The organism is Acidilutibacter cellobiosedens, assembly GCF_004103715.1.
In the GTDB taxonomy this organism is placed as follows: Bacteria; Bacillota; Clostridia; order Tissierellales; family Acidilutibacteraceae; genus Acidilutibacter; species Acidilutibacter cellobiosedens.
On the sequence record NZ_CP035282.1, the window covers coordinates 1 to 461,373 of the forward strand.

Consider the following 461,373-nt stretch of genomic DNA (forward strand, 5'->3'; position numbering starts at 1 on the left):
ATGGACTCTAATTTAGAAACTATTTGGAACGAAGCAATGGACCTAATAAAAATAGAACTATCGGAGGTAAGTTATAATACATGGTTTAAAACAATAGAACCTATATCGATGGATGATAATAATATAATACTTGCCGCTCCAAACGAGTTTACAAAAGGAATACTTGACGGAAGATATCTTAATTTAATTAAAAACGCCATATCCCAAATAACAAAACAAAATTATCATATAATTATTACCATCCCTGAAGATGAAATTAAATTAAATGTAGGACAAACTAAGGCTGTGGAAAACGGTGAAAACATTTCCAGATCTCAGCTAAACCCCAAATACACCTTTGACAGCTTTGTTATAGGAAATAGTAACCGTTTTGCTCATGCAGCATCCTTAGCTGTAGCGGAAGCACCTGCTCAAGCTTACAATCCACTTTTTATATATGGAGGAGTAGGTCTTGGAAAAACTCATCTTATGCATGCAATTGGCCACTACATACTCAACCAAAATTCTAAAACAAAGGTAGTATATGTATCATCAGAAAAATTTACAAATGAACTCATAAACTCCATAAGAGATGATAAAAATGATGCATTTAGAAATAGATACAGAAACGTTGATGTATTACTCATTGACGATATACAATTTATAGCTGGAAAGGAAAGAACTCAAGAGGAATTTTTCCATACTTTTAATGCTCTTCATGACGCAAATAAACAGATAATAATATCCAGCGATAGACCTCCAAAGGAAATACCTACTCTTGAAGACAGATTAAGATCAAGATTCGAATGGGGCCTTATTGCAGATATCCAGCCACCTGACTTGGAAACAAGAATTGCTATACTTAAAAAGAAGGCAAAAGTCGAAAATTTAAGTATAGAAAATGATGTTCTTCTTTATATTGCTACAAAAATTCAATCTAATATAAGAGAATTAGAAGGAGCACTTATTAAAATAGTAGCTTATTCATCCTTAACAAAAAAAGAAATAACCGTAGATTTAGCAGAAGAAGCCTTAAAAGATATTATTTCATCTTCTAAGCCAAAAGAAATAACTGTAAATTTAATTAAAGAAGTTGTCGCCAAAAACTTTAATATCAAGTCAGAAGATTTTAATTCCAAAAAAAGAACCAGAGCAATTGCTTATCCAAGACAAGTCGCAATGTATTTATGCAGAGAATTAACGGATCTCTCCCTTCCGAAAATAGGAGATGAATTTGGCGGAAGAGATCATACTACCGTTATACATGCTTATGAAAAAATATCTTCAAATTTAAAATCAAATAGTACATTCAATAAAAAGATAGAAAATGTTATTAAAGAGATACAAGGGGATAATTAACAAAATCCTGTTGATAAACTGTTGATATAATATAATTAATTTCTTCAAAAATTTTTGTTGATAATTTTAGAATTCATTCATCTTTTATTCACATGTTATTAAATATTCAATTTATTTAAATATAACGATATATCCACTTATCAACATACTAACAGCCCCTACTACTATTACTACTAATAATATATCCTTCAATCTATCTTAAAAAATAAAAGGAGGTCATTTTCAATTGAAAATCAATATAGAACAATCAATTTTGAATAAATATGTAAATATTGTTCAAAGAGGTACTTCTCTTAGAACAAGTCTACCCATACTTGAAGGAATACTTTTAGAGGCAAAAAATGGAAAATTGAAACTTACAAGTACGGATTTAGAGATAGGAATTGAGACATTTATAAAATGTAGCGTTGAAGAAGAAGGATCAATAGTTATAAATTCAAGAATATTTGGAGATATAATAAGAAAACTTCCTAACGATAAAATATATATATCAACAATAGAAAATAAAATATGTATCAAATGTGGAAGTGCAGAATTTAATATTATAGGAAATTCATCTTTAGAATATCCGGAATTACCTACGATAACAGATAATTTTTCGATAAAAATTTCTGCGGATTTATTTAAATCTGCTATAAGACAAACCATATTTGCTACGGCTCAAGATGAAACAAGGCCTATACTTACAGGAATATTATTTGAAGTTACAAAAGATAAGGCTTCATTTGTAGCGTTAGACGGATATAGGCTTGCATTGAGAAATATTTTAGTAAAATCTCCTCAGGACGTAAAAATTGTAGTACCATCAAAAACTTTAAATGAGCTCAGTAAAATACTTGAAGATGAAGAATCCAGTTTAACGATAACATTAACTTCAAGTCATATAGTATTCAATCTAGGAGAAACATTAGTATATTCGAGGCTATTAGAGGGTCAATATTTAAATTATAAAGATATAATAAGAAAAGAACATAAAACTCAAGTAATTGTAAACAGAAAATTATTCCAAGACGGATTGGAGAGAGCTTCCCTTTTAGCAAAGGAGGAAAAAACAAATCTTATTAAAATAAACATATTGGATGGTAAAATGGTAATTAAATCAAATTCAGAAATAGGAAGTGTTTATGAAGAAGTTCCTATCGAAAATAAAGGGGAAGATTTAAATATCGCTTTTAATTCAAAATATATTATAGATGGAATTAAGGCAATAGATGCTGATAAAATTCAACTGAATTTTATGGGGAGTCTAAATCCCTGTATCATAAATCCAATAGATGATTCGGAATATACTTATTTAGTTCTTCCTGTAAGACTTGCAAAAGAAGATTATTAATTGGAGGAATATAGAAGATGAAAGAAGTAACAATAGATACTGAATATATAAAGTTGAGTCAAATTTTAAAACTTGCTGGAATAGTACAAACAGGAGGGCAAAGTAAAATATTGATTAGTTCCGGTAAAATTGAAGTAAATGGAGAGACTGTAAAAGAAAGAGGCAAGAAGATAAGAAAGGGAGATAAAATTAAAATAGAAGGTATAGATGAATTTGTTGTGGTATAATTATAAAGGTTTATCTAAGGAGTGGCTCTATTTGTATGTAGAAAGTATTAGAATTATAAATTTTAGAAATTATGAAAATTTAAATATCAAATTATCAAAGAATATAAATATATTTGTGGGTAAAAATGCCCAAGGAAAAACCAATCTTTTAGAATCCATATATTTCTGTGCTGTGGGAAAGTCATTCAGGACAAATAAAGATAAAGATATGATAAATTTTAACAGTGACAAATCTTATATAGGAATCAATATTAAGGAAAGAAATATAGATAAGCTGATAGAAATAAAGTTAGAAAGAAATGCTCCTAAAAAGATGAGAATTAATGGAATAGAATTGGGAAAAAATAAAGAATTGAACAGTGGATTAAATGTAGTGGTTTTTTCTCCGGATGATTTAAAAATAATAAAAGAAGGGCCTCAGGAAAGAAGAAATTTTTTGGATTTGGAAATTTCTCAGTTAAAGCCTTTATATAGATATAACTTGAATAGATATAATAAAATATTGTTTCAAAGAAATAACCTGCTCCGATTTATGAAATATAAGGAGAAGAACAGAGAAGTTCTTGAAACATTTAATATTCAATTAATAAAAACAGGATCTCAAATTATATTGGAAAGAAAAAAGTTTATTGATAGTCTATCTTCTATATCTAAAAGAATCCATGGTAATTTAACTTTTAATGAAGAAAAATTGGATTTCAATTATGTTACAAATGTAACCGAAAATGTAAATGATTTGAGAGACCTGGAAAGGGATTTTTTTGATAAATTAAATAAAAATATTGATAATGATATATTAAAAGGTTCTACAGAAATAGGTCCTCACCGAGATGATATAGAAATAATTATTAATGATTTTAATTCTAAGCAATTTGCATCTCAGGGACAGCAAAGGACAGCCATATTATCTATAAAACTTGCAGAGGTGGAATTAATTGAAAATGAAAAAAGATATAAACCAGTTCTTCTTTTGGATGACGTATTATCTGAATTAGACGAAGATAGAAGAAGATATTTGATAAAATCATTTTCAGGTTTGCAGACAATAATTACTTCCGCAGATGTAATAAGGCTTAAAGAAATTGATAATTTAGATAAAAAGACATTTTATATAGAAAAGGGAAAGGTTATGTAAAAGGAGTAGATATTATGTTTCTTCATATAGGAAAAAGCTATTCGATACCAATAGACGATATTGTAGCAATAATGGATGTTAATTCATTGTTAAATTCTAAGGATTCAAAATCTTATTTAAAAAAAATGAAGGAGAAAGGATTGCTCTTTATTACAAACTCTGATGAAAGAAATATAAAGACCATTATTTTGACATCGCGAATAGAAAAAAATAATAAAAAAGGGAAAGTGATCAAAAACCTAATTTATACATCAGAGATTTCTTCTTCTACTTTATTAAAAAGAAATAGTCTTATATCAAGAATTTAACATATTAGAATCAGGAGGGAAATGAAGAATATGGAAAATAACGAAAGAAAATATACTGCAAAGGATATACAAGTCCTTACTGGATTAGAGCCTGTTAGAAAAAGACCGGGAATGTATATTGGTTCCACAGGGCTTAGAGGACTCCATCAATTGATATATGAAGTAGTTGATAATAGTATAGATGAAGCTTTAGCAGGAGCTTGCGATACTATTTTGGTAACCATAAATGAGGATAATTCTGTAATCGTTGAAGATAATGGAGGCGGCATACCTGTAGAAACACATCCTCAAACAGGAAAATCTACTGTGGAGACGGTTCTTACAATTCTTCATGCAGGAGGTAAATTTAACAACAGTGCTTATAAGGTTTCTGGCGGACTTCATGGAGTTGGTGTTTCTGTTGTAAATGCACTTTCGGAATATCTTGAGGCAAGAATTAAAAGGAATAATAAAATTTACAGACAAAAATTCAGCAGAGGAATTCCTACTACGGAACTTGAAGTAATAGGCGAATGTGAAGGGACAGGAACTACCATTATATTCAAACCCGATAAAGAAATATTCGAAGATATTAATTTTGATTTTAATACTTTGGAATTTAGATTAAGAGAAGTATCTTTTCTGAATAAGGGAGTAAAAATAACATTAAATGATAAGAGAAATCAAAAGGAAGTAAAATTTCATTATGAAGGAGGACTTAAGTCCTTTGTAGAATATATAAATGAGAAAAAAACTCCCATACATGACAATATAATATATTTTGAAGATAAAAAAGAAAGTACGATAGTAGAATTAGCAATGCAGTATACTGAAGGATATTCAGAAAATATATTTACATTTGCAAATAACATAAATACACAAGAAGGAGGAAGCCATTTAGTAGGATTTAAGACCGCTATTACAAGAGTAGTAAATGATTATGCCAGAAAATACGGATATATAAAAGAAAAAGAGAATAATTTGACCGGAGAAGATGTAAGAGAAGGGTTAACAGCGGTCCTTTCGGTAAAACTAATGAATCCTCAGTTTGAAGGACAGACTAAGACAAAACTTGGTAATAGTGAGACCAGAAGCATAGTTGATAGTGTTGTGTCGGAACATTTAGAAAGATTCCTTGAAGAAAACCCCAAAGAAGGGAAGGTAATAATAGAAAAATCTTTAAGAGCATCTCGGGCAAGAGAAGCTGCAAGAAAGGCAAGGGAACTTACTCGTAAAAAAAGTATATTGGACAATACAACTCTCCCAGGAAAATTGGCGGATTGTCAAGAAAGTGATTTAAATGTTACGGAGATATTCATAGTTGAGGGAGACTCTGCAGGTGGAAGTGCTAAGCAGGGAAGAGACAGAAAATATCAGGCCATTCTTCCTTTAAGAGGAAAGATAATGAATGTAGAGAAGTCAAGACTTGATAAGATATTAGGGTATGAAGAAATTAAAGCAATGATTACTGCATTTGGCTGTGGAATAGGTAATGAGTTTAATATGGAAAAGCTAAGATATGGAAAAGTTATAATTATGACAGATGCCGATGTGGACGGAGCCCATATAAGAACGTTGCTTTTGACGTTTTTTTTCAGGTATATGAGACCTTTAATAGACTTTGGGCATGTATATATTGCACAGCCTCCTCTATATAAAGTTTCTAAAGGAAAAACGGATCATTATGCTTATAGTGATATTGAACTAAGCAATATAATGAATGAAATCGGAAGAGATAAAAATTATCCTATTCAGAGATACAAAGGTTTGGGAGAAATGAACCCCGAGCAGCTTTGGGATACAACAATGAATCCTGATACAAGAATAATACTTAAGGCTTCTATCGAAGATGCGGAAGAAGCAGATAAAATATTTACAACATTAATGGGAGATAAGGTTAAGCCAAGATATGATTTTATACAAAGAAATGCTAAGAACGTAAAGAATTTGGATATATAGTTTTAAGGAGGATAAAATGGATAAGGAAAACAGTAAAGTTATAACAGTAAAAATTGAAGAAGAAATGAAAAAATCATATTTAGATTACGCTATGAGTGTTATAGTTTCAAGAGCACTTCCTGATGTAAGAGATGGGCTGAAACCTGTTCATAGAAGAATATTATATGCTATGAATGAATTAGGATTGTCTCCTGAAAAGCAATATAGAAAATCAGCGAGAGTAGTGGGGGATGTTTTAGGTAAATATCATCCTCATTCAGATACGGCTGTATATGACGCTATGGTAAGACTTGCTCAAGATTTTAATACAAGGTACCCTTTAGTTGACGGTCATGGAAATTTTGGCTCTGTTGATGGTGACAGTCCTGCAGCTATGCGTTATACCGAAGTTAAGATGACAAAGCTTGCTATGGAAATGCTTAGAGATATAAATAAAGAAACCGTAGATTTTACTTTTAATTTTGATGAAACTCTTAAGGAACCGACAGTTCTTCCGAGCAGATTCCCAAACTTATTGGTAAATGGTTCTTCAGGAATAGCTGTAGGTATGGCTACAAGTATACCTCCTCATAATCTTGGAGAAGTGATAGATGCTATAGTTATGACTATTGAAAATCCTGATTTGGATATTGAGACTTTGATTAAGGTTATAAAAGGCCCTGATTTTCCGACAGGTGCTATGATAATGGGAAAGGAAGGAATAAGGTCCGCTTACAGAACGGGAAGAGGAAGAGTAACTGTTCGTGCTAAAACTGAAATAGAAGAATTCGGAAAGGGAAGGAACAAAATAGTAGTTACAGAACTTCCATATCAAGTAAATAAAGCAAATTTGATTGAAAAAATAGCTGAGTATGTAAGAGAGAAAAAAATCGAGGGAATATCTGATTTAAGGGATGAAAGCGACAGAGAAGGAATGAGAATGGTTATCGAGCTAAAGAGGGACGCAAATCCTAATATAGTGTTAAATAATCTTTTTAAACATACTCAATTACAAAATACATTTTCTATAATAATGCTTGCATTGGTAAATAATGAACCTAAAATTTTAAACTTGAAAGAGATACTCGGATATTATTTGAATTATCAGAAGGAGATAATAGTCAAAAGGACTCAATATGACTTGAAAAAGGCGGAGGAAAGAGCTCATATACTTGAAGGATTGAAAATAGCCCTTGACCACATAGATGAAGTTATATCTATTATCAGAAGTTCTAAGGATGATAATATTGCAAAAGAAAGACTTATGAAAAGTTTTGGACTTTCTCAAATTCAGTCTCAGTCTATTTTGGATATGAGATTAAAAAGGCTTACCGGTTTGGAGAGAGAAAAAATTGATGAAGAATATGAAGAACTGATAAAAGAAATAAATAAGTTTAAAGAAATTATTGCTAACGAAAGACTTGTATATGAAATCATCAAGAATGAACTTCTTGAAATTAAAGCTAAATATGGTGATCCGAGAAGAACAAAGATAATGCCGTCATCGGATGAAATAGATATTGAGGATATGATAGAAGATGAAGATGTAGTAATAACTCTTACCCATAATGGATATATAAAGAGAATTCCACAGGATACTTATAAGGCTCAAAAGAGAGGAGGAAGAGGGATTACCGGCATTACGACAAAAGAGGAGGACTTTGTTGAACATCTTTTTATTACTTCTACTCATGATACAATATTATTTTTTACTAATGAAGGAAGGGTATATTCTTTAAAGGCTTATGAAATTCCAGAAGGTAAAAGACAAGGCAAGGGTGCCGCAATTATTAACCTTTTGAATTTGAACGGAAAAGAAAAGGTTAATGCAATAATACCAATAAAGAAATATGAACCCTCAAGTTATTTAGTATTTATGACAAAGAAAGGAATAGTAAAAAGGACTAAATTTTATCAATTTGAAAATATAAGGAAAAACGGATTAATAGCTATAAACCTTAGAGACGGTGATGAGTTGATAAATGTAAGGAAGACTAAAGGAAATGATGAATTAATAGCCATTACTTCTGAAGGAATGTCGATTAGGTTTCCTGAATCTGATGTGAGGGAAATGGGAAGAAACTCCATGGGAGTGATAGGAGTCAGACTGTCAGAAAATGATCATGTTGTCTCTATGGATATGGTGGAAAATAACAAGTTTCTTTTAATTGTAAGTGAATTTGGATTTGGAAAGATAACACCTTTAAGTGAATATAGAACTCAATCAAGGGCAGGAAAGGGAATTAAGACATATAATATAAAGACTAAAACTGGAAAAGTTGTTTCAGCTAAAGTAGTAGATAAAAGTGATGAAATAATGATGATTTCTCTTTCGGGAATTATTATAAGATTGAATGTAAATGGAATATCGGAAATGGGAAGAAACACCCAGGGAGTAACATTAATGAAAATTGAGAATGAAGATAGAGTTGTAGCAGTAGCCAAATATGTAGAAGAATAATTATACTTTATATTATGATTTTTTTAAGATAAAATTAAACTACATTAATTCTAAAGAGGGAGGGATACTTTGTGGAATTAAACCTATATATCAAGTATGATGAAGGAAAAAAAATGTGGATTGTCAGTCCTGTAGGAGATGTGGATATTTATACATCTCCAAAATTAAAAGAGGTTTTAATTGATTCTTTTAATAAGCAGGAAGCAAATATACTGATAGATGGTGAAAAATTAGAGTATGTAGATAGTACTGGATTAGGAGTGTTAATAGGTATATTGAAAAGAGCGAGAGAAAAAGGATATGATGTTTATATCAAAAATATTAAGCCAAATATCAGAAAACTATTTGATATTACAGGATTGGACAAGGTATTTATAATTGAGGAGTGAAAAGTATGGATAAGGAAACGGTAGAACTTAGAGTTCCAAGTAAACCTGATTATGTCAGTGTTATAAGGTTAACAACCTCAGCAATAGCAAGTAATGCTGATTTAAATATAGATGATATAGATGATATAAAGGTGGCGATAGCAGAAGCATGTATAAATGCCTTAGATAAATCTGAAGAAATATATATTAAATATGAAATATTACAGGACAAATTAATTATATTTGTTAAAAATGTTTCAGAAAAAATTTCGGAGGATATTTCGGATAAGAAAGAAAGGGAACTTGGAATACTTATTATTAAATCTTTAATGGATGAAGTCGAGTTTACAGGAGATGGAGTAAAATTAATTAAAAATATAGAGGATGGTATTAAATGATTAATGATGGCTGCTGTGAACAAAAAAAACTTGAGAACTTGAAAGAAATAGATACAAAAACTTTATTTAATAAATTTAAACAAACTAAAGATTTGGAAATAAGAAATGAACTAATAGAAAGGCATCTTTATATTGCACAGATACTTTCAAAAAAATATGTTAACAGAGGAATAGAATATGATGATATTTATCAAGTAGCTTGTATTGGATTGATATATGCTATAGATAGGTATGACTTAGATAAAGGTTTTGAATTTTCAAGTTTTGCTACTCCGACAATTATTGGTGAAATAAAAAAATATTTCAGAGATAAGGGATGGGCTATTAGAGTTCCGAGAAGAATTCAAGAGCTTTCTAAAAAGATAAACAATTCCAAAGTTGTACTCAGCCAAAAACTCCAGAGATCCCCTACTGTAGAAGATATTGCAGATTATTTAAATATTAGTAAGGAAGAAGTATTGGAAGCCATGGAGGCAAGTAAGGTATATACCCCTCAATCTTTAGATATAACTTATGATTCCAATAGCGACGATAAAGATGTTAATTTATCCGAACTCATAGGAGAAGAAGATTTTTATTTTCGTAAGATTGAAAATAATGATTTTTTGATGAGAATTGTAGATAAGTTCAATAAAGTTGAAAAGAAGATATTTTTTGATAGGTATTTTAACAAAAAAACTCAAGTAGCAATAGCAGAAAGTCTTGGAATTTCCCAAATGACGGTATCAAGAGTAGAAAAAAAAATAATGGGAAAATTAAAGAAAGAGTTTCAAAAAACATTAGAATAAAAAACGAAAAAAAAGACTTGACACAGAAAAGAAAAGCTGTTATAGTATTAAGAGTTGACGGTAAGTCAACGCTGAACCAAGAAAATTAAACAGTGGGAATAAATTTGAGTAAAAAATAAGTTATAAAAAAGAAGTTAGTGTTTGATAAGAGCAAAGGCAAACTTTAAATTGAGAGTTTGATCCTGGCTCAGGACGAACGCTGGCGGCGTGCTTAACACATGCAAGTCGAGCGAGGGAATACTTAGGAAGCCTTCGGGAAGAATACGTATTCCTTAGCGGCGGACGGGTGAGTAACGCGTGAGGAATCTGCCTCGCACAAGGGGATAGCCTCGGGAAACCGGGATTAATACCCTATGATACTTACACTGCGCATGCAGAGTAAGTTAAAGAATATCGGTGTGAGATGACCTCGCGTCCCATTAGCTGGTTGGCAGGGTAAAAGCCTACCAAGGCGACGATGGGTAGCCGGCCTGAGAGGGTGAACGGCCACATTGGAACTGAGACACGGTCCAGACTCCTACGGGAGGCAGCAGTGGGGAATATTGCACAATGGAGGGAACTCTGATGCAGCAACGCCGCGTGAGCGAAGAAGGTTTTAGGATCGTAAAGCTCTGTCCTAGGGGAAGATAATGACGGTACCCGAGGAGGAAGCCCCGGCTAACTACGTGCCAGCAGCCGCGGTAATACGTAGGGGGCGAGCGTTGTCCGGAATTATTGGGCGTAAAGGGTGCGTAGGCGGCTGAACAAGTCAGATGTGAAAGGTTAAGGCTTAACTTTAATAAGCATATGAAACTGTTCAGCTTGAGTTAAGGAGAGGGGAGTGGAATTCCTAGTGTAGCGGTGAAATGCGTAGATATTAGGAGGAATACCAGTGGCGAAGGCGACTCTCTGGACTTAAACTGACGCTGAGGCACGAAAGCGTGGGGAGCAAACAGGATTAGATACCCTGGTAGTCCACGCCGTAAACGATGAGTGCTAGGTGTTGGGTGTCAAAGCTCAGTGCCGCAGCTAACGCAATAAGCACTCCGCCTGGGGAGTACGATGGCAACATTGAAACTCAAAGGAATTGACGGGGACCCGCACAAGCAGCGGAGCATGTGGTTTAATTCGATGCAACGCGAAGAACCTTACCAAGGCTTGACATCCCTCTGAAGTATATAGAGATATATACGGCTTTTAGGAGACAGAGGAGACAGGTGGTGCATGGTTGTCGTCAGCTCGTGTCGTGAGATGTTGGGTTAAGTCCCGCAACGAGCGCAACCCTTACTTTTAGTTACTAACAGGTAAAGCTGAGGACTCTAAAAGGACTGCCGGTGATAAATCGGAGGAAGGTGGGGATGACGTCAAATCATCATGCCCTTTATGTCTTGGGCTACACACGTGCTACAATGGTCGGTACAGAGGGAAGCGACGCCGCAAGGTGAAGCAAATCCCAAAAAGCCGATCCCAGTTCGGATTGCAGGCTGCAACCCGCCTGCATGAAGCTGGAGTTGCTAGTAATCGCAGATCAGCATGCTGCGGTGAATGCGTTCCCGGGTCTTGTACACACCGCCCGTCACACCATGGGAGTTGACAATACCCGAAGCCGGTAAGCGAACCCGAAAGGGGAGCAGCCGTCGAAGGTAGGGTTAATGACTGGGGTGAAGTCGTAACAAGGTAGCCGTATCGGAAGGTGCGGCTGGATCACCTCCTTTCTAAGGAGAATTTAATTCCCACTGTCTTAATTTATATATACACTTTAATTAGTGTAGAAGTTAGAACCTTGAGAACTGAAAAGTAAAGAAGAAGAAAAGAAGTAGGTCAAGCAAATAAGGGCATAGGGTGAATGCCTTGGCATCGGAAGCCGAAGAAGGACGGGGTAAGCGCCGAAATGCTTCGGGGAGTCGCAAACAGACTTAGATCCGGAGATATCCGAATGGGGGAACCCGCCTGAGCAAACCTCAGGCATCATGCACTGAATAAATAGGTGAATGAGGGGAGACTGGGGGAACTGAAACATCTAAGTACCCCAAGGAAGAGAAAGAAAAATCGATTTTCAGAGTAGCGGCGAGCGAAAAGGAAAGAGCCCAAACCGGAGGGTTAAACCTTCGGGGTTGAGGACACAACATAAGGAGAGAAGAAAAGCAGCCGAAGGGACTGGGAAGTTCCGCCAGAGAAGGTGAAAGCCCTGTAGGCGAAACAAAGAAACTCGACAGTTGTGAACCAGAGTACCACAGGACACGAGAAATCCGGTGGGAAGCAGGGAGGACCACCTCCCAAGGCTAAATACTAACCGATGACCGATAGAGGAATAGTACCGTGAGGGAAAGGCGAAAAGAACCCCGGGAGGGGAGTGAAAAAGAACCTGAAACCCTATGCCTACAAGCAGTAGGAGCACTATTAGAAAGTGTGACTGCGTACTTTTTGTAGAACGGGCCAGCGAGTTACGATATGCAGCAAGGTTAAGCAGTGAAGCTGCGGAGCCGTAGGGAAACCGAGTCTGAATAGGGCGAAAGTTGCATATAGTAGACCCGAAACCGGGTGAGCTACCCATGGTCAGAGTGAAAGGGAAGTAAAATTTCGTGGAGGCTCGAACCGATTAGTGTTTAAAAACTATCGGATGAACTGTGGGTAGGGGTGAAATGCCAAACGAACCCGGAGATAGCTGGTTCTCCTCGAAATAGCTTTAGGGCTAGCCTTATGGAAAGTGAGATGGAGGTAGAGCACTGAATGGTAAAGGGGCACAAAGTGTTACCAAAACCTATCAAACTGCGAATGCCATACTCATAGAAATAGGAGTCAGACTGCGGGAGATAAGTTTCGTAGTCAAAAGGGAAAGAGCCCAGATCACCAGCTAAGGTCCCAAAGTGCAGGTTAAGTGGCAAAGGATGTGAAGTTACGGAGACAACCAGGATGTTGGCTTAGAAGCAGCCATACATTTAAAGAGTGCGTAATAGCTCACTGGTCAAGTGACGTTGCGCCGAAGATTTCCGGGGCTAAACCTGACACCGAAGCTGTGGGATAGAAATATCGGTAGAGGAGCAATCTGTGAGGAAGAAGCTATACCGAAAGGAGTAGTGGACGAAACAGAAGAGAGAATGCTGGCATGAGTAGCGAAAAGGCAAGTGAGAAACTTGCCCGTCGAAAGCCTAAGGGTTCCTGAGGAAGGCTCGTCCGCTCAGGGTAAGTCGGGACCTAAGCCGAGGCCGAAAGGCGTAGGCGATGGACAACAGGTTGAGAATCCTGTACCAAGAATATGCGTTAGAGAGAGGTGCTGACGCAGGAGGATAAGATGAGCACACAGATGGAAAAGTGTGTCTAAGCCTGAAGTAAGCTTTCATAGGGAAAACCGTGAAAGAGTTATGAGAGGTGATGGGGAGCGAAAAAAGAAGTAGCGAAGCATCCGAATCCAAACTGCCAAGAAAAGGCACTATCGAGTATATGATTGCCCGTACCGGAAACCGACACAGGTAGGCGAGGAGAGAATCCTAAGACGCACGGAAGAACCCTTGTTAAGGAACTCGGCAAAATAGCCCCGTAACTTCGGGAGAAGGGGTGCCGGAAGAAGAGAAGGCCAAACGGCTGGGAAATAATCCGGCCGCAGTGAAAGGGCCCAAGCGACTGTTTACCAAAAACACAGGTCTCTGCGAAGTCGAAAGACGAAGTATAGGGGCTGACACCTGCCCGGTGCTGGAAGGTTAAGGGGAAGAGTCAGTAGAAATACGAAGCTTAGAACTTAAGCCCCAGTAAACGGCGGCCGTAACTATAACGGTCCTAAGGTAGCGAAATTCCTTGTCGGGTAAGTTCCGACCCGCACGAAAGGTGTAACGACTTGGGCACTGTCTCAACAAGGGATCCGGTGAAATTGTAGTACACGTGAAGATGCGTGTTACCTGCGACAGGACGGAAAGACCCCATGGAGCTTAACTGTAGGCTGACATTGGATTTTGATATCATATGTACAGAATAGGTGGGAGGCAGAGAAGTAAGTGCGCCAGCATTTATGGAGTCAAAAGTGGGATACCACTCTTATGATATTGAAATTCTAACCAAGTACTGTGAAGCCAGTACAGGGACACTGTCAGTTGGGCAGTTTGACTGGGGCGGTCACCTCCCAAAGAGTAACGGAGGTGCTCAAAGGTTCCCTCAGTACGGTTGGAAATCGTACGAAGAGTGTAAAGGCAGAAGGGAGCTTAACTGCGACACATACAGGTGGAGCAGGAAGGAAACTTGGACTTAGTGATCCGGTGGCACCGAGTGGAAAGGCCATCGCTCAACGGATAAAAGCTACCCTGGGGATAACAGGCTTATCTCCCCCAAGAGTTCACATCGACGGGGAGGTTTGGCACCTCGATGTCGGCTCGTCTCATCCTGGGGCTGAAATAGGTTCCAAGGGTTGGGCTGTTCGCCCATTAAAGAGGCACGCGAGCTGGGTTCAGAACGTCGTGAGACAGTTCGGTCCCTATCCGTCGCAGGCGCAGGAAATTTGAGAGGAGCTGTCCTTAGTACGAGAGGACCGGGATGGACAGACCGATGGTGAATCAGTTGTCTCGCCAGAGGCAGAGCTGAGAAGCTAAGTCTGGGAAAGATAAGAGCTGAAGGCATCTAAGCACGAAGCAGACCTCAAGAAGAGATTTCCCACTCCGCAAAGGAGGTAAGACACCAGAAAGACGAACTGGTAGATAGGTCTCAGGTGGAAGAGCAGTAATACTTTAAGCTGAGAGAAACTAATAAGTCGAGGGCTTGACCTAAAGATTCTTCTTCAAAGTTTTCAGGGAAAAGGGTAAGGAAGTAAAGGGAAAAAAGGAAAAAGTATTTGGTGACAAAGACGAGAGGGAAACACCTGTAACCATACCGAACACAGAAGTTAAGCCTTTCAGTGCTGATGGTACTTGAGTGGAAACGCTCTGGGAGAGTAGGACGTTGCCAGATAAAGAAGCTCTATTTCGTATAAAGGTTATCGAAGTAGGGCTTTTGTTTTATATATAAGTATTTATTTTATAAGGAAGTGTATATTTTATGACAGGGAGCTCAAATTCTTTTAAACGAAATTTTATAATTTTTATTTCTCTTGCCATTATATTTTTATTTAAGTTGATTCCTGCTCCGACGGGTTTACCCCAGGCAGGAATGGAAGTTTTGGGAATATTTATTGGTTGCCTTATCCTGTGGCTAACTATTTCTATTGATTGGCCAAGTTTTCTTTGTATAGGATTATTGGGGCTTATGCCAATGCTTGGATTCAACAATGTATTAGCAAGTTCTTTTGGAAATTCGACCTTTGCTTTTTTAATGTTTACGTTTATATGTACTTATGCTCTTTCAGAAACGCCATTTTTACGTCGATGCGCTTTATTTTTTATTACCAGTCCTATAGCTAAAAAAGGATCTTGGCATTTTGTAATTTTATTCTTTTTTTCTGTCATATTTGTAGGTTCATTTATTTCTCCAACAGTATTATTTGTTATTTTTTTACCAATTCTTGAAGAAATCTATAATGTTTTGAAACTTAAAAAGGGAGATAAGATAGCAGAGATGTTGATGATGGGATTGGCTTTTTGTACATCTATATCTTCGGGGATGACCCCAATTGCCCATGTGTTTTCTTTAATGGCTATGGGTTATTACAAAGCAGCAACAGGAAGGTCAATTGATTATGCCTCTTATATGGCATTTGCAGTGCCTGTAGGATTAATTAGCTTAATTTTTATGATTTTAATTTTTAAGCTTATTTATCGCCCTGACATGTCATACATTCAAAATATAGATATTTCTTCATTGAAAGCAGATAATAAACCTATGGATCATAAAGAAAAAAGTATACTAACAATCTTTGCAATTGTAGTAGGTCTATGGATAATACCAGGACTTATTAAACCTATTTTCCCAAGTATTGCAGCAAAAATTGATTTTTATGGTACAGCAATGCCTCCTTTATTTGGAGCGATTGCTTTATCTGTACTTACTTTTGAAGGCAAACCATTGCTTAATTTTAAAAATGCTATGTCAAAAGGAGTACCTTGGGGAAGTTTAATTATGGCAGCAGCGACATTAACTTTCGGTACAGCAATGACTAATGAAAAAATTGGATTAACAAAATATTTGTCGAACAGCTTAGGACCGGCGGTTTCAAATATGGCGCCTTGGCTACTTGTTTTATTGTTTACATTATGGGCAGCTGTTCAAACTAATTTATCTTCCAATATGGTTACGGTTACAACGGTTTGTACTATTGGAATTCCTATTGTTTTATCAACAAATGGAGCAGTAAATACTGCAGCCGTTGCATCAATTATTGGAATGATGTCTTCCTATGCTTTTGCTACTCCACCTGCTATGCCTCATATTGCAATTGCGGGAAGTTCAGGATGGGCCCATGCTTCTCAGTTACTTAAGTATGGAACTTTATTAATGATTATTACGGTAATTATCACCGTTATTATAGGGTATCCTATTGCATCGGCATTAATGTAGATTATATATAACTTTAAGTTCTGCTTTATAAAAATATTTTATGATTCATAGGGAAATTCTAATTTTCCTTAATTAAAAAAAGGCTCCAACTCTATAGAAGCCTTTTTTATTTTATGCATTTTAGTGAATTAATTATGTTGTTAAGCTTATTCGGCTTAACAGCATAATTAATTCGTAAATAAAGATTAAAGCCAGCTATTAAATTTTTTAATATAAATATTTTTTGCTATTTGAATCGACATGCAATAGGATAAAAGTATTATTCCAAGCCATAGAAAATATTTTAATGGTAATGGAACAAATTCTATATAATTTCCAAAAGTAGTAAAGGGAATTGATATTCCTATAATCATTATAATAATTGTAAGAGTAAGAACCGGCTTTGTAGCTCTGCTTTGTATAAAAGGTATTTTTTTTGTTCTTATCATATGAACTATCAATGTTTGTGATAAAAGGCCTTCTATAAACCATCCGGATTGAAATAATGATTGAGATTCAACAGAATTTGTTTTAAACACATACCACATGATAATAAATGTAACTATATCAAATATAGAGCTAATAGGACCTATTCGTATCATAAATTTTCCGATGTCATTTGCGTTCCATTCACGGGGTACTTTTAGATATTCTTCGTCCATAGAGTCCCAAGGAATTGATAATTGAGATATACTGTAAAGAAGATTTTGTACTAAAAGTTGTATCGGAAGCATTGGTAGAAACGGCAAGAAAGCACTTGCTATTAATACACTAAATACATTTCCAAAGTTAGAACTGGTAGCCATTTTTATATATTTAATAATATTTCCGAATACCCTTCTTCCTTCTAATACACCTTGTTCAAGAACCATCAGATCTTTCTGAAGCAGTATTATATCTGCCGATTCTTTTGCAATATCTACTCCCGTATCAACAGATATCCCTACATCCGATTCCTTTAATGCCGCTGCATCGTTGATTCCATCGCCCATATAACCGACAACATGACCGTTTTTTTGGAGAATGTTAATTATCTTTGATTTTTGAATAGGAGACAGTTTTGCAAATACGTCGGTAGATTCTGCTTCTTTAGATAATTCCTCATCACTCATTTTATCTATATCAATGCCTAATTTAATATTCTCAGCAGGAATACCTACATCTTTACATATTTTTCTGGTGACAATTTCATTATCGCCGGTTAATATTTTTATTCTTACCCCATTGTATTGAAGGGCCTTTATAGCAGCAGATGCAGAATCTTTTGGAGGATCTAAAAATCCTATATATCCCATTAAAACCATATCTTTTTCATCTTGAACGCTGAAATTATTCTCGTCGGGAATATCATTTTTCTGTGCTATAGCCAATACTCTCATTCCATCTTTATTAAGGTCGGAAACCATTTTTGATACTTTTGTTTTTATTTCATCAGTCAAGGGAACTACCTTTTCATCCAACTCAACGAGTGTACATACGGATAGCATTTCTTCAATAGCACCCTTAGTTACAAGCTGTCTTTTATTGTTTTCGCTGATTACTACAACAGACATTCTTCTTCTTACGAAATCAAAAGGTATTTCATCTATTTTTTTGTATTTATTAATTAAATTGTTAAATCCTAATTTATCTCCATATTCAATAACAGCCAGATCCATTAAATTTTTGAGTCCTGTCTGATAATAGCTGTTCAGATAAGCATGCCTTAGAACCCTGTCGTTTTCATTCCCGGACACATCCAAATGTTTTTCTAAAACTATTTTATCTAAAGTAAGAGTGCCTGTTTTATCTGTGCATAGTACATCCATTGCGCCGAAATTTTGAATGGAATTTAGCCTCTTAACTATAATTTTGTGTTTAGAAAGAGAAATAGCGCCTTTCGACAGATTAGTAGTGACAATTGTAGGAAGCATTTCAGGAGTCAGACCTACCGCTATGGATACTGAAAAAAGAAAAGCTTGTAGCCAATCTCCTTTCGTAATACCATTTATTAAAAAGACAATAGGAACCATAATAAGCATAAATTTTATAAGAAGGAGACTAACACTGTTTACTCCTCTTTCAAAACTTGTTTTTCCTCTTTGTCCCACAAGGGATTTTGACATTGAACCAAAATAAGTGTCGTTGCCTGTAGATAATACCACAGCTACAGCAGTACCACTTATTACATTTGTTCCCATTAAGCAAATATTATCAAGATCAGCAATTCCTTTATTTATATTTTTTATAGGTGATACATACTTTTCAACGGGTTCGGATTCACCGGTCAAGGCTGACTGACTGATGAACAAATCCTTACATGATATAATTCTCATATCTGCAGGAACCATATCTCCCGCAGCCAGATGGATTATATCTCCAGGAACTACTTCTGTTATATAGGTTTCTCTTTTACCCTTATCTTTTCTTACAATAGCTGTAGTTGTATTAACAGCCTGTTTCAATTTATCCGATTCGATTGCAGATTTGTATTCTTGAATAAAACGAAGGGTCGCACTGATTATAATCATTGTTAATATTATAAATAATGTTATCCAGTTTTTTTGCCCTGGTTTTGCGAATAATACATCTGTAATAAAGGAGACAAAAGCAATAATGGCCAATACCAGAATAAATGGGTCTACAAAGGATTTTGCAAGGTATACAAACCATGGAGTATCTTTTTCATATGTTATTACATTTTCTCCGTATTTTTCTAATCTTTCAGCAGCTTCTTCATCAGTGATTCCATCTAAGCTGGTACCAAATTCATTTAATATGTCCTTTATTTCTTTTTGGCTGTATTTATAGAGATTTTCAGTTATAGCCGATATCTTTTTGAAATTTATATTCTTCATTTTTTTCACCCCCAAAATGACAATAATAAAACTAAGGTTAACATAAGAGATTTTTTAACCCAAAAATTTTTTCATCTTTCATATATAGTATTGATTTTTAAGAAAAAAATATTTTGAATTGGAAATACAACTAAATTCGTGGAAGGATATTGTCATTGGGATATATTAAAAGACAAGATTAAACAGCCTTATTACTTCTTTCGTGGAAGAATGGATAAGTAATTAAGTTGTTTAGTCTTTTAACTTTATATATATCTTTTATGCCCTTCCGCAGACTACTTCCGTCACCATCCAATTCTTCTCACCTCCAAATAAATAAAAAATCTTCGCAAACTTGAATAGCGAAGGTTAAAATAATCTTCTCGTTCAAGTTTTGGCTCTAAAAGGCACTGAAGTTGCATTAAGTTAAGCCTTACGACAAAACTTGCTTACCAGCTCAGAGTGTTTCCATTCTTTTACGGTAGCAACCCATATCCTTTCGGTAACCTCACCTACCGAGGTTTATTTAATTATATTATTAGTATAATCTTATTTAAAAGGAAAGTCAACCATTAGAAATTTTTTTATTTTGAAGACATGTTGAAGACATGGGTGAACGGGTCTTTGACAGTTGAAGAATAAAAAAATCGTTAAAGTTCGGAGTTTGTCAAGTAAATTGTCATATTTATTTTTAAGTCTCAAAACACTTCAAATTCAACAGTAAATTAGATTCTTTTTTTATCATTTTAAATTCAATTTAAATCTTTTATTCCTGCTGATTTTTTATTCGTATTGATATAAATATTATATTTGAATTCCATTGATTTCAGCATAATCCGGAGGTAGAAACGACACAAAAGGACCGTCCCCTTGTGTTGCAGTATAAAAATAAAAAAATAAATGATATAATTATAATATAGTTATATTTATTTTGACCGGTGGGAGGATAACGTTGGATTATGGAAAATATGGCTGAAAAAATTGAAAAACTGACATTGGAATTGACTAGTATTTTAGGGGTTGCCGGTACGGCGGATGAAACAAAGGTGGCTCGATTTATTTATGAGAAGTTTAAGTCCATGAATTATTTTAAAGAGCATCCAAACTTGATTAGATTGATTGACATAAAAGGCGATAATTTGAATAGGAAAAATGTAATAGCTATAGTAAAGGGAGAGAAGAGAAGAAACAAGAATACTTTAATAATAATGGGCCATTTAGATACTGTGGGGATTTCTGATTATGGGGATTTAAGCCGATATGCAACAAACCCGAGGGAATTAAAAGAAAAACTTAAAAATGTCGTTTTGCCTGAAGATGTTTCAAAAGATTTATATTCGGGAGAATATTTATTTGGAAGAGGAATATTTGATATGAAATGTGGCATTGCCGGGGCAATGATGGTAATAGAGGATATTTCTCAAAATTTTGAGGACCTTGAAGGCAATATTGTATTTTTATCGGAAGCAGACGAGGAGGGAAATTCCACGGGGATGATTGCCGCAGTTCCCGAACTGATAAAGTTAAAAGAGGAGCAGGGTTTTGAGTATTTAGGACTTATAAATACGGACATTACCACATCTTTATATCCAAAGGATGAAAAAAAATACATATTTACAGGAACAGCAGGGAAATTGATGCCTACGTTTTATATAGTTGGAAAGGAAGCCCATGTGGGAGAGCCTTTTTCAGGCTTGGATCCCAATTTAATTGCCTCTCAGATAACCTGTGATATTGACTTGAATTGTGAATATTGCGATGAAATGGAAGGAGAGTTTACATTACCTCCTGTTACGTTAAAGCAGAAAGACCTTAAAAATGAATATTCTGTTCAAACAGCCAGAACGGCTTATCTGTATTTTAATTATTTAACAAATAACAGTACTCCTGACGGAGTAATGAAAAGAATGAAGAAAGCCGCTAAAGAATCTTTTAAAAAGGTTATAGAAAGAGTTGAAAGAAACGCAGAAAGATACTATGGGATGACGGGTTTTCCTTATAAAAGAATTTCATGGGAAGCAAGAGTAATGACTTATGAAGAGCTATATAAAACTGTTAAAGCCGAAAGAGGAGAAGAGGCAGATAATTTGATCAATAATTTAACGGAAAGATACCTTCAAAAGCCTGAAACTGATAAGCTGACTGTTACATTAGAAATAGTTAAAGAATTACATGAACTATGGTCGGATAAAAATCCGGTTATAATAATATATTTTTCTCCCATTTATTATCCTCATACCTATGTAAAGGGCAATAATATCAATGAGAAAAGATTTATAAATTCTATAGAAAAAGCTGCAATTCAAAATGGTGGGAAATATGATATTCAAATTAAAAAGTTTTTCCCTTGGATTTCGGATCTGAGCTATGTCTCTGCTCCAAAAGAAGAAAGGATAATTAGTGTCTTTAGGAACAATACTCCCGGATATGGTATATTATACAGTCTTCCGTTAAAGGAAATGCAGCAATTAAATTTACCTACAGCTAATATAGGACCTTTCGGAAAAGATGCCCACAAATTTACCGAAAGACTTCATAGGGATTATTCCTTTAATGTGTTTCCTCAAATTTTATATGATACGATTAAAAATTTACTTAATTAATAGAGGAGAATAGGTGTTAAACTAAAGGGATGTATTGGTTTTTTTCTTTTATTTGTTGGATTAAAAAATTTTCTATTGTTCTCATTCCCTTAATTATATATTCGTCGTCTACATCTCCGAAGCTTAACCTTATATAGTTCGTGTCTATATTCTTATCTATAAAGAATATATCACCCGGAACTATTATTACGTTATTTTTGGCACATTCGTTGTACATATCGATGGAATTTACTCCTGCAGGGAGTTTAAGCCAAAAACTTAATCCGCCTTTAGGATCAAAGAAGGATACTCCGTATTTTTTGAGATTGGTGATTTCTTTTAACATAAGCTTGTACTTTTTCTTATAGATCTTCATTATATTTTCCATGTGATTTTTCCATAAGCCTTTTCGTAAATAAAGGTCAAAGGATTTTTGAATAAACCCTGAAGAAGATATATCCGTAATATGCTTTGCTCTTATTATGCCCTTGGATAGTCTTTTAGGAATGGTTAAAAATCCCATTCTTATTCCGGGCATAAAAATTTTCGAGAATGTTTTTATATAAATTATCTGATCATGCTTATCTATTGCTTTTAAAGGAATTCTCTTTTCACCTTGGTAGGTAAGGTCCGAGAGAAAATCATCTTCCAGTATATAAAAGTTATATTCATAAGCACATTTTACGAGTTCTTCCTTAATCTTTTCACTATAGGAATAGGTAGTGGGGCTTTGGTAATTTGGCATTACATATAAAAGCTTTGGTCTGTATTCTTTAGCACGTTTTTTGAGAGTATCAATATCGATTCCATTTTCGTTTATTGGAATATCGAGTATGTTTGCTCCTCGCCACTTAAAATTGTCAATGGCACTTTGATAAGTCGGATTTTCTACAAAGACATAATCTCCCGGATAAATCAAAGTTTTAGTTACAATATCTATTCCCTGTTGTCCTCCGGAAGTTATCTGAATTTGATTTTTTTCCACATCTATTTTATAATTTTCTTTAAGAAATGACGATATTGATTCCCTTAAAGGTTCATATCCGTTTATTTCGGGATAGACAAAGGCATTTCCCTTTTCCCTGTCAAGTACTTCTATTATAGCCTCTTTAAATTCCTTTACTGGAAAGAGCTCAGGATTAGGAGATATATTGGCAAAATTAATGCTGTTCTTTGAGAGAGTCAGTATTCCGGAAGACATAAGATCGATTTCTTTTTCCGAATAATATTTATATTCCAAGTTTTTTCCTATACTCCTCACATAAGTACCGCTTCCCCCTTTTGAATATACATACCCTTCTTTTTCCAACAATTTATATGCATTTATTACGGTTATATTGTTTATATTTAATTCCCTTGCCAGGCTTCTTATGGAAGGAAGCTTCTCTTCTTCTTTCAGATTTTCTTTGATTATGTTTTCTTTTATTTCTTCACAAAGTTGTACGTATAATGGAGTGTTTACGCTTTTATCCAAAGATATTTTCATTGTTTACCTCCTTAAACAATTAAAATGTATCGATACATTAATTATAACATACCTATAAGCTGAAATCCACTATAGAAATATATAAATTGACCAAATAACAAAAAAGTAATTATACCAGTTGTGTTGTTTATATTAAGATTTTTTGTTAAACTTTTATATAGGGAGAATTTTGACATGCTGTTTAATAAATAGCATATCACAGGGGAAAAAGGGGATGAAAGATATTGGAAAAAGATATTGCTAAAAGGCCCAAGGGATTTAAAATTTTTATTTTGATATTATTATTATTAATTGTTTTTTTCTCAAATGAAGACATCAGATTAAAATTTGAAGATCTTATACGCAAAATAGGGGGAAATTCTAAAACTTTAGTTTTAAAAGATAGTTTTCCAATTAAAATAAATACGGAAAATATGAAGCTGTACGAAAATATGCTAATAAGATGGGAAGAAGGAAGCATTATAGCAGTGAGGACTGATGGAAATAAAGGGTGGGAGAAGAAATCGGATTTTCAAGAGCCTCTTGTTAGTTTTGGCAAAAATAATATATATTTTTCAGAGGGCAGTACAGGAGATATATATTATTTAAGCAAAGAAGGAAAAAGCATAAAAAGGGTAGAAATGAAATCTCAGATATCAAGAATGTTTGAAAAAAATAATACTCTTATAATTGTCCAGAATAATGATGTGGGAGGGAAATTAAGTATTTTAGACGGAAATGGAAAGCTTATAGCGAGTTCCATTTTTGAGGGCGGATATTTTCTTGATTTAAATGTAGATGATAAAAAAACAAAATATGATGTTTCCACTCTTAATTTAGATGAAGATAATATGAGCAGTACTCTTGTTTTATATGAAATGAACGGAAAGGAAATAAATAGATACAAATTTAATGATGAGATTTTGATCTTTACTCAGTTTGTAAATAATGATAGTCTAATTTTACTTACTGATAGTAAGATATATTTTTTAAAGAGTAATAGTATTATTTGGGAAAAGGGCATGAACAAAATTAAAAATATATATGTTCAAGACAAAAATATTTATTTGTTATATGATGATACTTTAGAGATAATTAATTTTGAGGGAAAAACAGAGGAAAAAATATCTTTGAAGGAAGAATACAATAAAATTATTTTCTTTAATGATAAATACTTCCTTTTATTTGGGGATACATATATATCGGGTTTTAGCAAAGAAGGAAAAGAAGTGCTGAAATATAAAACTGACGGAGAAATAAAAAATGTTTTTGCTAATGGCAAGGAAGTAGTAGTGATATTTCCGGAGAAGATAGAAATAATGGAGATTTCAAATAAATAAAACGGTAAGGTGAATTTTATGAATTGGTTGGATTTACTTATTTTATTTATAATAATATATAATATATTTAAAGGATTAAGTTTAGGATTTATAAAATCAGTATTTTATTTAATACAATTTATATTGGCTATTCTACTAACAAAAAGGTATTACCCCGTTTTATATGGGTATATAATAAATAATCCACATGTATATGACATATTTAAAAATATATTGGGAATAATTATAAAAATACTATTTTTTAGTAAAATTGAAAAAGATCCGACGTTTTTAACCGATATTATTTCCAAAGGAGTAATTAATATAGTAATAAATGTAGTATCCATTTTAATTGTATATATGATAGTGAGATTTCTTTTGGGATTGGTACTTAATATAGTTTCAGGCATTTTTAAAGTTCCTGTACTTAGGCAACTTGATAAAATAGGTGGATTTTTATTTGGAATAATTAAAGGGATGGTAATAGTGTATATTATATTTGCCCTTCTTTCTCCTATCACTTATATTTTTCCCGATGGAAAAATAAGCAAAGGAATAGATGAATCTATATTGTCTGAGTATTTTATCCATCAAAATTTTATTCGTGATTTTTTTGATTCAAATGATTTTATATAATATAGTATTTAAGGAGGAATTTTTATGGGAAAAAAAGATTATTCTTTTGGGATTATACTAATAGCCATAGGAATTATGTTTTTGCTTTTAAATTTAAACGTACTTTCCTTTAGTTGGATAATTTTTATTACATCACTGTTTTTTATAATACTATATTTTTACAGAAAACAGATGGGATATATGACTATAGGGTTAATACTTCTTGCTGTTTCTTTAGTATCCTTAATTAATGAATATATTTTTGACACCGTAAATATAAAAGGGTTTGTATATTTATGGATACTTGGGATTATATCATTAATTATGTATAAAAAATATAGTACAAAGGGTTATTTGATATTCGGCTGTATACTTCCCGTAATAGGTACCTACAGTTTAATCGAAGAGCTTGTTTATGGGGATATAAGCTGGATATTTTTCCTCCTTTTAGCTGTATCTTTTTATGTAATATATATAGTCGGATATAAAAGAATTGGAGAAAGTTGGGCCAGAAATCTTTCAGCAATATTTGTAATTCTTTCTCTACTGTTCCTTTTATCTTCAAAGAATGTAATTAAATATGGATTTTGGAAGGTAATATCTTATTTATGGCCTATACTTCTTGTAATAATCGGAGTGAGAATAATATATAATATGAAAAAAATCAATAGGTATTAATAGAAATTCCTCCTCTTTTTTAAAAAGAGGAGGAATTTCTATTAAGGGGAAATTTACATTTTTGTAATCATTCAACTGTTATTTCTACCTTTTCACCATCTTCATTTTCCAAATCTACTATTTTTCCTTCGGCGCCATTTTTAATGGCATCGAATATATCTTTGAAGTCATTGTCGTCTAAACCTGTATCCTTTAACTCGGGAGAAAATTTCTTAGCAATTTTTAATCCCAAACCTACAAAGGAAATAGGAAGATTTACATTTACTTTGGTATCGTCGTCCGGATCGTAAACCCTTATTTTAATCCATTTAGGGCTGGGGTTTTGAACAAAGTTTTCCGATGTCTTTTCTTCGAGGGCTTCAAGAAGGTTAACCCCTTCTTCTATACTTATTTTCTCGCTTTGTACCATTTTAAGTATCTGCATTCTTTCTTCCTTTAAATTTTCAGCCATTTTTTACCTCCTATTTAATTATTATTGAACCGTTTGAGGTTCTGCATAATATATCTAGATGATCTTTGCTTTCGTCAAAGTCTATGCTGTGAGCAATTATTTTTTTGGGACCTAATTTACTATTCTTATTAATTCTGTAAACCATATTTTCTAACTCTAAAGCTATAGTTCCTAGTGAAGTTTCCAAATCAAGAGAAGTTGGTTTTGAAATATGATTTAAGCTTCCTTCTATGGAATCATTAGATGTACTCAGTTCTATACTTTTCATATCGCCCGTTTTAATTTTATCAAAAGTTATCTTTCCATTAGAAGTATTTACTTTTATCGTTTTTGATTTGATATCATTTAAATTTATGCTTCCATTAGAAGTAGTACCGATTATTTTATCAGACGAAATATTATCAAAAGTTATTTTTCCATTCTTTGTACTTGAAGATGTAAGGGAAGAACTTATATTAGTAAGAGTGACACTTCCGTTTGATGTAGCTGAATCTATGGAAAAAGAATTAATATCGGTCATTTGTATTTTACTGTTATCAGTTTTACATTTTATCTTATTTGCGTCTATTTTTTCAAATATTATTGATGAATTGCTGGTTCTGCATATAAATTTATCAGCGTGTATTTTTTCTCCTTCAATTTTTCCGTTGGAAGTTGTAAGTGTTATTTTATTAAATTTCCTATTGGGAATATATGCTTCAATTTTAACGCCTACAATTGGGACGTTCTGTTTAGAAGAGGGGCTAAATATTATAGAGTTGTCTTTTTCAGTAAAGGAGTATAACTCGTCATCTCTGTTCTTACCGGAGAAATATTTTTTTAATTTAAATGTAGTCTTTAAAAGAACAGATTCTTTATCCCAAGAAGAAATTTTTATTTCTCCGTTCATACCCCACAATTCCAAAGAAGGATTTTCTAAATGAGATATATTTTTTTCCAACGTTTTATTTACAGTTTCGAAAATGGAATTATTTATATTAAAATGAGTTTTATCTACTATGTTGTTTATTATATTAAATACTTTGTTTCCTATATCAGAATTTGAATTTTCTTCCTTTTTGGTGTCCTTATCAGAGGATAAATCTTTATCGACATTTATTTTCCCTTTATCATTGTCCTTTTCTATATCGATTTTAGTATTATCTGCATTTTCAGATTCACTATCTTCTTCCCATTCTTCCCATTTTTCCAATTCTTCGTTTTCCTCTAAAGCTTCAATAAGTTTAATAGCTTCTGTACTTGTTATTTTTCCTTCTTCTAACATGGACAAAATCATCATTTTTTCTTCCTTCATTTTTTAAGCCCCCTTATTCTTCTCCCTTTAATAATTTGACAGCTTCTTCAGGAGAGATTTCTCCATTTTTTAATTTTTCCAATATAGCTTTTTTATCTATATTTACGGTAGTAACTTTAGGACTATATCCTAATGCTTGTATTACGTCTTCCAATTTATTTCTCACCGTTGGATAGGAGATTCCCAATTCCTTTTCTATTTCTTTTATATTTCCGCGGTTTTTTATAAATATTTCCGCAAATTTTTTTTGCTCATCTCCGAGTCTGCAGAATTTACAAAGAGTAAAACTTCCCTCAATAGTTGTATTGCAATAGTTACACGATAATCTGGTTACTTCCATTTCCTTTCCGCATACAGGGCATTTTCCTATAACTTCTCTATTCATATTTTCACCTTCCTTATATCACAGAAATTTTTATTTCATCTTCTCTATCTTCTACATAAACTAAATCAAATTGTCCATAATTTTTTAACTCATTTAACATTTGATGTAAGTTAATTTCTTTGAATACTTCTATTAAATATTTTTCATCTCCTTTGAAACTTTTTTTATATTTAAAAGCAATTTCAACAAATTTTATTGCTGTATTTCCAAGGATATCTAAAAGCCAAAAAGGTATAGAAGGAATTTTTATAGTCTTATTTTCGGATTTATCTTTAATTATTATTTTTAATTTTGAACATTTTTTAATTTTTTCTTTCAAGTCTAATTCCTCCTTAAACAAAACAAACAAAACAAGAAAAAATTTCTCTTTAATGATATAATAATAGATAATAAATAGAAAGTCAATATAAATATTAAAAATATTAATGCTTATATTAATATTTTTAATTATAAACTTAAATATATAAAATTCTCTAAGATTATAACATATAAAAAAATCAGTTTTATATGTTTACATAATTGATTATATATGTAGAAAGAATGTATAATATAATTAGTTTATATAATTAAGGAGGCAGACTTATGAATAAGAAAGAAGTTAATGCAAGAGGGCTGGAATGTCCGAAACCTGTTATTATGACTAAAAAAGCATTGGATGATAAGAATAATGATGTTGTAGTTACAATTATTGATAATGAAGTAGCAAAAGAAAATGTTTCTAAATTGGCAAAGAGCTTGGGATATAAATATTCGGTGGACAAGGGAAAGGAAAATGAGTATTATATTACTATAACCAAAGGAGAAGGAGAGGAGAAAGGGAATACCTGTGCTTCTGGCAATTTCAAAGATTTAACCATTGCTTTTGGGACAAATACTATGGGAAGGGGTTCGGAAGAATTGGGGAAAATTCTTATTAAGAGTTTCATATACACTTTAACTCAATCAACTCCCTATCCATCTTGCCTTTTATTTTATAATGGAGGTATAAAACTTACATGTAAAGGTTCGGAAGTATTGGATGATTTGAAAAAATTGGAAGAAGAAGGTGTGGAAATATTATCCTGTGGAACATGCCTTGATTTTTATAAAATGAAGGATAACTTAGGTGTAGGAGAAGTTACTAATATGTATGTTATACTTGAAAAGCTGAAAAATTCTTCAAACAACATAACAATTAGTTAGGAGAGTTATAATGATTGACGAAAGTTTTGGAGTAATTGCTTTTAATTCTACCAGTCATGCTATAAAAGGTGAAAAAATATTTAAAAATCAAAATTTAAAAATAAAAACCATACCCACTCCTCAAGAAATAACCGCTAATTGTGGCCTTTCTATCCTTTTTGATTTAGGAGATAAGGAAACAATATATAGTATTATTAAGGATAATAACTTAGAGATAAAAGGCATGTACAAATTGATCAGAAAAGATAAGAAAAAATATATAGAAGAAATTTCCATGTAGGTGAGAATAAAATGCTGCATTCATTAAATAGAGTAAAAAAATTCTTGAATATATTTTTTACATCAGATGGCAGTGACTTGAATCTAATAGAAAAATTAGTAAAAATAGCAGTAATACTTGCAGTAATTAAATTAGTTATAAAAATACTCAACGGTGTAGTGGATAAAGCCTTTGAAAAAAGAGAAAAATTAAAATTCGGGATAGATGATAAAAAATCTAAAACTCTTGCGGGAGTTTTAAAAAACCTTTTTAAATATGTAATATATTTTATAGGAATAGTGTCTATATTGGATTTGTTTGGGATAGAAACCAATTCCATACTTGCTACTGCCGGTATTGGGGGACTTGCCGTAGGTTTCGGCGCTCAGAGCCTTGTTAAAGATGTAATATCCGGTTTTTTGATTCTCTTTGAAGACCAGTATTCTGTAGGTGATTATGTTAAAATAGGGGAATGGGAAGGCACAGTGGAAGAAATGGGACTTAGAATGACTAAGATTAGAGGTTCTTCTGGAGATTTATATATAATACCTAACGGAAGTATTCAATTTGTGACCAATAAAAGTAAAGGCCCAATGAGTGCTCTTGTTAAAATCAATATTGCTTATGAAGAAAATATTGAGAGGGTTACTGAAATACTCGAAAATGTATGTATAAAATTGAAATCGGAAGATAAGAGTATATTAGAAGGTCCTACAGTTCTCGGCATTACCGATATGGGAAAGGATAACATAGAAATAACCGTTACTGCCAAAACAAATCCTATGGAGCAGTGGAAGGTGGAAAGAGAATTAAGAAAAAATATAAAGGAAGCCTTTGAAAAAGAAAAAATTGCGGTCTCATACCCGAAGAAAATAATAGTGGAAGATAGCCATCAGGGGGGAGAAAATTGATTACAAAATTTAATGTAGGAGATATAGTATCTTTAAAAAAAGTTCATCCTTGCGGAGAAAATAAATGGGAAATTACAAGAACAGGAGTGGATTTTAAACTTAAATGTACTAAATGCGGCAGAGAATTATGGATTCCCAGGATTGATTTTGAAAAAAAAGTCAGAAAAATTTTGGTGGGAGAAAAATGGGAAAGTGTTAATAAAAATTAATAATTCGTATAAGTATGTAAAAATGCTAAGTTAAAGTAGAATTCCTGCTAAAAGTACTGAGAACCATTAGACAATATAAGAAAAAAGAGATAAGATTATATAGGAAAGTGTTTTCATAAAGGAAATTATTTTTAAGAATAGGGGGCGTTATTGTGAGTTTAAAATATGCAGAAAGAATGGATAATATTAAGGCTTCGGAAATCCGTGAGTTGTTAAAGCTTACACAAGACCCTAAAGTTATATCCTTTGCAGGAGGATTACCGGCAGCGGAATTGTTTCCAATTGAAGAAATGAAGAAAATATCTGTTGATGTTTTAGAGAAATACGGTAAGGTAGCTTTACAGTATGGGCCTACAGAAGGATATGAGCCTTTAAGAAAAGTTATAGCATCAAGAATGAAAAAATTGGGCGTGGAAGCATCCAAGGATAATATATTAGTAATCAGTGGTTCTCAGCAGGGTCTGGATTTTTCGGGGAAAATATTTATAAATCCGGGAGACGTAATACTTTGTGAAAGTCCCAGTTATCTGGGAGCAATAAATGCGTTCAAAGCTTATGAACCCAAATTTATAGAGGTTCCGACAGATGGAGACGGAATGATCCTTGAAGACTTAGAAGATATTTTAAAGAATAATGATAATGTAAAATTTATATATGTAATTCCGGATTTTCAAAATCCATCGGGAAGAACATGGACAGAAGAAAGAAGGAAAGGCCTAATTAAATTAGCAAATAAGTATGATATTGTAATAGTTGAGGATAATCCTTATGGCGAATTAAGATTTGAAGGGGAGTATCTTCCTGCGCTGGCTCATTATGATACTGAAGGAAGGGTAATATTCTTAGGGACATTTTCAAAGATATTCTGCCCCGGATTAAGATTAGGCTGGGTATATGCACGTTCGGATATTTTAAATAAATTTATTTTAACAAAACAAGGGGCTGATTTACAGTCAAGTACTATTTCTCAAATTCAGGTTGCCGAATTTTTTGAGGAATATGATATAGACGGACATATTGAAAAACTGCGAACTGTTTATAAAAAGAGAAGGGATGTAATGATTAAGGCTATGGAAGATGAGTTCCCTGATTGTGTTAGCTTTACCCGTCCTAATGGTGGACTTTTTACTTGGGCTGTTCTTCCGGAAAATATTAATGCGAGAGAACTGGCAGTAAAGGCGCTAAAAAAGAATGTAGCCTTTGTGCCGGGAGGGTCGTTCTTCCCCAATGGAGGGAATGAAAATACCATGAGACTTAATTATTCATGTATGAATGAAGAAAAAATAATTGAAGGAATCAAAAGACTGGCGGCTGCAATTAATGATATGCTGCTGGAGACCGAGAAAGCATAGAAATCACAATGAAAAGCAGAAATCTTTAAATTTATAAGGGTTTCTGCTTTTATTTTAATATTAATTTTACCAAAACTATTGTTAAATTTTCCTTGAAATATGTCAATAATAATGATATATTTATAAAGTGTATCCTTGCTCTATAAAAAATAGAGCCGTTAGTCCAGAAGGAGGTGAAATATATGAGAAAATATGAAGCAGTCCTTATCTTTGTTCCAGATATGGAAGAAGAAAAGAGAAATCAACTACTTGAAAGATTTAAAGGGATAATTGAAGGAGAAGGAAGCATCCTAAAAGTTGACGAATGGGGAATAAGAAAGCTTGCTTATGAAATAAATGATTATATTGAAGGATATTATATAATTATCAACTTTGAATCGACACCGGAAGTTGTGAAGGAAATGGACAGGATAGCTAAAATTTCTGATGATATAATGAGACATATGATTATTAAAGAAGATGAATAAAGCCAAGGGTGGTGTTTTATTTGAATAGTGTTATTTTGATTGGAAGATTGACCAGAGACCCAGAATTAAGGTTTCTCCCTGCAAGCGGAACTCCTGTATCTACATTTAGTTTGGCTGTAGACAAACAGCTATCGAAAGAAAAAAAACAAGAAATGGAATCGAAGGGAGCTGCCACGGCTGATTTTATAAATATAGTTGTATGGGGAAAACAAGCAGAAAATTGTGCTAACTACTTATCCAAGGGAAAACTTGTTGCTATTCAAGGAAGAATTCAGAGCAGAAGCTATGAGGGAAAAGATGGTCAAAGAAGATATGTGACAGAAGTAGTGGCAGATAGAGTTCAATTTTTAGAATGGGGCGATAATAAAGGTTCAAATTTCAGCAGTAACAGTTCAGATTTCCCAGACATTGAAGGCTTTCATCCTGTAGATGACGATAATATTCCATTCTAAAAGGAGGGGAGAGTTATGCAGAAAAGATATAAAACGAGAAAGAGAGTTTGCAGTTTTTGTGCGGACAAAGTTGATCATATTGACTATAAGGATATAAATAAACTTAAAAAATATATAACTGAAAGAGGAAAGATACTTCCGAGGAGAATTACCGGTAATTGTGCCAAACATCAAAGACAGTTGACAAAGGCTATAAAGATGGCAAGGCAAGTAGCTTTGTTACCATATAATGCAGATTAATGAGAGGAATATGTCCTCTCTTTTTTTGTTTGACATTGAACTCATTACTTTGTATTATTTTAGTAAGACTTATTTTATTAAAGGAATTTTTATTTACATATAGAATTTTAAATAAGGATGGCGGGGATATGATTAATGATAAGGATATAAATATCACTAAAAATTTAAAAACAATAGAATGGCTTAAAAGCGAGCTTTTAATGAGTATAGCATCTCTTTATGAATTGATGTCTAAAGGAGGAGAAAATGTTAAAGAAGATGCTTCAGATTTGATTTCAAATATTATATTAATTTCTTATTTATTAGGGAAAAGGCTTGGAATAAGTTATGAAAACATTGATTTAAAAGTTGAAAATAAACTAAAATTGGGTTTAGTGGAGAATCATAAGATTGAAAAATGGTATGGAGATTTCAGCGAGCTTATAGAAAACTTTAGGCTGAGAAAAGAATAGGAGTGAATAATTTGATATTTAAAAAGAACTTGGTACTTTTTATGGAAGTCATAGTTGTAGCCGCTTTAATGGCTTTGTATATGTTTTTAGGATTATATTATCTTCCGGTTATATCCATTTTTTATCCCATACCCTTTATAGTTTTAGGTGCTAAAAAAGGATTAAGATACAACATTATTGGCTTACTGTCCTCCTGTGTTTTAATAGGAGCGTTAATGGATATATATACGGGGATTTTAGTATTTGCTGTTTTTGCACCGGTAAGCATTTTTATAACATATTATATTAAACAAAGAAAATCCGCTAATGAGACAATCCTTATAGCAGCTTTGATTTCTTTAATTTCAAATTTATTTGCTATAGAACTTTTGGGGAAAGTGTCGGGAACAAGCTTAATGAATCAGTTGGAACAGATGTTTTCTCAGATCTTAAAAGCTCAAATAGAAATGCTTAAAGATACGGGAATGTCTTCTACAGAAATATACGGAGCCGAAGATCTTTTAAAAAATACATTTGAATATATGACCCTTATAATGCCTTCTATAGTAATAATTATATCTTCGATTCTTGCTTACGTTGATTATCTGATATCTGTGGTAATTTTAAGAAAATTTGGCCATGGAGTTTTTTCCGTTCCTCAATTTTCTTATTTTAGATTACCGAACAATGTGATTTTAGGAATATCGACAATATTTATAGGGGTATTTTTGTTAAAAATAATTAAAATTTTTTATTACGAAACTATATTTATAAATATCTTAGTATTATTATTCTTTTTATTCTTTATAGAAGGATTGGCTGTTGTGAGCTTTTTTATCGGAAAAATTAGAATGGGTAAACTTGGGAAAATCATATTTATATTTTTAATTATATTAAGTCTTCCTTTAAGTATAATAGTTTCTACAATAGGGTTATTGGACGTAATATTTGATTTTAGAAAAATAAAGGGGCGGGTTTAATTTTTTATAGGAGGATATATATGAAAAATAAAAAAATTTTAGATCTTATTGCTCCGGATACAAAGGTATATCTTTGGATAATAGGAGTGCTTTTAGTTATATTATCATTTTATGAACCCATAATTGCATTTTTAGGGGTAATTCTTCTGGGATATTTAATTTTCTATTATTGGAGAAATGTCCATATTAAAAAAGAAGAATGGACAAAATATATAGAAAGCTTAACTGAGGAACTTGACTCTGCTACTAAACATGCAATATTTAATATGCCGATTCCTCTGACTATTGTGGAAATAGATGGAACTATTAACTGGTATAATACTCAGTTCCTTGATATGGTTGAAGACAAGGATATCTTAAATAAGAATTTGGAGTTAATCATTCCTGGATTTAAAATAGATTATATACACGAGAAAAAGGATTTATCTCCTATTGAGATATCTTTCAGGGATAGATATTATAAGGTTTATTACAACATTGTAAATTTAAAGAAAACGACGACGGCTAAAGACGCTATAATAATGCTTTATTGGATTGACAATACAGCTTTTTCAATCCTTAGGCATAAATATATTGATGAAAAAATGTGTTTGGGAATTATTCAGGTAGATAACTATGATGAGGTAAGAAACAACACCGATGAGGGAAACAGGCCCTTGGTCTTTGCTGAGATAGATAAACGAATAAATGAATTCATGATCAGGATTAATGGCTGTGTAAGGAAATACGAAAATGATAAATATATAATAATACTTGAAAACAGATATTTGGAATCCTCGGAATTAAAAAAGTTCGATATATTAGATCAAATCAGAGAGATAAATATGGGAAATAAAATTCCGGTAACATTAAGTATAGGAGTGGGAGTGAATGGAGAGAATCCATTTCAAACCTATGAATATGCCAGGGCAGCCATAGATATTGCTCTCGGTAGAGGTGGAGACCAAGCCGTTGTTAAGAGACCAAGCAGGTTTAATTTCTATGGAGGTAAAACTCAAGCCGTAGAGAAGAGAAATAAGGTTAAAGCCAGGGTTATATCCCATGCTTTAAGACAATTAATCGATCAGTCGGAAAAGGTATTTGTTATGGGACATAAAATTGCTGATATGGATTCTTTCGGAGCAAGCATTGGCATATTGAGAGTTGCTAAAAACAGAAATAAAAAGGCTTACATGGTTCTCAGAGGAATTAATCCTTCTATTAAAAATTTATATGATAGAATGAGAGAAGAACAGCCTGAATATTTAGATCAGATAATCACACCGGAAGAGGCAAATAACATTGCAGATAAGTCTTCAATATTGATAGTAGTCGATAATCACAGACCCAGCTATACTGAAGACCCGGATTTGCTTAATATTATTGAAAAGGCAGTTCTCATAGATCATCATAGGAGAGGAGAAGAATTTATAAAAGATCCGGTATTAATGTATTTAGAACCTTACGCTTCCTCTACATGTGAACTTGTAACGGAAATACTTTATTATATGTCTGACAAATTGGAACTTACCAGATTTGAGGCTGATTCCCTCTTGGCGGGAATAAGTGTTGATACTAAAAATTTCACTTTCCAAACCGGTGTCAGAACTTTCGAAGCTGCTTCTTTTTTGAAGAGAGCAGGAGCCGACACTACAAGTGTAAGAAAATTATTTAAAGATGATTTTGACACTTATGTTTGTAAAGCCGAAGTGATAAGAGATGCAGTTATAATTCATGGAAAGATAGCAATATCAAGATTCCCGAAAGAAACGGAGGATTCTTTACTGATAGCAGCTCAAGCTGCAAATGACCTTTTAAATATAAATGGAATAGTAGCTTCCTTTGTTTTGACTTTAAGTAGTGGAAAAGTTCATATAAGCGGTAGATCTACAGGAGAGATAAGCGTACAGCTTATTTTGGAGAAATTAGGAGGAGGGGGACATTTGACTAGTGCAGGTGCTCAGCTGGAAAATACCACTATTGATGACGCAGAAATATTGCTTAAAAAGAATTTAGATGAATATTTAAGGGAGGGTGAAGATGAATGAAAGTAATATTGCTTGAAGATGTAAAAGGATTAGGTAAAAAAGGAGATTTGGTAAATGCTAAAGATGGATATGTGAGAAACTTTCTTTTTCCCAAGAATTTAGTTATAGAGGCAACAGAAGGTAATTTAAAAGTTTTAAAGGATAAGAAGAAATCGGAAGAAAATAAGAAAAAAGCTGAATACGAAAAAGCGTTAAAATTGAAGGAGACTATTGAAAAAGTAGATATTGAAATAAAGAGGAAAGCCGGAGAAGGCGGGAAGCTTTTTGGTTCAATTACTTCAAAAGATATAGCGGAAGTACTTAAAAGTAAATACAATATAGATTTAGATAAGAGAAAAATTGTTCTTCAAGATAATATTAAATCCATTGGAGCAACTACAGTGGAAGTGAAAATACATCAGGATGTTTCGGCAATTATAAAGATAAAAGTTGAGGAAGAGTAGAGGTGATACAAAATAGAAACTCAAATATTGGGGAAAATACCTCCTCATAGCTTGGAATCGGAGCAGTCTATACTGGGAGCCATGATTATAGACAAAGAAGCAATAAATACGGCTATTGAAAATATTAAGGCTGAAGACTTTTATAAAGAAGCGAATAAGGAAATATTTGAGACAATAATTGAATTATATAATCGGAACGAACCGGTAGATCTGATTACCCTTTCAGAAGAATTAAAAAGAAGAAATACCTTAGAAAATGTAGGAGGGCTGACGTATCTCTCCAATCTTTCAAATGGAATTTCAACTACTGCAAATACAAAATATTATTGCAAAATAGTTGAGGAGAAATCTGTATTAAGGCGTCTCATAAAATCTTGCGATGAAATAATGACTAAAAGTTTTGAAGACAGCGAAGAAGTAAATAGAATTATTGAAATGGCAGAAAAAAGTATATTCGATATTACCCAAGGGCGAAACAGGAAGGGGGTTTTGCCCATAAAAGAAGTTTTGCTTGAAAGCTTTTCAAGGATTGAAGAGATGGCTTCAAAAGAAGGGGGATTAACAGGTCTTACTACAGGATTTACGGATTTGGATAATAAGCTCTCAGGATTGCAGAAATCTGATTTAATACTTTTGGCTGCCAGACCGTCTATGGGGAAAACCGCTTTAGGTTTGAATATCGGTTTGAACAGTGCTTTAAAGGGAGATGCTAATGTAGCAATATTTAGCCTTGAAATGTCAAAGGAGCAGTTGGTTCAGAGAATGCTTAGCTCAGCTTCCCATGTGAATTTGCAGAATATTATCAGCGGTAATCTAAATGAAGAGGAATGGATGAAAATAATTGAATCCATGGGCCCCCTTTCCCAGACTAAGATATATATTGACGATACAGCAGGGATTTCTTTAATGGAAATGAAAGCAAAATGCAGAAAACTAAAAATTGAGAAAGGATTGGATTTAATAATAATAGATTATCTTCAACTTATGCAGGCAGATGGCTATCATGAAAGCAGACAGCAGGAAATATCAGCTATATCCAGAGGCCTTAAAGCTCTTGCAAAGGAAATGGAATGTCCGGTATTAGCTCTTTCTCAATTATCCCGTGCTCCTGAGTTAAGGGCAGATCATAAACCTATGCTCTCTGACCTGAGAGAATCCGGTGCTATTGAGCAGGATGCGGATATAGTACTGTTCTTATACAGAGATGAATATTATAATCCGGATACTGAAAAGAAGAATACAGGTGAAATAATAATTTCAAAACATAGAAATGGGCCTACAGGATCAGTGGAACTGGTTTGGATGGGCCAATACACTAAGTTTTTAAATATGGAGAAATTTAGAGAATAATTTATAATAATTACTTCGAGATTTTTTCGAAGTAATTTCTTTAAAGAGGATGGGGAAGAGTATGGAGATAGCATCGGGAGAAAGGATAAAGATATATCATCTTACATTAGAAGATGTAATGCTTATGTCGAAATGGGGAATTCATAAAAATCCTCTTTTCAACGATTATAATTTTTCTGCAATGAATAATGATGAATTAATAGAATGGTATAGATTTAAGACATCTTTTAAATCAAAAAAATATTTTTCTGTATATAATGAAGAGGATAATTTCATTGGATATTTAGGTATTAAAAATATAAGAAATATAATGAAAGAATCAACATTAGGGGTAGCCTTTGATCCGAATTATATGAATCAAGGATACGGAACAGAGGCTATAAAGGCATTTTTGAAATATTATTTTATAAATTTAAATATGAGGATACTTTTTCTGAAAGTAGCAAAATTTAACAAGAGAGCTAAAAGATGTTATGAAAAATGTGGGTTTGTAGTTTGCAATGAATATTTAAAAATATATGACAATCAGCTTTTAGATCTAAACAATCCTTATTATTTAGAAGAGAAAGATTCCTTTGTTATTAAGAACAAAAAAATATATAATTATATATATAAGATGAAGGTAGACAAAAAAATTATTAAATAGAAAAGTTTATTAAGTGAAAGTTATTATAGAACATGGCAAGAATATAAAAATAAGGTGGAATTAATATGGACTTTTTTCTTAAACCTGAAGAGATGGATCTGGGAGATACTCCAATTGAAAATATATTTATTAATAATTTCATGCCTATGGCCGATGGAACTTGTGTAAAAGTATATATTTTAGGATATAAGTGTGCTTATGATAAGGATGAAAATATCGAGGTTAATAATGAAACCATTGCTAAACATTTAGATATCCCGTTGGCAGATGTATTAAGAGCGTGGGATTTCTGGGAAGAAAAAGGTATTATTGAAAAGATAAAAGCTGATGAAGAGGATAAATACAATTATAAGGTAAAATTTTTAAATCTAAAGGAATTATATATAAAAAATAATTATACTCAAATTACCGTTTCGTCCGTTGAAAATAAGAGGGCAGATTATTATTCCTGCGGCGTTAAGGATATACTGGAAGCTAATACATCTCCTATTATTCAAAATATGTTTAAAGAAATAGAGTATGTATTTAGGAGACCATTGTTTCCTGAAGAAAAAAGAAAGATATTGGATTGGATGTATAACTATAATTTAAATCCGGATATTGTGGTAAAGGCATTTTTTTACTCCGTTGAGATAAAAGGAAATAAAAACATATACGGAGTAGAAAGGATTATTAAAAAATGGAGCAGTATGGGCGTAATAAATGTAGAATCCCTGATGAATTATTTAGAAAAAAAAGGAGAAAGAATGTATGCCTATGAGAAAGTTCTTAAATCTTTGGGAGTGGTCGGAAGAGTAATTACAGACGGAGAAAGAAAAGTTGTTGACAGGTGGTTTGATGAGTATCATTTTACCATGGAAATGATTTTAAAGGCATGTGAAAATTCCAGCAAAACCACTAATCCGTCAGTTAATTATATTCAGGGAATACTTTCTTCATGGCATTCAAAAGGGATAAAGACTGTCGAGGATATTGAAAAGAAGGATAAACCTGCTGAGAAGAAAGAATATAAAAGGGATTATCAAAAGCAAAAAGATTATAAGGTAACAAAAACCAGATTTCATAACTTTGAACAGAGAAGCGATAAGTACACAGCCAAACAATTGGAAGAAATGGCGAGGAAAAAGAGAGAAGGATATTATTTAAAATCCAAAGGGGATTAGCTTATGAATAATCAGTTAATAAGAGAAGTTTTGAAAGAATTTGAAATAAAAAGGGATAAGGCTACGTTGGAGCAAAAATTAAGGCAGAGGGAGGTATACAAAAAAATACCTGAAGTTAAGGAAATAGATAAAGAAATATCACAAACAGGTATTTTAATTTCAAAGTCAATACTTGAAAATCCTGAAAGCTATAAAAGTAATGCAAAGAAAATCAGAGAGAGATTAGAAAAACTGAAAATGAGAAAAGCAGTTCTTTTAACAGAAAATAATATTCCTGCGGATTATATTGAAGTTAAATATGAATGTGATAAATGTAAAGACACAGGATACCTTCCTGATGGAAAGAAATGCAGCTGTTTAAGGCAATCTTTGATTAACAAGGCATATAAAATGTCCAATATAGAAGCTGTACTTGAAAAAGAAAATTTTCAGACTTTTAAGATTGACATTTTTTCAAATGATCCCTTTGAAGAAGAAAAATTAACACCAAGAGATAATATGATGGATATTTTAAGCATATGCGAGAGTTTTGTAAGTAATTTTGATATAAAAAATGATGAGAATCTTCTCTTCTATGGGACTACAGGATTGGGCAAGACTTTTATGTGCAATTGTATTGCTAAATCCCTCTTGGATAAGAATAAAATTGTAATATATCAAACGGCTTTCAAGATAATGGAAATAATTGAAGACCATAAATTCAGGAGAAATGAAGGGGATGATTCGAATTATAATTCCTTATTTGATACGGATCTGCTGATTATTGATGATCTGGGAACGGAAGTTTCAAATACCTTTACTAATGCAGAAATATTTAATATTGTAAATACCAGGCTTATAGAAAGAAAGAAAACAATTATTTCTACAAATTTAACTCCAAGGGAAATTTCAGAGATTTATACCGACAGGATATTTTCAAGAATATTTGAGAAATTTGCCCCTCTCAAATTTTATGGACCTGATTTGAGATGGGAACAATAATAAGAAAGAGGAGTTTCTTATGGATTCTAATGAAAGAAGAGAAAAAATATTAAATATACTTAAGCAGAGCAAAAAGCCTATAAAAGGAATAGGGCTTGCAGCTGAATTTAAAGTGTCAAGGCAAGTAATAGTACAAGATATTGCAATTTTAAGAGCAAAAGGAGATAACATTATCGCTACACCACAAGGATATATAATTCCTGATTCAGTAAAGACTGATACGATTGTAAAAACTATAGTATGTAAACATTCGGGAGGAGAAGAAATGGAAGACGAATTGAATACTATAGTTGATATGGGAGGAAAGGTAATTGATGTAATAGTTGAACACCCTATATATGGAGAGATAAAAGGTCTCCTTTTAATTTCCTCCAGATTGGATGTAAAAAATTTTATGAAAAATGTGAAACAGAGTAATGCAGAACCTTTGTCTTTGCTTACGGAAGGAATACATATCCATTCCATTGAAGTAAAAAATGAAGATAGTTTTAAAAACATCGTAAATGCTCTTAAAGAAAAAAAATATTTGATAAATTTTTAAATAAATAATAGACAAATAATAATTTTTTTATATAATCTGGGAATACAATAATATTGGGGTGATAAATGTGAATAGAAAAAGATGGTTGCTTTTTGTAATCATAGTAATTATTGTATCCTTTGCCTTTTTAGGCGTTATAAAGACTGAAGAAAATGATTATCCTAATATTATTGTAAGTAATTATGATGGAATTGATAAAGAGAGTGTAAACAACTATAAAATAGAAGTAGAGATAAATACTCAAGAGAAGATGTATTATGGTAAGGAATGGGTCAGTTATACTAATAATACACAAAATGTTTTAAAGGAGCTGTTTTTTCATATATATCCCAATGCTTTTAAGGATAAAAAAACAGCTCCTTTATTAAATGGATATATGTTGGAAAGAGATTTTGATCCTGGATATATTAATTTAAAAAAAATTGAGGTTGATGGGAAAGAAGCTGAGTTTATTATAGAGGGGGACAAAGACACTGTTCTTAAAGTAAAACTTCAGCATTTTTTAAAAGAAAGTGAAAAAGCAAATATATATTTGGAATTTGAAGGCAAAATACCGAGAACAGAAGATAGGTTCGGCTATGGAAATAAAAGTATTAATTTTGGGAATTGGTATCCTATACTTGCTGTATATGATGAAAGTGGGTGGAATACTGAACCATATTATAGCATTGGAGACCCTTTTTACAGCTGTGTTTCTAACTATGTGGTAAATATCACTGTTCCTGAAGATATAATTGTTGCTACCAGTGGCAAGATTGTTAAAGAAAAGAAAAGGGGAAACAAAAAAGTTTTTGAAATAGAAGGAAATTTAATAAGAGATTTTGCTTTTTCCATAAGCAATGATTATATCGTAAGGAAGAGAAATGTAGACGGTATCTTAATGAGTTCTTATTCTTTTACCGATGATGATGAAATAAATGAATATATTCTTGACACAGGACAGAAAGCATTAACTTTATTTAGTAAGGTATTCGGTAAGTACCCCTACAGCAATTTTTCTATTGTTGCATCGGACTTTTCAGGAGGAATGGAATATCCTGAATTTATAATGATAGGAGAAGATTATTATGATAATGATTATCTTCCTGCCCTTGAAAATGTAATAGTCCATGAAACAGCTCATCAATGGTGGTATGGATTGGTTGGAAACAATGAGATAGATGAGGCGTGGTTAGATGAATCTCTTGCCACTTATTCGGAAAGTATATATATAGGAGAGACATACGGAGAAAAAGAAAGAGATAGATATATGGACATTTTGAAGATAAACTATGAACATATGAAAGACGCTCTTAAGTTTGATGAAACAGTAGTGAAACCATTAAGCAAATTTAAAGATTGGGATGACTACGGATCTTTGGTGTATACAAAAGGAGCTTTATTTATTGACAGTATAAGAAAAGACTATGGAGAAAAGGCCCTTTATCGCATTTTAAATAGATATTATGAGGAGTTCAAATATTTAAATGCAACTACCGAGAACTTTAAAAGAGTATGCGAAGATGTTACAGGAGATGATTTTACCCCGAGAATGAATTTATGGCTTTATGGAATAGATTAAAGTGGAGGTATTTTCCTCCACTTTTAAGTCTACTATCTTCCGCCACCCCAGTTGCCACATCCAACACCGCCAAAGAGGACAACTAAAAGAAGAAAGAAAAATAACAAACTGGAATCGTCGCCCCAGCCTCCCGTTGTATCTGCCATAATATATAACCCTCCTTATACAAATCGTATTTTGGATTTACCTAATACATTATATAAAGAAACATTATTTTTTGTTACAACAAATTTTAATTTATAAGTTGCAGAGACTTTATCCGACAGTGGCATACTTTATGGAAATGTGGTATAATGAAATCGCCATAAATGAACGGTTGAAACCATCACCGCTGCGTATTGCTGGTTGAGTTGCGATGATGATTTACAGTGTAAAAGTAACAGCATCACGAACAGGAAGAGGAATACCATATTTCCACGGACAGGAGGAAAGATTCTCTATGAAAAATATTGTAATTACAGGTGCAGCGGATGGTATTGGATATTATTTAGTGAGGCAACTTTTACTAGAAGGTTATAATGTAACGGTTTTGGATTTAAATATCGACAATCTTAGTGAATTGTGTAAAAAGTATAGTTCTCTTTCTGCAAAAGTTTGTGATGTTCGGGATTTAAGACAAATGAAAGAGTGTGTGAGTGAAAGTGTAAAAAAATATGGGAGCATTGATTGTGCGATACATAACGCTTGTCTGTGTACGTTTGCAGGTATGGAGCAAACCGAAGAAAAAACGTATCATGATGTAATAGACGTCAATTATTTTGGTGCGCTTCATTTATCACAGATGGTTTTACCATACATGAAGGACCAAAGAAGTGGAAGGGTTATATTTACCAGTTCTGGAGTCGGTGTGATGGGTTTTGTCAATATCAGTCCTTATGCTTCGAGCAAAGGGGCGATTGAATCACTTGCTAAGTGTCTTAACATTGAATATCAAGATTACGGCATCAGTTTTCATATCTTCCATCCACCTCTTACTAGAACTAAATCCGCAGGACCTTTGCCCGTTCCTAAAGAGTTTATGGCTGATCCTGAGAAAGTTGGAACTGGACTTGCAAGGCATATACAAAATAAGTCTTTTGTTATCTGTCATAGCTTTGGGCAAAAGGTACAGACATTAGTCTGCTATTTGTTCCCCATTAAGATGGGTAAACTTATGAGTAAAATGACGGCTAAGTATGCTGCAGAAAATAACAAAAAGTAAAGGAGAATAAGCAAACAAGCTGTCATGAATAAGATATATAACATAGATATACTAAAACTCTGTCAGGGAAAATAAGAAATTGACTTTTTTTATAAAATAGTATAAAATATATAATTGTTGAATTAACCTGCACCCGTAGCTCAGTAGGATAGAGCAACGCCCTCCTAAGGCGTGTGCCGGGGGTTCGATTCCTCTCGGGTGCACCAAGATGCTTATTACAGTTATCGCATCATTGATATATATGATGCGATGATTTTTGCTTAGGTGATTTAATATGGATGAGTTTTTTATGAGATTGGCATTAGAAGAGGCACGTAAGGCATATAGCATTGGAGAAGTTCCTGTGGGAGCTGTTATAGTTCATAACGAAAAAGTTATATCCAATGGATGTAATATGAAGGAGACATTAAAGGATCCTACTGATCATGCAGAAATTATAGCTATAAGAGGCGCAAGTAAATATTTAGGGGGATGGAGGCTTTCAGGATGTATTATGTATGTAACCTTAGAACCTTGTCCTATGTGTATAGGAGCAATTTTGAACTCAAGAATTGATAGACTGGTAATAGGAACAAGAGATCCTAAAATGGGAGCCTGCGGAACTTTAATTGATCTAACCAATAATGAAAAGTTTAACCATAATGTAAATGTAAGCTTTGGAGTATTAGAGAAAGAATGTTCAGATATAATAAAAAAATTTTTTCATGAATTAAGAAAATAGACTTATTTTTATTCTTGGTTTTGCAGATGGAAAATAGTAATATGTAGGATATAGTAAATAGGGAGAAGTATCGAAGCGGTTGTAACGAGCCGCACTCGAAATGCGGTTGTCCGCAAGGACACGTGGGTTCGAATCCCACCTTCTCCGCCAGAAGATTAGGTCAAAATAGATGCAGGGCTGAAAAAGCCAGTGTTTATGCGGCCTGACGAGGGTTTTGAATGAAAAATTCAAGACCCTCGTTTTTCATAGATGCACCCTGCTTTTTAACAAGAAAGCGGGGTGTTTCTCGTTTTTGGCGGGAATCAGTCCGGAAAACAAATAAAGCTCATATATCTGATAGGTAACTTTAAATAGATGTGTTCTTGGTTATAGAAAAACACAACCGTTCTTTGCGCTCAAAATTTAAGAAAAAGGATTACCCCACGAAGATGAATTGCAAACCATGTATTTTGCGTTGAGATTAGCACACATTCCTATAAAAAACATTCAAAACGGAAACACAAAACAATCGTTTCCTATATAATGGCCGATTCATTTAGGAAATGTTCACGCTTAATTTACGATTCAGCCGCCCGTCATTTATTGAGCCCCCAAAACCTTACATGCAATGTAAGTGTTTTTCATCGTCTTGCTCCGTTATAATAAAATCAAAAGCAAAGGAGGTTGTTTTTATGAAACAGGCAATTCTGGAGATCGAATCTCTGCGAAAATATTATGGCAGACAGGAAAATCAAACAAAAGCTCTGGACGGCATCTCATTTACGGTGATGCCCGGTGAATACCTTGGCATTATGGGTGCCAGCGGATCGGGAAAATCCACACTGCTCAACTGTATCGCCACAGTCATTCGCCCTACGGCGGGACATATTTTGATGGACGGTGTGGAAGTTAGTGCGCTCAAAGGCAGTAAGCTGGCAGATTACCGAGGAAAAGAAATCGGATATTTATTTCAGAACTTTGAGTTGCTGGACAATCTTACAGGTCAGGAGAATATCCTTTTGCCTCTCGGCATCCATGGTGTGACTGAAAAAGAGGGAAATAAGCGCCTGCGGGAGCTCGCGGAATATCTCGAAATCACCGGTGTAATGAATAAATTTCCCTCTCAGATGTCCGGAGGCCAAAAACAGCGAGTGGCTGCGGCCCGGGCGCTGATTCTGAATCCCCAAATCATTCTGGCAGACGAACCCACCGGCGCACTGGACACCAAAAATGCTCGTGTTTTGATGGAAAAGCTGGCCGGCCTCAACCGAATGCAGCAGACCACGATTCTAATGGTTACACACGACTCCAACGCGGCAAGCTACTGCAGCCGGATTCTGTTTATTCAGGACGGCGTCATTTTTCATGAACTGCGCAGAAAAGTACCGAATGAGACACGGGAGCAGTTTTACGAGCGCATCCTTGCAGTCATGGCACAACTGGGGGGAGGGAGCGCAAATGTTCTTTAACCTGGTACGCCGCAACAGCAAACGTAACCGGCGGGAAAACGGGCTTTTTTTCTTTTCGCTCTTAGCAGCTATCGTGGCCTTTTACATCATCCTCTCGCTGCCGAATCAGGACATTATGGGTTTTCTCCGGGAGATGGAGAGCGGTGCTGTGGATAGGCTTTTAAGCTTAATTCCCGCCTTTTATGCTGTAACGCTGTTCATTCTTTTCTTCCTCATTTATTTTGCAAGCAGGTACCAGCTGGAACGCCGAAGCCATGAGCTTGGCATGTACCTGATGATGGGGATGCGCCGTACCAAGCTGTTCACGATGCTGCTGGCTGAAGATCTGTGGAGCAGCCTTGTATCCATAGTCGTCGGTATCCCGGTGGCGATACTTCTTTCTGAGGTTATAAGCCTTGTTACTGCGCGGGCGGTGGGCATGGGGATTCTGGGACACCAGTCCGCCGTTTCTCTCTCAGCTATTTTTTGGACGATAGCGGGGTTTGTGCTCATTAAGTTGGCTGCATTTCTTCTGCTCAGCGGCAAATTTGCATCCAAAGAGATTGGCGCTCTGCTTTCTCCCACCCCGGAAGGCGCAAAAAGGCAGCGTCCGGCAGTCCTGTATCGAATTGCGCTGGCTTTGGGTGTGCTGCTTTTGGCGGCGGCCTACCTGCTGGCAATCAGCGGCGAAGCATGGTATTCGTTGGCTGTTATGGGAATAACTTTAGCGTTTGGAATCGCAGGAACGCTGTTGCTTTTCTATGGCCTGCGAACGGTACTGGGCATGTTGGCACAGCGCCAGAGTGGCAAATCCGGGCTGGGAGTGTTCACGTTCCGCCAACTTCAGGAGAATGTAATTGGTCAGCCGCTTTCCCTTGCGGTCAGCTCTCTTTTAATTCTTGCAGCACTTTGCTGCTTCGGGTACGGTGCTTCCATGACCTTGTATTACGGTAGCAACGATACCCATACGCTGGATTACACCTTTCAAAATTCAGAAAATCCATCGGAACTTCCGGAAAAGCTGAAAAGCGCTGGATTGGAGGAGTACTTTGCATCTGTTTTTGATATGAGAATTGGACAAATGCGCAGTGAGAGTAACGATCCGGCAGAAGCAATTCATATGGATGAGATGCTGGAACTGATCGAGCAGCAGGCAGATTCTTCTGCAAGGTCAGATCTTTTAAATGCGTACAGCAATATTGACAATCCGTATGTTATCTCTCTTTCGGGCTATAATCAGCTTTTGGCGGCGGCAGGCGAGCCTCCAATCACACTGAATAACAATCAGGCAGCTCTTTATGGCTACGATTCTTTTACCAACAGAGAAAAAGCGGAACTGATAAACCATGTCCTTTCGCAGGAGCCGGAAATAGTAGCAAATGGAGAGCGCCTCCAATTAACAGGTACCATACAGACCAGAAATCCTGTAACAGACCGCGCGATAACGCTTTACTTTGCCCTCATCGTTCCGGATGAGACCTTTGACCGATTGGCAGAGGAAAGGTACACCCACTACTGGGATGCGACCTTGTCTCCCGGGTTTGTGCAGGAGAACGGGAGGATGCAAGCCATTCAGCAGATTAACCACAAGCTGGATGCAACGGATATTCACTATGAAAGCTACCTGCAAAGCATGGGACGGCAGCTATTTTATCAGGTGGCATCCAGCTATCTTACACTGTACCTTGCGGTCATTTTCCTCATCATCGCGAATACCGTCATTGGCATGCAATTCCTAACGCAGCAGCGCAAGACGGGGCGGCGCTACCGCACGCTGGTACGACTGGGCAGTCATTATGAGGCGATTTGTCTCTCTGCAAATCGTCAAATCCGCTGGTTTTTTGCTTTGCCAATAGTCGTTGCAGCAGTGGGAAGTGTGTTCGGCGTTCGGGCACTATTCTCCGGATTCCTGCCGCCGGATCTGGCCGAAAACATCCCTGGGCTCTATCGCATCGCTTTTGTGATACTTTTCCTGCTTTGTGTGGTAGAATACGGATATATGCTTGTTGTGACACGAGCCAGCTCAAAGTATATCCTGACACGTATGGAAGCAGGTCGAGAAGAATAAAGAAAGGAGGGAGCCGCCATAAAGAAGATTGTTATTGTAGAAGATGAGCCTTTTATGCGGGAGGAACTGCGTGAGATTTTTGAGAAAGAGGGATACCCAGTCGTTTGTATTGCAGAATTTGGCCATGTAACGGATGATATTCTGCAGGCGGCTCCCGGCCTTGTATTACTGGATATCAATTTACCCGGAATCAGCGGTTTTGAGATTTGTCGGGAGCTGAAGCGGAAAGCAATGCTGCCGGTGTTGGTGCTAACCTCCCGTGATCAGATGAAGGACGAGCTTCATGCGCTGAATTTGGGTGCGGATGAATACCTGACAAAGCCCTGCCGAAAGGAACGACTGCTTGCCCGTGCTGCCAATCTGCTGCGCCGGTATGAGGGGCGCGGACATCTGCGTCCCGGTAAGGACTTTTTACTGGATAGCCAGACCTATACGCTGTATATCCACGATCAATCTGTGGTGCTTCCACAGAATCAGGGTAAATTGCTGGCGGCTTTTTTAGCGCACCCTGATGAGCTTGTAACGAAAGAAACACTCTGCATGGCGCTATGGGGAACAACCGAATATATTGATGAAAATGCTTTGCAGGTGAATTTGACCCGGCTGAAAAAGACAATGAAAGAACTGGAAATGGTACAGCAGATCGAGACGGTGCGCGGACTTGGCTATCGACTGACAGCGGAGGAGAAAATAGATGATGAATAATCTCCTGCATACATTAAAAAAATATGCTGTCTGGTTTCTGCTCCCTATGGGGCTTAATCTTCTGTACGCTCTGGCTTTGTGGCTTTCAGACAGCGATGCGTTTCACCGGCTTTGGCTTATGCTTGTATTCGGTTCGCTGCTGCTGTTTTCAATAGCACTTCTTTTTGCCTGCCGTTTGGAAAAACGGCGCGAAAAAACTTTTCTGGAGTTTCTCAATCACCCGGACGAAATTACCGAAGCGAACCTGTTGCGGTTGGTGGGCAGGCGGGACGGTGAGCTTGTCCATCACATCGGGGTTCTGCTGCGGGAAAATGAGCAAGCGAACCGGACTTTGATGACACAGGTGAATGACTATGAGGAATATGTGGAATCTTGGGCACACGAGATCAAAACGCCGCTTTCCCTTCTGACCTTTCTGCTGGACAACCGCAGAGATGAATTGCCGCTCGCTGTCTATCAACGGCTCGATTATGTACGTGCACAGATGCAGGGATTTGTAGAGCAGATGCTCTACTATGCAAGGCTCAAGAGCAGACAAAAGGATTATCTGTTTGAATCGCTATCCCTTATAGAATGCTGCGAGGAAGCATTGGAGAACTACCAACCGCTGCTGAATGAACGAGGCTTTCGAATCACCAAAGAATTGCCCCGGCTCTTTATCCTTTCAGACCGCCGGGGATTGCTGTTCATCATCAATCAGATTCTCAGTAATGCCGTCACGTATACGCAAAATACAGAAGTACCGGAACTGCATCTAACCGCAGAACAAACTGAACGGTCCGTCATTCTTCGCATCAGGGATAATGGAATCGGGGTGCAACCATGGGATTTACCATTTCTGTTTGAAAAAGGCTTTACCGGTGATACTGGTAAAGCCCGAAAAAAGGCAACCGGCATGGGATTGTATCTCGCGAATGAAATGGCAAAAGCTTTGAAAATTGAGCTGGAGGTCTGCTCACAGCCCCAGAAAGGCTTTGAGATGATTGTTCTCTTCCCAACGATTGATTCTTAGATTAAAGGGTAAGACTACCCTCTTCGACTTGCGGAAAAGCAACATATATGGAAACCAAAAGGCGTCTAAAGAGCAAATCACAGCTTTCCTGCATAAAGCATAGGCGACTTGAATGTTTATGAGGCCTGACGAGGGTTTTGAATGAAAAATCCAAGACCCTCGTTTTTCATAGATGCACCCTACTTTTTTAGAAGAAAGCGGGATGTTTCTTTTTTAGGCCGGAATCAGTCCGGCACACAATTTCATAAAGCAAATACCCTATGGGGCAATTTTAAGCGGCTGTGTTCTTCGTAACTGAAAAACACAGCCGCTTTTTTTGTTGCCTGAAATCATAAAGAAAGGATAGATGCACCGTGAAAAACGAACTGCAAACCCTGCGGTTATTCAGTCCCCTCTTTCCCCATATCTACAGAAAGAATGAGTGGGGCGATCTTGATAATTATCCGGAGGACTTAACCCTCGGTGAGGTTTTGGAATACGAGGATGAAATTCTCGCCCTCATTCAGAAAGAGGGACTCCCCGGCGAGGGTGACCGAGGCCTTGCTGTTTACCTCAATGATAATCTTAGCCAAAAGATATACAGCATCAATCCCTCAGTGGAGGAATGGAATGGCGAGCTGTGGGGCGTTACCGAGATACAAACCCACAGTACACTTTCTCCCTCCGAGCTTGCGGAGCTTACAGAATGGCTGTCCGGACAATTTTCAGACGGCTGGGGCGAGGGACTGGAGCAAAGGGAAATCGAAGTATATGACGGTGAGCTGTATGTCAGCTTTTGGGATAGCAGCAACCGCTTCTTTATCAAGTCGGAGGATAAGCTGAAAGGCAATCAGTTTTTCAGCTTTGGCATGACGATGGGAGGAATGTGCTAATGCCAAATCATGTTACCAATATTTTAAGAGTGTCCGGTGATCCGGAAAAGGTCAGGGCTATGTTCGAGGCCATCAAAAATGATGAAATCGGCCTCGGCAGCATCGATTTCAACAAGGTAATTCCTACGCCGGATAACATCTATCAGGGCAACCTCGGAAAAGAGGAATTCGCCAAGTACGGCAAGAACAACTGGCTGGACTGGAATACCGCTAATTGGGGAACCAAGTGGAACAGCTATGGCTATGATGTCGAGTATACCCCAAAGGAATTTGATGGCGAGCATATCGAATTCCAAACCGCATGGAGCTATCCTGACCCAATCATTGCAGCCTTGGCTAAACGGTACCCTGATCCCAGCTTTGAGGTGAAATGGGCAGATGAGGACTTCGGCTACAATGTCGGACGCAAAGAATTTGAAAACGGCGAGGAAATATTCAGCCATATCCCTCCCGGTGGTTCCAAGGAAGCACTGGAGCTGGCGGCTGAGGTTCACGGCTTGGATCTGGCCGATGAGGGCTACCTGTACAATGGGGAAACCGGCGAATATGAATATCATGATCCGGATGAGTCGATGTCACTAAAAATGTAAGTGATAATCGGCTCTTTTCTTTTCAGAGGGAGGTGATGGAATATCAATAGCTTTATCAGCTGGGTGGGCGGTAAAAAAGCCCTCCGCAATATTATTTATCGGCTCTTCCCCAAGGATTTCGGCAGATACATTGAAGTCTTTGGCGGCGGGGGCTGGGTGCTGTTCGGCAGGCCTCCTGACTGTAAGGGTATGGAGGTCTACAACGACTTTAACAGCAACCTGACCAACCTGTTCTACTGCGTAAAGAACAGGCCGTTGGCGTTCCTCAAGCAGCTGGGCTTCCTGCCCCTTAACTCACGATATGAATTCAATGTGCTACGCCGGTTCTTTGAAAAGGATGAATTCGATACCGAATATCTGCAGGAAGAACTGGAACTGGCGCAGCATAACCTCCCGCCGCCTGCATTTGAGGAACTTAAGGCTATCATGCTGGAGCAGGCAGAGCCAAGCGATGTGTGGCGAGCGGCTGCATTTTTCAAGCTCATCCGCTACAGCTACGGCAGCGGCTGCACCTCCTATGGCTGCCAGCCCTTTGATATCAGAAAGGTGTTCGCCGTTATCTGGGAGGCATCAAGGCGACTTGCAAACACGGTGGTGGAAAATAAAGACTTTGAGGCATTGATCCGGCAGTACGACCGTGATGATGCCTTTTTTTATTGTGATCCGCCCTATTACATGACCGAGGGTCACTATGCGGTGGAGTTCCTCAAAACCGACCATCAGCGGCTCCGGGATACGCTGGCAGGTTGCAAAGGGAAATGGATGGTTTCCTACAACGATTGTGAATTCATCCGGGAACTGTATCAGGATTACACCATCACCCCAGTCACCCGCCTGAACAATCTGGCGCAGCGGTATGACGGAGGCTGCGAGTACCCAGAAGTTATCATTACCAACTACGACCCCAAGGAACGGGAAAATGATATGTTCCAGATGAATCTGTTTGACCTTTGTTTTGGAGGTGAGGATGAAGATGACTGCGATTGAGAAAATGAGATGGGCAAAAGCCCTGCTGGAGGAAGAAAGCGGCGGCGCATATGAGCTTGTAGTCGGCAATGTTCACGATGACCTGTATCTTCGATGTGGAGATCAAGTCAATGCGGGGCTGTATCTTTCTATGCTGCCGAACAGAGATACCGGCAAGTATGACTGTATTTTCAAGGGATACACCCGCATGAGCGGAGGCTATCGCAACGCCAAGGGAATGCAGAAGCTGGCTGACGAGTACAAGCAGGCTGCATATTTTCTCAGGGAGATGGAAATTGCCAACATTTCTCTGTCTGAGGATGAGCTTTCTGCCTTTGTATCAGAGTTGAAATCGGCAGAGAAACAACAAATCAACGCCCTGCAGATGGGGATGTAAAGGAGGATTGCACCATGAGAATCATTGAAACCAAGGGCAGGATTGCAGATAACGGCAACATCGTCCTGCCGCCCGATGTGTTGGAAACCATGTGTGTCACTGCCGGTGATACCGTGCATCTGGCGTACCTGTCCCATCACCCGGTAAAGGAGATTAACAGCTACGGGGAGTTTTTTCTCACCAAGGATGGTATCGATCATGTAACTGAACCGGTGGAAGCGCCGGAATTGGCAGAGCTGTCGGTGCCTCATGTGCTTTTGGAGGCGGCAGGGATTCCGCTGGATGACGATCTGGACATCCGCTGTGAGGACGGCGCTATCATCATCGGCAGTGCCGATCCCGTAAAGCAGCTGCCACCTCAGCTCATGGAGCTGTTCGACAGCCTCGGCGTGAGCTATGACACCATCCGCTGTGTGCTGGAGGGAGGTGCGGAGGATGAATAAGAAGCCCATCTACAAGCTGATGGACGGCAAAGGACGTGTGCTGATTCCCAAGGAACTGCGCACCGCCAGCGGCATGGATTACGGCGATATCGTGCGCCTTAATATATCCAACGGCATGGTCAGTGTACAAAAGGTGGATATCATCGAAATCGGCGACCAGTCTCCGGAGGCGGTGGAGGCCTATGTCCGTGCGGCGTTCAAGACTATGCCTGACGATACAAGACTTTCCCTCATTTCCGATCTGACTGCCCTACTGCAGCAGAAAAAGGAGGGCTAACGGATGGAAAGAAAATCTCTATTTACTGATAAAGACTGTTCGGCAACAGGCTTAAACTGCAGTATTCAGGGGGAAGTTGTCGTATTAAGTCAGGACACACCTGAAAGGCAGCTGTACTTCTGCCTATGCGGAAATGGGGCCGGTACCAATCCAAGCGGCTGTGCTGTATTTTTAGTATCGCTCCGTACCGGGGAGTTTGCCCTGAAAAAACGCAGTGAGGTCATCGGCATCCTTAAGCCAGAGCTTCTGCCGGACAGTGCCAAGCTGCAGCTCTCCCAAATCAGACCGGTGGGAGCGCTGGATTTAAAGAATTATGAGCCGAAATACAGTGGCTACAGCTTTCTGCCCGATGGCCGCTATGCTTCTGGCGTGTGGCTCTGCACCGAACAAGAAGCGCTGGATTATATGGAGATGCAGAAGCCATACCAGCATCGCATCATGATCTGCGACCGGGATGATTTTTGTGTGCTGGAGCTACAGGAGGGCAGGCTTCTCCATCCAACAGAGGAAGCAATGGAGGCCTTCCGGCAGGCCTCGGAGAACGGAGGTCTTACTATGACATAAAGGAGGCACAAGATCATGAGAAATATCCGGATGGAAAAGGATATCATCCTATACTACGGCAACCCTGCCGGTTATGTCAGCGGCGGCAAGGCGATGGTTGATCCCTTGTTCGAGTCGGAGGAACTGAAAGCCTTTCTTAGCCGCCAAAAGGATATCGGCGAGGTGAAATGGACGGACGGTGTGTATGACCACCTTGTGAATGGTCAGCGGGATAACCAAGAACTCACCCTGCTGAAAAGCTGCCGTGTATGGCAGCTAAAACCCGAATCGGATCTCCAGATGCGCTTCATCAGTCACGCTGATTTCTGTAAAGAGTTTGGAGAGCCGCAGATGTCCGATTATCAAACCGTCTATGACGGCGAAGTGGAAACCAACGATCTGGAGGCACTCTACACCAAATTCAATACAGCTCACCCTCCCGGTTATGTAGGGCATTCCCTGTCTATGTCGGATGTGCTGGAGCTGTACGATGAAAATGGCAGCAGCTTCTACTACTGCGACCGCTTCGGCTTTCAGGAAATCCACTTCAAGTCTCCGCCACAAACCCAGACCATGCAGCTCTAAATATAGGTCTTACTTTAAAATATTACAAAACAAGGAGGAAAGTTAGAATATGAACTCTAAAACAAAGAGGTTCTGTTCCATCGGATTGGCAATTTGTCTGATATGTTCCATGTTCGCAGGGAGCGCATATGCGACAAAGCTGATATTTACGGACAGTGTCAATCATTGGGCTGAGAAAGCTATCAACGAACTTGCAGACAAAGGAATCCTTTATGGTTATCCTGATGGCTTGGTTCACCCAGATGAACTTATAACAAGAGGTGAGTTTGCTTCTCTTGTTGCAAGAACAATGAAACTTCCCAATCCCGACAACGAAAATGTGGCCATTGTATTCAAGGATATTGCAGGGCATTTTGCAGAAAAGGATATCGAAGCACTGGTCATTGCAGGGATTATTGGAAAAGATGACTTCGGTGAAAGGTTCTGTCCGGATGAACCCATCACACGAATTGAAATGATTAGAATGCTGATAAAAGCAATTGGAAAGGGAGAGCATTCCAAAGACTGCTCCTGCAATACCGGGTTTGCTGATGACGATCTGCTCACAGAAGAACAGCGTAAGTATGTCTGTGCAGGAAAGCACTACTGCATCATTTGTGGATTTCCTGATGGCACGGTCAGACCCAACGATGTGGCTACCCGTGGTGAAGCTTTTGAGATGCTCGTAAGCACGGAGAAAGCAAAAGAACAGATAAAAGAGCAGGAAAGCAAGCCTCCGGTAGATAAGCCAGCAACTGGCGATTCCTCATCAAGCGGAGGCGGCTCCTCCACTGTCCCGGCTCCGCAGTTTAGCTTTATACTCCCTGCCAATGCATATAAAGGTGATGAAATTAAATTAGAACCAACAAGCCGCTATGTAAAAAGCGTGGTGTGGACAGTCAGAAAAGATGGTGTATCACTTGAACTGGATAAGGTTTTGAATGGTGTTCTTAATGAGAACGGAGGCTCTATCTCCTTTTTGGATACAGGCAATTTTGTGCTTACGGCTACAGCTGTTAATAGTCGTGGCAAGGAGATCAAACATGAACAGAGCATCCATATCTACCCTGTTATCACTACAGGGTTTTCGCTGCCTAAAACAGCTCACACTGATACAGCTGTTTCGGTAGATTTAAAAACAACAGATCTTGGCAGTAATCAGGTGATATGGACATTAAAGAAGGAAGGGTTAGAAATTGACCTTGCAGATGCTCTGAACGGTGAACTTGAAGCAGATGGAGGCATAGTGGTGTTTAAAAATAAGGGCAGCTATGTTCTCACCGCTTCTATTGCGGATGAATTGGGTAAAACTGTGTCAGCTTCACAAACAATCACCATATATCCCGTTGCACAAGTCAAAGTAACCCTACCAACAGTAAGTCATACGGATAAGACGGTAAACTTTTATTCAGAAGTAACAGATGCAGAAGATATGACTGTGGACTTTTCTCTCACCAGAAATGGAGAAACCGTGCAGATCACAGACTATGTTGAGGGAGATCTAAACGCGGGCAGCATTCGCTTTAAAGAAAAAGGTGTATATGCCCTTACAGTAATAGCCACAGACAAGACCGACCGAATATTTACAGATACCGCAAACATTACGGTATACCCTGTAGGTTCTTCCGGTTTTTATCTGCCTGAAATTTTCCATACTGACAGCGAAGTCACTCTTCAGGCTAATTTTTCCGAAATCGGCAACCACACCGTAGAATGGACGCTAACGAAAAATGGTAAACCGATAAATCTGCAGGATACCATAAGCGGAGGCCTTACCAACGCAGGTGGTACTGTTCAATTTAAGGAACAAGGAAGCTATGTTCTTAAGGCGGCATTCACGGATAATGGTGGCAGAAACTACAGTTACGAGCAAGGATTTAAGGTATATCCCGTGCCGACTGTGCGATATAGCCTTCCCCAATACGCACATACAGATAGCGACATCGCCATAAAAGCTCAAGTGACTGCACTGGATGACCTCAACATTGAATGGCTTGTGGACAATACCTATGGCTTTCAGGACTTCGATACCTTTGTAGACGGTGAACTGAGCAATGAGGGCGGTACAATACGTTTTAAGAGGGCGGGTATCTACGAGCTTGTCGCAAGAGTTACTGATGAAACAGGCCGTGTATTTTTATTCGAGTTTGGCGGCAAATGCGAGGTACTCCCCGTGCTTTCTATTGGCTTTGAACTTCCTGCCCTCGCTTATACTGATAGCACAATCGACATCAGAACACATGGCAATAACAATGTGCTTCCCGTTGAATGGTCTTTGAGTAAGGGTGAAAAAACTGTTTCATTGGGAGATTTTATCAACGGTACTCTCAATGCACAGGGAGGAAAAATTGGATTCATAGCTGACGGAGAGTATACACTGACTGCAACCATGACCGACTTTTTGAAGCGAAGCTACAGCCATAGTCAAACCATTCGTGTTCTGCCGGTTATCAGCTATGATTTCATTCTTCCAAGTACCATTCATTATGGAACGCAGTTTACAGTATCGCCGAAGAACGTTTTAAGCCTTGGCTCCAACAGTGTAGTTTGGTCACTGAACAAGGATGGAGAGCACGCCGAATTTACAGGTGTGCTGACCAATGATGGGGGTAAAATATCTATCCATCATACCGGAACATTTACGCTTACTGCCGCTGTAACAGATAGCGCAGGCAGACCGTTTTCACAAAGTCATAACATCACAGTGACCAACACGGCACCCAATACCCCAGTGATTACTGCTACACCTACCAGAACCGTAAAAGATGGGAAATTCCTTGTCAATGTAAATGCTGCAGCGACCGATCCAGATGGTGACGATGTTATCTTGGAATGGGATGGAACAACTGCAGACAGCTATTATCCTGTGGGTTCCCATACCATCAGGGTAAGAGCTAAAGATGATGCGGGGGATTATTCCGATTGGATTTCAAAGACTTTTACAATTACGAACGCTGCACCGAGTGTTCCCATCATCAACAGAACCCCAAGCGGAAATAGCGTAATACCGGGAACACCAGTGACAATCACAGCACAAAGCAATGATTCGGACGGTGATGCTATCACCTACATTTGGGAAAACCGTAAAGCAGAGACACAAGTATATCCCTTGGGTAAAAATGTAGTCAGAGTAAAGGCTGTTGATTCGACCGGAGCTGAATCTCCGTGGTCAGCGATTGTGTTTTTTGTCATGGACTCCAACGGCAGCGGTGGAATGGTGCTGACAGGCCCGGATTCTGTTATTTTGGAAAATGGAATTGAAGATGCTACGATTCGTGATTACACCTTTACTGTACCTCCCGTATCAGGGCATAACGGAAGCGATTATGGCAGAGTTAGAGGCTATAACACTCTGACAAAGCAATGGGATCAGCTGGATTACGGCACAACAAACAATGGCATAACGTTCCAAAGAACGCTGGAAGTCGGTGTGTATAGCAAGCTGGAGTTTTACTACTACACAAACCATAACTGTATGTATAACAAGAGCAACATCACCTATTCTGTAACCTATCATTTTGAGTAAGAGAATGTATAAAGAACGGAGGATTAAAATATGCCAACAATCGATGTCAAAATCAACTCCATCTACCCGCCCGGTACCAGCGGCAACATCCGTGCCTTTGCTTCAGCAACGGTGGACAGCTGTCTCGGCATCCGGGGCATTAAGGTGGTGGAGGGTGGTCGTGACGGTCTCTTTGTTTCCATGCCAAGCCGCAAGACCGAAAACGGCTACAAGGAAATCTGCTTCCCGGTGACCAAAGAGTTCCGGGAACAGCTCCACAAGGCGGTACTGGACAGCTACCAGCAGGTTGTAGCCATGAACCAAGCCCCGGTGCAGCCGCAGGGAGCTGCACCGGAACAGTCCCAGCCACCCATGCAGATGGGCGGTATGTAAGCATCCCGTCAACCCAACAACAAAAACATTTTGGAGGTAAAACACAATGAAAAAAATAATGAACAAGATTACTCATAAGGCAAATATGCTGGCAGTCAGGGCAAGAACGCCGCTCACCAACAACCGTGGGGAGGGCTTCGTAGATACCGCAATTAAGATTTTAATGGCGGTTGTCATCGGTGCTCTGGTGCTGGCCGGATTGTATCTGCTCTTCGACCAGACCGTGCTGCCCACCCTCACCCAGCGTATCAAGGAAATGTTCAACTATGCCGGATAAGCTGGCCGCTGCGCAAGCGGTCTTTTTTATTGCCCTATTGTGTTCGGCATCGGCGATTGACTTTGCGAAACGCATTGTTCCCAACTGGATTAGTATTGCTATTGCCACTGTTTCCATATTGGATTTTACACCAGTTAAAATGCTGGGAATCCTTGTTGCCCTGCCGTTTTTAGCGGCAGCAATATTCTGCGGTGGCATGGGCGGCGGAGATATCAAGCTGATGGCGGCCTGTGGTCTTGTGCTGGGGCTTCCAAAAGGGTTGCTTGCGACAACTGCAGGGTTAAGCCTGCTGCTACTCTACGTGGCAGTGTATCGGATTATTTGCAAGGTGCAAGGACGGGAGGCGCAAAGCGCCTTCCCTCTTGCACCTTTTTTATCGGCGGGCTGTCTGCTCGCTTACTTCATTTAAGGGAGGAAATCAAACCATGAGTTTTTTTAAGAATAGAACGGTTATTGGCGTGATTTGCATTGTGCTGTCCCTGCTGATCTGCTTTGCCGTAACGCCGCTGTTTAACCAGAGCATCAGCAAAAAAACCGAAATTGTGCGGGTGGCAAAGCCCATCAAAATAGGGGAAGCCATCACCAAAGACATGGTGCAAACCGTAGAGGTGGGCGGCTACAATCTGCCGGAGGATGTTGTCAGACATACGGATACGATCATCGGCAAATTTGCCTCCGCTGATTTGGTGCCGGGAGATTACATCATCAGCTCCAAAATCGTCGATGCCCCTGCTGCGGAAAACGCCTATCTCTACAATCTGACCGGAGAAAAACAGGCGATTTCTGTATCGGTTAAGAGCTTTGCCGCAGGGCTGTCCGGCAAACTAATTTCCGGAGATATTGTGTCAATCGTTGCTCCAGATTACAAAAAGCAGGGCGTGACAGTCATTCCGCCGGAGCTGCAGTATGTGGAGGTCATCGCCGTCACAGCAGGCAGCGGCTATGATGCCAATACGGTCGAGCAGAAAGAAGCCGTGGATGCAGATGAAAAGGAGCTGCCTGCCACCGTCACTTTGCTGGTCACACCAGAGCAGAGCAAAAGCCTTGCCGAGCTGGAAGCAGACGGAACCCTTCATGTATCCCTCGTTTACCGTGGCAGCAAGGAAAATGCGGCAAAGTTTACCGAGGCGCAGGACTTGGTGCTTTCCAAGCTGTATCCCGATAAGCCGGAAACTCAGGAAAGCGAGGATAACAGCCAGCTGGAAGCCCCTGCGAATACACCGGTGGAAAGCGGGGCTGAGTAAATGCTGAACTTCAAAAAAGGCGGTCTGTTCAGCCGCAAGGACAACATAGAGCCTCCGGAGATAGAACCGGATAACGCCGCACAGGTACTGGCAATTTGGGGCAGCCCCGGCTGCGGCAAGACCACGGTGGCGGTCAAACTGGCCAAGTATCTGGCAGACAGAAAAAAGAATGTGGTGCTGCTTTTATGCGACTGCACCACGCCTATGATCCCCTGCATCTGCCCGCCCGGTGATTTAGAGGGCGGCCATTCCCTTGGAAGTATTCTTGCCGCCAATTCCGTTACCGAATCGCTGGTGAAAAACAACTGCAATACCCATAAGCGCATGAACCATCTGGCGGTCATCGGTCTGCAAAAAGGAGAAAACGAAAACTGCTATCCTCCCGTTACACCGGCTCTGATAAAACAGCTTATCGAAGTGCTGCGTGACATGGAAAGCCATGTCATTATCGACTGTGGCAGCTCCATCTATTTTGACGAGCTGTCCACCATCTCCATTCTGGAGGCCGATGCGGTGCTGCGGCTCATAAACTGCGATTTAAAATCAGTCAGTTACCTGTCCAGCCAGCAGGAGTATCTGCGGATGGCCGGGTTTGACTTTGACAAGATGTATAAGGCAGTCAGCAATGTAAAATCCAATGAAGCCAGTCAGAACATGGAACAGGTGCTGGGCAGTGCTGTATTTACTCTGCCGCACTCCCCGGAGTTGGAGGCTCAGGTGCTGGCCGGAAACCTATTCGCTGACTTGTCCCTGAAAGACAGCCGGGGCTTTCGCAGGGAAATCGAAAAAATAGCAAAGGAGGTGTTCGAGGTATGAGCAGGCATAACCTGTTTTTTTCACCGGAGCAGGAAACTGAGGATTTCCACAGTGTGCTGCAACAGGTGCAGGAGCATATATCCGGGCAGCACAGCGAACTGCTATCAGACGGCAACGCTGCCGAAGCCAAGGCGCATATCAAGCGGTATATCGCCAAGTTTGTGCAGGACAGCCGTGTGGCGGTAAAAGGCATGACACAGCAGCAGCTGGTGGATGCCCTGTATACCGAAATGGCTGAGTATTCCTTTCTTACCAAGTACATCTTTGCTGACGACATCGAAGAAATCGACATCAACAGCTGGCGGGATATTGAAATCCAGTACGCCGGTGGGCGCTGCGAAAAGCTGCGGGAACACTTCGACAGCCCCCAACACTGTATCAATGTGCTGCGCCGGATGCTTCATGTGTCCGGTACCATTCTGGATGACCAATCCCCTCTGGTGGTCGGTACTCTTGCAGAAAACATCCGTATTGCTGTTATGAAAAGCCCCATTGTGGATGCCAGCGTAGGCGCTGCCGCCTCCATCCGTATCGTCAACCCCAATAACATGGAGAAAGAGGATTTTATAAACGGTGGTACGGCAACCGCTGAAATGCTGGATTTTCTATCGGAGTGCATCCGCTACGGCATTTCGGTGTGCATTGCGGGAGCCACCAGCAGCGGTAAGACCACCGTGGCAGGCTGGCTGCTTACCACCATTCCCGATAACAAGCGCATTTTTACCATTGAAAACGGCAGCCGGGAGCTTTCCCTCATCCGGGAAAAGGACGGCAGGGTCACCAATTCCGTAGTGCATACCCTCACCCGCAACAGCGAGAACGAGCTGTACCGTATTGAGCAGATTGACCTTGTGGACATCTCCCTGCGCTTCAACCCCGACATTATCGTGGTAGGCGAAATGCGTGGTGCGGAGGCCAATGCTGCACAGGAAGTAGCCCGCACCGGTGTGGCGGTGGTTACCACCATCCATTCCAACTCCTGCGAATCCACCTACCGCCGTATGGTTTCCCTCTGCAAGCGAGCGGTGGATATGTCGGATGAAACCCTCATGGGCTATGTGACCGAGGCCTATCCCATTATCGTGTTCTGCAAGCAGCTGGAAAATAAGCAAAGGCGGCTCATGGAAATTATGGAGTGCGAAATCCTGCCGGACAACAGCCGCCATTACCGCACCCTGTTCCGGTACGAGATTACCGAAAATCGCTATGAAAACAATCAGTTTTATATTACCGGACACCATGTAACGGTTAATCCCATATCCGACAGCCTGTGTAAACGGCTGATAGAGAATGGTATGCCGCAGGAACGCATCAATCTTCTTAAGAAAGGGGGGCAAATATCCATATGACAACCATTCAACTGCTGGCCTGTATCGGTATGATTACAGGCTTTTTTCTACTCATCGGCCTAAAACCGATGGAATTCACCGATGGGTTGTTTTCCTTTCTCACCAGAGAAAAGAAATCTATCAAGGATGAGATCAAAGCGGCACAGCGCCGCCAAAAGCCGGGATTTCTGAAACAGCAAATTCATATGGCGCAGGAGGTGCTGGCCATGACCGGCAGGAGCAATCGCTTTTCTCTGATTTGCGCCTGCTCTTTGCTGCTTTTTGCCATCGGTGCCGCTATTGCCATTGTGATGGGCAACTTATTTCTGGCTCCGGTGATGGCGGCAGGCTTTATGATGCTGCCTTTTTGGTATGTGCAGCTCACCGCCAGCCATTTCAAAAAGGACATTGCTGCCGAGCTGGAAACAGCCTTGTCCATTGTCACCACAGCCTACCTGAGAAGTGAGAATATCCTTACAGCAGTAGAGGAAAATCTCCACTACCTGAACCCGCCGGTGCATCAGGTGTTCAAGGACTTTGTCCTGCGGGTCAAGTTGATTGATCCCGATGTGTTGGAGGCCATCAGGGTGCTGCGCACCAAAATCGACAACGAAGTATTCCGGGAATGGTGCGATGCCCTATGTGATTGCCAGCATGACCGCAGCTTGAAAAGCACCCTGACTCCCATCGTTTCAAAGCTCAGTGATATGCGGATTGTGAACGGCGAGCTGGAATATCTCGTATTTGAACCCCGCAAGGAATTTATCATCATGGTCATCTTTGTCATCGGCAATGTTCCCCTCATGTATCTCCTGAACAAAAGCTGGTACGACACGCTGATGCACACCCCATTGGGGCAGATCATTCTGGCAATCAGCGCCGCTCTTATTTTTATCTCCACGGCCTGCGTGATCCGGCTTACCAAGCCCATAGAATACAGGAGGTGATGGTGATGGGATTACTTTTTTTATTTGGAATTACGTTGGCGGCAGGGCTGTTTTTTATTTTCTTGGATGTGCTGCACCTACCGTACCTCAGCACTGCTAAGGCTATGCTGAATACTACAAGATCAGAGAAAAAAGCAGCAAGGAGCTTGGAAACCTATCTCATGACTTGGGCGGTAAAGCTCTCTAAATATATCCGCATGGACGAGTACCGCAAGCATCGGCTGAAAAATGTGCTGAAAGCCACCGGTATGAACATGGAGCCGGAGGCCTATCAGGCCTATGCGCTGGTGAAATCCGGTGTGATTCTGCTGCTGGCAATCCCGGCAGGATTAATCTTTCCCTTGCTGGTGCCGGTGGTGGTGTTCCTTGCGGTCATGGTGTACTTTAAGGAAACTAAAAAGGCAGACGAAAGGCTGTCCGCAAAGCGAGCCTCCGTGGAAAAGGAACTGCCCCGTTTTGTTGCCAACATCGAACAGGAGCTGAAAGCCTCCCGTGATGTGCTGGCCATCGTAGAGAACTACAAAAAAAACGCCGGAGAAGCCTTTGCCGGAGAGCTGACCGTGCTGGCAGCGGATATGCGTTCCTCCAGCTACGAGGCAGCCCTTACCCGGTTTGAGGCAAGACTCAATTCGCCCATGCTCTCGGACGTGGTGCGAGGCCTTATCGGTGTACTGCGTGGGGATGACAGCACGGTGTATTTTCAGATGCTGGCGCATGATTTCAAACAGCTGGAGCTGCAGCGCCTTAAAGGTGAAGCGCAGAAAATACCGCCCAAAATCCGTGTGTTTTCCTTTCTCATGCTGATGTGCTTTCTCTTTACCTATCTGGCCATCATCGCCTATGAGATCATCAAATCCCTCGGCGGGATGTTTTAGGGAGGGGTGAGCATGAAGAAGATCTTAAAATCCAAACGTGGCGAGGGATATATTGATGTGTGTGTTCTTGTCCTCTGCGCCATGCTGGTCATTGCACTGGCCGTGCAGGTGCTGCCGGTGTTCATCGTTAAAAATCAGCTGGATACCTACGCCACCGAGCTGTGCCGGGAAGCGGAAATCTCCGGCAGGGTGGGCAGTGAAACCAGCCGTCGTGTAGCGGTTCTCACCGAGCAGACCGGGCTGAGTCCCCGGATTTCATGGTCAAAGACCGGCAATATCCAGCTGAACGAGGAAATCACCGTGACCTTGACCTTAGAGAAGAACATCGGACTGTTCGGCGGGTTTGGTTCGTTCCCCATTACCCTGCGCTCGGAAGCCTCCGGGAAAAGCGAGGTGTATCACAAATGAACAAGCTAAAATACATTCTCAGGGATAAGGCCGGGAACGGCTTCCCTTTGGTGGTAGCCATTACGCTGGCTCTTGTGATTATCCTGTGTGGCGTGATAGAGTATTTTCGGCTGAATATTATCGCCAGCGGTGTAAAAGAAGCCTTGGAGGATGCCATCATCGTGACGGTCAACGACAACTATGCCGATGTGTATCACGGCGTGCGGGAGGGCTACAGCGGCGGCTACCAGCCGGACGGCTCCTCTTTTTCCTATAGCGTGAACACCGGCGACATTTACGGCTACATGGACGGTGTCCTCGGCATGGAAGCTGTGGGCGACAGCCATGTGAAATATGCTGGGGATGCTTTGGAATACAAGCTCTCCCGTTTGGATGTCACCATCCGCAATGCGCCGCTGGCTCCGTCTTACCCAAAAAACGCACAGCGATTTGAAGCGGATGCGGTGATCTGGCTGGAGGTTCCCGTTTACTTTGGTGGCAAGGAGCTGGCTCCCATGAAAATCAAGCTCAAGGTTCAGGCGGGATATACCGAGGTGTTTTAACTGTTCAGGAAAGTATCTGGACTTCTGAGAAAAATTATAGTATGGTGTGTCATACACAAAGATAATATTCACACTGCCAAAGGAGGTTTTCAATATGAATGATAAAATAAAAAGAAGGCTTACCATTGCAGGCGCTTCGCTTATCGGCCTTGCGCTTGTGATTGCCATCGGGATGCAGTTTACCAAGGAACCCGTGAGGCCGGATGCTTCTTCACAGGAGCCGGTCAGCTCTTCGGATGTAGCTCCTGATATACAGAATAACACAGAGAAAAAAGAGGTGGTCGTTTCTCCGCAGCCCACACCGGAGCCGGAAAGCTCGGAAATGCTGCCGCCCCAAACCGATCTACCGGAGCAGAAGCTCCAATCCGATCCGGTAAAGCCGGAAGCTCCCGCAAAACCTGAGCTGCCAAAGGATGCGGATACCACCAACCCGTCCAAGCCGCCAGAATACAAGCCGGAGGATACGGAAAAGAAACCGGCTTCATCCGAAAGCAAGCCGCAGGGTGGTGAAACAAAGGATGGTAAAATTTATGTGCCTGGATTCGGATGGATCGATGATGTTGGTGAGGGGCAAGGTTCGACTGCAGATGATATGTATGAAAACGGTAATAAGATCGGGGAAATGAATTAGATATAAAATAATTCAAAGGATTGCACAGCAGAAATGCTGTGCTTTTTCTTTTGCAAAGGAGGCGCTGTATGAAACGAATATTTAGTATTTTGCTTGTACTTGCCCTACTGTGTTCCTCCCTGTATGCTGTACCGGCTTATGCGGTCGGGGATGGAAATGTGGACGGAGGTGGCGGTGGCATGGGCGATGGTACCAGCACCAATTCATGGACTCCGGGAAATGAGGGTGTGCGGGTAACGGTGGTTAGGGCAAGTGATCATGCTTCTGTTACAACACCTATAGATCTAACAAATAAAAAACCTACTAATATTAGGCTACACTTTGGTAAAGTCAGTAAACTTTCATATTCAAGGGGTTCTTCATTAAGTCCAAGCGGCCAGAGTTACTCTTTTCTTAATCCTGCACAATCGTTGCCTCGCATCATTAGCACCAATGGCAGCAACAACATTGCCGCCATTAAAAGCTATTTTACTGATGAACAGGTCATTCGTTCTATTTCGGGTCTTGTAGGAATGGACTTTGATACCTTAATCAGCGGCGAGTACAAGCTACTTTTGGAACCCATCGCCTATTACAAATTTGAGGGTGTTATGATTGCCACCACGGCTACGGAAGCCGCCATGTATGACGAACAGGTAAACGGCCTTCTGAGAAAGAGAATGGTATCTCTTTCCCATAAAAATCTGCCCCTTGCCATGTTTTTGGAGGTGGCGGATCTTAGCTACCCGGCATGGTCAGGAAGCCGGAGCAAAGCTGCATCCAATGCGGATATTAAGGCGGCTCTCGGCCTTGGTATCGTGCGATTTAAGGATATGCCCGGCGAGTCGCCGGAGGTTTCCGTGTATGATTACGAATATCGGGTCAATACCGAGGTTATCACGGCAATCACAGTTAGCGGCGGTCAAAGCGATCCGGATCACCCGGTATCCGCTATCTTTTATGTGAATGGTAGAAGCTACCGGGTTAGCAATATCTATTATCCCGATGGTGACAGCCAGCTGGCGTGGATACGATGGACAACGCCAAGCACCCCGCAGCAGACGACGATCACAGTTTCTGTGTCTGGAGGCGGCAGCTCCAGCAAGGCGACAATTAATATAAATATCGTTGACCTTGATAAGAATCTGCCACCTAATCCCGTGGCAGATGATCGCAATGATAGCTTTAGAAAGTCCGCTGTTCCAAACAATCCGCAGCAGACTTCTGCCAGCTGGACGGTCTGGCGCCCTTGGTGGCAGGAGCATTGGGTATGGCACAGTGACTGGAACTGGTATAGCGATGGTGATGGCAGCGGTCATTGGGAGGATGACGGTGAATGGGTCGATGAGGGCTGGTGGGAGTTTGACCTTGACCGGTATCAGGCCAGCCTTTCGGCAAGCATGGCAATCCAGCCGGATGACAAAAGCCCCACCGCAAGCGGCAAAACCATGAAATCCGGCTACGGCATCAATCAGACGGTTTCTACCAGAGTCAGCACTAACCAGTCCTCGGCGGTAACCGGGGCGCAGAATGCGGTGACCTACTTCCCGGAATTCGGGTATCAAACCTACTGGAGGCTGCTGGAACGCATGAGTTCCGGCTACAATTCCCGGTTTGAGTTTCAGAAGAATCCCTACAGCACCTACAACCGCAGAACTCATTTTTCACCGATTTGGTTTCCGGATGGAAAATATGAGCCGTACACATGGCTGATTGATTGCTGGTCACCCGCTGGGATGCTTTCAATAAACCTCACGGACAGCGTAACCATCCGAGATAATTTGTGGAGCGACTGGCACATTGCGCCTCAGAAACCCAATTAAAAACAGAGAAAAAACAAGGCCGCAGCGAACCGAAAGCTGCGGCCTTGCCATTCTCAACCCTATGAAGAAAGGTGGAAAGTCAATGAAATCGAATCGAATTGCAATGCTTCTGTGCGTGGTTCTGCTTCTGTGTCTGATGTTTGGCACAACAGCATATGCAGCGGGAACCGGTGATGTAGCCGGGGCGATTGAGGGAACGTGGAATACCGCTTCCCAGCAGATTAAAACCGTGGTTAATAAGGTAGTATTCCCCGCCATCGACCTGATTCTGGCGGTGTTTTTCTTTGCCAAATTGGGCACCGCTTATTTTGATTATCGCAAGCACGGTCAATTTGAATGGGCGGCTCCGGCAATCCTGTTCGCCTGCCTGGTGTTTACACTGACGGCTCCATTATATATCTGGCAAGTGCTGGGGATGTAACTGTAAAAGTAAATATTTATTCCTCCGGTTTATCTGTCAGGCGCAGTGGTGTCTCGTCTGCATCCATATATATTCTCTCACACTCCTGCTGGGCAGTGCGCATTATACAAGCGGCCTGAGAGATAAGCTTCTCGGCATCGGTTACTGCATTAAACATTTTATAATAGAGTTTTTTGTAATCAGCCACACAAGTACCTCCTTTAACATTATTTCGGCGGCCTCCGTTGTGTGGTATTAAAGCTCTGAAAAAGCGGATTGTCAAGTCATAAATCAGAGAACAAAAACCAGCCAGTGCTTGGGAGGTAGCGGAGGTTATGAAAGAGGTGAAATTCAAATGTTCATATGGGATTTTGTCGCCGACACTGTCCTCGGTCAGATTGTGGATTGGATCTACGGTCAGATTGTGGGCTTCCTCGGCGACTTTTTTATGCAGATGGGAAACATGGGAGCCGACCTGTTCGAAATGAGCTGGGTACAGTCTATCGTATTGTTCTTTTCCTATCTGGCGTGGGCGTTATACGGTGTCGGTCTTGTGGTGGCGGTCTTTGAATGTGGAATCGAATATCAATCCGGCAGAGGCAGTATCAAGGATACCGCCCTCAACGCCATCAAGGGATTTATGGCTGTGGGGCTGTTCACTACGGTACCAGTGGAACTGTATAAGCTGTCGGTGTCTTTGCAAGGCAGCTTCACTGCCGGGATTACCGGCCTTGGAACCGACTTCGGCACGGTAGCCCAAGGCATCATCGCTTCCCTGCAGGATGCGGGAAATTTAGAGCAGGCCATGACCAGCAACGTGTTCGGCGGCCTGAAAGCGATCACCAGTCCCATCATGATGATCTTTATATTAATCCTCATGGGCTATGCGGTCATTAAGGTATTCTTTGCCAACCTGAAGCGAGGCGGTATCCTGCTCATTCAGATTGCCGTGGGGAGCCTGTATATGTTCGGTGTTCCCCGTGGATATATTGACGGCTTTGTGTCGTGGAGCAAGCAGGTCATCGGCCTGTGCCTTACGGCATTTCTACAGGCAACGGTGCTGATTGCCGGACTCATGGTGGTAAAAGACAATGCTCTGCTGGGTCTTGGACTGATGCTGGCTGCCGGTGAAATTCCCCGCATTGCCGGTCAGTTCGGATTGGATACCTCAACCAAAGCCAACCTCATGAGTACCATGTATGCGGCGCAGACCGCAGTGAATATGACTAAAACAGTAGTACAGGCGGTGGCAAAATGAACGAGAATAAACTGGTCTATATCTGTTCGCCATACGCTGGTGATGTGCAAAATAATGTCGAATTTGCTAAGGCAGCCTGCCGCTATGCGATGAAGCAGAATTATACACCAGTAGCTGTGCATCTTCTGTATCCACAGTTTTTGGACGATAACGATCCTGTGCAGAGAGCTACAGGACTCTCAATGGGGCATCGTGTGCTGGAGGCCTGTGATGAGCTGTGGCTCTGCGGCAGTCGGATTTCCACCGGTATGGCGATGGAGCTTAAGGAAGCACAAAAGCTGGGTATTTCCGTCCGGGAAATATCCGCAGAACAAATCCAAGGAGGTATTTCGATGAATAAAAAATATGGAGTATGGGCGATGCGCAGCGCCGGTTCGGTGTGCGGAGCCGCCCAAAGCTGGTGTAAGCACGGTGGCAAGCCTATCGAGTTTGATACGATGGAACAGGCCGAAAGCTACGCCAAGCAGCTGAACGAATCCTGTTATTCCCCCAATGTGAATTATGCCGCAAAAGAAATGGAACCGGAGCTGAATCAAGGCTCCGGTTTTTCCATACGGATGTAAAGGAGGAGGCCTATGTATATCTACCCCGACCACTTAAGGGCAAAGGCGACTTTATGGCTGTGGCAGCTGCGGGATATCGGCATCATCGGTGTGGCGCTGCTTCTCTCTGTGCTTGCGCTTTCTCAGCTGGGTTTTGTGCCTCCCATCGTGCTGACCGCTGTTTATGCCTTTTTAACTATCCGCTTTGAGGACACAAGCATTCTGGATTTTATCCGGTATGCCTGTGCTTTTTTTATTACTAAGCAGCAATTCTATGAATGGAGGTATACATCCAATGCGTAGGAATGATAAAGCAGAAGCCAAAAAACGAGCCTCCACTCGGCAGCTCATTGACACCAAGGAAATCACCGATTACAGCCTCAAGACCTACGGGCATGGAGAGCTGGTGTATTTTATCATCAAGCCCAGCAACATATCGGTGCTGTCGGAGGCCAGCATCAGCACCCGCATCTATGCTCTGATGACGGTGCTGAAAGGCATTGCTGAGATTGAGATGCTGTGCCTGAACAGCCGGGAGAACTTCGAGGACAACAAGCGGTTCCTCCGCAGCCGCATCGAGCAGGAGCAGAACCCTGTGGTGCGACAGCTCTTGGAAAAAGACCTGTCCTTCCTTGACCGGATACAGGTACAGATGGCCACCGCAAGGGAATTTTTGATCTTGATCCGTCTGTGGAATGAAAAGGAAAAAGAGGTGTTCCCGTATCTGTCCCGCATTGAAAAATCTCTGAAAGAGCAAGGTTTTTCCGTAAAACGAGCAGACAAAGAAGATATCAAGCGCATCCTTGCGGTTTATTTTGAGCAGAATGTCACGACCGAGAAATTCGAGGATTTCGATGGCGAGCGGTGGATTATCTTGAATGAGTGAGCAAAGAATGTAAATATAGTAAAAGAAGCTAAGAATGAAAACTCTTAACTTCTTTTACTATTTGCAATTTGTTATAGCTTTTAATGCATCTTGAATATCTTTATAAACCAAGGATTGCATACTGCTCTTATAAATTTGAGGATTTGCTTTCCGTAAAGAATCACAAATATCTCTTGTTAAATCGGGTTTATGCTTAGCTATGGCAGGTAAAGATTTGATACACTGTCTTGCTGTAATCGGTTTAACATCCATAATGTGCTTAAGATAATTATCTATAATTTCATCTATTTTGTAGTCAGTATCCCATTTGGCATTAGCAGCAATTAAAAAGATACCTCTTGTTCGAATATAGGAATTCGGATCATCCAGCATAGCTGCAAATAAATCAAAATAAGGGTATACAGCATTCGAGTTCATACTTTCCAGCTCAAGCTGTTTTAAGCATTGATATGCATATTTATCGTTTTTGTCCCTTAGCCCGGAAACAAGTTCTTGAATGTTACCCATCACATTCACCACCTAATTGAAAATATAATTTAGAAAAAAGTATATTGTTTAATTATTATACCTTAATCCTTTATCAAAATGAACCAATTTTCACAAGCCGTCACAAATGTGGCGGCTTTCGCTATACCTAAAATCAAAAACAGAAAGGAAGAAACGCCGATGGCAAGAAAAAGAAAGCCCCTATCCCCTCCGCAGGAGGATACCAGAATCCAAGAGTTTCTGGATATGATCGCCCCCTCAGTGATCAAATTCAACACCGATCACTTCATCTGCGGCAATACCTACCGCTGCGTTTGGGCGCTTCGGGAATACCCCACCGCTACCGAGGAACAGGCAATCCTCCGCCACTTGGGAGAAAAGGATGGCGTTACCCTGCGCATCTATACCCGCCATGTTACCCCGGTGGAGGAAAAGAAAATCATTAGCAACGCCGCCAATAAGAACCGCCTGAGCAAATCCAACACTAACGATTTGCAGCAGACGGTCATGGCTGAAAGCAATCTGCAGGATGTGGCAACCATTGTGGCGCAGGCACATCGGAACCGGGAACCTTTTATCCACTCGGCTGTGTATATTGAGCTGTCTGCATACGATCTGGATCAGCTGAAGCTCCTCCAAACGGAAGTGATGACCGAGCTGATACGCTCCAAGCTCAACGTGGACAGGCTGATCCTCCGCCAGCAGCAGGGCTTCCAGTGCGTGATGCCCAGCGGATTTAATGTGTTTCGTGACCAGTTCGAGCGTGTTCTCCCGGCCTCCAGTGTGGCGAACCTCTATCCCTTTAATTATAGCGGTAAGACGGATGCCAACGGCTTCTATGTAGGGCGGGATAAATTCGGCAGCAATGTGCTGGTGGATTTCAACAAGCGAGCCGATGACAAAACCAACGCCAACATCCTGATTCTCGGCAACAGCGGTCAGGGCAAGTCTTATCTTCTCAAGCTCATCCTGTGCAATCTGCGGGAATCCGGCATGAATGTGTGTGCCCTTGATCCCGAAATGGAGTACGAGGATCTGACCAATAATCTTGGGGGCTGCTTCATCGACCTCATGTCCGGTGAATTCATCATCAATGTGTTGGAACCGAAAACATGGGATGAAAACGGCAGCACGGAGGATAAGGATGCGCCACAGACCTTCCGCATCAGCAGCAAGCTCAGTCAGCATATTTCCTTTCTCAAGGACTTTTTCCGTACCTACAAGGACTTTTCCGACCGGGAGATCGACACCATCGAAATCATGCTGCAGAAGCTGTACGCCAAGTTCGGCATCAGCGACAGCACGAAATTCGACCAGCTGACTGCCAAGGACTATCCCATCCTGTCCGACCTGTATGGGCTGATTGAAGAAGAATATAAGGGCTTTGACGAGAACAGCCGCCAGCTCTACACTGCAGAGCTGCTGCAGAATATCCTGCTGGGGCTGCACTCCATCTGCAAGGGTGCAGAAAGTAAATTTTTTGATGGACATACCAATATCACCGATTCCAGTTTTGTCACCTTTGGTGTGAAAGGACTATTGCAGGCTTCAAAGAGCCTGAAAAACGCCCTGCTGTTCAACATTTTGTCCTACATGAGCAACGAGCTTCTGACCAACGGCAACACCGCCGCCAGCATTGATGAGTTCTACCTGTTCCTCACTAATCTCACCGCCGTGGAATACGTCCGCAACTTTTCCAAGCGTGTGCGCAAAAAGGATTCGGCGGTTATCATTGCCTCGCAGAATCTGGAGGACTTCAACATCGAGGGCATCCGGGAATACACCAAGCCCTTGTTCAGCATTCCTACCCATCAGTTCCTGTTCAATGCCGGAAATATTGATGCCAAGTTTTATATTGACACCCTCCAGTTGGAGCAGAGTGAATACAACCTGATCCGTTACCCCCAGCGTGGTGTGTGTCTCTACAAATGCGGCAATGAGCGTTACAACCTGATGGTCAATGCTCCGGAGCATAAGGCGAAGTTGTTTGGAAAGGCGGGTGGCCGTTAATGGGAGGTGAAAGAAAAAATGGACATGAAAGCCCAGCGCTTCGGTATTGAAATCGAGCTGACCGGCATTACCCGCAAGGCTGCCGCCGACATTGCCGCCGCATACTTCGGCACATCGGCTGTGTATGACGGTACCTATTACGACACCTATGCCGCCATCGACTCCCAAGGGCGCAAGTGGAAATTCATGAGCGATGCCAGTATTACGCCGGAGAGAAAATCCGGCAGGCAGACCGTATCCGCATCGGATGAATACAAAACCGAGATGGTCAGCCCTATCTGCCGCTGGGAGGATATCGAAAAAGTGCAGGAGCTGGTACGAAAGCTCCGGGAGGCCGGTGCCATTTCCAACAGCTCCTGCGGCATCCATGTTCATGTGGATGCTTCTCCCTTTGATGCCAATACCCTGCGGAACATTACCAACATTATGGCCGCCAAGGAAGATTTGATTTATAAGGCGCTTCAGGTGTCGGTGGCCAGACAGCACCGCTGGTGCAAACCGGTGGATAATCGGTTTCTGGAGGAATTGAACCGCAGAAAACCCCGGACACTGGATCAGGTCGGTCGCATTTGGTACAACGGTGAAAGTCGCAGCAACATCCACTACGATGACAGCCGGTATCACTGCCTGAACCTGCACAGCGTGTTTCAGAAAGGTACGGTGGAGTTTCGCTTATTCAACGGAACCACCCATGCCGGGAAAATCAAAGCCTACATTCAGCTGTGCATGGCCATTTCCGCACAGGCGCTCAATCAGCGCTGTGCCAGCCGAACCAAGACGCAGACCACCAATGAAAAATATACCTTTCGCACTTGGCTGCTGCGTTTGGGGCTGATTGGGGATGAATTCAAGACCGCCCGTGAGCATCTACTGAAGAATTTGGACGGTGCATTGCTTGGCGTGATCCGGCACAGGCAGAAAAACAAAAGGAACGGATGCGGCAGAAAAAAGAAAAAGAACTGGAACAGGCACTGCAGGCAGTCCAAGAAGAACAGCCGACTGCTCCCGAACCAACAGAAGCCGAGGCAGAAGATGCCCCGGCTTTTACTATGCGTATGTGAATATAAGGAGAAAAATATGACAAAGAACCGCTTATATATTGCCTATGGTAGCAACCTGAATCTGCCACAGATGGCATTCCGCTGCCCCACCGCTGAGGTGGTGGGAACAAGCGAGGTCAAAGGATATGAGCTGTTGTTCCGTGGCGGCAGGCGTGGTGCTGTAGCTACCATTGAACCACTGGAGGGCAGCTCTGTGCCTGTTCTTTTATGGAAGATTAGGCCGCAGGATGAACTTTTCCTCGACCGTTACGAGGGCTATCCGAATTTTTACCGCAAGGAAATGCTGGAGGTGGAGCTGAACGGCAAGCCGGTGAATGCGATGGTCTACATCATGAATGACGGCAGAGAGTTCGGCGCACCCTCGGATTTTTATCTCCACACCATCGCCGAGGGCTACGAAACCGCAGGCTTTGATACGGATTTTCTGGATCAGGCGGTGGAGAAATCCATCCGGCTGGCACAGGAGCAGCAGGCTGAGGAGGATGCACAGTTCAGCCTTTGGGAACAGAAATGGTGGTGATCCCTCATGGCAGACCCGGCAACCATTACCCTTGCATTGAAAGCGGCAATCGCCGCCGCAACCGACAAACGGACATGGAAAGCGGTCGGTGTGGTCATCGCCGCCATTCTTACCCCGTTTATTTTAATTATCGTCATGATTATGAGCCTGCTGTCTGCTACTGCAGAACACAACAATTCCGCTGTGGATCTCACCTTTCACGGAGGCAATATCACCTCGCAGATGCCAGCCGACTACAGAAATTACATCGAGGATATGCGGGGCAGCTTCTCCGATTTGGACAGTGCTGTGTCGGAGATTACGCCTATGGTGGTAAGCGGCAGCATCGACAGCGCCCGCATGAAAGCTATTTTTTACTCTCTGTTTTTCGGCGCTGAAAACCTGAGAATGAACGCCGCCGACTACCGAGCCTTTGCGGATTGCTTTGTTCGGTACGAGGAACGCACCCGCACTGTCACCGATGCGGATGGTAATGAAACAGAGGAAACCTACACCGTGGCAATCTCCATTTCAGATCTGAATGAGATATATGGAAATCTTGAAAGCTCGCTTGGCAGAACCATCACAGAGGAAAACAAGGTGAATGCAGCGCAAATTTACAGCCGTGTGCTTTATGGTCACGGCCTGCCGAGAGATGGAAGCATCGGCGAGGATGAATGGTCTGGCGGTGTGTTTGACGGTGAGATTTACACCGGGGGCGGCGACTTTGCCAGCCCCTTAGGAGCTAACTGGCGCAGCATGGTCACCTCGGAATTCGGCTGGAGGCCGAATCCTTTCGGCGGCGGCGGTGGCGAGGGTCACTCCGGACTGGATATGGGCGCACCCAAAGGCACACCCATACAGGCTGCCCGTACCGGCGTGGTCAGCTATGTGAAAAACTCCGGCAGTAGCAGCTACGGCTATCATCTGGCCATCGACCACGGCGACGGCATGGTCACTTTATACGCTCACTGCTCCAAGGTATATGTTCGCTCCGGGCAGACGGTGCAACAGGGCGATGTGATTGCTGCCGTAGGCAGTACCGGAAGAAGCACCGGAAACCACCTTCATCTGGAGGTGCGCATCGGCGGTAAGAAAGTAAACCCAAGACAGTTTTTGCCGTAAAGGAGGCGGCGTAATATGAAAGCAATCTTTGAACGCAAACCCTCAGATTTTGATCTGCGCAGCTTTGAAGTATCGAAAACCCTCCGGCTTCCCGCAGAAGTCTTTGAGGATGTCCTCAAAAATCCCATACGGGATTATACCTTTATTCAGGAAAATATAGAGCAGATGCACTGCGACAGCAGCGGCGTGTATCACTGCCTGCTGCTCACCGGCGAGGGCAGAAATGACGGACTGCTGGTGGAATCGGAGGGCTACGGCTACTGTCGATATGCCTCCTATGTTCCCAATATTTCCGCTCTGACCTCCTCGGCATTGCAGCGTCTCAACGAACTGATGACAATCACAGCGGATTACATCGTGACAACTGGGACTCAGAATACGACCGAGGGAAACTGGATTATAGGCTTTGATGAGCTGGCACAGCAAACCGGCTTCAAGCATGATTTTAATAATATGGACACCCTGCTGGATATGCTCCATGAGCGAGAGGAAGTAGCCAATGTTGAGTTAGGTGATAGTAGCATTGACGTGTGCTATTACCTCAATTTCTGTCCGCAGTACGGCGGTCATCCGGATGAATCGGAGCCGGAGCAGCTGCTGGAAGAACCCTCAACGATCAGCAAACTGAAAGATATTCTCCACATCCGTTGGGAGGATATTCATCTGCTGCACAAGGATGTGGAAGTGCAGCCCGCCACCATTGTGGAGCTTGATGAGCATACTCTGACCGATGCTGGAAAAGAGGCATGGGCTGATGTTTTGGATGCCGAGGTGATCAAGGTTTACAACGGCTACTACGGTTTGCAGATGGATCTGGACAAGGTGAAACCCCGCCGCTTGGAGGAATTCTCGTCCATGCTTGCCGGATACTGCCCGGTATCAGATTATGAAACATGGGTCACTCAAGAGGACGATGCACCCCCTCAGTCACCCGAAATGAAATTATGAAATGGAGGAAAGTACAATGAAAAAAGCAACCTTGACTGTCAGCTTTGACAGCGACAAACTGGATGCCCTGACCTATCACATGGGTAAAAAGGATACGGATTTGCAGACGGAGCTGGAGGATACCGTCCAGAAGCTCTATGAAAAGCACGTTCCGCAGGCCACCCGTGAATACATTGATGACAAGCTCTCCCGTGAGGCCGCTGCCAAACCCAAGCCCAAAAGACCGGTTCGCCCTGCTGTGGCAGGTGGTTCTGACAACAGGCTGGCGTAGGCAGGAACGCTGTCCGCGCGCGTGGGCGGCTGTGTTGCCCTGTGTGGCCTTTTGGCAGACAGGGTGGCATCCTGATACCTATCGACAGCTGTCACCCCACGTTGCGCCCGTGTGGAGAGAATGTAAGAAAGCCCCGGATGAAGCGATGAACCCTCAGAATGAGGGCGTTCCGGTAGGGTCGAAAGTTGTGCAGGTTAAAGGGTTTATGCTGCTTTGGCAGCATAAACCCGGAAAACACCGACCGGCAAAGCCGTTCGGGGATTGCAAAGTGACATAACTTTCCGCCCAGACCTCCGATTTGTTATGCTGTGTTCAGAAAAAAGCAAGGGAAACCGGGCATTTGCGGGGCTTACTCTGCATACCGGGGCAAAAACCACAGAGAAAAGGAGGCATTATGGCAAAGGAACCGAAAAAAGTCCGCACCGGCTTTTATATTGAAAAGGAAGTGCTGGATCGATGCGATGAGCTACTGGAGCAGGCCAATGTGAAATCCCGAAATGAATTCGTCACCGAGGCGCTGAAGTTTTATTGTGGGTATCTCACCTCGAAAAAAATTGAAAACTATCTGCTGCAAAGCCTATCCTCCGTCCTCACCGGCACAATCCGGGACACGGAAAACCGTCTGGCCAGAATGGATTTCAAAATAGCCACAGAGCTGTCCAAGCTCTCTCATGTGGTGGCATATACTCACGCCGTTGACGAGCATGCGCTCCAAAGCCTACACTTAAAATGTGTGGAAGAAGTAAAAAGGATCAACGGTGCGGTTGATTTCGAGGATGCATATAACTACCAAAAGCGGCGAACCTAAAATGATAGGAATTATTTGTTTCTTTTGGGTATGGACTATGGAAATACATTCGTTTATGGTGTGTTGCGAAAGGAGGTAAAAGTGCAATGGAGAAAAATGAAATCTTTGAAACAGCTATCCGTGAACTGACGGAAGCTACAATCAGCAAACGCAAGGAAACCCTCAATGACAGCGAACAGCAGCTCTATGCTGAGGTGATGGCTCTCAGCTCTCAAGCTCGTGAGATTGTCAAAACGCTACCGGCGGATCAGCAGAAAATTCTCACCGATTATTTTCAGAAAACCAATTTGATTGCCGACCATGAGTGCCAGCACCTCTATGTGCAGGGTGCAAAAGACTGCGTGGAGCTGTTGAAAAAGCTGGGTGTACTGTAAGGAACATAGGTGGGCGGCCTCTGCGTAAGCAGGGGCTGTTTTACATAGACAAAACTGTTTAATGATTTCTTTAGGATTAAATGATATAATATCTTATAAAAAAACATAAATTCAACAAAAAAGATAAACAGGAATTTGAACGGAGGGATTACATGGTAAGTAAAACTGATGCCATTGAGATAATAACATACGCTGAAGAAAATGGAATTAACATATGGATTGATGGCGGTTGGGGAGTAGATGCATTATTAGAAAAAGAAACAAGAGCACACAACGACATTGATATATTTGTGGAAGAAAGTAATAGTAAAAAGTTTGTTGAGATATTAAAAGAAAAAGCTTTTGTTGAAGTTACAGAAGCATATACCACCACATCTCACACGGTTTGGAAGGATACTAAAGATAGGATAATTGACCTTCATATATTTAAGTTCAACGAACAAGGATACATTGTTTTTGAAGGAGAAGCATATCCTCCAAAAGTATTTAGTGGTATTGGGAAAATAGGCGATAAAATGGTCAGATGTATTGATGCTGAAAATCAAGTGTTATTTCATCTGGGCTATGAGCATGATGAAAATGATATACATGATGTAAAACTATTGTGCGAGAGATTTAATATTCCTGTTCCGAGTGAATACAAGTAACTGACAAATCCCAATTTGTCGAATATCTAACATAATTGTTTTCAATCCTAAGAGCGATCATTTACCACGTGGTCGCTCTTTTCTTTTACCCAAAACGCAGAAAGGAGGCGTTGCTATGCCGAAAATCATCTTCACCTCGCAATATATGCGGAATGCCCCGCCAGCCCAGCTTGAAAATTATGTGAAGTACATCGGAACCCGTGAGGGTGTTGAAAAGATTGATGAAAGCAAGCGGCTGCTTCCTGCTACCGTAAAGCAACAGCAGCTTATCAACCAGCTACTCCATGACATTCCTTCTGCCAAAGATATGCTGGAGTACGCTGATTACTGTGAGAACCCCACCATCGGCAATGCTACCGAATTCATCTCCCTTGCCTTGGAACAGAATCTCAACCTCATCGGTAAGCGGGAAAATTATGTGGAGTACATTGCTGGCCGTCCCCGTGTGGAGCGAATCGGTGAACATGGCCTGTTTACCGATGCAGGCGTTCCGGTGGTGCTGGCTCAGGTGCATGAGGATGTATGCAATCACAAAGGCGCTGTCTGGACTCATGTCATCAGCCTGCGCCGGGAGGATGCCGCAAGGCTCGGATATGACAGCGGTAAGCAATGGCGGGATTTACTCCGCAGCAAAAAAGCGATGCTCTGCAAACATATGAAAATCGACAGTGAGAATCTGCGATGGTATGCTGCCTTTCACAATGAAAGCCACCATCCCCATGTGCATCTCATGGTTTACTCCGCCAAGGACAATGACGGTTTCCTTACCGAGCCTGCTATCGAAGCCATGCGCTCAGAGCTGGCGCATGATATTTTCCGTCAGGACTTCGCTCATATTTATGAGCATAAAAACGAAGCCAGAACCCAGCTCAAGAAAGGTGCCGCTGTAGTGATGGCCGAGCTACTTTCGCAGGTGCAGGATCGTGTCTGTGAAAACAAAGTCATCGAAGCGGATCTACTGCTGTTGGCTCGGCGGCTTCAAAATACAGGGGGCAAAAAGGTGTATGGCTACCTCAAGGCAGATGTGAAAGCTATTATTGATCGCATTGTAGATGAGCTTGCCAAGGAGGAACGGATCGATAAGCTATATCGAGCATGGAACGATTGGCAGAATGAAATCCTCAAGACTTACATGAATAAGCTGCCGCCCCTTCCTCCGCTTTCTCAGCAGAAACAATTTAAGAGCATTAAAAATATGGTGATTGCTGAAGCGTTAAAGCTGGGTAATCACCATTTCTCATTTGAGGATGAATCCGTACCGGAACCGGAGATGTCTGAGCCTGCGGATGTTTATCCGGATGATACTTTTATGGAGCCTTCCGATGTGGTCTTTCATGCCAAATGGAACGAGCAATATAAGCTGGCAAGAAAATATCTCTACGGCAGCGAGGATGTGCCGCAGGATTTTAATGAGGCGTATCGGCTGTTCATTCTTGAAGCAGAATTTAGAAATGCTCTGGCCATGCATGACCTCGGCAGGATGTTCGCCGATGGCTTAGGCCGTGAGATTGATTTACAGTCCGCACACGCATGGTATGAAAAAGCGCTGGCCGCCTTTTTATCCGAAGAGAAAGAAAAGCCCACCTATCTGGAATACCTCATCGGCAAAATGTACGCCACCGGTCTTGGAACTGAGCAGGACTATGGGCAGGCGGCCTCATGGTTTCAGGAGGCTGTAGAGAAAAATCATAAATACGCCCAATATTCTCTTGGCTGTTTGCATTACCGTGGTCAGGGTGTTGTGCAGGATTATACAGAAGCACTCCGCCTCTATACCCTCTCTGCCAATCAGGGAAATCCCTATGCGGATTACGAGCTTGCCAAGATGTATCGTGATGGTGTCGGTACGCCGGTGGATACCGCTATATCCGATCAGCGTTTCAAAGCTGCTTTTTCCGGATTTTATCGTTTGGAAAAAGATAGCCACGATGATAAACTGCAATACCGCCTCGGTCAGATGCTTTACACCGGAACCGGTACGGATAAGAATATGCGGGTGGCGGTTTCCTATCTGGAAAAATCGGCGCAGCTTGGAAATGTGAATGCCCAATATCTGCTGGGCAAGGTGTGTCTGGAAAACGGTATTGGCAATCCGGCACAGGCGGTGACATGGATGACCAAGGCAGCAGAGGCTGGGAATTCCGGAGCGCAATATGCGCTTGGTAAGCTGTACCGGGATGGTACTCATGTGGAGAAAGATATTCCAAAAGCGGTGGCGATGTTTACTGCTGCCGCAGAACAGAAAAATGAGTACGCCGCCTATCAGCTTGGCAAGCTCTATCTTCTTGGTGAAGATGTTCCCAAGGATATGGGAGCCGCCATCCGCTGGCTTATCGCTTCCGCTGAACAGGGAAACCAGTTTGCACAGTATGCCCTTGGCAAGCTGTATTTTTATGATGGGGATGTTCTCCGTGATAAGGAAAAGAGTCTTTACTGGCTGAGGCTGTCTGCGGCGCAGGGCAATGTTTATGCGCAGTATCTGATTGACAACATCAACAGCTATCGCAATCCATCGGTGCTACTGGCCGCCACCCGGCTGATGCATCGGCTGGAAAATCTGTTCTGGGAGGATTACCGTAGAACCGTAGGAATCACAGCCGGTCATATCGACCGCAAGCGCAGACGGAAGCTGCAGGAGAAAAAGCAGGCGCAGGGTCACAAGCGTGACGATCATGAGCCGCAGCAAATTCATTTATGATGGGAGGTTTTTTTGTGTCAGGCTATATCTATTTTACAGGTGAGCAAAAGGAACGAGCCAACTCCGTGGATCTGGTGGACTTTCTCCAGAGGCAGGGTGAAAAACTCCTGCCCTCCGGCAGAGATAAACGGCTGGCCAGAGATCGTAGTATTACTGTCCGTGGAAACCGCTGGTACGATCACTCCGCTCAGGAGGGTAGCTATGCTATCGATCTTGTCAAACGGCTATACAACCTATCTTTTCCGGAGGCGGTCAGCCTGCTGCTGGGTGGTGAGCAAGGTGTGGAATACCGGCAGCACAGCAAAAGCAGTGAGTCAGAACAGCGAAAGCCGTTCGTTTTGCCGCTAGCGCATACCGATATGCGCCGGGTATTTGCTTATCTCATCAAGCAGCGCTGCATCAGCCGGGAGGTGCTGTCTGAGTTTGCCAGAGAAAGGCTGCTGTTTGAGGATGCCGAATACCACAATGCCGTGTTTGTGGGCTTCGATGAAAAAGGCATTGCCCGTCATGCCCATAAGAAAAGTACGGCGACCGGCAGCAGCTTTCGCATCAATGTAGAGGGCAGCAATCCGGTCTACAGTTTTCATTATATTTCTAAAAATCCCTATCCCCATACGCTGTTTGTTTTTGAAGCGCCAATTGATTTGCTGTCATACATCAGCCTACATCCGCAGAACTGGAAGAATGCCAGCTATGTGGCGTTAAACGGTGTGTCGGAACAGCCTATCCTGAATCTGCTGAAGTTGTATCCGCAACTTGACCATGTGATTCTATGTCTCGATCATGATGCGGCAGGTATTGAGGCTACTGAGCGCATCTATGATATTTTAATGGAACATGGGCAGTTTGCAGTAGGTCAGGCGCAATCCAAATATAAAGACTGGAATGAGGATTTGAAAGCACAGCACGGTTTCACACCCATTCCTGCTGAGGAACATCCGCAACTGTTACTTCGTGATGAGCTATGTGAAGAAATTAGTAAATTCACATGGGAATATCAAGGTACCGACTGCTCCGTTGATGTGTTTCGGAAAACACTGCAAAACTGCCGAGGCAATCCACAGCAGAGGAAAAATGCACTGGTGGAACTGGCTGGTCTCTCTGTGCTGGCTGCTGCCAAGGAATACAAGCGCATCAGTTACTGCCGGGATTTGTCTACAGTGGAAAGCAGATTAAAATACAGCTTCAAAGCCTATCAAAACCGTGGCAGGCTGGAAAACAAACTAAGCGACATTGGAAACTTTCTGATGCCGCTTTTTTCATGCTCCCAAATAGAAACACAGAGCGAAAAGAAAAGCCGTGGGGAGAGTTTCGAGCAGCTGGCGTCCGAATGCTTAAAGGGCGCTGTCCTTGCGGAGCTTTCCATTCAGAAGGCGGCAGAAAAGAAACAAAAGCAAGGCGGCTTGTGCTTATCATAGCCGCCTATCGGAAAGGAATTCTCTATGCAGACAACACAAATTGTAACCTTAATTGTAATTGGGCTGGGGATGTTTGCTGTCATCGGCTTCATTTCCCTGCTGGCACATTACTATACCTTAAACGGTATCAAATCCAAGACCGTAGGTGACGGTCAGCATGGTACCGCCCGTTTTGCCACAGAAAGTGAAATCAAACGGACATACGCCCATGTACCCTATAAGCCGGAGAAATGGCGGCGTGGGCAAAATCTGCCCGCCCTGCAGGGGCTTGTGGTGGGCTGCAAGCAGAAAGCAGGCGCTACCACTGCCTTGATTGATGACGGCGACATTCATTGCCTGATGATCGGTGCTGCCGGTGTAGGTAAAACCGCTAATTTTCTCTACCCCAACATCGAATACGCCTGTGCATCCGGCATGAGCTTCCTCTGCACCGATACCAAGGGGGATCTGTTCCGCAATTACGCAGGCATTGCAAAGGATTACTACGGCTACAAAATATCGGTGCTGGATCTGCGTAACCCCACCCGCTCGGATGGCGATAACATCCTGCAGCTGGTCAACCGCTATATGGATGCCTATATGGAAAATCCGGAGAACCTCGCTTTAAAAGCCAAGGCTGAGAAGTATGCCAAGATTACCGCCAAGACCATTATCTCCAGCAGCGGCGAGGACTCGGCAAGCTATGGACAAAATGCGTTTTTCTATGATGCCGCCGAGGGTTTATTGACATCAGTAATCTTACTGATTGCGGAATACTGCCCTCCGGAGAAACGGCACATCATATCGGTGTTTAAGATGATACAGGACTTGCTGGCTCCCTCGCCAGTGAAGAATAAAAGCCAGTTCCAGCTTCTGATGGATAAGCTTCCGTCTGACCATAAGGCGAAATGGTTTGCGGGAGCCGCATTGAATACCGCTGACCAAGCGATGGCTTCTGTACTGTCCACAGCTATGTCAAGGCTCAATGCGTTTCTGGATTCGGAAATGGAGCAAATCCTGTGCTTTGACAGCTCTCTTGATACGGAAACCTTCTGTAAAGAAAAGTGTGCCATCTTTATCGTACTGCCAGAGGAAGATAATACGAAATATTTTATGGTGTCGCTCTTCCTGCTGCAGCTCTACCGGGAGATGCTGACAGTCGCTGATGAATACGGCGGCAAGCTCCCCAACCGAGTGATGATATTCGCAGACGAAATCGGAACCATCCCTAAAATCCAGTCGATGGAGATGATGTTCTCCGCCGGCCGTTCCCGCCGCATCAGCATGGTACCCATCATCCAATCCTTTGCCCAGCTTGAGAAAAACTACAGCAAGGAGGGTTCCGCTATCATCATCGACAACTGTCAGGATATTCTGTTCGGCGGTTTTGCCCCCAACTCGGAAAGCGCCGATATTCTCTCTAAAGCCCTTGGCAATAAGACCGTTATGTCCGGTTCCATCAGCAGAGGGAAAAACGATCCAAGTCAGAGCCTGCAGATGATCCAGCGACCGCTGATGACACCGGATGAGCTGAAAACCCTGCCCAAAGGCAATTTTATTCTGGCCAAGACTGGCTGCTATCCCATGCGCACCAAGCTACCGTTGTTTCTTAAATGGGGCATCCGGTTTGAAAAGCCCTTTGAGATGGATGAACGAGCCGCCCGAAAGGTTCACTACGCTGACCGCTTCGAGCTGGAGCAGGAAATCCTCCAGCGAGGCTGTGCCTATGATGAGGATGCCTTTGCCGAGTTCCCAGAGCCACCCGGTGGCGACCGCAGCGGTGGATCTTTGCATACTCCAGTGCAGGAACATGAGCCGGAGCCTCCTGCCATGCCTCTACGTACCGATTAGGGGGTGTTCGTGATTGAGCTATCTTTCCTCTCTCTACGCTGAAAATGTCCCTCACCGTGCTGTGGTGGTGTACCGCTACCTGAAAGATCGGGCAAACAAGGACGGAACCTGTTATCCTTCCATAGGTACCATCGCCAATGACCTAAAGCTCTCACGCCGCACGGTGCAAAGAGCCATCGCTGACCTTGAAAAGACCGGGTACCTGCAAAAAGAACAGCGCTGGCGGGAAAACGGCGGAAAGAGTAGTTTACTGTTTACAGTGAAATGAAAAAACACATACCTTGCCACCAAGGGAGTAGTGCGCCCTGTTGGCGGCATATGGTATGTGTCATCATGACCTATGCAGTGAACCTTTCACTCTAAGGATTTCTTTAAACACAGAGAAAGAACAATATTGGGATAGAGATAACAATGACCATCCTTCCGAAAAGAAGATGGTCACTTACTTTGACTCCAGCATTGCTTTCGCCGTTGCGGTTATGATTTTAAGATCACGTTCATCGCATTGGGAGAGTAGCCGCATCAGCTGTTCTTTTTCATTCTCTGTATGTGGGTTTTTCGGGTAGAAAATATTGTCTGCAGGGATGTTCAGCACAAGAATGAGTTTACATAGCACCTCAAAGCTGGGCTGTTTATGTTCATTTTCCAGTGCCATGATATACCGACCCGTCACCCCGATCCGTTCGGCAAGCTCATCCTGTGTAAGATTGGCTGCTATTCTGGCCTGTTTGATGGTTGCTCCCAAATTATTTAGAATAATATTCACTTAACGTTCACCTCCTACACCATTTTACAGTTCGGGTAAAGAAAGCGGAACGTTTTGATAGTTCTCGTTTTATACGAACAATAATAGAATATTAACATTTTTATCTTGATTTTCTTCGTTTAAACGAATACAATAAGATATATCATGAAAGGATTTAAGAATATGGAATACATAACTGTTCGGGAAGCTGCCGAAAAATGGGATATTACAGAGCGCTGGGTGCAGAAACTCTGTGAAGAAAATAGAGTTAAGGGTGCAGTGCGGTTCAGCCGAGTATGGATGATACCAAAAAACGCGGAAAAGCCCTCTGATGGGCGGACGAAAGCGAATAAATAATAGGAGAATTATATATGGAATTTAACGAAAAACTACAACAGCTGCGGAAACAGAACGATATGACACAAGAACAGCTTGCGGAATTATTATATGTATCAAGAACAGCAATCTCGAAATGGGAAAACGGTAAAGGCTACCCAAATATAGAATCGCTAAAAAGTATATCAAAACTATTTTCGGTATCTATCGATGAATTGTTGTCCGGAGAAGAATTGATTACTCTTGCAGTTAACGAAAACCGTTCAAATATACATAAAATATTTGGTTTGATTAACGCCGCACTCGACTTGGCAGTTATTGCTTTTATTTTTTTACCGCTTTACGGCAAATCTGACGGTACATACATTCATTCTGTAAACCTTTTTTCATTTACAGACACAACACCAATAAATCTTGCAATTTATTGGGCTGTTTTTACTATCATTATCGTATTTGGTATCGCTCAGTTCATATTTAGCTACATTGAAAAAGAAAAATGGCAAGGACTTTCTGCTAAATTTTCATTTATAATTGAAGCATTTTCTATCTGTTTCTTTGCTGCAGCAAAAGAGCCTTACGTAACTGCACTTTTGTTTATACAATTTCTAATAAAAGTGTTGCTTTTGAAAAAAAGCGCCCAGATGAAGTAAAAAAGTTATAAACCCTTGAAAATAAGCCTTTGACACGAAAAGTGTCAGGGCTTTTTTCTGTTGTGATGATAGGTTTCTTGGCTCTTTCCGCATTTGACCGGATAATAAAATTGCAGTCTGGCATAGACAGCAATAAATAAAAAGAAGGGAAGATGTGTATGGAACATATTATTGAAACGAAAAATCTAACAAAACAATACGGAACATCTACCGTTGTTAATAATTTCAATCTTCACGTGCCTAAGGGTAAAATCTATGGTCTCCTCGGCAGAAATGGAGCCGGAAAAACTACCACAATGAAAATGATATTACAACTTGTGAAGCCAACGGCAGGAACAATCCGATTGTTTGGAATGGATTTCAGAGAAAACGAACATAGCATTTATCGAAAAGTAGGCTCAATTATTGAAACTCCGGGGTTTTATCATAATTTGACCGCCTATGAAAACCTGCAGATTTTAGGACGCTTAAGAGGACAGGAAAATGAAACAGAGATATATAAAGCGTTAGAAATAGTTGGACTTCAAAAGGAGTATAAAAAACCCTTTGGCAACTATTCTTTGGGAATGAAGCAGCGCCTTGGGATTGCTGCTGCAATTATGCACCAACCGGAGCTTCTTATTCTTGATGAACCAATTAACGGTCTTGACCCAATTGGTATATCAGAAATACGATCATTATTTTCGGCACTAAGTTGCGATAAAGGAACGACTATTTTAATCTCCAGCCACGTTTTAAGTGAAATTGAGCAAATTGCAGATTTCATAGGTGTGATGCACGAAGGGCGCTTGATTGAGGAAGTGAATATGGCTGAACTACACAAACGAAAACGCAGATATATTGAATTTGAGTTATCTGATATAACTGTTGCTTTAAATTTATTAGAAAGTAAATATCAGATTACAGATTGTTCGGTACATGGCAGTACAATCAAAATCTTTGACTGCACTTATAACCTTGGAGAAATTAATCGTACATTTGTGGAAAACGGTTTGCTTGTAACAAAGATTGGTCAAAGCAAAGAAAACTTAGAGGATTATTTTTCGAAACTGATTGGAGGTAGTGGTATTGCTTAATCTGATTACTTGTGAATTATTAAAGCTGAAGCATTCAAAGATGGTGCTTTTAAGTGTTTTAGGTGTCTTGGCTACACCATGCATGATGCTGGCCGGAGCATTGCAGATGCATTTTGAAGATCCTAATAAAATTTTCACCTTGGCTGACATCTACGATAACAGTCTGGTTTATGCGATGCTGCTCATTAACTTTATAGTTTATGTGACAGTAACTGCCTATTTATTCAGTCGTGAGTATAGTGAAAACACGTTGAAAACGCTGTTGCCAATACCTGTTTCACGAACAGCTTTTATTGTAGGAAAATTTCTTGTCCTATTTCTCTGGATTATGCTATTGACGGTTGTTACATGGGCAGGTATTCTTGCTTTGTTCTCAGTCTATCATGTTATATTTGGTATGCACAGTTTCAGTCTTAACGTTGCAGGGCTCTGGCTTTTAAAGTTTCTCCTTGGAAATATACTCATGTTTTTCACCCTATCCCCTTTTGCTTTTATTGCCCAAAAAACAAAAGGTCTGGTGGTGCCGATGATTGCTTCGGCAGTGGTTGTTATGAGTAGCGCAGCACTTTCCAATCAAGATATGGGAGCATTGTTTCCATGGACAGCAACCTATTTTTTAATGGACGGAAGGTTGGAAAGTATTGGATATCCAATTCCTTTATCAATTGCAATCATCTTTGCAATAAGTGTAGTTGGACTGCTTGCAACATTTAGATATTTCAAAGGGGAGGATTTAAAATAATGGAACTAAATTTTATAGAAATTCTCAAGGTCATTTTCCTTGGTATCGTGGAAGGAATCACAGAATGGTTACCAATCAGCAGTACCGGACATATGTTGCTTGTCGACGAATTAATTACTCTAAATATGAGTGAAGCGTTTAAGGAAATGTTCTTTGTAGTGATACAGCTTGGAGCGATTTTAGCGGTTGTAGTAAGGTTTTGGAACGAGATGTTTCCATTCCAGTTCAAAGATAAAACTCAGCCGATTGTAAAAAAGGACACTTTTTCGCTCTGGTTTAAGGTGGTCGTCGCCTGTATTCCAGGGGCTATTGTAACCCTCCTCTTTGATGACTATATTGAAGCACATTTCCATACCCCGGTTGTGATTGCCTCAACCTTAATTTTATATGGTATTGCATTTATTGTAATTGAAGTATGGAATAAAAAACGCGTGCCAAGCATACGCCACTTATCCGATATTACCTATAAAACTGCCTTGATAATTGGATTGTTTCAGGTGCTATCCATTATCCCCGGCACATCACGATCCGGTGCAACCATTGTCGGTGCATTACTAATTGGTGTGTCAAGAGTTGCAGCAGCAGAATTTACTTTTTTCCTTGCTGTACCTGTGATGTTTGGGCTAAGTGCACTGAAAATATTAAAATTTGGGTTTGCTTTTACAGGTATAGAAACCCTAACGCTGGGGCTTGGCATGACGGTAGCATTTTTAGTGTCAGTACTTGTAATCAAATTTTTGATGAGTTATATCAAAAAACATGACTTTAAGGTATTTGGTTGGTATCGAATTTTGATCGGAATAATTGTATTTCTTTATTTTGGGTTTGGTACATTTATTAGATGAACATTAGGGGTTGGGCGATAGCTCCAAACATATATTTCTGTGTATCTTTGTGTATTATAGGAACTCACTATTAAATCCCTATGATTTAAAATCTATTAATTTTAAATCAGCATAAATAGCAAGTATCACCCGCCGAATAAAAAAAACGGCGCTTTGGCGGGTCTTTCTCTATGCCCGGATCTTCTAAAGCAACCCTCCAAACCCGTGAAGTTTGGGGGGGTTTTTCATGTGTTGGTCAATGCATACCGCACCGCTGCGCATCTGCTGCAGCGACATTAGGTTATCTACATAACCCATATTTACATAGGTGATTCGTTAAAAAAAGCCTATATTTCTCAACGGAGAAGTATGCCTATCAATACGAACCAACAGAACAGATAAAACATGAATTAATGTATAAGAGCGTACAAACGGACTTTTTTGTCTGTGGGTATGCTCTTTTTGTTTTCCACCGCATAACGCCTCGGTGCCGGTCACCGCCTCTTGTCCTTCGTTTTCAATCACATTTTGAAAATTTGGAGGACAAGCATATGTCAGAGAACAAAAAATATACAATCGTAGTAAAACGGCAGCGTGTAGAGGTTAGCGAGGCCGTCTACCGTGCCTATCATAAAGAGCGGGAAGCGGAGCGTTATCAGAGTAAGCTTAGCCGCCAGAACGAGTTGTCGCTGGAACGCTTCAGGGAGGACGGTGTCAATATTGATTACCTCATAGTCCGTGTTCAGCCGGACATCGTGGACAAGCTCATTCATCAGGAAAAGCTGGAGGCTCTGTGGAGCGCTCTTCAATCTTTGTCGGAGGATGAACGCTTGCTCATTGATGAAATATTTTTCAATGAGAAAAGCAAGTCACAAGTTGCCAGAAGTATTGGAGTAAACCAATCTACGGTCAGCCGCAGGCTCTCAAAAATTCTGTCTAAGCTAAAAAACTTGATGGAAATTTAATTTTTTAGCGCATAGCTCCCCTCACTTTTTCCTTTATAGAAGTGAGGGGGATTTTTTATCTCTCTTATGTTCCTTGAAAAACACCGAAGTCATTTGGTCATATCCAGTAGCTTAGATACATTAGCTGTTCAGCTCCGATGAGGGGAAAGCGGCTTTGGAGGACACGCCAAGACCATCTGCGGATAGATCAGAACTATCCGTAAACACGATAGCATCAAAGATGCCGAGCGAAAAATGTCCGTCCATAAAGCAATCTGTGGTAGATTGCCCCGCCATGACCTGAACAGCCTACAATGATACTTCCGCATAGCCACAGACATCGCAATGGGTGCGGTCGCCGGAGAACCCGGTGGGGGTGAGAGTCCCATGACAGCCAATAACCAAGGCTGGTTTAAGCTGACTGCCCAAAGGACGAAATCGTCCTTATGCCGCAGGCAATCTGCCTGTGGTGTTCTGCTTCGGGGAGTAGTGTCGAATAGAAGCAGCAGAAAACGAAGAACAAGAGTTTTGTTATACCAGAAACTATGGGGACAGCCGACCTGTGGGTATACCCGGTCAAATTCGGCGGCTGTCCTTATCCTTGTGGTATAACAACCAATTTCACGCAAAGGAGGAATGCGAAATGCGTATTTACAAAGGCGATATATTCTACGCCGATTTAACCCCTGTGGTTGGCTGTGAGCAGGGCGGCATCCGACCGGTACTGATTATCCAAAATGATATTGGAAACCGCTACAGTCCCACCGTTATCGTGGCCGCTATCACCAGCCGCACCGAAAAAAACCACCTGCCCACCCATATCCAACTGTGCAGCCAGCAGTATGGGCTGCGGCAGAATTCCCTTGTGCTTTTGGAGCAGGTGCGAACCATTGACCGTTCCCGCTTGCGTGAGTACATAGGCCATTTGAGCGAACCACAGATGCAGCAGGTCAATGAAGCCTTAGCCGTAAGCTTCGGTCTGGATGCCCTGCTGCCGGAACCGCAAATGAGCCTGAGCTTGTAAAAGGAGGTATTTTTTATGGACAAGAAATCCGCTTGGATTTACTGCCGCATCGATGCGCCGGAGGATGTACATGGCGCTTTGAAAGGACAATACGAAAGATTAGAAACCTATGCCGCACAGATGGGCTTTACCGTTGTCGGCTCTTCGCAGGATTTAGGCAGTGGTCTAAACTTTGACCGCTCCGGCCTGCAGGCTGTTCTGGAATCAGCAAAAGCCGGGAGCTTTCAGATTCTGTTGGTGGATTCGGTGAGCCGAATCGGGCGGGATATGAAAAAGACAATAGCATTTATTCAAACAATTAGCGGCTGCGGTATCAGCATTTACTCCCCGATGGAGGGAGAAATCAAGCTGTCTGATTTTATGAGGCCGCCGTTTCAATTGCGATAGGAGGAAATGCTATGACGAAAACAGAACCAGTAAACGAAGTCCGTTATTTAATGGCGCACAACTTCCTCACCTATCTTCTGGAGCAGGGCAAAATTACTCAGGAAGAATTTCAGATTGCAGACCAATTCGTGGTCGAAAAGTACAAGCCGAGGCTCCGGATTATTTAGTGGATTATGTGATAGCTTTCCCTGCATCTCTGTGGTAGTGTATGTGCTAATACCCAAGGGGTATTGAACTTACACGAAAGGAGCTGTCACACATGAAAATACGAAAACCAAAGGAGGTGCCGCCATGCCACAGGTACAGGTTATCGAACCGGTAAATTCCATTTACCGATATTCACCGCCCAAGCTGCGTGTCTGCGCCTACGCCAGAGTCAGCAGTGACTCCGCCGATCAGCTAAATTCCTTTTCCGTGCAGATGGAGCATTACACTTCCCTGATTGCCGAAAATGACGAATGGGAGCTGGTGGACATCTATGCCGATGAGGGCATTACCGGAACCCGGTCGGACAAGCGGGAGGAATTCCAGCGGATGCTTTCCGACTGCAGAAAGGGCAAAATCGACCGCATCCTTGTGAAATCCGTTTCCCGGTTTGCGAGGAACATTCATGACTGCCTCTCCACCGTCCGAGAGCTGAAAGCCCTCGGTGTAGAGGTGGAATTTGAGGAAGATGGTATCAAGACAGCGGATATGCACGATGAGATGATGATTGGAGCCTTCAGCTCCATCGCCCAAGAGGAATCCACCTCCATCTCTAACAATATGCGCTGGAGCTACGCTCGTAGGATGCAAAACGGAAATTTCACTTGTTGCTGCCCACCCTACGGATACGATCTTATAAACAACATACTGATTCCAAATCCCAAGGAAGCACCGATGGTGCGAAGAATATTCGGAAGCTACCTATCCGGCAAGAGCATGGAGCAGATAGCCAGTGAGCTGAACGCAGATGGCATCCCCTGCAAAAATGGAGAGGTAAAATGGCTGTATACCGCTGTCAGCTATATTCTCAAAAGCGAGCGTTACATCGGTGATGCCCTGCTGCAGAAATCCTACACCACCGACACCATGCCCTTTCAAACCAAGCGCAACAAGGGCGAGCGTGACCGCTATTACATCACCGGTTCCCATGAACCGATTATCAGCCGGTCGGAGTTTGAGCAGGCACAGCGGCTGATGAAAGCCCGTAACTCCCTTTATCCAAACAAGGGGCGTGGCAGGCAATACACTTTCTCACAGAAAATTCGATGTGGCAAATGCGGTACGAATTTCTCCCGCAGGGTGACCAATGGAAAAACCTATTGGGTATGCCACAGGCACTTCCGCAGCAAGGAGCTTTGCGAAATCCGTCAAATCCGGGAAGATGCCATCATGCAGGCGTTCATCCGAATGTACAACAAGTTAAAACAGAACAGCCGCTATATTCTCTCCTCCGCTTTAAACGAGCTGATGGATCTCAAATCCAAAATCACCATGAGCGATGTAAAAGTCGGAAGCATCAATAAGGAAATAGCGGAACTCACCAAGCAGAGTCTGGTACTGAATCGTCTCAGGACGAAAGGTTACATGGACTCTGCTGTTTTTATGCAGAAAAACAATGAAATCAACCAGCAGCTCGATTTGCTCAAGCGAAACCGCCGCAGACTGCTGGAAAGCGATGCGGACGATGAGATGATTTCCGACTGCAAGCTATTGATTGAGCTGATGGAACAGGGATCGCCGTACCTGACTGCTTTTGATGAAGCCCTATTTCACAGCATTGTCAATCAGATCGTTGTCACCGAGCAGGATAAACTCAAATTCTGCCTGATCGGTGGTCTTGCCTTTACCGAGCAGCTGCCCAAGGAGGTGTTCGGACGATGAATAAAAACCGATACCTTCCTTTCGGCTATCACATTCAAAACGGTACGCTGTGCATTCATGAAGCGGAAGCCACTGTGGTACGGCAAGTTTTTGAGGATTACCAAGCCGGGAAATCCTATCGCCGGATTGCCGAAAGCCTCACAGCCAAAGGCATCCCCTATATGGAGAATCGCACCGACTGGAATAAGCACAGGGTCAAGCGTATGCTGGAGAATTCACGTTACTGCGGCAGTGATGATTTCCCGCAGATTATCCCTGCCGACACGTTCGGGGCTGTAGCCGCCCTAATCGGGCAGAAAAGCCAAGGGGAGCCTTTATCCAAGGAACTGGACAGCATCCGCAGTAAGGCGATTTGTGGGGTTTGTGGAGCCAAGTACACAAGGGATGGCAGAAGCAAGAAGTATGAAGCGTGGTGCTGCTCCGCTGAGGGGCGCATCACACCCAAGCGCATCACTGACCAAGCCCTGCTGGAGAGCGTAACCGCAATCTTGAATATCATCATCAGTGAGCCGAGCCTGCTGGAGCTTCCTTTACCGCATAGGGAGAACTATTCCCTCGATGTTGCCCGGACAGAAAACCAAATCAACCGGGAGCTTGAAAAAAGCGAAGTGGACAGCGATTACATCAAGCTGCTGATATTTGGCTGTGCCACCGCAAAATATGAGGTCTGCCCTGACAGGGAGCCGGAATACTTAACCCGCCGGTTGCTGGAGATATTTGAGGGGCATCCGCCGCTGGCGGCTTTCTCAATCCGATTATTTGAGGATACCGTCAAGCAGGTGGTCATTGATGCGGACGGCAGCCTGCGGCTGCAGATGAACAATGGAAAGCTGATTGGAAAGGAGTAACCGCCATGCAAACACAAACCATAACGCCGGTACAAAAAAAGGTCGATGTGATCCCCGCCAATATTCTTTTAACCAAGCCAAACGCCAGAAAAAGAAAGCTCCGTGTGGCGGCCTACTGCCGGGTCAGCACCGAACAGGAAGAACAGCAATCCAGCTACGCTGCGCAGATTGCTTATTATACCGATAAAATCAGTAAAAATAAGGATTGGGAGATGGCTGGTATTTTTGCCGATGAGGGCATTACCGGAACCAGCGCCAAAAAGCGTACCGAATTTCTCAAGCTCATGGCACTGTGTGAAAAAGGCAAAATTGATATGGTGCTGACCAAATCCGTCTCCCGATTTTCCAGAAACACGCTGGATGCCATCGGATATATCCGAAAGCTCAAGGCAAAGGGCATTCCCATCATCTTTGAAAAAGAGGGCATCAACACGATGGAAATGGCCAGCGAAATGGCGCTGTGCTTCCTCAGCGGCTTTGCACAGGCAGAGAGTGAATCCATCAGCCGCAACGTGACATGGGGCAAACGCCAGAGCTTTAAAAGCGGAAAGGTGCCATTTCAATATTCCCGCATTTTAGGTTACGAAAAAGGCGAGGACGGTCAGCCAAAGATTGTGCCGGAGGAAGCGGAAATCGTCAAACGGATTTTCCGAAGCTATTACTCAGGTGCAAGCATCGGAAAGATAAAGAAATCTCTGGAGGCTGATAAAATCCTCACGCCCACCAGCAAGGAGGAATGGTCGCCGGGAGTGATCCAGTATATGCTTCGAAACGAGCGCTACATCGGGGATGCCCTACTGCAGAAAACCTATGTGGTGGACTGCCTAACCAAGGAAACCCGTAAAAACAATGGTGAAATCCCGCAGTATTATGTAACCGGAAATCATGAGCCGATTATTTCAAGGGATTTATTCAACCTTGTGCAGGAGGAAATCGCACGGAGAGCCGGTAAGCGAAAGGTGGCCAGAAAAGCTGTGAAAACCGAGAAAGGAAAATACAGCAGCAAATACGCCCTGACCGAGCTTCTCTGCTGCGTTGAATGCGGCACTCAGTACCGCAGGGTTACTTGGGCGAGAAATGGTAAGAAAAAGGTGGTCTGGCGTTGCATCAACCGCTTGGAATACGGCACGAAATACTGCAAGGAATCGCCTACCATAGAGGAAAGTCGCCTACACCAAGCCATTATCACCGCCCTGAACCGGCTGGATGAGGATAAAGCCGATGTTATCGAAACCCTCAAGGCAGGCCTGCAGCTGGCCATTGGTTCACAGGATGATGACAGCTTCAATGAAGCGGCTGTCCAAAACCGCATCGCCGAGCTGCAAAGCGTGATGATGGATTTAGTGGGACTCAGCTCCAAATCCAGTGCCGGTGCGGATTATTTCGATGCCAAGTTTGAAGAAATCGCTGCGGAGATAAAAGGGTTGCAGGGGCAGCTTGGAGAACACCAAGAACAAACCATGCTCGCTCAAAATACACAGGCACGAATCCACGAGCTGCTTTACATGATGGAAACCACCGATCTCAGCCTGAAAGAATATCGTGATGATGTAGTCAAAGGAATTATCACCAAGGTGGAGGTTTTATCCTCAGACCGCATCCGGATTATTTTTGATAACAATATGGAAATGGAACAGGAAATGCCGAGTGAATAGAAATAGCAGGATAAGCCGCCACAAAGCTGGCGGCATTTCTCTTTTGGACAGAATTTCTGCTATATTTCAATCCGTTTCACCATAATACTGTGAATATTTCCATAATTTATACGGATTTAATTGCTTTGTTCGCTGTGACGATATATAATATATACAATATTTAATTGGCAAAGGATAGTTTTAATGGACTATATGACAGCGAAAGAAGCAGCGGAAAAATGGGCAATCACTCCACGCCGGGTACAGGTGCTTTGCGCACAGAGAAAAATACCGGGCGCTATTCGGTTTGGGGTTACTTGGGCGATACCCAACGATGCGGTGAAGCCCAAAGATGGTCGATATAATAAAAACAAGACAGAATAGAACAGCTTGATGTTACTAATAAATTGAGCGGTTAGAATATTTTTGTGGAGGGAGTGACATCATGGGTAGCCATCAAGCATCAGAACAAATGATAGGTTATCTTTATCAGGCTAGGTATGCATTGTACCTTTTATTGAATAATGATGATGAGCAATCAGAAATTAGCATTGAAAAATTTGACGATGTAAGCTTTGGAAACGATGATACTCCTGAAATCATGATTCAACTCAAGCATCATGTAAAGGCTTATGGTGATTTAAATAACGCAAGTACAGATATATGGAGAACACTAAAAGTCTGGATAGATGCTATTAAAAAGCAACCAGATTTACTGTCTAAAACAAAATTCATGATAATAACTACTGCTTCAGCACCAGGGGACACAGCAGCATATTATTTAAAAACTGAATCTGAAAAAAGAAATTCTATTTTGGCTTATAATATATTAAAGAAAGTTGCGGAAGAATCTCAGAACAAAAGCCACCAAAGTTATTATAAAGCATTTACCAGCATTCCAGAAACGCAAATTCAGCAATTATTAGATTGTATTTATATACTTGATAAGAGTAGCAATATAGTCGATGTTGAATCTGATATAAAAAAAGCTATTAGATATTGTAGCCTTCCTCAATATATTGATAAAATATGTGAACGTTTGGAAGGCTGGTGGTATAAGAAAACAATAGAAGCTTTATGCTCAGAAACACCGATATTCATATCTCAGAGTCAAGTGCGTTCACACATTGTATCGGTTGGATTGGAATATGCACCCGATAATTTACCTATTGATGTGGACGAATATGAAAACCTCAAATTAGAAGAGTTGTCTCCAAATGATCAAATATTTTATGAACAATTAAAGCTAATTTGTTTAGGAAGTAATAGATTGAGAATGGCAATCAGAGATTATTATCGTGCTTTCCAACAGCGAGCAAACTGGGTCAGGGAGGAATTATTATACACAAATGAGCTGGACAAATATGAAAAAAGGCTCATTGATGAATGGGAACATTCATTTTATGCAATGCAAGATGACTTGTTAGATTATGGGAATCAAGTTACGGAAGACATTAAAGTATCAAATGCCAAAAAACTGTATAGAGAAATTGAGGAAAAAGATATACGTGTTAGAGATCGTTGCAGTGATGCATTTGTAATGAGAGGCAGTTATCATATCTTAGCGAATCAGCTTAGGGTAGGATGGCATATTGATTTTTATGAGCGTTTAGAGCAATTATTAAAGAACTGAGGTGATTTATTTGAGGAATTGGAATCTTAGAGCAAAGGAAGTAGCTTATTTACTTAATCCGGCGTTTTGTGGTAGGCTATTGCACAGTTGCATTAAAACATATAATGAGGTGACAAAAAGAGCTTTTCCATTTCCTCTTGTTTATCTGGTTCTTCCATTGATACTTCATAAAAAAACTAGAGAGTGCATATCAAGTCGTACACAATTGATCATATGGCAACAACGATATCCTGAATTATTAATAGGTTTTGCTGAGAGAACAAAAGATATGGTACAGATAACCAATGAGGCTATGGAGCTTTTGCTTCAAAGTGGTGTTGTACTGTTAACAAACGCTGCAGAGCTTGAAATATCTCAAACGATTCGACCGCTCAGTAAGACAAAATATGTTAATGACGAAATCAAAGATTGTCTTAATAAAAGCGAACATGTAGCTAAATGGTTTGCTGCAGCAGGAAAAGTTGAAACAGTATATGTTAGTTTGGGGGTAAGACCATGATGCAAATACGAGAATTAGTCCTATATGGATTAAATGGACAAGTAAGGCATTTGCCATTTCAATTAGGAAAGGTCAATATAATATCAGGAAAATCAAAATCCGGAAAATCCGCTGTGGGCGACATAATTGATTATTGCCTTGGCGGAAGTTCTTGTGATATTGCCGATGGCGTAATTAGAGAAAATGTGTCGTGGTATGGATTGCTATTGCAGTTTGATAGCGAAAGAGTATTTGTAGCTCGCCAAAATCCGCCCCCCGGTCAACAGTCTACCGGCTTCTGTTATATTGAGATTGGAGAAAAAATAGAAGTTCCCGAAAAATGTGATTTTGTTTCCAATACTAATGTTGCTGGATTGGAGGAGGCTTTAACTAAGAGATTAGACATTTCTGAGAACCTAAATATACCGCCAGACGGACAAAGCCGCGATCCCCTTGCTGCTAATATTAGACATGCATTATACTACTGCTTTCAAAATCAGGATGAGATAGCAGCAAAAACTTTTTTATTTCATAAGCAATCGGAAGATTTCATAACTCAGGCCATAAAAGACACTTTGCCATATTTTTTGGGTATAGTGAATGAGGAATCGCTAGCTTTAGAAAATGAAAGAAGTATTCTAAAAAGAAAATTAGCAATTGAAAAACGCAGACTGGAAGAAATTAGAATGCTTCAAGGAGGAGGTTTACAAAGGGCCATTTCATTAATATCCGAAGCAAAGTATGTAGGCCTTTTATACGATAATATTGAAGCAGATTATGACAGTTACGAATCTGTGTATAAAGTTTTAAAAAGCGTGAATGAATGGACTCCTGTAAATGCTGAAACTGTTGGTATGGATCGTTTAAGCTTTTTACAATCAGAGCTTAAAAAATCTGAGGATGAATTGGAACAACTTAATCAGGATATTAGTAATGCAAAAACATTTGCAGGAGAAACGAGCGGCTACGCGAATGAAGTTGAGCATCAGAAAATTAGGCTGAGTTCAATTGGCTTATTTGAAAAGCTTGATTTTAGACCGGATCATTGCCCCTTATGTGCCAACAAACTAGAAATGCCTTTGCCCAATATTGACATGATAAGAACCGCTATTAAAAACCTAGATGACAATATACAAAACGTTACTCGAGAAAAACCCAAATTAAGAAAATATATTGACTCACTTGAATCAGAGAGGGAAAAAATACGACAAGACATTATCCAAGTAAAGTCTGAAATTGATGGCATTTATACTCAAAATCAGGATGCTATCGCATTAAAAGATTTAAATTCTAGACGTGCAAAAGTAGTTGGTAGAGTAGAATTAGTCTATGGTTGGAAAGCGTAGAGCAACATGACGACTCTACAGGTAAAGAAAAAGCCATTAAAAAGATTGAGGACAGAATATGTGATATTGATGAAATATTAGATAAAGACTCACTAGAAGATCGTAAGCAATCTGTATTATCACGAATATCTGTAGATATGAGTGAATGGGCTAAAGAACTGAACTTGGAACATTCTGAAAACCCATATCGTCTAGATATGAACAAAGTTACAGTTATTGTGGATAAAGCTGATCGCCCTGTTCCTTTAAAACAGCTCGGCAGTGGGTCAAATTGGGTCGGGATACATTTAATAACCTACTTTGCGTTACATAAATATTTTATTACTCTGAACAGGCCGGTGCCTAATTTTATATTTTTGGATCAACCTTCACAGGTCTATTTTCCATCAGAATTGGATGAAAAAAATACAGATTGGAATATGGTTAGCACCTTGTATAACTTTATCACCAATAGGACATCAGAACTAAAGGGAAAGCTTCAAGTTATTATAGTAGATCATGCTAATTTAAAAGATGAGAATTTTCGTAATTCTGTTATTGAAGATTGGTGGAATGAAAATAACTTAGTACCGGAAGATTGGTATAAAAAATAAAACACACTTGGAAATGGGATATACAATGTCAACATTATCTAACTGTTTTTTGTTTTCATGATATAATTATTTAAAAGTAGAGCCGAGGTGAAATAATGAAATGGTTACATCTATCTGATTTGCATTTTAATCCTGATGATGATGGTACAGATAGTAATTATTTAAGAGATAAACTAAAGGATTTTTTATATCAAAACCAAGTTGTTGTAGACTATTTGATCCTTTCAGGTGACTTTAGGGATGCAAGTTGCCAAGATGATACTGACGAAAACGCCCAAAAAGTTGCACAGTTTATTTTGGGAATCACAAAATTAGTTGGAATAACTAATACATGTAATATTTTGTGCGTACCGGGAAATCATGATTTGAATCGAGACTATAATAATAGACAAGAACTACTTATTACTGAAAAAAGCAAATATCAAACCGAAAAAGGTAGATTCGTTAATTTGCCTGAATTAGTTGATGCTTTTTCATTTTACAAGAAAGTACTGAACTTTATCTACGGTACTGATTTTGTCAATACAATGTTTGATAATTGTTATAAGATCAGTCCTCATAAAGCTGTGGTGACAAAGGATTGTAATATTTTACTGATTAACACAGAACTTTTAGCGGGACAAAGTGTTGAAGATGCCAGTGGAAACAAATGCATAAATGATGCCGGAACGCTAATGGCAGGCAGTAGTTATGTTCTGAATGAGCTTTTAACCGTCAAGCCTACTGAAAAAATAACAATTGCTGTTGGTCATCGAGGGCTTGACTTGCTGGAACCTACTGAAAAAAGAAAGCTTGTAAATATTTTTAATGACTATGGAGTCTGCTTATATTTATGTGGACATAGTCATACGTTATGGGTAGATGACACCTTGGGTGTCCCGCAAGTCACTGTAGGATGTATAAAACAAGAAAATGGAGTAAGAGCAGGTTTTTCGTTGGGGGAGTTTTGTGTAGAGAGTAATAATATTAATATCTCTGCGTATTCTTGGGAAAACAATAGTTGGAACAAATATCAACATTTCTACAAAGGCAATTCAGATCTGCATATAGATTTAAATGGAGTTGCAGAAGCTTACGGTGGTGGTTTTGACAATAAAATTAAAATTGTTTTGGATGGCAGAGTAAGAGAGTTCTATTGCAGAGTTCCAACAGAGGGTATGAAATTTTGGATTGAACATTCTCCTATGATATCGGTGGGTTCAGGAAGCTTAACTTGCGTATTGAAAAACAATCAATACACACATCTTATTAACTACAATCATACATTTATATTGTCAAATGCTGTATGGAAAGTCATAGGAATAGACTCAACTATTTCCGGTGTCACAAAACTCACCTGTAATAGAGAATTAAAAGGTCCATCCGATGATTTTAAAACAGGAATTGCAAACAAGGACTCAATTTCAAACTACCGGATAGAATTACTGTCACCAATCGAAAATATAGGAGTAGATCAAAAAATAGAATTACTACCGCTACTAATTAAAGATTACAAACATATTAAGGATGCAAAGCTTCTCTTGTCTGTATCCAATCAAAATATAATAGCTTCAGATAAGATGTCTATAATAGGAAAAAGCATTGGAAAGACAGATATTTTGATTTGGTGGGAAGATGACGATGAGATATTTTTGCGATTCTCTGTAAATGTATGCGATGAAAAACAAGAAAACGTAGGCTATAGACTATATAGAGAGGATTTAGCATTTAACAGTAAATCATACTTTGATTATTCTGTCAGAATAAAAAACAAAGTTCGCATTGGAGTTGAAAAATATATAAACGGTGAACAGGTTTCCGTAGACAAGCCCCTTGAATTTTGCCTTATAAGTAAAGAAGATAATTGTTCCATGCCAATACAACAACTGGAAAATTCCGTAATTGAGGTCGATACATCAGCAATGAGTTACGGAAAACTATATTCTTTGACTATTAAGGGTGAAACACAAATGCAAGCAGAGATTTGTGGAAAAGGTCTTTTTTAACCCCTGAATCTTTCAAAGAAGATTCTGCATCTATTTTGTACTAATTACACATATTATGCTTAAAGGGCATAGCTAAATTTTAGGTTTTATGCGACATGTAAATAAACGAGACTATATCCAAAAAGGAAAAATTCTATGGACTCAAATAAAAAGGTCATTACCATTCAAATTGTATGCGCCTTATTCGTTGGACTGCTCACAGGGATTCTGACGGTGTTTGGGCAAAAGTACCTGCCAGGTTCGTTGAATTCCTTGGCAAACTCGGGGGCGGTTTGGCTAATACCAGCGTTCTTTATAGCATCAGCTGGAAAAGGGAAATATTTATCGATTCTACTCTGTATAGAAACGCTTGTAGTTTGCGTAATTTCATACTATTGGGTAGAATCAGTTGTAAACAGCCATTCCTTTTCATTTGGAGGCTACTACTTTTATATCTGGCTTGCCTGTGCTGTCGTGGCAGGCATCATTTTCGGAGCAAGTGCTTTTTTGCAAAAAAACTCGAAATATTATTGGGCTGCAAGTCTACTGCCCTCTGTTTTTTTTGCTGAAGGCTTAAACGAATTACTCCACTTACCCGATTACATGCATATGATTCCTGCTGCTATCGGTAGGATTATCATTGGTCTTTCTCTATACTTCTTTATTTATAAGGGTGATTGTTTCCGACGCAAGACGCTGATTTCCTTTTGTGCGTTATCTGCTTTAGGATTGGCTGGGTATGAGATTCTTTTCCTGCTGACATCTGGCACAACATATTGATATACTTTCCTCTGTAAACAGTTTTTTGATAAAGGCACTTAGCCAGATTAAAATTTAAGGTTAATCTATGTTTCTTGAGTACAATGGATATATAAATTTTAATTTTGGTACGCTATTTTCTACAGTGGGATAATGGAATTACTAAGAATGAAATGCCTGCATCTATTTTGACCTAATGACATAAGTTATAAGCTGCATTTTTGTTGGTAGTAAACCAATAAAGATGCAGCTTTTTTATATAATTTTAATTTTATTCTTATGTTTCGTTTATATTACGTATGAAATAAACATATTTTTAATGTTAGTTAAAGGTTTGTTTTAATTACCAAAAAGTTGAAAATAGTATATAATAAACTTAAGCAAGATTGAAAATTATAGTAAAAGGTATAAGAAGGTATAAGAAGGGTGAAACGCATGATTTCCAACACTATTTCAATTGAAAAGATAAAAGAGATAACAATACCCATATTAAGTAATTATCCGGTAAGTAAAGCGGTATTATTTGGTCTATATGCTAAAGGTAAATCTTCTAAGAACAGCGATATAGATTTAATTGATAAATCACACATAGAACCTGATTCTGTAATAAATAAAAAGATTGAAAAAGAAGGTATGGTAATATATTGAGAAATCGAAAGATTATCCAAAAAATAATTAATTATACTGACTCTGTATTAAAGTATACAAGCAATATTACCTATAGTTAATTTCAAAATAACAGTATGATGGTAGAAGCATGCGTATTTAATTTGAGCTAAATTGGTGAGCTAACTAATAAACTTGATATAGAATATATAAATGAACATTCCGATATTCCATGGTTTAAAATGAAGAGTTTAAGAAATCATATTATTCACGACTATGAGGGCGTAAATTTGAAATTAATATGGGAAATTATAGATGAGGATATAAAAAATATTAAAAGAACAGTTATTGAAACTAATTGAATAGTTTTGATTTATGATTGTATGAACACTATGTCTGTTACAATTTCAGATGTGCATCTGTTTTGTACTAATGATACAGAAGATTAGGTCGAAAGAAGGTCGATTCTAAAAGGGGCTGGCTTCTTTTTTGGGACGAAATCTATCCGTGTGAGTTTTTTAGCGGTGATATTGAAAATGGTCGTCTTTATTTATTGGTGGAGGAGCACGATAATATAGTTGCAGCGTTTGCATTATGTGAATTGAATACTGGAGAAAGCTGTATGAAATGGGAAAATACCCATGACAAAGCATTATACCTTGACTGCTTTGGAGTCAATGTTGATTATTCAAGACGAGGCATTGGCATTATGATGCTTAAGCATGCTATTGCACTCACTAAGCAGAAAGATGCTAAATATTTAAGGCTTTTCGTTGTGGATATAAATGTACCAGCTATAAACTTATATCTAAGAAATGGATTTAGGCAGGTAGATGGAATTTATGAAGAAAAAATTGATGATAACTTTACATTGCGTGAATATGGATTTGAAATAAAGGTATCAAGGTAACACTAATTCCAATTTATAAGTAAGATTGTGAGCATAATGCAAAGTTACCTGCGGCATTTATATTCATCTAACCTGCCAGTGATATTTATCTAAATAAGTCGATTACGTTAACATAATCGACTTAAATAACACAGGGGTGAATACTAATGTTTCGGTTAGGAGTTATTGAAGAGAGCTTGGAAAGCTTAGACACATTAAACATATTGAAGCCGTTTTTTTATAGCCAAAGAATCGAAAATGTCCTGGAGGATACTTCGCCTATTTGGCATACAAACGAATACCATGTTCCTGATGATAAAATTTTTGATTTATTACCGATTCTGGAACAGCGGGTAAAACCTACGTGAAATTTTAATACCAAATGAGTTTTTAGAAAAATACAAATAGATTGTTCTAAATCATATAGGATTTCCGATGAACTGGAAGAAATTTTGGATAATGATTTTTGGGAAATTTTACCTGAGCCTATTTTGTACTAATGATTCAAAATTATTTGTCGGAAGCAGAGAAAGAATCATTTTATGATTTTATTGCGATACGGCATTACCAACTGCAGGCAACCATCGTAGAAATATGTGGTCTTGACTGTATTGATAAACAATTTATAGACAAGCAGCTCAGCTGGCTCATTAACTGGCGCAAGCAATATGTCAAGGAGCGCGGTTGATATGAAAGATATCCTGGGCTATGCGTCTTTTGCGGATATTTCAAAATACAACTATAAAAAAACAGAATTCTTAATGATGAAACGTGTGGCAGAACTTGAAGTGCTAATGTCGAAACCAGTTGGTTTTGGTGTCTGCGATGAAGGGAAAGGCGTATATACCCTTTTGACGTGGTGCGAAGGAACAGATGTAGAAACTCTTTTGCCGATGTGTTCCAAAAGAGAATAATACGTTTTAGGAGTTGACTCCGGTAGAATTTTATGCAGGGTACATTCCATTTACCCAGAGGAAAAGCTTGATGATTGGCTGTTACGGTTTTACGAGACAAACAACAGCCGGCTGACATCATATCAAAAATGCGACGTCGATTTTGAAGGAGACAGATTGATTTTTGATTATCTCATTAAGAACAAACACTTGCTGAAGGATCATCCTCAATGTTTTATGCGTGGGGATTACCATATCGGCATATGGTGAATATGGAAACATTGAGATAAAATAAAAAAATGAAGTCCGGCATGGTTTTTGATATTTTGTTAAAACAAATTTCTATTTAATTTAGGGGATTCTAATTTACACTTATAATTCGTCCTACAGTAAATTAACTCTATCCTGAATAAAACTTGATTGACAATCAAAAATGAAAACTGTATACTGTAATCAGTGTTACATGTAATACTCATTACAATAATTTTATATTAAAAACTGAAAAGAGGTATCATAAATATGGAATCCAAAAAAAGGTTCACGCCAGCCGTGACTGTCATTCTTTTGTTCGGAATCATTAGTTTGCTGGGGGATGTGGTCTATGAAAGCGCCCGCAGCGTGAACAGTCAATACCTGAATTTGCTGGGAGTCAGTGCGGCCAAGGTCGGGCTGGTCTTTGGAATCGGGGAATTTTTGGGATACTTTCTCAGATTGATTGCTGGCGTGTGGTCGGACAAGAGTGGAAAATATTGGATGTTTATGTTTGTTGGTTATGGTATGTTGCTGGTTGTACCGTTCATGGGCTTTACTATGAACTGGAATATCCTCGTTGTCCTGATTCTTATGGAGCGGATCGGAAAAGCTCTGCGCAATCCGGCAAAAGATACGGTGTTATCCTGCGTTGCGGAGAATCAGGTCGGGGTCGGGTTTGCTTTTGGCCTTCAGGAGGCACTGGATCAGATAGGTGCTTTTGCTGGCCCGCTGATTTTTACAGCGGTATTTTATTTTACGGGGAAAAACGGGATCGTCCAGTACCAGATAGGGTATAAATGGCTGTTTATTGCGGTTATTTTTCTCATGCTCTTTTTAACCTATGCTTACCGCCGAGTAAAAAGAGATGAGCTAATTCCTGCTGTGGCCAAAAGGGAGTTCCAAACGGAAAAACTAAAACCGATCTTCTGGATTTATACGGCGTTCACATTTTTTTGTACGTTGGGCTTTGTCAATTTCAGCGTCATTGGCTATCATCTGAAGGACAAGGGCCTTATGTCAGACGGAAATATCACACTGCTCTACTCGGTTGCTATGATTGTGGATGCCGTGACGGCTTTGTTCATTGGGAAGGCATATGACCGCATTAAAGCAAAAACCGGTAAGAAAACCGGAGGGTTGCTTGTTCTGGCAGCGATTCCTTTTATTACGCTGCTGCTGCCGTTTTTGACTTTGAGTGGTTCAATTCCCTTGATCATCGCTGGAATGATGATTTTCGGCATCATCATGGGGACACACGAAACTGTCATGCGCTCAGCTATAGCTGACATTACGCCGTTTCATAAACGGGGAACCAGTTACGGCGTTTTCAACACGGCTTACGGGTTGGCCCTGTTCGGCGGATCTGCACTTATGGGCTGGGTGTACGATCTGAACCAGACGGGAATAATTATAGCATTTACAGGAGTGTCAGAAGTGATCGCCGTTTTGTTCTATTTCATGATGAATCGTATGGTCAAGACGAGTCAGTTATAAAATGAAAGGAGGAAGGCTATATGAAGCATCAGGAGTGGCTGACGATCAATTACATGCTTCCCAAAGAACCGTCTCGTGTTCGGGTCAGCATATGGAGAAAACTCAAAAAAAGTGGCGCTGTTATTTTGAGCCAATCGGTCTGGGTTTTACCTATGAGTAAAGACAACGAGGTTTTTATGGAGGATATTTCAAATGAAATCCTGAAAAACGGGGGCGAAGCTTATCTGATGAAGATGGCTCCACATGATGAAGGCACCTCAGAACGCATCATAGCCACATTTGACCGAGCAAGGGATGAGGAATACAGAGAATTTCTTGAGCAATGTGACGACCTGCTCCATGAATTGGAAAAGGAATCTGAGCGGAGAAAATTTACCTTTGCGGAGCTTGAGGAAAATGAGACTGAGCTTCAAAAGCTGGTTGATTGGTATCAGAAAATTACTCAGCGTGATTTTCACGGAGCCTCCCTGCGTTCCTCCGTTGATGGAAAGCTGGAAGAGTGTAGGGCACGGCTGGATGTATTCATCGCAGAGGTATATCGGCAAAATGATGAATCTCTGAATAGTGAGGGAAAGCCATGACCATGAAAGAAAGAGCCAACAAATTAAAAACGGATATTCCCGCCGTATATATCGCGTTGAAGAAGAAAGAGACTCCGACGATTGCAAAGGTGTGTGCAGCAATTACTGTCGCCTACGCCTTATCTCCAATTGACCTTATCCCAGATTTTATTCCGGTGCTTGGATATGTGGATGATGTTGTCATCCTGCCCGCTCTGGTGACGTTAACGATCAAGCTGATTCCACGTGACATTTTTGAGCAATGTCGGAATGAATCCAAAGGACTGTGGCAGGACGGAAAATTAAAAAAATGGTATTATGCACTGCCACTTATCGCTTTTTGGTGCTTTATCCTGTATTTGATTGTGAAAGTGATATGGTTTTAATTTGTTTATTAAATATGTAGCAAAATTTTTAATAAAAAGTTACTTGGGATTTTGTTTTTGACTATGTCTCAAGCATTATATTTCCATTAGTAATATATCAAACCTTAAATTGTAGGGACTGGCACTGGGAGCGGTATGGCAGTTATGTTTCTATATATTTTATTGACACTGATAATCTTATAGATATTCTACCTTACATATTGTGAATAGAATCTCCGTAAATATATGAGAATCTTTTTTATACTATTAAATCCGGAGCTGTTTTTGATAGTAGCCTCCTACCTTTTTAAACGGCAAAGATTTTTCAATAATCTTTGCTGTTTTTGTACTAAGAATACCCCGGGTTAGACCTGAGATTCAGTAGAACTTTAGCGGTGAATCTCCAAAAATAACCTTCGAGTGATAAAATAATTTGTGGTTTGCTTTTGGAGCGGTTAAAAAATAAATCAGGTGTTTAATAAATATATAGTCAAGTACTTGACAAAATAATCGTCAGGTACTATACTAATATTAAAGTCAGGTACTTGACTTAAATATTAGTATTTATGAATGAAAATAATGAGTAATATCAAAACACCAATTGTAGAATAATCCACAAACGACGACTTAGAACAACATCGCAAGATTATGGAAAAATCAAAGGATTCCATGGTGATTTAAGTGACAAAGAACTTGAAAAGTATATCCAGATAATGGAAGGCTAGTAATACGGTAATGATTTTGCAGAGGACCACGAGTGGCCTGAAGAGTATGATAAAAACTCGAAGAAGTCTTTTGCTAAATTCTTGGTATGTTCTGAAAGAATTTCATAGAATATTGAAGCCTGAAGGATTGTTGTCCATAATGGAGGAGAAAGTGTTCAATATGGTCTATCTTTCTCCAAAGGGATTAACGGAGATTGTGTCAGTGGGACTGTTTATAGAACAGGAATAATTTGAGAATGATAATGAGCACACAATAAATTTTAGGAGGAAATAACAATGAGCGAGATCAAAGTAGTAATCAATGAACAATTACAACAGCTTCAAATGTTGATGCATCGAGCGTCGTTTCACGATTTTATAAGAGGCGGTTGGGTACATAACCCATACCGGGGGCAAGGCCGGGTACTGGCGATTCTCAAAATGAAGCCGGAAATCAGCCAAAAAGAACTGACCTATTTACTGAATATGAGCAAACAGTCCCTTGCGGAACTGCTCGCAAAGCTGGAAAAGAGCGGATATATTACGCGTGAACCTTCGGAAGAAGATAAGCGCATTATGACAATCAAACTGACCGAAGAAGGTATGAAAGCCGCTGAGAACGTTGATGACAAAACATTGGAAACAGAAAAAATTCTCGACTGCCTAAATGATGAGGAACTCGCCGCTTTCAGTGATTATCTCGGCCGCATTATCAAGCGGTACGAGGAGCAATTCCCCGACGAGGATTTTGAACAGCGCCACAAGTCAATGGAAGAGTTTATGTCGCAGCACGGATACGGTCATGGATTTGGCGGTTTCGGTGGTCACAGCGTACACGACGAATTTCACGGAAATCACGATGATGATTTCTTCGGCAGACACAAGCACCACAACGATTGGAGAGGGCGCTGAACTATGGAAGCTAAACAATATGCCGTCTTAGGTGAACAAGCATGCCCTTTGAGTCTTGAATATGAGCTATTATTACCCTTAAGGAGGTATAAAAATGACAGATATTAATTTAATAGTGTCACCTGATGTAAAAAAGATATTGCCGGATGTCCTGATTGAGTATCTTTGGAAACTTGTATTGAGTAACGAAAGGTCAACAAATGAGAGTCAGTCATTTGCCCTTGAGGTCGGAGAATTGAGTGGAAGAAATGTTCAAGATATACTTCACGCATACAATTTTGGCCGCTCGATAGGAAAACATCGGGTATTTGGGCTGGAACCTGTTTGCTGTAAGCTGCGGGTATCCAGGTCTCAAAATGGTTATCAAATGTCATTAAATTAGGATTAGGACGTTGCCGTTTTGAATGAGCAAAGATCAAGAGGTGATTTTATTGTATGAATGAATCAGCAGAAAACTACTTAAAAACTCTTTTAATTTTACAGAAAAAACTTGGTGAAGTTCGTTCGATTGATGTTGCAAATGAGCTTGGTATTTCGAAGCCGAGTGTCAGTGTCGCAATGAAGAAGCTCCGTAAAGAGGGTTTCGTCAATATGGATGCGAACCACAACCTCATTCTGACCGAGGATGGAGTAAATTACGCAAATTCCATTCTTGAACGCCATGCGGTAATTGAAAGATATCTGATAGAGATACTCAATGTCGATGAAAAGATCGCACATAGAGATTCATGCCGTATGGAGCATTTAGTGAGCGAAGAAACTTTCACTAAAATCAAGGAAAGTTACGCGAGGATAACTCATAATTGTCTTGCAGGTGATTACACCTTAGTGCCTCCAACTATACTCATTTCTGATATTGAAACTTCAGATAATGACATGAAGTAGTAAGATTTTATTTCTAATAGGCAATATTTTGAAAATCAAAAGGGAATACAGGTGGGAAATGATGGTGTCCGCTCAAGCTGTCGTAGCACATTTAGCCAAATAAGCTATCTGGTACTATAACGGTTTCATATTTTTCACACAATCCACTCTTGTTTCAGTTGCCATAATCCCGCCTGCACACTTTCTACACCAGCGGTATCGCCTGCCTTTATCTTTTCATGATGGCGAAACAGCCTTTGCCAACTATCTTGCACTTGATGCTTTAATTCTGGGTAAAAATTCGTGAGGATTATGTCACTTTCTCGCCGAATTCCATAACCAACAAGCATTTGTCGAAACCGTTTCTCATCAGATTCAGTTTCTCCGATATATTGGAGGCGTAAAATCTTATTCCAGTCGTACATATCGAAGAATATCGCTTCATCTGTCGGAATACACAACCGCAAAATTCTGCTGTCGCTTGATTGTTCGATACTATATAAATCTCTAAAAGCCCAATAAGGATATTCAGCTCCCTTCGGCTTTGGTAGATATTTTTCCGCTGCTATGGCAAACCAACCGTATACCGCTACAAAAATCGGAGCACTTTCTTCATATTTTTTTATAACATATTCCTGTTTAGAAAAACAAATACCATCTCGCTCAAGAGAGTTAACTACAACTTCTGATTGGGAGGAATAGAGCATTACCGTATTATCTGTGTTACCCATTTTTTTCTAACCTCCCATATAATACCATATTTTTCGTTGCTGCCGAGAATGATAGAATCGTCAAACAATCGGCTCCAACTGTCAATTATTTTTCTTTTTATTTGAGGATAAAACTGTGACATATATGCTTTAGTATCGCTTACACCATATTGTTCCAGAAGTTGTCGGTGATGTTTGGCATCTTGTTCGTCTGCCGGAATATAGGAATAATTTAGGATTGTACCCCATTTGTCGATATTCACCATTGTGATTAAGGACGGGTCTAATGTAAGTTCCAGTATGATAGTTCCCTTACTTGGTAGCATGGTTGCCTCCTTTGTGAGAGATACCCATATAGGATATCCTGTATCATCTGGCTTTTGGGAAGCGCTGGGGATATTTCTTACCAGCCAATCATACGCCTCCAACACCAAATATGCATGTTCATCTAAATCTTTGAAAATATATTCCCTTTTAGCAATATATCTACCAGTTTCGTTAAGTTCTTTGGCGACATTTTCATTCTGTTTTGTCCAGACTATAATGTTGTCCATCAGCTTTAACCTCCTCTCCTGTAGCATAACGTTTTACAACGAATGACATTTGTTTAATTTATAATTATAACATCAATTTCTGTTGCTCCGCAATGAGTAATAAGTAATTTTTTATACTGTGATGCAATTAAATCGAATTCATGGTTGCCCGAAAAGGAATAAACCACGCTTGAAACTCGATGTATACCAGGAGTAATCATTGCCCTACGGCTGTCACTGGTCGGATTTCCAAAGGCTCCTTTTTCATCATATAGTGTGGGGAGATGCTCAATATTCAGAACATCTTTGCCAATTCCTCGATAGCTCTCACCGTCTGGCGCACGTCTCCATTCCACCGTGCCGGATAAACAATCTGTATCGTAAGAACCTACCGAATATCCTGTTGAGATAGAAATTAAATTATTTATATCCACCACATTGTTGATATGATATAAATCGTTTCCTTTTACAATACGTCGGAGCATTGCTTCCGCCGCATTGCGGTATGATGTGGGAGATTTACCAAGATTATGATAGGCAGCACGGGTATCTTTGATATGTGTAAGTTTAGGCAAATCCGTCATTGTATAACGGGTGTGCAGATTGTTTATTGTTTTATCCAATAAAGCAATAAGCTCCTTAGGGCTTTCTTTAACATCGGCTTCATAGCTAAATACCATCAAAGCTGCTCCCGGACATAACTCAGATAATTCTTTTGAGATTTTTATATTCATTTTTTATGCTCCTTTTCCATGATGTCTGATAGAACCCACGCTAAATGTTTCATGCTACGTAAATCTATTTTCCCTTGTTCACTTGTTAAAGTTGAAGTTCAACTTTAACAACAATTCTGTCTTTCATGTTTTTGTGACTACTTTCTTTTCTGTTGTACCCTTTATCAATTTTAGTATATAATGAAAGTTATATTAAGTAAAGCGACACTTTTTGAATTTTAAGTTGAGAATATCTCACATATTGGAGGTGTATTATTGAGGACTGACATAAGAGTAATACGATCGGTCACTCTTATATTGTGGAATACTTTGCACGAAAACCTAATTGCTGATACAATTGTTTTTTTGTTTTATATGATAAAATGAATATATTTATGTTATACTAAAAATAGATTATTTATATATTAAGCGAGTTAATGCTTCAATAAATAATGAGCACGGAACAGTAAATAGCATAGCTTAATTTAATTTATCAAAGCTACGGCAGTAGATAAATTGGCCGCAATAGTTATATTATATTTACCAATAAATAAATTTGTATTACAAAACTACTGTTAACAGTATGCAAAGATATGCTATATAATGATTCAGTGTTCATTTTTCATTGTTAAATAAAGGTTTTAATTTTTATTTCATAAAGAAGGAGGAAATTGCTTTGACTTTAGATAAGCTACAGGTAGGGCAGAGTAGAAGAATTTCCGCAGTAGGTGGACAAGGTGCTTTGAGAAGAAGACTGCTTGATATGGGATTGACACCGGGTACTTTGGTAACTGTGTGTAAAATGGCACCTATGGGTGATCCCATTGAATTGGAATTAAGGGGCTATTCCCTTTCGCTTCGCCTGGAAGACGCAGCTAATATTGAACTTGAGGAGGAGAGTGAAGGACATGCATGATGAATTGGTATTTGCATTGGCAGGCAACCAAAATAGTGGTAAGACTACTTTGTTTAATCAACTGACGGGTTCTAATCAGCATGTAGGTAATTTTCCCGGAGTCACAGTTGACCGTAAAGACGGAAAGATTAGGGATCATGAATTTGCAACGGTTGTCGATCTGCCGGGAATTTATTCTCTCTCTCCTTATACCAGTGAAGAGATTGTGACTCGTGATTTTCTGATAGAAAATAAACCTGATGGAATTATTAATATCGTTGATGCTACTAATATCGAACGTAATTTATATTTGTCTTTGCAATTAATTGAATTAGGTATTCCTATGGTGCTGGCGTTGAATATGATGGATGAGATGAGGGCAAGCGGACGGAGTGTTGATGTTGCAGCTTTGTCAAAGGGACTCGGTATTCCTGTAATTCCTATATCTGCCAGCAAGGGAGAAGGAATTCATGAACTTGTAGATACTGCTATTGCTACGGCTCAGGCAAAACTGGTACCTACTATTGAAGATTTTTGCTCCGGAACGGTTCACCGCTGTATCCACAGTATTGCTCATTTAATTGAAGATCATGCTCAAAGACTTAATGTTCCGATGCGTTTTGCGGCTACTAAGTTGATCGAAGGGGACCCTCCTATGACTAAAAAATTAGGTCTTTCACAAAATGAGCTGGATGCTATTGAGCATATGATTCAGGAGATGGAGAATGAATTAGGGACGGATCGGGAAGCTGCTTTAGCAGATATGCGTTATAATTTTATTGAAAATGTATGCCGAGATACTGTGAATAAAGGTGGAATCAATGTTGGGAGACAACGAAGCATTAAAATTGACTCAATTTTAACTCATAAGTTTTTTGCTTTACCCATTTTTGTTGGTATCATGCTTTTAGTATTTTTCTTAACCTTTGGAGTAATCGGACAACCCTTAAGTGATCTGTTAAGCAGCGGCATTGATTGGTTAAACGGAGAAATAGCGCAAAGCTTAAAAGCGCTGAATGTCAATCCGGTTATGCGTTCATTGATTGTTAAAGGTATTCTCACAGGTGTAGGAAGTGTGATTTCATTTTTGCCTATAATAGTCACATTGTTTTTATTTCTTTCAATATTAGAGGATTCTGGATATATGGCGAGGGTAGCTTTTGTTATGGATAAACCTTTGCGTAAACTGGGCCTTTCGGGACGCAGCATAGTTCCAATGCTGATCGGTTTTGGATGTACAGTGCCTGCAACGATGTCGACACGTACCCTTGCCAGTGAGAGAGACCGAAAGATGACAATAATGCTGACTCCTTATATGAGTTGTTCGGCTAAATTGCCAATCTATGCAGCCTTCACTGCTGCTTTTTTTCCAAGACATGCACCTTTGGTAATGATTACACTTTATATAATCGGAATTTTAATTGGTCTTCTGATGGTTATAATTGTTAAACAGATTCCATATTTTAAAGGTAAACCAGTACCTTTTGTGATGGAGTTGCCTAATTATCGTATGCCCAGCTTTAAAAGCGTAATTTTGCTCATGTGGGAAAAAGCAAAAGATTTTCTTACTCGTGCTTTTACAATTATTTTTATTGCTACAATTGTAGTCTGGTTTTTACAGACTTTTGATATGAGATTTAATATGGTGGACAATCAGCAGACAAGTTTGTTGGCAACTGCCGGGAAATTTATAGCTCCGATTTTTAAATTTACCGGTTTTGGGTTCTGGCAAGCTGCTGTAGCGCTTATTACCGGTTTCATGGCAAAAGAATCCGTTATTAGTACATTAGCTGTTTTATCAGGAACATCCGTTGATGCACTTCCTACTGTCCTAACCGGTATGTTCAACCCTGTTTCTGCTTTTAGTTTTCTGGTATTTACTTTATTATATACACCATGTGTTGCTGCTATTGCAACTATTAAAAGAGAATTTAATAATGGAATTCTTGCTTTTGTGATAGTAGTGGGACAATGTGTGGTTGCTTGGCTGTGGGCAGTTGCTTTTTATCAAGTAGGTTCGTGGATTTTTTAGAGGGATGGTCTAATAACAGCAATTGTTATTTAACTGTAGTTACGAAACTGAATGTATATCTATATTTTACTAAATGTACTATTCGGATATAACAAAAGTATGGTATTATTAAATAGAATAAAATTTTGGAGGGTATGGAGTATGGGAAAATCAAAAGTGTATTTTACAAACATGCATGCAACTATTAAGGAAAACTTACCGCAAAAGCTTAGGCGTCTTATCAAAACAGCAGGAATTGGACAGATAGATTTTGATAGAAAATTTACAGCAATAAAAATTCATTTTGGAGAACCGGGGAATTTGGCGTATTTACGTCCTAATTATGCAAAAACTGTAGCAGATGTTGTGAAAGAATTGGGTGGAAAGCCATTTTTAACTGACTGTAATACCTTGTATGTAGGCGGAAGGAAAAATGCTTTGGATCATTTGAGTTCTGCTTATGTTAATGGTTTTTCTTTACTTTCAACGGGCTGTCATATAATAATAGCTGATGGGTTGAAAGGTACTGATGAAGCCTTGGTGCCTGTGAAGAACGGAGAATATGTAAAAGAGGCAAAAATAGGCCAAGCTGTCATGGATGCAGATGTATTTATTTCCCTTAGCCATTTTAAAGGGCATGAATCGACAGGCTTTGGAGGTACATTAAAAAATATTGGGATGGGTTGCGGATCTCGCGCAGGGAAAATGGAGATGCACAGTAGTGGAAAGCCTCATGTTTCCCATAGTAAATGTGTAGGTTGCGGGACATGTATTAAAAACTGTGCCCATGATGCAATTACATTAAAAGACCATAAGGCTACAATAGACCATAATAAATGTGTAGGCTGCGGCAGATGCATAGGGGTCTGTCCTATGGATGCGGTTCAACCTGCATCAGATGAATCTAATGACATTTTAAATAAAAAAATTGCAGAATATTCAGCAGCGGTACTTTATGGACGTCCCAATTTCCATATCAGTTTAGTAATAGATGTTTCTCCTTATTGTGACTGCCATAGTGAAAATGATATTCCAATTGTTCCCGATGTAGGAATGTTTGCTTCCTTTGATCCCGTTGCTCTGGATGTGGCCTGTGCAGATGCTGTAAATCGTCAGTCTGTTATAAAGGGGAGTATTCTTGAAAAAAACGGTCATAAACATCAGGATTACTTTACAGATGTCAGTCCAGAAACCAATTGGAGGGTGGCAATAGATCACGCTGTTAAGCTGAATCTTGGAAATAAGGAATATGAATTGATAACGATATAGAACAGCACGAGGGGACGGTTCTTTTGTGTTGTTTTCACCTCTAATTTATGTTAGAATGAATATAAATTGGAGGTGATTTTTATGTCAAGAAAGGCAAGAGAAAAAAGCAGTACCGGAATATATCATGTGATTCTTAGAGGAATAAATGGACAGATAATATTTAAAGATAATGAAGATTATAAAAAATTAATTCAGACAATTAACGAATATAAGGAAATATCGGGATATGAAATATATGCTTTTTGTCTTATGAACAACCACATACATTTACTAATGAAAGAGGGAAAAGAAGATTTAGGAATAGTTTTTCGAAGGATAGGAGCTAGTTATGTATATTGGTATAATAGGAAATATAAAAGAAGAGGACATTTATTTCAAGACAGATATAAAAGTGAGCCGGTAGAAGACGATAAATATTTTTTGACGGTATTGAGATATATACATCAAAATCCGATCAAAGCAGGTATTGAGACCAATATATCAAAATATCCATGGAGCAGCTATAATGAGTATTTGGGAAAAGAAAATATTTGTGATATAAAGTTTGCATTAGATTTTTTTGCAGACGAAAAGAAAAGAGCAGTGGATTTGTTTAAAAAATTTAATAGTGAGGAAAATGATGATAAATGTTTTGAATATGAGAAAGACGGCAGGATTGATGATATAGAAGCTGCAAAGTTAATAGAGAAAACAGCAAAAGTAGAAAATCCAAATCAAGTTCAAAATTGTGAAAAAGAAAAAAGAGATAAAATAATTAAAGAGTTAAAGAATGGTGGATTATCAATAAGGCAAATAGAAAGATTAACAGGAATTAGTTTTGCTGTAATAAGGAGGATATAGCACAGAAGAACCGTCCCCTTGTGTTGTTGACAGGAAAAAAGAATTTTGATATAATATGAATGAATAATAATATTATTCATTCTGGAAAGGCGGGAAGATAAATTGTTGGATAAAAAGGCAGAGATTTTTAAAGCTGGTAGAGAACTATTTTTTTTGAAGGGCTTTAAGGATGTTAATGTTTCAGCTATAACGAAACGAGCAGGCGTTGGAGTCGGAACTTTTTATAATTATTACCCATCAAAAGAGGAGCTTTTTTTCGATATTTATTTCAAGGAAAACGAAGCGGTCAAAAAGTCTATTGTGAAATCCCTTAATTTAAATGATGACCCAATCGCATTGGTTACAAAATTCTTATCGCTAAGTACAGACACTATAAGTAAAAATCGAATTTTACAGGAATGGTATAACAAAGATATTTTTGGTGATTTAGAGCAACGATATCATGATAAATACGGTTGTTTTTTGTTTGATTCTTACATGGATTTGTTAAAGAAATGGAAACTGGAAAATAAAATAAGAAATGATATCGACGACGGACTCCTTTTTGCACTTATGAAATCCGTAGTCTACCTTGATACGCACAAAGAGGGAATAGGGATTCAATATTTCCCACAAGTTATTCAGGTGCTTGTAGAATTCATTATGAAGGGTTTAACGGATTGCTAAAAAGAAGAAACAATTTTTTTATCGCATGGTGAATGAATATTTTTTATATTCATTCACCATGCGATAAAATGTACTGATATTCGATATTATTATGGTTGAAAATTATTTAGGAATGGAGGTAGTACAAAGTGATTAAAAATATTTTAGTAAATATACTAACATTATTACGAATTCCGCTCTCGTTGATATTCTATAATGTGGTACAGCATGATGCCAACCCGTTTTTACCTTGCACTGTGCTATTCATATTAGTAGCGGCATCGGATTATTTTGATGGAAAACTGGCGCGTAAGTATGGTGTGCAGAGCGGCATTGGCGCAATACTGGATGTAATGGCGGATTTTTTCTTTATTATAATGGCCAGCTTATCGCTGTCTTTCCGAGGTATGTTTCCTCACTGGATGCTGGGGGTCATTATATTCAAATTTTTAGAATTCTGGGTTACTTCCGTTATCTTTAACAGAGGAAGCAAAAATACATCTGTGTTTCTATTTGATCCTTTGGGAAGAATCGTGGCAGTATTATTTTATCTGCTGCCTATATTAATGTTACTGTTTACTCTTTGTTTATCTGCTGATATACACCAAATTGCTCTTGCAATAATTTATGGGGGAATAACAAGCCTTGCCCTTTTATCTTCAACTTTGAGAATTTCATCGTTTATAAAGCTTATAAAAGGATAACTGCTTTCTTGTAAAGGATGGTTTTGATAAACGGTTCAGACTGTTTCATTTCATAGCGGTAGATGTTGGTTTGTAATAGATGAAACGGCAAAAGACAGGATCACAATCAGCCAGCGGATATCTCTGACTGATTGTGACAGGTGCTTTCCTCCCTCTTTGATGTTGATGTTTTATTCTTTACATTCGTCGGCATGCTTGTGTTCATGACAGGCAGAACCAGTGGATTTTAATTTACCTTGTAAATAATTATTCACGGCTGTTTCGGATTCTCCTGATGCTCCGGTGATAACCTTAATTCCTTTTTCATTGAAAATATCAATTGCACCGCCGCCCATACCGCCTGATATGATGACATTTATTCCTTTATCATATAGGAATACCGGCAAAAATCCGGGTTTATGTCCGGGGTTTTGGATAAACTCCTTATTTTTAATTTGATTATTTTCAACTTCAAAGATTGTAAAACCTTCACAATGACCGAAATGTTCCGTTACCATTTTACCTTCACTTGCAACTGCGATTTTCATAATAAATTTCTCCTTTCAAATTTTATTTGAGCTGATAATTTATTTTATTAATTAATGCTATATATTATTTTTCAGGTAATTTTGATAGAAATTGGCCCACATTGATGTTCGGATTTTCATACAAAACTGTGTATATCAGTATCTTTAACAAGCATGTTTTCAATTTTGTCAGCAGCTTTGTCTAAATAATCATTATTGAAACGTTCAAATTCTCCTTTATCAACAAGCTGTGCCATGAGGGGATCAACAGGTATTTCACCGAGAACGTTAAGATTTAAATTTTTTGCTGTTTCCCTTAGATTGCTTTTGCCAAATAGATATATTTTTTCTCCACAGTTTGGACATTTGATATAGCTCATATTTTCTATAATTCCTAAAACTGGTATATTCATATGTTTTGCCATATTGTAAGCTTTTTTTACAATCATGGAGACAAGTTCCTGCGGCGAAGTCACAATGATGATACCATCCAACGGAATAGACTGAAAGACGGTCAATGGCACATCTCCTGTTCCGGGAGGCATATCGATGAACAAAAAATCCAAATCTCCCCAAATGACATCAGTCCAAAATTGTTTAACGGTACCTGCAAGTAAAGGGCCTCTCCAAATGACAGGTGCATCTGCTTGATCAAGCAACAAATTAATTGACATAATGCTGATGTTATTATGGGTTTTTTCCGGCAAAATTCCCATTTCATTTACTTGGGCTTTTTTATTAATGCCGAACATTTTAGGAATAGAAGGCCCGGTAATATCGGCATCCAGTATACCTGTGTTATATCCTTTTCTGTTAATCAAAATAGACAGCATGGCTGCAACAAGTGATTTTCCTACACCTCCTTTACCGCTGACCACTCCGATTACTTTTTTGATAGAATTAAAATTATTTGTTTTTTCCAAAAAACTTTGAGGGTTTCCCTCGCATCCCTCACAAGATTCTTTTTTTTCTGACATTATTTCTCAACTCCTAAATAAGTTATTTTAATTTTTTATCTAAAACCTTTGAGATTATACTCAAAAGTTTTTAGCTGAGTTATGTATTTTATAAAGTGAGAAACTCTTAATTTTTAATTGATTTTATTTTAAACATTAAATTATATATTTGTTAGGTAAGTTTCTTAATAAACATTATGAGCATAAGTTCATAATGTTTATTTTAATATAGTTATGAGCATATGTCAATATTATTAAAGAAAAAATAAAAATAAGACTAAAAAATTTTAAAATTTTTAGTCTTATTTTTATTTTAATTTATTATATTATTCAATATTTCTACCATGTCGACAACAATTTCTTTGACAAAACTTACCTTTACAGTTTTTTCTGCAGATAATTTTTTCCGAACCGCAGTTGGGACATGTATAATTTCCACTTTTAATGGATTCAAGATTTTCATAACTTTCCATCCATTCCTTTCCGCAATCCATACATTTTACCGGACAAATATTGCAGGTAAAATTTCCTCCTTCTATATGAATAATTTTTCCGTTTACCAAACTATCGGCAATTTTTTCCCTTGCGGACAAAAGGATGCGTTGAAAAGTTGGACGGGATACCTCCATTTTTTTGGCACATTCGCTTTGCTCAAATCCTTCTAAGTCCTTTAAACGGATAGCCTCAAGTTCTTCAAGTTTCAATATATTTTCCGGAAGTTCTGCGACATCTTTTTCCGATGGAATGAAATAAGGAATAGCAGGAACGTTTTCGATTTTTCTCCACTTCGTTGGTCTCGCCATTTTATCAACTCCATTTTTAGGTTTGACTTTTTTAAATTTTAAACAGAAGCATTTATAATTAATTATATAAACAGTATTAAGCTATGTCAAATAATTGAAACCCATAGATTTACCATCTTTAAAACAATCATAAGCATATGCTTATGATTGTTTTAAAGCTATTTTGGCCATATCCCAATAACTTTTATTTAATCTCATGTTTTGCTTTTATATATTAATTGTCAGACATTATTTTATTAAATCAATTCCATTTTTCAAAGTCTTTGCATCAATAGCGCCTTCTGCCCCCGTTATAATATAACCGTCTTTGTCAATAAATATTGTTGTGGGTAGAGATACTATACCATATGTATCTGCGGCATCCTGCTTTATATCAAAATATACAGGAAAGGAAAAATCCTGTTTTTTTATATATTGTTCGCCTTTTTCTTTTGTTTCTTGTTGTCCGTCTACAAGATCTATCATCATGAATGTTACATCGTCTCCGGTCTCTTTATATACCTTATTAAATTCTGGCATTTCACTTTTACATGCAAGACACCAACTTGCCCAAAAGTTTAGCACAATGGGTTTACCAAACATATCTGATAACTTTACAGTATTTCCATCCGCATCTAAAACTGTAAAATCAGGCGCTTTTGTTTTTTCTTTTTCCACATCTTGGTCGGATTGAGATATCTCATCTTTGTTTTGAGTAATATCCATATCGTTTTGAGTAGATATTTTTTTGCTGAGTATGTTATACATAAAAATGGCTATAACAATAAACAAAGCAAATGCAAAAATTGATACTATTGTTTTTATTTTCTTATTCATATATACCTCCTAAAAAGTTAAAAGTGAGAAGAAATAACCTATGTATCCGGTGGCCATCAATATACCGACGATAATGAGCAATCCGCCTGATATGAAATTGATGATTTTGTAATTTTTTTCAATAAAATCAAATGCACCTTTTAGTTGGTCAATTAACAATGCGCTTATGATAAAGGGTATTCCTAATCCTAATGAAAAGGCAAACAACATAGAAATTCCTTTTAATAATGACCCTTCGAGGGATGCCATTAATAAAGCGGACCCTAAAAAAGTCCCTACACACGGTGTCCAATTAATTGAAAACACGATTCCAAAGACCATAGATGAAAAAAATTCAAGGTTCTTGATAACCATATTTTTCTTACCTATGCGGTTTAAAAATCCTATTTTTAATATTCCCAGAAAGTTCAGGCCAATTATAATCACAATAGAACCCGTTACAATATTGAGAATTGTTTTGTAATTACGTATTAGTTTTCCAACAGTCCCCATAAAAGCCCCCATTATAACAAAAACAATGGTAAACCCTAAAACAAAACCGATTGAGTTTGTGAGAGCTTTCTTTTTATTCGCTTCATTTGCTGCAAAATAAGATATATATATGGGCAGCATAGACAAAAGACAAGGTGATATAAATGTAATGATTCCTTCTAAAAACATCAGAATATATTGCATATCATCCTCCCATGTTTATTTAAAGCTAAACATTAAAAAACTTTTTATAGCTCAAACCAATTAATTTTTGTAAATCCGTTTTCTATTAATACCCCAAACAGAGTAATGTTCCTACCCCTTATCTTTCTCGCTGTTACAGTAATATTTTTTAAGTACGAAAATGACTTCTTCTACCCTGTGGTCGGAAATGTAATAGGTAACACTCTGTCCTGATTTTGAAAAATCCAGGATTCCATGGGATTTTAGAAGTGCAAGATGTTGAGATAGTGCTGATTGGGTGATATTCGGTATTTTTTCTCCGAGACTACTTACGTTTTTCGGACCTTTGATAAGTTCACACAAAATTAACAAGCGGTTCTCATTGGCGAGAACTTTTAATAGTTCAGCGATTTGTTTTGCTTTGTTTTCCATTTGAAGTTTCCTTTCTATATTTAGGTTGATAGGTTTTTGTGCCAGATATATTAGTAATTAATAATATACTAATATTCGTAAACTTTGTCAATTATTCATGAAATTAATACGCGACTTATGCATGAAAAAATATCGTCCACTTTTATTGCAGCTATACTTATAGGTAAAACAACAAATATTTATGAGACCAAGATTATTTCTTCAAGTGGTATTCAAGAGTCAATATAAAAGGAAATCTGTTAAACAATAAATGTTATATCAGATTTCCTTAAGTTTATAACCCATGGGAAAATTCTATTTTCATTGATTTAAATTTTCCGCAAAGTGGGTTTCAATAAAACTCTTTTTATAAATTAATTAATTTCTCTCTTTAAAGTATTATATATACAATTTGTATCTTTACACTTTTTTAATGAAGTTAATACGTCTTCTTTTTCAAACATATTAATTAATTTTTGTAAAACTTTAACTTGATGGGAAGGATTTTTTACAGCTAACATAAATACCATCTCTACATCTAAGACAGTGGTACCATTTCCCATTTCAATAAATTTTACCGGTTTTTCCAATGTTGAAACCAAAATAGCCGGTTTTATCACATGTTCCGTGTCCGTATGAGGCAGTGCAACTTTGGCGCCTAAAGTCGGAAGGCCTGTAGGATAGATCTTTTCCCTATCTATTATTGCTTGTTTGAAACTTTCCTTTACATAGCCTTTTTCATACAGAATATCTGAAAGTTTAGACAGTAACTCTTCTTTATTCTTTGCTTTTGTATCCAAGTATATTAGTTCCTTTTTTATCATATCTGTATCTTTCAAGTTAACAGACCTCCTGCTATTGATAATTAACAACTAAGCTATCATGCACTAATTAAAAGATAAAAATAATTCTATCTTAACTTATAATTATAGATAATCTTTAACGTAGGACCTTTGATAAGAAGCCAATAATTATATTCCCGATATTAAATCCAAAATGTCCGTCAGTGATCATCCCGGAAACTTTTACTCCCGTAACTTTCATCATTTCTGTTGCTTCAGGGGCAAAATAATTGGACAATAATACAACGAAAAACAAGTTGATTACTGAAGAAATAAAGGTTCTTAATACATTCCCGTCACTGGCCATTGCACACATAGGAATTACATAACAAACGGCTCCCAATAATCCTACAGGGAAATAAGTCATATTTGGAATAATAAATGCAAATAGTATTACAATGGGGATGCAAAGTACAGTAACAGTAATTACAGCCGGATCTCCTAAACTTAAAGCAATATCCATACCTATATTTAATTTAGTTTCATTCCCCATTTTCCTTTTCATATATTCCTGTACGGAATTTCCTACGGAAGATAATCCTTCCATCATTACACTTACCATTCTAGGGAGTAAATTTAATACTGCAGCTATTCCTATAGCCATAGTTAAACATACGGCCCATGGTTGTTTAGTTAAAATTCCTAAAAATATACCCACAAACAGACCTACTACCGCCGGGTCTCCGAAAAATCCAAGTTTGTTAGCTATTTTATCCATACTGATATCAACCTTATTTAGTCCTGGAATAAAATCAATTATTTTATTTATTAGCAATGATGCCGGATAAGTCAAAGTGATAAATGAAAATGTGGAACAGGTTGTCCCCTCCAGTCCAAAGTATTCTTGCCATCTGGGAGCCACTTTTTGTGCGGCATATAATGTCAAAACACCAAATACGACCGTAACCCCTAAGCCTAAAAGTATGTTACCGAATAAAGCATATGCCAGAGCTCCCGGAATTAGAAAATGTATAAAGTTCCATATATCGATATTCATCACATTAGTTACTTTTAATCTAAGCAAAATTATGTTAATTGCAACTATAATTAAGACTGCAATAGCAGCAAATGGGACTCCCCAGGAAGCCCCGCCGATAGCGGCAAATCCTATATCTACAGTAGTGAATCCTTTGCCCATGGCTTTGTAATACTCCGTTGCAGGGGAGATACTTGACATCAAGAGATTCACAACTAAATTTAATCCTTGAAACCCAATGCCAACGAGCAATCCCGCTTTTAAAGCCGCTCCTATTTTCATCCTGAAAAAAAGGCCTAAAAGAAATATCATTATAGGCAGCATCACAACAGGCCCTAAATCGAGTATTTTTTGAATAATTACCATAATATTCTCCCTCCTATTTTACTCAAAATTTTTATTTACCTAAAATTTTATTGCACTCATCGACTATCTGTTTTTTTATATTTTCTTGATTGATTCCCGAAATCAAACCGAATACACTAATAACCGGTTTGTTAAGGGGTTTGTTGTACTTTGATGTTGTCAGAATTAAATCGACATCATTTTGTTTACTTGGGATTTCGCTAAGGGTTGATTTTGTAATCTTTGCAGGTACATGTGCATCTTTTAAAATCACCTTTACTTTTTCTTGAGCAACTGTAGAAGTTGCAACACCGCTTCCGCATGCTACTAAAATATTTACTTCTTTTGACATTTTATATCCTCCCTAAAAAACATATTCTACGGTTTTAAAACTACTTTAATTGCTTGTCCCGATTGGGCTAATTTTATGGCATCATTGATTTTTTCTAAGGGCATTATATGTGTTATTATTTTTTCTGCTGGGAATCTATCGGATATGGATAATTCAAACGCTTTCTGTACTTGGATACTGTTGCTGGCATAATGTCCGTAAATCTTAATATTTTGATAATGTATTTGATTAGTATCTAACTCTGTTAATGCTCCTTTCTTAACTCCTCCGAAAAATACAACTATTCCTCCTTTTTTAACCATAAAAATCGACTGCTGTTGGGATATTGTTGAAGGGTTTGCTGATATTACTTTATCTGCACCTTTTCCATTTGTAATCCTTTTTACAGCTTCAATAGGATCTTCATTTTTACTGTTAATTGTATAATCTACATTGAAATTCTTGGCCATTTCGAGACGATTATCATTAATCTCGATCATAATCACCTTTTCGGCACCTCGAAGTTTGGCTAATAAAGAATGGAATATGCCTATTGGACCGGCTCCGATAATTACAACAGTATCTCCTAAGGTAATGTTTATATTTTCTTGACATGCATATACGGAAGATAATGGTTCAGCTAAAGTAGCCGCTTCAATATTTATTCCATCAGGTACACGATAAATTGCTCCTCTTTCTACCCTTTTAGCCGTATAGGAAATATATTCGGCAAATCCACCCGGCCTTTTGGTATAATCTTCCGCATCAATACAGTTTTCGCTGTGACCGCTTCTGCAATATTCGCATTTTAGACAATGGGCCATAGGATATATATATACTCTTTCTCCGACTTTATATTTTTCAACGATAGGATCAACTTCGTCAATTGTCCCTACAATTTCGTGGCCGTATATATAAGGGTAATTCCCATTTCTTGAATCCGTTGTTAAATTTCTGATGTCTGAGCCGCATAATCCTACTGCCTCAACTTTTAAAACAAATCCCCCTTTAGGACAATCCGGCTTATCTACCTCTTCAATTCGAATATCATTTGGTCCGTACATAACTGCTGCTTTCATTTTTTTACTCATAGTAATAATTCTCCTCTCGATAATATTGTTGGTTTTAATACATTTGAACCTTCGACGGTATTTATTTCTTCTCTCTATTCCCATGATATTTAACATTTAATGATTCTATTTCGGCTTCCGATATATTATATGGAGTACCGATCTTTGTAGCTATAAAATATGTTTTCATGACCTCTTCTGCAGTTTCAAGTAATGCAACACAGGATTCCATATCTTTTCCTACACATACGACACCATGATTGGCAAGCAAAGCAATATTGGATTCTTTCAAAGCATCATCTATTCCATGGTAAATATCCGGTGTTCCCGGTTGTCCGTAGGAGAGACATGGGATCTTTTTAATTGCTATTAAAAAAGTAGTTGAACACTTAATTTCCACTGGTTTATTGCAAAAAGCGTATGCGGTAAGAAAGGGCACATGAGAGTGGACTACCGCATTACAATCCGGCCTTGCCTTAAGGGCTGCTTCATGAAGCAGATATTCACTGGATCTCTTCAAATTTCCTCCTATTTGTACACCATTTTTGAGAACAGCTACTGTTTCTTCTTCAAGATATCCTTTTCGTTTGGTTGTCGGCGTAATGTATAATAAACCTTCTTCACGGTCATATATTGAAATGTTACCTTCCAACGTGCCTACAAATCCCTTTTTGTCTAATAATTTTGCATACTTTACTAATTCTTGTTTCAATTCAGGTTTCATTATAAATACCTCCTAATATTATTAAATAGCATTTTCATAATTTACGATGATATTGAAAAGTTCTTCTGCAGTTCTTGCTTTTTTAATTTCCATATGAAATTCTTTTAATTCAAGAAGATTGACTAATGTAAAAAACGCTTTCAAATGCGACTTATCATCAATAGGACTCATTGCACAAACAAAGTCGATAGGGTCAAGTTCTTTTACTCCAAATTTTACAGGCTTGTCCAATTTTATTAAGCTCATGGCCAGATTATTGACTCCTTTTTTGTAACTTCCGTGGGGCAATGCAAATCCCTTTGATATGACAATATAAGGTCCGTTTTTTTCTACATTTTCAATCATGGATTGAGTATAGCTGTGATTGATATCTCCCCTTTCTTCCAATATTTCAGCCGATTTTCTGATTGCATCCCTCCAATCCGCTGCTATGACATTCGTTTTTATTTTATCTATCTGTAACAAATCAGATAAGCTACTATAATGTGTATCATTTTTGTATCTTTTTTTCATATCTTCATTCTTATCATCCCTTTTTTTATCATTTACATTTAATTTGTTAAGCCTCCTTATCTTATTCATCTTTATATCATCTAATTTTTTATCGATGTTTATAATATCGGTAATTGACAATATCGGCGGAACATGAATATATTCGGTTCCGTAATCATCCAATAGGATGGTTGAAATAATTAAATCGGCATTATCTAAATCTGTACTTTCAAATTGTTGAGATGGCAGAACTTCTATAACAATAAAATCAAAATATTTAATAAGCTGCTCTTTTAATAATTGAGAAGTACTCGTTCCGCTGTTACATACGATTATTACGGATAAATTTCTCACCTCATTTTTTTTCTTCTCAATTGCTGCACATATATAAACAACTATAAAAGCTATATCTATATAACTTATTTTTCTTTCTGCGTAATCTTCCAATATTTTTAAATTTTCTTTTACTGCGTTTAAAACAAATTTGTTATTTCTGACTGTTTCATCGATTCCGAAATATTCGGGATATTTAATATTGGAATCACTAAACAAACTCTCTAAATGATTAGATAAATTTTTAAAGAAAATATAGTCATTATTTAAATTGATATCTAATGATTTAGAAACGGATTCAATAAATTTTCTTGTAAGCATTTGAATTTTTAAAATTTCAGAATTATCTACCTCTTTTTTTATATAATTCAATTTTGCCAATATATTTTGGAGAAACATAATCTCCGTTTCTCTGATATTCAATTTAAAATATTGTCCTATCATATCAATCAGTCTGTCCGCTATTTTTTCTATCATAGGAGAATTTGTTTCTTTATTTTCCATAAGGATTGTTTTTCCGTATAGTATCCTATGAATCATAAAGTATAAATAATAAGATAATCTTTTTAAAGAAGTATCTGTAAAATATGCTTTGTTTTCATTTTCAACTTCTCTGATAATTTTATTAATGATTTCTAATTCATCTCTAATATCTGTATTTTTATAATCAATAAATTCTTTTAGATCCTTTTGCCATAACAACATATTTACAAGATAGGTATTCTCTGTAATAATATTAAGGATAACTTTGCGGATATTTACTTCTTCACCTTTAATTTTCAGGCCTTTATTGGATAAAGAAAAAATTATTAAATTAAATTTTTTTAAAAAAAGGTTAACATCAGGGGAATCTTTTATTACCGTAAATTTGGATACATACATAAATTCTCCAATTTCTTGATAAGTCACATATCTATTTGTCAATATTAATATACAAATATTAATTAAAACTCTCTCTTCCTTTGACAAGGAATAATCATAAAAGTTCATTTTTTGTAGGGAATCTTTTACTTTATTTAAATTTCCATTTAAATATACTGTTCCGCTATTATCCAAACTTATCATGTTAATGCCCTGGTCATTAAAGAACTCGTTAATTTCTGCGATATCATTTCTGATTGTTCTTTCGGAAACTGAAAAATCGTTTGCTAATTGGCATAAAGAAATTTCTTTACAATTGTTATTGATTATTTGACGAACAATATTTACTTTTCTTTTATCCATCACAAATCATACCTTCTTCTTTATTTATTTTTAGCGTACCATGTTTAATAAGTAAAAAACAGTTATAAAGTTTACAACGATATTGAAAGGTTTTATATGATTATAGGGGAAATAAATATTTATTGCAAAATTTTTATCGGATAGATGTTATTATCGGATAAATATATTGCTGATATACGCACATAGGGATAAAGAAGTCTGGTTATACTATAAAAAATGAAAAATTCCATAAGAGGAAGTGAACTTATTGTTTTTTGAATTTTTTGTGAGAAAAATAAAATTTTTAAATCATTATAGGAATTATCAACAGAATAATACTGAGAATACCATAAAGGAACGCCCAATCAAAATAAAAAAACAGCTTCGGGAAAACCTGGATAGTCTGAAAACTATATTAGGAAACAGCAGTGATTTAAAAATACATCCGTTCCGATTTGGAGCGAACAGCAGCATAGCAGGAGTATTGGTGTTTATCGATGGACTGGTAGACAATGCTACTTTGACTAATGCAATACTGCGTCCTGTACAAAGTTGGCAGTTTAAGGACAATAGTTTTCCCTTGGAGGACGAACTAATAAGTGTGCTTGAGCAGGAGGCATTGTGTGCCGGAGATGTAGAGATTGTTAAGTCATTGTCGGATGTCATATCAAATTGTCTTTCAGGTAATACGGCATTACTTGTTGATGGCTGTGTGTCGGGACTTATTGTTAATACCAAAGGCTGGGATAAACGTAACGTTACGGAACCTAATTCAGAGACTGTAGTACGGGGACCACGGGAAGGATTCACCGAAAATTTGCGTACAAATACGGCACTAATTAGACGTAAGATTTCCAATAAACAACTACGTGTAGAGAACATGATTTTAGGCCAAAAAACCAGAACAAATGTGTGTTTAATGTATCTTAGTGGTGTGGTTAATATGAAAGTGGTAGAGGCTGTTAAATATCGCATAAAACATATGGATGTGGATTCAATCTTAGAGTCGGGCTACATAGAGGAATATATCGAAGATGCACCATTTTCTCCATTTGGGACGGTAGGTTATAGTGAAAAACCTGATGTAGTTGCAGCACGGATATTGGAGGGACGTACAGCCATCGTGGTGGATGGAACACCTTTTGTATTGACTGCACCTATGTTGTTTATTGAAAGTTTCCAAACTGCCGAGGACTACTACATGCGTCCGTTATATGCCAGTATAACACGGATACTGCGCTTCATTGCTTACTTTATTACAGTATTCGGACCTTCCATTTACATTGCATTGACAGCTTTCCATCAGGAATTGCTTCCTACCACGTTACTTTTTACTATTGCAAATGCACGGGAAGGGACGCCATTTCCGGTTTTTATTGAAGCGATGATCATGATATTTGCTTTCGAGATACTGAGAGAAGGCGGAATCCGATTGCCACGTCCGGTTGGTCAGGCTGTAAGTATTGTAGGTGCACTTATCATGGGGGATGCAGCCGTATCAGCTGGATTGGTCGGTGCACCCGTAGTTATTACTGTTGCAATTACGGCAGTAGCTGGATTTCTTGTACCTATGCAAAATGAATCAGGTTCTATCTTGCGAGTGGTTATGATGGTACTGGCCTCGTTTTTGGGATGGTACGGCATTTCCATGGGATTTTTAGCGCTGCTGATTCATCTGGGATCTTTGACGTCCTTCGGTGTACCATACTTTGACGGTTTCGCTTGGACCAGAAATTTGCAGGATTCGGTAGTCCGCATGCCGCTTTGGACTATGGTCAAACGTCCCAAAGATATTGCACAGGGAGATACTACACGTACTCATTTCTTTATCCCTCCCCTCAGGCCCTATGAGACTCAGGACGAAGACGACCCAGAAGGAGAAAGGCAATGATTCCACGACGATTTCGTTTATTAGCTGTTTTTTTATTATCCCTGTTGCTGATGATATTTTTATCAGGTTGCTGGGATGAACACGAACTTCATACTCTGTTCATTGTCACCGGTGTGGCATTGGATGAATCCGATGATCCCGAGAAAATGGATATCACGGTACAAATAGCTAAGTCTCAATCGAAATCCTCAAGATCCGGGGATACAGAACCTCAGGAGAATTACATAATACTACTAAAAAACAAAAGCGGTACTATGATGGAAGGATTGATGGAATTCAATAGGGACAGTAGTCGTACACTGATGCTGAACCACAATCAGGTTTTGCTGTTTGGTTCCTCTTTGGCTAAACAAGGAATCAAGGACCACATAGATTTATTTATGCGCGACCAGGATTCACGCATGGAGGTGCTGATGATAGTAGTTGATGGACGTGGAGAAGAGGCTCTTGCAGCCAAACTGAGTCAGGACAGGATCTCAGGTATGTTCATATCCCGTGTAATAAGAACTATGTCTTCCGTATCCTCATACTATCAGGTACGAATGCTGGATTTTGTATCTCGATTATTGGAAGAAACCACTTCACCTGTGGTACCTATAGTTACAGTGACTAAAAAAGGCAAGATGGAGGAAATCAAGATTACCGGTATGGCAGTGTTTAAGGGAGACAAAATGATTGACCGATTAAGTAATGACGAGACATTAGGATATATATGGGCAATGGGGGATGTAAAGCATTGTAACGTTGTAACCAGCACTGAGGTGGGTAAAGCGGTGTTTCAGATTATAAAGTTGGATTGTAAAAGGGATGTAAAAATACGACAGGACGGTGGAATAGGAGTAAAACTGTCAGTAAATACTACTCTTAGCGTTGGTGAGATCAGCGGTTTTAGTGAAACGACATCAGAAGAATTAATGCCTTATCTTGTCAAGATAGCTCAAGAAGAAATAAAACGGAAAATAATGAACAGTTTTGAAACAGCGCGCAGACTAAATGCGGACATTTATGGGTTTGGAACGTCTGTATATCGTAAATATCCTAAAGAGTGGAAAAGCATGAAGGATTCCTGGGATGAAATATTTCGCGATATCGAATTAAATGTTCAGGTCAAGGCGCATATTCCGGTGACTGGTCAAATCACACAGCCTCTGGGAATAAAGGAGGAATAAAATATGAGAATTGATAAGGCACAGATTCCGGGTGTTCAGTTCATGTTCACGGTGACTTGTTTCATTCAATCTTCATCACTGTTGACAGCTTTCCTTTCCGAAATTACGAAACAAGATTCGTGGTTGGCAGTGCTGTTTGGTGTTGTGGTTTGTCTTCCGCTTATATGGCTGTACAGGACTTTGATGGTTATGTTTCCCGATTATAATTTGATACAAATTTTGGAAGAAGTATATAGCCCGGTTGTGGGTAAAATCATTGGGATATCCTATGCATGGTTTTTTATCACACTGACCTCATTGAATTTAAGTGATATGGGAAGCTTTTCAAAACTTACTCTTATGAAAAGAACACCGGATGTGGTGTTGATAGTCACGTGCATGCTGGTAATGGCTTGGGCCGTAAAATATGGAATCAGATTAATTACACAGTATAGTGCTTTGTTTGTGTTTGTTGCTTTTTCTATATTGATTGCTTCTGTCCTGCTGGTACTTAATCAAATCAACCTTCAGAATTTTCTGCCCATGTTCGACCTTCCGGCTATCAAATATGTACAGGGTACCCATATCATTAGTACAATACCTTTTGGTGAGTTGGTAACACTTTTAATGATCACACCCAACGTGAAACTAACTCGTCGTGATACTACGAAATACCTTTTCGGAGGTTTTACATTAGGCTGGATTACTGTGTTGGTAGTAATATCACGCGATATTGCAGTACTGGGCAATACACTTCCTATATTTACACTGCCAACGCTGGTAACGCTGCGTTTGGTTAACTTGGGAGAGGCCCTCAGCCGCGTGGAGATCTTATTTGCGATTATGCTGATTATGTTACTGTTTTTTAAAATTACATTTTTGTATTATGTATCGGTGATTACCGTAGCACAAATCATGAAGACCAAATCATATCGGCATCTCATATTGGCAGCAGGTGCACTGATTACTGCTTACAGTTTCACGCTGTATCCATCTCCTTTACACCATGCCGCATCTGCTAAGGAAATTACACCTATTCTCTGGACATTTTTTGAAATTTTGATGCCGCTTTTAACTTTTGTTATAGCTAAGCTGAGGAAGCTACCTAAAGAGAAGGAGGTATAGTAATGGCGCTGGTATTGATCAGTTTTACACTGATTGCACTGATAGATTTAGTACCATTAATTCGGAAGCATTTAGGACATGACATAATCGCATTTCTTCTATTGTTTATTTTAGGATTGACCATAGCAATCTTGGAGGTAAGCGGTGTAGAAATACCCAGTATTATGCTTCTATTGGGAGATGTACTCAAATCCCTGGGAATGAGCTATTGATGTTAAATATTACCCGCAATATATCCCCTTCATTAATTGCATTTATTGACTAATTTTGTATAAAAAATGATGGTAATGGAATACTATTGTTGTAATTTTTATGAAAGAAGGGGTAACGTGAAAGAAGATATTGAAAAAATGAAACAAATGGAAAAACACCAAGTAGACAATAAAGATCAAAAAATGACTACAAATATGGGATTGAAAATTTCCAATACTGATGATTCACTTAAAGCTGGCTTGCGAGGACCTACATTACTTGAAGATTTTCACTTTCGTGAAAAGATTACACACTTTGATCATGAACGTATCCCCGAACGGGTGGTACATGCCAGAGGGTTTGGAGCCCATGGTTTTTTTCAGGTTTATGAATCAATGACAGAATATACAAAAGCAAAATTTTTGCAGGATCCAAATATTAAGACTCCGGTTTTCGTTAGGTTTTCTACAGTGGTCGGATCCCGTGGTTCTGCAGATACAGTGCGTGATGTACGGGGATTTGCGACTAAATTTTATACTGAGGAAGGTAATTTCGATATTGTAGGTAACAATATTCCTGTTTTTTTTATTCAGGATGCAATTAAATTTCCAGATGTTATTCATGCGGTTAAGCCTGAACCCAATAATGAAATACCGCAAGCGACTTCAGCTCATGATACGTTTTGGGATTTTGTGGTGAGTACGCCTGAAACAGCTCATATGGTGATGTGGCTGATGTCGGATCGGGCTATTCCTCGCAGCTTTCGTATGATGGAAGGGTTCGGAGTCAATACATTCCGCTTTGTCAATGCTCAGGGGAAAAGCCGATTTGTGAAATTTCATTGGAAACCGTTGCTTGGTGTCCATTCCCTGCTGCGGGACGAAGCACAAAAGCTTTGTGGCAAAGATCCTGATTTTCATCGTCGGGATCTTTGGAATGCAATTGAGCAGGGACAGTATCCGGAATATGAATTTGGAGTTCAAATGATCGAGGAGGATCAGGAATTCAATTTTGACTTTGACATTCTCGACCCGACTAAACTTTGGCCTGAAGAGATGGTACCGGTAAAAATCATTGGGAAGATGACTCTTAACAGAAATGTGGATAATTTTTTTGCGGAAACGGAACAGGTAGCATTTTGTCCTGCAAATATTGTACCAGGGATTGATTTCAGTAATGATCCGTTGTTGCAGGGAAGGTTATTTTCCTATGAAGATACTCAGTTGACACGCCTTGGCGGACCAAATTTTCACGAAATTCCGATAAACCGTCCTATAGTGCCTATTCATAACAACCAACGTGACGGAATGCACCGTATGACCATTAATCCAGGAGTTACAAGCTATTTCCCCAATACCCTTGCGCAGAATACGCCGATGCCGGCTACTGAGGAAGAAGGCGGATTTGTTCATTATACGGAAAAAATAGATGGCCGTAAAATTCGAGGACGAAGTGAGAGCTTCCGTGATTTTTACAGTCAAGCCACGATGTTTTGGAATAGCATGTCAATTCCCGAAAAAAAACATATTGTCGATGCATTTCATTATGAAGTGGGAAGCGTCAAGGATAAAAATATTAAACAACGGGTAGTAGATATGTTCGGGAATGTTGCACCTGACCTTGCGGAACAGGTTGCTCATAGAATCGGGGTAAATGCGCCGGCTAATACAGATGAAAATAAAGTAGGTGCTGTTTCACCGGCCCTTAGTCAGGAGAACACAATAAAAACTGCCATGACGAGAAAGGTAGCTATTTTTATTGAAAACGGGTTTTGCACTAAATCCGTTATGCAGATGATGGATGCACTAAATAGTGCAGGGGTGTCATCGGAGTTAATAAGTTCTCATCTTGGTATGGTAACTGGAAAGGACGGAAATCAACTGGAAGCAACAAAAGATTTTACTACTGCTGATGCTGTTTTTTATGATGCAGTTTACATACCTGGAGGAAGGGATAGCATCGCAGAATTGTCGAAACATTTTTGCACACGAAATTTTATTAATGAAGCATTCCATCATGCCAAAAGCATTGCAGCTTCCGATGAAGGCGCAGATTTTCTTGATTCGACAGATGTTTCCTCTTTATCTCCGTCTCAAAGCAAAATCGAAGGAGAATTGGAAACGCAACTCGGAGTTGTGAAAGTTAAAAATACACAGGATATGACTAAATTTTTTGAGGAGTTCATTAAACTGATCTCTATGGACCGTCACTGGGGAAGAAATTGCTAAAAATAGATTTATTGAAAGCTGCCATATGATTTTTAATATGGCAGCTTTGTCTTATGATATAATAAAAGAAATCTCAGATTATTTATATTAAGTTAAAGTTAAGTATAAAATGAAAATCAAAAAACGTGGAAATTTCTATTTTTTTATAATATATAAGAGAGTTAGCTATAAATGTATTTATAAATACCATTATTTAGGAGGGGGTATGGAAATGAATAATATATTATTGGTTGAGGATGACTTAAATTTAATTGACGGTTTAGAATATTCCATACAAAAAAACGGGTTTCATGTTCATGTGGCAAGAACTGTTGAAGAAGCCCTTACTCTATATGAAAATCGTAAATATGACCTGCTGATTTTAGATCTGACATTACCTGATGGGACCGGCTTTGATATTTGTAAAAGGGTGAGGCAGTCATCCGTAGTACCGATTATATTTCTTACCGCTTCCGATGAAGAAGTGAATGTGGTCATGGGACTTGATATGGGCGGGGACGATTATATTACCAAGCCTTTCAAACTTAACGAATTGATTTCCCGTATAAAAGCTCTGCTCCGCAGGACAAATGCTTTTCAAGAAGAGACTTATAAGTTGAATTCCAATGGTATCAGAATTGAACTATTAAACAACCGGGTTATAAAAAATGGGCGGATTCTGGAATTAACTGCGGTAGAATACAAGCTCCTTTGTCTGCTGATGAAAAATCCAAATATCGTTTTAACGCGGGAAAAGATACTCAGCAAACTGTGGGACGATAACGGGGATTTTGTAGATAATAATACCCTTTCCGTTTATATCCGCAGGCTGCGCAGCAAAATAGAGGAAGATCCAAATCATCCCCGCTTACTTCTTACCATACGTGGTATTGGCTATAAGTGGAATGTGATAGGGGGAAATAATATATGAAATTATTTGTAAATAAAGATATTCGTTATTTTTTTTGGAAAATTTCCATTGCCTTAATAATTGCTTTACTGTCTGGACTAATTTTTTCCCAGGTAATTATTCATGATTTTAAAGCTCAGCTCCTTACTAATAATTATGAGATCGCAGGGTATATGTTGAAACATGGAGTTAGCCCTTCTGATGTTTCAACTATTTTTGCAACCCAAAAGACGGAACAGGAGCTTTCATTAGGGCAAGAATTTTTAAAAAAATTGGGATATGAAGTAGGAATCAGTAATCGGCTTTTTCCCGATGTAAATATACTCCTACTAAGATATCGTTTAATTTTAGCAATGCTTGTAGTTATAGTCAGTATACTTATTTTAACTGCTTTTTTTCTGTATTTCAGACGTCAGCAAAATGATATTGAGAAAGCAAATGATTCTATTAACAGCTTTATGAACGGTAACACCGTTATACAAATCAATGGCTATGAAGAAGGTAGCCTGTCTAAACTCTTTGCTTCTGTCAATGAAATGGCAACCTCATTAAATGCTCATATTGAAAGAGAAAAATATACAAAGGAGTTCTTAAAGGAAACTATTTCAGACATTTCTCATCAACTGAAAACACCACTGACCGCCCTAAGAATGTACAATGAAATCATTCAGGAAGAAAGCGGAAATGAAGAAACAGTAGAGAAATTTACAGGCAATATAGAAAAGGCATTGACTCGTATGGAAATTTTAATTCAGAACCTCTTAAAGATTGCAAAATTTGATTCGGGAACGATCATAATGAATAAAAAAGAAAAAAATATTCGGGTACTCATGGAAAAGATTATATCTGATTTTGAAACACGCAGGGAACAGGAACATAAAAATATCACATTAAATGGATCAAATAATGTCGCCCTCTATTGTGATGAGGTTTGGATAACGGAAGCCATCGGAAACCTTGTTAAGAATTCCCTGGATCATATGGAAAGAGGAGGGGAAGTTAAAATCACATGGGAAGAAACGCCGGCCATTACAAGAATTATAATAAAAGATAATGGTGCGGGCATTCATCCCGAGGACATCCACCATATCTTTAAACGTTTTTACAGAAGCCGGTTTTCTCAGGATACACAAGGGATCGGGTTAGGACTGTCTTTGGCAAAATCCATCGTGGAAGCTCATAACGGTACTATTACTGTGGAAAGCACATTAGGGGAGGGCAGCATCTTTACACTGGATTTTTTGAAGCTTACAAATATGTAAGATAAAATTCACCTGAGAGTAAGGTTAATGTGATAGTCTAACCGTAAAGAAAGGTGGAATAAAAAATGGAACTGTTAGAAGTGAAAAATCTTTGTAAAACATATGGAAAGGGAGATACAAAAGTTGAAGCACTGAAAGACATGTCCTTTTCTGTTTCCAAGGGTGAATTTGTTGCTGTGGTCGGAGAATCGGGATCCGGAAAAAGTACCCTTTTAAATGCGATTGGTGCATTGGATACTCCTACATCCGGTAAAGTTTTTATTGATGGTAAGGATATTTTTTCCATGGGAGAGGAAAAACTGACGATTTTTCGCCGCCGAAACATTGGGTTCATATTTCAATCTTATAATTTAATCCCGGAACTTAATGTAGAACAGAATATTATTTTCCCTCTGCTTCTTGACTATCAAAAACCAAATCGGAAATATGTAGAAGAGATTTTAGAGGTATTGGGATTGCGGGATAGAAAAAATTATCTTCCGCGGCAGCTTTCGGGCGGTCAGCAGCAAAGGGTTGCTATCGGGAGAGCATTGATTACCCATCCAATGTTGATTCTTGCTGATGAACCGACGGGAAACCTTGACAGCAAAAACAGCAATGATGTTGTTACTCTTTTGAAAGCTGCCTCCAGACGATATCAGCAGACAATTCTTATGATTACCCACAATAAGAATATTGCTTCTATGGCTGACCGTGTATTGCAGATTTCCGACGGCATACTGACTGATTTGGGAGGTAGGGCTGAATGAAAAGTTATTTAGATTTGATTGGGCAATACGGAAGAGTTCATAAGAAGAAAAATAGAATTACGGTATGGTGTATTGCGATTGCCGTATGTCTGGTTACGGCTATTTTCGGCTTAGCGGATATGGCAGTCCGTGCCCAAACTATATATCAGATCAATTCCCAGGGAAATTGGCATCTTATTATTAAGAATATTGATGAGGAAAAAGCAAAGTTAATCGGCAATAGGGTAGACGTAGCAGTTTCCGGATGGGTTCTACAGGGCAGCAATGGCATTTTACGGGATAAACCCCTTGCCTTTGTTGGGATGAATGAAGCTCTTGCCCCGGAAATGACTCTTGTTTTGCAGGATGGTTTTTATCCCCAAAAATCGAATGAAGCCTTGCTGAATAATCTGGCAATGAAGCAAAAAAATATTTCTGTCGGTGATACGGCTACGGTTACACTTCCAAACGGTGAACAGAAGGAATATAAGATTGTTGGTTCCTTTAAAGACATGAGTATGTTACTTAAAGCTGATACTTATGGATTGGTTCTCTCTGAAAGTGGAATCAGGGCTATTGCGGACAAAAATTTCATAGCTCGTTACTATATCCAGTTTAAACATGGTGCCAATATGAGAAAGGCTATTGATGAAATTAAAGATAACTATCATCTTTCAGAGGATCAGGTTTCTGAAAATGCTGTACTTCTTGGATTGACCGGACAAAGCCGTAACAGCTATGTGATGTATCTTTATAGAACGGCTGCAGTATTTTTCGTGATGGTGCTGACTGCAGGAGTATTGATGATTGCAAGCAGCTTTAATATGAGTGTTCTTGAACGTATTCAGTTTTTTGGACTGTTGCGCTGCCTTGGAGCATCTAAAAAACAGGTTAAAAAATTTGTTCTTACGGAAGGAATTCATTTCAGCTTAAATGGTATTCCAATAGGTTTGTTGTTGGGAACTCTTATTCTTTGGGGATCTTGTGCTTTTTTAAAATATGTCAATCCTGCATTTTTCGGCGATATGCCCCTATTCGGTATCAGCTGGATTAGCTTGATTTCAGGAGTGGTGGTTGGGTTCTTAACAGTTATTTTAGCCTCTCTTTCTCCCTGTAAAAGGGCAGCAAAAGTATCTCCTCTCAGTGCGGTAACCGGTAATGTCGGACAAAGCAATGTACTTCAATCCAAAAGAGCGGTAAAAACTATGCATAAACGGGTGGAAATTGCCATGGGTATTCATCATGCTTTTGTCAGCAAAAAAAATATCTTGTTAATGACCGGTTCTTTTGCTATGAGTATCATCCTATTTTTAACCTTTCATGTAACGGTGGATTTTATGCATCAGGCAATACAGCCTTTGAAACCATATGCTCCTGATATTTCAGTTATCAGTGGAGATAATACCACTTCCTTAAGTGAAGATCTTTTTGAACAGATTAAAAATAACCCGGGAGTAAACCGTGCTTATGGCCGTATGTTTGCTTATGATATACCGGCTACAAGTACACAAGGGGATGGAAAAATCAATTTAATTTCATATGAGAAAAACCAGTTTGAATGGGCGAAAAAACAGCTTACAGAAGGAAGCGTTGATGAGGTAGTAAAAGAAGAGGATAAAGTCCTGATCGTATATTCCGATGACCTTAAATGGAAAAAAGGCGATAGAATTGATTTGGAGTTTCCATCAGGAGAAAAAAATGTTGAAATTGCCGGGATACTATCGTCAAGCCCATTTGACAGTGCTCCGGGAACTCAAACCGTAATTTGTTCCGAAAAGACATTTAAAAAATTGACCGGAAAACGGGGTTACACTATTATTGATATGCAAATGAAAAAGGATGCAAGTGACGAAACAGTTTCTCAGATAAGAAACATGACCACATCCCAAATGAGATTTTCCGACAGGCGACAAGGTAATAAGGAAGCCAAAACTGCTTTTTATACCTACGCAATCTTTATTTATGGATTTTTAGTGATTATCGGGTCCATCACGGTATTTAACATTATTAACAGCATGAATGTCAGTGTTTCCAGCAGGATGAATCAGTATGGAATGATGCGGGCAGTAGGGATGTCAGGCAAACAGCTTCATCGTATGGTAACAGCAGAAGCCGTTACTTATGCGGTCTGCGGATGTCTAACAGGTTGTATTTTGGGCCTGCCCTTGCACAGATTTATTTTTCATTCCATGATTACCTCCCACTGGGGACTTAAATGGCAGCCTCCCTTCGTTGTCCTTGTCTTCATTATTGGCATTACATTTTTGGCTACTTTCCTATCTGTCATTGGGCCGGTGAAGAAAATCAGTAAGATGGATATTGTAAATGTAGTAAATGCACAATAATTTTTTAGAAAGCTATCATACCGTTTCCGAGTGTGGTAGCTTTTACTTTATGATATAATAAAATATACATTAAATTAAGAACGGAAAATAAGATAATTAAAGGAGGGGCATGTCATGAATATTGAAATTAAAAAACTTACACCTGAATTAGTGGATGATTTCTTTCGGTTTTTTGAACACATTGCATTCCCAGATCACCCTGAATGGGGATGCGGATGTTATTGCTGTTTTTTTCATGCAAACAATATTGAAGAATGGGAAAATCAGACGGCGGAAGAAAACAGGGAAATTGCAAGGAAGATGATTTTGTCTGATAAGATGAAGGGCCTGTTGGCATATGCAGATGGCAAACCTGTGGGATGGTGTCATTTTGATGATAAATCCAAACTTCCCGGATTGAAAGTATTCTATCCTCAAGTGATAGGTAATGAAGAAAATATTGGTGCTATTGTGTGTTTTACAATAGCTCAGCAGTATCGAAATAAAGGCATAGCTAAGAAACTATTGTCCCAAGCATGTGGGGAATTAGAAAAGCAGGGTTTTTTAATTGCAGAAGCCTATCCTCAGCGGGAATGTGCTTCCGATGAGGAAAACTATCATGGCCCTCTCTCGATGTACCTTTCCCAAGGGTTTTCGGTTCATAAGGAATTGGAAAAAGAAGTGATTGTACGTAAATACTTAAGAAACTAAAAATATTTGGTGATATGAGTGACAATAAATTGTACTGAAATAAGAGGTGAGAATAGATGAAAATTGAAGCTTTAAAAGATGAAAAAACGGAAGATTTTATAATGTACTGTAAGAAGCACAGAATGGAGATCGATGATTCTTTTTTATACGATGAAGATTTAAAAGATTTTAAGATTGGAGAGGAAAATCCCACTTATATCGTTACCGATTATCAGGAAAAGCTGATAGCAGCTATCTCACTTATTGTTGATGATTATGCCAGAAGAGATAAAAAGGCACGTTTCAGAATATTTCATTCGGAAATTGAAGATATTTCAATTTATAATATGCTTATGAAAGCTATTTTAAATCATACAAAGGGATTAGACAAGGTTTCTTTGTTTGTCCCGGCAGTAAATAAAAAATTAATCGGATTTATTGAAAGATTAAATTTTGCCATAGAGAGATATTCCTTCATTCTGGTGAGAGATGATATGAAAATACCGGAACTCAATTTGCCTCAAGATTATGAAATCAGACCATTTCAACCTGGGAAAGATGAAAAAACTTGGTGTGATGTCAGAAATGCAGGATTTGCAAAACTTCAGGGAAGCGAGGCGCCCATTAATTCGGAAACGGTTACAAAGATGATTTCAAGTGATGACAATATAGAAGGTGGGATGATGATACTATATCATAAGGATAAACCCGTAGGTATAGTCAGGGGAAGTGCGGATGAATATGAAGATTTACCAATCATGAATATAGGCCCTCTTGCCGTTATACCGGAATATCAGGGAAAAGGCTTGGGAAGAATTCTCTTAAGAGCTTCGCTGAATTTTGCAAAGGAAAGGGCTTATAACAGGACAATACTTTGTGTAAATGCAGAAAATGAAAGAGCAAGGGCTTTATATCTCCAAGAGGGATTTAAACAAGTTGAAAAGGCCATATGTTATAAATATGATTTGAGAACAAAAATGAAGTAGATTTTATCTGTTCAGAGTATAATTTGATTAAATAATTATATTTTTTGCAGTATTTTTAATATTTATTTCGTTTTAATTAAAAGATGATAATAATCGGATTTCATTATTTAAACGAATTGCAGAAGTCAAAAGGAGGAACGAAATTTGAAAAACTATGGTGAACTTCAAAAATTATTGTTTTCAATAGATGGAAGAGGATATTCCGCTTATAAAGAAATAAAGGGAGAATATGACTTTGGGAAATACATACTTTCTATTGACCATGTCCAGGCAGATCCCTTTGCCCCTCCGTCTAAATGCCGTATCATTATATCTCGGAAAGAAGCTAATTTTCCTGATGAATTGTTAGATACCAAGGATAAAATAATAGCCTCCTCAGATTTTTTAACACGAGCTTTTTCAGACAGTATTTATCGTTTCAATAAAGGAGAAAGAGGAACAGGGAAAAGCGGTCTTTTAACTATTGACCGTTGCGGACAGGAGATGCTTGAAAGAACGTCGGTATTGATAAACAAGAATCACATTGAAGTGAGGTTTGAAATTGGATTGCCTGCCAACGGAAGAAGAGTCTTAGGTAAGGCGGCCAATCATATTTTTTCTGATATTCTTCCTCAGATTGTGGAAGATGGAGTTCTCTATAAGAATATTGATCAAAAGACTATGAAAAAACAGGTAGATTTAATTTTAGATCAGGAATATATTAGAAGGCAATTAGATAAAAAAGGGCTGATTGCATTTATTGCCAACGGTTCTGTCTTACCGAGAGAAAGCGGTATATCGGATAGACCTTTACTTAAAGGAGCAATTCCATTTAAAAGTCCTGATAGTTTTGAGATTGAATTTTTATTGCCAAATCATGGGTTGATAAAAGGAATGGGAATTCCCCGGGGAATAACTTTAATTGTAGGAGGAGGATATCATGGGAAATCCACATTGCTGAAAGCCCTTGAAATGGGAGTTTACAACCACATATCAGGTGACGGAAGGGAATTTGTTATTACCAGAAAAGATGCGGTGAAAATACGTGCTGAAGATGGCCGCAGTGTTGAAAAGGTCAATATCAGCCCCTTTATCAATAACCTTCCCAATAATAAGGATACAGTTAAATTTTCTACAGACAATGCCAGTGGAAGCACTTCTCAGGCAACTAATGTTATGGAAGCCTTGGAAGCAGGTACCAAACTTTTATTGATAGATGAGGACACTTCGGCGACTAATTTTATGATAAGAGATGGAAGAATGCAGAAATTGGTTTCAAAAGATAAGGAACCCATTACTCCTTTTATTGACAAAGTGAGACCTCTATATAAAGAATATGAAGTTTCTACCATATTGATTGTAGGAGGATCAGGTGATTATTTTGATGTAGCTGATCAGGTTATTATGATGGATGAATATGTTCCGAAGGATGTTACTGTAACAGCTAAGAATATTGCAAATACCGTTGGATATGAAAGAGAGAAGGCAGAAGAGAATAATTTCGGGAGCATTACATCTCGGGTTCCTCTTAAATCAGCATTTATCAAAAGTGGGAAGGAAGGAAGAATTAAACCTAAAGGACATTACACTATTTTATATGGAAGATCAGCTATTGATCTGTCAAGTTTGGAACAGCTTACAGATGAGAGCCAGACAAATTGTATTGCTGCAATGATTGATTTTTTGGGGAAACGAGTATTTGATGATAATATATCGATTTCCGAGGCGGCGGATAAACTGTTCAAACAAATAGAAAATTCGGGATTGGACAGTATTTCACCTTATACAGGGCATCCGGGGAATTTAGCATTACCCAGAAAACATGAACTATGCGGAGCAATAAACCGTTATAGAGAACTGAGAATAAAAGCCTGAGTTACGGATAAATATTGTCATCTGATGTTTTGTTATGAAAAAACACATAGAAGATGAAATAAACAGCTAAAATGTATCCGGCAAATAATAAGGAAAATTTAATAGAAAATGGGGTTATATTGTTTATGAGTTTTGATAATAGTGAAAGAGGCCTTAAAATATCCCAAGAATTTAATCGTAGAAATCTTCCTATATAAATAGCATATCCACTCAATAGGCAAATAATTACCATTATAATATTAGCAGCTGTTTTGCTTTTTCTTCTCAGAAGGGATTGATGTATTATATATAAAGAAAGCAGCCCTATTAAAGTTCCTAAAAATACTCCAAGCCCTATATGCACAAGCTTTATCCAGGCTATTATATCGGAAGAATAGAAAAAAGGTGCATAGGAATTTTCCTTTGAATAAAATTTTATTTTATTGATATGAATAAAATCCGTTATCAAGTATAAGGCATTGGGAAAGAAGAACAGCCACAATAACCTAAACGCTGTTACTTTTAGTTTTTTAAACTTTTTAAAATTTTTTTCAGAGAGTTTTGCGAAAAGCAGAGGAAGGAAAGCTAAAAATAAATTCCAAGCCATCATAATATGTATAAAATCAAAGGTAGCCGCAAAAACACATATACTCATAAAAAAATACGCTAAACAACATAAAAGAATTAACTTAAATGCCATAACATGTTCTCCTTTTTGGTCGATTTTAACTTAGTATATCATAAAATAATATTATAAAAAAATAATTTCACTCTAATATAATAGAAATTAATGGTCTGTTAATTAGGAAAAGTGTTTGTAGGATTATGATTATATATGATAAATTAAAGGTATGGATTTACAGAAAGTATATTTTTAATAAAAGGTTTAAACAATTAATATATTTTAAGGAGAGGTGATAAATAATGGATACAATATTTTTAATAATAAAATCTATAATATTGGGAATTGTGGAAGGAATAACAGAATTTTTGCCTATATCTTCAACAGGGCATATGATTATTTTCGAACATTTAATGAAGTTTAAAGGTATCAGTCCCAATTATGTTGAGATGTATACATATGTAATACAGCTTGGAGCAATATTATCTATTGTTGTACTCTATTGGAAAAAGATAAAAGATACACTTATAAATTTTTTCCCTCAAAAAGTCGGATATAAAAACTCGGGGTTTAGATTTTGGTTTATGATATTCATCGCTTGTATTCCCGGAGGCATTTGCCAACTGTTATTAGATGATTTATCCGATAAGTATTTATTTAATACGGTCACTGTAGCTATAGCTTTATTTTTAGGCGGCATATGGATGATATATGCTGAAAATAAATTCAGAAGCAGAAATTCAACAAAAAAGGGGTTAAATGTTACAACAAGGCAGGCATGGATTATCGGGATATTTCAGTGCTTAGCCATAATTCCGGGTATGTCACGGTCAGCTTCAACTATTATAGGAGGATGGGTATCAGGGCTTTCTACTGTTCAAGCCGCAGAATTTTCCTTCTTTTTAGCAATTCCTGTTATGCTTGGAATGAGTCTTTTAAAAATTATAAAAATTGGAGGAATATCTGCTCTTGCATTTTCCGAAATAATTTCCCTTGCTGTTGGATTTATAGTTTCCTTTATAGTAGCATTGATAGTGGTCGATAAGTTTATTTCATATTTAAAGAGAAAACCTATGAGAATATTTGCAATATATAGAATGATATTTGCGGTTATAGTGTTAGTTGCAGGATTTAGGGGAATATTTTAAAAGCTGCCACCCGTGCTGGGCAGACCAAAAATGGAGATGACTAACGAAACCATCTTCATTTTTGATTATCTATCTATTTTTCGACAGTCCCCAAACATAACGATACTTTATTCAACTTGTTTTTCTATTCATATTTTTTTCACCCATCAGAAACTTAGAAGATAACGAAAGATTATATTGTATATGAAGTTTAATAATGCTAAATTGGAGATAAGCATTTTAGAAGATGATGTCATAATAAAAGTACCTCTAAAAAATCAGTTTAAATATTCATAAATATATAGTTAATAGAATAATATTCCAATGTACAGATAGATATTTAATTATAGGGGGGAATATTGGTGGGATATTATGTTAATGTAGAATCAGATGTAAAAATTTTTGTAGAAGATCTTAATCCAGAGGGTAAGAAAACAATAGTTTTTTTACATGGATGGCCTGGAAGTCATGAGTTATTTGAATATCAATTTGATCAACTTCCCAAATGGGGATACAGATGTATAGGAATAGATCAAAGAGGATTTGGCAAGTCAGATAAACCGTGGAGAGGATATGATTATAATCGATTGGCCGATGATGTTAAGTGTATAGTTGAAACACTTAGATTACAAGATTTTATACTTGCAGGCCATTCAACAGGCGGGGCAATAGCTATTAGGTATATGTCTAGGCACAATGGATATGGAGTATCTAAACTTGCTTTATTTGCAGCGGCAGCTCCTAGTTTAATAAAGCTTCCTAACTTTCCTTATGGAATAGACGTTGAAGTAGTAAATCAAATAATTGAAGGAACATATACGGACCGACCTAAAATGCTTAGTAATTTTGGTGATATATTTTTCTTTCAATATATAACTCAACCATTTTCCTATTGGTTTCTACAATTAGGATTACAAGCAGCAGGATGGTCGACTGCTGCTATTGCAAATACCTGGATAAATGAGCAATTATTTAGTGATTTAGGGAAAATAAATGTTCCGACATTAATTATTCATGGTATCCATGATAAGGTTGTCCCATTTCAACTAGGCGAAGTACAGGAAAAATACATTAAAAATTCTAAACTTATACCGTTTAATTATAGCGGTCACGGATCATTTTATGATCAAAAAGACTTATTTAATAAAGAATTAATGAATTTTATTGAAGAATAATTTTTAAAAGATAGAGGTTCCGGAAGTCCAAAGGAAATAAAATCCTTAGACTTTTCTTTTTTTAAAAAAAGCAATGTAAAAAATGTTTGAAATGCACTTAAGAAGATGGGCTTAGGTATTTTTCATTTTGTTATAAAGCGTATCATAAATTGTATATTAATGATATCTGTATTTGACGAAACATTTTCATAGATTTATAATTTAATGGAGATCTGAAAATTGACGAAGGGAAGAGATATACAATGGAATTATTGAAGAATACATTGGCATCTATAAAACCTGCAGACGAAGATGCAAAGAAAAAAGCAAAGGAAAGGCTTGATAATCTCACTAAGCCTATAGGAAGCCTGGGGGTATTGGAAGAGATAGTAATTAAAATGGCAGGAATTACAGGAAATATACACAATAAAATTGATAAAAGAAATATAATAGTAATGTGCGCTGACAATGGAGTAGTGGAGGAAGGAGTAAGCGCATGTCCTCAATACTTTACCAAGATACTTACAGAAAATTTAATTAAAGGATATACAGGTGTTTCAGTATTGTCCAAGCTTACAGGGACAGATGTAACTACAGTTGATATCGGAGTCAACGGAGATATAACTTTAAAGGGAGTATTAAATAAAAAGATAAATTATGGTACAAAAAATATTACAAAAGGACCGGCTATGACTCGTGATGAGGCGATAAGAGCTATAGAAGCGGGAATTGAAGTAGCGGATTCTTCGTGCAAAAAAGGATATGATATTTTAGGAACAGGAGAAATGGGAATAGGAAATACGACTACCAGCGGAGCAGTATTAAGTATTTTTTCAGGACTTAATCCCGATGCTACTTGTGGAAAAGGGGCTGGGCTTACCGACGAACAGTTTGAGCATAAGAAAGAGGCTGTGGAAAAAGCAATAGAAATAAATAAGCCGGATAAAAACGATCCTATAGATGTTATATCAAAGGTAGGAGGTTTTGATATCGCGGGGATGTGCGGATGTTTTTTGTCGGCGGCCAAAAACAGAAAACCTATAGTTATAGACGGATTAATTTCTTCTGCGGCAGCTCTTTGTGCGGTACGGCTGAATTCTTTAGCCAAAGAGTATATTTTCCCGTCCCATCTGTCAAAAGAACCTGGAGCAATATATATGATGAAGGAAATAGGTCTTAAACCTATGCTTGATTTGGAAATGAGACTGGGAGAAGGTTCCGGATGTCCTCTGGCATTTCAGGTAATAGAAGCTGCATTATACGTTATGGACCATATGGCAACATTTGAAGAATCAACTTTGGATAAAGATGTATTAATAGATATAAGGTGATGACTATGATAATTTTGGTGACAGGAGGAGCAAGGAGTGGGAAAAGTTCCTTTTCAGAATCCCTATATGAAAATAAAGAAGATGTGGTATATATAGCCACGTCAAAAATTTATGACAAAGAAATGGAAGAAAGAGTTATTCTTCACCGACAGAGCAGGCCTCTTTCCTGGAGAACCTACGAGGGAAATTATGATTTAAAAAAAGCAGTGGGAGAAGAAAAAAATTACATATTGGATTGTGTTACCGTATTATTATCAAATAGGATGTTTGACATTACTAAAGATGAAGAATTTATTTCTTTTCAGCTTCAAAGTCAGGTAGAGAATACCGTTTTTAACGAACTAAAATGTCTTATAGATGAAATAAGAAGAAGAAATTACAATTTAATAATGGTCACTAATGAAGTGGGAGATTCTTTAGTTCCAGAAAGTCATATAGGAAGAGTTTTTAGAGATATTCAAGGTAGAATAAATCAAAGGATAGCTTCGGTTTCCGATGAAGTCTATTTGGTATGCTGTGGAATACCGGTGAAACTGAAATGATGAAGGGTTTTATATTGGCAATTCAGTTTTTATCTCGACTTCCCATAAACATTTCTGTTGATTTTAACGATAAAAATTTATCTCGGAGCACTCTTTTTTTCCCATTTGTAGGGATGATTATAGGTACGGGAGCAGGGCTTGTCTATTGTTTGGTTTCTCGGGTAAATATGGATATAGCATCTTTTTTGGCTGTATTGACCTTGGTTATACTTACCGGAGGCCTTCACTTAGACGGCTTAGGGGATACCTTTGACGGATTTTTTTCTGCGAGGACAAGAGAAAGAATACTTGAAATAATGAAGGACAGCAGAGCGGGAACTTACGGAGTGGTGGCTATAGTTTTGGACATACTTTTAAAGTATGTTATTATATCCAATATGAAAGAAAACGTATTGCCGGCATTGGTATTTTCCTGTGGGAACGGAAGGCTTATAGCGGTCATATTCATGTCCTTCGGCAAAATAGCGAGACCCGGGGGATTGGGAGATATGTTTAAAAAAAGTAATCCTAAAAAATATGCCTTTATAGGTGGGATTATATATGTTTTAATTACCTTTTTAGTAAATCCCTTGTATTTGATTCCTTTGGGGATTTCCATATTTGCAGCTTTTCTGTTGGCTTTAAAAACATATAGAGTTATTGGAGGCTTTACAGGAGATGTATATGGGGCAGGTATTGAAATTACAGAAATAGTATCGTTACTGTCCTTTATGTATATATAATGTCTCTGTTCTTTTTCTGATTTGGGAGTGTGATTATGGATATAATATTTGTTCGCCATGGAAGTACTGAAGAAAACAGAAAGAAAGTATACGGAAGTTCTGATATACATTTATCCGAAAAGGGAAAAACCGAGGTATTGAATATTAAAAATTCGGTAAATAATATGTCCTTCGGAAAAGTATATATAAGTCCATTGAAGAGAACAATGGAAACTTCGAAAATTTTGGGAGTAAAGGGAATACATGATGATAGAATCAAAGAAATAAATTTTTCCATATTCGGCGGAAAAACTTATGAGGAAATAAAAAAGATATATCCTGAAGAGGTTTCTCTGTGGACAAAGGATTATATAAACTATAGGATACCCGGTGGGGAAAGCCTTAAAGATATATACGAAAGAACTAAGGATTTTTTAGAAAATATTATATCGGAAAATAAAAATGTACTCGTTATTACCCATGAAGGAGTAATAAGATGTGCTTTATGCTGGGTATTCGATAATGTGGAATATTTTTATAGGTTTAGAGCAGATAACGGAAGTATCACGGTTATATCGGCAGATGATGGATATAAATATATAAAATGCATTAATAAAAGGTGATATACTATTATTTATGTTTAATATTTAAATTTTATATTTTTAAAGATTCCCTATGAGTGGTATAATAAAAGATAGTTTAATTGAAGGGAGTTTTTTTATGGAAAAAATAAGAGTTCGATTTGCTCCGAGTCCTACAGGATATTTACATATAGGGGGAGCAAGGACAGCATTATTTAATTATTTTTTTGCAAAAAGATATAACGGGAAATTCATTCTCAGAATAGAGGATACAGATAGAGAAAGATTAAAAGAGGATTCGGTGTCTCAAATAGTTTCAAGCATGAAGTGGCTCGGTATTAATTGGGATGAAGGTCCCGAGAAGGGAGGAGAATACGGGCCTTATTTTCAATCGGAAAGGCTGGATATTTACAGGAGAGAGGCAAAGAGGCTATTAGATGAAGGAAAAGCATATTACTGTTTTTGTACGGAAGAGGATATTGAAAAAGAGAGAGAAGAACAGAAAAGATTAAAGGTTTCCTACAGGTATTCGGGCAAATGTTCTTTATTATCTAAGGAAGAAGTTGAAGAAAATCTTAGGGCAGGAAAGCCCTATGTAATAAGAATAAAAATTCCGAGGGAAGGTACTACTGAAATAGAGGATTTGATAAGGGGCAGGGTTTCTTTTGACAATTCTCAGTTAGATGATTATATAATTCTTAAATCAAATAACATGCCCACATATAACTTTGCTTGTGTGGTAGATGATCATTTTATGGAAATAAGTCACGTAATAAGGGCTGAAGAACATCTTTCAAATACTCCGAAGCAGGTTTTAATATATAAGGCTTTAGGGTATGAAGTACCTAAATTTGCTCACTTATCCATGATATTGGCTCCGGACCGAAGTAAATTGAGCAAGAGGCATGGAGCTACTTCCGTGGAGGAATTTAGGGAAAAAGGTTATATAAAAGAGGCATTAGTTAATTATCTTACTCTTTTAGGCTGGTCTCCGGGAGAGGACAGGGAAATCTTCGGGATGGAAGATACCATAAAGAATTTTTCTTTGGAAAAGGTATCGAAAACAGCAGCAATATATGATATAAACAAACTGACATGGCTGAACGGAAATTATTTAAGAGAATTGGACTTGGATTATATAACAAAAGAAACAATCCCTTTTTTGATAGAAAAAGGATTTATAAAGGAATATGAAGCAGAAGAAAAATATGATTATATCAAAAGAGTTGTCGCTGCCGTGAGAGAAAAGGTAAAGCTTCTGACAGAACTGGCAGACGGAAGCGAATACTTTTTTAAAGATATATCCGAGTACGATCCTAAGGGAGTAGCAAAGAGATTTGAAAAAGACGGTACCGTAAGGCTGTTGGAGTCTGGAAGGAAAGCTTTAGAGGATGCCGAGGACTTTAAAGTGGAAACGGTAGAAAAAATTTATAGGGATTTAATTGATAAATTAGGAATTAAGGGAGGAGATATAATTCATCCTACCAGACTTGCGTTATCAGGAAAAACTGTGGGGCCGGGATTATTTGATATAATATCCATTCTCGGAAAAGAGGAATGCTTGAAAAGGATGGATAAAGCTATTGAGTTCATAAAAAAAATGTAAAAGGGTTCTATCTATGAATTTTAAAGAATTGATAAATTTTTGGTTGATATATATGCTAAATAGGTGTATAATAAAAAATGTCACTGAAATTCCGAGATGGTGTAACTGGTAGCACCTATGACTCTGGATCATATTGCCTAGGTTCGAATCCTAGTCTCGGAGCCATGGCCTCATGGTCAAGCGGTTAAGACGTCGCCCTCTCACGGCGAAAACAGGAGTTCGATTCTCCTTGAGGCTATTAAATTAATTATATTAAGAAAAAATATTGAAACCAATAAACTGTACTGATGACTATGCAGTTTCCGGAAGGGACTGATATAAAGTCACAAAGGGATATGAAGATTTTAGAGACAGAAAAAATGAAAAATATGCTGAATGAGTCGAAATAAATGTTTCGGCTCATTTTTTTAAGCATAATATTAAAAAATAAAAGGGGGACAAGAGATTGAATGTGGAAATGATTTTAGAATATAGTATACCATACATAACTACTTTTCTGGAATGTATAGGAGTATTTATAATAACTTTAGCTTCTTTAAAAACCTTTGTTAATTTTATTAAATCCAAGTTTAATTTTACTGATGATAGTCTGAAATTGGAATTTGGAAAAGCGTTATCATTAAGTTTGGAATTTAAATTGGCGGCAGAAATACTTAAAACGGTAATAGTGCGTACTCTTGATGAATTTATTATTCTTGCGGCAGTAGTTGTTCTTAGAGCAATAATTGTATTCGTAATTCACTGGGAAATGACTGTCTCATTGAAAAATGGCAGTAAAATGGTTCAAAAATCTAATAATTGATTCAAAAATTGTATTTAAAATAAAATATTATGAAAAATAGAGAAATAAAGATATAAAATTAGAAAAACATAAATAATTTACACTAATAGCCATTATATCCCACAAATAATTTATAACATATAAATATGGATATTGCGTATAATATGTGTGTGTGATATAAAATAAGTGTAGGTCAAAGAAAGTCAAAGTTAAAGTCAGCATAAGTCAAATAATATAATATTATACGGAGGTGTTTATTATGTTTGGACTTACACCATATGACAAATGGCAAAGAGGAATTGAAAGGAAAAGGAGTGACTGGGATATAGAAAGAATGTTTGATAATATGTTAGAATCATTTTATAATAATACGCCTTTCCCAAATTTGTTGAATTCAAAGGAAATGAATATGAAGGTAGATATAAAAGAAAATGATAAGGAATATACCTTGGAAGCAGAAATGCCCGGAGCTAAAAAAGGCGAAATAAATTTGGATTTAAAGGACGATATCTTGACTATTTCATGGGAAAGAAAAAATGAAGTTAATGAAGAAAAAGAAAACTACATTAGAAAAGAAAGAAGCTATGGTTCAACTTCAAGAAGTTTTTATGTAGATGACGTAGATATAGAAAAATCAACTGCTAAATTTGAAGACGGTGTTCTTGTTGTAAATTTGCCAAAGAAAGAACCAAGTTTACCAAAGAATAGTACAATAAAAATTCAATAACATGTTATAAAAAAATGAAGTGCAAGTTCCCTTCAGGTGTAAGAGAACTTGCACTTCATTTTTATAACAATATTGTTAAGTATTTTTCATATCTTTTCATAATATTCTTTCATCTGATATAATATATTATGAATTAGAGTATATTAGGGAGGATGAGGAAATGAAGGAAATATTAACAGGAAATGAAGCAATTGCACGGGGTGCATATGAAGCCGGTTGTCATATAGCCTGTGCTTATCCGGGGACTCCTAGCACGGAAATACTTGAAAACGTTTCTAAATATAAAGAAATATATTCGGAATGGTCTACAAATGAGAAAGTAGCATTGGAAGTTGCCAGTGGGGCTTCTATAGCCGGTTCAAGGTCTCTTGTGGCAATGAAACATGTAGGACTTAACGTAGCTTCAGATCCGATGTTTACCATGGCCTATGAAGGAGTCAACGGAGGATTAGTAATTGTTACAGCAGATGAACCGGGGATGCATAGTTCACAGAACGAACAGGATAACAGATTATATGCTCCTCATGCTAAAGTAGCTCTTATTGAACCGTCGGACAGCCAAGAATGTAAAGATTTTATTAAATATGCTTTTGAAATAAGTGAAACTTTTGATACTCCTGTATTGTTTAGGGTTACGACCAGGGTTTGTCACAGCAAAGGTTTGGTAGAGCTGGGGGAGAGAAAAGAAATAGGAATTAGAGAGTATACAAAGAACCCTAAAAAATATATTATGGTTCCCGCCAATTCAAAAATGAAGCATGTGGAAATTGAAGAAGAAAGACTGCCAAAACTTAAAAAATATTCAAATAGCACTCCTCTTAATAGAATCGAGTGGGGAAGTAAAAAAATAGGAATTATAACAAGCGGAATTTCCTACCTTCATGCAAAAGAGGTCTTTGGAGAAAATGCATCTTATTTAAAAATTGGGTTCAGTTATCCTCTTCCTGATGAATTAATAATTAAATTTTCAAAAGTTGTGGACAAAGTATATATTATAGAAGAAAATGAACCTTATATTGAAAACTTCGTGAAATCTCTTGGAATTCCATGTATAGGAAAGGAATTCGTACCTATATGCGGAGAACTGAATCCTCAAATTTTAAGGAATGCACTTATTGAAAACCAAAAAGTAGAAGAATATAAACTGAATGTGGAAGCACCTTCCAGACCGCCGGCTCTTTGTGCTGGATGTCCTCACAGAGGGATATTTTATGCCGTAGGGAAGCTTAAGAATGTAATAGCTACCAGTGATATAGGATGTTATACTCTTGGAATGTCGGCGCCTTTAAATGTAGGAGATTCGGTTATATGTATGGGGGCCGGAATATCAGCCGGAATGGGTTTTGAAAAAGCGTTAAGACTTGCGGGAAAGGATAATAAGGTATTTGGATTTGTCGGAGATTCTACTTTTTTTCATTCAGGAATGACAGGACTTGTAAATGCGGTTTATAATAAGAGCAAAATGGTCATAGTTATTTTAGACAACAGGATTACGGCGATGACGGGACATCAAGAAAATCCAGGTACCGGAAAAACTTTAATGGGAGAGGAAACTCAAATAGTTGACGTTGAAAAGATAATAAAAGCCGTGGGAGTAAAAGAAGAAAATATAAGAGTTGTAGATCCCTATAACCTGAAAGAAACGAGTGAGGCTGTAAAGGATGCTTATGAAGCGGATGAACTGTTTGTAATAATTACAAAGCAGCCTTGTGCTTTAATTAAAAAAGTTCAAAAAGAAAGAAAAGGAATGTACTGTGAGATAAATCAAGAGAAATGTAGAAAATGTAAAACTTGCTTGAAAATAGGATGCCCTGCCATATCGGTTAAAAACAATGTAGTTATGATTGATGATGTTCAATGTAATGGATGTACTATTTGTATGCAGGTTTGTCCGTTTACTGCAATAGAAAGGATGGGTGAGTAGTTATGACTAAAAACTTACTTTTGGTAGGAGTAGGAGGACAAGGAACTATTCTTGTATCAAAGATACTTTCTCAAGGGCTTGTGGAAGAGGGATATGATGTGAAAATGTCCGAAATTCATGGAATGGCCCAAAGAGGGGGAAGTGTAACTACTCAAATAAGATTTGGAGATAAAGTATATTCTCCTAATATATGCGAAGGAGAAGCAGACGTATTGGTTGCTTTTGAGAAAGTAGAAGCAGTTCGATATATCAGACAACTTAGAAAAGGCGGAATTTTAATAGTTAACGATGTGGAGATTTACCCTCTCCCTGTTTTGACCGGAAAAGAAAAATATCCTGAAGGAGTTATTGAAGAGCTTAAGAAAAATATAGAAAACATTAATGTGGTTAACGGCAGAAAAATAGCAGAAGATGTGGGAGAAGTAAAGACTCAGAATATAGTATTGCTGGGATGTATCATTAAGGCTTTAAAACTTGAAGATATTAACTGGTCGGATTTAATCAGAAGGAATGTTCCTGAAAGGTTTCAAGAAGTTAACATAAAGGCTTTTAATGAAGGATTAAAATTATTATAATATTAAGATAAAAAGCGCTATCAAAAGTTGTAATCTTTGATAGCGCTTTTTATCTTAATATTAATTTTCTGCTAAATGGGTTTCAAAAAGGGTTTTTCATTGTAAAAAAAGACGAAAATTAACGATTTAGCAAAAGAAATTTGAGATATATGGGAAATATATATTGACAAATTGAATTTAATTGGCTATAAGCAATAAACTATCCAATTTGCATTTTGTTTTTGAGTGATATATAATGAAAAATGATGAGGTGAGAATATATGGAAGAAGAGATTAAGAGAATAATAGAAATTGATAAAAACACTTTTGAATTAAAAAAGAAAACTGAAGATATAATCAATGAAAATGATAAAAATTTGGGGAAAATATTATTGAATTTAGAGAAGGACAGTATGGAGGAAGGAAAAGCAGAAGGAGATTGTGTATATAATAAACTGTTGGATGAAGGAAATAACAAGGCAAAGGAATTAGAAGCCAAAGGGAAGGAAATAGAAAATAATATTAAAAATATTTATAAAACATATAAAGAGGAAATTTTAAAAGGGATTTTTGATTCAATAGTTCAGAATTGTTAAGGGGCTGAGAACGTGGGAAATCCAAAACGATTTGCTGCAGTAAATACTAAAATAAGGTCCTTGGAAAGAAAATTTATGACAGAAGAGGATTTTATTAATATTATGAATAAAAAAAATACGGAAGAAATCTTTTTATATTTAAGAGATAATACTGAATACAGAGATGTTCTTGAAAATTTGGATGGCAGTAAAATCCATAGGCCGGATTTGGAAAGAGAAATTAAAGTTCATATATTTGTTCAATTCAGGAAGATAGTAAAATATTTTGATGAGAGTTACAAGAAATTGTTTCAGATTTTATTGATGAAGTATGAAATTGAAGATTTAAAATTCTATTTGAGGAAGCTTTTGCGAAACGAAAAATTAACCTTTCGGGTAAATGAATATGGGGATCTTGATTATGAAAAACTTTCCAATGCAAAAGATATAAATAAATTTGTGGAAGAACTAAGAGATACGGAATATTACAAGGCATTGAAACCATATTTAGGTGAAAAAAATAAAAAGCTTCTTTTTTATATGGTAATAAGTTTAGATAAATTATATTTTTCGAAGATAAAGGAACAAGGGCTGAAACTGAGCAAAGAAGACAGTAAAAATCTGTTTGAAACGATAGGCAGAAATATTGATCTTTTAAATATTGAGTGGATTTACAGAGGGCTGAAATATTATGATTTATTTCCTGAAGAGTTGATAAACTACACTTTGCCGGAAGGATATAGGTTAAAATACAATGATATAAAAAAACTTTGCTATGCAGATGACCTTAAAGAATTTCAGCAGATAATATTAAATACGGAGTATTCATTCTTATTTGATACAAAAAAAGATGTGGATTTATTTATGGAGAGAAGGATAGAAAGATATCTTTATTTTAAGTTTATTTCTTTGATTAAAGCATCAAGAATGGATATTACAGTTTCTTTGGCTTATTTTTATCTTCTTGAATATGAAGTTAAGGATATTTTTTCAATCGTTGAAGGAATAGAATATAATTTAAGTTTTGATGAAATGAAGGAGTACCTTATTAGAAGGATTAAAGGAAGTGGTAAATAATGGCAGTTGAAAAAATGGCTATGATGGATATGGTTATTCCTATAGGCATAACCCATGAAGTATTAAAGAAAATTATACTTCTGGGCAAGGTAAATTTAACCAATGCTATCGATCAAATAGAAGATAGTGAGTTTGTTCTTAATGTAGAAGGGAAAAATATGGATAAGATAGTAAACTTGAGTTTTATTTCTCCTTATCCTACCGATAATAGATTGGGAAAATATTCGGATAAAATAAATGCGATAAAGACTGCTTTTCATCTTGATTTTTCATTAGATAAAAATTGTCTTAAAACTTCATATAGCTTTGATGAAACTGCAGATATTATTGACATTGCATATGAAAAAATACTTAAACTAACCGAAAAAAAGGATGATTTGGAAAAAGAACTAAAAAAAATTGATAATCTTATTGGAAAGTTTTCTTATATTCATGATATGGATATTTCCATCGATGATTTAAGAAATTTGAATTATTTCCAATATCAGTTTGGGGTTTTATCTAAAGAAAACAGAATAAAACTGAAAAAAAATTATGAAAATATTTCAGCTTTGGCATTTCACTTGGGAAGCGGAGACAAAGAAGAAATTTATCTTATGATCTATCCCAAAAGTGTAGAAGATGAAATAAAAAGAATTTTTAGATCTTTGAACTTTAGCGGTATTGATGTGCCAAAGGAATTTTCGGGAACCCCAAGAAAAGTAATTCAGGAATTGAAAAATAAAAAGAAGGTTTTGCTTGACAATATTAAAGAGATAGATGAGAAATTGCAAGAAATAGAGGAGAAAAATATTGATAGCTTAAAATGTGCTTTTTCGAGATTTCAAATGGAGAAAAAAATCGAGGAAGCAGAAAAATACTTGGCATCTTCAAAAAAATTTGCATACCTTTCAGCTTGGGTTTCGGTTAAAGACAAACAGCAGATTAGAGATGAATTTAAGGAGTTTGAAAATTTATTGATTGAGTTTAAGGATGAAAAAGAAGTACAGACTGTTAAACCTCCTACAAAATTGAAGAACAACAGGCTTTTTTCTCCTTTTGAATCATTGGTAAAAATGTATGGGACACCTTCGTATAATGAACTGGATCCAACACCATTTTTGAGTGTTACTTATATGTTTTTGTTTGGAGCCATGTTTGGAGATTTAGGTCAAGGATTTATATTTTTACTGGCTGGCATTTTTCTTTCTAAAAAAAAGAAAAACAGTGTTTTTGGTCCTCTTATTATGAGAATAGGAGCAAGTTCTATGATATTTGGTACTTTATACGGAGGTTTCTTTGGATTTGAGAATGTCATACCTGCCCTTTTGCTGAGGCCCTTTGATAATATAAATTTGGTGCTGGAAGCTGCAGTATTTATAGGAATTTTTCTCATATTTATGAGCTATGGGTATAGCATTATAAATGCTGTTAAAGTTAATGATATAGAAAATGGAGTATTTGGGAAAAATGGAATAGCGGGTTTGATATTTTATATATCTCTGCTTCTTCTTATAGGAGGAAAATTTTTAAACAGAGTCCTTATTCCTACCGGTTTCGCTGTTGTTCTTTTACTGTTGACGATGGCTGCGATGGTGGTTAAGCAGCCTTTAGGGAACTTAATAAAAAAGAAGCCTTTATATAATGAAAGCGTATCAGATTATTATATTGAAAGTGGTTTTTCTATAATAGAAACTCTCTTAAGTATGTTAAGCGGTACTTTATCTTTTATAAGAGTTGGTGCCTTTGCCCTTACCCATGTAGGATTGTTTATAGCTTTTCAAACTATAGGAAGACTTATTGGCTCGGGAATAGGAGATGTTGTTGTCTTAATAATAGGAAATGTAGTAATTATATGCCTTGAAGGGCTTATAGTTTTTATTCAGGGATTAAGACTTGAGTATTATGAGTTATTCAGCAGATATTATAAAGGGGAAGGTGTTGAATTTTCCCCAATAAAGATTAATTAATGGAGGGAATTTAAATGACATTTATTCTTATAGCTACAACTATAATGGTTTTGATGACAATAGGAGCAGGAATTTTCTTAATGTATAAAAAAGCAGAAGTCAGTCAAAAGAAGCTTAAAAAGATTTTGCGATACAATCTTTTTGTATTTTTACCTATCCTTATCTTTTCAATCATACTGATAGTGCCTAACATAACTAACGCACAAAATACAGCCGCCTCTTCTCCCTCGGGATTGGGATTTATAGGTGCCGCATTATCAACGGGAATGGCTACTATTGGAGCAGGGTATGCAGTAGGAGTTGTAGGAGCATCTGCTTTGGGAGCTGTTTCCGAGGACCCGGGAATACTGGGAAAAACTTTGATATTTGTTGGGTTGGCCGAGGGTATCGCTATATATGGGCTGATAGTTTCCATATTGATATTGGGGAGCTTATAGTATGAAATCTTTTTTGATAAGTGACAACAGGGATAGCCTTATAGGAATTAGAATTGCTGGTATAGAAGGAGTGGTGCCTCAGAATAAAGAAGAGGCAGTTAAAATTCTTAATGAAAAATTAAAAGATAAGGATATAGGAATAATACTTTTATCTGAAAAGATTTTTAAATCGGTGGAAAGAACAGTTACGGAAATCAAGTTAAGGCAGTCTGTTCCTCTTATCGTTGTTATTCCTGACAGAAATGGACTTTCGAATAAGGATTTTATTACTAAGTATATAAAAGAGTCGGTAGGCGTGAAACTTTAAGGCGGTGATAAGGTGATTACAGTAGAGGAAAAATTAGATATTTTTTACAAATTGATTCTTGGCGAGGAAAGAGATAGAAGTGAAGAAATTCTTGAAAAAATTCAGATGAAAAACGAAGAGTTGATTCGTGAAAAAAAAGAAGAGGCTTTAAAGAAAAAAGAAGAAATTGTCAGCAAAAAAAGAAAAATGGGAGAATTGAAAAAGAATGAGATTATATCCAAAACTTTTTCTCAGGAGAAAAACAAAATATTAAAAGTTAAAAAGGAACTTTTGGAAGATCTGATGATTGAAATTGAAGATAAGGCCGAGAAATTTGCAGCAAGCCCAGAATATAAGAATTACCTTTTAGATGAATTAAAAAAAATTGCTGGTTCAGCGAAAGACCGGGAGATTTATATATATGTCAGCAAAAGAGATAAAGATATTTATGGTGACATCATTATGGATATTTTCCGTAAGAATAACAAAGAGGTTCTGATATCCCCATGGACTGAAAATAAAATAGGCGGATTTTTGCTGTTTAATAAAGAAAGAACCTATTTGTTGGATTTTACCTTAAAAACTAAGATAGAGGGAAAAAAATATGAAATAGGAGAATTACTCTATGAAAAGTTTAAAGAAGCTGGTGATCTAATTGAGTAACTTGATGGGAAATATCATAATGATTAACGGTCCTGTCATTAAGGGAGAGAATATGACAGGGTTTAAAATAATGGAAATGGTACTGGTTGGTGAAAAAAAACTTTTAGGAGAGGTAATCTCTATAGAAGGAGATATAGGAACTATACAAGTTTATGAAGAAACAGAGGGACTGAAAAAGGGAGAAAAAATTGTATCTACAGGAAGGCCTCTTTCTTTGAAGTTAGGTCCCGGAATGATTGGAAATATATTTGATGGTATTGAAAGACCTCTTAAGCAAATTAATGATAATTTTGGAAGTTTTATTCCTGAAGGAATTGGACTTATAAATTTGGATGAAAATAAAATCTGGGATGTAGAGATTCTTGTTAATGCAGGGGATGAAATAGAAGAAGGGCAGATATTCGGGACAGTGGAGGAAACTTCCTTAATAGTTAATAAATTAATGATTCCCGTAGGTATAAAAGGAAAAATAGTTGAAGCGAAAAATAGCGGAAAATATAAATTAGAAGATGTATTGCTTAAGGTAGAAGATAAAAATGGAAGAGTTCATGAAATAAAAATGTATCAAGAATGGCCTGTAAGAATTCCGAGACCTATTAAAGAGAGAATTCCTATAAATAAACTGCTTGTTACGGGACAAAGAGTATTGGATGTATTTTTTCCCATAGCAAAAGGCGGAACAGCAGCTTTGCCGGGAGGATTCGGTACGGGGAAAACTATGACTCAACATCAGTTGGCAAAATGGTCTGATGCAGATATTATTGTATACGTAGGCTGTGGAGAAAGAGGAAATGAGATGACGGAGGTTTTAGAGGATTTTCCGAAGCTTATTGATCCTAAGACGGAAAAGCCTATAATGATGAGAACAATCCTTATAGCCAATACTTCCAATATGCCTGTTGCGGCAAGAGAAGCAAGTATATATACGGGAATTACTATAGCCGAGTACTATAGGGATATGGGTTATCATGTAGCTGTGATGGCGGATTCTACTTCAAGATGGGCGGAAGCTTTGAGAGAAATATCTGGAAGGCTGGAAGAGATGCCTGCTGAAGAAGGATTTCCTGCTTATCTTCCGTCAAGGCTGGCTCAATTTTATGAAAGAGCGGGATACGTGAATACACTAAATGATAAAGAAGGTTCTGTAACTATAATAGGAGCGGTTTCTCCTGCCGGAGGAGATTTTTCCGAACCTGTTACTGAGAATACTAAGAGGTTTGTAAACGTGTTTTTAGCATTGGATAAAGAGCTTGCTTATTCAAGACATTATCCTGCAATTAATTGGCTCACAAGCTATAGCGGATATTTAGATATGTTAAGGGATTATTATGAAGAAAATTTAGGCGAGGACTTACTTGCCCTCAGAGCAAAGATGATGAAAATACTGTTTGAGGAGAATAAACTTCAAGAGATTGTTTTGCTTGTAGGAGAAGATGTTCTTCCTGATGATCAAAGGCTTTTATTGGAGATTGCAAAAGTTATTAGGATAGGTTTCTTGCAGCAAAATGCTTTTCATAAAGAAGATACATTTGTTCCGTTAAAAAAACAGTTAGAAATGTTAAAAACAATAGATTATCTATATGAAAAAAGTTTTAAAGCCGTAAAAATGGGAATTCCCATTTCTCAGGTAAAAAATGATGAAATATTTGAAGATGTAATAAAGATGAAATACACTATTCCGAATAATGATTTGAGCGGAATAGAAGACATTAAGAAAAAAATAGATAATTATTACTTAAAGCTTTGCAATAAATATACGGAGTAGGAAGGTAGATATTTATGAGAAAAGAGTATTTACTCCTTGATAGAATAGAAGGACCCCTTATAGAACTTTCCGATGTAGACGAGGTAGGATATGGAGAAGTTGTAGAGGTAAAGACTTCTGGAAATGAAAAAAAGTTGGGAAAAGTAGTAAAAATTGAGGGAAATAAAGTAATAGTACAGGTTTTTGGTGATACTTCCGGTATCTCTATTAAAAATTCAACAGTAAATTTTAAAGGAGAACCTTTAGAGCTTCCTCTTTCGAGGGATATATTGGGCAGAACTTTTAATGGGCTGGGAAGGCCTATTGATGGGGGCGGAAATATATATTCCAAGAAAAAATATAATGTAAACGGAAGGCCTATAAATCCTGTAGCAAGAAGATATCCGAGAAATTATATACAAACAGGGATATCTTCAATTGACGGACTTATGACTTTAATAAGAGGTCAAAAATTACCTGTTTTTTCAGGGAATGGTCTTCCTCATAATGAATTGGCTGCTCAAATAGTAAGGCAGGCCAAATTACAATCGGAAGATGGTAAAAAAGAGGAATTCGCCATAATATTTGCAGCAATAGGAGTTAAGCATGATGAAGCTAATTTTTTCAGAGAAAGTTTTAGCGAATCCCAGGTTCTTGAGAGAGTTGTTATGTATATAAATTATGCAGATGATCCTATCATGGAAAGGATTATTGTTCCCCGTTGTGCTTTAACTGCGGCGGAATATTTGGCTTTTGAAGAAGGAATAAATGTCCTTGTAATTATGACGGATATGACAAGTTATGGCGAGGCCCTGAGGGAGATTTCATCATTGAGGGAAGAGGTCCCCAGCAGAAGAGGGTACCCGGGTTATTTGTATTCTGATTTGGCAAGTTTATATGAAAGGGCAGGAATGCTTAAAGGCAGTAAAGGTTCTATAACATTGATTCCGATTCTTACTATGCCTAATGATGATATTACTCATCCTATTCCGGATTTGACGGGCTATATAACAGAGGGACAGATAGTTCTTTCAAGAGAATTGTATCAGAAAGACATATATCCTCCCATTAATGTGTTGCCGTCTTTGTCAAGGCTTATGAAGGATGGGATCGGGAAGGGTTATACAAGAGAAGATCATCCTGATTTAGCTAATCAGTTGTTTTCGTCTTATTCAAAAGTTCAAGAAGTGAGATCTTTGTCACAAATAATAGGAGAAGACGATCTGACCGAAAGAGATAGGAAATATCTTCAGTTTGGTAAGGAATTTGAAGAGAAATTTGTTAAGCAAGGATTTAACGAGAATAGAGATATTAGTGAGACCTTCGATATATCCTGGGACTTGTTATCGATTTTGCCTGTAGAAGAGCTGGATAGAATAGATCCCAGTCTTATAGATAAATATCTGAAAATAAGGTGAGAATATGGCTGTTTATAAAATGACCCCCACAAAAGCTAATTTAATAAAATCAAAGTCTGCTCTTCAGTTTTCAAAAAAAGGGTATGAACTTTTAGATAAAAAAAGGACTGTCCTTATTAAAGAGATGATGTCTTTAATAGAAAAGGGAGTAAAAGTTCAGGAAGAAATACAGAAGAATTTTGAGGAGGCATATAGAGCACTTCAGTATGCAAATATTACTATGGGAGTTAATGAGGTTGAAGAATTAAGTATGTCTCTAAAGAAGGAAGAGGGGTTTGATATACTTTTAAAAAGCGTTATGGGAGTAGAAATACCATATATAAAATATGAAAAAGAATCTATTTCTCCTGAATATGGTTTGCTGAAAACCAACCCTGCTTTTGATGAAGCTGTGTTAAAGTTTATAAGTATCAGATATTTGGTATATGATTTTGCACAAATAGAAAATTCTATTTATAAATTGGCTATGGAAATAAAGAAGACGCAGAAGAGAACAAATGCATTGGAAAAAATTCAGATGCCAAGATATGAAAGGGAGATAAAATATATACAGGAAGTACTGGAGGAGAAAGAAAGAGAAGACTTTTTTAGACTTAAAAAGGTGAAAAAAAAGAAGAAATAAATATACGCATCCGTATGGGATGCGTTATTGTTTTTTTTGAATTTGTCATTGAAATATTATATCATACTGCATGTACAATTTACCGAAATTTTGTTAACATAATAGTATAAGATAAAAAGTATGCAGGAGAAGGAGAAAATAAAATGGATGTAAAACCTTTTGTTACTTTTAGAGAGAATGTTTTAAAAAATGTTTCCCAAGCAATAGTGGGGAAAAGAGAAATTGTAGATCTTCTTATAATTTCTTTTATAGCAGGAGGTCACATATTATTGGAAGATGTTTCCGGTCTTGGAAAGACAACGATTGCTAAAACTTTTGCTAAAACAATAGGAGTCCCATTTAAAAAAATACAGTTTACTCCGGATTTGCTTCCGGCTGATCTTGTAGGTATAAATTATTATAATGAAAAAACCGGGAAATTTGATTTTAAAAAAGGTCCATTTTTTTCAAATATAATTCTTGCCGATGAGGTAAACAGAGCAACCCCCAGAACTCAATCAAGTCTTCTTGAAGCCATGGAAGAGAAGCAAATAACCGTAGACGGAGAGACTAAGACTCTTAACCCCACTTTTATGGTTTTAGCTACTCAGAATCCTGTAGAAAGTTATGGAACATTTCCTCTTACTGAATCTCAAACGGATAGATTTTTCATGAGGATAAATATAGGCTACCCTACGAAAGATGAAGAAAGAGAAATAATACTTAGAAATGAAACAAATATTATAGAGAATGTACATTGTATAATAAAGGAAGAGGAAATAAAATATTTGTCTGAGAATTATGGAAAAGTTTACGGAAGCGAAGATATCATGAATTATATAATAGATATAATAGAAAATACAAGAAAAAATGATAAGATAGAATTGGGTGTAAGTCCGAGGGGAAGTATTGCATTATTTAAGGCAAGCCAGGTTTATGCGGCAATCAACGGAAGAGACCATATAATACCTGAAGATATAAAAAAGGTTGCTGTTCATGTTCTCAACCACAGGATAGTATTAAAAAAGAAAGGCAAGATGGAAGAATCAGTAAAAGTAATAAAGGAGTTAATTGATAAAACAAAGGAGCCAACGGAGAAGAACTAAATAAGAAAAATAAGTAAAAAAAAACTTCGATATTGAAAACGAATTTATCCTTGATATCGAAGCTCCCTTATTTTATTCGTATTTTCTTAATAAGTCAGTTTTTATATTCCATAAAATATCTGACAAGTCCACAAAATATTCATGTGGGTTTTCAAAACGAAGAACTTCATCCCACAGAGTACTTATTTGTTCTTTGCAATATTTTTGTATATCTTTAATATTTGGGCTTTCATAAACACAATTACCTTTATCAAATATCTTTATTAATAATTTTCTGGCAGTGAAATTGGTTAAGGTCTTCTTCTTCCAGGTATATAGAGGATGGAATATTTGATAAGGCTTTGATTCATCTATTATTTCGTCATGAAGGGAAATAACATCGGCAGTCGCCTTTCCGCTTGTTTTATCATATAACCTATATACTTGTTTAAATCCTGGGATAGTAATTTTATCTACATTTTCACTTATTTTTATTTTAGGTATAATTTTTCCTTCCGATTCTATTGCCACTAATTTGTAAACTCCCCCGAATACGGGTTCTGATCTGGCAGTTATAAGTCTTTCACCAACGCCGAGAGAGTTAATTGCTGCTCCTTGGTTTATTAGATCCTCAATTACATACTCATCTAAACTGCTTGATACAACTATAGGACAATCTTCAAATCCGGCCTTGTCTAACATTTTTCTTGATTCTTTTGAAAGATATGCAATATCACCGCTGTCTATTCTTACTCCCTTAGGTCTGAAGCCTCTGGGAATTACTTCTTCCTGAAATGTTTTAATAGCATTGGGAATTCCCGATTTAAGTACATTATAAGTATCTACTAATAAAACGCAATCATCAGGATATAATCTTGCATATGCTCTGAAAGAATCCAATTCTGAAGGAAATATCTGAACCCAGCTATGAGCCATTGTGCCTAAAGCGGGAACTTCAAAATCTCTGTCGGTTATAGTGCAGGCGGTTCCAACGCAGCCTCCGATGTAAGCGGCTCTTGCCCCCAATATAGCTCCTTCATATCCTTGAGCTCTTCTGGAACCGAATTCCATAATAGGTCTTCCTTGAGCAGCTCTGACGATTCTATTTGATTTTGTGGCTATTAAACTTTGATGATTAATAGTAAGGAGTATCATAGTTTCTAATATTTGAGCTTGAATTACCGGACCTCTAACCGTAACTATAGGTTCTTTTGGAAAAATAGGAGTTCCCTCGGGTATGGCCCATACATCACATTCAAATTTGAAATTTTTTAAATAATTAAGGAATTTTTCGCTGAAAATATTTTTATTTCTGAAATATTCTATATCATCATCATAAAACTTTAAATTTTTCATGTATTGAATTAGCTGTTCTACTCCTGCCATAATGGCGAATCCGCCATTATCAGGTATTTCTCTGAAAAACATATCAAAATAAGCAATAGTATTTTCCATTCCATATTCCATATAACCATTTGCCATAGTGAATTCATAGAAATCAGTAAGCATGGTTAAATTATTTTTATCTTTCCAATCTATATTGGCCATTTTAAAGTCTCCTTTATTGCATATTATTGCCATCATTCTATTCCATTATAGACTTTATAATGTGAAAATTCAATACTTTAATATTATTATATATTTTAACGGGTCTATTAATTTGCATATATACTTTAAATCATTACTATTTTATAAACGTATTTTTTGACCTATAAATCTTGAAAAACCATTTAATTTTTGTTAACATAAAATCATAGTACCTATAATATTTATTGAAAAGAGGCTTTGATATGAAGATACAAGAGTCAGCCGAAAATTATTTAGAGACTATTCTGATATTACAGCAAAGAAACGGCCAAGTTCGCTCAATAGATATTGTCAATGAGATGAATTTTAAAAAATCCAGTATCAGCGTTGCTATGAAACATTTTAGGGAAAACGGTTATATTTGTATGGATGAAGATGGATATATTACCCTTACGGAAAGTGGATTGGCAATTGCCGAACATATCTATGAGCGTCATCGGACACTTACGAAGTACTTTATGGCTCTTGGTGTCAGTGAAAAAAATGCAAAAAAAGATGCCTGTAAGATCGAACATGATATCAGCGAAGAAAGCTTTAATAAAATTCGAGAACATTTGTCAAAATTACAACAATAATATCAGAGATGGAGTTATAATATGGGTTAGTTTATGATAAGAAAAGGGATGGATATAAAAATCCATCTCTCTTTTTTTTAAAACATTTATTTGCAATGACTTTTATCTGTAATGGGACAACTACTGCATCCGCAGTTACAGCCGCCGTTTTTAGTTGTTTTAAAAGATTTATAGCCAGCAAATATCATTGCTCCGATGACAATAGCTCCGATAATCCATGTTGCCATAAGATCACCTCCCTTTTTATGCTGCTACTTTCTTATTTAAAGTATCATGGCTTGCTTTATCAGGGTCGTACCTTCTGAACAGCATGTATAGGATGAAAATTATTATAAGCACAGATAAAATTGCCCCTATACCGAAAGGTCGACCAAGAATCCAAACACTTCCGAGTTGATTTACGATAAAAGCTAATACATATCCTACAAGGAATTGATAGCCTATTGCAATCCATGTCCATTTTCCTCCGCCCATTTCACGCTTTGTAGCGCCGATTGCTGCAAAGCAAGGTGGACAAAAGAGGTTAAATACCATAAATGAAAGTCCGCTGACAACAGTAAACATTGATGCAACATTGGCAATAAATGAAGGGTCACTTTCACTTATGTCACTGCCTAAACCAAACAATACACCAAAGGTACCAACTGCATTTTCTTTGGCTACAAGGGCACTTACTGAAGCAACTGCACCTTGCCAAGTTCCAAAACCGAGAGGAGCAAAGATTGGTGCTATAACATTTCCAATGGAAGCAAGTATACTCTTGTCTGCATCTTCAACCAATTGAAAACTCCAGCTGAAATTGGAGAAGAACCAGATAATGCCGCATGCTACGAAAATAACAGTACCGGCTTTTTTAATAAATAATTTGCCGCGTTCCCACATATGAATGAGGACCCCCTTAAAACTTGGAAGATGATATTGAGGAAGTTCCATTACAAATGGTGCAGGATCACCTGCAAATATTCTTGTCTTTTTTAAGATGATACCTGAAATAATAATTATTGCAATTCCAAGAAAATACATGGAAGGACCTACCCAAGTAGAATGTGGGAAAAATGTTGCGGTCATCATAGCAATGATTGCTAATTTTGCACCGCAAGGCATAAAAGTTGTAAGTATAATAGTCATTTTGCGGTCTTTTTCGTTTTCAATGGTTCTTGTTGCCATGATACCCGGTACACCACATCCAGAGCTTATAAGGATTGGTATGAAAGATTTACCCGAAAGACCAAACTTACGGAAAATTCTATCCATGATGAAAGCTATACGTGCCATATAACCTGAATCTTCCAAAATAGACAGGAAGAAAAACAGAATAAACATTTGAGGCACAAATCCAAGCACAGCACCGACACCACCGATAATACCATCAACAATAAGTCCGATAAGCCATTTTGCAGCGCCTACAGCTTCAAGTCCTGACGTAGCCCAATTTGTTATCCAAGTGCCGAACAATACGTCGTTTGTCCAGTCCGTTACGATAGAACCGAGAGAAGAAACGGATACATAGTAGATGAGCCATATAATTGCAGCAAAAATCGGAAGTGCCAGCCAACGGTTTGTTACTATTTTATCAATTTTATCAGAAGTAGTCAATTTAGTTTTATTTTTCTTAGATACACATTTGTCAATGACCTTAGCAATATAGGCATACCTTTCATTTGTAATAATACTTTCAGCATCATCATCTAATTCATCTTCACAAGAAGCAACAATGCTCTCGATTTGGTTCCTGATGTCGGCCGAAAGGCTTACTTGTTCCATGATTTTTTCATCTCGTTCAAAGAACTTAATGGAAAACCAGCGTTTGGATTCATCATCTACTTTTCCTGATATTACTTTTTCAATTTGAGATAATGCATTTTCTATCTTCTCAGAAAACGGATGTAGCGGAGAATTTTTTTTATTTGCCTTTACAATTTCAATGGCTTTATCGATTACTTCTTTGGAACCAATACCCTTTAAAGCAGAAGTTTCGACTACCTCACAGCCAAGGGTCTTGCTCAGCTTGCCGGTATCGATAACATCGCCATTTTTGTGAACTATATCTATCATATTAAGGGCCATAACAACAGGAACACCAATTTCGGTAAGCTGCGTAGTTAAATAAAGATTTCTTTCAATGTTGGAAGCATCGACAATATCAATAATAACATCAGGTTTTTCGTTAACAAGATAATTTCGAGAAACAACTTCCTCCAAAGAATAAGGCGAAAGAGAGTATATACCAGGTAAATCCTGAATAATAATATCATGATTGCCTTTGAGCTTTCCCTCTTTTTTTTCAACAGTTACACCAGGCCAGTTACCTACATATTGAGAGCTACCCGTCAGGTCGTTAAACATGGTTGTCTTACCACTGTTAGGATTACCTGCAAGAGCAATTTTAATAGACATTTTGATTCCTCCTTAATTCATAATAAGTTAGTTAGAGCTAACTCTCGTACTTAATATTACTAAATATAATATAATTACTATAAATATTTTGATTAGCTTACCTCGATTTTTTCGGCTTCTGCCTTACGTAGGCTAAGTTCATAGTTTCTTACCTTAATTTCAATCGGATCGCCTAAAGGAGCTACCTTACGAACAAAGATTTTACATCCATTGGTAATACCCATATCCATAATTCTACGCCTAACAGCGCCCTCACCATGCAACTTTACTACACTTACAGTTTCACCGCATTTCACATCTCTTAATGTTTTCATTATTTATTCCTCCTTAAATCATAATTCTATTCGCCATACTTTTATCTAAGGCTACACGAGTGTCCTTAACTATTAAAATCACATTTCCGGACATCTCAGATACAACAGTGACATTTTCACCAACTACAAAACCAAGACTTCCTAAAAAACGTCTCGTTTTATCTTTTCCGGTGATTCTTTTAATACAATTTGGTTCTCCTATTCTTGCCATTGTAAGGGGCATAATACAATCCCTCCTTTTTAAGATTATGACTGTCTAACCACAATTCAATATATCTGAATAATCAAAGTTAGTCATAACTAACTTTGATGCTGATAAAATTTATTGTAACTAATTATACTGTCCCACAGCTATATTAAAACTTTTGCTTAATGTTTCTTCTATATTTGCCCAACTTCTGCGAGAAAAGAAAATCTTTGCATTGCTGTTTTTTAACTGCTTCTTAATTATTTTTGTAGTTTGATGGTTTATATAATCGGTCAATACCAAAATGACATCAGTGTTCTTAGGTATTTTTAAAGATTTTTGCTTATTATTTCTTCCCGAAATATGGGTAACAGTAGAGAATCCTCTCTTTTTTAGATTGTCTTCAATACCGCCTAAATAATCGCCTCCTATCACTAAAAGACTCATATACCATTTCCTCCTATTATAGTTTTATATTTTTAACTCAATCTTAATTACTTTTATGTGGTGGATCAATATTGTATTTACATTAGTATATGTATGCATTCAATAATACTAATGATAATCATTTTCATATCTAATATTATAGTATTATAAATTATCAACAAAGTCAAATGTTTTTTAGATAATATAGCGTTTGCCCATAAAAATTTTATTAGATTTTAACTTTTTTGTAACTACTTCGTATATATATAATGGTAGAATAAAAAAAGTGAAAGAAGTTTTTAATATTCTGCAGAGGTTATAAATAAATGGGTAATATATTTATAACAAGAAAAATAATCGAAAGGGGATTGTAAGTGTGAAAAAAAAGGTTATGTTTTTATTCTTAGTTGTAATTATGGGCATATTTTCTTTTAGTTATTCTTATGCTGATGAAATTCAACAATCAGGAATAAATAAAATTGTTCTTTCAGAAGGTGAAAGAATAATTCAGTTGAAAAAAGAAGATGTAAACGGAGACGGGGTGAAAGATTCCGTTTATATGATAGGCAAGAATTTATTTGCAGATAGTATATATAGTTCTATACAGGTAAAGGTACTTGACGGGAAGACTAATGATATATTTGATATAGATTTTGGGGATTTTGCAGGATATGGAGGGAAGATGGAAGTAGTAGATTTCACAGGAGATAAAATTCCCGAAATAATGATTTCCGCAGATACAGGAGGAAGCGGAGGCATAGTAGATACAAGAATAGCTTCATTTAAAGATAACAAGACCAATATAATATATGGTGAAGAAGAAAATAAAGGATTTAATTTCACTGGAAAGTTTATTGACGGATTTAAAGTTGAGTTAAGAAGTGATTTTTTAAAAAATCCATTAACGTTAGATGTAAGCAGAAATTCTTCTTCATATATAGAAGGTGATATATATTCAAAAGACGGGAAATTTATCGGTAAAAATACAGAGCCCTGGTCTGATTCCTTTGGAAAGATTGATGCAATAGATTATGACGGAGACGGAACATATAATATTGAAGGAGTACAACGTATATCGGGAGCTTGGCATGCCGACGGGATATCTACGGTAACATCCGAATGGAATTATAAAGATGGAAAATGGAGCCCCATTTCAGCAGAATATACTGTACCTTTAAATTTAGAGTAAATAATGGATAAATAAAATTTTAGATACTTTGTATAAATAATTTATACAAAGTATCTTTTTTGTACTTAATTGTTGTATAATATCTTATGAATATAATTATCTGAAGGGAGAATATAATATGTACGAATTTATTCCAAGGGGGGTTTGCTCCAGAAGAATTTTTTTTAACATAGAAGACGGGAAGATTAAAGATTTAAATTTTGTCGGAGGCTGTAATGGAAACCTTCAAGGGATATCAAGATTAGTCGAAGGCATGACTCCTGAAGAAGTGATAAAAAAGCTTTCCGGAATTAAGTGCGGAGGGAAGAAAACGTCATGTCCGGATCAGCTATCGAGAGCATTAACCGAATATTTGAAAACAAGTGATGAAAAAGCGGCAAGTAATTAGTTGGATTATAAAAGGTTGGTATTTTAATAATACCAGCCTTTTATTTTAAAAAAATAAAAAATATCTTTACAAATGTTTTATTCGGGGTATAATAATATTGACAGGCCCCATATGGGGAGGGGTATCTAAAGGAGATGATATTTATGGATAAAATTAAAACTACCATTGGCGTTCATGGAATGACTTGTGCTGCATGTGCTTCAAGAATCGAGAAGGCACTTTTAAAACAGGAAGGCGTGGATAGCGCCTCTGTAAACTTATTGGCCGAAAAGGCTGTTATAGAATATGACAAGGGCAAAACCGACATGGAAAATTTGATTAAGACTATAGAGAGAACAGGGTATGAGGCAGTTTTTGATAGAGCAACTTTTTTGATAGGAGGCATGACCTGCGCTGCATGTGCTGCAAGGGTAGAGAAAAGTTTAAAGAAGGTAAACGGGGTAGTAAATGCTAATGTAAACCTTGCTACAAATAAAGCATCGGTGGAGTATTCAAAGGATGATACAGATATTAAAAGTTTAATAAAAGCAGTTGAAAAAGCAGGATACAAGGCTGAATTAGAGGAAAAATCAAATCCGGACAAAGAAAAGGAAGCGAGAGAAAAAGAAATTAAATCTTTAAAAACATCTTTTATAATATCTGCAATATTCAGTATACCTTTATTTTCAGCAATGTTTTTCCATATGGCCGGTATTCATACTATACTTTCTAACGGATATTTTCAGCTGATATTGGCTACTGTGGTACAGTTCGGAGTAGGCTACAGATTTTATAAAGGGGCCTTTGTTTCTTTGAGAGGCGGAGGAGCCAATATGGATGTACTTGTAGCAATGGGAACATCAGCCGCTTATTTCTTCAGTCTGTACAATTTGATTATGGGGATGGAAATGTATTATTTTGAAGCATCTGCTATGATTATTACTTTAATATTGCTGGGAAAAACTTTTGAAGCTGTGGCCAAAGGAAAGACATCGGAAGCCATTAAAAAATTGATGGGTCTTCAACCTAAAACTGCTAAAATAATAGTAGACGGTTCAGAAAAAGATATACCTATAGAAGAAGTTCAGGTAGGGGACATAATAGTGGTTCGTCCCGGAGAAAGAATACCTGTAGATGGAGAGATAATAAAGGGGAATTCCTCCGTAGATGAGTCCATGATTACGGGAGAAAGCATCCCTGTAGATAAAAAAGAAGGGGATGAGGTAATAGGGGCCACTATTAATAAGTATGGTACTTTTAATTTTAAGGCAACAAAGGTTGGAAAAGATACGGCTTTGTCTCAAATTATAAAATTAGTAGAAGATGCCCAAGGTTCCAAGGCTCCTGTTCAGAGGCTGGCAGATAAAATATCGTCAATATTCGTTCCCACGGTTATATTAGTGGCTGTAGCTACATTTCTTCTTTGGTATTTTGTAAAGGGTGACTTTACTTCGGGACTTATTAATGCCGTATCCGTATTGGTTATTGCCTGCCCCTGTGCTTTAGGGCTGGCTACTCCTACAGCTATAATGGTAGGAACCGGTAAAGGAGCAGAAAACGGCATCTTGATCAAAAGCGGTGAACATTTGGAAAAAACTCATGAATTGGATACTCTGATATTTGATAAGACAGGAACCATTACAAAAGGTGAACCCGAAATCACGGATATAGTTGTCTTTGACGGCAATGAAGAAGAAGTATTAAGACTTGCCGCCATAGCGGAAAAAACTTCTGAGCACCCCCTTGCCAAAGCTATTGTGCAAAAGGCTGAGGAAAGAAACATGGATATTGAAATTTCCGAAAAATTTGCTGCTATTCCCGGGAGAGGGATTCATGCAACTATTGAAGGGAAAGAAGTATATATAGGTAACAGAAGGCTTATGGAAGAAACGGGAGTTGAAATGGATGATGTGAAAGACGAACTGTTTCGACTTGAAGGAGAAGGGAAAACCTCTATGATATTGGCTGTGAATGGGAAAATTTCAGGAATAATAGCTGTTGCCGACAGTGTTAAGGATAATTCAGAAGAAGCTATCAGAGAATTAAAAAATGCCGGATTAAATATATATATGATCACGGGAGATAATGAAAGAACGGCTAAGGCGATTGCCAATGAAGTAGGGATAGATAATGTTCTGGCTGATGTCCTTCCCGAGAATAAAGCCAAAGTAGTAGAAAAATTAAGAGGAGAAGGTAAATTTGTAGGAATGATAGGAGACGGCATAAATGATGCTCCCGCATTGGCAGCATCTGATGTAGGCTTTGCCATAGGTACAGGTACGGATGTGGCTATGGAGGCCGCCGATATTACCCTTATGAGAGGGGATTTAAGGGGTATAGTTACGTCTATCAGGTTAAGCCGTAGAACCATGAGAACTATAAAGCAAAATCTGTTTTGGGCGTTTGCCTATAATACGGTTGGAATACCTATTGCGGCTTTGGGATTTTTAAATCCCATGATAGCCGGAGCGGCAATGGCTTTTAGTTCAGTTTCGGTTGTAACAAATTCATTAAGGCTAAAAAAATTTAAATAAATTAAGGAGGATATTTATGAAAAAAACAGTATTTATAGAAGGAATGTCTTGTTCTCATTGCGCAAATGCAGTGAAAGAATCATTGGAAGCGTTAGACGGAGTTGATAAAGTAAAGGTTGACTTAAAAGGCAAAAAGGCTGTAGTCAAAGGAGAAAATTTGGATGATGGAGAGATAAAAAAAGCGGTTAGTGATGCGGGATATGAAGTGGTAAATATTACAGAATAGTTGGTGATGTAAATGATGAACGAAGAAAAACAGGCTGCCATGAATCTTTTGAAAACTGCAAGAGGACAACTTGATGGAATTGTTAAAATGATTGAAGATGACAGATATTGTGTGGACATTTCCAAGCAGATCCTTTCTGCCATGGCGTTATTAAAGAAGGCAAATATAGATATATTGGATCAGCATATCAGGCACTGTGTCAGAACAGCGATTTTGGAAGGAGAGGAACAAGGGGATCAGAAAATAGACGAGATAATAAATATAATAGAGAAGTATATGAAATAAGAAAAATTTAATGGGGCAGTTCCTTGAGCTGCCCCATTAACATTATTCAACACGAAAAACTAAACTGTTTTTGTCCACGTCTATTATCACTTTATCCTTATCCTTTATATCGCCCTTAATAATCATTTTTCCAAGCTCGGTTTCCAAATTCTTTTCCAAAAACCTTTTTATAGGTCTTGCACCGTATTGTACCGAATACGCTTTATCTAAAACAAATTCCTTTGCGGCACCGGTTAAATTTAAAGTGATTTCTCTGTCTTCAAGCCTTTTTTCTATTTCATTCATTAACAAATCAATTATTTCATATATTTCATCTTTTTGAAGAGGCTTAAACGTTACTATTTCATCAATTCTGTTTAAAAATTCAGGTTTAAAAGTCCTTCTCATTTCTTCGTTAACCTTTTCTTTTGCAAATTCGGAAATACTGCCGTCATCCTTTAAACCTTCCAACAGATAAGAAGATCCTAAGTTTGATGTCATTATTATGACCGTATGTCTGAAATCTACCGTTCTTCCTTGATTATCTGTAAGTCTCCCGTCGTCGAGAACCTGAAGGAGTATATTAAAGACATCAGGATGAGCTTTTTCTATTTCATCAAAGAGTATCACCGAATATGGTTTTCTTCTTACCGCTTCCGTTAATTGCCCTCCTTCATCATATCCTACATATCCCGGGGGAGCACCGATAAGTCTTGATACAGAGAATTTTTCCATATATTCACTCATATCAATTCTTATCATATTTCTTTCATCATCAAAGAGTGCTTCGGTTAAAGCCTTAGCAAGTTCGGTCTTTCCTACTCCCGTAGGACCAAGAAATATAAAAGAACCTACAGGCCTGTTTAATGCCTTAAGTCCTGCCCTTGCTCTTAAGACTGCATTAGACACGTCTTCTACTGCTTCATCTTGACCTATTACTCTTTTATGAAGGATTTTATTTAAATTCAGCAATTTTTCCCTTTCACTTTGAACTAATTTGGTAATAGGTATTCCTGTCCATTTAGAAACAACTTCAGCGACTTCCTCTTCGGTAACCTCTTCTTTTAACATCCTTTCGCCGCCTTTATTGGCATTCTTGGCAACTTCCAATTCTTTTTCCAATGCAGGGAGCTTACCGTATTTAAGTTCTGAAAGCTTCCCCAAGTCGTATTTTCTTTGAGCTTCTTCAATCTCCCATTTTAACTTATCTATCTGTTCCTTTATTTCCTTTACTTTTCTTATATTCTTCTTTTCACTTTCCCATTGAGCTTTTTTTACATCATAATCGGATTTATATTCGGAAAGCTCTTTTTCTAACTTTTTCAGTCTTTTTAGAGAACTCTCGTCGGTTTCTTTTTTAAGAGCCTCTCTCTCAATTTCAAGCTGCATTATTTTCCTTCGAATTTCGTCTAATTCTACAGGCATACTGTCTATTTCCGTTCTGATCATGGCAGATGCTTCATCCATTAGGTCTATTGCTTTATCGGGAAGGAACCTGTCGCTTATATATTTGTCGGAAAGAGTAGCACAAGCAATAACTGCTCCATCGGAGATTCTGATACCGTGATGAATTTCATACTTTTCTTTAATTCCTCTCAAAATGGAGATGGTATCTTCTACTGACGGCTGATCCACTAACACCTTCTGGAATCTCCTTTCCAAAGCCGCATCCTTTTCGATATATTTTCTGTACTCATCCAAAGTAGTGGCACCTATACAATGAAGCTCTCCTCTGGCAAGCATTGGTTTCAAAAGATTAGATGCATCCATTGAGCCTTCCGTTCTTCCTGCACCGACGATATTGTGAATTTCATCGATGAACATTATTATTTTCCCTTCGGATTTTTCTACTTCTTTAAGAACCGTTTTTAATCTTTCTTCGAATTCTCCTCTATACTTAGCCCCTGCAATTAATGCTCCCATGTCCAAAGCAAATATGGTCTTTTCTTTAAGGCCCTCCGGGACATCTCCGTTTACAATTCTTAAGGCAAGTCCTTCCACTATTGCGGTTTTTCCTACTCCCGGTTCTCCTATTAATACAGGGTTATTTTTTGTTCTTCTGGAAAGTATTCTGATCACATTTCGGATTTCATCGTCTCTTCCTATAACAGGATCCAATTTTCCGCTTTTAGCTTCTTCTACCAAGTTTCTTCCGAATTTTTTTAACGGATTATAGGTATCTTCCGGATTATCGGAAGTAATGGTTTGATTTCCCCTTATTTTCTTTAATGCTTCTAAGAATCGTTCCAAATTTATATTATATTTTTTAAATATTTTTTCAGACGGAATATTTTTTTCTTTTAATAGTGCAATGTAAAGATGCTCTACTCCTACATATTCGTCTCCGAATTTTTTCAATTCATCTTCTGACTTTAACAGTATTTTTGAAAATGTTCTGGAAGGATATACGGCACTTGAACCGTCGCCGTACTGCTTAGGCAAATTTTTAACATCTTTCTCTACATCAGCAGTTATAAGAGATGGTTTTTCTCCCATAAAAGACAGTACTTTTGGAATCAGACCTTCCTCTTGAGTCATAAGGGCCAGATGAAGATGCAGCTCTTCAATTTGAGGATTTTCGTATTTTATTGTTAGTTCCTGTGCTCTCTGTATAGCTTCTTGGCTTTTTTGGGTAAATTTGTTTATATCCATATATATCACCTCTATGTTCTGGGATTATACCCGCAAATATTTTTTAACTCCTTATAAAGTTTTTCTTCCTCCTTAGAAAGAACATTAGGATTGACTATTAAAATTTCTATATATAAATCTCCTGTATTATTTTTCATATCCTTATATCCTTTGGAGGGGATTCTTATTTTCTGACCGGATTGAACTCCGGCAGGAATTTTGACTTTTATTTTTCCTGAAATCGTACTTACTACCAACTTAGTTCCAAAAGCTGCTTCCCACGGTAAGAGCTTAATTTTGGTGATTATGTCCAAACCTTTTATTTCATATTCTGAATTATTTAATATATTTATCTTTATATAGATGTCTCCCCTTACGCCTACTTTTTCCCCTCTGATTTTTATTTTTTTATTGGGAAGTATGCCCTTTGGAATCTTTACGGAAATAGTTTTGAGTTCATTTCCTATATACAAAGATATTCGTTTTTCGACACCATTATAGGCTTCCTCCAAACTGATACCTAACTCTGTTTCATAATTTTGTCTGGGTTCTTCGTAGAAAGAAGTTCTTCTTCTGCCGGTATTTCCTCTAAACAGATCTTCTATGTTGGAATCATTTCCACCAAAGAACATATTGAAGAAATCGCTAAAACCATCAAAATTGCCGCCATTACCAGTAGTATAAGTATATTTAAACCCCTTTCCGGAATTATCAAATCCAAATTGAGAGGGGTCAAAATCCTGACCGTTAGAAAAATTATAGCCACTGCCAAAGGCATCATATTTTTTTCGTTTTGCTTCATCTCCAAGAACTTCATTTGCTTCATTTATATCTTTAAATTTTTCTTGGGCCTTAGGGTCGCCTTGATTTAAATCAGGATGATATTTTTTGGCAAGTTTTCTGTAAGCCGTCTTAATCTCATCCTGAGTTGCATTCTTATCCACACCTAATATTTTATAATAATCCTTATATTGCATAAATACACACCTCCTAACTCCTTGGAGAAAAAGATTTAACTTTGACTTTCTTTGACCTTTCAATAATATTATAATAACTGACATTTAAAAAATCAATAGATTATTTAAATATATTTTATCCATTTTTAATATTTTTTTATAACCCATAGGAAAGCCATAATATACCTTAGTATGTGATCCAAAGTAAGTTTCAAAAAAGGCTTCTATTAATATGGTAATATTTCAATATAGAAGCCCTTTTCATAGTTTCCCTGATTTTAATATGGAAATAAGAAGCCAAAAACCTGCTATGGCCGCTCCTAAATATCCGACAAGGCCGATTATGGGTATATTGTATATTTTAATTCCTATATCTGCATTGATGACAAGAGAACTGCTGACTACCAGGCTTGCTACTATTATAGCAAAGATCAATCTATTCACCATTCTGTTTAATTCCGATATACTGTTTTCCATATTTTTAAATTCAAGATTAAGCTTCATTCTTCCGCCTAAGGCGTGATTTATAAGCAATAAAACTTTGGGAGATAGTTCTATATTGGATTTTAGGAAAGTATATAAATATTTCAACATATTGGTTGAATTGATTTCCTTTAAATTTTCCTGTATGATATGGCTTGCCACATAAGGTTCGGCTATATCTATTAAATTCATATCCTTATCCAACTTTGCTAAAAGTCCCTGTATTGTCATTAGGCTTTTAGCCAAAAGGGCTACATCCTTTGGCATAGCTATATTGTTTGATTTACATACTTTAAGGATTTCTTCCATTATTTGTGGGAGATCATATTCACCCATGGATTCGCCTATATATTTATCGTACATCATTTCTATATCGGAATGGAATTTGTTTATATCTACTGGTCCCCTTTTTATTCCAATCTTTAATACAGAATTGGCCATAGAATTAATATCTTCGCTAGCAGCACCTTTAAGGAATTCATTTAAGTGTTTCCTTAAATTTTTATTAAGTTCTCCCATAAGGCCAAAATCGATATACCCTATTTTTTTATTTGAAACTAAAATATTTCCCGGATGAGGATCGGCATGAAAATATCCATCTTCAAATATCTGTTTAAAATAATTATATGTGAGCTTTTCCGCAATATCTTTAAGGTCGTATCCCTCTTCTTCAAGCTTTTTTATATTGTCAATTTTGATACCTTCTATATAATCCATTACGAGGACTTTATCTGTGGAATATTCCTTGTAGGCTTTAAGGGATGCCATATACTTTACATCCTTGTTGTTTTCGTTAAACCTATTTATGTTGTTGAGTTCACTCAGAAAATTCAGCTCTTTTTTTGCTGCATCGGACAACTCGTCTATTACTTCTTTTGCGTTTATTACTTCCCCTTGGGAAATTAAATTAATAAAAGGGGTAAGTTTATTAAGTATATGGATATCGGCCATAAGCTTTTCTTTAACATTAGGGCGTTGCACTTTAACTGCTACGATATTTTCGGATTTGGTTCTTGCTAAATGGACTTGAGAAAGAGATGCACAAGCAAGAGGTTTTTTTTCAAAATAAGGGAACACTTGTGCTATAGGTTTTTGAAGTTCTTTTTCCACAATATCTTTTATAACATTAAAATCCTCGGATTTTACATTATCCTGAAGATTTTTTAATTCTTCTATATATTCTTTAGGCAGGATATCAGGTCTTGTAGATAATATTTGACCGATTTTTACAAATGTAGGACCTAAGTCTTCCAAAGCACGGCGAAATTCCTTAGGATTCCTGATGTTATTTTTAAATCCATGCTTTAAAAATACAGATATAATTTCTTTTAGCCTATCTCTTGTATAATATTTATCCATGTTCATAAAAAATACCCTGATTCTTCAAGGTATTTTTTAACCTCCCAATTAATTATTTTTTTCAATATTATCTATTCTCTGTTTTAATTCTTCAATATCCTGTTTTGTGGGAAGGTTCAATTCCGATAAAGCTGATTTTAATGTTTCTTTATCAATATTTTTGTTGAAATTATCTTTTTTGTATGTGTCTACTGTTTTTTTAAGTTCTTCGTTTAATTCTTTTCCCTGAGTAATTGTAAGCTCTCCCTTTTTTACAAGGTTTTCAATCATTTCCGTTCCCTTTTCATAACTTACAGCTATACTCCCTATTCCCGCAAGAAGCAAATTTTTTAAGCTTATTTCCACTTTCAATCCCTCCTAATTTAATATTTTATGTTAATATATCCAGAAGCAATCCTTTTATGTCGTTTAATCTTTTTAGTATTTTTAATCGGTTGTTTTCAACATCCAGGAAATCTTTAGTTAATTCGTCGAGTTCATTATCTACCATCTTCACTAAAGAATATACCCTATGCCTCCCTCTTCTATCCAAAGAATTTTCTTTAAAGAATACATGAGAGTTATTGACGGTAAGATGAAGAAATTTTTTAACAAGTTTTTTATATTCAACCAGATCTTCAATAAATAATTTATTTTGAAGTTTTGAGGATTCTTTTTCAATTTGAGTAAAAATTACCTTCAGCTCTTCCCTTATCTGTTCTTGCTGAATGTTATCCAATTTTTCTCTGAATTCTACGTTTATATCATCCTTTTTATTCACCTGTACTTTTTCGATCTGTTCCAAATGTTTTGTTCCCACTTTTTCGATCTGCACTAAGGAATCACTCCTCTCTCTTCTATCTTATATTATACATTATCGTCAAATAATATGGAATGAAATAGTTGGATATAAAGAATATTTTAATATTGTCGATAAAAATCTTAGAAAAGTGTAAAGGATGAAAAACATGGATCCCATAAAGGTAGAAACAAAAGAAAATGTGCTCAATGCTTATAGTGTGAGGCCTACTCTTCCTTACGATGTAGAAGGAGTGATATGCTCCAAAGAAGGCAAAAATGTGGAATTAAAGGCTAAGGTAGAGAATAAGAACGTATATTATTCTCTTAAATTAAAGGAAGAGATACCGGAGGATATAGGAGATTCGGCCTATATTAAAAAAGAAAATATTTTGTCTTGCAAGATGAAGGTAGTGGACCAAGAATATGAGGAAAAACAAGTAAATAAGATTGAGCAGATGATGGATGAACTGGGAATAGAAAAGGAAGAAGAGACAACGGAGGCTTTCAAGTCCCTTTATGACGAAGGTATTCCTCTGACAGAGGATAATATCAGTTCCATCCTTCATTCGAAAAAATGTTTGGAAGATGTAATAGAAAAAATAGATTATTCCACGGCCATTAAATTGATGAAAAAGGGAATAGATATAGAAAAAGATCCCTTATCAAAAATTGTCGAAGCATTAAAGGATATCCAAGGACAAGAAAAAATATCATTGAAGGATATAATTTTTAAAAAGAGAAGTATTGATTTAAAAGATGCGGAGGAAATAGCGGTAAAGATATATGGACGTACTATGGGTAAAGATATATATGACAGCATTATTGCTCTCTATAAAGAGGGAATGGATATAACGAAAGAAAATATTGAAAATGTCAGAGAAGTCGTATATAAATTGTATGATTTAAAGGATATAGAAAATAAGGTATTAATATCTACCATGTCCGATGATATTTCGGTAAATATAAATAATCTATATAAATTGAAACATTCCTATTCCCAAAATGAGATGAAATTTAATTTTGGTTCTGAACGATATGAAGAATTTACGATAACAAAAGAAGTAGATGCAGAAGAAATCTATAATATGATCAACAAGTTGAATATTGACAATACAGAAGAAAATGTCCTCATTATAAGAGATTTTATTCTTTCGGATGTAGATGTGAAAATAGAAAATATTGATAAGATGAAGGAAATGAAAGAAAACCTGTCCCAATTGATACAAAACTTTAATGAGGAAAGTGCTGCAAAGGTTATAAACCAAGGAATAGATCCCCTGACAGAAGATATTAAATCCCTTCTTGCCATAATCAGAAAAGAACCGGAAGGAAAAGCTGATAAATCAGAGGTACAAGAAGTAATAAGTAAGATAAACGAGTTAAAAGAAATAGATGATAAAGATTTGGTATTGCTTCTTAAAAAAGGAGAAGACTTTAATATTGATAAATTAAAGAGCATTTCTTCGGAGAAAAATAATAATATCAGTGGTGATAATAGAAAAGTAATAGATAAGGTTTCTAATCTGGTTAAAATATTTAATGAAGTGGGGGATTTGGATAAAGATGTAGTTTCCTTGGCAGTAAAAAGATTTTCTCAAATATCTCTTTATCATTTAATGGAAAGTAAGAAGGAATTGGAAATTGACGGGAATACAATATCCTCTGTGGGAGAGGTTTCAGATGATAGTATAAATATGATAAGAGCAGAATATTTCAAAGTTAAAAATTCTTTAACTTTGAATATGGTAAAAGAATCTGTAAAGGAAGGAATGGATATAGAATTGCTTCCTCTGTACGAAGTAAATGACTATATCGAAAAAAAATCTTTTAAAAATCAAAAAGCGGAAAGGTTTATAGACAGCATTAAAAATTTAAAAGGAAAAGAATTCGGACTTTTATCATCATCGATGAAAAACGGGTTGGATTTATCTTTAAAAGAATTGAATGATTTAAATGGATTTAATTCTAATAAAATAGGATTCGGAAGTTTAACAGAAAAGCTTTTAAAGGAGACAAGTTATGGGAATGAAGGAATAGAAAAAGCTGTGGGAGAATTTCAGAAAAAAAGTAAAGATCTTTCCGATAATATTAAAGAAGGTAATGAAGAAATTAAAGAAAAATATAAAGACCTGATGAAAGCCTTTCAGGAATTGGAAAGTTCTTTGGAAGAAAAAAAGGATGAGAACCAATTATATGATGAGATAAAGGAGTTAAAGAGGAATCAAAGATTCATTTCAAAGGAAGATTTGATGATTCAATTTCCCATAGCTTTGGGAGATGATTTTGAAAATCTTCAATTGATAATTTTAGACGGAGAAAAAGGAATAGATAAAGATAAAATGACTTTTCTTCTAAATATCAATACACCGAATATGGGAGATGTGAAATTTAAATTAAGAACTCAAGGTAAAAATATATTCGGCGAGATCGATGGAGAAGGGGCAGATTTAATAATAGAAAAGTCTCAAATCTTAAAAGAAAAATTAGAAAGTATCGGATACAATCTAAAAGGTTTGTCAAAGAAGGGGAAAGAGAAGAATGTAAATTATTCTTTTAAATTAATTGATAGGAAGATATAAAGGTGAAATTAAGAATAGTACAAAAAAAGCAAATAAAAAGGGCTTATGAGAAAAAGAAGATCGGCGGAGAAATAATTTCCCGAGAAGACAGAAAAAAGGACGTAATAGACAAAGTACCGGATGAGATGTTTTTAATATTGAAAGAGACTTTATCTTTTGTAGAAAAAATTAACGTTGAGGAGGAGAACAATGAGAATAAATAATAATATTCCGGCATTAAATACTCATAGAATACTAAACATCAATACTGAGGCTATGCAAAAAACTTTAGAGAAGCTTTCTTCAGGCAAGAGAATAAACAGAGCATCTGACGATGCAGCGGGGCTTGCCATCTCTCAGAAGATGAAAGCTCAGATAAATGGGCTTAAACAGGCTTCCAGAAATTCTTTAGACGGGATATCCCTTATTCAAACAGCAGAAGGAGCCTTAAATGAAGTTCATTCCATGCTTCAAAGGATGAGAGAGCTTTGTGTTCAGGGAGCAAACGGAGTGTATAAGGATGAAGATTTAGGAGCAGTAGCAGATGAAATTAAAGAATTAACGGAACAAATAAATAAGATTGCAACGGATACGGAATTTAACGGCATTCCCATTCTTAAGGGAGATCTTGGAGTAAGCAAAAGTGAAAGTCAGACCTTAAGGCTTCAGATAGGAGCGGATGAAGGGCAATTTATAGAACTTGAAATGAAGGATATGAATGTAACAGTTACTGACTCAAACGGAAGCGGATTAAATATTGTAGGTAACAATATGCTGATTTCAGGTATCAACAGCAGCGGAAAATGTACAGTAAGCGAAGCACTTACGTCTCCCATATTTGAAAAGTGCATAACATTTTATAATGATGCTGTTAATAAGGTTGCTCATATGCGTTCTAAGCTCGGAGCTTATCAAAATCGTCTTGAGCATACAATAAAAAATACGGATAATGCTGTGGAGAATTTGACATCATCTATGTCCAGAATAGAGGATGTGGATATGGCATCCGAGATGTCCGAATATACGAAACTGAATATACTGCAGCAGGCAGGAACGGCAATGCTTGCTCAGGCAAACGAGCTTCCCCAGACTGTATTGCAGCTCTTAAGACAGTAGGAGATGATATTAATTGCTTAACAGATCAGAGGTGGAGAGGAGAATAGGCAGTACAAATTCTGCAGGACTTATTGCCATTCTTTATGAAGCCCTTATAGATAATTTCAATGACAGTATTAAGGCAATAGAGAATAATGACAGGGAAACTTTGAACTTCATAAATAATAATTCAAGGGATATATTAGCAGAACTTATATCCGTTTTAAAAGGGGATTCCGAGATAGCTCGTAATCTAAGGGAAATATATATCTATTTAAACAAACTTATAACAAAGGCTGAAAATTTCAGAAATCCGGACTTATATGAATCCGCTGCAAAGATAGTCAGACCCCTTTATGATGGGTTTATGCAGCTTGAAGAATCCGAGGACCCGAAGGTTGTTGCGGGATTAACCTATGGAAAGAATTTTGTTTCGGAATATAACTATAAAGAAGGTAAAACTTTTAAGGGATAAAAGATTATTTTGCATAATAAAAACCTTTAACATTAAGAATAATGCTAAAGGTTTTTTTATGTAGCCGTACACCCGGCTTTGACTTATTACCTTAGGTGTTACTTAGGTAGTTAACTCACATTAGGTTTTCCTACGGCACATGAAAGTGTCTATTTACCGCTGCTTCCTTCCGGACCTGACGGGGTTCATAAATTTTCATTGCGCAGGGCCCAATAATCATTGCCACTTATCTAAGGCGAACCCTACTGCAAAAAAGCCGAGGCCGGGAATTCAATCCTGCTATAGCGGATTGCAGGTACAGGACACCGCTAATTTCCCATCTAGTACGGCAAAGGTTAAAATGGCGGAGAGGGCGGGATTCGAACCCGCGAGACGATATACTCGTCTACCCGCTTTCCAGGCGAGCGCCTTCAACCAACTCAACCACCTCTCCGTGCGTTGCTCTACATATTATTATATATTGATATATGACTTATCAACTACAGAAATATATTATACATGAGAAATTTTTATATGTCAACAGATATAAAAATTCATGATAGTGTCAATAGATTTGTTTTAACAAAATATCAAAAACTTAACGTCCTTCATTTTCTTATTATACCATTTCCATCTTAATTATTTAAGTAAATGCTGTTTAGATTATTTAGCTCTATATCCTTATTATTGACCTTAATTCTTTGTATAATCCTATCTTTTTACCCATCTCAACAGTCATCAACCTCTTGTTGTATGAATACTTATATTCGTTTATCGTATTTCTTAATTCTTTTATTAATTCATCTTGTTTGTTCTCTTTATCTTATTTTTTGGGCCATTATAATGTCATATACTTTGCCCCATTTCCCTTATATATTAACAATTTAGACAGATGGTAAACTTTTGCTTCGTTAGCCACGGCTATCCTGCAGGTCATCATTTCCCATTTTACAATAATTTTTTATCCGTATGTAAACTTGCTTATAAAAAACCTAATATTTTAAAGTTATCTTACTATAATTTTTACTATTTGAAATACAATTTTTCTAAATCTGAGTGTACTCATCTAGTGTAGTCTGTCTTTCCTTTTTGTGATGTTTCATTCTTGTTATTTTCCTAAAAGCATCATATTTATTATACACCTTTATTCATTTCTGAAGAGTATAATGACTATAAATATAATATTCGCCACAAATATCTTGGTGGCTTCCTTAAATTTGTTTAAAATATTAATGCTATTAGTTTTTAGCCGATATTTATGATGATATTGTTTCCAAAAGAAGATAGATGTTGAAAATGTTGGAAAATTACGAATTTATTTTGTTGAATATATTTTAAATAGATAATATAATCTAAATAGTATCTAGAAAAGTGACAAGAAAAACTAATTATTGATAAAGATGGATAACTAATTTAGAAAATAGAATAATTTGAATTTTGAAAAATATATATTATAGTGATTAGACAATGTAAAAAAGTATATCAAAGTAAGTTTCTAAATTTTAGCTGGGCTATAAAGGATTGATTAGGATAAATAGGTTATCAATTAAGAAGATAAAGTTTGAAAATGAATTTATTTAAATTAGTAAGCTGTTTCTTTAAGTTTTTTAATAGAAAAAATTTAAGATTTTGTTTTGTAATATTATATCAAGGAAAACGTTTTTAAATTTAATCCCTAAAACGAGGTAAGTAAAATTAATGTTCTAATGTATTTTGAGATATTGATATTAGAATTACCAATAAAAGGGCAGGCATAAAGCCTCAAGGCTTTTTTTAAAATTCTTAAACTTTTTGAGAGTATATACTTATTTAGAAAGGGGTGGAAAGAATGGAATGGATAAAAAAACCAACACAAGCGGACCCAATGGATAATTGTGTTCTCTATGTAGGATTTGGTTGTCCGGAACATGATGAAGCATGTGTAATATATCTGTGCGCATGTAAATATTGTATGATTAATTACTAATAGGTTGAATAATTAAAATCTCAAGGGTAGGTGATAAAATGAATTGGATAGAAGAGCCTATTAATGAAGCTGAAATAGACTCATTTTGCGTAGTGAGAGTTTGTTCATCAAAAAAGGTTTGTCATACTTATTTATGTGTAATATTATTATCATAATATCTAAGGATTAATAGGAAAGCTATTTGTTCAAAACAATTGATGTATCGCTTTAATACAAACCATTTAACATTAACAATAGCTCCAACTTTAAAATGCAATTTTAATTGTGTTTATTGCTATGAAGATGGATATCGTTATACTACTATGGATAAGGAAACGCAAGATGCAGTGATAAAATTTGTAAAACAGTATATTGCTAATATATCTACCTTAACAGTTATGTGGTATGGTGGTGAGCCACTTTTAGCAATAGATACCATTGATTATTTAACTCAGGAATTTTTGAAATTATGTGGAGATAAGGTAAAATATACAGCAGCTATGGTTACTAACGGATATAATTTAAATAAGGATAATGTTAATAGGCTCAAAAAATTAAAAGTTAAAAGGGTACAAATAACAATAGATGGGCCCAAAATTATACATGACGAAAGAAGAAAACTATCAAACGGTAAGGGATCTTTTGACAAGATTATTTCCAATATACAAGAATCATATAATGAATTATCCATAACTATTAGAATAAATATAGATAAAGACAATGTATCAAGTTTAAATAAATTATTGGGGGTATTTGAAGATGCTGGAATAAAAAACAAAGTTCCTTTTTATTTAGCACCAGTAGATAAAATTAATGATATTTGTTATGATATAAATTGCTTTAATTCATATGACTTTTCTATTGAAGAAATTAATTTTTATAAAATTGCACTTCAAAGGGGTTTCTATTCTGTTCCATTACCTCAACCTGTTTTAGGAATATGTGGAGCAGTTGCATTAAATAGCTATGTAATAGATCCTAAGGGAAATTTATATAAATGTTGGAATTCTATTGGACGGGTAGAGGAAAAGGTAGGGAATATATTTAATGGCATTAAATTTAATAACAATTTGCTTAAATGGCTTTTGTACAATCCTTTAGAGAATAACGAATGTAGGGAATGTAATGTTTTGCCTCTATGTATGGGAGGGTGCCCAGATCACATTATACAAAATGGTACCGCTAAATGTAATTCTATACGCTATAATGCCAAAGAAATTACTAAATTAATTTATGAAATTAAAAAAACAAATAAAGAAAAGTCTTGTGATGAGCATTATATGAAAGTATAATTTGCTTTCTTAGTCTTATTTTTTCCTAAAGTCTGTAGAACTTTGATGTATAAATTTACCTATAGAAAATAAAAAAAGGAAAATTTTGCTGATTAAAATGGGATTGTCTATTGCTGATTATGAATATCACTTTATAGTTTAAAAATTAAAAAGTTGCTAAAAAATAGCAATTCTAATAAAATTAATTATAATTATGTACACCAGGATTAAATCATAACTCCAAATAATTATAATTATTTAAAAACTTTTAGAGCTTCAAATAATAAATACTAATAAACTAAACGGGGGTATTTATATGGAATGGATAAGAGATCCATCAAGGAATATGGAATCTGTACAATGTTTAGGTTTATTATGTGGAGGGCTAGCTCCTCCTTGCGATACCTATGATCCTTGTTTTGTTGAATTTTGTGACAAGGTTTGTGATGATAAAACTTGTTTTATTCTTATTACTTAAATTTTTATTATTCTTTATAAGAAGTTAGACTTATCTAAACAAAATATTGGTTATTATCTTAATTTCTCATAACAAATAAGAATATGAGATATTGTCAATCTTAAAAAATAAACAAGTGATATTCAGAAATTAGCAAAGGTCATATTAATATGAGGATATCTACATGGTCGTCTATAAAAAGATAATAAATAATTTTGTTTTAAGGGCCAACCATGTAGATAGATACCCCATATTAATGATAAGTCATTTGTACTATCGATGTACTATCAACTAGTCACCTGACTGATATCTTGTTCTAGTAGTGCTTAAATATTTAATAAGGAATAGTATAATTTTTAAGGCAGTGGATATCGACACCTAGAAAGATAGTGAAAATATGTGAAAATAGCTGTATACAAGATTGAATGGTTTTATTTAAAACATTAAGCTGTTGTTGAATGGATTTAATACAAATTACCTAACGGTAAGTAAGTTGATTAATAGAATAATTTACAACTTTTAACAATATTTAAGAATTTATTGTAGCAGTCTTGAGAGTGATAGCTATTTTTTTGAGTAGTGAGTTTGTTTTTACTCTATTATAACAGTAAAATTAACAAGTTTTTCTAAAGTAGTGTTATTAATATTGTCAACTGAAAAAAATTTAGATATTATTGTTATAGATAGTACCAAAAGTATCAGGAAAACATCTTTTAGGAATCCAGATCTGAAAATTTGTAAAACAAAGTATCTAGAAATCTTATTTTTTCACGATTCAAATTTTATGCAGTCTGAAATTTTGTTTTCTATTATAAGATTCGAAGTGTAAGGTGTTTATTATCAAGGTTTACTTCTTGTATTTGTCAACCGAAAATTAGGTCAAAAGACCATTTAATTTTAGGTCACTTTCTTGTAAATAAATGTGCCTCTAAAATTTGTGTACAAAGGCACAAATACTTTAAGCTGTTAAAGATTTAATAGATGCACCATTTTCTCTTAATGTTTCTCTTAGCCGATAAGAATCACCCTCCATGTCGACAAGAATTGCCTTGTAAGTAAGTCTATCTATCATCGCACTTGTAACTGTCGGATCACCGAAAACCTCAATCCAACGCTCAAATGAAAGGTTAGAAGTAATTATTGTTGATTTCCTTGCTGCCCTTAAAGAAAGATTATTAAACAGCAGATCTGTCCCTTCCCGGTCAAACGAGGTGTACCCAAGTTCATCTGCCACTACAAGGTCATATTTTTCAAATCTATTCTCAAAATATCTCAAGGTCTTAGCGCTATTGCTTTCCTTCAATGTAGTAACCAGTAGTGGAATTGTCGTGAACAGAACCTTATAACCTGCCATGCAAGCCTTTAATGCTAAAGCAATACTAACCATAGTTTTTCCGGTTCCCGGGTTACCGGTCATTATGATATTTTTGCCTTTTTCGATAAAATCAAGTGTTGCTAACTCAGGAAGTCTTTTCTGCATATCTACTGGGAGACAGTCAATTTCAATATCTTCAATATATTGCCTGTAAGGCAAATGTGCATTTCGAATACGACATTCAATGGAACGCTTATCCTTTTCTTCCATCTCATAAGTTAAAAGCTTATGAAGAAAATCCTCATAATCAGCCGCTTCAGATATTACTTCTTCATAGTGAGTTTTAATTCCTTTAAGTTTCAATATATTACAGTATTCTTTAATCTCTTCATTTAATTTAACCTTCATACTATACAGCCTCCTTGTTAAGCTTTCTTGATTGGAGTGCTGCAAGTTTATCATAAATCGATAATGTGCTCCTTGATTTTTCAGTTAGATGATCATTTAATGGAACAGTAACGCAAATTTCTTTTTCCTTTCTACTTTCACAAATCACCTTAACCTTATCAGCACTCATATCCATTGGTGACAGTTTTTCAAGTTCCCTTAAAGCTTCTGTCACAGCATGGATTCCTTTTTCATAAATAATTTCTAAAACTTGTAGAAATGTCTTGGCATCTTTGGTATAATACTGTTCATAGATATATTTGATCTGGGTGTCCGTTTGGAGCAGTGCTGTGCTTCCTTTGAGGGCACCTGGTTTTTTATGTAGAGTTCTAAGATAATGATGAATCTCAATTTTCCAGTCATGCAGTTTAAAACTGCGGTCATGTTTAGCTACAATGCTGTTATCGTAGTAGATAATTATCTTATCTGTAAACATCTTCACTTTTACCATTTTACCAACTAATGTATCCGGCACAGAATAATGATTTTGACTTACCGTTACGGTCGAATATTTGTCAACACGGTTTTCTGAATAAATACTGCTTTCAAACTTAGGTAAGTTAGGAAACAAGTGTTTTTGCTCTTCTTTAAAGATTTCCATCGGCACCAATCCGTTAGATGTTTCTTTATTATTAAGCTTCATACATTCTTCAAAAAGAAACTTGTTTGCTTCTGCAAGAGTGTCGAATTTGTCATTACCCGGCTCACTGAATACTTTTCTTCTAACATATTCTACACTTCTCTCAACGTGGCCCTTTTCATTGCCTTTTGCAATATTCGTGAACCTAAAGTTGAATCCATAGTATATTGATAATTCTGTCAATGCTTTTGTTGGCTCTTTTTCGAACAATCCAACAAATTTCTTAACTGCAACCCTCATATTATCATAGACCATTGTTCTAAAATTACCTTTGCAAAATGAGAAAAATTCTGCATGTGATTGTTGAAATGCTGGAGTATCTTGAGATTTAAAAAGCATTGAATATCTGATTCCGCTTTTAGCAGGAGTAAAAACTGCCATTTGATAAGCTTTATATCCTTCTCCCCCTATATCTAATTTTGCCGTACCCCAGTCAAATTCACATACATCTCCAAGAACATATTCTTGTCTTATGAAAGCTTCACGATGCCTATCCTCGATTGTTTTAACTAATCTTTTAACTGATGAATAACTAATATTAAAATTTTTCTTTAACAAGTATTCATGAATATCAATTTTTCTCATTTGCTGCTTTGACATACCGTTAGCACGCTTCCATTCATTAACCTTTAAGCATTCTTCAATTACTTCAATCATCTCAGATGTTACCTTGTTTGGCCCTCTGTTTTCAGAATTGTATTTTGGTTTTTCAACAATTGCTTGAATTAATTCTTTTGTATCTGTTTCAGGATTTTTTGCTAAAAGTTCTTGCTTTTGATTTTCATACTCATTTACATATTTATTTACAGTATCCTTGCTCATGTGAAGCTCACTGGCAATGCTTCGATTGCTCATACCGTCAATATGTTTAAGTATGATTTTTTGTTTTTGATTCAATTTTATCACTTCCTTCTCTTCCTCCTCCCAGTTTATACTGAAAGGATACCATATTTTCTTAAGAAAGTGACCTAATTTTCAATGAGCCAGCTGACCTATTTTTAGATTAGCATAAACACTTCTTAAAATACAACCGAAAAATGATATCAATGCCATCGTTTTTAGGCAGTTCAGGATAGGCCTGTTTGAAAGATTTAATTTGTTTGATATTTATAAAAAATACAAACTTTATTATTAACAAAGAAATAAAATGAGACAATAGATTGCAAGGCTATTTTCTCTAATAAAATATATGTTGGTTCCTTGCATGTTTTTTGCAAGAGGAAATTCCTCACTTTTGCAAATTTTTTTCCTCACCCCATAGGTGGGGAATTTTTGATCATTGCAGCCATCTTTCAACTTTTTATTCTGCGGTTACTAAGCCGAAATACTTGATTCTCTCATCCTGTTGCTCTCCCCGGGGAAAAGCAGCAGGTGACAGTGGTGTAAAACTCTATCCAGTATTGCGGCTGTCATATCTTTATCATAAAAAACATTTATCCATCTTGAAAATTCAATATTAGTGTTTATAATCAGTGTTCTTTGTTCATAGCATTCGGATATAAGTTCAAACAACAGCCGGGCTCCTGTTACATCAAGGGGTACATATCCCCATTCATCACATATAATCAGTTCCGCTTTCATAATCTTTTTCATAAAACTGCTTAAGGTTCCTTCTTTCTTTGCTTCCGACAGTCTGTTAACTAATGCTGCCGTACGGTAAAAACGGGTTTCCATCCCTTTTTTACAAGCTTCTACTCCTAATGCTATGGATAAGTGAGTTTTCCCTGTACCTACATTTCCGTACATTATGATATTTGTTTTGCTTTCACAAAACTTTAACTCCTTTAAATACTCCGGTGTAACACCTGGAGGCAGGCTTATTTCATCAAACTTGAATCCGTTAAATGTTTTTATACTATAGAATCCTGCCTTGCTTATTAGTTTATCTATTCTTGCTGTTTTTCTGTGTTCTATTTCTTCCTGCAGTAGTTTAAGTAAAAATTCCTGATGATTTTCCCCTTCCGTTGTCTGTGCCTGTTCTGCCAGGTTTTGACTTAATCTGAGACGTTTACAGCATTCTCTGATTTCTTTATCTAACATGTCCTTTTACCCCATTTTTTCAATGCCTTATCATACTTTGATAAATCTGTTTTCGTAGGTTTCAGTCGGGGTATTCTGCTTTCTGTTTTCATCGGAGGTAATTCCCTTATCTCACTGCATAAATGCCTGTGCATGCTTATCAGGCTGTCTACATCCACTGCATCATAACATAGTACTTGGGTTACTGTTTGTGCTGCATTCTCAAAACCATTTTTCTCTGTTAATGAAGCTATTACGGATAGTATCTTCCCTCTCTCGCTTCTTTTACATTTATCCAGGTATTTCTTCATATCTTCCGGCATAATGTTATAGATACCACTATATTTTAGTGCCCCAGGACGTTTGGCAAGCTGCCTCAGATAGGGAAGCCACTTCATGCTTTGCTGTTTATGATCTCCGTATAATCTTTTGTGCCGAACAATTTCGTTTTGATTTTCATCCATAGGTATCACATATAAAGATGTAATTTTGATTACAACACGGGTATTTGCGTATTTTGGTGAAACGGAATATTCATGTAATCCATTGTTTAAATAAAATCGCCCATATCCGTTTGTATGTACTATATGATATCCTGCTGTATCAAACTCTGTTGCAGGCAGCGGTAAAAAATTCTTTTTATCTTCTTCAAACAATTTACTGATAAAATCTGCTTTCCTGTAATGCTCCCTGTTTCCGTCTTCATTACATTTGACAAGTAATTCCTCGTTATATTTCCTTAATTCCTGAAATCTCGGAATGGGGACTAACATATTTCTCCTGTGGTATCCTACTTTTGATTCAACATTCCCCTTTTCATGCCCTGCCTCAGGATTACAGAATACAGTATCAAAACCGTAATGTTCCCGAAATCTCATGAATTTTTCAGTCAGGTTACGGCTTCCTTCTTTCAGTATTTTGGTTACAATCGTCTTCGTATTGTCAAACCATAACCGGGTTGGAACACCTCCTATATATTCGAATATTGCTTTCAATCCTTCCAACAAACATTCAATATTTTCTCCATAGAATAACTGAAGATATCCCTGATTACTGTATGGGAAAGATACATTCAGATATTTTCCGTCATGAAGTACGCCATTTTCATAAAACTGTGCATCCCCGAAATCAACCTGTGCTTCACCCGCAGGGTGCTCCAACGGCAAATATCCTTCTTTTTCGGTATGAAAAATTTCCTTTTTCTTTAATGTTACAAAAGCCGCTACTGTCCGGTAAGAACAGTCAAAACCTTCGATTTCTTCTTTCAGTCTGTTATAGACCCTGGTGGCTGTATGACGTTGTTTCTTTTTTGCTTTCTTATCATTCTCCAGCCATTGGGTAATAATTGACTTGTAAGGATCAAGTTTAGAAAATTCCATATTTGTTTTAACTGCAGGAACAGGCTTGTTCCAATCATTTTTATTAATATACTCCCTTATTGTTTTTCTGTCATAACCGGTTTCACGGGATATTTGAGATATATTTTTCCCTTCCTCAAAGTAAAGTTTTCTGATATCATATATTTGTGCCATTGTTAGCATCTCCATTTCCTCCTTGCAATCTAATCAATTACAAGGATAATATATTGGTCAGATGTCTGCAATGGCATTTGCAATATTGGGGAAATTACCTCTGCAAAAGTGGGGAATTCTACTTTGCAATATTGGGTAATTTTATTTTACAGCAAACATTATATGGTAATGAAACCTTATGTAAAAAAAGAGATAATTGGGTTTATAGTAATATGTTGCATGACATTTTTAACACTCTTAAATCCTTATATAATGAAGAAAATATTTGATGAAGCAATTTCTATGCAAAATTTTAAACTACTATTCCGATTTATATTTATTTATGGTGTAGTATATTTATTGAGACAAGCTTTAGAAATTTATCAAATTTATATATTTACATATATTGGTGAAAAATTAGTGTATGATTTACGGATGAATTTATATAATGCATTAATGAATAAAAATACCATTGATTTAGAGGAAAAAGGAAAAGGTGAATTAATTTCACAAATTTTAAATGAAGTTCCTATTATTGTAAATTTTCTTGCTGGGACAAGTGTAAATATACTAATACAAGTCCTAAATATTACTGCAACTTTTATAATAGTATATTCTTTAAACAAATTAATAGCTATAACTTTGGTGATTGACGCTTTTTTTATATGGGTTATTACTAAACGTTTTAATCCAAAGTTAAAAAGTATTAATACTTTAATTATAAAAAATAAAGCTACTGTTAATAATACAATAAAAGAAAATTTAGATAATCTTAAGATTATTAAATATATGCATTTTTATAAATATGCAGCTAAAAAGTTTTCAAGAGCCTTACATAAAGACATATTAGGGAAATTTTCATCTATATCATTGACTAATAAATATAACTTATATTTATCGTTATTATATTTTTTACCTTCACTTATAATTCTATCATATGGAGGAAATCAAGCTATTAAACAAGAAATAACTGTTGGAACAATGATTGCATTATTTACATATATAAATAATTTCTTAAATCCAATACAAATATTAACGAATATAAATATAGATTTTCAAGCATCGATTGTTGCATTCAATAGATATTATGATACTGTTAGTAACACTAATGAAGATAAAAGAGAACTCAAAAAAATCAAATGTTTAAACGATGGAATAAAATTAAATAATGTTTCTTTTGGCTATGATAAAAACTATTTATTTAAAAATATAAATCTTAATGTACATTTGAATACTGTAGTAAAAATTACAGGAGAAAATGGAACAGGAAAATCAACTTTAGTTGATTTATTATGTGGTATATTGATCCCAGATAAAGGGGAAATAGAGTATGACGGTATAAACATAAATGATATCGATAAGCATTCATTAAAAAAACTTATTGCAATTGTCCCACAAAGAACTTATTTGTTTAACGATACTATAGTAAATAATATAAAAGTGGGAAGAAATATAGATGAAAAAATTATATTAGATTTATGCAAAAAATTTGAATTAATAAACTCTAATAATAATTTGAATCTAGAATCAATGGTTATTAACAATGGTTCTAATATTTCTGGGGGTGAGTGTCAAAAGATATCATTATTAAGAGCTATAGTTAATAATCCGCAAATAATAATATTTGATGAATTTTCTACATTTATTGATGAAAAAACTAAAAATATATTTTATAAATATATGAGACAAAACAAAGCAGGAAAGATAATAATTGTAATTTCTCATGAAACGCAGCTTGACTTAGAAGTAGATATTAATATTGACTTATCAAAACAAAAAATACATATAGACCAAAATTACAAAGAGGCTGTTTTATAATTTAAGCTCTCATTCCTAATTTTGTCATCAAATGTCATTGAAAAATTCGTAATCTTATTGAATAAATCAATATGTATTTATTGTAAAATAAAATTGGTTCTTCTTATAGTTAGTTGAAAACCGAATTTATTATAATAATTTTAATTAGAATTTAGAAGTATTAAATTTTTAAAATGCATATTTAAACCATTATTAGAAAAAACTATAAAATTCATAATATTACCAAGTAAAGTAATCTTTTTTAAATTGCATTTATTAAATATATTAAGGACAACGCCCGCAGGGCGAGTAATAACAAATCTTTGACATGTTTAATAAATGTAATTAGGCTGTTATAAATTGCTGGTATATTTTTCACTATCCTGTTTGCAAAAATGGGGAATCTTATTTTACAATAAACATCCATATCTTTATTTAATTGTATATTTTGCTCTACAGTTATAATAGAGTGACTATTAATATCAAATTTTGGCAATAGAAAAATTGCTTTCCTATCGACTCATATAATAGTATTTTCTCCTATTTACAGTCTACATCTTAGCTATAAGGAAACTATTTACCTTCTGATCGATACAATAACATTTTATTTTAACCTTGCCATTTATTCAGACTTTTTTTTAATGCATCATATTTTTATGTATTTAAATAATGTTGTAAAATAACTCTAAACGAAAAGTTTTACTGTCTTTAATCATGGCTTTCAATTTTGAGGTGTATTTATAATGAAGTTCTGATATAATATATATATTATGATAATGTAGGTGAATAACATGTATAAGGCTTTATATAGGAAATATCGTCCTCAAACTTTTGACCAAGTGTGGGGACAGGAACATATAACCACAGTTCTTAAAAATCAGATTTTACACGGAAGCATTGGGCATGCTTATCTTTTTTCCGGAACCCGAGGGACAGGGAAAACTTCTACGGCTAAGATATTTGCAAGAGCTGTTAACTGTTTAAATCTTGTTGACGGGAACCCCTGCAACGAATGTGAGATATGCAAAGGGATAATGGATGAGACTATAATGGATGTAATTGAAATGGATGCAGCAAGCAACAACAGCGTAGAAGATGTAAGAGAACTGAGAGAAAAAGTAAAGTATCCTCCTTCAAATTGTAAATATAAAGTATATATAATAGATGAAGTTCATATGCTCTCTAAGGGAGCTTTTAATGCGCTTTTGAAAACATTGGAGGAACCTCCGGAACATTTGATATTCATTTTAGCAACGACAGAAGTGGAAAAGTTACCTCAGACTATTTTGTCCAGATGCCAAAGATTTGATTTTAAAAGAATTACTGTAAATGATATAGTAAGTAATATGAAGAAAATATGTTCTGATATGAATGTGTCAGTAGATGAAAGCGTGCTACATCTTATAGCAAGGAATTGTGACGGCGCAATGAGGGACGCTTTAAGCCTTTTGGAGCAATGTATTTCTTTTGAAGAAGGGCATATTTCCATGGAAGATGCTTTAGAAATACTGGGGATAACGAATTATGATTTAATATTTCAATTAGTAGATAATATAAAATATAAAGAATTGGACAAAGCATTGAATTTGATAAATGAAATAATCCAGGACGGAAAGGACATAAATCAGTTTATAAAGGATTTAATATATCATTTTAGAAACCTCATGATTATCAAGACTTCCGTTCACCCTTCGACTATCATTGAAATGGAGCCGGAAATAATCGAAATGTATAAAAAACAAGCCCAGGATATATCCTTGTCTTTTATACTTGAAGCTTTAAATATTTTCAATGATAGTGAAAATAAAGCCAAATGGTCGACTCAACCGAGAATTATACTTGAGATGGCTGTTATAAGACTTATAAAGATGGAAGGAGAAAAAGATATTTATGAAAGAGTAAAGGACCTAGAGGATATAATAGCTAATGGAAGTATACCGGTTAACCATAAACCAAAGGAAGAAAAAAAAGAAAAGCCTTACAAAACAGAAAAAATAAAAATTAATGCTCAAGATAAACCAGCAGATAAAGTTGATAAGACAGAAAAGAGTCAAAGAGATGACGGAAATGAGCTCAATATAGATATTATAAAGGAACGATGGGACAATGTTCTCAAATTCATAAAAGAGAAAAAAATAGTTATTCATGCTTTACTAATAGAAGGTTCTCCCATATCATATGAAAATGGTATTTTATCCATAGAATATAAACAAGGCTATGGTATACACAGAGAAGCCATAAGCAAGGATGACAACAAGAATTTTGTTGAAAAGATTTTATCCGAGTATTTTAATAAAGAGATAAAAGTCCGATTTGTAATGGAAGGGGAAAATTTATTAGAAATAAATAAAGAAGAAAAGGAAGACATTCTTAAACCCATAATTGATTTTTTTGGAAAGGATTTAATTGAAGTTGAAAAAAAGAATAAGGAGGAAGAATAATGGCTAAAGGCGGATTCCCTGGAGGGGGAAATATGGGAAATATGATGAAGCAAGTTCAAAAGATGCAAAAGCAGATGACAGAACTTCAAAGCCAGCTTGAAGAAAAAGAAGTGGAGGCAAGTGCAGGAGGAGGAGCGGTAGTAGCTAAAGCTAACGGGAAAAAAGAATTAATTTCTATTACTATAGATAAAGATGTAGTCGATCCGGATGATTTGGAGATGCTTCAGGATTTAATATTGGCAGCAGTAAACGAAGCTCTGAGGAATGCAGAAAATTATGTACAGGAGGAAATGAAGAAGATAACAGGAGGAATGAATATTCCCGGGTTATTTTAGAAAAGGGTGATAAAATGGACTATTATGCTTTGCCTATAGCAAATTTAATAGAAGAGTTTTCCAAACTTCCCGGAATAGGGAGGAAAACTGCTCAAAGATTAGCCTTTTATGTATTGGAATCAGATACTAAAGATGCGGAAAAATTAGCAAATTCAATTATTAATGCAAAAGAGAAGGTAAAATATTGCAGCATATGCTGTAATTTGACTGATGATGATCCTTGTTATATTTGCACAGATAAAAAAAGGGATACCTCTACTATATGCGTAGTAGAAGGTCCAAAAGATGTAGTTGCAATGGAAAGGACAAGAGAATATCATGGACTGTATCATGTTCTTCACGGAGCCATATCACCTATTGAAAATATAGGCCCTGATGATATAAAGATCAGGGAACTTTTAGAAAGAGTTAAGGATGGGCAAATAAGGGAAGTGATCCTTGCCACAAATCCCACAGTAGAAGGGGAAGCAACAGCAATGTATATAGCAAAACTGTTAAAACCCTTTGAAATAAAAACAACAAGAATTGCCCACGGAATACCTGTGGGGGGAGACTTGGACTACCTTGATGAGATAACTTTATCTAAGGCTATGGAAGGAAGAAGAGAAATATAAAATAATCTTTTATATGTATAACCAAAATAAAGTCTTGTGACGGAAAATAAAGTTTTGTCATGTTTATTAGGGAGCAAGGCTCAAGAATCAAGGAATAAGGATATTTTTAAGAAGGATTTAGAGACAATCACAACAGGCTAAAAATATTGATAGTAAAGACTTAAGAGGGAAAAGAGATTATGATAAGAATAGTCCTTTTCCCTTTTTTCATATACCTTGATCCTGCCTTTACAACAGAACTTTATTTACTTTTTCAGAGAGCATTAAGGGGCATTTGAGGGCAAAAAATAATAGGAAGTAAAAAAGAGGTAAAAAGGAAGAAAAATACAAAGGTAGAGATACCAATGGTTAGCGGGTTGTGCGTGACAGAACTATATTTGCTTTTTGACAGAACTTTATTTTGATTGCACATAGTTAGGATTAAGTTTTTAAGGAAAAAAGGATCAAGAAAAAAATTATTTTTGAGCAAAAATGCGTAAAGTTTTGTCATAATGAAAATAAAGTCTTGTTATAAGGGTTGTAATAACGACTTATCTTATGCAATTTAGTAAAGTCGTCTTTATTAGCTATATTTATGAAACAAGATTTAAAAATGTCTCTACAAATTAACAGTTCAGGGAGGTAATCGGATTTTCTTATAATAAAAATGCAAAGTGGAATTATTCGTTTAATTAAAAAGGTTTTTAATTAAAAATGTAGAACATAATATTACTGGGTATAAATACCTTTATAACTTTATAAATTATAGGGAAAGGATGATATTTTTGTTAAAGCATTTGTTAATTGAAAAAGCATATGAATATCCATTACCTCATAAAGAACCTACTATGCAGGGGTGTAAATATGATAATGTAAAAGGATACTGGACTTATGAAAATAATAATAAACCTGTAATTTTAGACAAAAATTTTATTAAGCCGAGAACAAAAAAGGCTGATAGAGAGACTGGAGAGGATCAAAAAGGTGAATGATGTTGAGCATCTAATAATATCTAACTCATTGGATTTTACAACTGATTATGTATGTTATGAATTACAACGTAGGAGTCAAAGTTATCTTCGACTAAATAGGGACAAGTTTAGAGACTATCGTATAACCATTAATTTATCTAATGGTATTATGAATATATGGATAGAAAACCAAAAATTTAATATTAGAGAAGCTACTTTAAAATCAGTATACTTTAGGGCTCCTGTTTTCTTAAGAGATAGTTATAAAGGTTCAATAAGTTTAGAAGAACAGTTATATAGAAGTCAGTGGAGTTCATTTATCAGGAATTTAATTTATTTTGAAAATGTTTTATGGATGAATAATCCCGTTTCAACTTATAAGGCAGAAAATAAAATTCTACAGCTGAAATATGCCAGTGAAGTCGGTTTTGATATACCGAAGACAGTAATAACAAATGATGAACAGATAAAAATAGCAGACAGTGATAATCATATTGTAAAATCTTTAGATACAGCGTTATTTAGAAAAAGTGATAAAGAAATGTTTGTTTATTCAAATGTTATTAAAGGTATTGAGCTTAAAAAAGGAAGTTTAAAGGAAGCCCCGATTATCCTTCAAGAATATATTTATCCTAAAATAGATTTGAGAGTCACAATTATTGGCAACGAGGTTAAAGCAGTTAAAATTATTAAAGAAAATGAAGGTATTGATGGTGATTGGAGAAGATGTAAAGATGATGTTGAATTTATTCCTTATGAATTGCCCGAAGATGTTGTAAAAAAATCAATAGAACTTGTTAAAAAACTCAATTTATCATTTGGCGCAATTGATTTGGCATATCATAATTCAAAATATTATTTTATTGAGATAAATCCTACTGGCGAGTGGGCATGGTTAGTTGAAACTGCTAATCAAAGGATAGACGTAGACATTGTAAATATGCTTATTGAGGGTAAATAAATGAATGATTTAATAAAAAAAGCATTTCCTTTTGTTGAAAATATGCAAATTAATAAGAAAATAAAAGGCAAAATACATTGTATAGAAAATAAAGAAGTAGAACTCGAATACATGAAAAGATATAAAGATTTATCAATTGAACAGTTGAAAAATTTTTATAATGATACATTTAAAATTAAAAACAAACTTGAAGACAAAGCAAAAATGAATGTAGTTAGTCTTACCATATCAATATCATTAATATTAGGACTATCAGATTTAATTGCAAAGGTTAATAAAAATATTGGAATCGATTGGCTAAATATTATTATGGTTATTTTTCCAATTTTATCGATAGGTTATATGGTAACTGCAGGTATTTTGTCAATATCAGTACTTATTAAAGAAAATGCTATACATGTAATATTCCCAGAAGATTTAATTTTAGAGGAAGAAGAACTGAAGAAAGTATATGCAGAAAGTACTGAACTGAATGTAAAAAGAAACACAATAAGAAATAATTATATTTATACAAGTTATGAATGCATAAAAAATGCATTAGTTTGTTTAACTGTTATCTTTTTTTTATCAGTATTACCAATTAACGGTATAAATAATGGGGAAGATAAAAGTAGCGTATATATAGGATATAAAATAATCTATTCGGAAAATTTCATGGATTATTGTAATGAAATTGATGAGCATATCTTAAAAGAGAAAGTAGCTGATACTATTAATAGATCAGTTGATTATATAAAGAAATTTGAAGATGCTTATGAAATAAAAATTGCAGATGAAAAGCATAAATTATATATAAAATTTGTAAAGGTTAAGGATCGAATAATAATATTAAACGTGCAGGATCAAATATGCATTCAAAACAAAACTTAACATCGAAATGCTAGTGAAGAATTATTAAATATATAAAACTAATAATATAAGGAGTAAGGCACAGAATATTTCTAATTGCTAAAAACCTATTAGCTTTGGTGCAAAAAGCTATCTTAAGTTATGTAAAAGGAGACAGCTAATAGCTGTACTCTACTTTAAGGAAAAGCCATTCCTTTATTTTTATTTTCTCTTTGTATGCCATTTATTTGTATTTTTTACAACTAAAAACTCCTTTCTTTTTACCTTATGCAATATTAGTCTTCAACTCATAATCCAATTTTTTTATAAGACCAATGAGCATTTTTGTGATTTCTATTAAATGGCCATCATATAAATCATATTCTTCTTTTGAAATATATTTATTATCTAATGCGACAATCAACCAATGCCTTGTCTCGGATGCACTGCCAAGAGCATTGTTTAAAAATGATATTTGCTTTTTAGGATATAGCTGACCGTTGCCTTCGGCGATATTTGCGCCAATGGAGGTAGCTGACCTAATAATTTGAGATTTTGCTGCGTGGGTTTCGAAGTTTGGAAATTTAGCAGCAATTTTATAAATATCTTGGGCTAATTCTCTAGCTTTAGCCCAGACGATTAGTTTTTTAAAGTCTTTTATGTGATAATTGTATTTTGCCATATCTATCACACTCCTTTTTGGAAAATAATTCATCTATATTCATAATATAAAAAAGGAAAAAGCAAAGTCAATTTTTACTATCGGCTATAAGAAGATTTTTAAAAAACATTTAAAAACTTTAATAAGTGTATAAAAAGTCCCACTTTACCCTTTTATAATTAAAAGGGATAGGGGACTTTTTTAAGAAAGGTAAAGCTCCTGAACATATTCTCGTTGTATAATTCAGGAGCTTTTTATGTAAAAATCGTAATAATTAATTACGTTTTTAAAATCGGAAACGTTTTCGTTATTTGTAGAAATCGTTTTTTTCATTGCTGCATTTTTTGAAATTTCTTCGCTTGTTCCTGGTATAAAACCGATTAATTTCAATTGAGATGTATTAATAACAATTAGCTTAAATTAGTTTTTATTAATATTAATTAATTAATATTAAGCAATCTGGGAAGTTTGGATAATAGGTTACGTAAGATGATTTTCCTTTTTTAAAAACCAAATGTATTTTTAAAAACGTAATGGTCTTTAGAGAATTATTAGAAGATAATATAAGAAAACGGAGATAATAGAAGAAAAAGCAAGAGACATTGGCAGAAACGTATTAGAAAGCGAATTTATTCATTAAAAACGTGATCAATGAAAGGCTCTAGATTTATGTCTTCAGGGCCTTGGCCTTTAAAATTTATATGTAGGGGATACAAGTTTCTAAACAAAATTGAGTAATCCATCCTAGCAGGAAGGGGACTCTCTTTTTAATGGTTTTGATTCCGTTTATCATGTTGTATGATAATTCGATAGAATGCAGCAGGCCGTTTCTTTTCCGACAGACTTGATATAAAATACCGTCATGTGACATTATGATTTTGTTTGATAATATATTATCTTTATTAAACATTTTTGTCCTCCTATCTTACCCATAGTTTTTAATTTATATTAAATACAAGTCAAAATTTAATATACAAAACATCTGAAGCCTAGTGTTCGTGCGACTTTCTATAACTATATTATACTACAAAAATCAATATACATCATTAGTATTTATATAAAATTGTTATTTATTTTATATAAATATATTTGAATTTGTATATTACATAGGTATATATTTAATATAAAATACAAGAACTTAAAGAGGGTGATAGCATGAATGATAAAAATGTAATTAAACGGGTGTTAGATATATTATGGATGTGCTATAAATTTGATTATTATGACGTTAAAGTGAATCAATTAGATTATCTCGCAAGAGAAACATTATCTCTAGGAATAGATAAAGAACAGCTGGAAGAATATATACAGAAAAGATTTCTAGAACGCAAAAGTGATTTTAAAATAGGAAAAAGAAAATTTAAAATTGCTGTTATTGAGATATAGAGAGGGAGTATTTACTCCTTTTCTGTATCTCTTTTTGTATACATATTGCCTAATTTATAGAAATTACTTGTCTATTCAATGATAAGAGGATATACTTGAAATATAAGAAAATAATATAAAAATTATATAGAAATTGAAAGGGAAGAGGGTGTTTACTATTATAAAAACCTTCTATAAAAATCAAACGGAAGTTGCAGAAGCGATAAACTTTGTTCTAGATAGCTATTGGGTTGACGAAATTAAAGAAGAGGAAATGATTCAGACGATCAAAGATATAATTAGGAATAACGATTCATTATTGTATAAAAATGGGGATTACACTACCATTATAAAGCAACGCTCTGGGAAAAGAAGGTTGGAGATCGTATCTAGAATCAAGGAGGATTTATAGTTTTTTAATATAAGGAGTTTGTATAATATCACAGTAATTATTCAGGGGAAATAATCTAGAGGGGGAAAGATTAATGAGCAAAAGTTTTGAGAAATTAAGAAAGCTACTAGAAGAAATGTTTCAGCTGAATCAAGCTGATCTTGATTTTGGCATATATCGAATTATGAATTATAAAAGGAGAGAGATAGAAAAATTCCTTGATGAAGATTTATTACCACAGGTAAGAGGGGAATTAGAAAAATATATTTCAGTAAAGCAAGAAAGTCTTATTGAAGAAATGGATGATTTAAAAAAGACCCTTGATACCACAGGGGTTGTATATGAGCAAAGTGCGAAATATGTGGCTTTAAAATCCCAAATAGAAAATGGGTTAAGTGTTGAGCAGGCTGAATCAGAAGTCTATTCTCATTTAGCTAATTTCTTTGGCAGATATTATGATAACGGTGACTTTATATCTGCTAGAAGATATAAAAAAGGGGTATATGCCATCCCTTATGAAGGTGAGGAAGTAAAACTTCATTGGGCAAATGCAGATCAATACTACATTAAAACTACAGAGTATTTTAGAGATTATTCCTTCAAATTGCCCTGTGGAAAAATTGTTCATTTTAAATTAGTGGAAGCAAATACGGAAAAGGATAACAATAAAGCCCCAAAAGGTAAAGAAAGAAGATTTGTAATATATAAGGAAGAGCCTTTCAAAATAAAAGATGGTGAACTTTATATACATTTTGAATACAAAGTAGATAACAAAAAACAGGACAAGTTAATTGCCGAAGCTTTGGATTTAATCAAAACTCATATTAAAGTTAGTAGCGATTATGCTCCTTTTATTGAAATCTTTACTCAAAGTCCTACTGAAAAGAACCCCAATAGGACTTTGATTGAAAAACATTTAAATGATTATACGGCAAGAAATACTTTTGATTATTTTATTCACAAAGATTTAGGAGGATTTTTAAGAAGGGAGCTAGATTTTTATTTAAAAAACGAAGTCATGTTTCTCGATGATCTAAATACAGAAAATGAGCGCAGGGTAGAAGAATATATTACTAAAATAAAAGTTATTAAATCTATAGGGCACAAGATCATTGAGTTCCTTGCTCAAATAGAAGACTTCCAAAAAAAGTTATGGTTAAAGAAAAAGTTTATCGTACAATCGGATTACTGTATTACCCTAGATAAAGTGGATGAAAGCTTTTACCCAGAAATCATAGATAATGAAAGACAAATCGAAGAGTGGAAAAAGCTTTTTGCTATAGATGAAATAGAAGGTTATGTAGAGCCTTTAACGATAAAATTTTTAAAAGAAAATCCTTATTTGGTATTAGATACGGCTTTTTACGATGAAAATTTTAAAGAAAAGCTCATAGAGAGTATTGATAATATCGATGAAAATATAGATGGACTTTTAGTACATAGTGAGAACTTTCAAGCGTTGAATTTGATGCATGAGAGGTATAAGGGAAATATAGACTGTTGTTACATTGATCCACCCTACAATACTGATAATGATGATTTTGTTTATAAAGATAAGTTTAAGCATAGTAGTTGGCTGTCTATGATGTATGATAGAGTAACAAATGCTAAAAAACTATTAAATAAGGATTCTAAAATAGCAATATCTATTGATGATAATGAAAATGCAAATTTACTATTTTTAGGGAAAAGTATTTTTGGGGATGAGAATTTTGTTGGGAATATTACTTGGGAAAAAAGAACAAAAGCACAAAATACTCAAACAGCTAGAAAAATGCTTCAATCTAAAACAGAATATATATATATATTTAGAAATAGTGATAAGAAACAAGAATTTAATTTAGAACAAAAAGGGGAAAAAGAATATCCTTTAAAGGATGATAAAGGTGTATATAGGATTCAAGAAGTTGGTCAAATGTCTTCAAGCGGTATTAGAGGAAGGCAAACTATGATTTTTTCTATAAAAGGTATATTTCCTAATGAAAACATGCAATGGAAACTTGGAAAGGACGAAATAGAAAGATTAGAAAAGGAAAATAGAATTATAATTAAAGAAAATAGACCATTTGTAATATATAGACCTAAACATGAGGAAGGGGTTATATACACTCCGTTTTGGTCTCATTTCTTTGATAAGGATGTCTATGGCACAGCAGAAGTAGGTCTAAAAGAAGTTGGAAAAGAATTTGGTTTTGGCAGTAAAATTGAAACTGTAAAACCTTCAAAACTTATTAAAAAGCTTATGTTTCATATTAGCAATATTGATAAAGATAATTCACTTATTCTTGATTTTTTTGCAGGCTCTGGCACTACAGGTCATGCGGTTATAAATCTCAATAGAGAAGATGAAGGAAACCGTAAATATATCCTTGTCGAGATGGGTGAATATTTTGACACGGTGTTAAAGCCCAGAATCCAAAAAGTGATTTACTCAAAAGAGTGGAAAAATGGTAAACCTGTTGATAGGGAAGGTTCTAGCCATATATTTAAGTACATAAAACTTGAATCATATGATGACACCTTAAACAACTTGACAATGAAAATAGATTCACACGGGCAAAAAGTTATTGAACAGTATGATCATATAAGGGAACAATATATGCTTTCTTATATGCTGGATAAAGAAACCGAAGGAAGCATATCTTTATTAAACATAGATAGCTTTAAGAATCCATTTGATTATAAACTCAATATTGCTAATGGTTTAGAAACCAAAGAAACAGTAGTAGATCTTGTGGAAACATTTAATTATTTGATTGGTCTTACTGTTCACAGTATCGGTGCTAAAGAATATTTTGATGTAGAGCCTGTTCATGATGAAAAAAGGCCAGGAAAAGTAAAGCTAAATTTTGCAAAGTATGGTGAAGGGGAATATGTATTTAAAGAAGTAGAGGGAATTCTTCGGACTGGAGAAAAAGCACTCATTATCTGGAGAAATATGACCGATGATATTGCCAAGGACAACGCAGCCCTTGACGCTTACTTTGAAAAGAGAAGATATAACACAAGAGACTTTGAATATGATCGTATTTATGTAAATGGAGATAATAATCTTTTCAATTTTAAACTTGCGGATGAGACATGGAAAGTGGTTTTAATTGAGGAAGAGTTTAAGAAGAAGATGTTTGACGTACAGGAACTATAAGGAGGGGTAATTTTGGCCAGAAGAAAAACTACAAAAACTCCTCCCATGAAGTTTTATAAAAAATTAGTGCTAAATCAATTTTTTCTCAAACTTTTTGGTGTAAATAAATTTGAAGAGTTAGCGGAGGAGCTAAAAAAGGTTAAAAACGAAGGATATACTGGGGAAAACAACACCTATTACTATGAATATTTAACATTAAATTTTGCTGATAAATGTAGTATTGCTAGAGATGAATTGTTAAAGTATGATGAAAATATTGTAAGACACACCTTTAGGATATCTGAAAGAAGAGAGCAAACTATAAAATGGAAATACTTTCAATACCTTTCTCTGCTTTTTACGGAAATATATTTGGAAAAATATTTTAGAGATAAAAACAGATTACTTGAAGAATTAAATGAATATGTAGAGGAATTTAATTGTGATAAAGATAAACAGGATAAAATAGAAAAATATTCTCTAGAAGATTTAAACAAAATTGCTTTTTGGAATGCTACAGGGGAACGTGTCATAATAGTGATGGGTGCAATAAATGCTTTGAAATCAAGGATTTCAGGAACTTTTATAAAAATAATTCATGCATTGCTTAGAGCAATTAGACTCTAATTGTTGTGAGCAGTGCATGATGAGGAAAGATTTAAGTTTTTTAATAAATCATAATAATAGATGAAAGGTGAATACTATTATGCAAATAACAAAGAATCAACATTATGTTCCTCGTTTTTATATGAAACCATTTTCAATGATTAAAAATGAAGGAACAAAAAAAGAAAAAGTACTAATATCTTTTTATCAATTTAAGGGTAACTTGTTTAGAGATAATATACCAACTTCTTCTGTTTGTTCGGAAGATTTTTTCTATGATGAGGATGGGAAAGTAGAAAATAAACTTGCTGAAGAAGAAAACAAATGGGGAAGTACAATTTTAAAAATTAATCGTGGTGAGGTACTAACAGCAAATGATATTAAAAATATCAGAGAATTTACTGCATATCAGATAAGTAGGACTAAAGCGATGCTTGCTCATAATCAAGACATGGTTACAACAATACTAACTGATGTTTTGTATAATCGAAATAGTGATTTGAATAAGTCCGTTATAAATGAGATGGTTGAAAAGAAAGTTGAAAGTGAAATAACCTCTGAGTATAATTTAGATTTTGTGAACGATATTTTATCTACTATTGATGATTTAAAGATGATTATTTTAGAAAATAAAACGGATATTGCTTTTTTTACATCAGATGTTCCTGTAATTATTGTTAATCCTTTAGGGATCCATCGTGCTGGTCTGGGGGATATTGGTACAGTTGTCTTTTTTCCGATATCTCAAAAAAAGATGGTGATGTTTTATGATAGTAAACTTTATGGAAAAATCGCAGAAGAAATACAGGATTCAGAATGCATTTATACTTTTAACAAATACCAATATGTTAGTGCGGACGAGAGAATATTGGCGTTGAATTCGATAGAGTTTGAGAAATTCATACAAGACAAGGAATTGAATGCTTTTCGAGAAAAATTCCATGTTTCAGCAAAAACCACCACGAGTTATGACGGCATCGGTACATTTATGGCTGCTAAGTCGAGGAGTATTGAATACTATCTTGATATTCCTATACTTAAATTACCAAAATCATTAAAAAAGATACCAAGAGACTTTAGAGAAACATTTCCACGTAACTACAATTTTAAAACTAGAAGGGCAATATTATGTAGGGTTTATCGTGAACCGGATTTCATTAAAGAAGAAAAACTCAAAAATCATTGGAGACAAATGCAAGAATATGCAAAAGTATTACTAGAATATTTAGATTACTACTGGAATACGCCAAAGGAAGATTGTGTTATCTCAGGAGAGTTTATGAGACAGTTAAAGGAAGTCCCAGTGAACTTTTTTCCCACGAGAGAATTGTAAATAGTATAGTAAATATAAGTTTGTATCAGACTGTAAAACTTTAGTTTAATAAATTAATGAATATTAGCGGTTCAGATGTAAAAGTCTGGGCCGCTTTTTTTATTTCCCCTAGAAAGGAGGTTACCTAGATGGTAAATGATGATGTCAATAACAAAGCTATAAACATTGAGATTAAGGTTGCACAGTATTCTGCAAAAGCTATTTTAAAAGCAATGAAAAAAATCATGGAAGATGCTGCTGAGAAAAGTCAGCCACTTGCGGAATATCTTAGCGAAAAAAGAAAAACTAATTCAAGAAAGCTTAAGGATATGGTAAAGAAGGGTCAGATTGAAAATATTGATTTACAGAAAGGTGAGGTCAAGGAATTAAAAAAGCAGCTTAACCGATACGGAGTTAATTTTTCTGTTATGAAGAATAAGGAATCAGGGCTTTACTCTGTATTCTTCCAAGCCAAGGATACCAAGGTTATGGATTTAGCTTTTAAAAAGGCTATAGAAAGATCTGAAAAGAAAGAAAACAAAAGGGAGTCTACAAAAGAAATACTAAATAAATTTAAGGAAAGGGTGAAAAATATGGCAGTTAAAGACAAGGTTAAGGAAAAACGTCATGAACATGAGAGATAAAAGGACCAGGCATTTAAGAGAAATCTTAGGTGTCTTTTTTTATTGAGATGAGGTGAAGTGAATGGATTTTGACTATTTTTACGGAAGAGATGCTGAAAGTTTTAGGTTTATCCGTTTGCCTATAGTTCTTATTGAAGATGAAAAGTTTAAAGGTCTATCAATAGATGCTAAAGTGCTTTATTCCATGTATCTATCAAGGAGTGCCTTATCTTATAAGAATAACTGGATAGATGAAAATGGAAGAGTATATATCTATTTTACTGTTGAAGAAACAGCTGAACAACTAGGCTGTGGCATTAAAAAGGCAGTTAAACTTATAAAGGATCTTGAAGAAATTGGGCTTATAAAAAAGAAAAGAGCAGGACAGGGTAATCCTACTAAAATTTATGTTAAAGATTTTATGAGTATTTTTAGAAATGGAAATCCTAGACTTGTCATAAGGGAAAATCAAGACTTGTCAAAAGGACAAGTCAAGAATGGTGATTTTGATAATTCTGGAATGGTCAAAAGGGAAAGTCTAGACTTATCAAAAAGACAACCTAACTATATAGAGAATAATAAGATTGATAAGAGTTATATTGATTTTAGTGGAAAACAGAAAAAAGGAACTTTCCTTAATGTAATTATTTCTGATGAAGAAGAAAGCAAATTAGAGGATAAGATTCCTAATCTAAATGATTATATTGAAAGATTATCAGCCTATATGCAAAGTACAGGAAAAACCTATAAAGACCATGCTTCAACAATTATGACCTGGTATTTAAAAGATAAGAGAGAAGGAAAGCTTAAAAGTGAAAAAACCTATACAGGTGATCCTTTAGACTATGAAAGCGAATGGAACTTAAATAATTAGAGAGGTAGAGAAAATGGAAGATAAAATAAAAACAATTGAAATTGATGGAGTTGAATTTTCTTTTAATGCAAATAAAGCCTTTGAAAAAGATGGACATGTTTACTGTAGACAGTGTGGTGAGCAAATAGATTCAGAACCACTTAGCTATCTTGGAAGTAAAAAAATAATATTTGGTAGAGGATGTAAATGTGATAGAGAAGAAGAAGCTAAAAGAAAAGATGAAGAAATGGCAAATCATATTAGAAGACTTAAGGAAGAATGCTTTACTACCAGCAGAAACCTTATAAGTTGCGATTTTGATAAGGTTATAGAGCCTAAAAGACAGGAAGTTATTATAGGAAAAAACTTTGTTAAGAACTTCAAAGAATTATCAAAAGACAATAGTGGCCTTATATTTCATGGAAATGTAGGAACAGGAAAGACTTACCTAGCAGCTTGTATTGCAAATAAGGTTATAGAGGAGTATCAAATAAGAGTTAAGATGAGAAATATTCCTCAGATTATAAATGATATTGAAAAACGTGGCTTTGATATTGATAAGAATGAGTATTATAGGCGGTTATCTAGTGTATCCCTTCTTATTCTTGATGATTTTGGGATTGAAAGAAATACAGAATATGTAAATGAAATGGTCTATCAGATTATAAACACTAGGTATGAATCAAAGAAACCAACTATTATTTCAACGAATATTCCTCTTGGTGTGATTATGAATGGAAGTAATGATATTGATAAGGAGAGGATTTATTCAAGGATTAGAGAGATGTGTATTCCTGTTAAGATTGCAGGAAAAGACATTAGAACAGAACTGGGAAGAAAAAAATTAAGAGAAACTAGAGACCTACTTTTAGGAGATAGATGAGGTGAGAGAAATGTATAAAATAAAGGTATTTGAAAATAGAGAGTTTGGACAAATAAGGACAATATTAATTGACGATGAACCTTGGTTTGTTGGAAAAGATATAGCAGAAGCTCTAGGGTATAAAAGACCAAGTGATGCTATAGCAAGCCATGTTTATGAAGGAGATAAGCTGAAACGGTGTTTTACAGTATCAGGTCAAGGAAGAAATATGCTAGTAATAAATGAGTCTGGAATGTATGCCCTTATCTTTGGAAGTAAACTTGAAAGTGCCATAAGGTTTAAGAATTGGGTAACAAGTGAGGTTCTTCCTTCAATTAGGAAATATGGGGGCTATTTTACTGGTCAAGAAGAAATGAATGATCAAGAACTTTTAGCAAGAGGCTATCTAGTAGCCTTAAGGCAAATAGAAGCAAGGACAGAAGAATTAGAAGGTCTTATTCCTAAAGGAGAGTTCTTTGACAGATTTATTTCCCTAGGAGATTGCACTTGCCTTAGGGATACTGCAAAGGAATTAGGAATAGCTCAGAATAGGTTTATAAATATACTTATAGATAGAGGATACCTTTATAGAAATCAAAAGGGGAAGCTTAGATTTTACTCAACTTCAGCTGATTACTTTAAACTTAAAGATTATATCAATAAATACAATGGAGAATCTGGAGTTTATACAGTAGTAAGACCAGAGGGAAGAGCATATTTTTTCTCTTTACTTAAAGAAATGGGAGAAATTTGAGGGAATAGGAGATGATTTTGATGTTAATGTTAAATGAAAAAAGTTGTATTGACTGTGATGAGTTTGAATTTGATAAACACAGTGAAGAAATAGAAGAACTAATGGAAAAGCTAATACAACTAGAAGACTATGATTGTGTAGTGCTTCATAAATATATAGATTTAGCTCATAAGGACAGAGAAATGAAAGTTATAAATTCAAGCTTATGGGACATATACGAGTTAGTTGAATATGCAGATTTTAAAAATGGTGTAGATATTCTTATTGATGATGAAGGATTCTTAAACCTATTAGTTTACGGACAGACCTATAGGATGGATGGAAATGATTATTTTATCAATTCTATTTTCAAAATTATCCCACGAGATAAAGACTGGAACTTTCTTGATATATCCGATTTTTTACTTGATGGAAAGGAAGTAAAATTTTCAGAAAAGCAGTTAGATAGAAAAAAGAAATCAACTATAGAACTTCTTAATGAATATAAAGGGAAGGTAGATAAGATTTATCCTGTAAATAAGGAAGAAAAGAAAAAGGAAATAGGTGAGGAAAGATAAGGATCTCCAGGTTAAGGAGGTGGGGATTTGAGTGTAATAGAAGAAATTAAAAAAGACATAAAGGATTTATTTCGTGTGCAAGATAGAAAGGCTTTTATTAAAAAGAATATACCTTATCTTGCTTTTTTCTATTTAGGAGATATTTTTTCTCGCCATGTAAATTCATATGTAGGAGGTGATGTAATTGACCGTATATTACAAGCGGTCATGGAAATAGAAACAATGAGTTATCTTCCAAGTTTTTATCCAAGGGATTTACTTGTAGGTCTTATTCTAGCTGGAATAGTGAAGCTTATTCTTTATAGCAAGAGTAAAAATGCAAAGAAATTTAGACAAGGAGAGGAATATGGTTCTGCAAGATGGGGTAATGCAAAAGATATTGCTCCATATATGGATGATGATTTTAGGAATAATATTCTACTAACTCAAACTGAGAGAATTACTATGAATAGTAGACCAAAGACTCCTAAGTATGCAAGAAATAAAAATGTACTTGTAATTGGGGGTTCAGGTTCTGGGAAAACAAGGTTCTTTGTAAAACCTAATTTAATGCAATTACATTCAAGCTATGTAGTAACTGATCCTAAAGGAAGTTTACTTCATGAGTGTGGCAAAATGCTAGAAATGAATGGATATGAGATAAAAACTCTAAATACCATTAATTTTAAAAAGAGTATGAAATACAACCCCTTTGCCTATCTTAGAAGTGAAAAAGATATTCTTAAACTGGTTCAGACAATTATAGCAAATACAAAGGGGGATGGTGAAAAAGCAGGGGAAGATTTTTGGGTAAAGGCTGAAAGGCTCTATTATACAGCCCTTATAGGATACATCTTTTATGAAACTCCTAAAGAGGAACAAAACTTTACAACCTTACTGGCCATGATAGATGCAAGTGAAGTTAGAGAAGAAGATGAAAACTTTAAAAATGCAGTAGATTATATGTTTGAAGCCTTGGAAGAAAAGGATCCTGACCATTTTGCAGTTAAGCAATATCGTAAATATAAGTTGGCAGCAGGAAAAACTGCTAAATCTATCTTAATTTCATGTGGTGCAAGATTAGCTCCTTTTGATATTAAGGAACTTAGAGAGCTAATGAGTGAAGATGAAATGGAACTAGATACCCTAGGGGATAGGAAGACAGCCTTATTCGTTATAATTTCAGACACAGATGATACTTTTAATTTTGTTGTATCACTAATGTATTCTCAGATGTTTAATTTACTCTGTGATAAGGCTGATGATGTATATGGAGGAAGACTTCCTATTCATGTAAGATGTCTTCTTGATGAGTTTGCAAATATTGGATTGATTCCTAAATTTGAAAAACTTATAGCAACAATCCGTTCAAGGGAAATAAGTGCTTGTATCGTTTTACAGGCACAATCACAATTAAAGGCAATTTACAAGGATAATGCAGATACTATTATAGGTAACTGTGATACAACTTTATTCTTGGGAGGAAAAGAAAATGGAACTTTAAAAGAGATTTCTGAAACACTTGGTAAAGAAACTATTGACTTATTCAATACATCAGAAACAAGAAGTAATCAGAAGTCCTTTGGTCTTAACTATCAGAAAACTGGAAAAGAGCTTATGAGTAAAGATGAACTCTTTGTAATGGATGGAAGCAAGTGTATTATGCAGCTTAGAGGTGTAAGACCTTTTCTTTCAGAGAAGTTTGATATTACAAAACATAAGAATTACAAGCTTTTAGAAGACTATGATGATAAGAATTACTTTGATGTTGAAGAGTATATGAAAAGGCAAGGTAAGGCAAGACTTAACAAGGAATCTATAATAACAAGGGTGTAGGTGAGAATATGAAGGTGAAGGTGAGAAGTCCCTCTTGAAAAAGTGGACAGCTAAGTTAATAGATTTGATTTATAGCGATTGGATTAGAAAAAAAGTCCAGTCGCTTTTTTTATTGTGTGCCCAGCTTGGACAACAACTTAGTGGTGAAAGTCCACCACGGGCTTGGTAGTAGGAACCGTTAGCTAAAAGCAAGGGTGTCCGCAGTGATGTGGAATCCGAAGGAAGCTAGAGGCAAAGTCCCGAACTGACGAACAGAAACCATATAAGGCTGACTTAGAGCGGACGAGTTTGCAATACAAAACAAAGTCCAATACTACCCGAACTCTATACAGTAAATATGGCAGTTACATGGGATGAAGGTTGTTGTTCTTACCTGGGGAGGTCTCATGGACAAGGGGAAACAGAGTAAGAACCTTGGTTGAAACAAGATTTATCATGAGAAGTCAGCAGATACCATAGTACCATGGAAATCTAGAGTTCATGGGAAGGGTTGAACTATAGGAGATGAAGTCAATGAAAATTACTGAGAACACGATTGAACGCAGAAAACAGAATAATGACACCATCACCAACCGTGGAGATAGTGTGGAACATAAAGGCCACGGAAATGGGCAAAGTGTTTCAAGGATAATTGAAAAGGATGACATCAACACCAACAAACCAACAGAAAAGACTTTAGAACAAATTCTCTTAAGAGACAATATGAATAATGCCTATTTAAAGGTTAAAAGAAACAAAGGGGCAGGTGGAGTTGATAAAATGGAAATAGATGAACTTCTAGAACATTTAAAAACTCACCGAGAAGAAATTTTAAAATCTTTACTGGAAGGTAGCTACAAACCATATCCTGTAAAACGGGTAGAAATACCCAAAGAAAACGGCAAAATTAGAAAATTAGGAATACCAACATTAACAGATAGGGTAATTCAACAGGCAATACTACAGGTTTTAAGTCCCATATACGAGGAACAATTCGCAGACACAAGTTACGGATTTAGACCCAATAGAGGTTGTCATGACGCACTAAAGAAATGTCAAGAATATGCAAATCAAGGATACTGGTATGTTATCGATATGGATTTAAAAAAATTCTTTGATACTGTAAATCAATCTATGCTTATAGAAATTCTATCAAGAACAATAAAAGATAATAGGGTAATATCCCTAATTCATAAATTTCTAAACGCAGGAATTATGGACAGAGGAATGTTCATAAAAAGTGATGAAGGAGTACCCCAAGGGGGCCCCCTTAGTCCACTACTAGCAAATATTATGCTAAATGAACTAGACCAGAAATTAGATGAATGGGGCTATTTATATGTAAGATATGCAGATGACCTTTTAATATTTACAAAAAGTAAAAGGGCTGCTGAAAGGCAATATGAAAGAGCTAGTAAATATATAGAAGGAAAATTAAAACTTCAAATAAATAGAGAAAAGACTCAAATATCTAAATTAAGTCAAATAAGATATCTAGGATACGCCTTTTATAAATATGGTGGAAAGTGCAGATTTAGAGTACATCCTAAAAGTATTAAAAGATTAAAGGATAAACTAAGAACTGCAACAGGTAGAAGTAATGGAATGAGCATAGAAGGAAGAAAAATAAAACTCAATCAAATAATAAAAGGTTGGGTACAGTATTTTAAATTAGCAGACATGAAAAGTATTATGCAAGATATTGATGAATGGTTAAGAAGAAGAATTCGTATGATAACATGGAAAAGGTGGAAGAAGGTTAAGACAAAAGGCGAAAACCTTCAGAAACTTGGAGTAGCTAAAAGGAAAGCATGGAAATGGGCAAATACAAGAAAAGGCTATTGGCACATAGCCAACAGCCATATACTTGCAACAACCCTAACTAATGCTAGGTTTGAAAAACAAGGATATTTAAGTTTTTATAAATATTACCTTGAAGTCAGAGTGTAAACTATGGAACCGCCGTATACGAGACCCGTACGTACGGTGGTGTGGGAGGTCAGTAAATAAAATAATTATTTACTTCCTACCCGATTCATAAAAGAAAATGGGAGGCAAAGATTTAAAAATGGCAACTTATAAAGAAAGAGAAATGAAAAATGTAACAGCCAACCTGGTAGGGGAAGTGAAAACATCTTACTTTGAATGGGATGGAGAAACAATTAATGTAACAAATTTTTCCCTTGTGGAAAAAAAGAACGGTAAAAGGCAATATACAAACTGTTCAGCCTATGGCCAGTGGTCAGAAGTAGCAAAAGACCTTAAAGTAGGTGATCTTGTTCATGTTTATGGTTTCATTAAAACTAGAAAGAATAATGACAAGGTTTATAGGAACTTCATTGTAAAGCATATGAATAAAATTGAAAAAGAAAATAAGGAGGAAAAATAATATGGCATTTTTTACAGAAGGAATAGCAGTTTTAAAAACATTAGTCTCAGCAATTGGTGCAGGTTTAGGGGCTTGGGGAGTAATTAATCTTATGGAGGGATATGGAAATGATAACCCAGGAGCAAAATCACAAGGAATTAAACAATTAATGGCAGGTGGGGGAATTGTGCTTATTGGAATGAAACTAATACCTTTACTTGCAAATACACTTAACTAAGAAAGAGGTAGATAAAATATGTTTGGGCTTTTCGATAAAATAACTGAGTTCTTTCAGGAGATTTTCATCGGAATTATCCAGGCAAATCTTGAAGCGATGTTCTTAGATATAAATAACAATGTAAGTCTTGTAGCTACGGAAGTCGGGAAAACACCAAGTGGCTGGAATGCAGAAGTATTCAGCTTTGTGAAGAATATTAATGACACTGTAGTTATTCCCATAGCAGGAATTATCATAACCGCCGTCTTGTGCATAGAACTCATAAATATGGTGATGGAAAAAAACAATATGCACTCTGATACTGATACATTCGATTTTTTCAAATATATTATCAAGATGTGGATTGCAGTATGGCTTGTAAGCAATGCTTTTACCTTCTCGATGGCAGTATTTGATGTATCACAGACACTAGTAACTAAGGCGGCGGGAGTAATAAATACAAATGCAGTCCTGGATTCAATGGATGTGGCAGCAATGGTAGAGCATCTTAAAGATGAAAGCTTATGGAATCTGATACTGATAGCCTTAGATACTTCACTTGTGAAGCTTTCAATACAGGTTGTATCAATCATAATCATAGTAATAACCTATGGAAGAATGATTGAAATTTGCTTGTATAGCTCAGTATCAGCAATTCCATTTGCAACCATGGGAAATAAAGAATGGGGACAGATTGGAACAAATTATATCAAGGGATTATTTGCACTTGGGCTTCAGGGATTGTTTCTTATGATATGCCTTGGAATTTATGCGGTACTTGTAAAGACAATTCATGTAACCACAGATATTCATACCAGCATATTCGGAGTTCTTGGATATACGGTGCTTCTTGGAATTATGATGTTAAAGAGTGGAACAATTGCAAAGAGCATAATGAATGCTCATTAAAATATATTTAGGAGGAATGTAATTTGGAACTTAAAAATAAGAAAGTAATAGCAGGTCTAGCACTTGCAGGAGTAGGTCTTATAGCTTCTGAAATTAAAAAGAAAAGGAAGGTAGATGAACTTACAAAAAGGGTTTACTATACAGAGGATTTTTTAGAAGATCTTAATGAAAAAGCATGGAGCTTAAATAGGTCTATGAAGGAGATTGCCAAAGCTCATAATAGCCTTATAAAAATGGCAACTGATGATTATGAAGACTTTGATGATAGAATCTATGAAATTGAAAATGAAATTGCTACTATCTATAGTCATCTTGCAGAACTTGATAGGATTAAGAAAAACAGAAAAGGAGTGGATGATACTAGAATAATATTAAAAAGTAAATCTGATGAGTTAGAAGAAAGTATAGATGATAATGAAGAAAATGAAATAGGGCTTGGAGGAATAATAGAAAAGCTAATGGAATAGAGAGGTGATAGAAAGTGGCTTATGTTCAGATACCTAAAGATTTGAGTAATGTTAAGACCAAAGTGGCACTCAATCTTACTAAAAGACAGCTTATTGGATTTGCGGTAGCAGGTCTTATTGGTATTCCAACATATCTAAAAACAAGGGGTGTAGTTGGAAATGACCTGGCTGTCTTTTTAATGATTATACTTACTATCCCTGTTTTCTTTGTGGTCTTTTATGAAAAAGATGGTCTTCCATGTGAGAAGTACCTTAGGTATGTATATCTTCATGAAAAATACCAGCCTAAAGTTAGGGTTAGTAAGGAAAAATTTATACAAATGAGGGAGGAGGAGCAAGATATAAATGGTAAAAAATCAGGTCCAGCAAAGAAATCTAGAAAAAAGAAAAAGACAGGAAGAAAAACTTCAAAAAAAGGAAAAAGAGTTAAAAAAGGCAGCAAGAGAAACAAAAAAATTAAAATCTAATCATAAGAAAAGCTCTTCATTCCTTGATTTTTTTAAGAAGGAAAAGAAAAGATACACCATAGCAGATACCATTCCTTATAAAAAGATGTATAGAAATGGAATCTGCTATGTAGGTGAAGGGAAGTACAATAAACTTATAAAATATGAGGATATAAATTATCAGCTTGCACTTGAAGAAGATAGAGACCTTATCTTCAATCAATTTGCAGGCTTTTTAAATTCCTTTGATTCTACAACAGAGCTTCAGTTGAGTTTTGTTAATCAGGTAGGAAGGATCAAGGAAATGGAAAATGCAATTACTATACCAGATAAGGGGGATGATTTTGATGAGATAAGAAAAGAATTTAGGGAAATGCTTAAGGACCAGCTTTCTAAAGGGAATAATGGTCTTAAAAAGTCAAAATATGTTGTTGTAAGTACAAGGGCAGACACTTATGATCAAGCAAAACCTGTTCTTGAAAGAATAGAGATAGATGTTCTATCTAATCTTAAAAGTATGGGGGTAAGGGCTGAAACACTTCTAGGTATTGAAAGGCTAAAGCTACTTCACGATATGCTAAATCCTGATAAAATGTTTGATTATGATGGACAAGGACTTGAAGCTAGGGACACAAGAAAACTTATAATGCCTAGTACATTCAAGTTCATAAGTCCTAAATATATGCAGATGGGAAATTATATCTGTGCATTGAGCCATTTTCAGATTCTAGCTAGTGAACTTTCAGATAGGTTCTTATCAGAAATTCTTTCTATTGAAGATAATATGTATGTAAGTCTTCATATTCATGCTATAGACCAGGTAGATGCAATCAAGATGGTAAAAAGAAAGAATACTGATCTTCAGAAAATGATGATTGAAGAGCAGAAAAAAGCCGTAAGAGCTGGTTATGATATGGATATTATTCCATCAGACCTTAATGTTTATGGTAATGATATAAAGAATCTTTTGACTGATCTACAGTCTAGAGATGAAAGAATGTTTTATGTAACCTTTACAATTATGAATTTAAGTAAAAACAAGGAAGAACTTGATAATACAATAGCTCAGATTTCTTCAATATGTAATCGTAATAACTGTGCATTAAAAAGACTAGACCACCAACAAGAGCAAGGCTTTATATCTATCCTGCCATTAGGAGTAAATAAGATTGAAATTAAAAGGCAACTTACATCTTCATCAACTGCTGTATTCATGCCTTTTACAACTGAGGAACTATTTATGAGTTCAAATACAAGTTTATACTATGGGCTTAATGCTCTTTCCCACAACCTTATAATGGCAGATAGAAAGAAATTAAAAAACCCTAATGGACTTATTCTTGGAACACCAGGAGCTGGTAAGTCCTTTGCTGCTAAAAGAGAAATGGCCAATGCTATTTTAGTTACTGATGATGATGTAATTATTACAGATCCAGAAGGAGAATATGGAAGTCTTGTAAAGGAATTTAATGGTGAAGTAATTAAGATTTCAGCAAAGTCAAAGGATTATCTAAATCCACTTGATATCAATATGAACTATGGAGATGGAGATGCACCTTTAAAGGATAAGGCAAACTTTATAATGAGTATGCTTGAACTTGTAGTAGGTGGAAGTGGTCTAACTGCAGCTGAAAAATCTGTAATAGATAGGTGTCTTCCTAAAATATACAAGGACTACTTTGAAAATCCTATACCTGAGAATATGCCTATACTTAGCGATCTGTATAATCTTCTTCAAAAGCAGGAGGAAAGTGTGGGAAGAAAACTAGCTACAGAAATGGAAATCTATGTTACTGGTTCTCTAAATGTATTCAATAATAGAAGTAATGTAGACCTTAACAAAAAACTTATATGTTTTGATATAAAGGAACTTGGAAATCAACTTAAGAAAATAGGAATGCTAGTTATTCAGGACCAGGTATGGAATAAGGTTTCCTCAAATAGGGGAGCTAATAGGGCTACAAGATATTATATTGATGAGTTCCACTTGCTTCTAAAGGACCAGCAGACTGCCCAATATTCAGTTGAAATATGGAAGAGATTCAGAAAGTGGGGTGGAGTTCCAACAGGAATAACGCAAAATGTGAAAGATCTTTTAGGAAGTGCTGAAATTGAAAATATTTTTGATAATACAGACTTTGTGCTAATGCTTAATCAAGCATCTGGAGATAGGGAAATCCTAGCAAAAAAACTTAAGATTTCTCCTTTTCAATTAAACTATGTTACTAATTCTAATGCAGGAGAGGGATTACTATTCTTTGGGAATACCATAGTTCCCTTTGTAGATAAATTCCCTAAAGATACGATTCTTTATCAGAAGATGACAACAAAACCTGAGGAAGCGGAGTAAAGAAATGAATGAGAAAAAGAAGGGGAAAAGGAGAACTAATCTCGACATAGGTAAACGTAAAAAAGTAAAGGACTATAAAGAAAAAAGAACCCAAGATGGGGAAAGGTTCCAAGACTCCATTGTAGAAACAAAGTCTAAATTAAATAATTTTAAGAAGAATAATGAGCCTACTGATAAGAATAGTGGGCTTTCCTCATCTCAAAAACAAATAAAGAAACAAATGGATAAAGAGAAAAAAGTGGATAGTAAAATTCCTGAAACAATTGATTATAGTAGAAAAGAAGAAAGGATAGGTGATTCAAGCAATTTAGAAAAAAGAACTTCAGAAAGTAGCCAGGTAAAATGGACTATAAAAGAGCATAAAAGTCTTGATATAGGTGGAAGAAAAAAGACTAACAATTACCTTGGCAAAAGAGTCCATGAAAAAGATAGATTTGATGATTCTATTGTAAAGAAGAAAACAAAATTAAATCATAGCCAAGTAAAAGCTAGTGATGGGAAAAATGAAATAGCTGAAGACAAGGAAGATATTACAGGAGGTGATAGGAATCTTTCAGATAGTTTAAATGAGAAAGCTAGTTTAAATGAGAAAGCAATAAATAAAGATAAAAGAAAAAAGCAGAAACAGATAAATAATCTGAAAGATAAAGAAAAAACCAATAAGTATGAAACTCTAGACAAAGAAACTAAGATTTATGCTTTACTTGCAAAAGATACTGATGATCCTACTGTTTCTGATAAACATGATAATGAGATAAAAGCAGATGATTATGAGGAAACAAGCTATGGTGTAGAGAGTTTTAAAAAGAATGGCAAAGTTTCAAAGAAAGATTATTACAAAAGAAAAGCTATTTATGATAATCAGAAAAAGACGAATAAAAGGAAAGATGGCAAATTAACCACAGATGGTGTTAAAGACCTTAAAGATGGCATGGCTAATAGGGCAGGTGAAAAATCTTCATTTGAAAGTAAAGGTTTTAATGAGAGGGCAGAGAAAAAATATCAGAAAAATGAAAGTAAATTAATTCAGAAAAGGAAAAAAGCAAGTAAGCTCTACAATAAGCGTAAATATGATAAGACAAGTAAGCTTGTAGGAGGAATATCTGGAGCAAGTTACATGGCTTCTGAATACATGAGAGCTGGAAGTGATGAAAATGTAGCTATTGACGCAGCAGATAAAGGTTTATATCTTAATGCAAGTATGACAAGACAAGCCCAGAATAGACTTCAGAGAAAAAGAAAAAGTCCCTTAAAGGTTGAAAGAGAATTGGCTTTAAAACATCAGAATAATATGGCAAAGGCTGAATATCAGACAGAAATTGAAGCTTTGAGAAAAGAAAAAGATTTTCAGAAGAAGAGTGCCTACAAAAAACTGATTAAGAGAAAGCAAATGAAAAAGAAAATTTATGAAGAGCAAAATATTGCAGTTACCTTCAAAGATAGACTTAAAAAGGGAATTGAAAATATTTCAAAAGGAAGTTCTCAGGTTATAAGAAGAAATATTAGGAGACTCCTTATTCTTCTTGCAGTCGTTATTATAGGTTTTATGACCTTAAGCCAGATTGCAACTTTTTTTCTTGGTGGAATATCATCAGTAACAAGTCAAGTTATGAGTACCACATACTTGTCAGGCGAAGATACTCTTGCAGATATAAATAGTGAATTTACCAACCTTGAGTATGAATTGGCAGATGAACTTGCCAATATTGAAAGCTATTATCCTGGATATGATGAGTACCATGTAGGGGGAGATACTGATATAGGGCATGACATTCACGAGCTTTTAAGTTTTATAACTGCTAGATATGGAGAAGTAACCAATGCTTCAAGCCTTAGTGGAGAATTAAAAGATCTATTTAATAAGATGTATAAGGTTGATTATGAAACTGTGGTGGAAACCAGATATAGGCAGGTATGCTATGGAAGTGGTGAAGATAAATACTGTGTAATGGAGCCTTATGACTGGTATATTTTGAAGGTTACAGTTGAGAAAAAAGAACTTGATACTGTAGCAAGGGAGGAATTTGCTGGATATGAGGACAATCTTGCTCATTATGAAGCACTTCTTGAAACAGGTGGCAATATGGAATATTACTTTGGAGGAAGTGGTGTAACTCCTGTTATTGCAGATAGCACCATAGTAGGGGATCTTATAAACAATCCTAATCTTTCAGATAAAGAAAAGGCTCTTGTATCAGCAGCATATAGGACACCCACTGCAGGTAACGGCTACTGTGCTGCATGGGTAAGTAATGTTTATGTAAATGCAGGTTTCCCAAGACCAGGTGGGAATGCTTGTGATCAGTATTATTGGTACTGTGATAGCAATGATCTTTCAAAGCTTAGACCTGGAATGATGGTAGCAGTACCCTCTCATAATCATACTAAGGCTGGGAAAATTTATGGTCATGTTGGTATTTATGTTGGAAATGGTATTATAAGAGAGAATATCGGTATTGTAAAAGATACTAAGCTTTCAGATTGGATTGCCTATTATGGTAATAGTGCAAAATGGGGATTCCCCTATTAAAAGAAGGAGGGCTTAAAGGAATGGATAAAAAAACAGAAAATAGATATAAGAAAATAAAAAGAGACCAGAAAAAGCTAAAAGACCAAATTAAAAAAAGTGAAGAAGAATTAGAACTTTTAAGATTGGAAGAAGAGGAAATAGCTGGTCAAGAGATTATGGCTATATGTTATGAGCAGAAGATTAATCTTTTAGAAGCAGTAAAGGTTTTTACTGAGGCAGAAAAAACAAGAGGAAAGGAAAATAAAATATTTAAAGAATTTGAAAAGGAGAATTTAACCTATGGAAAAGAATAATAAGAAGAGAAAAGCTATAAAAATATTACTGGCACTTGCAATTACAAGTGTGGTTGGAATAAGTTTCGTGACTACAGTCTTTGCATTAGACACTAGCGGAGAACTTGAAAGAGAGTTTGTAATTGATGTTAATAGTCCTGAATCTACAAGGGATAAGGAAGATAATATCATAGTTGATGTAAATAAACCTTCATTAAATCCAGCAGAAACAGGGAATGGTTTTGTTGTTGATGTAAATAAGCCTAAGGAGGAATCAACTATACCAAAGGAAAATCCTTATGAACCGACAGATCCTAGTCAAGCAAGAGGGACTATTACAGAATCTGTTGGAGCAGATAATAAGGAATATCCAAGAAGGAGTGAGATAGTAGATGATATAGATGAACCTAGTGGTAGTCAAATGAAGGAAAGACCAAAGGCAGATGCAAGAGAATTTCTTACCTTCCAAACAAAAAGTGGTAAGGTATTCCATCTTATTATCAACCATGATGAGCCTGATTCCAATGTTCAACTCTTAACTGAGGTATCTGAACAAGATTTACTCAATATGATTGAGCAAGATGAGGAAAGAAATGGTATAGCTAAAGTCGAGGAAGAACCTAAAAAGGAAGTAGTAAAAAAAGAAGAACCTGAAAAAGAGGAACCTGGGAAGGAAGATTCTAAGGGTTCTTTTTTAATTGTCCTACTTATCGTAGCGGTAGTAGGTGGAGCAGGATATTACTTTAAGGTTGTAAAGGCTAATGAAGATGGATTTGATGATTTTGAAGATGATGAAATCCCAAATGATGATGATTTTTTTAGCAGTAGTGATGAAGAAGAAAGTAATGAAGAAGTAGAAGATGAAGATACTGAATATACAAAGGAGGATTTGATTTAATGGGTAAAAAAACTGGATTATTTAAAAAAATTTTAGCAGGAGTGCTTAGCTTTACTATAATGTGTGGGGTAGTGACTCCTGTATTGGCAAGTGAGAAAAAAGATAAGATAAGTTATGATGTAGATATGGTTATTGTAGTTGATATTTCAGGTTCAATGAGTGGAACTAAAATGACAAAGGCTAAAAAGTCAGCCAAAGATATGGCAGAGGCTATATGGAAGGAACAAGAAGCCTATAATATCAATACAAATACTGCACTTATTAGCTTTGAGTCTAATGTAATACATCATAAAAATGATGGGGTAGACTTCTTCCAGAAAAAAGATAAGAACAAGCTATTTAGTGTTATTGATGGGCTAGCTGCAAAAAATATGACCTTTACACAAGGAGGTCTTCATGAAGCAAGAATGATATTTAAAAACTCAACTGGAGATAAAAAAATTATAGTCCTTCTTTCAGATGGAGAAGCAAATCGTATCTATGAGCCAAAGATTGACATTGATGATTATATGAGTAACAACAAAAAGGTTCCTGAGGGAAGTTTCTATTATGATAAGGCAGGACAAGATACTAATACCAGTAAGGGTAAGTTTTGTGCCTTAGCAGAAGCTAACCTTGCAAAAAGTGATAATATTGATGTACTTGATATTTACACAGTAGCCGTTGATTGTAATGAGCAAGCAAAAGAGTTTTTAAAAGAAGTAGCAAGTGGAGATGATAAATTTAAGGATTCAGATACAGATGACCTAGAAGATACCTTCAAGGATCTAACTGATGAAATAAAGGATAAGATAGAAAAAGAAAAATTAGAAAAAGAACTTGAAGACCTTAATAATAAGATTGATGAATTGGATAAGGAGAAAGTAGAACTTGAAAAAGAGTTTGCTGAGGAAAGAGAGCAGGCAGCTAAGGATAAGGAAGAGCTTAATAAAGAAATTAATGACTTGAAAGACAAAACTGATGAACTTGAAAAAGCTAAGGAAAAATTAGAACAAGAACTGGCTGATGAGAAAGAAAAAACAGAAGAAGATAAGAAGGCTCTTGAAAAAGAGATAGAAGATCTTAATCAAAAAACTGACGAGTTAAATGAAGCCAAAGAAAGTCTAGAAAAAGAATTGGAAGATACAATTAATAAGATGGAGGAAGATAAAAAAGAACTTGAGAAGGAAATCTCAGAATTAAATAAAAATATTGAGGATTTAAGGAAGGAAAAGGATTCAGTAGAAGAAGAACTTAATAAGAAAATTGAAGAACTTGAAGACAAACTTAATCAGGAAAAGGCTGAGCATGAGAAGGACAAGGAAGAACTTGATAACAAGATTTCTGACCTTAATGATAAGCTAGACCAACTAGATAGGGAAAAAACAGAAATTGAAAATCAACTTGAAAAAGAAAAAGAGGAATCTAAGGCAGAAAGAGATCAATTAAAAGAAAATATTGATGACTTGGATAAGAAAATTGATGAAATAAATAAAGAAAAGGTAGAACTTGAAAAAGAACTAGCTGATGAAAAGAATAAGACAAAGGAGGAAAGGGAAAAACTTAAGGAAGAAATTGAGGAACTAAATAAGGAGCTTGATTCAATAAATAAGGAAAGAGAAGAGCTTGAAGACAAGCTAAATCAACTAATAGAAGATTTTGATAAGAAGGTAGAGAAACTAGAAGATGAAATTGATAAACTTTCTAAAGATAAGGATACACTTGAAGCAGATTTAAGAAAAGAAATAGAGAAGATGAATGAAGAGATAGAAGCTTTGAAAAAGGCGAAAGAAGAGATGAAAAAGGGGCTAGAAAATCAAAAAAATCAATCAAGTAAAGATAAAGAAAAATTAAATGATGAAATAAATAAACTTGATGATAAGATTTCTGACCTTAACAAAGAAAAGGGTAGACTTGAAAAAGACAACGAGAAATATAAAGAGAAATTTGAAAATCTTGAAGATGATGTAAGGGATTTAAGAGAAAGTCTTGAAAGAGAGAAGGACAAAAATAATCTTAAAGACATGAATTTGCCGGAAGGTGTTAAGGTCAATCAATGGTATCCTGAAAAATTTGTAACTTTGCCTGATAAGAAAACTTATGATGATGGTGAAGATATTGATATGAATGGTATGAATATGAGATTTACTCGTGTAATAAAGAGTAATGGAAAGTATATAAGAGAAACAGAAGATGTTTATTATAGAGATTTCAAGAATAATTATAGGGGTTGGGAGTTCAATTTAAAAACAAAGACTGCAAAATATGATGGGTCAACAAATGGAAAGATGAAAATAGTATTTACATTTTCACTTAAAAAACCTGACCAGTCCTGGTAAAAAGAAAAAGTAAATAGATGAATAATGGCGGCTTGGATAAGTATAAAATCTGAGCCGCTATTTTTTTGTCCAAAAAAGAAATGGAGGAAGTAAATTGAAATTAGTAATAGCAGAAAAACCAAGTGTAGCAATGAGTATTGCCAAGGTCATAGGTGCAAATTCAAGAAAAGATGGATACCTTGAAGGAAATAATTATATTGTAAGTTGGTGCGTAGGACATCTTATTAGGATGAGTAGTCCAGAGAGTTATGATGGAAGATATAAAAGATGGAGTATAGCAGATCTTCCTATATTTCCTGATAACTACAAATATGAAGTTTCAAAATATACCAAGAAGCAGTATAGCATCCTAAAAAAATTATTTGCAGATAAGAGAGTTGTAGAAGTTGTTAATGCCTGTGATGCTGGAAGAGAGGGAGAGCTTATCTTTCGTCTTGTTTATAATCAGGCGAGGTGTAAAAAGCCTATAAAAAGACTTTGGATTTCATCAATGGAAGATAAGGCTATAAAGGAAGGTTTTAATAATCTTAAAGATGGAATAGAATATGAAAATTTATATAGGTCTGCACTAGCAAGAGGACAGGCTGATTGGCTTGTAGGAATGAATCTTTCAAGATATTATTCTTGCCTTCATAATAATAACTATTCAGTAGGTAGGGTACAAACACCGACACTTTCAATGGTTGTAGATAGGGATAAGTCTATAAGAAATTTTGAAAAAGAAAAGTATTTTACAGTCCAGATAGATGCTAACAATATGAAACTAGAAACATCAAGGATTGATGAAAAAGAGAAAGCTGATAAGTTACTTTCATCTATTCCTGGGATTATTGAGATAAAGGAAATAGAGAAGAAGAGAAAAATTACTAGACCTGATAGGCTTTTTGATTTAACAACACTTCAAAGAGAATGTAACAAGTATTTTGGATATAGTGCAAAACAGACTTTAGATTATGCACAGAGCCTTTATGAAAAGAAACTTATAACCTATCCAAGGACAGATAGTAGGTTTCTTACTGATGATATGGTTGATAATGTTAAAAGGTATGTAGATTCCTTTGGTAATGACTTTGATGGGAAGAATTTTAAGAGTATTTTTGACTCTAAGAAGGTTACAGATCACACTGCGATAATTCCAACAAGTGCTTCCCTTGATTTTGATACTACAAGTTTACAAGGCTCAGAAGAAAAAGTATTTGAACTTATAAAAGTAAAGCTTTTAGCAGCAAGATCAGAAAATCTTATTACTGAAAATACTAAGATTATATGTAATGTTGAAGGCTATGAATTTACAACCACAGGAACAGTAGTAATAGATGAAGGATATACCAAATACCTTACTTCTTATACAAAGAAAAAAGAAGATAAGGTTCTTCCTAAGCTAGATAAAGGCGACAAGCTTAAGGTAGAGAGTAAGAAAATAAATGAGAAATATACTAATCCACCTAAGCATTATACAGAAGACACCTTGCTTAAGGCTATGGAACTTGCTGGAAGTGAAGCAAGGCAAGATATGGAGCTAGAACGTAAAGGACTTGGAACTCCAGCAACAAGGGCTGGAATACTTGAAAACCTAATTAATAAGGAACTTATAAAAAGAGATGAAAGGAAACTTATTTCAACAGAGAAGGGGGAGCAGTTAGTATCCTTAGTAGCAGACTTCCTTAGAAATCCAAATACAACAGTAGATTGGGAAGTGAAACTTTATGAAATCTCAGAGGGAAAAGCTGATTTAAAGGATTTTATAGGAGATGTAGAAAAAAGAATAAGGGAAGTTATTTCACAAAAATGAAAGTGGTAGAGCTTTTCGGTGGTATAGGTGCTATAAGGAAGGCTTATATCAATAGTAAAATTCCCTTTGAGATAGTAGATTATGTTGAAATAGATAGAAACTGTGTTAAAAGTTATAATGCACTTTTCAATAAAAATTATGAGCCACTAAGTGTATGCAATTATAGTCTTCCAGATAAAAAAATTGATTTACTAATGCATGGTAGTCCCTGCCAGGATTTTTCTAGGGTAGGAGAAAAACTTGGTGGGAAAAAAGGAAGTGGAACAAGGAGCAGTCTATTATTTGAAACAATAAGGATAATAGAGGAAAGACAAGACAAGCCTAGATGGGTAATATGGGAAAATGTTAAGGGAGTTCTTGATAGAAAAATGAGAGCTTCCTTTTTTTATTATCTTGAAGAAATGGGAAGGCTAGGTTATGAAACAAAATATGAGATTCTTAATTCAATAAATTTTGGGATACCACAAAAAAGAGAAAGGATTTTTGCTATTAGCTATCTAGGCAAAAATCCTTTTAAATTTGAAAACCTAAAACACAAGGAAACCAAACATTTATCAGATTTCCTTGAAAAAGATGTAATGAAGACTTATGGAGATATATTTTTAGTCAAGCAGCCTTCAATGTTAAAAATACTCTATGATCCAGAATATAAGCCAAAATTTCAAGGAAGACTTCAAGTAATAGAAGACTTTTGCTACACCATATCTACTAAGCAAGTAAGAGTCCCTAACTCTGGAATACTTGCTATAGGTGATAACAGGTATAGGTATCTTACTGAAAGAGAATGTTTTAGGTTGATGGGATTTGATGATAGTGATTTTGATAAGCTTATTAAGATTTTTCCAAGAAGAAAAAACTGTATGTCAAGTATTCTGTATAAACAGGCAGGCAACAGTATAGTGGTTAATGTCCTTGAAGAGATAGTAAAGGAAATCCAAAATTGTAGCTTATAAGCTTATAAAGATGGGTGATGGAGTAAAATCTATTACCCTTTTACTATATGAGGAGGATGAAACATATGAGAATAAATGATTTTGAACATTTAATTCAAGAGATAAAGGCAAAGGCTCTATCTGATAGTGACGAATATATTTCTCTTATGAGAACCGTTGGAAACAACTATAAATATGATTTTACTAGTCAGCTTAGTATCTACAACAGAAATACTAATGCAAGAGCCTGTGGAGAATTTGACTTTTGGAGAAAGAAATTTAATAGAACTGTAAAGCGTGGCGAAAGAGGAATTCCCATATATAAGAATTATGGAGGATATGGCAAAGTAACCTATATTTTTGATCTAAGTCAGACTGTATCAATGACAAGAGCCACAAATCAGGTGGAATTATGGGAGTTAACCAATGGGGAAGATAGCTTAAGGGGAGTTTTAGGGTTTGATGGAGCTTTTAGTGAAGATGAAATGAAGGATATGACAATAGATGAAATCCTTGAAAATATTGCATATACAGAAGTAATCAACAAGGGTAACTATCTTTTAAATGAACTTAAGATAGCTCCTAATTATAGAAAAATCTTTAATGATTTTCTTACAGAATCCTTAAAAATAGGATATGCTGCAAGGCTTGATATAAATTATGAAGCTGATAGAAATAAGATTAATGATATCCTTGGAAGTCTTGATGAAATTTCACTAACAATAGTAGGTAATGAGCTAAATTTAATGGTGACAGACATCCTTGAAAGAACAGTAGCTATAGATAAAGAGATTGATAAAAATAAGGTGCTGACAAAAGGAGCAATTGAGCGGTACAATGAAAATAGAGAAATAACAGATAAGGAAGAAAAAATAGGAGGGATAGATGATGAGTTTCGAGGAAATGTTGGAAGAATATCTGATGGAAGAGAAGGTAGAGAACGAGTATCAGATGATATTTGGGGAATGCGAGACATCGGAAGAGATAATCTTGAAGATGAAGGAAGTAACAGAGAAAGTTCTAATGAAGGATCAGACACACCTGACTCACAGATTCGCCCAGGCGAGACTGAACTTCATGGTAGAGGAGAAAGAGAGATTATTCCAAGAGATGTTCCTGGAGAAAAGCCTTATGAAGCATCTTCTAGAAGTGGAAGAGACAGCCAAGAGGTTCATAGAGATGGAGAAACCGAGGATGATGGAAAGCTTTGGGCTGACAGAGGAACTGAAGGCAGAAGATTGGATGAAGTGGACAGGTCTTATGGAGAACCTGAATCACGAGTTGAGGGAGATGGCAATGAAGGAGTACGTTTACAATTAGATGAAGAAATAAGCATAGATGAGGACCAGGGAGTAGATGATGAATCTGCTTCCTTTTTTGTTCCAGAATACTATTCAAAAGCTAATCCTCAAGAACTTATGAATGAAGAAATCTTAGAAAATGTTCCTAAACTAGGAGAAACTGAAGAAATATCTGCAGCAGATAAAACAGTTCATGCAGCATATATTATTCCATTTAGAAGTAATTGGACCTGGTATTTGACAGAGTATGATCCTGAAACAGAAGATGCTTATGGTCTTGTAGCAGGTCTTGAACCAGAATGGGGCTACTTTAATCTTAAGGAACTTAGGAAAATTGGAGCAGAAAGACTTGTTCTTGAAGATTTTCCTAAAACATTTAAGGAATTAAGGGATAGTGAACTTAAAAAACAATTAAGCGAAGAAGAAATTCATAGAGTATTCTTTGGAGAACTTGATGATTTTACAAGAAATGAAGTTTCACAAGAGGTAGACCCAGAAATTCTTTTTATGCAAGGGGAAGAACAAATAGATGAAGAACTTATTGCAGCTAAAGTAGGTACAGAATTTATTATAATTCCAAAAAGCAATCTTAATCATATAGAACTTGATAAAGATGAAAGACAGGTTTTAGTTGATGGTGTAGAATATCAACTTTATAAGGGTAAAAACTTTGAAGACTCAAGAGAAATAGAGATTTTTATGGATGAAGAAGGTTATAAAACCTATAAAATAAATGATTATCTTATAGATTTAAAAGACCAAGAGTTAAATAGAGTGCCTATTGCTAGGGATGATGTTATAAAAATGTGGGACAATCCTTTTATTATTACAAGTGTAAGAGAAGATATGCTTCTTATAGAAATGCTTCCTTATGAATTGAAAGAAGAATATATTATTGATGCAAGACAGGTAAGAAGGCTTCAATTTGAAAGCATAGATGAATTTAATGAGTTTATTTATACTACTGAACTTTATGACTTTGATGAAGAAAAAGCTAAAGAAGATGAACAAATGACTTTTTCTTTTGGAGGTTTTGAAGATATAGAAGATAGACAAGAAGACGAAAGAGAAACCCCTAAGATTGAAAATTTTGTTATTACTGATGAAATTATTCCTGAAAGCCTTCCACCACAAGAAAGGCTGGAGAATAATATTAATGCTATAAAAGTCCTTAAAACTTTGGAAAAAGAAAATAGGGAAGCAAATAGAGAAGAACAAGAAATTCTTGCTAAGTATGTAGGCTGGGGTGGTCTATCAGAGGTATTTGATGAAAGTAAAACAGGACAATGGGAAAGGGCAAGGAACTTTCTTAAAGAAAACCTTAGTCTAAGTGAATATGAGGACTGTGAAGAATCTACACTTACGGCTTTTTATACTCCTAAAACAGTTATTGATGGAATCTATCAAGCACTTGAAAACATGGGATTTGAAAATGGGAATATACTTGAGCCTTCATGTGGAGTTGGTAGCTTTATGGGAAGCCTTCCTGAAAGCATGAAGAAATCAAAGGTTTATGGTGTAGAGCTTGATAGTATATCAGGCAATATAGCAAGAAAATTATATCCCGAAAACAATGTACAGGTTAAGGGATTTGAGGAAACCTCATTTTCCAATAACTTTTTTGATGTGGCAATTGGCAATGTTCCATTTGGAGAATTTAAAGTAAATGATAGATTATATGACAAGAACAACTTTTTAATTCATGACTATTTCTTTGCTAAGTCAATAGACAAGGTAAGAAGTGGTGGAGTAATTGCATTTATTACTTCCAGTGGGACAATGGATAAAAAGGATGATTCAATTCGTAGATATCTAGGTGCAAAATGTGAGCTTCTTGGAGCTATAAGACTTCCAAATAATACTTTCAAGGGTATGGCTGGAACTGAAGTAACTAGTGATATTATTTTCCTTAAAAAGAAGGAATCAGTAATAGAAAGAGAAGAGCCATGGTATGAACTTGGAATAGATGATAAGGGTTTAAGTTACAACAAATATTTTGTCGAAAATCCACAAATGGTACTTGGTCAAATGACAGAGGTATCTGGTCGATTTGGGAAGACCACTACCTGTCAAGCCAAGGATAATCATGATTTAAAATCTGAACTTTCACAAGCTATAAACAAGATTCAAGGAAAGATTGAGCCTATAAAAGTTGAAAGAGAGGAAGGAGAAAAAGAAGCTGAGATTATTCCAGCTGATGAAAATGTAAAGAACTTCTCATTCACCGAAAAAGATGGAAAGGTCTATATGAGAGAAGACTCTATAATGAGAGAAGTGGATAGGAATGATAAAGACCTAGATAAAATCAGAGATTATATAGCTCTTGGAAATGCTCTTAGAGAAGTGATTGATTTACAGTTAGAAGATAGAAGTGAAGTTGAGATTAAACTAGCTCAGAAAAAACTTAATGATATATATGATGAATTTAGCAAGAAAAATGGCTTTATAAATGGAAGAATGAATACAAGGCTTTTATCTGAGGATAGTAATTTTGCTCTTATTTCAAGTATTGAAAAACTTGAGGAAGGAAAGTTCAAGGAAAAGGGCGATATATTTACAAAACGAACAATAAAAAAGGCTGTGCCAGTAACTCATGTGGACACACCAGACGAATCCCTTATTCTTTCTATTGCAGAAAAAGGAAGAGTAGACCTTGGATATATGGAGGAACTTACAGACCTTGATGAAAAAGTCTTAGTAGAGAGTTTAAAAGGCAAGATCTTTCTTGATATTAAGGAATTTGACAGAGAAAACAATGCACTTCCCTTTACAGAGAAAGAAAAGCACAATCCTATGGCATTTAACTATGTAAGTGCTGATGAATATTTAAGTGGAAACATCAGAGATAAGATAAATGTTTTAAATGAATATATAAATTATATTGAGGGTTCTATAGGCTTTATGGATAAGGATAATTCTAATTTCAAACAAATAGAAGACAATCTTGCAAACCTCAAAATACAAAAACTGAGCCTTAAGGAAGTAATGCCAAAGGAACTCACTGCTTCAGAAATCACAGTAAGACTTGGAGCTACATGGATACCAGAAAAAGATGTAGAAAACTTTATCTTTGAAACTCTTAAAACACCAGGATTTGCAAGATGGGATATTCATGTTAGATACTCACCTTTTACAGCTGAATGGAGAATTGAGGGTAAGAGCAAGGATGGAGGAAATGACCTTGCAAATATGACCTATGGTACTAGTAGAGTTAATGCTTATAAGATTATAGAAGATGCCCTTAATCTTAAAGAAACAAAGGTATGGGATAGGGTTACAAATCCTGATGGTAGTAGGTCTTCCATACTCAATAAAAAAGAAACAATGCTTGCAAGTCAGAAACAGGAACTTTTAAAAGAAGAGTTTAAAAATTGGATATTTAAAGATCCAGACAGGAGACACCGTTTAGAAAAGCTTTATAATGAAAAATTTAATTCTGTGCGTAACAGGGAATATGATGGAAGTAATATTCGCTTTGAAGGCATGAATTCAGGTATTATCCTTAAAGACCATCAAAAAAATGCAGTTGCAAGAACACTTTATGGTGGAAATTCCCTTCTTGCCCATACAGTAGGTGCAGGTAAGACCTTTGAAATGATTGCTTCTGCAATGGAGTCAAAAAGGCTTGGAATGAGTAACAAGGCATTATTTGTAGTGCCTAACCATCTAACTGAACAAATAGGAAGGGACTTTATGGAACTTTATCCTGGAGCAAATATTATGGTTGCTACCAAGAAAGATTTCCAACCTAAGAATAGAAAGAGATTCATAGGTAAGATTGCAACAGGAGAATATGATGCAGTTATTATAGGCCATTCACAATTTGAAAAGATACCTATGAGTAAAGAATATCAAGAAAATCATATAAATAGGGAAATTGAAGGGATTCTAGAATACATTGAAGAGTATAAGTATGACAGAAGTCAAAATTTCACAGTAAAGCAGCTACAAAATACTAAAAAGAAACTTGAAAGTAGATTAAAAAAACTTAACGATGATTTTAAAAAAGATGACGTGGTTACTTTCGAGGAACTAGGAATTGATAAGCTTTTTGTGGATGAAGCCCATAATTATAAAAATCTATTTCTTTATACAAAAATGAGAAATGTGGCAGGAATAGGTCAGAGTGAAGCACTCAAATCTTCTGATATGTTTATGAAATGTCGATATTTAGATGAAATGACAGGAGGAAAGGCAGTAGTATTTGCTACAGGTACTCCAGTGTCAAACAGTATGACCGAGCTTTATACCATGCAACGCTATCTTCAATATGATGAACTTGAAAAGAATAACCTACAACATTTTGATTCATGGGCCAGTACATTTGGTGAGACTGTAACGGCAGTAGAGCTTTCACCTGAAGGAGATAAATATAGAGCTAAAACAAGGTTTAGCAAATTCTATAACCTTCCTGAGCTTATGGGCATGTTTAAAGAAGTGGCAGATATAAAAACAGCTGATATGCTTGATTTAAAAGTTCCTGAAGCGGAATATGAAACTATAGTGACAAAGCCTACAGACGAACAGAAAGAGGTCTTAAAAGGCATCTCAGAGCGAGCAGACAGGGTAAGAGATAGAAGGGTTGAACCAGAAGAAGATAATATGTTAAAAATCACGAATGATGGTAAAAAACTAGCCCTTGACCAAAGGCTTATCAATCCTCTTTTACCTGATGATCCTGATAGCAAGGTCAATGTATGTGTAAAAAATATTTTTTCTATCTGGGATAAAACAAGGGATAATCGTTCAACCCAACTAGTATTTTCTGATATGTCTACCCCAAAGAATGATGGAAGTTTTAATGTTTATGATGATATAAGGGACAAGCTTTTGAATATGGGTATTCCAGAAAAAGAAATAGCATTTATCCATGATGCTAATACAGAAAAACAGAAGGATGAACTATTTTCTAAAGTCCGTAAAGGCCATGTAAGGATTCTTTTAGGGTCTACCCAAAAGATGGGAACAGGTACTAATGTACAAAATAGACTTATTGCTACCCATGACCTTGATGTGCCATGGAGACCTGCAGATTTGGAACAGAGGGCGGGTCGTATTGTAAGACGTGGTAATAAAAATGACAAGGTTAAGATATTTAGATATGTTACTGAGAATACTTTTGATAGTTATTTGTGGCAGACAATAGAAAATAAGCAGAAATTCATCTCACAGATTATGACTTCAAAAACACCTGCTAGAGTGGCGGAAGATGTTGATGAGAATACTCTTTCTTATGCTGAAATTAAAGCCCTTGCAACAGGTAACCCTTTAATAAAAGAAAAGATGGACCTGGATATTGAAGTAACCAAATTAAAAATGCTTGAAGGAAACTACAAGAGCAATCTTTATAGCTTGGAAGATAAGATTATAAAGACCTATCCAAGAGAAATTGAAAAATATAAGAAGCTTATTGAAGGTGCTAAAAGTGATATTGATAGAACTAGGCCACAGGGAACAGGTGATAATAAGTTTACTTCCATAAAAATCGGCGATGAAATAATTACAGATAGAAAACTTGCAGGAGATAAAATCCTTGAAGCAGTTAAGGGAGTGAAACTAAGAGATAAAAAGCTTATTGGAGAATACAGAGGATTTCCTATAGAAGTAACCTATAACTTCCTTACAAATGAGCATAATTTTAATTTAAAAGGCTCAAACAATCATTATGGAGATTTAGGACAAAATAGGGATGGAAATATTACAAGAATGGATAATGTCTTGGAGAGGATTCCTGATAGTTTAAAAAGATTTGAAGAAAAGCTTGAAGCTACCAAAGAACAAATTGAAATTGCTAAGGAAGAAGTAAATAAACCTTTTGATAAGGCTGAGGAATTAAAAAACAAGACAATAAGACTCACAGAAATTAATAGACTTCTTGATATGGGAGAAGTGGAAGACCTAGAAAATCTAAATCCCCTTATAGAGGATATTAAAAGGCTTATTATTGATTATTGCAATAGAGAATTTGGAGAAGACCATGCTTATGATGACTTCAATAAACTTTTCCCTGATGAAGGCCATATTGGACTTGCCTATACAACTACAGAAGATGGGAAACACGAAATACAATATGAAATAAGTCTTAAAGATTATTCATGGACACAGTATGTAGATAATAAAGAAGTATCTCATGGAAGTTATCTTGAAAGTGAGGATGATGAGTCTGTAAGCAAAGAAGAAGCTCTTAAAAAGCTTAAACTCGAACTTGAACATGGAGATTTTGATGAATATGTAAGGGTTGATGAGAAAGACTTAAGAGGGAAACTTGGACTTGAAATTGACGATGATGGAAATTTCTATGATCCACTTGCAAAAGACCTAGATAATGATGGGATTCCAGATAGGTATGATAATGACTTTAGAAGTAGTAATTATTTTGAATCAACTTATGATGTTGATGGCCTTAAGAAGGATGATAAGGAATCTACACTTGGGCAACTTGAAAAATTTAAAGCCAAAATTAAAGAAGAAACAAGCTCATTACTGGATGAGAAAGATAAAGAAAAGAATAAGGGTGCAAGATAATATACTACTTTGATTTTTGGTGAATTCTATGAATTCATAAAAAACGAAGTCCACAGGGGTTATCAGGGGGTGTAGCCTCCTGATGTCCTAATAAAAAGCTCTGAGGAAACTCGGAGCTTAACTTTTTGGGAAAATAGTAAACTAAGGGTTTAAAACAAATAAGAATAAAAACTATAAGGAGGAGTTTTATGCTTAACAAAAAAAACAAAAATAGATTGCTCCAATACTTTGGTCTTAATAGCCATAGTGAAATGATGGCATATATTAGAGAAAATCAAGATGATGAAAAAGTTAAGGAAATAAAAGAATTATTCAAACCTCACCTTACAAATCTTGATGAGGAGGTGGATGGGAATGAAAAATAATTTGTATAAAGAATTTAATTGTAATAGCAAGGAAGAACTTTATGAAAAAATAAAAAATCAAGATGATGAAATAAGACCTCTTATAGAATTCCTAGATTATGCTAGAGTTAATATTAAAAATAGTAGACAAGCAATAAATAGTCCTGATACCTTTGTAGATTATGTAAAGTCAACAACTTTACCTACTAAAGATACTGGGACTATTATTTTTGCAAATACAAAAAACCATCCTGTTCATCTTAAGAGAACTAGACTAAGTTGGAAAAACAGCATAAAAGAGGCCTTAAGAGAGGGCTTAATGGCAGGAGCTAATAGTGTATTTCTAGCCTTTTCTAATGATACTCCTAATAAAAGAATAGAGGAAACTAAAGAATATTTTGAAAAAATAGGAATGAAGATTATAGATACTATTGGCTACAATAAACAAAATAATAGTTTCATATCAAAGGTAGCAGGAAGAAGCTACTATTCGACTAAGACCTATGAAATAGCCAGTGATTCAGAAAATGCTTATGGAGAAAAGGATTATAGCCTTAAGGATAAGTATGAAGATTTTACAAGCTATTTTGCTAGTAATGAACTTATAAATTTAAATGTGGTAGAAAATGTAGAAGAAATAAAGGAAGTTTTAAAAATAGGATTTCAACACCATCAACAAGAGATTTTTGGTGTTCTAATTTATGATAGTAATGAAAAGATTATTGGAGCAGAAGAGCTTTTTAAAGGAGCTACTGATGCTGCAATAGTAGATTTAAAAATTATAGCTAGGACTCTATTTAATTATCAGGATGTAAAGGGAATGGCAGTATTTCATAATCATCCTAGTGGCAATCCTACTCCTAGCAGAGAAGATATAGAAATGACTAAAAAGATAAAAAATGTAACTGAAATTTTTGAAATAGAACTTCTGGATCATTTTATAGTTGGCAAAGAAAAAACCCTATCTTTTTCACAAGAAGTTAGTGGTTTTCAAAGTGAAAATCTGAGCTATCAAGATAAGCTAGGGCAAATGTCAATTGTTAAAGAAGATAAGAATATTTATGATATGGAAAAAGTTACTCTTGAGGTTGGAGATAAAATAAAAACTGCTCTATCAGATGAAACTATTGTTTTGGATATAGATAAAGACAATGCTATTTTATTTGATGGAAGACAATTTGTTGAGGTTTATGGCTTACAGAGTGATAATGGAAAGTTTTTTTGGAATCATGGCAACTATTCTGATAGCTATCCTCAAAAGAAAGATAGTCAGATAATAGATACTATAAATAAGATGATAGATGAGGACTACGAGGGTTTCGTTAAAGCTTTGATTACAATAGAAACGGGAATAGATAATCCAGACCTATTAGATGAGCTTTACGATAGATTTATGCATAATGATGGGGTAAATCTAATAAATGATTATTTTGACGAGGTTATATATGATTTAGAAGATGAAATTACAATTGGTAAAGAAAAAGTTATGGAGACAGAAGGGAAGCTAAATAAGGATAATGAGCTTTTTGAAAAGATGGATGACTTTATAAATTCCTATACAGAACTATCTAATGCTATGTATGATGCGGACTATGATTTTGCAGATTCCTATCCATTAGAGAAGTCCTTTCATGATATAGACTTTATAGATTGGGTTGAGGCAACTAAGACAAAATTATCTGAAGAGAAAAAAGGAATGAATGTTGAAAGAATAAATGCTATTACAGATAAAGAAGATAGTAAAAAAGAATCAACTATTGCAAAACTTAATAAATTCAAAGACAAGGTGTCAAAAGATGCTATGGAGAAATCACAGGAGAAAATGGGAGTCACGAAGAATAATAGGGAGATGTAATGACAGTAGCATAAGCAACTACTGGATATGGGGCAGGCTTTGGTCTGTCCCTTCTTTTTTTATGTAACCATTTAATTTTATGTATACTCAAACAACTATAATTATGATATAATCAAATATGGATATAATTTACGCAAACATATAGAAGTATTATATATAGAAAATAAATAAGGAGGATATATATGGGATTCAGCTACAATAAACTTTGGAAGATTCTAATTGATGAAGATATGAATAAAACAGATTTTCAGAAAGCCGTTGAATTGAGTCCTACCACAGTAGCAAAACTAGGTAAGAATGAAACAGTAAATATGGAAATTTTAGCCCGCATTTGCGATTATTTTAATTGTGGAATAGAAGATATAGTTACTTATAGTCCTAGAAAAAAAACTAATGAAGATGAGAATAAATAAGGAGGTACTTTATGGATAGTAAGACACCATATATAGCTTCCCTCACAAGAGAACCTTTTATGTATTATGAAATGAAAATAACTGCAAAGTTACTTGAGGAAGGATTAAGCGAAAAAGAAGCTATAGAAAAAATATTTAAAGAAAATCTATATCAATATCCTACAGAAAGAAGTCTTAAAATGAGAGCAAGAGCTTGCTTAAAAAGATTAAATGCTCTAGAAGATGAAGAGCTTGTATCATGGATTATAAATAGACCTTTAGATATTTCAAGACAAGTATGCCTATATGCAATGATGAAAGATTCAAGACTTATATGGGAGTTTATGATTACTGTTATTGGAGAGAAATACAGAACCCGTAATTTTTCCTATAGTAGAATGGATCTAAATGTATTTTTCACAAGACTTCAGGAACAGAATAATACCGTAGCAAGTTGGAGTGACTCAACAATTAACAAGCTTAAGTCTGTATTAGGAGGTCTTTTAAAAGAAAACGGATATATAGATAAAACGAATTCTAAGAGTCTTAATGAAGTGCTTTTAGACTATAAATTAAAAGATAAAATAATTGAAAATGGAGATGCAACTTGTCTTCCAGCTTTCAATTATTTTGAGTAAAGGGGGCAGCAGAGTGAGCAATATAAATGAAAAACTTGATAGATTAAGAAGCTTGTTTCAAGATCCAGATTTTCTTACGGGAAAAGGACTTAGTAACGAAGTAAATATAAGAATGTTCTGCTATGAGCCTGAAGATGAAATGGCTGTAAGACATTTTACAAAGCAACTTGAAAAGGATAATTCGCTGGATTGCAATCTTATTTGCTATAATCTATATCATGTGTTTTTGGAAATATGTGAGGAAAAAAATATTATAGATAAGATTCCAGCTATGGAAGAAAAAAAAGGAAGTGATTTCCTTAAGGATAGAATATTAAAATTCTCAACAACAAAAGCTTTTGCAGAAAAAATGCAGTATGAGCCACATGAAAAAGGAGATGTTCTTCTACTTACAGGAGTAGGAGAGGTATATCCCTTTATGAGAGTTCATTCTCTTTTAGAAGAATTACAGACAGGATTTGATGACATTCCTATAGTTGTTCTTTATCCAGGAAGTTTTAATGGCAGATCGGTAATATTATTTAATGAATTTACACCAAATGAGTACTATAGGGCATTTAATATAATTTAGGAAGTGGGAGGGAATATAATTGAGAATACAAAATATGTTTTATGATGACATCAATAGAGAGATAAATGGTGTTATCAAAGTTGATCAAGATACGGAAGGTATAATAGAACAGGAACTTTCAGAATATGTTATTACAAGGGAACTTAAGAAACACTTTATAAGTTTTTTTAATTACTATTCAGATTCTTTTGATAGACCGACTGCTGATACAGGTGTATGGATTTCTGGATTCTTTGGAAGCGGTAAATCTCACTTCTTGAAAATCATTTCATACATTTTAGAAAATAAAGAAGTAAATGGAATTAAGACTGTAGAGAGATTCAGAGAAAAATTTACGGATGATTTAGCAACATTTATGCTGATTGATAAATCAACACAGGCCCCTACAGAAACAATTCTATTTAATATTGATATAGAAGGGCCTATGGAAAAAAACAAGACAGCAGTTTTAAGGGTATTTGCCAAGATGTTTTATAAACACCTTGGATTTTATGGTGAAAATCTTAAAGTTGCAAAACTTGAGCAGTATGTAGATAGAAAAGGAAAAACAGAAGAATTTAGACGTGTTTTTGAAGAAAAAAACGGTGATTCATGGATAGATTCAAGAGATGTATTTGACTTCTGTGAAGATGAAGTAGTTGAAACACTTATGCAAGTTCTTGGTATGAGTGAAACAGCAGCGAGAAACTGGTTTGACTCCTCTGAAGAAATTGATATTTCAATAGCACAGCTTGTGTCTGAAATAAAAGAGTATGTTGATAGTAAGCCAAATAATTATAGGCTTCTTTTCATGATTGATGAGGTGGGACAGTATGTAGGTGCTGATACTGATATGCTCCTTAATCTTCAATCTTTAGTTGAAAAGATAGGCTCTGAATGTATGGGAAAAGTCTGGGTAATGTGTACTGGGCAAGAAGCTCTAGATGAAATAATTAGAACAAGGGCAGACGAATTTTCAAGAATCCAGGCAAGATTCAAGACAAGGCTTTCACTTTCTTCATCATCAGCAGATGAGGTTATTCAAAAGAGAATTCTAAAGAAAAATAATGAGTCCAAAGCCTATCTTGAAGATGTTTATGACAAACAGAAAAGTGTTATGGACAATCTCTTTAAATTTAGAGAAGCAGTTGGAGATATAAGAGGTTTTGAAGGACCAGGAGAATTCTCTGTAAACTTTCCCTTTGTGCCATATCAGTTTATTCTCATGCAGAAGGTATTTTCTGAAATTAGGAAACATGGTAATGCAGGAAAGCATTTATCAGGTGGAGAAAGATCTATGCTTTCTGGCTTCCAGGAAGCTGCACAAAGGGTTCAGGATAGGGATGAGTATGCAATAATTCCTTTTTGGATGTTTTATGACACAGTTCATACTTTTCTTGATGGTTCAATTAGAAGAGTAATAGAAAGAGCAGAAAGAGCAGCAAGAGATGATAAGGGTCTTGAACCTATAGATGTTAATGTCTTGAAGCTGCTTTATATGATTAGGTATGTGGAAGATATACCTGCAAATCTTGATAATATTATAATTATGATGGCTGAAGATATAAGAGTGGATAAGATTGATGAAAGAAACAAGATTCAAAAATCACTGGATAGGCTTATTCGCCAGAACTATATTGCAAGAACAGGAGATACATATAATTTTCTTACTGATGCAGAGCAGGATGTAGAAAGAGAAATCAGAGATGAATATGTAGATCCAAGCGAGATTACAAGAAAAATTTCTGAAATGATTTTTGGGAATATATATACAACAAAAAAATTCCGTTATGAAAAGAAATATGACTTTGAATTTGATAAAAAAGTAGATGGTGTAAATTATGGTAATCCAGTTGGAGGAATGGAACTAGAGATCCTTACTATTGCAACAAGCGTAATAGATAAACAGGAACTTAGACTGATGACTGAATCTCAGAACAAGGTTCTTGTGGTACTTGAAGATACGGAATATTACAACTTCATAGAAAATGCTATGAAAATAGATAAGTTTGCAAGAAAGAAGAATATCCCACAACTTCCAAAATCAATGCAAGATATTATAAGAAGTAAACAAGACGATGCTGAGCATTTTAAAGAGGATGCCTTAGTGGAACTTAAAGAGGCTTTTATGAAAGCAAAGTTTTATATAAATGGAGATAGGACTACAGTAAAAGCTGGAACACCACAAGCTAAAATTGATGAAGCGTTAGAGTATCTAGTTTCTAATGTATATAATAAACTTGACTTGATTACAAAAAATGCAGATTCAGATGAAGATATTTATAAGATTCTTGATGGAAGAGAAGATGATGGTATAATGCCAGGACTAGAGTCCAACAGAAAGGCAGCAACTGAGATTGAAACCTACCTAATAGCTCAAAACCAGCAACACCTTCCTACCAATATGGCAGATGTTCAGAAAAGATTCACATCTATTCCTTATGGATGGCGAGAAAGAGATGTTGCAGCTGTAGTTGCAAGATTAATCTATGAACAAAAAGTAATTATTAAATACGGTGGAGAAACCATAAGAACAGATGATGAGAGGCTTCCAGAACTTTTATATAAGAGAAGTGAAATAGGGAAAACAAAGATTCAAAAACGTGAAATGATAAGTATTCAAAAGATAAAAGAGGCAAGAGACTTTTTAAGAGATTTCTTTGACCTTATGGATGTGCCAGAAGATGATGATGGACTTGTAGATTTTATTATTTCTAAATTTGAAAACCTAGAAGACCATTATGATGAATTACTTAATAAATATGAGGGCAATAACTATCCTGATAAAAAGAAAATAATTGAAGCAAAGGCTACTGTATCAGATCTTCTTTATGCAAAGACAGATAATATTGCCCTTGTAAACAAGCTTATTGATATGGAAGATGAGCTTGAAGATATGCAGGAAGATATGGAAGCTATTGAAGACTTCTTTAAGTCACAGGTAGATACATTTGATGAAGCAACAAGACTGGAAAGCTTGCTTCGTTCAGACCTTGATTACCTTCAAAATGAAAGTGAAGTAAACGATGCACTTAATAAAATTAGACTTATAGTCAATATCAATCCTAAAAAAGACGATTTTGATTATAGGGATGTTCCAAAACTTAATGATTATATGAAGGTAGTGAGAGAAGGACATAATAGGCTTCTTTATGGCAAACGTGAAGAAATCCTTGAAATTGTAAGACAATGTATGGAAGAAATCCATAGGGGAGATAAAAATGATAGGCTTATCGGCAATATAATTAAGAAAACTGATGATTTTTATACACAAAAGAAAAAGGAAATTGCTGAAACAGAAAGTCTTAGAATTCTTGATGGATTTATTCCTAGTCTTTGGTCTGAAAAGGATCAGGCAGTCAAAGATATAATTTCTATTGAAAAAAGTAATGCCGAAGCTGAAAGAAGACGTAATGATGAAGAAGGAAAGCAAAGTGGAGAAAATGATACTGTAAAAGAAACTGAAGTATCACCTGAGCCTGAAAAGAAAAAGCATATTAAGAAATTCTATAGGCAATCAATATTCCCTGCAAGAACTCTGGAAAGTGAAAGTGAGATAAGAGAGTATCTAGAGACTATTGAAAAAAATCTTATGACACTCTTAGGAGATTGTGATGGTATAGAAATAAACTAAGAAAGGAAAGGTAGGATATGAATAAAACAGCGATAAAAAACTTTGCAATCTGGGCAAGAAGAGAACTTATCGAAAAAGTTACTAAGAAAGCAAAGATATATGGAATAGAAAAAGATAAAGAAATGAAGGAGATGGATACTGCTCATAATGGGCAGGTCCTGACTTCTGATGATAAAAAAGCAAGAAGAATATTAATTGAAAAAATAGATAAAGATGGCTTTGATGAAACTATAGAAGAGGTTGCTTATACATGGTTTAACCGTTTTATTGCCATAAGATTTATGGAAGTAAATGGATATATACCTAGCCATATAAGAGTTTTCACTTCAGAAAATAATGAGTTTGAACCTCAGATTCTGTCAGAAGCTATACATATTGATTTACCAGGGCTTGATAAGTCAAAGGTTCTAGAGCTTTATAATGCTGGTAACAAGGAAGAGGAACTTTTTAATTATTTATTTATTACTCAATGTAATGCTTTAAACGAAGTTCTTCCAGGAATGTTTCAAAAACTAAATGACTACACAGAGCTTCTTCTCCCAGATGGGCTTTTAAGAGATGATTCTGTAATAGATGTAATGATAAGTGAAATACCTGAGGAAGACTGGAAAGAACAAGTTCAGATAATAGGATGGCTTTATCAGTATTATAATGAAGAAATAAAGGCTGAAGTTATTAATGTTACAAAGAGGAAGAATATTGAAAAAAAAGATATCCCAGCTGCTACACAAATATTTACTACTGATTGGGTAGTTAGATATATTGTTGATAATTCATTAGGTAAGTATTGGATTGAACGAAATCCCGGTAGTGATTTAAAAGAAAAGCTTGAATTCTTTATAGTGCCAAAGAATGGTGAGATAGAATATATTGATGAAAAAATAGAGCCAAGAGATTTAAGGATACTTGACAACTGTGTTGGTTCAGGTCACTTTCCTTTATATGAATTTGATGTTCTTATGGAGATATATAAGGAATGTGGATATAGGGAAAGGGAAGCTGCTGAATATATTTTAAGAGAGAATCTATATGGTCTAGATATAGATGAGAGAGCAAGGCAACTTGCATATTTTTCACTTATGATGAAAGCACGTTCTTACAGTAGGAGAATTTTAAATAAAGGTATTGAGCCACATATATATGCAATACCTGATTCTAATAATATAGATAGAAAATACTTTGAAATATTTGGGAATAGCTTAGCAGTAGAAGAAAAAGAAGAAGCAAGGAAATCAATAGAAAAACTATTAGCTACTTTTAAAGATGGAAAAAACTATGGATCCATTTTAAAAGTTGAAAAAGTTGATTTTGAGCTTTGCAGAAAATATATAGAAGATATGGATGGAGGACAGATAGATTTATTTACTTACAATTTTGACGAGTTCCAAAAGGAGATAAAGAACATTATAGACGTAACTGAAGTCATGACTATGAAATATGATATAGTAGCTACAAACCCACCATATCTGAATAGAATGAATGGACAACTTAATGAATATGTAAATAAAAATTATAGAGATTATAAAACGGATTTATTTTCAGTATTCATGTATAGAAACTTCGATTTTTGTAAACCAAATGGATATTCAGGTTTTATGACACCCAATGTATGGATGTTTTTAAAATCATACGAGGAATTGAGAAAGTTCATTGTTGAAAACAAATCGATAGACTCATTAATACAGATAGCAAAGGGGGCTTTTTTTCAAGAAGCAACAGTTGATGTTATCGCATTTGTTTTTAAAAATTTGACTTCAAATACTCCGGGTAAATATATAAGGCTAGAGGAATTTAAGGGTGGTATGGAAGTTCAGAAAGAAAAAGTTCTTGAAGCAATAGAAAACCCACATTGTGGATATTTCTATGAGACAAACACAGATAATTTTTTAAAAATCCCTGGAATGCCGATAGTTTATTGGGCAAGTGACAGTATAATCAAAGATTTTGAAGTTGGAATTTTAATGGAAGAAGTGTTAGATGTAAGGCAAGGTTTAGCAACAGCAGATAATAATAGATTTTTAAGATTATGGTATGAAGTAGAACAAGAAAAAAGTAAATTTGATTCAAAAAATGCTGAAGATTTAATTGAAAGTAAGAAAAAATGGGTTCCATATAATAAAGGTGGTCAAAGAAGACAATGGTATGGAAATTATGATTATATTGTGAACTGGGAAAATGATGGGGTTGAAATTAAAAATTTTAAAGATAGTAAAGGTAAGTTGAGGTCACGCCCACAAAACACAGGATATTATTTTAAAGAAGCTATTACTTGGTCGGATATTACTTCAGGAAAATTTGCAATAAGATATAGAATGCCAGGAGGGATACACGATGTAAAAGGTATGTCGGCATTCTATACAGGAAAAGAAAATCTTAAATATATATTAGGATTAATGAGTACACCTATTGCAAATCATATTTTTAAAATGTTAAACCCTACAATAAGTTTGCAGGTTGGTGATTTTAAAAATTTTCCGGTTATTAAAGTTGATGCTTTGATGGAAAAAAAGGTTATGAACGTTTCGAATGAAAATATTTATCTTTCGAAACAAGATTGGGATATGCATGAGACTTCATGGGACTTTCAAAAGTCTCCATTACTTTCAAATAAGGTGGATGGCAGAGTCGAAACTGCTTATGAGAGTTATAAAGGTGAAGTAAATGAAAGATTTGCAAAACTTAAAGAAAATGAAGAAGAATTGAATCGTATGTTTATAGAAATCTACGGACTTGAAGATGAGCTTACTCCTGAAGTATCTGATAGAGATATTACAGTAGCTAAAATCTTTGATAATAAAAAAGATATAGATGATGAAATAAAAGGTAACAAGTATGTAATGACTCGTGAAGATGTGGTGAAGAATTTCTTATCCTACTTTATTGGTTGTGCCATGGGAAGATATTCTCTAGACGAAGAAGGTCTTGTATTTGCTGGTGGAGAGTTTGATTTATCAAAATATACTATTTTTAAAGCAGATGGAGACGGTATTCTTCCAATAACAGATCAGGAGTATTTTGAAGATGATATTGTAGAGTTGTTTGTTAAGTTTTTAAAAATTACATTTGGAGAAGAACACCTAAATGAAAATCTTGATTTTATAGCATCAGAGCTTAAAGGTAAGAAGAGTGATAGTAGTAGGGAAAGAATAAGAAATTATTTCTTAAATGATTTTTATAAAGACCATTGCAAGATATATCAAAAGCTTCCTATCTACTGGCAATATGATTCTGGTAATAATGACGCTTGTAGGGGCTTGTTTTATCTCCATAGATACGATAAAGATATGTTTGCAAGAATAAGAATCAAATATATTTTTGAAGTACAGGATAGGTATAAACAAGATCTTGTAAGAGTAGAAGATACTATTGCGAAATCAAGTGGAAGTAAAAAAATAGAACTTCAAAAACGTGCAGATGAACTTAAAAAGAAAATCATAGAATCGCAACAATTTGAAGAGAAAGTTCAGCATATAGCAGATTCTTATATAGAGATAGACTTGGATGATGGGGTAAAAGAAAACTATAAGATATTCAAAGATGTACTTGCGAAAATTTAGGAAAGTGGGGTAATTAAAACGAAAAGTTATAATGGAATAGCTGATATATTGAACAATCCAGCTATGAAGATTATTGAACAGACTGAAAAAATGAATAGAATTTTTAACAGTCCTTCTATGCAAATTATTCAGCGACAACAAAAAAGATGTGAAGATCTTATGGGATTTACTTCAGCTATAGAAAGTATGATGCAGGCACAGGAAAGAATGAAACAGATAACAGCACCACTTGAAGGACTATATGATTTTAATAATAGAATGAATTCAATAGAATATGTTATGAATAGTATTCCTAATATAACAAATAACTTCTTGGTGGGTATTGTTAATTGCAATGAAATATTTCCTGCTTTGGATTTGTTGAAAGATGCCGAGAGGATTAAGCGATGTTTTGGGAATTCATTATTATATAAATTTATTGAAGAAGAAATTCGAGAGATTCCCATAGATAATATACCGGAGACATTTAACAATTGTATTGATTGGGAAGGGTTTACACTATCTGATGTAGATTCAAAAAACCCAACTTTAAACAATCAAGTAGAGGAAAAATGTAACGAGAAGCATGAATATATAAAACTATTTTTAATTGTATTTTTAATGCCATTGATAGTTAATATTCTTTCTAACACTATTTATGATAATACTATTGCTAAAAATAACAAAATTGTGTTTATAAGTACGGAAAATATTATTGAAGATTATTTTGTAGTTGAGTCTGTATTAAATAATGAAAATAGAATATTTTTTGTAGGGGATAAAGTGATTAAGCCGAGGGTAAAACCAGATTGTTCTTCTGCTGTAGTAGGAAATTTAGAACCTGGAAGAGTTGTTTATGCAATAGAAAAAAAGAAAAAATGGATTCATATATTGTGGAAAAATGAAAAAGGTGAAGAATGTTGTGGTTGGATTCAAAACTGGAAATTGGAATATCTTATTTTAGAATAGAATAGCCAAAATAAAAGGAGGTGGCAAGTTTGGATTTAGAAGAAATTTTAAAAGATTTGCAGAAAAGATTTAAAGAACCCTATCCTGAATTTTATAATAGGAGAATTATCTTTTGGATGGATAGGGATAGAGAATTTGAAGATGAAATTGATAATCTTGAAATTCCAGATGTAAAAACAATAAAAGTGTCTGAAAACAATAAGTTCAGAGTAAAAAAACTACTATCCTTTGATGACCAGGAGTCAGACTTTCTTGTATACTGCCCTCTTATTTTCAATGAAAAAGAAGATAATTGGATAAATGATGTTATGAGATACAGTGAGGAATTTAGGGCGGATATTGTATCTATACAGATTGACGAAATGAATTTACCAGATAGCATTGCTATTAGAAAGTCTGTAAAAGTTTATAAGAAGTTCTTTAATGCTAAAGCAAGAAGAGAACTTATAAAGAAAAAGGCAAGTAGAATTGAAAATCCCGCACATTTAGAACTTGCTATTATGGGTGAGATTGCAGGATGTGAAATGCAGCCAGGACTTATTATCAGAGAAGTTTTGAAAGCAGGCATTGAAAATGATGAGAATGATATTTATCAGGAATTTATAAATTATGAAATAGATGAAACTTTTTGGAGAATGGTAGGACAAGGAACAGGTTATCAAAGTGAAGAAAAGAGCCTAGAAAATTTATCTATTCATATACTGCTTACTGCAGCTTCAAGAAATATAAATAAAGAAGCATTTATAGGACTTGATAATTTTATTTCCAGTCCACATGAAGCTTTTTGTTTTCAATTTGTCGAGGACTGGCTTAGAAATGCTAATGAGAAAAGGAGCCTATATGAACTTGTCCGTTATGTAGAGAAAGAAATTCAACTTGATGAAAGACTGATGAATCTTGATATAGCTCATTTTGAGAGCAACGAAGCTTTTCCATGTGTTGATGAAATTATACTTATAAAGCTTATGACAAACATTAAAAATGACATAATAGATCCTGAAGATATTTCAGATATATGTGATAAAAGAAGAGTTGGAGCCTGGTATGAAGAATTTAATTCATACTATGAAGGCATTTATAACATGGGCAAAATGAAGGATTTCTATAATAAAAACCAAGCATCATTCCATATGACAAGTGCGAAGGAAGTTTGGAAATCCTATACAGATAAATTTTATTTAATGGACACTTATTATAGGAAGTTTCAGAGGGCATATCAGAAAAGCCTTAGAAATTCAAATGCTAAGCTTGATGATTTATTTAAATTTACGGTAGATAGGGCTGAAGGTATATATAAGCATTGGTTCCTAGATGATCTCCTTACTAACTGGTGTAATGTTAGCGGTAGAGAGTTTGAAGAGTATGGAAAAATTTCTGAGATTAAACAGCAGGTTGACTTCTATGACAATAATATTAAAAATGCTAAGACAAAAGTCTATGTAATTATTTCAGATGCAATGCGTTATGAGGTGGCAAAAGAGCTTTCTATAGAATTAAAACAGGATATGCAATGTAAGATAGAAATTGATGATATGTCGGGGATATTCCCTACTATTACACCTTTTGGAATGGCTGCATTGCTTCCTAATAATGGGCTTCAAACTGAAATTAGAAATAATAATCTCAAAGTTCTTATTGATGGCGAATCAACAGATATGCCTAATAGAGAAAAGGTTTTACAAAAGGCTAATAAGGACTCTAGAGTGCTTAAATATGACGATTTGATTCATATGAAGAGAGAAGAGAGAAAAGCTCAAGCAAAAGGTATGGAAGTTGTTTATGTATATCATGATCAAATAGATGCAGCCAGCCATACATCAGATTCTAGGGTTTTCTCTGCCTGTGATAAGGCTATAGATGAAATTAAGAATCTGGTTAGAATTCTTGTGCATGAGTTTTCAGCTGTAAATATAATGATTACCTCAGATCATGGTTTCCTCTATACTTATGAAGAGTTTACTGAGGATGATAAGGTATCTAAAGAAGGCTTTGAAGGTGTTGTTGATTATGGCAGAAGGTATGCAATAATGGATGAATCTGCTAATCCAAGTTTCTTGATGCCTATAAAATTTGTTGATGAAGAATCAGGGCTTAAAGGATTTGCACCGAAACAGAATATCCGTATTAAAAAGCAAGGTGGAGGAATTAACTTTGTTCATGGAGGAATCTCACTTCAGGAAATGGTTGTTCCACTAATTAGATACAGACATTTAAGAAATGATAATAAAGAATATCAGAGAAACAGGAGTAAATATGATGTTAAACCTGTAGAACTTAATATTCTTTCAACAGGAAGAAAAATAAGCAATATGATATTCAATCTGTCTTTCTATCAAAGTGAAATGCTTTCAGTAAATAGAGAAGCCGCGAATTTCCTTCTTTATTTTGTTGATGAATATGGAGAAAAAGTTTCTGATGAAGTCCGTATTATAGCTGATAAGAATACTGATAATGAGCAAGATAGAGTATTTAATGTAACATTCAACTTGAAAGCTGGAAAATATGATAATAAAAAGACTTATAACCTTGTTATCTATGAAGAGTCAGGTCAGATTCTTCCAAAGAAGATTGAGTTTGTAATAGATATTCCCTTTGCCACAGGTGAATATGATTTCTTTAGTTAAGGGGGGTGACTAGGTATGGAAGATGTAAGTTCAAGAACTGAAATAAAACAAAAACTTAGAGAAAATTTTGATGGAAAAATAGTAGCAAAAGATTTGACTAAAAAAATCAAAGAAGGGGCTAATGTTCCCGTATATGTTCTAGAGTTTTTGCTTGGGCAGTATTGTAGTAGTGATGATGAAGAAATTATTGAAAAGGGTATAGGAACAGTTAAAAAGATTCTTTCAGATAACTTTGTTAGACCTGATGAAGCTCAGAAAATACTTTCTATTTTAAGAGAAAAAGGTAGCTTTTCCATTATAGATAAGGTAACAGTAAAACTAAACATAAGAAAAAATAGGTATGAAGCGGAGTTTTCAAACCTAGGACTTAGTGATATTCCAGTACCAGAAGAATATCCAACAAGATATGATAGGCTTCTTTGTGGTGGTATATGGTGTATGATTCAACTTGATTATGATTATGATGAGAATGAGCAGAACAAAAATCCTATTAGCATTACAAGGCTTACACCTATTCAAATGCCACAGGTGGATATAAAAGAGCTTAAAGAAGGTAGAAGCAAATTTACAAAAGAAGAATGGATAGATGTTATGCTTCGTTCTATTGGTATGGAGCCTGATGAATTTGAAGAAAGAGAAAAATGGTTGTTGCTTACAAGATTAATTCCACTTGTGGAAAATAATTTTAATCTATGTGAATTGGGTCCCAGAAGTACAGGGAAATCTCATATTTATAAGGAGATTTCCCCTAATAGTATTCTTGTGTCTGGAGGACAGACTACTGTTGCAAATTTGTTTTACAATATGGGAAGAAAGACAATCGGTCTTGTAGGGCTTTGGGATTGTGTAGCATTTGATGAAGTTGCAGGAATAAAATTCAAAGATAATGATGGTATACAGATTATGAAAGACTATATGGCATCAGGCTCTTTTGCAAGGGGAAAAGAAGAAAAAGCCGCATCGGCTTCAATGGTATTTGTAGGTAATATTAATCAAAGTGTAGATGTACTTTTGAAAACTTCCAGCTTGTTTGATCCATTTCCAGAGGAAATGGCAATAGATACAGCTTTTCTTGATAGAATGCATTGTTATCTTCCGGGTTGGGAGATTCCTAAATTTAGACCTGAGCATTTTACAAATGATTACGGTTTTATTACTGATTATCTTGCAGAATTTATGAGGGAACTTCGCAAGGATCAGTATGGAGATAGCTTAGACAAGTATTTTAGATTAGGCAAGAATCTCAATCAAAGAGATACTATTGCAGTTAGAAAAATGGTTAATGGATATTTGAAAATTGTATATCCACATGGTGAATTTACAAAAGATGATCTTGAAGAAATACTATGCTTATCTCTTGAGATGAGAAGAAGAGTGAAGGAACAACTAAAGAAAATAGGTGGTATGGAATTTTATGATGTGAACTTCTCATATATAGATTTAGATACTTTTGAGGAAAAATATGTAGGTGTTCCTGAACAGGGAGCTGATAAACTAATTCCTGATGGTATGCTAAATCCAGGACAAGTTTATACAATTGCTAGTGGAGGAAATGGAATGATTGGTTGCTATAGATTGGAGTCTCAAATGCTTCCTGGTAATGGAAAATTTGATAGAACAGGACTTGGGACTAATCGTGAATCTAAAGAAGCAAGTAATACTGCTTTTAATTATCTTAAAGCTAATGGTAATAGGATTAGTGCTTCAATAAGTACAACTACAAAAGATTATATTATAAATTATCAAGATTTACAGGGTATAGGAATGACAGGGGAGTTGGCTCTTCCTACTCTAATTGCATTATGCTCAATTGCACTTGGAAAACCTGTTATAAGTAATTTGGCGGTGCTTGGAGAAATAAGTATCGGTGGAAGTATTATGAAGGTTACAGAAATTGCAGATAGTCTTCAAGTTGCACTTGATAGTGGAGCAAAGAAAGTTCTTATACCTAGTACATCTTTTGTGGATTTTGGAACAGTTCCTGCAGAACTTATGAGTTCATTTCAAATAATTCCATATCAAAGTGCCGAAGATGCTGTATTTAAAGCTTTGGGGGTGGAGTGATTTTGAATATATTAGTAATAAAACTTGTCATTATAAAATGTTGAAAGGGGTTGACTTAATTTTATGATTTTTACTGAAGAACAATTAAAAGATTATGCTAAGCCACTTAGTGAAACTGAAGAAAATCAATGTAAAAATGCTATAAGAATGGTATCAAATGCATTAAAAGATTTGGGTCTTAGTGAAAATGAAATGGAGACTATATATGGTGCTTCTACAGCATATCAAATTAGAATGAGTGGTGGTCTTAGTGGGTATGATATTAAATTGTTTTTGCAAGGTTCTTATGCAAATAATACAAATGTAAGAGGACATAGCGATGTTGACATTGCAGTAGTACAGGAGGATATATTTCGACCTGCATACAGATTAAATGTATCTGGAGCAGACTATGGATTTACAAATGCAACTCCCAGGATAAAAAGTTTTAAAGATGAAGTTGAAGATATATTAAGAAATCACTTTGGTAAAGATGTTGAAAGAAAAAATAAATCAATAAAAATTAATGGGAATTCATACAGAAAGGATACCGATAGTGTACCATCAATGAGACATAGAGACTATAGGCAAGATTATACATTTGATAAAGAAAACTATATCGGTGGTATTTTAATAAAAGCTGATGATGGCCAAGAAATAATTAATTACCCAGAGCAGCATATAAAAAATGGTGTCGAAAAAAATAATGCTACAAATTATTACTTTAAAAAGATGGTTAGAATTGCTAAAGAACTTAGATACCAAATGAAAGATTTAAGATATCCATATGCCCAAAAAGCAAGTTCTTTTGGTGTAGAATGTCTTTTGTGGAATGTTCCAAATGAATACTTTACCAAATACAGTACCTATCGTTACGCTTTTGATGAGATTGTTGGGTACTTATATGATAATAGATATTCCACTCTTAATTTTATGGAAGTTAATAATATAAAAAAATTATGTGATGATTCACCTGATAGACGAGATATTTACAAAGGGTTTATAGAAGAGTTGAAAGGTTTTTATGAATATGAAATCTAAAATAAATAATTTATTAAAATTATCGGCAATATTTTGTGTAATTATTTTTTTAGTTTTAAAATATTTAAAAGGTTCGGAGACATTGTTAGACAACTGGGAGTTAATTACACAAGCTGCAGGATATAGTGCCATATTAACGTTGGTATATGAAAAATGGATTTGGAGGATAAATCCTTTAATCAAAATACCTAAATTCAAAAAAGAATATGGTGGTTTAATAAAATATGAATATAATGGAATCCAAGGAACTAAAAATATAGATATAAAAATTTCTCAAACATTAACTAATGTATATGTTTCGATAAAAAGTGATGAGATTACAAGTAAAAGTATAACAAGTGAGTTAGTAGAAGAAAATAATAAATATGTGTTATATTATACTTATATCACTCAACCCAAAAGTGAATTTAGTGATGAGAATCCTATCCAATATGGCACCTGTAAAGTGCTTGTTGACGATGTAAAGGAGTTTCATGGAATTTATTGGACAACCAGTAAAACCAAAGGCGACATTTACTTTGTAGAAAATAAAAAAGATAGCCAAGCAATTTTTTATCGCTCGACCTCTTTCCCTAAATAGGTATCATAGTTTTTCTTATACTGATATAGTTTCTTTTGTTCCTGGCGGGACTGATTGAGTTTCTCAATGAGAGACTCTTTTTTTGTATTTAATTTTTCAAGTTCTTCAAATATCTGTTTTGTGGTAGGAAGAGTATTGGAGTTCTGAAAACTTTCGGTAACTGCTTTTTTATAAAGCAAAAGTTGAGCATTATACTCGTTAGTAAAAGCCTTATCCTCGGGATGATTTTTAGCATATTTATAAATTTCTTTATACTGCTCAATGATATATCTGTTTTCCATAGTCTGCTTTTTTTCTTCAATTAGTTTTTCTATCTTCTTGTTTTCTGAAAGAAGATTTTGAATTTCAGAAGCTTTATCCTGGAGTGCTTTTTCTAACTGTTCTTGTGTTTTGAAGCCTTCACTTCTAACCTGGTTGATTGTATCTGCCATAGTATAAAGATTATGCTTTACTGCCCAATGCTTGTATCCAGGAGAGCCTTTAACCTTCTCGTTAGCATTAATATCAATAATATTATCCAAGGCCTTAAATGGAGATTTAGGACGTTTTCCTCGTATCTGAATTTCCTCTGAAATACGTTCTTTTAATCTTTCCTCAGTATAATCTTCTCCAATTCGCATAGCTCTAGTGAAACGCTTTTGACCCTCTTTTTTCTTGAAAGCGATATGCTTTCCATGTTTAATTTCATATCCATACTGCTCCATAAGATAGAGGAAATCTTTCCAGTCTTTAGCTTTCTTAGCAGCTCTATCAATATCAAACTGGAGTCTTCCCTTCCATGAAGTGCCTTCCTTTCTCTCCTGATATTCCCTATAGGATTTACCTTTTGTCTTATACTTTTTCTTGTATTTTTCATAGTATTCATCTATGACAACAAGATTATTTTCCTTACATAGCTTATCACTTTGGTAGCGGATTTTGTGGTAACTTCGTTTATTTGATTGATAGCATTTACCTGTTTTCCAGTTTACATTATTAAAAATAATGTGATTATGAATATGGTTACGATCTACATGGGTTGCTAGAACATATTCGTATTCACCATTTAAAACTTCTTTAGCCAGAGCAAGACCTATCTCGTGTGCCTTTTCAGGACTTACCTCTTCAGGAACAAAGCTTTGTATTAAATGTCTAGCTAAAACTGTTCCTCTAGTATCATTGACTTCCCTTGTATTCATAAACTGTAAATGGGCAGTTGAAGGAGAGCAGCCATCAGAACTTATCAATATTTGCTCATCAGTTTTATCATTACTAGTAATATAATTAATAGCAAGATTTAGAGTAGATTTGATGGGGTGTATTTTTGTAATAGCCATATCAATCAGGCCTATTCATATATTTTCTTGTCAGGATATTTTGAATTTTTATTATTTCTCTTGAGATATCATCATTCTCTTTTTTAAGATCTTCAATATCTTCTCTATAGATTATTCCTGTACTATTTACTCTCTTTGCAATTTGGTTAAGGTTGTTAGAGTTTTTCCCTATAAGAGTTTGTAGCCTTCTAAAAATATTCATATCAATTACAAATATAGGGGCTTCAAGGACACTTTTCCTTATAAAATGTCCCATTGATTTTGACTTGCTCATTTCAAGTTTTTTCTTAAAAAGTTCCTTTTCTTCATCAGTAACCATTACATGAATATCATTTTTTCTAAGTCTATTTGCCATATAAATCCTCCTTTTCTTTCTTCTTTATAACAGGGTATTAGGGGTGTCCCCTAAATCATTCCGATAGGAACAAGTAGAAAATTGGATAAAAAGAAGCGAACCTAAATGGGTCCGCTTCATCAATTTTCTCGTAAGTGTGTCTACACTTACTGTGCTTGCTATTAAAGTTATTTTAAAAGCAGGCATTAAGCTAAGTATTTGATTTATATATTTATATTACCGCACTCTATGGCGAATGTCAGCGTGAATTATAAAATTTCCATGTTATATTAGCAAGGTATGATTTATTTGGTACAATAGTAGTTAATAAATTGACTTATTATTTTAAGTATGTATCAGGAATGGGGGGATAATTTATGATAGTAAGTCCAGAAACATATATCAGTCTTTTACAGGATAAAAACTATGAAGAACTTATAAAAGAAAGAGATAGTTTAATAGATGAAATAAAAGAATATGAGAAAACATTGGATGACTCCATAGATATGGGTATGAATCCTTCAAGGGAAGTCGTTTATAAGTGTAACCATTTATATTTATCGAAAATATGTGAACTATTATATGAGAGGTTTGCAATTAAGGATTTAAGCAGTATCTCAAATAACTTTAAGAACAATGATTGGATACATATATTAAAGGAGTATTTAGTAGCAAATAATTTATTTGAGATATGGACAAATGATAATATAGAGCAACGAAAAAATGGTAGAGAATTTACTTTATCAGATCATGTAAAAGGATTAATTTATTCTTTATTAAGCAATCAAAGACCTTGGAAAGGGATCGTCGCTAACATGGATAAAATAGAGAATATATTTTATAACTTTGATGTTGATAAGATTAAAGCTGAAAAGCCTGAGAGATTTATAAATGAAATTCGTCAAATTAAATGTGGAAATCGAGATATAAGTCAGCAAATGAAAAGCCTTTCTTCAAACATTGCAATAATGGAAAAAATCGAAAAAGATTATGGAAGTATGGATAATTTTGTTACCTCAGTCCCTACATATGAAATAGTAAAGCAAATATCGGATAATAAATCAAAATATAAAATTCATAGAGTAGGGGAAGCTTTAGCTTGGGAGTATTTAAGAAATGTTGGAATAGATGGCATGAAACCAGACGTTCATTTATGTAGATTTTTTTCTGGAGAACGTATGGGAAGAGGAAATAACACACCAGCAAGGATAAATGAAGTTTTTGAAACGGTTTTAAAACTATCTGAGGATACAGGAGTTTCTATGTCAGAAATAGACTCACTGGTTTGGAATTTTTGTTCATCTGGATATGGAGAAGTATGTACCTCGAATCCTAGATGTGAAATATGTCCTATAAAAAAATATTGCAATAAATACTCTTAAGAGGATTAGTTTAGGATTATAAAATAATAATATTAGATTTGTAGAAAGCAATAGAAGTTTAAATTATATTAGCAAATAATATTAAGTGGTTATGAGCATAAACAAGGGGGTGTAAATTTGCTGGACTTAAAAAAATTAGTGTCTAAACTTTTTTCCTATGCAGAAATAGAAAAGATCGAAGTATATAATGAATTCAGTTTCCAACATGAGCTAGGCATATTTTTAAGAAAAGAACTAGACAGTTATATAATTCAGTTTGAAAGAAATGTATCTTATTTTTCAATAGGAAGTAAGACAATCAAAAAAGAAATTGATATCTCTATCTTTAATAATGATAAAACAGAGAAATATGCCATCGAATTAAAACATCCATTAAATGGTCAGTATCCTGAGCAGATGTACTCATTTGTTAAAGATATAAAGTTCATGGAAGAGCTAAAAGAAAATGGATTTGCAAAAAATGCAGTAGTAATATTGGTATCGGATAGACCTTTTTATGCAGATCAAAGGAATAATGGAATCTATAAATATTTTAGAGATGAATACAGGGTCTATGGAGATATATTCAAACCAACAGGAGCAATGAAGGGGAAAGAATTTATTCCTATAAAAGGAGATTATAATTTCACCTGGCAATCTCTAAATAGAGAGAAAAAATATTTTATTGTAGAAATTTAAAGAAGTGAAAGGGAGGTGTTGATGTGGATAGAATTATTTATATAGGACAAGAGAATGTAAAAATAATTAATAATGAAGAATTTTCTTCTGATATTTCTGAATGTTTTTCTGATATTCCAGATTTGGGACATCCTTTGATAAAGGGTGCAAAAGCTACTTTATCTAGTATAGAAAAGATGCTTTATTCAGCTCCAGCTTTTATAAGTTTAATAAAATCATCAGTACCTAAAGAAACTTTTCAAGCAGTGTTAACTGACGAACAAAATAGAAAGTTAGCCGAAGGATCATTAAAATTAATGACTAGGAAAGATGGTTCTTTGATGGCAAACTTGGTTAACCCAAAGACTAAAAAAATAGTATCAACTATATCTTTAGAAAAAACTAATATTACACCAGATATAAGTCAAGCCATGACAAATTATGCAACTCAGATGCAGATTGCTCAAATTGCAGAACAAATTCAGTTAATACAAATATCCGTTGAAAAAGTAAGAAAAGGACAAGAATATGATAGATTAGCTTCTGCATATAGTTGCAAACAGAAACTTTTACAAGCGATGGTTATAAAGAATCAAAAGTTAAAAGAATTAGCTTTGATGAGAATTGCTAGTGATTCTGAGGATAGTAGAAACCTTTTAATGTTAAGCCAAAATGCAAGTTTGGATTTTATCAAAAATCAGCCAGAATCATTTTGGGGGAAGATACTACCTACATCAAGTCCTGATAAGATGGATGATAGAATAAATGAAATAAGAGAAAATTTATATGCAGTTAACATGGTTTCATTTGTAGAGGCAATGGCATATTTTGAGATGGGTGAAGCTGAAGCTGCTCAACAAAGTTTACAATATTATGCTGAATACATCCAAAAAACTTATTTAGATATTGAAGGGCTAGTTCAACGATTAGATATGCTAGATCCATCACCAGAAAACTACTGGTCAAAGGCATTACCAGATATAAAGAAAAGGATCATGGAACTGCCATTTAATGTAGAACAAAAAATATTGGAAGGAGAAAAATATGGAGATGAATAAATGTAAAAATAAGAAATGCCAAAGAGACTTGCCTGAGGGCTATAAGCATAGATATTGTGAACATTGTAGAAATAAATATGCTAAGAGGACTAAGGATGGGATAAAAGCAGTGGGTGGCGTTGTAGGAAGCTTTGCACTTCTGATTTTAACTAAAGGAAAATTTGATTCTAGGGATAAATAATTTAGAGAAATAGTTTTATAATTTCACCTAGCAACTTTTAAATATAGATAGAAAACATTTTATTATTGAAATTTAGGGGGATAAATAAATGTTTTTAATAGATAAAAAAATGAAGCTATATCTATAAGTAAAAAACTTTTCAAGAGCTAGAATTTAAGGAACGTCAACATATACAAGAATGGATAAGCAAAAACACAGACATTCTTGGGGAGAGTCTTCTCATAATACAAAAAGAGTTTAGCGGGTTTGATGATACTAAGGAAAGACTCGATTTATTAGCTATCGATGAAAATGGCAGCCTTCATATTATTGAAAATAAATTAGATGACAACAGTATTTCAAAAAAAATAGAAAGAGTGAATTGGTTATGGAGATATTATTTAATGCAAAATCATTTGGAGAGCAGTCTATAGAAAAACAACAGATAGAAGCTTATAGCCAAGCAATATTCTCGATTTATAATACATTAAGGGAAACTTTAGATTTATCGTTACTAAATTCAATTATTATTCCAGAAGATTATAAAGAAGGTTTATTTGATTTTCAACGAATTAATGGACATAGAGAGTTTATTACTGAAAATGAATATGGTAAAGGGATGGCACAAGTAGTGTCTAGTGATAATGAAAGTGGAGAAACAGTATATAACATAATCATTGATAAAAATATAATATTCACATTAGTGGGTGAAGAGCAATTACAAGCTATAGAAGATAGTCTTAACTCTGAAGAAAAATATGCTTTGTTTTTATCATCAAGACAGTTGGCTATTAATACATTGTACCATGAATTTGGGCACATTCATGAATATAGCTCAAATAGAGAGATAGAGTGGATCCAAAATAAAGAGGTAAAAACTGATTTGCGATCACAATATATTCTTTTAGCCATGCAATGCTGGAGCGAGTATTTTGCTTGTAGAACTTCATCAACGACATTTCCTTTTGGGGAATCGGATGCTTTAGAAATAATCAAAACCTGTAATGATACTGAGGATGGATTACAAAAACAACGAAGTAAATACAATAGAAGAATAATAGGATTAAATGAATTTGTTTTAGAATTTCATGATTATACTGGTTTTATTTTAAAAAAGATAGCTAGTGCTCATGGCAATTTATATTGTTTAGGTGATTCTAGGGAAAAAATAATAGATGCTATTGAAGAAGGGTTTGGAGAATCATATACAAAAGCTATCTGGAAGGATTATGGTAAAGCTTTAGATAAATTATATCTGGATTATCCAGATTGGAAAGATGATACTGTTTTCAATGATATATGTGATGTGATTATTAAATATTATAATCAATATGAGATTTATATAAGTGAAACACCTCAGGGGATATATTATGACATACCCGTAAGGCTGTGATTTAAATATCACTTAATCAAGAATAGTAAAGGAAGATGTAAAATGAAAGATTTACATGAAGTTTTGACAAGTTTTTCAAAAGAACTTACTAGAGTAAATCAGGATAATGTTCTAACAAAAAAGGAACTATGTGATAAATTATATTCATTTATAGACCCTAAATTAGAAGGGGAAAATGTTGATAAGGAGATTTTTATATCCAATTATATTTATATTTTACAAAAGATAATAGCTGACTTATGCGAGATAAATGAGCGTTTACAAGATCTGAAGCACTTAGATGCTACTATTCCAGCAGAGAAAGACTATGAACACAGGAAGTTAAGATACTTTGCTAATCTAAATAAGCGGGCAAGGGATGAAATAATTAATTTTCTAAGTATCAGATTACTAGATTATTTAATAGAACATAAGTCTGTAGATTATGCTTCTAGACAAGATGATAAAGGTCTTAATTTAATGCTACAAAGTTGTTATGAATACAGTTTTTTTAAAAAATATTATGATCCTGATTATGATTTTTCAACAGAAGCGAAAATTAGATTTATTCCTGGAGTAAAATTAGAGAATTTCTTAGATGTAATCAATGGTTACATAAAGTTAAAGCATGAAGATTTAAATGCATATCAGATAGAACTAAGCAGAATCGTAAGAGAAAACAATGTATTGGACTATCTATGTGGAAAAATAGAAGTACATAATATAATGAATCGTCGGTTAGAAGTATTTAATACTTTGGAGACCTTATATGAGGATAAAAAATGGCAACCTTTTATATCCCTTGCAATATTGCAGATTGAAGGGTTATTTTATGACTGCTGTAATGTTTTAAAAGTAAATGAACTAAGTGGTTTGGCAGGAACTTTGGTTGAGAAAGTAGATAAATCGTTCCGTGATAATCACATATTGATGTTATCCGTGTATCCATATTATATGTTTGAAATCCCGGAGATAAGAAATGAAATTGCACATACAGGATTAATAGAATCCGAAAATTTAGAACATATAGCTAATGAATTGATACTTGATCTAAACACTGTAATTTCATGGATTTATGAGATATCACATGAAAAATATAAAATTTTGATGATGATATCAGATGCACTAGTGTTTATGCTAATCTAAAAATAGGTCAGCTGGCTCATTGAAAATTAGGTCACTTTCTTAAGAAAATATGGTATCCTTTCAGTATAAACTGGGAGGAGGAAGAGAAGGAAGTGATAAAATTGAATCAAAAACAAAAAATCATACTTAAACATATTGACGGTATGAGCAATCGAAGCATTGCCAGTGAGCTTCACATGAGCAAGGATACTGTAAATAAATATGTAAATGAGTATGAAAATCAAAAGCAAGAACTTTTAGCAAAAAATCCTGAAACAGATACAAAAGAATTAATTCAAGCAATTGTTGAAAAACCAAAATACAATTCTGAAAACAGAGGGCCAAACAAGGTAACATCTGAGATGATTGAAGTAATTGAAGAATGCTTAAAGGTTAATGAATGGAAGCGTGCTAACGGTATGTCAAAGCAGCAAATGAGAAAAATTGATATTCATGAATACTTGTTAAAGAAAAATTTTAATATTAGTTATTCATCAGTTAAAAGATTAGTTAAAACAATCGAGGATAGGCATCGTGAAGCTTTCATAAGACAAGAATATGTTCTTGGAGATGTATGTGAATTTGACTGGGGTACGGCAAAATTAGATATAGGGGGAGAAGGATATAAAGCTTATCAAATGGCAGTTTTTACTCCTGCTAAAAGCGGAATCAGATATTCAATGCTTTTTAAATCTCAAGATACTCCAGCATTTCAACAATCACATGCAGAATTTTTCTCATTTTGCAAAGGTAATTTTAGAACAATGGTCTATGATAATATGAGGGTTGCAGTTAAGAAATTTGTTGGATTGTTCGAAAAAGAGCCAACAAAAGCATTGACAGAATTATCAATATACTATGGATTCAACTTTAGGTTCACGAATATTGCAAAAGGCAATGAAAAGGGCCACGTTGAGAGAAGTGTAGAATATGTTAGAAGAAAAGTATTCAGTGAGCCGGGTAATGACAAATTCGACACTCTTGCAGAAGCAAACAAGTTTCTTTTTGAAGAATGTATGAAGCTTAATAATAAAGAAACATCTAACGGATTGGTGCCGATGGAAATCTTTAAAGAAGAGCAAAAACACTTGTTTCCTAACTTACCTAAGTTTGAAAGCAGTATTTATTCAGAAAACCGTGTTGACAAATATTCGACCGTAACGGTAAGTCAAAATCATTATTCTGTGCCGGATACATTAGTTGGTAAAATGGTAAAAGTGAAGATGTTTACAGATAAGATAATTATCTACTACGATAACAGCATTGTAGCTAAACATGACCGCAGTTTTAAACTGCATGACTGGAAAATTGAGATTCATCATTATCTTAGAACTCTACATAAAAAACCAGGTGCCCTCAAAGGAAGCACAGCACTGCTCCAAACGGACACCCAGATCAAATATATCTATGAACAGTATTATACCAAAGATGCCAAGACATTTCTACAAGTTTTAGAAATTATTTATGAAAAAGGAATCCATGCTGTGACAGAAGCTTTAAGGGAACTTGAAAAACTGTCACCAATGGATATGAGTGCTGATAAGGTTAAGGTGATTTGTGAAAGTAGAAAGGAAAAAGAAATTTGCGTTACTGTTCCATTAAATGATCATCTAACTGAAAAATCAAGGAGCACATTATCGATTTATGATAAACTTGCAGCACTCCAATCAAGAAAGCTTAACAAGGAGGCTGTATAGTATGAAGGTTAAATTAAATGAAGAGATTAAAGAATACTGTAATATATTGAAACTTAAAGGAATTAAAACTCACTATGAAGAAGTAATATCTGAAGCGGCTGATTATGAGGATTTTCTTCATAAGCTTTTAACTTATGAGATGGAAGAAAAGGATAAGCGTTCCATTGAATGTCGTATTCGAAATGCACATTTGCCTTACAGGCAATATATTGAAGATATTGAAATTGACTGTCTCCCAGTAGATATGCAGAAAAGACTTCCTGAGTTAGCAACACTTGATTTTATCGAAAAAGGCAAAAATATCATAATGACCGGTAACCCGGGAACCGGAAAAACTATGGTTAGTATTGCTTTAGCATTAAAGGCTTGCATGGCAGGTTATAAGGTTCTGTTCACGACAATTCCACTACTGGTTACTACATTGAAGGAAAGCAATAGCGCTAAGACCTTGAGATATTTTGAGAATAGATTTGAAAAATATGACCTTGTAGTGGCAGATGAACTTGGGTACACCTCGTTTGACCGGGAAGGGACAGATCTGCTGTTTAATAATCTTTCTTTAAGGGCAGCAAGGAAATCAACAATAATTACTTCTAACCTTTCATTTGAGCGTTGGATTGAGGTTTTCGGTGATCCGACAGTTACAAGTGCGATGATAGATAGACTTACTTACAAGGCAATTCTTGTCGACATGGAGGGTGATTCTTATCGGCTAAGAGAAACATTAAGAGAAAATGGTGCATCTATTAAATCTTTAACAGCTTAAAGTATTTGTGCCTTTGTACACAAATTTTAGAGGCACATTTATTTACAAGAAAGTGACCTAAAATTAAATGGTCTTTTGACCTAATTTTCGGTTGACAAATACAACTAGATAATAAGAATAGTGAAGACATAAATGTACTGGCTTCAACACTTGTCTATGAGATGGTTTTATGGATGGATATCGCAGATTTCAAATATCTGGATATACTAAAAAAACCATCAGATTATTTCGATGAAATAGGATGTATGAAAACACCGATAGGATATTGGGAGGCTATCATCGATAAAATAATGAATATTATTAAAACGGAAACATTTTGGAGTATAATTGATGAGCATATTGATGAAACTGAGAATTTTGAAACTAATAAACCATTTAATTTACTAGTTCTTGCTGATAAGCTAAAAAACACCTTTATTCCCATTTTAGATAAAGATTCACCTGAAAAATTAGCTTGTCAACGTGTAGCTGCAAAGATACATGAAATGAAACAACGGTAATGGAGTGTTTATACTTTAAAAACAAATAAAGCGATTACTATAAGAATAATTTCTCTTAAGGTAGTCGCTTTTTCTTTGCTTATTTATATTAAAATTCTTCAAGCTTGCTCATTCTGTATCTCCATACTGGAAGGGCAATAATTCCAAAAACCATATATTTTAGAAAAAGACTAAGCATATGATTCTGGGACAAAACAATATCTCCATTAAATGTGAAGCTTTGATGGAAGAACTGAATTACAGGAGTTAGAAGTCCTATTGTAAACGGTACTGCTATGCCTACCCCTACAAATGTTATAAACAAATTAAGTATATTGCTTACTCTAGGGAAAGTATCATTGATAAATAAAATCAAGAGTCCATAAAGAATTACTGCAAGGATTCCAACACCTGCATCAAGTAAATATTGAAGTTTTCCTTCTACAAGCTTTGTGGCTACATTAGGATGGAAGAAATAAATTGAATAAAATAAGATAACAAAAAAGTCAATTCCAAATGCCATTGTCTTGAAAGAAAACAGGGTAATATTCTTATAAAGTTTTATAAAAAGAACTAATATTGTTAAACATATTCCTAAAAACAATCCTATAAACATAGCAATCACCTGATAAATTATTTTTTTATTTCCTATATCTATAAATTAATTATATCACTCTAATATGGCTGGTGGCCAGACCTAAAATAAAAATTACCATATTTTTTGAAAGAACTATTGCAATATTTTCCTATAGGCATTATAATAGTAATCACCAACAGTTCGTTGGTGATTAGAAAGGAGGTAGAACATGAGAACAAAAAGTCCAAAACGTATGAAAGAAATAATTGATTTTGTCAATGAATACACAAATCATTATAGGACTTCTCCTTCTACCAGAGAAATTGCAAAAGCTGTAAAAACTGATAATGGTACTGTATACCGTTATCTTGTAGAGATGGATGAAAAAGGTATGCTCGAATATAATGGAAAAGAAATCATAACGCCAACCATTAAAAAAATGGAAACTGACATGATACAAGCGGCTGTCCTTGGATCAGTATCTTGTGGGGTTCCTCTTTTAGAAGAAGAGTATATCGAAAGCTATGTATCCTTACCTGTAAAATTCTTTGATAAGGGAGATTATTTTATCCTTAGAGCCAATGGAAATTCTATGATAGAAGCTGGAATTGAAGATGGTGATTTGGTAGTTGTGAGGAAACAGAAAGAAGCTAATGAAGGTCAGATTGTTGTTGCTCTTCTTGAAGATGGAAGCACTACATTAAAAAGATTATATCTTGATAAAGGAAATAAGTGCGTAAGGCTTCATCCTGAAAATAGGAATATGTCAGATATAGTAATAGCAAACTGTTCTATTCAAGGGGTAGCTGTAAAAATTATGAAAGATCTAATTTAATTTCTAGGGTAAAAAATTATGTTTATTGTTAGAAATTGATATAAGTCAATTTCTAACAATAAACTTAGAAAAGAAGGATTTAAGATGAAGAAAAAAATGATAGCCTTCTGTGGTATGTAGGTGTTAGATTAGTAACTCATCTGTAGTTTTCTTTCCCTAATCCACTTAGAAGGCAATAAGAAAAGAAGGATTGCAGATGAAAAAAAGAAAAAAATATATTATAGGATGCCCATATTGTGGGAAGGAGTTATGTAAAAGTGGTTTTACAAGTAGCTTTAATGATATGGAAATTAAATGCTCCAAATGTGGGGCAAACATAGAAATTGAAATTACCAATGGGATGATTATTTTTCATCCAGACAAGAAGATATCCATGGTAGCTGAAGGCTCAGTAGGATATAAAGAAAAAGAAAAAATATAAGGAATATTAAGTGAGTTTCTGTGAAATTTATGTTGTAGCCATTGGACTGAGCAAAGAACTCTTAAGAATGGGAACATAAATTAAAAATCTATGGAGGACTGTATTCGGCCTGTACCGTTAGGAACCACATAGATAAAATACTTTGAACCTGGAATCAGAATCCAGGAATAAGTCAAAGTTCTATACTTACATATTTCAAAGAAAATTTAATAGATTGAGGTTTATACAGAGATGTTGAACTGGGCTAGAACCCTTAAGAACAACAGTTATAAATCAAGAGTTTGTTGAATGATCTGAACTGGACAAGCATTCAATTATAAATTGAACAAGAATCCTTAAGAGTCACGCAAAACGGAAGTATTTATCTGAATAGATAAATCTGTTTTGTGTGGCTCTTTTTTTATTTCCCAAATACTTTCGTTATATGCGTCGGCTCTTAAACAAAAGAAAGAGCAGGTGCATATGAAAAAACGATGGGAAACCTACATTGCTAGATATCCATAATCTCTAATTTTAAAAACTTATTGATTTTTAAAATTAGGAGGTTATGGAAAATGAAAGAAAATAAAAAGAATTACTATCTCTTTGTAGGAGATAAAAAGATAGATGTATCAGAGAAAATTTATAAAGAATATTGGCAAGAAACCAATAGAGAAAATTATCTTAAAAGGCTAGATAGAAAGAATAAACTAAGTTATTTCTCAGAACTTGTTACAGAAGAAAAAGATAGAACTATTGAGGAGAGATTTGCAGATAAAAGTATTGACATCGAAAAATTAGTAGCTGTAAAAATGCAGATTGCAGCTCTTCATGAAGCCTTGAATAAGTTAAACCCTGAAGAAAGGGAAATTATTCAGGCTCTTTTTTTTGAGGAAATACCACAAAGAGACTTGGCTAAAAAACTGAATATAAGCCAAGGAGCTGTCTTTAGAAGAAAAGAAAAAACCTTAAAAAAGTTAAAAGAATTCTTAATAGATTGGGAGTAAAATAAAAGTTTTTTAAAAAATAGCGAATCAGAGGGGCAGTTTTTTCACTGTTAAATATAAGGGGTAATTTAAGCAATTCCCTAAATAATAAAAGATATTTTTATAAATTAATTTGAACTTTGATAACTGAATAGACCAAGACAGGACAATATCCGTTTATGGAGCCAGTAGAAGCTACGCCATGACCACTTTGCTGAAGTATACCTTCGGTTTAAATAAATACTTGCATAACGCTAAATGCAAAGGAAACAAAAGTGAAAGCGATAGATAGTTTGCTACAGGAAAGGTCTGGTAGGCCTTTTTGCGAAGATATAAATGGTGATAATGATACTTCTATACGTTGTTGCTTCCCACCGAGAAAAGGGGAGAGGTGAAATTCCTATGTAGCTACCAGGCACTTGTCAATGTCATTAAACTTAAATTTAAAAATATTAAAGAAAGAAGAGGTATCGAAATGAAAACTATTAAAGATAAAAATGAGAACTCTTCTTCTGTCAATCATAAATGTAAAGATGAATTATCAATGGGAAGATACATAGATCAAGAACTAGCAGAAATTCCTGAGGATAAAAAGAACATATTTATTCAGGTAGGTAATGTTCTTGTTAATTGTTGTATAGGAGATACAAGAGTTAGTATGGATGATTTTGTATCAGATTTATGTAAATTAGAATTAAGGATTTAGGGTGCTGACAGATATATATAAGTGCGGTAAGATGAAAATATAAAGTTTCTGAAATCCTTAATAAATTGCACCCAAAATATTTATTAAGGAGAGAAGAGAAATGAATAAAACTAAAGCTTATATGTATCTTCGTTTATCAAGAGATGATGGGGATGAAGGTGAAAGCAATTCTATCACAAATCAAAGGGAACTTATAAAAAGCTATGCTGATAAGGCAGGCTTTAAGCTTGTCAAGGAATTTATTGATGATGGTTATACAGGTTCCAACTTTCATAGGCCAGATTTTAAAAGAATGCTTAATGACCTTGAAAAGAAAGACTGCAAAACGATTATTGTAAAAGACCTTTCAAGATTTGGAAGAGATTATATTGAGTCGGGGAAGTTTCTTCAGAAAACTTTTCCTCAAATGGGAGTTAGGTTTATATCAGTTAATGATAACTATGATAGTGAAAATGCTGATGTAAGTGACACACATCTTATTCTTCCTATAAAAAACTTTATTAATGATAGTTACTGTAGAGATATATCTATGAAAGTAAAAAGTTCTCAAAAAACTAAAAGACAGAGGGGAGAATTCATAGGAGCATTTGCACCATATGGATATAAGAAAAATAAGAAGCAAAAAAATCATCTTATAATTGATAGAAAAGTATCTCATATAATTAGGAAAATATTTGAAATGAAAATTGAAGGTTATTCTTCAAAGGCTATAGCAGATGAACTCAATAAACTTGGAGTCCAAACTCCTGGGGCCTATAAAGAAAGCCAAGGTTCTAATTTTACAACAGGCTTTGCCACAAATAAAAGTAAATGGCAGGCCAAGATGATAAATAGAATTATTGAAAATAGAATTTATATAGGAGTCCTTGAGCAAGGAAAAAGGACAAAGCTAAATTATAAGTCTAATAAGGAGATTAAAGTTCTTGAAGAGGACTGGATTAGGGTAGAAGGAACTCATGAATCTATTGTTACGGAAACAATGTTCAATGTAGCAAATAAGATGATGGGAAGAGATATTCTAAATAGGAAGTCAAAACCTGATTTTCTAACAGGGCTTCTTTATTGTGCAGATTGTGGAAATCAACTTGTAAGAAGAACTCAGAAAACAAAAAACGGACAAAGAATTTATTATATATGTGGCTTATATAATCGTGGTAAAGGTTGTTCAAGACACAGTATAATAGAGGAAGATATTTTATCCTCATTAGATTTTATTCTTAGGCAACATATTAAGTACCAAGAAGAGCTATTTGCAAGAATCAGAGAAACTGATTTAAGCAAAACAGAATACGAGCTTGATTTAGATGACCTACTTGCTGATAAAAAGAAATATGAAACTCTTAGGAGATCTCTTTACATTGATTTAGAAGAAGAGCTTATTGATGAAGATGAATTTCAATCCTTTAGAAAAAGCTATCAATTAAAAATAAAAGAGATAGACCAGCAGATTATAATTAGGAAGAAAGCTTATGAAGATTTAGGAGATATACTTGCTTCTAAAGAAAACTGGCTTACAGACCTGGAGAAGTATAAAAATATTGAAAGCATAGATAGGCAAACACTTGCTTTATTTGTAGATAGAATTCTGGTAGAGGAAAAAGACCAAGAAGGAAGACCTAGAATAGCAGTATTTTTTAATGATATGGAGAAACTGGACATATTAAAGAAAATAATAAATGGAGTAAAGAAAAGTAATACTTCTAATCTTATTTCCTTTAATACCATGGCTATTAAGAACCTATCCGCTCAAAGAGAGGGGGTAGCTGTTAATGGCTAGAATATCCAGAAGGGATCTTATAAAGACAGAGGAAGCAAAAATTATCAGTTCAATTAGGGCTGGAATTTATACTAGGCTCTCACAAGAGAGAACAGAGGAATGGAGGAACAAATCATCTTCCATTGAAACTCAAATAGAAATCTGTCAGGAATATGCCAATAAGGAAAACATGAATTTAGTCAAGGTTTATACAGATTATGAGTATTCTGGAACAAATTTTGATAGGCCTGGATATATTGAAATGATGTATGATGTGAGAAACGGTATTATAAATTGTATTATAATAAGAGACCTATCACGACTTGGTAGAGAACATCTTGAAATGGGCAGGCTTGTAGATAAAGTATTTCCCTTTCTGAGAGTAAGATTTATTTCTGTTGTAGATAAGATTGATACAGAAAAGGGTATTGATGCAAAATTATCCTTTGAAATGTTAATAAAGAACCTTATAAATGATATGTATGCAAAAGATATTGGTCAAAAGATTAAGACTAGTAAAACAGTAAGTGCCAAGCAAGGATTCTTTATAGGTTCAAATCCGCCATTTGGTTATAGGGTAGTAGAAAAGGATGGTGGAAGAAAACTTGAGCCTGATGAAGTAAGCATGAAAGTAGTAGAGAGAATTTTTACTAGGTATGTAGCTGGTGATAATACTTTAAAAATAGCTAAAGAGCTTAATGAAAACAATATCTCTACATCAAGCTCCTATAATAAAACAGGCAATATCTTACGTGAGCCAGGAGAGCCACAATGGAGAAAAGGTACAATAGCCAATATGCTTAGGCAAAGGGTCTATACAGGTTGCCTTGTTCAAGGGACTAAGGAGAATGTTCCAGGAAAAAAGTCTGGCCACTATAGGCAAAAACCTAAAGATGAATGGATAATTGTTAAAAACTCTCACGATGCCATTATTTCAAATGATTTATTTTTGGCAGCCCAGGAGATACTTGATAACAATAAAAAGAAAGAACACTTTAAAATAACAAGACATGATATGAAAAGAGAGCCAATTAATAAATACAAAGGTGTAATTTTTGATGCAAATACCAATCTATCTTTAAGAAGAAATAGTATTAGAAGTAATAAAAAAGACGCTAAATTTTATTATTATAAGTTTACAAATGAAGAAAATAATGGAATGGTGCTTGAGACTCCATATATTTCTATTATGGAAGACGATATAGATGAGCTAGTAATAAAAAAATTAAGAAGTGTACTGAGTATTGACGCAAGTGGAGCAGATTGTAAAGATAGAATAATTGAAATAAGCAAAATGGAAACTGAGCTAGCAGAAAAACATCGTAAGTCTTTTTCCCTTAAGATTTCAAAACTTAATTCGGACTTGAAAAAATTATACGAAGGCTATAGTTTAGGAAAGATTGAAAAAGAAGATTATCTAGAGGAAAGAGAATTTAATAGAGAAAGTTTAACCACTTATGAAAAGCAGCTAAGTAATCTTGACCTAGAAATTTTATCAATAGAAGCTAAGGCAGAAGAAGAGATAGAATTATTTGACTATCTGTTTTCAAATAAAGATATTAAGCTAGATGAAGAGATTATCAAGAAGTATATTGAACGCATTGATGTATATGATAATGACACTATAGAAGTTAGTTTAAAAGGTTTTTTAGGCGGAAAGGAGATGAGGTCAAGTGAATAATATTGCTATTTATCTGAGAATATCTGTACTTGAAAAAGGAAATCCAAGGCATGCAGAAGATACTATAAATTCTCAAAGAAATATTATTAAGAACTTCATCTTCAATGATCCAGACCTCAAAAAGGCAAATATAGAAGAGTTTATTGATGAGGGTTATAGTGGTAGCACTACTTCAAGACCAGGACTAGATAAGCTCCTTTTAAAGGTAAGACAACAGAAAATAGACTGTATTATAGTAAAAGATATGTCACGTTTTATGAGGAATTATATTGAAATGGGTGATTATCTTGAAAATATCTTTCCATTTATGGGGGTAAGATTTATAGCAATTAATGATGGCTATGACAGTAGTAAAGAAACTCAAAATGGAACAGAACTTGATATACAATTTAAAAATCTTCTTAACGACTATTATAGTAGAGACATTTCAGAAAAGATGACAACTGCCCTCTATACTGCTAGAAAACAAGGAAAATATACCACAGGAACACCACCATATGGATATCTAAAAGATCCTAAAGATAAGTACAAACTTATCATTGATGAAGCAGTTTCAGATAATGTTAGATATATATTTCAGCTTATCCTTGAAGGACATACTTTAAATGGAACTGCAAAAATCCTTAATGATGAAGGTGTTATTACAGCCAGAGCAAGGAGAAAAGAGATAAAAGGCTATGATGCCTATGCTAATAGGTGGGAATCTACTGTAGAAGAAACAATATGGTCTGCTAGTATGGTTAGAAGAATAGTAAAAAATGAAGCATATACAGGAACTTTTGTATTTAATAAATCAACCAAAAGTAAGCTTGATGGTGGTAAGGTTATTTACCATCCCAAAGAGGACTGGATAAGAATCTATGATAATCATGAGGCTCTTATAAGCAAAGAAACATTTGATGAAGTTGGAAAAGCATTAAAATCAAGGCATAGAAATAGTTTCAGAGGAAGTAAGAGTAAATACAAAAATAGTCCTCTTGCAACTTTTGTAAGATGTAATAAGTGTGGTTACAAAATAAGGTTTGGTAAAAGCTCTAATGGAAAAGAGTTAATAGGAATTAATCTTTACTGTTATCACTGTAGAATGCTTGAGCAGGAAGAAAAACTACCTCATTATAAAGAACTAGAAAAAGAAGTATTTGAAATTTTAAAGGATAAATTTCATATAGATAAGGCGGAAAAGAAGAAACTTCTTGATGAGCAAAAAGAACTTTATGATAAGAATGACCAGCTATTAAAAAAGAAAAGGATAGAGTTTGAAAACTATAAGTTTGGTAAGATTTCAAGAGAAGACTTTGTAGAAATAAAAGACCTGTTACAAGAGTCTAGTGAAGAAAATAATAAACGTATAGAAGCTATTGATAAGGAGTTTAAAGAGAGCGGAAGTATAGAAACCCTTACTGAAGATGTAGTAGGTAAATATATTAAAACAATTTACATTTCTAGTAAAGGTATAGAAAGAATAGAATATCAATAGTACAATAGAAGGAGATCCACTGTTAGGGTCTCCTTTTCTACAGAATTTTAGGAATTTTGTATATTCTATCCAAGTTTTACAATCAACTGATATTTTTGATGGCTAGGAGGGTGTATTTAATGAGTGGGTGTTTAATTAAAGGAAATGTAATCATATTTAAAGGCATACAAAAGCAGGAACCAAAAGTTACAATAAGATTCAATGATTCAGAATTTTCTTATGTTAGTACAAGTAGTTTTCAATCAGATGATAGTGTGTTAAATAAATCTTTTGAATTATTGCCTTCAATATATTGTACTATAAAGAAAAGATGGGATGACGACATTTTCACAAGATATTATAATGAATATAAAGATACAAATAATTTTATTAAGAAGTTATTTATTACTCTTTCTATATTAATAATTAAATATAGATTCAATAATCAAAGTGTAGAAATAATTTTAGAGGTAAGAAACAAAAGGGATAATATAGAAATATTAGAGGGAGTCTTTAAAAATACTACTTCAAGATTCAAAAATAAAGATGAAAGTCTATATGAAAAAATAGAAAATGATAAGAATGAAAGTTGTTATAGAGGATCTGATCCGAGAGGTATGTATGTTGACACAAAAAAAGTATTTTATCCTACAACAATGGGTGGAGGGGCTGGTCGATGTGTGGTTTGGGATATATTCCAGACATTAGACTTAATGAATACATTCAAAGAAGATTATAAAGTTTTTGATGTTGAAACTATGCTAGAGGGTTCTAGTTATAATGAAGGAATTTTAGAACTATGTTCTAATTATGGAACGTGCGGGTATTTGCTTGAAAAATTTAAAAGTGATAGTTATTGTACTTCAGAAGAATTATATGATCAAATAGAATTAATAGAATACAAAGGACATTACTTTCCACATGAAGGTAAACATAGAGTATGTATTGCAAAACGATTTAAAATTCCTAAAATTTATGCTAAAGTTACAAAAAGTATTAATATAGAGAAAAGGCAAATAGATAAAGATGCAAACTCAATAAGTATAAAAAATAACTATACTAGAAAAATTGGGGAAAATGATATTTTGAATGCTTATTATAAAGTATTTAGGGATATAGGATTAGAGGATGAGAACGTAAGATATATAACAGAGGAGGGATTATCTGATGCAGAAGTAATTAACTATATTGAAAAAACCACTAAAAAATCTCTATTAGAATTATCAAAAGAAGTTGCAAAAAAGGAAAAAGATGATATTTGATGTTAGTATATAGGCATGGATAAAAAATACTAAACTTTAAGTCTCTAAAAAAGATTAAAAAAACTTATATAAATGATATAAACAATATTAGTAGAACTAGTATTATCAGGGAAAAGAATTATTTAAGTAGAATGTTTTTAGATATAAAACTAATAAAATCTGTGGAATATTGGAGGATAAATGAGGAAAAAGATTAAAGTTAATGAACATATTATAGACAAAGTTCAGAGTAAAATTGATTCTAGAGGAGATATTAACCAATTTGCTATGCGATTTCTAATAAATTTTGGGATTTCTTATGAGGTATTAAAATTAAGCAAAGAGAATTTTGTAAAAAAGGAATATATAGAATATTCAATGAAACAGTGCATTGTATCTCTGATTAGCTATATAGAAACTTTATTAAGAGATATATTTATATTTATCTTAAAAGAAAGACCAGGATATTATGATCTAGTGACTAAAGAATATAGTTTAACAATAAGTGGTGAGTTGGATAAAGGAAATAAATATTTGCTTGCAGAAATATTCAATTTTCAAAACATTAAAGATATTGAGAGAGCTTTTAAAGTTCTTTTTGAAAGTGAAACATTTTTTGAAGAAATAGGTAGTTTTGTTGTTAATAAATATGATAGTTCTGATAAAATAATAAAAAAATTTTCTTTAGATAAATCATTACCAAATTGGCTTGAAAACTTGAATGAAGTTATAAAAACAAGACATAATATTGTGCATGATGGAAATTACAATCTAATTTTCTCTGAGAAAAAATTAAATGAATACCAAAAATGTATTTTATGTTTTGGACAAATTTTTTCACTTTATGTAGCTTATAATTTTAACTTACCAGTTATAGTTATTGAATATGATAAAAGAAAAAAGCCAATACCTTATTTCTTAGGTCTGGAAGATTTTGAGCATGAATGGATAGAAATAGATGAAGTTTAAAGTTATTGTAGCCAGTATTATTGTATCATACCCTTGACACGATAGGGCTCTGGAAAGACTTTAATTATGCATGTAAACATTCTGCAATTTCTGCACTATTTAAAGCAATATGAAAAGATGCGAGAAATTAATCGCATTATATTACTCACTCCCAATGAGGGATTGTCAGCCCAACATAAAGAAGAACTAGATTTATCAAATTTAAAAGGGTCACTATTTGATAAAAAGGCTGGAGGATTGTTTACCAGCTACGATAAGCAAATCGATATTATAGATATTCACAAGTTAAGGGATGAATCAGGGGACAAAACTGTAGCTGTAGAGTCTTTTGAAAGCAACAATCTAGTCTTGGTTGATGAAGGGCACAGGGGTTCGAGCGGAGTAGAATGGAAGGATAAAAGAGATAGAATATGTGAAAACGGTTTTTCCTTCGAGTATTCTGCGACCTTTGGTCAAGCTATAAAATCTGCGAAAAAGAAAGAACTGGAGCAGGAATATGCAAAATCTATCCTTTTTGATTATTCTTATAGGTACTTCTATGGAGATGGCTATGGAAAAGATTATAGCATTTTAAATTTAGCTGATGATACGGATGAGGATAGAAGAAAGCTTTACCTTACTGCCTGCTTGATGTCTTACTATCAACAGCTTAAGATTTATGAGGAAAACAAAAGAGAGCTAATACCATTCTTATTAGAAAAACCTCTACTTGTTTTTGTCGGTGGAACAGTTAATGCGGTATATAGAAGGAACAAAAAGGATGTCTCGGACGTAGTAGATGTGCTGTTACTTTTTTCTGACTTTATACAAGATATTGATCAGAGTATAGGCAACATAGAGAGGCTTTTAAGCGGAAGCCCAGGGCTACTGGATCAAAAAGGAAGGGAAATATTTAAAGATAGTTTTTCTTACATTATAAGCAAAAACATGACCCATGAAGCAGTATATATGGATATGCTAAAAACAGTTTTTAATGCTGATGTTCCAGGAGCACAACTTCATATCGATAATTTAAAGGGAATCGAAGGCGAAATCGGATTAAGAGTGGGAGAAGAAGAGTATTTTGGTGTTATAAATGTTGGTGATGATACTAAACTTATTAAACTGTGCGATAATAATGGCTTGCTAACGGAGACTAGGGAATTTTCCAACTCTCTTTTTAGACATCTTAATGAAGAAAGTTCGAGTGTAAATGTATTAATTGGTTCCAAGAAATTCACAGAAGGCTGGAACAGTTGGCGTGTAAGTACAATGGGGCTACTCAATATTGGGAGAAGTGAAGGTTCAGAGGTAATTCAGCTATTTGGCAGAGGGGTAAGACTGAAAGGCTATCAGTTTTCTTTAAAAAGAAGCAGTAGGTTAGAAGATATAAATGAAAAACAAATTCCCAAAATCATTAAACCAGTTGAGACCCTTAATATCTTTGGCGTAAGAGCAGATTATATGCAACAATTTAAAGAGTATCTGGAAGAAGAAGGTTTGCCAAATAATGAAGGTAAAAAGGAAATTACCTTGCCTGTTATTAGAAATATAAAGGGTGAAATTACAAACAAACTTAAAACACTTAAGGTAAAAAGCAATTTAGATTTTAAGAAAAATGGTCCTAAACCAATATTAGGTTTTCCCGAGGGCTTAATGGAAAAAAGACCAATAGTCGTGGATTGGTATCCTAAATTGCAATTAATAAAAAGTGGAAACAGGGAGAAAGCCAAAGAGCAAGGTTACAAGAATACAGGAAAATTATCTGAAAAGCATATTGCGTTTATTGATTTTGATGAAATTTATTTTGAGATTCAAAGATATAAGAATGAAAAGTCTTGGTACAATTTCAATATTTCTAAAGATATGTTAAAAGAGTTGCTCGCAAGCCCTACCTGGTACAAGCTGGAGTTACCCGAGGAAGAGCTGGAATTTACTAATTTTAAAAATTATAGACGCTGGCAGGAAATTGCTACAGTACTTCTTAAAAAGTATTGTGAAGCTTATTATCATTACAAGAAGTCAGCTTGGGAATTGCCAAGATTAGAATACAAAGGTTTACAAGAAGATGATCCTAACTTTATAAAGGAATATAAAGTGACTGTTTATGATGATGACGAGACAGAGTCATTGAAATATAAAATTAACCAGTTATCAAAGGAAATAGAAAAGGGTTCTTTGAAGGATATAGATATGAGTAGATTTAAGCATGGTGGATTTGAACCTTTTGATTTTAGACGTCATTTTTATACACCACTTATTTTTATAGCTAAAGGCGAAACCCAGGTGGAAGTCAGTCCTGTTAACCTTAACGAAGGAGAAAAGAATTTTGTAACTGATTTAAAAAATTATTATGACAGCAATTCCTCATTCTTTGAGGATAAGGATCTTTATTTATTAAGGAATAAAAGCAAAGCAGGAATTGGTTTCTTTGAAGCGGGGAATTTTTATCCAGATTTTATTATGTGGATACTTTATAAGGATAAACAGTATATTACTTTTGTTGATCCAAAGGGTATTCGATATCTTGAAGGCGGAGAGGAAAACCCTAAAATCAAATTTTATAAAAAGATAAAAGATATTGAGAAAAGGATAGGAAATAGCAGGATAATCTTAAATTCATTCATACTGTCATTTACAACATTTACAGATATAAGGAATACTTGGCGGGGCAGCATAACTAAAGAATTTCTAGAAGAGAAGAATGTGTTGTTCCAACAAGATGACAGGGATAAATATATTGGGAAAATGATAGATACTATTTTAGCGAGTAGTATTAATCCTTAAAGCAGAGATGTTAAGGCAGGCCTTATATTGAAGGCTTGTCTTAACTTTGAATTAATATTATTGAGAAATGATTTAAAATGGGGGGAAATCCGTGTATATCGCCAAAATAAGAGTTCAAAACTTTAGATGTTTTCAGGATATAGAAATAGAGTTTAATGAAGGTCTAAATGTAATTATCGGGGAAAACAACAGCGGGAAAACAACGATAATGAAGGCTATTCAGTATATATTTAACAATTCTCATATAAACAATCCGACTGTTGATGATTTTAATAAATCAATACCAATTGAATTTGAACCACCATTTATAAGAATTGTATTAACATTAAGATCTTCAAAAAAAGAAAAAATTGAAGATAAAGCTATTGTTTCAAGTTGGTTAACCAAGCTGGAAAGTCCATGGGAAGCAACGTTAACGTATAAATTTTTTCTTCCCGAAAACAACTTAAATGAATATCAAGAGGATTTAGAAAAGGCAAAAAGAGGTAAAAAAGACTGTTGGGATGTATTAGAAAAGCATTTAAAAAAGTATGTTTCGAGAATATATGCAGGAAATGAAGATAGCAAAAATAGAGCTGAACCAGAATACATAAAAAAGTTTCATTGCGAGTATTTAGATGCATTAAGAGATGTTGAAAGTAAAATGTTTATGGGGAAAAATGCAATGCTAAAGCAAGTCCTAACTCATTTTATTGATTCAGATATAAAACACAAAAAAGAAGAAGAAAAAGCTTTATTGTTAGAAAAAAGAGAAAAAGAGTTTAATAAAGGGGCAGACATAGTTGTATCCAATATGATAAAAAGGGTGCAAACCAGTAACATATTTGAACTTGCAGAAAAGACAGGAGCAACAGTTGGAGGTAAACCCATTTTTGGTGGTAATCTGGCAAAAAAAGATGTCATATCCGTTTTAAAATTAATGATAAAGAAAAAAACGGGAATTGAAATACCTATTATTAATAATGGAATGGGCTACAACAATTTAGTGTATATATCACTAATTCTATCAAATTTTAAAATGTTGATGTCTAGTGATTTAGGGGAAAATGCGAAAGCCTTTCCGATGCTTTTAATTGAGGAGCCTGAAGCGCATTTACATCCAGCGCTACAATATAACTTTTTAAAGTTTTTAAAAGAAGAAATAGATAATCAACAAATAAGCAGACAGATATTTATTACTACTCATTCTACTCATATTACTGCCGCAGTAGGATTAGACCCAATAATATGTATGAATTATAATGAGTCTGGAGAGATTGTTCCTTCCTATCCTGGGAGAGTTTTCTCCAAAACAGATAAAGAAGATATAAAATCAAAAAAGTATGTAGAAAGGTATCTGGATGCTACAAAATCAGAGATGCTATTTGCTAAATCGGTAATTATGGGAGAAGGAATAGCCGAGCAGCTTATTTTCCCTATTTTAGCAGAGTATGATAATAAAAGTTTTGAAAAAAGCCACGTGGCAATGGTCAGAGTGGATGCTTTGACTTTTAAACATTTTATTAAGATGTTTGGGGCAGGAATTAAAAAAGAGAACAAGAAATTCGCATTAAAAAGAAGAGTAGCTTGTGTAATAGATACAGATCCTTGTAGACGGGAAATTGATACAGACAAATCTAAAAAAAAGAGAAGGTGGGTAAAATGCTATCCATTCCAATTAGAATTCGAAACAGACAAATACGAATTTAAACCCATATCCGATGCTGCTCTAAATCTTAAAAAAGTAACAGAAAAAACTAACAATGTTAGGGTCTTTTATAATACTTCTGGTAAAGGTAAAACCCTGGAATATGATTTAGCTTTTGAAAATAGTGATTCTGCTATATTGTTTAATAAAGAAGTAAAGATAAAAAAACCTGGAGATATCGAAGGGCTTGCCCAATCTAATTGGGGTAAAAAGGAAAAACAAAAAGCTTTAAAAGCAGTTTCGTTTTTGCTTTATGCCGAAAAAGGTAAGGGAGAGGTAGCTTTCGATTTGGCCGATAAATTAAAAGATAACATCCAGAAATTAGATAACGATAAAACCAAAGAAAAGTTCATTATCCCTTCTCATATTAAGGACGCATTTACATGGGTATGTGGTGCGGAGAGTGAGGATGAACTTAAATGAATAGGGAAAATGTAATAGAAATAACTTCTGATTATGTGATGGAAGATGTTGATTGCAACTTCAAAATTATTGCTGGGCCAGGAGCTGGGAAAACATACTGGTTAATTAACCATATTAAAAATGTTTTAAAGAACTCTAAAAAGCTACATATTGTGGCAAAAATAGCATGTATTACTTATACCAATGTTGCTGTTGAAGAAATTCAGGATCGATTAGAAATTAATGATGATAGAGTAGAGGTATCTACAATTCATAGCTTTTTATATAAGAATGTTGTTAAACCATACATATATCTATTAAAGGATGATAACGGAGAATGTATAGTTAATTATCAAGAATTGGGTGGGCATGATGAGCATGTTCCTAGTAAGGGCAAAGTTATGCTTAATAAAGAGCTTTGTGCAGAGGTCAAAAAAAGGAAAAGACTAGAAACATCACTTATACAAATATTAGGTGATTTAGATTGGTCATTTGAATCTGGTAAAATAGTACTCGAACCAAGACATGATTGGACTAAAAGAGCATGTGGTAAGCTGATAGATACGGAATTCTTTACTAAATATAAACGATTATTTTGGGATGAAGGAATAATACACCATGAAGACGTTTTATATTTTTCATATAATATTTTAAAAAAATATTCAATTATAAGGAATTTCATTTCTGCAAAATACCCGTATATCTTCATTGATGAATTTCAAGATACCAATCCAATTCAGACCCAAATAATAAAGTGGATAGGTGAACAAGGTTCTATTATTGGGGTAATTGGGGATCCAGCTCAATCAATTTATAAATTTCAAGGTGCATCGAGGGACGATTTTATAAAATTTAATTTACATAATCAAAAGGATTATATTATGACGCAGAATAGAAGAAGTACAAAAGAAATAATAAACTTACTCTCTCATATGAGAGGCGAAGATATAATCAAACAAAGTTGCTATAGAAAGGAACAAGGTAAACCAATTTATTATATAGAATATGAAAATATTAAAGAAGTGGAAAATATTTTTCATGAAATAAGAGAAGAATTTTGTTTAAACAAAGATTATTGTGTTATAACACCATCTAATAAGGCTGTTTCTAAATTAAAATCTAAAACGAATCAATGTAATAGTGTTATTTGGGATGAAATATATAAAAAAGATTTAGATAGAGGAAGATTACTTGAGCATATTTTTTCTGCACAAGAAATAGCCAAGGAATTGAGGTATGAAGTTGCCATTAAAGAGATGTTAAAAGTATTCAAAACAGATAAAGATGGTAACTTAAAAGGCTGTTTTAGAAATTGTGCGATAACAAGTAAGTTGTTAAAAAGAAGTTTGGCAGTAGCCCTTTTAGAATATATGATTAATAATATGGAAACTAACATGGAAAAATCAGTATTAAATTTTTATAATGATTTAAATGATGAATTTTTTAATCAGTTTGATCTTAAGTTAACTAAAGCATCTAGGGGAGCATTTAAAGACTTTGCAGAAACATTACAGGTCAAAGAACTTGTAGATAATTTAAAGCTTAAAGAAGAAAAGAAAGCTACTATTAGAACAATTCATAAAGCAAAAGGGGCTGAATTTCAATCGGTTTTAGTTTTTATAGAAAACATAAATGACATAGAATACTTATTTGATCCAGACATCAATCATGAAGAAGATAACAGCAGATTATATTATGTGGCTTTTAGCAGAGCAGAAGATTTTTTGTGTATTGCAGTACCAAAAATGAATAAAAAGAAAAGTGAAAGAATGAATAAATTAAATATAAAATGCAGTAATTGATATCAGGAATTATTAATGAAGATTATTATTTAACATAAAGAATATATAGATAGGTTACAATGGGGGTTGATGCTATAATGGAAAGCAATTTTGATAAAGATAGTTTTCTAAATGCTTTAAAAAAAGCTGTGATACAAGTACCTGTTTTGATAAACGGTATTGAGTATAAACTCCCGATATATTACAGTTTAAGTGCTTGTAAAGAATATGAGTATCGCTATAAAGAGTATCAGGATTATCGAAAAGCATTCTGTGCAATGGTCTATCATATTTGCGAATCAAACTGGAAACTCATTTATGAAGAACAAGAATTTAATATTTCATTAGAGGAGATAGAACAGCTATCGGATGAGGAACTGTGCAAAATTTTCAAAGCGATAACAAAAGGCAATAAGTATTTCCGAAGGTATGAGAAGGATATTGACTTTGAAACAGAATCCTGTTTCGAAGAATTTTATATGCTTCATAAAAAAGAATGGGGGGAATACCAAAAATACGCAAAAGCTATTGCAAATAAAATGCTTGTGATGGAAAAGAGCCTAATTCCAAAGGGAATTCCAGAAATAGTGCGGTTTTATGACAATATAGGTCGTATAAACCAACATTCGGAAATGATTAGCAAAGCTGCGGAACTTTACGATAATGAAGCTATGAAGATTTTAAGAAATTCCGCTTTAAGTAAACTAAATTTAGGTATTGCACCAGATATTACCGCTACTAGCCAATCTATTACTTTAGGGGTTCAAAATGCACTGAATAATATCAATAACTTTAATGAATTACTACAGCCTTCTGTTATAGAGTTAACAAGAAAATCTATTGAATATAATGCGGGAATAACAAAGGCAATTGAACAGCAACAAAAAATATTCAAAGAAGCATTTATGGGCTTTAGAAGTATATTTGAATATAAAAATAAAATTAATCAATTTACAAATTTAGCATTTGAATTATCGCAAAGAATCAAACCTTTTCTCTATGATATAAACACTATAGCATTTGAAAGATTTAATATTAGGGAAGATTTAAAGGAAAAAGCTGAAGTTCTATATAAATTTGGTTGGTGTGCAATATTACCTTTACCTATTTCTCTGATTAACAAAATATATAACAATAGAGATACTTTAACGGAAGAAGAAGTAAATATAATGATTTGCGATTATTATGAGGCAAATGACTATAAAGCTTTGGATGACATGTTACAGGATTGGAATGAACTATCTTACTTTAATAGTTTTAAAGATAAAGCAAAAGATTCAGTTGAGTTTTATAAAGCAGGGAAGTATTGGCCTGGAGTTAATGCTTTTACCAGTATTATGGAGGGAATTATTAGATTTTTTTTAAACGATAGATACGGTATATTTGAACGCAGCATATGGAAATATATCAACCTACTGCAAAAAGAAAGCGAGGAATTGGAGCTTTTTCTCACAGACTATGTATTTAAACAATTTGCGGAGTATTACAAATCTTTTGCTCCAAAAGATGTTGATAAAATACCTGATTTTAATAGAAATAAAATAGAACATGGATATACATCAGATTATGACAAAAAGGAATATGCACTTAAATTAATTCTTATGACAGATGAGATGATTAGAATAATTTCAGCCATCAATGAAACAAAAGCCGCATAAATTGGTAGTAAAAGAGGCGAGAAACCCTATTTTCCCGCCTTGAAAATCAAATATAATTTTTATATCTAATTGATTTTGAATATTCGATACAAAAATAATATTACCTAAAAATAGCTTCTTAATTTTTATTTTCCCTATGAGAAAGAATCAGTTTGATTATATTTTCTATAAGCGACAGTTCATTTTTTGAGCACTTATTGAGCAGGGTATTAGTCCTGCTTTTTTCTATGTCATTTTTAGGGTTTTACCCTATATAAGATAGTGTCGGTGTGGAATATACAGGTAGTCAGAAACTTAACCAGTGTATCAAGGTTCATCTGTCTTTCTCCTCTTCTAATTGTCATTATAAAGAAGCAAAAAGCTCCAGTATTTTTGTAGTATTTACTACACTGTATTATTTATTAAAATACTACATTGCTACACTATATTTTTTACTACATTGTAGCATTTACTTCTTTATATTTCCATATTAAAAAATCATATCAGCTTTTTTACTTTTGGGTAAAAAATTACTCGACTTCATATTGAGTTATAAAAAAGAACCCTTATGAGGGTTCTTTATATAGCTAATTATGGCCTATTTTATGCTATAGATACATACATTTCCTTCCTAAATTTTTCTTAAAATAGCAGATTTAGTCCGCCAAGAGAAAAACTTCTTTATTTCTTCGTCCATAGCAGTGCAACTATAACACTCAACGGTGTATTTAAAAACAAGTCGTTTGAATTGTTCATTTTCCTCGGTTGTCCATCTATCGCCTTTTTTACTTACAAAAACTTTATTAGGCTTATTTAGGTAATCAATATACGGCTGGGTCTTTTTTTGGATTTCTTCAGGTGTAAAATTAGGTTTTTTTGAATTCACCGTATTTCTCTTTCTCTTATAACTTTTTAAGTCAATTATATTACTCATTCCATCCACCTCTTCCTGGAAACTAAAGTATATGTGTAATCTACAAGGATTACGCTTACATTTAAATTAGCATAGTAGAAAGGGGGGACGGAAATTATTTATCTTTCCGTCCTAAAAACAACTTAAGCTTCTTGAATCCTATCGGAAAAGTATTCTTCAATGGCTTCGGTTTTGTTATACTCTTCTAACCACTCATAAGCTTCATCGGGGCTTAAAGGAATTATTTCACTAGAACCCCATGTGCTTTTTCCGTTACTTTTAGCGTAATTTGTCATTGCACCTCCACTACCGTAAAGGAAAAATTCTCCCCTTTTTGTGATGTAGAGTTCTTCAGAAAAGTAACGGAAATCTGAACTGCCAAGACCATTCCAGTATTCATCAACCAGAATTGCCTTATCGGTATCATACATTTTTTTATTTATAATTTTTTTCATAAAGCACCACTCCTTAAAATTTTTATTTTAACTCTCACAAGTTATTTTTTTATTCCTTGTGAGCTTTCTAATATCATCATAAAATTTTATAAGTCAAAATCCCATTTCTACTGTTGGCGTTTATTGTAGATGATTATGAAATGAAAAAATCACTGTGTTTTTTAGATGTACACAGTGATTTTACTTTAGGTTTTTCAGTTTTGGTTAAATATCAATACCACGATATACCTCTCGCGATAAAGACAAAAGAAAACAAATATCAGTTTGTGATATATGGCAATTATTTAATTTAGCTTGTTTTAATAGGGACTTAACTCTTTTTTGTATTAGTTCCTTATTTGAAGATCCTTTAAATGTCTTAAAGTTATCGTCATTAAAAAGGTTTAATGGAATTGCTTTCATAGCATTTTGTTCAATCGTTTTATGTTTTTTTAGAGATTTGCTTTTTAAACGAAACAAAATAGTATCATCATCTAAATGTACTGCATTGTGGTTACTTTCGTAATCTGTGATACTTTTACCGATTTTTTTAGATACTTTTTTAAAGTCGCCATAGCTTGGATGTAAGAAAGCAATGGCCTTACACATGATTTCTAATGGAGAAACAGTTATAAGACATTGGTTAAAAAAGTATCTAAAATAAGCATTAACTATATCCTGGTGTTTTTTATATAAATCTGTGTATTCAAGCTGCTGCATATTAGGGATAGATAATCCTTCGATTAGTACTTTAGAAGCTTTATTTTTAAAAATTATGGCTAATATGCAGACCATCATTTCTAATAACATCCATTGTATTTCACTCCAAGTAGAATATGTGATCCAACATAAATTTATTATAGAGGAGGGGTTGACTGGTTTTAATAAAAAATTTTTTGTTAGCAATTTTTCTAATATGTGGGTTTTTCTCGATGGTAAACTGGCTTTGGCATATGGGATGGGATTAAAACCTGTATCCTTACAGTCTTTTACCCATCGGAAAACAGAATTTGTAGTGGCACAGGTGAGAAAAGCAAGTTCACGATAGCTAAATTTTTTATTTTGTACCCAAGCCTCTTCAGCAAAACGTATAATTCGTTTAATTTTTAACAGGGCGAAACTTGAAAAAGTATCAAGAAACTCAAGATCATCAAAGGTGTATGTAGTTACTTTGATATTTTTATATATAACTTGAGCGGGTGTTCTAGTGCCAATACATTTTGGTATGACTCGTGATAAAATATATCCCCAAAAATATGTTTTATTTAGTGTATTTGCCTCGAAGGATGCCATATAGTTGGCTCTCGGCTTAAATATAGGATAAGACATTTTGTATTTTAGGTTCCATAACCTATCATTTAAATCATTACTTTCAAAAAGATCAATGGAATTAAGAGTATCCAACATAATTTGACAACTCCCAATTAGAAAACTTTTTATCAATTATATCATAAACAAATAACACCAACAGTAAAAATTAAATTAATCTATTGAGAAATATACGATTAAATCAGGCGGTATTTTGGAATCGGATAGACTAGAAAAATGGAAAGTAAAGATAAGTTTTAATATAACTTTTGTTATTTTTATCAAAAAGGAATTACAAATTATTTGGCCGCCGAATTATTTTTTATCGGAGGTGGTATGATGGGAAACAAGTTCCAGGCAAAAATAATAAAAATTGAACAAGAAAGTGATGGATATCGCATTTTCCATCAAAATAAAGAAAAAGTGGTTGATTCATATAAACTTCACTATGGTTTATTAAACTTTACCATTAACGAACAATACAACATAAACAGAAGAGGATTTTATACGGCAGTATATATTGAGGATTCGGTTATTTTCTCGGAGGAATTAAGTCTTACAGAAAAATTAACTTATATTCTAGTAAAATCTTTTTGCAATACTCAAAAGACTGCATTTCCATCTATTGAGTATTTATCGAAAACGTCAGGGCACTCACACACTACTTTAGTGGAGGCAATAGATGGGCTAACAAAAAAGGAATGTATTTCGGCCGCTCGAAGGCGAAAGCGGCCAGATGATAAACGATACCTTAATAACATTTATACTTTTGATAAAACAGGATCCCAATATAAGACTTACGTACCTTTAAATATAGTCTTTGCAAAGGGCTTAAATATCAGAGCAAAAATGTTATATGTTTTTCTTTTGGCAAAGGTTAAAAATGGTTATATGGTAGTATTACCAAAAAAAGAACTTAAAAAGTTTCTCGGCATAAAATCTTGGAAGACAGTAAGCAATCATATTAAAACATTACATCGATTAGGCTTTATATATACTTTTTGTAATGGAACCAAAGAGGTTGAAAGGGAAAAATCTATTTGCTTCTTAATAAGACGAATATGCCCGAAGGAACTAGTTATTACAGATGAAGACTGGGATGTATTGGAGGTGATATAAAGTGATAAATAAAAAAATAGAACGAGAAGTAATCAGAAAAATAGATACGATTGAACTTATGGAGGATTTAGATATTTGCTTTAAATATTTTGGTAATGAGATACGCATAGTATGTCCTTTTCATGTTGGGGCTGATGGATATAATTTATCTATAAATATAAATAAAAAGGTTTTTAAATGTTTCAGCAATAGCTGTGAGCAAAATGGCTATAACTTGGTAGATCTAGTGATGCGTCTTAAAAGATGTAATGAAAGAGATACAGTTATTAGGTATATGGCAAATCTTGCGGGAATTAGTATTGATTATTTGGGTCGAAATGTAAAGGAAGTAAATAATACTAAAAAAGGTTTGGCCTTTAAGGAAAATACCCTGCAATATATAAGGGAATTGAACTCTATAAAAGAAAAAGGAAACGCTTATTTTAAAGAGAGACAAGCTAGAACTTGGCATAAAGAATTGTTGCAATGTAGGTATGCTATGAACTATCTTACTAAAGAGCGTGGGCTCACGGAAGGGGACATAGAGGATTTTTATTTAGGCTTTGACTCAAATGGAAAAGAAATAATCTTTCCCGTGTATTCAACCGAGGGAAAAATCAAATCCGTCATAAAAAGAACTTTATCAGAAGAAAAAGCCGAAATTGGTGGAAAATATAGGGTTTTTGGTACTAAAAGCGAATGCCTGTATGGCCTAAAAGAATTATTCAATAAGGGTTTTGATATAAGCAAATTAATTTTAGTGGAGGGCGCCTTCGATGCTATTGCGTTACAGAGAATAGGGTTTTCTGCTGTTGCAGTTCTGGGAGATTCTTTAACAAAATACCAAATTAAAATTCTAAATAGATTACTTCCAAAGGAAATAGTTTTATGTCTTGATTGTGATAGCGTGGTAAAGGCAGATGACCCTGGAAAGGAAGGAATGCTGCGGATGATTAATCAGTTTTCCAAGGCGGGTTTTGACCTTGATAATATAAGAGTAATTCAGTTAACAGGCTTTCAGGATCCTGATGAAATTCCAGAAGCTGAATTTAGGCAAATGTATGAAAGGCGTATTCCTGCACTATATTTTTATCTTACTCAACAAATAAGATGAGAAAGTTTTGGAATCGGTTTTGGGCTATAAATGGAATGTAAAGATAAGTTTTAATATAACTTTTAGTTTTTTCTCAAAAAGGAATCGAGGATGCGAAGCGATTTGACAAAAACTCTTTTTTCATGGATTTATATTATGAATATCTTAAATAGAGGAAGGGGCTTTCCCTTCCTTTTATTTCATCAGGAAAAATAAGGTTAAAAATATCGACACTTATACAGTTTTTTGCGCTATAATGGAATCTAAATTAAACTTTAGGAGGGACGGAATATGTTAGCTGATAAATATGGTCAAAAAAAATGGAATTCGGATGAAGTAATAGAGGAGATAATTTATCTTGTGCAACATGAACGTGATATGGCGGAATTTGGAATCAATGTAGCGGGAGTTTTGTTTGAGTTTGGCTGTATAGATGAGGCGGTCTATCATACGTTACTGGGGTAGTAAAAAATCATTTATTAAAAGTAATACATAATGCCATACCCCGTATTAGATGGTATGGCATTTGTTTTGCACAGGAGTTATATTTAAGAAAATTTAAAAAGGGTTTTAATCAGATAAGCAATTTGTATGGTTGGTGTAGATTTTTAGAAGATGCTTTAATTGCTTTAGATCATTATTTTTCAATTTGTCACACAAATTACAAATTTTAATACCATTGATTAGTCCAAGCTTATATAAGGTTTCAAATGTTAATGTTTGTCGCATTCCAATTACATCTTCATATTTATCAAGAAATTTTTTGTGTTCTATTGGTAGGTTATTTCTAATATTATCATATGATTTTTTTATTTCTTGAGTAAGTTGCTTATATGTTTTATTACTTACAGCAATATCGTTTACGACCTCCACAGCTCTTTCATTTGCAATTTCGGTAAGAAGCTGGTATAGGTTTTTGACCATAGGATAGCCCCCTTCATCTTCTTGAAAATTTATTATATACCTTAAGAAGATGATTTCATAAAGTATTCCCTATTTTCAAGAAGAATTAAGATAATAGTGTAATTATGGAGGATTGAAGTCTGTTATATTCATACTATTTATTTCTTATATGAAAAGTAGAGTTATCCTTAAGCTGTAATATTAATGAAAATTTGATATGATGAGTTAAAAGGGAATATTCACTTTTTACCGTTTTTTATAAGGGAAAAACATATTAGAGGTGAGGGTAAAATAATGGATGACAGATTCTATATTTATAAATTTTTAGATGAAGATGGTAACATACTTTATATTGGTAGAACTAATGATATTAGTAGAAGAATATTAAAGGAACACTTTACTGCTCTAGGGCATCTTCCATTTAACTGTTATAAATCTATAGAAAAGATCCAATATGCAGAGCTAAAAAACGAATCGGAACAAGTGGCATACGAAGCCATTTTAATTAACAAATTAAAGCCACAGTATAATGTTCAATTTAAAGATGATGGATGTTTTGATGTTGAGTTACCAGAATTCCAGTGGTTAGATTTCAAATTACCACATGACCATTACTTGGAATATTTAAAGGGCAGAAAAGACAAAACTCAAGATATACAGGATTTTCTATCTAATCATATAGAAAATTGGGACGAAAATGATGACACATTAAAGACAGGTTTTATTGCATTTGATGAACTTATACCAATTGGTTCAACAGATCTTATTTTACTTGCAGGTGATACTACAATTGGGAAAACGGCATATGCACTAAATATTTGTGCTTTTGTGGCAAGTAAATTAAATAAGAAGGTATTATATGTTAATTTAAAAGAAGACGGTGAAATTTTAACAGAGAAGCTGATTGCCACTAAATCAAAATTGCCTTTAGATAAAATTAGGAGATATCAACTTCTTGAGCATGAGTTTCAGGCATATTATAATGCTGTAAATGAATTATCCAAAAGCAATATACAATTTACTAACCTAGATTATGAAAATAAAACTATAGATAAAATTATTAATGTAATAAAATCTAGTTCTTATGATTTGATAATCATTGATGATCTCCAATCCATTATTAATGACAAGGATATTTATATTAAAGATAAAACACTTGAGATTATGCAAAAACTAAAGAGTCTTACAACAGATCTAAAGACTCCATTGATTTTAATATCAGGAATTCCATCAGAAAAAATGAGGTCTAGAGTAGATCATAGACCATGTCTTTCTGACTTAGAATATGATAGTATGAGAACATTTCCAGACATAATTAAGTTATTATATAGAGATGAAGTTTATGAAGTGGATTCAGAGAAGAAAAACATTCTCGAAGTTATTGTAGCTAAAAATTTGTTATGTATAAATTGTATAGTTGAACTAGTTTTTCTAAAAGAAAGTTCTGCTATAGTTAATATTGAAAAGAAAAAGAGTCTATAAGAAAGATATATATGCCAATGATGTCTTTCTTCTTTAGTGCTATTTTATTATATGGTATTACCAATATTTAAAGCATATTGAGTTTATTTACAGCGTCCATTTTGTTTTTGCGGGAAACATTTACATAGAAATTTACCGTTGTTTGTATACTGCTGTGACCTGCAAGTTTAGATATTATAGAAATTGGGACGTTTTTGGACATTAGGCGGGTACAAAATGTATGACGGAGGGTATGTGCAGAAAAGCTTTCTATTTCGGCAATACGGCAATATTTTTTAATGATCTTATCTATTGTTTCACGACGTAGGGGACCTCTTTGACCTAGAAACAATTTTTTATGATGGTAATTTCTATTGGAAGTGTATTCCTCTATAGCTTTTTTTGCTTGTGCATTCAAGGGAACTTCCCTGTATTTACCGCCTTTTCCGTTTCTGATAATGATGTAAGAATAATTTTGGCTGCCATTTCGCTGGGTAATATGTATATCATCCAATGTTAATGAAACAAGTTCTGAAACTCGTATGCCTGTATTTATTAAAAGCTCTATTATTGCAATATCCCTTTTATTACCATTTGAGTATACTGCACGCCTGAATCTATTTAGTTCGTTTCTTTCTATAGTTTGTATTTCCCTATCATGAGTATCAGCTATAGAAATACCGTAAATGGCCGTTTCTGTGCCAGTTCCTAAATTAATTAGGAATTGGTTATAACTTTTCAGAGCGGTCATTTTTCTGTTTACGGAGGATGGTTTTAGCTTTATGACATTGTGCAAGTAGTTTCGGTATTCACGAGCGTCCTGTTCAAGAATTTTGCCATCGAAATTTTTTGCATATGTATCCATAAACCAAATCAAATACTCTCTAATATCGGAACAATAATTTATAACGGTATTATGGCTTTTGCCATCTTTTTGTAAAGCAACCCTAAACTCTTCTATCCAGTCCATCTACAGCATCTCCTTCCGCTGTTTGCTTGTTAGAAAATATCCAAGCTCATCACATAATTTGGCTTCATAATGATATATTATGTAGCGAGTTTTACGTTTTTGAAAACGAACTTATGCGGATAATTCGTTATTAAAATCGAATTAAGACTTAAAAAACTGGCTACATAATTATTTAGCTCTGTTTAAATTCAGTTTCATAAAATCATATAATATATTGTTCATAGTTTTTATGACTTCCGATAATGTTTCATTATGAAGAGTTAATATCTTTGAATGAAAGTCTGAATTAGAAACTGTAATATTCGAATAGGCTAAATCGTTGAAGTAAATAATTATTTCATTAATGACTTTTAATAGCATTTGTAGAGACTCTTCATTTACCTTTTCCTTATTGTATGCTTCTAAAGAAGATGTAAGATTTTCGATTACAAATTGCATATTTGAAGGATCACCCATATTAATTGATTCAAAACCTTTTAATAAGCTATTTAGTATATTAGATTTTTCCACTATCTTCTTGTCTCTTATATTAGTCCTCCCCATTAGAAAGTCTAAAGAAACATTAAAAAAGTCAGCCATCTTAACAATGTTATCTAGTTTTGGTTCAGCTTCATTTTTTTCATACTTGTTCCAAGCCGAAATAGAAAGATCAAACATTTCAGCCATGTCTTTCATTGTCAACCCTTTTTCACTTCGGAGCATTTTAATGCGTTCTCCAATCATAACCATCCCTCCTTGTTACACTAAAAGTATAACATAAAAAATATCACATAAAAAGTAAAAAAAGTAGGGAGTAAAAGTTGCAATTACACCTTTAGTATAATATAATTAAATTACACTAAAGGTGTAAGAAAGGTGATGATAGTATGGAAAAGTCAGTAGACAAACTATATAATGTCAAAAAAATAAGATTGGAAAGGGCAAAACAAGGCAAAAATATCCGAGAACTTGCCGACTTGGCAAAGCTGGATCCTAAAACAGTATCCCGAATAGAAAAACAAAAGGTAATACCAAGACCACAAACAATCGGGAAAATCGCAGCAGCTTTAGGAAAAAATTATGAAGATTTTTTTTGTCAAGTCCGCTGAATTACTGATAAGGTGAGAAGAAAACATATCAGTTAATATAGACAATTAAATAATTATATAAAACAAAATTAGAAAGGATGATAGCTATGAAAAATAAAATTGAGCAAAACGAAAAAGGCATTCAGATAAAGGTGGATTCACTACTATATGAGACTGTTAGGCAATACTGTTCCTCTAATTTATATCCTTTGGAGAGTTCAGAAGAAATAGAGAAAATGGCTTCTATAGAAGATAAAAGTATGTATATTAAAAACAAAATGCGCAATATGATTTTTGCGCTTACAGGACTATTTAATATGACAAGGAAGGAACTTGAGGGATATTTTAGTGCAAGAGAGGCCTTTCTTTTGGTTCGTATTTGTTATAATGGTCTATTTCATGTTAAGAGGATTAATCCTAAACTCCTTATTATCATGAAACTTGAGGATAGTTTGAAATATGAACCTACTGCGTTTACAGAAGAAGATATTGAAATTGCTAAAACGCTAAAAGAAAAGCTTCAAGCTTTAACTACTTTCCAAGCTTACACTATAATGATGCTAGCTTGTTCATTCAAAGGGAAACAAAATTTTACAATTGATGATGTCGGAGAAGCTTTTTTGGCTGCATAAAACGCTTCAAGTTTGTGAAGAGAAAACTCTATAAATGCTTATTAAGGGGCTTATATTTTATATAGCCCCTTTAAATTAATTTGATTAAGGTGGTTGATAACATTGGGAAATACAATACCGAATGGACTAAAGAAAAATATGAGCGATTTATAAAGGAAGGGCGTGGGCTAGGAGAAGGAGAGAGTTACAAACCTTGGCTCACAATACAAGATTTTCCCTCTATGGGTAGGGCCACGAGGATAATGGGATGGAAAACAAAGCGTATTCATCATTTTTTCTCTGATTTGCAACTGAAGTATTTCTACCTTTTAGAGTGGGAAGAAAGTGTTGTAGATATTAGAGAACACTATCCTCTTTTAGATTTTGATGAGGTAATTGAGGATAAAATGGATTTAAGACTTGATAAATTTATAGATAGAAAAACCAAGGTGCCATACGTCTTGTCTACTACATTTCTTATTACGTTATTTAAGCCAGGAAATAAGGTAGAATTTGTGGCTAGGAGTATAAAAATAGCTTCAGATTTGCAGAAAAAAATAACTATAGAAAGATTAGAAGCGGAACGGCGATATTGGAGTGCCAAAGGGATAGATTGGGGCATTGTAACAAATAAAGATATTAATACTGTAATGTCAAAAAATGTTGAATGGTTACATTCGACTATGAACACAGAAAGTTATAACGGGATTAAGGAGGAACAATTGGATGAACTGGCGGAAGGGTTATTATATAGATTAAAAAGTTCAGAGTCTGTTCGCAAAATAATAAGGAAATATGAGAAGGACTATTGTCTTGATGCTGGAACAGGTATTTTACTTTTTAAATATTTATTATTAAAGAGGAAAATATTTATCAACATGAATGAGCCCATAAAGTTTAATATACCAGGCCAATCCCTTTGGTTACCTTAAAAATGATGGAAGGGAGGTTAGCAAATGAGATTTACAGTTAATACAATAATAAAGTGGGAAGTTGAAGATGAAAAACAGAGTTTAGAACGAATTCTTTTTCTTGATCAGGATTTATTGTATGTAATAAATATAAATGATAACTCGCTACCCTTTCCAAGAAAAATTTCCGATATAAATGAAGCACTATTCGACGAACGAGCACAAATTGTTAACGAAGATCCTTATTTATTACTAATATCAGATGAAGAGCTGCCACCAAAACATAAAGAAAAAAGGGATAAAGCATGGAAGATAATTAAAAATTTTGTAAGAAATGAGCCCGAAATATTTGAACCAACATATCGCAGAAAACTTATTAAGAAAACTGTTGAACAGTTTGATGTTAGTGAAAATACTGTTGCCAGCTATCTAAAAAGATATTGGAAAAGAGGGAAAACCCCTAATGCTTTAGTTCCAGATTATAGATATTGTGGAGGTCCAGGAAAAGAGAGAACGGCTGGAAAAGTAAAAAGGGGTAGACCTCGAAAACACCAGAACATAACTGGAGAAGGAATAAATATTACGGAAGATATAAAAAAAACCTTCCGTATTGCTATAAATAAATATTATTACACCACGGCAAAAAACTCTTTGGTTTTAACCTATGAACTGATGAGGAAAGAATATTTTGTAGATGGTTTTATAGAGGCAAATGGAGTGAAAATACCTATTATAAAGCCTCAATCGCAGATTCCGAGTTTTGGGCAGTTTCGATATTGGTTTGAGAAAGAAAGAAACATCAAAAGAGAGATTACCAGCCGATATAGTAATAAAAAATATCAAAAGCAATATCGACCTATTATAGGAAACACTGCTAGTGACGTTCTGCAACCTGGGACTTTTGAAATAGATTGCCAGGTGGGGGATGTCTATTTAGTATCAAGGTTTAATAAAAATTGGGTTATTGGTAGACCTGCTATCTATGCGGTTATTGATAAATTTAGCCGTGTCATATGTGGAATATATATTGGCCTTGAAACAGGTTCTTATGTTGGTGCAATGATGGCACTTTTAAATGCAACTATGGATAAGGTTAGATTTTGTAAACAGTATGGCATTGAAATACATGAAGAGGATTGGCCCATTCATTATTTACCAGAAACTATTATTGCAGATCGAGGAGAATTAGAGGGCGGAAACATCGAGGACTTAATCAATATATTAAATGTTAAAGTACAGAATACCCCTCCCTACCGTGCAGACTTAAAATCAGCAGTGGAAAGGTTCTTCGGGCTTACAAATGAGAGAGTGAAACCATTTTTGCCAGGAGTAGTAGATTTGGACGGGCGAGAAAGAGGAGATAAGGATTACCGACTAAAGGCAAAGCTTGATTTATATCAGTTTACCCAAATTATGATTAAGTGTATTTTATATCACAACAACTATTATAACTTGAACTACTATAAAAGGGATGAAATGATGATCGCAGATGATGTTCCCTGTATTCCCATTAAGCTTTGGAGTTGGGGGATTGCAAATAGAGGTGGAACACTGCGCACCGTTCCTGAAGATGTAGTAAAGTTGGCTCTGATGCCTTCTGATACAGCAACCGTTACAGCAAAAGGGGTAAAATATAAGGATATGTATTATGCATCTACTTCAATGCTAAAGGGACAAGCTTTTGTTAATGCCAGAACAAAAGGGACTTGGAAGGTAAAGATAAGTTTCGACCCTAGGGATATGAACTATATTTATGTACATGGTAAAGGGATTAATGATTATGAAAAATGCTATCTAATAGATGGAAACAGCAGGTATAAGGATAAGGCGATAGAGGAGATTGAATATTTGCTTGCCGTGGAGAGAATGCAGAAAGAAAAAAGTGAAGATGCAGTGGCACAAGCAAAGACACAGCTGATTGTAGAGATAGAGGATATTGTTGAAGAAGCAAATGATGATTACAAGAGAGAGACAAATCCTATAAAAAGTGATAAACAAAGGGTAAAAAATATAAGAGAAAATCGTAAAGCCGAAAAAACAGTGAGAAGGACGGAAGAAGTTTTTGAATTAGGACATGAAGATGAAAATCATTATAGCAGTATTATTTCTAGTAAGAAGGGTTTTGAGGAAGAAAAAAGCACTTTAGATTTGTTCTTTAGAAAACAAAAGGAGGGCTTGGCAAATGGGGGAGGTTTGGATTCCAAGTGGTAGTATGGCCGTAGAAGCAGAATATAAAGAGCAGATAATACCAGATTATAAAGACAATCCTTTTATAGAAGCCCTTCCGAGCCTTATGGCTCCAGATGAAGTAATAGAAAAACTGGCTTTTTATCCTCAATATAATTCCAGTGAAAGACAGTTAGAGAGCCACTATAGAATACACATGATAGATAGGATGTTCCAAGTGTTTCAGCCCCTACCTATGAGTATAGAATTGGAAAGCAAGATTGCCCGTGCTGTTCGTCAGGGATATCTATCCAGAAATCCCTTTGGGAGAGAGCTAGTTTGGGGATTTCGTCAGGATTATTATAGAAAAAATAATATTAATTTAAGCGCTGATAGCGGATTTTATTCTTCATCTTTAGGTTTTACCTTAATAGGTATATCGGGCCTGGGGAAAACTTCTTCACTTCAGAGGATACTTAATTTGTATCCTCAAATTCTTGTCCATTCGGAGTATAAAAATATGCATTTTTCGGTGTATCAAGTCGTCTGGATGAAACTGGAGTGCCCACACGATGGTTCTATAAAAGGTTTACTATATGAATTTTTTTCCGAAACAGATAGATTGCTCGGGACCAACTATTACCAGAAAATGATGAAAATAAGAGCGACAACGGATGCTATGATGACGGTAATGAATCAAGTGGTAAGGAATTGTTCATTGGGATTGCTTGTAATAGATGAAATTCAGCATTTAAGTATGGCAAAATCGGGTGGTAGTGAAAAGATGTTAAACTTTTTTGTAAACCTTGTAAATAATGTAGGTGTTCCAGTGATTTTAGTGGGAACTCCCAAAGCAATTGCTGTGTTTCAGGGAGATTTTAGACAAGCAAGAAGAGGAGCGGGTCCAGCAGGCGATATGATCTGTGATAGGATTCAGAAGGATGGGGTATGGGATTTATTAGTTAACTCTATTTGGCGTTATCAGTGGACGAGGAAAGAAACTCCTCTTACTCCTGAAATAAATAATGTGTTATATGAAGAAACACAGGGCATTCCAGATTTATTAAAAAAAGTTTATGGTATTGCACAGGCCTATACAATTTCTACAGGCAAAGAAGAAATAACTCCTTATATTATTAAAAAAGTGGCTAAACAAAACTTAAAACTGGTGCAGCCAATGCTTACTGCCTTAAAAACTGGCAATGTCAGAGAAATTGCTAAATTTGAAGATATATGTATGTTAAATATAAATTTCAATGGTTTTTTGACTAGAACAAAACAGTCTATTACTTTAGATTTAAAAGCTAAAGCAATTAAAAAGCAGGAAAAAGAACAAAAGAAAGAAGATATGATGGATAAGAAAAAGGAGGCAGTTTTGAAGCTTATAGATCTGGGATTTGATGCTAAAAAGGCTCAAAAAACTATCGATAAGATGGATTATGAGCAAGGTAACGAGAATGTAAGTATAAATAGTATAGTATTAGATGCAATAAAACTTCTTACAGATGGAGAAAAGAAAAACAAAGCAAGTGGTGAAGGGAAGGTTAAATATGATGCATCTGATATTCGGTATATAGTTGAACAGGGTAAAAAATATAATAAAAGTGCATATGAATCGCTATTAGAGAAAGGTTACATTAAGACATTTCAAAATGATGTCTTTTCTTTTCAGAGGAGATGGTGCAGTGAACTTTTTTCCAACACCATATCCAGATGAGCTATTATACAGTGTATTGGGGCGTTACTGTATTAGAAGTGGAAACATAAGAGAAATACATAATATTCAAGATATGTTTGGGTCACGAAATGTGATTGCATCTATGGAATTGCCAACACAACTGGAAGCATTAATTGCAAATATGCCCGTAAATACAAAATATACGGCGGAACAATTTATATATAAGCATACTTTGTTTCCTTTTTATGCTGCTTTTATTCCTTCCAAGCGAGCTAAAGAAATTGTACAAGCAATGAAAAACGGAGAAGGGAAAACAATCTATATAAAAATTGGGTTAGTGTCAAACACCGTAATATTAAACAGGTTTTTTAGATTTTGTCCTGAATGTTTTAAAAAAGATATAGAAACATTTGGAGAACCATATTGGCATAGAATTCACCAGGTTACAGGGGTATTTGTATGTTTAAAGCATAAGATGCCTCTTTGTGACAGCACAGAACTCATAAGGGCAGGCAACAGACAGAGATTTATTAGTGCATCCCATGAGAACTGTATAGTAGAAAAAGAAATAAGTTATTCAAATGATTTGATGGAAAAGATGCTTTGGATAGCAGAGGATACAGAAATACTTCTAAATAATCAATTTGGGTTTAGGGAAGGTCAATGGTTTAAAAGTCAGTTTCGGGTTAAGTTGATTGAAAAAGGCTATGCTAGGATGAACAATTATATTCATCAAAAGAAGTTAAAACAAGACTTTGTGGATTTTTATGGTCAAGAATACTTGGCACTTGTTCAATCCCCTGTATCAGTTAATAGTGGAGGTTGGCTACCTGATATGGTTAGAAATAATGATAGGACAACCTATTCAATAAGGTATCTATTATTAGCGAGGTTTCTCGGAATTCCAATCGTTGATTTATTTAATACAAAACTTGGCTCGAATGATGAAGATGAAAACAATATTGATGCTTATCAGGAACTGTGGGACCAGAGGTTGATAGAACTTGCTCAATCAGGGCTATCAATCCGAGAAATATCAGATATATTAAAGTCATCTACAAAAACAATTAGGAAGGCTATTGATAGATTAGGAATAGAAGAGTTTTGGAAATTTAATGGCGGTGGAAAATATCTTCATAGCAAGTTTACTGATACAGAAGAATTCAGAATGAAAAGAGAAAGGTTAAGGGAAGAGTGGCTTGAACTCCATGCTCAATATCCTGATAAAAGCAGCAGTCAAATTCGTAAAAATAACGATGGAGTCTATGCTTGGTTAAAAAAATATGATAGTGAATGGATGGAAGAAAACTATCGCAGAATAAAAACAGTAGTTAATACTGTTGATTGGGATAAAAGAGATGCTGAATTGCTTCCAAAAGTAAAAGAAGTGGTTAAAGAAATGAAACAAGGTAAGCCTGAAAGGATAACGTGGGGTGGTATAGGAAGAAAATTAGGGATTAGCGGATGGTTTGCAAAGAGCAAAAATAAGCTGCCATTTACTAAAAAGTATGTAGATTCCGTAGTAGAAAATCTGCAAGAATTTCAAATAAGAAAGATACAATGGGGTATGAGTCAATTAGAGGGGGAAGGAAAAGAAATCAAGTTGTGGAATTTAGTAGAAACGGCAGGAGTTAAGCCTAGATATATGAAGAATATTAGTAAAGAAATAAAAAAAATATTAGAAGAAAAAGGCTATGATACAGATTTTTTATCTAACTTAAAATAAGGTAGATATGAATTTGATTCGATATAAAGAAGACACTATAAAAGTATCTAGATTTTTTGGTAGTGCCTTGATAAGGGAACGAGTGGTAGAATTGTGATTTTACTCAATTCTATTATTCGAACCATTATGTCCAAAAATTTGCTTTTTTAGAGTATAATATAGATAGATTAAGATTAGTCGTTTATAGATACGAGAATATGTGACTAAATAAAGAAAGATACTTATTTTTTGGCAATGAATTAATAAATGAATGAATTAGTATTTTCCTCCAGAAAACCTATAAAGATTTTTAAGTATAAACAAAAAAGGGGGAGATAGAAATGCTTGTATTTTGGAGTGCAGTAATCGGAATTATTTTGATGACATTAACGGCCATTTACAGCATAAAATTAATGAGTAAAAAATAATAAATAGATAGGGTTAATAGTTGGGATTAAGATATTATATCGGTAACTTTTGTTATCAAAATTAGAGTTTTTCATGGAAAAAACGTTGATATAACAGACTTAAGAGGGAAAACGGATGATAAGAATAGTCCTTTTTCCCTTTTTCTATATGCCTTGCTCTGCTCTCACGATATGACTTTATTGCTTTTTAAAAAAAGTGCTAGGATAAAAAGGCTATAATACGGGCTTTTAAAGTATTGATAATTATAATGGTATAATAGAAGAAACAGGTAAAAACTTGTTCAATATAGTAGTTGGAAATTGATAGGAGATAGATTCACATATAAAGGATAAAGTAGTAGTAGGTCTACAATGCAACTAATTCATTTGCCTTTAAATAATGTTAAAAAACAAACAGATAATTACTGAAAGGGGGTTAGATATTATGTTTAAAAAAATCCTGGGAGTATTTGGTATAAATAAGAGAAAAGACTCTTTAAGAAGTAACCCGAAGGAAGAAGGTAAAAATGCTTTAGAACAAGAAGTTGGTAAGGCAATTGATGAAATAAAGGACGAAATATTTACAGTTGATTTTATTAGCATTAGGGAAAATAATGAGACAATTAAAAATGCAGAAGTTGTGTTTCCTGCCAAAAATCAATACATAATAATTAATGGTGAAAAAACATATTTTGATGCTTACTATATTAGGGACGAAGGAAAGAGTAGCGATAACCTATATAATAGGATAGCGACTCCTGATTTTAAGTTTTGGATTCTGCCTAAAGACTATAAGCGCTTCATGGTGATAGCCAATCATCGCCATGATATACTCATTGAAAATAGGAAGAAACGTGATGAGATAATTAAAATTGATATGAATACTCCTTGTGAATATGATTCCATAGATAAAGATATATATAAATGTTTTATCTCAAATAAAGCTGGAATGTGCGATGCTATAGGGACATGGGAACAATTTAGAAAAGTGGAAGAACAAATAGCAAAAATATGTGAAGAAAATAGTGGCAGATATTTTAAGACACAGGCTAAAACTGCTAATTTTGCAATTATTTTTGATTACATAGCTAGAACATATTCAAATGTAAGCAGTCTTAAGGAAAAAGGATATAAAGTTACGACGTTTGAAATGGCACTTGAGTTTTTTGGGCTTTCTCATATGTGGAATTTGAGCAATCTTAAGAAAATGGAGAAAAAGCATAAAGAATTTATAAAGGAAAGTTACAATAAATAGGTAAATCTTGTTTTATTAAAGTATAACCATGGGTTTGGTCAAAATACAGTTATTTTATTTTGTATAAATATCATCAACATACAGTAAGAAGAATATTTATTTAATTCTGTATAGCAGATATAATGTAAAATAAATAAGACCAGCTAATTAAAGTCAATAGATTTTAGCAAAATAATATTAAATATTTTTTGAAAAATTAATAATAAAAAAATGCACACCTAATAAACCAATGATTATTGGTTTAAAAAACGAAGCTGTTATTTAAAATTGTTCTTTGAAAACTAAACATTAAATACAGATCATTAGGCTACTGAAGACCTAGTAAGAAGTAGTTCCTCATGCTCTTCTGGGGTTCTTAGCTCAAAAGGCTTTTTGTCTCTCATGACGGCGAATATAATATTTACTAATTTTCTCATTACAGCACCTAATGCAACCTTTTTGGGCTTGTTTGTACACTTTTTTTGGTAGAACTCATAGAGCACTGGATTAGTTTTGTCACCATTTCTCTTACTTCGAATATTGGCTAAAGCAGTTGTAAAGATGACCCTACGAAGCAATCTAGAGCCCCTTTTAGACATTTTGTTACGGGTTCCGGTGAATTCACCCGATTGATTAACAGAGGGGTCAATTCCAAAGAAAGCTACAAGTTTATTGGGGCTAGAAAATGCAGAAAAATCACCAACCTCAGCAAGTATCGTGGCAGCAGTTAGTATCCCGATACCAGGAATACTGCATAGCAGATTAATAATAGGTGCCAATACAGGATTATCTTCTAAAGAATCTGCTAAAATAATTTCATTAATTGCGTCAAGTATGTCTTTTTGGGCATCTTGTAAGGTTCTTACCATGGAAATATTAACTTTGAGAATGGCTAGATTTCCAGGGTTATTGATGCTTAAATCTTTAAATTCCTTAGCTTTTAAAACCAAAAGTTCATATTTTTCAGTGGACCACGCTAAACCTTTTTTAGAAGTTTTTTCAATAAGTGATATTAATGTTTGTTTGTTAGCCTTTAGAATTTGCTTAGGTGAAGGATACCTATCAAGTACTGCTAAGGCAGTGTTTGAATATACATTTTGGAAGACATCTGTAAAGTTTAGCATTACTTGATCAATAATGCCAATAAGCCTATTCTTGTAAGTAGTAAGTTCATCACCTAACTTGTAATATTGGCGACAAAGGCTTTTAAGGCAGTCAATAACATCATCAGGAACAACAGTAGTCTTAATAAAAGAAAACCTATAAAGCAATGCAATCTTATGGGCATCAAATTTATCATTTTTTACTTTCCTTATTCCAATATTTTTGATAGAATCAGATTGGATGGGGTTTATGATAGAGACCTCAAATCCAGAATCAGAAAGATAGTGGAAGAGGATTTTGTGATAGTGCCCAGTGGATTCTAAGACTACGACAGGCCTAATTGCAAAATCCTTTTCTGCTTTTTGCAATAGACCTATAGCCTCTTTAATACTGTCAATTGAATCATGATAGATCTTAATACGATGATAAATCTCATTATTAGGGGACAAAATACACATCTCACTAAAATTTTTACCAACATCAATTCCAGCTACAGGTGGATAATCCATAAGAAACCTCCTAAATAAAGTATTTGGATTTAGAAATCCATTCCTTCTCAAATAAGTACACAACCTTGCATGTGACACGAGGAACCAGTGTTAACTGGCCTCAACCAGCCAAATAATGTAATCTTATGAGAATGGATAGATACTCTTTTTTACAGGTAGTCGCATAAAGGCGTCCTAGGAGGAATTGCATCAACCTCCAAATCCATAAATTAATTATACAATATTGTTCATGGTTCAGGCCAAATTAAACTGGCTTTATGGCTAGGGTGAGAAGCCAAAGAAATGTATTTAATGATTAGAAAAGAAGACTATATTATTATTTAAGAAATTGATAATTATTACAGTGGAAAACTGTAATTTGATTATAACTATATTGTACAAGGAGGGATATATTGAGTGTAGTAAATGATATACAAGCTATATTTGCCAGAGAAGCAAAAATGTCTCCTATGCTTTTAGCTGATTTAGCAAATATGGAAAAATATATTGCCGAAAGTTATCAATCACGTTCTGTTGTAGAATTGCTTCAAAATGCTGATGATGCAAATGCAAAAAGATTTTTTATTAGGTCTAATAACGATTGTATTATAGTAGCCAATGATGGAAGAAAATTTAATAAAGATGACGCTATGTCTATTTGTAGAAGTGGAGTATCTACAAAAAAGAGAGATGGAAAAACCATTGGATATAGAGGAATTGGTTTTAAGTCCGTAGTTAATCTGGCAGAAAGAGTACATATAATAAGTGGTACAATCAGGATGACGTTTTCAAGAGAATTGACGAAAAATTATCTTGAAGTTAGCAATAAAGTGCCGCTGATAAGAATACCGCATATATATACACCTATATCAAATCATGAAGGAACTATTAATAAGTTAATTGAGAAGAATTTTAACTCCATATTTATTTTCGAGCATCCTAAATTAAATAACTTGAATGAGGATTTAGGTTTATTAGATTCGAGCATATTACTTTTTTTAAAAAATATTTGTGAATTGGAAATACATTCGGTCGTATCAAAAAAAATAAGTGTTTCAAGAAAAGAATTAGATTATAAAGAAATTATAGTTATTAATGATAATGATAACGAGCAAGAAAGATGGTTGGTTATTAGGGATGAAAAATGTAATGCTTTAGCTTTTCTGTTAAATGATTGTAATGAAATTATAGAATTAGGGGAGGATAGGGCTGTAATTCATTCGTTTATGCCGACAAAAGACAAAGTTGGTTTGCCAATAAAAATTAATGGTGATTTTTCTACAGACCCTTCTAGAACAAGAGTTGTATATGATGAAATATCAAAACAGACATTATTGTCATGTAGTAGATTAGTAATTAATTCTTTAAAAGATTGTATATCTAATAAAGAGCAATATGATGGTTTAGGCCTTTTTAGCGTTTTTGCAAATTTCAAGAAAGATAGAGTTAGTGGTTTTACATTAGGTGTTAAGATTAAGGAATATTTTTTTGATTGTATTAAAAGTGAACTAAATAATATTAAGTGGTATAACGGGGTTGAAACGGAGAATCTTCGAGTAAATCCTGAATGGCTAAATTCATATGATTTTAAAAAATTTTGCAGACAGTTAAAGTATACACCGCTATGTAAAGAACTAGAAAAAGATTATCCAGGGATATTAAAATTTTCAAATTTGTTTGAGTTGAAAACTTTAGATTTGGATCAAGTCTTGGATTTGTTAAATAATCTTAAACCTACAATTAATGGTAGTGTGGATGTTATATGCGAAATTATTCGTCAGTATAGATTTAATTGCAATTCAAAAATCAAAGTAAAAATTAAAAATGCTAATTTAATATATTTTAAGTCAGGTATATATTCATCAAATTCAAAAATAAATGATTTTAACTTTGACCCTGATTTTTATGATGCTTTAAATATGAGGATAAACGATGATAATGATTTAAAATGGTTTATAAAATTATATTTTGAAGATTTGAGTATTCAAGTTTTAAAAGCAAACAACATATTACAGGAGGAACATAAGCAAGTAAAAGGTAATGATACACAACTTTTAAAGCTTGAGGTTAGTAGGTATACTAGTAAAGCAACTTTGCCACCTATAAACAAATGGAGAAGTGTAGAACAAAATCTTGCTGCTTTTCTAGAAAGAGATTCGGCAGTTAAAAAAGTTATTGATGTTAGTAAAAGTAATTTGGGTTATGATATAGAAGTTCATTATAATGATGATAGAGTTCGATATATAGAGGTTAAAAGCGTTGAAAGGTTGGGAGCACCCATTTCGTTGACAAATAATGAGTATTCAACTGCAAATGAATTAAAAGAAGAATATTTATTAGCCATAGTGGAGCAAACAGATTTATGTATGGAAGTATGCTATATTGAGAATCCAATAAATCATCTAAATTTAATTAAAAGAGTAACTAGATGGGAATGGATTTGTGATGATTATAGTGGTACTTTTTTAAACTATTCATTTTAAATAATAGGGGGATATTATGGCAAACAAAAATAGAATTGAAGTGAGCAAAATACAGCGATTAATTAGCATTGAAAAGAAATATGGGATAGATGATATGAATCTATTCGCATATATGCCAAATTCTAAAGAGCTAATTATTTATGGAGAAATTTATGGTGAAAGGTTAACTAATAGCATTAAGATGATGTGTAGTGTATATGATAATGAAGGAGATATAATAGCATCAGGAGAAAATAGTAGTTATTCAAGTGGATTGGTAACAAGTTATATAGAACCACAATGTTTTGAAGGAATATTTCCATTTGAGATACAAGTAAATATACCAAATGGGAACAAGATTGATAAAATACGTATTTACCCCATAAATTAGTATATGTAAGGAGGATACTCGTGGAAAAAGATTTTAAGTATCCAAAAAATATTGTTGAACGATTGGATGTTTTTGAAAGAAAATTTGGAATAGAAGATATGAATGTAAGTGTTTTTCAAGATTCTTGGTATGACGGGGATTCAGGGGTAAAAGTTATAGGAGAAATTCTAGCTGAAAATTTAACTGAAAACATATTAATAATAATAACAGTACATAATGAAGATGGACAAATTATTGGTGCTGATTTTAATGAAAAAATTGATGCAGCAGATTTTGGCGGTATTTATTCATTTTCTCAAAGTCTGCGCGTTGCTAGTGGAGAAAACATTTATAAAGTACGTGTATATCCCGTAAAAAATCCAGCAAGTTGGTAATTTGATAGTATTGGTTATTTCTGCTTTACAAGAAAAAGCCAGTAGCTTTAATAAAAAGAGTGTAATAATTGAGAGTTTTTAGAATGGCGGGCACAGAAGTTGTTGCAAACGATTATTATTGACCAGTAATATTTATTATATGAAATTTATTTAATTATATCAAGAATAATAATGTTTAAATTCATATAACAAATTCAGGTATAAAGTAACATCTTAAGACATTAATCCTTACCCCTTAAAACTGTAACTATGTATAACCAAAATAAAGTCTTGTGACGGAAAATAAAGTTTTGTCATGTTTATTAGGGAGCAAGGCTCAAGAATCAATGAATAAGGATATTTTTAAGAAGGATTTAGAGACAATCACAATAGACTAAAACCATTGATAGTAAAGATTTAAGAGGGAAAACGGATTATGATAAGAATAGTCCTTTTCCCTTTTTTCATATACCTTGATCCTGCCTTTACAACAGAACTTTATTTACTTTTTCAGAGAGCATTAAGGGGCATTTGAGGGCAAAAAATAATAGGAAGTAAAAAAGAGGTAAAAAGGAAGAAAAATACAAAGGTAGAGATACCAATGGTTAGCGGGTTGTGCGTGACAGAACTATATTTGCTTTTTGACAGAACTTTATTTTGATTGCACATATAATGTCTCCATCAAATAAAGTCCTATCATTTTGCAAATTCATTTTAAAATGCAAATAAAGTTGTTTCAGGAAACATGGTTTATTAGGGATTAGGAATCTCGGGTAAGCCATGTTTTTTTATTAGAGGTTTGCGAGGGATAGAGAAAAGGATACAAGGCAAAAGTCAGGTAAATCAAGGGATTGAAAGATTGAATGGAAAAGAAAATGGAGAGGAGAAATGGATAGAATTCTCCTTAAACCTTCTCCCTTAACCCTCAATCCTAATAGAACTTTATTTTCATTTTTTGCCCTAATTTTTAAGAAATACAAGGACTTTAAAAGATAAATTAAGGGGAAAAGGGCATAAATGGGGAATTAGGGATAAAAAAACAAGCCGGTGTTTTCAAGGGTTTGAGGGGTGTTGGTGAGAGAACTTTATTTGAAAAAGGAGAGGAGTTTGTTTGATGAACACATAGTTAGGAACAAGGAAAAAGGGGTAAGGAATATAGGAAATAAATTAGGCAGGATATAGGGGTTAATTAGTTGTTGTAAAAAGAAAATAAAGTAGTGGTATTAGAAGGGATAAGGAATAAGGGAAGGCATTGGTAATACAGGGTTTAGTTCAGTTTTAAGGTTAAAAGAATATGGATATTAAAGGGAATTTGTGAAAGGACTTTATTTACTTTTACTATACAACATAGGCCTTTTTTTCTGTTTCTAAAAATGATGTGGTGAAAAATATTAGAAATAGAAAAGTCCTTGCATTGCAGAAAAGTAGTTACAAAAAGAAAATAAAGTTCTTAGATGGTGTTTTACCCACATTTCTTGATACAAGAATGGGGATAAAGTATATAAAATATAAGGGAAATGTGGATAAAAGGGAAAAGGAATTAGGACATTATTTACATTTTATAAGAACTTAGCATATTTTTTCTGTTTCAGAAATGATGAAGAAGAAATTTTGGAAAAAGAAAAGACAATTTTAGTGATGGTAAAGTTCTATTAAAGTGAAAATAAAGTTATATTATTTATATGAATATAGGAAACAGGTTGTGGAAGAGGTTAATAGGGTATTAGGAGAGTTGCTTAAAAAGTAGTAAGGTGTAAGAAAACGGGTGCTTTTATAGGTTATATGGTGTAAAATAAAGGTATAAGGAACGAATTAGTAGAATAAAACGAATTATCGAGGGAGATGAAAATAGTGATTATACGTTTAGCCAAAATTGATGATGAAGAAAAAATATCAAGCCTGATAGCACAGTTTAGAGTTGAACTAAAACAATTTAAAGGAATTACTTCAACACCTAAAATAGACCAAGCAAAGGAAGAATTTAAAGAATATATAGAGGCGAAGTATCCTATTTTTGTCGCTGAAGATAATAGTAAAGAACTATTGGGGTATATAGTTTGTAGAATTGATGGTAATGTAGTTTGGGCAGAATCTCTATTTGTTTCTGATAGTGCAAGGAGAAAAGGTATAGCCTCAAAACTATATAAAGAGGCAGAAAAAATTGCGAATGAATTGGGTGGGGATACAGTTTTTAACTGGGTACATCCTAATAACGATAAGATGATAACATTTTTATCTAAAATAGGATATGATGTTTTGAACCTTATTGAAATAAGAAAACCTTCGAAAAATGAAATATTAACTCAAAAAATATGTGTTGGAAATCATGAGTATAACTATTAATCTTTAGGTTGGAATATTTATATTTTACGTCGCAGTGGTTGAATTTTGTGAATTAAGAACATTATATTTAAAGGAGGGTATGAAAATGATTATACTTGGGATTATCGTGAGTATTGTTATTGGCGTGATAGGTTCCAGCATTGGTTACGGAATGAATGCTGCTGAATTAGGGCCAATATTATCGATTGCAACAATGGGTGGATTTATCATGGCTTATATAAAGAAAAATAATATTAAATAAACATTTAGAGGCGTAAAAGTTGAATGATGTACATTAAGATAATGTATATAAATTTAAAGTAGGTGATTATAAATGGATTGGAATATAGTTCAGTTACCAGTTGAAAATATATATGATAAATTGGATATTAGTTTTACACCCTTTTTCAAAGAGAATATTCAGTTATTTAAAGAGATTGGATATGAAAGAATTTTAGACATAGGATGTGGCTACGGTAAACATAGCATTTATCTTGCAGAAAATAATTTTAATGTAACTTCAATAGATATAAATGCACAGGCAATAGAATGGTTAAAGAGATATATAGATAGAAAATCTATAAGTAATATTACTTTAATACAAGCAGATATGAATAGTCTTCCGTTTCAAGATAATTATTTTGATACAGTGATTTGCACATCCGTACTTCATCATCAGGATTTTAAACAAATTGAAAATAGCATTTCTGAAATCTATAGGGTGTTAAGACGAAGAGGATACTTTTTATTTGACTTTCTATCAGTAGAAGATGACTCTTTTGGAATTGGAGAAGAGATAGAAAAAAATACATTTGTAGGTTCAAGAGAAGGAGAAGAAAATATACCTCACCATTATACTGATGTTATTGAATTAAATGAGTTGTTTAATAATTTCAGGAAGATTAAAATTCAAAAAAATGAATATCATATTATCATTGATTCAGAAAGAAAGATTAAAAGTAGGGTTTTTGATGTTTTGACTTATAAGTAAATTATGGATTTTAAGTAATGATGCAATTAAATGCATCATGTCGAATTAATTACAAAGAGATTCGAATGGAGATGAAACCTATGAAATGTCCCTATTGTAATGGTGAAATGGAGATAGGTATATTAGAAGGAGGAAGGTATCTTTTATGGGCGAAACAGCCACATAAAGTATCCTATCATCCTAAAGCAGGCGAAGTCTTACTAGGAGAAAAAGCGGTTAGTTCTATCAGAGTAGATTCTTATATTTGCAAGCAGTGTAAAAAGATTATCATAGATTATGCTAATCTTGATGATGTAAAAGAGGGATAGATAGTACATATTGATAGAATATTATGCAACAAAATTTAGGGGGGAATTTATGAAGAATTTTAAACGTTCTCGAAACCTATCGTTACTTGCTGGATTTCTTTTTATAATAAATACTATTTTGGCATTAGTAAGTACTCAATTTATTCTCGTACCAATTTTAGAGGCAATTGCAAGTATTTGTTTTTTTGCAGGTGCTTATGATTACCATAAGAAAATTACCAAGGATAATAAGGATTAAGGAAATGTACATTATTCATAAAATATGTATTAAGTGAGGTTATATAAATTTGCAAGGGGCGATTGTTTGGCTAAGCATGATTTTGGAATAATAGATTCTTTTGAAGAAAATAAGTGGTATAGCGATTATGAACCTGAAAAATACAATTGTATTTCGGTACATGATGACTTATTAGAAGAGATGATTATAAAGTATAATGAAGAACTAATGGCAATAAAAACATACCTTCAGGTTACAACTCAGCCAGGAAATGGATTGGATTATTGCGGGGTAACCCTCATCCCACCAGAATCCCTTAAACAATTTAGAGAGATTATTATCAAGGCAAATAGTTATTATCAATCGCAGGAACTTCAATCGCTTGTTGAAAAGGTATCTAATGCAATTAGTGAAAATAAATACTTAATTCACTACGGAATATAGTGTTTTGTATATAAGCATATGAATATGCAGGCTAATAGGGGGATTATCATGTTCGAATACATAAAATTGCAAAGAACAATGTGCTATGGAACTTGCCCTGTTTATAGTGTAACAGTAGATAACGAGGGCAATGTAAATTATCATGGAGAAATGTTTGTATATAAGAGCGGAGAGCAGCATTGGAAGATATCAAAGAAAAAGGTAGAACAATTAAATAACTTGATTGAGGATTTTGGGTTTAAGTCTTTCACATATGAACCAGGGGAGGAGTTCATTACAGACCAGCCTTCTTGTATTACTACAGTTAAATATTCTGATGGGCAAACTAAAGAAATTGACCATTACTATGGACACATTTTGATAGATGATAATTTGACCGCATTTGAAGAGAAGATAGATAGAATAATAGGCACTAAAAAATATGTAAATCCAAGGTTATACATATATCAGGTCGAAGAAAAGACTTCAGAAGCGTCAATTAGGTTTATAGTTATTTCTGCTTCTGAAATAGAAGCAATAGATTTAGTAGAAAAAGAATGTGATAAACAAGAAATATTGGAATGGAAGGTGCAGAAGATAGGGATTGCTACAGATGACTATTATGGACCCATAATAATTATGAAAAGTGTTTGATTAATGGTTGGTGAAATACTATGTAACCCATTGGTTATAACGGATTTGAAAAACAAATTCAAGAAATAAGTAATCATAGTATTTTAGGTAAGTGAAAAGTATGAGGAGAAAAGATAGAAAAAATAATAAACGTTGCCCTGAAAAAAATAAGTTTGTTCTAAAATCCCGTAGTAGATGCAGGATAATTCCTGATTTATTCCGGGATTTTTATTTTTAAGAGGCTGATAATTAAGGTGTAAGTTGCAAGTACAAAGGATAATATTCTTATTGACAAAAAAATAAATCTACACTATTATATGAGTATAATCGAATATAATCATATAGGAGGCGATGAATTGGATTTCATAGAAATATTTAAGGCATTGGGAGATGAAAATAGGATTAGAATATTAAATCTGTTAATAAGAGAAGAACTTTGTGTATGTGAAATAGAGACGATGCTAGGAATGACTCAGTCCAACGCTTCAAGACATTTAAACAAATTAAAAAGCGCAGGTATTATAACTAGTGATAAGAAGTCACAATGGGTTTATTATGGAGTAAATAACGAATTTATTAAGGAAAATAATTTGCTGTATGAATTTCTTAAAAACAAGATTAACGAAAATGTACAATACCTAAAAGATGTTGAAAGGCTTAAAAAATATAAAAGCAGTAACTTTACTTGTGAGCAATTAAGAGAAGATAAAAAGCAAGTTCTAAAGTTTCTTCGAAAGTAGCGTAAGAAGATGGAAGATGAAAAGTAGTATGGTATTGTTAAATACATTTTAGATACTTTTATTTCATATTATATGATTATAATCGAATATAATCATATATGTAAAAACAGATTAGATAGATTGGAGGCATTAAATTTGGATAGCGAAGAAGTAATAGAGAAAAAAAGGGGACTGGGCTTTTTCGAAAAATACTTAACATTATGGGTAATTGCATGCATCATAGCGGGAGTTGCCATAGGACAATTAATTCCTGCAATTCCTGAAACATTAAGTAAGTTTGAATATGCCAATGTATCCATTCCTGTTGCTATTCTGATATGGCTCATGATATACCCTATGATGCTGAAGATTGATTTTTCAAGCATTATCAAGGCAACAAAAAAACCGAAGGGACTTATAGTTACCTGTGCGACAAACTGGTTCATCAAGCCTTTTACCATGTATCTCATAGCAGCATTTTTCTTAAAGATAGTATTCATAAGATGGATTGGTCAAGATTTAGCGACAGACTATCTTGCGGGTGCAGTATTACTGGGAGCCGCACCATGTACCGCTATGGTGTTCGTATGGAGTTATCTGACAAAAGGCGACCCTGCTTATACATTAGTTCAGGTAGCGGTAAATGACCTGATTTTATTACTCGCATTTACTCCTATAGTAGCATTTTTATTAGGAGTAAGTAATGTAATTGTTCCTTATGATACACTATTTTTATCCGTTGTCTTGTTTGTTGTGATACCTTTACTTGGCGGATACTTATCAAGAAAATTTATTATAAAGCATAGGAGCGTAGAATATTTTGAAGATGTTTTTCTAAAGAAGTTTGATAATGTAACTATTGTAGGTTTGCTTCTTACTTTAATAATCATTTTCTCGTTTCAGGGTGAAATTATTTTAAATAATCCTCTGCACATTTTATTAATTGCTGTACCATTAATTATTCAGACATTTTTAATATTCTTCATCGCCTATGGATGGGCAAAGATATGGAAACTTCCCCATGATATTGCAGCACCTGCGGGAATGATTGGAGCAAGTAACTTCTTTGAACTTGCTGTTGCAGTGGCCATTTCACTTTTTGGGTTGGATTCTGGAGCCGCTCTTGCAACAGTTGTGGGAGTACTGGTTGAAGTTCCTGTCATGCTTGTACTTGTTAGAATAGCCAACAACACAAGGTATTGGTTTAAACAAACTGGTGAAAGGGGAAAATAAAACACATGAAAAAGAAGGTGGCATTTGTATGTGTTCACAATTCCTGTCGTTCTCAAATGGCAGAAGGTTGGGCAAAGAAATTGGGAAGTGATGTATTGGAAGCATATTCGGCGGGAACAGAAAATTATCCTGAAGTAAAACCACTGGCAGTACAGGTAATGGAAGAAGAAGGGGTAGATATGGGCGGATATCATCCAAAATTATTAAGTGATATTCCAGAAGAAGTAGATATTTTAATAACTATGGGTTGTAACGTAGTATGCCCTTATGTGCCATGCAGGTACAGAGAAGATTGGGGACTTGAGGACCCATCAGGTGGACCAATAGAGGATTACAGAAAAACAAGGAATATTATTAAAGAAAAAGTAATGGATTTGATACAGAGGGTAAAAAAACAAACAAATTTAATGAATATAAAAGAAGATGTTAGTGGAGAGAAAAATCCAAGCACTTTTTCTTTTAAGTCTTAAAGAAGAAGTGTACAAGAAGATGCTGGAGGAGATAAAAGACAATATAGACGATTATTTGAAACTTAAAAGAGATGTTGAAAAGTGTATGAATGTTGAAAGTTATCTTGTAGTTGCAGAAAATAGGGGGGAATTATATGAATATACTAACAATGTTATTTGGCTGGTTAAATGACCAATTATTAAAAATGAAATGGCTTTCAGAACTTATAAGGCTTCTTATGGAGAAAGTATTTGGCTTGTCGATTAATGATAGAATAGGTGGAAGTATTCACTTCTTTATCTATGATACTATTAAAATTTTTATTTTATTATCGGTATTAATTTTTATTGTATCTTATATCCAAAGTTATTTTCCACCAGAAAGGACTAAAAAGATACTCGGTAGAATAAAGGGTATAAAAGGAAATATACTTGGCGCACTACTTGGAACTATCACACCATTTTGTAGTTGTTCCAGTATACCGATTTTTATAGGATTTACTTCGGCTGGATTACCTTTAGGTGTAACTTTCTCTTTCCTGATTTCTTCACCGATGGTAGATTTAGCATCATTAATGCTTTTAATGTCATTTTTCGGTGCCAAAATTGCCATAGCCTATGTGGTTGTAGGTCTTATTCTTGCTGTTGTCGGAGGTACTTTAATTGAAAAGTTGGGACTTGAAAAATATGTAGAGGGATATGTTAGAGAGATAGAGAATGTAGATACTGATTTTATAGAAATGAGTCGTGATGAAAGAATTTCTTATTCAAAAGAACAAGTTAAGGATATTATCCATAAGGTATGGTTATATGTATTAATTGGGGTAGGGATAGGAGCAGCAATTCACAATTGGATTCCTCAATCAGTTATAGAAAATGTGATTGGAGAAAATAATCCATTTGCAGTTTTAATGGCTACAGTAGTTGGTATTCCTATGTATGCTGATATATTTGGTACACTACCAATAGCAGAGGCTTTATTTACAAAAGGAGTAGGAATAGGGACAATATTATCCTTTATGATGGCAGTAACTGCCTTGTCACTTCCTTCTATGATAATGCTTAGTAAAGTAGTAAAACCTAAACTTCTAGCAATCTTTGTATCCATTGTATCAGTAGGAATTATAATTATTGGATATCTATTTAATGCTTTTTCGTATATTTTCATATAAATAAATTAAATTAATCAATTGAGGAGGATAATTATGGTAATTAAAGTTTTAGGTTCAGGATGTGCGAATTGTAAAAAATTAGAGGCTAATGTTAACGAGGCTGTTAAAGAATTGGGAATTGAAGCCACAATTGAAAAAGTGCAAAATTTTAAGGACATTGCAGCATATGGTGTGATGAGAACACCCGCTTTGGTGGTAGATGAACAGGTTAAAATTGCAGGAAAAATTCCAACAGTGGAAGAAATAAAGAAGTATTTATAAGGAAAACCTAGTAGGGATTCAACCCAATTAGTGATTTTGAAGGAGGTAACATTCATGGATTGTTGTCAGTCACAAAATAATAACTGTATATGTAATACGAAATGCTGTGAAGATTTAAGACAGAGTCAAACTGAAGAAAAAAATGAAATAATAATTGATTTTTTATATTTAGACCTAAACATTTGCACACGATGTCAGGGAACAGATGCAGGGCTTGAAGAGGCCATTGCAGATGTGGCAAAGATACTTCAATTGACAGGGATAGAAGTAGTTGTGAACAAAATCCATATTGATAGTAAAGAAAAGGCAAAACAACATAGATTTATTAGTTCGCCTACTATACGAGTAAATGGAGAAGACATACAAATGGATGTCAAGGAATCTCTATGTGAATCTTGTGGAGATTTATGTGGCGATGAAGTTGATTGCCGAGTATGGGTGTATAAGGGAAAAGAATATAATGTTCCACCAAAAGCAATGATTATTGATGCCATCCTTCGTAAAGTATATAGTGATAAGAAAGCACGGTTGAATGATAGGGTTGATAAAGAAGCATATCAATTACCAGAAAATTTGCGGAGGTTTTTTGAGTCGATTGAGAAAAATAAAAAACCTGAATAATAAATGCTAGACTTTGTATCAAGATATAATAATAGGGTGGGTTTCAGAAGGTTTACGATAATGCTATTTTCAAGTATCGATAAGGTAAATATTATATCAACTCATCCAAATTACTAGTATATGATATTTAATGTAACATTGATTTATCAGGAAATTCAGTGGTTATTGGAAAAATAACCGAGACCATCAAAGAAAACAAATATTTAATTCGCTAGGGAATTTATTATACAGTTATGAAAATTAAGAGTAAAATGTAGTATAATATATAAAGGAATGTGAAAGCCAATGTGGGTCAATACCTTAACTTTAGAAACATTTTTTATAATAGGACTATTAGGATTTTTTAGAATGCTTTGGAGGATTAGTGGCCTTCCAAGGCATTTTTTCTTATTTTTTATAGCAATCAAGAAAAGTACAGAAAGAATGCCTAGACCTCGCCCCTTATCCCTCGAAACTTTCCCCAACTTATAAGAGTTTAAACTAAAGAGATAGTTCTATCCCTAGAACAATTTCTAAATTAGACTACAACATTTTTAGTAAAGCCCGCAAGGGGAACAATCCTATAACCTATTGAATTAATATTAAGTGTCATTAGTATTTGAGGTGTCGCGCGGTGCGGATTTTAGCCTTTTTATATAGCCATATAGCATTTTGATAATCTCAATTAACCTTTTATCTAGGGCATCATATTGTGTACTATTTATATAACCATTTTGATATGCAGTAATGAGATGGCTCCTGCATTCTCCCGCACTTCCTAATGCAATATTTGCGTGAACTATTTCTTTTTTTATAAACAACTGTGTATTTCCTTCTGCAAGATTTGCCCCTATACTCCTAACAGCCCGTACTAACTGGTCTGTAAGCCTATATTGCTCACAACTTGGAAATCCTTTAACCAATTCCCTTATATCCTGCTCAAGAACATTCGCCTTCTGCCATACTTTCAGGCTTTTAAAATCTTTTATATACAAATTTTCACTCATAGAATTCATCCTTTCAAATTGATTTTTAACATTATACGGAAGAGCAGGGATAAGTCAAATTCTGATAGAGAAATTTTCGTAAGGAAATCACTAAAAAGGTATAAGAGTTAAGGCGTTGCATTAAAAGTTAATATAATGCATATATTTGTTCCTTAACCCAATAAACCTTTTTCCTAATATACCCTAAACTAGTTTTTGTCGCTTAAAAACTTCTACGAATGCCGTAAATTAAAGGGCTTGAAGAAATTTACTAAATACATAATATATAAAAGGGATTTAGGTAAAAGGAAATAAGGAAAAAGTTAAAAAAGTAGAAATTAGACTTGACTTTGTGGAGAATGATTTATTATAAAATATATGTTTACGTTTATGAAGGCATTTTACAATGTTAATGAAATAACCTCCGTATTATTTTATTTTGTATGCTTACCTAGTTTGCTGGGTGAGCAATTTTTTTTGCAGAAATACTTGAAATTATAAAAAATCATCGGCTATAAAGAACGATAAGGAACTTAAATTTTATTAAAGAAATGGAGGAATTACTATGGGAAACAGGATTTTATTGGGACTTGATAATGGAAACAAATGTACAAAAACAAGTGAGGGCTATATTGTTGAGTCAGGATTTACTAAATCTAATAGTGAGCCAATCTCAGCGAGCAACTTGTTAATTTATGAAGGTAAGTTTTATAGCATCGGAGGTAATAGATTGAGTGTCCAGATGGATAAGACAGTTAATCAGGATACTTTCATTATGTCTTTACCTGCAATTGCAGATGCTGTAAATATAGCGAGGATAGAAGATAAATCTGATGTAATTCTAGGAGTAGGACTTCCAATTGTCAATTATGGAACTCTTAAGAAAAAATTTCGGGAATATTTTTTAAGACAGGATGTTAAATTTAATTTTAACAAAAAAGGTTATGCAATTAATATTATTGATTGCAGGGTGTATCCACAGGGGTATGCTTCGCTTATTACGGTATTTAACAGTTATAAGGATATATTATGTAATGTTATAGATATTGGCGGTTATACTGTAGATATTTTTAGAGTGGAGAACGGGATAATTGACACTGCATCGTGTTACTCACTCCCTGACGGAATTATTACGCTAATTGCGAATATACAGCAGGAACTCTTAAAAACAAATATTAGGCTGACTGAAACTCAAATACAAGATATTATATTAGGAAGAGAACCTGTTATTTTTGAAGCAGATGTTAAAGAGATAATTAAAATAATGACGAATGAGTATGTAGAAAACATATTGGCCAAAATTGAGGAATATGGGTTCGAATTCCGTAACCCTACTGTTTTCACAGGTGGTGGAAGTATGTTGCTTCGGAAATATATTGAAGAATCCACAAAAGTAAGGTATGCGGATTTTCTTGACCAGTTTGCTAATGCAAAGGGCTATAAAATCCTATTAGAGCAGGAATTAAGAAGGTGATGCTATGGTAACAAAACGAATAAACCTGTCTTTTTCTATGGATAGAGAGGAAGATGTTAAGGTATATAACATACTTTCTGCACAGAAATATAAAACGGATTACGTTATTAAGGCAGTATTAAGTTTTACGGGGAAAAATGATAAGGATTTTGATAAGGAGAAAATAAAGGAGGCTTTAAAGGAAGCAATAGCGGAATGTGGAGGAATTACTATAGGGAACAGTAAAAAAGATAATGATGATTATGCTCAGCCTGAATTACCTGAGGGTATATTTAATATGTTTGATAATCTATAGCCATTATGAGCAGTGAAGTTTAGAACTTCCTGCTTTTTTCTTACCTCCTGTCCCCTATATCCTTACTATGGGGTTCCTAAATGAACTAGAATAAAAAGTTAGGAACTAAAAGGAACCAGGACTCTATCTCTAGGGAATAAAGGGATAAAACTCTTTACAATCAACATCTAATATGTTACTTTTAATGCAGACATTCTAGGGAGTGTTAGTAAGCGGACAAAATGGAGGAAATGGTTGCTCTGCAGCAATTTATTTCCTCTGTTTTGTTTTTATTTTAAAATATTTTGCATTTTAAGGGGCGAAACTCGATTTTAGAATTGCTTTTCTTAATAAGAAGATAAGTAAGAATGAATTATTAGAAAGCAGCCTTTTTATATAGGAAACGGAGCAATTTGATAGGTATTATATGCTTTGGCTAAGGAATAAGGGTTAGAAATGGTTTTTAAGGATTAGGGGATAAAAAGCGATTCTAAAACATAATTAGAATGGTGAATAAGAGTTATGGGTTAAAGGGAGATAGGGAATTTGGAATGAGGAAATACATAATATGGCAGTAGTTACTGAAGGTATTAAAATTTCTTACCCATTATCTTATTAAAAATCTATATATCTATATAAAAAGATTCTATCAATAACTTTGGTTATACAATATAATAGTAAATATAATCCTGAAAAGATGTAGCGTAATGGCACATATAACCTTTATGAGGTGAAAAGATATGAAAATCAAAAAGAAGACTATCATGATAACAGCATTTTTAATAATACCTTTGATACTGTTTATATTAAGTTATATAAACTATCGTAGTCAAAGAATCGATAATAAGCACTTAGAAAGTTTCAAAAGTGAACTGATGACAACTGTCCAGCAAAACTCATCTTTTGATATGAATAATATAACTCCTTTTGAATGGGACAGGATGTATGTTATACGACCTTATATTAGCAGAACAGAAATGCAGAAGGTAATAGGCATAAAATGGACTACAGCGGACACTTATATCGGTTATCTAATATGTGATAAAACTTGGTTCGGAGAGCATCCATTGGATGATGATATATTTCATAAACTAATTTTTGTAAAAGATAATAAAGTAGTTCTAGATATTACTCTCGACAGGAATGATGTGGATTTTACACAGATTAATAGTCCTGTTATAAACGATGACTCTCTATTTGACATTGATAAAGCAGATGAAAGAAATATCATAAAAACAAGTAAGCAGCAAAAGATGATGCCTTAATAAAAAACGAATATATATGGAGTGAGTAAGATATGAAAAATAGGAAATTAACGAAGGCAATTACAGCAGTTACCGTTACATGCACTTTAATAGCCGTTATCAGTGCATTTTCCAGTTACTTATTGCCATTATACTTATCATATAAACTTAATAAGGATATAAGAGATGCGGGTTCAGTAGGAATTATAGGTGGTGCAGACGGACCAACAGCAATTTATTTGTCAGGTCAAATTTCTTCGCACTTGGTTACAATTATCTTTGCAGCATTAGCGATTTTGGGAGTTATATATTTAATTGCGGTTAAAAATTCAGTAAAAAAATCATAATCCAGAACCACATTTTAACAATAAAAAGTGTGCAGAATGCAGGTTTTTTATTGCAAAAAAACAGTGTGATATTATGTAAAAAGGCTTTTCAGTTTTTACTGAAAAGCCTTAAGATTATTAATCAGATAGCCATTCCTCAAGACATTTTATCATCTCACTGATATTTGGATAGCATTGTGTGAACATATTAGATGATAATTCAGGTATTCTATCTGATAATTTGCCTATATAAATCACAATGACAAATGGCTAAATCCTCTTAGTGAAAGGCTTAACATATATATGCACATAGTTTTTTTAACTTACTCTTGTTTTTATTTATAGAACAAAGATAAGATTGAACTTCGTTTAATAATTCTGTAAATTGATCAAAAAGTGTATTGTGTGTAACAGCAGCACGTATGTTTTTCCACAAGTGTTCTATTGCATTAAGTTCCGAGCAATATGAAGGCAAGTATAGAAACTCTATATTCTTTAATTCTTTCAAGTATTCGTTTATACCTTTAAAGTGATGATATTTTACGTTATCTGCAATTATTATTACTTTTTTACCGCTGTAATTTTTAGATACCTTATTTTAAAAAAGACTTGAAGTTTTCAGTATTTCCCTTATCACTAAATTGCTGTGATAATTCGCCGGTTTCAGGATTTACTGCCCCAAATATTACGTTTCTTTTTCTTGAGCCGCTGGTATTTGTTTTAACTACTGTTTGAGTACCTTTTTTAGACCAAACCGAAGAAATTGTAGGTTCAGATGTAATTATTGCTTCATCTTCGTATACAATTACGGTATCTTCATCTTTAGATTCAAGTAAGCCGTTAAGTTCACTCCGAAAATTTTCTAAGGTTTCTTTATTTACTCTTTTATCTGTTTTCTTTGGACGAGTCTTGGAGTAGTTTAACCGGTGAAGAATGTTGTAGGCAGTTCCAAGGGCTATAGTTTTATTAAATTTGTTTTTAACAAATGAAACAATAAGCTGCCCCGTCCAGTTACTAAAATTTAAACCCGCATTTCTTGGGCTTGATGATAATGCTTTATCAATTTCTTTCAATTCATCATTAGTTAGTATGTTTTTTTTAGGCGGATGGGGTATGTCTTTCAGGCCCGCCAATCCGGCTTTATTATATCTATGAAGATATCTTCTGACTGTAGAATCAGATTGATGTAACAACTTAGCTACTTCAAGGCTGGTATATCCTTCAAAGAAGTGTAAAATTGCAAGTAACCTGATTTTAAGCCTTACATCTTTTTCAGTTTGATATAATTGCTTCAACATATCATATGAAGCATATTTAGGATTAACCTCAAGTTTTTTTCTCATGATATCATCTCCAAAACTGTATTTTCTTTAGTATACTCATTTTGGAGATTTTTAAGCAGTATTTACAGCTATTTGTTAATAAAATTTATATAGTATTTCTAATTTCTACGATTTTTTAAGTAATGAAAACATTATTGAGAGTGATATTGCAAAGTTTATTAAGAATAATAAAGCATATTTTATAATTGGTTCTATTTTAAAATCAAATTATAACTTTGGGCATCATGATGCATTTATTATACCAGAGTTTATGTTGGGAAATTCATACAAAGTAGATTACCTACTCATAGGAAAAAACTCAGGTGGATATGAGTTCGTCTTTGTTGAGTTAGAAAATCCATATGGAAAAATCACCTTAAAAGATGGAAATTTAGGAGATACTTTTAGAAAAGGTATAAAACAGGTATTTGATTGGGATGAATGGCTTGAGTCAAATTATGTGTCACTCAGAGAAACTTTTCAAAAATATAAGAACCCAAATGAACAGTTGCCTAATGAATTTTTTAGCCTTGATAAAACAAGAATACACTATGCAGTTGTTGCTGGAAGAAGAGATGCTTTCAATCTAAAAACATATAAAGAAAAACGAAGATATTTAGATAAGCATAAAATTCTTTTACTGCATTATGATAATTTATGCGATAGTGCAAAAAGTACCATTGGTAAGCCTACTTATTAGTTAGACATATTTTTTATTGTTCCATTATCTTATTGATAAATAGACTTTTTTATATACTAAGATTTCAAAAAATAGAGATTATCCTATAAGAGGAGATATAGAATGGATAAGTACAGTGAAGTAATTACAAATTATTTAGGTAGCACAGATAAAAATTTATGTGATGACTGTTTATCAAAATTGTTGAGCATCGAACCACGTCAAACTATTAATGCTGTTTGTAATAAATTATTTAAGCAAGATATGATAAACCGTTGTAAAGGCGAATGTTCATACTGTAAAAAGATTAAAATAGTAAATGGTGTTGGTCATACGTATAATAACGAAGTGGTAAATCATGAAGTAAACAGTCAGAATCATTGCCCGAATCTACAAAACACAAATAATAATGGCGTTTTTTCAAGGCTCCCTTTTGATGAATTTGAAAACAGAGTGGGATTATATTTAAATAGAAAACTTAAGGATAGTTTCTATGAAAAGCCATTAATTGTAGGTGTTAATAAAGTTCATAAGTTTGATTTGGTTTCATTGGATAACTCCATTGTGGCGGAATGTAAAAGTTATACTTGGACAAAGGATGATAATTTTCCTTCTGCTAAAATATCAACTGCAATAGAAGCAGTCTTTTATCTTTCTAGAATAATTGCTGAAAGAAAAGTTATAGTTTTCCAAGATGATTTTAATAAAAAAGGAGAAAGTCTAGTAGAAACTTTTATAAGAAGATATGATGGAATACTTGATGATGTTGAAGTATGGAGATATTTAGTCGGAGAATCAATTGAGTATGATAGAATTCAAATAAAACGGGAAGGAAAAGAATGCTGGTATAAAAATCTATATAAATAAACGATAATCTGAAATCAGCAATAAATTTATATATAATGGTATCCCTATTCCCTTGCTCCTTACCCCTTGTTCCTGTATCTATGTCTCCATCAAATAAAGTCCTATCATTTTGCAAATTCATTTTAAAATGCAAATAAAGTTGTTTCAGGAAACATGGTTTATTAGGGATTAGGAATCTCGGGTAAGCCATGTTTTTTTATTAGAGGTTTGCGAGGGATAGAGAAAAGGATACAAGGCAAAAGTCAGGTAAATCAAGGGATTGGAAGACTGAATGGAAAAGAAAATGGAGAGGAGAAATGGATAAAAACTCTCCTTAAACCTTCTCCCTTAACCCTCAATCCTAATAGAACTTTATTTTCATTTTTTGAGGTAAAAATCAAGAAATACAAGTACTTTGAAAGACAGGTTCAAGGGAAAAGGGTTTAAATGGAAAATTAGGGGTAAAAAAACAAGCCAGTGGTATCAAGGGTTTGAGGGGTGTTGGTGAGAGAACTTTATTTGAAAAAGGAGAGGAGTTTGTTTGATGAACACAATAAAAAAGCATGGTCAAAAGGAAAATTTTCTAATCCTATGGCATGCTTTTTTTCTTTAAAATGAGGAACTGGCAAAGAAGCTAATTCGGTATGAAGAACAATTTTTTCAAATGTTTAGGTAGTATTTTAACTGGATATTCTCGTTAATCTGATATTTTAGTAATAAATTATTACATAAATACACAAAATATTGACAATAAACAAATACTGATGTAATATAATATTACAAGGAGGGTTTGAAAATGGTGAAGAATATTCCTATCGGATTAAAAATAAAAGCTAGTAGAGAGGCAAAAGAATTAAGCCAAATAGAAGTAGTAGAAAAACTTGCCGAAAAAGATATTGACATGAGCAGGGAAACATTAAGCAAAATAGAAAACGGCAACAGGACTATATCTGCTGTGGAATTAAATGCTATATGCAAAATTCTGAATATAGATCTAAACGATCTTTTTGAAGAAGATAAAGGCGATGATTTAGTTACACTATTCAGAAAGAAACATTTCTCAGAGAAAACAATTGAAGAAGTGGAAAAACTTCAGGATATGATAAAGATGTTTATTTATCAAAAGAAAATATATAATGGAGAGTTTAAACCACAAGAGAGAAAGCTGCTATGGAAGGAGTGTTAAAATGTCAAAGATTAATTTGAATCTCCCGGAAGCATCCTTCAGACTGCAAATCAAAGATTTGGCAGAAGATGTGAGAATAAAATTTGCCAGAAAAGGGCTTTCTGATATATTTGATATTTTATCGGAGGCTGCATTTTTAATAAGAAAGCCATTGGATACAGACGAATTATCAGGATTTAGCACCTATTTTGAGAGACAGTTTATTGTTTATTTAAACAGTAATTTTACTCTGGGGCATGAACGCTATACCGGTGCTCACGAATTATACCACCTTATTTATAATGCTGATACTTTGAAAAGAGAAAAAATTTTTTTAGATGATGAAAAGCATAAAGAGGAAGATACTAAAGCGGATGTATTTGCTTCCGAATTTTTAATGCCCGAAGATTATGTAAAAGAAATATTTTATAAAATTGTTAATGTAGATAAAGACAGCATTTTACCAAGGCATATTGTTAGAATTCACAATTATTTTAAAGTAAGTTATAAGGCAATGTTAAAAAGGCTTGTTCAGATTGATTTATGTTCTATCGATAAATATGAAGAACTCGCAGATATCTGTTCACTAAAAAATACAAAACAACTTCAACTTTTAACCGTACGGGAAGGTTATGATATTGACTTGATAATTCCATCAAAAGAAACGTATGTACCCAAAGAATATATAGAATTTGTAAAAAGTAATTACGAAAGAGGGAATATTTCATATAAGAATATGAAAAACAGCCTTGAATTTATTGGGCTGACACCAAAACAATTTGGGTATGAGTATCCCTTGGAAGAGGACTATTAAAATGAGGTATGTGGGTGCAGTTTCTGATGCGGATATCTTAATTAATTTAGCTGAGGCTAACAGGTTGGATATTTTAGAACTTTTATTTAAAAAAATTATTATTCCGCAATTTGTATATGAGATTGAAATAAAGAAAAATGCAAGAATATACTATAGTACAATTAACCAAGCCGTTTATAAAGACGGAAGCATATTTAAGGTAGTGGATAGGAAGAAAGATATATCTGTAAATATACTTGCAAGAGACATTATTGAAGATAAGAAAAAGGTAATCGGGCCGGGAGAAAGTGAATGTTCAGGATATGCCCAGGCATTGAGAATCCCAATAATAATATCAGATAATTATACTGAATTTAAATGGTTAAACGAATTTATCACTCTAACACACAATAATATTTTGGCCTTATGCGTATATTTTAGGGAGATTACAAAAAGTGAAGCAGAAGATATTTTTAATAAAATTAATGATAAATTAGATCATCCAACCGAAGACACCTTTGAAGACCAATATAACAAGGCTTTAATAAGATTTGAGAGAAATGGTTGGAAAAGATATTTAGGCATATAACAGATGGTTCTTGTTGACTAATAATATTAAAAGTAGAAAGCTAATGGAAGTTATATCTAATGAGATTCTGGAATCGTTAATTAAAAAAGTTATGATTAAAAACCATAAAAGCAAAATATAATAAGTAATATTATTAAACGAAACAAAGTTTACAACAAGCAGGCTTACAAAAAGTTAATTATAGGGGTGGGAATTATGAAGTTCACTAAATCTAAAATATTAGAAATTGTAAGAAAACAATTGGCAATAGCAGGAGCATCAGCCGATAGTAATTTGATGTGGCAAATAGGTATTGATGTATTACCACAATTCAGGAATAAAGGGCTTGTTACAAGTTTAGTAAGTAATCTTGCAATAATGATTATGGAACGAGGAACTATACCTTATTATGGAACTGCTTCATCCAATATAGCATCACAATCTGTTGCATATAGAAGTGGATTTACTCCAACGTGGATGTGCTCATATAAAAATATTTTTGACGGGACAGCACCTTATGATAATGACATAAAAATTATTTTCTAATATTATTATAATGTATATGATATTTAAGAAGGTAAAACACATAGATTGGGAAAGCTGTCCTAAAGTTCTTGACAACGTAAAGAAGAAACGTTTTTTAAAAAAGAAGTAGTATATTGGTATTATAAGAATCAATTTAAAAAGGTATAATTTATTTTTACAATTGAGTTGTTTAACGTAATGAAGAGAGAAGATATTAACTATTTGAAAAATAATTTTTTGATGTTTTAAGTTAAACTTTATGATAAAAAAGGTAATTAGGCTGGGAGAAGGTGAGCGTATGATTATAAGAGCAGCAGAATTTGAAGATGAAGAAAGGATATCGGGATTAATAGCACAGTTTAGAGTAGAATTAAAAGAACTTAAAGGTATTAAATCCTATGCTAACATAGAGCAGGCAAAAGAAGAATTTAGAGAATACATGGAAGCCAAATTTCCTATATTTGTTGCCGAAGATAGTAATAATGAATTGTTAGGTTATTTGGTTTGCAGAATTGACGGTGATGTAGTATGGGCAGAATCCCTGTTTGTTTCTGATACTTCAAGAAGAAAAGGAATAGGTTCAAAATTATATGCAAAAGCAGAGGAAATAGCAAAGAAATTAGGAGAAAATACGGTTTATAATTGGATTCATCCAAATAATGATAAGATCATACCGTTTTTATTGAAAAGGGGTTATAACGTTTTAAATCTTATAGAAATAAGGAAACCATGGGAGAATGAGATACCAGCTCAAAAAATAAGTATCGGAAAATATGAATATAATTATTGATTGCATGAGAGGGAGAAATTAAAATGCTGGACAGTAAGGGCTTTGATTTATGGGCCGATGGTTATGACAAAAGCGTAAATATGAGTGAAGAAAGTAACGAATATCCCTTTGCGGGATATAAAGATGTACTCAACTATATATACAAACAAGTCAGAGGAAAAAATAGCGCGGATATTTTAGATATAGGCTTTGGAACGGGAATATTAACTTCCAAACTTTATAATGAAGGATATAATATTACTGGCATTGATTTTTCAAGTAATATGATAGACATCGCAAAACAGAAAATGCCCCGGGCAATATTAATAAATTGGGATTTTAAAAATGGAATACCTGATGAGGTTAAAAACCGCCAATTTGATTATATTATTAGCACTTATGCAATTCATCATATAACAGATAAAGAGAAAATAAATTTTATAAATTTACTTTCTCCTATGTTAACTGAAACAGGAAAGATAATCTTGGGGGACGTTTCTTTTGAAAATAAAAGTGAATTGGAAAAGTGTAAAAGGATATATAATAAATGTTGGGATGATGAAGAATTTTATTTTATTGCGGAAGAAATATTAAGAATTTTACAAAATCAATACTTATGCAAGTATACAAAATTATCTTACTGTGCCGGAGTGTTGACCGTTATGAGAAAGTGAAATGCACCCAAAATGTTAGACAAAAAATCTAATGCTTGGAAGTGCATTTTTTATGGGTAAATGTTCTATTGAATTCAAGCTTGAAATTGTTGAATATTATTTGTCTGATAAATTCTTTTACATGGAAACTTTTAAAAAAATTTAATGTAGATAAAAGGGATGTAATAAAATGAATTTAAATTTAACGGAAATGTCGAAATTTTTTGAAAAATAAATAGCGATAAGTAATTGACAATGTGTTTTAAAAATGATAATAATATAATTAAGAATAGTAAAATAATTTATTATTTGTTATATTGTCAATTATAAATTACTTGGGAATTAGATGCGAAAATCCTGTTTACTTGATAATTTACCCTCTTATACCGTTTTAATAATTGAGTCATAAGAAAAATGGCGGATTGTAAGTATTATATTCCTGTGATCATGATTAGCATTTGTCGAATAAATTATGGGAGGATCAATCGTTATGGCAGGTGAACATACAGATTTGTGTAAAACTGATTCTGTTCTTGATGAAATGATTGAAACAATACGAGTACAGAAGAAAGCATTTCTCATGAAAACCTTTGTCAAGGGCAGAATTTCTATAAATGAGATAGCAGCAAATTTAAGTTTGCCGATAGCTTTGGTTTCATACATTAAAAGGGATTTTTTAAGAAACGGGTTTGTTTGTTGCGATGATGATATAATTAGTCTCACTGATTTGGGACTAGCAGTTTAGATCTTGATCTTCTAAAATTTATATTATCACATTCAATAGATAATAATGTATTAGCCCAGTTCTATGAGGAAATTCAAGAATTTGATCAGTTACTTAAAGATGCTTCTAACACTAATATAAATATCGACCAAACACGTAATATTGCCTATATCGGAATTAAACGAGCGTTGTTACTAATTCAATATAACCGATTTGTTGGATCCCAAATATTGTTAATAGGAGATGATGATCTTACAAGTCTTGCAATAACTATAATGTCCAAGAAAATGTTTAAAAATGGAACAACTGGAATACCACAAATTACTGTCATGGATATTGATGAACGGATACTAGAATACATACAGACAAACTCACATATTACAAAATGCATCAGACAAGATTTCAGAGATGCACCGTTAAAAGAATATAACAATTTATTTGATTGTGCATTTCTTGATCCGCCATATACGGATGATGGATTGTGCTTATTTTTATCCAGAGCAGTTCAGTATGTAAAGCCACAGGCGAATCTGTTCGTTTCTTTTGGTCATGGAACCGATAAAATGCGATATCGAATACAGAAAATGGTTGTTGATTCTAAGCTATATATCACTGAGATTATTTCCAAATTTAATTCGTATATTGGTGCAAAAAGCTGGGACGGTTTAAGCGATATGATTGTTTTATGTGCCACGTATGATAAAAAGCCGCTTATTTCTGGCAGATATATAGGGACAAGTTTATATACTCATAGTATAAAGAATATGCCACTTAATTCTTATGGGGAGTTTTTGAAAGGAGTATAGTAGTATGATTGATATTGAAATTCAGAACCTTAGCAAAGTATATGAGAATGTTATTAAGCAAAGTGGATTTCGGAACAGTATTCTCTACCTTTTTCACAGCCAAAAGAAATTGACTGAGGCAATTAATAGCCTTGATTTGCAAGTTATGCATGGTGAGTGTTTAGGAATAGTTGGTGCCAATGGAGCTGGTAAAACAACTTTAATTAAATTAATGTCAGGAATTATTATGCCTACCAGTGGAAGCATAAAAGTATTAGGATATACACCTTTTGAATTGGACATTGAGTTTAAAAAGAAAATTGCTTTTGTTTCAGGACAGAGAAATCAACTCTTTTTTGATCTAACTGCACTGGATTCATTTAATCTTTTGCAAGAGATTTATTGTGTTCAAAAAAAAGCCTTTAAAGCATCTTTAAGTGAATTGACTCATATACTCGAAGTTGATGATTTGCTTGATAGACCTATACGAAATCTTTCCCTTGGAGAAAGAATGAAGATGGAAATCATTGGTGCATTACTCCATGATCCTCAAATTCTCTTTTTAGATGAACCTACTATTGGGCTTGACTGTATAAGCCAAGGCAAACTGAGGCAATATTTGAAAGAAATAAACAAAAAAAGGAATACAACGATTATTTTAACAAGCCATGATTTTTCTGATATTATTGATGTGTGTCAAAGATGTATTGTTTTAAGCCATGGTTATAAGATTTATGATGAAAATATAGAGAAACTGATTAAACGATTTAACACTAAAAAAATAATTACAATATACAATGATAGAAAAATGCGTTCATTTGTTCTTCCGGATTTCTGTAAAATTATAGAAAATAGCGACGACAAATTGGTATTTGCACTTCCGCCGGATAAAGTTGGATATATTTACAATCAGCTTTTTTCACAACAACCCACACTGGATATTTCTATTGAAGACGAGGATATAGCTAGTATCATTAGCAGAGTATACAAACAGGAGGAAATCAGTCTAAATGAGTAAGATGCTGAAGGTGTTAACTACATCTGTTAAAATACATAGTGTTTATAAAGCAAATATTTTTTTTAACATAATTTCTATGTTTACAAGGATATTGTTAGCATTTATTCTTTGGGGCGTAGCGTATGAATCAAATAGCTTAATAGGGGGATATACATATAACCAGATGCTTTTGTACTATATCCTTTCTAGTTTTATTTTGCAATTAGATAAAACAGATATTATTGCGAATTCTATGGCTGAAGAAGTACAAAACGGAAGATTTGCCAAGTATATAATAATGCCGATCAATGTAAAAAATTATTTTCTGTTTTATTCCTTGGGGGATTCTTTTTTGAACTTTTTATTTTCCTTTATTTGTTGCATTGGTTTTATTATATTTTTTGGTCTTCGGTTATCCTTTACAATTACGGCTGCACATTTTTTGGGTTTGTTAGTTGTAATAGTATTAGGTATTTTAATAATGGCTAATATTAATTTTATAATAGGTACACTGGCAATTAAGTATTATGATATTACTGTATTTATGATGGTTAAGGACAATATTTTATCACTGATTACAGGCAGTCTTCTTCCTTTGTCATTATTTCCAAAAGGTATATTGAATATCATGCACTTTTTCCCATTTTACTATATTGGCTATTACCCTGTAAACTTATTAATTACCGGGGACGTGGAATCCATCTTTATGGCTGCTTGTATTCTTACTGTTTGGTTGTTTGTATTGCATTTAGCCGCTACTAGATTGTTTAAGAAATATATCATGAGTTATGAAGGAATTGGATTATGATGAAGAAGAACTTTCGAATAATTTTAATGTTAATAAGACAAAAGCTGATAAGGCAAATGATGCATAAGGAAGTGTTTTTTGGAGGATTTTTTGTTAATCTCTCTCTCTTTATTGTGCAATTGTTATTTTTCAAAATTATATATAGTAATATAAACGTTATTGACGGCTGGACTCAGTATCAGATAATTTTTTTTATTGGTACATACAATCTTATAAATAATATTGCTATGATGTTGTTTTACTTTGGGATCAATAAAATACCACGCCTAATCAGAAGTGGTAAAATGGACTTCTACCTTTTAAAGCCTTGCAATTCATTGCTATATATTAGTTTTGAAAATTTTGATTTTAGTTCGTTTCCTATGGTAATGTTTAGCATAGTTATAATTATATATGCTGCACTGATGGAGAACATTACGCTAACTGCACAGAATATCATTCTATATCTGTGTTTCCTGATTTTGATGTGTATTTTATATTATGATCTTCTGGTTTTAGTTCGTTGTGTCGCATTTTTTACAATAGATATTTCCGGACTGGAGAACGTAGAATGGTCTTTGACTGAGCTTACAATGAAAATTCCGGGGACAGCCTTTAAATCGTTTTTTAAATTGCTTTTTTGCATAATAATCCCATACGGATTGATTTCAACAGTGCCAAGTTATATGTTTTTTCATACAGTTGATTGGAATTCAGTAATTTTGGTGTTAATAATTGTTTTTGTGTTTTCGGCAATCACATATTTTGCATGGAAGTTTTCAGTAAGGCATTATCGTAGTGCCAGCAGTTAACCATCTGCACTTTTATTGAAATTCAAAATAAATGTTGTAACAAGAGATTTTTTTATACAAAAGTAATTGGTAAAGGACGGAAGAAAGTAAAATCAACTATTGGACTCTTTATTTAACTGCAAGGAAGGGGGTGAGAATAATGTACGATCTGGATGAAGCTTATGTGGTGCCAGAAATTGACGACATGGATGATATGTCATTGGCATCAGCTTGGTCGGTTCTGGAATAGTCCACAGTACAGTTACAGGATTCGGCGGAGATAAGGGGAATCGCTATTGAATATTTTGACTTTGGTGTCTAAGAGATTGTAGATACTGGCAAAGAAATCCAGCTTACTCCCTAATATCTACCTCCTTTGCAGCATATATTAAACAAACTGCAATTTCTACTGCATATCCGTGTTCTGTATTAATGACTTTTTCTGAGCAACATGAGATAATATCATTTCTTAGATTAACAACAGAAGAATGGAGTAAGAAACTCCTTTCAAATATACGATTGAGCTGTGACTTTTCCTATGAAATAATTGGCTTTGATTCTAAAAATGCTGAACAAATTCGAAGGTTTTATACTTATATTTACATAAATATAAATGGAAGAACAAAATTATCAAAAAGTAGTATATTTCCTTATCTATTACAATTGGAAGAAATTCAGAAATATGTTGAGCATATTCTACTTAACATCGATTTAAATGTTGAAAAACACATGATAGAACCTGGTTTTTTTGATATAGTTTTTGAAGCTGGATGGCCTGGACTGATTTTTCATGAAGCTTGTGGACACTGTCTTGAGAGTGACAACATTGTTCGGGGTACTTCCATTTTTGGTAAGAAAGATCTGGGCAGAAAAGTCTCAATCCCAGAATTGACCTTAGTGGATGACCCGACTAAAAGATATGGAGGATACTTAGACATTGATGACGAAGGAAACAAATCTATGCCAATAGAACTAATAAAGAATGGATACTTGGCTTCTTTCATAACTGATGAAAAAGGGGCGAATACTCTTTCAACTGAGAACAACGGACATGGTCGAAAGGAAAAGTATTCATCAAAAACACTTCCGCGCATGACAAATACTTTTATTTTCCCTAATGGTATTTGTACAAGAGAGGATATAATTAGTAATATAGATAATGGGATTTATGTAAAAAATTTAGGTGGCGGTAGTGTCAATATTAGTACTGGGGAATTCTGTTTCTATGTTACAGAAGCAGAAAAAATAGAGGGCGGTAAGGTGATTCACCACTTAAACGATCTTATGGTTATTGATAATAGTTTGCATTTTTTAGAGAATATATTTTCGATTGCCAATAATTTGGTAATCGAATCTGGTTTCTGTAAAAAAGAAGGCCAGTGTGTTCCTGTCGGGTGTGGACAGCCAACTATTGCAGTTCACAATGTATACATTCGATGAAGCAGTATCTCGGAGATTAAAGTCATGGCAAAATACACTTAAACACCAAGTGCAACATTGGACCTCCATGATTTGTTCAGATACATGATCACCAAGAACTCAGCTATGCCAGATACGATTATCTAAACAGGATTGAGCTTATTTGTTAATTTTTTAAATAGTGAATTGGATACAAGGGTAGGAGAAAGACGGAAGCTTACCATAGCCAGAGCCTTAATTAAAAATACCCCGGTAATTCATCATTGAACAATGAGGCTACTAAAAAAATACTTTTTTAGTAGCCTCTCCTATTTTTTCTGCTCCTACTTATCAATGTTTTTAGATATGGATCTAACGAAATCCTAGGTTTTTAAAAAAATATCGATCCTTTTAGCAGAACTATTTTTAAGTTCATAAATAATGTGTTTAATTTTAGGATTATTGTTTAGAATTTTTATTATTTCATAATCTTCTGTATTATAGCAATATTCTTTTTTATCGCTGCTCTCCTTTATAAGCTGACATTGATTGTTAGATTCTCCTAATAGATATGACATATTTGTGTTTAACTTATCAGCAATAATTTGCAAAGTTTGAATAGACGGATTGGTTCTTCCGCTTTCTATATCGTTGATATAAGAATGAGATAAATTACATATTTTACCAAACTTTCTTAGGCTATATCCGTTTTCCTTTCTTAAATATTTAACTTTTATACCTAAATTATCTATCATCAGGCTCACCCTTCTATTTTCGTTAATAACGTACATCTATAATAATATCATAAAAAAAATATCATCATACATTATGCATGTACGTTTATATATTACGGAAATTTATGTAACAGTGAGTAAATAAAAGAAATATGTTGATAAAGGTAAAAAAACGGACTATATTAACTTACAACATTATTGCAATCTGTAAATATATAACATACATTTAAGTAAAGGGGATGTCCGGTGAATAAAATACAACTTGGATATATTATAAAAGAACATAGGCTTAAAAAGGGGCTTACTATTAGAGAATTATCAAAAGCAACCAATATATCTGTTGGATTTATTGGCGATATAGAAACTAACAGAAGCAGACCTTCCTATGAAAATTTAGTCAAATTAGTTCGGGTTTTGGAAATACCGATAGAAGATATTTTTAATATTAAAAGGAATAGTTAATTTAAATGCATATTAGTTGCAAAACCGTAGTTACCAAACTATGGGAATACCACTTTGAAGTGGGTTGTATTTTTTGCACTTGATTATTATCATATTACTTAAACAGAAAATTAAAGAAGTCGAAATTAATGTTATCATGTTGAAATTTACTTATGTGTTAAATATTGTAACAGTTTTTATGTTATAAATTATAGCAAAATATGAATTCAAAAATACCTGCAGAAATCAGATTAAAGCTTTAAAACTGATACAAAAATTATTCTGAAATGAGCAGAAAATATTTATCATATAGTAATTCTGGACTAAATAGGTCCCTGTAATATTACACATTTCCTCGCTTTACTGAACATAAGTTACTTATCGTTAAGGAAGGTATATGGTATAGAATTAATAAAAATATGTATATATAATTTTAATTAGAAAGAATCTTTGTAATTATGAATGAATAATATGCAGACTTTGTTTTAAAACCGATACGAAAATTATTCTGAAACGAATAATTTTGTATATAAATTCAGAATTTACGAAATATCAGAAAAATTATTAAAGGGGGAGTTGAATTGAAAAGTAAGAGAATATGGGCAGTAGTAATGGTGGTTGCCTTATTGGCTGTGACCTTGACGGGTTGCGGAGAAGAAACAAAAAAAGCAAATAACCCTGAAGGCGAAAAAACTGAAACGGAAAACAAAATAGACGACGAACAATACATAACAACGACTACAGACGAACCTCAGGCGATTGATCCGTCAAAGAGCAGTGATGTATATTCATCACAGATTTTAAATGAGATAACGGAAGGATTAGCAAGGGTAGAAGTGGATGAAAACGGAACAGATGTTTATAAGCCGGCAGGTGCCGAAAAGTGGGATGTAAGCGATGACGGGCTTGTATGGACATTTCATCTGAGAGATTATAAATGGTCTGACGGGAAAACGGTTACGGCAAAGGATTTCGAATATGGGATTAAAAGAACTGTTGACCCGAAGGTAGCTTCTACCTATGCATTTTTATTATATCCTATAAAAAACGCCCAAGTATGTAATACCGGAGAGAAGCCTTTGGATGAATTGGGAGTTAAAGCGGTAGACGATAAGACCTTGGAAATAACTTTGGAAGGACCATGCGCATATTTTGAAAAATTGCTTGCGTTTAAAACCATGTATCCTCAGAGACAGGACCTTGTGGAAAAATGGGGAGACAAAAGCGGAACCGAAGCTGAGTATACAATATCATGCGGGCCTTTCAAACTAACCGAATGGACCCATAAAAACCAACTTGTTCTGGAGAAAAATGAAAATTATTGGGATAAAGATAATGTTAAGTTAGATAAATTAACGTACAAAGTCGCAACAGATCCTACTACGAGAGCCAATATGCTTTCCAGTGGCCAGTTGGATATGGCTGGAATAACACAGTCGGAATGGGTTGAAAAATTTAAAAAAGATGAAAACTTGAATTATACAAGTCGGTTCCGTGCGACTACCGCATATCAATTTTATAATCAGGAGGATAAACTTTTCAAGAATGCCAATGTAAGAAAAGCATTTTCTTTAGCCATGGACAGAGAAGAAATGGTTGATGTTTTGTACTATGGTGTAGCAGCTCCTGCTTACGGTTTTGTACCGCCTGATATGACTATAGGGGACAAACAATACAGAGAAGTAGTTGAAGAACCCCTGAAAAAATTGGCGGAAGAAAATCCGGATCCAAAGGCACTATTGGTAAAGGGATTAAAAGAGCTTGGAATGGACCCTGATCCGAGTAAAGTAACGATTACCATGTTACAGTCGGGGACAGATGCTAACACCCGAAGATTTGCGGAATATGACCAGCAAGTATATGAAAAGAAACTTGGGATAAACGTTGAAGCGGAGTATGTAGATTGGCCCGTATTCTTGGACAGAACAAACAAAAAAGAATATCAGGTCGCAGGTATGGCGTGGACAGGTGATTATAACGATCCTATGACATTTTTGGATATGTGGGTAACAGGCAGTGGTATGTCACAGGTATCGTGGTCGAATAAAGAATATGATGAATTAATCAAAAAAGCACAAAATAGTTTGGATGATAAAGAAAGACTCGAATGTTTCAAGCGCGCCGAAGAGATTCTGTTATGTGATGATGCTGTCATTTCACCTACGGTATATATGAAAACCAGTACCTTTAAGTATAATTACGTAAAAGGCACCATGAGTCCGTTGTTTGGATCTGGAATGGAATTTAAATATGCATATACTCAAGGCAGAGGAAAATAATTTTTCGGTAGTTTATGCGGCTATTCAGCCGCATAAACTACTTGAATTGTATTTTGATGTATAAATGGAGGAAATAATATGCTCAGATATATTTTAAAGAGAGTTTTATACATGATATTTACATTGTGGGTTGTAATTACCATAACATTTTTTTTGATGCATGCAATGCCGGGAGATCCGTTAGCATCATTGGCTCGGAAATTACCGGAACAAATAAGGATTAACTATTATGCCAAATACGGATTGGATAAAAGTGTTCCCCAGCAATATGTGAGATTTTTGAAGAACGTATTCCATGGGGATTTCGGAGAATCTCTGACATATCCCGGACGAAGTGTTACCGGTACTATAATAAAACATGCTCCCATATCCGGCAGGTTGGGAATTCAGGCTTTGATTATCGGAGTTGCCATAGGTATAATACTTGGAATCGTTGCCGCATTTAAGAGAAATAAATGGCCTGATCATTTGGTTATGTTTATAGCAATATTGGGAGTCTGTCTTCCGAGCTTTGTTTTAGCAGCATTACTCCAATATGTTTTTACCGTCAGGTTTGAATTGCTGCCTACCGCCGGATGGGGAGGTACAAAGTTTACGGTGCTTCCTACCATTGCGTTATGCTTTGGTTCGATAGCAACTTATGCCAGGTATATGAGGTCCAGTGTTCTTGATGTAATAGGACAGGATTATATTTTGACGGCTCAGGCAAAAGGAGTTTCCACGGGAAGCTTGATATGGAAACATATTATAAGAAATGCAATTATTCCGGCTATAACCATTTTGGCACCTCAGATAGCAGGGGTATTTGGAGGTTCTTTTGTTATAGAAAGTATTTTTGCTATTCCGGGTATAGGTTCGGAGTTGGTAGGTTCAATCAATAACAGGGATTTTAGTATGATAATGGGTTTAACCATTTTTTATTGTGCGCTGTATATAGTATCCTTGCTGGTGGTAGATATTTTATATGGTGTTGCCGATCCGAGAATGAGGGTTTCTGCTGATGCTGATAATAAGTAAATTTGTGGTTAATTATATACCATATAAATGATTGGAGGGAAACTCAATGACAGAAATGATAGATGAAAGATTTAAAATCATTGGCTGTGAAGATGCTAACAGCGAGAAGATAGCAAGGCCTACTATAACTTATTGGCAGGATGCTTGGAGAAGGCTGAAAACAAATAAGACGGCAATGGCGGCAATGATAGTACTTATAGTTTTGATTATGATGACAGTAATAGGTCCAACCCTGACTCCATATTCCAGTGATCAGATGATTGTCGAAGACAGAAATAAAGCACCCAGTGCCGAACATTGGTTTGGAACTGATGAACTCGGAAGGGATATATTTACCAGAGTGTGGAAAGGCGGAAGGGTTTCGATGCTCATCGGTGTGTTGGGAGCTTTGGTCGTATCGTTTATAGGATGTATTTATGGCGGGGTTTGTGCTTACCTTGGAGGCAATGTAGACAATATAATGATGAGAATAGTAGAAATATTGGTAAGTGTGCCGTATCTGATAGTAGTTATTTTGATTTCATTGATAACGGAAAGCAAAGGTGTGGGTTCAATACTTATTGCTCTTACTATCACCGGATGGTGTGGAACGGCAAGACTTGTAAGAGGTCAAATACTTCAGATAAAACAGCAGGAATTTATAATGGCAGCCCGTGCTCTCGGAGTAAGCCCGTGGAAAATAATTACAAAGCATTTAATCCCCAATACAATAGGTACAATTATCGTATCTATTACTTTTGATATTCCGGGATTTATATTTTCGGAATCATTTCTAAGTTATATAGGATTGGGTGTTCAATCTCCGAATACCAGTTGGGGCGCTATGGCTTCCGCAGCACAACAAAATTTAATGTTTTATCCATATCAATTATTTTTTCCCGCATTGATGATAGCTTTAACGATGTTGTCGTTTACTTTGTTGGGTGACGGATTGAGAGATGCTCTGGATCCGAGATTAAGACAGTAAGGAGAATGAGAAGATGGAAAGAATATTGGAAGTAAGTAATTTAAGCGTTTCGTTTCATACTTATGCGGGGGAAGTAAAAGCTGTTCGGGGGATAAATTTCTCCTTGGATAAAGGAGAAACATTAGCTCTCGTCGGGGAATCGGGATGCGGAAAAACCGTAACTGCAAAGGCATTGATGAGATTGAATCCGGAGCCTCCGGGAGATATAAAGGAGGGTTCCTCCGTTAAATTCGATGGAGAAGAAGTACTGAATATGTCTAAAGAAAGATTGAAGAAGTTAAGAGGGGCAGAAATCAGTATGATATTTCAGGATCCCATGACATCCTTGAATCCTACTATGAAAATCGGAGATCAGATAGCGGAAAGTTTGAAAATTCATAACAAACTTAATAAAAAAGAATCTTTGGACAGAGCCGCTAAAATGCTGGAAACGGTCAATATACCTGAGCCTAAGGAAAGAATCAATAATTACCCTCATGAATTTTCGGGAGGAATGAGGCAGAGGGTAATGATAGCCATGGCCCTTGCATGCAATCCGAAGATACTTATAGCAGACGAGCCTACCACTGCCCTTGATGTAACGATACAGGCTCAGATTTTGGAATTATTGAAAAATCTTCAGAGTACCATGAATACGGCCATAATCTTGGTAACCCATGACTTAGGTGTTGTGGCAAACTTTGCTGACAGAATAAATGTTATCTATGCAGGACAAATAATTGAGGAAGGTACGACGGAGGAAATTTTTTATGAAGGAGAACATCCGTATACATGGGCTCTTTTGAGTTCGGTTCCGAGATTGGATATAGAGAGTAAAAAGGAGTTGTATTCACTGGGAGGAACTCCGCCTGATTTATTGTTACCGTTGGAAGGCTGTCCTTTTGCTTCCCGATGCAGGTATTGCATGGGGATATGCAGAGAGAAAATGCCTCCGAAAACCGAGATAAGTGAAAACCACAGTGTAACATGCTGGTTGAAGCATCCTTCCGCGCCAAGGATTGAGAAACCGGATCTTTTAAGGAGGGCTCAATAATGGTTAACATGCATGAAGAATTAATCCAAGTCAGCAATTTAAAAAAATATTTTAATGTTGGCAAGAAATCGGTATTAAAAGCGGTTGATGATGTCAGCTTTTCCATAAAGAGGGGAGAAACCTTAGGTTTAGTAGGGGAATCGGGATGCGGGAAGACCACCTGCGGCAGAAGCATTATAGGATTGTATAATATTACCGCCGGTTCCGTAATATACGATGGTGAAAATGTCCACCAACTAAAGAAGGATGAAAAATTAAAATTTAAGAAAAGGGCGCAAATTATATTTCAGGACCCCTATGCTTCATTGGATCCAAGGATGACAATAGGAGATATTATAGGGGAAGGAATGGATGTCCATCAATCCTATAGTGAAAAAGAGCGTACCGAAAAAATACATGAACTATTGGGATTAGTAGGATTAAACAACGAGCATGCCCTGAGGTATCCCCACGAACTTTCGGGAGGGCAAAAACAAAGAATAGGGATAGCACGTGCTCTTGCGGTAGAACCGGAATTTATTGTATGTGATGAGCCTATTTCGGCGCTGGATGTTTCCATTCAAGCTCAAATAGTAAACTTGCTTATACACTTACAGGAGAATTTAGGATTAACATACTTGTTTATATCACATGATTTAGCCATGGTAAAACATATTTCGGACAGAGTAGGCGTTATGTATTTGGGGTCCATAGTTGAAATATCTGAAAATACAAATTTGTACAAGAAACCTTTACATCCCTATACTCAGGCTTTAATATCAGCCATAAACATACCGGATCCGGGCATTGAAGAAAAGAGGAAGAGAATTAAATTGGAAGGAGAAGTTCCAAGTCCGATAAATACTAAGCCGGGCTGTAAATTTGCAAGCAGATGCAGGTATGTAAAAGATATTTGCAGAGAAAAGGCGCCTGAATTGAAAGAGGTAGGAAGAGATCATTATGTTGCGTGCTATTTAGTATAAAACTTCGTACTCTATTATTAATAGCATACCCTCATAAATATAATATAGCTCTTATTTATGTATTATTATACAAAATAAGAGCTACATGATATGAATGTTTTGATAAAGGGGCAGGTGAAACCATTGAAAAAGGCTAATTTTCAGTGGTTCCACCTGCCCCTTGTTAATAGATATTATATGGTATGTCAATGATATTGACAAAAGCGAATAATTGATATACTATCAGAAAATAGTGAGAAATTTAAATTTGGAGCAGATAAGATGAAGCATGACACAGTAAATAAATATAATCTTGCGGAAGGTGTAATTTGGCAACAAATACTGATTTTCTTTTTTCCGATTTTATTCGGGACTTTCTTTCAGCAACTGTATAATACAGTCGATGCTATAGTTGTGGGAAGATTTGTCGGCAAAGAAGCATTATCGGCAGTGGGGGGAACAACCGGCACACTTATAAATTTATTGGTTAATTTTTTTGTTGGGATATCTTCCGGAGCGACAGTCATTATCTCACAGTATTACGGTGCCAAAAAACGTGAAGATTTAAACACTGCCGTTCATACCGCTATAGGCATGGCAGTAATAGGAGGAGCTTTTATCATGGTAGTGGGGTTTTTAGCATCCCCAATTGCATTAAGGGCTATGAATACACCGTCCGATGTCATTGAATATTCAATAATTTATATACGAATATATTTTACGGGTATGATAGCAAACTTGATATATAATATGGGTTCCGGAATTCTCCGTGCAGTGGGAGATTCTAAGCGTCCTTTATATTTTTTGATCGTAAGCTGCTTTGTAAATATAGTACTGGATTTATTGTTTGTTATAGTATTTGGATGGGGAGTTCATGGTGTTGCAATAGCTACTGTTTTGTCACAGTGCGTAAGTGCTGTGCTGATACTTTTGGCCTTGTCAAAAACAGATGAATCCTATCAAATTCAATTTAACAATATAAAGATACATGGAGATAAACTTGATCAAATTTTTAAAATAGGTTTACCGGCAGGATTGCAGTCAGTTATGTACAGTATAGCAAATATGGCTATTCAAGTATGCATAAATTCATTTGGTACTGATACTGTGGCTGCATGGACGGCATTCAGTAAAATTGACGGATTATTTTGGATGATGATGGGTGCATTTGGAGTATCAATAACAACCTTTGTGGGACAGAATTACGGGGCTGAAAAGATGGACCGTGTTAAAAAAGGAGTCCGCCAATGTTTGAGTATGTGTATGCTTTCAGCCGTTATTTTAAGTATGGTGCTGTATTTTGCCGGGCAATATATATATTTGATGTTTACGGCAGATACAGCAGTCATTGAAAAGGGGATGGAAATTTTAAGATTTTTGGTGCCGACTTATTTTACATTTGTATTTATAGAAATATTGTCCGGTGCCTTGCGTGGAATGGGGAATTCATTAGTTCCGATGCTCATTACTTGTCTTGGAGTTTGCGGGCTGAGGATTGTTTGGATATTTTGTGCAGTTCCGATCAAGCCGGATATTAAGACCGTTGTTTTTAGTTATCCTCTTAGTTGGATTGTGACATCTGTTTTATTTATATTTTATTACAGACATTTTGTGAAAAAGATTAAAAGTCAAGCTGCTGCATAATTATGATGAATACATAAAAATGCAGAACTGAAATCAAAACTTTATATGTAAGGGATAAATAGAGAGCACTGAAAAAATATTTTTTCAGTGCTCTCTGTTTATTTTTTTATCAATTAACTATTTAATCGTTTTAATTGGTACTGGTATATGTACATTAGTTTGTACAGGTAATGCTTATTATCATAAAAATCAGACTAAAAAATTATACAGAAAATAATTTAAACAGAAAAGTTAGTGGCAAGGCATATACCGGTTTAATGATACATATCTCAATAATGATAAAAAGAATGCAGTTAAAGGGGGAAATATACATTTTCAATATAAATTATGAATATATTCAGAATACAGAGGAATATAAAATATCCAGGAAAGTTGTAGAGAGAATTGAGAAAAAGTTCATCATAACTGTATCTGAAAAAGATATGGAATATATTGTTCTTCATCTAATATGAACTTTTGTACGAGATAAAGTAATATAGAAAATCTATACTTTATGAAAGGGGAACTTTTATGTTAAAAGATCTGCTTAAAAGGGATGTAATCGAACTAAAGGTTGAATGTAAAGATTGGAAGGAGGCTATAAGAAAGGGAACTCAAAATTTGATTGATAAAGGATTTATTGAAGAAAGTTATACTGAAGCGATATTTGAAAGCTTTAAAGAAAATGGACCTTATATGGTAATAGGCCCCGGAATCGTCTTAGCTCATGCTCGACCGGAGGACGGAGTTAATCAGCTATGTATGAGTTTGACTACTTTAAAAGAAGGAATAAATTTCGGCAATAAAACTAATGACCCGGTAAAACTCATAATTACTTTCGGCGCAATAGATAATAAAAGCCACTTGGAGGCTTTATCTCAATTGATGGAATTATTCATGAATGATAATGACATTAATAAAATTATATCTTCAACAACGAAGGATGATGTATTGGATATAATCTACAAATATTCAAAGTAACAGATTTATAAGAAATTCGGAAGGAGGTGAAAACATGAAGAAGATTTTAGTATGTTGCAGTACAGGTCTTGGCAGCAGCTTTATGATAGAGATGAATATCAAAAAAGTACTAAATGAATTAGGGATAAAGGGTATAGAAGTGAGCCATTCTGATTTGTCATCTGCTTCTGCATCCGGTGCAGATATATTTGTTGGTACAAGGGATATAGCCAACAATTTGAAACCTCTCGGAGATACCATCTTATTAAATAATATGATTGATATGAATGAACTGAGGGATAAATTGACGTTAATGTTAAAAGGGAAAGGCATGATTTAGTAAAAAATATAACAAAGGGGGTTATTTAATGTTAAAACTGATTTTGGACATATTAAGTGTGCCTGCAATTTTGGTTGGACTAATAGCACTTATTGGTTTAATATTACAGAAGAAATCAGCTTCTGATACATTGAAGGGGACAATTAAAACGGTCTTAGGATTCTTAGTACTAAGCGGAGGAGCAGGAATTGCCGAAAAATCCTTAGGTTATTTTGGAACTATATTTCAAGAGGCCTTTAATGTACAGGGGGTAGTGCCTCACAATGAAGCTGTAGTAGCTTTGGCTTTAGAGACCTATGGGACCAGTACAGCTCTGATAATGGCCTTTGGGATGTTAGCTAATATACTTATAGCCAGATATACAAAACTTAAATATATATTTTTAACCGGACATCATACATTATATATGGCAGCTATGATATCCGTGATTCTTGTAGTCGGAGGTTTAGAAGGAGTTACCCTTATAATAGTAGGTTCAATAATACTTGGATTTGTTATGGCGTTTTTCCCTGCAATTGCTCAGCCGACTATGCGAAAGATTACCGGTACTGATGATGTAGCCTTTGGACATTTTGGTACCGTTGGATACGTACTATCTGCTTGGGTAGGAAAGGTGTTAGGTAAGAATTCCAAATCCACAGAGGAAATGGAATTTTCTCAAAAGCTTGGTTTCATGCGTGACAGTTCCGTAGCCATATCTTTAGTAATGGGCGTACTGTATATCATAGTTGCTATTGCTTCTGGGCATAAATTTATAAATACATTGAGCGGGGGACAAAACTACATTTTATTTGCCGTACTACAGGCTATAACCTTTGCAGGAGGAGTATATATAATACTTCAGGGTGTAAGGCTAATATTGGCGGAGATAGTACCTGCATTTAGAGGTATATCGGAAAAATTGGTACCTGATGCAAAACCGGCATTGGATTGCCCTGTAGTATTCCCGTATGCGTCTAATGCGGTATTAATCGGATTCCTATCGAGCTTTTTAGGTGGTATAGTTGGAATGTTAATATTGATTGGATTAAAAACTACAATAATATTGCCTGGAGTCGTTCCTCATTTTTTCTGTGGCGCAACGGCTGGAGTATTCGGTAACGCAACAGGAGGTAAAAGAGGGGCTTTCTGGGGCTCTTTTGCTCATGGACTTCTGATAACATTCTTGCCGGTATTGTTGATGCCGGTATTGGGAAATTTAGGATTTGCCAACACTACTTTTAGTGATGCTGATTTTGGAGTAGTAGGTATTATATTAGGCAATATTGTGAAGTTGTTTATAAAATAAAAGGTAGATTTTTCTACCTTTTATTTAAATACAGGAGGTTGCAATGAATAAAGAGAAATTAACACAGTTAAAGAAAATAGCCCTTTGCATCAGAAAAGCTGAATATAAAGGGAATAAGCACGAAAGTCATAGAAATGCCGACAATAAAACCTTTAGATATAGAACTAATTTTGCAGACGCAAAGAAAATTAAAGGCATAGTTGTAGCAGAAGACCATTTTAAATATGGTGGTCTGTATAGTGCTATATCGGAAGTGGTTGTGGATAAATATCCGTGTAATATAAAGCCGGTTAGCGTAGACGATACCTTCGGAGAATCGGGAAAGTCTGATGAATTGTATGAAAAGTATGGATTAACGGAGGAAAATATTATATCTAAAGCTTTAGATATACTGGAAGTATAAACTTTAGCAACACTCCGGAAATTAGAATTATTCTATTGTTTTTTTTATTAACTTAATATAATATATATGTAAAGAAATCTTCAGGGCGGGGTGAAATTCCTCACCGGCGGTGACAGTCCGCGAACCGTTTTTACGGCTGATTCGGTGAAATTCCGAAACCGGCAGTTATAGTCTGAATGGAAGAAGATGGCTTAAATTAAGAGCTATTTTATATGCCCCAAAGATTTGGGGTATTTTTATGCCCTGACAAAAATATTATTTTGGAGGGATTTATATGAGAAGTTATAAAAAAACAAGGATGAATGTAAATACTAAGAATATTGTCAGAATTGCCATGTTGGCTGCAGTAGCCGTAGGTTTAATGTTTTTTAAGGTTCCGGTAGTGTTTATGGCTCCAGGTTTTATGAAACTTGATATAAGCGATGTGCCTGTTTTAATATCAGGATTTGCTATGGGTCCAATTTCTGGTGTAATCGTATCACTATTAAAAAATTTGTTGAACATGCTAATAGAAGGTAGTACTACCGGAGGTATTGGAGAGCTTACCAACTTTATTATCGGTTCATCTTTTGTTTTAGCATCATCAATTATATACCGTAAAAGCAAAACAATTCATAGAGCTATCTTGAGTTTGGTTGTCGGAATTTTGTTTATGACTCTATTGGCTTCATTAAGCAATTATTATATTATATTTCCGTTGTATGGCAAAGTAATGATTCCTATAGAAAAGATAATTGAAATGGGCAGTGCCATAAGCTCTCGGGTTGTGGATTTAAAAACAATGATTATATATACAGTGGTGCCATTTAATTTATTAAAAGGAACTGTAAATGCCTTGGTAACATTTTTGCTATATAAGAGAATATCTCCTTTGCTAAAGGATTAGTACATTGTTTTTATTTAATAATAAAAATTCAAGGTGATATTTTTTGAATTAATAATTGATAATTTATAGTTTATAATTTTACAGACTGAGAAAATAAACTTAAAATATAATTTAAACTTAATATTATAGAATTTGTAAAATTCTTAATCTATAATATAAAACGAAAACATTTCGAGTTTATTTAAATAAAAACTCGAAATGTTTTTGTTTAGAATCTGAGAGGAAAGCTCTAATTACCTTAAAATATGCTTTCAGTAAAATGGGCTTAATATATCATTGTTTCAATGAAAGCTCTTTTTAAAAAGTATTTTATCCTGCAATCACATAGTCATAAAGCCTACTCACTGCATTCCAATCAACTACATTCCAAAAGGCCTTTACGTAGTCTGGACGGAGATTTTTATATTTAAGATAATATGCATGTTCCCACACATCTATTCCCAGAATCGGTATAAAACTACTGTCCTCTATGAGTGGATTATCCTGGTTAGGAGAAGAGCTGACATTAAGCTTTCCATCCTTATCTGTACTAAGCCATGCCCAGCCTGAACCGAACCGGCTTATTGCAGCAGCAGAAAGATGCATACGCATATCTTCTACACTGCCGAAGTCCTCTTTGATCTTTTTTTCCAGCTCTCCCCTGGGGTTTCCTCCGCCATTAGGAGATATTGTACTAAAATACAGGTTATGGTTGTAAAACCCTCCGCCATTATTTCTTATTGCAGTTCTTAGTGTGGTATCAGCGATAACATCAAGGTTTTTTAAAATTTCTTCAATGCTTTTACCAGACAGTTCCGGCACCTTCTCAACTGCAGCATTTAAATTTGCCGTATAAGTAGCATGATGCTTACTATAATGTGTAATCATTGTCAATTTGTCAATATGTGGTTCAAGGGCTCCAAACCCATAACTTAATTCTATTTGTTTAAACATTTCAAATCCTCCTTTTTAATTCTTAATTTCTTTCTTTATAACAGACTTGTCGATTCTTTTTTTGATTTAAGTGATACAGGAACAAATCGTTTTAGATTAAATCACAGATATCTGCTAAATTAATATGTGTTGTACTTTATCTCAATTATACCCATTCCCGAAAGAAATTAATGCTAATTTGGATTTAAAAGAAAAAAATTCAAAAAATTTCTTGATAAATGCCCAATACAATGAAGGAATAGGCATCTGGTCATCAATTTAAAAGAATAAATCAGAATTTTAGGTATAACGTTCAATAAGTAATTTAAAATTGTCTCTGATATAATAATTAAATCTACAACTGTATAATGCAGATTTAAAGTATTTTTAACATTAAATTTTTATAAAGTTCATGTATATTTGCGGTATAAGTCTTCATTACTTATTGAAGACATAATGAATTAAAAATTGAATATTCTTATACATTATGATATAATTTTAAAAACATAATGACATATGCTAAACATTATTAATTATAAAGAGGAGTTGATATTATGTTTAGTAATATGAAGGAGAGTTGGAGGGAATACGTAAAAACAAAGAAAGTATCGGAAAATGTAAGAAATGTTATATTGGAATCATGGAGAAGATGCGAAAAAATGGGAGTAAACTATATGTGGGGAAGAGGTACAAGGGTTTCGGATGCGTGGCTTAAAGAAAGTATATCCAGAAAAACAGAATTGATAAACCTTACACGGCCTATTTTGGAAAACGTTTACTCAATGGTGAAAAGTACAAGTTACAGTGTTGTTTTAACTGATGAAAAGGGAGTTATTATAGATTTGATAATAAACAATGATATAAAGGATATTCATGATAATTTAAACTTTGTAAAGGGTTCTCTGTGGGATGAAAAAAGCGTAGGGACTAATGCCATAGGCACATGTCTTGCAATTGACAAACCTATGCAGGTTATAGGAGCAGAACATTATTGTGAATATCACCATAGATGGACCTGTTCTGCGGCTCCCATACATAACAGCAAGGGAGAAATAATAGGATGCTTTGATATATCAGGCAGAGCAGAGGATGTTCAAACTCACACTTTTGCTATAGCGGTTTCCAGTGCCAATTGTATAGAAAAACAGCTTGCCATATCAGAATCTTATCATCTGGTGGATACTACCTTTGATTCCATAATGGATGGAATAATGGTGGTTGACAGCAATTTAAAAGTTATAAGGATTAACAATAAGGTTAAAGATATATTTGACATGGAGGAAAGTGATATATTAAATACCAAGTTTGATAAAGTCTTTAAACTAATTGATATTAAGAATAATATATTTATAGCTAAGGAGAAGATGAGTATTTTTGACTTTACAATTTCCATCGGAAATAAAAAAGTTGAATGTTCCTTGAATATTTCTCCTATTTTGGCAGGAGACGAGGTAGCGGCGGCAGTAATTTTTATCAGAGAAGCAAAACATGTGAGAAAAGAGGTAAGCAAATTAGCAGGTTTTAATGCAAATTATACCTTTAACAGTATAATTACTGAGGATAGCAAAATGAAGGAGCTTATAAGTACAGCAAAAAAAGTATCAAAGACAAATTGTCCCATTCTAATTGAGGGAGAGAGTGGTACGGGAAAGGAGCTGTACGCTCAGTCCATACACAATGAAAGCCATAGAAGAAATGGCCCTTTTATTGCGATTAATTGTTCTGCTATTCCAAAGGAACTGTTTGAAAGCGAGTTATTCGGCTATGAAAGCGGCTCTTTTACGGGAGCAGTAAGGGGAGGAAAACCCGGAAAATTTGAATTAGCTAACGGAGGTACAATTTTTCTGGATGAAATAGGAGAAATTCCTTTGGAGGTCCAGCCGAAACTTTTGAGAGTTCTGGATAACAATAAAATTATGAGAATTGGAAGTTTTTATGAAAGGGATTTGGATGTCAGAGTTATATCTGCAACCAACAGAAATTTGGCAGATGAGATTTCAAAGGGTTCTTTCAGGCAGGATCTTTATTTCAGGCTCAATGTAATTAATTTAAAAATACCGCCTTTAAGAAATAGAAAAAATGACATAATAGTTCTTGCAAGATATTTTTTAGAGGATCTTAACAGAGAAAATAGTATGCAGAAATATTTTTCCAAATCCTTTGAAGAAACATTAAAAAATCATTTCTGGAGCGGAAATGTGAGGGAATTGAAAAATATTATTCAGCGGGCATACTACACCTCTGACAGACAAGTGATCAACAGTACAGTATTTTATAAGGACAATGCCGAATTTATTAAAAGTTCTGAGAAATCACCCTCTTTTAATTTGAAAGATATAGAAAAAGACAGTATAAAGCAGGCTCTTGCAGCTAATAATTTTAATGTTTTAAGGGCTGCCAATGATTTAAATATAAGTAAGGCTACTATTTACAGAAAAATAAAAATGTACAGTATTGATTTGAGAAGTATAGGCAAATCTATATAACAATATTTTTAATAGATATTATGGATGTCTCAAAATGAGACTTCATATTTACACCTGCAGACAAATTCATAGGAATTTATTATATTAATACAAAAAGGAATCTCAAAATGAAACTTTAGTCTCATTTTGAGATTCCTTTTTTGTATGTATTAATAAAAAATAAATTGCAACGATTCTAACAGAGCTTCAAAACATTAAAATTAAGGGATTTAACAAAAATTTTTTAAGTTTAAAAATCTGGCATAAAATGTGCTTTGTATTTAAGATGACAATGATAAATAGAAAGGAGAATTTATACGAAGAGATTTATTATTGAGTTTGGGCCGGGAGTGGATTTTCGCAGGATAATATAAATGATAGCGTATTCATCAAAACAACTGTTGCCGTTACAAGGCCTGATGAAGTCAAAACGGAAGAAATAGAAAAATACTTTCCTATAGGGAAAGTAACAGTACATGCTGTTAATGGAGGGCTGAAAACGGAAGGCCTTTATTTCACTAAGCTTGGAGATAAAGATGATTCAATTGAGGCCGCCATAGCATGTGTGGAAGTAAAAATAAAATAATGATGGGAGGTAGTATTTTGAAAATAACAGATGCTCAATTGAAAAGTATGTATTTGACCATGTTAAAGATTAGAAAATTTGAGACAAGGGCAATGGATAAATTTGCTGAAGGTAAGATTCCCGGATTTGTTCATCTTTATATAGGAGAAGAGGCTGTTGCAACAGGAGCTTGTGCTAATCTCAGAGAAGACGATTACATTACAAGTACTCATAGAGGACATGGCCATATTATAGCCAAGGGCGGAGAATTGAATTATATGATGGCAGAACTTTTTGGGAAGGAAACAGGATATGGAAGAGGAAAAGGCGGGTCAATGCATATTGCCGATGCATCAAAAGGTATACTTGGTGCAAACGGTATTGTAGGTGCAGGACATAATATAGCAGTGGGAGCGGGTTTTGCTGCTCAGTATAAAGGAACTGATCAGGTTTGTGTTTGCTTTTTTGGAGATGGTTCTACAAACCAGAGTACATTCCATGAATCTATGAATTTAGCAAGTATTTGGAAACTTCCCGTTATATTTGTATGTGAAAATAACGGTTACGGAATTTCTGTAAGTCAGAAAAGACATCAGGCAATTACTGATGTTTCCGTAAGAGCAACAGCATACAATATGCCTGGAGTAACAGTAGACGGCAATGATGTATTTGCAGTTTATGAGGCTGTAGGGGAAGCAGTTGCACGGGCAAGGAAAGGACAGGGGCCAAGTTTGATCGAATGTAAAACTTACAGATGGAGAGGACATTTTGAAGGGGACCCAACTGTATACAGACCAGAAGGCGAACTGGAAGCTTGGAAGAAGAAAGATCCTATACCAAGATTAGAAAAATATCTTATGGAAAATGACATAATGACGGAAGATGAAATTAAAACGTTGAACGCAGATGTTGATAAGATGATAGATGATGCTAACGAATTTGCAGATAAGAGCAAAATACCTGCCTTGGAATCAGCTTTGGAAGATGTTTATACTGATATAGTTGAGGAGGGAAGAGTAAGATGAAAAAGATGACCTATGCAGAAGGAATAAGAGAAGGAATGAGAAAGAAAATGTTGGAAGATCCCAATGTGTTTATCTTCGGAGAAGATGTGGGAAAATTCGGCGGATGTTTTGGAGTCACGATGGGAATGTTTGATGAATTTGGAGATAAAAGAGTAAGAGATACACCTATTTCAGAAGGGGCAATCATTGGAACTGCTGTAGGGTCTGCGGCATGCGGACTGAGACCTATAGCAGAACTTATGTTTATGGATTTCGTTACAGTAGGTATGGACCAAATTGTAAATCAAGCTGCGAAATTAAGATATATGACAGGAGGAAAAATTACTCTTCCTATAGTTATACGACTTCCGGAAGGAGGAGGAGTAAGTGCTGCTGCACAGCATTCCCAATCCTTAGAAGCATGGCTTACTCATGTCCCTGGGCTTAAAGTTGTATATCCCTCTAATGCCCGGGATGCCTATGGGCTGATGATTTCGGCAATAGAAGATGATAATCCTGTAATCTATATTGAAAACAAAACATTATATGCAACTAAAAGTGAAGTAGAAGATGAACTGAAAATAGTACCCTTAGGAAAAGCTTCCGTTAAAAAGGAGGGAACAGATGTAACTATAATAACTTATGGACGACAGGTCTTCAATTCTTTAAAAGCGTCTGAAGACCTTGCTAAAGATGGAATAAATGCAGAGGTTATCGATTTAAGGTCTCTTTATCCCTTTGACATTGAAACAATATTTAAGTCTGTGGGCAAAACCCACAAGGTTGTAATAGTAAGTGAGGAGGTAAAAAGGGGAGCTTTTACCGGAGAAATTGCTTCAATTATTGCTGAAGAATGTTTCTATGAATGTGATGCTCCAATAAAAAGAGTTGGTTCCCTTAATACTCCAATTCCATTTGCCTCCAATCTGGAAAATTATGTTCTTCCAAATGATAGAGACATAGTAATTGCTGTTAAATCATTGTTTTAACAAAGTTGTTTAGGGGCATTGATATAATTCTATATCAATGCTCCAGTTCAATATGGAGGTGGAAAATGCTTACTACCATCGGAATAATAGCAAATCCTGCTTCCGGAAAGGATATAAGGAGACTTGTATCCCATGCTACCGTAATAGATAACAATGAAAAAATAAATATTGTGGAAAGAATCATATTGGGAGCTCAAGCTTTCGGAGTAGAAAGAGTTTATATGATGCCTGATTCCTACAATATAGGTTATAGAGTTGAGGATAGCCTCAACACGTGTAACGAACTGAAATGTGATATTAATGTAATAAATATGCTGAATTGTGATAGCATAGAGGACACCATATGTGCTACAAAATTTATGGAACAAAACAAAGTAGGATGTATTGTAACTTTAGGAGGTGACGGTACTAACAGGGCTGTTGCGAAAGCAGTTGAGAATACACCTTTAATAACTATTTCGACAGGTACAAACAATGTGTATCCGGTTATGATGGAAGGGACTATAGCAGGAATGGCTGCAGCAGTAGTTGCTTCCCATAAATTTGATGAAAGGCTGTTTACAATTAAGGATAAAAGAATAGAAATATATGAAGATGAAGCCTTAAAGGACATTGCTTTGATAGATGCAGTTATATCAAAAGATGTCTATGTAGGTTCAAAAGCCATATGGAACATTGAAAATATTGAAAAAATATTTGTGACGAGAAGCCATCCTGCTTCAATAGGTTTTTCATCTGTTGTGGGCTGCAGGAAGATAATACTTCCTAAAGATGATTTCGGGGCATTTATAAACATTAATTCTAAAGGTTCTCAAATTGTCGCTCCCGTTGCAGCAGGAGTATTAAATTTAATTTTTACAGAAGAACCTGTTATTCTTAAATTAAATGATGAATTTAGATATATTTCGTCAGGCAGAGGGACTATTGCTTTAGATGGAGAAAGAGAAATAGAATTTTCAAAGAATCAGAATTTCATATTCAAAATCACCCGTAAAGGTCCACAGCATGTAGATGCGGTAAAAGCATTGGAAGTAGCACAAAATAAAGGCTTTTTTCTTGCAGGGAATTCTTCAATTTGTTCTATTGTCAGAGAAGGAAAAATTGAAGGAACATATAACTAATATTAAGGAGGAACAACATGGCAGAATTAGTATTGATGCCCAAAATGGGATTAACAATGACAGAGGGATTTTTAACTAACTGGAAAAAATCTGAAGGAGACATAGTAACAAAGGGAGATACACTCTTTGAAGTAGAAACAGATAAATTGACAAATGAATATAAATCAACAGTTTCAGGAGTATTAAGAAAAATAATTATTAAAGAAGGTACTGTAAAGGTGCTTGAACCGGTGGCGATAATAGCTGAAACAGGTGAAGATATCTCGGGTTTATTGAAAAAATTAGGAGAAAATACTCAGCCGGATACTCCTAATCTTAAACCGAAAACAGTATCAAAGGAAAGCGGAAAATCTGTAGTTTCCAATAGAGAGAGAGTAAAAATTTCTCCGAGAGCTAAGAAAATAGCCAAGGAATTAAATGTTGATATTTCATTAGTAAAAGGTACAGGACCTGAAAACAGCATAACTGAGGATGACATCAGAAATTATTCGGAAAATAAAAAAAGTACTAATAAAAAGGTATCGCCTACGGCAACGGTAGTTGCGGAACAATTGAATGTTGACATAGACAAGATTCAAAAAGATACGAGAATTATGAAAGACGATGTCATTAAGTTTAAACTCAGTGAGGAACTTGCCAAATATGCAGACCCCAAGGAATCAAGAAAGCCTATGAACACAATGAGAAAGGTAATCGGAAAAAGAATGTTGGAAAGTGTACAGACTTCTCCTACGGTAAATTACAATATAAAAGTAGATACAAGTGCATTAAAGCATATTAGAGAGGAACTTAAAGCTACGCTGAAGGTTTCATATACGGATATTTTGGTTAAAATCGTATCCAAAACCTTGCTGAAATTTCCTCTTTTAAATAGCTCCATAGACGGCAATGAGATTATTATAAGAAATTACGTGAACATGGGTGTAGCAGTTGCCCTTCATGAGGGACTCCTTGTTCCGGTAATAAAATATGCCAACGTTAAAGGATTAAAGGAAATTTCGGGGGAACTTAAAGAGTTGGCAGAGAAGGCAAAAAACAATGAACTGACTCCTGACGAACTTTCGGGAGGAACATTTACTATCAGCAACCTTGGCATGTTTGGAATTGAATTATTTACACCTATTATAAATCAGCCGGAGGTGGCGATATTGGGTGTAAATACGATTAATGAAGAAGCAAAAGTGATAAACGGCCAATTGGTGATTAAACCTATAATGAACCTGAGTTTGACTGCAGATCACAGGGTTATAGACGGAGCGGCAGCCGCAGCATTTATGGCAAAGCTAAAAGAATATATAGAGAAGCCGGGACTTCTTTTAATTTAAGGAGGTAGCTTAATGAAGATAGTAATTATGGGCGGGGGACCGGGAGGGTATGTGGCAGCTATAAGAGCTGCTCAGCTTGGTGCCGAGGTGACAATAATCGAGAAAGAACATTTTGGCGGGACCTGTTTGAACAAAGGGTGTATACCTACCAAGGTTCTGCTTCATACTACTGAACAGCTTGAAATGATAAAAAAAGATTATAATGAAATGGGTATAAGGGTATCAGATATAGGGGTGGATTGGAGACGGTTACAAGAGAGAAAAGAAAAGATAGTAGGAAGACTTGTAAGAGGAGTAGAAGGACTCCTGAGTAACAACAAAATTGTAAAAATAGAGGGAGAAGGAAGTTTTGTAAATAAAAATAAGATATCCGTAAAGATGAAGGATGGTACAAAAACATCAGCAGACTTTGATTATGCTATAATAGCTACAGGTTCGAAACCGGTAATAATTCCTTTACCGGGAGTAAATCTTCCTGGAGTTATAACTAGTGACGAAGCCCTTTCGCTATCGAAAGTACCAAAGAGTATGGTAATAATTGGCGGAGGAGTCATAGGAGCAGAATTTGCCGCTGTTTACAATGCCTTAGGCTGTAAAGTTATAATTGTGGAAATGCTTGATAACATAGTTGCCAATATGGATAAAGATATAGTTCAGCCTTTGAAAGATAAATTTATTAAAAACGGTGTGGAAATCCATACGGGTACGAAGGTAGTTTCTATTTCAGAATCAAATGAAGGATTGTCCGTAAATACAGTATCATATCAGGGAGAAGCTTCTTTTATAGGTGAAAAGGTGCTTCTGTCCATAGGAAGAAAACCCGCAACAGATAGCATGGGACTGGAAAATCTTAATGTGAAAACCGAAAGAGGGGCTATTGTAGTAAATAAAAATATGAGGACGGATACAGATAATATATATGCCATCGGAGACTGTACAGGAGGCGTCATGCTTGCTCATGCAGCTTCGGCGGAAGGAATCGTTGCCGCTGAATCTATAATTGGTAAAAAACCACAGATAGATTTTAGAACCATACCTTACTGTGTTTACACAAAACCTGAACTGGCAGGGGTGGGACTTACGGAAGAACAAGCCAAGACAAAGGGATATGAAATTAAAACGGGAATGTTTCCCATGTATATAAACGGTAAGGCTATAATAGAGGGAGAAACTGATGGTATTGTAAAATATATTGCCGATGCTCAAACAGGAGAAATACTTGGGTTTCATATGGCAGGGCCGAGAGCTACGGACCTTATTGTGGAAGGATCACTTGCCATCAGACTTGAAGCTACTGTTGATGAAATAACATCAACGATACATGCCCATCCTACAATAGGAGAAGCTCTTCAGGAAGCAGCTCATGCAGTTCACGGAAATGCAATTCACATTCCAAGATAAAAATAATTATTAAGGCGTTCTAATAGCAATAGAAATTAGAATGCCTTAATTTTTTGTTCGCTTAGCTTGATATTTATTTTTCTGTTTTTTTGTGTTATGATATTTCTAATTAAGGAATTGAACCATATTTTGGTGAATTATACCTATATTACTGAAGGAGGATTATCTATGAATAGTGATTTATCCCATCTTATCCTGAGGGAAACAGCGCTGAAGGACGGAAAAAAGTTAACAGTAAGAATACCTGAAGTTGAAGATGCAGAGGAGATGGTGGAATACTGTAACACGGTAGGAGGAGAAAGCGACAATTTAACCTTTGGCAAGAATGAATTTCATCTTAACGTTGAACAGGAAGAAGAGTATATAAGAAATTTAAAGAACAATCAAAATTCCCTTACGATATTGGGGATTGTAGATAATACCATTGTGAGCATGGCCAATATTGTTGGCTTGAAGAAGAAAAGGTTTGTTCATAACAGCGAAATAGGTATTTCAGTAAGAAAGGATTATTGGAAAAACGGTATAGGAAGTATAATGATGGAGGAATTAATAAAATTTGCAAAGGAAAAGGGAATGAGAAATATAAGCCTCGGAGTCAGGGCGGACAACAAAAATGCCATAAAGTTATATGAAAAATTTGGATTTCAGCAAGTAGGTTTACATAAAGATTACTTTAATATAAATGGAGTTTTCTATGATGAAATATTAATGGACCTGTACATTTAAATTAATCTGGGATTAAATATAAACATGAGATTAAAGTTAATTTACTGTGGACAAGGGTACAGGCATTTTGTCCACATATATAATGAGGTGGATAATTAGATGAAAAAAGTAGTTATAGCCGGTACTCACAGCGGTTGCGGGAAGACTACGGTAAGCTTGGGAATAATGGCAGCTTTTACGAAAAAAGGGAAAAAAGTTTCGCCTTTTAAGGTGGGACCTGATTATATAGATCCTGGCTTTCATCAATTTGTTACGGGAAATTTTTCGTATAATTTAGATAGTTATCTTTTAGACAGTGACACTATAAGGTATCTGTTCAACAAAAGTACATGCGGAACTGATATAAGTATTATTGAAGGCGTAATGGGAATGTACGACGGGTTTGGAACGGAAAAGGATAATGGGAGTACTGCCCATGTGGCTAAAATTATTAAGGCGCCGGTAGTGCTGGTAGTTGAAGCTAAGGCAATGTCTTCAAGTGTAGCAGCCCTTATAATGGGTTATATGATGTATGATAGAGATGTAGAGATTAAAGGAGTGATTTTTAATCAGGTTTCAGGTCAAAAGCATTATGACATGTTGAAGTCAATTGTTGAAAGAGAGCTAAAAATAAAATGCTTGGGATATCTTCCGAATAAAGAAGACATATCCTTGAAAAGCAGGCATTTAGGCCTAATCCCTGCTCAGGAAGCAAAAGAATTAAACAAAAAAGTAGATAGACTGGCAGAATTTACAGAGGATTATGTTGATTTGGATGCCTTAGAAGATATAGCAAATGCAGAGGACCTTAAACCCGTAAATAATCCTGCCGAAAGTATTATGTCTGAATATAAAGGCCTTAAAATAGGAGTTGCTATGGATAAAGCCTTTAGTTTTTATTACCATCATAACTTACAGTTGATGGAAGAGACGGGAGTTAAACTCTTACCCTTTAGTCCTATATCAGATTCCAAAGTACCGGATAAGATAGACGGACTTTATATAGGAGGCGGTTTTCCTGAGGTATTCGGAGAGGAACTGGAGGAAAATGTTTCTATGAGAGAAAATATAAAATCGTTTCTTGATAAGGGGCTTCCTGCCTATGCAGAATGCGGAGGGTTGATGTACCTTACTAAAGGAATAGTGGATTTACAAGGCAAATATCATGATATGGTCGGATTTTTTAACGCCGAATCTGTAATGACTGATAAATTGAATCATTTCGGATATGTTGATATTGAAACTAAAAGTGGGATCAAAATAAGAGGCCATGAATTCCACAGATCATATGTAAAAGAAAATGAGAAATTGGATTATTACTATAATATAACTAAACATAGAGAAGATTTTACAGACTGTTGGAAAGGCGGGTTAATGAAAAATAACGTAATAGCAGGGTATCCTCACATTCATTTTTATAGTAACTTGGATTTCCTCAAGGAGTTTTTAAACAGATGTGTGAAGTTGAAAAAAATTTTAGGCGGAGGGAGATAAATGGAAAAAGGTTATGTTCATGTATATACCGGTAACGGTAAGGGAAAAACCACTGCGGCTTTAGGCCTGTCTCTTAGGGCTGTATGCGCCGGGAAGAAGGTATATTTCGGACAGTTTATAAAGGGAATGAAATACAGCGAGCTTGAAAGTCAAAAATTCCTTCCCAATTTTGAAATACATCAGTTCGGACGAAATTGTTTTATATTTAATAAACCTACGGAAGAGGATATAAGATTGGCTAAAGAAGGATTGGAAACCTGCAGAAAAATTTTATCCGGAGGTTTATATGATATAGTTGTATTGGATGAACTCAATATAGCCGTATACTATAATTTATTTACAATTGACGAAGCAATTGAAGTTATCAAAAACAGAGTGCCTCACGTTGAGGTTATAGTAACCGGCAGGTATGCAGATGAAAAGCTTATAGAGTTTGCGGATTTGGTTACGGAGATGAAAGAGATAAAGCATTATTACAAAAAAGGAGTACCTGCCAGAAAGGGAATAGAAAATTGATTTAGTTGGAGGGAAAAGATATGTTGAAAGAATATATAAAAGATCCCAAAGAAATAGAGCGCAAAAGCTTTGAAATAATAACAAAAGAGTTGGGAGATAAAACATTTGAAGAAAGCATGGGGAAAATAGTCAAAAGGGTAATTCATACGACGGCTGATTTTGAATATGCAGATTTGCTTGAATTTCATCCGAAAGCTATTGAGACAGGGAAGAAAGTATTAAAAGAAGGATGTAAAATATATGCGGACACTCAAATGATCATAGGAGGAGTAAATAAGAATAAACTTTCTCAGTTTGGAATAAGCATTGTAAATTTTGTTCATGACGAAGATGTGGTAAAAAAGGCTTTAGAAACCGGCGTTACAAGATCTATAATAGCTTTGGAAAAAGCAGCTTTGGATAAAGGCATAAGGGTATACGCAATAGGAAATGCACCTACAGCTTTACTTACTTTAGAGAGGCTTATCGAAGAAAAAAAGGTAAAACCAGATTTAATAATCGGAGTGCCTGTGGGATTTGTCAGTGCGGCAGAATCTAAAGAATCTATAAAGGATACGGGTATACCATATATAATATCGAGAGGCAGAAAGGGCGGAAGTACAGTTGCTGCAGCTATAATTAATGCCTTTTTATATATGATATAGGAGATATTATGTTAGAAAAGTATATAATAAAAGACGGCAAAAAATTACGATATGGTTATACTACAGGCTCCTGTGCTGCCGGAGCTGCTAAAGCCGCCGCTGAGATGCTCTTTTTTCAAAGAACGGTAGATAATATAGAGATAGATACTCCGAAAGGATGGAAACTTAATCTGAAAGTGGAAGAACCGTCCTTTGATTCTGATAAGGCAGTTTGTTGTATAGTAAAGGATGGGGGAGACGATCCGGATATCACCAACGGATTGAAAATATATGCCCGAATTGCTAAGAACTCCGAGGGGAAAATAAATATAACGGGAGGCATAGGTATAGGTGTTGTAACTAAACCGGGACTATCGGTTCCGGTGGGAGAATATGCAATAAATCCGGTGCCGAGAGAAATGATAACAAAGGAAGTAAGGAAAGTTATTCCCGATAAGGAAGGTGTAGATGTCAAGATATATGCTCCTGAAGGCGTTGAAGCAGCAAAAAAAACTTTTAACGGGAAACTGGGAATTGAAGGAGGAATATCGATAATAGGCACATCGGGAATAGTTGAACCTATGTCTGAAGAGGCTCTTAAAAGTTCTTTGGAGCTGGAACTGTCTATGCTGAAAGAACAAGGGGTTAAAAGGATAATATTTTCACCAGGAAATTACGGCAGGGATTTTGGGATAGATTATGGTTTAGATGAAAAATTAATAGTTAAGATCAGCAATTATGTAGGCTTTATGATAGATAAGGCTGTCGAATATAATATGGAGGAAGTTCTTTTTATAGGTCATATAGGAAAACTTGTAAAGGTGGCAGCAGGGATATTTAATACTCACAGCAAGATAGCAGACGGAAGGCTGGAAACTTTGGCGGCAAACTGTGCACTCTTAGGAGCATCTCAAGAGTTAGTGAAGAAGATAATGGAAAGCAATACTACGGAGGAAGCTGTGGACTATATTTCGGCAGATAATATGGATAAGGTGTTTGATTTTATAGCACAGAAAATAAGCAAAAAGTGTGAGGAAAGATCTTATGGTCGGATTAAATTCGGTACATTGATATTTTCCTTAAACCATGGTATGCTTGGTGTATGTGACAAGGGATTAAAAATGTTGGAGGAATTTAAAATATGAATAAGATATCCGTAGTCGGATTGGGGCCGGGTCATCCCGATTACATACTGCCCAGAGCTTTGAAGATTATAAATCAGTCGGATATAATAATTGCCGGAAGAAGAAATCTTGAAAGCATAGATGCCGAGAAAAAAGAAATTTTTGCTATAGGTAATAATTTGTCTCAGATGATAGAATTTATAAAAAAGAATAGAAGAATTAAAAAGATAGCCATAGCGGTTTCGGGAGATACGGGTTTTTACAGCATGCTCAGATATTTAAAAAAATATTTTTCTGCTGATGAGTTAGATGTAACAGCAGGATTAAGCTCTGTTCAGTATATGTTTGCAAGAATAGGCCAAAGTTGGGAAGACGGATATTTTACAAGTTTGCACGGCAGGGAAAATGATTTCTCGAAAGAGGTTAAAGAATATAATAAAGTTGCTATTCTTACGGATAATAAATGGACTCCCGATAAAATTGCTCAAACATTATTGAATAGCAAAATCAGTGATAAAATAATGTATGTGGGAGAAAATTTATCCTATGAAAATGAAAGAATAACAAGAGGGAGCATTGAACAATTTACTGCTAAAAGGAAATACGATATTTGTGTGGTGATAATCAGCAATGAGTAGATGGAACTATAGGACGGCAGGAATACCCGATTGTTTATTTAAGCGCGGGAATGTGCCTATGACTAAGGAAGAAGTAAGGACGATTACCATAAGTAAATTGAGGTTAAATAAGGATAACAAAATAGTTGATATAGGAGCAGGGACAGGCTCTATATCCATAGAAGCCGCTCTGATAGCAAATGAAGGAACAGTATATGCGGTGGAGAGAAAAAGGGAAGGTATACAATTAATTAAGGAAAATGCAAGCCTTTTTCAGGTAAAAAATATTTTTACAATAGAGGGGGAAGCCCCGGAAGCCCTGTCCGAAATAGGAAAAGTAGACAGAGTAATATTGGGAGGGACAGGCGGAAATATAAAAGGTATATTTGAGTGGGTGGAAAACAACCTGAAATCAGGAGGCAGGATAGCGGCCAACATGATTACAATAGAAAATTTGTATAAATCCTTAGAGCTTATGAAGTCGGGGAGTTTTGATAATATAGAAGTAATAAATTTGTCAGTGTCCAAAGGAAAGAATGTAGGTAATTTAACTATGATGGAGTCGCGGAATCCAATATATATTATATATGCAGATAAAAGGTGATAATTATGAGAGGAAAACTTTATGGAATAGGATTAGGCCCCGGAGATCCGGAATTGGTTACACTAAAAGCTGTTGAAGTGCTTAAAAGATTGGATAAGGTTGTTTGCCCTCAAAGCAGAGGAGATAAAAAAAGCATAGCTTTTGATATAGCCAAAGCATATTTAAAAGAAGATGCGGAAGTAATAAATCTGTCCTTTCCAATGGTTTACGATAAGGAAAAACTTAAAGAAAAATGGGGAGAAAATGCAAATATAATAAATGAGATTCTTCTTTCGGGGAAGAATGTCGGATTTTTAACCATAGGGGACCCTACAGTATACAGTACATATATGTATTTAGTTCCGCTGATAAAGGAATTAGGTAACGAAGTGGAAACTATTCCGGGAATAACTTCTTTTTGTGCCTCGGCAGCGAGGATAAGCAATCCCTTGGCAAAGGGAAAGGAAACTTTCGCTGTAATTCCCTTAGAAGGCAATGTTGAAAATATAGATGGGATATTAAATTTTTGTGATAATATAGTAATTATGAAACCATCTTCCGACAGCAAAATTTTAGCCCAAAAACTGATAGAAATGGGTTTAGAGAAAAATTTTGCGCTGATATCAAAATGCGGTACAAAGGAAGAGTATATTTCCTATGATATAAAGGATTTGCAGTTGGAGAAAGTACCTTATATGTCAATAGTTATAATAAAAAAAGAGGGATTAATATGAACAAGGTATATTTTATAGGGGCAGGACCGGGGGATCCGGAGCTGATAACTCTAAAAGGAAAAAGATTAATAGATGAATCGGATGTAATAATATATGCCGGTTCCTTGGTAAACGAAAAGATGTTAAGGGATAGGAAACAGGAAAGTTTAGTATATAACAGCGCTTATATGACATTGGAGGAAGTAATATCCGTGATAAAAGAAAATTTTACTAAAGGGAAAAAGGTCGTCAGAATTCACAGCGGAGATCCAAGTATATACGGGGCCATAAGAGAACAAATAGACGCCTTGGAAAAATTGGGAATAGACAGTGAAGTAGTTCCGGGAGTCAGCTCTTTTGTAGCTTCTGCTGCTGCTATTGAAAAGGAATTTACTCTCCCCGGCGTTTCGCAGACGATAATTTGTACCAGATTAGGCGGAAGGACAGAAGTCCCTGAAAAAGAAAGTTTGGAAAGTTTAGCATCTCATAATGCGTCTATGGCTATATTTCTTTCAGTCCAGATGATAGATCAGGTAGCAGAGAGGCTCAAAAGCCACTATAAGGAAACTACACCCGTTGCGGTAATACAAAGGGTCAGCTGGGAAGATGAAAAAATAATAATCGGCAACCTCAGCAATATAGCGGAAAAGGTTAAAAAAGAAGGAATAACTAAAACTGCACAGATCCTTGTAGGAGATTTTCTTGGGGATGAGTATGAACTGTCCAAGCTGTATGACAGCAATTTTAGTCACGGGTATAGGAGAGCAAAATGAACTGGGCAATAGTTACTCTGACAAAAGGAGGTACCCGTCAGGCCAAGAGAGTAAAAAAATCGTTGGATAATATTAGGATAGATATATATACCCTAAAAAAATGGTCTGATAAGGAAACTTTGACTATAGATAAAAAATTGAGCGAATTCGTGGGCAGCATATTTTATGAATACGATATTATACTGTTTATCATGGCTGCGGGAATAGTGGTGAGGAGTATAGCTAAGTATTTGGTAAGCAAAACTACGGACCCCGGCATAATAGTTATGGATGAGAAGGGACAGTTTGTAATAAGTTTAATTTCGGGCCATTTGGGAGGAGCTAATGACGCGGCATGTTTATTGGCAGACAGAGTAGGAGGGCAGGCCGTGATAACCACTTCTTCCGATGTCAGAGGATTGATAGCCGTTGATACTTTGGCGGAGAAATTAAACTGTCGGGTATCCGACATGTTAAATGCCAAAGATGTTACTGCCCTTATAGTAAATGATGAATTGGTAGGGATAAAGTCAGATATAAGAATAGATATAAAACTTCCGGATAATATAGTGGAATCTGCGAAGGGAAAGGGAATGATATACATAACAAACAAAGTTTTGGACATCTCCTCTTCCAATGAAGTACAGCTTATACCTAAAAATATAATCATAGGAATAGGTTGTAAAAGGGGAATTCCTAAGGAAGCTATAATATCGGCTGTAGCAGAAGCATTGAATTCTTTAAACATTGACGTAAGAAGTATAAAGCATTTTGCAACGGTGGATCTTAAGAAAAATGAAGCAGGAATATTTGAAGCTGCCCGATATTATGATGCTGAAGTTAAAATAGTTTCCAGAGAAGAAATAAAAACTGTGGAAAAGAATTTTAGCTGTTCCGAGTTTGTGAAAAAGACTATAGGGGTTGGCGGGGTCTGTGAACCCTGTGCAATGCTTACCGCTTCGGGAGGACATTTTCTTATGACCAAAAAATCTTATAATGGAATAACCTTATCTGTATGGGAGGAAATATAGGTGGACAAGACAGGAAAAATATTTGTAGTCGGAATAGGTCCCGGCAATATTGAACATATGACCTTTGAAGCCAGAAATGCTATTGAAAAATCGGATGTAATAGTTGGATATAAAACTTATGTGGACTTGATAGAAGATATAATAAGAGATAAAGAAGTAGCTTCGACGGGCATGAAAAAAGAGAAAGAAAGATGTGAAGAAGCCTTAAAATATGCGGAAGAAGGGAATACCGTATCATTGATAAGCAGTGGGGATGCCGGTGTTTACGGAATGGCGGGAATAATTTTGGAAATAGTTTTTAAAAGCAAAAGCTCCGTAGAGGTAGAAGTAGTACCGGGGATTACTGCTGCAAATGCAGCGGCGGCTTCTCTGGGAGCGCCTATTATGCACGACTATGTTACTATAAGTTTAAGTGATTTACTTACGGATTGGAGCTTAATTGAAAAAAGGCTTCACTGCGCAGGAGAAGGGGATTTTGTAGTATGTTTGTATAATCCTAAGAGCAAGGGAAGACAAAAGGAAATAGAAAAAGCAAGAGAAATACTTCTTAAATATAAAAAAAATGATACGTTAGTGGGGATAGTCAGGAACGCTAAAAGAAAGGGAGAATCATGTGTTATAACTACACTTGAAGATATGCTTAAATATGATATAGATATGTTTACCACAATTATTGTCGGAAATTCACATACCTATATGGCAAAGGGAAAAATGATAACACCGAGAGGGTATGCACTATGATATTGGTATTGTCGGGAACATCCGACGGAAGAAAAATAATAGAACTATTGTTTCAAAAAGGATATGATGTTATAGCTTCTACAGCTACGAAGTATGGAGGAATACTAATAGAATCCGATTGTAATGTGGAAGTAATATCCGAGAAAATGGAACAAGATGATATGGAAAAGTTAATACGGAAAAGAAAAATAGAATGTATAGTAGATGCTACTCATCCCTATGCCGAAAAGGTTTCGGTTAATGCCATGGCAGCATGTAAATCTACGGGAATAAAATATTTGAGATATGAAAGAAAGGGAAACTCCTATGAGAAAACAGATGGAGTATCTTGTTTTCCCGATTATGATAAAGCTATATCATACTTAAAGGGAACTAAAGGAAATATACTTTTGACTGTCGGCAGCAATAACCTTCAGCTTTTTACTTCATCTTTAGAGATTGACAGACTGTATGCAAGGGTTTTGCCTACCTATTCTGTGATAAAGAAATGTGAGGACCTGAGGCTTCTTCCAAAGCAGATAGTAGCGGCCCAAGGACCTTTTACGAAGGAATTCAATAAGGCCATGTATAATAATTATAATATAAAATATATGGTAACTAAGGATAGCGGAGATGAAGGAGGAACCGAAGAAAAAATTAAAGGAGCTATAGAAACAGGAGTAAATGTGGTGTTGATAAAACGCCCTAAAATAAATTATATAAATTTATATGATAATATATATGATATAATTAAAGTTATTGATAAAGATTTAAAGAAATAATCTTGTATAATTAAATAGCTTAAAATTACAGGTTTTTTGAAATTAAAAGGGAAAGCGGTGAAAAATCCGCTGCAGCCCCCGCTACTGTAAATAGGAACGAAATCATACAATTACCACTGGAAGCTTTTCTGGGAAGGTATTGAGAGTAGGATGAACTATTAGCCAGGAGACCTGCCTGTAACTTTTATAAATAAGCCTTCGGAGGGAAGTGGTTGTTTACATGTAAGTTTTATTTATATATAACCATAGCAGAAAAGGCCATGGTTTTTTTATTTGAGATAAGGAGGGAATAATGGAGAAAGGAATTATTGTGGCAAGTTTTGGCACCACCTTTGAGGAAGCCGAAAAATTATGTATAAAAAGCATAGAAAAGAGGGTGAAGAAGGAGTTTAACGGATATTATACGGAAAGGGCTTTTACTTCCCAGATGGTGATTAATAAACTTAAGAAAAGGGATGGAATATCAGTAAATAATGTAACAGAAGCATTGGGGAAGATGAAAAACGAAGGTATTTCCCAAATATATATACAATCCCTTCATATAATACCAGGTCATGAATACAATAAGCTCGTAAATCAGGCAGAATTGTTTAAAAAAGAAAATCAGGATATCATTGTAAAAATAGGAGTACCGCTGTTATACGATGATACAGATTATGAAAGGACAGTAAATTCAATTGAAATTCCGCAAATTAAACCTGATGAGGCATTGGTTTTTATGGGACATGGTACAGATCATAGCTCGGATACCAGTTATAGTCTGTTGGAAAAATATTTTAGAAAGGAATATTCAGACAATATATTTATCGGAACAATGGAAGGAAGTATAACGTTAGGGAATATAATACCTCAACTCTTCCGGAGAAAGATAAAAAAAATTATACTAATGCCCTTTATGTTGGTAACGGGGGATCACGTAATCAACGATATGGCTGGCGATAAAGGCAGTTCATGGAAGAATACGTTAATCAAAGGCGGTTTTGAGGTTGAAGTGAATATGCTTGGATTAGGTCAGAATAAAAAAATTCAAGATATATTTATATCTCACTTAAAAACCATCATAGAAAATAACTGATTATTGAAAAGAATATTTTAGGAGGAATGAAATATGAAAAAGACAAAGATGTTGTTATTATTTTTGGTAGTTGTGATGGCTGTATCAATATTTAGCGGATGTCAAAATACTAAAGATGTAAACGGTTCGGATAATGATGATGCTAAAGAAGAAACGAAGAAAGAAGAAGAGAATAAACCAGTATCAGAATACGGGGTTACTGTTAATAAGGATAATGTAGTATTTACAGATGCCAGGGGAAAAGAAGTAACCATAAAAAAGAACCCTGAAAGGGTTGTCTGCTTATACAATTCCTATCTTGACATCTGGGACAGCTGTGGCGGAAAAGTAATAGGAAAGGTAGAAGAAGCCGAGGAAAAACCTATTGAAAATGCTAAATCCGCTGAAGTTGTAGGAAGCCCCGGTTCTCCGAGCCTTGAAAAGATATTAGCATTAAAACCCGATTTAGTCATTTTGACTAATGACTTTAAAGGTCAAGCATCCCTGATTCCGTCGTTAGAACAAAATAACATTCAGGTTATTGATTTAGCTAATACCTATTTAAAGGATTATTATATGACTGTAAGGCTTTTCACGGGGATTACCGGAAGAGAAGACCTGTATGAAAAACACACCAATGAAGTAAAGAAGAAAGTAGATGAAATAATAGCAAAAGTACCGAAGGACAAAAAATATAAAGTGCTAATAGTATTTGCTACTGCTAAAAATATTACAGTCAGGAATTCGGAATCAATGGTGGGGGAAATGCTCAAGGATTTAAACACCATAAATATATCCGATACTGCGGCAAATTCGTCTGATGCAAAGGTCTTCAGCATGGAAAAAATAATACAGGAAGATCCGGATTTCATATTTGTACAAACTATGGGAAGCGATAAAGAGGAAATAATGGCAAGATTGAAACAGGATGTGGAAGATAATCCGGCTTGGAGCTCTCTTACTGCTGTGAAGAATGACAGATATATAATTCTTTCTAAGGACTTGTACTTATATAAACCAAATGCAAAATATCCCGATGCTTATGAAGGCTTAGCAAAAATACTTTATCCGGATATATTCAAATAAAAAGATTGGCATGGCTGTATAGTCTTTATATAAAGACTATACAGCTATTGAAATGCTTAATACTAAGGGGAATAAAATATGACTGATAGCAATATAAAAAAAGAAAGAATTAAAAAGAAGGTTATTTTACTGATTTTTATAGCTTTGACTGTAATCAGTTTTTTTATAAGCATAGGAAATGGAGCGGTAAAGGTACATCCAAAGGAAATAATAAATGCGGTATTCTTTGAAAAATCCACAGTGAACTATCAAATAATATGGAACGTCAGATTGCCGAGAACTATAGTAGCAGCCCTCGTTGGGACATGCCTTGCATTATCGGGAGCCATATTGCAGGGTGTTATGAGAAACCCATTAGCGGCGCCAAATATCATAGGAGTTTCCTCTGGAGCCGGACTTATGACATTATTAATTCTGATACTCTTTCCGGATTTCTACTATTTGGCACCTATAGGTGCATTTATAGGTGCACTGCTGGCCACACTTTTTATATATTTTTTAGCGTGGAAGGAAGGTGTTGTACCAACGAGATTGATACTGGCCGGAGTTGCCGTTTCTTCCTTATTGGGAGCGGGAACAAACGCTTTGATGACGTTTTATCCAAACAAAGTGGCAGGAGTTATAGGCTTCATGGTGGGTGGCCTTTCATCTACTACGTGGCAGCAGGTAAAAATTATATTTCCTTATGCAGCTATAGGGATTTTTTTGATTTTATTGATACCAAACAAACTGAATATACTGATGATGGGAGACGAAGTAGCTACAAGCCTTGGATTAAATGTTGAAAGAACAAGGTTTGCCTTTATTATAATTTCGTCCTTATTGGCAGGAAGTGCTGTAAGCGTTGTAGGGCTTTTAGGATTTGTAGGATTTATAGTACCACATATGACGAGATTGTTTATAGGTTCTGATTATAGATATTTACTGCCGGCAGTTATTTTTACGGGAGCTACTGTAGTCATGCTATGTGATACCCTCGCAAGAGTAATGTTTGCACCTATGGAAATACCTGTAGGAATTATAATGTCAGCATTGGGAGCTCCGTTTTTCTTATATTTACTAAGAAGAAAGAAGGAGTATTAAATATGGAATTAAAAGTTGAAAACTTAGATGTGAATTATGGAGACAAGAATGTTGTGAAAAATATAAGCTTTAATGTAGATTCCGGACAAATAGTTACCGTTATAGGGCCTAACGGTTCAGGAAAATCAACTTTAATTAAAGCTATGGGCAGATGCTTAAAGCCGGCAAGAGGTAATATCTACTTAGACGGAACCAATATCAAGGATATGAATACTAAGGTCATTGCTCAAAAACTATCTATGCTGCCCCAGGTAAAGAATATAGCATCCGATATATCTGTGGAAGAATTGGTATCATACGGCAGGTACCCTCATTTAAAATTTGGGAAAAGGCTTAGTAAAGAAGATACGGATATAATAAATTGGGCGTTGGAAAAAACCGGTCTTATTCCGTTGAGAAAAAGATTTGTTACAACCTTGTCGGGAGGAGAAGAACAGAGAGCGTGGTTAGCCATGTCTTTGGCTCAAAGGCCTAAGATACTTATGCTCGATGAGCCTACTACATTTCTTGATATATCCTATCAGGTAGAAATTTTAGAATTGGTAAGGGAATTAAACAGAACACTGAGATTAACGGTAGTGATGGTTTTGCATGATTTAAACCAAGCCGCAAGATATTCGGATACAATTTTGGTTATAAAAGACGGTAAGCTATGGAATCAAGGGCCGCCGGATAAGATAATGGATGAGAAATTATTAAGAGAAGTTTTTAAAATAGAAGCGGACATATATGATGATAAAGTAAATAATTGTCCTTATTTTATTCCTAAAAATGTTATTGGTTAAAATTTTGTCCTTATTTACTTTTTGAGGAATCAATTATATTATTGATATAAATAATATATTAAGGAGTTGAATTTAATGATACAGGAAAGACTTAAAAAGGTTTTAGAAATTATGGAAAAGAAGAAATTGCCTCAGATTATAGTTTCCGATCCGTCAGCTATATTTTATCTTACAGGGAAATGGATTTTTCCCGGGGAAAGAATGCTTGCACTTTATATAACGTTAAATGGGGATAATAAACTGTTTGTAAATGAATTATTTCCAATAAGCGAAGACTTGGGACCGGAAATTGTATGGTACAATGATGTGCAGAATCCTGTAGATGTATTGGTGAAATATATTGAAAAGGATAAGCCAATGGGTATTGATAAGAATTGGCCTGCTCATTTTCTGTTGAAGCTTATGGAACTAAAAGGCGGCACTGTATTTGTAAATGCTTCCGAGATTATAGATAGAGTAAGGATGTGCAAAGATGAAACTGAAAAACAACTTATGAGAAGTGCTTCAAAATTAAATGACACTGCCATGGATAAAATGGTTAAACTTGTGCCAAAGAAATATTCGGAAAAGAAAATGGGGAAAATACTTTCTGACATATGGGATGAATTAGGAGCGGAAGGCCATTCCTTTGACCCTATTGTAGGATATGGCGCTAATGCAGCAGATCCACATCATACAATGGATAATTCAACTGTAAAAGAAGGGGACTGTGTTGTAATTGATATGGGCTGCAGAAAGGATTCCTATTGTTCCGATATGACAAGGACCGTTTTTTATAAATATGCATCGGAACACAGCAAAGAAGTTTATAATGTAGTTCTTGAAGCAAATAAAAGAGGAATCGAAAAAGTTAAAGCAGGAATAAGATTTTGTGATATAGATGAAGCAGCAAGAGATTATATTACGAAAAAAGGATATGGAAAATATTTCACCCATAGACTCGGACATTCCATAGGAATAGATGTTCATGATTTTGGGGATGTTTCTTCGGCTAATACTGATATAGTTCAGCCGGGGCAAATTTTTTCTATTGAACCCGGGATTTATATACCGGGAGAAGTGGGAGTCCGTATAGAGGATTTGGTAATTGCTACTGAAGACGGGTGTGAAGTGTTGAATCATTATCCCAAGGACTTGATAATAGTAGAATAATATAAAATTAGGAGAATTTACGATAAAAGTACAAAATAATATAAATTGGGGGTATAATAATGGCATTTGATAGTTTTGATGTTGCTAAAGCCGCAATAACTCTTGCCATATCTTCAAGAGCTTCTGAAGAATCGATAATAAAGGATCTGAAAAAAAGAGGCATACTTTCCGTAGCGGTAGATATAGGAGGAGATTTTAATTCCTCTATTCCTAAGATAATAGAAAGGGCTGTTGTGGCTTCAAAGAGAAGCGGAGTTATAAAGGAGTGCCATGTTCATGAAGGTGCTGTAATCGGAGCAACAAGAGAAGCATTGATGCAAATAGGACTGAAAGCCAACGGGTACAATATAGGGGGAAAGATTGGAGTAGCACGAGCCGGAGAGCATTTGAGCGTATGTATTTTTATGAGTATGGGTCTTTTATATTTAAACGATATAGTTATAGGTCTTGCTCATCGAGCTATACCGGATCTATAATAGTTTATCAAATATTATAAATTTTCCAAATGGAACATATTTTTTATGTTGACATTTTAGGTTTTATATAATAAAATCTAATTTAAAATTATTTAAATTTTTAAACGGTTTATTGTAGGATGGAAGGGTAGTAGGTAGTATATTTTTAAAAAAGCTGAATACTATTGTCAGCTTTTTTTATATAAAAAACATAATTGGAGGATGGTAGTATGGTAAATAAGCAAAAATTGTCAGTTTTTTTAACAGTTCTTATGTTGTTCACTTCTTTAGCTGCAGGTTGCAGCAATTCCAAATCTCAAAATCAAAGTAAGGAAAACAAAGTAGTAGAAATAGGTATAATGCAGATAAGCGAACATCCCGCATTGGATTCATCAAGACAAGGCTTTATAGATGCTTTGAGTTCAAAAGGATTAAAGGATGGGGAAAATATTAAAATAGATTTTCAGAATGCCCAAGGGGATATTCCTACAGCCCAAACTATTGCTCAAAATTTTGTATCGGCGAAAAAAGATATTATATTTGCAATAGCTACACCTACGGCCCAAGCAGCTTATAATGCTACAAAGGATATACCCATAATTATAACTGCCGTTACGGATCCTGTAGATGCGGGTTTAGCCGAATCTTTGGATAAATCGGGAACAAATGTTACAGGAACAAGTGACGCCACTCCTATGGATAAACAGTTTGAACTCCTTAAAAAATTAATTCCAAATGCCAGAAAGGTAGGCATCTTGTATAATACAAGCGAAAGAAATTCTGAGATACAAGTAGAAATGGCCAAAAAATTGTCCGATAATTATGGATTTGAAATAGTGGAAAACGGAATTACAAGTACAAATGAAGTCGTTCAAGCTATTGATTCTATTAAAAAGAAGATTGACGTTCTTTATGTTCCCACAGACAATTTAATAGTTTCGTCTATGGCCATTATTTCACAAAAATGTACGGAGGCCGGCATACCCATTATAGGGTCTGAAAAGGGACAAGCAGAAAACGGAGCTCTTGCTGCGGAAGGGATAGACTATTATAAACTTGGGTTTCAGACGGGACTTATGGCTGTCAAAGTTATAAATGGTTCCAAACCTAAAGACATACCAATAGAAACTCTTAAGGATACTTCTCTTACAATAAATTCAGATGCTGCAAAGAAATTAGGAATATCAATACCTGATGAATTAATGAAAAAAGCCGAAGTAGTACAAGGTGGTGTTGAAAATTGAGTAGCTTTTGGATAGGAATATTAGAGCAAGGTCTCTTATTTTCGATTATGGTTTTAGGAGTTTATATAACTTATAAAGTACTTGATTTTCCGGATTTATCTGTTGACGGAACCTTTCCTTTAGGAGCATCTGTAACTGCCATGCTTCTACTTAGAGGATATAATCCTTTACTGTCATGCCTTGTCTCTCTTTGTGCAGGCATGGCAGCCGGATTTGTTACGGGAATACTGAATGTTAAGCTGAAAATAACAAATCTACTTTCGGGTATATTGGTTATGTTAAGCCTTTATTCCGTAAATTTGAGAATCATGGGTAAATCCAATACTCCCTTGTTTAATGTAAAAACAATTTTTTCGGGGAATATGCCGCCGATATTTGTCATACTTGTATTTGCCTTAGTTGTTAAGATATTTCTTGATTTATTTTTTAAGACAAAATTTGGATTTATATTAAAAACTGCGGGAGATAATTATAAAATGGTGACTTCCCTTGGTGTGGATATTGATAAGGTGAAAGTGATAGGGATAATGATGTCTAACGGGTTGGTTGCCTTGGCAGGTTCTGTCATGGCTCAGTACCAGCGTTTTTCAGATGTAGGAATGGGAAGCGGCATAGTAGTTATGGGACTTGCTTCGATTATAATAGGGGAAACAATTCTAAGAGTTTTTCCCTTTAAGCTGGGAACGGCTTGTGCCATTTTAGGTTCCATACTTTATAAAGCGAGTATAGCTGCGGCTTTGAAAGCAGGACTGCCTGCCACGGATTTGAAACTTATCACTTCTGCTGTAGTTGTGGTTGCCTTAGGACTTTATAATAACGAGCTGAGAGCAAAAGTCAGGAAATGGTTAAAGGATTTAGTGGCCGGAGGGATAAAAAATGCTGAAAATACAAAATCTGCAAAAAACTTTCAATAAAAATACAGTCAATGAAAATAAACTTTTTAAGGGATTATGCCTTAGTGTAGAAAAAGGAGATTTTATAACAATAATAGGAAGTAATGGAGCAGGAAAATCTACTCTTTTAGATATCATTTCGGGAAGTGTGCCTTGTGACGGAGGTTCAATATTTTTAGGAGAACAAAAAATATCAAATATGTCTGAATATAAGATCAGCAGATTTATAGGAAGAGTATTTCAAGACACTAAAATTGGGACATCGCCTTCTATGACAGTATTGGAAAATATATCTATGGCATTAAATAAAAATAAAAGATATGGTTTTTCTTGGGGGATTGAAAAGAAGAAAATACCGGATATAAAGATTCTCCTCTCGGAGTTATCTTTGGAGTTGGAAAATAAGTTGAATATAAAAGTAGGACTTCTATCTGGAGGACAGAGGCAGGCTTTATCTCTTTTAATGGCTTCTTTGTCAAATCCCTATCTTCTGCTTTTAGATGAACACATGGCGGCATTAGACCCTAAGACTTCAAATATTATTGAAAACCTCACAGATAAGATAATTAAGAGGGGAAATATAACAACCCTTATGGTTACACATAATCTTAAACAGGCTGTAGCCATGGGAAATAGACTTGTTATGATGCACAGAGGAAGGATTATTTTGGATATAAAAGGGGAAGAAAAAAAATCTATTACTCCGGAAAAACTTTTAAGCTTATTTACGGAGAAAGAATCAGGGGATATAATTAGTGACCGCTTGATGTTCGCATAATCGGTAAAATGAAAAAACATGATCTCAGATCGTGTTTTTTTATTTTAGTTGGCCGTATTTATATTATAATATATATATATACCTTTGCTCCATTCAAAATTAAAAAATTAGAGGATAAATATGAAAGATAATAAATATTTTTTAGGAATCAAGGGGAATAAAATATTTTATAGGTTAATCAAAACCAAGCGGAAAACTGTAGGGATAACCATTGATGAAAAAGGTGAAGTCAAGGTATCCGTACCTTTGTATATTGACGAAGAGAAAATCAGGGAAATAGTACAACAAAAAGCTCCTTGGATTGAGAAAAAAATAAATGAAATTCGAAGTATGAATTTAAATACAGTGCATAGAGAGTTCACTGACGGTGAAAGCCTCTTTTATCTTGGAAAGGAATATGTCTTTAAAATAATAAAGGAAGATTTAAATGTACCTAAAGTAATAATCAATGGTAATATTATTGAAATGTATATAAGTGAAAACCTGCTTAAAGAAAACTCAAAACAGGTGATAAAGGAAATATTAATTAAATGGTACAGACAGAATTTTGCTGAAATTGTTAAAGACAGAATTGAAAAATATTCTTTATTGCTAAAAGTGAAATATAAGAAAATAAAAATAAAGGATCAAAAAACTTTGTGGGGAAGCTGCAGTACAAAGGAAAATATTAATCTCAATTGGAGATTAATTATGGCGCCTTTTCCTATAATTGATTATGTAGTTGTACATGAGCTTTGTCATCTGAGATTTATGAATCATTCCAAGGATTTCTGGGCTCTTGTGGAATCTGTTATGCCTGATTATCCTGAAAGAAGAGAATGGTTAAAAGTGAACGGATATAAACTGACATTGTAGGATTGACCTATTAAACCATTATAGAACTGTAGGAATGATGGAAGGGGCTGTAAGCTGGCTTAATAGATGGTTGTTTAAAATTTTATTTTGGGAGGTGTATTATGGCAAATACAGTTTGGTCGGAAAATATTCAGGGAATTTTAAATCTCGATTTAAGCAGGGAAATGAGATTTAGAGATGACAGAAAGAATTTATATTTGAACTTGCTTGGCCTTAAAGAAGGAATGACTGTAGTTGACATCGGATGCGGGCCTGGAACCCTTACGAGAAAATTATCCTGCTGGCTTGGAGAAAAGTCAAGAATAATAGGGATAGACAGAGACACAAAATTTATTGATTATGCAAGGAATAAAGCAATGGAACAAAACCTTCACAATATAAATTATATTGAAGGGGATGCGCTAAGTTTACCGTTGGAAGATAATTCGGTTGATGCATGTATATCATACACTGTAATTGAGCATTTGCCTAATCGAGAATTTTTATCCGAGCAAAAAAGGGTGTGCCGTTTAAAGGGAAGAGTATCCGTAATGTATGCAAGACCTGATAAATACATAAAAACCGAACCGAATTTGTTGCTAAGCCCAAGTGAACGGGAGGAAGAACTTTTATCCAAACTGTTTAAGACAACATATGAAGTTGGTGAAAGATATCATGTAGGAAAATACTGGCCGGATTCTGTGGAACTGCCTAAACTATTCGAAAAAATAGGTTTTAAGGATATTCAGGCAGATGCTGTTGCAATTCCTATTGCCACTGACGATTCAAGAAATTGTTATGAAGAAAAAATTAAAATCGTTGAAGGAGAAATGAAGCAACTTTTTGAAAGCATCGATATAGGATTAAAATCGAATAGTGATGGATTGACAAGTCGGGAATTAATGGAATTAAGACAGTTAGTCTCAGGCAGATTTAATAAAAGGATAAATTTTATAAAAGAAGGGGTAAGCCTTTGGGATTATACGATTGTGATATCCCAAATAGTTTCAGGTTCAAAGTAGTCTTAAGAGAAGTTTATTATGAAATAAGATTGATTAAATATTAAGAAGATTATGTATTATAAATAAAGAAAGCTGTCGATTTGTGTAAAATCAACAGCTTTCTTTATTTCTCAAATATCTTTTATGCGTTAATTCAGCAAACTGCATATAAACGATTATATAATTTTGTTCATCTTTACATAGGCCAAATGCGTTTTAAGTGATAGAATAGAAAAAATAACAATAAGAATTCAGAATTAATTAAATCATTATACAAATGAAATTTATATTGATGAAATATTTATATTAGAAGGCAAGGGAGGAAACATGTAATGATTTTAAAACAAGTTATAGAAATATTTGAGTTGTTGGATAAGCCGAGTGCTAATGGTGGCGAGGTTGCAAAATATATCGAAAATTATGGAAACGATAACCTAAAAGTAAATGTGGAAACTGTAAAGGGAAAACAAGGAAGTACGGATTTTATAAAAATTTTAATAAAAGGGAAAAATGGGAAAAGTAATAATGGCTCCGCAAAGACATTGGGCATAATCGGGAGATTGGGAGGATTAGGAGCAAGGCCGGAGATGAATGGATTTGTTTCTGATGGAGATGGAGCGTTGACTGCACTTTCGGCTGCATTAAAATTAGTTGATATGAATACAAAAGGAGATATTTTAGAGGGTGATGTGATAGTTGCAACTCATATATGCCCTGATGCTCCGACACTAAAGCATTATCCGGTTTATTTTATGGATTCTCCTGTAGATATGGATACTATGAATAGGTTGGAAGTTTCAGATGAAATGGATGCAATATTGGCTATAGACACAACTAAAGGAAACGAAATACTCAACTACAGAGGGTTTTCAATATCACCGACAGTGAAAGACGGATATATTCTAAAGGTTAGTAATGACATTATAAATATTATGAAAAGAGTGACGGGGAAACCCCCTGTAGTATTCCCCCTTTCACAGCAGGATGTAACTCCTTATGGCAATGAGTTATATCACTTAAACAGTATTCTTCAACCTTCTACTACAACCAGTTCACCGGTAGTGGGGGTTGCCATAACAACTGAAACATCTGTAGCCGGTTGTGCCACAGGTTCAACTCAAGTTACTGATGTGGAGACGGCAGGTAGATTTGCCATAGAAATTGCTAAAGAATACGGGCAAGGGAAGTGTAGTTTCTACGATGAAAAAGAATTTGAATTATTAATTAAACTGTATGGAGAAAACAGAAGATTTCAAAGGAAAGGGAATATATAGTTTTAAATACTAAATATGTTGATAACTCAGTGAACAACTATATTTAGGTTAAAATAATGATTTATTATGAGGAGGAAAAGGAATGAAAAAGAAACTATTATTACTGTTTTTAGTTTTTACCATGGTATTATCATTAGCATTGACTGGTTGCGGCAATAAAGAAACCGCCGATCCATCAACCGGTAACAAAAATACAACAGATGATAATTCCTCCGATAGTCCAAAAGAAGGCGGAATGTTAACTGTTGCATTGGCTGCTATCCCTAAGACATTAGATCCTGTTAAATATACCGGTATATATGAGTCAAATGTTATTCACAGCATAGCCGATACTTTAGTTTATTATAACAAGGCACTAAACAAAATAATTCCGGGGTTAGCAACAAAGTGGGAAATATCAGACGATCTCAAAACGTATAAATTCACTTTAAGAGATGATGTATATTTTCAAAAAGGTAAATTCCAAGACGGAAGAAAAATGACAGCTGAAGATATTAAATACAGCCTTGAAAGATCAGCAAAAGAATCTGTTATGAAAAGATTAAGAATGTTAGAAAGTGTTGAAGTTGTATCCGATACAGAAATTATTTGTCATTTAACAGAGCCAAATGCAGCCTTTTTAACGGTTCTAACGGATGCAGGCAATGTTATAGTTCCAAAGGAAGAAGTTGAAGGTTGGGGAGAAGATTTTGGTACTCATTTAGTTGGTACAGGTCCCTTTGCATTTAAAGAATGGAAAAACAGCGACAGCATTGTTCTTGAAAAATCGAAGAATTATTGGGGAGAAAAACCGCATTTAGATGGTGTTACTTTCAAATTTATAACGGATCAAAATATGATGACAAACGCACTAAGGACCGGAGAAATTGATGTAGCTACAGATGTAACGGGTGAAAGTATACAGGCTATAAAGTCTGATTCAAATTTGGTATTGAATGAAAAGCCGGCACTAAAGATAATATATATGTCGATGAACTTGATGGAAGGACCTACGAAGGACCCGAAGGTAAGAGAGGCAATTATTTCAGCAATAGATGTAGATGCGATGGTTAAGGGTTTATATCCGTGGGGAGAAGCACAAAGAGCGTATTTAGCATTACCTACAGGATCCTGGGGATATGATGCATCTTTGGAAAAAGAAGTGCCGAAATATGATCCTGAAAGAGCAAAACAACTTATGAAGGAAGCCGGATATCCCGATGGTTTTAAAACCGAAATATATGTATCGGGAAGTGATAAAGCTGCAGTTATAATACAGGATTATTTAAAGAAAAATCTAAATATCGACGTTAAGATAAACTTACTTGAATGGGGAACGTTCAGTGAAGTGGTTTCCAAGGGAAAAGCTCCGATGTATGCTATGTCATGGACATGGTATCCTGACCCTGATTTCTTCTTGTATCAGATGTTTCATAGCAAACAAATCGGCTCTTTAGGGAATGGTCAGGGATTTAACGACTCCAAAGTAGATGAATTGTTAGATAAGGCAGTATCAGAGACTGCCGATCAAAATGAAAGGGCAAAATTATACAAAGAAGCTTTAAAAATAATTACTGAAAACAATGGAAGAATTAATTTTGCGAATGGAAAGATTATAGATGGAATAAATAAGAAGGTACACGATTTTGAAAGAGGTTCTGACGGTACTATATTCATTACGAATCCAGAAATAAATGTATGGAAAGAATAAGTCTTAAAAGGTAAAATTGAAAAGTCCTATATAGCGATATATAGGGCTTTTCAATAATCTTTAACAGAGAAGGTTGAGGTGAGCTGGATTGATTAAATATTCATTAAAAAGAATACTGGAATTAATACCAACTGTATTTGTAGTAGTGTTTATAGTATTTGTCGTAACCCGTGTCATTCCTGGGGATCCTGCGGCTGTTATGTTAGGACCTCAAGCCAGTGTAGAAGCTGTAGAAGAACTAAGAGAGAACTTAGGTTTAAACGATAGTATAGCAGTACAGTTTGGCAGGTATTTGAAAGGAGTTGTACATGGGGATTTAGGTAAATCCTATTATTACAACCAACCTGTTACAAAACTTATAAGTGAAAGATTTCCCAATACTTTGGTATTGGCTGTTATAAGTATAATAATCGGACTTTTGATAGGTATACCTGTGGGAGTAGTATCGGCAACTAAACAATATTCAGTTTTTGATTATATATCTATGATTTTAGCCTTAGTTGGCATATCGGTACCTATATTTTGGTTAGCTATGATGGCAGTGTTGTTATTTAGTGTAAACCTCGGATGGCTGCCGTCTGTAGGAATGGGCGAAGGGGGTTTGATAGATATTATAAAACATTTAATTTTACCTTCACTTTGCCTTGCAACAGGACCTACAGCTACCTTTGCCAGGTTTACCCGTTCGAGTATGTTAGATATAACTAAACAGGATTATATAAAAACAGCTCATGCGAAGGGACTAAAGGAAAAATTGGTTATATGGAGGCATGCATTTAAAAATGCTTTACCTCCTATTATTACTATAGCAGGTATGCAATTTTCGTCGTTATTATCCGGTGCGGTTTTGACAGAGACCATATTTAGTTGGCCCGGATTAGGGAAGTTAATAGTTGATGCAATACAAAACAGAGACTATACTCTTGTCCAAGGAAGTGTTGTATACATGGCCTTTGTATATATAATAGTAAATTTGGCAGTTGATATTTGCTATGCATTTTTAAATCCAAAGGTTAAAGCTTCCTTTGAAGGCAACGGAGGTGGAGAAGGATAATGACTGATGGAGATAAAAACAGATTAGTTGAACAGGAGAAGAAAGATTTAGAAACAATGAAAAGAGAGCAGAAGGCCAATAGCTTTATGAAAAAGCTGTTAAGGAATAAAACTGCAGTTATAGGCCTTGTAATCATTGTATTTGTAACATTTTCGGCTATTCTTGCACCGGTGTTGGCACCTTATGATCCTACTGCGGTTAATTTAACTGAAATATGTTTGAAGCCGGGAACAAGGGGGCATATTCTGGGAACAGATGAATATGGAAGAGACCTGTTGAGTAGGGTTATATATGGTTCGAGAATATCCATTGTTGTTGGTGTCGGAGCTACACTTTTGGGAGCTTTTTTGGGAATTGTTCTTGGGCTGATTTCAGGATATAATGGCGGAATTATAGATACGATAATCATGAGGATTATGGATGGCATGTTTGCATTCCCGTTTATACTTTTGGCTATAATACTTATGACTGTACTCGGCAGTGGTGTAAACAATGTAATATTTGCCATAGGCGTTGCCAATATACCGTACTATGCGAGAATCGTAAGAGGTCAAGTTTTGATTGTTAAAGAGGAAGATTATTGTCAAGCAGTTAGAGCCTTGGGAGCCTCTAACTATAAAATAATAAAAGATCACATATTGCCCAATATTGCTTCTCCTATAATTGTTTATGCTACTTTGAATATAGCCGGAACTATTATTTCTGAAGCGGGACTTAGTTTTTTAGGTTTAGGGATTCAACCACCAACTGCATCCTGGGGGAATATTCTAAAGTCAGGAAAAGACTACTTGCTGACATCCCCTCATATAGCAACATTTTCCGGTCTGGCCATATTGATTACAGTTATTGGTTTTAATCTTTTTGGTGATGGCGTAAGGGATGCATTAGATCCGAAGATGAACAAATAGTGTTAAATAATATTAGATGGTGGTGAAAAAGATGAATGAAAGGTTATTAGAAGTTAATAACTTGCAAACATATTTTTATACATCCTCGGGAGTAGTAAAGGCAGTAGACGGAGTGAGCTTTTCACTTAAGAAAGGACAGACTTTGGGAATAGTCGGAGAATCCGGTTCGGGAAAAAGTGTCACTGCTTCGTCTATCGTGAGGCTTGTACCTTCGCCTCCTGGGAAAATAGCGGGTGGAGAGATAATCTTTGATGGAAAAGATATACTGAAATTGTCACGAAAAGAGCTTTTAAATGTAAGAGGAAGAGATATAGCTATGATTTTTCAAGATCCGATGACAGCTTTAAATCCGGTGTTTACCATAGGAAAACAGATAAGTGAAGCAATACTTGTTCATAGGAAAATATCGAAAGATGATGCTAAGAAGCTGACTATACAAGCTTTGGAAACTGTGGGAATATCGGATGCGGAGTCAAGATATAAAAACTATCCTTTTGAGTTTTCAGGCGGAATGAGGCAGCGTGCCATGATAGCTATGGCAATTGTATGTAACCCAAAACTTTTGATAGCTGATGAACCCACGACTGCCTTAGATGTGACTATTCAAGCCCAGGTATTGGAACTTATGAAAAATTTGCAAAAAGAATTAAATACATCTATCCTTATAATCACCCATGATTTAGGCGTAATATGGGAAATGGCCGATTATGTTATGGTTATGTATGCTGGGAAAACTGTTGAATATACGGATATGATAAATCTTTATAAAAACCCTAAACATCCATATACGTGGGGGCTCTTGGATTCTATACCAAAGAGAAACAGTGAAAAGAATGAGCCTTTAAATACTATAGAGGGCAATCCTCCGGACTTAAGGAACACAGGAGTCGGCTGTAATTTTGCCGGCAGATGTCCATATGCAAAAGATATATGCAGTAAAAAGCAGCCGCCTCTTATAGAATTGGAAACAAATCACTTTGTTGCTTGCCACTTTCAAACAAAGAAAGAAGCTCTTACAAGAAGGGGTGATATATAGTGAGCAGTCCCATACTAAAAGTAGAGAATTTAAAAAAATATTTTCCCGTAAAGAGTGGGAAATTATTTGGAGAAAAAGCATATTTAAAGGCCGTAAATGATGTAACTTTTTCAATAGAAAAGGGAAAGACTTTAGGACTGATTGGTGAATCTGGTTGTGGAAAATCGACTGTAGGAAAAGCTGTCATGGGGCTTTTCAAGGCAACGTCCGGCAGCATTAAATATCAGGATAAGGATATAAGCTCCTATAGTTCAAAGGAGATAAAGAAATTCCGCAGAAATGTTCAGATGATTTTTCAAGATCCTTATTCATCTCTGGACCCGAAAAAGAGAATCAGCTATGCTGTTCAGGAACCATTATATATACACAACATAGGAACTCCTAAGGAAAGGCTTGAGAGGGCAAAAGAACTGTTAGAAACGGTAGGCCTCAGCTACTATTATATGAATAGGTATCCTCATGAGTTTAGCGGAGGGCAAAGACAGAGAATAAATATTGCCAGGGCATTAACCTTAAACCCGGAACTGTTAGTTTGCGATGAACCTACATCAGCATTGGACGTATCTATACAAGCTCAAGTTTTAAACCTTTTTAAACAATTACAGGAGAAGTTTGAACTGACATATTTGTTTATTTCTCACAGTTTAAATGTAGTTAAATATCTGAGCGATAATATTGCGGTAATGTATCTTGGCAAAATGGTGGAATTAGGAGATTCCAACGGAATATATAAAAAACCCCTTCATCCTTATACTCAGGCACTTTTTTCCGCAATACCTACTGAAGACCCGACTGCCAAAGTTGACAGAATAATCCTGAAAGGCGAAGTACCAAGTCCGCTGAAACCGCCTTCGGGATGTCAATTCCACAACAGATGTCCTTATGCTAAGAGTATTTGTAAGGAATTGTCACCGGAATTAGCGGAAATTGAAAAAGACCATAAGGTTGCCTGCCATATATATGAAGATGGATGGACATCAATGTAAGGGAGAGGATAACAAAATGACAGATAATATTTTGAAAGATAGATTGTGGAAATATATAGATGAAAGAAACGAGGATTTGATAAAACTCTGTAGCCGGCTTATAGCAATTCCAACAGAAAATCCTCCGGGCAATATGGAAGATGTGACTTCGTTTATCTGTAACTATTTAAAGAGTAAGGGTATTTCATATGAAGTCCTAAGACCCAAGGAAAATAAGCCCAATATAGTGGCTAAATACGGAAAAGAAAAGGGAACAAGGCTTTTATTTAACGGTCATTCAGATGTAGTACCGGCCGGAGATTTGAAAAAATGGGATTTCGAACCCTTTTCCGGAGAAGTAAGAGATGGGAGGATTTTAGGAAGAGGAACTTCTGATATGAAAGGAGGCTTAGCATGTATACTATTCGCTATGGGACTTCTTGCAGAAGAAGATGTATCCCTAAATGGGCAGCTTATATTGACTATTGTTCCTGACGAAGAGATAAGCGGAGACATGGGGACAAAATGGCTGGTAGAAGAAGGAATTGTTGACGGAGACTATTGTGTAGTAGCGGAACCGACGGGATATGACAACTGTGAAGTCGGGCAGAAAGGTGCTTTGTGGTTGAAGTTAACTGCAACGGGTGTTTCAGCTCATGGGAGTTTGTCACCTTATGTAGGAAAAAATGCTATAAGAAAGATGATGGATTTTTTAGATGAAATTCAAAAACTAACGGAAATCCACGGAGAATATGAAGGTGAAGTCAAAGAGGTTATGTCGGAATCCAAAAGGGTAGCAAAAGAATGTCTGAAGGCTCCCCAGGTAGAAAACATTTTGGATCATATAACAGTAAATATCGGAGAAATTCATGGAGGTACAAAGACCAATATGGTCGCAGACCATGCAGAAGCATACGTTGATATCAGGATACCTATAGGAATAAATTCAAAAGACATATTAGATAGGGTTGATAAGATAATAGAAGATTTGGATGGAGGAATCACATACACTTACAGTTGGAGGTCTGAGCCTAACTATGTTTTGATAACTAATCCCTTGGTTAAGTCAGTCGAAGCTAATGCAAAGGATGTATTAGGCATAGACATAACTGCGACGTATCAATGGGCTTCCAGTGATGCCAGGTATTTTAGATACAAGGGCATTCCGACAATACAATACGGACCTGCCAATACAGAGGGTATCCATTCATATAATGAAACAGTGGATATAAAGGATTTAATAAGTTCAGCTAAGGTATATACCGGTATGATATTAGACCTTCTTAAATAATTGATTTTAAAAGAGGTGTTAAAGATGCTCTTATTAAAAAACTGTAATGTTTTCGATTCTTTAGAGGGGCAGTTTTTTTTAAGCGATATTCTTATAGAAGACGGCAAGATAAAAAAGGTTAAAAAAAATATAATTGTGAACAATTTAGATACTAATGTTATTGATGTAAAGGGGAATACAGTATGTCCCGGTTTTATAGACGGGCACAGCCATATAGGCATGTGGACATTAAACGATAAAGGAAATGATGCCAACGAATGTGTAAAACCTTTGACTCCGGCGCTGAGAGCCATAGATGGATTGAATCCTCATGATGAAGCTTTTAGAGATGCTTATTCTTCCGGAATAACAACAGTTATGATATGTCCCGGAAGCGGAAATGTTATAGGAGGACAAGCTGCTATTATCAAAACATACGGCAGCAGTGTTGAAGAGATGACTGTAAAGAGCCCTGCCGCTATGAAAATTGCTTTCGGGGAAAATCCGAAAAATGTCTATTCGGCTCAAAAAAAATCTCCGAGCAGTAGAATGTCTACGGCATTTCTTATAAGAGAAATGCTGAATAGGGCAGAGAGGTATTATGAAGAAGAAAAAAATGGTTCATACCATGAATATGATGAAGAATTAGAAGTTTTTATACCTGTTTTCAATGGAGAAATACCTTTGAAAATACATGCTCATAGATTGGATGACATAATGACGGCTATAAGAATCGCGGAAGAATTCGGGCTTGACTATACATTGGATCACTGTACGGAAGGATATATGGCCGCAGATTATATAAAGGAGAAAAATATTCCGGTTATGTTAGGACCATTGTTTTCCTTTGCTACTAAAGTAGAAACTAAAGATGCTTGTGCGGAAGCACCGGCAATTTTTAACGATAAAGGAATTTTGATATCATTTATATCGGATCATCCCTTTATGAATTGCAAATTTTTACCTTTATATGCAGGACTGTTGTCAAGATACGGCCTTGATATGATAGACGGATTAAAGGCCCTTACGATTAATCCCGCAAAAGCATTGAGGATAGACAATAGGGTTGGAAGTATTGAAGAGGGAAAAGATGCGGATTTGGCAGTATTTAACGGAGAACCCTTGGAAACTATGACAAAGGTAACTTTGACAATTATTAATGGGGACATTGTATATAAAGATTTTGATTGATTGGGGGATTAAAGATGTTACTGCTTAAAAATGGGAAAATTTTCACAATGGCAGATGATAAAGTTATATATGGTGATATATTGATAGATAAAGGTAAAATTGTTAATATAAATAGCTCTATACATGAAGAAGGTGCGGAAATTGTGGACTTAAGAAATCATATTGTTGTACCGGGATTTATTGACGGTCACTGCCATGCTGGTATAACTGAAAGCGGTGTTGGGGCTGTGGGAAACGATATGGATGAAAAGAGTGATACTTTAAATCCTCAATTGCTGGCGGAAGACGGAATAAATATCAGAGATTCCGCTTTTGAAGCGGCAGTCAGGTCCGGTATTACTACGGTTTCCGTTGCTCCGGGAGAATCCAATGTTATAGGGGGCAAATCTTGTGTGATAAAAACCTATGGGAATATATTAAAAGAAAGAATAGTGAAGTCTTCTTCCGCTTTAAATATTTCAATCGGGGATTTTGTAAAAAGACTTGATGACGTTAGAACAGAAATGCCGAGATCAAGAATGGCTATAACGTATATGATAAGAAATTTCTTAATCCGGGCTAAAAAATATTATGAAGAAACTAAAGATAAAGGTGTAGACGGGAACCATTTTTGTGAAAAGTACGAAAGTGTCAAATCCATATTTACGAAGGAGGAAAAGGTAGAAATTTGTGCTCACAAAGCTCAAGATATACAGACTGCTCTGAGGCTGAAAAAGGAATTTGATTTGGATTTGATACTGACTTATTGTACGGAAGGATATTTAATTGAATCCCAGATAGATAAAAATATCCCTTTAATGTTGGGACCTTATTTAACAGATAAATCGAATTTTGAGATGGAAAATAGGAATTCTAAATCTCCGGCTGTTTTTTCCGAAAGGGGTTTTAATACTTGCCTTATCACAAATCATCCGGATGTTCCTTTAGATTTTTTACCCGTTTGCGCAGCTGTAGCGATTAAAGACGGAATGAGTTTTGAAAATGCTCTTAAATCAATAACTATAAACCCCGCAGAGGCACTGGGTGTAGATAATAGAGTGGGAAGTATAGAGGTTGGAAAGGATGCGGATATTGCTGTATTTGACGGGGATCCATTTAAAGCTAAAACCAGAACTTTCATGACTATAGTCAATGGAAAAATTGCTTATAGGAGATGTGGATATGAAAAGAGTAGCAACTATAACTATAGGACAGTCACCCAGAATTGATTTGGTACCGGAAATATCAAAATATATGAGTGGTAATATTGAAATCGTGGAATATGGCATTTTAGATCCATATACCTATGAAGAATCAGAAAAAATGCTAAAACCCGGTAGAGGGGATAATGTTTTAGTCAGCCGGATGAGAGACGGCAGGGAGATAAGGATGAAAGAGGAGCTGGTTCCGGATCTTATTCAGAAATGTATACACAAGATTGAAGGAGAAGGTATTAACACTATATTTTTGTTATGTACAGGAAAATTTCCCGAGTTTGAACATAAAGGGCTTTTTATAGAACCCTTTTCCCTGCTGCATTCGATAGTAAAAAATGTGGTCAGCGATAGAATAGGGGTTATTGTCCCGGACAGTTCTCAAATTAAACAATCAATTAAATACTGGCGGGAAAGCGGAAATGAAGTTTCTGTAAGGGCGGTTTCTCCCTATAAAAATTTTTATGAGGAGATAGAAAAAGAAACATTAGAGCTAAAAAAAGAAAACTTACCTCTGATAGTGTTAGATTGCATGGGTTATTCTTTAGAGATGAAGGAGAAGGTTAAGGCAATAACGGGGAAACCGGTTTTGCTGCCGCGAATCGTTATGGCAAAGCTTTTAGAAGAATTAGCATAAATTAACTGAGGAGGAGATATATATGGGGAAAAAACCTATTACTGCTGATATCATCGACAAGTGTTCGGAGTATTATAGGTCCGATAAAAATAATAAGGTTTATTCGGATGCGGTTATGAGAAACGGACTTGTAGAAGTTAGTCTAAATCATGATTCTATAAAAAATATGCATTTTGACTTTTCAGATGAAATAGAAGTAGGCAGAGTTACAGCCCAGAAAAAGACTGCAAGATGTTGGATGTTTGCAGCTTTGAATACAGTAAGGTATAGTATTTCTCATAGTTTGAAGATGAAAGAAGTGGATTTTCAGCTGTCCCAAAACTATATATATTTCTGGGATAAATTTGAAAAATCCAATTTGTTTTTAGAAAATATTATAGAAACAATTGACAGAGAATTGTCTGACCATGAAGTGGCCGGATTATTAAAAGAACCTCAAAGTGACTGCGGACAATGGGATATGTTTGCCAAGCTTATAGAGAAATACGGAGTAGCTCCGTTATATGCAATGCCGGAAACACAAAGCTGCACGGATTCAAAGATTATCAACGAAATAGTTAATGAAAAGTTGAGACAAGGGGCAAAAGAACTCAGAGATATGCATAGAAGCGGGAAACCATTAAAGGAAATCGAAGATCATAAAGAATATATTCTTATGGATATGTATAATATTATATGCCATTTTCTTGGGGAACCTCCTGACAAATTTGATTTTGAATACCGGGATTTGGACGGAGTATTCCATAGGGATAAGGATATAACTCCACTGGAATTTTACCATAAATATTCTAAAGTTAAACCGATTGATTATATAAGTATTATTAACTTTCCGACAGATGACAAACCTTTTGGAAATACTTATTCATTAAAATATCTTGGAAATGTAGTTGATGATGAGCCGATTAAGTATTTAAATCTTGACATTGAGGTTCTAAGGCAGCTTACCATTGCACAAATTAAAGACGGAGAGCAAGTTGTATTTGGATGTGATGTGGGTAAGATGTCTCATAGAGGATTGGGAATACTCGATATAAATCTATATAACTATGAGGCAGTTTTAAATACTAAGTTCAACATGACAAAAAAGGACAGACTTATGTATAGAGGAACAAGCTTAACTCATGTTATGACATTTACAGGGGTAAATCTTGTTGACGGGAAACCAAACAGATGGAAGATACAAAATAGCTGGGGCGAAGCTGAAGGAAAGAAAGGTTTTTATATAATGAGCGACAGATGGTTTGATGAATATGTGTTTAAAGTTATCATAAACAAGAAACATATAAGTAACGAAATACTTAAACAATATGAAAAAGCTCCTATAATACTGAGTCCTTGGGACCAGGTCGGTCCGTTGTTTTAAAAAATAAAGATACCAGAACAATTTGACTCTGGTATCTTTATTTTAAATTTAAAGAAAATATGTCATGTATTTTCAGGCCTAATTGAAGTACAAGCCGTGTTTCGGAACTGTCGATATCTAATCCTATGATCTTTTCAATCTTTTTAAGCCTTTGGTACAATGTATTTCTGTGGATAAATAATTTATCTGCTGCTTCAGAAAAATTGAAATTATGCTTAATAAGAACTTGAATAGTTTGGAACAATTGAGTATTATTTTCTATGTCATAGGAATATATTTTTCCTATTCCATTGTTATATAGCCTTTCAAGTATAGGTTCACTTGGATATTTATATAAGAAATGATATATTATCAAATCATCATAAGCATAAATGGTTTTCCTGTTTTTAAATATTTTGGCTCCTATTTTTAAACTAAATATTGCATCTTCATAAGCTAAATTCAGTTCCTCCAATGTATCATAAGCTCTGCTTACGCCGATAGAAAATTTGTATTCGGGTATTTGAAATTCCAAAGTGTTTAAAAGGTCATTGTATTTTTGAAGCAGTTTTTCATTTGGAATATCATGCTTCAATCTGATAAATATAATAGATGAATTATTTGTTATGGCATAATCTTCATAGAAATTAGTTTTGACAAAATTTAGAGCTTCATTAATAATATTTCCTGGTATCTTTTCAGATGTCAATGGATCAGAATGGCTTCTTTTCAGCGGTCTTATATTTATTATCCATACAAATCTTTTTAAATTGTATTCTATATTGAAAAACTTTGCTTCCTTCTCAATGGTATTCTTATCGGAGTATAATCCATACAACAACCCTCTTATGAACTCATCTTTGGATTTGTTATAGGCTAATTCTTTTTCATGATAGGTTGTCAGAGATATAATCATAAAAGGTATAGCTTCATTGGAAATTTTAATATTATAATTGTCTCTATCAATTTCCTTAGATTTTTCTACAATACAAAGGTATCCTAATTTTCTGTCATAGGTTTCCAACGGATATATTGTATATGCCTCGCTATTACTATTATATACAATTGGGTTAAGGGTAGATAAGGTATTTGACTTGTTATTTTTAATCAGAGAAATTATAGTATCTGTAGCAATTTTTTTCCCCTCAATTAAGAAGCCGGTATCAGCAAAATCGACTATTTCCCCATGAGACGATAATAACAGCACAAGCCCGTTTAAATAATGTGTAAGCATATTCAGAATATTATTTGCAGAGAAATAGCTGCTGTTTTTTAAATGAATTAGATTATTTTTAAATTGCTCAACTAAGAAACAGTTTACATTTTTGATAAATTTAAAAGGCGAAATTATATCCGCATAAGTAGTATCTGCCGGTATTTTAATAATAGGGAAGTTTGCCTCATAAAGTTTAATCATCTGCTGAAAGTGTTTAATAATCTTATCATTTATATTGCTGTTATATATAAGCCCTAATAGCGCAATATTTTGTTCTTTTAGCGTATTGAAAGTACTGACAAAATTTATTTTTTCCTTGATTATAATATCAAGAGAAATAATAACAAAATCTCCTTTGCTGAATTGAATGTTTTCATGAGGAACATTTATTATTTTAATATTTTTAATACTGTTATTTAAATATTCATTTCCGGAAATAACTTCAAAATTACTGAAGTTTTGGTTAAGATGAAATATTTCCCGAACTTTCATTAAGAATTCACCCTTATCTTTAAATGTTTTTAGTAAATAGTATACTTTATTATATTAATATGTTCAAGTGCATATATAATATTAGGGATAATTCTTTTTAAAAGAACTATCCCCCTTAGACAGTATTTCAAAATAGAAATATGATTTTTAAATTAGCTTATAAAGTACACCAAATTTCTTGATTCCTGTATATGCATAAATCCGCGAACCCGTAGGATTCTGCTTTTGTGTATTTGCCGTTACATACGTCTATCAATTCTTTTAAAATCATTTCTCCGCATTCCTTAATGCTTTGTCTGCCGTATACCACGTCAGAAATGTCAAGATCCATATTATCAATCATTTTTTCATATGTTTGTTTATTGCCTGTTATCTTGATTACGGGAATAATGGGATTACCTATTGGGGTACCTCGTCCCGTTGTAAATATACAGATTTGGGCCCCTCCAGATACCATGCCGGTAACGGATTCAATATCATATCCCGGTGTATCCATTATTATAAGCCCTTTTTCTTCAGGCGCTTCTCCGTATCGTACCACTTCGTTAACACTGCTCGTTCCGCCCTTGCTGATTCCGCCCAAAGCTTTTTCTTCCAGAGTACTCAATCCGCCCTTAATATTTCCCGGAGTGGGATTTGCCCCTCTAACATCGATTCCAAGCCTTATAAATTCCTTCTCCAAATCTTTAACTATCTTTAATATATCATTTTTCACTTTTTCATTTTTTGCTCTTTTCGCCAATATATGCTCTGTACCGATAAGTTCGGTAGTTTCCCCTAAAAATACGGTACCTCCTTCTTTTATTAAAATATCGCTGCAGTATCCCAGAGATGGATTGGCGGAAAGTCCGGAAGTGGCATCGGAACCGCCGCAATTAGTCGCTAAAATGATATTGGAGAGATCCGTTTCTTCCCTTTTTACCATTGACATTTCTTCAGCCATTTTTCGTGCCAATTTTACTCCCTTTTGGATAGTATTCAATGTACCGCCTTCATCCTGTATTGTCAGGACTTCTATAGGTTTGCTGCTTTTTTTCTTTATTTCCTCAAACAGATCATAAGGTTTTGTTGTTTCACAGCCTAATCCTACAAGTATGGTTCCGTATATATTTGGATTTAAAGAGAGTCCGATTAATGTCCTTCTCATGATTTCAATACCTTTTCCGATTTGACCGCAGCCCTTGGGATTAACTATAGAAACAGCATCCTTTACCTGTTCTGCTATTAATCTTGCCGTTTCGTTTGCACATCCCACTGTCGGCAGAATTAAAATTTTGTTTCTTATTCCATATTTTCCATCCGGTCTTTTATATGCATTAATTTTCATTTTTCGTCATCACGCTTTCTATATTATTAATATGGACATGCTGTCCGACCTTTATGTTATCAGTAGCTTTTCCTATTATTTCCCCATATTTGAAAACCAAATCTCCTTTTTGGATAGGCTTTATTGCAATTTTGTGATACAATTCTATATCCTCTAAAGCACATAATTCAGCAGCTTTTTCATTATTGTAAAATACCGATATACTGTTATTTTTTTCGATGGGAAATAGTGCCATTGCCACATTGTCTTTCTTATTCATAAGAATAGCTTTTTTAGAATCAGGCATTTAAAAAATCCTCCTTTGAAAAATATTTTTCTACAACTAATATTTATTATACCATCTATTTAAATTCTGCACAATTTTTGTATTTGATGCACAGAAGTTTATTTTTTTATATTAAGGGAAAGAATTACTTTTATAATTGCTAAAATAAAATCCACGAATATCATATGATATTCGTGAATTTTATTTTAGCAAGGTTCCCATTCACCAATCCATTTTTCTTTTGAGTAATTATATAGGCGCCTGTATAATTTTTCGTTTACTTTTTTGTATCTCCAGCCGATGACATCGGAAAATGGAGTTATTAAGTGATCGGATTGTACGTTTTCCGTAATCTGAACAGCATTAACAGGCAGTGGCTTTGTTTCTGCTAAATATGGTCCCGAAGCAGAGACATCTTTGGATAAAAGTATTGATCCAATATAAATTGAAATAATACATACAGATATTTTTCTCTTACTTTTTTTCATCCTTTCGCACCTCCTTTATATTTTTATATATGGGTAAGTCTGCAGGCAAATTTTTAACATCATTGACAGTAACAAAGAATTTATTATTGACATAAAGATCATAAGTATTGTCTCGATTTTTAACTAAATATGAATTTTCCTTTGTAAGCTCAACCGTATCGGAAGCATCTTTAGGAGATATAGAATAAGGTTCAAATACAAAACAAAAAGATAAAACAACCAACAATAATACCGGCATAACCATAAAAAAGACATTCTTCAATTTGAATTTTTCTTTTTGTGTGGAATTTTCCAAAACTATGTGAAATCGCTGAGAAAGAGTAGAAACGTTTTCGCTGTCAAAGTTTAGTACCACTTTATTCACATATTTACCAGTATGATGTTTTGCTATTTTTAGAAGACATTCCAGATATTCAATTCGTTTCGATTCACACATTGATTTTGTGGCAGTGAGATCCGTATGCATTTCGAGTATTTTGGATACTTGCCTCCTTAACATATATATAAAAGGATTCCACCAATATATAATACATAAAAATTCAACAATTATTTTAATCAATAAATCGTCATGGTAGTAGTGGGCTACCTCGTGGCTAAAAATGTAGTACCATTCGTTTTCCGAAAGTTCTATTTGAGGAATAACGATCCATGGTTTCCGTATACCCAGTACCATGGGAGTAGAGACAAGATTAGCTTGTATAATTTTAAAACTCATCGGCTTACTGTAGTTTTGAAGTACTTTCCGCAAAGCACCTTGAATCTCTGGATTTCTTACCACAGGAAATTTATTTATCACTTTTGTAAAATTTTTATAAATGATTATTGCTTTACTCAATTGGATGATTGATCCCGTTAACCAAATTAAAACCATAATATGCAGAGGACAAATATTATGACCGTTTAGTTTTAATATTGGTGTTCTAAAGGGAAAAACAATTTTTGGAAGAAGACGTTTGAAAATTAAATTATTCGAAAAGGAAAATTCAAAAGGAATCAGCAGCCTGATAACAATAACAAAGATGCAGAAAAATAATGCACCAATTCCAAGTTTTTTGATTGAATTATTATTTCGTAAAAAGAAGTACATTAAAACAATCGATATACTACTAAAAAAAAGAATAGTTAAAAAAGCAGTAAAAGAGAAGGACGTTTTAATTCCCTCCTTTCAGACGCTTTTTTCTTTCTTCAAGCATTTTTTCAAGTTCTTCTATAACAGCTTCCTCGTTTTTTTCGTGCTCCAGCAAGGTAGCAACAATAGTGGGCGTGGGAATATCTTTATTTAAATTTTGAAACTGTTTGACAAATTGTTTAAGAAAAAAATCGTGTGAACTTATAGTCGGTTTATATCTGCGGGAAAGAACAGTTCCGCTATGAACAATATCGGAAACCTCAATAAGCTTTTTTTTCAGCAGATTTCTTAAAACAGCCTGAGCCGTATTTATACTTATGGAATTATCTATTTGGGGGATGTCTGAGGCCAGCAACGGTTTTTCAGCAGACCATAAAATATTCAAGATATCTAATTCTCTCTCAGTTAATTCAAAACGGTTATTTTGTTTTGGCATTGAAAACTCTCCTTTTATAAAGTTAATATCAAAATCATTTTCAATTTCATTATAAACATAAAAATAAAATATGTCAATTTTTAATGCATTGTTAAATTATAAAAAACATTATATATATACTTGACAAAATATGAAATATATGATTTAATTATATTGTAAATTAAATACATTAATATTATCAAATATACTTTATATAATATAAAAGTAAGAAATAAGCAACCTGGAAGTTAAAGATTTAAGAAGAATGGAAAGCTCATATTGCAAGTACCCCTAAAATATATTCTCCTTTTTGGTAATCATACTAAAAAGGAGAATAAGGATATATTGTTCGATAAAGATTAAAAGGAAAACGTTTAATGAATATAACAAAAACTATAAATTTCTGCGGTAATACTGAGTATATTCGGTTATTTAAGAATGAAAAACAAGAATATTTACTAAATTGATCAAAGCAATATTTGAGTATACGAGGGAATAAGGTATAGTTGAATTAAAAAACAAGGAGAGTTTAATGGGGAGGAATAATATGACTTACAAATTTAGCGAACATAGTGGAAGAATAATAAATCAAAACAAAGTGGTCTTAGGAAATAGGCAAACCGGACAGTGGATGAGAATTTCAAAAGAGGTATATGATATCTTAAATTTGGGAATAGATAATAATCTTTCAATAAGTGAACTAAAAATGAGTTTGTATGATGAAGAAGACAAAAATTATATATCTCAAATATATCTCAAGTTATGCAATATAGGTATTATTGAAGATGAAAATAATAAGCAAGTTTTGCCAAATAAATTAGCTGTATTTGAAATGACTCATAGATGTAACTTAAAATGTATTCATTGTTGTATAGATGCTGATGACCTTGTTAGTGATAATCAAGATTTATCTACCGAGGAAACCAAGTGTGTATTATATAAAATAATAGAATGGAATCCTAAAAGAATACTTTTAAGTGGTGGAGAACCAATGATTAGAAAGGATTTTAAATATTTACTAAAGTATTTAAGAAATAATTATCATGGAACTATAATTGTTTCTACAAATGGGACTCTTATAAACAGTGATAATGTAGATAATTTAGTAGAATGTTCTGATGAAATATCCATTAGTGTTGATGGAATAAACGAAGAAACGTGTTCTATAGTGAGAGGACATGGAGTATTTGATAAGGTTATAAATAGTGTGAAATTATTACAAAGCAGAGGATTTAAAAGAATAACTTTATCTATGACAACGGGTGATAAAAATGAATATTTAGAAGATGATTTTAATGAATTGAATAGATTGTTGGGGACAAAACCTTGCATTAGAGGATTTGCACCGATTGGAAGAGGAGAAAAAAATAGATCATATTTTTCAAGTTATGAGAAAAATGAAATACATGTACCAAATAAATTTATAAGTGATAATTATAATAATCCGATGGTGATGCTTTCTTGTGGGGGTGGAAATAGAGAAATATTTATAGCGCATAATGGTGATATATATCCTTGTCCCTCATTTCTTAGACCGAAATATTTGATGGGAAATATTTTAAAGTTGGATAAATTATCTAATTGGAATAAGGAAGTTTATAAACTATTAAAAGAAATAGATCCCAATAATTATAAAATATGCAAAGGTTGTAAAGTTAATTTGTTTTGCTGGACATGTTTGGCGCAACTTGACAGTGTAAGAGATAATGGTAAAGCGATAGAAAATAAGTGTAAAAAGGTAAAACCAGTATTATTTAAAAGAATTTGGGGTTCTGTAAATTAAAAGATTAGCAATATTTAAATTTCTATATTTAAATTGTAGAATTTTAAATAAATAAAATAAATGAGGGGGGAAAAATCATATGTTGAAAATTAAAAAGATAGAGGACAAAGATTTTGTTGAGGTATTGGCGCAATATGATTGTCAAGTTCTTCATAAACCGAAGTCATATGGTGATAATGATAGCAGTTGTTTCTTTGATTGTTTGTCTCCACCACATCCTAGTTACTATAAATCTCCTGATCTTTAAAATTAACTAAGTATAATCAACCATTTCTTTAAAATTAAAGAAATGGTTGATTATTTATAAAAAAATGATAAATTCAATAAAACTTTTTCAGAGTATTTTGTATTCAAGAAAGAGAGTGAATAATAAACATGGTTGAGAGTATGAAATTATCTTTAAAGTATATAAAGAAATTTTCCACAAGAACCTTTGCGATATCATTAAGCATCATATTAAGTATGCTTTTGATAGTAGGTGTGGGGATTTTATCCCAGAGTGCAAAAGTTTTGGAAGTTGAATATCTTAAATATGATAATGGAAATTTTCATGTAGTATATTCAGAAATAAACAAAAAACAGTTAGAAGAAATAAGAAACACAGAAGGTATAAAGAATATAGCTGTTAAATCATTTTATGATGGATTTAATTATAATGACATTCTATTTATTAGTTTGAATTGTGTTGATGAAAATTATCTTCCTATAAATAATTCCAAAATTATAAAGGGCAGGCTTCCTAAAAATGAAAATGAAATAGCTTTGGAAACATGGGTTATAAGTAATTTGGGAATAAAACCAGATTTGAATCAAACTATAGATGTGAAACTGGAAAACAGAAACGAACGGAGACAGTACAAACTTGTTGGGATAATTGAAGATATAGTCCGAAACAAAACCGCAGGAGTAACTGAAGGCATAGTAGGTAGATCTTCTGAAGAAACGAATACAAATGGATTAAAAGCTTATGTAGAATTTAATGAAAATGTAAATATAATGAATTCTATAAATAATCTTTCAAAGAAAATAGGTTTAGATAAAGATCATATATATAAAAATAAAATGCTTATAGATGTATTAAATCAGACGGGAAAGATAGATAGAAATATGTTATTTTTTTCTGTACTTGTATCTTTTGTATCTGCTATTGTAATATACAGCATTTTTAATATATCAATGTATCAGAGAATAAAAGATTATGGAATAATAAGGGCAATAGGAGGAACCAAGGCTCAGATATTTAAGCTTATACTGTCAGAATTGTTGATAATATCTTCAGCAAGTATACCAATTGGTATACTGGTAGGAATTTTAAGTGCCAAGGGACTCAGTTCTATATTTGGAAAGTTGTTTACCGAATTTGAAATAAGTAATCTTAAAATAATTATACCAAAAGAGATAATATTATTGGCAGTAGTACTTGTATTGATTTTGATAATTATTATATCTGCGTGGATATCATCAAGAGTATTAAAGATATCACCAGTGGAAGCCATATCTAAAAATTTTAAAAGTAATAAGAAAAGCACAAAATCAATTTTCTCTGTGAATGTACTGTCTAAATTTATATCATTTAATAAAATACTTTCATTTAAAAACATAGAAAGGGATAAAAAAGGCGCTTTAATAACCGTATTATCTATGACAATGGGAAGCATTCTTTTTATGGTTTCAAGTTATTATGGAAATATACAACAACAGCAAATAAATGAAAAATTAAAAATAGGGAAAATGTATGATGATTATAAATTAGTTACAAATGGCAATCTTGATATGAATGCCGGACTTAGCAAAGATGAGGTAAAAAAGCTGAAAAATTTGGAAGGAGTGAGAGAAGTAGTTCCCTACAAGACATTATACGGAAGAATATTTTTAGACAAAGATATTATTTACCAGAATTTTATAGAGTTTTTAAGGGACATGAACAGAAAAGAGGAAGGTGCTATGATATTTATAAAGAAAGATGAAAAAAGTTCCAAAATGGTAATGGTAAGTACTTTGTGGGGACTTAATGATGAGTCTTTAAAAAATCTCGACTCGAAATTATTGGAAGGAAATGTTGATTTAACCAAGATGAAGAAAAAACCTGTTGCCATACTGTGTACCCCTTTTAAGGGAAATAGAAAGATAATAGATGCAAATGTTGGAGATACCATAAGAGTTTCTTTCAGAAAAGACGGAGAGCCAGTAAAAGGATTTTGGACTATGGAAGATGAAGGAGAATATGTGGAACAAGAATTTTTAATAGGAGGGATAATTACTTATGATGATTTTCCCACTTCTGATGACTATTATTCAGCTTATGGGTTAGGAGCAGATATGATTGTGTCAGAGAATATTTTTGATAAGCTAAGCGGATTTAAACCTTATAGAATAATAACAGTAAATAAGGAGAAAGGTTATGACAATAGAAGGCTTGAAAAGAAAATTATTAGTATAGCAAGGCAAGGAAAAGGAGTTACGGTAAGGGATTTTACTACTCAGAGAAAAGAAATGAATAAATATGGAGAAACGAAAATGACATTTTTATATGTTATATCGTTGGTGCTGTTTATAATAAGTATGTTTAATATAATAAATAACATAAGCTATAGTCTGATATCAAGGACAGGAGAATTCGGAATGATAAGAGCTGTAGGGCTTACAAATAAAGAATTCAGACAGATGATAAGAACGGAAGGGATATTATATGGAATGGTTTCAAGTATATTTTCACTAATAATAGGGATATCTATAGAGCATAGACTTTATGAGTATTATATATGGTCAATTGAAAACCCGAGATTTATTTTACAGTGGAAGACTTATATTCTAGTGGTATGTGTAAATATACTTATAGGATTGTTATCTACTTATTTCCCGTCGAGAAAGATAAAGAATATGAGTATAGTAGAATCCATAAATTCTTTGAAATAGATAGAACTGGGGGAGATACAATGGGATATAGATTTAGTAATAGCAGTAGGTATATAATAAATGAAAATAAAGTAGTATTGGGGAATCGATATACAGGATTATGGATAAGAATTTCGAAAGAAGTATATGATATTTTAGAATTAGGAATAAATAATGATTTTTCATTAAATGAATTAAAGTGTTGTTTATATGATGAAGAAGATAGAAATTATATAGATAGTTTATATAAGAAATTATGTTATATGGAAATCATAGAAGATAGAAATCCCAAAAAGAGATTAGAAAATAAAATGGCATCGTTTGAAATAACTCATAGATGTAATTTAAAATGTATACATTGTTGTATAGATGCTGATAGTATTGTTAGCGATAAAAAGGATTTAAGTACTAAAAAAGTACAAGAAGTGTTAAATAAACTCATAGAGTGGGGTCCTGCACGAATAATGCTCAGTGGTGGAGAGCCACTGGTTAGAAAAGATTTTACAAAACTCCTAATTTATTTAAGAAAAAGTTATAAAGGTAAGATAGTGGTTTCTACAAATGGTACTCTTATAAATGAATCTAATTCAGAAATTTTATCTAAATGTGCTGATCAAATAGATATTAGTTTAGATGGTATAGACGAAAAGACTTGCAAAGTAGTAAGAGGTACTGGGATATTTGATAAAGTTATAAATAGTGTAAAATTATTACAAAACAAAGGGTTTAAAAATATAACTTTATCTATGGTTATAGGAGATAAAAATCAATATTTAGAAGGAAAATTTAATGAATTAAATAAAATGTTAAATACAATACCGCTCATTAGGGTATTTTCAGCTGTTGGGAGAGGATTAAATAATAGAAGTTCTTTTTTAAATGGCGGAGAGGATGAGACATATGTGCCATCAAATTTTTTGGATGATAATTATGATAAGCCATTTGGGATGTGTAATTGTGGTGCTGGGGAAAGAGAACTATTTATAACTTATAATGGGGATATATACCCATGCCCTGAATTTATGAAATCAGAATATTTACTTGGTAATATATTTAATATAAACAAGATATCAGAATTGAGTATATTCACAAATAATAATATAAAAAATTATAATTTATTATATATGTTAAATTATGAAAATTATAAAGAATGTATAAATTGTAAGGTAAATTTATTTTGCTGGACTTGCCCTGGACAATTAGAAGAATTAAAAAATAATAAGTTAGCTATTGAAGATAAATGTAAAAAAATTAAACCAGTACTGTATAAAAGGATCTGGGAGAGATAGGTGGGAGATAATGCCAGCCATATTTTGGGTTACAACGAGATGTAATTTAAATTGCAAATATTGCTATGAAGGGAAAAATAAATATGAAAAATCAATGTCAAAAGATGTTGTAGATAGAGCTATTGAATATACATTAGATTATTTCAAAGATAGAGAAACAGATAAAAAAGAATTGATTGTTCCTATACATGGAGGAGAACCATTTTTAGAGTTTGGGACTATAAAGTATGTTGTAAAAAAATTTAGAGAGCAATGCGATAAAAAAAGCACAAAATTACTATTCTGTACAACTACAAATGGAACGTTGTTAAATGATGAAATGATTGATTTTATTGTAAAAGAAATGATTGATGTGACAGTAAGCATAGATGGGACAAAAAAGACTCATGATAAAATGAGGCCGTTTAAAAGTGGCGAGGGAAGTCATGATATAGTTTTAAAAAATGTATACAAACTGATCAAATATAAACCTAATATAAGAATAAGAATGACATTTGACAGTGATACTGTGTGTAGTCTGTTTGAAGATATAAAATACTTAATTGACAGAAAATTTAAGGTTATAGTTCCCGCTCCGAATTTGTTCGACACGAATTGGGATGATAAACATGTGGCTATTCTTGAAGATCAGATTCGGAAAATAAAAGAGTATGCAAATGGGAGAAAAGATTTGTTAATAAGTATTATAGATGGGAATTTATATTTTCCGAAGGGTTATTGTAGGGGAGGTGATACGAGTTTTCATATATATCCAGACGGAAAAATATATCCGTGTATATTATCCGCTGGAAATGATGAATTTTGTATAGGAGATATATATAACGGGATAAATGAATTGAGAAGAGATTATTTATTAGGATTTTCTAAAATAAGAAATCCTGATTGTTATGGATGTAAATTATATAATTATTGTGATGGCCCGAGATGTAAAATTGTAAACAAGATAATAACTGGGGATTATTTTTCACCGCCACCTATGAACTGTTCTTTAGAAAATTTACAGTACAAGATAAATCTTTTGAATAAATAAAGCTGATATTAAAATATTTGATATATTTTAATATCAAATGTTCATTTGTTATAATGGTCATGGATATAGAAAGGAGTTGGTGAGCATGAAAAGTTATTTAAAAATAGCCCCTTCCTACATAAAAAAATACAGAAGCAGATCTGTTGCAATATTACTGAGCATGATCCTCAGTGCATCTCTTATAATAGGTGTAGGTACTTTATCTAAAAGTGCCAGGGAGGAAAACATTAACCAGACAAGGAAAGAACTTGGAGACCTCCATGCAGCATATAAAGATATAAATAAGAATCAATTAGATATAATACGAAAAAATAAAGCTGTAGAGAAAATAGGTTTGTCTTCTTATTACGGTGGGAGTGATCCGAATTTCAAATTAGCAATGAATTTAGAGAAAGTAGACCAAAACTATATAAGCATGTATGACCCAAAGATAATAAAGGGAAGATTTCCGTCTAAAGTAGGGGAAATAGCTTTGGAAGAATGGGTTATGAAAAACCTTCAAATGAAGCCTACTGTCGGTCAAAAATTTTCTATAAAGCTGTGTGAGAAAAAAGAATTAGAAACTTATACAGTGGTAGGAATATTGAAGGACATACCAAGTAATAAATCTATGGGAGCAGCAGAAGGATATCTGGCTTTAGACAAAGAGTCCCTAAATGAAGTTAATGCATATGTAAAATTTGATGAAAAATCAAACATACTTAAAAATATAGATAGATTATCCGGAGAACTTAGTATACCTAAAAACAAAATCGGGAAGAATTCCATGCTTATAGAACTTATAGGCAAAGGTGAATATATAGACTATGATGTTATAAAACTTGCACTCATATTAGCTTTGGTTGGCGGAATAGTTATATACAGCATATTCAACATATCAATACTTCAGAGAATATCGGACTATGGAATAATAAAAGCATTGGGAGGCACATCACGTCAGATATTTAATTTGGTATTATTTGAGCTTTTCCTGCTATCTTTAATAAGTATACCGATTGGAACGGCAGGAGGTCTGCTTACGGCAAGGCTTTTGAGTTCAGTGTCCGGAGGACTGTTCACAGAAGGTCAGGTTCATATAAAACATATTATAATATCAAAAAGTTCTATATTTCTGTTTATTGCAGTAATTTTTGCTGTTATCCTTATCATATCCTTTAAGATTTTCTATACCATAAAGAAGATATCATCCATAGAAGCAATAAGAAAAAATATAGATAAAGAAGAAATAAAAAATAAGAACATATTTCATGACAAAGTGTTAATTGAACAGTTTGGAATATCTAAAGTTGTATTGCTGAAAAACATATTCAGAAACAAAAAAGGCTTTTATACCACGGTGATATGCATGAGCTTGGGAAGTATTATATTTATAGTAAGCAATTTCCAAAATGTTTTATACAAAAAACAGGATGAGATATTCCTTCGAAACAGCGGCATGAACTGTGATTTTAAGATAACTCTTAATTTTCCCCATTATTTAAGTGAAGGAATATCAGATGAACAGCTAAAAGAGATAAAGAAATTAAAGGGAGTAAAGGAAGGAAAATCGGTTCAAGTACTTTATTCACGAATGGCCATAGATAAAGATCAAATAGGTATACCCGAATATTTTAAAAGGCGAAATGAAAGTGGTTATATTAAAACAGTATTAAAAGGATTGCTGACTAAAAACAAAGAAGGAAGATATACATTAAAACAAACTGTATTTGGATATGACGATAGCAGCTTGAAGGATCTTAAAGATTATCTTGCTGAAGGTGAGATAGACGTTGACAGGATGAAGAAAGGAGACACGGCATTAATACTTATTCCCAAACCCGGCATTGAAATGGGAATGGAGAGCATGAAAGGGATGAAAACATTAAATATAAAAGTGGGGGATAAAGTAAAGATAAGATTTAGGAAAGATGGAGAAATAAGCGAGGAATTTTTTAAGATGGAAGATAAAGGAGAATATGTAGAAAAGGAGTTTACCGTAGGCGGAATAATAGAAGATAACACACAGCATATGGATGTTTATGCCGATGAATGCGGTTCTCTTATATTATCTCAAGATAAATTTAAAGAGATGACAGGATTTAAAAATTATCAAATAGTAGATGTAAACAAGGTAAAAAATGAAGATGAGAATAAACTGTACGATGATATTGTTAAAATATCAAGCAGAACGCCGGGAACGGTTGTAAGAAGTTTTTATAAAGAGATAAAAGAAGAACAAGTTTCGACGGATAGAGAATTCGCGTTTAGATATGCTATAGTTGCAATTTTGTTTTTGATAAGTGTAATAAATATATTAAATACCATAAGCTATAATCTGACATCAAGATCAAAGGAATTTGGAATGATGAGAGCCATAGGAATGACCGACAGAGAATTTAAAAATATGATAGGCTTTGAGGGAATACTGTATGGGATAATATCGGGGATAACGTCGTTTGTGGGAGGACTAATAGGACAAGTCACATTATTTGAACATTTAAAGCCTGTACTTACAAATCCTCAGTTTACGATACAGTGGGGAAATTATATATTATCAGTATGTATGAATATATTCATAGGATATATAGTTACTTATATTCCGTCAAGGAAGATAAAAAAATTATCGATAGTCGAATCTATAAGTGCTGTGGAGTAGAGAATTCATGAAAGGAGGGTTTAATTTATGCCCATATTAAAAACTGTAAACTTAAATAAGATTTACGGAGAAGATGAAAATAGAGTATATGCATTGAAAAATATAAATATGAGCGTAGATAAAGGAGAATTTGTAGCAATAATAGGACCCAGCGGAAGCGGGAAATCAACGCTGCTTCATCTTCTGGGAGGCCTTGACAGGCCAACGGAAGGGACCGTTAAAATAAACGGTGATGATATATATAAATTTTCGGAGGATATGCTGGCTAAATACAGAAGAACAAATATAGGGTTTGTATTTCAGCAGTACAATTTAATATCCGTATTAGATGCAAGAGAAAATATAGAGCTGCCAATAAGACTTGATAAAAAAATACCTGATAAAGAATATATAGATAAACTGATAAATTTTTTGGGACTCACTGAAAGACAAGAACATTTTCCAAATCAGCTTTCAGGAGGGCAGCAGCAGAGAGTGGCTATAGGAAGGGCGTTGGCGGCAAAGCCAAGTATAATACTTGCAGACGAACCTACGGGGAATTTGGATACGAAAACTACGGAAGAAGTAATGGAACTTCTTGAAATGTCCAGCAGAGAATTCAATCAAACGCTGATAGTTATAACCCACAATACCAGTATAGCAAAGAAAGCAGAGAGAGTGATTTCCATAGTAGACGGAGAAATTCAATAGATGTTTAGCGACTACGAGAGTGACATATATGAAAAATAAAATAAAGGTGTACTTATGGATATAAGAATTGATGACAATCACGAATATCTGAGAGATAATGTAATAGAAGAGAATATCTTTTAGCTGTGTATAAATAAGTTTATGAGAGATGATTACTTGCTGATCTCTTTGGTAGTAAGTAGCTAAAATATATTTATAAAAAATTTATTTAGAGATACTGAAAGCGGAGGAGAGATTTCAAATGAAATCATACAAATCTTTAGCACTAAGGTATATCAAGAAGAACATTTCTGAGTCGTTTTCAATAATATTGAGCATAGTTTTGAGTATGAGTTTAATTATAGGAATGAGTACTCTTTCGCTGAGTGCTAAAAATGCAGAAGTTGAAAAGGTTAAATATGAGGGGAAATACCATGTAAGATTTGATGAGCTGGATAAAGAGCAGTTAAACCTGTTAAAAAAGAACAGCAAGAATATTAAATCTATGGGAGTATATGTATATTATGCATCTTGGAATTATAAAGAAAAAATTTATATGAATTTATTAAATGCTAATGAAGAATATATAAATTTCAGAAATTCAAAAATAATTTCAGGAAGATACCCTTTAAAATCTGGGGAGATTGCGTTGGAAAAGTGGGTTATATACAATATTGGATTAAAACCCTTATTGAATCAAAAGATAACTATGAATTTAGAAAATATAAATGGGAAATCAAAAGGAGAAGAAGAATTTGAACTGGTAGGAATTTTGAGTGATAGCCCCAGAGGGAAATCTGCATTGGATGCGGTGGGAATATTGAACCTGCAGCAAGATGGACTTAACAGGGTTGACAAAAAGCATCCTATGGACGTTTATATTGAATTTAAAGATGGAGTTGATTTGAATAAATCGATTAAAGAACTTACCGAACTTATAAAAGCTAAAAAAGATAAAATAAGTATAAATTATGAACTTCTGGAAGCTATGGGTGAGCTTAATGATATAAATTGGGATATAGTAATCGTTTCTTTATTTGTTGTTGTATTGTCATCTATGATAATATACAGCATTTTTAGTATTTCCATGTATAAAAGAATTAGAGAATATGGGATGATAAAAGCAGTAGGAGCTACGTCAGGTCAGATATTCAAAATTATTTTTTGTGAGATGTTTGGACTTCTGATAATATCAATACCATTAGGTGCGATAGGTGGATATTTGGGAGCTTGGGGATTACAAAGGATTACAACGGGATTATTTACTGACAGTTATATTAACAGCGGACAAATAGTTTTTTCCATTTCGTCCTTTGTCGTTAGCATATTGGTAGCTCTGATTTCAATAACTGTTTCAACTGCAAAGATATCAAGCTTTATATGGAAAACACCGGCAGTAGATATAATAACGGAAGGATTTGAGCAGAAAAAAACAAGGAATATTAAAAAACATAGAAGCTTAAATAATATGGATATTACATATAAAATAATAAACCGTAATATTATTAAAAATAATAAAAAGTTTTGGACTATGGTTTTATCAATGAGTTTAGGTGGAGTATTATTTATTTCAGCAAACTTTTATAATGATGCTATAAGCAGAAATATAGATATTAAACAAAACTCTTCAAAATTCAACGCGGATTATGAAGTATTTATTAATCCTGTTATACCCTTATTTCAAGGGTTCAGCAAAAAAGATGTAAAAGATATTGAGAATATCAACGGAATAAAAGAGGTAATACCAATTCAGAAACTGTATGGTCAGCTCCTTTTAGATAAAAAAGACATAGCGGATATGGAGTATTTTGATAATATAAACAATAGCAGATATTATAAAGAGGTGCTTAAGGGAATTATAAAACAAGATAAATATTCAGATAAGTATATTCTTGAAAATAATTTATGGGGATATACAGATCAGCAGATTAAAAGTCTTAAGGACTATTTAGTAGAGGGAAGACTTGATGATAATATGTTTGAAAAAGAAGATAAGGTCATTATATATATGCCTAAAGGCAAAAATGGATATGTAGGTAATATATCGGTAGGAGATGAAATCCAAATTAGATTTAAAAAAGATGGGGTTTTGATTTCTCAGAGAGAAGAAAATTTTAGGGAACCCGGAAAACATAATGACTATGTCAATAAAACATTAAAAGTCGGTGCAATAGTTTCAACTTTGCCTACTAAAGATATTTATTATGTTATGGATAATAGCATAGATGTGATTATTCCAATTAATAAATTTTACGAATTAACAAAATGTGATAAGTACAGAATGATAAAAATCAATAAATATAAAAATGTTTCTCATGAAATAATTAACGAAAAATTGTTGGAAAAAATAAACAAAATTAATGGTTCCTATATCTTAGACTATAGTCAAGAAAGGGAGAATATAAAAACTTTAAATGAAGAGAGAAAGATTTCTATTTATTCTATAGTATTGGTAGTATTTCTTATCTCATTTATAAATGTAATAAATGAGATAAACCACAATTTTTTATCAAGAGCGAAGGAATTTAATATGATGATAGCTGTAGGTCTTACAAATACACAGTTCAATAACATGATAAGATATGAAGGAATTTTCTATGGTTTGATAAGTTCGATTATTACTTGCCTTGCAAGTGTAATTGCGGAAATATTTATTTATAATTATCTTAAGGGAAGACAGATTCTTGTAAATCCCAAATTTATTTTTAATTTTAATGCGTATATAGTTATTATAGTTATTAATTTGTCTATTGGAATTTTGTCTACACACATTTCTTCAAGAGTTATAAGAAAGACGAGATAGGTATAATAGCACACAGATATCAGTATATTCTAGATGACTTGGGGGTTACATAAGTACTTTCCTAAGTATTATAAAGTAGAAAATCATGAGGAGGATTTAATTTATGCAAGTACTAAAAACTATAAACTTAAATAAGATCTATGGAGAAGATGAAAATAGAGTATATGCATTGAAAAATATAAATATGAGCGTAGATAAAGGAGAATTTGTAGCAATAATAGGACCCTGTATTTGTCAACCGAAAATTAGGTCAAAAGACCATTTAATTTTAGGTCACTTTCTTGTAAATAAATGTGCCTCTAAAATTTGTGTACAAAGGCACAAATACTTTAAGCTGTTAAAGATTTAATAGATGCACCATTTTCTCTTAATGTTTCTCTTAGCCGATAAGAATCACCCTCCATGTCGACAAGAATTGCCTTGTAAGTAAGTCTATCTATCATCGCACTTGTAACTGTCGGATCACCGAAAACCTCAATCCAACGCTCAAATGAAAGGTTAGAAGTAATTATTGTTGATTTCCTTGCTGCCCTTAAAGAAAGATTATTAAACAGCAGATCTGTCCCTTCCCGGTCAAACGAGGTGTACCCAAGTTCATCTGCCACTACAAGGTCATATTTTTCAAATCTATTCTCAAAATATCTCAAGGTCTTAGCGCTATTGCTTTCCTTCAATGTAGTAACCAGTAGTGGAATTGTCGTGAACAGAACCTTATAACCTGCCATGCAAGCCTTTAATGCTAAAGCAATACTAACCATAGTTTTTCCGGTTCCCGGGTTACCGGTCATTATGATATTTTTGCCTTTTTCGATAAAATCAAGTGTTGCTAACTCAGGAAGTCTTTTCTGCATATCTACTGGGAGACAGTCAATTTCAATATCTTCAATATATTGCCTGTAAGGCAAATGTGCATTTCGAATACGACATTCAATGGAACGCTTATCCTTTTCTTCCATCTCATAAGTTAAAAGCTTATGAAGAAAATCCTCATAATCAGCCGCTTCAGATATTACTTCTTCATAGTGAGTTTTAATTCCTTTAAGTTTCAATATATTACAGTATTCTTTAATCTCTTCATTTAATTTAACCTTCATACTATACAGCCTCCTTGTTAAGCTTTCTTGATTGGAGTGCTGCAAGTTTATCATAAATCGATAATGTGCTCCTTGATTTTTCAGTTAGATGATCATTTAATGGAACAGTAACGCAAATTTCTTTTTCCTTTCTACTTTCACAAATCACCTTAACCTTATCAGCACTCATATCCATTGGTGACAGTTTTTCAAGTTCCCTTAAAGCTTCTGTCACAGCATGGATTCCTTTTTCATAAATAATTTCTAAAACTTGTAGAAATGTCTTGGCATCTTTGGTATAATACTGTTCATAGATATATTTGATCTGGGTGTCCGTTTGGAGCAGTGCTGTGCTTCCTTTGAGGGCACCTGGTTTTTTATGTAGAGTTCTAAGATAATGATGAATCTCAATTTTCCAGTCATGCAGTTTAAAACTGCGGTCATGTTTAGCTACAATGCTGTTATCGTAGTAGATAATTATCTTATCTGTAAACATCTTCACTTTTACCATTTTACCAACTAATGTATCCGGCACAGAATAATGATTTTGACTTACCGTTACGGTCGAATATTTGTCAACACGGTTTTCTGAATAAATACTGCTTTCAAACTTAGGTAAGTTAGGAAACAAGTGTTTTTGCTCTTCTTTAAAGATTTCCATCGGCACCAATCCGTTAGATGTTTCTTTATTATTAAGCTTCATACATTCTTCAAAAAGAAACTTGTTTGCTTCTGCAAGAGTGTCGAATTTGTCATTACCCGGCTCACTGAATACTTTTCTTCTAACATATTCTACACTTCTCTCAACGTGGCCCTTTTCATTGCCTTTTGCAATATTCGTGAACCTAAAGTTGAATCCATAGTATATTGATAATTCTGTCAATGCTTTTGTTGGCTCTTTTTCGAACAATCCAACAAATTTCTTAACTGCAACCCTCATATTATCATAGACCATTGTTCTAAAATTACCTTTGCAAAATGAGAAAAATTCTGCATGTGATTGTTGAAATGCTGGAGTATCTTGAGATTTAAAAAGCATTGAATATCTGATTCCGCTTTTAGCAGGAGTAAAAACTGCCATTTGATAAGCTTTATATCCTTCTCCCCCTATATCTAATTTTGCCGTACCCCAGTCAAATTCACATACATCTCCAAGAACATATTCTTGTCTTATGAAAGCTTCACGATGCCTATCCTCGATTGTTTTAACTAATCTTTTAACTGATGAATAACTAATATTAAAATTTTTCTTTAACAAGTATTCATGAATATCAATTTTTCTCATTTGCTGCTTTGACATACCGTTAGCACGCTTCCATTCATTAACCTTTAAGCATTCTTCAATTACTTCAATCATCTCAGATGTTACCTTGTTTGGCCCTCTGTTTTCAGAATTGTATTTTGGTTTTTCAACAATTGCTTGAATTAATTCTTTTGTATCTGTTTCAGGATTTTTTGCTAAAAGTTCTTGCTTTTGATTTTCATACTCATTTACATATTTATTTACAGTATCCTTGCTCATGTGAAGCTCACTGGCAATGCTTCGATTGCTCATACCGTCAATATGTTTAAGTATGATTTTTTGTTTTTGATTCAATTTTATCACTTCCTTCTCTTCCTCCTCCCAGTTTATACTGAAAGGATACCATATTTTCTTAAGAAAGTGACCTAATTTTCAATGAGCCAGCTGACCTATTTTTAGATTAGCATAAACAGACCCAGCGGAAGCGGGAAATCAACTCTGCTTCATCTTTTGGGAGGCCTTGACAGGCCAACGGAAGGGACCGTTAAAATAAACGGTGATGATATATATAAATTTTCGGAGGATATGCTGGCTAAATACAGAAGAACAAATATAGGGTTTGTATTTCAGCAGTACAATTTAATATCCGTATTAGATGCAAGAGAAAATATAGAGCTGCCAATAAGACTTGATAAAAAAATACCTGATAAAGAATATATAGATAAACTGATAAATTTTTTGGGACTCACTGAAAGACAAGAACATTTTCCAAATCAGCTTTCAGGAGGGCAGCAGCAGAGAGTGGCTATAGGAAGAGCGTTGGCAGCAAAGCCAAGTATAATACTTGCAGACGAACCTACGGGGAATTTGGATACGAAAACTACTGAAGAAGTAATGAAGCTTCTTGAAATGTCCAGCAGAGAATTCAATCAAACGCTGATAGTTATAACCCACAATACCAGTATAGCTAAGAAAGCGGAGAGAGTGATTTCTATAGTAGACGGAAAAATTCAATAGATGTTTTATAGTAAGCAAAGGTGATACATATGAAAAATAAAGTAAAGGCAGTACTGATGGATACGGGAGTTGATAAAAATCACGAATATCTGAAAGATAATATAATAGGAGGAATGTCTTTTAGCTGTGATGATGAATATATAACGGCGGATGATAATTATGAAGACGAGAACGGCCACGGGACTTCCTGTGCCTCCGTTATAAAGAGAGAATTCAAGGATGTGGAAATATTTGCGGTGAAAGTCCTTGATGAAATGGGAAGGACAAACATACAGATATTAGAAGAAGCCTTAAAGTATTTCTTGGATAAGAATTTCAGGCTTATAAATTTGAGCTTGTCGGTTATAGAAAATGAAGAAGTGGAAGACTTGTACGGAATATGCGGGAAGCTGAAAGAAAAAGGCAAGATAATTGTATGTTCCCTTGCAAACGGATTTGAAAAAAGTTATCCTGCTTCATTTGATAATGTTATAGGTGTTAAGGGCTTTATATTGGAAGATGAAAACTCTTTCTGGTACAGCAAAGATAAAGATATCCAGTGCATCATGGACAATAACCCGTATATGAACTGCAAACCAGGAAATTCTTATGCTCTGTTCGGAAAATGCAACAGTCAGGCAGCAGGAAAACTTACGGGAAAGATTGCCCGTATGTTATCGGAAGAACCGGAAATGACATTTGAATCATTAAATGACAAACTCGAAATCATGGCTCGCAGAAACAACTGGACAGAAAGGGATTTGCAAGCAAGCAAAAGGTACCCCGACTTTAAGAAAAATTTATATGACAAAAACAGTCCCATTCTTTTAAAGACAGCGGATGCCGTAAAAGAAGCACTAAAATTAGATAAATCCGATGGTATATACGAATATGGCCTTTTCAGCAGGAAAATCGGATTAACATATGATAACTGCTTTGAAGTATTAAAGAAACTGGAAGGAGAATTTAATATTAAATTTGATTATCCCAATATATCAAGATATGATTTCATATCAATAGAAACCCTAACGGATCTTGTAGCAAAGACCTTATCATATCAAAAAGATAATATATAATTTCCATTAACATAAATAATGATGGAGATGAAAAAATGAACAAAAGGAAAAACATAAAAAGGTTTTTAAAAATATTGTTAAAAAACAGTAAAGGCATTATGCTTATATACTTTATCATAATGCTCTCCATATCAGTATTGGGCCTTTTTCAGCCTCAGCTGATAAAGAGAATCCTCGACGATGCCATACAGGGGAGCAATATTAAATTACTGATAAAACTTGCAATATTATACGGTTTAATAAGCCTCATAACAGCCATGCTTAATATAATACTGCAGTATATGTACTCCAAGATGCAGAAGAAAATCTCAATCAATTTGAAGATGAATATCCTAAAACATATATCAAAACTATCGGGGAATTATTTTACAAACATAAAAACCGGGAATATACTTAGCACCATAGAAAACGACATATACACCATAGAAAGTTTTGGAGTTGACGTATTATTCTCATTAATAATAGACATTTTCACAGCCGTCATGGCTTTATTCTTTCTAATAAAAATGGAATCAAGCCTGCTGATTTTAGTTGTATTACTTCAATTCATTCTGATGTTCAGCCAATTCAAATTCAATAAGATCATATCGGAAAGAATAAGTGAAATAAGAAACAAAGCAGGAAACATATCAAACATAATAGAAGAATACATATCGAACATAATGAACGTAGTAATAACAAAATCGATCTTTAAATTCTTTAAAAACTATATAAACAAAGAAAAAAACATCATAAAGAAATTCGTAAAACTTGACGTTATCATTTCATGCAATTCCTCCTGGGGAAGACTTTTAAGCAGCTTAATAACAATATTAATCTACGGATACGGAGGATACAAAATAATAAACAAAGAAATGACCTTCGGTGAACTCATTGCATTTCAGCAATATGTAGGAATGTTCATAGGGCCCTGCATGGAAATAATAAACGCAAACACCAAAATACAGAGATCTTCAGTATCAATAAACCGAGTATTTAATATAACAGACGAACCAATAACCATAAAACAAGACAATAAAGGGAAAAGATGCACCGAAGACTTCAAAGGAAACATCTCATTCAACGAAGTCAGCTTTTCCTATAACAAAGACAATAAAATCTTGGACAAGATAAACCTAAAATTTGAAAACGGAAAAGCGACAGCATTAGTAGGATCAAGCGGCTGCGGAAAAACAACAATAATCAAACTTCTGTACAGACTTTGGGATGCGGACGAAGGAAACATAACAATAGACGGAATACCATTAAAAGAATACAACCTGAAAAGTATAAGAAAAGAGATCTCAATAGTAACCCAAGATCTTTTATTATTCGACGATACAATAATGAATAATTTAACCTTAGAAAAAAATAAAGATAAGAGCTATGTAGAAGATTTATGCAGAAAAGCGGGGATCTATAACTTCATCTCAAATCTTCCCCAAGGATTTGACACAATAGTAGGAGAAAGAGGAGTAAAACTGTCAGGAGGACAGAAACAGAGAATAGCCATAGTAAGAGCCATATTGAACAATTCAAAGATAATAATATTTGACGAAGCCACCTCAGCCTTAGACAGCATATCCCAAAAGAAAATATCCGAAAACATGAAAGAATTCTTAAAAGAGAAGACAGTCATAGAAATAGCCCATAGATTATCCTCAATAAAAGATGCAGATATCATATATGTAATACATAAAGGGAAAGCAGTGGAAAAAGGGAACTTTGAGGAATTGGTAGAAAAGAAGGGATATTATTACAGATTCTTGAAGGAACAAAGTATGGATTCCGATGCAGATTCTATTGCATAGGCTTTACACATATAAAGAAAAAATATATTAATTTTAGATATATTATTAGATTATAAAAAATATTGTATGCATACTTGATAAAACATTAAATATATGCTTTAATTATATTGTAAATTAAATACATTAAAATTATTAAACAGACAATTAATTTTTAAATTGATTATCTGTTTATATTGTCTTTATAGAGAGGTGGAAAGTTTGATGATAATTAAATTGGCTTTTTCCTATATAAAAAAGCAGAAAGGAAAAACTATAGCACTTTTAGCCAGCGTAGGATTAGCGGTTATGTTAATCTTTTCAATGTTTGTAATCAGGGATTCGGGATACGACAGCCAGATAAGAGAAGCAAAAAACTTACATGGAGATTATAATCTGTTTTTTGATGACATTGATATGAATTCGGTAGAAGAACTGAAAAAACAGAAAGAGGTAAAAAAATTAATCAGTGTGAGATATTTATGCGAAGTAGTTAACACTAATAATGGAGTTATACTTGATTTAAATACATTTAATAAAGATTATATTGATTCCCTCAATTATAAATTTATAGGGAGAAAGCCTATAAAAGACGGAGAAATAGTAATAGAAGAAGAAGCAACAGAACAAATGGGGATTAAAGATCCTTTAAATAAAGAGATTGACTTAATGGTATTAAACAAGTATTTGGATAAAGACAATATTTCGCAAATAGACAGCGGAAATAAAAGATTTAAAATTGTAGGTTTGATACAGAAACCGGAAAAATATTATAAATCATTAAATGGTTTTAAGGGACAAGCATTTATTTCAGAAGAAACAAATCTGACTATAACGAAAACTGAAGATACATATAAAGGGAATATATATCTTCATAATAAGAAAGACGAATCTGCTTTTTTAGATAAAATGTATAAAAAATTAAATCTTGAGGATTACAATTTATTCTATAATGTCGAAGTATTTCAAGGAGAAGTTTATAAAATCGTTACCAAATATAGCATAAAAAATATTGAAAACTCAATTATTTTAATTATTGTATCATGCCTTGTTATATACAATATCTACAACATTATATTATCGGACAGGATAAAACAAATTGGAATGTTGAGAGCTATAGGCATGTCAAATAAAGATATTAAAAGAATGTTTCGAGTATCAAGTTTATTTTATATAATATTTGGGACGCTAATAGGCATATTAGCAGGTACAGTTTTTTCATATATAGGCGTAAGAATGATATATGGATATAGTACAGTTCTATCAATAGAAAAAGAGAGCATAATTTTTTCTTTCTTAGTTTCGATAATAGCAGTATCCGTTTCAAACTTTATAATAGTCAGAAAAACATTGAGAATGTCCATAATTGAGTCCATAAACAAAAGCGATAAGGTTAAAAAGAGATCAAGAGCAAATATAGATGAAAGAAAGAAAATGAAGGGAAATATATTAATTAAATTTGCCAACGGAAATATCTGGAGAAATAAATCTAAAACAATTTTAACAATTACAGCGATGTTTTTAGTTAGCGCTATATTTATACAGACGTCTGTCATTAACGATCGAATGAAGTTAACAACCAATATAACAAGTGGACTTAGGCCTATGTCCTATGGAAATGTTGATATAACCTTAAGCGGTAATTATCGAAATACGGAAGATATATTTTATAATATAAATGCTCCCATTATACAAAAAATAAAAAAATTAAAAGGTGTAAAAAAAGTCGAGCCTTTCTTCTATAACCAAGATAGTTTTTTGTCAATCAGTAAGAAAAGAGTATCTGATGATTTAATAAAAGAGTTAAGACGACAAGAGCAAAAATACTATTCTGATTATGATAAGGAATATCCTCTTCTTGTAAAGGGCTATAATAAAAATTTGTTAAAAAATATAAACAGGTTTATTGCCAAAGGAGAAAATATAATAGAGGAAAAACCGGGAGACTATAAAAAAGTACTATTGATTAACAACATTTATTCCAGAGGTATTCACTCATATTCAACAAAAGTTATAAAAGATGTAAATGTGGGAGATGTTTTAGAAATAAAATTGCCTGTTTACAGAGACGGAGTAGAGAGATATGAAAAATTTAAAGTAGAGGTTTCAGGCATAATGGATAATACTTATATCGCAACCCAAGATGGTGACCCGGAGTTTACGGGAGGACAGATAATCTTTAGGAAAGACGATTACAGGGAGTTAACCGGCCAGCAAAACTACAATAAACTTTTTGTGGCTGTTGAAGATGGAGAACTTGAATCTGTTGAGGGAAAAATAGAGCAAATGGTTAAAGACTATTCCTTTTCTTCAGTAGGGGGAAAAAATGAAAATAAGAAGTATATAGCGCGAACATCAGAAGAAAAGTTGGATATCATATATCAGTTTTTAATGATTCTCATATTATCTGTTAATATTATTACCATTGTGAGGAGCAATATTATATTAAGGACAAAAGAATTATCAGTTTTAAGAGCAATTGGAATGAGTATCAGAAATTTAAAAAAGGCAGTACTGGTTGAATCTGAAACATATGGTATCATTGCTTCTGTATTAGCTGCAATTTTTGGCATATATGACTATAATAAAGGCATTGTAAGAATAAATAATACGATGTTAGAAGATGGATATAATCAAACTCTTTCATACGGCATTCCTTTTAAACAGATACTGATAGTTTTTATAGTTTCTGCTGTAATGTGTTTTATTGCAGTATATGTTTCTAAAGATAAAATTGAAAAGCTTAACATAATTGAAGGAATTTCAGAAAATGAATAGTGAGGTAATAAAAGTGAAAATGTTAAAAACAATTGATTTAAACAAGATTTATGGGGAGGGGAAAATGAAGTTTATGCTTTAAAAGGCGTAAATATAGAAATTGAACCGCATAAATTTATATCTATAGTAGGGCCAAGCGGATCCGGCAAAAGTACTTTTTTACATTGTGTTGCCAGCCTTGATAGGCCAACATCAGGGAAAGTCTATTTAGACGATATGGATATATATAATTTAAATGATGATAAATTATCGCAAATAAGAAGGCAGAAATTTGGATTCATATTTCAAAATTTCAACCTCATCCCGGTAATAAACGTATATGACAACATAATATTGCCGGTTTCAATAGATAAGAAGAAAGGAAACAAGGAATATATAAATAATCTCATAGAAAAGCTTGGCTTGAAATCACAGATAATGAAATTTCCAAACGAACTTTCGGGAGGACAGCAGCAAAGAGTGGCAATAGCAAGAGCTCTTGCAAATAAACCTTCTGTAATATTTGCAGATGAGCCTACAGGAAACTTGGATTCAAAGACAACCGTAGAAGTAATGGAAATATTGAAAATGTGTGTAAGTGAATTTAATCAAACTTTAGTTATGATAACTCATAATGAGGATATAGCAAAAACTGCCGACAGAATATTAACTATAATCGATGGGAAAATAATTGATGATTTGAGGAATAAAGAAATGGTATAGATAAATGTTATAATTATCAATATTTTAATTTCGTTTGTTATTTGGTTAACAAGTAAATATTTGTTTTAGACTAAGATAATGATGGGAAGATAATGTATGATAGTAAAAAAGAGAAAAAGAGAAAAAGATAAGTATAAAAACATAATCAGATTTTCTAAACTTTTAATTAAAAAAAATAAAATACAACTTATTATTGCATTTATATTAGTAATTTTAACAAGTATAATGGATTTAATATTACCTCAGTTTACTAAATATATAATTGATTATGGCATAATGAAAAAAAGTATAACTTTAACTTTTAAATTTATATCTTTATCTTTTATAATATCTATTTTATCAGCATTACTTAATTTTATGCTTGAATATTTATATTCAATAATGAAAAATAAAGTTACAATAGACCTAAGAATAAAAATTTTAGATCATTTATCAAAATTATCAGGTAATTATTACTTAAATATAAAAACTGGAAATATGCTATCAATAATCCAAGATGATATAAATATAATAGAAAATTTTGATTCAAGTCTTATATTTTCTATTGTTGCCAATTTGCTTACATCCGCAGTATCAATTGTTTTATTAGTTGGAATGAAATTGGATCTATTTTTAATGGTTCTTGTTCTTCAAGTATCTCTAGTATGTTTTTTGCAAGAGGAAATTCCTCACTTTTGCAAATTTTTTTCCTCACCCCATAGGTGGGGAATTTTTGATCATTGCAGCCATCTTTCAACTTTTTATTCTGCGGTTACTAAGCCGAAATACTTGATTCTCTCATCCTGTTGCTCTCCCCGGGGAAAAGCAGCAGGTGACAGTGGTGTAAAACTCTATCCAGTATTGCGGCTGTCATATCTTTATCATAAAAAACATTTATCCATCTTGAAAATTCAATATTAGTGTTTATAATCAGTGTTCTTTGTTCATAGCATTCGGATATAAGTTCAAACAACAGCCGGGCTCCTGTTACATCAAGGGGTACATATCCCCATTCATCACATATAATCAGTTCCGCTTTCATAATCTTTTTCATAAAACTGCTTAAGGTTCCTTCTTTCTTTGCTTCCGACAGTCTGTTAACTAATGCTGCCGTACGGTAAAAACGGGTTTCCATCCCTTTTTTACAAGCTTCTACTCCTAATGCTATGGATAAGTGAGTTTTCCCTGTACCTACATTTCCGTACATTATGATATTTGTTTTGCTTTCACAAAACTTTAACTCCTTTAAATACTCCGGTGTAACACCTGGAGGCAGGCTTATTTCATCAAACTTGAATCCGTTAAATGTTTTTATACTATAGAATCCTGCCTTGCTTATTAGTTTATCTATTCTTGCTGTTTTTCTGTGTTCTATTTCTTCCTGCAGTAGTTTAAGTAAAAATTCCTGATGATTTTCCCCTTCCGTTGTCTGTGCCTGTTCTGCCAGGTTTTGACTTAATCTGAGACGTTTACAGCATTCTCTGATTTCTTTATCTAACATGTCCTTTTACCCCATTTTTTCAATGCCTTATCATACTTTGATAAATCTGTTTTCGTAGGTTTCAGTCGGGGTATTCTGCTTTCTGTTTTCATCGGAGGTAATTCCCTTATCTCACTGCATAAATGCCTGTGCATGCTTATCAGGCTGTCTACATCCACTGCATCATAACATAGTACTTGGGTTACTGTTTGTGCTGCATTCTCAAAACCATTTTTCTCTGTTAATGAAGCTATTACGGATAGTATCTTCCCTCTCTCGCTTCTTTTACATTTATCCAGGTATTTCTTCATATCTTCCGGCATAATGTTATAGATACCACTATATTTTAGTGCCCCAGGACGTTTGGCAAGCTGCCTCAGATAGGGAAGCCACTTCATGCTTTGCTGTTTATGATCTCCGTATAATCTTTTGTGCCGAACAATTTCGTTTTGATTTTCATCCATAGGTATCACATATAAAGATGTAATTTTGATTACAACACGGGTATTTGCGTATTTTGGTGAAACGGAATATTCATGTAATCCATTGTTTAAATAAAATCGCCCATATCCGTTTGTATGTACTATATGATATCCTGCTGTATCAAACTCTGTTGCAGGCAGCGGTAAAAAATTCTTTTTATCTTCTTCAAACAATTTACTGATAAAATCTGCTTTCCTGTAATGCTCCCTGTTTCCGTCTTCATTACATTTGACAAGTAATTCCTCGTTATATTTCCTTAATTCCTGAAATCTCGGAATGGGGACTAACATATTTCTCCTGTGGTATCCTACTTTTGATTCAACATTCCCCTTTTCATGCCCTGCCTCAGGATTACAGAATACAGTATCAAAACCGTAATGTTCCCGAAATCTCATGAATTTTTCAGTCAGGTTACGGCTTCCTTCTTTCAGTATTTTGGTTACAATCGTCTTCGTATTGTCAAACCATAACCGGGTTGGAACACCTCCTATATATTCGAATATTGCTTTCAATCCTTCCAACAAACATTCAATATTTTCTCCATAGAATAACTGAAGATATCCCTGATTACTGTATGGGAAAGATACATTCAGATATTTTCCGTCATGAAGTACGCCATTTTCATAAAACTGTGCATCCCCGAAATCAACCTGTGCTTCACCCGCAGGGTGCTCCAACGGCAAATATCCTTCTTTTTCGGTATGAAAAATTTCCTTTTTCTTTAATGTTACAAAAGCCGCTACTGTCCGGTAAGAACAGTCAAAACCTTCGATTTCTTCTTTCAGTCTGTTATAGACCCTGGTGGCTGTATGACGTTGTTTCTTTTTTGCTTTCTTATCATTCTCCAGCCATTGGGTAATAATTGACTTGTAAGGATCAAGTTTAGAAAATTCCATATTTGTTTTAACTGCAGGAACAGGCTTGTTCCAATCATTTTTATTAATATACTCCCTTATTGTTTTTCTGTCATAACCGGTTTCACGGGATATTTGAGATATATTTTTCCCTTCCTCAAAGTAAAGTTTTCTGATATCATATATTTGTGCCATTGTTAGCATCTCCATTTCCTCCTTGCAATCTAATCAATTACAAGGATAATATATTGGTCAGATGTCTGCAATGGCATTTGCAATATTGGGGAAATTACCTCTGCAAAAGTGGGGAATTCTACTTTGCAATATTGGGTAATTTTATTTTACAGCAAACACTCTAGTACTTATTCAAAATAAACTTACTAACAAAATTGCTAATCAAACTAATATAATTAGAAAAAAATATGGTGAAAATTCAAGCTTAATACAAGAATATATATCTAATATTATGAATATAGTATTGTCAAAATCAAAGCTTAAGTTTTTTAAAACTTATTTAAGAAAAGAAAAAGATCTTATAAAAAAATATATAAATATAGATATGACAATAGGAGGAAACATGTTAATTGCAAAAATTTTTAGTGCTTTAATTATGGTTTGTATATATGGATATGGCGGATATATAGTAATAAAGGGGAATATGACATTAGGTACATTACTTGCTTTTCAAGAATATACTACTATGTTTATAGGCCCTTGTATAAATATAATTAGGGCAAATAATAGAATTCAGCAAACTAAAGTATCGATTGATAGAGTTTATTTTTTGCTTGATGAAGAATCTGATATTAAAATAAACGATAAAGGATATAAATTGCTGAAAGGGAATATAAACGAAATTGAATTTAAAGATGTTTATTTTAAATATTTAAATAAAGAAAAGGCAGATAGTAATTATGTATTAAAAGATATAAATCTTATGTTTAAAAAAGGTGCTACATCAGCGATTGTTGGTGAAAGTGGATGCGGAAAAACAACCTTGGTAAATTTAATCTATAGATTCTGGGATGTTAATGAAGGAAAAATATTAATAGATGGAATAAATATTAAAGATATAAATCTTCTCACTCTTAGAAAGAGTATTAGTGTTGTAAGTCAAGATATTCTTATGCTTGATGATAGTATTAGAAATAATATAATTCTTTCCAGCACGATAAATGATGAAGAAATACTTAGAATTTGCGAGGTAGTTGGTTTAACCGATTTTGTGAAAGGTTTAAAAGATGGTTTAGATACCGTAATAGGAGAAAAAGGCGTAAAAATATCAGGTGGACAAAGGCAAAGAATCTCAATAGCAAGGGCTCTTGTAAACGATAACGATATACTTGTTTTTGACGAAGCTACATCCGCCCTTGATAATATATCACAAGCCTATATATTAAAAAATATGAAGAAATATATGCAAGATAAAATAGTAATAATTATTGCACATAGACTCTCGACAATTAAAGATGCAGATAATATATATGTATTGCACAATGGAAAAATAGTTGAGTCTGGTAATAAAGAAGAATTAAAATTAAATGATGGAATATATAATAAACTTGTAAAAGCTGATGCATAGAATTTAAAGGTTTTAATATCTACACAACTGTCTAAAATGGAGTCTTGTTTTAATAGTAAGGTTCCAATTCGCCAATCCGTTTTTCTTTTGAATAATTATATCGGCATCTGTATAATTTTCCGTTCACTTTTTTGTACCTCCAGCCGATAATATAGGGAAACGGAGTTATTAAGTGATCGGATTGTGGTGAAGCAAAGACATCTCTGGGTAAGAGAGTTATGCCAATACATATTGAAATAACACACACAGATATTTTCCTTCTAATTTCTTTCATCCTTTTGCACCTCTTTTATATTTTTATATATGGGTAAGTCTGCAGGCAAATTTTTAACATCATTGACAGTAACAAAGAATTTATTATTGACATAAAGATCATAAGTATTGTCTCGATTTTTAACTAAATATGAATTTTCCTTTGTAAGCTCAACCGTATCGGAAGCATCTTTAGGAGATATAGAATAAGGTTCAAATACAAAACAAAAAGATAAAACAACCAACAATAATACCGGCATAACCATAAAAAAGACATTCTTCAATTTGAATTTTTCTTTTTGTGTGGAATTTTCCAAAACTATGTGAAATCGCTGAGAAAGAGTAGAAACGTTTTCGCTGTCAAAGTTTAGTACCACTTTATTCACATATTTACCAGTATGATGTTTTGCTATTTTTAGAAGACATTCCAGATATTCAATTCGTTTCGATTCACACATTGATTTTGTGGCAGTGAGATCCGTATGTATTTCAAGTACTTTGGATACTTGTCTCCTTAACATATATATAAAAGGATTCCACCAATATATAATACATAAAAATTCAACAATTACTTTAATCAATAAATCGCCATGGTAGTAGTGGGCTACCTCGTGGCTAAAAATGTAGTACCATTCGTTTTCCGAAAGTTCTATTTGAGGAATAACGATCCATGGTTTCCGTATACCCAGTACCATGGGAGTAGAGACAAGATTAGCTTGTATAATTTTAAAACTCATCGGCTTACTGTAGTTTTGAAGTACTTTCCGCAAAGCACCTTGAATCTCTGGATTTCTTACCACAGGAAATTTATTTATCACTTTTGTAAAATTTTTATAAATGATTATTGCTTTACTCAATTGGATGATTGATCCCATTAACCAAATTAAACCCATAATATGCAGAAGACAGATATTATGACTATTTAGTTTTAATATTGGTTTTCTAAAGGGAAAAACAATTTTTGGAAGAAGACGTTTGAAAATTAAATTATTCGAAAAGGAAAATTCAAAAGGAATCAGCAGCCTGATAACAATAACAAAGATGCAGAAAAATAATGCACCAATTCCAAGTTTTTTGATTGAATTATTATTTCGTAAAAAGAAGTACATTAAAACAATCGATATACTACTAAAAAAAAGAATAGTTAAAAAAGCAGTAAAAGAGAAGGACGTTTTAATTCCCTCCTTTCAGACGTTTTTTTCTTTCTTCAAGCATTTTTTCAAGCTCTTCTATAACAGCTTCCTCGTTTTTTTCGTGCTCCAGCAAGGTAGCAACAATAGTGGGCGTGGGAATATCTTTATTTAAATTTTGAAACTGTTTGACAAATTGTTTAAGAAAAAAATCGTGTGAACTTATAGTCGGTTTATATCTGCGGGAAAGAACAGTTCCGCTATGAACAATATCGGAAACCTCAATAAGCTTTTTTTTCAGCAGATTTCTTAAAACAGCCTGAGCCGTATTTATACTTATGGAATTATCTATTTGGGGGATGTCTGAGGCCAGCAACGGTTTTTCAGCAGACCATAAAATATTCAAGATATCTAATTCTCTCTCAGTTAATTCAAAACGATTATTTTGTTTTGGCATTGAAAACTCTCCTTTTATAAAATTAATATTAAAATCATTTTCAATTTCATTATAAACATAAAAATAAAATATGTCAATTTTCAGCATATTATTAAATTATAAAAAACATTATATATATACTTGACAAAATATGAAATATATGATTTAATGATATTTTAAATTAAATACATTAACAGTATTTTAACTGTATTATAATTCAGACATAATAGTAAAAAGAATAATATAGTTTTGGATAATAAACAGACTGTGAATAAATAATGGATGATCATTTTTATAAGTGAATCTAAAGAATTATTTTTAAAATGGGGTGTACAGAATGAACCTTCCAAAGATTGCTTTTAGTAATTATACACGCACTATTGAATATGATAATAAAGTTGTAATATATAATAGAAAAAATGGACAATGGATTAGGGTGTCGAAGGAAGTATATGATATATTTAAATATGCCGTAAATAATAAATTAAATATTAATGAATTAAATAACTGCATAGTAAATGATGAAGATAAAAAGTTTATGACAGAAGTCTATAACAGACTTTTTAATAAAAAGCTTGTTAATAATACTTTTAAATCTAATAATATTAAATCCATCAGTTTTGAACTGACTAATAGATGTAATTTGAAATGTATCCATTGTTGTGTAGATGCGGATATTAATCATAGATATGAACTCTCAACAGTACAGATAAAAACTCTTTTTGATAGGGTACTACCTTGGAACTCTGATTCAATAATGTTGAGTGGGGGAGAACCCATGATTAGAAAAGATTTTATAGAATTATTAATATATTTAAGAAATAAGTATAGCGGGGAAATAATATTAGCAACTAATGCAACATTAATCGATGATGAAAATATAAACTTTTTAGTAGAAAATGTTGATAAAATAGATATTAGTATCGACGGCATTGATGAAAAAAGCTGTTCACAAATTAGGGGTAAGGGTGTATTTAAAAAAGTTATAAAGAATATAGAAAAATTGAAAAAGGTGAACTATAATAATATAACTTTGTCGATGGTTGTAGGTGATAAAAATGAGGACATGGAAGAAAAGTTTATTGAATTAAACAAAAGTTTGGGGACTCATCCTGTGCTAAGGAGATTCTCCCCTATAGGTAGAGGGAAATATAATGATGGGTATTTTTTAGATGATAGTGGAGGAAAATTTTTTATATCTAAAAAGTATCTTTCCGACGATTATAGCGGCCCGATTAATATATGTACATGCAGTGCAGGGAGTGAAGAAGTTATCGTAAGATATAATGGGGATGTTTATCCTTGCCCTAGTTTTATGAACGAAAATATGTTATTAGGGAATTTATGTTCGGATGATTTTGCCGATAAATTATTTACCAAAAATTATGATTTGTTAGAGGATGTTATTTATAAAAGATTTTCGGAATGCCGAGATTGTAAAGTTAATATATTTTGTTGGACTTGTCCGGGAAGCTTGGTAGATATTAAAAATATTAGAAATTTTTCTAATAGGTGTGATAAATTAAAACCAATTTTATTTAAAAGAGTGTGGGGCGAATATTTATGTCAATAACGTTATGGATCACAAATAAATGTAATATGAATTGCAAGTATTGTTATGTAGGTGATGAAAAAAGTAATTTTTCTATGCCAAAACTAATTATTGATAAGTCGATTGAATTTATATTTAAAAATTTTGGTAAATATAAAGATAACGTGAATGATTATCTTATGGTAAGATTTCATGGAGGAGAACCATTAATTGAGTTTAATTTAATAGAAGATATAGTAAAAAAAATAAATTATAGAAAGAAAGATAAAAATTTTAAATTTGCGATAACTACAAATGGTACGATATTAGATAAAGATATAATTTTATTTTTAAAGAACGAAATATACGACTTAACGGTTAGTTTAGATGGGAACAAAAAAACGCAGGATACTATGAGGCCTTTTAAAGATGGCAATAGCAGTTTTGAAAAAGTTTTAAAAAATGCTGAAATTTTAGAAAGAGAAATCGGTAACATTAGAATTAGAATGACCTATGATTCAAATACTGTTTATAATCTTTATGATGATATTAAGTTTTTAATTGATGAAGGCTTTAAATATATTGTACCGGCCAGCAATAATTATGATATTAATTGGGATGAGGATGATGTGGAATGTTTGAAAATAACAATAATTAAGTTGAGAGAATATATAAAGGCAAGGGGAACATCAAATGTTCATATATCATTATTAGAAAAACCTCAATATATTAATAAAGGAAAATGTAATATGGGGAATAAAAGCATAAATATATATTCAAACGGAGATTTATATCCATGTATTGCTTCTTCCGGCAGGAAAGGGTTTAAAATGGGGAATATTTTTTCTGGTTTAGATGAAGATAGAAGAAATAAAATAATATATGAATCAGAATGTGAAAGAGAATGTGCATGCAGAGGCTGCAGTATATATAATTATTGTGACGGCTCAAGATGCAGAATAGTAAATAAACTGACTACAGGTGATTATTTTACTCCCCCGGCAATACATTGTGCAGTTGAAAATCTTAAATATAGTTTAAATAAATATGTATGAACTATATTTTTAAAGATTAATTCCGGCAATAATAATTTGCTGTAATTACCGGAATAAATAAATCAAATCGGGAAGGAGGGGAGAATATGCTGAAGATTAAAAAAATTAATGATAAAAAATTAGTCGATATTATTGCACAAGATAATTGTACTAAGCCAGGAGAAAGTGTTGTTTTCCAAAGAGGGCAAGACTGTCAAGACGATTGCCATAAGCAGGGCGAAGCACCAAGTTTCACAAGTACATGGACTCAATTTGTATTTTGTTAATGAGGAGGCATATTATATGTTTAAATTATCATTAAAATATATAAGGTATTATAAAAAAAGGGCTTTTTCTATTTTGATTGGGATGATTTTAAGTGTTGCTGTTATTGTAAGTATAACAATATTAAATAAAAGTGCCAATCAGGCAGATGTTGACCGTGTAAAATACGATGGAGGGAGTTATAATACTGTTTTTAAAAATTTAGACAATACAAGGATGAAAAAAATTAAAAAAGACAAGTCAATAAAAGACAGAGGATTTGCAGGGTACTATGATTCCGTTGCCTTAAGTGATGATTTTTATTTATATGTTATAAGAGCAAATACAGAATACATAAAATTAGGAAGTTCTTTCGATGAGAGTTCATTTATCAAAGAAGGAAGGTATCCTAAAAATGATAATGAAATTGCTGTTGAAGAGTGGGTTTTAAACGTACTTGGAGAAGAACCCAAGGCAGGCAGTGATGTAAAGCTTAAACTGAAAGACAGAAATGAAGAAAAGATGTATAAGTTAGTCGGTATATTAAGAGACAGGCCTGAATTTAAAAGGACAATGACACTTCAGGTATTTTTACCCATTCCTTATAATTATAATTTTGAGGGAAATACGAATGTGGCCATGGTAACTTTTAAGGATGAAAACAGCATAAATAAATCAACAGCCTTACTGTCCAAGAAACTAAATATTAAGAGTGATGACATAATAAAAAACATGGAATTAATAGAGGTTTACAAAAATTTAAATAATATTGACAAAAATACTGTTTTTTCGTTTTTTATAATATTAGCAGTTTCTTTTATAGTTATATACGGAATATACAGTATATCCATCCTTCAGAGGATATCGGAATACGGAATTTTATTGGCTGTAGGGAGTAACAAGAAACAGCTTATAGGAATAACATTATGTGAACTGTTTGTTTTAAGTGCCGTAAGTATTCCAGCAGGTTACTTGTTGGGATTAATCGGCTCAAAATTATTAAGCGGTTTAGTCGGAAATGTATTCACAGAAGGAGCCGTCACTATAAGGAAGCTTGTTATACCAAAGGAAGCCTTCATTATACCTGTGGTTGTTATAGTATCAGTTATATTTATGATTACTTTGGCAATATATATGACCATATCAAAGATATCACCCATAGAAGCCATAAGAAAAAATTTAGGCAGGGAAAAAGTTACAAGGAAGAAAATACATAAAAAAGCAGCTCCAATGAGTAATCTGTCCGTATATTCAGTTATAATTATAAGGAATATTCTTTCCAACAGCAAAAGCTTTTTGATGATTGTTTTGTCAATAAGTATTGCGGGAGTGTTGTTTGTAAACGCAAGCTATTTGAGCTTTATGGAAAGGAGACAGGCAGACAATATAGCAGACATGATAGGGTATAATTCGGACTATAAGATAAATTTTGTGCCCGGTGCAAAAAAAACGGATGGATTGAGCAGTGAAGAATTAGAAAAAATAAAATCCTTAAAGGGAGTAAAAAATTTATCAGCCATACAGACAATATATTCTAGACTGTTGACAAGCAGGGTACATATATCGGAGCCAATGTATTTTGAAGACATAAACAGTAAGCCTTATATAAAAGAAATAATGAACGGCATGTTAGTCAGAAATTTAAAAGCAACGGACAAATCAGAAGAATATATTTTGAAAAATAATATGTACGGATATGATGATAAATCCCTTGACAAACTGAAAAAATACTTGGTAAAAGGTGAGATTGACGTTAACAAGATGAAAAAAGAAAATATTGCTGTTATAAGGATACCAAATCCTATCAATACAGCAAATAAAAATCCTTATGTTGCAAACTTTAAAATAGGAGACAAAATAAGAATTGCCTTTTCAACCAAAGGAACGAACTCGGAAGAAGATTGGAAAGTCAATTATAATGATGAAAGCTATGAATATAAGGAATACACTGTGGGAGGGATAGTAAACAACCTTTTAGATTATGATAATTATTATACCACGGACAACAGTGTTGATGTTGTTTTATCTTCAGATATATTTAAAAGGGATACAGGAATAATCCAATATAAAATTATAAGTATCAACAAAGAAAGAGGAATAAATCACAATGTTTTAAACAACAAAATCAAATCGGTAATTGAGAAGAAACCGGGAGTTATTCTAAGAGATTTGGACAAAGAAATAGAAAACTTTAATATACTGAATAAAAATAAGCAGAGATTTATGAATGCAATTGTAATGGTACTGTTTATTATGGGAGTATTTAATATAGCAAACAACATTAAATACAATATAGCATCTCGAATGAAGGAATTTGGGATGCTGAGAGCTGTTGGCACTACAGATGAAGGCCTTAAGGGTATGTTTTTGAGGGAAGGTTTCTTATACGGCGCTATATCGAGTATGGCGGTAGTTATATTCGGGGTGCTTGTTCAGTATATCTTATATAAGAAATATTTAACTATATATATAAACCCTGTTTTTAAGATACAATGGAGGGAATATTTCTTTATTATTATTGTAAATTTTATAATAACAATTTTAACAACATATTTATCATCTGTGAATATAAGAAAAACGGCAGTAGTAAATATGATAAGAAATAATGAATAAAAATTAAAAAAGCAAGGAAAGTTGTAAATAAATTGAATTGAGTATTATAAAATAGAAAAATAATGAGAGGAGATTTAATTTATGCCTATATTAAAAACTGTAAACTTAAATAAGATTTACGGAGAAGATGAAAATAGAGTATATGCATTGAAGGATATAAATATGAGAGTAGATAAAGGAGAGTTTGTAGCAATAATAGGACCCAGCGGAAGCGGGAAATCGACGCTTCTTCATCTTCTGGGAGGTCTTGACAGACCAACGGAAGGTACCGTTGAAATAAACGGAGATGATATATATAAATTTTCGGAGGATATGCTGGCTAAATACAGAAGAACAAATATAGGGTTTGTATTTCAGCAGTACAATTTAATATCCGTATTAGATGCAAGAGAAAATATAGAGCTGCCAATAAGACTTGATAAAAAAATACCTGATAAAGAATATATAGATAAACTGATAAATTTTTTGGGACTCACTGAAAGACAAGAACATTTTCCAAATCAGCTTTCAGGAGGGCAGCAGCAGAGAGTAGCTATAGGAAGGGCGTTGGCAGCAAAGCCAAGTATAATACTTGCAGACGAACCTACGGGGAATTTGGATACAAAAACTACTGAAGAAGTAATGGAACTTCTTGAAATGTCCAGCAGAGAATTCAATCAAACGCTGATAGTTATAACTCACAATACCATTATAGCGAAGAAAGCAGAGAGAGTGATTTCCATAGTAGACGGAGAAATTCAATAGATGTTTTATAGTAGATAAAGGTGATACATATGAAAAATAAAGTAAAGGCAGTACTGATGGATACGGGAGTTGATAAAAATCACGAATATTTGAAAGATAATATAATAGGAGGAATGTCTTTTAGCTGTGATGATGAATATATAACGGCGGATGATAATTATGAAGATAAAAACGGCCACGGGACTTCCTGTGCCTCCGTTATAAAGAGAGAATTCAAGGATGTGGAAATATTTGCGGTGAAAGTCCTTGATGAAAAGGGAAGGACAAACATACAGATATTAGAAGAAGCCTTAAAGTATTTCTTGGATAAGAATTTCAGGCTTATAAATTTGAGCTTGTCGGTTATAGAAAATGAAGAAGTGGAAGACTTGTACGGAATATGCGGGAAGCTGAAAGAAAAAGGCAAGATAATTGTATGTTCCCTTGCAAACGGATTTGAAAAAAGTTATCCTGCTTCCTTTGATAATGTTATAGGTGTTAAGGGCTTTATATTGGAAGATGAAAACTCTTTCTGGTACAGCAAAGATAAAGATATCCAGTGCATCATGGACAATAACCCGTATATGAACTGCAAACCCGATAATTCTTACAGCCTGTTCAGAAAATACAACAGTGCATTTTGTATTCAAGAAAGAGAGTGAATAATAAACATGGTTGAGAGTATGAAATTATCTTTAAAGTATATAAAGAAATTTTCCACAAGAACCTTTGCGATATCATTAAGCATCATATTAAGTATGCTTTTGATAGTAGGTGTGGGGATTTTATCCCAGAGTGCAAAAGTTTTGGAAGTTGAATATCTTAAATATGATAATGGAAATTTTCATGTAGTATATTCAGAAATAAACAAAAAACAGTTAGAAGAAATAAGAAACACAGAAGGTATAAAGAATATAGCTGTTAAATCATTTTATGATGGATTTAATTATAATGACATTCTATTTATTAGTTTGAATTGTGTTGATGAAAATTATCTTCCTATAAATAATTCCAAAATTATAAAGGGCAGGCTTCCTAAAAATGAAAATGAAATAGCTTTAGAAACATGAGTTATAAGTAATTTGGGAATTAAACCAGATTTGAATCAAACTATAGATGTGAAACTGGAAAACAGAAACGAACGGAGACAGTACAAACTTGTTGGGATAATTGAAGATATAGTCCGAAACAAAACCGCAGGAGTAACTGAAGGCATAGTAGGTAGATCTTCTGAAGAAACGAATACAAATGGATTAAAAGCCTATGTAGAATTTAATGAAAATGTAAATATAATGAATTCTACAAATAATCTTTCAAAGAAAATAGGTTTAGATAAAGATCATATATATAAAAATAAAATGCTTATAGATGTATTAAATCAGACGGGAAAGATAGATAGAAATATGTTATTTTTTTCTATACTTGTATCTTTTGTATCTGCTATTGTAATATACAGCATTTTTAATATATCAATGTATCAGAGAATAAAAGATTATGGAATAATAAGGGCAATCGGAGGAAGTAAGGCTCAGATATTTAAGCTTATACTGTCAGAATTGTTGATAATATCTTCAGCAAGTATACCAATTGGTATATTGGTAGGAATTTTAAGTGCCAAGGGACTCGGCTCGATATTTGGAAAGTTGTTTACCGAATTTGAAATAAGTAACCTTAAAATAATTATACCAAAAGAGATAATATTATTGGCAGTAGTACTTGTATTGATTTTAATAATTATTATATCTGCGTGGATATCATCAAGAGTATTAAAGATATCACCAGTAGAAGCCATATCTAAAAATTTTAAAAGTAATAAGAAAAGCACAAAATCAATTTTCTCTGTGAATGTACTGTCTAAATTTATATCATTTAATAAAATACTTTCATTTAAAAACATAGAAAGGGATAAAAAAGGCGCTTTAATAACCGTATTATCTATGACAATGGGAAGCATTCTTTTTATGGTTTCAAGTTATTATGGAAATATACAACAACAGCAAATAAATGAAAAATTAAAAATAGGGAAAATGTATGATGATTATAAATTAGTTACAAATGGCAATCTTGATATGAATGCCGGACTTAGCAAAGATGAGGTAAAAAAGCTGAAAAATTTGGAGGGAGTAAGAGAAGTAGTTTCCTACAAGACATTATACGGAAGAATATTTTTAGACAAAGATATTATTTACCAGAATTTTATAGAGTTTTTAAGGGACATGAACAGAAAAGAGGAAGGTACTATGATATTTATAAAAAAAGATGAAAAAAGTTCCAAAATGGTAATGGTAAGTACTTTGTGGGGACTTAATGATGAGTCTTTAAAAAATCTTGACTCGAAATTATTGGAAGGAAATGTTGATTTAACCAGGATGAAGAAAAAACCTGTTGCCATACTGTGTACCCCTTTTAAGGGAAATAGAAAGATAATAGATGCAAATGTTGGAGATACCATAAGAGTTTCTTTCAGAAAAGACGGAGAGCCAGTAAAAGGATTTTGGACTATGGAAGATGAAGGAGAATATGTGGAACAAGAATTTTTAATAGGAGGGATAATTACTTATGATGATTTTCCCACTTCTGATGACTATTATTCAGCTTATGGGTTAGGAGCAGATATGATTGTGTCAGAGAATATTTTTGATAAGCTAAGCGGATTTAAACCTTATAGAATAATAACAGTAAATAAGGAGAAAGGTTATGACAATAGAGGGCTTGAAAAGAAAATTATTAGTATAGCAAGGCAAGGAAAAGGAGTTACGGTAAGGGATTTTACTACTCAGAGAAAAGAAATGAATAAATATGGAGAAACGAAAATGACATTTTTATATGTTATATCATTGGTGCTGTTTATAATAAGCATGTTTAATATAATAAATAACATAAGCTATAGTCTGATATCAAGGACAGGAGAATTCGGAATGATAAGAGCTGTAGGGCTTACAAATAAAGAATTCAGACAGATGATAAGAACGGAAGGGATATTCTATGGAATGGTTTCAAGTATATTTTCACTAATAATAGGGATATCTATAGAGCATAGACTTTATGAGTATCATATATGGTCAATTGAAAACCCGAGATTTATTTTACAGTGGAAGACTTATGTTTTAGTAGTATGTGTAAATATACTTATAGGATTGTTATCTACTTATATTCCATCAAGAAAGATAAAAAAATTATCAATAGTCGAATCTATAAATGCTGTGGAGTAGAGAATTCATGAAAGAAGGGCTTAATTAAAGGCTGTAAAATTAAATAAGACCTATTAGAAGTATGATAATAATATTATTATAGATTATCGTTTTAATACTCATTTTTAGTTTATCCAGATTCGGATTTTTTCCTTACGGCACAGATAATGCATTTCTCATAAGAGCGAATAGAATTATAGAAAGAGCTAAAATTATAATAAGTCAGTAAGGAAAGATATGCTATATTTTCGTTGACATTTTTGCTCTTCTAATATATTCTTGGACTAAGAAATTAATAATATTAATAAAGAGTAATTAATTTAATAGATAAAATCAGGAAAACGATTTATTACATTAAAATAAATATTTAGAGTCGTGAAAAACAAAAAAGATACAGGGGGTATATCATATTATAAGGAGGTATTGTAATGAAAAAAAAGACAGGAGCTTATATTACTTTTGCTGCAATTATATTGGCTGCTATGCTATTTGATTTTAGTGGTAAGGGTTTTTCTTTGAGACAAGATAGTACAGTTACAGAAATTGGTTCGTATACTATAGACCAACTGACAAAAGCAGTACAAGAAAATGACGTGAATCTTGTAAACAAAATAATAAAGAGTAAATCCGTAGATATTAACGGAAAGGATTCGGAGGACAAATATCCTATAGAAACGGTACTTGTAATGGGCAACTGTGATATGGCAAAGATTTTATTGGAAGCAGGAGCCGATCCCTATGTTACAACTTCCGACGGAAGAACAGTATATGACATTGTAATGAAAGGAGATAATAAATATTTAAAGGAAATTTTTAGGGAATATAAAAAATAGAGAAGAAATAAGAACAATAAGGTCCGCATATTTTGAAGGTGCGGGCTTTTTTTATTGTTACCAATAAATGCTATAACAAAATTGCACCATCTGATGTGAAGAAAAGCAATCTTTATAAACACATAGCTTTGATATATTATAATATACAGAAATACATGTAACGCATGAAAATTATAAATAGTAAACATATTGCACCATAGAAAGGGAGAAAAGGTTATGTATGTTTTAAATGAAAGGCAAAGTGCTATAATAATGGACTTAGTCAAATCGAGGAATCCTGTTACGGCAAAAGCTCTTTCTTTTAAATACAACGTAAGTATCAGAACTGTCCGCTATGATATTGAAATTGTCGAGAAATGGCTTTATGAAGGAAAGTTTAACTTTGTGAGAAAACATGGGACAGGTATGTGGTTAAACGTTACCGATAAGGAAAGAGAAAATATAAGAATAAAACTTCACGGCACAGACCCTTATGTTAAATTTTTTTCTAAGGATGAGAGAAAGAAGATAGTTATTAAAGAACTATTGAAAAGTTTATCTCCTGTTAATAGCGAATATCTTTGTGAGAAAACCGGAGTGAGCAAGACGACTTTACTGGAAGACATGAGGGAAGTCAGGGAGATGTTAAGCAGAAAGGGAGTTTTTGTGGAAGGGAAACCCGGTATAGGATATGTACTTGAAGGAGATGAAAAAGATATCAGAAAACTTATCAGCCAAATTTTGCTATCGGATTTTGACAGATTTGAATTGATAGATATATTAAATGAGATAAGTTCTTCGAGGCAGATAGACCTTAATGACATTAAGAAAGATTTGAATTTGGCTCATAATATTAATATCGAAGATATAAAAGATGCAATAAGTTCAAGCAAAAAAATTTATGATTTTTATATACCTGACAGTTCGTATATTTCCCTGATAGTTCATATTGCCATCGCGGTGGACAGACTATTAAGCAATCAGGAAATTAAATTGTCCGCCGAAAGAATAAACCTGCTTCAAAGTTACAAGGAATATAAATTGGCAAAAGAAATATCATTAAATTTAGAGAAAACGTATAATATTTCAATTCCGGAAGCGGAAATAGCAAATATAACTTTTCACCTTATATCGGCTAACCTTAAAATGAATTATTTTAATAATAAAAATATCTATGACTCCAATGATGATTTAATCGACGCGGTCAATAATATGATAAATTATTTAAAAAATAAATTGGTACTTCCGCAAAAGAGTTTGGAAAGTTTAAAGGTTGATTTATTGTCCCACTTAAAATTGACCCTCAAAAAAATAGAACTGAATATCCCTAACGAAAATCCTCTGCTGGAACAGATTAAAGAAAATTACAGAAAATATTATACTTTGACTGAAGAGATTGCCCCTATATTTAAAAGAAGTACTGGTATTACTCTAACAGATGATGAAATAGGATATATTACTTTGCATATTGCTGCTCACGGAGAATTCAACAAAGAAAATATGACGAGAAATGTACTGCTGGTATGTACCACGGGAAAGGGAACAGCAAAAGTATTAAAAGCTAAATTAAAAAGAGATATGCCAGAATTGGTTGTTAAAGATACGGTTTCTATTTTTGATTTGGAGGATGGTAATGTTCCTTTAGAAAACATAGATTTTATTATAAGTACTTTCCCGGCATCGGATATAAAGGTACCTGTAATAGAAGTCAATCCAATTATTACAGAGAAAGATATTTCGAGAATCAGAAGCCGTATATACGGGGAAGACTACAGAGTCATGCCTTATATGTTTACGGAAGACGATTACCTGCTGGATTCTTTAATGAGCGTAGTGAATAAATATGTTGATTGTGAAGATCAATATAAGTTAAGAGATGAATTAGGTTATGTAATGGAATTTATAATAAATCATTCCTCCGGAGATAAGGTTTTCAATAATTTCAGTTTAAATAAATCGTCTGAAAATATAGCCTTGATTATGGCAGATATAGGAGAAATGTTGGAAGAATTAAAGGAATATTTAAAAGGTGAAGAAAGTTACTCGAAAATTTGGGGCTTGGCTATACACTTAATAATGGCTATACCTCGTTGGAACAGTAAAAAGGGGAAAAACTATGATGATTTCTCCAAAGATATCATGACAGAGAAGGAAGGAAAGATATATAAAGTTGTATCGCATTATATAAATAAAATAGCTGATAAATATAATATATTTATTCCGGAAAATGAAATTATTTCCATTGTTAAATATTTTGAATAGAGGAGGTAAGAAATTGGATTATAAACAGGTTTTAATAAAAGGAGCAAAGCTGTTGGATTTATCGGAGAAATACAGATACGTAAAAAAGGATGTTCTCATAAAAAACGGTATAATTAATTCTATTGAAGATGATATACCGTATCTTTCAAATATGAAGTTAATCGATGGAAAAGGATATAATCTTTCTCCCGGGTTCATAGATATTCATACTCATGTATATCCTGAGAAGACAAGCCTTGGAATAAAAGCCGATACCGTAGGAGTATATAATGGGGTTACTTCTTTGTTCGATGCGGGAAGTCAGGGCCCGGTCAATTTTGATGATTTTCGCCAAAACGTTATATTGAAAAATATAACGGACGTATACGCTTTCTTAAATATTGCAAAGACCGGGTTGGAAAAAGAAAGATATGAGATAGCGGATTTATCCAATATAGATTTAGATATGGTGAAAGACGTTTATTACAAAAATAAGGATTTTATAAAGGGAATAAAGGTAAGAGCCAGTGCCAGCTGTGTAGGAGAATTGGGAATAAAGCCTGTAGAATTGGCAAAAAAGGTGTCAAAGGAGCTTGGTATTCCTCTTTTAGTCCATATAGGGAATCGTCCTCCTGATATAGATGATGTTTTAAATTTGCTGGAAAAAGGAGATATAGTTACTCATACCTTCCACGGCAAACCAAAGGGAATATTGGAAAACGATAAGATAAGGCCATCATTTTTAAGAGCACGAGACAGAGGCGTTTTATTTGATGTAGGCCACGGCACTTCAAGTTTTAATTTCAACGTTTTCAGAAAAGCCTTTGATGAGAAATTTTATCCTGATTTAATAAGTACAGATATTTATAAAGATAACTATAATGGTCCGGTTTTTAGTTTGGAGCAGACAATAAATAAACTTATCGGCATGGGAATGACTATAGAAGATTGTATTTATAAAGTTACTTATGTTCCTGCAAGACATTTAGGATTAGATAAGGTGGGAAGTTTAAAAGTCGGATTTAAAGCTGATTTAACCTTATTTAGGATAGAACAAAAAGAAAGGACTTATGTGGATTCGGAAAAAAATTTGTTGAAGACTTCAAAAGGTATAGATATTGATTATGTATTAAAAAACGGAGTTTTAATTGAATCAGGGAAAAATTAGGAGGCCGCTGTTATGGAAATATTAGACGAACTAAGAGAAAAGCTAAACATTAATGACGACGAATACAAAGAAATGGAAAATATAATTAAAGGTATGGAGAAAGTTCTGAATACCAAAGGTATTTACTTTAATGATCAACTGAAAATAGGATTTTATTCTCATATGGTCAGCTTTGTAAGGCGGTTGAAAAACAAAGAATTGGTTACAGACGCAGATTCAAGTTCAGTATTATCTCAAATAAAGAAAGAAAATATGGATTTAGCGTCTGACCTTATAAAGCCTCTGTTTAAAAAATACGGCGCTGATTATAACAAAGAGGAAATAATATTGATAGCTATTTATATACAAACGGCAAGTAAAGATTAAACTTTATTTTTACAGATAAAAATTACTAAAGATATTTATGGAGGAGGTTAAAAATATGGGGAAACAAGTAGTGGTTGTAATCGGAGATAGACTTGGAAAAGGACAAAAAGTAGCTAAAGGGGTAGAAGCTTCAGGAGGAAAGGCTATCTGTATTCCGGGAATGGGTGCTGATATGAAAGTCGGAGACGTAATGAAGGAAAATAATGCAGATTTCGGTATCAGCTTTTGCGGAAGCGGTGGAGCAGGAGCCTTGATGGCTTCAAATAAATACGGCTTTAAGGCAATTCACCATCTCAGAAGTATAGAAGCGGGAGTTACGGCTATAAAGGAAGGATATGAAGTTTTAGGTTTTGGTTTTATGGATAGGGAGGAGCTGGGACAGAAATTAGCGGAAGAATATATCAAAATCCATAATAAAAAGGAGTAATAAATATGGAGAAAAGACAGTGTATGAAGGAGGTTGAAAAAAATTTAACCATAACTGCTCAGGGAAATTCCATAAAAACGGCTTACGGAAATATATTTTCTATATTGAGGAAGAAAGTTTACAGTGAAGTGGAAGGCCTTATTATTTATATGGAACCTTTAAATGTCTATGAATTGGAAGTTAAGAAACATTCTTATACCGAGAAGTTTTTAGGACTGTTTATGCCGAGGGAAAAGAATAACTGTGAGGTTACGGCAGAAATAGTTGTAAAAATAAAATATATTCAATGTTGAGGAGGTTAAAAGATGATAGGAATAATAATTAAATCCATTATTATCGGAGCAGTCGGCGGCGGAGCAATAGCTGCAGGTGCTTCAAGAATGTTCTATGCACCGGAAATTCAATCTATGGGCGCTTTCAGAACGTTGGGGGAATTAAATGCTTGTAAAGGAGATGCAGTTACCCACTTTTCCTTCGGCCTCGGCTTCTTTTTTAATGCCGCGGCCTCGGCAGTAGGTGCAGGAGCCTTGACTCAAGATGTATTTCACAGAATAATTCCGAACTGGGCGGCAGGAGTACTTTTATTGAAAAATAAATCGGTGAAAGAAACTTTAGAAGATCCGGCTAAAATGTTTATTTCCGGTTCGGTAATCGGAGCAGTAACGGTTTTATTCATGAATACCATAGCTTCGGTTATACCTAAAGTAGCGGCAGTAACGGCGAAAAATATTCTCGGACCAGCATCGGATCTGATGATTAATCCCATAATGCCTATAATATTTTGGTTGGCTGCATTGGATTCAGGCAAGATTACAGGAATATGGGCTACAATTCTCGGGGGATTTTCCCATATGATTATGGGAAATGCGGTACCGGGATTGGTCCTTGGGATATTGATAGGGCAATCAGTGGAATCAGGCGGGTATAATAAATCCGTTAAGATTATGATAGGAGTTGTTACGGTTCTTTTTGTTGTAATAGCGTATTTCAGAGGATTTTTTGATAAACTGGTAGGAATATTTTAAAGGAGGGGAAATGATATGGAAAAAGCTAATAATAGTTTTATGAGTAAATTCAGAAGTTTTTTGTTAAAAGATTCGACTTTTCCGTTGTTAGTGGCTTTAGCCGCCGCAGCTATTTTTGCCGGCACTCATATGTATGTTACTCATGGAGTTGGGGCCTTTAATGAAATATATATAGTCCAAATGCTTGATGAAGGCCTTCAAAAAGGTGATTATGCAGCAGCGGCGGCCTTTTCAACAGGATTTTTGATAGCAAGAATATTAGAGGGTCCGTTGGTTGGAGTATTGGATATTGGAGGTTCCTTATTAACAGGTGTTGGTATAGGAATTCCAGCTCTAATGCTGGCTTCCGGTATAAGAGGACCTATTGACAATTTTGGACTGGCTTTGATTACCGGAGGATTGATAGGATTAGCCATAGGAATAATAGTGATTGGTATAAGAAAATTGATGCCTAAAGGAATATCCTCTTCGGGGACAGATATAATGATTGGAGCCGGAAATGCAACGGGAAGATATTTAGGCCCTCTTATTATAATATCTTCAATATCTTACAGTATTCCTGCGGGTATAGGGGCTTTTATAGGAGGGGCTATTTTTTATAAAATAGACAAGCCCATTGCCGGAGGAGCAATATTAGGGGCAATGATATTGGCAAGTTTCTTCCCGATACCTGTTTAATAGACTAAAAAAGAGAGGAGAAATTATATGAGTATTTACAAAGATATGGGACTAAAAGATATAATAAATGCAAGCGGTAAGATGACTGTTTTGGGATGTTCTACTCTTGACAGAAGGGTATCCGATTATATGAGAGAAGCTTCCGACAATTTTGTTGAAATGGAAGAACTGATTAATAAGGCAGGAGAAATAATTGCCCGCTATATAGGAGCGGAGGACGTATGCGTAACGGTAGGTGCAGCGGCAGGAATAGCCATATCTGTGGCAGCAATATTAACAGAAGGGGATTTGGACAGGATAGAAAAATTACCCATATTTGAAAGTGATAAAAAAAATATAATTATACAGAAAGGTCATGTTGTAAATTTTGGGGCACCTATAGTCCAAATGATAAAATTAGGGGGAGGAAATCCGATAGAAGTCGGACAAGCCAATAAAGTAGAGAAATACAATATAGAGAATAATATTAATGAAAATACAAAAGCCCTTTTGTATATTAAATCTCATCACTGTGTTCAAAAAGGGATGGTGTCCTTAGAAGATATGATAAATATAGGTAAAAAACATAATATACCCGTTATAGTAGACGGAGCCGCGGAAGAAAATTTGAAAATCTATTTACAGAAGGGGGCAGATTTAGTTATCTACAGTGGGGGAAAGGCTTTAGCCGGACCTACATCAGGGTTCATTGCAGGGAGAGAAGATTTAATTGAAAACTGCAAACTTCAATATAAAGGTATAGGCAGAGTAATGAAAGTAAGTAAAGAATGTATTGCAGGATTGATTAAGGCTGTGGAAATTTACTTCACCGACGACCATAAGGCAAAAGCTCAAAAACAAAAAGAAAAGATGGAATGGTTAATGGATGAAATAAATAAAATAGAGGGTTTTTCATCTGTTATAGAAAAAGATGAATCAGGAAGGGAAATATACAGACTTAAAATTTCCGTAATACGAGAAAAATTAAATATGAGTGCAGAAGAAGTAATCAAATATTTAAAGAACGGAGACCCTTCCATATTTACGAGAAACCATTATTCAAATATAGGAATAATTTATATAGACCCACGGCCCCTTAATGAAGGAGAGGAAAAGATAATATTAAACAGATTTATAGGAATCGGTAAAATAGGGAAAGAAGGAAAGAAATAAATGAAAGGTAAGATAAAATTTTATAAAGACAAGATTGCATTAAATTTATTAGCAAGAGATGTAAAAAATGCCTCCGATATCAATGATACTTTAGAAGGACATGAAATTATCGGAGTACTTTCCGATAGGTTTGATAAGGTAGAAGATGGAGTTAAATATGTAAATGAAATGCTTAAGTATGTTTCTGCTGTTTCCGTAGGATTGGGGAATGGAAACCCCAATCAATGGGAAATGGCGGCAGAAATAGCCAAAGAAACGGATTCCGGTCATGTTAATCAGGTTTTCCCCACGGCAGGGTATACTCAAGGATTGTTAGAAGGTTCCGGAGCAAATAATACTTTAGTAAATGCTCTTATCAGTCCTACAGGAACAGTTGGCAAAGTAATAATTTCAACTGGACCTTTCAGCAGTAAAAATAACATTGTTGTAGACATAGATGATGCTTTACTGATGTTGAAAGACTGCAAAATAAAATCCGTCAAATTTTATAACATTCATGGGCTTAAACATATTAAAGAACTAAAAGAAGTGGCGAAAGCTTGCGTCAGAAATGGAATCCCTGTGATTGAACCGACAGGAGGAATAGATCTGTCAAATATTTATGAGATAGTCAGAGTGTGTGTGGAAGCAAAGTGTGAAAAGATAATACCTCATGTCTACAGTTCTGCTGTGGATAAGAAAACTGGCCTTACGGATTTAAATATAGTTAAAAATTTATATGATGAAATAAAGAGGGTAGTTTAATATATAAATAAAATATTAGTGCCATGAACTAACTTGTTAAACCCTGAGAGACTGTACAGAAACATATTTATATAATAATGCATTAAACCGACTTTCCGTACAGTCTTTAAGGGTAATTTATCCATTTCTACTTAGCCTGTTGTCCCCATATATTATATTCCTATTTCTTGCATTTTTGTTTACGAGGAACCTTTTTGATGAGGCAAGTAACGAATTCATCTGTGAATCCCGGAGAAATCCTGCAACAGTAAATTCTTTTCCGCATATAACAACCTGCTCTCCCACTTTTGCACTGCCATCTTTCATGTAGGATATGGGAATGTAGATTTCTCCAGGGGATACTTTTATAACTTTCCCGTCAAGGTCAAGGAGATAATCGAATTTTTCACTCTGTGTACATAAGCCGTTATCCTGAACACTATTTGCAAGTGAGTTTTTTCCAATTATAATCTGTGCGCCATCAATGTTGAGAAATTCAAGTACCTGGAATTCATCAACATTGCCGTTTTGTTCTGCAAAGGCCCCAAGCTGTGAAATATCAATTTCTCCTGAGTGCATCTGCATAAAATGCGGAGTTTTTGCTTGTTCCATTTTTAAAAGAATTTTTCCATTATTTATTGCTGTTTTCATTTTTTTTATCAAACATCTGCATAATATCCGTAAGACTTCCTTTTTCAGCGCTAAGGAGTCTTCCCACGTTGAAAATAAAAGCCTGTATACGTAAAGCCCTTTCTTCTTTTGTCATTTCAACCATATCATTATCAAAAATAGTATTCGTATATGCAACGATCATTTCCTTTAACAATCATATTATTAGTCGTAATCTTATTTAGCATTAATTATAAAAGGAAAGGGACTTTTGAGGAATTGGTATTAAAGGAATATTTGGAGACTTCTAAAGCTAAAGATTTTGATCAGATTGTTTTTTGGGCTGATGATTTTCATAAAACGGAAAACGATGCTGACAAGATTGATGAAATACTGAATAAATTTAACAGCCTTCAGGGAACGGAATACAAAGATGGTCCCAATGCTTGGTTCCTTTATACCATCTTTTTAAAGAACAGTACTACCGGTGAATCTTTAGCCGTTTCCGTAATGGAGGATAATTGGCTGTGGATTCATGAGGATGTACTTTCCATAACTGAAAATAAAAAAGACAACATAACCGAGATGAAATACGTAAGGACAGAAAAATATTTTAAAGTTACAGATGGAAATATAGATTATGATTATTTTGCTACTCTGATGAATTCTATTGATGAGTAAGGCAAATAGTTGAAAGCATATGACAATATATAAAATTGTATAAAAACTATCAGTACAATGATATGGTGAACGGCATCATAGACATGGAGATTTTGATAGAAAATATAAAATTTATGATATAATAATAGCAGAAAAGAGTGTTCAATATGAAAGAAATTGATACATTGCCTCCAAAGTTATTAAAGGAAATAGCTGATTATATAAGCTATGTAAAGTACAAATATGGAATAAATGATCAACCTATAAAAATAGATGAATTTACATTAGTAAGTGAAAAGAGCCTTGCAAAGGATTGGCTGAAACCTGAGGAGGACGAGGCATGGAAAGATTTGTAAGAATAGTATATAGTATGGCATCATCATGTCTCATCTAATAAAATTAAATATATTTTTAACTTAATGGGAAAAGTTACGGCGGCAACCTCTTTATGCCGCCGTTTGCTGTTGTATAAGCAAAAAACAAATGATAGCTTTAAATTTTGTTTCAAAACTGCCGTTTAAGCTTGATGCTTGCAATAGGCGTGTACAGCCATCAAAAGGAAAATTGGAATTTCAACTGCTGCGGATACCAGTATGACATCAGGCGTCCAAAGGCTAATTTGGCCAATATGCAAGTAGTTAAGGTCAGTCAGCTGATATAACAGATTATTCCTCATGCCAACTCCTGCTGATGGCAAAATAGAACTAATCCAGTTTTCACCCACGGCTGAATACGCAAATATGGGAAGCAAACACGATACAAAGGCAATCAGGATTACAGTCAGCGAGTCTTTGCATTTAGCTGACAGAAATAATGTGAAGCTGACCGTTGCAAGTAAAGAAAGTAAGCCGCCGACCGCTATAACAACTTGCAGTTGTCCGAGATTAAGAGCCGGGAGGCTGATAGTAGAGAATAACATTTGTATGGATGTTTTCATGCACTCCGTCCCAAAGGCAAGATCGGAAATGAGTAAATGTAAAAGGATACATACAACGAAAGTTACAACAAAAATCGTTAAAGCGGCCGCTACTTTCATAATTGCCAACCGGAAACGCCCATGCTTTGTGCAACGCAAAATACTGTCAGAGCCTGTCTGATATTCACTTGAAAATGTAGGTGCGGCAATAGCGGTACAAAGAATGACACATACAAAAATGAAAAATTCAATGTAATCAAAGGCATCCCTTGAATATCCGGCATATAACTGAAAAGGTGTTTTTACCTCTGCGTATTTTTTCACGGCCTTCTCTTGTGCAACTGATCCCTTTTGCTCTAATTGCATGTAATCTTTTAGGTGCTGCACAGTTTGCTCATAAAAGCGATTAAATTCGTCCGGAGAAATATCCTTTAAATCTGCCGCCATACCGGTTTTGGGGTCAGCAAACGCTTCTCGCACTCCTCTTCCTAAAAGTACGCTGATTGGAGAAATCTTTTCCGTATAGACATCAAACGGAAAATTTTCACTGTCAACGTCTCCATATTGGGAAACAGTGCTTTGATATGTTTTTAAGGCAGCTTTGAGCTTTTCGGGCGTGACTTTACCATTATGGACGGAACGAATCGATTTTTTATAGGCAATCGCCTTCAAACCATTTAATTCAACAATTTTCCCGTTATCGTCTTGATAATTGATGGATTCAAACATTACGGGAAGCCAAGCCATTGCCGCAGCCATTACTAAAGTAATAAGCAATAGAATCATAATGCGGCGTGATTTCAACACACGTTTCATTTCCAGCCAATAGATACGCATATGTTATTTTTCCTCCTTTCCAATATCATCTTGTGGGAATAACCACAAATACAAATCTTCTAAGCGCGGGGAAGCCATAACCGAGTTGCTTACTTTTGGTTCATCGGCCAAATAGCGAATGGATACTTGATTGTTGTCCTCGCCGCGCTGGTTGATAATACGCAACTGCATTTCATACATCGGCAGTTTGTCGGCAGGCACTATGCAAGTCCAGACTTTTCCCACGACTTGCTTCACTAATTCGTCCGTTGTGCCGACATCAAGAATTTTACCGGCTTTCATAATAGCATTTTGGGTGGCGATGTACTCAATGTCAGATACAATATGGGTCGATATGAGAACAATGCGGCTATGGGAAAATTCCGAAATGAAATTGCGGAAGCGAACCCGCTCGCCTGGGTCAAGGCCGGCAGTCGGTTCATCCATAACAAGGATTTTGGGGTCGTTCAACACCGCTTGTGCAATTCCAACCCGGCGCCTCATTCCCCCGGATAGTTTTACGATTTTTTTGTTTTTTGCATCAGAAAGGGTGAGGGTATCCAATAGACTATCAATTTTTTTTCTTGTTGTTTTTGTCGGTACGTCCTTAAGGGCAGCAACATATTCCAAATAATCTTTAACAGTAAAATCATGAAAGAAGCCAAATTCTTGCGGCAAAAATCCAAATAGATTTCTGTATTCTTCCCCCATAGTATGAATATTTTTTCCATCATAAAGGACTCTACCGCTGGTCGGTTTCATAATGTCTGCAATCATCAGCATCAACGTAGTTTTACCGGCCCCGTTGGCACCAATCAGGCCCCATACACCCGGCGTAAGGCTCAGGCAGACATCATCAACGGCGGTTTTATCCTTAAACTGTTTGCTAAGGTGTTCAATCGTCAGTTCCATGTCATTTCTCCTTTTCTTCTATTACAAAAGCAAACGCCCTTGTTCAATACATATTGTACTGAGCAAGAGCGTTTGAAACTTTAAGATGAACCGAATAAATTCCTAAGAAAATCCTAACATCGAATTAATGTTTTCCTAAGTCATAGTTGGCAGTGACACGGTAAACGTGACGGTATCATTTTCACTATGAGCGGAAATTTCTCCCCCGTGTAAATGGACTATTTCTTCTGCAATAGACAAGCCAAGTCCCGCTCCCCCTGTATCTGATTTGCGGGCTTCATCTAAACGATTGAATTTCTCAAAAATAGCAGATAGTTGATCAGAAGGGATCGTCTGTCCATGGTTTTCAAATGTAATAACGATTTTATTTTTGTTCACTTTTGCGGAAATAATAATTTCCGTATTAGGATAACTATATACAACAGCGTTTTTCAGAATGTTGTTGAACACTCTGGCTAACTTTTCTGAGTCTGCATAGACTGTCAAATTTTCATCTGCATGGAGAGTAGCATAATTTCCCTTGGCAGACAATATGGGATAAAATTCATCGATCAACTGTACGAGCATATAGTATAAGTCTACATTCTCTTTGGTTATCTTGATTTGTTGCGCATTGTATCGTGTAATTTCAAAAAATTCATTGATGAGCTTTTCCAACCGTTGTGCCTTTTTTAGTGCAATACCTACATATTTTGCCTTTTGTTCAACCGGAATATCGGGTGATTCATCAAGTAAACTTAAATAACCGATAATGGAGGTCAACGGTGTCCTAATATCATGAGCCAGATACATCACTAATTCATTCTTTTTGTTCTCTGTTTCTTTTACCGCCTGCTGACTTAACAGGACAGACATTTTAATTTGGTTCATTTGTTTTTCTATGTTCTTAAGGGGTTCGGATAGCTCTATGGTACTATCGTTTTGCTGATACACAGTTTGGGTAGCATTTATAATTTCCTGTAAATATCCCCAGGGCTTTTTCCAATAGTAATAGAAGATGCAGCAAAAACCAATAATCAGATACAAAAAATAGACCAAGTCAATTCTCAAATGAAACCACCTAAAAAACGGATTTGAAGACTGATTAAACCCATAGTCGGTTATCATGACTAAGGCATAACCAACCAGAGTATAGACTAACAGAGTAATATACAGCCGGAGCCGTAATTTATTTTCTATCGGATGATTTTTCTTAACCAATTTTATACCCCACTCCCCATATCGTTTTAATATATTTGGGTTCGTCTACGGTATCCCCCATTTTTTCACGCAAATGCCGGATATGAACAGTGATTGTGTTATTGCTTTTGCTGTAATATTCATCATGCCATATCTCATGAAATAATTCTTCGGCGCTTACTACGGTTCCTTTGCGTTCAAGCAAAATACGAAGTATGGAAAATTCCGTAGGGGTCAACGAAATAGGCTCTTCATTTAGCAGGCATTCATAGGTCTTTATATTTACTTCCAAGCCAAAATAGGAAAGAATCGGACTTATATCAGTTCCCTCTTTGAAGGAATTGTATTTTTTGTACCGGCGCAACTGTGCCTTTACTCTGGCAACCAGTTCAAGAGGGCGAAAGGGCTTTGTAATATAATCGTCAGCCCCTAAAGTTAAGCCTGTAATTTTATCTGTTTCCTCATCTTTGGCAGTCAACATAATCACCGGGAAAGTATATTGTTCGCGAATTTTCCGGCAAAGGGAAAACCCACTTATGTTCGGCATCATAATATCCAGAATGGCAAGGTCAAGTTCTTCTGTTTCAATGCAGGTTAAAGCATCTTTAGCAGAATAGAACTTGTAAACAACATAATTTTCATTTTTCAAATAGACTTCTATTAAGTCCGCAATCTCATATTCGTCATCAACGACAAGAATTTTATCGTTCATGGAATAACGCTCCTTTCTGCCATAGCTAAGTATATTATACCAGAATAAGTTTCCACAATTATGAATTTTAACATAAGAATTTACTAAGATTTTCATAAGATAGCAAAGTTATTTTTGTATTCATATAAGGAACAGAGCCGTATGGGATTTTGATACCAAACTTCTATATTTCTATCATATTTGTAATTGTAGCTAAGAATTCATCATAATCATTGCAATTTATTAATTTCTGTACATTTTTAGGTTCTGATAATACTTCAATTAAAATATCAAAGACATCTCTAAAGGTGGAACGATCGGTCTCACTTATTCCTATAAGTACAATGATATTAACATATTGATTTCCCCACTTCATGGGTTTTTCGTTGATTACCATGGATATAAAGGATTTATAAGCATTATGCTTTAAAGAGTGCGGCACAGCTACTAAATTATTAAAGGATGTAGGTGACATTTTTTCTCTTTGCTCTACCTCTTCATAGAACTCAGGATTTGCATATTTCAAGGCAATGACTTCATTTGTCAAATTTTTAATCATTAAATGTTCATCCTTTAAATAATAATTTCTTTTAAATAAAGTACTGCCGAATAAAGATTTCAAATACCCCTCAATTTTTTTTGCTTCTTTGCTCTTTTTATCATAGTTAGTTTAGAATTTATATTACTTACATCTTCATCACTTATAAATGGTGAAACTACTATTACATTATCATCATCGGATATTATTGGTACACATGAAATTATCATATCGGTTTTAATTTCTTTTAAACAGAAATTGTTTATAGAAACCATATTGATTATTTCTAAACTATTTTCAAAGATTTTTCTAATTTTATTATAAGCCTTTAGATGAGTATCATAATAATCTAAGTATACAAATACAGCCGTAACTTTTTTATTAAAGCTGTTATTTTTCTCTATTTCAGCACCAATGTGTATTGCAATAAAGGCTATTTCATCTTCAGATATATAAACATCTTCATATCGCTGTAATTCCAATGCAATAAAGACTGCAATTTCGTATATTAAAGGGTATGCCTCTTTAATCTTTGCAGTTAAAGGATTTTTTGTATACATACCGTTATATGTTCGTATCATCAAATTACGGATATGTATTGTAAATTTAGGCAGAAATTCATCGTCAAAAATATCAAATGAAAAGACCTCTTTTACTTTTTCAATAGCTTGCTTTGCTATATCTATATATTTACCTTCAATGAAATCCTGTATATTGTGTGAATTCACTAAAGAATAATTTATTTCCGAAGTGTAGCTTGAAATGGTTAGTGTTAAATAATAAAATTCGGATTCATTCATTGTAATACCGTAAGAATTATTTAAATACTTTTTGATTTCATCTGCAACTTTAGCTTCCTTAGTGTTTTGAATTTTTTCCATTTGAATATCTTCAGCAATATTTAATCCTTGCCTGATTCTTTGAACCATAACTATCAAATGGAGTGTTATATTGTTTAAGGCATAATCGTTGACAAATAGATTATTTTTGTTTAGAATCTTGTGAATTGAGTTTCTTATATTATTGTATTCAGTACTGTTTAATTCCATAGAAAACATAGCAAGAGCTTTCGTCGGAGTGAAATTTTCCGAACTTTCATTGTTTACAATGTATCTTATCATCTTTCTTTTATCTCTTTCAAGTCCAGACAGATAAAAATCCATTGAATTATTTTTTTTAATTACTATACTAAAATTTTTAAAAAATGCCTGCAAACTATTTATATCAGCTAAAATAGTTTCTTCGCTGACAAAAAGATCTGAACTAAGTACAAACAAGTTATAACCTTTAGGATGGGTTATTAATTTATTTCTAATAAAATTTATCCTTTGCTGAGGCGTTTCTACAGTGTTGTATTTATCATTGTTATTTAATATTAAATAGTAATTTTTTTTGTTAATTTTATATCCTCTGGAGGAAGAGAATATTAGCTCGTACCCTTTGTAAGTTGTATTTAGTTGTTTGATATAATTCCTTACAGTTCTTGTAGAAACAGACAGTAATATGGATAGTTCGTCAGAAGTAACCCAATCATTTGTTTTAAGAAGATGTGCTAATAACCTTTTTTTATTTTCCTCCATATTCGACAGCCCCTACTATTTTTTTATTATATCTCAGTATATATAAAATAATTTGACATAACAAATATATTTATTTCCTACCCTTGGGAAATAGAAATACTTGTTATGGGAAATACAATTGAATATTCTATAAATTAAGAGAAGTTAATATGAACAAATAACATAGATGGTTAAAGATCAGAAGGAGGAAAACATGAAAAAAATAAGAGTTTTGTTGGTATGCGGTTCTGGAGCCAGTTCCGGATTTATGGCAGTAAATATCAGAAAAGCGGCAAAAGTCAGAGGAATTGATATTCAAGTTAATGCAAGAAGTGATTCCGAAATAGGAAATTATATTGACGATTGTGATTTGATCTTTGTCGGTCCTCATTTAGAGTGCATGATTGATGAAATCAAAGAATATGAAGAAGAATTCCCTGTTAAAGTTGCTTTAATGAAACCGGAGTACTATTCGACTTTAGACGGAGATAAGGCACTGGATCATATTTTATCGTTATTTAATAAAAATTAAAAAATAAAGGAGGAAAAGGGATGAATAAGTTAATAAATTGGTTAGAAAATTCATTTGCACCGAAGTTGAATAAAATAAGCCATTTTAGTTGGGTTACAATATTAAAAGATTCAATTATGCAGATATTGCCTTTTATTTTGCTTGGTTCGGTATTTTGCGTATTGGCAATCCTTAATGATTATTTTCCGAATCTTCCCAGCTTTTGGACGCCTTTCGGATGGACTATGGGAAAATTATCTTTGTTTGTAGCATTTCTTGTACCGTTCAATTATTGCGAGAAAAAGAAATTACGTAAGCAGAGATTAATCGCTGGTTTGACCGGATTAATATTTTTCTTGATCTGTACTACGCCGGTTATTGTTAAAGAAGGGACTGTAGGTTTTGATTCATCTGCCCTTGGCGCCGGAGGCATGTTTGTCGCAATTGTTACCGGTATTATTACATCATTAATATTTGGTGCATTTGGCAAGTTTTCGTTTTTTAAAGAAGATTCGCCAATACCAGAATTTGTAAGAGTATGGTTTGATCAAATGCTTCCGATTTTTATAGTCGTATGTTTGGGGTGGCTTGTTGTACAAGTTAAAAATATTAATTTATACAATTTGATTTCTAATCTGTTTATGCCGTTGCAAAATGTTTTGAATACTTGGTACGGTTTTATGTTCATAAATTTCTTTGAGTGTTTTATTTATTCCATGGGAATTTCAGGCTGGACACTTACTCCTGTGACTCAACCGGTTAAAATGGCAAGTATTGCGGCAAATCTTGCAATGGTAGCTGCCGGGACAGCTACAGTAGCTAATATGAATTTGTATACGGAAGGAACTATTTATGTTACTTATATGTGGGTAGGCGGAGTTGCGTGTACCTTACCTCTTGTAATCATGTTAATGCGTTCAAAAGTAAAAAAATTAAAAGCATTAGGGAGAGTATGTATCGGATCAAGTATTTTTAATATCAACGAACCCGTAGTATTCGGATGTATTGCATGGAATCCATTATTAATGTTACCTATGTGGTTGCAGGGAATAGTTATATCTCTTCTCACATGGTTCTTTTGTAAGGTTATTGCTTTTGCTCCAATACCAAGGATTCAATTTGAACTATGGTATATGCCGTATCCAATTGGAACCTGGATTTCGACAAGGTCAATTAAAGCAATTTTATTTTTAATTTTGTCTGTTTTTGTGTCAGCGTTAATTTGGTATCCTTTCTTTAAAGTATATGAAAAACAAGAATATAAAAACGAACAAGCAAGTATACAAGAATAAATCAAGATAGGAGCAGATAAAATGAATGAAGAAATGGTTCAGAATGCAATGCAGATTATTCTTCATGCCGGAGATGCAAGGACAAGAGTAGAAAAAGCGCTTATTGCGGTTTCTATATTTGATTTTGAAACTGCGGAAAAAGAAATGGAACTTGCTCAAGTGAAGATTACCGAAGCGCACAAAGTTCAAACCGATGCAATTCAAGATGAAATTCGTGGAACGGCATCTGAAAGTTCATTATTGTTCACACATGCACAGGATACCTTGATGACAATTTACAGTGAGATCAATATTGCTAAACAACTTATTAACATTGCTAAAAGTTTAGATCAACGATTAAAAGTTTTAGAAAAATAAAATATATGAATTTCTAAAATTATTATTTAGAGAAAACGGAGGATAAAATGAAAAAAATACCGGAAGGTTTTCCAAAGGAATTCTTGTGGGGAGGCGCATTTGCCGCCAATCAAATGGAGGGTGCTTACCTTGAAGATAGGAAGGGATTATGTGTATCGGATATCAATGAATTCAGGGATGATATATCAATTGAGAAGAAATACAATAAAGAAATGACAAGAAAATATGTTTTAGAAGCATTAAAAAGCAAAAATAGAATATTTCCTAAACGTACTGGCATTGATTTTTATCATACCTATAAAGAGGATCTGAAATTACTGGGGAAGGACGGATTGGGCTTAAAATCCTATAGAACATCTATCAATTGGGCTAGAATTTTTCCTAATGGAGATGACAAGGAGCCGAATGAAAAAGGACTGAAGTTCTATGACAATTTAATCGATGAAATTATTAAAAACGGAATGATTCCCATGATTACCATGTCCCACTACGAAATGCCGTTAAACTTAACTTTAAAATATAAAGGTTGGTATTCAAAAGAAGTGATTGATTTTTTTTCAAAATATGGGAAGGTCCTTTTAGACAGGTATCATGACCGGGTAAAACATTGGATAATTGTGAATCAGATTAATCTGATTAAGCATGAGTCATTTAATCATCTCGGCGTTGCCGAAGATGCAGTTGAAAATGTTATTGAAGCAAAATATCAAGCAGTGTTTAATGAAATGATTTCCTGTGCTCACATTACAAAGTACTCCCATGATAATTATCCTGATGTGAAGATCGGGATGATGTTTTCCGGAGGTCCGGCCTATCCGGCGTCAGGTAAACCTGAAGATGTTTTTGCTGCGATGAAGCATAATCAGATGGAGTATTTGTATGGAGACGTTTTATTGAAAGGGTTTGTTCCGGGATATGCCTATCATTATTTTAGCGACAATAATATAAATATTGTCATCACAAAAGAGGATGAAGAGATTCTTAGAAATCATTGCGATTTCCTCTCTTTCTCATATTATTATACGATGTTATGCAGCAAAGAAAGTTATGAAAATGGAAATGAAGTTTTTAGAAATCCGGATTTACCTGCCAACCCATGGGGGTGGTCAATTGATCCTTTGGGATTAAGAATTTTATTAAATGAATTCTATGATAGGTACCAATGCCCCATTTATATTACCGAAAATGGGATAGGGCTATATGACAAACTTGAAAACGAAGAAGTGCGAGACACCTACCGCCCTGATTATTATCGAAAACATATAGAACAAATGAAGGAAGCAATAAAAGATGGAGTAGATTTGAGAGGCTATTATGCATGGGCACCCCTTGATATCGTGAGTTGTTCTTCAAGCGAGATGAGTAAACGATACGGGTTTATTTATGTCGACTTAGATGATTATGGAAATGGCTCAGGGAGACGTATAAAGAAAAACAGTTTTGACTGGTACAAAAAAGTAATTGAAACAAATGGAGAAGTTTTATAAAGGGTAAAATATAATTAAATTAATATTGTGTACAAACTTATAAACAAGTTAGGGAAATATAGAACCTAACTTGTTTATTATTAGAATCTAAATATCCTTTATTATTAATCCCTTATTGTTGGCTTGACAACGATTTCTTTATATGTTACCATATATAATGATAAAACGTTTTATCATTATATAATACAAGGAGAATGCTATGAATAATATTGTTATTTTAGGAAGCCTAAATATGGATTTAGTAATTGATATCGAACATTTACCTAAAATCGGAGAGACGATTTGTGGGCAAAATATTTCTTATTTTTTAGGAGGAAAGGGAGCCAATCAAGGGGTATGTGCATCCAGAGTGATAGATGGAGTATCATTAATCGGATGTGTAGGAAATGATTTTTTTGGCACTGTATTGTTAAAACAGCTAAAAAAAGAAAGATTAGATATCTCCGGAGTTAATATTATGGAAGGAATTTCAACCGGTGTTGCTTCAATTTTTAAAACCAGATATGATAACGCAATTGTTACTGTTGCCGGAGCCAATAGCTATTGCGATGTTCAAAAAATTAAAGAACAGACAAATCTTATACGAGATTCAAAAGTGCTATTATTGCAGCTGGAAATTCCAATAGATACTGTTGTTTACGCTATAAAAGAAGCAAAAAGCAGTAATACTAAAGTAATTTTGAATCCGGCTCCTTATCGTAATTTACCTAATGAGCTGATAGATTCAGTTGATTATATCACTCCTAATGAAACGGAATTTGAATATATGTATGGTTCAGAATTTAATGATGATAAATCCCTGGAGAAAGCAATGGTCTGTTGGCAGATGAGCCATCCTAATACCAGGTTGATTGTTACAAGAGGTAGAATCGGAGCTTCCTATGTTAAGGAAGAAATTGTAGCAACATCGGAATCTTTAAAGGTGAATGTTAATGATACCACAGGGGCCGGAGATACATTTAACGGATTATTTGCCTGCTGTATTGCATCGCAGAAGGAATTGGACTATGCAGTTAAATTTGCAACAACAGGTGCATCATTATCTGTTCAATATATTGGAGCCCAAACAGGAATGCCAACTCTAAATGAAATTAATAAATATATGGTTCAAAATGGGTAGAAGAAATGTTTATAGAGGGCCGTTTACAGGATATAGGCCCGCAGGCTGTTCTTATCTTAATTTTTGTACACTGTTTTTTTCAATTAAAACAGGAGATAAACTTATTATTTGATTTTTTGTAACGTTATTCAAATTTTCTTTTAATAAATCATAAGCTTTCTTAGCTAAAACAGGGATATCTTGGGCAACTGAAGTAATTTCATTTCCTAATAAATAACGATATAATACATTATCATAGCTAATGATTGAAATTTCCTTCGGAATACTGATTTTATGCTGAATTAGATAATTCATACAGCCAAGTGCCATCATATCATTGCTTACAAAGATAGCTGTAATGTCTTCATTCATGAGCGCTTTAGTTGCATTGAATCCTCCTAAATATCTGAAATCACCATCAACAATGTATTTTTTATTTATTTTTATGTTGTTTTCTTTTAGGGCATGACAGTATCCTTTAAATCTTAAAATAGAATTATTTACTTTATCCGGTCCTTTTATGCAGCCTATTTTAGAATGACCATTTTGTATTAAATAGGAAACAGCCTTATAAGCACCCAATTCATTATCATAAAAAACTTGATTACATTCAAAATTATCTAAATTTCTATCTACTAATACAAAAGGAATATTTAAATTTGCTAATAATTCTTTTATCTTTTTTTTATGCCTATAACTTTCTTGACCTAATACTATAAAAAGGCCATCTACCTTTCTTGAACTAAGCAAAGATATCGCCTTACAATCTTCATGATAACTATCATTTGTATTTATAATCATCAAAGAGTAGCCATCCTTTTTACAATTGCTTTCAATGCCTTTAGTAAGAGACGAAAAAAATAGATTTTCTAAGTCGGGAACAATTAATCCTAAAATTTTTGATATATTAGTAACAAGGCTTCTTGCAATTAAATTAGGTCTGTAATTACTTTTCTTTGCTATTTTAATTATTTCTTCTCTTTTTTCTTTTGATATTCGGCAAGGTTTATTATTTAACACTAAGGAAACTGCACTAATGGAAACGTTGGCCTTTTTAGCTATACTTTTTAGGGTGACTTTTTGTGACATTACTAATCATGCCTTTCTCTTAGTTAACTCTGTAACCGTATTTTATAATATTGTATAATAAATATAGCATATGTTAAAATATTTATCAATTATTTGAGTCTTCTATTTATTTAAATATAATATGAGGTGATTCAAAATGAGAAAATTCATCATTGCCGCACTTCAATTGAATTCGAATGATAATAAGAAACAGAATTTGAGAAACGTAATAACATTAATTGAAGAAGCGGCAGAAAGAAAAGCCAAAATAGTAGCAATGCCTGAAAATATGAATTATGTCGGAGTCGAAAAAGAATCGGAAACGATTCCGGGATATACAACAAATTTGTTGGCTGAACAAGCAGTTAAGTACAATATATATATCCACTGCGGCAGTATTAGTGAAGATAGTAAAACGGGCAGACCTTACAATACAACGGTATTTATTAATCCGAAAGGTGAAATAATTTGCAAGTACAGAAAACTACACATGTTTGATGTTGACATAAAAGAAGGACCTTCTTTCAGAGAATCCGATAACAAAACACCTGGGAGTGAAATAGTAACCATTGAAACGGAATACGGCAATTTAGGATTTTCAATATGCTATGATATAAGGTTTCCTGAAATGTACAGAATCATGGCATTAAACGGAGCACAAATAATCTTTGCACCGGCCTGCTTTTTAATGAATACCGGAAAGGATCATTGGGAACCTCTATTAAGAGCAAGAGCAATAGAAAACACATGTTATATAGTAGCACCTGCTCAAATAGGAATTAAACCGTCATATCAAGCATACGGAAAAACGTTAATCGTAGACCCGTGGGGAAACGTGATTGCAAAAGCTATGGATAAGCCATGTGTTGTAACGTCAGAAATAGATCTTGATTACCTTGAAAACATAAGAAAGCAGGTTCCAAGTTTAAAAAACAGGCGTTCTGATATTTATGACTTAAAAAAAGTAATTAAAAATAATTAAGATTATATTTTGCAAGTATAAAATTTTATAAACACTCTGTCCTTGACAGTGCTGTAAGATAAGTGCTAACATTGGAGGGTGGGCAATGCCTGAGTGTAGCTTAAGGAGCTGATCTGATGACGCGTTTTCGAGGAATTGTATGTGTAGCCATTTCGGCTATTTTGTTTGGATGCATGCCGTTAATGGCTAAAAAAATATATTTATGTGGAGGAAATCCGGTAAACCTTGCGTTTAACCGGTTTGTATTTTCATTACCAATTTTATTTTTATTAATGAAAAGATTTTCGGACAATATATACATAAATCCAAGACAAATTTTAAAAGTCTTTATTTTGTCTCTCGGATTTTCGGGAACTTCGATTTTGCTTATGTCTTCTTACAACTATATTTCATCATTTACGGCTACAACGATTCACTTTATATATCCCACTATTGTTATACTGATGGATGTTATAATATTTCGTGAAAAGATTAAGCCTGTTAAATATATATGCGCTATCCTTTGTACCATAGGGATCATGCTGTTTTATACTCCGGATCAATCGGGAAATATTATCGGCATAATTTTTGCACTTACTTCAGGAATTACATATGCTTTTTATATAGTTTATCTTGACAAAAGCAATATCGAAGAACTACCGGCCTTTAAACTTGCTTTTTATTTGTCGCTTATTTCATCAATCGAACTATTTTTATTTTCTTTTGCTACAAATAAATTAACATTTAATATTAAACCGTCAGGCTGGATACTAACTATTGTTTTTTCCATTCTTATTTCCACAGGTGCAACTACTTTATTTCAAATAGGAGTAAAAATTATAGGAGATCAGCAAGCTTCTATTCTCAGTACTTTTGAACCAATTACCAGCATGATTTTAGGAGTATTGGTTTTTAAAGAAATGTTGAACATGAAAATTTTTACAGGAGTATTTTTTGTTATCCTATCCATTATATTAATTACTATGTTTGACAGATCTACTGATAAAATAACTTTAAAATAATTTTTTTATAATCTAAAGTGAGTTTCAAAAGGGGCCTCTTATTTGATGGAAGCCCTTTTATTTGTTCCCGAATTCGTTTTAGATTCTTTTTAATAATTCCTCTTTTTCATATTTTTTAACTATACCATACCATTCATCTTGAATTGGTACATTATTTATATGGCAATGGTAGTTCCAGATATCTCCGAAAGGATAAGATTTAAGCTCCTCCATTAAGACTAATCTCTTAGTAAAATCCTCTTCTTCTTGTAGTTTTTTCAACTCGTCATTAGGCAAGAGAAGGGCAAACATCAAAGGGTATTCTGCTAACATAAGTTAAGAAGGAGGAAAAATTATATGAATAATTTAGGTTCTAAAGTTTGGATTATTCCAGATGGATTTTTACCTTTAAAAAGCAGTGGAAACCTTAAAAGCCATGAGGCGGTATGTGTGCTAAATTTAGGAGAGAAAGATGCAAATATAAATTTGAGTATCTATTTTGAAGACAGGAATCCTATGGAAAATTTTAAAGCTGTCTGTGGTGCCAAAAGGACTAACCATATAAGATTGGATAAGATCATGGACAACAAAGGGAATAAAATTCCTGTAAATATTCCTTATTCGATAAAAATAGAGAGTGACGAACCCATAATAGTGCAGCATAGCAGGATGGATACAACACAGGCCGAGATGACTTTAATGACAACTATTGCATATGAATTAAAATAATAGGAATTCCAAAGTATAATAAATGCTTCTATTTAAAATCAAACAAAGAAAATATACCAATAGTTTGAAGACCTAATTTAGTTCATTGCAGGTTTCTTCGAATTCATGGTTAATAAATTATGAGTTACTATCTTATCATTATATAGTTTTTCTATTAGTATTCCTCTAACATTACGGCTATTTTATAATAGCCGTATCATATTCTTCAGATCAAATGATTTTAATATCCAAATTTTATCCATTCATTATCTGTATTTACTTTATATTCTATATTTTCCTTTTAAAATTTTTCGTATATCCTATATCTTGTTCCCTCCTTGGCCTTATAATTTTTTATAATTATGCGCTACTGCCTACAGCGGTTAGGAAGCTAAATGGCAATTTTTTAACTAAACAGTATTGTTACGTATACAATAGGACTAATCTGATAATTATTCTATTTACTTGATTTAGCATAAAGT

At 34.6% G+C, this 461,373-nt stretch carries 444 protein-coding genes, 5 tRNA genes, 3 rRNA genes, 1 other RNA gene, 5 pseudogenes and 3 riboswitches; of the genes and pseudogenes, 376 read left to right on the top strand and 82 right to left on the bottom strand.

The genetic code is table 11. The features are described from left to right. The 14 genes from dnaA (at position 1) to EQM13_RS00070 (ending at position 16,726) form a co-directional block, all read left to right on the top strand. A complete protein-coding gene (gene dnaA, locus EQM13_RS00005; RefSeq protein ID WP_071141303.1) occupies positions 1-1,338 on the top strand; it encodes a chromosomal replication initiator protein DnaA in 1,338 nt (445 codons plus the stop codon). A 226-nt stretch (positions 1,339-1,564) separates the two neighbouring features. Beyond that, positions 1,565-2,671 (top strand): DNA polymerase III subunit beta, encoded by a 1,107-nt coding sequence (dnaN, locus tag EQM13_RS00010; RefSeq protein WP_071141302.1) that lies wholly within the window; start codon positions 1,565-1,567, stop codon positions 2,669-2,671. Between the two features lie 17 nt (positions 2,672-2,688). Continuing rightward, on the top strand, positions 2,689-2,898 hold the full coding sequence (locus EQM13_RS00015; RefSeq protein WP_071141301.1) for an RNA-binding S4 domain-containing protein: 210 nt from the start codon (positions 2,689-2,691) through the stop codon (positions 2,896-2,898). Further along, positions 2,879-4,033, top strand: coding sequence for a DNA replication/repair protein RecF (recF, locus tag EQM13_RS00020; RefSeq protein ID WP_240662968.1), 1,155 nt, complete (start codon positions 2,879-2,881; stop codon positions 4,031-4,033). The genes EQM13_RS00015 and recF overlap by 20 nt, the downstream gene beginning before the upstream one ends. A gap of 14 nt (positions 4,034-4,047) precedes the next feature. After that, entirely contained in the window at positions 4,048-4,341 is a 294-nt protein-coding gene (locus EQM13_RS00025; protein WP_071141300.1) for an extracellular matrix/biofilm biosynthesis regulator RemA family protein, read from the top strand. A gap of 30 nt (positions 4,342-4,371) precedes the next feature. Next, positions 4,372-6,279 carry a DNA topoisomerase (ATP-hydrolyzing) subunit B gene (gene gyrB, locus EQM13_RS00030; protein WP_071141327.1) on the top strand — a complete coding sequence of 636 codons (1,908 nt, stop codon included), beginning with the start codon at positions 4,372-4,374 and terminating at the stop codon, positions 6,277-6,279. A 16-nt stretch (positions 6,280-6,295) separates the two neighbouring features. Next, positions 6,296-8,719 carry a DNA gyrase subunit A gene (gyrA, locus tag EQM13_RS00035; RefSeq protein WP_128751576.1) on the top strand — a complete coding sequence of 808 codons (2,424 nt, stop codon included), beginning with the start codon at positions 6,296-6,298 and terminating at the stop codon, positions 8,717-8,719. A gap of 71 nt (positions 8,720-8,790) precedes the next feature. Next, entirely contained in the window at positions 8,791-9,108 is a 318-nt protein-coding gene (locus EQM13_RS00040) for an STAS domain-containing protein (protein WP_071141298.1), read from the top strand. A gap of 5 nt (positions 9,109-9,113) precedes the next feature. Next, the gene (locus EQM13_RS00045) at positions 9,114-9,485 is read left to right on the top strand and encodes an ATP-binding protein (RefSeq protein WP_071141297.1); all 372 of its coding nucleotides are present in this window, start codon (positions 9,114-9,116) and stop codon (positions 9,483-9,485) included. Continuing rightward, a complete protein-coding gene (locus EQM13_RS00050; RefSeq protein ID WP_071141296.1) occupies positions 9,482-10,273 on the top strand; it encodes a SigB/SigF/SigG family RNA polymerase sigma factor in 792 nt (263 codons plus the stop codon). The genes EQM13_RS00045 and EQM13_RS00050 overlap by 4 nt, the downstream gene beginning before the upstream one ends. Before the next feature lie 164 nt (positions 10,274-10,437). Beyond that, positions 10,438-11,967, top strand: a 16S ribosomal RNA gene (locus EQM13_RS00055). Positions 11,968-12,071: 104 nt separating this feature from the next. Continuing rightward, positions 12,072-15,003, top strand: a 23S ribosomal RNA gene (locus tag EQM13_RS00060). A gap of 64 nt (positions 15,004-15,067) precedes the next feature. Next, positions 15,068-15,184: ribosomal RNA gene (gene rrf / locus EQM13_RS00065) — 5S ribosomal RNA — on the top strand. Together the 16S, 23S and 5S rRNA genes form the textbook arrangement of a ribosomal RNA operon. Positions 15,185-15,271: 87 nt before the next feature. Next, a complete protein-coding gene (locus tag EQM13_RS00070; RefSeq protein ID WP_071140546.1) occupies positions 15,272-16,726 on the top strand; it encodes an SLC13 family permease in 1,455 nt (484 codons plus the stop codon). A gap of 185 nt (positions 16,727-16,911) precedes the next feature. On the opposite strand, the gene mgtA is transcribed toward EQM13_RS00070, so the two are convergent. Beyond that, positions 16,912-19,542, bottom strand: coding sequence for a magnesium-translocating P-type ATPase (gene mgtA, locus EQM13_RS00075; protein WP_128751577.1), 2,631 nt, complete (start codon positions 19,540-19,542; stop codon positions 16,912-16,914). A gap of 351 nt (positions 19,543-19,893) precedes the next feature. Beyond that, positions 19,894-20,048: riboswitch (M-box (ykoK) riboswitch) on the bottom strand. 432 nt (positions 20,049-20,480) lie between these two features. Here mgtA and EQM13_RS00080 point away from each other — a divergent pair. Beyond that, a complete protein-coding gene (locus tag EQM13_RS00080; protein WP_071140548.1) occupies positions 20,481-22,124 on the top strand; it encodes a M20/M25/M40 family metallo-hydrolase in 1,644 nt (547 codons plus the stop codon). 16 nt (positions 22,125-22,140) lie between these two features. Here EQM13_RS00080 and pdxR read toward each other — a convergent pair whose 3' ends face one another. After that, a complete protein-coding gene (gene pdxR / locus EQM13_RS00085) occupies positions 22,141-23,589 on the bottom strand; it encodes a MocR-like pyridoxine biosynthesis transcription factor PdxR (RefSeq protein ID WP_071140549.1) in 1,449 nt (482 codons plus the stop codon). 224 nt (positions 23,590-23,813) lie between these two features. Between pdxR and EQM13_RS00090 the strand changes: the two genes are divergently transcribed. The 3 genes from EQM13_RS00090 to EQM13_RS00100 are packed head-to-tail and all read left to right on the top strand — an operon-like array spanning position 23,814 to position 26,180. Further along, the gene (locus EQM13_RS00090) at positions 23,814-24,908 is read left to right on the top strand and encodes a DUF5711 family protein (RefSeq protein WP_071140550.1); all 1,095 of its coding nucleotides are present in this window, start codon (positions 23,814-23,816) and stop codon (positions 24,906-24,908) included. Positions 24,909-24,926: 18 nt separating this feature from the next. Continuing rightward, the gene (locus EQM13_RS00095; RefSeq protein WP_071140551.1) at positions 24,927-25,523 is read left to right on the top strand and encodes a CvpA family protein; all 597 of its coding nucleotides are present in this window, start codon (positions 24,927-24,929) and stop codon (positions 25,521-25,523) included. Positions 25,524-25,547: 24 nt separating this feature from the next. After that, positions 25,548-26,180, top strand: a complete 633-nt coding sequence (locus tag EQM13_RS00100) for a hypothetical protein (RefSeq protein ID WP_071140552.1) — start codon at positions 25,548-25,550, stop codon at positions 26,178-26,180. A gap of 67 nt (positions 26,181-26,247) precedes the next feature. Here EQM13_RS00100 and EQM13_RS00105 read toward each other — a convergent pair whose 3' ends face one another. From EQM13_RS00105 to EQM13_RS00120, 4 genes are read right to left on the bottom strand one after another with little or no spacing between them, the layout of a single operon-like run. Beyond that, a complete protein-coding gene (locus tag EQM13_RS00105; RefSeq protein ID WP_071140553.1) occupies positions 26,248-26,631 on the bottom strand; it encodes an SHOCT-like domain-containing protein in 384 nt (127 codons plus the stop codon). Between the two features lie 10 nt (positions 26,632-26,641). Next, entirely contained in the window at positions 26,642-27,925 is a 1,284-nt protein-coding gene (locus EQM13_RS00110) for an SHOCT-like domain-containing protein (protein ID WP_071140554.1), read from the bottom strand. A 13-nt stretch (positions 27,926-27,938) separates the two neighbouring features. Continuing rightward, positions 27,939-28,310 (bottom strand): DUF2089 domain-containing protein, encoded by a 372-nt coding sequence (locus EQM13_RS00115; RefSeq protein ID WP_071140555.1) that lies wholly within the window; start codon positions 28,308-28,310, stop codon positions 27,939-27,941. 13 nt (positions 28,311-28,323) lie between these two features. Continuing rightward, positions 28,324-28,629 (bottom strand): hypothetical protein, encoded by a 306-nt coding sequence (locus EQM13_RS00120; protein WP_071140556.1) that lies wholly within the window; start codon positions 28,627-28,629, stop codon positions 28,324-28,326. A gap of 263 nt (positions 28,630-28,892) precedes the next feature. Here EQM13_RS00120 and yedF point away from each other — a divergent pair, with 263 nt between their 5' ends. From yedF to EQM13_RS00360, 48 genes are all read left to right on the top strand, one after another. Then, positions 28,893-29,492, top strand: coding sequence for a sulfurtransferase-like selenium metabolism protein YedF (gene yedF, locus EQM13_RS00125; RefSeq protein WP_071140557.1), 600 nt, complete (start codon positions 28,893-28,895; stop codon positions 29,490-29,492). Positions 29,493-29,502: 10 nt separating this feature from the next. Next, positions 29,503-29,772 carry a DUF3343 domain-containing protein gene (locus EQM13_RS00130; protein ID WP_071140558.1) on the top strand — a complete coding sequence of 90 codons (270 nt, stop codon included), beginning with the start codon at positions 29,503-29,505 and terminating at the stop codon, positions 29,770-29,772. An 11-nt stretch (positions 29,773-29,783) separates the two neighbouring features. Beyond that, positions 29,784-30,662, top strand: a complete 879-nt coding sequence (locus EQM13_RS00135; RefSeq protein ID WP_071140559.1) for a mechanosensitive ion channel family protein — start codon at positions 29,784-29,786, stop codon at positions 30,660-30,662. Further along, positions 30,659-30,871, top strand: a complete 213-nt coding sequence (locus EQM13_RS00140; protein ID WP_083381923.1) for a DUF951 domain-containing protein — start codon at positions 30,659-30,661, stop codon at positions 30,869-30,871. Before EQM13_RS00135 ends, EQM13_RS00140 begins: the two co-directional genes overlap by 4 nt. A gap of 152 nt (positions 30,872-31,023) precedes the next feature. Beyond that, positions 31,024-32,223: an aminotransferase-like domain-containing protein gene (locus EQM13_RS00145; protein WP_071140560.1), complete on the top strand. Its 1,200-nt coding sequence runs from the start codon at positions 31,024-31,026 to the stop codon at positions 32,221-32,223. A 182-nt stretch (positions 32,224-32,405) separates the two neighbouring features. Further along, on the top strand, positions 32,406-32,690 hold the full coding sequence (gene rpsF / locus EQM13_RS00150) for a 30S ribosomal protein S6 (protein WP_071140561.1): 285 nt from the start codon (positions 32,406-32,408) through the stop codon (positions 32,688-32,690). A 20-nt stretch (positions 32,691-32,710) separates the two neighbouring features. Further along, positions 32,711-33,142: a single-stranded DNA-binding protein gene (locus tag EQM13_RS00155; RefSeq protein ID WP_071140562.1), complete on the top strand. Its 432-nt coding sequence runs from the start codon at positions 32,711-32,713 to the stop codon at positions 33,140-33,142. A gap of 15 nt (positions 33,143-33,157) precedes the next feature. Further along, a complete protein-coding gene (rpsR, locus tag EQM13_RS00160; protein WP_071140563.1) occupies positions 33,158-33,382 on the top strand; it encodes a 30S ribosomal protein S18 in 225 nt (74 codons plus the stop codon). 128 nt (positions 33,383-33,510) lie between these two features. Next, positions 33,511-33,834, top strand: a complete 324-nt coding sequence (locus EQM13_RS00165; protein ID WP_071140647.1) for a MazG-like family protein — start codon at positions 33,511-33,513, stop codon at positions 33,832-33,834. 11 nt (positions 33,835-33,845) lie between these two features. Continuing rightward, positions 33,846-34,793 carry a DUF2232 domain-containing protein gene (locus tag EQM13_RS00170; protein ID WP_071140564.1) on the top strand — a complete coding sequence of 316 codons (948 nt, stop codon included), beginning with the start codon at positions 33,846-33,848 and terminating at the stop codon, positions 34,791-34,793. Positions 34,794-34,813: 20 nt separating this feature from the next. Further along, positions 34,814-36,820: a DHH family phosphoesterase gene (locus EQM13_RS00175; RefSeq protein WP_071140565.1), complete on the top strand. Its 2,007-nt coding sequence runs from the start codon at positions 34,814-34,816 to the stop codon at positions 36,818-36,820. Continuing rightward, complete coding sequence (rplI, locus tag EQM13_RS00180) at positions 36,817-37,263, top strand: 50S ribosomal protein L9 (protein ID WP_128751578.1); 447 nt, start codon at positions 36,817-36,819, stop codon at positions 37,261-37,263. The genes EQM13_RS00175 and rplI overlap by 4 nt, the downstream gene beginning before the upstream one ends. 27 nt (positions 37,264-37,290) lie before the next feature. After that, positions 37,291-38,613: a replicative DNA helicase gene (dnaB, locus tag EQM13_RS00185; protein WP_083381924.1), complete on the top strand. Its 1,323-nt coding sequence runs from the start codon at positions 37,291-37,293 to the stop codon at positions 38,611-38,613. Between the two features lie 61 nt (positions 38,614-38,674). Then, positions 38,675-39,259 carry a GNAT family N-acetyltransferase gene (locus EQM13_RS00190; protein WP_071140568.1) on the top strand — a complete coding sequence of 195 codons (585 nt, stop codon included), beginning with the start codon at positions 38,675-38,677 and terminating at the stop codon, positions 39,257-39,259. Positions 39,260-39,324: 65 nt separating this feature from the next. After that, entirely contained in the window at positions 39,325-40,422 is a 1,098-nt protein-coding gene (locus tag EQM13_RS00195; RefSeq protein ID WP_071140569.1) for a DnaD domain protein, read from the top strand. A gap of 3 nt (positions 40,423-40,425) precedes the next feature. Next, a complete protein-coding gene (locus EQM13_RS00200) occupies positions 40,426-41,403 on the top strand; it encodes an ATP-binding protein (RefSeq protein WP_071140570.1) in 978 nt (325 codons plus the stop codon). A gap of 19 nt (positions 41,404-41,422) precedes the next feature. Continuing rightward, positions 41,423-41,944, top strand: coding sequence for a transcription repressor NadR (locus tag EQM13_RS00205; protein WP_071140571.1), 522 nt, complete (start codon positions 41,423-41,425; stop codon positions 41,942-41,944). Positions 41,945-42,011: 67 nt separating this feature from the next. Next, positions 42,012-43,505 (top strand): M1 family metallopeptidase, encoded by a 1,494-nt coding sequence (locus tag EQM13_RS00210; RefSeq protein ID WP_128751579.1) that lies wholly within the window; start codon positions 42,012-42,014, stop codon positions 43,503-43,505. A gap of 439 nt (positions 43,506-43,944) precedes the next feature. Further along, on the top strand, positions 43,945-44,706 hold the full coding sequence (locus tag EQM13_RS00215; RefSeq protein WP_071140572.1) for an SDR family NAD(P)-dependent oxidoreductase: 762 nt from the start codon (positions 43,945-43,947) through the stop codon (positions 44,704-44,706). A 129-nt stretch (positions 44,707-44,835) separates the two neighbouring features. Next, positions 44,836-44,912: transfer RNA gene (locus EQM13_RS00220), tRNA-Arg, on the top strand. Between the two features lie 68 nt (positions 44,913-44,980). Then, positions 44,981-45,427, top strand: a complete 447-nt coding sequence (gene tadA, locus EQM13_RS00225; RefSeq protein ID WP_071140573.1) for a tRNA adenosine(34) deaminase TadA — start codon at positions 44,981-44,983, stop codon at positions 45,425-45,427. A 61-nt stretch (positions 45,428-45,488) separates the two neighbouring features. Next, positions 45,489-45,577, top strand: a tRNA-Ser gene (locus EQM13_RS00230). A 521-nt stretch (positions 45,578-46,098) separates the two neighbouring features. Further along, positions 46,099-46,875, top strand: a complete 777-nt coding sequence (locus EQM13_RS00235) for an ABC transporter ATP-binding protein (RefSeq protein ID WP_128751580.1) — start codon at positions 46,099-46,101, stop codon at positions 46,873-46,875. Beyond that, entirely contained in the window at positions 46,865-48,922 is a 2,058-nt protein-coding gene (locus EQM13_RS00240) for an FtsX-like permease family protein (protein ID WP_128751581.1), read from the top strand. The genes EQM13_RS00235 and EQM13_RS00240 overlap by 11 nt, the downstream gene beginning before the upstream one ends. Positions 48,923-48,955: 33 nt before the next feature. Continuing rightward, positions 48,956-49,627, top strand: coding sequence for a response regulator transcription factor (locus EQM13_RS00245; protein ID WP_255417555.1), 672 nt, complete (start codon positions 48,956-48,958; stop codon positions 49,625-49,627). After that, a complete protein-coding gene (locus EQM13_RS00250; RefSeq protein ID WP_206172759.1) occupies positions 49,617-50,639 on the top strand; it encodes a sensor histidine kinase in 1,023 nt (340 codons plus the stop codon). The genes EQM13_RS00245 and EQM13_RS00250 overlap by 11 nt, the downstream gene beginning before the upstream one ends. A gap of 353 nt (positions 50,640-50,992) precedes the next feature. Further along, entirely contained in the window at positions 50,993-51,511 is a 519-nt protein-coding gene (locus EQM13_RS00255; RefSeq protein WP_128751583.1) for a hypothetical protein, read from the top strand. Continuing rightward, positions 51,511-52,101, top strand: a complete 591-nt coding sequence (locus EQM13_RS00260) for a DUF1281 family ferredoxin-like fold protein (RefSeq protein WP_128751584.1) — start codon at positions 51,511-51,513, stop codon at positions 52,099-52,101. The genes EQM13_RS00255 and EQM13_RS00260 overlap by 1 nt, the downstream gene beginning before the upstream one ends. Positions 52,102-52,164: 63 nt before the next feature. Beyond that, positions 52,165-53,088: a DNA adenine methylase gene (locus tag EQM13_RS00265; RefSeq protein ID WP_128751585.1), complete on the top strand. Its 924-nt coding sequence runs from the start codon at positions 52,165-52,167 to the stop codon at positions 53,086-53,088. Further along, positions 53,075-53,464, top strand: a complete 390-nt coding sequence (locus EQM13_RS00270; protein WP_128753424.1) for a hypothetical protein — start codon at positions 53,075-53,077, stop codon at positions 53,462-53,464. The genes EQM13_RS00265 and EQM13_RS00270 overlap by 14 nt, the downstream gene beginning before the upstream one ends. 14 nt (positions 53,465-53,478) lie before the next feature. Continuing rightward, on the top strand, positions 53,479-53,907 hold the full coding sequence (locus tag EQM13_RS00275; protein WP_128751586.1) for a hypothetical protein: 429 nt from the start codon (positions 53,479-53,481) through the stop codon (positions 53,905-53,907). Further along, the gene (locus EQM13_RS00280) at positions 53,900-54,184 is read left to right on the top strand and encodes a division/cell wall cluster transcriptional repressor MraZ (RefSeq protein ID WP_128751587.1); all 285 of its coding nucleotides are present in this window, start codon (positions 53,900-53,902) and stop codon (positions 54,182-54,184) included. Before EQM13_RS00275 ends, EQM13_RS00280 begins: the two co-directional genes overlap by 8 nt. 3 nt (positions 54,185-54,187) lie before the next feature. Beyond that, entirely contained in the window at positions 54,188-54,748 is a 561-nt protein-coding gene (locus tag EQM13_RS00285) for a hypothetical protein (protein ID WP_128751588.1), read from the top strand. 15 nt (positions 54,749-54,763) lie between these two features. Further along, the gene (locus tag EQM13_RS00290) at positions 54,764-55,312 is read left to right on the top strand and encodes a YodL domain-containing protein (protein WP_128751589.1); all 549 of its coding nucleotides are present in this window, start codon (positions 54,764-54,766) and stop codon (positions 55,310-55,312) included. A 49-nt stretch (positions 55,313-55,361) separates the two neighbouring features. Next, the gene (locus EQM13_RS00295) at positions 55,362-58,817 is read left to right on the top strand and encodes an S-layer homology domain-containing protein (protein ID WP_128751590.1); all 3,456 of its coding nucleotides are present in this window, start codon (positions 55,362-55,364) and stop codon (positions 58,815-58,817) included. A gap of 30 nt (positions 58,818-58,847) precedes the next feature. Then, complete coding sequence (locus EQM13_RS00300) at positions 58,848-59,189, top strand: SpoVG family protein (protein ID WP_128751591.1); 342 nt, start codon at positions 58,848-58,850, stop codon at positions 59,187-59,189. 46 nt (positions 59,190-59,235) lie between these two features. Then, a complete protein-coding gene (locus EQM13_RS00305; RefSeq protein WP_128751592.1) occupies positions 59,236-59,466 on the top strand; it encodes a DUF6133 family protein in 231 nt (76 codons plus the stop codon). Then, a complete protein-coding gene (locus EQM13_RS00310; RefSeq protein WP_128751593.1) occupies positions 59,456-59,875 on the top strand; it encodes a prepilin peptidase in 420 nt (139 codons plus the stop codon). Before EQM13_RS00305 ends, EQM13_RS00310 begins: the two co-directional genes overlap by 11 nt. 16 nt (positions 59,876-59,891) lie before the next feature. Continuing rightward, positions 59,892-60,710: a Flp pilus assembly protein CpaB gene (gene cpaB, locus EQM13_RS00315; RefSeq protein ID WP_128751594.1), complete on the top strand. Its 819-nt coding sequence runs from the start codon at positions 59,892-59,894 to the stop codon at positions 60,708-60,710. Beyond that, positions 60,711-61,526: a ParA family protein gene (locus tag EQM13_RS00320; protein ID WP_128751595.1), complete on the top strand. Its 816-nt coding sequence runs from the start codon at positions 60,711-60,713 to the stop codon at positions 61,524-61,526. After that, positions 61,523-62,875, top strand: a complete 1,353-nt coding sequence (locus EQM13_RS00325; RefSeq protein ID WP_128751596.1) for a CpaF/VirB11 family protein — start codon at positions 61,523-61,525, stop codon at positions 62,873-62,875. Before EQM13_RS00320 ends, EQM13_RS00325 begins: the two co-directional genes overlap by 4 nt. Beyond that, entirely contained in the window at positions 62,872-63,801 is a 930-nt protein-coding gene (locus EQM13_RS00330; RefSeq protein ID WP_128751597.1) for a type II secretion system F family protein, read from the top strand. Before EQM13_RS00325 ends, EQM13_RS00330 begins: the two co-directional genes overlap by 4 nt. 5 nt (positions 63,802-63,806) lie before the next feature. After that, on the top strand, positions 63,807-64,676 hold the full coding sequence (locus tag EQM13_RS00335) for a secretion protein F (RefSeq protein WP_128751598.1): 870 nt from the start codon (positions 63,807-63,809) through the stop codon (positions 64,674-64,676). Positions 64,677-64,688: 12 nt separating this feature from the next. Then, positions 64,689-65,084, top strand: coding sequence for a DUF4320 family protein (locus tag EQM13_RS00340; RefSeq protein ID WP_128751599.1), 396 nt, complete (start codon positions 64,689-64,691; stop codon positions 65,082-65,084). Then, positions 65,081-65,626: a hypothetical protein gene (locus tag EQM13_RS00345; protein WP_128751600.1), complete on the top strand. Its 546-nt coding sequence runs from the start codon at positions 65,081-65,083 to the stop codon at positions 65,624-65,626. The genes EQM13_RS00340 and EQM13_RS00345 overlap by 4 nt, the downstream gene beginning before the upstream one ends. A 94-nt stretch (positions 65,627-65,720) precedes the next feature. Then, on the top strand, positions 65,721-66,257 hold the full coding sequence (locus EQM13_RS00350) for a DUF6550 family protein (RefSeq protein ID WP_128751601.1): 537 nt from the start codon (positions 65,721-65,723) through the stop codon (positions 66,255-66,257). Positions 66,258-66,325: 68 nt separating this feature from the next. Further along, on the top strand, positions 66,326-68,059 hold the full coding sequence (locus EQM13_RS00355) for a hypothetical protein (RefSeq protein WP_128751602.1): 1,734 nt from the start codon (positions 66,326-66,328) through the stop codon (positions 68,057-68,059). 82 nt (positions 68,060-68,141) lie between these two features. Beyond that, positions 68,142-68,480 carry a DUF3852 domain-containing protein gene (locus EQM13_RS00360; protein ID WP_128751603.1) on the top strand — a complete coding sequence of 113 codons (339 nt, stop codon included), beginning with the start codon at positions 68,142-68,144 and terminating at the stop codon, positions 68,478-68,480. Between the two features lie 16 nt (positions 68,481-68,496). On the opposite strand, the gene EQM13_RS18360 is transcribed toward EQM13_RS00360, so the two are convergent. Then, the gene (locus EQM13_RS18360; RefSeq protein ID WP_165920825.1) at positions 68,497-68,667 is read right to left on the bottom strand and encodes a hypothetical protein; all 171 of its coding nucleotides are present in this window, start codon (positions 68,665-68,667) and stop codon (positions 68,497-68,499) included. 147 nt (positions 68,668-68,814) lie between these two features. Between EQM13_RS18360 and EQM13_RS00365 the strand changes: the two genes are divergently transcribed. From EQM13_RS00365 to EQM13_RS00380, 4 genes are read left to right on the top strand one after another with little or no spacing between them, the layout of a single operon-like run. Continuing rightward, complete coding sequence (locus EQM13_RS00365; protein ID WP_128751604.1) at positions 68,815-69,717, top strand: conjugal transfer protein TrbL family protein; 903 nt, start codon at positions 68,815-68,817, stop codon at positions 69,715-69,717. Then, complete coding sequence (locus EQM13_RS00370) at positions 69,714-70,280, top strand: DUF7768 domain-containing protein (protein WP_128751605.1); 567 nt, start codon at positions 69,714-69,716, stop codon at positions 70,278-70,280. The genes EQM13_RS00365 and EQM13_RS00370 overlap by 4 nt, the downstream gene beginning before the upstream one ends. A 12-nt stretch (positions 70,281-70,292) precedes the next feature. Then, complete coding sequence (locus EQM13_RS00375; RefSeq protein ID WP_128751606.1) at positions 70,293-70,562, top strand: hypothetical protein; 270 nt, start codon at positions 70,293-70,295, stop codon at positions 70,560-70,562. Further along, positions 70,555-71,145 carry a hypothetical protein gene (locus EQM13_RS00380; protein WP_128751607.1) on the top strand — a complete coding sequence of 197 codons (591 nt, stop codon included), beginning with the start codon at positions 70,555-70,557 and terminating at the stop codon, positions 71,143-71,145. The genes EQM13_RS00375 and EQM13_RS00380 overlap by 8 nt, the downstream gene beginning before the upstream one ends. Positions 71,146-71,202: 57 nt before the next feature. Here the strand turns inward: EQM13_RS00380 and EQM13_RS00385 are convergent, their stop codons facing one another. Next, complete coding sequence (locus tag EQM13_RS00385) at positions 71,203-71,652, bottom strand: SufBD protein (RefSeq protein WP_128751608.1); 450 nt, start codon at positions 71,650-71,652, stop codon at positions 71,203-71,205. 159 nt (positions 71,653-71,811) lie between these two features. Between EQM13_RS00385 and EQM13_RS00390 the strand changes: the two genes are divergently transcribed. The 12 genes from EQM13_RS00390 (at position 71,812) to EQM13_RS00450 (ending at position 85,588) form a co-directional block, all read left to right on the top strand. After that, complete coding sequence (locus tag EQM13_RS00390) at positions 71,812-73,641, top strand: VirB4 family type IV secretion system protein (protein WP_128751609.1); 1,830 nt, start codon at positions 71,812-71,814, stop codon at positions 73,639-73,641. An 18-nt stretch (positions 73,642-73,659) separates the two neighbouring features. Then, a complete protein-coding gene (locus tag EQM13_RS19095) occupies positions 73,660-75,222 on the top strand; it encodes an amidoligase family protein (protein ID WP_240662970.1) in 1,563 nt (520 codons plus the stop codon). A gap of 6 nt (positions 75,223-75,228) precedes the next feature. Next, positions 75,229-76,326, top strand: a complete 1,098-nt coding sequence (locus EQM13_RS00405) for a M23 family metallopeptidase (RefSeq protein ID WP_128751611.1) — start codon at positions 75,229-75,231, stop codon at positions 76,324-76,326. Positions 76,327-76,341: 15 nt separating this feature from the next. Then, positions 76,342-77,274: a DUF6329 domain-containing protein gene (locus EQM13_RS00410; protein WP_128751612.1), complete on the top strand. Its 933-nt coding sequence runs from the start codon at positions 76,342-76,344 to the stop codon at positions 77,272-77,274. A gap of 16 nt (positions 77,275-77,290) precedes the next feature. Continuing rightward, positions 77,291-77,545, top strand: coding sequence for a DUF6103 family protein (locus tag EQM13_RS00415; RefSeq protein ID WP_128751613.1), 255 nt, complete (start codon positions 77,291-77,293; stop codon positions 77,543-77,545). A 394-nt stretch (positions 77,546-77,939) separates the two neighbouring features. After that, positions 77,940-78,353: a ribbon-helix-helix domain-containing protein gene (locus EQM13_RS00420; RefSeq protein WP_128751614.1), complete on the top strand. Its 414-nt coding sequence runs from the start codon at positions 77,940-77,942 to the stop codon at positions 78,351-78,353. Between the two features lie 86 nt (positions 78,354-78,439). After that, positions 78,440-78,727, top strand: a complete 288-nt coding sequence (locus EQM13_RS00425; protein WP_128751615.1) for a hypothetical protein — start codon at positions 78,440-78,442, stop codon at positions 78,725-78,727. A gap of 152 nt (positions 78,728-78,879) precedes the next feature. After that, positions 78,880-79,374: a nucleotidyltransferase domain-containing protein gene (locus EQM13_RS00430; protein WP_128751616.1), complete on the top strand. Its 495-nt coding sequence runs from the start codon at positions 78,880-78,882 to the stop codon at positions 79,372-79,374. Positions 79,375-79,489: 115 nt separating this feature from the next. Further along, a complete protein-coding gene (gene mobP3, locus EQM13_RS00435) occupies positions 79,490-82,072 on the top strand; it encodes a MobP3 family relaxase (protein WP_128751617.1) in 2,583 nt (860 codons plus the stop codon). 14 nt (positions 82,073-82,086) lie between these two features. Next, a complete protein-coding gene (locus EQM13_RS00440) occupies positions 82,087-83,490 on the top strand; it encodes a DUF3991 and toprim domain-containing protein (RefSeq protein WP_128751618.1) in 1,404 nt (467 codons plus the stop codon). Between the two features lie 24 nt (positions 83,491-83,514). Next, the gene (locus EQM13_RS00445; RefSeq protein WP_206172760.1) at positions 83,515-85,320 is read left to right on the top strand and encodes a VirD4-like conjugal transfer protein, CD1115 family; all 1,806 of its coding nucleotides are present in this window, start codon (positions 83,515-83,517) and stop codon (positions 85,318-85,320) included. Between the two features lie 13 nt (positions 85,321-85,333). After that, complete coding sequence (locus EQM13_RS00450) at positions 85,334-85,588, top strand: helix-turn-helix domain-containing protein (RefSeq protein WP_128751619.1); 255 nt, start codon at positions 85,334-85,336, stop codon at positions 85,586-85,588. 174 nt (positions 85,589-85,762) lie between these two features. Here EQM13_RS00450 and EQM13_RS00455 read toward each other — a convergent pair whose 3' ends face one another. Beyond that, complete coding sequence (locus tag EQM13_RS00455; protein ID WP_128751620.1) at positions 85,763-86,086, bottom strand: helix-turn-helix domain-containing protein; 324 nt, start codon at positions 86,084-86,086, stop codon at positions 85,763-85,765. A 350-nt stretch (positions 86,087-86,436) separates the two neighbouring features. Between EQM13_RS00455 and EQM13_RS00465 the strand changes: the two genes are divergently transcribed. From EQM13_RS00465 to EQM13_RS00610, 30 genes are all read left to right on the top strand, one after another. Further along, positions 86,437-87,051, top strand: a complete 615-nt coding sequence (locus EQM13_RS00465; RefSeq protein ID WP_128751622.1) for a helix-turn-helix domain-containing protein — start codon at positions 86,437-86,439, stop codon at positions 87,049-87,051. 158 nt (positions 87,052-87,209) lie between these two features. Further along, positions 87,210-88,127: an ABC transporter ATP-binding protein gene (locus tag EQM13_RS00470; protein WP_128751623.1), complete on the top strand. Its 918-nt coding sequence runs from the start codon at positions 87,210-87,212 to the stop codon at positions 88,125-88,127. Further along, positions 88,120-88,869, top strand: coding sequence for an ABC transporter permease (locus tag EQM13_RS00475; protein WP_128751624.1), 750 nt, complete (start codon positions 88,120-88,122; stop codon positions 88,867-88,869). Before EQM13_RS00470 ends, EQM13_RS00475 begins: the two co-directional genes overlap by 8 nt. Continuing rightward, positions 88,869-89,714 carry an undecaprenyl-diphosphate phosphatase gene (locus EQM13_RS00480; RefSeq protein ID WP_128751625.1) on the top strand — a complete coding sequence of 282 codons (846 nt, stop codon included), beginning with the start codon at positions 88,869-88,871 and terminating at the stop codon, positions 89,712-89,714. Before EQM13_RS00475 ends, EQM13_RS00480 begins: the two co-directional genes overlap by 1 nt. Positions 89,715-90,244: 530 nt before the next feature. After that, positions 90,245-90,658 carry a sigma-70 family RNA polymerase sigma factor gene (locus EQM13_RS00485; RefSeq protein ID WP_128751626.1) on the top strand — a complete coding sequence of 138 codons (414 nt, stop codon included), beginning with the start codon at positions 90,245-90,247 and terminating at the stop codon, positions 90,656-90,658. 324 nt (positions 90,659-90,982) lie between these two features. Then, positions 90,983-91,249, top strand: coding sequence for a hypothetical protein (locus tag EQM13_RS00490; RefSeq protein ID WP_206172761.1), 267 nt, complete (start codon positions 90,983-90,985; stop codon positions 91,247-91,249). 31 nt (positions 91,250-91,280) lie between these two features. Continuing rightward, the gene (locus EQM13_RS00495; protein ID WP_128751628.1) at positions 91,281-91,661 is read left to right on the top strand and encodes a type II toxin-antitoxin system PemK/MazF family toxin; all 381 of its coding nucleotides are present in this window, start codon (positions 91,281-91,283) and stop codon (positions 91,659-91,661) included. 15 nt (positions 91,662-91,676) lie between these two features. Next, entirely contained in the window at positions 91,677-92,048 is a 372-nt protein-coding gene (locus EQM13_RS00500; RefSeq protein WP_128751629.1) for a recombinase family protein, read from the top strand. An 11-nt stretch (positions 92,049-92,059) separates the two neighbouring features. Then, positions 92,060-92,215: an SHOCT domain-containing protein gene (locus EQM13_RS18365; RefSeq protein ID WP_165000800.1), complete on the top strand. Its 156-nt coding sequence runs from the start codon at positions 92,060-92,062 to the stop codon at positions 92,213-92,215. A 124-nt stretch (positions 92,216-92,339) separates the two neighbouring features. After that, positions 92,340-93,914 (top strand): recombinase family protein, encoded by a 1,575-nt coding sequence (locus EQM13_RS00505; RefSeq protein WP_128751630.1) that lies wholly within the window; start codon positions 92,340-92,342, stop codon positions 93,912-93,914. Beyond that, entirely contained in the window at positions 93,911-94,762 is an 852-nt protein-coding gene (locus EQM13_RS00510) for a recombinase family protein (RefSeq protein ID WP_128751631.1), read from the top strand. Before EQM13_RS00505 ends, EQM13_RS00510 begins: the two co-directional genes overlap by 4 nt. 5 nt (positions 94,763-94,767) lie before the next feature. Beyond that, positions 94,768-96,417 (top strand): recombinase family protein, encoded by a 1,650-nt coding sequence (locus EQM13_RS00515; protein ID WP_128751632.1) that lies wholly within the window; start codon positions 94,768-94,770, stop codon positions 96,415-96,417. A 424-nt stretch (positions 96,418-96,841) separates the two neighbouring features. Beyond that, entirely contained in the window at positions 96,842-98,029 is a 1,188-nt protein-coding gene (locus tag EQM13_RS00525) for an ABC-three component system protein (RefSeq protein WP_128751634.1), read from the top strand. 1 nt (position 98,030) lies between these two features. Beyond that, positions 98,031-98,528 carry a three component ABC system middle component gene (locus EQM13_RS18650; RefSeq protein ID WP_240662972.1) on the top strand — a complete coding sequence of 166 codons (498 nt, stop codon included), beginning with the start codon at positions 98,031-98,033 and terminating at the stop codon, positions 98,526-98,528. After that, positions 98,525-99,853, top strand: a complete 1,329-nt coding sequence (locus EQM13_RS00535; RefSeq protein WP_128751636.1) for a hypothetical protein — start codon at positions 98,525-98,527, stop codon at positions 99,851-99,853. The genes EQM13_RS18650 and EQM13_RS00535 overlap by 4 nt, the downstream gene beginning before the upstream one ends. After that, positions 99,841-100,446, top strand: coding sequence for a DUF3732 domain-containing protein (locus EQM13_RS00540; RefSeq protein WP_161567133.1), 606 nt, complete (start codon positions 99,841-99,843; stop codon positions 100,444-100,446). The genes EQM13_RS00535 and EQM13_RS00540 overlap by 13 nt, the downstream gene beginning before the upstream one ends. Before the next feature lie 95 nt (positions 100,447-100,541). Then, positions 100,542-102,431 (top strand): metallophosphoesterase family protein, encoded by a 1,890-nt coding sequence (locus tag EQM13_RS00545; RefSeq protein ID WP_128751638.1) that lies wholly within the window; start codon positions 100,542-100,544, stop codon positions 102,429-102,431. A gap of 135 nt (positions 102,432-102,566) precedes the next feature. Then, positions 102,567-103,190 carry a DUF6518 family protein gene (locus EQM13_RS00550; protein WP_071140574.1) on the top strand — a complete coding sequence of 208 codons (624 nt, stop codon included), beginning with the start codon at positions 102,567-102,569 and terminating at the stop codon, positions 103,188-103,190. 414 nt (positions 103,191-103,604) lie between these two features. Beyond that, complete coding sequence (locus EQM13_RS00555; protein WP_071140575.1) at positions 103,605-103,817, top strand: nucleotidyltransferase domain-containing protein; 213 nt, start codon at positions 103,605-103,607, stop codon at positions 103,815-103,817. A 167-nt stretch (positions 103,818-103,984) separates the two neighbouring features. Beyond that, complete coding sequence (locus EQM13_RS00560) at positions 103,985-104,137, top strand: HepT-like ribonuclease domain-containing protein (RefSeq protein ID WP_255417556.1); 153 nt, start codon at positions 103,985-103,987, stop codon at positions 104,135-104,137. Between the two features lie 167 nt (positions 104,138-104,304). After that, positions 104,305-104,685 carry a GNAT family N-acetyltransferase gene (locus EQM13_RS00565; protein ID WP_255417557.1) on the top strand — a complete coding sequence of 127 codons (381 nt, stop codon included), beginning with the start codon at positions 104,305-104,307 and terminating at the stop codon, positions 104,683-104,685. Between the two features lie 146 nt (positions 104,686-104,831). Next, positions 104,832-105,032 (top strand): hypothetical protein, encoded by a 201-nt coding sequence (locus EQM13_RS00570; RefSeq protein ID WP_071140576.1) that lies wholly within the window; start codon positions 104,832-104,834, stop codon positions 105,030-105,032. Positions 105,033-105,332: 300 nt separating this feature from the next. Beyond that, on the top strand, positions 105,333-105,578 hold the full coding sequence (locus tag EQM13_RS00575; RefSeq protein WP_128751640.1) for a hypothetical protein: 246 nt from the start codon (positions 105,333-105,335) through the stop codon (positions 105,576-105,578). 498 nt (positions 105,579-106,076) lie between these two features. Further along, positions 106,077-107,303 (top strand): MFS transporter, encoded by a 1,227-nt coding sequence (locus EQM13_RS00580; RefSeq protein ID WP_206172763.1) that lies wholly within the window; start codon positions 106,077-106,079, stop codon positions 107,301-107,303. Positions 107,304-107,323: 20 nt separating this feature from the next. Then, complete coding sequence (locus EQM13_RS00585; RefSeq protein ID WP_071140580.1) at positions 107,324-107,884, top strand: Chromate resistance protein ChrB; 561 nt, start codon at positions 107,324-107,326, stop codon at positions 107,882-107,884. A 2-nt stretch (positions 107,885-107,886) separates the two neighbouring features. After that, complete coding sequence (locus tag EQM13_RS00590; RefSeq protein ID WP_240662973.1) at positions 107,887-108,249, top strand: YkvA family protein; 363 nt, start codon at positions 107,887-107,889, stop codon at positions 108,247-108,249. Between the two features lie 750 nt (positions 108,250-108,999). Then, the gene (locus EQM13_RS00595) at positions 109,000-109,182 is read left to right on the top strand and encodes a hypothetical protein (protein ID WP_071140582.1); all 183 of its coding nucleotides are present in this window, start codon (positions 109,000-109,002) and stop codon (positions 109,180-109,182) included. Between the two features lie 47 nt (positions 109,183-109,229). Then, a complete protein-coding gene (locus EQM13_RS00600) occupies positions 109,230-109,844 on the top strand; it encodes a MarR family winged helix-turn-helix transcriptional regulator (RefSeq protein WP_071140583.1) in 615 nt (204 codons plus the stop codon). Positions 109,845-109,938: 94 nt separating this feature from the next. Next, the gene (locus EQM13_RS00605; RefSeq protein ID WP_071140584.1) at positions 109,939-110,226 is read left to right on the top strand and encodes a hypothetical protein; all 288 of its coding nucleotides are present in this window, start codon (positions 109,939-109,941) and stop codon (positions 110,224-110,226) included. A gap of 53 nt (positions 110,227-110,279) precedes the next feature. Next, entirely contained in the window at positions 110,280-110,729 is a 450-nt protein-coding gene (locus tag EQM13_RS00610) for a metal-dependent transcriptional regulator (protein WP_071140585.1), read from the top strand. Between the two features lie 134 nt (positions 110,730-110,863). Here the strand turns inward: EQM13_RS00610 and EQM13_RS00615 are convergent, their stop codons facing one another. The 3 genes from EQM13_RS00615 to EQM13_RS00625 are packed head-to-tail and all read right to left on the bottom strand — an operon-like array spanning position 110,864 to position 112,685. Further along, on the bottom strand, positions 110,864-111,439 hold the full coding sequence (locus EQM13_RS00615) for a DUF3841 domain-containing protein (RefSeq protein ID WP_071140586.1): 576 nt from the start codon (positions 111,437-111,439) through the stop codon (positions 110,864-110,866). Continuing rightward, positions 111,415-111,972 (bottom strand): DUF3841 domain-containing protein, encoded by a 558-nt coding sequence (locus EQM13_RS00620; protein WP_071140587.1) that lies wholly within the window; start codon positions 111,970-111,972, stop codon positions 111,415-111,417. Before EQM13_RS00620 ends, EQM13_RS00615 begins: the two co-directional genes overlap by 25 nt. 53 nt (positions 111,973-112,025) lie before the next feature. After that, complete coding sequence (locus EQM13_RS00625) at positions 112,026-112,685, bottom strand: B3/B4 domain-containing protein (RefSeq protein WP_071140588.1); 660 nt, start codon at positions 112,683-112,685, stop codon at positions 112,026-112,028. A gap of 655 nt (positions 112,686-113,340) precedes the next feature. On the opposite strand from EQM13_RS00625, the gene EQM13_RS00635 reads away from it, so the two are divergent. The 6 genes from EQM13_RS00635 (at position 113,341) to EQM13_RS00660 (ending at position 119,028) form a co-directional block, all read left to right on the top strand. Then, positions 113,341-113,580 carry a FeoA family protein gene (locus EQM13_RS00635; protein ID WP_071140589.1) on the top strand — a complete coding sequence of 80 codons (240 nt, stop codon included), beginning with the start codon at positions 113,341-113,343 and terminating at the stop codon, positions 113,578-113,580. Then, complete coding sequence (gene feoB, locus EQM13_RS00640; RefSeq protein ID WP_200796142.1) at positions 113,573-115,591, top strand: ferrous iron transport protein B; 2,019 nt, start codon at positions 113,573-113,575, stop codon at positions 115,589-115,591. The genes EQM13_RS00635 and feoB (EQM13_RS00640) overlap by 8 nt, the downstream gene beginning before the upstream one ends. 141 nt (positions 115,592-115,732) lie before the next feature. Next, on the top strand, positions 115,733-116,839 hold the full coding sequence (locus tag EQM13_RS00645; RefSeq protein ID WP_071140590.1) for a DUF362 domain-containing protein: 1,107 nt from the start codon (positions 115,733-115,735) through the stop codon (positions 116,837-116,839). 81 nt (positions 116,840-116,920) lie between these two features. Then, the gene (locus tag EQM13_RS00650) at positions 116,921-117,679 is read left to right on the top strand and encodes a transposase (protein ID WP_071140591.1); all 759 of its coding nucleotides are present in this window, start codon (positions 116,921-116,923) and stop codon (positions 117,677-117,679) included. Positions 117,680-117,784: 105 nt separating this feature from the next. Continuing rightward, the gene (locus EQM13_RS00655; RefSeq protein ID WP_200796138.1) at positions 117,785-118,345 is read left to right on the top strand and encodes a TetR/AcrR family transcriptional regulator; all 561 of its coding nucleotides are present in this window, start codon (positions 117,785-117,787) and stop codon (positions 118,343-118,345) included. Positions 118,346-118,473: 128 nt separating this feature from the next. After that, entirely contained in the window at positions 118,474-119,028 is a 555-nt protein-coding gene (locus EQM13_RS00660) for a CDP-alcohol phosphatidyltransferase family protein (RefSeq protein WP_071140593.1), read from the top strand. A gap of 170 nt (positions 119,029-119,198) precedes the next feature. Here the strand turns inward: EQM13_RS00660 and EQM13_RS00665 are convergent, their stop codons facing one another. From EQM13_RS00665 to EQM13_RS00720, 12 genes are all read right to left on the bottom strand, one after another. After that, positions 119,199-119,555 (bottom strand): NifB/NifX family molybdenum-iron cluster-binding protein, encoded by a 357-nt coding sequence (locus EQM13_RS00665; RefSeq protein WP_200796139.1) that lies wholly within the window; start codon positions 119,553-119,555, stop codon positions 119,199-119,201. A gap of 116 nt (positions 119,556-119,671) precedes the next feature. After that, positions 119,672-120,511, bottom strand: a complete 840-nt coding sequence (locus tag EQM13_RS00670) for an Mrp/NBP35 family ATP-binding protein (RefSeq protein WP_128751642.1) — start codon at positions 120,509-120,511, stop codon at positions 119,672-119,674. A 305-nt stretch (positions 120,512-120,816) separates the two neighbouring features. Beyond that, positions 120,817-121,293: a DUF134 domain-containing protein gene (locus EQM13_RS00675; RefSeq protein WP_071140596.1), complete on the bottom strand. Its 477-nt coding sequence runs from the start codon at positions 121,291-121,293 to the stop codon at positions 120,817-120,819. 228 nt (positions 121,294-121,521) lie between these two features. After that, a complete protein-coding gene (locus EQM13_RS00680) occupies positions 121,522-122,109 on the bottom strand; it encodes a TlpA family protein disulfide reductase (RefSeq protein ID WP_071140597.1) in 588 nt (195 codons plus the stop codon). A gap of 9 nt (positions 122,110-122,118) precedes the next feature. Continuing rightward, positions 122,119-122,784, bottom strand: a complete 666-nt coding sequence (locus tag EQM13_RS00685) for a cytochrome c biogenesis CcdA family protein (protein ID WP_071140598.1) — start codon at positions 122,782-122,784, stop codon at positions 122,119-122,121. Between the two features lie 111 nt (positions 122,785-122,895). After that, a complete protein-coding gene (locus EQM13_RS00690) occupies positions 122,896-123,195 on the bottom strand; it encodes an ArsR/SmtB family transcription factor (protein WP_071140599.1) in 300 nt (99 codons plus the stop codon). Positions 123,196-123,548: 353 nt separating this feature from the next. Next, the gene (locus EQM13_RS00695; RefSeq protein ID WP_083381930.1) at positions 123,549-124,013 is read right to left on the bottom strand and encodes a PTS sugar transporter subunit IIA; all 465 of its coding nucleotides are present in this window, start codon (positions 124,011-124,013) and stop codon (positions 123,549-123,551) included. 100 nt (positions 124,014-124,113) lie between these two features. Continuing rightward, complete coding sequence (locus tag EQM13_RS00700; RefSeq protein ID WP_071140600.1) at positions 124,114-125,358, bottom strand: PTS transporter subunit IIC; 1,245 nt, start codon at positions 125,356-125,358, stop codon at positions 124,114-124,116. Positions 125,359-125,389: 31 nt separating this feature from the next. Next, entirely contained in the window at positions 125,390-125,689 is a 300-nt protein-coding gene (locus EQM13_RS00705) for a PTS sugar transporter subunit IIB (RefSeq protein WP_071140601.1), read from the bottom strand. A gap of 26 nt (positions 125,690-125,715) precedes the next feature. Continuing rightward, the gene (locus EQM13_RS00710; RefSeq protein WP_200796140.1) at positions 125,716-126,759 is read right to left on the bottom strand and encodes a zinc-binding dehydrogenase; all 1,044 of its coding nucleotides are present in this window, start codon (positions 126,757-126,759) and stop codon (positions 125,716-125,718) included. Positions 126,760-126,820: 61 nt separating this feature from the next. After that, positions 126,821-127,462 carry a class II aldolase/adducin family protein gene (locus tag EQM13_RS00715; RefSeq protein ID WP_071140602.1) on the bottom strand — a complete coding sequence of 214 codons (642 nt, stop codon included), beginning with the start codon at positions 127,460-127,462 and terminating at the stop codon, positions 126,821-126,823. Positions 127,463-127,483: 21 nt separating this feature from the next. Next, complete coding sequence (locus EQM13_RS00720) at positions 127,484-129,511, bottom strand: BglG family transcription antiterminator (RefSeq protein WP_161567134.1); 2,028 nt, start codon at positions 129,509-129,511, stop codon at positions 127,484-127,486. A gap of 247 nt (positions 129,512-129,758) precedes the next feature. On the opposite strand from EQM13_RS00720, the gene EQM13_RS00725 reads away from it, so the two are divergent. The 12 genes from EQM13_RS00725 to EQM13_RS00780 all read left to right on the top strand — a co-directional run bounded on the left by EQM13_RS00725 (position 129,759) and on the right by EQM13_RS00780 (position 144,807). Next, positions 129,759-131,381, top strand: coding sequence for a spore germination protein (locus EQM13_RS00725; RefSeq protein ID WP_206172764.1), 1,623 nt, complete (start codon positions 129,759-129,761; stop codon positions 131,379-131,381). Beyond that, entirely contained in the window at positions 131,378-132,550 is a 1,173-nt protein-coding gene (locus EQM13_RS00730; RefSeq protein ID WP_128751644.1) for a Ger(x)C family spore germination protein, read from the top strand. The genes EQM13_RS00725 and EQM13_RS00730 overlap by 4 nt, the downstream gene beginning before the upstream one ends. A gap of 3 nt (positions 132,551-132,553) precedes the next feature. Continuing rightward, entirely contained in the window at positions 132,554-133,654 is a 1,101-nt protein-coding gene (locus EQM13_RS00735) for a GerAB/ArcD/ProY family transporter (RefSeq protein WP_128751645.1), read from the top strand. Between the two features lie 2 nt (positions 133,655-133,656). Then, positions 133,657-133,866, top strand: coding sequence for a hypothetical protein (locus tag EQM13_RS00740; RefSeq protein WP_128751646.1), 210 nt, complete (start codon positions 133,657-133,659; stop codon positions 133,864-133,866). Positions 133,867-133,983: 117 nt separating this feature from the next. Beyond that, positions 133,984-136,074: a catalase gene (locus tag EQM13_RS00745; RefSeq protein WP_206172765.1), complete on the top strand. Its 2,091-nt coding sequence runs from the start codon at positions 133,984-133,986 to the stop codon at positions 136,072-136,074. Between the two features lie 211 nt (positions 136,075-136,285). Then, complete coding sequence (locus EQM13_RS00750) at positions 136,286-136,984, top strand: response regulator transcription factor (RefSeq protein WP_128751648.1); 699 nt, start codon at positions 136,286-136,288, stop codon at positions 136,982-136,984. Continuing rightward, positions 136,981-138,225, top strand: coding sequence for a sensor histidine kinase (locus EQM13_RS00755; RefSeq protein ID WP_071140609.1), 1,245 nt, complete (start codon positions 136,981-136,983; stop codon positions 138,223-138,225). The genes EQM13_RS00750 and EQM13_RS00755 overlap by 4 nt, the downstream gene beginning before the upstream one ends. A 65-nt stretch (positions 138,226-138,290) precedes the next feature. Further along, the gene (locus tag EQM13_RS00760) at positions 138,291-138,974 is read left to right on the top strand and encodes an ABC transporter ATP-binding protein (RefSeq protein ID WP_071140610.1); all 684 of its coding nucleotides are present in this window, start codon (positions 138,291-138,293) and stop codon (positions 138,972-138,974) included. Then, on the top strand, positions 138,971-141,298 hold the full coding sequence (locus EQM13_RS00765) for an ABC transporter permease (RefSeq protein ID WP_128751649.1): 2,328 nt from the start codon (positions 138,971-138,973) through the stop codon (positions 141,296-141,298). The genes EQM13_RS00760 and EQM13_RS00765 overlap by 4 nt, the downstream gene beginning before the upstream one ends. A gap of 114 nt (positions 141,299-141,412) precedes the next feature. Continuing rightward, positions 141,413-141,988 carry a GNAT family N-acetyltransferase gene (locus tag EQM13_RS00770; RefSeq protein WP_071140612.1) on the top strand — a complete coding sequence of 192 codons (576 nt, stop codon included), beginning with the start codon at positions 141,413-141,415 and terminating at the stop codon, positions 141,986-141,988. A 56-nt stretch (positions 141,989-142,044) separates the two neighbouring features. Beyond that, on the top strand, positions 142,045-142,953 hold the full coding sequence (locus EQM13_RS00775) for a GNAT family N-acetyltransferase (RefSeq protein ID WP_128751650.1): 909 nt from the start codon (positions 142,045-142,047) through the stop codon (positions 142,951-142,953). A 144-nt stretch (positions 142,954-143,097) separates the two neighbouring features. Next, positions 143,098-144,807, top strand: a complete 1,710-nt coding sequence (locus EQM13_RS00780) for an ABC-ATPase domain-containing protein (protein ID WP_071140614.1) — start codon at positions 143,098-143,100, stop codon at positions 144,805-144,807. A gap of 1 nt (position 144,808) precedes the next feature. Here EQM13_RS00780 and EQM13_RS00785 read toward each other — a convergent pair whose 3' ends face one another. After that, entirely contained in the window at positions 144,809-145,486 is a 678-nt protein-coding gene (locus tag EQM13_RS00785; RefSeq protein ID WP_071140615.1) for a DUF1361 domain-containing protein, read from the bottom strand. A gap of 224 nt (positions 145,487-145,710) precedes the next feature. Between EQM13_RS00785 and EQM13_RS00790 the strand changes: the two genes are divergently transcribed. The 23 genes from EQM13_RS00790 to EQM13_RS00900 all read left to right on the top strand — a co-directional run bounded on the left by EQM13_RS00790 (position 145,711) and on the right by EQM13_RS00900 (position 166,292). Further along, positions 145,711-146,556: an undecaprenyl-diphosphate phosphatase gene (locus EQM13_RS00790; protein WP_071140616.1), complete on the top strand. Its 846-nt coding sequence runs from the start codon at positions 145,711-145,713 to the stop codon at positions 146,554-146,556. A 341-nt stretch (positions 146,557-146,897) separates the two neighbouring features. After that, on the top strand, positions 146,898-147,710 hold the full coding sequence (locus EQM13_RS00795) for an alpha/beta fold hydrolase (protein ID WP_071140617.1): 813 nt from the start codon (positions 146,898-146,900) through the stop codon (positions 147,708-147,710). Between the two features lie 242 nt (positions 147,711-147,952). Further along, positions 147,953-149,020 carry a nicotinate-nucleotide--dimethylbenzimidazole phosphoribosyltransferase gene (cobT, locus tag EQM13_RS00800; protein ID WP_128751651.1) on the top strand — a complete coding sequence of 356 codons (1,068 nt, stop codon included), beginning with the start codon at positions 147,953-147,955 and terminating at the stop codon, positions 149,018-149,020. Between the two features lie 5 nt (positions 149,021-149,025). After that, the gene (gene cobU / locus EQM13_RS00805; RefSeq protein WP_114219583.1) at positions 149,026-149,562 is read left to right on the top strand and encodes a bifunctional adenosylcobinamide kinase/adenosylcobinamide-phosphate guanylyltransferase; all 537 of its coding nucleotides are present in this window, start codon (positions 149,026-149,028) and stop codon (positions 149,560-149,562) included. Next, the gene (cobS, locus tag EQM13_RS00810; RefSeq protein ID WP_128751652.1) at positions 149,559-150,284 is read left to right on the top strand and encodes an adenosylcobinamide-GDP ribazoletransferase; all 726 of its coding nucleotides are present in this window, start codon (positions 149,559-149,561) and stop codon (positions 150,282-150,284) included. The genes cobU and cobS overlap by 4 nt, the downstream gene beginning before the upstream one ends. 35 nt (positions 150,285-150,319) lie before the next feature. Continuing rightward, positions 150,320-150,886: a histidine phosphatase family protein gene (locus EQM13_RS00815; protein ID WP_071140621.1), complete on the top strand. Its 567-nt coding sequence runs from the start codon at positions 150,320-150,322 to the stop codon at positions 150,884-150,886. A gap of 97 nt (positions 150,887-150,983) precedes the next feature. Beyond that, positions 150,984-152,450: a glutamate--tRNA ligase gene (gene gltX, locus EQM13_RS00820; RefSeq protein ID WP_071140622.1), complete on the top strand. Its 1,467-nt coding sequence runs from the start codon at positions 150,984-150,986 to the stop codon at positions 152,448-152,450. Positions 152,451-152,540: 90 nt separating this feature from the next. Next, positions 152,541-152,615, top strand: a tRNA-Gln gene (locus tag EQM13_RS00825). Position 152,616: 1 nt separating this feature from the next. Beyond that, a tRNA-Glu gene (locus EQM13_RS00830) sits at positions 152,617-152,688 on the top strand. 213 nt (positions 152,689-152,901) lie between these two features. After that, a complete protein-coding gene (locus tag EQM13_RS00835) occupies positions 152,902-153,252 on the top strand; it encodes a DUF1622 domain-containing protein (RefSeq protein WP_234958921.1) in 351 nt (116 codons plus the stop codon). A 238-nt stretch (positions 153,253-153,490) separates the two neighbouring features. Further along, a complete protein-coding gene (locus EQM13_RS00840; RefSeq protein WP_128751653.1) occupies positions 153,491-153,958 on the top strand; it encodes an Hsp20/alpha crystallin family protein in 468 nt (155 codons plus the stop codon). A gap of 160 nt (positions 153,959-154,118) precedes the next feature. Then, on the top strand, positions 154,119-155,882 hold the full coding sequence (iorA, locus tag EQM13_RS00845; RefSeq protein ID WP_114219398.1) for an indolepyruvate ferredoxin oxidoreductase subunit alpha: 1,764 nt from the start codon (positions 154,119-154,121) through the stop codon (positions 155,880-155,882). Between the two features lie 2 nt (positions 155,883-155,884). After that, on the top strand, positions 155,885-156,457 hold the full coding sequence (locus tag EQM13_RS00850) for an indolepyruvate oxidoreductase subunit beta (RefSeq protein ID WP_071140625.1): 573 nt from the start codon (positions 155,885-155,887) through the stop codon (positions 156,455-156,457). Between the two features lie 260 nt (positions 156,458-156,717). Then, positions 156,718-157,032: a hypothetical protein gene (locus EQM13_RS00855; RefSeq protein WP_128751654.1), complete on the top strand. Its 315-nt coding sequence runs from the start codon at positions 156,718-156,720 to the stop codon at positions 157,030-157,032. A gap of 12 nt (positions 157,033-157,044) precedes the next feature. Continuing rightward, positions 157,045-158,088: a V-type ATPase subunit gene (locus EQM13_RS00860; RefSeq protein ID WP_071140627.1), complete on the top strand. Its 1,044-nt coding sequence runs from the start codon at positions 157,045-157,047 to the stop codon at positions 158,086-158,088. Continuing rightward, positions 158,088-160,037 carry a V-type ATP synthase subunit I gene (locus EQM13_RS00865; protein WP_128751655.1) on the top strand — a complete coding sequence of 650 codons (1,950 nt, stop codon included), beginning with the start codon at positions 158,088-158,090 and terminating at the stop codon, positions 160,035-160,037. Before EQM13_RS00860 ends, EQM13_RS00865 begins: the two co-directional genes overlap by 1 nt. Before the next feature lie 14 nt (positions 160,038-160,051). After that, the gene (locus EQM13_RS00870) at positions 160,052-160,474 is read left to right on the top strand and encodes an ATP synthase subunit C (protein WP_071140629.1); all 423 of its coding nucleotides are present in this window, start codon (positions 160,052-160,054) and stop codon (positions 160,472-160,474) included. A gap of 1 nt (position 160,475) precedes the next feature. After that, on the top strand, positions 160,476-160,781 hold the full coding sequence (locus tag EQM13_RS00875) for a V-type ATP synthase subunit F (protein ID WP_071140630.1): 306 nt from the start codon (positions 160,476-160,478) through the stop codon (positions 160,779-160,781). Between the two features lie 12 nt (positions 160,782-160,793). Continuing rightward, positions 160,794-161,423: a V-type ATP synthase subunit E gene (locus tag EQM13_RS00880; protein WP_071140631.1), complete on the top strand. Its 630-nt coding sequence runs from the start codon at positions 160,794-160,796 to the stop codon at positions 161,421-161,423. A gap of 4 nt (positions 161,424-161,427) precedes the next feature. Then, on the top strand, positions 161,428-163,188 hold the full coding sequence (locus tag EQM13_RS00885) for a V-type ATP synthase subunit A (protein ID WP_071140654.1): 1,761 nt from the start codon (positions 161,428-161,430) through the stop codon (positions 163,186-163,188). 14 nt (positions 163,189-163,202) lie between these two features. Continuing rightward, positions 163,203-164,585 carry a V-type ATP synthase subunit B gene (locus EQM13_RS00890; RefSeq protein ID WP_114219400.1) on the top strand — a complete coding sequence of 461 codons (1,383 nt, stop codon included), beginning with the start codon at positions 163,203-163,205 and terminating at the stop codon, positions 164,583-164,585. Positions 164,586-164,589: 4 nt separating this feature from the next. Then, a complete protein-coding gene (locus EQM13_RS00895; protein WP_114219401.1) occupies positions 164,590-165,207 on the top strand; it encodes a V-type ATP synthase subunit D in 618 nt (205 codons plus the stop codon). Positions 165,208-165,350: 143 nt separating this feature from the next. Next, complete coding sequence (locus EQM13_RS00900; RefSeq protein ID WP_128751656.1) at positions 165,351-166,292, top strand: AAA family ATPase; 942 nt, start codon at positions 165,351-165,353, stop codon at positions 166,290-166,292. 72 nt (positions 166,293-166,364) lie between these two features. On the opposite strand, the gene EQM13_RS00905 is transcribed toward EQM13_RS00900, so the two are convergent. Then, positions 166,365-167,819, bottom strand: a complete 1,455-nt coding sequence (locus EQM13_RS00905) for a nicotinate phosphoribosyltransferase (RefSeq protein ID WP_071140635.1) — start codon at positions 167,817-167,819, stop codon at positions 166,365-166,367. A 242-nt stretch (positions 167,820-168,061) separates the two neighbouring features. Between EQM13_RS00905 and EQM13_RS00910 the strand changes: the two genes are divergently transcribed. Continuing rightward, positions 168,062-168,433: a metal-dependent transcriptional regulator gene (locus EQM13_RS00910; protein WP_071140636.1), complete on the top strand. Its 372-nt coding sequence runs from the start codon at positions 168,062-168,064 to the stop codon at positions 168,431-168,433. Positions 168,434-168,519: 86 nt separating this feature from the next. On the opposite strand, the gene EQM13_RS00915 is transcribed toward EQM13_RS00910, so the two are convergent. The 5 genes from EQM13_RS00915 to EQM13_RS00935 form a co-directional block, all read right to left on the bottom strand. Continuing rightward, positions 168,520-168,660 (bottom strand): FeoB-associated Cys-rich membrane protein, encoded by a 141-nt coding sequence (locus tag EQM13_RS00915; RefSeq protein WP_083381933.1) that lies wholly within the window; start codon positions 168,658-168,660, stop codon positions 168,520-168,522. Positions 168,661-168,676: 16 nt separating this feature from the next. Beyond that, entirely contained in the window at positions 168,677-170,830 is a 2,154-nt protein-coding gene (gene feoB, locus EQM13_RS00920; protein ID WP_071140637.1) for a ferrous iron transport protein B, read from the bottom strand. Between the two features lie 92 nt (positions 170,831-170,922). Then, positions 170,923-171,144 carry a FeoA family protein gene (locus EQM13_RS00925; protein ID WP_071140638.1) on the bottom strand — a complete coding sequence of 74 codons (222 nt, stop codon included), beginning with the start codon at positions 171,142-171,144 and terminating at the stop codon, positions 170,923-170,925. Positions 171,145-171,157: 13 nt separating this feature from the next. Continuing rightward, entirely contained in the window at positions 171,158-171,367 is a 210-nt protein-coding gene (locus EQM13_RS00930; RefSeq protein ID WP_071140639.1) for a FeoA family protein, read from the bottom strand. A 108-nt stretch (positions 171,368-171,475) separates the two neighbouring features. Further along, positions 171,476-171,778, bottom strand: a complete 303-nt coding sequence (locus tag EQM13_RS00935; RefSeq protein WP_071140640.1) for a DUF2325 domain-containing protein — start codon at positions 171,776-171,778, stop codon at positions 171,476-171,478. Between the two features lie 355 nt (positions 171,779-172,133). Here EQM13_RS00935 and EQM13_RS00940 point away from each other — a divergent pair, with 355 nt between their 5' ends. From EQM13_RS00940 to EQM13_RS00960, 5 genes are all read left to right on the top strand, one after another. Continuing rightward, positions 172,134-172,946, top strand: coding sequence for a hypothetical protein (locus EQM13_RS00940; protein ID WP_071140641.1), 813 nt, complete (start codon positions 172,134-172,136; stop codon positions 172,944-172,946). Between the two features lie 118 nt (positions 172,947-173,064). Then, entirely contained in the window at positions 173,065-173,334 is a 270-nt protein-coding gene (locus tag EQM13_RS00945; protein WP_114219409.1) for a TIGR03905 family TSCPD domain-containing protein, read from the top strand. A 143-nt stretch (positions 173,335-173,477) separates the two neighbouring features. Continuing rightward, the gene (locus EQM13_RS00950) at positions 173,478-175,847 is read left to right on the top strand and encodes a heavy metal translocating P-type ATPase (protein WP_128751657.1); all 2,370 of its coding nucleotides are present in this window, start codon (positions 173,478-173,480) and stop codon (positions 175,845-175,847) included. A 16-nt stretch (positions 175,848-175,863) separates the two neighbouring features. Then, positions 175,864-176,073: a heavy-metal-associated domain-containing protein gene (locus tag EQM13_RS00955; protein WP_128751658.1), complete on the top strand. Its 210-nt coding sequence runs from the start codon at positions 175,864-175,866 to the stop codon at positions 176,071-176,073. A gap of 12 nt (positions 176,074-176,085) precedes the next feature. Then, positions 176,086-176,358: a metal-sensing transcriptional repressor gene (locus tag EQM13_RS00960; RefSeq protein ID WP_240662974.1), complete on the top strand. Its 273-nt coding sequence runs from the start codon at positions 176,086-176,088 to the stop codon at positions 176,356-176,358. Positions 176,359-176,400: 42 nt separating this feature from the next. Here the strand turns inward: EQM13_RS00960 and clpB are convergent, their stop codons facing one another. The 5 genes from clpB to EQM13_RS00985 all read right to left on the bottom strand — a co-directional run bounded on the left by clpB (position 176,401) and on the right by EQM13_RS00985 (position 182,580). Continuing rightward, a complete protein-coding gene (gene clpB, locus EQM13_RS00965) occupies positions 176,401-178,989 on the bottom strand; it encodes an ATP-dependent chaperone ClpB (protein WP_128751660.1) in 2,589 nt (862 codons plus the stop codon). Positions 178,990-179,000: 11 nt separating this feature from the next. Further along, complete coding sequence (locus EQM13_RS00970) at positions 179,001-179,945, bottom strand: DnaJ C-terminal domain-containing protein (protein WP_128751661.1); 945 nt, start codon at positions 179,943-179,945, stop codon at positions 179,001-179,003. Between the two features lie 240 nt (positions 179,946-180,185). Continuing rightward, on the bottom strand, positions 180,186-181,772 hold the full coding sequence (locus EQM13_RS00975; protein WP_240662975.1) for an ABC1 kinase family protein: 1,587 nt from the start codon (positions 181,770-181,772) through the stop codon (positions 180,186-180,188). A gap of 42 nt (positions 181,773-181,814) precedes the next feature. Beyond that, a complete protein-coding gene (locus tag EQM13_RS00980; RefSeq protein ID WP_071139911.1) occupies positions 181,815-182,111 on the bottom strand; it encodes a phasin family protein in 297 nt (98 codons plus the stop codon). A 25-nt stretch (positions 182,112-182,136) separates the two neighbouring features. Next, positions 182,137-182,580 carry a YaaR family protein gene (locus EQM13_RS00985; RefSeq protein ID WP_128751662.1) on the bottom strand — a complete coding sequence of 148 codons (444 nt, stop codon included), beginning with the start codon at positions 182,578-182,580 and terminating at the stop codon, positions 182,137-182,139. A gap of 133 nt (positions 182,581-182,713) precedes the next feature. Between EQM13_RS00985 and EQM13_RS00990 the strand changes: the two genes are divergently transcribed. From EQM13_RS00990 to EQM13_RS01005, 4 genes are read left to right on the top strand one after another with little or no spacing between them, the layout of a single operon-like run. After that, on the top strand, positions 182,714-185,125 hold the full coding sequence (locus EQM13_RS00990) for a DUF6240 domain-containing protein (RefSeq protein ID WP_128751663.1): 2,412 nt from the start codon (positions 182,714-182,716) through the stop codon (positions 185,123-185,125). 2 nt (positions 185,126-185,127) lie between these two features. Beyond that, the gene (locus EQM13_RS00995) at positions 185,128-185,328 is read left to right on the top strand and encodes a hypothetical protein (protein WP_128751664.1); all 201 of its coding nucleotides are present in this window, start codon (positions 185,128-185,130) and stop codon (positions 185,326-185,328) included. Beyond that, entirely contained in the window at positions 185,315-186,220 is a 906-nt protein-coding gene (locus EQM13_RS01000) for a flagellin N-terminal helical domain-containing protein (RefSeq protein WP_128751665.1), read from the top strand. Before EQM13_RS00995 ends, EQM13_RS01000 begins: the two co-directional genes overlap by 14 nt. Before the next feature lie 13 nt (positions 186,221-186,233). Then, complete coding sequence (locus EQM13_RS01005) at positions 186,234-186,674, top strand: flagellar export chaperone FliS (protein WP_114219417.1); 441 nt, start codon at positions 186,234-186,236, stop codon at positions 186,672-186,674. A gap of 64 nt (positions 186,675-186,738) precedes the next feature. On the opposite strand, the gene ffs is transcribed toward EQM13_RS01005, so the two are convergent. Next, an RNA gene (ffs, locus tag EQM13_RS01010) (signal recognition particle sRNA large type) lies at positions 186,739-187,003 on the bottom strand. Positions 187,004-187,015: 12 nt separating this feature from the next. Then, a tRNA-Ser gene (locus tag EQM13_RS01015) sits at positions 187,016-187,107 on the bottom strand. Positions 187,108-188,481: 1,374 nt separating this feature from the next. Here EQM13_RS01015 and EQM13_RS18115 point away from each other — a divergent pair. Further along, the gene (locus EQM13_RS18115; protein WP_161567135.1) at positions 188,482-188,619 is read left to right on the top strand and encodes a hypothetical protein; all 138 of its coding nucleotides are present in this window, start codon (positions 188,482-188,484) and stop codon (positions 188,617-188,619) included. 197 nt (positions 188,620-188,816) lie between these two features. Then, positions 188,817-189,890, top strand: a complete 1,074-nt coding sequence (locus EQM13_RS01020; RefSeq protein WP_128751666.1) for a radical SAM/SPASM domain-containing protein — start codon at positions 188,817-188,819, stop codon at positions 189,888-189,890. Between the two features lie 1,394 nt (positions 189,891-191,284). Here the strand turns inward: EQM13_RS01020 and istB (EQM13_RS01025) are convergent. The 4 genes from istB (EQM13_RS01025) to istA (EQM13_RS01040) all read right to left on the bottom strand — a co-directional run bounded on the left by istB (EQM13_RS01025) (position 191,285) and on the right by istA (EQM13_RS01040) (position 196,279). After that, positions 191,285-192,049 (bottom strand): IS21-like element helper ATPase IstB, encoded by a 765-nt coding sequence (gene istB / locus EQM13_RS01025; protein WP_114217624.1) that lies wholly within the window; start codon positions 192,047-192,049, stop codon positions 191,285-191,287. A gap of 1 nt (position 192,050) precedes the next feature. Continuing rightward, positions 192,051-193,634, bottom strand: coding sequence for an IS21 family transposase (gene istA, locus EQM13_RS01030; protein ID WP_128751667.1), 1,584 nt, complete (start codon positions 193,632-193,634; stop codon positions 192,051-192,053). Between the two features lie 408 nt (positions 193,635-194,042). Beyond that, entirely contained in the window at positions 194,043-194,768 is a 726-nt protein-coding gene (gene istB / locus EQM13_RS01035; protein ID WP_128751668.1) for an IS21-like element helper ATPase IstB, read from the bottom strand. Then, positions 194,762-196,279 (bottom strand): IS21 family transposase, encoded by a 1,518-nt coding sequence (gene istA, locus EQM13_RS01040; protein ID WP_406565237.1) that lies wholly within the window; start codon positions 196,277-196,279, stop codon positions 194,762-194,764. Before istA (EQM13_RS01040) ends, istB (EQM13_RS01035) begins: the two co-directional genes overlap by 7 nt. Positions 196,280-196,447: 168 nt before the next feature. On the opposite strand from istA (EQM13_RS01040), the gene EQM13_RS01045 reads away from it, so the two are divergent. The 7 genes from EQM13_RS01045 (at position 196,448) to EQM13_RS01075 (ending at position 204,226) form a co-directional block, all read left to right on the top strand. Further along, the gene (locus tag EQM13_RS01045; protein WP_161567136.1) at positions 196,448-198,076 is read left to right on the top strand and encodes an ABC transporter ATP-binding protein; all 1,629 of its coding nucleotides are present in this window, start codon (positions 196,448-196,450) and stop codon (positions 198,074-198,076) included. Between the two features lie 770 nt (positions 198,077-198,846). Then, positions 198,847-200,496 carry a DNA polymerase III subunit gamma/tau gene (dnaX, locus tag EQM13_RS01050; protein WP_114219420.1) on the top strand — a complete coding sequence of 550 codons (1,650 nt, stop codon included), beginning with the start codon at positions 198,847-198,849 and terminating at the stop codon, positions 200,494-200,496. Then, positions 200,496-200,831: a YbaB/EbfC family nucleoid-associated protein gene (locus EQM13_RS01055; RefSeq protein WP_071139904.1), complete on the top strand. Its 336-nt coding sequence runs from the start codon at positions 200,496-200,498 to the stop codon at positions 200,829-200,831. Before dnaX ends, EQM13_RS01055 begins: the two co-directional genes overlap by 1 nt. A 14-nt stretch (positions 200,832-200,845) precedes the next feature. Next, a complete protein-coding gene (gene recR / locus EQM13_RS01060) occupies positions 200,846-201,445 on the top strand; it encodes a recombination mediator RecR (protein ID WP_128751670.1) in 600 nt (199 codons plus the stop codon). A 764-nt stretch (positions 201,446-202,209) separates the two neighbouring features. Then, complete coding sequence (locus EQM13_RS01065) at positions 202,210-202,416, top strand: hypothetical protein (protein WP_128751671.1); 207 nt, start codon at positions 202,210-202,212, stop codon at positions 202,414-202,416. Further along, positions 202,409-203,356, top strand: a complete 948-nt coding sequence (locus EQM13_RS01070; RefSeq protein ID WP_128751672.1) for an ATP-grasp domain-containing protein — start codon at positions 202,409-202,411, stop codon at positions 203,354-203,356. Before EQM13_RS01065 ends, EQM13_RS01070 begins: the two co-directional genes overlap by 8 nt. Beyond that, positions 203,357-204,226, top strand: a complete 870-nt coding sequence (locus tag EQM13_RS01075) for a hypothetical protein (protein ID WP_128751673.1) — start codon at positions 203,357-203,359, stop codon at positions 204,224-204,226. Positions 204,227-204,470: 244 nt separating this feature from the next. Here EQM13_RS01075 and EQM13_RS01080 read toward each other — a convergent pair whose 3' ends face one another. Beyond that, positions 204,471-204,866: a four helix bundle protein gene (locus EQM13_RS01080; protein WP_128751674.1), complete on the bottom strand. Its 396-nt coding sequence runs from the start codon at positions 204,864-204,866 to the stop codon at positions 204,471-204,473. Positions 204,867-206,000: 1,134 nt separating this feature from the next. Here EQM13_RS01080 and EQM13_RS01085 point away from each other — a divergent pair. The 37 genes and pseudogenes from EQM13_RS01085 to EQM13_RS01260 all read left to right on the top strand — a co-directional run bounded on the left by EQM13_RS01085 (position 206,001) and on the right by EQM13_RS01260 (position 258,617). Continuing rightward, positions 206,001-206,231 carry a hypothetical protein gene (locus tag EQM13_RS01085; protein ID WP_128751675.1) on the top strand — a complete coding sequence of 77 codons (231 nt, stop codon included), beginning with the start codon at positions 206,001-206,003 and terminating at the stop codon, positions 206,229-206,231. Positions 206,232-206,364: 133 nt separating this feature from the next. After that, a complete protein-coding gene (locus tag EQM13_RS01090) occupies positions 206,365-206,622 on the top strand; it encodes a TIGR04540 family protein (protein ID WP_206172766.1) in 258 nt (85 codons plus the stop codon). Positions 206,623-206,695: 73 nt separating this feature from the next. Beyond that, positions 206,696-209,746 carry a site-specific DNA-methyltransferase gene (locus EQM13_RS01095; RefSeq protein ID WP_128751676.1) on the top strand — a complete coding sequence of 1,017 codons (3,051 nt, stop codon included), beginning with the start codon at positions 206,696-206,698 and terminating at the stop codon, positions 209,744-209,746. A gap of 12 nt (positions 209,747-209,758) precedes the next feature. Further along, positions 209,759-210,352 (top strand): hypothetical protein, encoded by a 594-nt coding sequence (locus tag EQM13_RS01100; RefSeq protein WP_128751677.1) that lies wholly within the window; start codon positions 209,759-209,761, stop codon positions 210,350-210,352. Positions 210,353-210,431: 79 nt separating this feature from the next. Then, entirely contained in the window at positions 210,432-211,664 is a 1,233-nt protein-coding gene (locus tag EQM13_RS01105; RefSeq protein ID WP_128751678.1) for a DUF4238 domain-containing protein, read from the top strand. Between the two features lie 128 nt (positions 211,665-211,792). Then, positions 211,793-212,287, top strand: coding sequence for a PcfB family protein (locus EQM13_RS01110; RefSeq protein WP_128751679.1), 495 nt, complete (start codon positions 211,793-211,795; stop codon positions 212,285-212,287). A 61-nt stretch (positions 212,288-212,348) separates the two neighbouring features. Next, positions 212,349-213,140 carry a replication initiator protein A gene (locus EQM13_RS01115; RefSeq protein WP_128751680.1) on the top strand — a complete coding sequence of 264 codons (792 nt, stop codon included), beginning with the start codon at positions 212,349-212,351 and terminating at the stop codon, positions 213,138-213,140. Between the two features lie 13 nt (positions 213,141-213,153). Continuing rightward, positions 213,154-214,002, top strand: a complete 849-nt coding sequence (locus tag EQM13_RS01120) for an ATP-binding protein (protein ID WP_128751681.1) — start codon at positions 213,154-213,156, stop codon at positions 214,000-214,002. A 10-nt stretch (positions 214,003-214,012) separates the two neighbouring features. Continuing rightward, positions 214,013-214,735 (top strand): phage antirepressor KilAC domain-containing protein, encoded by a 723-nt coding sequence (locus EQM13_RS01125; protein ID WP_128751682.1) that lies wholly within the window; start codon positions 214,013-214,015, stop codon positions 214,733-214,735. 20 nt (positions 214,736-214,755) lie between these two features. Further along, positions 214,756-215,292 carry a hypothetical protein gene (locus tag EQM13_RS01130; RefSeq protein WP_128751683.1) on the top strand — a complete coding sequence of 179 codons (537 nt, stop codon included), beginning with the start codon at positions 214,756-214,758 and terminating at the stop codon, positions 215,290-215,292. A 27-nt stretch (positions 215,293-215,319) separates the two neighbouring features. After that, positions 215,320-217,107 carry a VirD4-like conjugal transfer protein, CD1115 family gene (locus EQM13_RS01135; protein ID WP_128751684.1) on the top strand — a complete coding sequence of 596 codons (1,788 nt, stop codon included), beginning with the start codon at positions 215,320-215,322 and terminating at the stop codon, positions 217,105-217,107. A 513-nt stretch (positions 217,108-217,620) separates the two neighbouring features. Then, a complete protein-coding gene (gene ltrA / locus EQM13_RS01140) occupies positions 217,621-219,036 on the top strand; it encodes a group II intron reverse transcriptase/maturase (protein WP_128751685.1) in 1,416 nt (471 codons plus the stop codon). Between the two features lie 118 nt (positions 219,037-219,154). Next, a complete protein-coding gene (locus EQM13_RS01145; protein WP_128751686.1) occupies positions 219,155-219,475 on the top strand; it encodes a single stranded DNA-binding domain-containing protein in 321 nt (106 codons plus the stop codon). A gap of 1 nt (position 219,476) precedes the next feature. Beyond that, positions 219,477-219,692: a Maff2 family mobile element protein gene (locus EQM13_RS01150; RefSeq protein WP_106063075.1), complete on the top strand. Its 216-nt coding sequence runs from the start codon at positions 219,477-219,479 to the stop codon at positions 219,690-219,692. 18 nt (positions 219,693-219,710) lie between these two features. After that, positions 219,711-220,580 carry a VirB6/TrbL-like conjugal transfer protein, CD1112 family gene (locus tag EQM13_RS01155; RefSeq protein WP_128751687.1) on the top strand — a complete coding sequence of 290 codons (870 nt, stop codon included), beginning with the start codon at positions 219,711-219,713 and terminating at the stop codon, positions 220,578-220,580. A gap of 23 nt (positions 220,581-220,603) precedes the next feature. Beyond that, positions 220,604-221,047 carry a hypothetical protein gene (locus EQM13_RS01160; protein WP_128751688.1) on the top strand — a complete coding sequence of 148 codons (444 nt, stop codon included), beginning with the start codon at positions 220,604-220,606 and terminating at the stop codon, positions 221,045-221,047. 62 nt (positions 221,048-221,109) lie between these two features. Further along, positions 221,110-221,286: pseudogene (locus EQM13_RS19100) on the top strand (PrgI family protein); the annotation flags it as partial. 106 nt (positions 221,287-221,392) lie between these two features. After that, on the top strand, positions 221,393-223,843 hold the full coding sequence (locus EQM13_RS01170) for a VirB4-like conjugal transfer ATPase, CD1110 family (RefSeq protein WP_128751689.1): 2,451 nt from the start codon (positions 221,393-221,395) through the stop codon (positions 223,841-223,843). Positions 223,844-223,847: 4 nt separating this feature from the next. After that, positions 223,848-226,373, top strand: coding sequence for a CD1108 family mobile element protein (locus EQM13_RS01175; protein WP_128751690.1), 2,526 nt, complete (start codon positions 223,848-223,850; stop codon positions 226,371-226,373). Positions 226,374-226,393: 20 nt separating this feature from the next. After that, positions 226,394-226,666, top strand: coding sequence for a hypothetical protein (locus tag EQM13_RS01180; RefSeq protein WP_078054340.1), 273 nt, complete (start codon positions 226,394-226,396; stop codon positions 226,664-226,666). After that, positions 226,653-227,543 carry a CD1107 family mobile element protein gene (locus EQM13_RS01185; RefSeq protein ID WP_128751691.1) on the top strand — a complete coding sequence of 297 codons (891 nt, stop codon included), beginning with the start codon at positions 226,653-226,655 and terminating at the stop codon, positions 227,541-227,543. The genes EQM13_RS01180 and EQM13_RS01185 overlap by 14 nt, the downstream gene beginning before the upstream one ends. Then, positions 227,543-229,861, top strand: coding sequence for a VWA domain-containing protein (locus tag EQM13_RS01190; protein ID WP_128751692.1), 2,319 nt, complete (start codon positions 227,543-227,545; stop codon positions 229,859-229,861). Before EQM13_RS01185 ends, EQM13_RS01190 begins: the two co-directional genes overlap by 1 nt. Positions 229,862-229,955: 94 nt before the next feature. Further along, positions 229,956-231,653: a DNA topoisomerase 3 gene (locus EQM13_RS01195; protein ID WP_128751693.1), complete on the top strand. Its 1,698-nt coding sequence runs from the start codon at positions 229,956-229,958 to the stop codon at positions 231,651-231,653. After that, the gene (locus EQM13_RS01200; protein ID WP_128751694.1) at positions 231,650-232,606 is read left to right on the top strand and encodes a DNA cytosine methyltransferase; all 957 of its coding nucleotides are present in this window, start codon (positions 231,650-231,652) and stop codon (positions 232,604-232,606) included. The genes EQM13_RS01195 and EQM13_RS01200 overlap by 4 nt, the downstream gene beginning before the upstream one ends. Positions 232,607-232,671: 65 nt before the next feature. After that, positions 232,672-240,411, top strand: a complete 7,740-nt coding sequence (locus EQM13_RS01205) for a helicase-related protein (protein WP_128751695.1) — start codon at positions 232,672-232,674, stop codon at positions 240,409-240,411. Between the two features lie 188 nt (positions 240,412-240,599). Further along, on the top strand, positions 240,600-240,776 hold the full coding sequence (locus EQM13_RS18120; RefSeq protein ID WP_161567137.1) for a hypothetical protein: 177 nt from the start codon (positions 240,600-240,602) through the stop codon (positions 240,774-240,776). Then, complete coding sequence (locus tag EQM13_RS01210; protein ID WP_161567138.1) at positions 240,766-242,610, top strand: JAB domain-containing protein; 1,845 nt, start codon at positions 240,766-240,768, stop codon at positions 242,608-242,610. Before EQM13_RS18120 ends, EQM13_RS01210 begins: the two co-directional genes overlap by 11 nt. A gap of 182 nt (positions 242,611-242,792) precedes the next feature. Beyond that, positions 242,793-243,023 carry a helix-turn-helix domain-containing protein gene (locus EQM13_RS01215; protein ID WP_128751697.1) on the top strand — a complete coding sequence of 77 codons (231 nt, stop codon included), beginning with the start codon at positions 242,793-242,795 and terminating at the stop codon, positions 243,021-243,023. Positions 243,024-243,034: 11 nt separating this feature from the next. After that, positions 243,035-243,640 carry a DUF1819 family protein gene (locus EQM13_RS01220; protein WP_128751698.1) on the top strand — a complete coding sequence of 202 codons (606 nt, stop codon included), beginning with the start codon at positions 243,035-243,037 and terminating at the stop codon, positions 243,638-243,640. Between the two features lie 13 nt (positions 243,641-243,653). Beyond that, positions 243,654-244,211, top strand: a complete 558-nt coding sequence (locus tag EQM13_RS01225; protein WP_128751699.1) for a DUF1788 domain-containing protein — start codon at positions 243,654-243,656, stop codon at positions 244,209-244,211. A gap of 19 nt (positions 244,212-244,230) precedes the next feature. Next, on the top strand, positions 244,231-247,824 hold the full coding sequence (brxC, locus tag EQM13_RS01230; RefSeq protein WP_128751700.1) for a BREX system P-loop protein BrxC: 3,594 nt from the start codon (positions 244,231-244,233) through the stop codon (positions 247,822-247,824). Between the two features lie 17 nt (positions 247,825-247,841). Next, positions 247,842-251,381, top strand: a complete 3,540-nt coding sequence (pglX, locus tag EQM13_RS01235; protein ID WP_128751701.1) for a BREX-1 system adenine-specific DNA-methyltransferase PglX — start codon at positions 247,842-247,844, stop codon at positions 251,379-251,381. Between the two features lie 63 nt (positions 251,382-251,444). Next, positions 251,445-252,329 carry an SH3 domain-containing protein gene (locus EQM13_RS01240; protein ID WP_161567139.1) on the top strand — a complete coding sequence of 295 codons (885 nt, stop codon included), beginning with the start codon at positions 251,445-251,447 and terminating at the stop codon, positions 252,327-252,329. 29 nt (positions 252,330-252,358) lie between these two features. Beyond that, positions 252,359-254,953 (top strand): BREX-1 system phosphatase PglZ type A, encoded by a 2,595-nt coding sequence (gene pglZ / locus EQM13_RS01245; RefSeq protein ID WP_128751703.1) that lies wholly within the window; start codon positions 252,359-252,361, stop codon positions 254,951-254,953. A 15-nt stretch (positions 254,954-254,968) separates the two neighbouring features. Continuing rightward, positions 254,969-257,017, top strand: a complete 2,049-nt coding sequence (gene brxL / locus EQM13_RS01250; RefSeq protein WP_128751704.1) for a protease Lon-related BREX system protein BrxL — start codon at positions 254,969-254,971, stop codon at positions 257,015-257,017. Between the two features lie 63 nt (positions 257,018-257,080). Continuing rightward, complete coding sequence (locus tag EQM13_RS01255) at positions 257,081-258,037, top strand: nucleotidyltransferase domain-containing protein (protein WP_077369899.1); 957 nt, start codon at positions 257,081-257,083, stop codon at positions 258,035-258,037. Then, positions 258,027-258,617, top strand: a complete 591-nt coding sequence (locus EQM13_RS01260) for a Cap15 family cyclic dinucleotide receptor domain-containing protein (protein ID WP_128751705.1) — start codon at positions 258,027-258,029, stop codon at positions 258,615-258,617. Before EQM13_RS01255 ends, EQM13_RS01260 begins: the two co-directional genes overlap by 11 nt. On the opposite strand, the gene EQM13_RS01265 is transcribed toward EQM13_RS01260, so the two are convergent. Next, entirely contained in the window at positions 258,590-259,933 is a 1,344-nt protein-coding gene (locus EQM13_RS01265) for a relaxase/mobilization nuclease domain-containing protein (protein ID WP_128751706.1), read from the bottom strand. The two genes, EQM13_RS01260 and EQM13_RS01265, sit on opposite strands and share 28 nt — an antisense overlap. 1 nt (position 259,934) lies before the next feature. Then, the gene (locus EQM13_RS01270) at positions 259,935-260,288 is read right to left on the bottom strand and encodes a plasmid mobilization protein (protein WP_128751707.1); all 354 of its coding nucleotides are present in this window, start codon (positions 260,286-260,288) and stop codon (positions 259,935-259,937) included. Positions 260,289-260,644: 356 nt separating this feature from the next. Between EQM13_RS01270 and EQM13_RS01275 the strand changes: the two genes are divergently transcribed. The 9 genes from EQM13_RS01275 (at position 260,645) to EQM13_RS01315 (ending at position 268,984) form a co-directional block, all read left to right on the top strand. Further along, entirely contained in the window at positions 260,645-261,649 is a 1,005-nt protein-coding gene (locus EQM13_RS01275; RefSeq protein ID WP_128751708.1) for a hypothetical protein, read from the top strand. A 117-nt stretch (positions 261,650-261,766) separates the two neighbouring features. Next, complete coding sequence (locus EQM13_RS01280) at positions 261,767-262,327, top strand: hypothetical protein (RefSeq protein ID WP_128751709.1); 561 nt, start codon at positions 261,767-261,769, stop codon at positions 262,325-262,327. A gap of 23 nt (positions 262,328-262,350) precedes the next feature. Beyond that, positions 262,351-263,364 carry a hypothetical protein gene (locus EQM13_RS01285; RefSeq protein ID WP_128751710.1) on the top strand — a complete coding sequence of 338 codons (1,014 nt, stop codon included), beginning with the start codon at positions 262,351-262,353 and terminating at the stop codon, positions 263,362-263,364. Beyond that, positions 263,351-263,545, top strand: coding sequence for a hypothetical protein (locus tag EQM13_RS01290; protein WP_128751711.1), 195 nt, complete (start codon positions 263,351-263,353; stop codon positions 263,543-263,545). Before EQM13_RS01285 ends, EQM13_RS01290 begins: the two co-directional genes overlap by 14 nt. A gap of 367 nt (positions 263,546-263,912) precedes the next feature. Continuing rightward, complete coding sequence (locus EQM13_RS01295; protein WP_128751712.1) at positions 263,913-264,917, top strand: hypothetical protein; 1,005 nt, start codon at positions 263,913-263,915, stop codon at positions 264,915-264,917. A 42-nt stretch (positions 264,918-264,959) separates the two neighbouring features. Beyond that, a complete protein-coding gene (locus EQM13_RS01300; protein ID WP_128751713.1) occupies positions 264,960-266,042 on the top strand; it encodes a hypothetical protein in 1,083 nt (360 codons plus the stop codon). A gap of 92 nt (positions 266,043-266,134) precedes the next feature. After that, a complete protein-coding gene (istA, locus tag EQM13_RS01305; protein WP_128751667.1) occupies positions 266,135-267,718 on the top strand; it encodes an IS21 family transposase in 1,584 nt (527 codons plus the stop codon). Position 267,719: 1 nt separating this feature from the next. Continuing rightward, the gene (gene istB / locus EQM13_RS01310; RefSeq protein ID WP_114217624.1) at positions 267,720-268,484 is read left to right on the top strand and encodes an IS21-like element helper ATPase IstB; all 765 of its coding nucleotides are present in this window, start codon (positions 267,720-267,722) and stop codon (positions 268,482-268,484) included. Positions 268,485-268,657: 173 nt separating this feature from the next. Then, complete coding sequence (locus tag EQM13_RS01315) at positions 268,658-268,984, top strand: hypothetical protein (protein ID WP_128751714.1); 327 nt, start codon at positions 268,658-268,660, stop codon at positions 268,982-268,984. A gap of 88 nt (positions 268,985-269,072) precedes the next feature. Here EQM13_RS01315 and EQM13_RS01320 read toward each other — a convergent pair whose 3' ends face one another. Beyond that, on the bottom strand, positions 269,073-269,579 hold the full coding sequence (locus tag EQM13_RS01320) for a hypothetical protein (protein ID WP_128751715.1): 507 nt from the start codon (positions 269,577-269,579) through the stop codon (positions 269,073-269,075). 214 nt (positions 269,580-269,793) lie between these two features. On the opposite strand from EQM13_RS01320, the gene lexA reads away from it, so the two are divergent. The 13 genes and pseudogenes from lexA (at position 269,794) to EQM13_RS01385 (ending at position 287,864) form a co-directional block, all read left to right on the top strand. Beyond that, positions 269,794-270,375: a transcriptional repressor LexA gene (gene lexA / locus EQM13_RS01325; RefSeq protein ID WP_240662978.1), complete on the top strand. Its 582-nt coding sequence runs from the start codon at positions 269,794-269,796 to the stop codon at positions 270,373-270,375. 196 nt (positions 270,376-270,571) lie between these two features. After that, positions 270,572-270,796, top strand: coding sequence for a hypothetical protein (locus EQM13_RS01330; protein WP_078054362.1), 225 nt, complete (start codon positions 270,572-270,574; stop codon positions 270,794-270,796). Positions 270,797-271,350: 554 nt separating this feature from the next. Beyond that, complete coding sequence (locus EQM13_RS01335) at positions 271,351-271,782, top strand: RNA polymerase sigma factor (protein WP_128751717.1); 432 nt, start codon at positions 271,351-271,353, stop codon at positions 271,780-271,782. A 454-nt stretch (positions 271,783-272,236) separates the two neighbouring features. Then, on the top strand, positions 272,237-272,467 hold the full coding sequence (locus EQM13_RS01340; RefSeq protein ID WP_128751718.1) for a hypothetical protein: 231 nt from the start codon (positions 272,237-272,239) through the stop codon (positions 272,465-272,467). Positions 272,468-272,567: 100 nt separating this feature from the next. Then, entirely contained in the window at positions 272,568-274,244 is a 1,677-nt protein-coding gene (locus tag EQM13_RS01345; RefSeq protein ID WP_128751719.1) for a recombinase family protein, read from the top strand. Next, positions 274,237-275,904 (top strand): recombinase family protein, encoded by a 1,668-nt coding sequence (locus EQM13_RS01350; RefSeq protein WP_128751720.1) that lies wholly within the window; start codon positions 274,237-274,239, stop codon positions 275,902-275,904. Before EQM13_RS01345 ends, EQM13_RS01350 begins: the two co-directional genes overlap by 8 nt. After that, positions 275,897-277,381 carry a recombinase family protein gene (locus EQM13_RS01355; RefSeq protein ID WP_128751721.1) on the top strand — a complete coding sequence of 495 codons (1,485 nt, stop codon included), beginning with the start codon at positions 275,897-275,899 and terminating at the stop codon, positions 277,379-277,381. The genes EQM13_RS01350 and EQM13_RS01355 overlap by 8 nt, the downstream gene beginning before the upstream one ends. Positions 277,382-277,500: 119 nt before the next feature. Then, positions 277,501-278,622: a hypothetical protein gene (locus EQM13_RS01360; RefSeq protein WP_128751722.1), complete on the top strand. Its 1,122-nt coding sequence runs from the start codon at positions 277,501-277,503 to the stop codon at positions 278,620-278,622. A gap of 180 nt (positions 278,623-278,802) precedes the next feature. Further along, positions 278,803-279,570, top strand: a complete 768-nt coding sequence (locus EQM13_RS01365; protein WP_128751723.1) for a HEPN domain-containing protein — start codon at positions 278,803-278,805, stop codon at positions 279,568-279,570. A 57-nt stretch (positions 279,571-279,627) separates the two neighbouring features. Further along, positions 279,628-282,336: pseudogene (locus EQM13_RS01370) on the top strand (hypothetical protein); the annotation flags it as partial. A gap of 91 nt (positions 282,337-282,427) precedes the next feature. Next, positions 282,428-284,446: an ATP-dependent nuclease gene (locus EQM13_RS01375; protein WP_128751725.1), complete on the top strand. Its 2,019-nt coding sequence runs from the start codon at positions 282,428-282,430 to the stop codon at positions 284,444-284,446. Further along, positions 284,443-286,227 carry a UvrD-helicase domain-containing protein gene (locus tag EQM13_RS01380; protein ID WP_128751726.1) on the top strand — a complete coding sequence of 595 codons (1,785 nt, stop codon included), beginning with the start codon at positions 284,443-284,445 and terminating at the stop codon, positions 286,225-286,227. The genes EQM13_RS01375 and EQM13_RS01380 overlap by 4 nt, the downstream gene beginning before the upstream one ends. Before the next feature lie 146 nt (positions 286,228-286,373). Continuing rightward, positions 286,374-287,864, top strand: a complete 1,491-nt coding sequence (locus tag EQM13_RS01385; RefSeq protein ID WP_206172767.1) for a hypothetical protein — start codon at positions 286,374-286,376, stop codon at positions 287,862-287,864. A 610-nt stretch (positions 287,865-288,474) separates the two neighbouring features. Here the strand turns inward: EQM13_RS01385 and EQM13_RS01390 are convergent. The 3 genes from EQM13_RS01390 to EQM13_RS01400 all read right to left on the bottom strand — a co-directional run bounded on the left by EQM13_RS01390 (position 288,475) and on the right by EQM13_RS01400 (position 290,597). After that, a complete protein-coding gene (locus EQM13_RS01390; RefSeq protein WP_128751728.1) occupies positions 288,475-288,777 on the bottom strand; it encodes a hypothetical protein in 303 nt (100 codons plus the stop codon). 122 nt (positions 288,778-288,899) lie between these two features. Then, positions 288,900-289,211, bottom strand: a complete 312-nt coding sequence (locus EQM13_RS01395) for a hypothetical protein (RefSeq protein ID WP_128751729.1) — start codon at positions 289,209-289,211, stop codon at positions 288,900-288,902. A 204-nt stretch (positions 289,212-289,415) separates the two neighbouring features. Then, on the bottom strand, positions 289,416-290,597 hold the full coding sequence (locus EQM13_RS01400; protein ID WP_128751730.1) for a hypothetical protein: 1,182 nt from the start codon (positions 290,595-290,597) through the stop codon (positions 289,416-289,418). A gap of 240 nt (positions 290,598-290,837) precedes the next feature. On the opposite strand from EQM13_RS01400, the gene EQM13_RS01405 reads away from it, so the two are divergent. The 3 genes from EQM13_RS01405 to EQM13_RS18375 all read left to right on the top strand — a co-directional run bounded on the left by EQM13_RS01405 (position 290,838) and on the right by EQM13_RS18375 (position 293,154). Next, positions 290,838-291,617, top strand: a complete 780-nt coding sequence (locus EQM13_RS01405) for a helix-turn-helix domain-containing protein (RefSeq protein WP_161567140.1) — start codon at positions 290,838-290,840, stop codon at positions 291,615-291,617. Between the two features lies 1 nt (position 291,618). Continuing rightward, positions 291,619-292,710: a toprim domain-containing protein gene (locus EQM13_RS01410; RefSeq protein WP_128751732.1), complete on the top strand. Its 1,092-nt coding sequence runs from the start codon at positions 291,619-291,621 to the stop codon at positions 292,708-292,710. A 270-nt stretch (positions 292,711-292,980) separates the two neighbouring features. Further along, entirely contained in the window at positions 292,981-293,154 is a 174-nt protein-coding gene (locus EQM13_RS18375) for a hypothetical protein (protein ID WP_170177301.1), read from the top strand. 105 nt (positions 293,155-293,259) lie between these two features. Here EQM13_RS18375 and EQM13_RS01415 read toward each other — a convergent pair whose 3' ends face one another. Beyond that, complete coding sequence (locus EQM13_RS01415) at positions 293,260-293,613, bottom strand: hypothetical protein (RefSeq protein WP_128751733.1); 354 nt, start codon at positions 293,611-293,613, stop codon at positions 293,260-293,262. A 273-nt stretch (positions 293,614-293,886) separates the two neighbouring features. Between EQM13_RS01415 and EQM13_RS01420 the strand changes: the two genes are divergently transcribed. Continuing rightward, positions 293,887-295,074: a DnaB-like helicase C-terminal domain-containing protein gene (locus EQM13_RS01420; protein ID WP_128751734.1), complete on the top strand. Its 1,188-nt coding sequence runs from the start codon at positions 293,887-293,889 to the stop codon at positions 295,072-295,074. A gap of 67 nt (positions 295,075-295,141) precedes the next feature. On the opposite strand, the gene EQM13_RS01425 is transcribed toward EQM13_RS01420, so the two are convergent. Both EQM13_RS01425 and EQM13_RS01430 read right to left on the bottom strand, forming a co-directional pair. Then, positions 295,142-296,023 (bottom strand): tyrosine-type recombinase/integrase, encoded by an 882-nt coding sequence (locus tag EQM13_RS01425; protein WP_128751735.1) that lies wholly within the window; start codon positions 296,021-296,023, stop codon positions 295,142-295,144. A 168-nt stretch (positions 296,024-296,191) separates the two neighbouring features. Next, positions 296,192-296,746: a helix-turn-helix domain-containing protein gene (locus EQM13_RS01430; RefSeq protein ID WP_128751736.1), complete on the bottom strand. Its 555-nt coding sequence runs from the start codon at positions 296,744-296,746 to the stop codon at positions 296,192-296,194. 143 nt (positions 296,747-296,889) lie between these two features. Between EQM13_RS01430 and EQM13_RS01435 the strand changes: the two genes are divergently transcribed. From EQM13_RS01435 to EQM13_RS01465, 7 genes are all read left to right on the top strand, one after another. Next, positions 296,890-297,111 carry a helix-turn-helix domain-containing protein gene (locus EQM13_RS01435; protein WP_128751737.1) on the top strand — a complete coding sequence of 74 codons (222 nt, stop codon included), beginning with the start codon at positions 296,890-296,892 and terminating at the stop codon, positions 297,109-297,111. Between the two features lie 86 nt (positions 297,112-297,197). Further along, a complete protein-coding gene (locus EQM13_RS01440) occupies positions 297,198-297,722 on the top strand; it encodes a hypothetical protein (protein ID WP_128751738.1) in 525 nt (174 codons plus the stop codon). Positions 297,723-297,811: 89 nt separating this feature from the next. Next, complete coding sequence (locus tag EQM13_RS01445; protein WP_240663012.1) at positions 297,812-298,633, top strand: TnsA endonuclease C-terminal domain-containing protein; 822 nt, start codon at positions 297,812-297,814, stop codon at positions 298,631-298,633. Positions 298,634-298,657: 24 nt separating this feature from the next. Beyond that, the gene (locus EQM13_RS01450; protein ID WP_128751739.1) at positions 298,658-300,823 is read left to right on the top strand and encodes a Mu transposase C-terminal domain-containing protein; all 2,166 of its coding nucleotides are present in this window, start codon (positions 298,658-298,660) and stop codon (positions 300,821-300,823) included. Beyond that, positions 300,795-302,495, top strand: coding sequence for an ATP-binding protein (locus EQM13_RS01455; RefSeq protein ID WP_170177302.1), 1,701 nt, complete (start codon positions 300,795-300,797; stop codon positions 302,493-302,495). Before EQM13_RS01450 ends, EQM13_RS01455 begins: the two co-directional genes overlap by 29 nt. Next, the gene (locus tag EQM13_RS01460; RefSeq protein ID WP_206172769.1) at positions 302,464-304,182 is read left to right on the top strand and encodes a TnsD family Tn7-like transposition protein; all 1,719 of its coding nucleotides are present in this window, start codon (positions 302,464-302,466) and stop codon (positions 304,180-304,182) included. Before EQM13_RS01455 ends, EQM13_RS01460 begins: the two co-directional genes overlap by 32 nt. 831 nt (positions 304,183-305,013) lie before the next feature. Then, positions 305,014-305,823 carry a hypothetical protein gene (locus EQM13_RS01465; protein ID WP_128751740.1) on the top strand — a complete coding sequence of 270 codons (810 nt, stop codon included), beginning with the start codon at positions 305,014-305,016 and terminating at the stop codon, positions 305,821-305,823. A 302-nt stretch (positions 305,824-306,125) separates the two neighbouring features. Here EQM13_RS01465 and EQM13_RS01470 read toward each other — a convergent pair whose 3' ends face one another. Beyond that, positions 306,126-307,415 (bottom strand): IS110 family RNA-guided transposase, encoded by a 1,290-nt coding sequence (locus tag EQM13_RS01470; RefSeq protein ID WP_128751741.1) that lies wholly within the window; start codon positions 307,413-307,415, stop codon positions 306,126-306,128. 392 nt (positions 307,416-307,807) lie between these two features. Here EQM13_RS01470 and EQM13_RS01475 point away from each other — a divergent pair, with 392 nt between their 5' ends. The 18 genes from EQM13_RS01475 (at position 307,808) to EQM13_RS01550 (ending at position 319,949) form a co-directional block, all read left to right on the top strand. Beyond that, on the top strand, positions 307,808-309,877 hold the full coding sequence (locus EQM13_RS01475; RefSeq protein WP_128751742.1) for a sacsin N-terminal ATP-binding-like domain-containing protein: 2,070 nt from the start codon (positions 307,808-307,810) through the stop codon (positions 309,875-309,877). A gap of 16 nt (positions 309,878-309,893) precedes the next feature. Next, positions 309,894-310,247, top strand: a complete 354-nt coding sequence (locus EQM13_RS01480) for a hypothetical protein (protein ID WP_128751743.1) — start codon at positions 309,894-309,896, stop codon at positions 310,245-310,247. A gap of 20 nt (positions 310,248-310,267) precedes the next feature. Beyond that, positions 310,268-310,621, top strand: a complete 354-nt coding sequence (locus EQM13_RS01485; protein WP_128751744.1) for a hypothetical protein — start codon at positions 310,268-310,270, stop codon at positions 310,619-310,621. Between the two features lie 1,360 nt (positions 310,622-311,981). Further along, entirely contained in the window at positions 311,982-312,173 is a 192-nt protein-coding gene (locus tag EQM13_RS18125) for a hypothetical protein (RefSeq protein WP_161567141.1), read from the top strand. 278 nt (positions 312,174-312,451) lie between these two features. Continuing rightward, the gene (locus EQM13_RS01490) at positions 312,452-312,943 is read left to right on the top strand and encodes a GNAT family N-acetyltransferase (RefSeq protein WP_128751745.1); all 492 of its coding nucleotides are present in this window, start codon (positions 312,452-312,454) and stop codon (positions 312,941-312,943) included. Positions 312,944-313,028: 85 nt separating this feature from the next. Further along, positions 313,029-313,184 carry a hypothetical protein gene (locus EQM13_RS18130; protein WP_161567142.1) on the top strand — a complete coding sequence of 52 codons (156 nt, stop codon included), beginning with the start codon at positions 313,029-313,031 and terminating at the stop codon, positions 313,182-313,184. A gap of 72 nt (positions 313,185-313,256) precedes the next feature. Continuing rightward, positions 313,257-313,913, top strand: coding sequence for a class I SAM-dependent methyltransferase (locus tag EQM13_RS01495; protein ID WP_128751746.1), 657 nt, complete (start codon positions 313,257-313,259; stop codon positions 313,911-313,913). A gap of 17 nt (positions 313,914-313,930) precedes the next feature. Further along, positions 313,931-314,221: a PF20097 family protein gene (locus EQM13_RS01500; protein WP_161567143.1), complete on the top strand. Its 291-nt coding sequence runs from the start codon at positions 313,931-313,933 to the stop codon at positions 314,219-314,221. A 49-nt stretch (positions 314,222-314,270) separates the two neighbouring features. Then, entirely contained in the window at positions 314,271-314,459 is a 189-nt protein-coding gene (locus EQM13_RS01505) for a hypothetical protein (protein WP_128751748.1), read from the top strand. A gap of 66 nt (positions 314,460-314,525) precedes the next feature. Then, complete coding sequence (locus tag EQM13_RS01510) at positions 314,526-314,882, top strand: hypothetical protein (protein ID WP_128751749.1); 357 nt, start codon at positions 314,526-314,528, stop codon at positions 314,880-314,882. 48 nt (positions 314,883-314,930) lie between these two features. Then, a complete protein-coding gene (locus EQM13_RS01515; RefSeq protein WP_128751750.1) occupies positions 314,931-315,515 on the top strand; it encodes a DUF6438 domain-containing protein in 585 nt (194 codons plus the stop codon). A 335-nt stretch (positions 315,516-315,850) separates the two neighbouring features. Beyond that, positions 315,851-316,234 (top strand): ArsR/SmtB family transcription factor, encoded by a 384-nt coding sequence (locus EQM13_RS01520; RefSeq protein WP_128751751.1) that lies wholly within the window; start codon positions 315,851-315,853, stop codon positions 316,232-316,234. Positions 316,235-316,369: 135 nt separating this feature from the next. Further along, positions 316,370-317,446, top strand: a complete 1,077-nt coding sequence (gene arsB / locus EQM13_RS01525; RefSeq protein ID WP_170177303.1) for an ACR3 family arsenite efflux transporter — start codon at positions 316,370-316,372, stop codon at positions 317,444-317,446. 5 nt (positions 317,447-317,451) lie between these two features. Further along, the gene (locus EQM13_RS01530) at positions 317,452-317,916 is read left to right on the top strand and encodes an arsenate reductase ArsC (RefSeq protein WP_206172770.1); all 465 of its coding nucleotides are present in this window, start codon (positions 317,452-317,454) and stop codon (positions 317,914-317,916) included. Continuing rightward, the gene (locus tag EQM13_RS01535) at positions 317,870-318,088 is read left to right on the top strand and encodes a hypothetical protein (protein WP_128751753.1); all 219 of its coding nucleotides are present in this window, start codon (positions 317,870-317,872) and stop codon (positions 318,086-318,088) included. The genes EQM13_RS01530 and EQM13_RS01535 overlap by 47 nt, the downstream gene beginning before the upstream one ends. Then, on the top strand, positions 318,051-319,067 hold the full coding sequence (locus tag EQM13_RS01540; RefSeq protein WP_128751754.1) for a permease: 1,017 nt from the start codon (positions 318,051-318,053) through the stop codon (positions 319,065-319,067). Before EQM13_RS01535 ends, EQM13_RS01540 begins: the two co-directional genes overlap by 38 nt. Before the next feature lie 33 nt (positions 319,068-319,100). Then, positions 319,101-319,328, top strand: a complete 228-nt coding sequence (locus EQM13_RS01545; RefSeq protein WP_128751755.1) for a thioredoxin family protein — start codon at positions 319,101-319,103, stop codon at positions 319,326-319,328. A 54-nt stretch (positions 319,329-319,382) separates the two neighbouring features. Further along, positions 319,383-319,949 carry a DUF2703 domain-containing protein gene (locus tag EQM13_RS01550; protein WP_128751756.1) on the top strand — a complete coding sequence of 189 codons (567 nt, stop codon included), beginning with the start codon at positions 319,383-319,385 and terminating at the stop codon, positions 319,947-319,949. A 581-nt stretch (positions 319,950-320,530) separates the two neighbouring features. Here the strand turns inward: EQM13_RS01550 and EQM13_RS01555 are convergent. Continuing rightward, positions 320,531-320,935, bottom strand: a complete 405-nt coding sequence (locus EQM13_RS01555; RefSeq protein WP_052221644.1) for a four helix bundle protein — start codon at positions 320,933-320,935, stop codon at positions 320,531-320,533. A 544-nt stretch (positions 320,936-321,479) separates the two neighbouring features. On the opposite strand from EQM13_RS01555, the gene EQM13_RS01560 reads away from it, so the two are divergent. The 4 genes from EQM13_RS01560 to EQM13_RS01575 all read left to right on the top strand — a co-directional run bounded on the left by EQM13_RS01560 (position 321,480) and on the right by EQM13_RS01575 (position 324,253). After that, positions 321,480-322,388, top strand: coding sequence for a ParM/StbA family protein (locus EQM13_RS01560; RefSeq protein WP_128751757.1), 909 nt, complete (start codon positions 321,480-321,482; stop codon positions 322,386-322,388). A gap of 4 nt (positions 322,389-322,392) precedes the next feature. Further along, complete coding sequence (locus EQM13_RS01565) at positions 322,393-322,683, top strand: hypothetical protein (RefSeq protein ID WP_128751758.1); 291 nt, start codon at positions 322,393-322,395, stop codon at positions 322,681-322,683. Positions 322,684-323,402: 719 nt separating this feature from the next. Further along, complete coding sequence (locus EQM13_RS01570) at positions 323,403-323,927, top strand: hypothetical protein (RefSeq protein ID WP_128751759.1); 525 nt, start codon at positions 323,403-323,405, stop codon at positions 323,925-323,927. 32 nt (positions 323,928-323,959) lie between these two features. Continuing rightward, a complete protein-coding gene (locus tag EQM13_RS01575) occupies positions 323,960-324,253 on the top strand; it encodes a sodium ion-translocating decarboxylase subunit beta (protein WP_128751760.1) in 294 nt (97 codons plus the stop codon). Between the two features lie 271 nt (positions 324,254-324,524). On the opposite strand, the pseudogene EQM13_RS18965 reads toward EQM13_RS01575, so the two are convergent. Both EQM13_RS18965 and EQM13_RS01585 read right to left on the bottom strand, forming a co-directional pair. After that, positions 324,525-324,806: pseudogene (locus tag EQM13_RS18965) on the bottom strand (transposase); the annotation flags it as partial. Positions 324,807-324,825: 19 nt separating this feature from the next. After that, complete coding sequence (locus EQM13_RS01585; protein ID WP_128751761.1) at positions 324,826-325,575, bottom strand: IS630 family transposase; 750 nt, start codon at positions 325,573-325,575, stop codon at positions 324,826-324,828. 145 nt (positions 325,576-325,720) lie between these two features. On the opposite strand from EQM13_RS01585, the gene EQM13_RS01590 reads away from it, so the two are divergent. The 14 genes from EQM13_RS01590 (at position 325,721) to EQM13_RS01655 (ending at position 337,076) form a co-directional block, all read left to right on the top strand. After that, the gene (locus tag EQM13_RS01590; RefSeq protein WP_255417558.1) at positions 325,721-326,254 is read left to right on the top strand and encodes a Shedu anti-phage system protein SduA domain-containing protein; all 534 of its coding nucleotides are present in this window, start codon (positions 325,721-325,723) and stop codon (positions 326,252-326,254) included. Between the two features lie 102 nt (positions 326,255-326,356). Further along, on the top strand, positions 326,357-327,100 hold the full coding sequence (locus EQM13_RS01595) for a hypothetical protein (protein ID WP_200903910.1): 744 nt from the start codon (positions 326,357-326,359) through the stop codon (positions 327,098-327,100). A gap of 775 nt (positions 327,101-327,875) precedes the next feature. Further along, positions 327,876-328,265, top strand: coding sequence for a helix-turn-helix domain-containing protein (locus EQM13_RS01600; protein ID WP_128751763.1), 390 nt, complete (start codon positions 327,876-327,878; stop codon positions 328,263-328,265). Between the two features lies 1 nt (position 328,266). Further along, a complete protein-coding gene (locus EQM13_RS01605) occupies positions 328,267-329,058 on the top strand; it encodes an ImmA/IrrE family metallo-endopeptidase (protein ID WP_128751764.1) in 792 nt (263 codons plus the stop codon). 64 nt (positions 329,059-329,122) lie between these two features. After that, positions 329,123-329,626: a hypothetical protein gene (locus tag EQM13_RS01610; protein WP_206172771.1), complete on the top strand. Its 504-nt coding sequence runs from the start codon at positions 329,123-329,125 to the stop codon at positions 329,624-329,626. A gap of 195 nt (positions 329,627-329,821) precedes the next feature. Beyond that, positions 329,822-330,151, top strand: coding sequence for a GNAT family N-acetyltransferase (locus EQM13_RS01615; protein ID WP_128751766.1), 330 nt, complete (start codon positions 329,822-329,824; stop codon positions 330,149-330,151). Positions 330,152-330,428: 277 nt separating this feature from the next. Next, positions 330,429-330,920 (top strand): GNAT family N-acetyltransferase, encoded by a 492-nt coding sequence (locus EQM13_RS01620; protein WP_128751767.1) that lies wholly within the window; start codon positions 330,429-330,431, stop codon positions 330,918-330,920. 23 nt (positions 330,921-330,943) lie between these two features. Beyond that, a complete protein-coding gene (locus EQM13_RS01625; RefSeq protein ID WP_128751768.1) occupies positions 330,944-331,573 on the top strand; it encodes a class I SAM-dependent methyltransferase in 630 nt (209 codons plus the stop codon). Positions 331,574-332,042: 469 nt separating this feature from the next. Further along, the gene (locus tag EQM13_RS01630; RefSeq protein WP_128751769.1) at positions 332,043-332,297 is read left to right on the top strand and encodes a hypothetical protein; all 255 of its coding nucleotides are present in this window, start codon (positions 332,043-332,045) and stop codon (positions 332,295-332,297) included. 71 nt (positions 332,298-332,368) lie between these two features. Beyond that, positions 332,369-333,082: a bis-aminopropyl spermidine synthase family protein gene (locus EQM13_RS01635; RefSeq protein ID WP_255417559.1), complete on the top strand. Its 714-nt coding sequence runs from the start codon at positions 332,369-332,371 to the stop codon at positions 333,080-333,082. Positions 333,083-333,086: 4 nt separating this feature from the next. Further along, positions 333,087-334,079 (top strand): ABC transporter ATP-binding protein, encoded by a 993-nt coding sequence (locus EQM13_RS01640; protein ID WP_114219004.1) that lies wholly within the window; start codon positions 333,087-333,089, stop codon positions 334,077-334,079. Next, positions 334,072-334,866 carry an ABC transporter permease gene (locus EQM13_RS01645; protein WP_114219003.1) on the top strand — a complete coding sequence of 265 codons (795 nt, stop codon included), beginning with the start codon at positions 334,072-334,074 and terminating at the stop codon, positions 334,864-334,866. The genes EQM13_RS01640 and EQM13_RS01645 overlap by 8 nt, the downstream gene beginning before the upstream one ends. Further along, on the top strand, positions 334,863-335,657 hold the full coding sequence (locus tag EQM13_RS01650) for an ABC transporter permease (protein ID WP_114219002.1): 795 nt from the start codon (positions 334,863-334,865) through the stop codon (positions 335,655-335,657). The genes EQM13_RS01645 and EQM13_RS01650 overlap by 4 nt, the downstream gene beginning before the upstream one ends. Positions 335,658-336,068: 411 nt before the next feature. Then, on the top strand, positions 336,069-337,076 hold the full coding sequence (locus tag EQM13_RS01655) for a TldD/PmbA family protein (protein WP_128751771.1): 1,008 nt from the start codon (positions 336,069-336,071) through the stop codon (positions 337,074-337,076). A 341-nt stretch (positions 337,077-337,417) separates the two neighbouring features. On the opposite strand, the gene EQM13_RS01660 is transcribed toward EQM13_RS01655, so the two are convergent. Then, positions 337,418-337,789, bottom strand: a complete 372-nt coding sequence (locus tag EQM13_RS01660) for a helix-turn-helix domain-containing protein (protein ID WP_161567145.1) — start codon at positions 337,787-337,789, stop codon at positions 337,418-337,420. A 225-nt stretch (positions 337,790-338,014) separates the two neighbouring features. Between EQM13_RS01660 and EQM13_RS01665 the strand changes: the two genes are divergently transcribed. The 13 genes from EQM13_RS01665 (at position 338,015) to EQM13_RS01725 (ending at position 349,946) form a co-directional block, all read left to right on the top strand. Continuing rightward, complete coding sequence (locus EQM13_RS01665) at positions 338,015-338,230, top strand: helix-turn-helix domain-containing protein (protein ID WP_071139892.1); 216 nt, start codon at positions 338,015-338,017, stop codon at positions 338,228-338,230. Positions 338,231-338,790: 560 nt separating this feature from the next. Beyond that, positions 338,791-340,488 (top strand): peptide ABC transporter substrate-binding protein, encoded by a 1,698-nt coding sequence (locus tag EQM13_RS01670; protein ID WP_128751773.1) that lies wholly within the window; start codon positions 338,791-338,793, stop codon positions 340,486-340,488. A gap of 78 nt (positions 340,489-340,566) precedes the next feature. Beyond that, positions 340,567-341,505, top strand: a complete 939-nt coding sequence (locus EQM13_RS01675) for an ABC transporter permease (RefSeq protein WP_128751774.1) — start codon at positions 340,567-340,569, stop codon at positions 341,503-341,505. Between the two features lie 46 nt (positions 341,506-341,551). Next, a complete protein-coding gene (locus EQM13_RS01680; protein ID WP_128751775.1) occupies positions 341,552-342,472 on the top strand; it encodes an ABC transporter permease in 921 nt (306 codons plus the stop codon). A 13-nt stretch (positions 342,473-342,485) separates the two neighbouring features. Further along, on the top strand, positions 342,486-343,505 hold the full coding sequence (locus EQM13_RS01685; protein ID WP_128751776.1) for an ABC transporter ATP-binding protein: 1,020 nt from the start codon (positions 342,486-342,488) through the stop codon (positions 343,503-343,505). Then, entirely contained in the window at positions 343,505-344,467 is a 963-nt protein-coding gene (locus EQM13_RS01690) for an ABC transporter ATP-binding protein (protein ID WP_071139887.1), read from the top strand. The genes EQM13_RS01685 and EQM13_RS01690 overlap by 1 nt, the downstream gene beginning before the upstream one ends. Positions 344,468-344,728: 261 nt before the next feature. Then, the gene (locus EQM13_RS01695; protein WP_128751777.1) at positions 344,729-346,090 is read left to right on the top strand and encodes an MATE family efflux transporter; all 1,362 of its coding nucleotides are present in this window, start codon (positions 344,729-344,731) and stop codon (positions 346,088-346,090) included. 170 nt (positions 346,091-346,260) lie between these two features. Continuing rightward, complete coding sequence (locus tag EQM13_RS01700) at positions 346,261-346,542, top strand: PRD domain-containing protein (protein ID WP_128751778.1); 282 nt, start codon at positions 346,261-346,263, stop codon at positions 346,540-346,542. A 58-nt stretch (positions 346,543-346,600) separates the two neighbouring features. Then, positions 346,601-347,050: a PTS sugar transporter subunit IIA gene (locus tag EQM13_RS01705; RefSeq protein WP_128751779.1), complete on the top strand. Its 450-nt coding sequence runs from the start codon at positions 346,601-346,603 to the stop codon at positions 347,048-347,050. A 34-nt stretch (positions 347,051-347,084) separates the two neighbouring features. Beyond that, entirely contained in the window at positions 347,085-347,369 is a 285-nt protein-coding gene (locus EQM13_RS01710; protein WP_128751780.1) for a PTS sugar transporter subunit IIB, read from the top strand. A gap of 28 nt (positions 347,370-347,397) precedes the next feature. Then, positions 347,398-348,657 carry a PTS ascorbate transporter subunit IIC gene (locus EQM13_RS01715; protein ID WP_128751781.1) on the top strand — a complete coding sequence of 420 codons (1,260 nt, stop codon included), beginning with the start codon at positions 347,398-347,400 and terminating at the stop codon, positions 348,655-348,657. A gap of 43 nt (positions 348,658-348,700) precedes the next feature. After that, positions 348,701-349,060 carry a transketolase C-terminal domain-containing protein gene (locus EQM13_RS18425; protein ID WP_114218980.1) on the top strand — a complete coding sequence of 120 codons (360 nt, stop codon included), beginning with the start codon at positions 348,701-348,703 and terminating at the stop codon, positions 349,058-349,060. Positions 349,061-349,132: 72 nt separating this feature from the next. Continuing rightward, positions 349,133-349,252, top strand: a riboswitch (FMN riboswitch). 82 nt (positions 349,253-349,334) lie between these two features. Continuing rightward, complete coding sequence (locus tag EQM13_RS01725; RefSeq protein ID WP_128751782.1) at positions 349,335-349,946, top strand: ECF transporter S component; 612 nt, start codon at positions 349,335-349,337, stop codon at positions 349,944-349,946. A 309-nt stretch (positions 349,947-350,255) separates the two neighbouring features. On the opposite strand, the gene EQM13_RS01730 is transcribed toward EQM13_RS01725, so the two are convergent. Continuing rightward, a complete protein-coding gene (locus EQM13_RS01730) occupies positions 350,256-350,879 on the bottom strand; it encodes a superoxide dismutase (RefSeq protein ID WP_128751783.1) in 624 nt (207 codons plus the stop codon). Positions 350,880-351,412: 533 nt separating this feature from the next. Here EQM13_RS01730 and EQM13_RS01735 point away from each other — a divergent pair. The 41 genes and pseudogenes from EQM13_RS01735 to EQM13_RS01935 all read left to right on the top strand — a co-directional run bounded on the left by EQM13_RS01735 (position 351,413) and on the right by EQM13_RS01935 (position 392,334). Beyond that, complete coding sequence (locus EQM13_RS01735) at positions 351,413-353,344, top strand: sigma-54-dependent Fis family transcriptional regulator (protein WP_128751784.1); 1,932 nt, start codon at positions 351,413-351,415, stop codon at positions 353,342-353,344. Positions 353,345-353,687: 343 nt separating this feature from the next. Further along, positions 353,688-353,909: pseudogene (locus EQM13_RS18970) on the top strand (Lin0512 family protein); the annotation flags it as partial. A 17-nt stretch (positions 353,910-353,926) separates the two neighbouring features. Then, the gene (locus EQM13_RS01745; protein ID WP_240662979.1) at positions 353,927-354,913 is read left to right on the top strand and encodes a thiamine pyrophosphate-dependent dehydrogenase E1 component subunit alpha; all 987 of its coding nucleotides are present in this window, start codon (positions 353,927-353,929) and stop codon (positions 354,911-354,913) included. Beyond that, positions 354,910-355,881: an alpha-ketoacid dehydrogenase subunit beta gene (locus EQM13_RS01750; RefSeq protein WP_128751785.1), complete on the top strand. Its 972-nt coding sequence runs from the start codon at positions 354,910-354,912 to the stop codon at positions 355,879-355,881. Before EQM13_RS01745 ends, EQM13_RS01750 begins: the two co-directional genes overlap by 4 nt. Positions 355,882-355,946: 65 nt before the next feature. Next, the gene (locus EQM13_RS01755) at positions 355,947-357,002 is read left to right on the top strand and encodes an ATP-NAD kinase family protein (protein WP_128751786.1); all 1,056 of its coding nucleotides are present in this window, start codon (positions 355,947-355,949) and stop codon (positions 357,000-357,002) included. Positions 357,003-357,019: 17 nt separating this feature from the next. Continuing rightward, positions 357,020-358,327, top strand: a complete 1,308-nt coding sequence (locus EQM13_RS01760) for a dihydrolipoamide acetyltransferase family protein (RefSeq protein ID WP_128751787.1) — start codon at positions 357,020-357,022, stop codon at positions 358,325-358,327. Positions 358,328-358,339: 12 nt separating this feature from the next. Next, entirely contained in the window at positions 358,340-359,728 is a 1,389-nt protein-coding gene (gene lpdA / locus EQM13_RS01765) for a dihydrolipoyl dehydrogenase (RefSeq protein ID WP_128751788.1), read from the top strand. Between the two features lie 168 nt (positions 359,729-359,896). Further along, positions 359,897-360,454 carry a GNAT family N-acetyltransferase gene (locus EQM13_RS01770; protein ID WP_128751789.1) on the top strand — a complete coding sequence of 186 codons (558 nt, stop codon included), beginning with the start codon at positions 359,897-359,899 and terminating at the stop codon, positions 360,452-360,454. A gap of 99 nt (positions 360,455-360,553) precedes the next feature. Continuing rightward, positions 360,554-361,927, top strand: a complete 1,374-nt coding sequence (locus tag EQM13_RS01775; RefSeq protein WP_128751790.1) for a cobyrinate a,c-diamide synthase — start codon at positions 360,554-360,556, stop codon at positions 361,925-361,927. After that, the gene (gene cobO / locus EQM13_RS01780; RefSeq protein WP_114218969.1) at positions 361,928-362,443 is read left to right on the top strand and encodes a cob(I)yrinic acid a,c-diamide adenosyltransferase; all 516 of its coding nucleotides are present in this window, start codon (positions 361,928-361,930) and stop codon (positions 362,441-362,443) included. It abuts the gene before it with no gap. A gap of 20 nt (positions 362,444-362,463) precedes the next feature. Next, positions 362,464-363,087: a precorrin-8X methylmutase gene (locus tag EQM13_RS01785; protein ID WP_206172772.1), complete on the top strand. Its 624-nt coding sequence runs from the start codon at positions 362,464-362,466 to the stop codon at positions 363,085-363,087. A gap of 8 nt (positions 363,088-363,095) precedes the next feature. Further along, positions 363,096-364,211 (top strand): cobalt-precorrin-5B (C(1))-methyltransferase CbiD, encoded by a 1,116-nt coding sequence (gene cbiD, locus EQM13_RS01790; protein ID WP_128751791.1) that lies wholly within the window; start codon positions 363,096-363,098, stop codon positions 364,209-364,211. Next, positions 364,208-364,828 (top strand): precorrin-6y C5,15-methyltransferase (decarboxylating) subunit CbiE, encoded by a 621-nt coding sequence (gene cbiE / locus EQM13_RS01795; protein ID WP_071139878.1) that lies wholly within the window; start codon positions 364,208-364,210, stop codon positions 364,826-364,828. Before cbiD ends, cbiE begins: the two co-directional genes overlap by 4 nt. Continuing rightward, positions 364,821-365,411: a precorrin-6Y C5,15-methyltransferase (decarboxylating) subunit CbiT gene (cbiT, locus tag EQM13_RS01800; RefSeq protein WP_071139877.1), complete on the top strand. Its 591-nt coding sequence runs from the start codon at positions 364,821-364,823 to the stop codon at positions 365,409-365,411. Before cbiE ends, cbiT begins: the two co-directional genes overlap by 8 nt. A gap of 5 nt (positions 365,412-365,416) precedes the next feature. Continuing rightward, positions 365,417-366,124 (top strand): precorrin-2 C(20)-methyltransferase, encoded by a 708-nt coding sequence (gene cobI / locus EQM13_RS01805; protein WP_071139876.1) that lies wholly within the window; start codon positions 365,417-365,419, stop codon positions 366,122-366,124. Then, positions 366,121-366,876: a precorrin-4 C(11)-methyltransferase gene (cobM, locus tag EQM13_RS01810; RefSeq protein WP_128751792.1), complete on the top strand. Its 756-nt coding sequence runs from the start codon at positions 366,121-366,123 to the stop codon at positions 366,874-366,876. The genes cobI and cobM overlap by 4 nt, the downstream gene beginning before the upstream one ends. Then, a complete protein-coding gene (gene cbiG, locus EQM13_RS01815; protein WP_071139874.1) occupies positions 366,873-367,886 on the top strand; it encodes a cobalt-precorrin 5A hydrolase in 1,014 nt (337 codons plus the stop codon). The genes cobM and cbiG overlap by 4 nt, the downstream gene beginning before the upstream one ends. After that, entirely contained in the window at positions 367,887-368,627 is a 741-nt protein-coding gene (cobJ, locus tag EQM13_RS01820) for a precorrin-3B C(17)-methyltransferase (RefSeq protein ID WP_114218966.1), read from the top strand. Continuing rightward, positions 368,624-369,388 (top strand): cobalt-precorrin-6A reductase, encoded by a 765-nt coding sequence (locus tag EQM13_RS01825; RefSeq protein ID WP_114218965.1) that lies wholly within the window; start codon positions 368,624-368,626, stop codon positions 369,386-369,388. Before cobJ ends, EQM13_RS01825 begins: the two co-directional genes overlap by 4 nt. A 12-nt stretch (positions 369,389-369,400) precedes the next feature. Then, a riboswitch (cobalamin riboswitch) is annotated at positions 369,401-369,581 on the top strand. Positions 369,582-369,680: 99 nt separating this feature from the next. Further along, positions 369,681-370,463, top strand: a complete 783-nt coding sequence (locus EQM13_RS01830) for a sirohydrochlorin cobaltochelatase (protein WP_114218964.1) — start codon at positions 369,681-369,683, stop codon at positions 370,461-370,463. Between the two features lie 33 nt (positions 370,464-370,496). Beyond that, on the top strand, positions 370,497-371,528 hold the full coding sequence (locus tag EQM13_RS01835; protein WP_083381850.1) for an ABC transporter substrate-binding protein: 1,032 nt from the start codon (positions 370,497-370,499) through the stop codon (positions 371,526-371,528). A 78-nt stretch (positions 371,529-371,606) separates the two neighbouring features. Beyond that, a complete protein-coding gene (locus tag EQM13_RS01840) occupies positions 371,607-372,611 on the top strand; it encodes a FecCD family ABC transporter permease (protein WP_114218963.1) in 1,005 nt (334 codons plus the stop codon). Between the two features lie 2 nt (positions 372,612-372,613). Beyond that, positions 372,614-373,396: an ABC transporter ATP-binding protein gene (locus EQM13_RS01845; RefSeq protein ID WP_114218962.1), complete on the top strand. Its 783-nt coding sequence runs from the start codon at positions 372,614-372,616 to the stop codon at positions 373,394-373,396. Between the two features lie 75 nt (positions 373,397-373,471). Further along, positions 373,472-374,548: a M24 family metallopeptidase gene (locus tag EQM13_RS01850; protein ID WP_114218961.1), complete on the top strand. Its 1,077-nt coding sequence runs from the start codon at positions 373,472-373,474 to the stop codon at positions 374,546-374,548. 59 nt (positions 374,549-374,607) lie between these two features. After that, positions 374,608-375,024: a HutP family protein gene (locus tag EQM13_RS01855; protein WP_071139867.1), complete on the top strand. Its 417-nt coding sequence runs from the start codon at positions 374,608-374,610 to the stop codon at positions 375,022-375,024. Between the two features lie 209 nt (positions 375,025-375,233). Beyond that, a complete protein-coding gene (locus EQM13_RS01860) occupies positions 375,234-376,247 on the top strand; it encodes an ABC transporter substrate-binding protein (RefSeq protein ID WP_114218960.1) in 1,014 nt (337 codons plus the stop codon). After that, positions 376,244-377,161, top strand: a complete 918-nt coding sequence (locus EQM13_RS01865) for an ABC transporter permease (protein WP_114218959.1) — start codon at positions 376,244-376,246, stop codon at positions 377,159-377,161. Before EQM13_RS01860 ends, EQM13_RS01865 begins: the two co-directional genes overlap by 4 nt. Then, on the top strand, positions 377,124-377,918 hold the full coding sequence (locus tag EQM13_RS01870; protein WP_114218958.1) for an ABC transporter ATP-binding protein: 795 nt from the start codon (positions 377,124-377,126) through the stop codon (positions 377,916-377,918). The genes EQM13_RS01865 and EQM13_RS01870 overlap by 38 nt, the downstream gene beginning before the upstream one ends. A gap of 120 nt (positions 377,919-378,038) precedes the next feature. Next, complete coding sequence (locus EQM13_RS01875; protein WP_114218957.1) at positions 378,039-378,773, top strand: M48 family metallopeptidase; 735 nt, start codon at positions 378,039-378,041, stop codon at positions 378,771-378,773. Between the two features lie 101 nt (positions 378,774-378,874). After that, complete coding sequence (locus EQM13_RS01880) at positions 378,875-379,774, top strand: methyltransferase domain-containing protein (protein ID WP_128751793.1); 900 nt, start codon at positions 378,875-378,877, stop codon at positions 379,772-379,774. Positions 379,775-380,085: 311 nt separating this feature from the next. After that, positions 380,086-381,027, top strand: a complete 942-nt coding sequence (locus EQM13_RS01885; protein WP_071139863.1) for a DUF1177 domain-containing protein — start codon at positions 380,086-380,088, stop codon at positions 381,025-381,027. Between the two features lie 82 nt (positions 381,028-381,109). Next, positions 381,110-382,717: an ABC transporter substrate-binding protein gene (locus EQM13_RS01890; protein ID WP_071139862.1), complete on the top strand. Its 1,608-nt coding sequence runs from the start codon at positions 381,110-381,112 to the stop codon at positions 382,715-382,717. 88 nt (positions 382,718-382,805) lie between these two features. Next, on the top strand, positions 382,806-383,771 hold the full coding sequence (gene nikB / locus EQM13_RS01895) for a nickel ABC transporter permease (RefSeq protein WP_071139861.1): 966 nt from the start codon (positions 382,806-382,808) through the stop codon (positions 383,769-383,771). Continuing rightward, positions 383,771-384,679: an ABC transporter permease gene (locus tag EQM13_RS01900; RefSeq protein WP_206172773.1), complete on the top strand. Its 909-nt coding sequence runs from the start codon at positions 383,771-383,773 to the stop codon at positions 384,677-384,679. Before nikB ends, EQM13_RS01900 begins: the two co-directional genes overlap by 1 nt. A gap of 31 nt (positions 384,680-384,710) precedes the next feature. Next, positions 384,711-385,715 carry an ABC transporter ATP-binding protein gene (locus tag EQM13_RS01905; RefSeq protein WP_128751794.1) on the top strand — a complete coding sequence of 335 codons (1,005 nt, stop codon included), beginning with the start codon at positions 384,711-384,713 and terminating at the stop codon, positions 385,713-385,715. Next, positions 385,715-386,701 carry an ABC transporter ATP-binding protein gene (locus EQM13_RS01910; RefSeq protein WP_071139858.1) on the top strand — a complete coding sequence of 329 codons (987 nt, stop codon included), beginning with the start codon at positions 385,715-385,717 and terminating at the stop codon, positions 386,699-386,701. The genes EQM13_RS01905 and EQM13_RS01910 overlap by 1 nt, the downstream gene beginning before the upstream one ends. Continuing rightward, positions 386,643-387,971: a M20 family metallopeptidase gene (locus EQM13_RS01915; RefSeq protein WP_206172775.1), complete on the top strand. Its 1,329-nt coding sequence runs from the start codon at positions 386,643-386,645 to the stop codon at positions 387,969-387,971. Before EQM13_RS01910 ends, EQM13_RS01915 begins: the two co-directional genes overlap by 59 nt. A 24-nt stretch (positions 387,972-387,995) precedes the next feature. Continuing rightward, positions 387,996-389,141 (top strand): amidohydrolase, encoded by a 1,146-nt coding sequence (locus tag EQM13_RS01920; protein WP_128751795.1) that lies wholly within the window; start codon positions 387,996-387,998, stop codon positions 389,139-389,141. 14 nt (positions 389,142-389,155) lie between these two features. Then, complete coding sequence (locus EQM13_RS01925) at positions 389,156-390,349, top strand: amidohydrolase family protein (RefSeq protein ID WP_128751796.1); 1,194 nt, start codon at positions 389,156-389,158, stop codon at positions 390,347-390,349. Further along, positions 390,303-390,971 (top strand): AroM family protein, encoded by a 669-nt coding sequence (locus tag EQM13_RS01930; protein WP_071139855.1) that lies wholly within the window; start codon positions 390,303-390,305, stop codon positions 390,969-390,971. Before EQM13_RS01925 ends, EQM13_RS01930 begins: the two co-directional genes overlap by 47 nt. Positions 390,972-390,993: 22 nt before the next feature. Beyond that, positions 390,994-392,334: a C1 family peptidase gene (locus EQM13_RS01935; protein ID WP_128751797.1), complete on the top strand. Its 1,341-nt coding sequence runs from the start codon at positions 390,994-390,996 to the stop codon at positions 392,332-392,334. A 37-nt stretch (positions 392,335-392,371) separates the two neighbouring features. Here the strand turns inward: EQM13_RS01935 and EQM13_RS01940 are convergent, their stop codons facing one another. From EQM13_RS01940 to EQM13_RS01965, 6 genes are all read right to left on the bottom strand, one after another. Then, entirely contained in the window at positions 392,372-394,021 is a 1,650-nt protein-coding gene (locus tag EQM13_RS01940; RefSeq protein ID WP_128751798.1) for a helix-turn-helix domain-containing protein, read from the bottom strand. A 157-nt stretch (positions 394,022-394,178) separates the two neighbouring features. Further along, a complete protein-coding gene (locus EQM13_RS01945; RefSeq protein WP_128751799.1) occupies positions 394,179-395,348 on the bottom strand; it encodes a UxaA family hydrolase in 1,170 nt (389 codons plus the stop codon). Continuing rightward, positions 395,338-395,634, bottom strand: a complete 297-nt coding sequence (locus EQM13_RS01950; RefSeq protein WP_071139851.1) for a UxaA family hydrolase — start codon at positions 395,632-395,634, stop codon at positions 395,338-395,340. Before EQM13_RS01950 ends, EQM13_RS01945 begins: the two co-directional genes overlap by 11 nt. A 185-nt stretch (positions 395,635-395,819) precedes the next feature. Further along, a complete protein-coding gene (locus EQM13_RS01955; protein WP_114218946.1) occupies positions 395,820-396,101 on the bottom strand; it encodes a hypothetical protein in 282 nt (93 codons plus the stop codon). Next, positions 396,088-397,188 carry a M56 family metallopeptidase gene (locus EQM13_RS01960; RefSeq protein WP_128751800.1) on the bottom strand — a complete coding sequence of 367 codons (1,101 nt, stop codon included), beginning with the start codon at positions 397,186-397,188 and terminating at the stop codon, positions 396,088-396,090. The genes EQM13_RS01955 and EQM13_RS01960 overlap by 14 nt, the downstream gene beginning before the upstream one ends. Before the next feature lie 64 nt (positions 397,189-397,252). Then, positions 397,253-397,666 carry a BlaI/MecI/CopY family transcriptional regulator gene (locus EQM13_RS01965; protein ID WP_071139848.1) on the bottom strand — a complete coding sequence of 138 codons (414 nt, stop codon included), beginning with the start codon at positions 397,664-397,666 and terminating at the stop codon, positions 397,253-397,255. A gap of 526 nt (positions 397,667-398,192) precedes the next feature. On the opposite strand from EQM13_RS01965, the gene EQM13_RS01970 reads away from it, so the two are divergent. From EQM13_RS01970 to EQM13_RS18430, 9 genes are all read left to right on the top strand, one after another. Further along, a complete protein-coding gene (locus EQM13_RS01970; RefSeq protein WP_071139847.1) occupies positions 398,193-399,428 on the top strand; it encodes a radical SAM/SPASM domain-containing protein in 1,236 nt (411 codons plus the stop codon). 79 nt (positions 399,429-399,507) lie between these two features. Further along, positions 399,508-399,675, top strand: a complete 168-nt coding sequence (locus EQM13_RS18135; RefSeq protein WP_161567146.1) for a hypothetical protein — start codon at positions 399,508-399,510, stop codon at positions 399,673-399,675. 140 nt (positions 399,676-399,815) lie between these two features. After that, the gene (locus EQM13_RS01975; RefSeq protein WP_161567147.1) at positions 399,816-402,344 is read left to right on the top strand and encodes an ABC transporter permease; all 2,529 of its coding nucleotides are present in this window, start codon (positions 399,816-399,818) and stop codon (positions 402,342-402,344) included. 20 nt (positions 402,345-402,364) lie between these two features. Further along, positions 402,365-403,612: a radical SAM/SPASM domain-containing protein gene (locus EQM13_RS01980; RefSeq protein ID WP_071139845.1), complete on the top strand. Its 1,248-nt coding sequence runs from the start codon at positions 402,365-402,367 to the stop codon at positions 403,610-403,612. Positions 403,613-403,622: 10 nt separating this feature from the next. After that, positions 403,623-404,642, top strand: a complete 1,020-nt coding sequence (locus EQM13_RS01985) for a radical SAM/SPASM domain-containing protein (protein ID WP_071139844.1) — start codon at positions 403,623-403,625, stop codon at positions 404,640-404,642. 85 nt (positions 404,643-404,727) lie between these two features. Further along, the gene (locus EQM13_RS01990) at positions 404,728-407,277 is read left to right on the top strand and encodes an ABC transporter permease (protein ID WP_161567148.1); all 2,550 of its coding nucleotides are present in this window, start codon (positions 404,728-404,730) and stop codon (positions 407,275-407,277) included. A gap of 27 nt (positions 407,278-407,304) precedes the next feature. Continuing rightward, positions 407,305-407,967, top strand: a complete 663-nt coding sequence (locus EQM13_RS01995; RefSeq protein ID WP_128751803.1) for an ABC transporter ATP-binding protein — start codon at positions 407,305-407,307, stop codon at positions 407,965-407,967. Between the two features lie 241 nt (positions 407,968-408,208). After that, complete coding sequence (locus tag EQM13_RS02000) at positions 408,209-410,749, top strand: ABC transporter permease (protein ID WP_128751804.1); 2,541 nt, start codon at positions 408,209-408,211, stop codon at positions 410,747-410,749. A gap of 103 nt (positions 410,750-410,852) precedes the next feature. Further along, complete coding sequence (locus EQM13_RS18430; RefSeq protein WP_206172776.1) at positions 410,853-411,098, top strand: hypothetical protein; 246 nt, start codon at positions 410,853-410,855, stop codon at positions 411,096-411,098. On the opposite strand, the gene istB (EQM13_RS02010) is transcribed toward EQM13_RS18430, so the two are convergent. Continuing rightward, the gene (gene istB, locus EQM13_RS02010; protein ID WP_114217624.1) at positions 411,079-411,843 is read right to left on the bottom strand and encodes an IS21-like element helper ATPase IstB; all 765 of its coding nucleotides are present in this window, start codon (positions 411,841-411,843) and stop codon (positions 411,079-411,081) included. The two genes, EQM13_RS18430 and istB (EQM13_RS02010), sit on opposite strands and share 20 nt — an antisense overlap. A 1-nt stretch (position 411,844) precedes the next feature. Continuing rightward, on the bottom strand, positions 411,845-413,428 hold the full coding sequence (istA, locus tag EQM13_RS02015; RefSeq protein WP_128751667.1) for an IS21 family transposase: 1,584 nt from the start codon (positions 413,426-413,428) through the stop codon (positions 411,845-411,847). Between the two features lie 102 nt (positions 413,429-413,530). Here istA (EQM13_RS02015) and EQM13_RS02020 point away from each other — a divergent pair, with 102 nt between their 5' ends. From EQM13_RS02020 to EQM13_RS18975, 6 genes and pseudogenes are all read left to right on the top strand, one after another. Continuing rightward, positions 413,531-414,082 (top strand): ABC transporter ATP-binding protein, encoded by a 552-nt coding sequence (locus EQM13_RS02020; protein WP_255417560.1) that lies wholly within the window; start codon positions 413,531-413,533, stop codon positions 414,080-414,082. Positions 414,083-414,111: 29 nt separating this feature from the next. Beyond that, complete coding sequence (locus EQM13_RS02025; protein ID WP_128751806.1) at positions 414,112-415,137, top strand: S8 family serine peptidase; 1,026 nt, start codon at positions 414,112-414,114, stop codon at positions 415,135-415,137. 35 nt (positions 415,138-415,172) lie between these two features. Further along, positions 415,173-416,927 carry an ABC transporter ATP-binding protein gene (locus tag EQM13_RS02030; RefSeq protein ID WP_128751807.1) on the top strand — a complete coding sequence of 585 codons (1,755 nt, stop codon included), beginning with the start codon at positions 415,173-415,175 and terminating at the stop codon, positions 416,925-416,927. Between the two features lie 201 nt (positions 416,928-417,128). Next, complete coding sequence (locus tag EQM13_RS02035) at positions 417,129-419,681, top strand: ABC transporter permease (RefSeq protein WP_240662982.1); 2,553 nt, start codon at positions 417,129-417,131, stop codon at positions 419,679-419,681. Positions 419,682-419,804: 123 nt separating this feature from the next. Continuing rightward, a complete protein-coding gene (locus EQM13_RS02040; RefSeq protein ID WP_454665256.1) occupies positions 419,805-420,383 on the top strand; it encodes an ABC transporter ATP-binding protein in 579 nt (192 codons plus the stop codon). Positions 420,384-420,608: 225 nt separating this feature from the next. Beyond that, a pseudogene (locus EQM13_RS18975) lies at positions 420,609-420,953 on the top strand (ABC transporter transmembrane domain-containing protein); the annotation flags it as partial. On the opposite strand, the gene EQM13_RS18380 reads toward EQM13_RS18975, so the two are convergent. From EQM13_RS18380 to istA (EQM13_RS02055), 3 genes are read right to left on the bottom strand one after another with little or no spacing between them, the layout of a single operon-like run. After that, positions 420,943-421,119 carry a hypothetical protein gene (locus EQM13_RS18380; RefSeq protein WP_170177300.1) on the bottom strand — a complete coding sequence of 59 codons (177 nt, stop codon included), beginning with the start codon at positions 421,117-421,119 and terminating at the stop codon, positions 420,943-420,945. The pseudogene EQM13_RS18975 and the gene EQM13_RS18380 overlap by 11 nt on opposite strands. 18 nt (positions 421,120-421,137) lie before the next feature. Then, positions 421,138-421,863, bottom strand: a complete 726-nt coding sequence (istB, locus tag EQM13_RS02050; RefSeq protein ID WP_128751668.1) for an IS21-like element helper ATPase IstB — start codon at positions 421,861-421,863, stop codon at positions 421,138-421,140. Further along, on the bottom strand, positions 421,857-423,374 hold the full coding sequence (gene istA, locus EQM13_RS02055; RefSeq protein WP_406565237.1) for an IS21 family transposase: 1,518 nt from the start codon (positions 423,372-423,374) through the stop codon (positions 421,857-421,859). The genes istB (EQM13_RS02050) and istA (EQM13_RS02055) overlap by 7 nt, the downstream gene beginning before the upstream one ends. A gap of 169 nt (positions 423,375-423,543) precedes the next feature. Here istA (EQM13_RS02055) and EQM13_RS02060 point away from each other — a divergent pair, with 169 nt between their 5' ends. Next, a complete protein-coding gene (locus EQM13_RS02060) occupies positions 423,544-424,761 on the top strand; it encodes an ABC transporter ATP-binding protein (RefSeq protein ID WP_255417561.1) in 1,218 nt (405 codons plus the stop codon). A gap of 49 nt (positions 424,762-424,810) precedes the next feature. Here the strand turns inward: EQM13_RS02060 and EQM13_RS02065 are convergent, their stop codons facing one another. From EQM13_RS02065 to EQM13_RS02075, 3 genes are all read right to left on the bottom strand, one after another. Further along, positions 424,811-425,035: a hypothetical protein gene (locus EQM13_RS02065; protein WP_128751811.1), complete on the bottom strand. Its 225-nt coding sequence runs from the start codon at positions 425,033-425,035 to the stop codon at positions 424,811-424,813. After that, entirely contained in the window at positions 425,022-426,122 is a 1,101-nt protein-coding gene (locus EQM13_RS02070; protein WP_128751812.1) for a M56 family metallopeptidase, read from the bottom strand. Before EQM13_RS02070 ends, EQM13_RS02065 begins: the two co-directional genes overlap by 14 nt. A gap of 64 nt (positions 426,123-426,186) precedes the next feature. Continuing rightward, positions 426,187-426,600, bottom strand: coding sequence for a BlaI/MecI/CopY family transcriptional regulator (locus EQM13_RS02075; RefSeq protein ID WP_071139848.1), 414 nt, complete (start codon positions 426,598-426,600; stop codon positions 426,187-426,189). Between the two features lie 316 nt (positions 426,601-426,916). Here EQM13_RS02075 and EQM13_RS02080 point away from each other — a divergent pair, with 316 nt between their 5' ends. The 18 genes from EQM13_RS02080 to dagF all read left to right on the top strand — a co-directional run bounded on the left by EQM13_RS02080 (position 426,917) and on the right by dagF (position 444,548). Continuing rightward, positions 426,917-428,152 carry a radical SAM/SPASM domain-containing protein gene (locus EQM13_RS02080; protein WP_128751813.1) on the top strand — a complete coding sequence of 412 codons (1,236 nt, stop codon included), beginning with the start codon at positions 426,917-426,919 and terminating at the stop codon, positions 428,150-428,152. Continuing rightward, entirely contained in the window at positions 428,143-429,165 is a 1,023-nt protein-coding gene (locus EQM13_RS02085) for a radical SAM/SPASM domain-containing protein (protein ID WP_128751814.1), read from the top strand. The genes EQM13_RS02080 and EQM13_RS02085 overlap by 10 nt, the downstream gene beginning before the upstream one ends. Positions 429,166-429,251: 86 nt before the next feature. Further along, positions 429,252-429,431: a hypothetical protein gene (locus tag EQM13_RS02090; protein WP_128751815.1), complete on the top strand. Its 180-nt coding sequence runs from the start codon at positions 429,252-429,254 to the stop codon at positions 429,429-429,431. Between the two features lie 16 nt (positions 429,432-429,447). Beyond that, positions 429,448-432,021 (top strand): ABC transporter permease, encoded by a 2,574-nt coding sequence (locus EQM13_RS02095; RefSeq protein WP_128751816.1) that lies wholly within the window; start codon positions 429,448-429,450, stop codon positions 432,019-432,021. 81 nt (positions 432,022-432,102) lie between these two features. Beyond that, positions 432,103-432,765 carry an ABC transporter ATP-binding protein gene (locus EQM13_RS02100; RefSeq protein ID WP_128751817.1) on the top strand — a complete coding sequence of 221 codons (663 nt, stop codon included), beginning with the start codon at positions 432,103-432,105 and terminating at the stop codon, positions 432,763-432,765. Between the two features lie 29 nt (positions 432,766-432,794). After that, positions 432,795-433,406, top strand: a complete 612-nt coding sequence (locus tag EQM13_RS02105) for a S8 family serine peptidase (protein ID WP_128751818.1) — start codon at positions 432,795-432,797, stop codon at positions 433,404-433,406. Positions 433,407-433,427: 21 nt separating this feature from the next. Continuing rightward, complete coding sequence (locus EQM13_RS02110; protein ID WP_128751819.1) at positions 433,428-433,814, top strand: hypothetical protein; 387 nt, start codon at positions 433,428-433,430, stop codon at positions 433,812-433,814. Between the two features lie 30 nt (positions 433,815-433,844). Continuing rightward, positions 433,845-435,956, top strand: coding sequence for an ABC transporter permease (locus EQM13_RS02115; RefSeq protein WP_161567150.1), 2,112 nt, complete (start codon positions 433,845-433,847; stop codon positions 435,954-435,956). Positions 435,957-436,363: 407 nt separating this feature from the next. Continuing rightward, on the top strand, positions 436,364-436,768 hold the full coding sequence (locus tag EQM13_RS02120; protein ID WP_128751821.1) for an ankyrin repeat domain-containing protein: 405 nt from the start codon (positions 436,364-436,366) through the stop codon (positions 436,766-436,768). Positions 436,769-436,984: 216 nt separating this feature from the next. Then, entirely contained in the window at positions 436,985-439,009 is a 2,025-nt protein-coding gene (locus EQM13_RS02125; RefSeq protein WP_128751822.1) for a BglG family transcription antiterminator, read from the top strand. 13 nt (positions 439,010-439,022) lie between these two features. After that, positions 439,023-440,156, top strand: coding sequence for an amidohydrolase/deacetylase family metallohydrolase (locus EQM13_RS02130; RefSeq protein WP_161567151.1), 1,134 nt, complete (start codon positions 439,023-439,025; stop codon positions 440,154-440,156). Positions 440,157-440,168: 12 nt separating this feature from the next. Continuing rightward, positions 440,169-440,522 carry a PRD domain-containing protein gene (locus EQM13_RS02135; RefSeq protein ID WP_128751824.1) on the top strand — a complete coding sequence of 118 codons (354 nt, stop codon included), beginning with the start codon at positions 440,169-440,171 and terminating at the stop codon, positions 440,520-440,522. Between the two features lie 55 nt (positions 440,523-440,577). Then, positions 440,578-440,949, top strand: coding sequence for an SFCGS family glycine-rich protein (locus EQM13_RS02140; RefSeq protein ID WP_128751825.1), 372 nt, complete (start codon positions 440,578-440,580; stop codon positions 440,947-440,949). A gap of 5 nt (positions 440,950-440,954) precedes the next feature. Beyond that, entirely contained in the window at positions 440,955-441,242 is a 288-nt protein-coding gene (locus EQM13_RS02145) for a DUF4312 family protein (protein ID WP_128751826.1), read from the top strand. A 12-nt stretch (positions 441,243-441,254) separates the two neighbouring features. Further along, on the top strand, positions 441,255-441,974 hold the full coding sequence (locus EQM13_RS02150) for a DUF4311 domain-containing protein (protein ID WP_128751827.1): 720 nt from the start codon (positions 441,255-441,257) through the stop codon (positions 441,972-441,974). Between the two features lie 15 nt (positions 441,975-441,989). After that, positions 441,990-442,652: a DUF4310 family protein gene (locus tag EQM13_RS02155; protein ID WP_206172777.1), complete on the top strand. Its 663-nt coding sequence runs from the start codon at positions 441,990-441,992 to the stop codon at positions 442,650-442,652. 27 nt (positions 442,653-442,679) lie between these two features. Then, positions 442,680-443,804: a DgaE family pyridoxal phosphate-dependent ammonia lyase gene (locus EQM13_RS02160; RefSeq protein ID WP_128751828.1), complete on the top strand. Its 1,125-nt coding sequence runs from the start codon at positions 442,680-442,682 to the stop codon at positions 443,802-443,804. Beyond that, on the top strand, positions 443,805-444,548 hold the full coding sequence (dagF, locus tag EQM13_RS02165) for a 2-dehydro-3-deoxy-phosphogluconate aldolase (protein ID WP_128751829.1): 744 nt from the start codon (positions 443,805-443,807) through the stop codon (positions 444,546-444,548). 117 nt (positions 444,549-444,665) lie between these two features. Here dagF and EQM13_RS02170 read toward each other — a convergent pair whose 3' ends face one another. Continuing rightward, positions 444,666-445,178 (bottom strand): hypothetical protein, encoded by a 513-nt coding sequence (locus tag EQM13_RS02170; protein ID WP_206172778.1) that lies wholly within the window; start codon positions 445,176-445,178, stop codon positions 444,666-444,668. After that, positions 445,159-445,353, bottom strand: coding sequence for a hypothetical protein (locus EQM13_RS02175; protein ID WP_206172779.1), 195 nt, complete (start codon positions 445,351-445,353; stop codon positions 445,159-445,161). The genes EQM13_RS02170 and EQM13_RS02175 overlap by 20 nt, the downstream gene beginning before the upstream one ends. A gap of 62 nt (positions 445,354-445,415) precedes the next feature. On the opposite strand from EQM13_RS02175, the gene EQM13_RS02180 reads away from it, so the two are divergent. Further along, a complete protein-coding gene (locus tag EQM13_RS02180; protein WP_128751831.1) occupies positions 445,416-445,817 on the top strand; it encodes a hypothetical protein in 402 nt (133 codons plus the stop codon). Between the two features lie 146 nt (positions 445,818-445,963). Continuing rightward, positions 445,964-446,152 (top strand): DUF2281 domain-containing protein, encoded by a 189-nt coding sequence (locus EQM13_RS02185; protein WP_128751832.1) that lies wholly within the window; start codon positions 445,964-445,966, stop codon positions 446,150-446,152. A gap of 161 nt (positions 446,153-446,313) precedes the next feature. Here the strand turns inward: EQM13_RS02185 and EQM13_RS02190 are convergent, their stop codons facing one another. The 6 genes from EQM13_RS02190 to EQM13_RS02215 form a co-directional block, all read right to left on the bottom strand. Continuing rightward, positions 446,314-447,549 (bottom strand): ABC transporter permease subunit, encoded by a 1,236-nt coding sequence (locus EQM13_RS02190; protein WP_128751833.1) that lies wholly within the window; start codon positions 447,547-447,549, stop codon positions 446,314-446,316. Positions 447,550-447,552: 3 nt separating this feature from the next. After that, complete coding sequence (locus tag EQM13_RS02195; RefSeq protein WP_114219708.1) at positions 447,553-448,440, bottom strand: ABC transporter ATP-binding protein; 888 nt, start codon at positions 448,438-448,440, stop codon at positions 447,553-447,555. 135 nt (positions 448,441-448,575) lie between these two features. Then, the gene (locus EQM13_RS02200; RefSeq protein WP_206172981.1) at positions 448,576-449,646 is read right to left on the bottom strand and encodes a sensor histidine kinase; all 1,071 of its coding nucleotides are present in this window, start codon (positions 449,644-449,646) and stop codon (positions 448,576-448,578) included. After that, the gene (gene vanR, locus EQM13_RS02205) at positions 449,633-450,331 is read right to left on the bottom strand and encodes a VanR-ABDEGLN family response regulator transcription factor (RefSeq protein ID WP_128751834.1); all 699 of its coding nucleotides are present in this window, start codon (positions 450,329-450,331) and stop codon (positions 449,633-449,635) included. The genes EQM13_RS02200 and vanR overlap by 14 nt, the downstream gene beginning before the upstream one ends. A gap of 163 nt (positions 450,332-450,494) precedes the next feature. Next, a complete protein-coding gene (locus tag EQM13_RS02210) occupies positions 450,495-450,932 on the bottom strand; it encodes a PTS sugar transporter subunit IIA (protein WP_161567153.1) in 438 nt (145 codons plus the stop codon). Further along, on the bottom strand, positions 450,929-452,428 hold the full coding sequence (locus EQM13_RS02215) for a BglG family transcription antiterminator (RefSeq protein ID WP_128751836.1): 1,500 nt from the start codon (positions 452,426-452,428) through the stop codon (positions 450,929-450,931). The genes EQM13_RS02210 and EQM13_RS02215 overlap by 4 nt, the downstream gene beginning before the upstream one ends. A gap of 193 nt (positions 452,429-452,621) precedes the next feature. Between EQM13_RS02215 and EQM13_RS02220 the strand changes: the two genes are divergently transcribed. The 5 genes from EQM13_RS02220 to EQM13_RS02240 all read left to right on the top strand — a co-directional run bounded on the left by EQM13_RS02220 (position 452,622) and on the right by EQM13_RS02240 (position 457,174). Continuing rightward, positions 452,622-452,939 carry a PTS sugar transporter subunit IIB gene (locus EQM13_RS02220; protein ID WP_128751837.1) on the top strand — a complete coding sequence of 106 codons (318 nt, stop codon included), beginning with the start codon at positions 452,622-452,624 and terminating at the stop codon, positions 452,937-452,939. A 20-nt stretch (positions 452,940-452,959) separates the two neighbouring features. Beyond that, the gene (locus EQM13_RS02225; protein ID WP_128751838.1) at positions 452,960-454,210 is read left to right on the top strand and encodes a PTS sugar transporter subunit IIC; all 1,251 of its coding nucleotides are present in this window, start codon (positions 452,960-452,962) and stop codon (positions 454,208-454,210) included. A gap of 21 nt (positions 454,211-454,231) precedes the next feature. Beyond that, positions 454,232-454,567, top strand: coding sequence for a PTS lactose/cellobiose transporter subunit IIA (locus EQM13_RS02230; RefSeq protein ID WP_071139827.1), 336 nt, complete (start codon positions 454,232-454,234; stop codon positions 454,565-454,567). A 47-nt stretch (positions 454,568-454,614) separates the two neighbouring features. Further along, positions 454,615-456,054: a glycoside hydrolase family 1 protein gene (locus tag EQM13_RS02235; protein ID WP_128751839.1), complete on the top strand. Its 1,440-nt coding sequence runs from the start codon at positions 454,615-454,617 to the stop codon at positions 456,052-456,054. 199 nt (positions 456,055-456,253) lie between these two features. Beyond that, positions 456,254-457,174, top strand: a complete 921-nt coding sequence (locus EQM13_RS02240) for a ribokinase (RefSeq protein WP_128751840.1) — start codon at positions 456,254-456,256, stop codon at positions 457,172-457,174. A 51-nt stretch (positions 457,175-457,225) separates the two neighbouring features. Here EQM13_RS02240 and EQM13_RS02245 read toward each other — a convergent pair whose 3' ends face one another. Then, positions 457,226-458,242 carry a LacI family DNA-binding transcriptional regulator gene (locus EQM13_RS02245; RefSeq protein ID WP_128751841.1) on the bottom strand — a complete coding sequence of 339 codons (1,017 nt, stop codon included), beginning with the start codon at positions 458,240-458,242 and terminating at the stop codon, positions 457,226-457,228. Between the two features lie 136 nt (positions 458,243-458,378). Between EQM13_RS02245 and EQM13_RS02250 the strand changes: the two genes are divergently transcribed. Both EQM13_RS02250 and EQM13_RS02255 read left to right on the top strand, forming a co-directional pair. Further along, a complete protein-coding gene (locus tag EQM13_RS02250) occupies positions 458,379-459,203 on the top strand; it encodes a carbon-nitrogen hydrolase family protein (protein ID WP_128751842.1) in 825 nt (274 codons plus the stop codon). 116 nt (positions 459,204-459,319) lie between these two features. Continuing rightward, complete coding sequence (locus EQM13_RS02255) at positions 459,320-460,204, top strand: DMT family transporter (protein WP_114218366.1); 885 nt, start codon at positions 459,320-459,322, stop codon at positions 460,202-460,204. A gap of 78 nt (positions 460,205-460,282) precedes the next feature. On the opposite strand, the gene EQM13_RS02260 is transcribed toward EQM13_RS02255, so the two are convergent. Then, positions 460,283-460,516, bottom strand: coding sequence for an L-rhamnose isomerase (locus tag EQM13_RS02260; RefSeq protein WP_240662984.1), 234 nt, complete (start codon positions 460,514-460,516; stop codon positions 460,283-460,285). A 24-nt stretch (positions 460,517-460,540) separates the two neighbouring features. On the opposite strand from EQM13_RS02260, the gene EQM13_RS02265 reads away from it, so the two are divergent. Continuing rightward, entirely contained in the window at positions 460,541-460,912 is a 372-nt protein-coding gene (locus EQM13_RS02265; protein WP_071139820.1) for a sensory rhodopsin transducer, read from the top strand. Positions 460,913-461,373 lie beyond the last annotated feature (461 nt).

Bases quoted from the DNA above. Each gene is read 5' to 3' on its own strand.
- dnaA (WP_071141303.1), top strand. From the start codon at position 1: ATGGACTCTAATTTAGAAACTATTTGGAACGAAGCAATGGACCTAATA.
- EQM13_RS00015 (WP_071141301.1), top strand. From the start codon at position 2,689: ATGAAAGAAGTAACAATAGATACTGAATATATAAAGTTGAGTCAAATT.
- recF (WP_240662968.1), top strand. From the start codon at position 2,879: ATGAATTTGTTGTGGTATAATTATAAAGGTTTATCTAAGGAGTGGCTC.
- EQM13_RS00025 (WP_071141300.1), top strand. From the start codon at position 4,048: ATGTTTCTTCATATAGGAAAAAGCTATTCGATACCAATAGACGATATT.
- gyrB (WP_071141327.1), top strand. From the start codon at position 4,372: ATGGAAAATAACGAAAGAAAATATACTGCAAAGGATATACAAGTCCTT.
- gyrA (WP_128751576.1), top strand. From the start codon at position 6,296: ATGGATAAGGAAAACAGTAAAGTTATAACAGTAAAAATTGAAGAAGAA.
- EQM13_RS00045 (WP_071141297.1), top strand. From the start codon at position 9,114: ATGGATAAGGAAACGGTAGAACTTAGAGTTCCAAGTAAACCTGATTAT.
- EQM13_RS00050 (WP_071141296.1), top strand. From the start codon at position 9,482: ATGATTAATGATGGCTGCTGTGAACAAAAAAAACTTGAGAACTTGAAA.
- EQM13_RS00070 (WP_071140546.1), top strand. From the start codon at position 15,272: ATGACAGGGAGCTCAAATTCTTTTAAACGAAATTTTATAATTTTTATT.
- mgtA (WP_128751577.1), bottom strand. From the start codon at position 19,542: ATGAAGAATATAAATTTCAAAAAGATATCGGCTATAACTGAAAATCTC.
- EQM13_RS00080 (WP_071140548.1), top strand. From the start codon at position 20,481: ATGGAAAATATGGCTGAAAAAATTGAAAAACTGACATTGGAATTGACT.
- pdxR (WP_071140549.1), bottom strand. From the start codon at position 23,589: ATGAAAATATCTTTGGATAAAAGCGTAAACACTCCATTATACGTACAA.
- EQM13_RS00095 (WP_071140551.1), top strand. From the start codon at position 24,927: ATGAATTGGTTGGATTTACTTATTTTATTTATAATAATATATAATATA.
- EQM13_RS00100 (WP_071140552.1), top strand. From the start codon at position 25,548: ATGGGAAAAAAAGATTATTCTTTTGGGATTATACTAATAGCCATAGGA.
- EQM13_RS00105 (WP_071140553.1), bottom strand. From the start codon at position 26,631: ATGGCTGAAAATTTAAAGGAAGAAAGAATGCAGATACTTAAAATGGTA.
- EQM13_RS00110 (WP_071140554.1), bottom strand. From the start codon at position 27,925: ATGAAGGAAGAAAAAATGATGATTTTGTCCATGTTAGAAGAAGGAAAA.
- EQM13_RS00115 (WP_071140555.1), bottom strand. From the start codon at position 28,310: ATGAATAGAGAAGTTATAGGAAAATGCCCTGTATGCGGAAAGGAAATG.
- yedF (WP_071140557.1), top strand. From the start codon at position 28,893: ATGAATAAGAAAGAAGTTAATGCAAGAGGGCTGGAATGTCCGAAACCT.
- EQM13_RS00130 (WP_071140558.1), top strand. From the start codon at position 29,503: ATGATTGACGAAAGTTTTGGAGTAATTGCTTTTAATTCTACCAGTCAT.
- EQM13_RS00135 (WP_071140559.1), top strand. From the start codon at position 29,784: ATGCTGCATTCATTAAATAGAGTAAAAAAATTCTTGAATATATTTTTT.
- rpsF (WP_071140561.1), top strand. From the start codon at position 32,406: ATGAGAAAATATGAAGCAGTCCTTATCTTTGTTCCAGATATGGAAGAA.
- rpsR (WP_071140563.1), top strand. From the start codon at position 33,158: ATGCAGAAAAGATATAAAACGAGAAAGAGAGTTTGCAGTTTTTGTGCG.
- EQM13_RS00165 (WP_071140647.1), top strand. From the start codon at position 33,511: ATGATTAATGATAAGGATATAAATATCACTAAAAATTTAAAAACAATA.
- EQM13_RS00175 (WP_071140565.1), top strand. From the start codon at position 34,814: ATGAAAAATAAAAAAATTTTAGATCTTATTGCTCCGGATACAAAGGTA.
- rplI (WP_128751578.1), top strand. From the start codon at position 36,817: ATGAAAGTAATATTGCTTGAAGATGTAAAAGGATTAGGTAAAAAAGGA.
- EQM13_RS00190 (WP_071140568.1), top strand. From the start codon at position 38,675: ATGGAGATAGCATCGGGAGAAAGGATAAAGATATATCATCTTACATTA.
- EQM13_RS00195 (WP_071140569.1), top strand. From the start codon at position 39,325: ATGGACTTTTTTCTTAAACCTGAAGAGATGGATCTGGGAGATACTCCA.
- EQM13_RS00200 (WP_071140570.1), top strand. From the start codon at position 40,426: ATGAATAATCAGTTAATAAGAGAAGTTTTGAAAGAATTTGAAATAAAA.
- EQM13_RS00205 (WP_071140571.1), top strand. From the start codon at position 41,423: ATGGATTCTAATGAAAGAAGAGAAAAAATATTAAATATACTTAAGCAG.
- EQM13_RS00215 (WP_071140572.1), top strand. From the start codon at position 43,945: ATGAAAAATATTGTAATTACAGGTGCAGCGGATGGTATTGGATATTAT.
- tadA (WP_071140573.1), top strand. From the start codon at position 44,981: ATGGATGAGTTTTTTATGAGATTGGCATTAGAAGAGGCACGTAAGGCA.
- EQM13_RS00235 (WP_128751580.1), top strand. From the start codon at position 46,099: ATGAAACAGGCAATTCTGGAGATCGAATCTCTGCGAAAATATTATGGC.
- EQM13_RS00240 (WP_128751581.1), top strand. From the start codon at position 46,865: ATGTTCTTTAACCTGGTACGCCGCAACAGCAAACGTAACCGGCGGGAA.
- EQM13_RS00250 (WP_206172759.1), top strand. From the start codon at position 49,617: ATGATGAATAATCTCCTGCATACATTAAAAAAATATGCTGTCTGGTTT.
- EQM13_RS00260 (WP_128751584.1), top strand. From the start codon at position 51,511: ATGCCAAATCATGTTACCAATATTTTAAGAGTGTCCGGTGATCCGGAA.
- EQM13_RS00270 (WP_128753424.1), top strand. From the start codon at position 53,075: ATGACTGCGATTGAGAAAATGAGATGGGCAAAAGCCCTGCTGGAGGAA.
- EQM13_RS00275 (WP_128751586.1), top strand. From the start codon at position 53,479: ATGAGAATCATTGAAACCAAGGGCAGGATTGCAGATAACGGCAACATC.
- EQM13_RS00280 (WP_128751587.1), top strand. From the start codon at position 53,900: ATGAATAAGAAGCCCATCTACAAGCTGATGGACGGCAAAGGACGTGTG.
- EQM13_RS00285 (WP_128751588.1), top strand. From the start codon at position 54,188: ATGGAAAGAAAATCTCTATTTACTGATAAAGACTGTTCGGCAACAGGC.
- EQM13_RS00290 (WP_128751589.1), top strand. From the start codon at position 54,764: ATGAGAAATATCCGGATGGAAAAGGATATCATCCTATACTACGGCAAC.
- EQM13_RS00295 (WP_128751590.1), top strand. From the start codon at position 55,362: ATGAACTCTAAAACAAAGAGGTTCTGTTCCATCGGATTGGCAATTTGT.
- EQM13_RS00300 (WP_128751591.1), top strand. From the start codon at position 58,848: ATGCCAACAATCGATGTCAAAATCAACTCCATCTACCCGCCCGGTACC.
- EQM13_RS00305 (WP_128751592.1), top strand. From the start codon at position 59,236: ATGAAAAAAATAATGAACAAGATTACTCATAAGGCAAATATGCTGGCA.
- EQM13_RS00310 (WP_128751593.1), top strand. From the start codon at position 59,456: ATGCCGGATAAGCTGGCCGCTGCGCAAGCGGTCTTTTTTATTGCCCTA.
- cpaB (WP_128751594.1), top strand. From the start codon at position 59,892: ATGAGTTTTTTTAAGAATAGAACGGTTATTGGCGTGATTTGCATTGTG.
- EQM13_RS00320 (WP_128751595.1), top strand. From the start codon at position 60,711: ATGCTGAACTTCAAAAAAGGCGGTCTGTTCAGCCGCAAGGACAACATA.
- EQM13_RS00325 (WP_128751596.1), top strand. From the start codon at position 61,523: ATGAGCAGGCATAACCTGTTTTTTTCACCGGAGCAGGAAACTGAGGAT.
- EQM13_RS00330 (WP_128751597.1), top strand. From the start codon at position 62,872: ATGACAACCATTCAACTGCTGGCCTGTATCGGTATGATTACAGGCTTT.
- EQM13_RS00335 (WP_128751598.1), top strand. From the start codon at position 63,807: ATGGGATTACTTTTTTTATTTGGAATTACGTTGGCGGCAGGGCTGTTT.
- EQM13_RS00340 (WP_128751599.1), top strand. From the start codon at position 64,689: ATGAAGAAGATCTTAAAATCCAAACGTGGCGAGGGATATATTGATGTG.
- EQM13_RS00345 (WP_128751600.1), top strand. From the start codon at position 65,081: ATGAACAAGCTAAAATACATTCTCAGGGATAAGGCCGGGAACGGCTTC.
- EQM13_RS00350 (WP_128751601.1), top strand. From the start codon at position 65,721: ATGAATGATAAAATAAAAAGAAGGCTTACCATTGCAGGCGCTTCGCTT.
- EQM13_RS00355 (WP_128751602.1), top strand. From the start codon at position 66,326: ATGAAACGAATATTTAGTATTTTGCTTGTACTTGCCCTACTGTGTTCC.
- EQM13_RS00360 (WP_128751603.1), top strand. From the start codon at position 68,142: ATGAAATCGAATCGAATTGCAATGCTTCTGTGCGTGGTTCTGCTTCTG.
- EQM13_RS00365 (WP_128751604.1), top strand. From the start codon at position 68,815: ATGTTCATATGGGATTTTGTCGCCGACACTGTCCTCGGTCAGATTGTG.
- EQM13_RS00370 (WP_128751605.1), top strand. From the start codon at position 69,714: ATGAACGAGAATAAACTGGTCTATATCTGTTCGCCATACGCTGGTGAT.
- EQM13_RS00375 (WP_128751606.1), top strand. From the start codon at position 70,293: ATGTATATCTACCCCGACCACTTAAGGGCAAAGGCGACTTTATGGCTG.
- EQM13_RS00380 (WP_128751607.1), top strand. From the start codon at position 70,555: ATGCGTAGGAATGATAAAGCAGAAGCCAAAAAACGAGCCTCCACTCGG.
- EQM13_RS00385 (WP_128751608.1), bottom strand. From the start codon at position 71,652: ATGGGTAACATTCAAGAACTTGTTTCCGGGCTAAGGGACAAAAACGAT.
- EQM13_RS00390 (WP_128751609.1), top strand. From the start codon at position 71,812: ATGGCAAGAAAAAGAAAGCCCCTATCCCCTCCGCAGGAGGATACCAGA.
- EQM13_RS19095 (WP_240662970.1), top strand. From the start codon at position 73,660: ATGGACATGAAAGCCCAGCGCTTCGGTATTGAAATCGAGCTGACCGGC.
- EQM13_RS00405 (WP_128751611.1), top strand. From the start codon at position 75,229: ATGGCAGACCCGGCAACCATTACCCTTGCATTGAAAGCGGCAATCGCC.
- EQM13_RS00410 (WP_128751612.1), top strand. From the start codon at position 76,342: ATGAAAGCAATCTTTGAACGCAAACCCTCAGATTTTGATCTGCGCAGC.
- EQM13_RS00415 (WP_128751613.1), top strand. From the start codon at position 77,291: ATGAAAAAAGCAACCTTGACTGTCAGCTTTGACAGCGACAAACTGGAT.
- EQM13_RS00420 (WP_128751614.1), top strand. From the start codon at position 77,940: ATGGCAAAGGAACCGAAAAAAGTCCGCACCGGCTTTTATATTGAAAAG.
- EQM13_RS00425 (WP_128751615.1), top strand. From the start codon at position 78,440: ATGGAGAAAAATGAAATCTTTGAAACAGCTATCCGTGAACTGACGGAA.
- EQM13_RS00430 (WP_128751616.1), top strand. From the start codon at position 78,880: ATGGTAAGTAAAACTGATGCCATTGAGATAATAACATACGCTGAAGAA.
- mobP3 (WP_128751617.1), top strand. From the start codon at position 79,490: ATGCCGAAAATCATCTTCACCTCGCAATATATGCGGAATGCCCCGCCA.
- EQM13_RS00445 (WP_206172760.1), top strand. From the start codon at position 83,515: ATGCAGACAACACAAATTGTAACCTTAATTGTAATTGGGCTGGGGATG.
- EQM13_RS00465 (WP_128751622.1), top strand. From the start codon at position 86,437: ATGGAATTTAACGAAAAACTACAACAGCTGCGGAAACAGAACGATATG.
- EQM13_RS00470 (WP_128751623.1), top strand. From the start codon at position 87,210: ATGGAACATATTATTGAAACGAAAAATCTAACAAAACAATACGGAACA.
- EQM13_RS00480 (WP_128751625.1), top strand. From the start codon at position 88,869: ATGGAACTAAATTTTATAGAAATTCTCAAGGTCATTTTCCTTGGTATC.
- EQM13_RS00485 (WP_128751626.1), top strand. From the start codon at position 90,245: ATGTCAGAGAACAAAAAATATACAATCGTAGTAAAACGGCAGCGTGTA.
- EQM13_RS00490 (WP_206172761.1), top strand. From the start codon at position 90,983: ATGGGTGCGGTCGCCGGAGAACCCGGTGGGGGTGAGAGTCCCATGACA.
- EQM13_RS00495 (WP_128751628.1), top strand. From the start codon at position 91,281: ATGCGTATTTACAAAGGCGATATATTCTACGCCGATTTAACCCCTGTG.
- EQM13_RS00500 (WP_128751629.1), top strand. From the start codon at position 91,677: ATGGACAAGAAATCCGCTTGGATTTACTGCCGCATCGATGCGCCGGAG.
- EQM13_RS18365 (WP_165000800.1), top strand. From the start codon at position 92,060: ATGACGAAAACAGAACCAGTAAACGAAGTCCGTTATTTAATGGCGCAC.
- EQM13_RS00505 (WP_128751630.1), top strand. From the start codon at position 92,340: ATGCCACAGGTACAGGTTATCGAACCGGTAAATTCCATTTACCGATAT.
- EQM13_RS00510 (WP_128751631.1), top strand. From the start codon at position 93,911: ATGAATAAAAACCGATACCTTCCTTTCGGCTATCACATTCAAAACGGT.
- EQM13_RS00515 (WP_128751632.1), top strand. From the start codon at position 94,768: ATGCAAACACAAACCATAACGCCGGTACAAAAAAAGGTCGATGTGATC.
- EQM13_RS00525 (WP_128751634.1), top strand. From the start codon at position 96,842: ATGGGTAGCCATCAAGCATCAGAACAAATGATAGGTTATCTTTATCAG.
- EQM13_RS00535 (WP_128751636.1), top strand. From the start codon at position 98,525: ATGATGCAAATACGAGAATTAGTCCTATATGGATTAAATGGACAAGTA.
- EQM13_RS00545 (WP_128751638.1), top strand. From the start codon at position 100,542: ATGAAATGGTTACATCTATCTGATTTGCATTTTAATCCTGATGATGAT.
- EQM13_RS00550 (WP_071140574.1), top strand. From the start codon at position 102,567: ATGGACTCAAATAAAAAGGTCATTACCATTCAAATTGTATGCGCCTTA.
- EQM13_RS00555 (WP_071140575.1), top strand. From the start codon at position 103,605: ATGATTTCCAACACTATTTCAATTGAAAAGATAAAAGAGATAACAATA.
- EQM13_RS00570 (WP_071140576.1), top strand. From the start codon at position 104,832: ATGTTTCGGTTAGGAGTTATTGAAGAGAGCTTGGAAAGCTTAGACACA.
- EQM13_RS00575 (WP_128751640.1), top strand. From the start codon at position 105,333: ATGTCAAGGAGCGCGGTTGATATGAAAGATATCCTGGGCTATGCGTCT.
- EQM13_RS00580 (WP_206172763.1), top strand. From the start codon at position 106,077: ATGGAATCCAAAAAAAGGTTCACGCCAGCCGTGACTGTCATTCTTTTG.
- EQM13_RS00585 (WP_071140580.1), top strand. From the start codon at position 107,324: ATGAAGCATCAGGAGTGGCTGACGATCAATTACATGCTTCCCAAAGAA.
- EQM13_RS00590 (WP_240662973.1), top strand. From the start codon at position 107,887: ATGAAAGAAAGAGCCAACAAATTAAAAACGGATATTCCCGCCGTATAT.
- EQM13_RS00595 (WP_071140582.1), top strand. From the start codon at position 109,000: ATGATAAAAACTCGAAGAAGTCTTTTGCTAAATTCTTGGTATGTTCTG.
- EQM13_RS00600 (WP_071140583.1), top strand. From the start codon at position 109,230: ATGAGCGAGATCAAAGTAGTAATCAATGAACAATTACAACAGCTTCAA.
- EQM13_RS00605 (WP_071140584.1), top strand. From the start codon at position 109,939: ATGACAGATATTAATTTAATAGTGTCACCTGATGTAAAAAAGATATTG.
- EQM13_RS00610 (WP_071140585.1), top strand. From the start codon at position 110,280: ATGAATGAATCAGCAGAAAACTACTTAAAAACTCTTTTAATTTTACAG.
- EQM13_RS00615 (WP_071140586.1), bottom strand. From the start codon at position 111,439: ATGGGTAACACAGATAATACGGTAATGCTCTATTCCTCCCAATCAGAA.
- EQM13_RS00620 (WP_071140587.1), bottom strand. From the start codon at position 111,972: ATGGACAACATTATAGTCTGGACAAAACAGAATGAAAATGTCGCCAAA.
- EQM13_RS00625 (WP_071140588.1), bottom strand. From the start codon at position 112,685: ATGAATATAAAAATCTCAAAAGAATTATCTGAGTTATGTCCGGGAGCA.
- feoB (WP_200796142.1), top strand. From the start codon at position 113,573: ATGCATGATGAATTGGTATTTGCATTGGCAGGCAACCAAAATAGTGGT.
- EQM13_RS00645 (WP_071140590.1), top strand. From the start codon at position 115,733: ATGGGAAAATCAAAAGTGTATTTTACAAACATGCATGCAACTATTAAG.
- EQM13_RS00650 (WP_071140591.1), top strand. From the start codon at position 116,921: ATGTCAAGAAAGGCAAGAGAAAAAAGCAGTACCGGAATATATCATGTG.
- EQM13_RS00665 (WP_200796139.1), bottom strand. From the start codon at position 119,555: ATGAAAATCGCAGTTGCAAGTGAAGGTAAAATGGTAACGGAACATTTC.
- EQM13_RS00670 (WP_128751642.1), bottom strand. From the start codon at position 120,511: ATGTCAGAAAAAAAAGAATCTTGTGAGGGATGCGAGGGAAACCCTCAA.
- EQM13_RS00675 (WP_071140596.1), bottom strand. From the start codon at position 121,293: ATGGCGAGACCAACGAAGTGGAGAAAAATCGAAAACGTTCCTGCTATT.
- EQM13_RS00680 (WP_071140597.1), bottom strand. From the start codon at position 122,109: ATGAATAAGAAAATAAAAACAATAGTATCAATTTTTGCATTTGCTTTG.
- EQM13_RS00685 (WP_071140598.1), bottom strand. From the start codon at position 122,784: ATGCAATATATTCTGATGTTTTTAGAAGGAATCATTACATTTATATCA.
- EQM13_RS00690 (WP_071140599.1), bottom strand. From the start codon at position 123,195: ATGGAAAACAAAGCAAAACAAATCGCTGAACTATTAAAAGTTCTCGCC.
- EQM13_RS00700 (WP_071140600.1), bottom strand. From the start codon at position 125,358: ATGGTAATTATTCAAAAAATACTCGATTTAGGGCCTGTTGTGATGCTG.
- EQM13_RS00705 (WP_071140601.1), bottom strand. From the start codon at position 125,689: ATGTCAAAAGAAGTAAATATTTTAGTAGCATGCGGAAGCGGTGTTGCA.
- EQM13_RS00710 (WP_200796140.1), bottom strand. From the start codon at position 126,759: ATGAGTAAAAAAATGAAAGCAGCAGTTATGTACGGACCAAATGATATT.
- EQM13_RS00715 (WP_071140602.1), bottom strand. From the start codon at position 127,462: ATGAAACCTGAATTGAAACAAGAATTAGTAAAGTATGCAAAATTATTA.
- EQM13_RS00720 (WP_161567134.1), bottom strand. From the start codon at position 129,511: ATGGATAAAAGAAAAGTAAATATTGTTCGTCAAATAATCAATAACAAT.
- EQM13_RS00730 (WP_128751644.1), top strand. From the start codon at position 131,378: ATGATTCCACGACGATTTCGTTTATTAGCTGTTTTTTTATTATCCCTG.
- EQM13_RS00735 (WP_128751645.1), top strand. From the start codon at position 132,554: ATGAGAATTGATAAGGCACAGATTCCGGGTGTTCAGTTCATGTTCACG.
- EQM13_RS00740 (WP_128751646.1), top strand. From the start codon at position 133,657: ATGGCGCTGGTATTGATCAGTTTTACACTGATTGCACTGATAGATTTA.
- EQM13_RS00750 (WP_128751648.1), top strand. From the start codon at position 136,286: ATGAATAATATATTATTGGTTGAGGATGACTTAAATTTAATTGACGGT.
- EQM13_RS00755 (WP_071140609.1), top strand. From the start codon at position 136,981: ATGAAATTATTTGTAAATAAAGATATTCGTTATTTTTTTTGGAAAATT.
- EQM13_RS00760 (WP_071140610.1), top strand. From the start codon at position 138,291: ATGGAACTGTTAGAAGTGAAAAATCTTTGTAAAACATATGGAAAGGGA.
- EQM13_RS00765 (WP_128751649.1), top strand. From the start codon at position 138,971: ATGAAAAGTTATTTAGATTTGATTGGGCAATACGGAAGAGTTCATAAG.
- EQM13_RS00770 (WP_071140612.1), top strand. From the start codon at position 141,413: ATGAATATTGAAATTAAAAAACTTACACCTGAATTAGTGGATGATTTC.
- EQM13_RS00775 (WP_128751650.1), top strand. From the start codon at position 142,045: ATGAAAATTGAAGCTTTAAAAGATGAAAAAACGGAAGATTTTATAATG.
- EQM13_RS00785 (WP_071140615.1), bottom strand. From the start codon at position 145,486: ATGGCATTTAAGTTAATTCTTTTATGTTGTTTAGCGTATTTTTTTATG.
- EQM13_RS00790 (WP_071140616.1), top strand. From the start codon at position 145,711: ATGGATACAATATTTTTAATAATAAAATCTATAATATTGGGAATTGTG.
- cobT (WP_128751651.1), top strand. From the start codon at position 147,953: ATGGAATTATTGAAGAATACATTGGCATCTATAAAACCTGCAGACGAA.
- cobU (WP_114219583.1), top strand. From the start codon at position 149,026: ATGATAATTTTGGTGACAGGAGGAGCAAGGAGTGGGAAAAGTTCCTTT.
- cobS (WP_128751652.1), top strand. From the start codon at position 149,559: ATGATGAAGGGTTTTATATTGGCAATTCAGTTTTTATCTCGACTTCCC.
- EQM13_RS00815 (WP_071140621.1), top strand. From the start codon at position 150,320: ATGGATATAATATTTGTTCGCCATGGAAGTACTGAAGAAAACAGAAAG.
- gltX (WP_071140622.1), top strand. From the start codon at position 150,984: ATGGAAAAAATAAGAGTTCGATTTGCTCCGAGTCCTACAGGATATTTA.
- EQM13_RS00840 (WP_128751653.1), top strand. From the start codon at position 153,491: ATGTTTGGACTTACACCATATGACAAATGGCAAAGAGGAATTGAAAGG.
- iorA (WP_114219398.1), top strand. From the start codon at position 154,119: ATGAAGGAAATATTAACAGGAAATGAAGCAATTGCACGGGGTGCATAT.
- EQM13_RS00850 (WP_071140625.1), top strand. From the start codon at position 155,885: ATGACTAAAAACTTACTTTTGGTAGGAGTAGGAGGACAAGGAACTATT.
- EQM13_RS00855 (WP_128751654.1), top strand. From the start codon at position 156,718: ATGGAAGAAGAGATTAAGAGAATAATAGAAATTGATAAAAACACTTTT.
- EQM13_RS00865 (WP_128751655.1), top strand. From the start codon at position 158,088: ATGGCAGTTGAAAAAATGGCTATGATGGATATGGTTATTCCTATAGGC.
- EQM13_RS00870 (WP_071140629.1), top strand. From the start codon at position 160,052: ATGACATTTATTCTTATAGCTACAACTATAATGGTTTTGATGACAATA.
- EQM13_RS00875 (WP_071140630.1), top strand. From the start codon at position 160,476: ATGAAATCTTTTTTGATAAGTGACAACAGGGATAGCCTTATAGGAATT.
- EQM13_RS00885 (WP_071140654.1), top strand. From the start codon at position 161,428: ATGGGAAATATCATAATGATTAACGGTCCTGTCATTAAGGGAGAGAAT.
- EQM13_RS00890 (WP_114219400.1), top strand. From the start codon at position 163,203: ATGAGAAAAGAGTATTTACTCCTTGATAGAATAGAAGGACCCCTTATA.
- EQM13_RS00895 (WP_114219401.1), top strand. From the start codon at position 164,590: ATGGCTGTTTATAAAATGACCCCCACAAAAGCTAATTTAATAAAATCA.
- EQM13_RS00900 (WP_128751656.1), top strand. From the start codon at position 165,351: ATGGATGTAAAACCTTTTGTTACTTTTAGAGAGAATGTTTTAAAAAAT.
- EQM13_RS00905 (WP_071140635.1), bottom strand. From the start codon at position 167,819: ATGGCCAATATAGATTGGAAAGATAAAAATAATTTAACCATGCTTACT.
- EQM13_RS00910 (WP_071140636.1), top strand. From the start codon at position 168,062: ATGAAGATACAAGAGTCAGCCGAAAATTATTTAGAGACTATTCTGATA.
- EQM13_RS00915 (WP_083381933.1), bottom strand. From the start codon at position 168,660: ATGGCAACATGGATTATCGGAGCTATTGTCATCGGAGCAATGATATTT.
- feoB (WP_071140637.1), bottom strand. From the start codon at position 170,830: ATGTCTATTAAAATTGCTCTTGCAGGTAATCCTAACAGTGGTAAGACA.
- EQM13_RS00925 (WP_071140638.1), bottom strand. From the start codon at position 171,144: ATGAAAACATTAAGAGATGTGAAATGCGGTGAAACTGTAAGTGTAGTA.
- EQM13_RS00930 (WP_071140639.1), bottom strand. From the start codon at position 171,367: ATGCCCCTTACAATGGCAAGAATAGGAGAACCAAATTGTATTAAAAGA.
- EQM13_RS00935 (WP_071140640.1), bottom strand. From the start codon at position 171,778: ATGAGTCTTTTAGTGATAGGAGGCGATTATTTAGGCGGTATTGAAGAC.
- EQM13_RS00945 (WP_114219409.1), top strand. From the start codon at position 173,065: ATGTACGAATTTATTCCAAGGGGGGTTTGCTCCAGAAGAATTTTTTTT.
- EQM13_RS00950 (WP_128751657.1), top strand. From the start codon at position 173,478: ATGGATAAAATTAAAACTACCATTGGCGTTCATGGAATGACTTGTGCT.
- EQM13_RS00955 (WP_128751658.1), top strand. From the start codon at position 175,864: ATGAAAAAAACAGTATTTATAGAAGGAATGTCTTGTTCTCATTGCGCA.
- EQM13_RS00960 (WP_240662974.1), top strand. From the start codon at position 176,086: ATGATGAACGAAGAAAAACAGGCTGCCATGAATCTTTTGAAAACTGCA.
- clpB (WP_128751660.1), bottom strand. From the start codon at position 178,989: ATGGATATAAACAAATTTACCCAAAAAAGCCAAGAAGCTATACAGAGA.
- EQM13_RS00970 (WP_128751661.1), bottom strand. From the start codon at position 179,945: ATGCAATATAAGGATTATTATAAAATATTAGGTGTGGATAAGAATGCA.
- EQM13_RS00975 (WP_240662975.1), bottom strand. From the start codon at position 181,772: ATGAACATGGATAAATATTATACAAGAGATAGGCTAAAAGAAATTATA.
- EQM13_RS00990 (WP_128751663.1), top strand. From the start codon at position 182,714: ATGGATCCCATAAAGGTAGAAACAAAAGAAAATGTGCTCAATGCTTAT.
- EQM13_RS01000 (WP_128751665.1), top strand. From the start codon at position 185,315: ATGAGAATAAATAATAATATTCCGGCATTAAATACTCATAGAATACTA.
- EQM13_RS18115 (WP_161567135.1), top strand. From the start codon at position 188,482: ATGGAATGGATAAAAAAACCAACACAAGCGGACCCAATGGATAATTGT.
- EQM13_RS01020 (WP_128751666.1), top strand. From the start codon at position 188,817: ATGTATCGCTTTAATACAAACCATTTAACATTAACAATAGCTCCAACT.
- istB (WP_114217624.1), bottom strand. From the start codon at position 192,049: ATGAAGGTTAAATTAAATGAAGAGATTAAAGAATACTGTAATATATTG.
- istB (WP_128751668.1), bottom strand. From the start codon at position 194,768: ATGTTAGATAAAGAAATCAGAGAATGCTGTAAACGTCTCAGATTAAGT.
- istA (WP_406565237.1), bottom strand. From the start codon at position 196,279: ATGGCACAAATATATGATATCAGAAAACTTTACTTTGAGGAAGGGAAA.
- EQM13_RS01045 (WP_161567136.1), top strand. From the start codon at position 196,448: ATGAAACCTTATGTAAAAAAAGAGATAATTGGGTTTATAGTAATATGT.
- dnaX (WP_114219420.1), top strand. From the start codon at position 198,847: ATGTATAAGGCTTTATATAGGAAATATCGTCCTCAAACTTTTGACCAA.
- EQM13_RS01055 (WP_071139904.1), top strand. From the start codon at position 200,496: ATGGCTAAAGGCGGATTCCCTGGAGGGGGAAATATGGGAAATATGATG.
- recR (WP_128751670.1), top strand. From the start codon at position 200,846: ATGGACTATTATGCTTTGCCTATAGCAAATTTAATAGAAGAGTTTTCC.
- EQM13_RS01075 (WP_128751673.1), top strand. From the start codon at position 203,357: ATGAATGATTTAATAAAAAAAGCATTTCCTTTTGTTGAAAATATGCAA.
- EQM13_RS01080 (WP_128751674.1), bottom strand. From the start codon at position 204,866: ATGGCAAAATACAATTATCACATAAAAGACTTTAAAAAACTAATCGTC.
- EQM13_RS01085 (WP_128751675.1), top strand. From the start codon at position 206,001: ATGAATGATAAAAATGTAATTAAACGGGTGTTAGATATATTATGGATG.
- EQM13_RS01095 (WP_128751676.1), top strand. From the start codon at position 206,696: ATGAGCAAAAGTTTTGAGAAATTAAGAAAGCTACTAGAAGAAATGTTT.
- EQM13_RS01105 (WP_128751678.1), top strand. From the start codon at position 210,432: ATGCAAATAACAAAGAATCAACATTATGTTCCTCGTTTTTATATGAAA.
- EQM13_RS01110 (WP_128751679.1), top strand. From the start codon at position 211,793: ATGGTAAATGATGATGTCAATAACAAAGCTATAAACATTGAGATTAAG.
- EQM13_RS01115 (WP_128751680.1), top strand. From the start codon at position 212,349: ATGGATTTTGACTATTTTTACGGAAGAGATGCTGAAAGTTTTAGGTTT.
- EQM13_RS01120 (WP_128751681.1), top strand. From the start codon at position 213,154: ATGGAAGATAAAATAAAAACAATTGAAATTGATGGAGTTGAATTTTCT.
- EQM13_RS01125 (WP_128751682.1), top strand. From the start codon at position 214,013: ATGTATAAAATAAAGGTATTTGAAAATAGAGAGTTTGGACAAATAAGG.
- EQM13_RS01130 (WP_128751683.1), top strand. From the start codon at position 214,756: ATGTTAATGTTAAATGAAAAAAGTTGTATTGACTGTGATGAGTTTGAA.
- ltrA (WP_128751685.1), top strand. From the start codon at position 217,621: ATGAAAATTACTGAGAACACGATTGAACGCAGAAAACAGAATAATGAC.
- EQM13_RS01145 (WP_128751686.1), top strand. From the start codon at position 219,155: ATGGCAACTTATAAAGAAAGAGAAATGAAAAATGTAACAGCCAACCTG.
- EQM13_RS01150 (WP_106063075.1), top strand. From the start codon at position 219,477: ATGGCATTTTTTACAGAAGGAATAGCAGTTTTAAAAACATTAGTCTCA.
- EQM13_RS01155 (WP_128751687.1), top strand. From the start codon at position 219,711: ATGTTTGGGCTTTTCGATAAAATAACTGAGTTCTTTCAGGAGATTTTC.
- EQM13_RS01170 (WP_128751689.1), top strand. From the start codon at position 221,393: ATGGTAAAAAATCAGGTCCAGCAAAGAAATCTAGAAAAAAGAAAAAGA.
- EQM13_RS01175 (WP_128751690.1), top strand. From the start codon at position 223,848: ATGAATGAGAAAAAGAAGGGGAAAAGGAGAACTAATCTCGACATAGGT.
- EQM13_RS01180 (WP_078054340.1), top strand. From the start codon at position 226,394: ATGGATAAAAAAACAGAAAATAGATATAAGAAAATAAAAAGAGACCAG.
- EQM13_RS01185 (WP_128751691.1), top strand. From the start codon at position 226,653: ATGGAAAAGAATAATAAGAAGAGAAAAGCTATAAAAATATTACTGGCA.
- EQM13_RS01190 (WP_128751692.1), top strand. From the start codon at position 227,543: ATGGGTAAAAAAACTGGATTATTTAAAAAAATTTTAGCAGGAGTGCTT.
- EQM13_RS01200 (WP_128751694.1), top strand. From the start codon at position 231,650: ATGAAAGTGGTAGAGCTTTTCGGTGGTATAGGTGCTATAAGGAAGGCT.
- EQM13_RS01205 (WP_128751695.1), top strand. From the start codon at position 232,672: ATGAGAATAAATGATTTTGAACATTTAATTCAAGAGATAAAGGCAAAG.
- EQM13_RS18120 (WP_161567137.1), top strand. From the start codon at position 240,600: ATGCTTAACAAAAAAAACAAAAATAGATTGCTCCAATACTTTGGTCTT.
- EQM13_RS01210 (WP_161567138.1), top strand. From the start codon at position 240,766: ATGAAAAATAATTTGTATAAAGAATTTAATTGTAATAGCAAGGAAGAA.
- EQM13_RS01215 (WP_128751697.1), top strand. From the start codon at position 242,793: ATGGGATTCAGCTACAATAAACTTTGGAAGATTCTAATTGATGAAGAT.
- EQM13_RS01220 (WP_128751698.1), top strand. From the start codon at position 243,035: ATGGATAGTAAGACACCATATATAGCTTCCCTCACAAGAGAACCTTTT.
- pglX (WP_128751701.1), top strand. From the start codon at position 247,842: ATGAATAAAACAGCGATAAAAAACTTTGCAATCTGGGCAAGAAGAGAA.
- EQM13_RS01240 (WP_161567139.1), top strand. From the start codon at position 251,445: ATGAAGATTATTGAACAGACTGAAAAAATGAATAGAATTTTTAACAGT.
- brxL (WP_128751704.1), top strand. From the start codon at position 254,969: ATGGAAGATGTAAGTTCAAGAACTGAAATAAAACAAAAACTTAGAGAA.
- EQM13_RS01255 (WP_077369899.1), top strand. From the start codon at position 257,081: ATGATTTTTACTGAAGAACAATTAAAAGATTATGCTAAGCCACTTAGT.
- EQM13_RS01260 (WP_128751705.1), top strand. From the start codon at position 258,027: ATGAAATCTAAAATAAATAATTTATTAAAATTATCGGCAATATTTTGT.
- EQM13_RS01265 (WP_128751706.1), bottom strand. From the start codon at position 259,933: ATGGCTATTACAAAAATACACCCCATCAAATCTACTCTAAATCTTGCT.
- EQM13_RS01270 (WP_128751707.1), bottom strand. From the start codon at position 260,288: ATGGCAAATAGACTTAGAAAAAATGATATTCATGTAATGGTTACTGAT.
- EQM13_RS01275 (WP_128751708.1), top strand. From the start codon at position 260,645: ATGATAGTAAGTCCAGAAACATATATCAGTCTTTTACAGGATAAAAAC.
- EQM13_RS01290 (WP_128751711.1), top strand. From the start codon at position 263,351: ATGGAGATGAATAAATGTAAAAATAAGAAATGCCAAAGAGACTTGCCT.
- EQM13_RS01295 (WP_128751712.1), top strand. From the start codon at position 263,913: ATGGAGATATTATTTAATGCAAAATCATTTGGAGAGCAGTCTATAGAA.
- EQM13_RS01300 (WP_128751713.1), top strand. From the start codon at position 264,960: ATGAAAGATTTACATGAAGTTTTGACAAGTTTTTCAAAAGAACTTACT.
- istB (WP_114217624.1), top strand. From the start codon at position 267,720: ATGAAGGTTAAATTAAATGAAGAGATTAAAGAATACTGTAATATATTG.
- EQM13_RS01315 (WP_128751714.1), top strand. From the start codon at position 268,658: ATGGATATCGCAGATTTCAAATATCTGGATATACTAAAAAAACCATCA.
- EQM13_RS01320 (WP_128751715.1), bottom strand. From the start codon at position 269,579: ATGTTTATAGGATTGTTTTTAGGAATATGTTTAACAATATTAGTTCTT.
- lexA (WP_240662978.1), top strand. From the start codon at position 269,794: ATGAAAGAAATAATTGATTTTGTCAATGAATACACAAATCATTATAGG.
- EQM13_RS01330 (WP_078054362.1), top strand. From the start codon at position 270,572: ATGAAAAAAAGAAAAAAATATATTATAGGATGCCCATATTGTGGGAAG.
- EQM13_RS01335 (WP_128751717.1), top strand. From the start codon at position 271,351: ATGAAAGAAAATAAAAAGAATTACTATCTCTTTGTAGGAGATAAAAAG.
- EQM13_RS01340 (WP_128751718.1), top strand. From the start codon at position 272,237: ATGAAAACTATTAAAGATAAAAATGAGAACTCTTCTTCTGTCAATCAT.
- EQM13_RS01345 (WP_128751719.1), top strand. From the start codon at position 272,568: ATGAATAAAACTAAAGCTTATATGTATCTTCGTTTATCAAGAGATGAT.
- EQM13_RS01350 (WP_128751720.1), top strand. From the start codon at position 274,237: ATGGCTAGAATATCCAGAAGGGATCTTATAAAGACAGAGGAAGCAAAA.
- EQM13_RS01360 (WP_128751722.1), top strand. From the start codon at position 277,501: ATGAGTGGGTGTTTAATTAAAGGAAATGTAATCATATTTAAAGGCATA.
- EQM13_RS01365 (WP_128751723.1), top strand. From the start codon at position 278,803: ATGAGGAAAAAGATTAAAGTTAATGAACATATTATAGACAAAGTTCAG.
- EQM13_RS01380 (WP_128751726.1), top strand. From the start codon at position 284,443: ATGAATAGGGAAAATGTAATAGAAATAACTTCTGATTATGTGATGGAA.
- EQM13_RS01390 (WP_128751728.1), bottom strand. From the start codon at position 288,777: ATGAGTAATATAATTGACTTAAAAAGTTATAAGAGAAAGAGAAATACG.
- EQM13_RS01395 (WP_128751729.1), bottom strand. From the start codon at position 289,211: ATGAAAAAAATTATAAATAAAAAAATGTATGATACCGATAAGGCAATT.
- EQM13_RS01400 (WP_128751730.1), bottom strand. From the start codon at position 290,597: ATGTTGGATACTCTTAATTCCATTGATCTTTTTGAAAGTAATGATTTA.
- EQM13_RS01405 (WP_161567140.1), top strand. From the start codon at position 290,838: ATGGGAAACAAGTTCCAGGCAAAAATAATAAAAATTGAACAAGAAAGT.
- EQM13_RS18375 (WP_170177301.1), top strand. From the start codon at position 292,981: ATGTTAGCTGATAAATATGGTCAAAAAAAATGGAATTCGGATGAAGTA.
- EQM13_RS01415 (WP_128751733.1), bottom strand. From the start codon at position 293,613: ATGGTCAAAAACCTATACCAGCTTCTTACCGAAATTGCAAATGAAAGA.
- EQM13_RS01420 (WP_128751734.1), top strand. From the start codon at position 293,887: ATGGATGACAGATTCTATATTTATAAATTTTTAGATGAAGATGGTAAC.
- EQM13_RS01425 (WP_128751735.1), bottom strand. From the start codon at position 296,023: ATGGACTGGATAGAAGAGTTTAGGGTTGCTTTACAAAAAGATGGCAAA.
- EQM13_RS01430 (WP_128751736.1), bottom strand. From the start codon at position 296,746: ATGATTGGAGAACGCATTAAAATGCTCCGAAGTGAAAAAGGGTTGACA.
- EQM13_RS01435 (WP_128751737.1), top strand. From the start codon at position 296,890: ATGGAAAAGTCAGTAGACAAACTATATAATGTCAAAAAAATAAGATTG.
- EQM13_RS01440 (WP_128751738.1), top strand. From the start codon at position 297,198: ATGAAAAATAAAATTGAGCAAAACGAAAAAGGCATTCAGATAAAGGTG.
- EQM13_RS01450 (WP_128751739.1), top strand. From the start codon at position 298,658: ATGAGATTTACAGTTAATACAATAATAAAGTGGGAAGTTGAAGATGAA.
- EQM13_RS01455 (WP_170177302.1), top strand. From the start codon at position 300,795: ATGGGGGAGGTTTGGATTCCAAGTGGTAGTATGGCCGTAGAAGCAGAA.
- EQM13_RS01465 (WP_128751740.1), top strand. From the start codon at position 305,014: ATGTTTAAAAAAATCCTGGGAGTATTTGGTATAAATAAGAGAAAAGAC.
- EQM13_RS01470 (WP_128751741.1), bottom strand. From the start codon at position 307,415: ATGGATTATCCACCTGTAGCTGGAATTGATGTTGGTAAAAATTTTAGT.
- EQM13_RS01480 (WP_128751743.1), top strand. From the start codon at position 309,894: ATGGCAAACAAAAATAGAATTGAAGTGAGCAAAATACAGCGATTAATT.
- EQM13_RS18130 (WP_161567142.1), top strand. From the start codon at position 313,029: ATGATTATACTTGGGATTATCGTGAGTATTGTTATTGGCGTGATAGGT.
- EQM13_RS01495 (WP_128751746.1), top strand. From the start codon at position 313,257: ATGGATTGGAATATAGTTCAGTTACCAGTTGAAAATATATATGATAAA.
- EQM13_RS01500 (WP_161567143.1), top strand. From the start codon at position 313,931: ATGATGCAATTAAATGCATCATGTCGAATTAATTACAAAGAGATTCGA.
- EQM13_RS01505 (WP_128751748.1), top strand. From the start codon at position 314,271: ATGAAGAATTTTAAACGTTCTCGAAACCTATCGTTACTTGCTGGATTT.
- EQM13_RS01515 (WP_128751750.1), top strand. From the start codon at position 314,931: ATGTTCGAATACATAAAATTGCAAAGAACAATGTGCTATGGAACTTGC.
- EQM13_RS01530 (WP_206172770.1), top strand. From the start codon at position 317,452: ATGAAAAAGAAGGTGGCATTTGTATGTGTTCACAATTCCTGTCGTTCT.
- EQM13_RS01535 (WP_128751753.1), top strand. From the start codon at position 317,870: ATGTTAGTGGAGAGAAAAATCCAAGCACTTTTTCTTTTAAGTCTTAAA.
- EQM13_RS01540 (WP_128751754.1), top strand. From the start codon at position 318,051: ATGAATATACTAACAATGTTATTTGGCTGGTTAAATGACCAATTATTA.
- EQM13_RS01545 (WP_128751755.1), top strand. From the start codon at position 319,101: ATGGTAATTAAAGTTTTAGGTTCAGGATGTGCGAATTGTAAAAAATTA.
- EQM13_RS01550 (WP_128751756.1), top strand. From the start codon at position 319,383: ATGGATTGTTGTCAGTCACAAAATAATAACTGTATATGTAATACGAAA.
- EQM13_RS01555 (WP_052221644.1), bottom strand. From the start codon at position 320,935: ATGAGTGAAAATTTGTATATAAAAGATTTTAAAAGCCTGAAAGTATGG.
- EQM13_RS01560 (WP_128751757.1), top strand. From the start codon at position 321,480: ATGGGAAACAGGATTTTATTGGGACTTGATAATGGAAACAAATGTACA.
- EQM13_RS01565 (WP_128751758.1), top strand. From the start codon at position 322,393: ATGGTAACAAAACGAATAAACCTGTCTTTTTCTATGGATAGAGAGGAA.
- EQM13_RS01570 (WP_128751759.1), top strand. From the start codon at position 323,403: ATGAAAATCAAAAAGAAGACTATCATGATAACAGCATTTTTAATAATA.
- EQM13_RS01575 (WP_128751760.1), top strand. From the start codon at position 323,960: ATGAAAAATAGGAAATTAACGAAGGCAATTACAGCAGTTACCGTTACA.
- EQM13_RS01585 (WP_128751761.1), bottom strand. From the start codon at position 325,575: ATGAGAAAAAAACTTGAGGTTAATCCTAAATATGCTTCATATGATATG.
- EQM13_RS01595 (WP_200903910.1), top strand. From the start codon at position 326,357: ATGGATAAGTACAGTGAAGTAATTACAAATTATTTAGGTAGCACAGAT.
- EQM13_RS01600 (WP_128751763.1), top strand. From the start codon at position 327,876: ATGGTGAAGAATATTCCTATCGGATTAAAAATAAAAGCTAGTAGAGAG.
- EQM13_RS01605 (WP_128751764.1), top strand. From the start codon at position 328,267: ATGTCAAAGATTAATTTGAATCTCCCGGAAGCATCCTTCAGACTGCAA.
- EQM13_RS01615 (WP_128751766.1), top strand. From the start codon at position 329,822: ATGAAGTTCACTAAATCTAAAATATTAGAAATTGTAAGAAAACAATTG.
- EQM13_RS01620 (WP_128751767.1), top strand. From the start codon at position 330,429: ATGATTATAAGAGCAGCAGAATTTGAAGATGAAGAAAGGATATCGGGA.
- EQM13_RS01625 (WP_128751768.1), top strand. From the start codon at position 330,944: ATGCTGGACAGTAAGGGCTTTGATTTATGGGCCGATGGTTATGACAAA.
- EQM13_RS01630 (WP_128751769.1), top strand. From the start codon at position 332,043: ATGGCAGGTGAACATACAGATTTGTGTAAAACTGATTCTGTTCTTGAT.
- EQM13_RS01640 (WP_114219004.1), top strand. From the start codon at position 333,087: ATGATTGATATTGAAATTCAGAACCTTAGCAAAGTATATGAGAATGTT.
- EQM13_RS01645 (WP_114219003.1), top strand. From the start codon at position 334,072: ATGAGTAAGATGCTGAAGGTGTTAACTACATCTGTTAAAATACATAGT.
- EQM13_RS01650 (WP_114219002.1), top strand. From the start codon at position 334,863: ATGATGAAGAAGAACTTTCGAATAATTTTAATGTTAATAAGACAAAAG.
- EQM13_RS01655 (WP_128751771.1), top strand. From the start codon at position 336,069: ATGACTTTTTCTGAGCAACATGAGATAATATCATTTCTTAGATTAACA.
- EQM13_RS01660 (WP_161567145.1), bottom strand. From the start codon at position 337,789: ATGATAGATAATTTAGGTATAAAAGTTAAATATTTAAGAAAGGAAAAC.
- EQM13_RS01675 (WP_128751774.1), top strand. From the start codon at position 340,567: ATGCTCAGATATATTTTAAAGAGAGTTTTATACATGATATTTACATTG.
- EQM13_RS01680 (WP_128751775.1), top strand. From the start codon at position 341,552: ATGACAGAAATGATAGATGAAAGATTTAAAATCATTGGCTGTGAAGAT.
- EQM13_RS01685 (WP_128751776.1), top strand. From the start codon at position 342,486: ATGGAAAGAATATTGGAAGTAAGTAATTTAAGCGTTTCGTTTCATACT.
- EQM13_RS01690 (WP_071139887.1), top strand. From the start codon at position 343,505: ATGGTTAACATGCATGAAGAATTAATCCAAGTCAGCAATTTAAAAAAA.
- EQM13_RS01695 (WP_128751777.1), top strand. From the start codon at position 344,729: ATGAAGCATGACACAGTAAATAAATATAATCTTGCGGAAGGTGTAATT.
- EQM13_RS01700 (WP_128751778.1), top strand. From the start codon at position 346,261: ATGCTTATTATCATAAAAATCAGACTAAAAAATTATACAGAAAATAAT.
- EQM13_RS01705 (WP_128751779.1), top strand. From the start codon at position 346,601: ATGTTAAAAGATCTGCTTAAAAGGGATGTAATCGAACTAAAGGTTGAA.
- EQM13_RS01710 (WP_128751780.1), top strand. From the start codon at position 347,085: ATGAAGAAGATTTTAGTATGTTGCAGTACAGGTCTTGGCAGCAGCTTT.
- EQM13_RS01715 (WP_128751781.1), top strand. From the start codon at position 347,398: ATGTTAAAACTGATTTTGGACATATTAAGTGTGCCTGCAATTTTGGTT.
- EQM13_RS18425 (WP_114218980.1), top strand. From the start codon at position 348,701: ATGAATAAAGAGAAATTAACACAGTTAAAGAAAATAGCCCTTTGCATC.
- EQM13_RS01725 (WP_128751782.1), top strand. From the start codon at position 349,335: ATGAGAAGTTATAAAAAAACAAGGATGAATGTAAATACTAAGAATATT.
- EQM13_RS01730 (WP_128751783.1), bottom strand. From the start codon at position 350,879: ATGTTTAAACAAATAGAATTAAGTTATGGGTTTGGAGCCCTTGAACCA.
- EQM13_RS01735 (WP_128751784.1), top strand. From the start codon at position 351,413: ATGTTTAGTAATATGAAGGAGAGTTGGAGGGAATACGTAAAAACAAAG.
- EQM13_RS01750 (WP_128751785.1), top strand. From the start codon at position 354,910: ATGAAAAAGATGACCTATGCAGAAGGAATAAGAGAAGGAATGAGAAAG.
- EQM13_RS01755 (WP_128751786.1), top strand. From the start codon at position 355,947: ATGCTTACTACCATCGGAATAATAGCAAATCCTGCTTCCGGAAAGGAT.
- EQM13_RS01760 (WP_128751787.1), top strand. From the start codon at position 357,020: ATGGCAGAATTAGTATTGATGCCCAAAATGGGATTAACAATGACAGAG.
- lpdA (WP_128751788.1), top strand. From the start codon at position 358,340: ATGAAGATAGTAATTATGGGCGGGGGACCGGGAGGGTATGTGGCAGCT.
- EQM13_RS01770 (WP_128751789.1), top strand. From the start codon at position 359,897: ATGAATAGTGATTTATCCCATCTTATCCTGAGGGAAACAGCGCTGAAG.
- EQM13_RS01775 (WP_128751790.1), top strand. From the start codon at position 360,554: ATGAAAAAAGTAGTTATAGCCGGTACTCACAGCGGTTGCGGGAAGACT.
- cobO (WP_114218969.1), top strand. From the start codon at position 361,928: ATGGAAAAAGGTTATGTTCATGTATATACCGGTAACGGTAAGGGAAAA.
- EQM13_RS01785 (WP_206172772.1), top strand. From the start codon at position 362,464: ATGTTGAAAGAATATATAAAAGATCCCAAAGAAATAGAGCGCAAAAGC.
- cbiD (WP_128751791.1), top strand. From the start codon at position 363,096: ATGTTAGAAAAGTATATAATAAAAGACGGCAAAAAATTACGATATGGT.
- cbiE (WP_071139878.1), top strand. From the start codon at position 364,208: ATGAATAAGATATCCGTAGTCGGATTGGGGCCGGGTCATCCCGATTAC.
- cbiT (WP_071139877.1), top strand. From the start codon at position 364,821: ATGAGTAGATGGAACTATAGGACGGCAGGAATACCCGATTGTTTATTT.
- cobI (WP_071139876.1), top strand. From the start codon at position 365,417: ATGAGAGGAAAACTTTATGGAATAGGATTAGGCCCCGGAGATCCGGAA.
- cobM (WP_128751792.1), top strand. From the start codon at position 366,121: ATGAACAAGGTATATTTTATAGGGGCAGGACCGGGGGATCCGGAGCTG.
- cbiG (WP_071139874.1), top strand. From the start codon at position 366,873: ATGAACTGGGCAATAGTTACTCTGACAAAAGGAGGTACCCGTCAGGCC.
- EQM13_RS01825 (WP_114218965.1), top strand. From the start codon at position 368,624: ATGATATTGGTATTGTCGGGAACATCCGACGGAAGAAAAATAATAGAA.
- EQM13_RS01830 (WP_114218964.1), top strand. From the start codon at position 369,681: ATGGAGAAAGGAATTATTGTGGCAAGTTTTGGCACCACCTTTGAGGAA.
- EQM13_RS01835 (WP_083381850.1), top strand. From the start codon at position 370,497: ATGAAAAAGACAAAGATGTTGTTATTATTTTTGGTAGTTGTGATGGCT.
- EQM13_RS01840 (WP_114218963.1), top strand. From the start codon at position 371,607: ATGACTGATAGCAATATAAAAAAAGAAAGAATTAAAAAGAAGGTTATT.
- EQM13_RS01845 (WP_114218962.1), top strand. From the start codon at position 372,614: ATGGAATTAAAAGTTGAAAACTTAGATGTGAATTATGGAGACAAGAAT.
- EQM13_RS01850 (WP_114218961.1), top strand. From the start codon at position 373,472: ATGATACAGGAAAGACTTAAAAAGGTTTTAGAAATTATGGAAAAGAAG.
- EQM13_RS01855 (WP_071139867.1), top strand. From the start codon at position 374,608: ATGGCATTTGATAGTTTTGATGTTGCTAAAGCCGCAATAACTCTTGCC.
- EQM13_RS01860 (WP_114218960.1), top strand. From the start codon at position 375,234: ATGGTAAATAAGCAAAAATTGTCAGTTTTTTTAACAGTTCTTATGTTG.
- EQM13_RS01870 (WP_114218958.1), top strand. From the start codon at position 377,124: ATGCTGAAAATACAAAATCTGCAAAAAACTTTCAATAAAAATACAGTC.
- EQM13_RS01875 (WP_114218957.1), top strand. From the start codon at position 378,039: ATGAAAGATAATAAATATTTTTTAGGAATCAAGGGGAATAAAATATTT.
- EQM13_RS01880 (WP_128751793.1), top strand. From the start codon at position 378,875: ATGGCAAATACAGTTTGGTCGGAAAATATTCAGGGAATTTTAAATCTC.
- EQM13_RS01885 (WP_071139863.1), top strand. From the start codon at position 380,086: ATGATTTTAAAACAAGTTATAGAAATATTTGAGTTGTTGGATAAGCCG.
- EQM13_RS01890 (WP_071139862.1), top strand. From the start codon at position 381,110: ATGAAAAAGAAACTATTATTACTGTTTTTAGTTTTTACCATGGTATTA.
- EQM13_RS01900 (WP_206172773.1), top strand. From the start codon at position 383,771: ATGACTGATGGAGATAAAAACAGATTAGTTGAACAGGAGAAGAAAGAT.
- EQM13_RS01905 (WP_128751794.1), top strand. From the start codon at position 384,711: ATGAATGAAAGGTTATTAGAAGTTAATAACTTGCAAACATATTTTTAT.
- EQM13_RS01920 (WP_128751795.1), top strand. From the start codon at position 387,996: ATGCTCTTATTAAAAAACTGTAATGTTTTCGATTCTTTAGAGGGGCAG.
- EQM13_RS01925 (WP_128751796.1), top strand. From the start codon at position 389,156: ATGTTACTGCTTAAAAATGGGAAAATTTTCACAATGGCAGATGATAAA.
- EQM13_RS01930 (WP_071139855.1), top strand. From the start codon at position 390,303: ATGAAAAGAGTAGCAACTATAACTATAGGACAGTCACCCAGAATTGAT.
- EQM13_RS01935 (WP_128751797.1), top strand. From the start codon at position 390,994: ATGGGGAAAAAACCTATTACTGCTGATATCATCGACAAGTGTTCGGAG.
- EQM13_RS01940 (WP_128751798.1), bottom strand. From the start codon at position 394,021: ATGAAAGTTCGGGAAATATTTCATCTTAACCAAAACTTCAGTAATTTT.
- EQM13_RS01945 (WP_128751799.1), bottom strand. From the start codon at position 395,348: ATGAAAATTAATGCATATAAAAGACCGGATGGAAAATATGGAATAAGA.
- EQM13_RS01950 (WP_071139851.1), bottom strand. From the start codon at position 395,634: ATGCCTGATTCTAAAAAAGCTATTCTTATGAATAAGAAAGACAATGTG.
- EQM13_RS01955 (WP_114218946.1), bottom strand. From the start codon at position 396,101: ATGAAAAAAAGTAAGAGAAAAATATCTGTATGTATTATTTCAATTTAT.
- EQM13_RS01960 (WP_128751800.1), bottom strand. From the start codon at position 397,188: ATGTACTTCTTTTTACGAAATAATAATTCAATCAAAAAACTTGGAATT.
- EQM13_RS01965 (WP_071139848.1), bottom strand. From the start codon at position 397,666: ATGCCAAAACAAAATAACCGTTTTGAATTAACTGAGAGAGAATTAGAT.
- EQM13_RS01970 (WP_071139847.1), top strand. From the start codon at position 398,193: ATGACTTACAAATTTAGCGAACATAGTGGAAGAATAATAAATCAAAAC.
- EQM13_RS18135 (WP_161567146.1), top strand. From the start codon at position 399,508: ATGTTGAAAATTAAAAAGATAGAGGACAAAGATTTTGTTGAGGTATTG.
- EQM13_RS01975 (WP_161567147.1), top strand. From the start codon at position 399,816: ATGAAATTATCTTTAAAGTATATAAAGAAATTTTCCACAAGAACCTTT.
- EQM13_RS01980 (WP_071139845.1), top strand. From the start codon at position 402,365: ATGGGATATAGATTTAGTAATAGCAGTAGGTATATAATAAATGAAAAT.
- EQM13_RS01985 (WP_071139844.1), top strand. From the start codon at position 403,623: ATGCCAGCCATATTTTGGGTTACAACGAGATGTAATTTAAATTGCAAA.
- EQM13_RS01990 (WP_161567148.1), top strand. From the start codon at position 404,728: ATGAAAAGTTATTTAAAAATAGCCCCTTCCTACATAAAAAAATACAGA.
- EQM13_RS01995 (WP_128751803.1), top strand. From the start codon at position 407,305: ATGCCCATATTAAAAACTGTAAACTTAAATAAGATTTACGGAGAAGAT.
- EQM13_RS02000 (WP_128751804.1), top strand. From the start codon at position 408,209: ATGAAATCATACAAATCTTTAGCACTAAGGTATATCAAGAAGAACATT.
- EQM13_RS18430 (WP_206172776.1), top strand. From the start codon at position 410,853: ATGCAAGTACTAAAAACTATAAACTTAAATAAGATCTATGGAGAAGAT.
- istB (WP_114217624.1), bottom strand. From the start codon at position 411,843: ATGAAGGTTAAATTAAATGAAGAGATTAAAGAATACTGTAATATATTG.
- EQM13_RS02025 (WP_128751806.1), top strand. From the start codon at position 414,112: ATGAAAAATAAAGTAAAGGCAGTACTGATGGATACGGGAGTTGATAAA.
- EQM13_RS02030 (WP_128751807.1), top strand. From the start codon at position 415,173: ATGAACAAAAGGAAAAACATAAAAAGGTTTTTAAAAATATTGTTAAAA.
- EQM13_RS02035 (WP_240662982.1), top strand. From the start codon at position 417,129: ATGATAATTAAATTGGCTTTTTCCTATATAAAAAAGCAGAAAGGAAAA.
- istB (WP_128751668.1), bottom strand. From the start codon at position 421,863: ATGTTAGATAAAGAAATCAGAGAATGCTGTAAACGTCTCAGATTAAGT.
- istA (WP_406565237.1), bottom strand. From the start codon at position 423,374: ATGGCACAAATATATGATATCAGAAAACTTTACTTTGAGGAAGGGAAA.
- EQM13_RS02065 (WP_128751811.1), bottom strand. From the start codon at position 425,035: ATGAAAGAAATTAGAAGGAAAATATCTGTGTGTGTTATTTCAATATGT.
- EQM13_RS02070 (WP_128751812.1), bottom strand. From the start codon at position 426,122: ATGTACTTCTTTTTACGAAATAATAATTCAATCAAAAAACTTGGAATT.
- EQM13_RS02075 (WP_071139848.1), bottom strand. From the start codon at position 426,600: ATGCCAAAACAAAATAATCGTTTTGAATTAACTGAGAGAGAATTAGAT.
- EQM13_RS02080 (WP_128751813.1), top strand. From the start codon at position 426,917: ATGAACCTTCCAAAGATTGCTTTTAGTAATTATACACGCACTATTGAA.
- EQM13_RS02085 (WP_128751814.1), top strand. From the start codon at position 428,143: ATGTCAATAACGTTATGGATCACAAATAAATGTAATATGAATTGCAAG.
- EQM13_RS02090 (WP_128751815.1), top strand. From the start codon at position 429,252: ATGCTGAAGATTAAAAAAATTAATGATAAAAAATTAGTCGATATTATT.
- EQM13_RS02095 (WP_128751816.1), top strand. From the start codon at position 429,448: ATGTTTAAATTATCATTAAAATATATAAGGTATTATAAAAAAAGGGCT.
- EQM13_RS02100 (WP_128751817.1), top strand. From the start codon at position 432,103: ATGCCTATATTAAAAACTGTAAACTTAAATAAGATTTACGGAGAAGAT.
- EQM13_RS02105 (WP_128751818.1), top strand. From the start codon at position 432,795: ATGAAAAATAAAGTAAAGGCAGTACTGATGGATACGGGAGTTGATAAA.
- EQM13_RS02110 (WP_128751819.1), top strand. From the start codon at position 433,428: ATGAAATTATCTTTAAAGTATATAAAGAAATTTTCCACAAGAACCTTT.
- EQM13_RS02120 (WP_128751821.1), top strand. From the start codon at position 436,364: ATGAAAAAAAAGACAGGAGCTTATATTACTTTTGCTGCAATTATATTG.
- EQM13_RS02125 (WP_128751822.1), top strand. From the start codon at position 436,985: ATGTATGTTTTAAATGAAAGGCAAAGTGCTATAATAATGGACTTAGTC.
- EQM13_RS02135 (WP_128751824.1), top strand. From the start codon at position 440,169: ATGGAAATATTAGACGAACTAAGAGAAAAGCTAAACATTAATGACGAC.
- EQM13_RS02140 (WP_128751825.1), top strand. From the start codon at position 440,578: ATGGGGAAACAAGTAGTGGTTGTAATCGGAGATAGACTTGGAAAAGGA.
- EQM13_RS02145 (WP_128751826.1), top strand. From the start codon at position 440,955: ATGGAGAAAAGACAGTGTATGAAGGAGGTTGAAAAAAATTTAACCATA.
- EQM13_RS02150 (WP_128751827.1), top strand. From the start codon at position 441,255: ATGATAGGAATAATAATTAAATCCATTATTATCGGAGCAGTCGGCGGC.
- EQM13_RS02155 (WP_206172777.1), top strand. From the start codon at position 441,990: ATGGAAAAAGCTAATAATAGTTTTATGAGTAAATTCAGAAGTTTTTTG.
- EQM13_RS02160 (WP_128751828.1), top strand. From the start codon at position 442,680: ATGAGTATTTACAAAGATATGGGACTAAAAGATATAATAAATGCAAGC.
- dagF (WP_128751829.1), top strand. From the start codon at position 443,805: ATGAAAGGTAAGATAAAATTTTATAAAGACAAGATTGCATTAAATTTA.
- EQM13_RS02170 (WP_206172778.1), bottom strand. From the start codon at position 445,178: ATGAAAACAGCAATAAATAATGGAAAAATTCTTTTAAAAATGGAACAA.
- EQM13_RS02185 (WP_128751832.1), top strand. From the start codon at position 445,964: ATGAAAGAAATTGATACATTGCCTCCAAAGTTATTAAAGGAAATAGCT.
- EQM13_RS02190 (WP_128751833.1), bottom strand. From the start codon at position 447,549: ATGCGTATCTATTGGCTGGAAATGAAACGTGTGTTGAAATCACGCCGC.
- EQM13_RS02195 (WP_114219708.1), bottom strand. From the start codon at position 448,440: ATGGAACTGACGATTGAACACCTTAGCAAACAGTTTAAGGATAAAACC.
- vanR (WP_128751834.1), bottom strand. From the start codon at position 450,331: ATGAACGATAAAATTCTTGTCGTTGATGACGAATATGAGATTGCGGAC.
- EQM13_RS02215 (WP_128751836.1), bottom strand. From the start codon at position 452,428: ATGGAGGAAAATAAAAAAAGGTTATTAGCACATCTTCTTAAAACAAAT.
- EQM13_RS02220 (WP_128751837.1), top strand. From the start codon at position 452,622: ATGAAAAAAATAAGAGTTTTGTTGGTATGCGGTTCTGGAGCCAGTTCC.
- EQM13_RS02225 (WP_128751838.1), top strand. From the start codon at position 452,960: ATGAATAAGTTAATAAATTGGTTAGAAAATTCATTTGCACCGAAGTTG.
- EQM13_RS02230 (WP_071139827.1), top strand. From the start codon at position 454,232: ATGAATGAAGAAATGGTTCAGAATGCAATGCAGATTATTCTTCATGCC.
- EQM13_RS02235 (WP_128751839.1), top strand. From the start codon at position 454,615: ATGAAAAAAATACCGGAAGGTTTTCCAAAGGAATTCTTGTGGGGAGGC.
- EQM13_RS02240 (WP_128751840.1), top strand. From the start codon at position 456,254: ATGAATAATATTGTTATTTTAGGAAGCCTAAATATGGATTTAGTAATT.
- EQM13_RS02245 (WP_128751841.1), bottom strand. From the start codon at position 458,242: ATGTCACAAAAAGTCACCCTAAAAAGTATAGCTAAAAAGGCCAACGTT.
- EQM13_RS02250 (WP_128751842.1), top strand. From the start codon at position 458,379: ATGAGAAAATTCATCATTGCCGCACTTCAATTGAATTCGAATGATAAT.
- EQM13_RS02255 (WP_114218366.1), top strand. From the start codon at position 459,320: ATGACGCGTTTTCGAGGAATTGTATGTGTAGCCATTTCGGCTATTTTG.
- EQM13_RS02260 (WP_240662984.1), bottom strand. From the start codon at position 460,516: ATGTTAGCAGAATACCCTTTGATGTTTGCCCTTCTCTTGCCTAATGAC.
- EQM13_RS02265 (WP_071139820.1), top strand. From the start codon at position 460,541: ATGAATAATTTAGGTTCTAAAGTTTGGATTATTCCAGATGGATTTTTA.